Origin of the sequence: Methylobacterium sp. WL1 (assembly GCF_008000895.1) — a bacterium.
GTDB lineage: Bacteria > Pseudomonadota > Alphaproteobacteria > Rhizobiales > Beijerinckiaceae > Methylobacterium.
This window is the reverse complement of sequence record NZ_CP042823.1, coordinates 168083-617301: the sequence shown is the minus strand read 5'-3', so window position 1 is coordinate 617301 and position 449219 is coordinate 168083. Positions and strand designations below refer to the sequence as shown.

Here is a 449219-nt window from a genome sequence, read left to right as displayed (position 1 = left end):
CTCGACGCTCACCTGGACATAATCTTTCAGACGCCGCGCGCCCGGAGGCGGGATACGCGCAAATCTCGAGCCCGCCGAGCGCCCGGCGACGCATCTTTCGGAGGCGCGCCCGCATCTCGCGGTCCGGCTGCACGGTAACGCATTCCGGCCTGGGATGAAGCCTCGATGCCGCGGCCGGATCGATTGGACGCGCGACGCGCGGGCCATCGTCTCACCCGCGCAGCCGCCAGACGTGGCTCTGCTTGATCTCGGCGTCTTCGAGGGCGCGGGAGACCGGCACCGCGTAGGTCGCCAGGCATTCCAGGCGCTCGCGCGGCAGGTAGGTCCGCCCCGGGTCGCCGATCAGCACCGTCACCCCGCCCGCCTGCAGGTCGATGAGCCAGGCCGTCACCGCCTGGGCGAGGTCGCGCTCGTAGAACACGTCGGCGGCGAGCACGAGGTCGGCCTCCGGCCGCGTCCCGAGGAGGTCGGCCGAGACCGGGGCGATCCGGCCGGCCACGCCGTTGGCGGCGGCATTGATGCCGATCGCCGCCACGGCGAACGGGTCGAGGTCGCTGGCGACGACGTGCCGCGCGCCCGCCCGGGCCGCGGCGATCGCCACCAGGCCGGAGCCGGAAGCGAAGTCCACGGCCCGGCGCCCGCGGGCCACCTCGGGATGGTCGAGGATGTAGCGGGCGAGCGCCTGCCCGCCCGCCCAGGCGAAGGCCCAGAACGGCGGCGGCAGCCCGATCGCCTGCAATTCGTCCTCGGTCTTCTGCCAGAGCTCGGTCGCCTCGTCGGCGACGTGGAGGCGGATCTCGGGCGCGTAGGGAACCGGCAGCAGCCGCGTGTTGGCCTGGATGAAGCCCTGCGGATCGTCCGGGGCGCGCATCGTCAGGCGTCCAGCAGGTCGCGCCAGACGGCGCAGACCTGATCGGTGACGGCGGCCTCGGTGAAGCCGCCCGCCTCGATCCGCGCCCGCGCCGCCGCGCCGAACGTCGCGACCTCGGCCGGATCGTTGCACAGCCGGACCAGGGCGTCGGCCAGGGCCGGGCGTCGCCGGGGGCACGAGCAGGCCCTCGATGCCGTCACGCACGAGGCTCCGGCAGCCCGGGACATCCGTGGTAACGAGCGCCCGGCCGCAGGCGCCGGCTTCGAGCAGGGTCCGCGGAAGCCCCTCCCCGCCCCGGGACGGCAGGCACGCGACATGGTGTCCGGCCCAGATTGCGGCGACATCCTCGGTGGGGCCGTGCCAGGCGACGCCGTCGCGGCTCCACCCCCGCAACGTCGCCGCGTCGATCGAGCGGCGGTTCGACGGATCGGGCGCCCCGTACAGGGCGAGCTCCACGGCTGCGCCCCGGGACCGGGCCAGGCGGGTCGCCTCCACGGCCACGTCGACGCCCTTGGACCAGAGCATGCGCGCCACCAGGGCGACCTTCAGGGGCGGTACCGGCGGCATCGGCTGCGGTGCGAACGCGGCGAGGGCGACGCCGGCGCCGCCGACCACCGTCACGGACCGATCGGACGGGTCGAGGCCGAGCGCCAGCGCGTCGTCCGGATTCTCGAACAGGAAGCGGGTCCGCGCCGACGCCAGCGGACCCCGGATCAGCGCCTTCAGCCCGAGGCGCGCGACGCGCCCGATCCGGTCCGCGCGGGCGCCGACGAGGCCGAGCCCGGTCAGCGCGTAGACCCGCGCCGGGATGCCGGCCATGGCGGCCGCGGTGCCGCCCACCAGGATGCTGCGCAGGGCGATGCAGTGGACGATGTCGGCCTCGAGCGCCTTCAGGATCCCGGCGAGCTGCCCGGCCGCATAGCCGGCGGTCATCGGGTTGAGGCTTGCCCGCTCGGCCTCCAGCGGCACGACGCGGGCCCCCGTCGCCTCGATGGCGGCGCGGTGCGCCCGCACCCGGGTGACGACGGCGACCGACAGGCCCATGCCGATCGCGGCACGCGCCATCGGCAGGAAGTGGGAGGCGAAGAACCAATCCTCGGTGACCACGAAGACCAGACTTCGCTTGGGATTGGTGAGGGGGTCGCGGGCGGGTTCGAGGTCCATCAATCCTGTCTAGCGCATCGGGCCGGATACCGGAACCGGCACGATGCGCTAGCGCCTTGATCCGCATCGTCTTTTTCCGGAAGCCGGCGGCCCGCTTGCGGAACGAGGCTTTTCGCATGGCCCACGGCGCCGGCCTGCGGCGGATGCGCAGGCCCGGAACGGCCCACCTGCGCCGCCGGTTGACCGGGGCCTTCTCGCCGGGTGTCACCCCGGCGGCGTATCCGGGAGGGGCGGCCATGGCGGACACCGAGACTGACCAAAGCGGCGGAACCCTGCGCGCGGCGGCCGAGGAAGCCGGCCTCGTCTACGTCGATGACGGCCTGCCGGGCCTCACCCGCAAGCGCAGCGGCACCGGTTTCCGCTACCTGGATGCGAAGGGCGCGCCGGTGCGCGACAAGCGGATCCTCGCCCGCATCCGTGCCTTGGCGATCCCCCCGGCCTACACCGATGTCTGGATCTGCCCGCGCAGCAACGGCCACATCCAGGCCACCGGCCGGGATGCCAAGGGGCGCAAGCAATACCGCTACCACGCCGACTTCCGGCAGGCCCGCGAGGAGAACAAGTTCTCGCGGATCATGGCCTTCGCGGACGCCCTGCCGGGCATCCGCCAGCGGGTCGATGCCGACATGAAGCGTCAGGGTCTGTGCCGCGAGAAGGTTCTGGCCACGGTGGTCCACCTGCTCGAGACCACGCTGATCCGCGTCGGCAACGACGATTACGCCCGCACCAACAAGAGCTACGGCCTGACGACATTGCGCGATCCGCATGTCCGAATCGCGGGGGCCGAGCTGTCGTTCCGGTTCAAGGGCAAGAGCGGCAAGACCTGGGACGTGTCGCTGAAGGACCGGCGCGTCGCCCGGATCGTGAAGGCCTGCCAGGACCTGCCCGGGCAGGAGCTGTTCCAGTACATCGACGGCGAGGGCGTGCAGCGCGACGTGACCTCGTCGGACGTGAACGCGTATCTGCGCGAGGTCACGGGCGAGGATTTCACCGCCAAGGATTTCCGGACCTGGGCCGGGACGGTCTTGGCGGCGCTGGCCTTGCGCGAGTTCGAGAGCTTCGACAGCGAGGCGGGGGCCAAGCGCAACGTCCGCGCGGCGATCGAGAGCGTCGCCGGGCGCCTGGGCAACACGCCGACGATCTGCCGGAAGTGCTACATCCACCCCCAGGTCCTCGATTGCTACCTCGAAGGCGACCTCCTGATTCAGGTGCAGGACGCGGTCGAGACCGAGCTGAGCGGGGACCTCGGCAAGCTCCGCTCCGAGGAGGCCGCGGTGCTCGGCCTGCTGCAGGCCCGGCTCGCCGCCTCGCGGGACGCCGCCGAGGCGGGCAAGCCGGTCAAGCCCGGCGCGACTCCGGCCCGCAAACGGAGCAAGACGGCAGCCCGGGCCAAGGCGGCAGCCCTGGTCAAAAAAACCGCCGGGCGGTCCCGCACTGCGGCGCAAGCCGGTGCCACGTAAGCCGTTTTTGGTGTCGGACGGCGCGGCTTCGCTGTGAGGCCTGTGTCCGACCGATTCACGCGGTGGCGACACGCGTTGGCCGACTTCGCTGCCCCCGGTGTCTGACGCGCGCTCCTATCCCGGACGCCCGGAACGTTGATCCGGAACCCGGAAGAGAAAGGGCCGCGCGGCGGCACGATCAAGACCAAGGCGGACGCTTCGCATCGTCTCGTGCTGGGTCCCGAATCGCATTCCGGTCGCGCTGCAGGCGCCCGGGCAAGGACGTAGGGGGGCAGCCCCCGCATTGGGCTGCCCGGGATCCCGGTCAATGCCGGGACTGGTTGCCGCCGGACCCGCCGCGACGGTTCGGGTCGCTGTCGACCACCGGGGCCAGACCGAGCTGGCGCGCCAGCGAGACCAGGTCCTTGAGCCGTCCAGTCTGCGTCTTCCGGCGCAGGTTGAGCCGGTGCGTCTCCACGGTCCGCACGCTGAGCGCGAGGCGACGGGCAACCTCCTTGTTGCTGAAGCCCGAGCTGAGGAAGCGCAGCACCTCCGCCTCGCGCGGCGTGAGCCCGAGGCTGTCGCCCTGCTCCGCCGGCATCGCGGCCTGCTGCTCCGGGGGAACGAGACACTCCGATCCCTCGGCCAGGGCGAGCAGGGCGGCGCCCAGCTCCCGCGGTGACTTCGACCGGGCCACGAAGGCGTCGGCACCCGCCGCCAGCAGCGCCCGGAGGTCGTCGGCGGTGAGTGCCCCGAAAGCTACGAGGGTGCGCAGGTTCGGCTGCCGCTCCTTCAAGCCGACGAGACGCGCGATCCCATCCGCCAGCCGGATCTCGTCGAGGAAGATCAGCGCGACCGCGGATCCGGCATCGGCCCGGTCCAAGTCTTCTTCGCCGATCGTGTGAAACTCCGGCATATGCTCCAGAGTGGCGCGCACAGTCGCGCTCAGGTCCTGCGGTTCATCCAGGATCAGGACGCCAACGGCCGTACTCATGACCTCGCACCTTTCGTCTCCCGGCGATACAAAGGGGCCGGGATCGGATGCGTAGTTCCAAGATCCATTCCACGAGTTTGGGGCGAATATTAAGCTTTATATTCGCGGAATCGGGCGATTCCTGTCTTCGTGCTCCAAATTGGTGTGACAATATGGGTTGCCGTCTTTAACCATGCCGCGGCGATGCGTCCCAGACTGGGGCGGCTCGGCCGTCTCAGCTTGCGACGGCCAAGGTGGCCTCGCCCTGGTACGGCACGACGCGGTTACGCCCGCCGCTCTTGGCCGCGTAGAGCGCGAGGTCGGCCCGCTTGAGCAGGGCGTTGACGTCGTCGCCTTCGACCCAGGTGCTCACGCCGAAGCTGCAGGTGAAGCCGATTGCATGCCGGCTGCCGCGGATACGCAGAGCCTGAACGGCTTCCCGCAGACGCTCGGCCCGGGCGGTCGCCTCCTCAAGGCTCAACCCCGGGAGGGCGATGCCGAATTCCTCGCCGCCCAGGCGGCCGCCGATGCCGGCCCCGGCGATGAGCTCGGCCATGGCCTTGATGGCGACGTCGCCGACATCGTGGCCGTGCTCGTCGTTGATCCGCTTGAAATGGTCGATGTCGGCCAGGATCGCCGAGATCCGGGCCGGGCGCCCGCTCTGCTCGGCGGCGAGGCGCACCCGGTCGAAGAAGGCGCGCCGGTTGAAGACCCCGGTGAGCGGATCGGTCTCGGCGAGGCGGATCAGCTCCTCCTGCATGGTGATCATGCGCTCGGCCGCGCGCAAGCGTGCGTTCAGCTCCTCGGCGCTCGGCGGTTTCTCGATGAAGTCGTCGGCGCCGCTGTCGAGGGCCTCGGCCAGGCTGCGAACGTTGCGGGCGGACGACATGGTGATGACGTGCAGCGGCCTGCGCTCCTCGGCGAGCAGCCGCGCGGACCAGCAGAGTTCGAGGCCGCAGAGCGGCCGGACCTCGACGCTGGTGATCAGGACGCGGACTGACGGGGTGGCGGCGAGGTGTCGCAGCGCCTGTTCGGAATCCGTGAACGCGTGGACCTCGTGGCCGCGTGGCTCGATCAGGGATGCGATGATCTGGAGGACGACGCGGCTCGAATCGACGACGACGATCTGCATGGCATGACCCGGACCCGATCTCGGGTGTCTACCAGAGCAAGACTTAATTTCGACCGAACAGAGAGTGCGAATTCCAGCATGAGCGCCGTCATAACCACCCCTGACTTGCGCTATATCGTGGTCCGCGGTCGCCTGTGGCGGCGCGCCGACCCGCACCTGCCGGAGGCGCGTCGCGCAGCGCTGGTGGCCGGGCTGATGGATGCGCGCCGGGCGGTGAAGGCGGCCAAGCGCGCCGAGCGCGAGGGCGAGCCCGATGCCGCCGCCGCGATGGCCGCGGCCCGGGCCGCGGTCGACGAAGCCAAGACCGAGCTGGGCGAGCGCGGCCCGGTCTGGTGGTACGACGACGCCCCCGACCTGAACCGGCACCTGGTCCGGAATACGCCCTACGCCGACTGGTTCGCGGCGCTCAGCGCCGGGGAACCTGAACCGAGATGATCTGCGCGCCGGAAGCACGGCGGGCCGCCGGCTGGGCAGCGTTGATGACCGTGAGGGTCGGCGGAAGGGCCGGCGCGGCCGCGATGCCGGTGACGGTCGGGACCCCGTAGGTCCCGTAGCTCCACGGCGCCGGCACGATCTGGCTCGGCCGCGGCACCCGGGTCAGGGGCGCGCCGATATAGGTGCCGCGCACGAACGGGCCTGCAAAGCCGTCCTGGCCCGACCCGTAGGCGTAGACGCCCTGCGCGGAGGCGGGTGCGGCCACGAGGGCGGCGAGGAGCGTGAGGGCTGTCCGGGTAATCATGCGGGCGGTTCCGGGACGCGGCGCTTCAGGAACGATCGTGGGGAACCGACACGATCACTGCCCGTTCCGGGCCGCAGCCCCGGCAGAATGCGTAACGCGGCGGCGCGATGTCAGCGGCAGGTGGTGATCCGGCGGACCACCCAGCCCTCGCCCTCGATCCAGAGACGCCGCCGGGCACGGCTGCAGGTCGCGTCGTCCTCGCGCTCGACGGCGGAGATGGGATGGACCTGCTGCGGGCTGGCCTCGGCGACCTTGGTCTCGGTGCCGGCCGGGGCGGCCTCGGCCTGCGTCACGGCGGACAGGAGCAGGACGGCGCTGGCCGCACCGAAAGCCATCGATCGGAGATGCATGCGGATATTCATGGTGGAGCAGCGCCCTGCGGCCGAGTTTAAGGATTCGTCAGTGAAATGCGCGGCGCACCATTTCGGTTTCATCGAGGCCGCGTCTTCCCGGCCGGCGGCGGGCGTGACCGTGTGCTGCGGCACGGCGCCGGCCCGGCGCCGAGACGGCTCGGACGCTTAGACTTCGCAGCGCGCGCGTATTAGGAGGAACGGCCCGGACGCGACGGCTCCCGCGGACCCCTGAACCAGCGGGCGAGCCGGTCCACGAGCGAAGGTCCATGAGCAAGCCCAAGCCCCCGACCAACGTGCTCCTGACGCCGGAGAAGCGCGCCGAGGACGTGGATCAGACGATCCGGCCGCTGAGCCTGTCCGAATTCATCGGGCAGAAGGCCGCACGCGCCAACATGCAGATCTTCATCGAGGCGGCCAAGATGACCGGCCAGGCCCTCGATCACGTGCTGTTCGTCGGGCCGCCCGGGCTCGGCAAGACCACGCTGGCCCAGATCGTCGCCCGCGAACTCGGGGTGAACTTCCGCTCGACCTCGGGCCCGGTCATCGCGAAGGCCGGCGACCTCGCGGCGCAGCTGACCAACCTCGAGGAGCGCGACGTGCTCTTCATCGACGAGATCCACCGGCTCAACCCGGCCGTGGAGGAGATCCTCTACCCGGCCATGGAGGATTACCAGCTCGACCTGATCATCGGCGAGGGGCCGGCGGCGCGCTCGGTGAAGATCGAGCTGCCGAAGTTCACGCTCGTCGGCGCCACCACCCGGGCGGGCCTGCTGACGACGCCCCTGCGCGACCGGTTCGGCATCCCGATCCGGCTCGAGTTCTACGAGATCGACGAACTTGAGAAGATCGTCGCCCGCGGCGCCCGGGTGCTCGGGCTCGGCATGTCGCCGGAAGGTGCCAACGAGATCGCCCGGCGGGCCCGGGGCACGCCGCGCATCGCCGGCCGGCTGCTGCGGCGGGTGCGCGACTTCGCGATCGTGGCCGAGGCCGAGACGGTGACGCGCGCCATCGCCGACCGGGCGCTGAAGCTGCTCGACGTCGATTCGGTCGGCCTCGACGTGATGGACCGCAAGTACCTGACGTTGATCGCCACCTCGTTCGGCGGCGGCCCGGTGGGGATCGAGACGATCGGGGCCGCCCTGTCCGAGCCGCGCGACGCGATCGAGGACATCATCGAGCCCTATCTGATCCAACGCGGCTTCGTGCAGCGCACGCCCCGGGGCCGAGTGCTCACCAAGCACGCGTTCCGGCACATGGGCTTTGCCGAGCCGCGACGTCAGCAGGACGGCCTGTTCGACGACGGCGACGCCGCCTGAGCCGGATCTCCGTACCGTCCATGCGGTCGGGACGGGGCTGGTTCACGCCTCGTTCATAGGTTGCCATCTGCACCCGCAACGGCGATCGGCGCGGACTTGTGCGCCGCACTAAGGCCAAGCGCCTCAACCGGCGGGTGTTTCTCCGCGGGCCAGCGGACACTATTGCCAAGCTTTTGCGTAATCCCGCTCCTGTCGGTTCACGCAAACGCGATCTTGGCGGCGGAACAGCTGCAAAACGCGGCAGTTGAGATGGCGACCGCGCCAGTCTGCGTGGCGCTGGCAGGATTGCGGGACTGTGGCTCTTGCCACGGTATCCCGGCCGATCCTTGAGCCATCAATAAGAACACCAGGGACTTCCTTCCTCCATGAAGACACTCACGCTCGCCGTCCTCGGCCTCTCCGCCGCCGCGCTCTCGACCCCGGCGCTCGCGCAGGACGCGCTCCCGATCCGGATTCTGCCTTTCGCCAACCAGCAGGGCGTCGGCGCCGCCGCGACCGAGACCCCGGCCTTCCGCGCCGAGGCGCTGCGTTCGGATGCGACCAGCATCGAGGCGAGCCGCATCGCCCTCGAGCGTTCGCGCAACCCGCGCGTTCGGAACTACGCCCATCGCGTTCTGGTCGAGCGTAAGGCCACCACCGACGCCCTCCTGCCGGCGAACACCTCGCTGTCGCGCAACGGCACGGTCGTCTCGGACAACCAGGGCATCAAGACGGACCTGAGCAATCCGGTCGGCTTCGTGCTGGCGCCCGTGACCATCGCGGCGAACCTCGGGACCAGCATCGTCGGCGGCGCGCTCGGCGCAGTCGGCATCGTCGACAACAGCCCGACTGAGCCCGGCCGTCGCGTCGCCCTCGGCGAGCGCGGTCAGGCCCGCCTGTCGCAGCTCCAGTCGGCCCGAAGCGGCCGCTCGTTCGACCGCGCCTACATCGACCAGCAGGCCCGTTCGGACGCCCAGACGCTGGCGCTCTACGACGCCTACGCCAAGTCGGGCGACAGCGCCCAGGGCCGCCGCTTCGCCAGCGAGGCGCTGCCCTACATCGCCGACGAGCACGCCCACTCGGCGAGCTTGGCCGCCCGCATCGGCGGCTGATCGTTCAGTCCAGACCCGATCACGCGAGGGCCGCCCCAGGGTGGCCCTCGTCGTGTCGGACGGGTACCGGTTTTATCCCACACACCCGGCGAGGCGTGACGGCTGCTTCCCCCGCTGCCGCATCGTGCCGTAGACGATGTTCGATGAGCGCACAGACCTCCGCCACCGGCGCGCCGACGGACGACGCCCCCCATTGCCTGGGCGTGCGCGTCTACTACGAGGACACCGACTTCTCGGGCTTCGTCTACCATGCCAGCTACCTGCGCTTCCTGGAGCGTGGCCGGACCGAGCTGCTCCGGGATCTGGCGGGCGATCAGTCCGATCTGCATCGAGAGGCCAGCGGCCTCGTCTTCGTGGTCCGGCGCATGGCGCTCGACTTCATCCGCCCCGCCCGCATGGACGACCAGCTCACCATCGTGACCCGGACCCGGCAGCTGCGCGGCGCCTCGATGCAGCTCGCCCAGGAGGTCCGGCGCGGCGACGATCTGCTGGTCGCCGCCGACGTCCTTGTCGCCTGCGTGCGCGACGGACGCGCCATCCGGCTGCCGGAGGCCCTGCGCCGGCTCCTGGCCCCTCCCGGAGCCGCCTGACGCGTCCGGTCAGGCGACCCGCGTCGGGTCGGCGTCGCGCAGGAGTTTGGCGAAGGCGTTGACGATGGTCATCGCGTCGTACTCGACCGAGACCAGCTGGAAGCCCATCGCAACCATCTCCCGGGCCCGCACGGGCGACGGCGAGAACGCGCAGGGCAGCTTGCCGGCAGCCCGGGTCTTGCGCACGATCTCGCCGAGGGCGGTCGTGACCGCAGCGCCGGACGGGTCGATCGCCGTTCCCTTGGACAGGGCGATCGACAGGTCGGCGGGGCCGACCAGGATGCCGTCGATGCCCGGCAGGGCCAGGATCTGCTCCAGCGCGTCGATCGCCTCCGCGGTCTCGCACATGGCGATGGTCAGCGCCCGGGCGTTGGCGCCGGCGAGGTATTCGGAGGCGTCGCTCAGGCCCGACATCCACATGGCGCGGTCGGGCCCCCAGCTCCGCTGCCCGACCGGCGGATACTTGGTGGCGGCCGCTAGCGCCTGTGCGTCCGCCACGCTGTTGATCATCGGCGCGACGATGCCCGCGGCGCCGGCATCCAGCATCCGCGACGCCATGGCAAAGTCGCCGACCGGGATCCGCACCAGGCTCGGCTTGCCGGCGAGCGCCACCTCGGTGATCGCCGCGCAGCACGACTGATAGCCGTGCGCCCCGTGCTGCTGGTCGAGCAGCACGGCGTCGAAGCCGGCGCGCGCCAGGGCTCCGGCGATGGTCGGGTCGGCGATGCAGGACCAGCCGAGAAATCGGGCCGGCCCCGCGGGCAGCAGGCCGTGGAGGCTCGGAACGGGCAGGGTCATGACACGTCCTGGACTGAGGCTCGCGGCGACGGGTTCGCCGTAGGGGTGAGGATAACGGGCCTGGTTTCGCGAGGTCCAGTCTCGGGCGGGAGCGTCGCGACCCATACTGCGGCCGATGTCCTGGAATGCCCTAGGATCGCCCCGATCGAAACCGATCCTTAACCCTGTCGCGCCCTTAACGAAGTCGGTGCGATGCCGCCCGATTACGGGGTGAAGACGGCCCTTACTTTCGACAGATTCGCGGACGATAGCATTGATATCGCTCACGGATCCGGCGGACGTGGGCCTCGCCCGGCGCATCGCGATCCGGAGCAGGAGATCTCGACGGATGAACCCAGCCGACGCGATGCAGGCCGCGCCTGTCGCCGACATGACGCTGCTCGGACTGTTCCTGCAGGCCCACTTCGTCGTGAAGATCGTGATGGTCGGGCTGCTCAGCGCCTCGGTCTGGTGCTGGTCGATCATCGTCGATAAGACGCTGCTGTTCCGCCGCACCAAAGCCGAGATGGACGCGTTCGAGGACGCGTTCTGGTCCGGCCGCTCCCTGGAGGAGCTGTTCCGCTCGTTCAACGACCGTCCGGCCACCGGGCTGGCGGCGGTGTTCGTGGCCGCCATGCGCGAGTGGAAGCGCTCGTTCGAGGGCTCGGGCCGTCAGGTCCAGTCCCTGTCGCAGCGCATCGAGAAGCAACTCGACGTCACCATCCAGCGCGAGGTCGAGCGGCTCGAATCGCGCCTGCTGTTCCTCGCCTCGATCGGCTCGGCCGGCCCGTATATCGGCCTGTTCGGCACCGTTTGGGGCATCATGACCGCGTTCACCTCGATCGCGGCCTCGAAGAACACCTCGCTGGCCGTCGTGGCCCCCGGCATCGCCGAGGCGCTGTTCGCCACCGCGATCGGCCTGTTCGCCGCGATCCCGGCGGTGCTCGCCTACAACAAGCTGCAGGCCGAGGTCTCGAAGTCGCAATCGCGGCTGGAGGGTTTCGCCGACGAGTTCTCCGCGATCCTCTCCCGCCAGATCGACGAGCGCCTGTCGCTCGCCGCCTGACCGGGCCGATCCAGGAGATTGATCCATGAGCATGGCGGCGGGTGCATCCCACGGCGGCAAGCGGCGGCGGCGCAGGGGCCGGCGCGGCGGGCCGATCAACGAGATCAACATGACGCCGTTCATCGACGTCGTGCTGGTGCTGCTGATCATCTTCATGGTCGCGGCGCCGATGATGACGGTGGGCGTTCCCCTCGATCTGCCGCAGTCGAAAGCCTCGCCGCTCAATTCCGACGTGAAGCCGGTGACGATCTCGATCCGGCAGACCGGCCAGGTCTTCCTGGGTGAGGACGAGCTGACCGACGACACGATCATCCCGAAGCTCCTCGAGACGTCGAAGTCTGGCACCGAGGAGCGTGTGTTCGTTCGCGGCGACAAGCGGGTCGATTACGGCCGCGTCGCCCAGGTGATGGCGATCGTGACCGGCGGCGGCTTCAAGAAAGTCGCCCTCGTGACCGAGCCAGAGCATCAGTAGGGTCCGGACCGTGGAGTTCCACTTCGACCGCAAGGAACCGGGTGTCTGGATCTCTGCCGGCACCCACGTGGCGCTGCTGGCCTTCGCGCTGTTCAGCGTGGCGGCTCCGGCCCTGCCGGAGGCCCAGGAGGGCGTCCCCGTCGAGGTGATCACCGAGAACCAGTTCTCCGAGATCACCAAGGGCGAGCGCCAGGCCGACAAGCCGATGCCGAATGCCCAGCCGCGGGCCGATCGCCAGGCCGAGAAGGTCGAGGATCGCGAGCCCGAGAACGCCAAGACCGACGCGCCGACCGCGCCCACCCGCACCGCCGACATGAAGCTCGCCAACGCGGAGGAGATGCCCCTGCGCGCCGAGCCGGATCCGCAGGAGGTGGCGAAAGCCGCCAAGGCTGCCGAGGAGAAGCGCGAGGCGGAGAAGTCTGCCGCCAAGGCCGCCGAGAAGGCGGCTGAGAAAGCTGCGGCCGACAAGGCTGCGGCGGCCGAGAAGGCCGCGGCGGCCAAGGCCGAGGCGAAGGCGGCCGCCAAGGCCGAAGCCGAGAAGCGCGAGCAACTCGACAAGCTGATCGAGCGGCAGGAGGCTGAAGCCGCGGCTGCGGCCGCGAAGGCCGCCGCCGCGAAGGCGGAGGCCAAGGCCAAGGCGGATGCCGCCAAGGCCGAGGCCGCCCGGGAAGCCGCCCGGAAGGCTGCCGAGGCCAAGGCCGAGGCGGAAGCCGAGCGCCAGAAGGAGGTGGCCGAGGCCAAGGCCGCGCACGAGAAGGCGGAAGCCGCCGCCAAGGCCGAGGCCGCCGCCAAGGCGAAGTCCAAGGCGATGGCGGACGCCAAGGCCAAGGCCGACGGCGAGGCCAAGGCGCGCAAGCAGGCCGAGCTCGCCGACAAGTTCAACGCCGGCGACATCCGCTCCGTGCTGGCCTCGAAGGCGCCGTCGCAATCCACCGGGGCCACCGGCCACACGGTGCAGAAGGTCGCGGCTCTGGGCGCCGCGACCGGCACGGCGCAGCGCCTGTCGCCGTCCCTGCGCGACGCCCTGGTCGGGCTGCTGCAGCAGCAGATCGAGCGCTGCTACTCCGCGCCTCCGGGCGCCGCCCAGGGGGTGGTTCTGCCGGTGCTCGACATCCGGCTGAACCCGAACGGCTCGCTGAGCACCGAACCGCGGATCATGCGGGGCGGCTCCAGCGGGGTGGACCAGTCGATCGCGCAAGCCGCGCTCCGGGCGGTGCGCCGCTGTGCGCCGTATAACATTCCGGCCACCTACGCGCCGTACTACAACGACTGGAAGGCCATCAACGCGGAGTTCGAGTTCACGGCGACCTGAGATCGCCCTCCGCGTCGCCTGCCGTCACCCGCCTCCCCGTCTGATCGCCACTTCGTCTGATCGCCACTTCGGGTCCGACCCATGCACAGCACTTCCTCCGCCGGGCGCCTTCTGGCGCCCTCAGCCGCGCACCTGATCGCGCCCATCGTCGCGTTGCTGGCGCTGCTGTCGGTCGCCGTCGGCTTCGCGGCCCCGGCCCAGGCGCAGCTGCAGCTGCGCATCGGCGGCGGCAACTTCCAGCCCTTGCCGATCGCCATCGCGGATTTCGGCGGCGACCCGAGCCTCGGCGGCCTCGTCTCCGGCGTGGTGACCAACAACCTGCGCCGCTCCGGCTACTTCACGCCCCTCGACCACGCCCGCTTCCCCGAACAGCCGAACTTCGACGCCGCGCCGAACTTCGAGAAATGGCGCGCCACCGGCATCCAGGGCCTGGTCACGGGGCGCGTGTCCCGGGACGCCGCGGGCAAGCTGAAGGTCGAGTTCCGCCTCTGGGACGTGAGCTCGGGCCAGCAGATGACCGGTCAGCAATACGGCACCGACACCGCCAACGCCCGGCGCACCGGCCACCTGATCTCGGACGCGGTCTACACGAAGATCACCGGCCTCGGCCCCTGGTTCGACAGCCGTATCGCCTTCGTGGACGAGAGCGGCCCCAAGGAGAACCGGCGCAAGCGCCTGATGGTGATGGACCAGGACGGCGCCAACGTCCGGGCGATCACCAGCGGCGAGATGTCGATCGTCGCGCCGCGCTACTCGCCGGCCACGCAGGACATCGCCTTCATGGCGCAGGCCACCGGGCATCAGCCGCGGGTGCAGGTGATCAACCTCGAGACCGGCGCCCGCCAAGCCCTCGGCAACGTCGATTCGATGAGCGCGAGCCCGCGCTTCTCGCCCGACGGCCGCAAGCTCGTCATGAGCGTGCAGCAGGGCGGCAACGCCGACATCGTGACCATGGACATCGCCTCGAAGGCCCAGCGCTCGATCACCAACGGCATGGCCATCGACACCTCGCCGACCTACGCCCCGGACGGCGCGCAGATCGCCTTCGAATCGGATCGCGGCGGCTCGCAGCAGGTCTACGTGATGGGCGCGGACGGCTCGAACCCGCACCGCATCACCTTCGGGGCGGGCTCAGCCTCCCAGCCGGCCTGGTCGCCCCGCGGCGACCTGATCGCCTACACCCGCCAGCGCAACGGCGGGTTCGCCATCTGCGTCTCGAAGCCCGACGGCACCGGCGAGCGCGTCCTCACCGAGGGCTATCACAACGAGGGGCCGACCTTCGCGCCGAACGGCCAGTACGTGCTGTTCTTCCGCGACCCGGGCGGCCAAGGCGGCGGCAAGCTGTTCATGGTCGACATCACCGGCAAGGTGGAGCAGTCGGTCCCGACGCCCTCCTACGCCTCCGACCCGACCTGGTCGCCGCTGCTGGCGGGACGCTGAGTCGTTTGGAATTATGGAGCCCGGCTACCAGTCGGGCTCCGACCGTTTAGCGTCGGCATCTTCGGGCGCCGGTGGCTTGCCGATCGTATCGGCCAGATCGCGCAGGGCGCGCGGTAGGGGTCTGAGCGCAGGGTCGTCGAACGGCAATCGGGGCAGCCGCGTCCGAATCAGGGATGCGACGAGACCCGCCTGTGCGGCATCGCGCGAACGTTTCAGCGAATCGCGGTCGCCCCTGGTCGAGAGCCATGCCTTGTGGAGCGCGAAGGCGCGCGGGTCGATGACCCACATCTGCACCGGATAGCCCCTGGCATCGATCGCCGTGACGGCGGTCGTCGGGCTGTTGACCAACCATGCGAGCCCCTCGATCTCGACCGCCTGCAATTCATCCGAGGCCGATCCGATGCGATCGAGAACCGGAGGCCGTATCGGATCCTTCCCGGCCGGCATGATCAGATCGACCAAGTAACCGTCGCGGTTGACGGCGCGGAAGCCGGGATTCCCGACGACGGTGAACGAGCGATCAACCTTTCGCAGTTCGGCCAGCAACCCGCCTGCCGCCATGTTCGGCGCAACGAGGCGCAGGCTTTTTCGGGCATCGTACAGCAGATCGATGTCGCCCGTCGCGAGCTGCGGGCCTGCAATCTGAACGCCTCCGAGGCGTTCATAGGCGTATAGGGCGTTGGTACCGACGACCCCGACGACGGGACCGTAGAGCCGCGTCTCAGTCAGGCGGCGCAGGACACGGGCCGCGATGATGGGCATTCTCCCGAGGCGGAGCGCGCGATTGACCGGGGCCATCGCGTCCATGCGGGCAGCGAGGTTTGCGATTCGATCCTGCAGATCCGCGCGGCCGTCATGGAAGCCGCGGTGGATCTCCTCCGTGTCGGACGAGCGGGCACCGAGAGATTTCCAGACGCCCTGTCGCTTCCGATACAGGTACGTATGCGAGCCCACCGTCTTCCAAGCCATCGAACCCGCATAGCGGTGATCGAGCTCGGTGCGGGCCGCAACGTAGGCGCCGAAGGCCTGCTCCGTGTCGATCGTCTGTCGGGCTTGATCGCCATTCAAGTCGGTGAACAGCATGGCTCGATTCCGAGCCCTTTTCGACGAGCTTGGTTTGATAGCACACGTCGCGTCCGGCACAAGGTATTGAAAAGGAATGCATTATCCCTTTCTGATTGTGATACTGACCTCGAAGGGATAATGGCCGGCCGCTACCCCCGCACCAGCAACCGGTCCCGCGCCCGCAAGGCCGGGAAGAACCGGCCCCAGAGCAGCGCGACCGCGATCGTCGCGGCGCCGCCCGCCACCACCGCCGGGACCGCCCCGATCGCGGCCGCCAGTACGCCGGATTCGAACTCGCCGAGTTCGTTCGAGGCGCCGATGAACACCGTGTTTACCGCCGAGACCCGGCCCCGCATGGCATCCGGGGTCTCGCCCTGCACGAAGGTCTGGCGGACATAGACCGAGATCATGTCGGCGGCGCCGGTGACGAACAGGCAGGCCATCGACAGGGGCAGCGAGGTCGAGAGGCCGAACACGACGGTGGCCGCACCGAACAGCGCGCAGGCCCGCAGCATCCGCACGCCGGCATGGCGGCGCAGCGGACGGTAGGCGAGCAGGACCGCCATGGCGACCGCCCCGAAGGCCGGCATGCTGCGGAGCGCGCCGAGCCCCAGCGGGCCGACATGCAGCACCTCGCCGGCATAGATCGGCAGGAGCGCGGTGGCGCCGCCCAGCAGGACGGTGAACAGGTCGAGGCTGATCGCACCCAGCACCACCGGCTGCGAGCGGATGTAGCCGATGCCGGCCGAGAGGGCCGCCCAGGTGATCGGCGGCCGCTCGGTCACGGCAGCAGGCCGGAACCGGATCAGCCCCGTCAGGACGCTCGCCAGCGCGAAGCTCGCCGCCGCGCCGCCGAACACGACCGACGGCCCGAGCGCGTAGAGCAGGCCGCCGAGCGCCGGGCCCATCACCGACGCGCTCTGCCAGAGCGAGGCGTTCCACGCGATGGCCGATCCGAATTGCGGCCCCGGCACCAGGGTCGGCAGCAGCGCCTGCAGGGCCGGGTTGGCGAAGGCCCGCGCGGTGCCGACGACGATCACCAGGGCGTAGATCGGCCAGATCGCCTGGAAGCCGGCCAGCGCGTAGGCGAGCAGGCCGAAGCTCGCGAAGCTCTGGAGCCCGAAGGCCGCAGCGCCGACCAGGCGGCGGTCATAGGCGTCGGCCACGTGGCCGGTGATCAGGGCGCAGATCACCGCGGGCAGGAAACCCGCCAGCCCGACGAGGCCCAGCGCCAGCGCGGAATGGGTCAGGTCGTAGACGAACCAGCCGATCGCCACCGCCTGCATCTGATACGCGAGGCCGGTGAGGAAGCGGGCCGAGCCGAACAGCCGGAAGTCCCCGATCCCGAAGACGGCCCAGCCGGAACGATCTTTTTCGGACATGCGCCCTGCTGAGCCCGGCAGGGGGATTAATCAAGCCCGGCGGAGGGCCCGCTCCGGCAAACGGAGCGTCCTGTTCGCCGCCCTGGTCAGGGCGCGTTCGACGGCACCCCCCGGCCGACCGAGTGCTCGAATCGACGGAGATCCCGATCCCGAGATCCTGAGGTACCGCGTCAGTGGCTGCGCAGGAGCCCTCCGGTGAGCGCCCGCCGGTTGGAGGCCCCCGTCGCGGTTTCCGCTTCGCTGCGTCCCGTCCGGACGAGGTGGGAGATCGGGAAGGACCGGTGAAACAGCGCTTCAGTGGACCGCCAGGCCCGGCTTGCGCGCGGCGATCACGGTCGGGGTCGTGGCGGGTCGTCGTTCGGGATGCTCGCGCTGCAGCCCGTCAAAAGGGAAGAGCGGGAAGATGCAGGTCACCTGGGTGCCGGCCCCGGGTGCGGTCTCGAGGAGGACCCGCCCGCCATGGAGTTCGACGAAGGACCGCACGATCGACAGGCCGAGCCCGACCCCGCGATGGCGGGTGCCCAGGGTGTGGCTCTCGAAGCGGTTGAAGACCGAATCGGCGATCTCCGGCGGCATGCCGCGGCCGTGGTCGCGCACGCTCAGGATCAGCTCCTGGGCCTCCCGGCGGGCGCGGACCTCGACCCGCTGCCCGGCGTCCGAGAAGCCGACGGCGTTGGACAGCAGGTTGAACAGGATCTGGCGGATGCGCTTCCCGTCCGCGTGGACGCTGCCGATATCCTCGGGCACGTCGAGGGCCAGGGTGATGTGGGATTCGGCCAACCGGTCCTCGATGCCGCGCAGGGCGGCCTCGATCGTGGTCTGGACGTCGACCTCCTCCCGCTGAAGCTCCAGCGAGCCGGCATCGATCGAGGCGAGGTCGAGGATGTCGTTGATGATGACCAAGAGCGCCGCCGACGAGCGCATGATGTGGTCGGAATATTCGCGCTGACGGTCGTTGAGCGCCCCGACCGTCTCGTCGCCCAGCAGCTGCGTGAAGCCGATGATGTTGGTGAGCGGCGAGCGTAGCTCGTAGGAGACGTGGTGCACGAAGGTGTCGCGCAGCTGCGCGGCCTTCTCGAGCGCGTCGTTCTTCTCGGTCAGCGCCCGCTCGACGTTCACGCTCGCGGTGACGTCGATCAGGGTCAGCAGGGTCGCGCCCTCGGGCAGCGGCTGCGCGGCGCAGTCGAGAACCGTGCCGTCCACCACCTCCAGGCGGCAGGACTGGGCGGTGCGTGATTCGAGGCCGACCACCGCGTCGCGGATGTCGAGCCACGGCTCCTCGGCCGGCGCCAGCGACCGGCAGGCGGCGATGACGGCATCGACATGCGGCCGCTCCTCGACGGTCGCCGGATCGAGGCGCCAGACGGTGCAGAACGCCCGGTTGGCGAGCGTCATGCGCCCGTCGGCGCCGAACACCGCCACCGGCTCGGCCAGGGTGTCGAGGGTCTCGGCCTGGAGGCGGCGCAGGGCGATGTAGCGCGTCTCGGCGTTCAGGCTGTCGGAGACGTCGTCGAACAGGTAGGTCAGGCCGCCCTGCGGGTTGGGGTCGGCCACGACGCGGAGCGTTCGTCCGTCGGGCAGGTACCACCAGCTCTGGTTGGCCTCGGCGGCCCGGTAGGCGGCGAGCACCCCGTGCTTCCAGCCGCGGAAATCGGCCTGCTCCTCGAGCTTCCGCTCGGCCCGGAGATGGTCGAGGATCTCGCCGTCGGAGGGGCGGCTGTCGAGGAAGGCCTGGTCGAGGTCCCAGAGCTGGCGGTAGGCGGCGTTGTGGAAGATCAGCCGCTGCGAGACGTCGAACATCGCCACCGCGGTCGGCAACTGGTCCAGGGTGCGGACGTTCGCATTCATCTGGCGCTGCAGGTCGGCGCGGACGCTCTCCAGTTCAGAGACGTCGATGGCGATCCCGACCCGGCCGCTGTCCAGGGTGGTCTCGAACACGTCCAGCATGCGCCGGCTGCCGGCCACCACGGCCGAGAGCCGCGGGACGGTCCGGGTCAGGCCGGCGGCGCGCGCCGCCTCGTCGCGGATGATCGCCTCGCGGGCCGGACGGTCGAACAGCTCGACGCCGCCGTCGAGAGCGGCCTCGCGGGTCTCGGCCTCGACGGCCGCCGCGTAGGCGGCGTTGACCCAGCTCAGGCCGCCGTCCCGGTTGCGCCGCCAGACGGGCTGCGGGATCGCGTCGAGGAGCCCGGCCAGCGCCGACAAGCCGCGGCGGGTCTCGTCCAGGGTCGCGCGCAGGTCGGCGATCTCGCAGCGCTCCTGGCTGGTCTCGCGCAGGCGCAGCAGCGCGCGGCCGGCCACCGCCTGCCCGTGGGCGTCGATGCTGCGCCCGGTCTGGGTGCGTAGGCTCAGGGAGAAGCTCGTGCCCCGCGCCCGCAGGGTCTCCACCGCAGCCTCGACTGCGGCGGCGTCGGAGGCGACCAGCCAGGTGCCGAAGGCGAGGACCCGGCGGGCATAGCCCGAGGTCGGCCGCTCGCCGTAGATCGCGAGGCTGATATCGCCCTCGACCACCGGCTCGCTGCGCCGGTCCCAGGTGACGATGACCTGGCGCTCGGCGTTGAGCAGCATCTCGGCGCGATCGTGGGCGCCGCGGAGCACGTCGAGGGCGCCGGCCAGCTCCCGCTCCCGGCGGGTCCAGCGTGCGCGCTCGTAGAGGTGGAGCAGCGAGAGAATCACCGCAAAGGCGACGAGGCCGCCGAAGATCGCCAGGGCGGCGACGCCGTGCATCTCACGCGGCGCGTGCGTGGTCGCGGTCTCGGGCAGTTCGGCGAGCGCAGCGCTCGCCGCCGTCAATGTGAGCGCACCCACGCAGATTCGAACGTGCGCGGCACGACCGACACCCATGATAGCCCTGCCCCCACCCCTGGCGATCCGACATGCGCGTGCAACCGCGTGGCGCGAAACGCACCGTCCCCGCGACGATTCTCTCGAACCCTCGCGGACCCACCGATCTAAGATTCGGCTGCACCTTACCGTGCGGCGGAATCCAGCCGGAAGGGGAACGAAGCGTGGCTATACGCCGGGGGCTCACAATCATCCGTTAACGACACTCAGAAGACACAGTGCGTTGGCGCTCAAACGGGTTGACAAACGAAAGGGCCCGACGCAGCGCGCCGGGCCCTATTTTGCATGGTGATGGAGGCGTCGAACGCCGTCCCGGCCCTTATAGGTCCGGTTAGGAATTCAACCTCCGGTTTGGCTCGCGCGCCGAACCGGAGGCGCCGCCGGCCGGAGCCGGCTCAGTAGCGGTAATGCTCGGACTTGAACGGGCCGGCCTCGGAGACGCCGATATAGGCGGCCTGGTCGGGGCGCAGCTTGGAGAGCTTCACGCCGATCTTCTCGAGGTGCAGGGCCGCAACCTTCTCGTCGAGGGTCTTGGGCAGGGTGTAGACCTGCTTCTGGTACTTGGACGTGTTGGTCCAGAGTTCGATCTGCGCCAGCGTCTGGTTGGTGAACGAGGCCGACATCACGAAGGACGGGTGACCCGTGGCGTTGCCGAGGTTCACCAAGCGGCCCTCCGACAGGAGGATGATGCGGTGGCCGTCCGCGAAGGTGATCTCGTCCACCTGCGGCTTGATGTTGGACCACTTGAGGTTCTTCAGGCCGGCGACCTGAATCTCGTTGTCGAAGTGGCCGATGTTGCAGACGATCGCCCGGTCCTTCATCGACCGCATGTGATCGAGGGTGATGATGTCCTTGTTGCCGGTGGCGGTGACGAAGATGTCGGCGCGCGGGGCGGCGTCCTCCATCGTCACGACCTCGTAGCCCTCCATGGCGGCCTGGAGCGCGCAGATCGGATCGATCTCCGACACGAGCACGCGGCAGCCGGCATTGCGCAGCGAGGCGGCCGAACCCTTGCCGACATCGCCGAAGCCGGCGACCATGGCCACCTTGCCGGCCATCATCACGTCGGTGCCGCGGCGGATGCCGTCGACCAGCGACTCCTTGCAGCCGTAGAGGTTGTCGAACTTCGACTTGGTGACCGAGTCGTTCACGTTGATCGCCGGGAAGAGCAGCTTGCCCTCCTTGGCCAGCACGTACAGGCGGTGCACGCCCGTGGTGGTCTCCTCGGAGACGCCCTTGATGCTGTCGGCGAGGCCGGCGAACCAGCCCTTCGGCTTCTCGGCCAGCTTCTTCTTGAGCAGCGCGAAGAAGACCTCCTCCTCCTCGCTCTCCGGCTTGTCGAGGAAGGCGGTGTCGCCGCGCTCGGCGCGCAGGCCGAGATGGACGAACATGGTGGCATCGCCGCCATCGTCGAGGATCATGTTCGGCATGCCGCCGTCATGCCAGTCGAACAGGCGCGAGGTGTAGTCCCAGTACTCCTCCAGGGTCTCGCCCTTCACGGCGAAGACCGGGATGCCGGCGGCCGCGATGGCGGCGGCGGCGTGGTCCTGGGTCGAGTAGATGTTGCAGGAGACCCAGCGGATGTCGGCGCCGAGCGCCTTCAGGGTCTCGATCAGCACGGCGGTCTGGATCGTCATGTGCAGCGAGCCGGCGATCTTGGCGCCCTTCAGGGGCTGCGCAGCGCCGTACTCCTCGCGGACCGCCATCAGGCCCGGCATCTCCGTCTCGGCGATCGAGATCTCCTTGCGGCCGTAATCGGCCAGCCCGATGTCCTTGACGATATAATCCTTGGCCATGAGTCGGCGGCTCCGTGTGTTCGCGTTGCGGTTCGGGGCCAGCCCCTACCACTTCGAACGTTACGAAGCAATCAAGACATAAACATGTCTTTATGCGTTCCAGGCTGCGAGGGCGTTCGCCGCCGGTTCTTTTCGCCTGCTCAGATCTCGATCTCCGTGCCGACCTCGACCACCTGCCGGGTCGGCACGCCGAAGAAGGCGCCGGTGCGCTCGGCGTTGCGCTGCATGAAGGCGAACAGGTTTTCGCGCCACGGCGCCATGCCGAGATGGTCGTCCTTGGGGATGATCGTCTCGTGCCCGACGAACACGGTCATGTCGTCGACGACGTTCGCGGGCAGGTGGCGGGACGCGACCGCGCAGGCCAGCCCTTCCGGGATCGAGGCCTCCTCCATGAAGCCGTAGCGCAGGATCACCCGGTAGAAGTCCGGCGCCAGGATCGTCACGTGGGCGCGCTGCTCCACCGGGACCGTGGGAGTCTCCTCGTAGAGCGCGGTGATGATCAGGATGCGCTCCATCAGCGCGTGGTTGCGCTCGACGAAGCGCGACAGGTGGAGGGGGATCCCGTGCTCGGCCGCCGACAGGAAGGCCGCGGTGCCGGGCAGGCGCAGCAGGTCGCGGTGCTGGAGCCCGGCCAGGAACGCATCCTCCGGCAGGCGCAGCGCGACCCGGGCCTGCTCGACCAGCTCGTTGCCCTTCTTCCAGGTAAGCATCATCAGCGCGACGAAACCGGCGAGCACCAGGGGAAACCAGCCGCCCTCCAGGATCTTCACGCTGTTGGCCGCGAAGAACACGGCGTCGATGGCCAGGAAGATGCCGTTGACCGCGAAGACTAGGATCGGGTTGTAGCCCCACCGCAGCGCGATCAGCGCCGCGAGCAGCGTGGTGATGGCCATCAGCATCGAAACCGCGATGCCGTAGGCCCCGGCGAGCGCGTCGGAGGACCCGAACAGCACCACGGCCACCAGGGTCGCGGCGGCGAGTAGCCAGTTCACCATCGGGACGTAGATCTGGCCGCGCTCCTCCCGGGCGGTCTGGACGATGCGCATCGCCGGCAGGAAGCCGAGCTGCACCGATTGCTGGGTCAGGGAGAACACCCCGGAGATGATCGCCTGCGAGGCGATGATGGTGGCGAGTGTTGCCAGCGCGATCAGCGGGTAGTGGCCCCAATCCGGGCACAGGCGGAAGAACGGGTTCTCGATCGCGTCGGGCGCGGCGAGCAGCAGGGCGCCCTGCCCGAAATAGTTGAGCACCAGCGCCGGCAGGACCAGGACGAACCACGCGGCCCGGATCGGCATCGCGCCGAAATGGCCGAGATCGGCGTACATCGCCTCGCCGCCGGTGACCGCCAGGAAGGCCGCGCCCAGCATCGCGAAGCTCACGTGCCAGCCGGCATGCAGCATGAAATCGACGGCGCGCAGCGGGTTCAGCGCCGACAGGATCTCGGGCTTGCCCAGGATGCCGACGATCCCGAGGGCCGCCAGCACCACGAACCAGACCAGCATCACCGGGCCGAACACCCGGCCGATCACCGCGACGCCCTTGTGCTGGACGGCAAACAGCACGACCAGGATCGCGATCGTGATCGGCACGACGAAGTGCCCGAGCGACGGCGCGTCGACCTTCAGCCCCTCGATCGCCGAGAGCACCGAGATCGCCGGGGTGATCGCGCCGTCGCCGTAGAGCAGCGCGGCACCGATCAGCCCGACCACCAGCAGCACGGCCTTCAACGTTCCGGGCTGCGCCTGCCGGGCGCCGAGCAGCGCCAGCATGGCCACGATGCCGCCCTCGCCCTTGTTGTCGGCGCGCAGGATCAGCACCGCGTATTTCAGCGACACGATCAGGATCAGCGACCACAGGATCAGCGACACCGCGCCCGTCGCGGCGGCCGGGACCGTAGCGCCCCCGGCGGTGGCCGCCTTCACGGCCTCCTTGAAGGCGTAGAGCGGGCTGGTGCCGATATCCCCGTAGACGACGCCGAGCGCGCCGAAGACGAGGGCGGGCTTGAGCCGGCTTTTCTGGGAGGCATCGTCGTCGTCGCCCGCGCGAGTTCGCGCATCCGGAGCCGCCGCGGGTGCAAGGGACTGACTCAACGCACGTCTCCCGCGGGCTCAAACGCGCCGGCCCTGGCGGCACAGGTAGAGCGCTGTCCGTCCGAGTGGAAGCGGTCGCGTTCGGATGGGCTCCCGGTCAAAGGGCTCGCCATGGGTCGAACGATCACCGGGAAGCCGTATCGCGTCTCCAACGGCGTGGTCGTCGCCGGCGAAGGGACCACGCCGCTTTTCCCGGACGGTCGGACCGTCAGCGGACTGCGACCCGGGAACGGGACGGCGCGCAACAGGCGCTTTCCGGCCCGTACCCGGTCACACCCGATCGGCCAGGGCGTCCGGGCACGGCTCGCCCCGCCGCAGGCCGAACACCGGCACGCCGGCATGCCGGGCGATCGACGCGGCGACGGTGGAGAGCGGCGCGGGCGCGCCCTCGCTTTCGCTGATGGCGACGGCCAGCAGCGGCACGCGGTGCAGCCGCAGGGTCTCGCAGGCGGTGAGCGCGTGGCTGATCGCCCCGAGATAGCTGCCGGAGACGACCAGCGCCGGCACGGCCAGCTCCCGGAGCCAGTCGAGGCCGGTCGCGGCCCCGGTGACCGGGCTCATCAGCCCGCCGACCCCTTCGATCAGCAGCGTGCCCTCGGTGCGGGCGATCTGCGCCCGGCACCAGGCGACGAGCTCGGGCAGGTCCAGCGCCCGGCCCTCCAGGGCGGCCGCCTGATCGGGCGCAAGCGGGGCCGAGAACCGCCAGGGTGAGCAGGCCTCGACGGTCTCGGCTTCGACAGCGAGGCCCTGCGCGTCGAGGAGGTGCGCCGTGTCGCTCTCCGCGAAGGCCGGATCGCTCAACGGTGGCACGCCGCTCGCCAGGGGCTTCAGGGTCCGGACCTGCCGGCCCTGCGCCCGCAGGCGCCGGGTCAGCGCCGCGGTGACGTAGGTCTTGCCGATCTCGGTGCCGGCGCCGGCGACGAAGACCGTGCGGGCGGCCATGATGCCGGCCGCCTCAGGCCTGGAACGTGCCGTGGCAGTGCTTGTACTTCTTGCCCGAACCGCACGGGCACGGCTCGTTGCGCCCGACCCGGCCCCAGGTGGCGGAATCGTTCGGGTCGCGCTCGAGCACCGCGCCATCCACCGACAGGCCCTGGGCCGCGTAGCCGTAGGCGGGACCGCCGCCGCCGTCGCTACCCGAGCCGCGCTCGCCGTAATCCATCTCGTTCTCGCCGGTCACCGGGTCGAGATGCTGGGCGAACATCGGCGGCAGCTCCGGCGTGCCGCCCGGGAAGCCCTGCTGCTGATCGGGCTGCTGGTGCACGATCTCGACGCGGGAGAGCTGCGCCGTCACCTGCTCGCGCAGGGACGTCACGAGGCTGTTGAAGAGGTCGAATGCCTCGGACTTGTACTCGTTGAGCGGGTCGCGCTGGGCGAAACCGCGCCATCCGATCACCTGCCGGAGGTGGTCGAGGGTCACAAGGTGCTCGCGCCACAGGTGGTCCAGCGTCTGGAGCAGGACCTGCTTCTCGATATAGGCGGTGATCTCGGTGCCGTTCTTCTCGGCTCGCTCGGCGTAGCCCGTCTCGGCGGCCTTGAGCAGGCGTTCGCGCATCTCCTCGTCCGCGATGCCCTCTTCCTTGGCCCAATCCTCCACCGGCGCGTCGAGGTTCAGCACGTCGCGGACCTGTTCGCGCAAGGCCGCGACGTCCCACTGCTCGGCGTAGGCGTTCTGCGGGATGTAGCGGGCGACGAAGTCGTCGATCACGCCCTCGCGCATCTCGTCGACGGTCTCGCGCACGCTCTCCTGGGCCATGAAGTCCCGGCGCTGCTCGAACACGACCTTGCGCTGGTCGTTCATGACGTTGTCGTATTTGAGCACGTTCTTGCGCATGTCGAAGTTGCGCGCCTCGACCTTCTGTTGCGCCTTCTCGATCGCCTTGTTGATCCAGGGGTGGATGATCGCCTCGCCCTGCTCCAGGCCGAGCTTCTGCAGCATCCCGTCCATGCGGTCGGAGCCGAAGATCCGCATCAGGTCGTCCTGAAGCGATAGGTAGAACTTCGAGCGGCCCGGATCGCCCTGGCGGCCGGAGCGGCCGCGGAGCTGGTTGTCGATGCGCCGGGATTCGTGGCGCTCGGTGCCGATGATGTAGAGGCCGCCCGGCAGGGCCTTCTTGCGGCCGGCCTCGGGGTCGGCCGGCTCGCCGGAGGCCAGGACCTTGGCGCGGTTGTCGGCGATCTCCGCCTTGATGGCGTCGATGGCGGCGTCGCGCTCCGGACCGTCGGCGAGCTGACCGAGCTCCTTCTCGATGCGCATCTCGAGGTTGCCGCCGAGTTTGATGTCGGTGCCGCGGCCGGCCATGTTGGTGGCTATGGTGATCGCGCCGGGCACACCGGCCTCGGCGACGATGTAGGCCTCCTGCTCGTGGAAGCGGGCGTTCAGCACGGCGAAGCGCTTGGTGACCCGGCCCTCGCGGGCGGCCTTGTAGACGTCGGTGAGCGCATTCGGATCGGAATAGTCGAGCAGGGTGTAGCCGGCCTTCTTCAGCATCTCGGCCAGGTGCTCGGACTTCTCAATCGAGCCGGTGCCGACCAGGATCGGCTGGTGGCGGCTATGCGCCTTGTCGATCTCCGCGATGATGCCTTCGTACTTCTCGCCCACCGTGCGGTAGACCTCGTCGTCCTCGTCGACGCGCTCGACCTCCTTGTTGGTCGGGATGTCGACCACGTCGAGCTTGTAGATCTCGGCGAACTCGTCCGCTTCCGTCGAGGCCGTACCGGTCATGCCGGCGAGCTTGCCGTATAGGCGGAAGTAATTTTGGAAGGTGATCGAGGCCAGCGTCTGGTTCTCGGGCTGGATCGTCACGCGTTCCTTGGCCTCGAGGGCCTGGTGCAGTCCCTCCGAGTAGCGCCGCCCCTGCATCATGCGGCCGGTGAACTCGTCGATGATCACCACCTCGTCGTTCTTGACGATGTAGTCCTTGTCCCGGGTGAACAGGGTGTTGGCGCGCAGGGCCTGGTTCACGTGGTGGACGAGGCTGACGTTGTGGGCGTCGTACAGGTCGCCGTCCTTGAGCAGGCCGACCTCGCGCAGGGTCTCCTCGACGAACTCGTTGCCGGCTTCCGTGAGCGAGACCGTGCGCTGCTTCTCGTCGAGGTCGTAATGCTCGCGCACCAGCCGGGGCATGATCGCGTCGACCGAGACGTACAGCTCGGAGCGGTCGTCCACCGGCCCGGAGATGATCAGCGGCGTCCGGGCCTCGTCGATCAGGATCGAATCGACCTCATCCACGATCGCGAAGTTGTGTCCCCGCTGGGCGAGCTGCGACAGCTCGTACTTCATGTTGTCGCGCAGGTAGTCGAAGCCGTACTCGTTGTTGGTACCGTACGTGATGTCGCAGGCGTAGGCCGCCTTGCGCTGCTCGTCGTCGAGCCCGTGCACGATGGTCCCGACGGTGAGGCCGAGGAACCGGTAGAGCTGGCCCATCCACTCGGCATCGCGGGCGGCGAGGTAGTCGTTCACGGTGACGACGTGGACGCCCTTGCCCTCCAGGGCGTTCAGGTAGACCGGCAGGGTCGCCACCAGGGTCTTGCCCTCGCCGGTCTTCATCTCGGCGATGGCGCCCTCGTGCAGCACCATGCCGCCGATCAGCTGCACGTCGAAATGGCGCTGGCCGAAGACCCGCTTGGCCGCCTCGCGGACGGTGGCGAAGGCCGGGACCAGGATGTCGTCGAGGCTCTTGCCGGCGGCCAGCTCCGCCTTCAGCATGTCGGTCCGCGCCCGGAGCGCGTCGTCCGACAGGGCCTGGATCTCCGGTTCCAGCGCGTTGATCAGCGCCACCCGCGGGCGGTAGCCCTTGACGCGGCGGTCGTTGGAGGAGCCGAAAATCTTCTTGGCGATCGAGCCGAGCATCGTTGACCTGCAGACGCGCGAGCCCGCCGACGGGTGAGCGTGGCGGGCCGGCCTTGGCGGAGTTGGCCGGGCTTATAGAGGTAAACATCCGCCGACGCACCTGAAAGAGGCAGGCTCCGATAGGCTCGGCGCCGGAAGGCCGAAACGGCAGCGCTTGCCTTCTCGCGCGACGCGCGCCACCTGTGCCGCGGCCCGCCGCCCGGCCTCGACAGGGGCGGCAACGAGACGTCAGCCGAGGACCACGCCAGCATGCCGAACACCGCCCTCCTCCGGCGCGCGAGCGCGCTTGCCCTCATGCTCGCGATACCGGGATCCGCGCTGGCCCAGGCGCCCCAGGCGGCCCCGTCCTCGACATCGACGCCCGCGGCCAACACGGCGACTGCGCCGAGCCCCGACACCGTGGTGGCGAGCGTCAACGGCAAGCCGATCACCCAGGGCGACCTCGCCATCGCGTCCGACGACCCGGCCCTGTCGCTCCCGGGGGTGGACGAGGCGCAGAAGAAGTCCCTCCTGGTGGATTACATGGTCGACCTGCGGGTCGGCGCGCAGGCGGCCGAGGCCGCCAAGATCGGCGACACGCCGGAGTTCAAGCGCAAGCTCGCCTACTTCCGCGACAAGCTCCTGCTCGACGATTACCTGGAGCAGGAGGCCAAGCGGGCGGTGACCCCTGAGGCCGAGCACGCGATCTACGATCAGACTGTCAAGCTGATGAAGCCCGAGGAGGAGGTGCACGCGCGCCACATCCTGGTGGACAACGAGGGCGACGCGAAGAAGATCGCGGCCCGGATCAAGGGCGGCGAGGATTTCGCCAAGGTCGCGGCCGAGGCCTCGAAGGATCCCGGCTCCAAGGCAGAGGGCGGCGATCTCGGCTGGTTCACCAAGGAGCGGATGGTCCCGGACTTCGCCAACGCCGCCTTCGCGATGAAGCCCGGCCAGGTCTCCGATCCTGTGAAGAGCCAGTTCGGCTGGCATGTCATCAAGGTCGAGGAGAAGCGGACCAAGCCGCAGCCGACCTTCGACGAGCTGAAGGAACAGATCGACCAGCACATCGTCCGCAAGGCGCAGCAGGACATGATCCTGAAGCTGCGCGCCGAGGCCAAGATCGACCGGACCGACGCTGCGCCGGCCGCTGCGCAGCCGGCGCCGGATACGAAGAAGCCGTGAGCCGGTCGGGACGAAAGGTGTTCCCCATCCTCTCGTCAGGGAACGGGATCGGATAACAAATCGTGGCCTTCCGGGGCGCCGCAGGCGAACCCGGAGGCCAGATCCACCGACAGCGCTAGGCCGGATCGGTCTGCGTCTCTGGATCCCGGGCTTCGCTTCGCGGCCCCGGGATGACCAGGAGGGTGGTCGAACGACTAGCGAACGCTCACGCCTTCAGACGGTCAGTCCTTCCGCGCCCGGATGCCTCAATACGGCCGGTCGGGATGCAGGTAGGCGGAGTGGGTGGGCGCCACCGGTACGGTCACCCCGAGCGCGGCGAGTTCGGCCGTGCGGCGGCCTTCGGCGATCCGGTCGAGCACCGCGATCAGCAGCCAGGGACACGCGATCCCGATGAAGAAGGCCATGTGATCCTCCAACGCCGGATCTGCGAGGCGTCCAGCTTTGGAGGATGATAGGCCGGTCCGGGCAGTCCGCAAGCGGTGCGCGGACGCTTTCGCGTCAGAGCCAGCCCTGAAGCTCGCGGCGCACGACGTGCTCGATGACCTTCATGCCCAGGTCGGAATCGTTCAGGCACGGGATGTAGGCGAAGCGCTCGCCGCCGTTGCCCTCGAAATAGTGGCGGTTCTCGCCGTCGAGCTCCTCCAGCGTCTCCAGGCAATCGGCCGTGAAGCCCGGGGCGACGATGGCCATGCGCTTCACGCCGGATTTCGCCAGCTCCGTGACGGTCTCGTCGGTGTAGGGTTTGAGCCATTCCTCGGTGCCGAAGCGCGACTGGAACGTCACCCGCATGCGCTCGGGCGACATCCCCAGGGCCTCCCGGATCAGGCGCCCGGCCTTGTGGCACTGGCAATGGTAGGGGTCGCCCTTGAGCAGGTAGCTGCGCGGCACGCCGTGGAACGAGGTCAGGATCACCTCGGGCTCGAAATCGAGCTTTGCCAAGCCCTCGCGGATCGAATCGGCCATCGCGGCGATGTAGACCGGATCGTCGTGATAGGGCGGCGACACCCGTACGGTCGGCTGCCAGCGCATGTCCATCAGGGCGCGGAACGCCTGATCGCAGGCGGTGGCCGAGGTCGCGGCGGCATATTGCGGATAGAGCGGAACCAGCAGGATCCGGTCGCAGCCCTGGTCGAGCAGCGCCTGGAGCCGGTCGGCGACCTCCGGCTTGCCGTAGCGCATCGCCCAGTCGACCACGACGGAATCCCCCATCGCGGCCTGCAGGCGCTCGCTCTGGCCCCGGGTGGTGGTCTTGAGCGGGCCCTCGTTGCGGGTGTTGTTCCAGACGCTGGCGTAGTCGCGGCCCTTCGGCCCCGGTCGCTTGGTCAGGATGATCAGGTTGAGCAGCGGCCACCAGATCAGCCGCGGCACCTCGATCACCCGCCGGTCCGACAGGAACTCCTTGAGGTAGCGCCGCATCGGCCAGTAACTGGTGCCCTCGGGGGTGCCGAGGTTCATCAGCAAGACGCCGACGCGGCCCCAGGCGACCTTCGGATGGTCGGCCGGCATGCCGCCCGCAGCGGGGACCATTGTGGAGAGGGGCCGGCCTTCCGCCAGCGCGGCGGGTTCGACGCGTTCGTTCATGGCAGCGTTCCGGCGCCGCGCGCCGAGTCCTTCTTCTGGCTTCAGATACCCGGCAGCCGGCGCACGCGCTTGGGCCGGAGGCTTCCCGGTGTCAGAGGCTTCCCGGTATGCGCTGCAATCCCATGTAGGGTGCCGCGCCGCCCAGCGAAGGCCGGCTGCGACATGCTGCACCGGACGTGCCATGCATGATCGACCGTTCCTCCCTAGCTACCGCCGTCCCGGCCCGCAACCGCGAGACCCGATGTCCGACACCCCCGTGGCCGCCGCACTGGCGGCTTTCCGCGCCTCCGGGTCGCCGTGGCTGGCGCTGCCGTTCTTCGTCGGCGACGCGGCCGACGCCGTCGCGGCCCGGGTCGATGCCCGGATCGCCGCGGGCGCGCGGGTTCTGCCGGCGCCGGCCGACATCTTCCGGGCGCTCGCCGAGACGCCGCTGCCGGCGGTCCGCGCCGTCATCCTCGGGCAGGATCCCTACCCGACGCCGGGCGACGCCAACGGCCTTGCCTTCTCGTATGTCGGATCCGGCCGCGTCCCGGCCTCGCTGCGGGTGATCCTGGCCGAGGCCGGCTCGGAACGGTCCGCCGGCGGCGACCTGACGGCCTGGGCCCGGCAGGGCGTGCTGCTCCTCAACAGCGCGCTCACCGTCGAGGCCGGCAAGGCCGGCGCGCATCTGCGCTATGGCTGGTCGGCGTTGACCGACGAGGCCGTCGCGGCGGTCTCGGCGCGTCCGGAACCGGCGGTTTTCCTGCTGTGGGGCGCTCAGGCCCGCGCCCGGGTGCCGCTGATCGATGCGGCGCGCCACGGCGTGTTCGAGAGCGGGCACCCCTCGCCGCTCAACCGCGCCCGGGATTTCCCGGGCTCGGACCCGTTCGGCCGCGCCAACGGCTGGCTCGGTGAGCGCGGGGTGGCGTCGATCGACTGGCGCCTCGGCTGACCGGTTATTGCGCCGGCTTTGCGGGCTCTGCCGGCTTTACGGGCTCCGCCGGAGCCGGCGCGTCGGCGGCTTGGCCGGCCGGCAGCAGGACGTTCTTGGTGATGGAGCCCTCGGGCCCGTACTCGCCGGCCACCGCGATGCAGGCCTGATCCCGGTTCTGGGCCATCTGGTTCGACATCAGCGTGAACATGGTCTGGACGCGGTTCCCGAACGGGCCGCGCGGCTGGACGTCGTCCACCCGCACGTTCTGCTTCGCCAGCAGGCCCTCGAAGGCCGCGTTGCCGATGCGGTAGCCGCAGACGTTCGAGGCGGCGAAGATGTAGGCGGCGAATTCGAGCGCGCGCGGCGACGGGGCGTTCCGGATCTGCGCCTGCGCCGGCAAGGCGGCGAGCGTCACGGCGAGCGTCAGGGAGAGGGCTGTGGCGTTGGGGGCGACCCGGCGCGTGGGGCGGTTCATGGGACGGTGTTCCTCGGTCCGGGGCGACCTCTTCCGGGCCGCCCGCGTGGAGCCGGACATAGGCCGGACCGGGCACATCGCCAATGCGACCGAATTCGCATGCAAATTGCGGTCGGCCGTTCATCAACGATTCGGCATAGGCGCAGTCGCAGGGGTCCGCGGACCGGAAAACAGCCCAGTGTTCCGATGATCTGCGTTCGTGAGACAGAGTGTTAACCGGCTCGCGTCACGCCAAGGTCCACCGTTTAACCAGATCCAGGCGGTTCGCAGCGTATGTTTGGCGTGAACTCCACTGTCGCAGACATCTCCGTCCCGACGCCGGTTCCCAATCCGGTCACCCGTGATCCGGGCCGGCGCCTCCGCTCCGGCGGCGCTTCCGGGGATCGGCATCCGCACCACGCGCAGACCGCCCCGGCGATCTGCGCCAACCGGGTCGCACATTGGGCTTACGGCGAAGGCCTCCGGGCCGGCGCGACCGTCGCGCTCCTCGTCCGCGACCTCGGCCAGGCGGAGGCGATGCGGCTCGGCCTGGCCCGGCTCGGGATCCGGGTCGTCGCCATCGACGGCAGCCGGCGCGGCGAGGCCCTCGCCGACAGCCTGGCCCTCTCGGCCGCGACGCTGGTAATCGCCGATACGGTTTTGGCCGAGGCCTATGCCGGCGTGATGGGCCGCCTCGCCTCCTATCCGTCCGTGTGGTGGAACGGTCCCGGCGCCGACTTCGCCAGCCTGGATCTCGCCCTGGCCGAGCAGGATTGAGGGGCGATTGGCTTCGGCGCCGTGAGGCATCTGCTGCGGATCGGTGATACGCGTGTCACAGATCCGATCGAAGCGCTCACGCATGACGGCGACCGAGGCCACGAAGCCCGGTGATTCGAGCAACGCCCTCCGGCGAGATCTCCTGAGCGTCCGCGACGACGTTGGCTCCGCGGCTCGCGAACATCGGCAGGCCGGGTTTCCCATCTGCTCCGTCGAGGACGATACGCCCGAAGACTTGCTCGTGAAGGAATACCCGGTCGGACGGCCGCAACGGGTCCGGTTCGATGTCGCAGGCGACCAAGTCATCCGCGATCTATGACACCGCAGCGCCGGGGTTTTGCCGGGCCGACTGGCGCTGGCAAATCAAATCCGGCCCGCCGTTATGCAGCTGGACCAATCGCGGTCGTAAATCCGGACGCCCTCGCGTTGCTGCCGGTGCGAGCCGCCTCGCCATCGAGCATGGCCGGGCTTTGCGAGACGGGCGGCAGACTTTCGGCCTCGCAACGACCTCGGCCGGTCGACGCCAGCGCGCTTCCCCGGCCGAGACCCGTGCACCGGGCTTCCAGATCAACCTCGTCTTTGTCGGGATCGCGCGCCTCCTCCAATCGCGGACCCGCGTGGCCGAGCGCGTGAAGCGCGGCGGCCATCCTGTTCGGCCGGCCGACCTCGAGCGGCGTTGGGCCCGCAACTCGGAACATCTGCTGGACGCTCGGCGGGTCGCCCACCGTGTCTCGGTCTTCGACACTTGAGCGCTCGCCGCCGAAGTGGAGGCCGGTTCGGCGTTAGCGAGCACGTTGAATCAAGGGCTTAGCGCTGTTTCTGATCGCAACGTGATCGGGAAAAGCTCGAGCGGCAAGCGAAGCAAACTGATCTTGAGCCGCGAAAATGATGATACGAAGCTGGCCAACCGCATCTTGCCGCTCTGGGCCATGACCGCCATCCCCGTCACCATGGGACACGTTGCCGGCGAGGAAACGCTCATAGACGATCGTGGCCATGCCGATCGCAACCGGATCCCAGGGGGCATCGGCCCCAGGCAACGATGACCCGCATCGGCCGCGGGAGCACATGTGCGCCCCTTCGCGCGACTCAGCTCAAGTGAGGATCCCGGAATGTCCGCAGCCCTGACCGCCCAAGCACCCGCAGACGCCCCCGTCCTGCTGCGCCACGATGCCGACGGCGTGGCCACCCTCACGCTGAACCGTCCCCAGGCGCGCAACGCCCTGTCGATGACCCTGATGGGCGCCCTTCAAGCGCAACTCGACGCGATCCGGGAGGATGCCGGGGTGCGCGTGGTGATCCTGCGCGGCGCCGGCCCGGCCTTCTGCGCCGGCCACGACCTCAAGGAGATGCGCGCCGATCCTTCGCGAGCGGCGACCGAGGCGGTGTTCCGCACCTGCGCCCGCCTGATGCTGAGCCTCACGCGCCTGCCGCAGCCGGTGATCGCCCAGGTCCACGGCATCGCGACCGCGGCCGGCTGCCAGCTCGTCGCCACCTGCGACCTCGCGATCTGCGCCGAGGGGGCCCGGTTCGCCACGCCGGGCGTGCAGATCGGCCTGTTCTGCTCGACCCCGATGGTCGCCGTGTCGCGGGCGGTGTCGCGCAAGGCCGCCCTCGAGATGCTGCTGGTCGGCGAGCCGATCGACGCGCAGGAGGCGCACAGAATCGGCCTCGTCAACCGCGCCGTGCCGGCCGCGGATCTGGAAGACGCGGTGGCCGCCATGGCCCGGAAGATCGCCGGGAAGGCCCGGCGGGTTCTGGCGGTCGGGAAGGAGGCGTTCGGCCGCCAGATCGAGATGGGCCTGGAAGAGGCCTACGGCTACACCGCCGAGGTCATGACCCGGAACATGATGATGGCCGACGCCCAGGAAGGCATCGACGCGTTCCTGACCAAGCGGACGCCGCGCTGGGAGCCGTGAGCCCGGCGCGATACGACGCAGGCCCGGTGCCTCGCGACGCGTAGGCTCGAGCTCCGCCCTGCCCTAGGATCGGGGCACACCCTGTCCTGCCGGTCTCGGCACGTCCTCGCGGAACGGCTGATGAGCACCCTCGACCTGTTCGGACTGACGCTCGCCTTCGTCGGTGCGATGCCGCCGCCCCGGCCGCCGCGTCCGCGGCCCGACCGCGCGACCTGGGCCGCGGCCCTGCTGTTCGGCGGCGTCTGCCTGGGCACCGTCGGGCCGATGATCACGATCTGGAGCTTCCACCGGCCCTATGCCGAGGCCAAGGCGCGGTGCATCGCGGATGGTGGCCGGATCCTGTACGCGGCGCTGGACGGCAGCGGCCCCTATCGCTGTGCCCGCCCGCTCGGTGCCGCCGATGGCGGCGCGCAGCCACCCCTGCGGGCGTATTAAATCCGCTCGCCCACGTTTCCTTCGGTTATATCCGGCGGCGTCTGACACGAACCGGATGCCGAGACCTTGGAAGACGCGCTGTATCGATGGCTGCAGTCCACCGCCCTGTTGCGGGCGGATGTCGCGGCGCTCATCGGCATTGCCCTGGCGCTCGGCGTCACCCTGCACGCCCTGCTGCGCAAGCGCCGGGTCAGCGTCGCGGTCGGGTGGATCGGGCTGGCCTGGCTCTCGCCGATTTTCGGCACCGCCCTCTACCTGACCTTCGGCATCAACCGCGTCTCCCGGCGGGCCCGGAAGCTGCGCACCAAGCCCACCGACGCGACGCAGCTCCCCGACACCGATGATGCCGTGGTGCCAGAGACGCTCTGGCCCCTCGACCGGGCGATCCGGCGCATCACCGGCCTGCCGGCCTTCTCGGGCAACCACGTCGAGATGTTCCGCAACGGCGACGCCGGATACCCGGCCATGCTGGCGGAGATCCGCGCGGCGCAGGCCAGCATCGGGCTGTCGAGCTACATCTTCCGCGACGATCCCGTCGGCCGGGAATTCTGCACGGCGCTGGCGGAGGCGCAGGCCCGCGGCGTCAAGGTCCGGGTGATCATCGACGGGATCGGCGGCGGCTACTTCCGGGCACCGGTCTATCATCGCCTGACCAGCCTCGGGGTGCCGGCGGCCCTGTTCATGCACTCCGCCCTGCCCTGGCGGATGCCGTTCCTCAACCTGCGCTCGCACAAGAAGCTGCTGATCATCGACGGGCGCGTCGCCTTCACGGGTGGGCTGAACATCTCACAGCCCAACCGCGTGGCGCTCAAGCCGAAGCACCCGATCCGCGACACGCATTACCGGCTCCGGGGGCCGGTGGTTGAGCAGCTGGCCGTGGCGTTCGCGGCCGACTGGGCCTTCGTGGACGGCGAGATCCTCGATTCCGAGCCGTGGGTCGCCGACCTTGCGCCGGTTGGGACCAGCGTCGCCCGGGTCGTCACCTCGGGGCCGGATGCCGACGTCGAGAAGATCGAGCAGGTGATCCTCCAGGCGCTGTCCTGCGCCCGCCGGACCGTCCGGTTCGTCACCCCGTACTTCCTGCCCGACGAGCTGGTGACCGGCGCCCTCGCCCAGGCGGCGACCCGGGGCATCACCGTGGACCTGATCATCCCGCGGGTGAGCGATCATCCGTTCATCGACTGGGCGACCCGGGCGCATCTCGATCCGCTGCTCCGGGCCGGCGTGCGGGTCTGGCTCGACGAGCCGCCGTTCGATCACTCCAAGGTGATGGTCGTTGACGACGTCTGGTGCTTCATCGGAAGCGCCAACTGGGACATGCGCAGCTTCCGTCTCAATTTCGAGCTGAACGTCGAGATCATCGATGCCGACCTCGCGGCCCGGCTCGATACTTTCATGCGCGGCAAGATGGAGACGCGGCTCAGCCGTGAGGTTCTCGCCGCCCGCGCCCTGCCGATCCGTCTGCGCGACGCAGGCGTGCGACTGCTGCTGCCATACCTTTGAGGCGCGCGGGGGCGTGTGCCTCCGGCGCCGGCCCGAGATGGACCACGATCGGCTTATGGTCCGAGGGCCCGCGCGGCAGCACCGCGTGCTCGTGGCAGATCAGGCCGCGGGCCAGGCAGCGGTCGAGCCGCAGCGGCAGCACGTCGACCATCGCGTGGGTCGGTCTCCGCGGGCCGACGTCGCGAAAGCCCGGGATCAGCGCCGGGCCGACGATGTTGTAGTCGCCGAGCACCGCGGCCCGCGGCGGCAATTCGCCGACGATCCGGCGCAGCTGGCGGCGGTTGAGCATCTGCCCGTGCGACAGGTGGACGTTGGCCACACCGAACTCGCCGAGATCGAGCACCTGGCAGACCCGGTGCACCAGGGCGCCTGCCGGGAGCTCGATCACCCGGGGCGGCGTCGCGAACGGCTTCGGGCTCCACATGGCGAGCCCGTGGATCCGCCCCGGCAGCGGCGCCCAGGCGTAGTGACCGCCGATCCGGTCGCGCAGGAAGCCGATCGCCCGGGTCGCCTCCTGCATCAGCAGCAAGTCCGGCTTCTCCTGGGCGACCAGGGCGGCCACGTCGTCCACCGCGGCGCCGGTGCGCCGGAGCAGGTTCCAGCTCACGATCTTGAACGGCCGGCGACTGCGCTCGGCCGGCCGGATCGGGAGGGCCGGGGCGAGGCCGGAGCGGTCCGGATGGGCGAAGCTGTTCATCGGGCCGGACTCGTACCTCACCGGCGGGCTCCGTCGCCACCGCCGCGCTTCAACGCGCCGGGGGCTTAGGCGTTCGCTCCTGTGCGAGGCCAATCGGCTTTTGCCACGGGCGGCTGCGCGGTTTCCCCACCGTCGGCACGCATGGCGTCCTGCTGGTCGGCAGCGTGGATCGGCCGAGTGATGGCCGACGCTTCCATTGTGCGCCATTGACTCGCGCAATCGTGAGGTGCGTCTTCCTGAGGCGTACGGCCAGCCGGCGTACCGGTATGGGTGGCGTCGGCACCTTGATTTTCGAGGCGGGCGGCTGATGTCGCTTGCGGTGCAGCATCGTTCCTGCGCGGCCGTTCGCGAGAGCGGCACGCCGATCGCTGCTGTCGGCGACAGGCTGGCGGACCGAACGGTCCAGTGACGCCGGTCCTGCGCCAAGGGGGGACATTCATGACCACGACGACGATCGACAAGACCAATACCCAGTCGTACCCGATGGCGGGTCAATGCCCGTTCGGAGGCGACCGCGTCGGCGGGGCCTTCGGCAGCCGTCCCGCCCTGGAGAACTGGTATCCGCACCGGCTCAGGGTCGAGCTCCTGCACCAGAACGGGCTGGCGGCCGATCCGCTGGGCCCGGATTTCGACTACGCCGGCGCCTTCCGGACGATCGACCTGGACGCTCTCAAGAACGACATCAAGCAGTTCCTGACGTCGTCGGTGGCCTGGTGGCCGTCCGATTACGGCAATTACGGCCCGCAGATGATCCGCATGGCCTGGCACTCGGCCGGAACCTACCGCATCGCGGACGGGCGGGGCGGAGCCGGCACCGGGATGCAGCGCTTCGCGCCGATCTCGAGTTGGTGGGACAACGGCAATACCGACAAGTCGCGCCGCCTCCTGCAGCCGCTCAAGCATAAGTACGGCAACGCCCTGTCCTGGGCCGACTTGATGGTGCTCACCGGCAATTGCGCCCTGGAGATCATGGGCCTGCCGACCTACGGCTTTGCCGGCGGACGTCTCGACGCCTGGGAGGCGGACGACGCCACCTACTGGGGTCCCGAGGTGGTCGAGATGGGCTCGGTGTCGAGCTTCGACGAGATGGTCAACCGCGATCAGCGCTGGCGCGGCAAGAACGGCGACGCCGACTACGACCTGGAGAACCCACTCGCCGCCTCGCACCAGGCGCTGATCTACGTCAACCCCGAGGGGCCCTACGCGAACGGTGATCCGCAGGGCTCGGCCAACGATATCCGGGTGACGTTCACCCGCATGGCCATGAACGACGAGGAGACCGTGGCGCTGATCGCCGGCGGCCATGCCTTCGGCAAGAGCCACGGCATGACCCCCGCCAAGGAGATCGGGCCGCCGCCGGAGATGGCGCCGATGGAGGCGATGGGGCTCGGCTGGCACAACCCGAACGGCACGGGGGCCGGCAAGGACACGATGACCAACGGCATCGAGGGCAGCTGGACCCCCGACCCGACCCAGTGGGACAACGCCTACCTGGAGAACCTCTTCAAGTTCGACTGGGAGCAGACCAAGAGCCCGGCCGGCGCCCTGCAATGGACCCCGAAGGACCCGAATGCGCCCAAAACCCCCGACGCCCATGTCGCGGGGCAGATGCACCCGCTCATGATGATGACCTCCGACATCGCCCTCAAGGTCGATCCGGAGTACCGCAAGGTCTGCGAGAAGTTCCTCAACGACTTCGACGCCTTCACGCAGGCCTTCTCGAAGGCGTGGTACAAGCTCACCCACCGCGACATGGGCCCCAAGCACCGCTACCTCGGCCCGGAGGTGACGATCGAGGACGGCCTGCTGTGGCAGGATCCGATTCCCGATGCCGCCTACGCCCCGGTGGGGGAAGCCGAGATCGCCGCCCTGAAGCAAGCGATCCTGGCCACGGGCGTCTCCGTCTCTGACTTGGCCTTCACCGCCTTCTCGGCGGCCTCGACCTACCGCGACAGCGACAAGCGCGGCGGCGCCAACGGCGGCCGTCTCGCCCTCGCCCCGCAGAAGGACTGGGCCGTCAATCGCCGGGCCGCACCCGTGGTCGAGGCGCTGCGCGGTGTCATGGCCACGTTCAACGGCGGGCGCGGAGACGGCAAGCAGGTTTCGCTGGCCGACCTCATCGTGCTCGCCGGCTGTGCCGCCGTCGAGAAGGCTGCCCGGGACGCGGGCGTCGAGACGCGCGTGCCGTTCACGCCCGGCCGGGCCGACACCACGCAGGACCTCACCGACATCGAGATGTTCGAGTGGCTGAGGCCCCTCGTCGACGGCTTCCGCAACTACGTCGACGGCGGGTTCAGGGACATGGCACCGCGCCTGTCGCCGGAGGAGATGTTCCTCGATAAGGCCAACCTGCTGACGCTGACCGCCCCGGAATGGGTGGTGCTGACGGGCGGCCTACGGGCCCTCAACGCCAACCACGACGGATCGAACCAGGGCATCTTCACCGATCGGGTGGGCGTGCTGACGACGGACTTCTTCCGGACCCTGACCGACACGAACCTTGTCTGGGAGAAGGTCGATTCGGACGGGACGTCCTTCGTCCTCAAGGACCGCGAGACCGGGCAGGCCAGGTTTGAGGCGACGCGCAACGACCTCGTCTTCGGGGCGAACGCGCAACTGCGCAACATCGCCGACGCCTATGCCGGCCGCGACGGTCAGCAACGGTTCGTGGCGGACTTCGTGCGGGTCTGGGACAAGGTGATGATGCTCGATCGCTACGACGTGAAGGGCCACCGCCGTTACGGGCCCATGGCGGCCTGAACGACGCGGCGCAACACTCCGTGCCCCCGTCGCACCGCCGGGTGTGACGGGGGCATCGCCAAACGGGTGACGGCAAAGCCGGTGTCACGGCACCGTTACGTCGTCGGTGCGATCGGACGGACGTGACACGCCCGGATCATGGTCTCAGGCGAGGATCGGAACAGTCAGCGGGGCGGATCCGGGGACGCCGCCGCCGTTTCTGGATCGGCGGACGAAAGGACGGGTCTTCGCGCCGGCCTCGAAGGGACGCCCTGCTTGCGACACTTTCGCGCTCCGCGGACTGCACACACGCATTTGAGTTGCCCCACCGAGGGCCGAATGATCAACCTCCGCCGTTGCACGGGTCGGATAGTGATGGATCGGGCCGCGTGAGTGCAGACGACACGACGGCTGAGCCGGGTCTGCCGCACTTCTTCCTGACGACCTCGGGCTTGCCGCCCGGGGAGGCCTTCGAGCGATGGCGCACCCTCCTGGCGCCGATGTACGCGGTCAGTCCGACGACGCCCTCGGCCCCGCTGCCGTTCGGCAGCAACATCGCGTACCCCATCGATGACCTCGTCGCGCATCGCACGCTGCTCTCGACCCAGCGGCTCCAGCGGGACCGCCGACGCGTCGAGGCCGGTCCCGACCACTACATCGTCCAGCTCTACCGATCCGGCCGTTTCCAGGGCACTGTCGGTGGCAAGCCGGTCTCGGCCTCGCCCGGCACCGTGACCCTCATCGGCCGCCGTCATCTGCTCGACGGGATGCTCGACCGAGCCGATGCGATCGGCATCGCCGTACCCTGCAACCGCCTCCACGGGCTGCCGCTCGAGGAGCACGGCCTGCTCTTCGATGCGACCCGCAACCGGTTGCTGGCCGCGCGCATCTCGGACATCTACCGCCGATTGCCGACCACGCGCGCCGACGAGGCCCCGGCTCTCGCCCATGAGTTCGTGGCCTTCCTGCACCGCCTTCTCGATCGCTCGCAGGCCGCGGACGTGCTGGAAGGTCGCGAGCTCAATGGCGCCCTGCTCGCGCTCGCCAGGGTCATCGTGCAGGAAAACCTGTCGCGGCCGACGCTGTCGCCCGAGTTCATCGCCGGGCAGATGCAGGTCTCGCGGTCCACGCTCTACCGGCTGTTCGAGCCGGAGGGCGGCGTGATGCATTTCGTGCAGGGCGAGCGCCTGCGGGCGGTGCGCGACGCCCTCGCCGATCCGATGGAGCGGCGCACCATCAGCCGGTTGGCCGAGGTGTTCGCGTTCAACACCATCTCGCAGCTCAGCCGCAGCTTCCGCAACCGCTACGGCGCCCCACCGCAGGCTTGGCGTGGCGAGCGCCGGGTGGCCCAACGGATCGGCGGCCAGGGGACGGAGCAACACGTCTGGAAGTGGCTGCGCGAAACGTGATGCCCGCACCGGCGGCGTGCCGGATAGACCGACGCCGTGAGACGGCGGCCGCTTGGCGCACCCAATGATTCGGGCCGACCGGTCGGCGCCGGCGGAAGCCCCGGCCGATGTCCGGCACAGGCATTCCTTGCCCGGAAGCACCCGGTCAGGAATGTACCCCGCTGGGAGATCACGTTTGCCGGGCCGATCGTGCCCAGCCCGTCAGGACGGTCACCGGCCTTTCGTGCCTGTGCAGCAATCGGAGCGCCACGCTTGAGGCCGCACGCCCCGGCGGCCTAAGACCCCCGCTCACCGATTGCGCCTCGGAGACCGATGTCGGGCTTCAGCTTCATCCACGCGGCGGACCTGCACCTCGGCAGCCCGCTCTCAGGCCTCGCGACCCGGGACGCGGAGCTCGCCCGGCGTCTCGCCACGGCCGGGCGGCAGGCGTTCGAGGATCTGGTGACGCAGGCGATCGAGCGGCGGGTCGCCTTCGTGGTGGTTGCCGGGGATATCTACGATGGCGACTGGGCCGACAACACGATCGGGCTGTTCTTCGCCCGGCAGGTGGCGCGCCTCGACCGGGCCGGCATCCCGACCCTCCTGGTCCGCGGCAACCACGACGCCGAGAGCGTGATCACCCGCTCGATCACCCTGCCGCCCTCGGTGCACGTGTTCCCGGCGGCCCGAGCCGAGACCCTGCGTCTCGAGGCCGTGCGGGTCGCCGTGCATGGCCGCAGCTTCCAGGCCCGGGCCGTGGAGGAGAACCTGTCGCTCACCTACCCGGCCGCCCTGCCCGGCTGGTTCAACCTCGGGATCCTCCACACTTCCTGCACCGGCCACGCCGCCCACGAGACCTACGCGCCCTGCTCGATCGCCGACCTGGCCGGGCGGGGCTACGAGTACTGGGCGCTCGGCCACATCCACGAGTACGCCGAGCTGTCCCGGGATCCCTGGATCGTGTTCCCCGGCAATATCCAAGGCCGTAGCGTGCGCGAATGCGGCGCGAAGGGCGCGGTCCTGGTCGAGGTCGCGGACGGGCGGGTCACCGGCCTCAGCCGCCTCCCCCTCGACCGGGCGCGCTTCGAGCAGGTCACCGTCGACCTGGGCGCGGCCGCCGACACGAGCGCGGCGCTGGACCTGTCGAGGCCGCCCTGCGGCCCCTGGCGGAGGTGGCGCGCGGCGCCTCGTGCTGGTGCGGGTCCACCTCACCGGCACGACGCCGGCCCACGACGCGCTGTCGGCCGACCGCGAGGGCGTCACCGCCGAGATCCAGGCCGCCGCCCACCGGCTGCACGAGGACATCTGGCTGGAGCGCCTGAAGATCGAGACCCGCCGGCCCCGCGCTCCCGTGGACGCCTCCGGGGCGGCGATCGACCCGGCGGCTTTGCTGGCCGACCTCGACCGCGACCCGGATTTCCGCACCCGCGCCAAGGCCGCCCTCGCCGAGATCGGCGCGCGGATGCCCGCCACCGCGGCGGCCGAAGCCGACCTGGAGGCCGAGTTCGACGCGCTCTGCGCCGAGGCGGAGGCGCTGATCCTGGGCCGCCTCGGCGGCCGGCACTGCTGAGGCGCGTTCCATGCGGCTGATCCGCCTCGCCCTGGAGCGCTACGGCGCCTTCACCGACCGGACCGTGAGCTTCCGGCCCGACGCCCGCCTGCACGTGGTGCTGGGCGCCAACGAGGCCGGCAAGAGCACGGCACTCGCGGCGGTGACCGACCTCCTGTTCGGCTTCGAGAAGACCACCCGGTACGCCTTCCTGCACGACATGCCGCTGCTGCGCCTCGGCGCCGAGGTCGAGGCCGCGGACGGGCGCCGCCTGGCGTTCCGCCGCCGCAAGGGCAACACCCGCACCTTGATCGACGCCGACGAGGCGCCGCTGGCGGACGACGCCCTGGCGCCATTCCTCGGCGGCATCTCCCGCACGGTGTTCTGCCGCGCGTTCGGGTTGGATGCCGGAAGCCTCCGGGCGGGCGGGCGCGAGATGGTGGATGTCGAGGGCGAGGTCGGCGCCAGCCTGTTCGCGGCGGGCTCGGGCCTGCGCGGCCTCACCGAGCTGCAATCCGCCCTGGACGCCGAGGCCGAAGGCATCTTCGCGCCCCGGCAGGCCAAGCACCGGACCTTCTACCAGGCACTGGAGCGTCACGAGACCGCCCGCAAGGCGATCCGCGAGAAGGGCCTACGGGCCGGGGACTGGCGCGCGCTCAACGACGAGATCGCCGCCGCCGCCGAGAAGCTCGATGGGCTCCGGGCCGAGACGCAGCGCATCGCGACCGAGCGCGCCCGGCTGGAGCGGCTGAAGCGCGCCCGGCCGATCGTCGCCGAGATCGACGTGCTGGATCACCGGATCGCCGCTGATTCCACCCTCGCCGAGGCGGATGCCGCCTGGATCGAGCGCCTGGGCGCCGCCCTCGAAAGCTGCCGCAAAGCCGAGGCCGAGGCGGCTCGGACCGACGCCGCCCTCACCTGGGCGCGCGGCGAGGCCGAGTCCGTGCCCGTAGAGGCGGCGCTGATCCTGCACACCGAAGAAATCCTGGCGGCGTTCAGCGGAACCAAGGAGTTCGAGAAGGGTGGCACAGACCTGCCCCGGATCGAGGGCGACGCCCACAAGGTGGGACTCGACTTGGAGCGCCTGCGCGCCCGGATCGGCGTCCCGGACCTCGCTTCCCCTGGAGGCCGGCCAGCCCACCGACGCCGCCCGCGCCCGGGTCGAGCGCCTGATCCGCGACGGCCGGGCCCTGGCCGCCGCCGAGGAGCAGATCGCCCGCGACGGCGCCGTCGCCCGGACCGAGCGCGACCGGCTGGCGGGAGGTCGAGGCGGCCGGCGCCACCCACGATCCGACGCCGCTGCGCGAGGACCTGAAGCCACTCGCGAAGCTGCACGAGCGCATCGCCGCCCACGAGGCCCTGGAGACCGCGATCCGGCGGGAAGCGGCGCTCTTGCGCAACCAGGCCGGCCGGTTGTCGCCGCCGGTGACCGACACCGCCGTTCTGGCCCGCCTGCCCCTGCCCGCCGCCGACACGGTGGCACGCTATCGCACCCTGCTCGACGGCAAGCGGCGCGAGCACGAGCGTGCTGCAGACCGCCGGGACGCGGCGCACAGCCGCTGCTCCACCTGTGACCGCCTGCGCGAGCGCGAGGCCGGCCGGCCGATCGCCACCCAGAGCGGCTCGACGCCGCCCGTACGGCCCGCGATGCCGCCTTCGCGCTCCTGCGCGACGCCCCGCGGCCGGGCGCACCGCCGGGCCCGGTGCGATCGCGGTCTACGAGCGCGCCCTGTTCGAGGCAGACCGCCTGGCTGACGCGCGCGCCGCCGATGCCGCCCGGGTCGCGGCCCACGCCGCCGACCTGACCGGCTGGCCGCCGAGGACGCAGCCTGCGCGGCGGCGGATCGGGTGCTCGCCGGGATCGTCCAGGACGTCGCCGAGGGCGAGGCCGCCTGGCGCGAAGCGTGGCGGCCTGCCGGCCTGTTCCCGGCCCGCCGGCCGAGATGGCGGCCTGGCTCACCGAGACCGAAAACCTGATCGAGGCCGAGCAGCGCCTGGCCGAGCAGCGGATCGAGCGGGACCGGCCTCGGCCCGGATCGAGGCCGCCCGGGCGCCGCTCGCCGGCCTGTTCGCCCGCGCCGGCCTCGATCCCGCCCCCGATCTCGAGGTCGGGCAGGCGCTCGAGCGGTGGAGACGCGGGTCGCCACTCTGGCGAGCCGGTGGGAGGCCAATCTTCAGACCGCCGGCCTCCTCCGCGCGGCTGCGGCGACCGCCCAGAGGCTCGATGCGGCCCTGGCCGAGACCGAGGCCCGCCGGGCCGCTTGGCAGGCCGAGTGGGCGGAGGCTCTGCGCCCCTCGGTCCGCCGCGGGCGCCCGTCCCGACGAGGCCGAGAGCGCCCTGGAGGCGTGGCGCGCCGTTCCGGATCGCCTCACGGCCCGCGCCGACCTGCAGCGCCGGGCGACGAAGCCTGCGGCGCGACCGGGAGGCGTTCCGGTCACGGCCGCGTCCCTGGTCGACGCCTTGGCCCCGACCTCGCCGGCACGTCGCCGACCGCAGCCGTTCGCACGCTGCATGACCGCCTGGTCGCCACCCAGGCTCCGGGCGGCCCGCCGTGCCGAGCTGGACCGGCGCCTGGCGGATCTGGAGGAGGCGGCACAGGCCGCAGCCGGGCTGCACGCCGCCGCCGGGCCGAGCTGACCCGGCAGATTGGTGCGCAGACCATGCCGGACTCGCCGCCGCGCCCATCGCGGGATCGAGATGGTGTTCGGGCGGCTGAACACCGGGAGTCGCTCCGGGCCGAGCGCCTGCGCCTGCGTGGCAGCCCTCGCGGGCGCCGCCGACGGTTTGCCGGAAGCCGAGATCCGCGCCGGCTCGACGTCTTTGCCCCGGAGGCGGTCGAGGCGAACTCGCCCGCCTCGCCATGGAGGCCGAGGAGCAGGCGGAGCGTGGCCAGGTCATCTACGCCGACCGCGACCGCGCCGAGCGGCGCCGGGCGGAGCTGGAAGGGCGGCAGCGGCGCTGAACTGGCCGCCGCCGAGCGCAAGGCCGCCGAGGCGGATCTGCAGGCGGCGTCCCGCCCTGGCGGTGCTGCGGCTCGCCGGCCTGATGCTCGGCCAAGCGGTGGCCCGGCACCGGGCCGGCCAGCAGGACCCCCTGGTGGCGCGGGCCGGAGCCCTGTTCCGCGCCCTCACCGGCGGCGGCTTCGCGGGGCTGGCCCAGACCTACGACGAGGCCGACACCCCGAAGCTCGCCGGACAGCGCGCGGGGGGCGGGCTGGTCGGGATCGAGGGCATGAGCGAGGGTACCCGCGACCAGCTCTACCTCGCCCTGCGCCTCGCCTACCTAGAGGATTACGCCGGGCGCGCCGAGCCGGCCCCCTTCATCGGCGACGATCTGTTCTCGACGTTCGACGAAGCGCGAACTGGATACGGCCTCGACGCGCTGGCCGAGATCGGTGCCAGCGTCCAGCCGATCCTGTTCACCCACCACCGCCACGTCGCCGAGATCGCCCGGGACCGGCTGGGGGACGCGGTGGACGTTTTGGAGCTGTAGGGGGCGGTTTTGACCGAAGAGCGCGGCCGTCCGGCAACTCCGTTGGCTACGACCGCCCCAACGGCGGGGAGTAACCCTCTCCGTCATGCCGGGGCGCCGTAGGCGATCCCGAAATCCAGAGCCGCCGACCGCGCAAGTCCTTCAAGGGTCGGCGGTTGTGGTTCCCGGGCTCCCCTGCGTGGCCCCGGGATGGCGAGGCGGGGGATCGTGCGGTTTTTGAACCCTCACTTGCTGCAGCAGGAGCGTTTCGTCCGTTGAATGCCCCGCTCCGTTGATGGCAGGCGCGCGGTCCTCGCGGAGAAGGTACTCGTTGGGTTCCCCCTTGCCGCAGTGGAGAGCTCAGCCCCCCAGATACCGCGCCTTCAGATGCGCCCGGAACGCCGCCGTCCCGAGCGGCGCCCCCGTCGCCCGCACCAGCAAATCATCCGTCCCGAGGAGGCTGCCCACTTCGTGCACGTTGGCCCGCAGCCAGGTCCGCAGCGGTGCGAAATCGCCCTCGGCCAGGCAGCCCGGCAGGGCGGGCTCCGCGGTGCGGGCCGCCCGGAACAGCTGGGCCGCCGCGAGCGCGCCGAGCGTGTAGGTCGGGAAGTAGCCGAACGCCCCGCTCGGCCAGTGGATGTCCTGCAGGCAGCCGAGGCGGTCGTCCGGGACCGTGAGGCCGAGGAGGTCGCGCAGGCCGTCGTTGAAGGCGCCGGGCAGGTCGGCCACCGCGAGGTCGCCCGCGATCATCGCGGTCTCCAGCCGGTAGCGCAGCAGGATATGGGCCGGGTAGGTCGCCTCGTCGGCATCGACCCGGATGAAGCCCGGCCGGACCCGGGTGTTCAGCGCGTGCAGGTTCTCCGGCGACCATTCCGGCCCGGAGCGGCCGAACGCCTCCCGCAGCAGCGGCGCCAGACAGGTGAAGAAGTCGCGGCTGCGGCAGGCCTGCATCTCGACGATGAGCGACTGGCTCTCGTGAAGGCTCATGCCCCGGGCCGCCCCCACCGGCTGGTGCCGCCACGCGGCGGGACGGCCCTGCTCGTAGAGGGCGTGGCCGGTCTCGTGCAGCACGCCCATCAGGGCGCGGCCGAAATCGGCCTCGTCGTAGCGCGTGGTGATGCGCACGTCGTCGGTGGCTCCCCCGCAGAACGGATGCAGGCTGATGTCGAGCCGGCCGCGGCTGAAATCGAAGCCGAGCGCGCTCATCAGCTTGAGGCCGAGGGCGCGCTGCGTGCCGACGTCGAACGGGCCTTCCAGTGGCAGCGGCGCCGGGCGGGAATCCTGAATCTCCCGGGCGCGGGCGATCAGGTCCGGCAGCCAGCTCGTGAGATCGGCAAACAGCGGGTCGATCACCGATCGGCGCATCCCGGGATCGTAGCTGTCGAGCAGCGCGTCGTAGGGATCGAGCCCGAGCGCCGCACCCTTGGCCTGCCCGATCTCGCGCTGGAGCCGCAGAACTTCTTCCAGATAGGGCGCCAGCCGGGCGAAGTCGGCGTCGCGCCGCGCCTCCCGCCAGACCATCTCCGACCGGGACACCGCCCGCGAGCTGGCCTCGACCAGATCCCTGGGCACGGCGGCTCCGTGGGCCTGGGTCCGCCGCATCTCCCGCAGGTTGGCGGCCGGCCACGGATCGAGGCCCCCCGCCGCCTCGGCCGCGTCGATCTCGCCACACGTTTCGGGCGCCGTGAGGATCTCGTGTGCCAGCCCGCGCAGGATCGCCAACTGGTCGCCCCGCGCCTCGGCCGCCCCGTCGGGCATCAGCGTTTGCGCATCCCAACCAAGGATCCCGGCCGCCCCTTCCAGGGCCGCCAGGCGGGAGAAGCGCTGTTCGAGGATCTGGTAGGCGGTCATGCGATCATCCGTCCCGGTCGGTTCCCGATCGTCGCGCCTGCATGCTTACATCGGGCGTCGATCTCTAGGATATAATTCCTTGATCCTGTCAAGCGTAAGCGTCACTCACCCCGCCTGCAGCATCTCCAGCTCCAGCCACCGGTCCTCCGCCTGCGACAGCTCAGTCTCGGCCTGGGCGAGCATGGCGGTGGCCTTGTCGAACCGGGCCGGGTCGCGGGCGTAGAGGTTGGCATCGTCCAGGACCGCCTTGAGCTGCCCGATCGCCGCTTCCAGCTTCGCGATGCGGGCCGGGAGCGTCTTCAGCTCGTGCTGATCCTTGAAGCCGAGCTTCGGCTTGCCGGAGGCCTGCGGGGCCGGAGCGGCGGACTGGCGCTCGCGCGGCCCCTTCTTGGCCGTGACCGTGCGCGCCTCGACCCCCTGCCCGCGCTGGACCAGCATGTCGCTGTAGCCGCCGGCATATTCCATCCAGCGGCCCGCCCCCTCCGAGACCAGCACGCTGCTGGCGACCCGGTCGAGGAAGTCGCGGTCGTGGCTGACCAGGATCAACGTGCCCTGGTAGTCGCCGAGCATCTCCTGGAGCAGGTCCAGGGTCTCGAGATCCAGGTCGTTGGTCGGCTCGTCCAGCACCAGCAGGTTGGCCGGTTGCGCCAGCGCGCGGGCGATCAACAGGCGGTTGCGCTCGCCGCCGGACAGCACCGAGACCGGGGTCCGGGCCTGCTCGGGGGTGAACAGGAAGTCCTTGAGGTAGCCGATGACGTGGCGGCTCTGGCCGTTCACCGTGACGCTGTCGCCCCGGCCGCCGGTGAGCACCTCGGTGACGGTCATCCCGGGCTCCAACGTGGCCCGCGCCTGATCGAGCACCACCGGCATCAGGTTGGTGCCGAGCACGATCTGCCCCGAATCGGGGGCGAGGCGGCCCATCAGCAGGTTGATCAGCGTCGACTTGCCGGCGCCGTTGGCCCCGACGATGCCGAGCCGGTCGCCGCGCATCACCCGCAGCGACAGCCCGTCCACGATGGTCCGCTCGCCGTAGGCCTTGGCGATATCCCGGGCCTCGACCACGAGGCTGCCGGACGATTCGGCCTCCGAGGCCTGCATGCTGACGCTGCCCACCGGGCGGCGGACCTCGCGGCGGTTCTGGCGCAGCTCGTGCAAGTTGCCGAGGCGGCGGACGTTTCGCTTGCGCCGCGCGGTGACGCCGTAGCGCAGCCAATGCTCCTCCGCGACGATCTTGCGGTCGAGCTTGTGCTGGTCGCGCTCCTCCTCTTCGAAGAAGGCGTCGCGCCAGGCCTCGAAATTCGAGAATCCCTGCTCGATCCGGCGCGTTTCCCCGCGGTCCAGCCAGATCGTGGCCCGGGACAGCGCGGAGAGAAACCGCCGGTCGTGGCTGATCAGGACCATGGCGGCGCGGGTGCCTCGCAGCTCCGCTTCGAGCCACTCGATCGCCGGAAGGTCGAGATGGTTGGTCGGCTCATCGAGGAGCAGCACGTCGGGCTCCGGCGCCAGCGCCTGGGCCAGCGCCGTGCGCCGGCCCTCTCCGCCCGAGAGCTTGGCCGGATCCTCCGCCCCGGTCATCCCGAGGCTTTCCAGCAAGTACTTGGCGCGATAGGTCGATTCGCCCGGCGGCAACCCGGCCTCGACGAAATCGAGGGTGGTCGAGAAGCCCGAGAAATCCGGCTCCTGGGCCAGGTAGCGGATCGTGGTCCCGGGCTGCAGGAACAACCGCCCCTTGTCCGGCTCGACCAAGCCGGCGGCGATCTTCATCAGCGTCGACTTGCCGGAGCCGTTCCGCCCGACCAGGCAGGTCCGCTCGCCGGGGGAGATGGTCAGGTCGGCGCGGTTGATCAGCGGGGTGCCGCCGAAAGTGAGCGCGATATCCTGGAGGGTCAGAAGCGGGGGAGCGGCCATGCCGGGCTTATGGCAGCGCCGGGCTTCCGGTTCAAACGGTGCCGCCCCGCGGGGCGGGGCGGCACACGCGCTCAGGCGATCGGGTTGGCCGGCCCGGTGGGCGGGCTGATCTCCGGCGGGCCGGGATCGTTCACCGGGATCTCCGGCGGCTGGATGCCGGGCGCCTCGGCCGGGGTGTTCCCGGGGATCTCGGGACCGGGCGGCTGCGTCGGGGCCTGCGGCGGCTCGTAGGGAGCGTCCGGCACCGGCGTGGGCTGCGGCGGAACCTCGGGCACTTGGCCGGGATCGGCGAGGGTGAAGTCTGGCACGGCTGTCCTCCAGATGGCCCGCGGTGCTGGGCTGCACCGTTCGGGCGGCAACGAGGGCCTGCCGCTCCGGTTCCGGCGTGCTACTTCTTGGTGAGGAGGAGATTGCCCTTCTTGCTCGCCACCTTCTGAATCTTCTCGGCGAACAACGCGAGCAGGAACGGCAGCTTCACCTCGAGGCGCACGCTCTCGGGGCCGACATCGATGGTGCCGCCGATCTTCTGGGTCATCGCCGAGACCCCGAAATCGAGGCGATCGCCCGTCCAGGCGAGCTGGTCGACGCTGACGCCGCTCTTGGCCAGGAAGGCCCGCGCCTGGTCGGTGCCGTGCTCGAGGCGCCGCTTGGCCTCGTCGCGGCCGAGGTCGTGCGGGATGTCGACGATCAGGGGTTTGGGCATGGGGCGGCTGGGTCCGGACTGCTTTCGCAGCACATGGGGCCTCCCGATGCCGCAGACAACGTCGGGAGGCCGCAGGGCTTCAGGACAGGCTCGCCCTGCAAGCCGTCAACGCCGGGTCTTCAGTTCAGGACCTGAAGCGAGACGTAGCTCGTGCCGCCCATACCGAGGGCACGCGCCGAGCCCCGCGAGAGATCGATGATCCGGCCATGCACGAACGGGCCGCGATCGTTGATGCGCACCACCACCGAGCGGCCGGTCCTGCGGTTCTCGACGCGGACCCGGGTTCCGAACGGCAGGCTGCGATGGGCAGCGGTCAGTCCGTTGGGGTTGAAACGCTCACCGTTCGCGGTGCGATGGCCGCTCCCGTACCAGGAGGCCCCGCCGCTCTGGGCGGCAGCCGGGAGGGTCGTTCCGACGATGGCAGACAGCATTCCAACGGTGGCCACGAACTTACCGAAACCAGATGTCATTCTTCCCGCATTCCCTTGTTGTTTCCGGGACGGCGCAAGTCGTTTCAGAAATCGGCCGGAATAAGGCGGCCTTTCCGGCCTGCTGCGGGTCACATTTTAGCCGGTTTTCAGCTGGTCATGCAGATTACATTACGTTTTGTATCTCAATATTTCTCGGAGGTCTTCGATTTGTAGACACGACAGTCGTTCGCGGTAATCGGTAAGTTCTGATCGCGGATGCCGCAACGATCCTACGATGAGCTCGAATTCCTAAGCCCTGCGTGGGGTGTGACCCTGTATCCCGCTCAGTTGGACGCGAGCGTCATTCGGACGTGACAATTGTCGTTCGGAACGCCGGAGTAAGAATGGGCCGTTCGGGACCCGCACTCCGTCAGCAAAGCCCAGCCCCAGCAATTGACGACGCGCCTGTAGGCACGCGTCGATGGCTGGCTTTCTCTGCTGAAAGACTGGCGGATCGGGCGCTAGGCAAAAAATGCAGCCCCAGAACGGGACGCGCGGCGGAAGAATCCGAAAACCCGGCCTTTACCGTGTCCGACGCATGGTCTGCCGGTCAGTCGCGTAACCGGTGTTTGCCATGGCTTCCCCGCGTACCGTGGCTGCCGATGCCGTCGCCCGGAAACAGGTCTCGCGTGCCGGGCGGCCCGCATCGGCGCCACGGATGGGTCTCGTACCCGCCCAGCGTCCCCTTCCCCTTGACCAAGTTCTGGTCGGGGATTGCATCTCGGCCATGAACGCGCTGCCGGCTTCGAGCGTCGACTGCGTGTTCGCCGACCCACCCTACAACCTGCAGCTCGGCGAGGCCGGCCTGCTGCGTCCGGACCAGAGCCGTGTCGACGCGGTCGACGACGACTGGGACAAGTTCGCGACCTTCGAAGCCTACGACAGCTTCACCCGCGAATGGCTCGCCGCCTGTCGCCGCGTGATGAAGCCGAACGCGACCCTCTGGGTGATCGGGTCGTACCACAACATCTTCCGGGTCGGGAGCGCGTTGCAGGATCTCGGTTACTGGATCCTCAACGACATCGTGTGGCGCAAGGCCAACCCGATGCCGAACTTCCGCGGCAAGCGCTTCACCAATGCCCACGAGACCCTGATCTGGGCCTCGCGCTCGGCGGATTCGAAAGGCTACACCTTCCACTACGACGCGCTGAAGGGAGGCAACGAAGACCTCCAGATGCGCTCGGACTGGTTCATCCCCCTCTGCACCGGCGAGGAGCGGCTGAAGGATGCGGAGGGCCACAAGGTCCATCCGACCCAGAAGCCCGAAGCGCTGCTCGCCCGCACCCTGATGGCGGCGACCAATCCCGGCGACGTGGTGCTCGACCCGTTCTTCGGCACCGGCACCACCGGTGCCGTCGCCAAGCGCCTCGGCCGCCGCTTCATCGGCATCGAGCGCGAGGCCACCTACGCGAAGGCCGCCATGGAGCGGATCGCCGCCGTCCAGCCGCTGTCGAAGGCCGCCCTGATGGTGGCGCCGACCAAGCGCGCCGAGCCGCGGGTGCCGTTCCTCTCGGTGATCGAGGCCGGGCATATCCGCGCGGGCGAGATCGTCACCGACGAGCGGCGCCGCTTCCGCGCCACGGTGCGTCCGGACGGCCAGCTCGACAACGGCCTGGTCATCGGCTCGATCCACAAGATTGGCGCCCTGGTCCAGGGTCTTCCGGCCTGCAACGGCTGGACCTTCTGGCACGTCGAGCGTTCGGGCAAGCCGTTGGTGATCGACAGCTACCGGGCCGGCCTGCGGCAGGCGATGGCGAACGGCTGAGCCCTCCCCGTATCGGTCCTGGGATCCCAAAGGGCCGAGCCCTCTGGGATCCCGCTTCCTTTGGAACTAGCGGCGCCGCGCGGCGCCCGGTCGGCGCGGCGTCGATCGCGCGCGCACCGGCGCAACAGGCGCCTCCGGCTCGCCATCCAAGAAGTCGTCCGTGTCCGGCGGTGGCTCCGGTGCCGGTTTCGGCCGGGGCTTGGGGACTGCGCGCACGCTCGGCCGTGGCTCCGGATCGGCCATCGAGATCGGCGCCTCCATGGCCGCGAGCAGCGGCATCGCCGGTGGCTCCTTCTTGGGGCGGCCGCGCGGCTTCTTCTCGGGCTCCGGCTTCGGGTCGAAGGCGTGGGCCAGCACCTTGCGCATCAGGCCTGGCAGCGGCTCGTCGTCCAGCGCGCTGCGCGGGGTGAAGCGCATGCCCGGCGGCGTCGGGGTCGAGAGCGCGACCCGGGCCGCGAACACGGTCAACTCCAGCGGGAAGTGCGTGAAGCCGTGCCGCACCAGGCCCGGCAGCCGCTTCCAGCGAGCGTCGATCGGCGCGTCCAGCAGGGCCGCGGCGACGTCGTAATCCGGTTCCCAGGCGCTGCCGGGCGGCTCGGCCATGGTGCCGAGCAAACCCTCCGGCGGACGCGTCCGCAGTAGTACCGCCTCGTCGCCGCTGCGAATTGCCACGAAGGCTGCGCCGCGGCGCAGCGCCCCTTTCGCAACCTTGATCTTGCGCGGGAACGTGTCCTGCGTGCCGCGTGCCCGGGCCTCGCAGGGCCGCATCCACGGGCAGAGCGCGCATGCGGGGCGCTTGGGCGTGCAGATCGTCGCGCCGAGATCCATGAGCGCCTGCGCGAAGTCGCCGGGCCGGTCGTGCGGCACCAGGGCCTGGGTCAGCCGACGGATCTCCGGGCGGCTGCCGGGCAGCGGCGCCTCCACGGCGAACACCCGGCTCAGCACCCGCTCGACATTGCCGTCGACCGCGGCCTCCGCCCGCTCGAACGCGATCGCGGCGATCGCTCCGGCTGTGTAGGCGCCGATGCCCGGGAGCTTGCGGAGGCCCTCGGCCGTGTCGGGGAAGCGGCCCGCCGCCGCGACGGTTTTGGCGCAGGCGTGGAGGTTGCGGGCCCGGGAATAGTAGCCGAGCCCGGCCCAGGCCGACATCACCGCCTCCTCGGGGGCTCCGGCCAGCGCATTCACGTCGGGGAAGCGCGTCAGGAAGCGCTCGAAATACGGGCGCACCGCCGTGATCGTGGTCTGCTGCAGCATCACCTCGGAGAGCCAGACCCGGTAGGGATCGGGCACCTCGCCGGCGAGCGCGCGCCACGGCAGGACCCGCCGGTGCCGGTCGTACCAGGCGAGCAGGTCGTCGGCGCGTGGTCCGGGAGCGGACCCGGAATCCGTGGCTGAACAGGTCGGCATGGGCCAGGCTGCATACCCGGAGGGACCGGGCGATCATAGGCCCGCCCGGCGCCGGGGCGGTGCTCCCTTCTTAAACGAAGCTGCGCTACCGTGATGCGATTCATCCGGGGCGAGGCCCAGAGCACCATGGCGCGCGTCAAACCGCTGGCCGAGCTGATCGAGAGCTGCATCGGGCCCGCCTTCGCGGCGCAGGGCTTCGCGTCCACCGATATCCTGGCGGCCTGGCCGGAAATCGTCGGCGAGCGGCTGGCCCGCTATTGCCGGCCCTCGAAGCTCGAATGGCCCAAGCGCCGCCGCAAGGAGGCCGACGCGCCGGAATCCGGCACGCTCGTGGTCCGGGTCGAGGGCGTCTTCGCGATCGAGCTCCAGCATCTCGCGCCTGTGGTGATCCAGCGCATCAACGCGCATTACGGCTGGGCCTGCGTCTCGCGCATCGTGCTGCAGCAGGACCGGGTCGGCCGCGGCGGCCGGCCGGCGCCGCGCACCGGTATCGACCCGTCCCGGGCCGTGGAGGTGAAGCGCGCGGTGGCCGGGATCGAGGATGACGGGTTACGCGCCGCCCTGGACCGCCTCGGGATCGCCGCGGTGGCCACGCGGCCGGAGCGCTGACCTGCCGGTTTCAGCGGCGATTGCGTCATCTTGCCAGGAAAGCCGCGCCCGAGTACCCGCATCGGGACGCCAAGATAAAAACGCCAAGACCGACCAGATCCGGCGGAGCCTGCCCATGACCACGCGACGCGACGCTCTCAAGTTCACCGGCCTCGCGCTCGGCGCCGGATTGGCCCTGCCTTACCTGGCCCGCTCGGCCTGGGCGCAGAACGCCGATCTGGCCGCCCTGATGCAGCCGGGCCCGCTCGGCGACGTCTGGCTCGGCCCGGCCGATGCCAAGTGCACGATCATCGAATACGCCTCGATGACCTGCTCGCACTGCGCCGCGTTCCATCGCACCACCTGGCCGGTGCTCAAGGAGCGCTACATCGATACCGGCAAGGTGCGCTTCACTCTGCGCGAATTCCCCCTCGACCCGCTGGCCACCGCAGCCTTCATGCTGGCGCGCTGCCAGGGCGAGGCCAAGTATTACCCGATCACCGACCTGCTGTTCGACCAGCAGCCGGCCTGGGCCTTCACCCAGAAGCCCGTCGACGCGCTCGAGCAGATGCTCCGTCAGGCCGGCTACACCAAGGAGACGTTCGAGGCCTGCCTGAAGGACCAGAAGGTCTACGGTGCGGTCAACGCCGTGAAGCAGCGCGGGCTGGACGTGATGAAGGTCGATTCCACTCCGACCTTCTTCATTAACGGCGTGCGCTACACCGGCGAGATGACGATCGACGGCATGGAGAAGGTCATCAAGCCGATCATCGGTGCCTGATCGTCGCGGCGGTCGATGCGCGAAGCACCACCGCCGAGCCAGAGCCAAAACCTGAAAACAACATAAAGATCAAGTACTTACTATGTATCGACGTCGCCTTGACACCCAAGATAGGCGAAACTATGGTGCGCCCGCTTGATGGGGGCGTCCAGCCGGTTTCAGATCCTCCCGCCCTGTGAGTTTCAGCCGTGAGCGGCGACGATTCCAGGGAAGGGAAAGAGACCGCGGGAACGCCGACGGACAGCGAACTCTCCGCGAGGCTCAGACGTCTCGAGACGCAGATCGAACGGAAGCGTCCGCAGGCCGCTCCCGATCCTTCCTTGCGGCCTCGGGGTACCGGGCCCTCCTCGCTCGGTCAGGCCATGACGATCTCCACGGAGTTCGTCGCAGGCGTGATCGCGGGGGGCATACTCGGCTGGATCGTCGATCATGTCTTCGGGACGAAACCCTGGGGCCTGATCGTCCTCCTCATGCTGGGGTTCGTGGCGGGGATCTACAACGTGATGCGGGTGTCTGGTTTTGCCGGCGCGCGTCCCGGACGAGGCGATCGGCAGGAGCCATAAGGCGCGCCGGTCGATAGGGGTTTGAGGCGATCGACGCTGTCGATGCGCCGGATCAAGAGGGGCGGAAGCGGGAATGGCGGTCACGATCGACCCGATCCATCAGTTCGAGCTGAAGCCGCTCGTATCGCTCGGCCATATCGGCCATCAGCAACTCGCGTTCACGCAATCCGCCCTGTACATGTTCGCCGCCGTCGGCGTGATCGCCCTGATCACGATCGTGGCGACGGCATCGCGCTCGGTGGTTCCGGGGCGGATGCAGTCGCTGGCCGAGATCTTCTACGAGTTCATCGCCGACACGCTCCACCAGGCGACCGGCGACGGCGGCAAGCGGTTCATGCCGCTTGTGTTCTCCCTGTTCATGTTCGTGCTGATCCTGAATCTGTTCGGGATGATCCCGTACGCGTTCGCGGTGACCAGCCACCTGGTCATCACCTTCGGCCTCGCCGCCCTGGTGATCTCCGTCGTGGTGATCTTCGGCGTCATGAAGCACGGCACCCACTTCTTCGGACTGTTCGTGCCGTCGGGCGTGCCGAAGCCGCTGCTGGCGATCCTGGTGCCGATCGAGATCATCTCGTTCATCTCGCGGCCGATCAGCCTGTCGGTGCGTCTGTTCGCGAACGTGCTCGCCGGCCACATCGCGATGAAGATCTTCGCGTTCTTCGTGGTCCAGCTTCTTCTCGCAGGGGCCTGGAGCGTGCTATCGCCCCTCCCGCTGTTCCTGACGATCGCGCTGACCGCTCTCGAGTTCCTCGTTGCGGCGCTTCAGGCCTACGTCTTCGCGACGCTGACGGCGATCTACCTCAACGACGCTCTCCACCCCGGCCACTAGGCGCACGCCCAGGCCGCTCAGCTTCACCCCGGCCTCCGGACTTGGCCGGCTCCACCCGCCGCGAACGTCACCGCACGTTTCGATCTGAAGAGACCTCAGGAGTTATCATGGATCCCGTCGCTGCGAAGTACATCGGCGCCGGCCTCGCCTGCCTTGGCATGGCGGGTGCAGGCATCGGCCTCGGCAACCTGTTCGGTCAGTTCCTCGCCGGCGCCCTTCGCAACCCCTCCGCGGCCGACGGCCAGCGCGCCACGCTGCTCCTGGGCTTCGCCCTGACCGAGGCGCTGGGCATCTTCTCGCTGCTCATCGCGCTGCTGCTGCTCTTCGCTGTCTGATCGACGCGCTCGGGGGCCGCGGACACCGCGGCCTCCACCGGGCTCTCACCGCCCGACCAACGGGTGGACGCTTCGCGAACGAGGCGTCCGCCTTCTTCCGTCACCGCGTCGGCGGTGACCTGTGCGAACGGTGTCAGTGTAGCGGTCTCATGGCGCAGCCGAATCCCCTCACCACGCCGCCCCCGGGCGCCGACACGCAGCTTGTGCCCGGCCATGTCGAGCACGCGGAAGCACATAGCGGTGCCTTCCCGCCCTTCGAGACCTCCGGGTTCCTGTCGCAGCTGATCTGGCTCGCGCTGGCCTTCGGTCTCCTCTATTACCTCATGGATAAGGTTGCGCTGCCGCGGATCCAGGCGATCCTGCACGCCCGCGCCGAGCGCCTGCGGACCGATCTCGACCAGGCCCAGGCCATGAAGTCCGAGGCCGATGCCGCCGGTCTGGCCTACGAGTCCGCGCTTCGCGATGCGCAGGGCAAAGCCCGCGACATCGCCCAGACCACCCGGAACGAGCTGGCCGCCGAGGCCGATGCCAAGCGCAAGGCGCTCGAAGCCGACCTGAACACGAAGCTCTCGTCCGCCGAGGCGACGATCCGCACGCGGACCGAGGCTGCGATGGGCAACGTCCGCAGCATCGCCGGCGAGACCGCGGTGGCGATCGTGGAGCGCCTGACGGGCCAGGCGCCCGATCCGGCGACCCTCGACCGCGCCCTCGACGCCACCGCACACTGAACGGGAACCCACGATGCTGCTCGAAGCCGAATTCTGGGTCGCCGTCGCGTTCGTGATCTTCATGGGGATCGCCTGGAAGGCCGGCGCCTTCTCGACCATGACGAAGGGCCTCGACGGTCGCGCCACCCGCGTCCGCCACGAGCTCGACGAGGCCAAGCGCCTGCGCGAGGAGGCCGCTACCGTGCTGGCCGACTACAAGCGCCGTCGCGCCGAGGCCGAGAAGGAGGCCGAGTCGATCATCGCCAGTGCCCGCGAGGAGGCCAAGCGCGCCGCCGAGGAAGGCCATCGCAAGCTGGACGACTTCCTGGCCCGACGCACCAAGGCCGCCGAGACCAAGATCGCGCAGGCTGAGGTGCAGGCCGAAGCCCAGGTCCGGGCGGCGGCAGCCGATGCGGCCGTGAAGGTCTCCGAGACCATCCTGCGCGAGCGGATGCAGGGCGATGCCGCGCAGGGCCTGATTCGCGCCAGCCTCGGCGAAGTTCGGACCCGCCTGCGGTCCTGATTCCGAAGGGTCCACGCCGACGAGAAGCCGCCTCCGGGCGGCTTTTTTCGTTTGATTGCCACGGATGCCGGTTCCCGGCCGCGACCCGGTCCCGACGGCGGTGTGGCAGGGACGTCACGGCGTGGGGACGATCCGAAGCGTTGCCGGGAGCACGTAGGGTGAGCCCGGCAGGTGCGCGCCGTCGCCCTCCCGCCGCACGCTGATCGCGTAATCCTGGCGCGGAGAGAGCAGCCCGACCGGGAGGTCCAGCGCGAAACCGCATCGGCCCGTGCCGATACCTTCGATGGCGAGATCCTCGCGGAACAGGTCGGCCCGGCAGCGTCCGAGGATGCGCCGGTCGACCGCCACCAGGATGGCGACCGGAACGTCCGGAGAATCCATCTCCCACGCCCAGCCGACGATGCGGCGATGGCTGAGCACGTCGATACTGCCGCGCATCGTCATGGTGTCGCTTTCCGAAATCAGGCGACCTGCGCCCGACTCCATTCACCCGTTGCATCGAGCCGCATGGCCCCGATCTTGGCTCCGTCGGCCGAACGACGCACCGATACGGTTTGGAAGACGCCGACCGCGAGCGGCACGTCGAGACCTAGGTCGAACCCGTGCCGCCCCTCCCCGATCGCGGCCGCACCGAGATCGGGCCGATCGATCTCCGCCAGCGTCATGGCGACCACGACGCCGTCCAAGAGGACATCCAGGCAGACCGGTCCACTCGGATGCGTGGCATCCTGTGCCCAACCGGCGACGCGCAGGTCGCCGTTCCGGATCTCGCACAAATCCAGGCTGCCTCGGAGATCACCGAAAACCGGCTCGTTCACCGACAGGCCGGCCCGTTGGATCAGGCGACGGGCCAGCGCCGTGAGGGTCGGACCATCCTCCACGCGCTCGGCATAGGGCGCGGCTGTCGGACGCGTTCCCGGCCAGCCCATGCCGCCGTCGAACCGCGCGCGCAGGTCGGCTGCGGGGAAGAAACTCTCGGCCGGTGCTCCCTCGGCCAGCAGCAGGTCATGCGCGTCGAGTTCGACATGCCAGTAGGTCAGGTCGGCCACCGCCTCACCGCGCGTGATGGACCGGCCGTTGACGAGATGGCCCGCGGCGACGAGCAGGCCGTCCAGATGGAGCGCATGGTCCGGCGAGACCCAGAGGTCCCGGAACGGTATGCCGTCCGCCAGGGAACCCGCCGTGATGCGGACGGGCCGGTCCGCTCGCGGAGCGGTCGAGTCGGGATAGCGGCGCGTGCCGATCCAGCGGATCGGCCGAAGCGGCCCGGAGGCGGTCACCACCCGCTGCCCGACCCGGAGATTCTCGACTGCGACCTCACCGTGTTCGGTCAGGATGCGGGTGCCGGTGCAGTAGCACGGCGCCGGAGTGGCGGATGGCGACGATCCGGGCGTGGCCTCCGTGCTGGACGGCGCCGCGGCCGCACCTGTCGCGGGCGATGATGTCGCCGCGCCGGATGTCGGCGACGATGCTGCGGGACCTGACACGGATGACGACGCGGCTGCCCCTCCCCGGATGGGTGACGACCCGACCGCTATCGGGGCGACCGAACGGGCGGCGGCGGCTCCGTAGAGGCCCGGATCGTACCCATCCGGAGACGAAACCCGGCCCTGAGGGACCGCGACCGCGTTCGTGCTGTTGGAGTAGACCCGGATGTAATCGATGTTCGATGTGATCGGGCTTCCCGTGGCGGTCCCTTCGCTCCGGACCGCCAAATCGGCGAGCAGATACATCGGGCTGTGTAGATCCGACGGCGTGATCTGCGATCCGGTCAGCTGGCCGTCGACGTAGAAGCTGATCTTGTCCGCCTGCCAATTCATCCCGTAGGTGTGATAGCCGGATGGATTGTTGAGGCCGGTGACGACTTGCCGATTGGTCTGCCAGGGTATGCCGTTCTGCGGATCGGTCGTGTGGATCGTGCTGTAGACGCTCCGGTCGTCGTTGCCATAATGCTCGACGACGTCCAGTTCCTGGTGACCATTGGTTGCGCTCGACGTCGGACTCTGCTGGTTCGGCAGCAGCCAGAACGCGTCCCAGGCATTCGAATCGTTGGAGAAATCAGCCCGGATCTCGAAGTAGCCGTAGGTCTGCGAGAAGTTGCCCTGCGTGGTGATCAGGCCCGATTCCCAGCTGCCTGGAACGCCCGACGCGGTTCGGTCGGGCACGGCCGTGATCGAGAGCGTGCCGTTCTGGACGCTGAACGGATCGTAGCCTGACGACGGATCCACGAAGGATGAACGCCCGAAGCCGACATCAGCTTTGCCGTCGGCCGTTCGCCATTCGGCGCGGATGTCCGCGTAGGTGGTCCCGGCCCCGTTCGAAGAGATGCTGCGGCTGTTGAACTCGTCGTCGAACGTCAGCCGATAGCCGGTCAGATCAACCATTCAGCCGCCCCTCTTAGTCAGATTGTCCGCTATTAAACGCTAATCTCGGCGTTAATCATCGGTCATTAACAATGATTAAATGGTAAACGAAGCGTTACACAATATCTTCGGCGCGTCGATAAGAGGCGTCGGACGCCGGGCCGCGACCCGACCGGGGATCTGCGTTGGCGCGGCTGTTCCGGGTGGTGCCGCAATGATCCGGATGCCAACCGACGACACCGGGTTCGTCGATCCAACGCCGACGGTCTCTTGTCGACCGTGAAGTCCGCGCTGAGATGACTGACGGCACGGTATGTCCGGACAGCAGGTTGCGAACATCGACGCCGGGACTGCGTTCACCGGGAACGGAAGTTCCGGGAGACGGCATGGCGGACAAGGCGCGGATCGTGATCGTCGGTGGTGGGGTTGCGGGAATCGAGGTGGCCACCAGCCTCGGCCGCGGTGGCAGAGCCGAAATCGTGCTCGCCGATCGCAGCCTGTCACATGTCTGGAAGCCGATGCTTCATACCTTCGCCGCCGGCACCGCCCGGCCCGATCGGCAGAAGGTTGATTTCTTCGCGCAGGCGCGCCGGAACGGCTTCCGGTTCCAGCCCGGGACCCTGATTGGGATCGACCGCGCGACCCGCCGGGTGCGCCTCGCGGTCGAGGCGGCGCAGGGGCGGCCGGACGTCGATCTCGACTACGATCTCCTGGTCCTCGCCATCGGCAGCAGGGCCAACGATTTCGGAACCCCCGGCGTCGCCGAGCACTGCCTGACCATCGATGACCTCACCGAGGCGGAATCGTTCCACCGGCACCTGCGGCGCCACCTGCTGGCCCGGCTCGACAGTCCCGACCGGCTCGAGATCGCCATCGTCGGCGGCGGCGCCACCGGTGTCGAACTGGCCGCGGAGCTGAAGCACGCCATTAACCTGGCGTCGGATTACGGCTCGCCGGATCTGCCGCGCCGGCTGCGCCTGACCCTCATCGAGAGCGGTCCGCGCCTCCTGCCGGCGTTCCCGGAGCGGGTCTCCCGGGCCGCCGCCCGGACCCTGTCGGATCTTGCCGTGGAGGTACGGACCGGCGCCATGGTGACGGGCGCGGACGCATCTGGCTTCACCCTACAGGATGGCAGCCGCATCTCGGCTGGGTTGAAGGTCTGGGCCGCCGGCGTGAAGGCCCCGGACGTGCTCGGTGCCGTCGAGGGGCTGGAGCGGTCGCGGACCGGCCAGCTCACGGTCGGCTCCGACCTGCGCACGACCCGGGACCCGGCGATCGTCGCGCTCGGGGATTGCGCCAGCCTCGTTGACCGCAAGACCGGTAAACCCGTGCCGGCCACGGCCCAGGCGGCGCGGCAGCAGGCGCAGCACCTCACGTCCCACCTCGGTCGGGCGCTGGCCCGGGGCGACACCGTCGCGACCGAGCTGCCGCCGTTCCAGTATGTCGAGAAGGGCGCCATCGTCTCGCTGGCCGATTTCAACGGATGGGGCACTCTGGGGCGCTACACGTTCGGTGGCGGCCGGCTGAACGGCCTCTCGGCGCGGCTCACGCACGACCTGCTGTACCGGCAGCACCAGATCGGCCTGTACGGCCCCCTCCGTGGGACGATGACCTGGATCCTCGATGACCTCGACCACCTGATCAGCCCGCCGGTGAGCCTCGATTAGCCCCTAGGCACGCGCGAACTGGAGACCGGTTCGGCGTCAGCAAGCGCGTCCGGTCAGTCGGGGCGGTCGCCCTCGACCTCTTTGGTCTCCTCGACCTGCGGGGCGACCTGGCCGTAGTTCAACACCGCCACCAGGGTGACGCCGCCGAAGACGTTGCCGAGCAGCGTCGGCAGGAAGAACCGGTACCCGTAATCCTCGAGCGAGGCCGCGCCGGTGATCAGCAGGTAGAAGGCTTCGACGGAGCCGGCGACGATGTGGGCGAGCCCGCAGAGCGAGACCAGCCAGGTCATCAGCAGGATCACGATCGGCGCCGCGCTGCCGGTGGCCGGCAGGAACCAGACCATCAGGGCGATCATCCAGCCGGCGAACACCGCCTTCACGAAGGTGGCCCAGAACCCGTGCGCGATGGCGTCGTGGCTGATCTCCGCGAAGGCCTTGAGCACCGGCGGCTCGAACGCGCCGGCGCCGGCGAGCACCGCGGCGATGGCAAGCGTCCCCAGGATGTTGCCGCATAGGACGATCAGCCAGAGCCGCACCACCCGGAAGGCGGTCTTCACCGTCCGGTCGTGCAGCAGCGGCAGGATCGGCGTGATGGTGTTCTCGGTGAACAGCTGCTGGCGCCCCAGCACCACGACCAGGAAGCCCACCGCGTAACCCATCGTAGTCACGATCTTGGCCCAGTCGGCCTCCGGCAGGTGGCTCTTGAGCACGCCCGGCACGATCAGCGACAGCGCGATGCTGAGGCCCGCGGCGAAGGCGGAGAGGAACAGGGCGATGCCGTGGCGGCGCAACTCCTCGTCGCCCTCCAGACGGATCACCTCGTGCAGCACGTAGGCGTCGGGGCGGCCGATCTCGGACACCTCCTTCAGCAACTCGTCGCGCCGCGCCTCCTTGTCGGCCCGGTCCCTCTGATCTTGGATCATCCGTTCAGCTCCCTGACGCCACGCGACCGAACGTGAGAGTGTCAGTTCGTGAGCCGCGCCACGAGCGCTTCGACCGCCGCCTTCGCCTCCGTCAGGGCCTGCGCATCCCGGCTGCGCACCACGATCCGGTTGCGGAATCCCTCCGGCGTCAGCGCCGGGTAGGAGCCGATCGACACGGCCGGCCGGGCCCGGGCGATCTCGCCGAGCTCGCTCGCGTACTGACCCTCGGGAAGCCCGACGGCCTCGATGGTCTCGGAGATCATCGCGGCACCGCCTTTCAGCGTCGGCGCGACGGCATCGAGCATGGCCTGCATGATGCTCGGCACCCCGGCCATGACCTGGACGTTGCCGATGCGGAAGCCCGGGGCCTTCGACACCGCGTTGGGGATCAGGTCGGCGCCGAACGGGATCCGCGCCATGCGCAGGCGGGCCTCGTTCAGGTCCTCGGGCTTGTGGCGTTCCAGCAGCATCGCCCGCGCCCGCTCGTCGATGTCGATGCCGACCCCGAAGGCCTGGGCGACGCAATCGGCGGTGATGTCGTCGTGGGTGGGCCCGATCCCCCCGGTGGTGAACAGGTAGGTGTAGCGCGCCCGCAGGACGTTCACCGCCTCCACGATCATCGCGGCCTCGTCGGGCACGATCCGCACCTCGCGCAGGTCGATCCCGGCGGCGGTGAGGAAATCGGCGATCGTGCCGATGTTCTTGTCCTTGGTACGCCCCGATAGGATCTCGTCGCCGATGACGAGGATCGCGGCCGTGATCGGATCGGAAGGCTGGTCCATGGAACTCTGTCGGCGAGGAGCAGGTCGAGGCCGGATCGCGGTCCGGCCGACGGTATCCCGCGCGCATCGGTCTCGCCGCCGCAGCGGTGACACCTTTGGCGTCGGTTGTTCTGCAGATAGCGCATCCACCGGCCCGGACCACACGAACCCGGAGATATCCCCCCGATGCTGTTCGCCGCGCCGCTCGCGTCCGGTCCGCTGGTGCGGCGCTACAAGCGCTTCCTCGCCGACATCGAAACCGACGACGGCCTCGTCACCGCGCATTGCCCCAATCCCGGTGCGATGCTGGGCCTCAACGTGCCGGGACGGCCGGTCCTGCTCTCCCGCTCGAGCAATCCCGCGCGCAAGCTGCCGCTGACCTGGGAATTGGTGGAGGCCGACCTGCCGGGCGGCCCGCAATGGGTCGGCATCAACACCCTGCGCCCGAACGCCCTGGTGGCCGAGGCGTTTCGCGCCGGCGTGATCGCCTCACTCGCCGGGCACGACGTCTTCCGTCCGGAAGTCCGCTACGCGAAGGCCAGCCGCGTCGATTTCCTCGCGAGCGGCGCGGCCACCGGGCCCTGCCACGTCGAGGTCAAGAACTGCCACCTGATGCGCCGGGCGGGCCTCGCGGAATTTCCGGATTGCATCGCCGCCCGCAGCGCCCGGCACATGCGCGATTTGGCCCAGGTGGTCGTGGATGGCGGCCGGGCGATGGTGATCATCGTGGTGCAGATGCACGCGGAGGCGTTCGACGTCGCGCGGGACATCGACCCGGCCTTCGACCGGGCGTTCCGCGACGCCCGCGCGGCCGGCGTCGCGGTCCATGCCTATCGCTGCGCGGTGAGCCCCGCGGGGGTCGCCGTGACCGACGAGATCCCGGTGATCACGCCGCCCTGACCGGTGCCTGGCGCTCGAACATCAGGTTCAGCCGGGAGCGCGAAATCTCGCGATAGCCTAGCCTCTCCAGGTGCTTGGGCAGGTCGATCTGCCACTGGCCGGTGCCGTTCTCGATGAGCAGGATGCGGGGGAGCAGCGCTTCCGGCGCCTCGCGCAAGAACGGCTCCAGGATCAGGTCTTCGGCGCCCTCGACGTCGAGCTTGATGGCATCGACCCGGGTCAGGCCTTCAGTTCGCAGGAGGTCGATGAGCGGTACCGCCGGCACGGTGATCCGGGCGCCCTCGTTGGTGCCGACGATCCGCAGGCTCGACTCGCCGCGGTTGCGCGGGTCGATGAACAGGGTCAGCTCGCCCGCCTTGTCGGCCACCGCGCAGGCGACCGCCTTGACGGTGTGGAACGGGTTCTGGGCGATGTTGTAGGTGAGGCGCTCGAATACGTCGGGTTGGGGCTCGACTGCGACGATCCGGGCGGCCGGCCCCGAGAACGCCGCGACGCACAGGGCGTAGGCGCCGATGTTGGCGCCGATATCCAGGAAGACGCAGTCCTTCGGCAGGCGCTCCTGCAGCAGCGCACGCTCCTGCGGATCGAAGAATTGCGGCGTGAACAGCACCTTCTTCTCGCAGTTGTTGTTGTAGGGGTGCAGGCGCATCCGGGCGCCGTAGCGGGTCACGTCGAGGGGCTTGCCGCCCAGCCGCGAGATCGCGATCCGGCGAAGGAACAGCGCTAGGCGCCGCCCATACCAGGACTCGGCCGGGATCCGGTTGGTCCGGCGGGTGATCGCCGCCACGAGGCCGGCCGGTTCGTAGGTGCCGTAGGGCTTGGGATCGGTCATAGCCGGGGCGGTGTGCCAGCCGGCGCCCGCCCCGGCAAGCGGAGCGATCCGCGTTGCCCCCGCGCGGCCCTGTGGTCTAAGCGGAGGCCGAGCTTCGACGGCACGGGTTGCACGGCATGGATTCCTTCGATTCGGACGGCGTGCGGATCGCGTATATCGACGTCCCGCCGGCGGAGGGGCCCGGCACGCCGATCCTGCTGATCCATGGTTTCGCCTCCAACCACGCGGTCAACTGGGTCAACACCCAGTGGGTGCGCGCGCTGACGCAGGCCGGATACCGGGCGATCGCCCTCGACAATCGCGGGCACGGCGAGAGCCAGAAGCTCTACGACCCGGCGGAATATAGCTCGGAGGCCATGGCGGGCGACGCGATACGGCTGCTCGACCATATCGGCATCGAACGCGCGCACGTGATGGGCTACTCGATGGGCGGGCGGATCACCGCCCACATCGCCCTCGACCATGCCGACCGGGTCCGGTCCGCGCTGATCGGCGGGCTCGGCATGCACCTCGTCGAGGGCAAGGGCTTGCCGTCCGGGATCTCGGAGGCGCTGGAGGCGCCCCCCGGCACCCCCGCTCCGAACCCGACCGCCGCGGCGTTCCGCACCTTCGCCGAGCAGACCCGCAGCGACCTTCGCGCGCTCGCGGCCTGCATGCGCGGCTCGCGCCAGACGCTGAGCCGGGCGGAACTCTCACAGATCGAGGTGCCGGTGCTGGTCTCGGTCGGCACCCTCGATACGGTCGCAGGCTCGGGCCCCGCGCTGGCCGCCCTGATGCCGGATGCCCGGGCGCTCGAGATCGAGGGCAAAGACCACTCCACCGCGGTGGGGGCCAAGCCGCACCGGGACGGCGTATTGGCCTTCCTCGCCGCGCAGCCCTGACCGTCAGCTCTTCAGGCGGTAGCCGGTGCGGAAGATGTAGGTCACGAGGCCGAGGCAGATCACCAGAAACAGCATCGTCATCCCGAGGCTGATTGCGATGCTGACATCCGCCTTGCCGAAGAACGCCCAGCGGAAGGCGCTGATCAGGTAGACCACCGGGTTGACGAGGCTCACCGCGTGCCAGAACGGCGGCAGCATGTCGATGGCGTAGAAGCTGCCGCCCAGGAACGTCAGGGGCGTCACCACGAGGAGCGGCACCAGCTGCAGCTTCTCGAACCCATCCGCCCAGAGCCCGATGACGAAGCCGAACAGGCTGAACGTCACCGCGGTGAGCAGCAGGAAGCCGATCATCCAGACCGGATGGTCGATCCGCAGCGGCACGAACAGCGCCGAGGTCGCCAGGATGATCAGGCCGATCAGGATCGACTTGGACGCAGCCGCGCCGACGAAGCCCAACACCACCTCCAGCGGTGAGATCGGGGCCGAGAGGATCTCGTAGATCGTGCCGGCGAAGCGCGGGAAGTAGATGCCGAACGAGGCGTTCGAGATGCTCTGCGTCAGCAGCGAGAGCATAATCAGGCCGGGCACGATGAACAGCCCGTAGGGCACGTCGTCCACCGCCGAGACCCGCGAGCCGATCGCGGCCCCGAACACCACGAAGTACAGGGTCGTCGAGATCACCGGGGCCAGGATGCTCTGCCCGGCGGTACGCCAGAAGCGGCCCATTTCGAAGCGGTAGATGGCGCGGACGGCCGGCCAGTTCATGCTCATGGTCGCGTTCATATCCGTGCCTCTCCCTCGCGCACCAAGCCGACGAAGATGTCCTCCAGGGAACTCTGCTCCGTCTGAAGATCGCTGAACCGGATGCCGGCAGCGGCGAGGCCGGTGAGCAGGCCGGTGATCCCGGTCCGCTCCGCGCGGGTGTCGTAGGTGTAGACCAGTTCACGGCCGTCGCCGGCGAGCGCCAGCTCGTACTCCGCAAGCTCGGGCGGGATCGCGGTGATCGGGGTCTGGAGCTGCAGGGTCAGCTGCTTGCGCCCAAGCTTGCGCATCAGCGCGGCCTTCTCCTCGACCAGGATGATCTGGCCCCGCCGGATCACGCCGATCCGGTCTGCCATCTCCTCCGCCTCCTCGATGTAGTGGGTGGTCAGGATCACGGTGACGCCCTGCTGGCGCAGGTCGCGCACGAGCCGCCACATGTCCTGGCGCAACTCCACATCGACGCCGGCGGTCGGCTCGTCGAGGAACAGCACCCGGGGTTCGTGCGAGAGAGCCTTGGCGATCAGAACCCGGCGCTTCATCCCGCCCGAGAGGGTCATCAGGCGGCTGTCGCGCTTGTCCCAGAGCGACAGCGCCCGCAGGATCCGCTCGATATGGCCGGGATCGGGCTGCAGTCCGAACAGGCCGCGGGAGAAGCTCACGGTGTTCAGCACCGTCTCGAAGGCGTCGGTGGTGAGTTCCTGCGGGACGAGCCCGATCGCCCGGCGCGCGGCGCGGTAATCCACGGCGATGTCGTGGCCGTCGACCACCACCGTTCCGGAACTCGCGGTGACGATGCCGCAGACGATATTGATCAATGTCGACTTGCCGGCCCCGTTCGGGCCCAGCAGCGCGAAGATCTCGCCCCGCTCGATGGTGAGGTCGATGCCGCTCAACGCGGTGAAGCCGGACTGATAGGTTTTCGAGAGCTTCGAAATGGAGATGATCGGCATCGGGGCCTGAATGGAATGCGGGGCGTCGTGCACCGGCGACCGCCGGCTCGGCTCTGGGCCCGTCTGCCGCCGCGACGTTCCGCACGGCCTGACGATCGGGTGGGCCTCTGGCGGAAGCGGGCGCCCCGATAGCACGGCGTCTATACGGTTCTCACGCCACCCACGTGCGCAAGCGCACAGCGAGACCGGCGTCATTCCTGAGCGTCGGCGCAGCGAGAGACCAGCGCCAGGCAGTGCCGCCGGGCCTCCGGATCGCGGATGCGCGAAAAGGTCGCCAGGATCGCGTCGCATTCGGCGGCCGTCGGGCCGTCATCGCCTTGCGCGGTGCGGCGGCGAAAGAGTGATACCGGAAGGTCCAGGGTATCGGCGATGTAGCGGAGGAGCTGCGCCCGCTCATCGAGCCGCTCTGCAGCTTCGGAGGATTCGAAGGCGCCTGGCGTGGTCATCGTGCGGTCCAGCTTAAACGGCAGCCGAGCAGGGGTCTGCGCACCTCGAAAGGCCGACGCTGCTCGGGACGGAATTCGACCCGACCATTCATGAGTTTTCGCGACGCGGCAATCAACCGTTACGCTTCTCGGTAGTCACATGGACCGGAGACGCAGGATTGGTTTTGAGCCGGCCGGTAACGACCGGCTGCGGAGATTGAATACCGCGGTCGACTGAATTGCGCGCCGTCGCCGCTCTTGCATGCCGAAACGCACCGCCGATCGCGAAGATCAGTAGAGGCGTGCTCCCGCTGAGGTCCGGCTGTCGATCCCGGGGCTCGGGTTCGTGTGCGGCTGCTGACGCGCCTACGACGAGCCTATCCACCGCGCCGGAGCAAGACGAGCGCGGCCAGTCCGACCAGCGTCGCGAGGCCGAGCATCCTGCGCCATGGGTTGACGCCGCGGACGAGTTCATCGACCGCCCACCAGCCCAGGGCGACATCGGCGCCGATGGCGAGCCAAGATCCCAGGGGCTCGGCGCCGCTTGCCAGCCATGCCGCCAGCGTCAGCGCGAGGAACAACCAGAGCGGCAGGTTCGGCCATTGCGCAATCGTGATGGCGCCGGTCTGCCGGTCCCGGAAAAGCCAGTCGCGCACCCGCAGGAGGGGACTGGTCGATGGCTGTATCATGGTCCGGCGCCCTTCCTGTTGCCGCGCGATCGTGCGGCGGCGCACCGCCGGCCGGCCGAAGCTCCGTTAAGACGAACTCAACAGGCCGGATCGAACTTAACCTTTTATCAACCTTACTAAATGGAAAGCGCGGTCCAATCCCTAACAGTTCCTGAAACGACTCTCGAAACAGTCGTTAATCAGACGATAATGCATCATCGGAACGGCGACGAACCGCACCAAGAGGACGGATCCACCATGAGCACTCGCTTCGAAGACCTGAAGTTCATGCTCCTCCTCAGCGCCGTCACGCTGCTCGGCAGCGGCCTGGACGTCATCCTGCGCTGATCGAGGCCGCCACCATCCCGCCCATCTCCGTCGAGCCGTGTCGCGCGAAGGCGCGTCTCAAGGCTGACCGTGCCGCCGTTTCCTGAGGCCGCCCGTCACGGCGTTGCTGGGTAGCGACGGGGACATTCACGACACGGGGCGTGGGCGAAAACCATCGGTTCTGCGCGACCGGCGTGGGAACCGCCACCGAAGTCTGGCCGGAGAGGAGGAAACTGCGCAATTCGGCCACCCGCGCTTTCCGCTCCGTACGCATTACGAACGCGGCCACGACGATACCGCTCAGCCCGGCCACTTCGAGAAGCACCGCGACCACGTAACCCGGACCCATTCGTCCCCACCATGTGCGATCCGCGACGCCGAATAAACCGGCAGCCACCTGCCCCAGTGGACACTCTTGGTTACTAAAATCTTAAAATCTACATCAATTGATAGACTGCCTGGCCGTTTCTGTACTCGTTTCACAGTAGCTGTCGAATTGAAGCTCATCGGCCGGTCGAGCGCTGCTTCCATCGCGCCCGTCGACGTGCAGGCCTATAGCGCGATCGACGCTCTCTCGACCCGGGCGGGCGGCCTTAGTATTAGCCCTGCCCGTGGAAGTTGCTCGTGTCGTGGCCGATGCGAACGATTGAAACGTTTGGCACGGGTGAAGGGGCGCATGTGGAGCATGCGCCCTCCCGATAGCCGGCGTCGGTGTTGAGCGTCGGCCGTTCGGGGCTGCGCTACCACATATCCAGGGCGACGCGAGCCTCGTCCGACATCCGGCTCTGATCCCACGGCGGGTCGAACACCATCGTGACGGTGCACGATTGAATGCCCGGCACGGCGCTGACGGCGTTCTCGACCCAGCCCGGCATCTCACCGGCGACGGGACAGCCGGGAGCGGTCAGGGTCATGTCGATCGCGACCTTCCGGTCGTCGCCGATATCGACCTTGTAGATCAGGCCGAGCTCGTAGATGTCCGCCGGGATCTCCGGATCGTAGACGGATTTCAGCGCCGCGACGATGTCGTCGGTCAGCCGGTCCAGCTCGGCCGGCGGGATCGCCGATGCGGCTTCGACCGCGGGGGCGTTCGCGCCGCCGGTGATTGTGGCGTCGGTGCTCATGGTTTCACTCTCCCCCGGGCCCGTCCAGACGGCCCCGGTTTCCTCGCGGCACGCGCATCGTCCTCACGATCGGGTTCGGAACGCTGCGCCGATCAGGCGAACATCATCTCGGCTTTGCCGAGCGCCTCGGCAAGGGCATCGATCTCGGCCGGCGTGGTGTAAAGCCCGAACGAGGCCCTGCAGGTCGAGGTGACGCCGAAGCGCGTCAGCAGCGGCATAGCGCAATGCGTGCCGGCCCGCACCGCGACGCCCTGTCGGTCGATCACCGTGGCGATGTCGTGCGCGTGGGCGCCCTTCATCTCGAAGCTGACCACGCCGCCCTTGCCCTTGGCGGTGCCGATGATCCGCAGGGCGTTCATGGCGCCCAGGCGCTCGTGCGCGTAGCGCGTCAGCATCGCTTCGTGCGCCGCGATGTTCTCCCGGCCCAGGCCCAGCATGTATTCCAGCGCCGCCCCGAGCCCGACCGCCTCGACGATCGCTGGGGTCCCGGCTTCGAAGCGATGCGGCGGGTCGTTGTACGTGACCGTGTCCTGGCTGACGGCCCGGATCATCTCGCCGCCGCCCTGGTACGGGGGCAGGCGCTCCAGCCACTCCTTCTTGCCGTAGAGCACGCCGATGCCGGTGGGCCCGTAGACCTTGTGGCCGGTGAAGATGAAGAAGTCGCAGTCGAGCGCCCGCACGTCGATCGGCTGGTGAACGGCGCTCTGCGCGCCGTCGAGCAGCACCGGAACGCCGTGCGCATGCGCGATGCGGACGATCTCCTCCGCAGGCGTCACCGTACCCAGCACGTTCGACATGTGGGTGATCGCCACCATCTTGGTGCGCGGCGTGAACAGCTTCTCGTATTCCTCGACGAGGAAGTTGCCGTCCTCGTCCACCGGCGCCCACTTGATCACGGCCCCGCGCCGCTCGCGCAGGAAGTGCCAGGGCACGATGTTGGAGTGGTGCTCCATGATCGACAGGATGATCTCGTCACCCTCGCCGATCAGCCCGGCCCAGCCCATGCTGGAGGCCACGAGGTTGTAGGCCTCGGTGGCGTTGCGGGTGAAGATGATCTCGTCGGTGGAGGCGGCGTTGAGGAACTGGCGCGTGGTCTCCCGGGCGCCCTCGAACCCCTCCGTGGCGGCGTTCGCCATGAAGTGCAGGCCGCGGTGAACGTTGGCGTAGCCGGTCTCCATGCAGGAGACCATCGCGTCGATGACCCGTCTGGGCTTCTGAGCCGAGGCCGCGTTGTCGAGATAGACCAGCGGCTTGCCGTAGACTGTCTGCGACAGGATCGGGAAGTCCTTGCGGACAGCCTCGACGTCGTAGCCGGTGGTGCGGACGGGTGCGTTCATGGTCGCGACCTTCTGGGACCTCGAGTCCGTCCCATGGGCCACCTCGATCCGAGGGGCCGAAGCGAAGCGAAGGTCTCGAAGGAGGCCTCCGGAAAGGGCGTCGCGACCCCGATGACCCGCGAACGGGGCTCGGGATTCGCGGAGCCGGCCGATCCTGCGGGAGGACCGGCCGATCGTTCAAGCGCGTGCAGCGAGCCAGGCCTCGATCTCGCCGATCAGCGCCGCGCGGGCACCCTCGTGCGTGACCGATTCGATCGCCTCGCCGACGAAGGCCTGGACCAGGAGGCTCTCGGCCACCGAGCGCGGCAGGCCACGGGCCATCAGGTAGAACAGCAGGTCCTCGTCCGGGGCGCCACAGGTGGCACCATGGCCGCAGGCGACGTCGTCGGCGAAGATCTCCAGCTCCGGCTTGTTCATCATCTGCCCCTCGTCGTTGAGGAGCAGGCAGTCCGACTTCATCTTGCCGTCGGTCTGCTGCGCAGCCTGCCGGACGATGATCTTGCCCTGGAATACCCCGGTGGCATCCCCGTCGATCACCGTCTTGAACATCTCGCGGCCGATGCCGCCCACGGCCGCGTGGTCGGCCAACAGGGTCGAGTCGGCCAGCTGCCCGTTGCCCAGCATCGCCGCGCCGTTGACCACGGCGTTCACGTTTTCACCGGCGACGTGCATGTAGATCTGGTGGCGCGACAGGACGGCACCGGTGACCAGGTTGACCGTCTCCAGCCGGGACTCGTCGTCGAGGCGCACGCTGATCGTCGAGAGTGCGATGGCGGCGTTTCCCTCCCGGTTGAGCCGGGCATGGCGGAAGACGGCCTGCTTGCCGACCCGCACGTCGAGCGCATCGTTCGGCTGGTAGGTCAGGCCGTCCGGACCCTCGTGGCTCTCCAGCATGGTTATCTCGGCGCCGTCGCCGAGATCGACCAGGACCCGCGTCGCCGTGGAGAAACCCTCGGAGCCGCTGCCGATGAAGCGCAGATGCAGGGCCCGCTCGATCTTGGTACCGGGAGCGACCGAAATCAGCGCGCCGTCGGCCAGGAAGGCGGTGTTGAGCTGGTAGATCGGGTTCTCGCGAGCCTGCTCCACCGGCGCGAGCAGCCGGAGGCGGGTGTCGCTCTTGCCCATCGCATCGTTGAGCGGCGTTACGGTGAGGCCGGCCGGCAGCCCGTCGAGGTCCGACAGCGGACGGACGAGATGGCCGTTGACGAAGGTCAGATGCGCCGCGTCGAGGCCGGCAAAGCCCTTGGCGGATGCCGCGGCGGCCTGGGCGGCTTCCGCAGACGGGGCCTCGGCCGGCGGTACGGCCTCCTTCATGGCGGCGCGCAGGTCGGTGTACTTGAACGCCTCCACCCGCCGGCTGGGAAGGCCGGCGGCCTCGAAGAAGCGGAACGCCTCCTCGCGGGCGATCGCCTCTTCCGAGGCGAAGCCCTTGCGAGCAGCCTCGAACAGGCTCGACAGCCCGGTCTCGGCGCTGGTGCGCAGGTTCTGGATCTCGGCCATGGGCTTACGCGGCCTCGTTGGTGCGGTACTCGGCGTAGCCAGACGCCTCGAGTTCGAGCGCCAGTTCCTTGCCGCCGGTCTTCACGATCAGGCCCTTCGACATGACGTGCACGGTATCGGGCACGATGTGGTTGAGCAGGCGCTGGTAGTGGGTGATCACCAGGAACGAGCGGCCCTGGGCCCGGAGCGCGTTGACGCCCTCGGAGACGATGCGCAGGGCGTCGATGTCGAGGCCGGAATCGGTCTCGTCGAGCACGCAGAACTTCGGCTCCAGCAGCGCCATCTGGAGGATCTCCATGCGCTTCTTCTCACCGCCGGAGAAGCCGACGTTGAGGGCGCGCTTGAGCATCTCCTTGTTGATCTCGAGCTTGTCGGCGGCGGCGTTGACCTTGCGGATGAAGTCCGGCGTCGAAATCTCGCCCTCTCCGCGGGCGCGGCGCTGGGCGTTGAGGCAGGCCTTGAGGAAGGTCATGGTGCCGACGCCGGGAATCTCCAGCGGGTACTGGAAGGCCAGGAAGACGCCGGCCGCGGCGCGCTCGTCGGCGGCCATCTCCAGCACGTTCTGCCCGTCGAGCAGGATCTCGCCGTCGAGGACCTCGTAGTCCTCCTTGCCGGCGATGACGTAGGACAGGGTCGACTTGCCCGACCCGTTCGGCCCCATGATCGCCGCGACCTCGCCGTCGTTCACGGTCAGGTTCAGGCCGTTCAGGATGCGGTTGTCCTCGATCTGCACGACGAGGTTCTTGATTTCCAGCATGTTAGTTCAAGTCCTATCGAACGGCGGATCGGGTTGATGCACCGACCGCGTGCCGTCAGTTCCTTATCGCCGTCACCGAGACGGCCATTTCGAAGGCCTTCAGCTCCGGATGCGGCGCATGAACACCTTCGCGCAATCCGGTCGGCGACCGCGGGGATGCCGCGATCGCCATGGGTATCGACGCCCGTCGGACCTTAGCCGACCGAGCCTTCGAGGCTGATCGAGATCAGCTTCTGGGCCTCGACGGCGAACTCCATCGGCAGCTGCTGCAGCACGTCCCGGACGAAGCCGTTGACGATGAGCGCGGTCGCCTCCTCCTCGGAGAGGCCGCGCTGCAGGCAGTAGAACTTCTGGTCCTCGGAGATCTTCGAGGTGGTCGCCTCGTGCTCGAACACCGCGGACGCGTTCTTCGACTCGATGTAGGGCACGGTGTGCGCCCCGCACTGGTCGCCGATCAGCAGCGAGTCGCAGTTGGTGAAGTTGCGGGCGTTCTTGGCCTTCTTGTGGGCGGAGACCAAGCCCCGGTAGGTGTTCTGCGAACGCCCGGCGGAGATGCCCTTCGAGATGATCCGGCTGGTGGTGTTCTTGCCGAGGTGGATCATCTTGGTGCCGGAATCGACTTGCTGCATGCCGTTCGATACTGCGATCGAATAGAACTCGCCGCGGGATTCGTCGCCACGCAGGATACAGGACGGGTACTTCCAGGTGATCGCCGAGCCGGTCTCGACCTGGGTCCAAGAGATCTTGGAGCGGGCGCCGCGGCAATCACCGCGCTTGGTGACGAAGTTGTAGATGCCACCCTTACCTTCGTTGTCGCCCGGGTACCAGTTCTGGACCGTCGAGTACTTGATCTCGGCGTCGTCCAAAGCGACCAGCTCGACCACCGCGGCGTGGAGCTGGTTGTCGTCGCGCTTCGGGGCGGTGCAGCCCTCGAGGTACGAGACGTACGAGCCCTTGTCGGCGATGATCAGCGTGCGCTCGAACTGGCCGGTGTCGCGCTCGTTGATGCGGAAGTAGGTCGACAGCTCCATCGGGCAGCGGACGCCCGGCGGGATGTAGACGAACGAGCCGTCGGAGAAGACCGCAGAGTTCAGCGTCGCGAAGAAGTTGTCGGTCGAGGGCACCACCGTGCCCAGGTACTTCTTCACCAGCTCGGGATATTCCTGCACGGCCTCGGAAATCGGCATGAAGATCACGCCGGCCTTCGAGAGCTCCTTCTTGAAGGTCGTGGCCACCGAAACCGAATCGAACACGGCGTCGACTGCGACGCGGCGCTCCGGCGCGATGCCTTCCAGCACCTCGACCTCACGCAGCGGGATGCCGAGCTTCTCGTAGGTCTTCAGGATCTCCGGATCGATCTCGTCGAGCGACATCGCCGCCGGGCGCTTGGGCGCGGCGTAGTAGTAGATGTCGCTATAGTCGACCTTGTCGTACGCGACACGCGCCCACTCCGGCTCCTTCATGGTGAGCCAGCGGCGATAGGCGTCGAGGCGCCATTCGAGCAGCCATGCCGGCTCGTTCTTCTTGGCCGAGATGAAGCGCACGACGTCCTCGGAGATGCCCTTGGCGGACTTCTCCATCTCGATGGTGGTCTCGAACCCGTACTTGTACTGGTCGAGGTCGATCGAGCGGACCCGGTCGATTGTTTCCTGCACGGCAGGCATGAGCATCTCCTGGCAAGCCCGGTTTCAAGGACCGGGAAGCGTCTTTCGGAAAGCGTGGGACGCGGCTGATTCAGGCCGCGTACCCTCGCCGCTTATATAGGGGCTGCAAGACCCGTTCGAAGGCGTCGAGAAAGCATGACGCATCCTCGTCCACCGTGTTCCAGCCGAGGCTGACGCGCAGCGCGCCCCCGGCAAGCTCGGGCGCGACGCCCATCGCCGACAGTGTCGCCGAACGTGCGACTTTGCCCGACGAGCAGGCCGAGCCCGACGACACCGCCACGCCGGCGAGGTCGAAGGCGATCAGGGCGGCGGGCGCGTCGAGGCCCGGAACCGCGAAGCTCAGCGTGTTCGGCAGTCGCAGCGCGCCGGCCGCGAACACCACGGCCTCCGGGGCGCGGACGCGCAGGCCGGCTTCGATCCGGTCGCGCAAGCCGGCGAGGCGAACGCCCTCCGGCACGAGGGCTTCGGTCGCGATCCGGGCCGCCTCGCCCATACCAACGATCGCCGGCAGGCACTCGGTTCCGCAGCGCTGGCGCCGCTCCTGCCCGCCACCGCGGAGGAACGCCGCGTCCAGGGCGACATCGTCGGCCAGGATCATCGCGCCGACCCCCTTGGGGGCCGCGAATTTGTGCCCCGACAGCGTGAGCGCGTCGATTCCCAGGGTCGCCATGTCGAAGGCGACCTTGCCGACCGCCTGAACGGCATCGGTGTGGACCAGGGCCCGGCCATGCGCGCGGGCCAGGGCGACGACGTCGGACAGGGGCTGGATCGCGCCGGTCTCGTTGTTGGCCGCATGGACCGAGATCAGCACGCTCTCGTCCGCGAGCGCGCCGAGGCGTTGTTGGAGGACGAGGAGATCGATCACGCCCTCGGGTGTGACCGGTATTTCCTCGACTGCGTCTCGGGAGAATCGGTGGCCTGCGGCAACGCAGGGGTGCTCGGTGGCGGAATGGAGCAGCCGCGTCGGCTTCGGCTGGCCGCGCCGGCCGAGGGCGCCGGACAGAACCGCATTCGCGGCCTCCGTCCCGCCGCTGGTGAACACCACCTGCGCCGGCCGGGCATTCACGAGGGCCGCGACCTGACCGCGGGCCGCTTCCAGCGCGGCGCGGGCAGCCCGGCCCTCTTGATGGATCGAGGACGGGTTGCCGGGCAGCATCAGCGCGCGCGCCACCGCTTCCGCCACGGCGGGGCGGACGGGGGCGGTCGCGTTGTGATCGAGATAGGCGCGGGCCCGGCTCATGCTGATTCCGTGTGGTCCCCTGCATACGGCGCGTGACAATTCCTTGCCCGCGGACCGGCTCGCCGTGCTAAGGCGCGCCGACAAATGAGATGTCGCCAACCGAACGGCTGGTGCAGAGAACTGGCACCGCGTGCCCGCTCACCTACATTAGAATAGTTCTAATCGCCTAGAACTGTTCTAAGAGCGTTTGTATGGTGTGCGTGCGGCGAGTCAAGGCTGCCTCTTCACTGCCCGAGATCGCGCGGCCGGCGACCGCTGAAACGAGAGTTGAACGATGCCTGAAGTCATCTTCACCGGCCCGGCCGGACGTCTGGAAGGCCGCTATCAGGCCCCCAAGAAGCGCGGCGCGCCGATTGCCATCGTCCTGCACCCGCACCCCCAGTTCGGGGGTACGATGAACAATCAAATTGTGTACAATCTTTTCTACACCTTCGCCAATCGCGGCTTTGCAGCCCTGCGTTTCAATTTTCGCGGGGTCGGCCGCAGCCAGGGCGCGTTCGACCACGGTTCGGGTGAGCTCTCCGACGCGGCCGCGGCCCTCGACTGGGTGCAGTCGGTCAACCCGGAGGCGAAGTCGTGCTGGATCGCCGGCGTGTCGTTCGGCGCCTGGATTGGCATGCAGCTGCTGATGCGGCGTCCCGAGATCGAGGGCTTCATCTCGATCGCCGCGATGGCCAACCGCTTCGACTTCACCTTCCTGGCCCCCTGCCCCTCCTCCGGCCTGTTCGTGCACGGCTCCGAGGATCGCGTCGCGCCGGCCCGGGACGTCATGCCGGTGATCGAGAAGGTGAAGGTGCAGAAGGGCGTGATCATCGAGCACCAGATGGTCGAGGGCGCCAACCATTTCTTCGACGGCAAGGTCGATGAACTGACTCAGACGGTGGACACTTACCTCGACAAGCGCCTGGGGAAGCGTGAGGAGGCCGCCTGACGCCGCAGGTCCCGCGCCTTGACGGGGGCAGGCCCGGGGAATACGGCGCGGGCTTCGAACGTCGCGACTGAACCTTTGCAGGTCTGATGACTGAAAGCTTGTCCGACCAACCCGTGGTGCTGCTGGTGGAGGATGACGGCCTCCTGCTCATGGAGGCGTCCGATACCCTGGCGGATGCCGGCTTCACCGTGCTGGAGGCCAGCCACGCCGACAAGGCGCTGAAGGTCCTGGAAAACCGCGACGATGTCGGCGTCCTGATGACGGATGTCGACATGCCGCAGGGCTCGATGGACGGGTTCGCCCTGGCCCGCCTCGTGGCGCATCGCTGGCCGACCATCCCCGTCCTCGTCGTATCCGGCATGGGCACCCCCGGCCCCAACGACATGCCGGAGGGGGCCCGCTTCATTCCGAAGCCCTACGAGCCCACGACCCTGGTCCGAACCCTGCAGGCCTTCATCCGTCGCGCGGCGTGAAGCCTCCTCCGGCTCGGGCGCGTCGACGATCCGGGCGCCGTACAGCCGACCGAGAGCCATGACGGATACCAGCCGACAGCACCGCTTCGCGACCCGGGCCATCCATGCCGGCGCGGCGCCCGATCCCGCCACCGGCGCGCGGGTCCAGCCGATCTACTTCACCAACGGCTTCGTGTTCGATTCCACCGAGCAGGCGGCGGACATCTTCGCGGGCCGCCGGTCCGGGTTCTCGTACTCGCGCGGGTCGAACCCGACGGTGGCCGCCCTGGAGCGCCGGGTCGCCGACCTGGAGGGCGCCAAGGCCGGCGTCGCGGTCTCCTCCGGGCAGTCGGCGATGATGCTGGTGCTGATGACCCTGATGAAGAGCGGCGACGCCTACGTGGCCTCGCCGCGGCTGTTCGGCGGCTCGCTGGGCCTGATGCGCCGACTCGACGGCCGCTACGACCTGAAGCCCCGCTTCGCCGCCGGCATGCGGCCGGAGGATTTCGAGGCGGCGATCACGCCGGAATGCCGGGCCATCTTCTGCGAGTCGATCGTGAACCCGTGCGCCTCGGTGGTGGACCTCGACGGGATCGCCGCGGTAGCCCGTCGCCACGGCCTGCCCCTCGTGGTCGACAACACCCTGGCCTCGCCGGCCCTGATCCGGCCGATCGAGCACGGTGCGGACATCGTCTGGCACTCGACCTCGAAGTTCTTGAGCGGTTCGGGCCAGACCATCGGCGGCATGATCTGCGATGCCGGCTCCTTCGACTGGACCCGGACCACCGGCTACAACCTGATCACCGACCCCTGGCCGGACTACGACGGCTTGGTCCTGACCAAGAGCTTCCCCGAGACGCCCTTCGCGGCGGCCTGCCGGTTCTTCGGCCTGCGCGATCTCGGCCCCGGTCTGTCGCCGATGAACGCCTTCCTGACCCTGATGGGCATCGAGACCCTGCCGTTGCGCATGGAACGCCACTGCGCCAACGCGCGGGCCGTGGCAGCCTTCCTGCAGGACCACCCGGCGGTGGCCTGGGTGAGCTATCCCGGACTGCCGGGGCAGATTGGGGAAGACCTCGCCCGGCGCTACACCCCGCAGGGACCGGGCTCGATCTTCACCTTCGCGCTGAAGGGCGGTGAGCCGGCGGCCCTGGCGTTCATCGCCGGGCTCGAACTGATCTCGCACCTGGTCAACATCGGCGAGATCAAGTCGCTGGCGATTCACCCGTCCTCGACGACGCACCGGCAATTGCCCGAGGGCGAGAAGGCCGCCGCGCAGGTCGGCCCCGAGACCGTGCGTCTCTCGATCGGCCTGGAGAACGAGGCCGACCTGATCGCCGACCTCAGCCAAGCCCTCGACAAGCTCGGCTGAGAGGGGATCGCTCCCCTCCCCTCTGTTGGCCCGATGTGGAGCGGTGCTACCGCCGCCGCTCCAGGATCGACACGTAGTTGGCCACCGCGGCCCCGCCCATGTTGAAGATCCCGGCCAGGTTCGCGCCTGGGACCTGCATCTCGCCCGCCTCGCCCATGAGCTGGAGGCAGGCCATCACGTGCATCGAGACGCCGGTGGCGCCGACCGGATGGCCCTTGGACTTCAGCCCGCCCGACGGATTGATCGGCAGCCGGCCGCCCTTCTCGGTCAGCCCCTCGCGGACGACGCGATAACCCTGGCCGGGTTCGGCCAGCCCCATCGCCTCGTACTCGATGATTTCGGCGATGGTGAAGCAATCGTGCGTCTCCACGAACGACAGGTCGTCGTTGCCGATCCCGGCCTGCGCGCGCGCCTTCTCCCAGGCGAGCCGGGCGCCCTTGAACGCGGTCGGGTCCCGGCGGGACAGGGGGAGGATATCGTTGACGTGCGCACGGGCGCGGAAGCCGACGGCGCGGGCCAACCCTTCCGCCGTCTCGGCATCGGCCACCACCAGGGCGGCGGCGCCGTCGGAGATCAGCGAGCAGTCGGTGCGCCGCAGCGGTGCCGCCACGTAGGGGTTCTTCTCGGAGACTTTGTTGCAGAACTCGAAGCCCAGGTCTTTCCTGAGCTGCGCGTAGGGGTTGCCTACACCGTTGCGGTGGTTCTTGGCGGCGATCCGGGCCAGTTCCTCGCTGCGGTCGCCGTAGCGCTGGAAGTAGCCGGCCGCGATCCGCCCGAACACGCCCGCGAAGCCGCCCTCGATGTCGGCCTCCTCTTTCCGGTAGGAGGCGCCGAGCAGGATGTCGCCGGTCTCGGCAACGGATTTCGCCGTCATCTTCTCGGCGCCGACCACCAGGGCGATCCGCCCGCGGCCGCTATCGACGAAATCGAGGGCCGCGTAGAGCGCCGCCGAACCGGTGGCGCAGGCGTTCTCCAGATGCGTCGCCGGTGCATGGGCGAGGCCCGGCCGAGTGAGCGCGACCTGCGACCCCTCGAAGCCCTGCTTCGAGAAGCCGGTGTTCATGACGCCCACATAGATCCCGTCGACTTGGGAATCCTCGACGCCGGCATGAGCCAACGCCTCGCCGGACACCCGCGCGATCAGGCCCTCGACATCCGGCTCCTCGAGCTTGCCGAACGGTGTGTGGGCCCAGCCCACGATACAGGCGCGCGTCATGCTCTTCGACTCCTCCCGATTCTTCACCGAACGATGGCCCTGGCGTGCCCGGGGATCAAGCGGCCGGCCTCAGCCCGGCTCGCCCTCCCCGATCAGGAAGTCGAAGTCGCATCCCTCCGGCGCTTGCGTGACGGTGCGCCGGTAGAGTGCCTTGTAGCCACGCTTGGGAGCGGGCGGCGGTTGATGGCCGGCGAGGCGGCGGGCGATCTCGGCCTCGTCCACCAGCAGGTCGATCCGCTTGTCGCGGATCGACAGGCGGACCCGGTCGCCGTCGCGCACGGCTCCGAGCGGACCGCCGATGGCCGCCTCCGGGGCGATGTGCAGCACGATCGACCCGAAGGCGGTGCCGGACATCCGGGCGTCCGAGATCCGCACCATGTCCTTCACCCCCGCCCTGGCGAGTTTCTTGGGGATCGGCAGGTAGCCCGCCTCGGGCATGCCGGCGGCGTGCGGCCCGGCATTCTGCAGCACCAGCACATCCCCCGGCGCCACGTCGAGGTCCGGGTCGTCGATTCGGCGGCTCAGGTCTTCGAGGCCGGTGAACACCACCGCTCGCCCCTCGGATTCGAACAGCTCCGGCGTCGCGGCGGCGCGCTTGAAGATCGCTCCGTCCGGGGCCAGGTTGCCGCTGAGCGCCACTAGGCCGCCTACCGGCGAGACCGGATCGTCGAAGGCTCGGATCACCGCGCGGTCAACCCAGCCGGCCGGTTCGTCCAGACGCTCGGTCAGGGTGCGGCCCTCCACGTCCACGGTGTCGAGATGCAGGAGCGGGCGCAGCTCTCGCAGCAGCGCACCCATGCCGCCCGCGGCGTGGAAATCCTCCATGTAGCCCTCGCCCACGGGCTTCAGGTCGACCAGCACCGGGGTCTCGTCCGAGATTTCGTTGAAGCGCCCGGACGGGATGCGGATTCCGAGGCGCCCGGCGATGGCCGTGAGGTGCACGATGGCGTTGGTGGAGCCCGATACCGCCATCAGGACCCGGATCGCGTTCTCGACCGATCTCTGCGTGATGACCTGCGCCGGCGTGATCTTGGTCTGGATCAGCCGCACCGCGGCGCGTCCGGTCTCTTCGGCGGCCACCAGCCGGTCCGAATGCACGGCCGGGATCGCGGCGGTCCCGGGCAGCGACATGCCGAGCGCCTCGGCGATGCAGGCCATGGTCGAGGCCGTGCCCATCACCGCGCAGGTGCCGGCCGTGACCGAGAGCCGGCCCTCGACCTCGGCGATTTCCTCCGATTCCACCGTTCCAGCCCGGTACTTGGCCCAGAAGCCCCGGCAATCCGTGCAGGCGCCGAGCCGCTGGCCGCGATGACGGCCGGTGGACATCGGGCCGGTCACGACCTGGATCGCGGGCAGGCCGGCCGAGGCCGCCCCCATGAGCTGAGCCGGCACGGTCTTGTCGCAGCCGCCGATCAGGACCACCGCATCCATCGGCTGGGCCTGGATCATCTCCTCCGTGTCCATGGCCATGAGGTTGCGGTACATCATGCTGGTCGGGTTGAGGAAAACCTCTCCGAGCGACACGGTCGGGAACGGCAGCGGCAGGGCCCCGGCAGCCAGCACCCCGCGCGAGACCGCCTCGACCAGTTCCGGCATGCCGCGATGGCAGTTGTTGAACCCGGACGGCGTCATGGCGATGCCGACCACCGGCTTGTCGAGGAGCGTGCGCGAGATGCCCATGGACCGGGCGAAGGAGCGGCGCAGGTAGCGGGCGAAATCGCGGTCGCCGTAATTGGTCAGACCCCGGTCGAGGCCGTGGGGTTCGGCGGTGACGGCGTCTTCGCTCATCGCTTCAATTCCTGAGACGGGTTTCTGCTCAGCGCAGGTGAAACGCGATCCAGGCGACCGCGCCGAATACCATGGCGGTGATCAACCATTGCGCGAATACGCGATAGCGGATTCTCACGCCGCGAAAAGCTCCGGATGGCGGGCGCGCAGCGCCAGGACCAGCGTCAACGTCTTGAGATCGGTGAGTTCGGCCCGGTCCGCCATCCCGGCGAGGTCAGCGAGCGGCATTTCCACAATCCGGATGTTCTCGTGCTCGCCCTCGGCGCCGCCGCCGTCCTCGGCGCGGTCGGCCTTGCCGTAGGGGGCGAGGTAGAGATGCAGCTTTTCGGTGGTCAAGCTGGCGCAGGAATAGGTCGCGCCGACGAATTCGAGCGCGTGCAGGCGCAAGCCGACCTCCTCCAGCACCTCCCGGCGGCCGTTCTCCTCCGGGCTGCCGTCGTCGATGAGGCCGGCCGGCGCCTCCAGTTGGACCTGCTCGCCGGCCGCGAACAGGGGTGGCACCCGCAGCTCCCGCACCAGCGTGGCGACCCGCCGCTCCGGATCGTAGGGTAGAACACCAACCGAATTGCCGTGATCCTCGATCTCGCGCTCGACCACGGCGCCGTCTGCGAGACGCACCTTGGCGATCCCGAATCGGCTCCAGCCCTCGTGGACGAACCGGACGTCCAGGATCTCGGCTTTCATGACGTATCCCCGCCCGTGGGCCGCCGCGCGGCACAGAAGGCCCTACACCAGGATGGGCAATCCGGTTCCGAAGAAGGTGCTGCGCATGTAACGCTCAGGCACGGCGGCTTTCAGCCGACACGCGCTCCGGCCGCTCGCGGCTCGACCTGGTTCGCTAGGGCTGTTTAGGGAGGGAAGTGGTGCCGGAGGAGGGATTTGAACCCCCGACCTTCGCTTTACGAAAGCGCTGCTCTACCACTGAGCTACACCGGCAACCGGCGAGATCGGCGCACCGATCTCGAACCTCTGCCCCGAGCGCCCCGAGGGCCGTTCGAGCCAGACCTCCGTGACGGTTTGCGCCGTCCCGGACGTGGCAGGCTCATAGCGGTCCGACCGGCGCAAGGCAAGGCCGATGGTCGGATGAAGACCCTCAGGCCTGACGATCGGCAGCCAGTTCGTCCAGCAGGAACGCCCGCACCTCCCCCCGGTCGATCCCTGGAGCGATGAAGCTCTGGCCGATGCCGCGGGCAAGGATGAAGGTCAGGGCGCCGTCGCGGACCTTCTTGTCTTGGGCCATCGCTTCGAGGATGGCGTCGGCGTCGCCGCATCCGCCCGGAACCGCCTGGAGGCGGGTCGGCAGGCCGGCGAGCGCCAGGTGGTTGGCGACGCGGCCGGCATCCTGCCCGGCGCAGAGCCCGAGCCGGGCCGAGAACCGGAAGGCCAGGGCGAGACCGATCGCGACGCCCTCTCCATGGACCAGCCGAGCCGACTCGTAGCCCGTGAGCCGCTCCAGGGCGTGCCCGAACGTGTGTCCGAGGTTGAGCAGCGCGCGCTCGCCGTCCTCGCGTTCGTCCCGGGTCACCACGCTGGCCTTGGCCCGGCAGCATGCGGCCACGGCCTCGTCACGCTCCGGACCGCCCGCGAAAATCCCGCGCCAGTTGGCCTCGCACCAGTCGAAGAAGCCGGCATCGGCGATCAGCCCGTACTTGGCGACCTCGGCGTAGCCGGCACGCATCTCGCGCTCGGACAGGGTGTCGAGGGCCCCCGTGTCGGCCAGCACCAGGCGCGGCTGATGGAAGGCGCCGATCAGGTTCTTGCCGAGCGGCGCGTTGATCCCGGTCTTGCCGCCCACCGAGGAATCGACCTGGGCGAGCAGGCTGGTTGGGACCTGCACGAAGCGTACGCCCCGGCGCAGAGTGGCAGCCGCGAAACCGGCGAGATCCCCGACCACGCCGCCCCCGAGGGCGACCACGAGATCGCCGCGTTCGACCTTCAGCGCCAGCAGGCCGTCGCAGACCTGCGCGTAACCCGCGTAGGATTTCGAGCTTTCGCCGGGCGCCACCGTGACGAAACCCGCGTTCAGGCCCGCCCGCTCCAGGCTGTCGCGCAGCCGCTCGCCATAAAGCGCCCCGACATTCTCGTCGGTGACGATCGCCGCCCGCCGGCCCCCGAGGGCCGCCACCTGAGCGCCGGCCATCTCGATCAGGCCACGCCCGATCAGGATGTCGTAGTCGCGCCCGGCATCGAGGGGCACGTGGACCGTCAGGGGAACCGGTTGGGTCGATGGCTCGGTCACGGACAGGCTCGCTTGGGCGTCACTGGGCGTCACTGGGCGGCGATGGGGCGCGGGGCGGCGGCATTCATGTGGGCGTCCAGCGCCTCCAGCACGTCCTGGACGACCCGGTCGTGCGAGACCTCCCGGGAGATCACCACCACGTCGGCGGCCGCGTAGACCGGGTGGCGGACCGCCATCAGGTCGCGCATCGTCGCCTCGGGATCGTCGGTGTGGAGCAGGGGCCTGTTGCCGCGCTTGCGCACCCGCCGCATCAGCACGTCGAGATCGGCCTTCAACCAGACCGAGATGGCGGATTCCCGGATGCGCACCCGCGTCGCCTCGCGCAGGTAGGCGCCGCCGCCGGTGGCCAGCACGAGGGGGCCGGCACGCAGGAGGCGCGAGATCACGCGCTCTTCGCCGTCGCGGAAGCTCGGCTCGCCGTAGATCGCGAAGATATCGGGGATGGTCAGGCCGGCCGCCGCCTCGATCTCGCTGTCGGCATCCTTGAAGATCAGTCCGAGCCGACTGGCCAAGCGCCGGCCGACCGTGCTCTTGCCCGCCCCCATCAAGCCGACGAGCACGATCGAGCGCAGGCCCAGCGCCCGGCGCAGGCGCGCCTCGATCGGTTCCCCGACGTCCTCTTCGTTCATCGACGGCAGCATCGCATGATCGTGGCGTCTCCGGCTCCCTATCGCCGCCCCGTACGCGCCTCGCCGGGGGGCTTCCAATCCTGTGCCAGGCTCTTAGCGCGATTCAAGCGGCCTGCGAAACGCATCGCTGTGTCCTTCCAGGCCTTGTCAGCGCCGTGATCGCATGTTCGAAACCGAGCCTTCGTGACATTTCGGGGGAGATTTCCGCGCGCTCCCTCCCCGTCGACTGCGCTCGTCTGCCCGAGGTTCGACCGACGTGCCGACCCTGTTCCGTTTCTTCGCTACCCTCGCGATCCTGGCCGGCCTCGTCTTCGCGGCGATGTTCGCGCTGGCCAACTTCGTGGTGCCGACGCCCCGGGAGATGACCGTGACCATCCCGGCCTCGAAGCTCCAACCGGGCAGCCGTTGAGCGCGGCCGTCGCCGGCGGCGCGGCTCCGCCCCCGTCCCCGGAGGTCGCCGCCTATCTCGACATGCTGGCCGCCGAGCGCGGTGCCGGCGCCAACACGCTGGCCGCCTACAGGCGCGACCTCGACGATTACCTCGCCTATCTCAAGCGCGCGGGCATCCCGCTCGAAGAGGCCGACACCCACAGCCTCCGGGCCTTCGTCGCCGACCTGGAGACACGGGGGTTGATGGCGTCGTCGGCGGCGCGGCGCCTGTCGTGCGTGCGCGGCTTCCACAAGTTTCTCTACGCCGAGGGATACGCCGAAGCCGATCCGAGCGTCGCGGTCTCGGGACCGCGCCGGGGCCGCACGCTCCCGAAAGTGCTGTCGATCGCCGAGGTGGACGGGCTTCTTGCCACCGCCCACGCGGCGGCATCCGCCGACGAGCAGCCCAGTCCGGCGCGCCGGGCCCGCCGGATGGTCTGCCTGCTCGAGCTTCTCTACGCGACGGGCCTGCGCGTCTCGGAACTCGTCGCCCTCCCGCGCACCGCGGGCGCCACCCGTGAGCGCTACCTGTTCATCAAGGGCAAGGGCGGCCGAGAACGGCTCGTCCCGCTGACGGAGGCGTCCAGGGCCGCGATGACCGCCCACCTCGCTGCGGTGCCGGAGGAGTCCCCCTGGCTGTTTCCCGCCGACAGCGACAGCGGCCACCTCACCCGGCAGGCCTTCGCCCGCGACCTCAAGGCCGTCGCGCTGGCCGCGGGCTTGCGCCCCGACCGCGTCAGCCCGCACGTCCTGCGCCACGCCTTCGCCAGTCATCTGCTGCAGAACGGGGCCGACCTACGCATCGTTCAGGAGTTGCTCGGCCACGCCGATATCTCGACGACGCAGATCTACACGCACGTCCTCGATGAACGCCTGAAAGCGATGGTACGAGATCTGCACCCGTTGATGGATGGCTGAACGTCGCAGAGGATCTGTGGCACGTCCGCGGTCCACGAGAATTGTACAGGTTTGACGAACTGACTAAGAGTGCCCTTCGGCATACCGGTACGATAGGCCGCCTTTACCAGAGAGAGTCCACCTCATGTCAGGCCCGACTGCTCCGCAGAGCGGCGCTGCGCCAACCACCGAGGCGGGTCAGGCGTCCGTCGACCAGCTATCGCAGCGGGACCGGCAGCGTCTCGACAACCAATTGTGCTTCGCGGTCTACGCCGCCGCGCACGCCTTCGGCCGTGCCTATCGCAACCTCCTCGGCCAGCACGAGCTGACATACCCGCAATATCTCGTCCTGCTGGTCCTGTGGGAAGAGGACGGCCTGTCGGTCAAGGAGATCGGCAACCGCCTGTTCCTCGATTCCGGGACCCTGACGCCGTTGCTCAAGCGCCTGGAAGCCTCCGGTCGCGTGCGGCGCGCTCGCGACCGGGCCGACGAGCGGCAGGTCAGCATCTTCCTCACGCCCGCCGGAGCCAAGCTGCGCGACGTGCTTGCCTGCCTCCCCGACGAGGCGGGCGACAGGACCGGCCTGAACGTGCAGGGCCGGAAGGATCTGCTGAACGATCTGGTGACCCTGCGGCTCGGGCTTCAAGCCGGGCTGATCCCGGAATAGCACGCCGTCTCGAGCCTCGATCCGCTCATCGGGCGGTCCTGAACGACGGAAGGCACCCGCGCGGCTGCGCGGATGCCTTCGTTTGGAGGTCAGACCTTGGAGCGAGGGCTCAGGACTGCGTCTTGAGGTAGGCGATCACGTCGTTGATCTTCTTGTCGTCGGGGTAGCCCTGGAAGATCATCTTGGTGCCGGGCACCTTGGTCTTCGGGTTCTTCAGCCACTCGTGAAGGTTGGCCTCGTCCCAGGTGATGCCGGAATTCTTCAGCGCGGCGGAGTAGTTGTAGCCCTCGTAGGTGCCGGCCTTGCGCCCGACGACGCCCTTCAGGTCCGGACCGACGCCGTTCTTCTGAAAGTTGTGGCAGGCCTTGCACGGGGCGAACGCCTTCTCGCCGGCAGCCGCGTCACCGGCCTCCTGGGCCTGCGCGGAGAACGGGAGCAAGGCAGCGAGAACGGCGCCGAGAATGAGTGAACGCATGGATTTCCTCCTTTTGGCCGCTGTCGCGGCAGCGTTTAAAGCAGAGCTTTCCTGCCTGGAACAGCTCTAAATGATTACACGCAGATGGTGCAACGGCCTAGCCTCGCGAGGTCGTCGTCCCGCCGCATGCGCTGGCGACCAAACCTTCAACGGCGGGGCCCGCCCTCGGCGGCCTGCGGCCGATGGAAGCTGGATCGGGATGGGGCGACAGCGCCCGGTGTCGGCTGGGCGGTTGCGCTCCGCTCGGGCGAAGTCATAGACAAGGCTGTCGCCTCGCGTCCTTCGCGGCGCCGGGAGTGCCCACGATGACCTTCCGCGTCCTAGCGATCTTTGTGACGCTCTGCGGTCTTGTCGGAATCGTGATCGCGCTCGTCGACGAGCCGGATCGCTTGTCGGTCGCGGTGGGCAAGCTCGGCGAGGGCGGCATGTGGACGGCGCTGGCTGCCTTCGTGGGGATCGCGGCCTTGCTCGGCTACCGGCGACGCGACACGGGACGACCGCATCGACCTTTGGAACGTCGTCGCTGAGCCGCAGTCTCCCCGCTCAAAGTCCGTAGAAACCGCGATACCAGGCGGCGAAACGCGCGATGCCGAGATTCAGCGGTGTCGCCGGCCGGAAGCCGGTGTCGCGGGCGAGGTCGTCGATATCCGCGAAGGTGGCCGGCACGTCGCCGGGCTGCATCGGCAGCAGGATCGTCTCGGCCTTGCGTCCGAGCGCCTCCTCGAGAAGCGCGATCATCTGCATCAGCTCCACCGGCTCGTTGTTGCCGATGTTGTAGATCCGATACGGCGCCGTGCTGGTGCCCGGATCCGGATCCGCTCCGCTCCAGTCCGGGTTGGCCGCGGCCGGTCTTTCGGCCAGGGCGACGATCCCCTCGACGATGTCGTCGATATAGGTGAAGTCGCGCCGCATCCGGCCCTCGTTGAACACCTGGATCGGTTCCCCGGCCAGGATCGCGCGGGCGAACAGGGACATCGCCATGTCCGGTCGGCCCCAGGGTCCGTACACGGTGAAGAAGCGCAGGCCGGTGGTCGGCAGCCGGTAGAGGTGGCTGTAGCTGTGGGCCATCAGCTCGTTGGCCTTCTTGGTGGCCGCGTAGAGGCTCACCGGATGGTCGACGTTCTGGTGGATCGAGAACGGCATCGTCGTGACCGCCCCGTAGACCGAGCTCGATGACGCGTAGAGCAGGTGCTCGACGCCGCCGTGGCGGCAGGCCTCGAGGATATTGAGGAAGCCGACGAGGTTGCTTGCCGCGTAAGCCTGCGGGTTCGTCAGCGAGTAGCGCACGCCGGCCTGCGCGGCGAGGTGGACGACGGTTCGAAAGCCGTGCCGGACGAACAGCGCATCGAGGCCGGCCGTGTCGGTCAGGTCGAGGCGCGCGAAGCTGTAGCCCGGGAACGGATCGAGGCGCCGGAGCCGCGCCTCCTTCAGGCCGACATCGTAATAAGCGTTGACGTTATCGAGGCCCACGACCTGCCGGCCAGCCTCCAGGAAACGCAGCGCGAGTGCGTTGCCGATGAAGCCGGCGACGCCCGTGATCAGGACAGGGGGCAGGGACATGATCGCACGCCGAGGGCGGGCCGTCCCGCAGGGGTCGGCGCTCTCTATCACGGGCAGGCCGACGATTCACCCGCGCCGGCTTCCTCAGTAGAGGTGTCTTGTGACGCGAGCCCGGCGGCGCCTATCCTTCCGATCCGTGACGACCCACCACAGACCACTGCCGGACAGCCTGACCCGCATTCTCGCTGCCCCTCCCGGCGGTGTGCGCGGCGCGGCGCGGTCATCCGCGGAGTCTCGCGCCGACGGACCTGGGCAGGTCTCGGCGCACCATGCGCTGGAATCCGCGCTCCTACGCGGCTTCGTCTACGTGACCTCGGGGCTGGTCCGGCTCCTCGTCCTCGGCCTGGTCGTGCGTCACGTCATGCGCTGAGCGCCGAACTGCCGGGTGGTGGCCTGTGGATATCGAACGACTCGCAATTGTTCGGCTTCGAAGACTGGTAAGTCCGCGGCCAAGTCGGGTATTGGGCGACGCGAGAGCGGGGCGCCGTGATCCCGGCCCATCGTACCGGGCGGGACTGTCGACAAGGATCGGACGATGTCTCTGACGGGGCGATTCTGGTTCCGCAAATCTTGGACGGGGCGACTCGTCCTGCTGGTCGAGGAGGTGCGGCCGCGCTGGTTCGGTCGTGGCGCCGGAAAGCCGCGCTGGCGCAACGCCCGACTGATGGACTTCGCGGAGCCCGAATTGCGGCCGCTGATGGCCATGGAGAAGCTCCACCGCACGGGGGGCGCCTCCGCCACCGTGCACACCCTCCGACCGGTCGCCGCCGCTCCGGCGCGGAGCGCCGCCAACGGCTGAGTCCGGTTGCTGATTGCGGCCGCCTCGATCCCCATCTGGTGCCTGCCGCCCCGCGGGGGCGGTCGACACCCGGGGTTGAAGGCCATGCCGCGCTACTTCTTCCACACGCAGATCGGCGACGACGTGATCACCGATGCGACCGGCGTCGCTCTGCGCGATCCGGATCAGGCCTGGGAGAAGGCCCAGGACACGATCCGTGCGGCCCTGGCCGAGGCCCGGGATCAGGCCAGGCTCCTGACCGCCTGCCTGGTGGTCACCGACGAAGCCGGCGACGTCGTTCTGGAATTCCCGTTCAGCGAGGTCGTATCGCTGCCGCCGGACGCGGATCCGACCCTGCATTGAGCGCCCCGCCCCGCGCGCCCTACATCGCGGCGGCCGCCACACGAGGAGCGCCGCCCGAATGGATTCGCCACCGAACGACCTCGACACGCATGCGCTCGGCAAGGCCGCGCCCGGAAAGGGTCTGGCCCGCGAGGCCTGCCCCTATGCCGAAGGCACCGAAGCCCGGGACCGGTGGCTTGCGGGCTACGACGAAGCCGTCTCCGATGGCGCCGAGCCGGTGACGGGGGGAATCGCAAAGCATCCGCCGGCCGGGGAGCCGACTCGCTGATGGATGCCACGACGCAGGTACACGCCGCCCTCGATCGCAAGGCGGTCGGGGCCGTGGTGCTCGGCAACGCCCTCGAATTCTACGATTTCACGGTCTACGCGTTCTTCGCGAAACCGATCGGCGAAGCGTTCTTTCCGGCCACCGACCCGACGCACAGCCTGCTGGCGTCGCTCGCCCTGTTCGGCATCGGCTACGTGATGCGGCCGATCGGCGGCGTGCTGATCGGCGCCTTCGCGGATCGGGCCGGGCGAAAGCCGGCGATGCTGATCACCATCGCGCTGATGGCGCTCGGCATGCTGATGCTGGCCGCATGCCCGTCCTACGCGGCCATCGGCGGCTGGGCACAGGTGATCGTCATCGCGGGCCGTCTCATCCAGGGCCTCGCGCTCGGCGGCGAGGTCGGCCCGTCCACCGCCTACTTGCTCGAGGCGGCGCCGCCGGCCAAGCGAGGTTTCGTGACCAGCTGGCAGATCGCCAGCCAGGGCTGCGCGGCCCTGTTCGCCGGCATCATCGCGACCATCCTGGCCCTCGTGGTCGGCGATCAGGCGATGTCGGCCTGGGGCTGGCGGCTGATGTTCGCGCTCGGTTTCTGCGTCGTTCCGGTCGGCTTGGTGATCCGCAGCCACCTGCCCGAGACCGCCGGCGCCGAGGAGGATCCCCACGCTGCCCCCTCGACCCTCGCGGTGGTCGGGCGTCTCCTGCGCGAGCACGGCCGCCTGCTGGGCCTGACCTTCCTGGTCATCGCTGCCTCCACGGTGTCGAACGCCGTCGGCACCAACATGCCGGTCTATGCCGGCGCGACCCTGGGCCTGAGCGAGACCGCCGCGACCGCGGTGCCGATCGCGCTGGGTCTCGCCTCGGTGATCTTCCCGCTGCTGGGCGGCTGGCTGGCGGACCGGGTCGGACGGCGCCCGGTGATGATCTGGCCGCGGGCGCTCATCCTGATCCTGGCGGTCCCGGCCTTCGCCTGGGTGGTGCGATCCCCGAGCGCCATGAGCGTCTACGCCGTGACCTTCCTGCTCTCGGCCCTCTCCTCCATCAACGCCGCGGCGGTGATCGTCGGGATTCCGGAGGCGCTGCCGCGGGCGGTGCGCAGCGCCGGGCTGTCGATCGTTTACGCGCTCTCGGTCTCGGTCTTCGGCGGCAGCACCAACTACGTGATCAACTGGCTGATCGCCGCCACCGGCGACCGGCTCGCCCCGGCCTATTACCTGGCGGCCTTCAGCTTGGTCGGGACGATCGCGGCCTTCCTGCTGCCCGAGACCCGCGGCCGGGACCTGGACGCGGACGTGGAAGCGTAGCCGCGGATGTGCGCTCCCGCACGGCCCGGAAGCGGGGCCGTGCGGGAGCCCGTCTTCGGCGCTAGGTCTCGGCCGGAGCCGGGCCTAGACCGCGCCCATGCCCAGTCCTTCCGAGACGCGCCGCCCGCTGGTCCTCGCCGCGGTGATGGCGGCGATGTTCATGATCGCCATCGAGGCGACCATCGTCTCGACCGCGATGCCGCAGATCGCCGGCCAGCTTGGCGACCTCCATCTGTATGCCTGGGTGTTCGGCTCGTTCCTGCTGACCCAGACCGCCACCACGGTGGTGTTCGGCAAGCTGTCCGATCTTTACGGGCGCCGCCCGGTCCTGCTGTTCGGCATCGCCGTGTTCCTGGCCGGCTCGCTGCTGTGCGGGCTCGCCTGGTCGATGCCGTCGCTGATCCTGTTCCGCCTCGTCCAGGGCGTCGGGGCCGGCGCGATCCAGCCGGTGAGCCTGACGGTCATCGGCGATCTCTATCCGGCCCGGGAACGCGGCAAGGTCCAGGGTTATCTCGCGAGCGTGTGGGGCATCTCGTCGGTGGCGGGCCCCCTGGTCGGCGGCTTGATCATCGGCCATCTGAGCTGGCCGTGGATCTTCTGGATCAACCTGCCCGTGGGGCTCGTCGCGGCGAGCCTGTTCTTGGTCTACCTGCGGGAAAGCGTCGAGCGGCGCAGCCGGCCGATCGACGCGTTGGGTGCCGCCCTGTTCACCGCGGCCATCGCCGCGCTGATGATGGCGCTGACGGAGGCCGGCACGTCGGCTTCGGCGGCCCTGTGGCCGGCACTCGGCTTTGCGGTGGCGGCCATCCTGTTCGTGCTCCAGGAGCGCCGCGCCGCCGACCCGATGCTCGATGTCCGCCTGTGGATGCAGCGCCCGATCGCGACCACCAACGCCGCGACGCTGCTCTCCGGCATGACCGTGATCGGGCTCACCGCGTTCCTGCCGATGTACGTCCAGGGCGTCCTTCGGCAGTCGCCCCTGATCGCCGGATTGACCCTCACGCTGATGGTGCTCGGCTGGCCGATCGGGGCCACCACGGCGGCCCGCAACTTCGTGCGCTTCGGCCTGCGCCCGACGCTGCTGGTCGGCGCGACGCTGCTGCCGCTGGGCGCCACCGCGTTCGTCGCCCTGGGTTCGGAGTCCTCGCCGATCGTGGCCGCCTGCGGCTCGATCGTGATGGGGCTCGGCATGGGCTTCCTGTCCACCGCCGCCATCGTGATCATCCAGGACAGCGTGGCCTGGGCGCAGCGCGGCGCCGCCACCGCGTCGAACATCTTCGCGCGCAACCTCGGCTCGACCCTGGGTGCCACGGCGCTCGGCGCGGTGCTGAACTACCGGCTGGCCCATCCGGCAGACGGCTCACCGGTCGATTCCGGCCAGCTCCGGAGCCTCCTGGAGGATCCGGGCAGCCTTGGCGCCGGCGGCGACGTCATCCGGCACGGACTCCAGCATGCCCTCCACGGCACGTTCTGGACGGTCTTCGCGGTGGCTCTGCTGACCCTGGTGCTGGCGCTGTTCGTGCCGCGGATCACGATCTCGGACGCGCCGCGCGAACTGGCCGTGGAATAGGGATCCGACGCGTTGCCGCGACCGGCGCTCAGCCCGACATCGCGTGGATAGGCGTCTCCGGCACGACCAGCTGAAGACGCTTCAGAGGTTGCGGCGTGTCCCGAAAATGGTATGATACTTTCATACCCATCGACGCGAGAATCCGCATGGCTGCGTCCGAGAAGCGAACCTTCAGCCTTCCTGCCGAGCAGGCCGCGTTCATCGATGCACAGGTCAAGACCGGTGCGTTTGCGAGCGCCAGCGAGGTGGTGCGGGCCGGATTGCGTGCCCTTCAGGAGCGTGACGCCGCCGTCGAGCGCTGGCTGCGCGAGGAAGTGGTTGCGACCTACGACGCGATGAGAGCGCATCCCGAGCGCGCCATCTCGTCGGAGGGCATGGCCGAGCGGATGCGCCTTCGTCATGAAGCGCGGATTCGGCCTGGGACGTGAAGCGGCGGAGCATTATCTACGCGCCTGCTGCCGGTGACGACCTCGATTGGATCTACGACACCATCGCGCAGGCCGGCACGCCCGCCATCGCGTCGGGCTTCGAACAGAGCATCCGTGCCTTCTGCGAGGGGCTTGAATACGGCGCCGAGCGCGGGACCTTGCACAGCGAACTTCGCCCAGGCCTGCGCACGATCGGCTTCGCACGGCGTGTCACGGTTGCCTTCACGGTCGAGGATCGCCGCGTCGTGATCCTGCGCATTTTCTACGGCGGCCGCGATTGGGAAGCGGATTTCGGCTGACCGGAGATGCCACCGGCAAAAGGCGCCGCGCGCCGCAGCCCCGCCCAAGCGTCGGATTCGACGGGCCGGAAATCCGGTTTCCAGTTTTCAGCCTCTTGCTCTACCGTCCGTCCATGCCCCTCGTGCCGCCTCCGCGCCCCGCAGCCTCGCCTGCGGCGGATATTCCGCCGACCAGCGTGCTCACCGCCAACCAGCCGGAATGGTCGGTCGGCGAGCTCGCGGGCGCGCTCAAGCGGACCCTGGAGGATGCGTTCGGCCATGTGCGCCTGCGTGGCGAAATCTCCGGCTATCGCGGCCAGCACGGCTCCGGCCACGCCTACTTCTCCCTGAAGGACGGCCAAGCGCGGATCGATGCCGTGGTCTGGAAGGGCGTGTTCGGGCGCCTGCGCCAGAAGCCCCAGGAGGGGTTGGAGGTCGTCGCGACGGGCCGCATCACCACCTTCGCGGGAAAATCCTCGTACCAGATCGTGGTCGAGAGCCTCGAGCCGGCGGGTCTCGGCGCCTGGATGGCCCTGCTGGAGGAGCGCAAGAAGCTGCTCACCGCCGAGGGGCTGTTCGCTCCGGAGCACAAGCGGGCCATCCCTTACCTGCCGCGCGTGGTCGGCGTCGTCACCTCGCCCACTGGAGCGGTGATCCGGGACATCCTGCATCGGTTGGAGGACCGCTTCCCGCGCCCCGTGCTGGTCTGGCCGGTACGGGTCCAGGGTGACGGTGCGGCCGAGGAGGTCGCGGCCGCGATCCGCGGGTTCAATGCCCTGGCCCTGGACGGACCCCTGCCCCGGCCGGACGTGCTGATCGTCGCCCGCGGCGGCGGCTCCATCGAGGATCTGTGGGCGTTCAACGAGGAATGCGTGGTCCGCGCCGCATTCGAGAGCGCGATCCCGCTGATCTCGGCGGTCGGGCACGAGACCGACACCACGCTGATCGACTACGTCTCCGACCGCCGGGCGCCGACGCCGACGGGGGCCGCCGAGATGGCCGTCCCTGTCCGGGCCGACCTGATCGCCACGGTGGCCGACCTGTCCGCCCGGGCGGTCGGGGCGGTCGGCCGGCGGGTCGAGCGCGACCGGTCGGATCTGCGGGCCCTCGCGCGTGCGCTGCCGAGCTCCGATGCGTTGCTGGCGGCCAAGCGCCAGCGCCTCGACCTCGCCGAGGCACGACTCGCTCCGGCCCTGGCGGCCGGAGCCAGCCGCCATCGCGCGCGCCTGCAGCTCCTCCTCGACCGGATGGCCCGGCGCTCGCCCGACGTGGCGCTGGCGAATGCCCGGGCCCGACTGGCGCGGATCGACCACCGGCCGCTCACCGCCCTCCGCAACGACGTCCAGCGCAAGGGCGAGGCTCTGGCCCAGCTCGGTCGGCGCCTGGTCGTCGCCCGGGATGCCAGCCTCGAGCGGGCGCGGGCGCTTCAGGCACGCCGGGCCGATCGCCTCGTCGCGCTGTCCGATCGCCTGACGCAGGCCGGCCTGCGGGGCGTCGAGCGCCGCCGCGACCGGCTCGAAGGCCTCGCCCATCTCCTCGGATCACTCAGCTACCGGGCCGTGCTGGAGCGGGGCTACGTCCTCGTCCGCGACGCCGCCGGCCTTCCGGTCCGCCACGCGGCCGATGCCGCCGCCGCCAGCCGCCTCAGCCTGCAATTCGCCGACGGGACGGTGAACGCCGTGCCGGACGGGACGCCGGACCCGTCCGTATCCGCAAAGCCGGTGCGGCGGTCCGCACGGACGGAGCCGGCTGCGACAGGAAAGCGTGCGCAAGCGGGCGCCCCCGCGGTGACCCGGCAGGGTTCGCTGTTCGACGCCTGAGGCCGTTTCAGGCCGGCTCCGGCCCGACCCGGTAGTGATACCGGTACAGCTCCCGCTCGAATCCCAGCCCGCGGTACAGTGATCGGGCCGGCGTGTTGGCCGCCACCACCTGCAGACAGGCCGCGCGGGCGCCCTGCGAGCGGGCCCAGCGCAGCAGCGCGCCCACGGCCCGCCGGGCATGGCCCCGTCCCCGCAGCCTCTCGGGGGTCGCCACGGACTCGATCACCAGAAGGTCGCCGTCGCACACGCCGAAGGCCAAGGCCCCGATCTCACCCCCGATCTCGCCCTCGTTCGCCACGGCCGCGAAGGCCCGAGGGAGGATCAGCGCCTCGACGGTGGTGCGAAAAGCCTGGGCGGCGGCGGGATCCGCCCGGTTCATGGCGTCCCGGAGGGCCAGCCAAGCAGCATCGGGATTGCGCGCGAGCGTGACCGCCGGGTCCGGCTCGTCACAGAATCCGTCGAGTTCCCGGAACAGCGTGCAGGTCTCGTCGACGACGGCGTAAGGGCCGCCTGACAGCAGCGGCTCCATCTGCGGCGCGATCCCCGGAATCCGGAAGATCGCCCGGCGTCCGAGCGCGGCGTAGACGGCCTCTCCGGCCCGGATCGCCAGCTCGGGCCGGCCGCTGCCGCGCATCGGATTCATGGAGTTCTGCCGCTTCGAGGTGCCGCCGGCTGCGCGCAGCAGATAGCCGTGAACCAGGAGCTGGCGCGGGCTCGGCCAGGCGTTGAGGCAGGCCTCCTCGACCCGCCAGGCCAGATCGATCTTCGACATCGTGTGAGTCTCCGCGGGCTTGATCCCACGGCGTTCGGGACCGCACCACCCCCGCGGCAACCGGAGCCGTGCGGCGTCGCGTACGCTTGAAGCATTCCAGGCTCGCGCGATGTCGTCGTCATGCCCGATCCTGAAATCCTCTTCTGCCTCCATTTCCTGGGCGGCAGCGCCCGCACCTGGGAGCCCGTCTCGCGCGCGCTGGGCGGAACGCCGGCCTGCTTGCCCGTGGATCTGCCGGGCTTCGGCGACGCCGCCGCGGGGACGGGATTTTCCGTTGATGCGATGGCGGACCATGTGGCGGCGGCGATCCGCGCCCGGGCGCCGAAGCGTTTCGCGATCGCCGGCCACAGCATGGGCGCGAAGGTCGCGCTCGCCCTGGCGCGCCGATCCGAGGATGGAGAGCCGGGCCTGGACGGTCTCACGGACCTGATCCTGGTCTCGGGCTCGCCGCCGAGCCCGGAACCGATTCCCGAGGATCGCCGGTCCAAGATGATCGCCTGGATCGATGCCGATCCGGAGACGCGGCTGCGCGAGGCGCAGGCTTTCGTCTCGGAGAATGTCGGCAGCCCCTTGGACCCGGAGACCGGGGCGCGTGCGGTCGCCGACGTGTTGCAGGCGGCCCCCGCGGCCTGGAAGGCTTGGCTCGAATCGGGTTCGCGCGAGGATCTGTGCCGCCGGATCGGTGTCCTGCGCACCCCGGCGCTGATCCTGGCCGGATCCGAAGATGCCGATCTCGGCGCCGATGCGCAGCGGGCGCTGATGGCGCCGCATCTCGCCCACCATCGCGTCGTCACCGTGGACGGCGTCGGCCATCTTCTGCCGTTGGAGCGTCCCGGGGAGATGGCGGATCGCCTGCGCGATCACTGGCGCGACCGCCCGAACGCCGAGGCGACGCGGGTTGCTCCGGTACCGTCGGCCTACGCAGCGCTGATCGCGTCCGAGCGGGTCAACAGCCGCCTGCGCGGCGCCCTGGAAACACGTGGGGAGCGCGACGACCCCGCCTATGCCCCTCAGGCCCTCGACCCGGTGGAACTCGCGATCCTGCGCGCCGCCTGCGGTCGTGTGTTGCCGGAGATCGCCGTCGACCTCGCCGCCCGGCTCGATGCGCGTCTGGCGTCCGGGGCGGGCGACGGCTGGCGGTTCGTGGCCCTGCCGCCGGATCCGGAGGCGTATCGCGCCGGTCTGCGCACCCTCGACGCCGCCTCGCGCGCCGCCCACGGCCGTCCGTTCGTCGCCCTGGAGGCACGAGACCAAGACGCGTTGCTGACGTTGGCCGAGCGCGCCGATCTGGCGGTGCCGGACTCCCTCGGCGGCCGGCTGGACGGCGACCGGATGCGTTTCTGGTTCGAGGACCTGCGCGCCGACGCGGTGCGCCTGTGGCTCGCCCATCCGGCGGCCCTGGCCCGTGTTGGCTTTTCGGGGATCGGTGCCGGCGGCGACCGGCCGGGCCCGATCGCAGACGGGTTGCCGGGCTTCCACGAGGTCGGGCTCGATCGGGCGGAATCCTGGGAAATCCGGCCCGCGCAAGGGGAGATGGTCTGATGAACCTCGACGGGATGCGGACCTACCGCACGGATGAGACCGTCGATGCGGTCATCGTCGGGACCGGTGCGGGCGGCGCGCCGCTCCTCGCCCGGCTGGCTGCGGCAGGCCTCAAGGTCGTGGCCCTGGAGGCCGGACCCAACTTCACCCCCGAGCAGTTCGCCTTCGACGAGACGCTGGCCGACGAGATCTACTGGACCGAGGAGCGTCTCAGCGGCGGTTCCACGCCGGAGGCGTTCGGGGCCAACAACAGCGGCACCGGCGTCGGCGGCTCGACGCTCCATTGGGGCGCCTTCGTGCCCCGGGCCGATGCCCGCGACCTCCGGCTTCACACCGAGAGCGGCGAGGGCGTCGACTGGCCGCTCGACTACGACGAGCTGGTGCCGTTCTACGAACGGGTCGAGCGCTTCATCGGCGTCTCGGGGCCGCAATCGTATCCCTGGGATCCCGACCGGCGCTATCCGCTGCCCCCGGTGCCGCGCAACGGCCCGGCACAGATCATGGCCGGAGCCTGCGATACGCTGGGGATCCGCTGGGCCGACGCGCCTGCGGCGGTGGTCTCGCGCGACTTCGAATCCGAGGGCGGACCCCGGCGCAACGCCTGCATCAATTGCGGCTTCTGCCACCAGGGCTGCCGCAACGGCGCCAAGACCAGCATGGATGTCACCTACCTGCCCCTGGCCGTCACGCACGGGGCGGAGATCAGGGCGGGTGCCTTCGTGCATGGACTCGAGCGCGGCGTCGATGGCCGGGTCACCGCAGCGGTCTACACGCAGGACGGTCAGGTACGGCGCCAAAGCTGCGGGGCGGTGTTCCTCTGTGCCGGTGCCGTCGAGACGCCGCGGCTGCTGCTGCATCTCGGGCTTGCCAACTCCAGCGATCAGGTCGGCCGCAACTACATGGGCCACGTCGCCACCCAGGTCTGGGGCACCTTCGCCAACGAGGTGCGGATGAACCGCGGCTACCCCTCGTCGCTGATCACGGAGGACTTCATCCGGGCCGGTGCCGACTTCGCCGGCGGCTACCTGATCCAGAGCCTCGGTGTGGTGCCGCTGACCTTCGGCAACGCGGTGGCGCGCGGCCGCGGATTGTGGGGCAAGCCGCTGCTGGATTACCTCGACCGCTACAACCACCTCGCCGGCATCGGCATCAACGGCGAGACGCTGCCCTGCGACGCGAACGTGCTGACCCTGTCCGACGAGACCGACGCGCGCGGGATGCGCAAGGCGCAGATCAGCTTCGGCTACAGTCGCAACGAGGAACGCCTCAACGCGCACGCCACCAAGGTGATGTGCGACCTCTGGGAGGCGGCCGGGGCCGAGGACATCTGGGTGATGGAGCGCGTCGCCCACACGATCGGCACCTGCCGGATGGGGCGCGACGGGTCGAGCGCCGTGGTCGATCCGGTCGGCCGCAGCTTCGACATCGACAACCTCTGGATCTGCGACGGCTCGACCTTCCCGAGTTCCCTCGCCGCGAACCCGGCCTTGACCATCATGGCCCTGAGCTTGCGCACCGCGGAGGCGTTCTTGGCCGCCGGACGCTGAGACGATCAGCCGGTGCCGGTGCGCAGCTCCGCCAGCCCGCGGCGCTGCCGGCCCTCGGCGTCGAAGTTCGCCGGGTCGAGCCACGCCGCGAAGCCGGCGCGGATGCGCGGCCACTCGGCATCGGTGATCGAGAACCACGCCGTGTCGCGGGAGCGGCCCTTCACGACGACCGCGTTGCGGAAGAGGCCCTCGAAGGTGAAGCCCAGGCGGAGCGCAGCCGCCCGGGACGGGGCATTGAGGCTGTCGCATTTCCACTCGTAGCGCCGGTAGCCGAGGTCGTCGAAGGCCCGGGCCACCATCAGCGCCATCGCCTCGGTGGACGCGGGAGAACGCTGAAGGCTCGGGCCGAAATGCAGATGGCCGACCTCGATGACGCCGTTGCCCGGATCGATCCGCAGGTAGGCGGTGATCCCCAGCGGCGCTCCGGTCGCCCGGTCGAGGACGGCGTGGAACAGCGGGTCCTCGCTCGCCGCTCTCGCATCGAGCCGTGCGCGAAACGCCGCTTCACTCTCGGGCATCTCGTCGGGCAGGTAGGTCCAACCGCGGACGTCCGGGGCCGCGCTGTAGGCGGCGAACAACCCCGCGGCATGCGCTTCGGCATCCAGCGGCACGACACGGCAAGTCCGGCCCTCCATGGGTGTCCGCGGCGGGCGCGGACGCGGGGTCCAGTCCGGAAGGTCGGGGCCGATCGGCTGGTCGAAGGCGTTGAGGCGGTGGTCAGTCATGATCCGCTCCGCTCGGCGACGATCTCCGCCAGGGCGGCCTCGCCATCCGCCCGCATCCCGGCGATCACCCCGGCCCGATCGGCCTCCGATCTGTTCTGGCTCATCTTCCATTTCCCCTCGATGCGGCTGATCGGAATCTCGATGCCGACGATGGCCCTCATCTGGGCCGCTACGAACGGCGCGGGCGCGTCGTCCACCGCCCAGGGCGCGGCGCGCGGCGCCTCGCGCAGGGCGGTGAGGTCGACGATCTGGCGCCGGAGCCAGTCCGCATCCTCAATCACCCGCGCCCGCCCCCAGACGTGGACCGTGGCGTAATTCCAGGTCGGCACCACCCGCCCGTGTTCCCGCTTGCTCGCGTACCAGTCCGGGGTGACGTAGCCCTGTGGTCCTTGGAACACGACGAGGCAGTCCTGCGCCTCGGCGAGCGCCTGCCATTGCGGGTTGGCGCGGGCGAGATGGGCGCGCAAGGTGCCGTGCGCGCCCGTCTCGTCCAGCAGGAACGGGATCAGGTTGGCGATCAGGCCGTCCGCGCCGCCGGTGATCAGCAGGCCGAGCGGATAGGTCCGGATCAGCCCGTGCTGCGCCGTGCGCGTGTCATCCCGGAAGTGTGGCGGCTGGTACATCGAGCCCGGTCCCTGTTGCGGCCTCCTGCTTGACCGTATGGCGGACCAGGCGAAAGGTCCGGTTTCCGAAATACGACTGGACCGCTTGTCGCCATGGCCCGGGACCCGCTGCCGCTGCCCGTCAGCCTCGATCCAGCGTCGCCGACACCCCTGCACGTCCAGCTGCGCGAGGGGTTGCGCGGGGCGATCCTCGACCGCCGCCTGCCGCGTGGAACCCGGCTGCCCGCGTCGCGCATGATGGCCGCCGATCTCGGCTGCGCCCGCGGCACCGTGGTCCTCGCCCTGGAGCAGCTGATCGCCGAGGGTTACCTCACAGCGCGGACCGGGTCGGCCACCCGGGTCGCCGCGACCCTCCCGGACGACACCCTGCCGCGGCCGGATGGGACGGCACGGCCGGCTCTTGCGGCCGCTCCGAACCTGTCGCGGCGGGGCGGCCGTCTGATCGCGGCGCCGGCCCGCCGGTTCATGGCCGGTCCCGGCGTGCCCGACGCCTTCGCGCTGGGCCGGCCCGCGCTGGATGCGTTCCCGTACGCGGTCTGGGCGCGGCTGCTCCAGGCCGAGTGGCGTCACGGACCGGCCGAGCGGCCCGATCCCCGCGGCTCACTGGCGCTCCGGGCTTCCATCGCGGCCTATCTGGCGCAGGCGCGGGGCGTGGCCTGCGAGGCCCACGACGTGATCGTCACGGCAGGCATCCGCCAGAGCCTGCGCCTGCTGGCCGAGCTGCTGCTCGATCCCGGGGAGGGGGCCCTCGTGGAAGAGCCGGGCTTCCCCGGTATCGCCCTGGCCCTCGCGAGCGGCGGCCTGGTTCCGGTGCCGATCCCGGTCGGACCGGGTGGGCTATCGGTGAGCGCCGCCGGGCCGCACCTGCAGGGTGCACGCCTCGCCGTGGTGACGCCGGCGCAGCATTACCCGCTGGGCCACGCCATGAGCTTGGAGAACCGCCTCGACCTCCTGGCCTGGGCAGAATCCGTATCGGGCTGGATCGTCGAGGACGATTACGACGGCGCCTACAGGTATGCGGGGCGGCCGTTGGCGCCGCTGCGGGCGCTCGATCGTGGCGGACGGGTGATCTACGTCGGCAGCTTTTCCAAGCTGCTGCTGCCCGCGCTTGGCCTCAGCTACCTGGTCCTGCCGCGGGGGCTCGTGGCGCCGGTGCATCAGGCGCTCGCCGAGACCGGCCCGGCACCCCCGGGTATCGGCCAATGGGCGCTGGCGCGCTTCATCGAGGAAGGGCATCTCGCCGGCCACCTGCGGCGGACTCGGCGGCTCTACGCCCTGCGCCAGGAAGCCCTGGTCGAGGCGGCCCACCGCCATGCCGCCGACGTGGTCTCGGTCGCCGCCATGGAGGGCGGGATGCACCTCATCGCGCGGCCCGGTCCGGGCTGGCCGGCGGCACTCGGCGATGCCGAAGCCGCCGCGCGGCTCGACGGAGCCGGGATCTCGACGGTCGCGCTCTCGGCCTACCATGTCGGCAAGTCCGAGACCGGGCTGCTGCTCGGATACGCGGCTGTGCCGGAACGGGCGATCGAGCCAGCGTTGCGGCGCTTGGCCGAGACCTTGCGGGCCGCCCGGTGAGACGGGCGCGTGGCCCGTCCCGTCACTCGCCCCGCGGCGTCAGCGTCACGGTGATCGGGCCGCGGCCGGCGCGCAGCTCCAGGCTCTGGAGGGTCTTGGGTCGGACGGTCGCGCCGCTCGTTGGGCTGACGCGTTGCACGCGCTCGCCGTCGAGCCGCAGGCTGAACGCGCCGTCCGCGGTCAGGCGCAGCAGCGGGACGGCCCGGAACGACTTCAGCGCCACACTGGTCCAGGCCGAGCCGACCTCGATCCGTGTCGGAGCCGGGACGACGTCGCGGCGCGCCAGCGCGAGGGCCGCGAGACCGATGATCGCCGCGAGTGCCAGGACGACCTGGCGGAGGCGGACGAGTCTCCCGGGCCGACGCGGCGCCCGGCGTACCGTCCAGACCGGTTTCGAAGGCGCCGGGTCCGGCTTGGCCGGCGGCTGAGACGATTCCTCCGGCGGCGCAGGTTCCGGGGGGATCTTCGCCAGCGGCGCCTCGTGCACCGCTGGCGGCGGCGGTGGCGGCGGTGGCGAAGGGGGGATCGGCGATTGGGCCTTCGGGCGGCGCTGCTCGGCGCCGCAGAACGGGCAGAACCGCACCGGAACGTACAGGCCCCGGTCGCAAGCGGAGCAGCGCGCGGGCGCAGTCGGAAGGTCGGCGGTCACGGCGGGGCGCGGGTCAGTGCACGAGCGCGCCCGTTTCCATGAACCGGGCTAGGCGCTCCACCAGCGGCGCCACCATCACCCGGTCGAGCTGCCGGAGCAGCCCGTGGCGCGCATGCGCGACGTTCGTCTCGGCTTGCTCGCGTGCCCGGCGATGCCAGGCGGCGCGGTCGCGCGTGCACGCGTCCCAGGCCGCCGTGATCGACTGGAACACCTGGGGCAGCCGCTCGATAGGGTCGGCGATCACGTCGTAATGGTGGTCGATCAGGCCGCCGAAGGTCTGGAAGCCGAGTTCCGACAGGAGCGCGACGGCCCGCGGTGCGCCCACCGTCACGAACGGCACGCCCATCGCGGCGGCCTTCAGCGATTTCTCCGTGATGCGCTCGACGCCCAGCTCGAAGAAATCCGTTTCGGAGATGATTGTGAGGTCGCTGGCGGCGTAGGCCCGGGTATCGAGGGTCAGGACCATGTCGCCACCGGGGGCCGGGGTGTCGATCCGCCGGGCCTGCCGGGGGATCCAGGTGCCGACATCGGCCAGCAGCGGCCCGAAGGCCGCGGCGATCTCCAGCGGCGCGTGGAAGACGTCGATGCCGCCCGCCTTCGGGTTGTCGACGCCGATCCCGTGGAACGAGATCAGGCCGTCGCGGTCCAGGCCGTTGAGCTGGAACCAGCGGTAGAGCAGCACCCGGTGCCAGCGCAGGGCCGCGTTCTGGCACAGGAACCGGGCGGGGCCGGTATCCTGGGTGAGCGGTGCGTAGCCGGCCCGGTCGAGCGGATGCTGCGGGAAGAGTCTCGGGCCTGCCTCCGCGTCTAGCCAGAGCGCGACCTGGAGCGGGAAGAAATCGAAGGTCCAGAACCGCAGGCCCTCGCCGTAGAGCCGCTCGTAATCCAGCCGCAGCAGCCGGTTCTGGGTGACCAGGGTGACCCGCTCCCGGGGGATCCCGAGGCCCTCGAGGTTGCGGTGGAGCGCCTCGAAGGTGGGCGCGTGCAGCCCCGGCCCCTCGTTCGACAGGTCGAGGAGCAGGGCCGCCCGGCCGGACCGCAGGTTCTCGGCATCGCCCGGCTCCAGCAGATCGAGCCGCCCGTTCAGGTCCGGGAAGCCGAGGCGGACGAAATCGAGCACCGGCAGGCAGAGCACGTGGTTGGCCGCGCCCGGATGGGCCGTGACGCTGATCCGCTTCCCCAGCCAGCCCAAAGCCGCCGGCAGGAAATGGCCGGCCTCCCCGCGGGGGACCAGGACGATCTCGGAGGGGGATGGGCTCATCGCGATGCTCGGGCGGCCGGTCGCACGGTGATCCGCCGCCTGAAAGCCGCGCGATGCCGGATAAAGGCTTCGCGCGGATGCGTCGATCCCCGGGGGTCAGGCCGGGACCAGCTCGGCCGCACGCACGGGCGTCGGTCCCGCCCGGTAGGCCGCCGCGGCCTCGTCGGTCCGCCAGCAGGCCACCTTGTGACCGGGGGCGATCTCGGCGACCGGGGGCATCTCCCGGCGGCACTGCTCCGCGGCTAGGAAGCAGCGCGGCGCGAACGGGCAGCCCGGCGGCCGGTTGGCGAGGTCCGGCGGGCTCCCCGGGATGGTCTGCAGCCGGGAGCCCTTCGCCAGCGCACCCTCCGCCCGACTGCGCAGCAGGCCGATCGTGTAGGGATGATGCGGATCGAGCACGACCTGATGCGCGGTCCCGGTCTCGACGATCTTGCCCGCGTACATCACGGCGATCCGGTCGGCGACCTCGACGGCCGCGCCGAGATCGTGGGTCACGATGATGATCGACAGGCCGAGGTCACGCTGCAATTCGCGCAGGAGCAGCAGCACCTGGATCTGCACGGTGGCGTCGAGCGCGGTGGTCGGCTCGTCGGCCAGCAGCACCTGCGGCCGGCACGCGAGCGCGAGCGCGATCATGGCGCGCTGGCGCATGCCGCCCGACATCTCGTGCGGGTAGTTGTCCAGCCGCCGCTCCGGGCTCGGGATCCGCACGCGCTCGAACAGGGCGAGCGCGCGCTTGCGGGCATCGTCCTTCGTGATCGTCTCGTGGCGCCGGATCGCCTCGGTGATCTGCCGGCCCACCGTGTAGACCGGGTCGAAGGCGAGCAGCGGCTCCTGGAAGATCATCGAGACGTCGCCGCCGCGGAAGTCGGCGAGCTGGCGCTTGCTGAGCGCCTGCACGTCCCGGCCGGCTGCCAGGATCTTGCCCTCGATCCGGCTGCGCCCCTCGTGGAACAGGCGCAGGATCGCCCGCAGGGTCACGCTCTTGCCCGAGCCGGACTCGCCGATCAGCGCCATCGCCTGACCGCGCTCCACGGTGAGGTCGACGCCGTCCACGACCTGCACCTTGCCGAAGGCGACGCGCAGGTTCTCGAGGGTGACGGCGGGTTCGGGGTTCGACATCGGGGCGCTCATGCCGCCAGCGCCCGGGCCGGGGCGGCGGAATGGCCGGAGCCGGGCTGGCGGGCGAGACACGAGACCCGATGCAGCGGACCGACCTTTTCGAGGGGCGGCTCCTTCTCGCTGCAGATCGGCTCGGCCAAACTGCAACGGGGGTGGAACCGGCAGCCGAGGGGCGGATCGATCGGGTTCGGCGGATCGCCCTGCAGGAGTGCCGTCTGCGTGCGGTTGTCCGGGTCCAGCGACGGCATCGAGGCCAGCAGCGCCTCGGTGTAGGGGTGGGCCGGGGCGTCGAGCACCGTGTCGGACGGGCCGATCTCGGAGACCCGGCCGAGATACATCACCATCACCCGATCGGAGATGAAGCGGACGACGTTCAGGTCGTGGCTGATGAAGATGTAGGTGAGGCCGAACTCGGATTTCAGGTCGAGGAGGAGGTTCAGCACCTGCGCCTCCACGGACTTGTCGAGCGCGGAGACCGCCTCGTCCAGCAGAACCAGCCGCGGCTCCAGGGCGAGCGAGCGTGCGATGTTGACCCGCTGCCGCTGGCCGCCCGAGATCTCGTGCGGATAGCGGCCGGCAAAGCGCTTCGGCTCGAGGCCGACCCGGGCCAGCAGGGCCCGGGCGCGCTCCACCGCCTCGCGACCGGGCACGCCGTTGACCTTCGGGCCGAAGGCGATCGACTGCTCGACCGTCATGCGCGGGTTGAGCGAGGCGTAGCTGTCCTGGAACACCATCTGGACCTGGCGGCGGTAGGAGCGCCACGGCATCGCCCGCTCGCCGACCGCCTGGCCGTCATACAGGAGGCTGCCGGAATCGCGCTCGATCAAGCCCATCAGCAGCTTGGCGGTGGTGGACTTGCCGCAGCCGGACTCCCCGACGATCCCTAAGGTCTCGCCCTTCAGGACGTCGAAGTCGACGCCGTCGACGGCCCGCACGACCTGCTTCTTTCCGCCGGCCTTGCGGACCGGGAAGTGCTTGTACAGGCCCGAGACCGACAGGAGCGGCTGGGCGGGTCCGCCGCGGTCGCGGGCGAACGGATCGGGGGCATCCGGGATGACGCTCACGGGCGAATCTCCGTCATTGGCGGATTTCCATGGCGGCGCGCAGGCCGTCCGAGAACAGGTTGAAGGCGATCGAGACGACGAAGATGCACACGCCCGGCAGGGCCGCGACGACCGGGTTGGCGTAGATCGCGGTGCGCAGGGTGTTGAGCATCAGGCCCCATTCCGGCTCCGGCGGGCGCACGCCGAGACCCAGGAACGACAGGCCCGAGGCCAGGATCATCGAGACCGAGATCAGGCTGGTGGCGTAGACGAAGATCGGCCCGACCACGTTGCCGAGCACCTGCACCCGCATGATCGTCAGCGGCGAGGCCCCCGAGAGCTTCGCCGCGTCGATGTAGTCGCGCTTGCGGATGCCCGTCGTGACACTCTCGGCGACCCGGGCGATCTGGGGCACGAACACACAGGTCAGCGACACGATCGAGTTGAAGATGCCGGCCCCGAGCGCCCCGGACAGCGCGATCGCCAGCAGGACGGACGGGAACGCGAAGAACACGTCGATGGTGCGCATCAGGATCGTGTTGGTCCAGCCGCCGACATAGCCGGCCAGGATGCCGATGCTCGAGCCGATCACGAAGGCGATCAGCACCGGGGTGACGCCGATGAACAGCGACAGCCGCGAGCCCAGCATCAGCCGGCTGATCATGTCGCGCCCGAGTTCGTCCGAGCCGAGCCAGTAGGTGGCGTCGCCGACATGCTTCAGGCGGCGCAGCATGGAGCCCTTGTACGGGTCCATCGGGGTGATCCAGGGCGCCAGGACGGCGATGGCCACCACCAGGAGGATCAAGGCGCCCGCCCCCATGGCCACGGGATCGCGCACCAGTCGGTGGCCGACATGGCCCCAGAAGCCGCGGGACGGAACGAACGCGGCCTCCGGGGCGGCCTCGCTGGCGGAGAGCACGCCGCCGTCGAGGGCCATCGAGGCGGCGGTGATCGGTGCGGTCATGATCGGCCTCCGGGTCAGGCGCGTTCGATGCGCGGGTCGAGGGCGGTCTGCATCACGTCGACCAGCAGGTTGAGGACGACGAAGAACATCGCCAGCACCAGGATCGAGCCCTGGAGCAGGGGCAGGTCGCGCTGGAAGATCGCGGCGTTGAGAAGGAAGCCGGTGCCGGGCCACGCGAACACGGTCTCGACCAGGATCGAGCCGCCGAGCAGGTAGCCGAGCTGCAGGCCCATGATCGCCAGCGCGGTCGGGGCGGCGTTGCGCACGACGTGTTTGAACACGCCGAACTCATCCATGCCCTTGGCGCGCAGGGCCTCGACGAAGTCCTGGGACAGGATGTCGGCCACCAGCGCGCGCACGGTGCGGGCGATGATGCCGGTGGGGATCACCGACATCGTCACCGCCGGGAGGATCAGGTAGCGCAGGTGGTCGAAATCGGGCCGCCAGTTGCCCGAGCCGTCCGGTCCGGCGCCGGTGGGCGGCAGCCAGCCAAGGGTGGCCGAGAACACGATCACCAGGACCATGCCGAGCCAGTAATGCGGCACGCTCACGCCGAAGACCGAGAGCGCCGACGCCGCCCGGTCGGCCAGCGAGTTGCGGTGGTAGCCGGCGACGAAGCCGAACAGCGTGCCGAACGTGAAGCCCAGTAGGGTCGCCACGGAGGCGAGGATCAGCGAGTTGATCACCGCCCGGGTGACTTCGCCCAGCACCGGCCGACCGGTGGCGATGGACGTGCCGAGATCACCGTGCAGCACGTGCCACAGCCAGATCAGGTACTGCATCGGCAGCGGCTTATCGAACCCGTAGGCGGCCCGCATGCTGTCGATGGTCTCCTGGGTGGCATCCGCCGGCAGGACCGCACTCAGGGCGTCGCCGGGTGCCAGATGGACCAGCAGGAAGCAGACCAGGCTGACCCCGAACGCCACGGGCGTCACGTAGACCAGACGTTTGAGAATGTAGATCAGCATCGGATGCCTTGCCGTGGCCGATGAAAGTCCCCTCCCCCTGTGCGGGGGAGGATGGCTCCTGCGTCAGCAGGGGGCGGGAAAGGGCAGCGACGCATCCGGAGAAGTCATGCCGGGAGCCGAAACCCGCACCGTCGCGCTGCCCTGTTCGCGCTTCGCTCCGCTCGGCCCCCTCCCCCGTAGAGGGAGGGAGCCGGGTGTCACCGCCCCGCCGTCGCGATGGTGATCTTGGAAAAATCCTGGAACCAGTTCTGGGCCTGGACGAAGCCCTTCACCTTCGGGCTCATCGCCCGCGGGTTCACGTCGTGCGTGATCATGACGAACAGCGCGTCGTCCACGTACTTCTCGTGGACCTTCTCCAGGACCTGGGTCTGTGCGGCCTTGTCGAAGGTGGTCCGCACCTGGTCGAACAGCTTGTCCATCGCCGGATCGCTGTAATACCCCCAGTTGGTACCGTTCGGCGGGGCGAAGTTGCTCTGAAGGTGGCGGATGAACCCGGTGAACGGGTCCTGGATGAAGTACGAATAGTTGATCGCCGACACGCCGCGGGAGATGTCGGCCTTGGCGCCAGCCCGCCAGATATTGATCAGCGTGTTCCACTCGACCACCTCGTAGTCGACCTGGATGCCGACCTCGGAGAGGTTCTGCTGGACGAACTCGTTCATCGGCAGCGGCTGCATCTGGCCCGAGCCCGAGGCCGAAATTGCGACCTTCAGCTTCAGGGGCTTGGCCGGGCTGTAGCCGGCCTCGGCCATCAGCTTCTTGGCGGCCTCCGGATCGTACTTAACGTCGAAGGTCGGGTGGCCGAACCACTGGTGGCCGGGCGGCATGAAGCCCTTGGCCGGGATCGCGAGGCCGCCGAGCAGCTCCTTCAGGCCGTCGCGGTCGATGGCGAGGTTGGCCGCCTTGCGGACCCGGATGTCGTTCCAGGGCGAGCCCTCGACCCGGGACAGGTGCCAGGTCCAGTTGTGCGGATAGGCGTTGGTGACGATGGTGAAGCCGGCACCCTTGAGCGAGGCCACGGCGTCCGGCGCGGGCGCCTCGATCCAGTCGACCTGGCCGGAGCGGAGCGCCGCGACCCGGGCGTTGGCCTCCGGCAGCGGAACCAGCACGAGCTTGTCGAGCTTCGGGACCCTGTCCTTGTCCCAGTATTCCTTGAACGGCACCATCTCGGCGCGCTCGCGGGGGGCGAACAGCGTGAGCTTCCACGGACCGGTCCCGGAGGGCTGCTTGGCGAAGGCGTCCCAGGACTTGCCGACCTTCTCCCACTGTGCCGGGGAGGACATCATGATCCAGGCGATCTGGTAGGGCAGCGTCGCGTCCGGGGCCTTGGTGACGATCTCGACCGTCAGCGGGTCCACCACCTTGTAGGAGGCGACCGCCGGAATGCGGGTCTTGCCCTGCGCAGATTGGCGCGGATCGTATTGCGGCGCGTCGGCCTTCAGGAGCTTGTCGAGGTTCCACACCACGGCGTCGGCGTTGAAGTCGGAGCCGTCGTGGAATTTCACCCCCGGCCGCAGCTTGAAGGTCCACTTGGTCTTGTCGGTGGCGTCGACCGCCCAGCTGGTCGCGAGGCCTGGCACGAGGTCGGAGGCGAGTTCGGCGCTCGACAGATCCCAGTTAATCAGGCCGTCATAGACGGTGTAGCCCAGGAACCGCATGCCCTCGCCGCCATTGTCGGTCTGGCCGGTGGTCAGCGGGATGTCCGATGCGGTCATCCCGATCCGCAGCGTTCCCTGTGCGAGGGCGGCGGTGCTGGCGGTGAGTGCCAGGGCGCCGGCGAGCGCCGCACGGGCGCCGAAGGTTTTCAGACGAGACAGCATGTCGGATCGGACACTCACGTTGGTCCGGGAGGGCGGGCCCGGAATACGTCCGACCGTATGCAAGCCCGCGGCCACTCGCCCCCGGACCCTGCGCCGACCCGTCGATCCTATGGGGTTTCGATGAGGCTCACGTGGGCGGCGACCACCCGCCATCCCTCCGGAAACCGCACCCAGGTCTGGCTCTGGCGGCCGGTCCTCCCGGGAGCGTTGTCCCGGGTGAACAGGGTCATGGCGGTGGCGAAGTCGCGGCCGTAGGTCGTGATCACCGTCTCGGCGAGCACTCGCTCGAGGCCCACGGGCGAGCGTGCCCGCCGGAATGCCCGGATCGCGTCCATCCCGTAGAGATTCTCCCCGGCGCCGTAGCGGATCGTGCGAGGATCGTCCCGGAAGAGCGCCTCCAGGGTGGCGATGTCGTTGGTGGTCAGCGCCGTCTCGTAGGTCCGGAACGAGGCCTCGACTTCGGCTTTCACGGCGGGATCGTCGATAATCATCAGGCGATCTCCGCCACCGGGGCCGTGCAGATCCCATCCCGGTCGAGCTGGCGCGCGACCCGGAGGGCCAAGTCCTCGCGCCAGGGTGCTGCGATCACCTGGACCCCGAGCGGCAGTCCGGCATCGATCCTGACCGGAACGGCCACCACGGGCAGGCCGATGAACGAGATCGGCTGCGTGAACACGCCGATATTGGCCCGGATCGGCAGGGTCACGCCGTCGAGCACGAAGTGGGTCAGGCCGCCCTTCGGAGCCCGGCAGGGGGTGGCCGGCGCCAGGATCACGTCGACGCCGCCGAACAGGTCCAGCACGGCATCGCGGTACCAGCGGCGGAAGCGCTGCGCCCGCTCGACGAAGGGCGCCGGGATCATCGCACCCGCGATCAGGCGGTCGCGCACGGCCGGGTCGAAATCCTGCGGCCGGGTGCGCAGGCGGTCGAGGTGGAGGGTTGCGCCCTCGGCCGCCGTGATCAGGTAGGCCGCCGCCCGGGCGCGCTGGGCCTCCGGGAGCTCGACCGTGCGGCTCGCCCCCAGGGCCTCCGCGACGCGGGCGACGGCCGCGAACGCCTCCGGATGCCCGTTGCGGGCGAAGTAGCCGCCGGCCACCGCGATGCGCAGGCCGCCGATGCCGGTTTCCAGGCCGGGATACGCAGGCTCGGGCGCCCGGGTCGTGGCCACCGGATCGTCCGGGTCGGGCCCCTGCATCGCGTCGTAGGCCAGGGCGAGGTCCGCGACGCTCCGGGCCATCGGGCCGAGATGGTCGAGGCTGCCCACGAACGGGAAGCTGCCGGCCCGGCTGATCCGCCCGTAGGTCGGCTTCATCCCGAAGCAGCCGCAGAACGCGGCGGGCACCCGGATCGAGCCGTTGGTGTCCGAGCCCAGCGTCAGCGGCACCAGCCCGGCCGCCACGGCCGCGCCCGACCCACCGGAGGAACCGCCGGTCATGTGGTCGAGGGCGTGGGGATTGTGGGCGTCGCCGTCGTGGACGTTCTCGCCGGTGAAGTCGTAGGCGTATTCGCCCATGTTGAGCGCGCCGACCAGGATCGCCCCGGCCGCCTCCAGGCGCCGCACCACCGCGCCGTCGCGCGCGGCCGGCGGGCGATCCCGGTTGATCTTCGAGCCGGCGCGGGTCGGTAGACCGGTGACGTCGATCAGGTTCTTCACCGCGAAGGGCACGCCGGCGAGCGGACCCGCAGGCTCGCCGCGCGCAAGGGCGGCATCGAGCGCCTCGGCCCGTGCCAGCGCCCGCTCGGGCAGCACATCCGTGAAGGCCCCGACGCGCCCATCGATCCCGGCAATCCGCTCCAATGTGGCCGCCACAGTGGCGCGGGCGGTCGAACGGCCCTGCGTGATCGCGGCGGCGATGGTCGCGGCATCGGACGGCGTCGGCGCGCTCATGCCTCGAACCTCGGCGCAGCCTCAACCTCGTCGGGGAGCGGAAAGCCCGCCACCAGTTCGGCGGCGGAGGCCAGGACGCGCAGGTTCAACGTGATCGGCAGCACCCAGGCCGGATCGATCGCGAGGCCGAGAAGCGGCGCAGCCACCACAGCGTATGTGTCCGGGTCGAACGGAGGGAGTGTCTCAGGCATCGCGTTCCTCACACCGGTATTCAGGCGCCGGCTTCCCGGCGGTGCAGGCATCGTGCCGGGTCGCCGGCCAAGCCCCGATCTGCGCGCGATGCACAATTATCGGGCATCTGTCGTCGTTACCCCGGAGTGGTTCCAGGACTCGACGATCGGTGCATAATTTCTGGGCAGGTTAGCGAAGCGAGATCGTCATGGGCGCGATCGTGGCGAAGCTGCAATCGGCTTCGGTACCGTCCTCGTGGACCAGCATGGCGAAACGGCCGGGCTCGTCGAGTGTCATCATGTGTGCGTGCCAGGTTCCCGCGCGGTAATTGATCCCGACATGGCCCGGCACACGGAAGCCGAGGATCCCGGATTCGTCGGGGCGGCCGTCGCGATCGGGGGCCACGATGACGGCGTAGGAGTCCACCGAGAGCGGCAGGAAGGCCTGGTTGGAATGCAGATGCCGCTCGAGGCGACGCAGCGGCATCAGGCCGGATATCGGCTCGCTCCGCACCAGCGCGAGGTTGGCGCGCGCCGCTTGCCGGGTGTTCTGCATCTGCCCGGCCTGGTCCTGCCGGGGCGGGGTGGCGGGGTCATCCAGGATCTCGCCGTAGGGCGCGAACGCCCCGGCCGTGATGTCGGACAGGATCAGGGTACGCATCGCGACTCCTCGTGCCCACGCGTCCGCGTGTCCGTCCCCGGACGCGGCGCCGCCGGACGCCACCATCCGAGCGGGCCAAAACCCAGGATGCGCCACGGGGAAGCCTGTGGCGAGTCGCGGTAGGCCCCGCCTTCCGGGAGACGGGAGGCGCTGCCCCGCCGGTCTGCGGCAATCGTGCCGGGCCCCCGGTCTTGCCGGATCGGCGGGCGCGACCTACCTCGTTCGCATTAGATTGAGCCTCTGGCTCGTCCCACCCGGCGACCGACGAAACTCCGCTCGCGATCGTTGGGTCGGTTTGAGGCTTTTGGGCATCGCCCGGACAAACTTTTACTAAGTTCACTTGGATTGTCGTCTAGCCGGCGACCTCAGCACGTAGACGCGATTGCGTCCTCGGGGGAGCACGGTCTAAGGGCTGTCCCGCTTTTTCAGACATGGTCCGACCCGAGCGCTCCTGCGTGAGCCGAGCGCTCGGGTCGGACCATCGGCAGCGCCGATGGATCGGTGCGGTTCCGGGGCCCGGGGACGGTTCTGGAACCCGTAGTCTCAGTACGTGGCCGGTTCAGCCGGTCGTCCCCGCGAAACGCGTGACGTACCCAACCGAGAAAGGTCAGATGAGCGCATTCGACTACCGGAATTTCGACGACCGTCGCCAGCATTCGCAGAGCGCCAAGGCCGCACTGCTGGCCAAGTTCAAGGCCCGTCCGCCGGCCGACGACCCCGAGGTCATCGCCAAGGCGAAGGCCCGGGCCGAGATCGCCCAGGCTCGTGAGGAGCGCGCGCGCGAGCGCGAGACCGCCCGGATCGCCGCCGAGCGGAAGGCTGCCGAAGAGAAGCGTCTGCGCGAGGAGGCCGAGCTCTCTGCCCGGCTCGCCCGCGAAGCCGCCGAACTCGCTGCCGCGCAAGAGCGCAAGTCTGCCGAACTCGCATTGAAGAAGGCGCAGCGCGACGCCCGCTACGCCGCCCGCAAGGCCAAAGCCAAGCGCTGACCCGCGTCGCCGAGCGCGGCACGCACCCGTATTAAAGCGCTCGAACGCCGTCCGCCCCCAGGCGGGCGGCGTTGCCGTATCCGGGAATGAGATCTGCCGGACCGCTCGCCCCGGCTGCGCAACGCGCGCGGAGCCCGACCGGGCGTCGGTTCAGCCGTCGGCCCGGTGGCGCGATCGCTGGTACGGCCGGCGTCGGTCGGATGCCCGGCAACCTTCACGCGCCGATCCGTGTTGAAAGCCGCCGTCGTCACGCGCGTGCGCGAGATGACCGGATGCCCCTGAGCATGACGCGAATGGCGAGGAAGCGATGCGGTCTCGAACCCTGTTGGCGGCGCTGCCGTTCGTCCTCTTGGGATCGGATTATGCCGCCGCGCAGGATCCATCCACGGTCACGGCCTGCGATACGCTGATCGCCACACGCCGGATCGATGCTGCCAGCGGGCCGGCCCGTGAGGCGCCGGAGCCGGGATGCCGCCGGATCCCACGCGGGGAAATCGGCCCTGTGGAGCAGCGGGCGCTGATCGGTGGCGCACCCTACGAGTGCATGACGATTACGGGATCCAGCCGCTGCCTGTGGGTCGTGCCCTGACACGTCGGGCGCAGACTGCGCCCGACGCACAGGCGGTGCTGCCTGACGGCCATCTCGCCGGAACCAGCAGTCTGACGAAGCTTCACGGGAGGACGATCCGCACTATCTCGGCGTTTCTGTCCAGCGAGGAACACGCTCCGGTATGTTGAGTATTCAAGCCAGGATGCGGATTCCCGTATGGGTTTCGGCTGTGGTTCTGACGACGATCCTCGGTGGTGAGGCAGCCCGGGCCGAGCCGCCGATCCGCAGCCCGGAAGACGCGGCCTGCCGCAACGAGGCGCGTGCGAAGGTTTTCTCCGCACCCAATCCCCAGGGACTGGAGTTGGAGGATATCGGCCGGCAGATCTACTTTGCCTGCATGGCCCGCACGACCCAGGCTGCCGTCCAGCCGCCGAAGCGCACGGGCAAACGCAAGCATCATCACAGGCGGCGCTGACGCGCCGCCGGGGACGCGCCGGGTTCAGGCGTCGAGCGGTGCTCCGATCCGCGCCCGGAGTTCATGACGCAGGGCTTCGTCGCCGCCTTCCGCGTTGAGTGCCGACATCAGGCGCAGCAGATGGCTGAGCGGGGTCGACCGACAGGCGATCGCCTCGGCGATCTGCTCCGGCAGGGGCTTGGCCACCGGCACGAAGCGCGGTGCGGGGCTTGACTGGTGAGTCTGGGGCATGCGCGGGGCTCGTGCGTGGAGACGTTCCAGATGGCGGCCGGGTGGCTACGCCTTCCCGCCCCACCGCGCCAGCCCCATTCGCACTTTTACGTAGCCGGCATCACGCTCCGTTACTGCACTGCAACACCGGATGCGGGAAACCGTGGAGGGCTTGGGCCGCCCCGACGATTTCCCTTGCTTCCGTCGCGGTTCATCCCATCGCGAGCGGGGAGGAATCGAAACCGTCGAGGAGATCCTGCGGGTCGCGATAGATCGCGATACAGCCCGCAGCCGACAGGTCGGCCTCCGGAAAACCACCGCACAGCAGGCCTACGGTGCGTAGGCCGGCCTTCGACGCCGCCTCCGCGTCATAGGGTGTGTCGCCGATCACGATCATCTCGTCTTTGCCGAGACCGTCGAGCTTCTTCACCGCGGCCTCGAAGATATCGGGATGCGGCTTCGAGCGATCCGCGTCGTCGGAGCTGGTGGCGACGTCGACGAGGTCGGCGATGCCGAGGATCTCCTGATAGCGCTCGACTTCGGGCCCCTTGCCCGAAGAGGCCAGCGCGATCTTCAGACCGGCCTCACGAAGCCGCTCGAACAGCGGCCGGACTGCCGGAAACGGCCGGACCTCCGGAAGATACTTTTTCTTGAAGAGATCCGACCGGAAGCCCTCAATCTCCTCGCCCTCGCGCGCGATCCGCTCGGCCGGCAGGAATTCCGGCATGAGCTCGTCGCCGCCCTTGCCGATCTGACTGCGAACCTTCGCCTCGTCGGTCTCGACGCCGAAATGGGCGAACGCCTCGACCCAGGCGCGGGCATGCAGGTCGACGCTGTCGAGCAGGGTCCCGTCGATATCGAAGATCACGGCGCGCATCGCGGCCCCTCGTTATGGCGCACGGCGTATGCGTCAGGCCGGACAACGATGCCGGAGCCGGCCTGTTCCGGAGGGCGGAAACGGCAGGAGCCCGCCCCTCGGTGGAGGGGCGGGCTCCTGAAAAGCCGGAGCGCACGGGTGGTGTGCGACACGTGGTTCGATGGCGCCGCAACGCGCCGTCGGCTCAGTGCATCGAGGCCGGAGCGCGGGCCGGCTTGGCCTTCGCGGCGAGGCCGGCGGTCACGGCAGCCTTCGAAGCCTTGGCGGTCTTCGCGGCGACCGGCTTGGCCAGGGCGACCTTGGGCGTCGCGGTCTTGGCGGCGGCCTTCGCCGGAGCCTTCGGAGCGGCGGCCTTGGCGGCGGCAGGTTTAGCGGACGCGGCCTTCGGCGCGCATCCAATGGGCGACGGCATGACCGTGAATCCGGCCTTCCCTCTCCCAGATGTAATAGGCGCATTCGCGCACGTGCTGCTCGCTGATCTGCATGCGTTCGATCTCCTGTCCGTCCCGGGATCGACGATGCGAGCGTGTGGTTAAAGCGCGGTTAACCCTGCCGGGCGGGCGATCGGCTGCCCGAGATCCGTTTTCGACCGCGAACTCGGCGACGACGATCGGCTCGCGGCGGCGCTTGCTCCGAACCGGTGACCCCTTCCGCGGCGCGCGCTAGCCTGGGATGCCCAGAACCCGCCGCGCCTCGGTCAGCAGCACGGCGTGCCGGGCCGCCCCGGGGCCGTCGGTCGGCGCCTCGCGCCCGGCCCGCGCGATGATCTCCTGGAAGCGGCGTCGGTCGAGGGCACGGCTGCCGATGCTGTCGAGCACGGCGCCCAGCACCGTGCGGACGGCCTCGGTGCGCTCGTCCGCCTCGGCCGCGGAGGCTGCGCCGGCCTGACCCTCGGCGCGCTCGGTCTCAAGGTCGCTCGACCGGGTGCGGGCGTTCTCAAGCTCGGCCGCGAGGCGTTGCGCCTCCTGCCAGGCCAGGTCGTGCTGGTGCGTCCGCAGGGCGAGCAGAACCTTAAGCGAGGCTGCATCCTCGCGCGCGGCCTCCAGCTTGGCCTGCGCCGCACGCAGGTCGTTCAGCAACTCCTGCGCGAGCATCGCATCCCCCGTTACATCCACCGCCGGCTCCGTCAGCATCCCGTTCGCGCCTGTCCTGGAGGGGCGTCGCGCGAATGTCCACTCTCCAGGCGCCCAGGCCCGGTTGAGAAAATCCACCCGCCGGTCCACATGGGAGGCGGTGCCTCACGGTGCCTGTCCCGGCCGGCCTTGAACCGGCGCAGCGGAGTTCGCCGACAATGTTCATCCAGACCGAAGCCACGCCGAACCCGGCGACCCTCAAGTTCCTCCCCGGCCGCGTCGTCCTGCCCGAATCCACGTTCGAGGCCCGGGACGCCGAGACCGCCGGCCGTTCGCCCCTCGCCTCCGCGCTGTTCGACGTTCCCGGCGTCGCGGGCGTCTACTTCGGCCACGACTTCGTCTCCGTCACCAAGGCGGAGGACGGCTCGGAATGGGCCCAGGTGAAGCCCGCCGTGCTCGGCGCGATCATGGAGCACTTCCAGTCCGGCGTCCCCGTGATGGCCGAAGGCGGCCTCGACAACCAGGACGGCGAGGAAGAGTTCTACGACGCCGCCGACCATGATACGGTCGTGACGATCAAGGATTTGCTCGAGACGCGTGTCCGCCCGGCGGTGGCCGGCGACGGCGGCGACATCACCTTCCGCGGCTACAAGGAGGGTGTCGTCTACCTGGAGATGAAGGGCGCCTGCTCGGGCTGCCCCTCCTCCACCGCCACCCTGCGCCACGGCGTGCAGAACCTGTTCCGGCACTTCCTGCCGGAGATCCGCGAGGTCCAGGCGATCTGATCTCACGCCGACGTTCACGCCACGACCAGCGCCGACGGCCGCGAGCCGCCGGCGTTTTCTTTGGCATCCCTCGGTCTGGCCGGCCCGCGTCGGTGTCAGAGCCGTCGGCTCGTCCAAGCGTATCCTACGCCGATCGACAGATTGTAACGTGCTGGATGTCGGCACGGTAAATCGTTTGATGATAATACTGGCGGCATCTTTCTGGCTTGATGCCCCGCATAGATTCAATATCTATATTCCATAACCCGCTTTGTGGTTTAATGTTTAATCGAATACGATCTGTGCAATTGTTATGAGCGTCGCTTCAGATCTCTATCGGAGATCTTGACGCAAGGTTTCGTCATATCTCTCGTGTCCCACGGTTTTCCGGGGATTCGCATGAACCTTCTCAGCCGCACGAACATCGCCACCAAGCTGGTCGCAATCAATCTGATCATCGCGGTGATCGTGGGCGGCTGCATCTGGTTCGCAGAGTCCCGGATGACGATGATCGATGAGGTCTACACGAGCCTGATTGCCCGGGAGGCGAAGGCGGTGTCGAACGTGCGGCGGACCAATCGCCTGCACAACACTATGAACTACCTCCTGTACCGGACGATCGCCGAGACCGATCCCGAGCAGATCCGCCAGGCGGGCACGCAGTTCGAGAGCATCATCGGGCAGGCCGACAAGACCTTGTCCGTTCTCGCGCAGCAGGTGCCGGCCTTCGACGACTTGATCCAGGCCCAGCGTGATCGCACCGCGCGGTTCGTGGCCGAGGCGTCGGAGGCGCGGCGCCTCGCCATCTCGGGCGAGGTCAGCGCCGCGCTGAAGCAGGCCCACGAGAAGAGCGAGCCGATCTTCGTGTCCCTCGGGGTCGAAGGGACCAAGCTCGGCGACGCGATCGAGGACTACATGCGCAAGCGCTCCCGCGACCTTACCGACGAGACCAACGCCACGCGCTGGAACCTGATCGGCTTCGGCGCGCTCGGCATGCTGGTCGGCATCCTCTGCTCCCTGCTGGTCTCGACGATCGGCATCACGCGGCCCCTCGGTCGCCTGGTCGCGGTGCTCCAGCGCATGGCGAAGGGCGAGATCGAGGCGGAGATCGTGGAAGCCCGCCGGGGTGACGAGATCGGTACGGTCGGACGGGCCGTCGAGGCTATCAAGGCCATGGTCGTGCAGAAGGCCGCCGCGGAGGCCGAGTTCAAGCGGACGGCGGACGCAGCCACGGCCGCGGAGCGGCGGCGCGCGATGGTCGATCTGGCCGACCATTTCGAGGAGGCGGTCGGCAGTATCGTCGGCCAGGTCTCGTCCTCGGCCACGGAGCTTCAGGCCACCGCGCAGACCATGACCTCCACCGCAACCCGGACTGCCGGCCAGACCACCCATGTGGCGTCCGCGGCCGAGGAGGCTGCCGCCAACGTCAACACCGTGGCTGCGGCCACCGAGGAACTCGGCGTCTCGATCTCCGAGATCGGCCGGCAGGTCGAAGGGTCGGCCGATCTGGCCCAGCGCGCGGTGGGTGAGGCCGACCAGACCGGTGCGCTGATGCAGGACCTGAGCGGTGCCGTCGCGCGGATCGGCGACGTGGTCGGGCTGATCGCGTCGATCGCCAGCCAGACCAACCTGCTGGCGCTCAACGCCACCATCGAGGCGGCCCGCGCCGGCGAGGCGGGACGCGGCTTCGCGGTGGTCGCCGCCGAGGTGAAGGAACTGGCCGAGCAGACCGCCAAGGCCACCGACGAGATCGCCGCACAGATCGACCGGGTCCAGGGAGCCACCGGCCAGGCGGCCTCGGCGATCGGCTCGATCACGGGCCTGATCCGGGAGATCAGCGGCGTGGCGACGAGCATCGCCGCCGCGGTGGAGGAGCAGGGCGCCGCGACCCAAGAGATCGTGCGCAACGTCGCCCAGGCCGCCACCGGCACCGGCGCGGTCACGCACAACATCGTCGATGTGGTACGGGCCTCGGAGGCGACCGGGTCGGCGGCCAACCTGGTGCTGGCCTCCGCCTCGGTGCTGACCGGGCAATCCGAGCAGCTCAACGTCGAGGTGCGAAGCTTCCTCTCCGCCGTCCGCGCCGGCTGAGGTTCTCACCGGGGGGCCGACCGGCGCAAGCCGGCAACACTCCACCGTCAACGCGGTTCTGGCCGGCGACCCGCGCTGACGAGCCGGTGGTTTTGTTCTAACGCTGAAGCTTCGTCCCGAAAGGTGGTTGCCGGCTTTCGGGACACGACGATGCACACCAGAATGCTAGGACCTCGTCGAGGATATCGGTATCCTGGACGAGGTCCTGGGGTGTTCGCGCTCTTCGGGACCGAATGGGCGCGGTCGTCGGTCCGATCCGGCATTCGGGAGTGGGCGTGCGTATCCTAGCCATCGACACAGCGCTGGACCTGTGCGCCGCCTGCGTCGCCTCGGACGATGCCGACGCGCCGCTCTCGGCCGAGTCGCTGCCCATGCTGCGCGGTCACGCGGAAGCCCTGCTGCCGCTGGTCGAGCGGGTGATCGCCCGCGTCGAGGGCGGCTTCGAGGCGATCGACCGGATCGCCGTCACGGTCGGGCCCGGCAGCTACACCGGTCTGCGGGTCGGCCTCTCGGCGGCCCGGGCGATCGGGCTCGCCACCGGCAAGCCCGTGGTCGGCGTCGGCACGCTCTCGGCCCTGCTGGCGCCGCTGCTGGCGGAGTCCGTCGAGGGCACGATCGCCGCTGTGGTCGATGCCCGGCACGGTGCCGTCTACGTCCAAGCCCTCGGTCCAAACGACGGGCTGGCCCCGGCCCATCTGTCGGTGGAGGTGGCCGCGGAACGGCTGGGCGCCGGCCCGTGGTGCTCACCGGCTCCAGGGCGCCCTGGTGGCGGCGGCCCTGGCCGCCCGCGGCGTGAGCGCGCGGGTCGCCGGTCTCGGTGCCCCCGACATCACCGCCGTGGCGTCGCTCGGTCTCGTGGCCGACCCGGCCCAGGCCCTGCCGCGGCCGCTCTACCTCCGCGGGGCCGATGCGCGGCCTCAGGATCACGCGAGGATCGCGCGGCAATGACGCGTCCCATCCCGTTCTGGCCGCTCGACTGGTGGGCCGCGTGGTGGGATGCCCTCACGCCGCAGCCCTACGTCACTCCGCTGGCCGACGCCGCGCAGTCCCCGACCCTGGCCCGGCTCCACGCCACGGCGTTCGCCCGGCCCTGGGAGGCCCACGAATTCGAGCGCATGCTGTGCGAGCGCTCCACGCAGGCGCATGCCCTGTGGCGGACCGGGACGCTCCAGGGGTTCGTCCTGTCGCGCCGCGCGGCCGACGAGGCCGAGATCCTCACCGTCGTGCTGTCCCCGACGCTGCGCGGCGGCGGCCATAGCCGCCGGCTCCTGCGCGATCATCTGTCGAGCCTGGCGCATTCCGGGGTCGCCCGGGTGCATCTGGAGGTCGACGAGGGCAACGTGCCGGCGCTCAAGCTCTACGCCCGCCACGGGTTCCGGAAGGTCGGCGAGCGCACCGGCTACTACCTCAAGGCCGACGGCAGCCGGGCGACCGCGCTGACCATGAGCGCCGACCTGTGACGGCGTGAGCCGCGCCGGCCTCACCATACGGGTCGCGGTCCTCGCCCTCGCCTTCCTGGTGCTGGGCCCGCCGCACTGGGTCGCGATGCGGCTGCTCGGCCGACGCTCGACCGTGGCGCCGCTGCTGTTCCACCGCACCTTCCTGTGGCTGTTCTCCGTCCGGGTGACGCAGTCGGGGACGCCACCGGATTCCGGCGAGGCCGCCCTGGTCCTGGCCAACCACGTGTCGTGGCTCGATATCGTGGTGATCGGGTCGCTGCGCCCACTCTCGTTCGTCGCGAAGTCTGAGATCGCCGGCTGGCCGGTGATCAGCCTGCTCGCGGCCCTGCAGCGCACGATCTACATCGACCGGCAGCGGCGGGGCGCGACCGCCACGGTGAGCGCCACGATGGGCCACCGCTTGGCCGGGGGCGAGCTGGTCGTGCTGTTCGCCGAGGGCACCACCGGCGACGGCAACCGGCTCCTGCCGTTCCGCTCCGCGCTGGTCGGGGCGGCGCGGGCGGCCCTGCGGGGGGAGGCCGGACGCGGACGCGTGCGCCTCCAGCCGATGGCCATCGCCTATCCCCGACGCAACGGCCTCCCGGTGGTGCGCTCCGAACGTTCCGAGATCGCCTGGTACGGCGACATGGAGCTGGCGCCGCATCTCGCGGCCTTCGTCAACGGTGGGCCGATCGACGTCCATGTGGCCTGGGGCCAGCCGATCGCCTTCGAGGCGACGACAGATCGCAAGTCCGCGACCGCGGCCGCGGAGGCCGAGGTGCGGGCCGCGCTTCAGGGGATCGCCACCGGTCGGGGCGAGACCATGCCCGCGCCCGGGCCTCGGCCGGCCTCGCCGGGGCTCGACCTCGGCGGCCCCGAGATCGCGGCGGTGTAAGGTCTTTCGGAACCTCGGACCGGGCCATCACGATGCGGTTTCCCGTGATCGCACGGGCGGCGAAGCAGCCCGCGGAGGCGCCACGTCCCTCCGTCGCCTACAGGTCCTGAGTTGCTCCGCCGCGCGCGATCACCGCTTGGATAGATCCGACCCGCGAACGCCATATCCCGGTAGAACCACCCAATGAATACATGATGCATATCTGTTGAGGGTCTGGTGAGCCTCTGATAGGTGGGCCGAAACCCCTGAAGTTGGGGTATCGGAGGACGCCCCTTGCAACCCTGGAACCAAGTCTACGATCCGTTCGGGAGCCCCTGGCTCTCGACGCTGGCGGCCTCCGTGCCGGTCATCGCCCTCCTCGCCATGATCGCCAGCGGGCGCGTGAAGGCCCACATCGCGGCGGTCATCGCCCTGGGCCTCGCCCTGCTGGTCGCAATCGTGGGCTTCGGCATGCCGGCCGGGCTCGCGTCCCGGGCCGCGATCCTCGGCATGGTCACGGGCTTCTTCCCGATCGGGTGGATCATCCTCAACGTCATTTTCCTCTACCGGCTGACGGTGGAGAAGGGCTGGTTCTCGGTGCTGCAGCAATCGGTGGCCGGCATCACGGCCGACCGGCGGTTGCAGCTGCTCCTGGTGGCCTTCGCGTTCGGTGCCTTCTTCGAGGGCGCGGGCGGCTTCGGCACGCCGGTGGCGGTTACCGGGGCGATCCTGATCGGCCTGGGCTTCTCGCCGCTGGCGGCTTCGGGCCTGTCGCTGATCGCCAACACGGCGCCCGTGGCCTTCGGGGCGCTCGGCGCGCCGATCCAGGGCCTGGCCTCGGTCACCGGCTACCCTCCCGAGATCCTCGGCGCCATGATCGGGCGGCAGCTTCCGTTGTTCTCGCTGATCGTGCCGTTCTGGCTGATCTGGGTGTTCGCGGGCTTCCGCGGCATGGTCCGGGTCTGGCCGCCGATCCTGATCTGCGCCGGATCGTTCGCGACCGCGCAGTTCCTGATCTCGAACTACGTCAATCCGTGGATCGTCGACATCGGCGCCTCGATCGCCTCGATGCTCGCCCTCGTGCTCTTCCTCAAGGTCTGGCAGCCGCGGGAGATCTGGACCTCCCCGGCCCTGCGCGGCCACGACCCGTCCCTAGCGCTGGCCACCCCGCGTCCGTCGCCGCTGGGCGCCGGCGTTCCGGGCACGCCCCCGGTCCACACCGGCACGCGCACGGCCTCGCAGCGCGAGATCCTGCTGGCCTGGCTGCCATGGATCATCCTCTCGGTGGTGGTGGCGATCTGGGGCACCGGCTGGTTCAAGGGCATCGTGAACCCGCTTTTCACCTGGAAATACGAGGTGCCGGGCCTGCACAACGCGATCATGAAGGTGCCGCCGGTGGTGTCCAAGCCGGTGCCCGAGGGCGCGGTCTTCCTGTTCACCTACATGTCCTACACCGGGACCGGGGTGCTGATCGCGGCGATCATCTCCGGTCTGATCATGCGGTTCTCGCCGGTCCGCCTGGTCACGGCCTATGTCGAGACCATCTGGGCGCTGCGGTTCTCGCTGATCACCATCGCGGCGATGCTGGCGCTTGGCGTGCTCACCCGCTACGCCGGCGTCGACGCCACGCTAGGGCTCGCCTTCGCGGGCACCGGCATCCTGTACCCGTTCTTCGGCACCCTGCTCGGCTGGCTGGGCGTCGCGCTGACCGGGTCGGACACGGCCTCGAACGTCCTGTTCGGCGGATTGCAGCGGATCACCGCCGAGCAGCTCGGCCTCTCGGGCGTGCTGATGGCGGCGGCGAACTCGTCGGGCGGCGTGATGGGCAAGATGATCGACGCCCAGTCGATCGTCGTCGCCTCCACGGCCACCGGCTATTTCGGCCAGGAGGGCAAGATCCTGCGCTTCGTGTTCTGGCACTCGATCGCGCTCGCCTGCTTGGTCGGCCTGTTCGTTATGCTCCAGGCCTACGTTCCGTTCTTCCAGCAGATGGTCATCGACGTCCCGGCCGCGGCCGCAGCCCACTGACGACGAGGCGGCGGGCACGCCCCGCCGCCTCCCCTGCCCTGCGCGCCAGAACCTGGATCCGGAAGGGTCCGTGACCTTTTGCGGGTCCAGGGCACGGCCCTCGTGCCTCGGGGACCTTGGGCCCGAACCCCGCCAAAGGGCGCGCCATTCGGAAACCCCGTCCTGCCGTGGGTGTCGCGACGGCCCGTGCGATCCGTGCTACAGGCTCCCGCCCGCCGGTCCGCGCAGGATCGGCCTGGGACGATGGACGAGCGGACGGTTTTTGGGGCGGCACGCGTTGAAGAAGGCCTTCGTCAAATCCTACGGTTGCCAGATGAACGCCTACGACGCGGCCCGCATGGCCGACGTGCTGGGCGCTGAAGGATATGCGCCGACCGATTCGGTGGAGGAGGCCGACGTCGTCGTCCTCAACACCTGCCACATCCGCGAGAAGGCTGCCGAGAAGGTCTATTCCGAACTCGGCCGCCTGCGCGTCCTGAAGGGCGAGCGGCAGGCCCGCGGCCTCGATACCCGCATCGTCGTCGCCGGCTGCGTCGCCCAGGCCGAGGGCGCCGAGATCCAGACGCGCCAGCCCGCGGTGGACGTGGTGGTCGGCCCGCAGAGCTACCATCGCCTGCCGGACCTCCTGGCCCGCTCCCGCGAGCGCCGGGTGGTCGACACCGAATTCCCGGTCGAGCACAAGTTCGCGCACTTGCCCCGGCGCCGCAGCTCCGCGCCGACGGCCTTCCTCACCGTGCAGGAAGGCTGCGACAAGTTCTGCGCCTTCTGCGTGGTGCCCTACACCCGCGGCGCCGAGGTCTCGCGTCCCGTCGCTGCGGTGCTGGCCGAAGCGGAGACGTTGGCGCAGGGGGGCGCCCGCGAGGTCACGCTGATCGGCCAGAACGTCAACGGCTATCACGGCCTGGGCCCGGACGGTGCCCCGGTCGGGCTCGCCGACCTCATCCGGGCCGTCGCAAAGATCCCGGGCCTCGCCCGGGTCCGCTACACGACGAGCCACCCGAACGATTTCGACGACGCGCTCGTGCTGGCCCATGGCGAGGTGCCGGCGCTGATGCCGTACCTGCACCTCCCGGTTCAGTCGGGCTCGGACCGGATCCTTGCGGCCATGAACCGCAAGCACACCGGCGACCAGTACCGGCGCCTGATCGGCCGGGTGCGCGCCGCCCGGCCGGACGTCGCCTTGTCTTCCGATTTCATCGTCGGCTTCCCGGGCGAGACTGACGCCGACTTCGCCGACACCCTGCGGTTGGTGCGCGAGATCGGGTTCGAGAGCGCGTTCTCGTTCAAGTACAGCCCCCGCCCCGGCACGCCGGCCGCCGAGCGTGACGATGGGGTGCCCGAACCCGTGATGGCGGCGCGGCTCGCCGAGCTTCAGGCGCTCCTCGACGAGCAGCGCTACGCCTACCAACGGGCGGCGGTCGGACAGGTGTTCGACGTCCTGGTCGAGAAGGCCGGCCGGCTTCCGGGGCAGCTCGCGGGCAAGACGCCGCACCTGCTGGCTGTGCAGTTCGACGCCCCGCTCCACCATATCGGGTCGATCGTGCCGGTCCGGATCGTCCGGGCCGGGACGAACAGCCTCTTCGGGCAACTGGCTTCCGAGGCTGTGGCGGCGTGAGGATCGAAGCGATGGGGATGGCGGTGAGGATCACAGGTTGAGCGCGTCGGACGGGTCTGGCGTGCGCGGCCCCCTGCGGGGTCGCGGGCCGGCGGCGCGGCCGGCCGAATCGGAGGAAGCGGTGGAGGTGCCGCTGACCTTCGACGACAACCGCCTCGCGAGCCTCGTCTTCGGTCAGTACGATCAGAACGTCGCCCATATCGAGCGCCGGCTCGACGTCACCGCCACGGCGCTCGGCAACCACCTCGTCATCAAGGGGTCGCCCGACGCCGCCGAGAAGGCCCGGCGGGTATTCCTCAAGCTCTACGCCCGGGTGCGGACCGGCGGCAGCACCCTGACGCTGGGCGATGTCGACGGTGCGATCCGCGAAGCCACCGCGCAGGCGAGCCTGTTCCCCGCCGAGGCGATCGCCGCCGAGGCCGACACGCCGCATTTCGAGCAGATCGCCACCCGCCGCCGCGGCGCGGTACGGGCGCGCAACCAGGCGCAGGACCAGTACATCAAGCTGCTGCGGACCAACGAGCTGGTCTTCGCGGAAGGTCCGGCCGGAACTGGCAAGACCTGGCTCGCCGTCGGCCACGCCGTGTCGCTGCTCGAGCAGGGCCACGCCGAGCGGCTGATCCTGTCGCGCCCGGCGGTCGAGGCCGGCGAGCGCCTGGGCTTCCTGCCCGGCGACATGCGCGACAAGGTCGATCCGTACCTGCGCCCGATCTACGACGCCCTCTACGACTTCATGGAGGCGCGCCACGTGGACCGCGGCCTCCAGACCGGCATCATCGAGATCGCACCGCTGGCCTTCATGCGCGGGCGGACGCTCACCAACGCCGTGGTGCTCCTCGACGAGGCGCAGAACACCACCTCCATGCAGATGAAGATGTTCCTGACCCGCCTCGGCGAGGGCTCGCGCATGATCATCACCGGCGACCCCAGCCAGGTCGACCTGCCGCCGGGCCAGAAGTCCGGGCTCGTGGAGGCGGTGAACGTGCTCGACGGCGTGGAGGGCATCGGCCGGGTGACCTTCAAGGACGTGGACGTGGTCCGCCACGACCTCGTGCGCCGGATCGTCACCGCCTACGAGCGCGCCACCCACGGCGACGGCGATGCCGACCGCAATCCCAACCCCCGGCGCCGGCCCCTGGCGTGAGCACGCCGCACGACATCGACGTCGCGATCGAGGACGATCGCTGGGAAGCCGCGATCCCGGAGCTCGAATCGCTCGTCACCCGCGCCGTCGAGGCGGGGCTGGCGGCTGCGCCCGCGCCGCCGGACGGACCCGTGGAAGTCAGCGTCATGCTGACCGACGACGTCACCGTCCAGGAGCTCAACCGCACCTGGCGTGGCAAGGACAAGCCCACCAACGTGCTGTCCTTCCCGGCGGCCCCGCAGCCCCGGCATGCGGGCGCCGCGCTGCCGCTCGGCGACGTGGTCCTTGCCTACGAGACCCTTGTGCGCGAGAGTGCCGAGCAGTCGAAGCCGCTCCAGAATCACCTCGCGCACCTCCTCGTCCATGGCACCCTGCATTGTCTCGGTCAGGACCACGAGAACGGCGAGGCCGAGGCCGAGGCCATGGAGGCGCTCGAAGTCGCGGCCCTCGCGACGTTGGGCATCCCAGATCCCTATGCCTGAGCGGCCGATTCCCCACCGCCCCCAGATCCGAGAGACATGAGCAACGATCGAAGTCGCGGCGCGGCCCTGGCCGCGCCCAGTTCCACCGAGGGCGAATCCCAGACCCGGGAGCCTTGGTACGACCGCCTGCTTCAGGCGCTCCATCTCAAGCCGCGCGATTCGCTGCGTGAGGGCCTTGAGGAGGCGCTCGCCGAGCCCGATGCCGGCGAGAGCGGTCTCACCCCCCTCGAGCGGGTGATGCTCAAGAACGTGCTCGGCCTGCACAAGGTGCGGGTCGACGACGTGATGGTCCCCCGGGCCGACATCGTCGCGGTCTCGAACGACACCAACATCGGCGATCTGCTCAAGCTGTTCCGCAACGCCGGCCATTCCCGCCTGCCAGTCTACGGCGAGACGCTGGACGACCCCCGCGGCATGGTTCACATCCGCGACCTCGTCGATCACATCGCCGCCAAGGCCGAGCCGACCCGGCGCAGCGTCGCCGCGGCTGCGGCCCGGCCTCCCCTGGCCGCCGAGGGCGAGGTCGTGGCCGATCCGACTGTGGTGGTCGCGCGACCGGCCCGACGGCCGCCGGTTCGGCTGCCCCGGGCGCTGGATCTCGGCAAGGTCGATCTCAGCACGACGCTGGCTGCTGCCCGCATCCAGCGGCCCGTTCTGTTCGTGCCGCCCTCCATGCCGGCCATCGACCTGCTGGTGCGGATGCAGGCGACACGCACCCACATGGCGCTCGTCATCGACGAGTATGGCGGCACCGACGGGCTGATCTCCATCGAGGATCTGATCGAGGTCGTGGTCGGCGATATCGAGGACGAGCACGACGTCGCCGAGGCCAAGCAGGTCCAGCGGGTCGACGGCGAGGACGACGTGTTCGTGGCCGATGCCCGCACGCCCCTGGCCGAGGTCTCGGAGGCCACCGGGGTCGACCTCGTCGCAGCGGTCGGAGACATGGCCGAGGAGATCGACACCCTGGGCGGCATGATCGTCACGCTGGCCGGCCGGGTCCCGTCCCGTGGCGAGCTGATCGTCGGTCCGGGCGACCTCGAATTCGAGGTGCTCGACGCCGACCCCCGGCGCCTGAAGCGACTGCGCTTCCACAAGGGTCCGGCGCGGATCAGCACCGTGGTGCCGCTCGCCCTGCCGCCACCGACCCCGACGCCGGCTCCCGAGACGCCGCATCCATGAGGATCTTCGCGTGACGGGTGCTGCGTGGCGGTCCTGACCGCGCGGCATGCCCGGGACTCGGCCGCCCCGAGGGGGCCCATGGGCCGTCCGTCCCCGGGCTTCCTGCTGGCGATCACCCGGCTGACCGGTTGGCGGCGGCTCGGACTGGCCTGGCTCGCCGGTGCGCTCGGCGCCCTGGCGATGCCGCCCTATGGGTTTCTGCCAGCCCTGGCCGTGTCCCTCTCGGTGGCGGTCTGGCTCATCGACGGTGCGGGCGCGGAGCGGACCGCGCTGCGGCGCGTCTGGCCCTGCTTCCTGATCGGCTGGGCCTGGGGCTTCGGCTACCTCACCGCCGGACTGTGGTGGCTCGGCCAGGCCTTCCTGGTGGAAGCCGACGAGTTCCTGTGGGCGATGCCGCTCGGCGTCATCGGCCTACCCTTCGCTCTGGGCCTGTTCTACGGCGCCGGGTTCGGCACCGCCGGCCTGCTCTGGGCTCGCGGCCCGGCCCGGATCGCCGCCCTGGCGTTCGGGGTCGGCGCGGCCGAGTGGCTGCGCGGCCACCTGTTCACGGGTTTCCCCTGGAACACCCTCGGGATGGCGCTCGCCCAGAACGTCTGGACGCTGCAATGGGGCGCCGCGATCGGCCTCTATGGCCTGACCATCCTGGCGGTCCTGATCTGCGCCGCGCCCGCGACCCTGGCCACGGGCTCGCACCCGCGCAGCCGGTTCGGCCCGAGCGCGGCCGCCGCGATCGTCCTCGTCGGGATGGCGCTCTACGGGGCCGTGCAACTCGGCCCGCCCGACCCGGTGGTGACGGGCGTCCGCCTGCGCCTCGTCCAGCCGAACCTGCCGCAGGACGCCAAGTTCAGGCCCGAGAACCGTGCCGACATCGTCGACCGCTACATCGAGCTGAGCCAGCGCCCGACCGAGGGGGGCGAGCCCGAGCCGACCCATATCGTCTGGCCGGAATCGGCCTTCCCGTTCCTGATCCAGCGCGATCCCGACGCCCTGGCCAAGGTCGCGGCCGGCCTCAAGCCCGGGCAGCACCTGATCACCGGGGCGGCCCGCGCGGAGGAACCGCTACCCGGCGAGCGCCTGCGCTACTACAACGCCGTGATGGTGATCGGGGCGGACGGCAAGATGTCCGACAGCTACGACAAGGTCCATCTCGTCCCGTTCGGCGAGTACCTGCCGGCGCCCCTCGATGCGGCGCTCCGGGCGTTGGGACTGCGCCAGTTCGTGGCGATTCCCGGGGGCTTCTCCGCCGGCACCCTCGCGGCCCAGCGGATCCTGACGGTGCCGGGCCTGCCCCCGGTGGCGGCGACGATCTGCTACGAGGCGATCTTCCCGCACGCGATCCTGCCGGCGACGGCCGCCTCGGTACCGCGTCCGCCCGGGCTGATCCTGAACGTCACGAACGATGCTTGGTTCGGCGATACGCCCGGGCCCCGCCAGCATCTGGCCCAGGCTCGGCTGCGTGCCGTGGAGGAAGGACTGCCGCTGGTGCGCGATGCCAACACCGGAATCTCCGCGGTGATCGACCCGCACGGCCGCATCGTCGCGCAGACGACCCTCGACACGGAAACCTGGCTCGATGCCGATCTGCCCGCCCGCATCGTGGGCGGCACCCTGTATGGTCGGTTCGGAGACGCCGCCTTCGCGTTGATGCTCGCCGCCTGCCTGAGTGGCGCCCTCACCGCCCGGCTGCGGGCATGAGCCCCGAGCGCACGGCTCCGGGCCGGATCCTCCTCGGCCTCGCGCTGATGCTGGTGGCGTTCAACCTGCGCCCGGCGCTCAGCACGATCGGGCCGCTGCTGGCGACGATCCGGGAGAGCACCGGGCTCAGCGCCGGCGGCGCGGCAATCCTCACCACCCTGCCGGTCCTGTGCCTCGGCATCGCCTGCGCGCTGGCGGCGCCGCTGATCCGCCGGATCGGGCCCGACCTCGCCGTGCTGGTCGGCGCCACGATCCTGGCCGCGGGCCTGACGCTTCGGGGCCTCGGCGGCCTCGTGCCGTTGTTCGCCGGGACGGCGCTCGCCGCCATCGGGATCGGCCTCGACAACGTGCTGCTGCCGGCCCTGGTCAAGCGCGACTTCTCCGGCAGCGGCGGGCTGATGACCGGCCTCTACACCATGACCCTGTGCCTCGGCGCTGCGGCCAGGCGCGGGCGCGGCGGTCCCCGTGGTTAGCACGCCCTAGGCGGCGGCTGGCCCTCGGCGCTCGCGGTCTGGGCGCTGCCGGCCCTGGTGGCGGCCTTCCTGTGGATTCCCTTCGCCCGCCGCACGGCCTCGACCCGGGCGCCCTCTGCCGGGCGGCTTCTGCGCGACCCGCTGGCCTGGTGGGTCACGGGCTTCATGGGCCTGCAATCCTCCCTGGCCTACACGCTGTTCGGCTGGCTGCCGCTGCTGCTCCAGGCGCGCGGCCTCTCAGCCCTGGATGCCGGCCTCTACGCATCGCTGATGACCTTGGTTCAGGCGCCCGGTGCGCTGATCACCGCCATGCTGGCAGCCCGCGCGCGGGACCAGCGCGCCTGGATCGTCGCGATCCCGGGGCTCACCGCGGCGGCGTTCCTGGTGCTGGCCTTCGGACCCGAGACCCTGCGGATCCCGGCGGCCTGCGTCCTCGGCTTCGGCATCGGCGGCTGCTTCGGCCTGGGGCTGACCCTGATCGTCCTGCGCTCCGCCGATGCCGCCAGCGCGGCCGGCCTCTCCGCCATGGCGCAGGGCATCGGCTATACCGGCGCCTGCCTCGGGCCCCTCGCCTTCGGGCTCGCCCACGAGGCGACCGGCGGTTGGGGTCTCGCCGGAGGGCTGTTCGTCACGATCGCGGTCGCCGCGATCCTGGTCGGCCAAGCCGCCGGCCGCGATCGCAAGGTCAGCGCCGCCGCGCCGGAGGCCGCACGCACGCCACTCCAGCCGGTGACCGTGCTCAACAGCTCGGATCCCGCGCGCAGCGCCTGAGCGCATCCGCCGGAACCTCCTTGACGGACGGGTCCGTCGCCGCTCGATTACGCAGAGTATTGCGACTCGGGCGCCCGTCCTTTCGGCCGGCGTCACGCGCTGGGTGGACGGCATGTCAGGTATCGAACGCTCCGGGATTCGGCTGGCTGCTGCCGCCATGACGGTGCTCGCCGTATTGGCGACAGCTGCGGAGGCGCGCGGGTTCAGTGGCGGCTACCGGGGTGGCGCGATCGGGCCGCGGACCGGAGCCTGGGGGCAACCACTCGGACCGGTGCGGCCGGGCCCCGGATTCGGCGGGCGCGGCCCCGGCTCGGCTTTCCGGCATCCCGGATTTCGCCGGCACTGGCGCGGCGGCTACGGGGGCGCTTACGGTTACGGACTCGGCGGCCTGGGGCTGGGCCTGGGCCTCGGCTTCGGGCTCGGCGGCCTGTGGGGCGGCTACGGCGACCCGCTCTTCGACGGCGGCTATGTCGACACGCCTCCGATCTATGCGCCCCCGGCCTACGCGGCTCCGGTCGACGTGGCGCCCGCCGATGTCCCGCCCGTCGTCGAGGCGGGCGACCCGGCCGACCTCTCCGCGGCCGTCGCGGCCTTTGCCCGCCGCTTCACGACCTACGATCCGATCACGCAGACCTATATCGGCAAGGGCTACGTCCGGCGCGCCTGCCCTTGAGCGCGGATCGCGCTTTGGGTCGAGGCCAAGAGAAAGGCCCCGCGGGTTCTCGCCCGCGGGGCCTTCATTCGCTCAGGGTCGGCTCGATGCGACCTGCAAAACTACTCGGCGGCGACCCGGTGGGCCTGCGAGCCGTCCGTGTAGGTCTCGGACTGCAGGCGCTTGCCCGGGGCGGCGCGGCCGGGCAGCGGCGGCAGGGCCTTGGCCTTCTCCAGATCGATGCCCGCACCCTCGGCGACGCGGCGGCCGTAATCTTCGTCGGCGTGCCAGAAGTGCCAGACCATCCGCAACTGGATGGCTTCCGGGCACTGCTTCATGTCGCCCACGAGATTGGCGATCAGGTCCTCACGCTCCCAGTCCTGGAACGAGCGGTACCGGACTCCGGCCTGGGTGTAGTCGTCCTCGGTGCGCGAGGTCTGATAGCGGCCGAGCTTGCCGTCCACCGGCTGGTGATAGTCCTTGGCCGGCTTCGGGGCCTCGCGCAGGCCCTCGGCGAGCGTCGAGGGCTCGTAGTTGATGTGCTTGTTCGGTCCGGTCCCATCGACCCCATAGGTCATCTGGCCGTCCCGCTGGTTCGAGTAGACCTTCACGCCCGGCTGCGGCGCGTTGATCGGCAGCTGGAGGTAGTTGGCGCCGACGCGGTAGCGCTGCGTGTCCGAGTAGGACAGCGTCCGGCCCTGCAGCATCTTGTCGTCCGAGAAGTCGATGCCGTCGACCAGGACGCCGGTGCCGAACGCCGACTGCTCGACCTCGGCGAAGAAGTTGTCCGGCACCCGATCCAGCACCATGCGGCCCACCGGCAGCAGCGGGAACTGGTCCACCGGCCACAGCTTCGTGTCGTCCAGCGGATCGAACGACAGGTGGTCGTTCGGGCCGTCCGGCATGATCTGCACGCAGAACTCCCACTCCGGGAAGTTGCCAGCCTTGATGTTGTCGTAGAGGTCGCGGGTCGCGTGGCCGACGTCCTTGCCCTGGATCTCCGCGGCCTGCGCGGAGGTCAGGTTGCGCACGCCCTGCTTCGGCTCCCAATGGAACTTGCAGAGCACGGCCTCACCCTGGTCGTTGACCAGCTTGTAGGTGTTGACGCCGGAGCCCTCCATCTCGCGATAGTTAGCCGGGATGCCCCAGGGCGACTTGAGGTGCGTCACCATGTGGATCGCTTCGGGGTGCTGGGCCACGAAGTCGAAGAAGCGCCACGCTTCCTGGCGGTTGGTCACCGGGTCCGGCTTGAAGGCGTGGATCATGTCGGGGAACTTGATCGCGTCCCGGATGAAGAACACCTTCAGGTTGTTGCCGACCAGGTCCCAATTGCCGTCGACGGTCTTGAACTTCACCGCGAAACCGCGCGGGTCGCGCTCGGTCTCCGGGCTCTCCTTGGCGCCGGCCACCGTCGAGAAGCGCACGAACATCGGCGTCTTCACGCCGGTCTCGTTCAGCACGCGGGCGCGGGTGTACTTGGAGGCCGGCTCGTTGCCGATCTTGCCGTAGGCCTCGAAGTAGCCGTGGGCGCCGGCGCCGCGGGCATGGACCACGCGCTCCGGGATCCGCTCACGGTCGAAATGCGTGATCTTCTCGATGAACTGGTAGTTCTCGAGCGTCGCCGGGCCGCGCTCGCCGACCGTCCGGGTGCTCTGGTTGTCGCGGACCGGATGGCCCTGGCGTGTAGTCAGGATCGGGCGTTGATCGCTCATGCGTCTCATCTCTCCGTGATGCCTGTCATCGGCATATGGGGCCGCCGCAGCAGACTGGAACCGTTCCGACGAGGTTATGGACCTCCGATGTGGCGTTGGCTAATGCATCGTCCCAAACGCCGTGATAGACGCCGCCTATGAACCTGTCGGGCCTGTCGCTGCGCGATCTGGAATATGTGGTGGCCATCGCCGACGAGGGCCATTTCGGCCGGGCGGCCGAGCGCTGCAACGTCAGCCAGCCGACCTTGAGCGTCCAGGTCCGCAAGCTCGAGGCCTCCCTGGGCGTGACCCTGTTCGAGCGCTCGAACCGCCGTGTCCTCCTCACGGAGGCCGGACAGGGGATTGTCCGGCAATCGCGCGTCGTCCTGGCCGAGGCCCAGAGGCTCCTGGCGCTGGCGACCGAGGGGCGCGGCTCGCCGCTCACCGGGCGGCTGGTGCTGGCGGCGATCCAGACGCTGGGACCCTACTTCTTCCCGCTCGTGCTGCGGCCGCTGCGCCAGCAATACCCGCTGCTGACACTGTCGCTGTCGGAATCCCGCACCGCCGAGATCGTCGAGGGCCTGCGCGACGGGCGCATCGACGCCGCCCTAGTCTCCCTGCCTCTGCCTCCGGTCGGGCTGGCGGTGGCGCCGCTCTTCGTCGAGCCGTTCTGGCTGGCCTGCCCGGCCGAGCATGCGCTGGCCCGCGGCGGCGCCCTGTCGGCCACGGAGATCGCCGGGCCGGACCTGCTGCTGCTCGACGAGGGCAACTGCCTGCGCGACCAGGCGATCGCGGCCTGCGGCGCCGGTTCCTCCATGGGGCGCCACGCCACCAGCCTGGAGACCCTCCGCTCGATGGTGGCGGCGGGGACCGGTTACACCCTGCTGCCGGCGCTCGCCGTGCCCGCCGGCCCCGACCCGACCGGCTTGACCGTCACGCGCGCCTTCGACGTCGACGGGCCCGGCCGCACCATCGCGTTGGCCTGGCGGGCGAGCGATCCCCGCGCCCCCGGGCTGGCAAACCTGGCGGCGTTCTTTCGGGCGCACGCACCGGCCGGCACGGCTGCGTGCCGGGATGGGGCGGCATAGGTTTTCGGAATGCGGGCTTTCAGGCACGGCCTTCCCTTCACCCGCCCGTCATCATGGGGCGCCGCAGGCGAGCAGGGGATCCAGACCCGCCGCCAACGCATGCTCTTGGCGCGAATTGCATTTCTGGATTCCGGGCTCCGCGACGCGGCCCCGGAATGACCGAATGTTTCACGAGGCAGCGGGTTGGTTCGCTCAACCGTGCTGCCGGCACGCCGAGGAGCTTTCAATCCGGGCCGCCGTGAACACGATTCGCAATGTGATGTGTGAAGACCCGCCGGATCGGACAGAATGCCCCGGCCGGCGCGAGACGGCGACCCCCTGGAGCATGTGCATGCGGCGCAGACTGATCGCGACCCTCTTCGCCCTCCTCGCCCCCGCGGCGGCCCGCGCCGAGCCGCACGACAGCTTCGCCCGCATCGACGCCATAGACCGCGCCTCCCTAGTGATGACCGTAGAGGCCGGCATCGTGCCACACGATCTCGGCGCGCGGATCGCCCGCGCGCTCGATCAGGTCGCGGCGGATGCCGCCAGGCCGGGGGCCGAGCGGCCCGACGACTACCTGCGGATCGAGCCGCTGATCACCGCCATCGCCGGACCGGACGCCACCCGGATGCATTCCGGCCGCAGCCGTCAGGACATCATTCCGACCGTGCTGAAGCTCGACCAACGCGACCGGCTGCTCGACCTCGCCGAGGCCCTGGACAAGACCCGCGCCGCCCTCCTGGATGTCGCCGGGCGGGAAGCCGATACGATCGTCCCGGCCTACACCAACGGCGTGCAGGCCCAGCCGACGACGCTGGGTCATTACCTGCTCGGCTATGCGGGAGCGCTGGCCCGCGACGGGGATCGCCTGCGCGAGACCTGGGCGCGCGTGAACCTCTCGCCATTGGGGGCCGCGGCGCTCGGCACGTCGAGTTTCCCGGTCGATCGCGTCCGCCTCGCCGGGCTGCTGGGCTTCGATGCGGCGGTGGAGAACAGCTACGATGCCGGACAGCTGGCGCCCATGGATCTCGGCCTGGAGCTGACCGGCCTGTCGGCCAACCTCGCCACCACGGCCGGCAGCTTCGCGCAGGACCTCTACGCCCAGTACCACCAAACCCGGCCGTGGATCCTGCTGCGTGAGGGCGCGCTGACGGGGCCGAGCAGCATCATGCCGCAGAAGCGGAATCCCGTCGCGCTCTACAGCCTGCGCATGAAGGCAAGCGACGTGGTCGGCGCCGCGCAGGCCTTCGTCATCATGGCCCACAACGTCGATTCCGGCATGCCGGACTACAAGCGCAACCAGGCCGAGCCCCCAGGTCGGACCGTCTCCGAGGCGGCCGAGACCTGCCGGCGCTGGACCCGGGTCCTCGATGGGCTGGTGATCGACCGGGAACGGGCCGCCGACGAGGTCGCGGCCGATTATTCCACCACCACGGAGCTTGCCGACACGCTCCAGCGCGAGGCCGACGTGCCGTTCCGGCTCGGGCACCATTTCGCCTCCGAACTGGTGAGCTACGGCCGCAGCCACGACCTGCGCCCAGCCGACCTGCCGTTCACCGAGGTGAAGCGGATCTACGCGGAGGCCGCGGCCGGCTCGGGCCTCAAGCCCGACCTGCCCCTCGACGAGGCCCGGTTCCGGGCCGCCCTGTCGGCCCGCGGCATGATCGACGCCGCGAAGGGGATCGGCGGACCGCAAGCCCCGGAGGTTCGACGCATGCTGGCGGCCGCCCGGACGCGGCTCGATGCCGACCGGACCTGGCTGGCGGATCGGCGCACCGCGCTCAAGGAGGCGCGCACCCGGCTCGACGCGGCCTTCGAGGATCTCAGCCGGGGGCCGTAGGATCGGTCCCGACAAATCGCCGGTCCGGGCCGCCCATCCCGAGGGGCCCGCCGCGCGATCCCCGACGATTCCGGGGGCCTCCGCTTCGCTCCGGTGCCTCAGGCCTCCGCTTCGCTCCGGTGCCTCAGGATGTGGGCGGGGGCGGGAGAGGCCCCGGGGCGAGCCTGCGCGCGCGAGATGCCTCGGCTTCAGAAAAACGCGCCATCACGATCCCTGTGAAGACCGTAGCTCGCCAGCCCCGACATCGGCATTGCAAAAATCTTTGCCGTGACAGAGCCCATATTGCAGTGTAGCGGGCCTCCGCCCGGCAATCCGTACGGGTGAACCCGCCCCCGGTCGCCTTGCCCTCCTCCCGCAGCCTCGGCCTCTGGGCCGCCCTTGCCGTCGCGTCGGCGGCCGTCTCGCTCGGCCTGCTGCACGCGGGGTTCCCCGCCGCGCTCCTGCTCGGGCCGATGATCGCGGCGATCGCCTTCGGGGTCGGTGGCTCCCGCCTGCACGTGCCGCGCTTCGCCTTCAACGCCGCGCAGGCGATGATCGGCTGTCTGGTGGCCCATGCCGTGACCGGGCAGATCGCCCAGACCTTGTTCGAGGACGGGCCGCTGATCGTCGCCGTGGTGCTGGTGACGGTGGCGGCGAGCGGCCTCGTCGGCTGGATCCTCACGCGGTTGCGGGTGCTGCCCGGGACCACGGCGGCCTGGGGTTCCTCCCCCGGCGGCGCCTCCGCCATGGTGGCGATGGCCGAGGATTTCGGCGCCGATCCGCGGCTCGTGGCCTTCATGCAGTATGTACGGGTCGCCGCCGTGGTGTTCTCGGCCTCGCTGGCCGCTCGGTTCCTGATGGAGGCGCCGGTCCCGGGCGCCGCCGCCGGGGCGGCCGAGGTGACCGGAGCGCTCTCGCTGCTGGCGACGCTGGCGGTCGCGGTGGTCGGGGCCGGCGTCGCCCTGTCCCTCCGGGTCCCGGCCGGCGCGCAGATCGGCCCGATGGTGCTCGGCAGCCTGCTCCATGCCAGCGGCCTGGTGCGGATGTCCCTGCCGGCACCGATCCTCGAACTCGCCTACGCCTGCATCGGCATCTATGTCGGCCTGCGCTTCACCCGCGAAACCCTGCGGCTGACCTTTTCCGCCCTGCCCGGCATCCTGGCCGCGACCTTCTCGGTGATCACCCTGTGCGGCGCCTGGGGCTGGGGCCTGACCTTCCTGTTGCCGATCGACCTGCTCACCGCCGTGTTGGCCACCAGTCCGGGCGGGCTCGATTCCGTGGCGATCATCGCGGTCGGCTCGAAGGCGGACGTGTCCTTCGTGCTGGCCGTGCAGACGCTGCGCCTGTTCGTGGTGCTGCTGACCGGGCCGCTTCTGGCCAAGTGGATCAGCCGGTCGGTGCCGGAGGGCGCCGCCCGATGAACGCCCTCGTCCTCGCCTTCCTCAATTCCTGGCGCGGCCTGCGCCACGGCGCCCGCACCGAGCGGGCGGTGCGGCAGGAGCTGGTGCTGCTGGCGCTCGGCGTGCCGGTGGCCCTGCTGCTGGGCGCGACCCTCTGGGTCCGGGTCGCCCTGATGGTGAGCCTGCTGCTGATGCTGGCCGCCGAGTTCCTCAACACCGCCGTGGAGAAGCTCTGCGACCACGTCCACCCCGGCCACCACCCGATGATCGGCACCGTGAAGGATCTGGCCTCGGCCGGGACCTTCATGGCCCAGATGGCGGCGCTGCTGGTGTGGGTGGCGGCGCTCGTGGAGCGGGTGGGGTGACCTGACCGGGATGTCCCGCGCGCAGCTGCTGCGTGCGAACTGGTAAGACCGTCAGATCTTTGACCGGCTGGGTGTTGGTGGTGGCTGGTTCCGCCACCTTCGGCCGCGACCAAGCCGAGCGGTCTTACGCTGGGCTGACGGCGCTGTTCGCCAAGAACCCCGCTGCTGGCCTTCTTCCGGGATGACCTCGTGCCTCCGGTGCGGCTGTATCCGTACCGCGCGCATGTCGTCGGGTATGTCGAGCACGCGGCCGGCATCTTGATCGTCCGCGTCCTTTACGGCCGCCAGGATTGGACCCAGCCTCTGACCTGAGCGAGCCTCCGCTCGCATCTCGCCGCGCGAGAGTTTATCTCGGCCCATCCGCGCCGCGCGCCGAAGTCCCAAAAACATGACCGACTACATCCGCAAGATCCTGACCGCCCGCGTCTACGACGTGGCGATCGAGAGCCCGCTCGATCCGATGCCCCGGATGACGAAGCGGCTCGGCCGGCCCGTGCTGCTCAAGCGCGAGGACCTGCAGCCGGTCTTCTCGTTCAAGCTGCGCGGCGCCTACAACAAGATGTCGGGCCTGAGCCCGGACCAGATCGCCCGGGGCGTGGTCTGCGCCTCCGCGGGCAACCATGCGCAGGGCGTGGCGCTGGCGTCGGCCAAGCTCGGGGCCCGGGCGGTGATCGTGATGCCGCGCACCACCCCGTCGATCAAGGTCGATGCCTGCCGGGCCCGCGGCGCCGAGGTGGTGCTGCACGGTGACGCGTTCGACGAGGCCCTGGCCCACGCCAAGATCCTGGAGGCCGAGCAGGGGCTGACCTTCCTGCACCCGTTCGACGATCCCGAGGTCATCGCCGGCCAGGGGACCATCGGCAAGGAGATCCTGGAGCAGCATACCGGGCCGATCGAGGCGATCTTCGTGCCGGTGGGCGGCGGCGGGCTGGCCGCCGGGATCGCGACCTTCGTGAAGTACCTGCGGCCCGGCACCAAGGTGATCGGCGTCGAGCCCGAGGATGCCGCCTGCATGGCGGCTGCGCTCGCCGCCGGCACCCGGGTCAGCCTGCCCTCGGTCGGGCTGTTCGCCGACGGCGTCGCCGTGCGCCAAGCCGGCGAGGAGACCTTCCGGCTCTGCCGGGAGCATCTCGACGAAGTCATCACGGTGGACACCGACGCCATGTGCGCGGCGGTGAAGGATATCTTCGACGACACCCGGGCGGTGTCGGAGCCGTCCGGGGCGCTGAGCCTCGCCGGGGCCAAGCTCTACGCCGAGCGCGAGGGCGGCGACGGCACCCTGATCGCGATCTCTTCGGGGGCGAACCTCAACTTCGACCGCCTGCGCCATATCGCCGAGCGGGCGGAGATCGGCGAGCAGCGCGAGGTCCTGCTCGGCGTCTCCATCCCGGAGCAGCCCGGCGCCTACCGGGCGTTCATCAGGGCGCTCGGGCCGCGGGCGATCACCGAGTTCAACTACCGCCACGCCCCGGGCTCCGAGGCGCAGATCTTCGTGGGCATCAACATCGCCGGCGGCAAGCGCGAGAAGCAGGGACTGATCGGCGACCTGCGCGAGGCCGGCTACCGCGTGCTCGACATGAGCGACAATGAGATGGCGAAGGTCCATGTCCGCTACATGGTCGGCGGCCGGGCGGTGGGCGTCGCGCACGAGCGGCTGTTCCGCTTCCAGTTCCCGGAGCGGCCGGGCGCGCTGATGAAGTTCCTGGACGCGCTGGGGCCGGGCTTCGACATCACCCTGTTCCACTACCGCAACCACGGCGCCGATTACGGCCGGGTCCTCGCCGGCATCGCGGTGCCGCCGGCCGAGCGCACACGGTTCGATGCGGCGATCGAGGCGTTGGGCTACCCGGCCACCGACGAGACCGAGAATCCGGCCTATCGCCTCTTCCTGGACGGCGAGGCGGCCTGAGACGTCAGCTGTCGACGGTATCGACCGAGACCACCTCGGCGGTCTCGCGCAGCTTGGCGGCGATCGCTTCGAAGCTCGTGCGCGACAGCCGGACGAAGGTGACGGTGACCTCGTCGAGGTCCGGGTCTGAAGCCGGCCGGGTGGTGAACTGGCGCACCCGCGAGGCGCGCTCGCCGGTCACCGCATGGAGGGTGTCGATCGACATCTCGCCCTTGCGGACGGTCATGCGCAGGGTCTGGGACCGCATCCGCTCGCGCCAGCGTTCCTCGAACGGCTTGATCCCCGCCAGGATGCCGACCACCAGGACCGTCGTCGCCAAAGCCGGCACATAAAGCCCGCTGCCGATCGCGAGCCCGATCGCCGCCACGCCCCACAGGCTTGCCGCCGTGGTGAGCCCCTTCACGACCTCGCCGCGCAGCAGGATCGTGCCCGCGCCGAGGAACCCGATTCCCGAGACGACCTGCGCGGCGATGCGGGAGGGATCGAGCACGACGTTCTTGGTGCCGAGCACGTCGCTGAAGCCGAAGGCCGAGACGATCATGATCAGGCAGGAGCCGACGCAGACGAGCATGTGCGTCCGCAGGCCCGCCGCCCAGAGCAGCCGCTCGCGCTCCAGCCCGATGACGCTGCCGGCCAGCGCCGCCAAGGCGAGCCGCATCACCATCTCCGCGTTGCTGATCAGGATCGCCTCCATCGCTGCGCGTCAGACGGATCGTTTCTGGCGGGACCGGGAAGGCGGATCAAGGCGGATCCGGGATACGATCGCCGTTCCGCTCGGCGTGCCTCACGGGGCCACAGGCGAACCCGGAATGCCGAGGCGGTCCGTCCCGACGACAGCGAGGCTGCCGACCGCAAGTCCGTTCAGGCGGCGACGCGCGTTCAGGCCGCCCCCAGCGCCGCCTTCTCCACCTCGTAGGCCGCCCGCACGGCGACCGGACCGTAGGCCCGCTCGAGCCGCCGGACCGTGAAATGCGCCCGGGCGGTCGATTGGAAGTGGCTCATGAAGGCGGTGTTCACCGCGGCGCCGCCGAAGGCGCCCAGCACGGGGACGGCCTGGGCTGCGACCTTCTGCGAGACCACGAGGCCGAACCGGGCCGCGATCTGCGCCGTGAACCGGATCAGGGCCGGAGCCGACTGGTCGAGCAGGGTCTTGCTGCCGGCGTAGCGTGCGGCCTCCGCCAGGGTCTTGGCCAGGGCCGCCCGGACCGCGAAATAGCCGCTCTCGGTCAATGCCGAGCCCGCCTCCGTCTCGGCCGCGGTGCGTCCGCCCAGGGCGAAGACCTGGACGCAGGCCAAGGCACCCTCTGGCGTTTCCAGGTCCTCGCCTTCGTCGCGGGCGATTTCGGCGATCGAGCGGAGCATCAGCGTGGTCGAAACCGGCAGCTCGACGGCCAGCGTCGCCAGCCCGAACGCGCCGCCCAGCGCCCCGGACAGCGCCGCGAACGCCTTGTGCTTGGTGTCGCCCGAGCCGAGCAGACGGGTCAGCCGGCTGTCCGCCTTGGCGGCGACTGCCTCGATCTCGGTGCCCGCGGTGGGAACGACGTCCCTGCGCGGCAGCGTCGCCAGGGCGACCCGCAGCGCGCCGCGCATCGCCGCCTCGGTGGAAGCGGCCGACGGCCTCCGTCACCGGGGCGGGCAGCGAGCGGCCGATGATGTCGAGCGGGGCGCCGGCCGCCGAGGACAGGCGGGCGGCCAGGCTCGGCCGCTCCAGTACCGCCACGGCCCGGCGCAGGGCGGCGAGGTCCGCCTCGCTCAAGGCGATTTCGGGGATCGGCGCCGGCATCGTCGCGTCGGCGCGAGTGAGATCGCTCGTGCTCATCCGTGAATTCCTGGATCTGATCGCATCACGCGGTGCCGGAAGCCCGCGCCGTGGAAGGAAGCTCGGGCGCCGGGATGCGGTTCCCCGCCTCGTCCGCCGCCCGTGCCGCAGCCTCGTCCTGACGCTGCCCGCGCCGCCCGACCGCGAGGCAGAGGATCAGCACCGGGATCCCGACCAGGGAGGTCATCACGAAGAAGGCCGGATAGCCGATCGCCGCCACGACGAAGCCGGACGACCCCGCGACCAGCTTGCCCGGCAGGGCGTAGAGCGAGGAGAACAGTGCGTACTGCGTCGCCGCGTAGGCCGGGCTGGTGAGGCTCGACATGTAGGCGATCAGCACGATGCCGGCGAAGGAGCCGCAGAAGTTCTCGATCGAGATCGCCACCGTCAGGCGCCAGATCTCGGGAGCGCCGGCCGACAGCCAGGCGAAGGACAGGTGCGAGGAGGCGGCCAGGAAGGCGCCGAGCAGCAACGTCGGGAACAGGCCGAGCCGCGCCAGGGCCCAACCGCCCGCGAAGCCCCCCGCGATGCCGACCCAGATGCCGTACAGCTTGGTGACGGTTGCGATCTCTTTGAGGTCGAAGCCCAGCGTCCGATAGAGCGGGCTCGCCATCACGCCCGAGAGGAAATCCGGCAGACGGTAGAGCGCCACCAGCAGCAGGATGCCCCAGAGCGCGCCGCCGAAGCGGCCGTGCAGCTCGGTCAGCGGCTCCAGCACGGCCCGGCGCATGGACCAGAACCGGGAATGCCCGGCCGCGTCGGCCTGCACCCGCGCGGGTGCGTCGAAGGCCGGCGCCAGCAGCGCGGCGATCATCCCGACCAGCATCAGGGCCGCCATGATCAGGTAGGCCAGCGTCCAGCCCCCGGACGAGGCGATGAACAGGGCCCCGGCGCCGGCCGCGATCAGCCCGAGCCGGTAGCCGAGGTTCGAGGTCGCCGCCAGGATGCCCTGGAAGTCGCTGCCGGCGGCGTCGATGCGCCAGCCGTCCACGACCACATCCTGGCTCGCCGCGCAGAAGGCCACCAGGAAGGCCCCGAAGCCGAGCAGCGCCAGGTTGGTCTTCGGGTCCGAGAAGGCCATCAGGATCAGGCACAGGGCGACGGCGGCCTGCGTGGTCACCATCCAGGCCCGCCGCCGGCCGAGCAGCCTGCTCAGCACCGGCACGTTCAGCCGGTCGATCGCCGGGGCCCACAGGAACTTCAGCGAGTACGGCAGCGCGACGTAGCTGAACAGGCCGATCGCCCGCACGTCGATATCCGAGAAGGCGAGCCGGAGCGTGAAGGTCCCGAGCACCAGCAGGAGCGGCAGCCCGGAGGAGAATCCGAGCGCCAGCATCAGCAGGATTCGGCGATCCTCGACGATGTCGCGCAGGTGAAAGCGGCGCGCAGCCTGTGGCGGGTTGGCCATGGCATGGAACTCCTGAGCCTTAATGGCCTTGATCCCGCGAAATCGTGGCAGCCTTGCGCCGTTCGGGTCTTGGCTGAATCGGGGGGCCGTGCGCCTAAATCATGGTCGATGCCTGCTTAACGTGGTCTCCACGTCCTGCATGCGCGGGGCGTGATCGGCGTTGCCGTATCCTAAAGCCGGGTCGATCGAGTGTGGAATGATGCGTTGAGTGCCCGCCCCGAGCCCAGTCCGCCAAACGCGATGCTGGTCGATGCCTTTGCCCGTTCGCCGTCCCCGATGGTGATCACCGACGCGCGTGCGCCCGACAACCCGATCTCCTGGGTCAACGACGCGTTCCTGGCATTGAGCGGCTTCGCCGTCCATGAACTGGTCGGACGCAACTGCCGCATGCTCCAGGGGCCTGGAACCGACAAGTCCGAGGTGGCCCGGATCCGGGCCGCCGTCGAAGCCGGTGATTCGATCAGCTCCGAGCTGCTGAACTATCGCAAGGACGGCTCGCCCTACTGGAGCGCCATGACGATCACGCCGGTCCACGACGCGGCCGGCCTCGCGTATTTCTACGCGGCGCAATCCGACATGACCCACACCCGCGAACGCGAGTTCACCATGCGGGTGAACAACGACGAGTTGGAGCGCCTGGTCGCGACCCGCACCCATGACCTCAGTGCGGCTCTGGAGCAGAAGACCGCTCTGCTTCACGAGGTCGACCATCGGGTGAAGAACAATCTTCAGGTTATCTCCTCGCTGATGCTGCTGAAGGCCCGGCGCACGCCGGAGGGCGAGGCCCGGGACGCGCTCCAGGGCATGGCCGAGCGGATCGGAGCGCTCTCGACCGCGCACCGGATGCTCTACTCCGAGGGCGACTGCACCCACTTCAACCTCGGCGATTTCGCGGCCGAGTTCCTATCCGACGTGAATGCCGGCCTCGATCACGAGACGCGACGCGTCGAGGCGGAGGTCGAGCCGATCTCGGTGGCGGCCGCCATGGCGGCACCGCTCGCCCTGCTCATCCACGAGCTGACCGCGAACGCCCTGCGTCACGCCTTCCCGGATGCGCGCGAGGGCCGCGTCTCGATCACTGCCCGTCGCACCGAGTCCGGGATGCGCCTGACGATCCGCGACGACGGCGTCGGCATCGCGGCGGCGGCCCCGAACCCCGCCGGTTTCGGTCGTAATCTCGTAGAGATGGTGGTGCGCCAGCTGCGAGGCACCATCGCCTGGGTTGATGCCGGACCCGGCACCCATGTCCAGATCGATATCCCGCTCCTGGCGCCGGCTTGAGTCTTCGGCCCAAAGGCCTCAAGCTCAGTGCCCCTGAACACCATCCCGAAGGCCGGATGCTGGCTCTCGGACCGCGTCGATGCTCGATGAAGAACCTGGAGCCTCCCCGGATCCGCGATCCGCTGGTGGGCCCTGCAACGGGATGGGGACAGCGCATGAGGGGCGGGAATGCCGGCACGGACGCTGCGCTCCGCATCCTCGTGGTCGAGGATGAGGTGCTGATCGCCCTCGAACTCGAATGCCTGCTCGACGATCTCGGGCACGTCACGGTCGGCATCGCGGGGAGTTCGACCGAGGCGATCGCGCTGGGGCGCTCCGCCACTCCGGACGTCGCCTTCGTGGACATCCACCTGGTCGACGGCCCCACCGGCGTCGAGGTCGCCCGGGCGCTCTCGGCGGATCCGCGGATCACCGTGGTGTTCATGACCGCCAACGCGAAGCGCATCCCGGACGACTTCGCGGGTGCCATCGGGGTGATCGCCAAGCCCTATAGCGAGCGCGTCGTCGCCAGCATCCTGGACTGGGTCGGCGACCGCCGGGCCGGCCGTGCGCCGGAGCATGGCGCGCCGGACGGCTTTCATTTTGCTCCGGCGCCGTAAATCTGCAGACCCAACGCTCCTATCAAATCCCCCAAGTCGAGGCGACGGCGCGAGGCTGCTGCGCAGCACTCCAGGATGAGGAGGCTTGGCGGGAACCCCTCTTACGCCGCGATCACCGCTTCTCCGCCCGCTCGCGTTTGAGCCGATAGAGCGCGTCCAGCGCCTCCCGGGGCGTCAGCGCGTCCGGATCGATGGTGTCGAGCAGCGTGCCGATCGGATCCTCGGCCGGCGGTTCCGGCGGCGGTGGCGGGGCGAGGGCTGCGAACAGCGGCAGGTCGTCGATCCTGGCCCGCGCTGGACGCCCGCGCTCCGCCTTCTCCAGGCTCTTCAGGATCGCCCCGGCGCGGGTGACCACGCTGGCCGGCAGCCCGGCCAGACGCGCCACCTGGAGGCCGTAACTGCGCTCGGCGATGCCCGGCACCACCTCATGCAGGAAGACCACGCCGTCGCGGTGCTCGGCCACCTTCAGGGTCGCGTTGTCGAGCCGCGCCAGCCGGTCGCCGAGCGCCGTCAACTCGTGGAAGTGCGTGGCGAACAGTGCCCGGCAGGCATTGGCCTCGTGGAGGTGCTCGAGGCAGGCCCAGGCGATCGACAGCCCGTCGAAGGTCGCGGTGCCTCGGCCGATCTCGTCCAGGATCACCAGGGAGCGCCGGCTCGCCTGATTGAGGATCGCGGCGGTCTCGACCATCTCGACCATGAAGGTCGATTGCCCGCGCGCCAGGTCGTCGGCGGCGCCCACTCTGGAGAACAGGCGGTCGACCCGCCCGATCTGCGCCGACGCCGCCGGAACGAACGCGCCCATCTGGGCCAGCACGGCGATCAGGGCGTTCTGGCGTAGAAAGGTCGACTTCCCGCCCATGTTCGGGCCGGTGATCAGTCGGATCCGGCCACGCGTCTCGCCCGACAGGTCGCAATCGTTGGCAATGAACGGCTCGCCCGCCCGGCGCAACGCGGCCTCAACCACCGGGTGACGACCGCCGATGATCGCGAAGGCCAGGGTATCGTCCACCTCGGGCCGCCGCCAGTCCAGCTCGACCGCGAGTTCGGCGTTGCTGGCCGCGACGTCGAGCGACGCCAGGGCTTCGGCGACGCGCGCAGTCTGCGAAGACTGTTCGACGATACGGCCGGCCAATTCTTCGAAGATCGCGGATTCGAGCGCCAGCGCGCGGTCCGAAGCGCCGGAGATCCTTCGCTCCAGGTCGCCCAATTCGACGCTCGTGAAGCGCATCGCATCGACCATGGTCTGGCGATGCACGAAGTCCCGCTGAAGGCCCTTGAGGCAGGCCTCACCCACCGATTGCGGAACCTCGATGAAATATCCGAGCAGGTTGTTGTGCTTGATCCGCAGCGTCCGGCAGCCGGTCTCCTCGGCGTAGCGGGCCTGGAGTGCCGCGACGACCTTGCGCGAATCCTGGCCGAGCAGCCGGGCTTCGTCCACCGCCGCGGAAAACCCCGCTTTGACGAAGCCGCCGTCCCGCCGGGACAGGGGCAGCTCGTCGGCCAACGCGGCCTGCAGCGACGTCGCCAGGGCCGGATCGGCCGCCCCCAGGGCCTCGGCGACCTCCGCAAGCTCCGGTGTGCCTACGCCGGCCTGCGTCAGGACCGCCCCGAGGCCGGCGGCGGCCGACAGCCCGTCCCGGATCGCGGCCAGGTCCCGGGGGCCGCTGCGCCCCAACCCGACCCGGGAGAGCGCCCGCGCCAGATCGGGGGCCCGGGCCAGCGTCTCGCGGATCGCTTTCCGGAGGCCGTGGTCCTCGACGAGATACGCGACGGTCTCGTGCCGGCGGGCGATGCGCTCCAGGTCGGTGAGCGGCCCCGCCAGGCGCTCGGCCAGCAGGCGGGCGCCGTTGGCGGTGACGGTCCGGTCGATCGTGTCGAGCAGGCTGCCGGTGCGCTCGCCCGAGAGCGTGCGGGTCAGCTCCAGGTTGGCGCGAGTGGCAGCGTCGATGGCGAGCGTCGACCCAGCCTCCTCGCGGCTCGGCACCGAGAGGGGCGCCCGGGCGGCGAGCTGCGTGCGGGCGATGTAGAGGAGCCCGGTCCCGGCGGCCTGGATCTCGGCGCGGGTGAAATTGCCGAAGCCGTCGAGGGTCGAGACCCCGTATTGCTCGCGCACCCGCCGCTCGGCCGCGGCGGGCTCCAGTTCGGCTTGGGCCAGGGGGACGATCGCGGCCCGGCTCTCCTGCCAGATCCGCGCCAGCGCCGGATCGGCGTGGATCGCCTCCGACAGGACGATCTCCCGGGGATCGTGTCGGGCGATGGCGCCGGCGAGATCGCCGCCCGAGACCTCGCTCAGGGAGAAGCGGCCGGTGGAGATGTCGATGGCGGCGAGGCCGTACGCCGTGGCCCCCTCCCCGGTCTTGCGTCGGCCGATCGCCAGCAGGAGGTTGGCGCTGGCCGGATCGAGGAGGCGATCCTCCGTGATCGTGCCCGGCGTGACGAGGCGGACCACCTCGCGTCGCACCACCGATTTCGGGCCGCGCCGCTTGGCTTCGGCGGGATCCTCGGTCTGCTCGCAGACCGCGACCCGGTTGCCCAGCGCGATCAGGCGGCTGAGGTAGTCGTCGGCGCGGTCGACCGGCACGCCGCACATCGGGATCTCGGCGCCACCGTGCCGGCCGCGCTTGGTCAGCACGATCCCGAGAGCCCGCGACGCGATCTCGGCGTCGCCGAAGAACAGCTCGTAGAAATCCCCCATCCGGTAGAACAGAAGGCAGTCGGGGTTAGCCGCCTTGATCTCGATGTACTGCGCCATCATCGGCGTTGCGCCGGCCGGATCCAGGCTGGCGGCGGGCGGTGTGTCGGCGATGCGGACGGCGGTTCGGGCCATGGCGCCTCTTAGCAGAGTGCGTCTGCCGAATCAGGCCGTCCCGGGCTACGCGCCTGGGGAGAAGCCGTCATCGTCGGTGGATGCCGTCGCTCCGACATAGAAAAACCCGGCGCTTGCGGCGCCGGGCTGTCATTCGATTTGGGAGTGACGGCTCAGTAACGCGGGCCGCCGGTGGTGCTGCCCAGGTTCTGCTGGTAGCCCGGCCGCGACGGGTTCTTCGAGTTCGGGTTGCCGTGGTGCATCGTATTCATGCGGCGCATCCGGCGCTGATGGCGCGTGGAATGATGACGGTGCATCCGGTGATCGTGGCGGTGATGCATCGCGACCTGATCGATCATGTCGTGACCCGTCAGGCCCGATTGCGGCAGCGCCGGGGCCGCCTGAACCGCCGCCGTTCCGGCGACGAGACCGCCCAAGACCAAGCTAGCGGTCAGCAGTGAACGAAAAGACATTTTTAAAATACTCCATCCGACTTCGAGAAGGCGATCCATAATGATCTGCGGCTGGCGAAGTTCCCAAGACTCTGCTGAAAAAGATTCAGTCCAATCGATGGAAAAATCAGATTGTCCCAAGGTCCAGAGCGTGTTTCGTCGATAGACCTACCTTGAGCTAAATCGAGGTCATGATAATACAACTTCTGAGATGAATTAAGCGCTCGACTGCCGAAACCGTGAGACTTTCGTCGGCTCGACACGCACGAGACCGGGCCGGATGCAGGCTTTCCGGGATCGGCACTGAACGCAGACAGCCCGTCGAAGAGATGTGCGGGGTCGGCCCGGGATCGTGATTCAGACCAGAAACGCTTGCAACGCGCTGTTGACGGCCACCGGCTCTTCGTGAGCGAGCCAATGGCTCGCGCTTGGGAACCACGCGATCCGCCCGTCCTCGCAGAGATCCAGGCTCGCCTCCGCGAGGCCGGATTGCAGGGCGGTGTCCTGCTTGCCCCAGAGGATCAGGGTCGGCACGCGGACCCGCGGCGGCGCCGTCCGCGGCAACTGCGCCAAGGCACGGTACCAGTTCAGCATGGCGGTCATCGCGCCCGGCTGCAGCCAGGCCTCGACATAGCGGTCGAGGTCCGAAGCCGCGAAGGCCCCGGGCCGGCTCGTGCGGGTCAGCGCCCGCCGCAAGGCCCGGCACCGATCCGCCGTCAGCAGCCGCTCGGGCAGCACGGGGATCTGGAACAGGCCGACATAGGAGCTCCGCAGCCACTGCCCCGGGTGGCGGCGGATGTAGGATCCGACAATGCCCGGATGCGGCGCGTTGAGGATCGCGAGCCGGTCGATGCGGTCGGGATACAGGCTGGCGACCCACCACGCGACCAGCCCACCCCAATCGTGGCCGACGAGGCGGATCGTCCGGAAGCCGCAGGCGTCGGCCAGGGCGATCACGTCACCGGCCAGCCGGTCGAGATGGTAGGCGGCGATGCCGTGCGGCTTGTCGCTGAGGCCGTAACCGCGCTGATCGGGCACGACCAGCCGCAAGCCTGCCTCCGAGAGCGCTCCGATCTGATGGCGCCAGCCGTACCAGGATTCGGGAAAGCCGTGCAGGAGGATGGTCGGCGGACCCGCCTGCGGACCGGCCTCGGCCACGTGCAGGGTCACCTCCGGCAGGACGACCCGGCGCATCGCAACGCCCGCTACATCGTTCATCCGATCCCGTGCTCCGTCAGGCCCAACGGCTCACGTGGGCCGCCGGCCGTGCATCCATCCCGTCAGAAGCCAAGGGCGGAACAGGCGCCCGCCTCGGCCGCGAGTTGGTCCCTGAGCCGATCCGGAGATGTCCGCGTCCAGAGACAGAGCAGGACGAAGGCGGCACCGTGCAGCAGGGCTCCCGAGGCGGGGACATAGGGTGCGCCATCGCCATCCCGTAGGCTTGATGCCCGCGCGCTATCGGTCCGGTTGCGTGGTCCTGAAGAATTCGTAGTCATCGTCTTCGAGCTCAGCGTGTCTTCGTCTCAGGGAAGATCGTTGACCGGGGCATCTGGTTACCCCCTGCTCGTCGCCACGGTGTGCTGGCACACGCGCGACCGCCCTGCGCGATCCGGCGATCGGTCAGCGCATCGGATCGAGCCACTGCGCCAGATGTCCGGCCTCGATGTTCGCGCGGGTGTCCCGGTAACCGAGCTCGGCCGATTCCCGGAAGCTCGACCACGCGCGCAGATCGATGCCGGCGAGCGGCGGTCTGAGCAGGGCCGTGGCGTGGGCCGCGGCCATCATGGTTTGCGCATCGCTCGACACGGTGGCCGCGCGCAACAAGAGCGGCGCCAGGCCCGGCATCGCGGCCGGCGAGCCGATCAACCTGCGCAGGAGCCGGCCGCGCCAGCCCCGGATGGGCATGTCCTGGAACGCGCGGTCGCTGCCGACATCGACGGCCAGGACCGGACCACGCTCCAGTTCGGCGGCGACGTCCGCGGGCACGTTGTTCATCATGCCCCCGTCGACCAGCACGCCCGCCTCGCACAGGACTGGGGGCAGCAGTCCCGGGATCGCGATGCTCGCCCGCAAGGCCTTGGGCAGGTCCCCGGCGCGGTGGATCATCGCCCGCCCGGTCGTCAGGTTCGACGACACGCAGAAATACGGCAGCCACAGGTCCTCGATCCGCGCGCCGCCGTAGCGTTCGGCGAGACCTGCGTCGACCTTGGAACCCCGCGTCAGGGCGTGGATGGGCAAAGTGTAATCGTTTATCAGGCTGCGGCCGGCGAACGAGGCCTCGGTCTGCGCCTGGATCTCGGCGAGGCTCCAGCCCATGGCGAGGCTGGCGGCGATGATCGCTCCCATGCTGGTGCCGCCCACGAAGTCCGGCGGACAGCCGGCCTCGTCCAGGGCCTGGAGCACGCCGAGATGGGCAAATGCGCGCGCGCCGCCCCCGCCGAGCACCAGTCCCCGCCCGACCCCGCTGGCCAGCCGTGCAAGCCGACGGACGTCGAGGTGCCGGCCGGGGCGGACCTGGACCCGCATCGCAACGGGCAGGCCAGCGACCTGCGGGTGCAGGGCCTTCGGGCGCGATGCCGCGGGGTCCTGGCGCACCACCAGGTCCATGCGGATCCAGTCGGACCGCACCCGCTCCAGATAGGCGGTCACGCCGGGGCGCGGCGGCGCGCCGGGCTCGGCAAGCAACAGAACATGGTCGCCGAGGCGCTGGCTCAGCCGCGACCACGCGTCGCCGATGTCCCGCGCAACGAACACCGTCCGCGCATGCCGGGCCTCGAAGGCGTGAACCCAGTCCTCGTCGGCCCCATCGGGCCACCGGCTCAGGCAAGCCGTTTTCCCCGGCAGGATCGCGTCGAGGGCGGCGGCGAAGTCGTGGGCGAGCGGCTCCGGGTCCGGGCCATCCGTCACCGCCAGAACCACGAAGGTGCGCGGCGCTTGATGCACCGAATGGCCGTCGTAGAGCGTGCGCAGGCGCTCGGCGAGCATGCGGGCGAAGTAGAGGAGCGTGTGCGGATGCTCCGTGATCACGGTCTCGAAGGCGGCGCGTGTCAGGCACAGGAACTGCGAATCCCGCAGTGCCATGACGGTCGCGGCGCGCGGCGCCTCGGACAGGAGCGCCATCTCGCCGAAGGTCTCGGGTGGGCGCAGCCGGGCGATCCGGGTGAAGATCCCGTGGCGATCGCGCGTCGAGACGCCGACCGCGCCGGAAACCAGCGTGTAGAGCGCGTCGCCGACATCGCCCTGCTCGAACAGGGTCCGGCCGGCTGGCACCGCCATCGAGACCATGCGGGCACGGACGGCCGAGACCGCCGCCGCGTCAAGTCCGGCCAGGAACGGGATCTCGGGTGCGCTCATCTGCGCTCCGCTGCGGCCGCGATCGCACCTGTTTCCCGAAAGGCCCGCATCCCGCCGCTCCCGATCCCGCGTACCGTCATCTCCACCATAGCGTGTTGCCGGTCGCTACGGTCCCCATGCATCTGAAACGGATCGCCCTTCGCGCCGCCACGGCGGTCCGGTACAGCCGGGGCAACGTCATGGAACAGGGAGGCGGCGATGTCGGTGGCTGGTCGGATCGCGATCGTGACCGGAGCGGGGACGGGGGTCGGCAAGGCTTCGGCCCTGGCGCTCGCCGGGGCCGGATGGACCGTCGTGCTGTCCGGGCGGCGGCAGGCGCCGCTCGACGAGGTCGCGGCGCGGATCGAGCCCGGCCGCGCCCTCGTGGTGCCCACCGATGTGACCGACCCGGAGTCGATCGCCAACCTGTTCGCGCAGACCAAAGGCCGGTTCGGCCGTCTCGACCTGCTGTTCAACAATGCCGGGATCGGTGCCCCGGCTGTCCCGCTGGAGGATCTGCCGCTCGAGACCTGGCGCCAGGTGATCGACACCAACCTGACGGCGCTGTTCCTGTGCACCCAGCACGCCTTCCGGATCATGCGCGACCAGGATCCCCGTGGCGGCCGGATCATCAACAATGGTTCGATCTCGGCCCATGCCCCGCGGCCGAATTCGATCGCCTACACGGCGACGAAGCACGCCGTGACCGGCCTGACCAAGGCGACTTCGCTGGATGGGCGCGCCTACGACATCGCCTGCGGCCAGATCGATATCGGCAACGCCGACACCCCGATGGGCGGCAAGATGAAGGCCGGCGTCGCGCAGCCCGATGGCTCGACGCGGCCTGAGGCGGTGATGGACCCGGACCATGTCGGCGACGCGGTGCTGATGATGGCGAACCTTCCCCTGGAGGCGAACGTCCAGTTCATGACCGTGATGGCGACCAAGATGCCGTTCGTCGGACGCGGCTGAAATCCCGGGCCGTCGCCTGCCGGCGCGGCCCCGCCCACACGGCGCAACCGCCTTCAACAGCATCCACGCTTTTTCCGTGTGCTCTGCGCGGCGCCGATTGACGCACCGTTTTATAACTCATACAAATCGCTCAACAAAAACGGCCGAGTTACGAACTCGGTCGCGCGCGGGGCGAGGGCCCTCGTAAGCCGTGCGCCGCCTTCGCCAGTTCCGTCACCGGGCGTCCGTCGGACGACCGGGCCGCCGGTGCCGGTGCCGAAGACTGGTGACCGTCCCAACACGTCGGGATCGGCTCGCCGAGGAAGTTCTCGCGCAGAGTTGGCTATAGGGCGCCGATCTGCCGACGACGTCCGTCAATCAAAAAAAGCATTCGCTCAACGCGGCGTGCGCCGATCCGGCGCGCGGGACGACAATACGACCGGGGGGACTTGATGATCACCAAGCAGTCATTCTTGAGGCTCGCGCTCGCTGCCACGATGCTGGCCGGCATCGCCGTGCCGGAGGCGCTCGCCGCCGGCGGCGACCTGATCGGTGTCGCCATGCCGACCAAGTCGTCTCAGCGCTGGATCGACGACGGCAACAACATCGTGAAGCAGCTGTCCGCCAAGGGCTACAAGCCGGACCTGCAATACGCCGACGACGACATCCCGAATCAGCTCGCCCAGATCGAGAACATGCTCACCAAAGGGGCAAAAGTCCTCGTGATCGCGTCGATCGACGGCACGACGCTCAGTGACGTGCTGTCGAAAGCCAAGGATGCCGGCGTCAAGGTCATCGCGTACGACCGCTTGATCAAGGGAACCCCGAACGTCGATTTCTACGCCACGTTCGACAACTTCCAGGTTGGCGTGCAGCAGGCCAACTCGATTGTCGACGCGCTCGGGCTGAAGGACGGCAAGGGCCCGTTCAACATCGAGCTGTTCGGCGGCTCGCCGGACGACAACAACGCCTACTTCTTCTACGACGGCGCGCTGTCGGTGCTGAAGCCGTATGTCGACGCGAAGAAACTGGTCGTGCGCTCTGGCCAAGCCGGAATGGACAAGGTCTCGACCCTGCGCTGGGATCCGGCCACCGCCCAGGCACGCATGGATAACCTGCTCTCGGCCTATTACGGCAGTGCCAAGCTCGATGCGGTCCTGTCGCCCTACGATGGCATCTCGATCGGCATCATCTCGTCGCTCAAAGGCGTCGGCTACGGCTCCGGCAGCCTGAAGATGCCGGTGGTCAGCGGCCAGGATGCCGAGCTGCAATCGGTCAAGTCCATCATCGCCGGCGAACAATACTCGACCGTGTTCAAGGATACGCGCGAGCTGGCCAAGGTAACTGTGGCGATGATTGACGCCATCGAGAACGGCAAGCAGCCCGAGGTGAACGACACCAAAACCTACAACAACGGCAAGAAGATCGTCCCGTCCTTCCTGCTGAAGCCGGTCGTCGTCACCAAGGATAACTGGAAGCCGGTCCTCGTGGAAACCGGCTACTACACGCTCGACCAGCTGAAATAAGCGCGGCGGGGCCGGGGTCCGGTCCCGATCGATCCTGGCCGATGCCGGCATCCCCGGCATCGGCTGCCGACATCTGAACGATGAGCCGGAATTGGTCGCATGCAGCCCGTCCTCGAAATGCGAGGGATTACGAAGACATTTCCCGGCGTCAAGGCGCTCTCCGACGTCAACCTGACGATCCGGCCGGCCGAGATCCATGCCCTGGTCGGGGAGAACGGCGCCGGAAAGTCGACGCTGATGAAGGTCCTGAGCGGGGTCTACCCGCACGGAACCTACGAGGGCGAGATCCATTACGAGGGCCGCCTCAGCGCGTTTCGGGACATCTCGGACAGCGAGCGCGTCGGGATCGTCATCATCCACCAGGAACTCGCGCTGGTTCCGTTCCTGTCGATCGCCGAGAACATCTTCCTCGGCAACGAGCCGGCCCGGTTCGGCATCATCGACCGGGACCGGATGTTCAGCCGGGCGGTCGACCTCCTGAGGACCGTGGGGCTCGAGGAGAACCCCGAAACGCTGGTCACCCATCTCGGCGTCGGCAAGCAGCAGCTCGTGGAGATCGCCAAGGCGCTCTCGAAGAAGGTGAAGCTGCTCATCCTCGATGAGCCGACCGCGAGCCTGAGCGAAAAGGACAGTGACGCGCTCCTGCGCCTGCTCGTCAGCTTTCGGGAACAGGGTATCGCGTCGATCCTGATCTCCCACAAGCTCAACGAGATCTCCAAGGTCGCCGACCGGATCACGGTTCTGCGCGACGGCACCACGGTCGAGACGCTGGATTGCCGTGACGGCACCGTCGATGAGGACCGAATCATCCGGGGCATGGTCGGCCGCGAGATGGCGAACCGGTATCCGGCCCGCGAGCCGCGGCTCGGCGACGTGATGCTGGAGGTGCGCAACTGGACGGTGCACCACGCCGTCCACGCCGACCGGGCGGTGGTGCGCAACGTCAGCCTCACCGTCCGCAAGGGCGAGATCGTCGGGATCGCCGGCCTGATGGGCTCGGGCCGCACCGAACTCGCCATGAGCCTGTTCGGCCGCGCCTACGGCCAGGGCATCTCGGGCCAAGTCCGGATCGAAGGCCGGGACGCCGACGTCTCGTCCATCGGCAAGGCGATCACGGCGGGCATCGCCTACGTCACCGAGGACCGCAAGCAGCTCGGCCTCGTGCTCGACGAGACCATCACCAAGAACACCACGCTGGCGAACCTGCCGGGCGTGTCCAGGGCCGCGGTGATCGACGAGGACAAGGAGTGCGGCGTCGCCACCGACTATCGCGCGAAGATGCGCATCCGCTCCTTCGGAGTCGCGCAGCAGACCGTAAACCTGTCCGGCGGCAACCAGCAGAAGGTCGTGCTGAGCAAGTGGCTGTTCACGCACCCCAAGGTGCTGATCCTGGACGAGCCGACTCGGGGCATCGACGTCGGCGCCAAGTACGAAATCTACGCGATCATCAACGAGCTGGCCGAGGGCGGCAAGGGCGTGCTGATGATCTCGTCCGAGATGCCTGAGCTACTCGGCATGTGCGACCGCATCTACGTGATGAACGAGGGGCGTTTCGTGGGTGAGTTCCAGCGCTCGGAGGCGAGCCAGGAGGCGATCATGCGCGCGATCATGCGCTCGAAGGAACTGAACGCATGACCGAGACCTCTGCGGCCAAGACGATGCCCCCCGGTCCCGAGTCCGTCCCGGACGCCAAGCCCGCTGCCGATGCGCGCGCCAAGCGCGGCTTCCTGGGAACCTCGCAGTTCCGGGATTACGGGCTGGTGATCGCCCTGCTGCTGATCACGCTGTTCTTCGAGTACACGACGAACGGCGTGCTGTTCCAGCCGCTCAACCTGACCAACCTGATCCTGCAGAACAGCTACGTCGTCGTGATGGCGCTGGGCATGCTGCTGGTCATCGTGGCCGGCCATATCGACCTGTCGATCGGCTCAATCGTCGGCTTCGTCGGCGCCCTGGCGGGTCTGCTCATGGTGCATTACGGCATCGACCCGTTCACCGCGACCATCGTGTGCCTCGCGGTCGGCGCCGCCATCGGCGGCCTGCAGGGCGCGTTCGTGGCGTATCTCGGGATCCCGAGCTTCATCGTCACCCTCGCCGGCATGCTGGTGTTCCGGGGCCTGACGCTCGCGCTGTTGCAGGGCGCCTCGATCGGGCCGTTCCCGGAGGTGTTCCAGCTCCTTTCCAAAGGCTTCCTGGTCAACTTCGCCGGGCCCTGGACCGCGATGCTGATGGGGCTCGTGCTCGCGCTCCTCCTGCTCGGCATGAACTGGCAGCGCCGCTCCGTTCAGGTCCGCCACGGAGGCTCGCCGGACAGCCTGGCCTCGTTCATCGCCCGCAACGGCATTATCACCGCGGTGATCCTGGCCTTCGCGTACCAGATGAGTTCGTATCGCGGCCTGCCGAACGTGTTGCTGGTCATGTTCGTGCTGGTGATGATCTACCGCTTCGTCACCACCCGCACGACGATCGGGCGGCGCATCTACGCGCTGGGCGGCAACATCAAGGCCGCACGCCTGTCGGGCATCAAGACCGAGCGGCTCACTTTCCTGACCTTCGCCAACATGGGTGCCCTCGCCGGGCTCGCCGGCATGATCTTCGCCGCGCGCCTCAACACCGCGACCCCGAAGGCCGGCGTCGGGTTCGAGCTCGACGTGATCGCGGCCTGCTTCATCGGCGGCGCCTCGGCCGCGGGCGGCATCGGCAAGGTTTCGGGGGTCGTCATCGGGGCGTTCATCATCGGCGTGATGAACAACGGCATGTCGATCCTCGGGATCGGCATCGACTACCAGCAAGTCATCAAGGGTATCGTGCTGCTCGCGGCTGTCTGCCTCGACGTCTACAACAAGAAGAACCGGGCCTGACGCGACAAGGCTGCTGCTCCCCGGCGGCAAGGGCTCAAGACGTCCGCCCAGGCTGCAGGTCGTCGCTGCGCTCCGGCTGGGTTGGCGGGGCGGGGGGCTGCACGACCTGGGCCATGAGCAGCCGGTGGGGCTGCGGTCCCGCCAGCGGGTCGATGGTTCGCGGCTCGGGCACCGGCGGACGCAACGGCGGCGCGGGTGTACGCCGCGTCGGCCTCTTCGGAGCCGGCAGCGCGGAGAAGCCGACACACAGGACGAGGCACGACAAGCCAGTCAGGACACCCTCCACGGAGGGGTCCGTGCGAGTCATCAGATAGCCAAGGCCGCCGAGACCCGAGCCGGCGGCCAGGATGCGGGAGAGCGACGGGTAGGCGGGCATGCCCGACGGTCGCGTCCGCGTCCTTGCCGGGCGGTCAAACCGATCCGTTCAATTGTCGCGAGCCGGCCGGCCCTGCGCCGAGCGCATGCGCAGCACCGGTTTGCGGGAAGCGGTTCAGGTCTTGCGCGCCACCGTGAAGCGGGCGGCGTCCCGCAAGGTCCGGGCGCCCTCGCCCCAGAGCGCCACAGCATCCTCGCAGACGCCGACCAGACGGTCGCACTCGGCCCGGGCGCCGTCCAGGCCCAGGCGATCCACCAGGGTCGCCTTGCCGGCGTCCTTGTCCTTGCCGGTGGCCTTGCCCATCGCCTCGGGCGAGGCTTCCCGGTCGAGGATGTCGTCGGCAATCTGGAACGCCTGGCCCAGTGCCAGACCATAGCGCAGCAGCGCCGCCCGCTGACCCTCGTCGGCCCCGCCGACGATCGCGCCGGCTTCCACCGAGAAGGCCAGGATTGCGCCGGTCTTCATCGCCTGCATCCGCAGGGTGTCGTCCACGTCCATGGTGGCGGCGCCGAACCGCCCTTCGGCGGTGAGGTCGAGGAGCTGGCCGCCGACCATTCCGCCGAGGCCTGAGGCGCGGGCGAGCCCGAGCACGAGGTCGGCGCGGATTCGCGCGTCCGGCTGCCAGGTCGGGTCGGCGACGATCTCGAAGGCGAGCGTCTGCAGCGCGTCGCCCACCAGGATGGCGGTCGCCTCGTCGTAGGCCTTGTGCACCGTCGGCTTGCCGCGGCGCATGTCGTCGTCGTCCATGGCCGGGAGGTCGTCGTGCACGAGGCTGTAGCAATGCACCAGTTCGACACCGGCGCCGGCCGCGAGCGCTGCGGCCTCCGAGCCACCGAGCATCCGGGCGGTCTCGATGGCCAGGAACGGGCGCAGGCGCTTGCCGCCGCCCAGCACCGCGTGCCGCATCGCCTCCATCAGGCGCGGCGGCCGGGCGATCTCGCCGGGGCCGACCTCTGGTCCGAGGCGCTCGACCAGGAAGGTCTCGACCGTCTCGGCGACCTGCGTCAGCCTGTGGGAAAACCCGGCGGCGGGAGTGGCCGTCTTGACCGAACCGGTCTGAGCCTGCGTTGAGGGTATCGAGGTCATCGGGCGCTGCGTCCGGTCTTGGCCTGGCGAAATCAATCGGGCGTCGCTTTGCGCGGAGATGAAATCAAGATCAACCGAACCGGACCCAGGCGGATCGCGGCGGAGCGCGCCTTGCCACGCGCTCGCCCAAGGCGGTCCCGCCGTGTGCGCCGGATCGTGGGAGCGCTCCTGCTGCTCCCCGCCGTCGGATTCATCTCCACGCTCACGCTGGCGCTCGTCTATAGCGCGGTGACGCCGCCGTCGACTCTGATGCTCGGACGCTGGTTGACGCTTCAGCCCGTGAGCCGGGACGCGGTGCCGCTCTCGGCGATCGCGCCGGCGCTGCCCCAAGCGGTGATCGCCTCGGAGGACCAGCGTTTCTGCCTCGATTACGGCGTCGATTTCGGGGCCATCCGCGAGGTCGTGGAGGACGAGGATTCGCCGAGCCGAGGCGCCTCGACCATCGCCATGCAGACGGTGAAGAACGTCTTCCTGTGGCCGGGCCGGTCCTACATCCGGAAGGCGTTCGAGATCCCGCTCGCGCTGGCGCTGGACGCCCTCTGGGGCAAACGGCGGATGATGGAAATCTATCTCAACATCGCCGAATGGGGCGACGGCATCTACGGCGCGCAGGCGGCGAGCCGCCACTGGTTCGGCAAGGACGCGAGCCGGCTGAGCCGGGGAGAAGCCGCCCTTCTGGCCGCCGTGCTGCCGAACCCGATCACCCGCAGCGCCGGCCGCCCCTCCCCCGGGGTCCGCCGCCGCGCCGCGCAGATCCAGGCCATGATGGGACAGATCGAAGGGCTTACGGGCTGTCTCCGGCGATGACGGTCTCCCGTGCTTCGGTGCTGGTCCTGATCGACGCAAGCATGCGCCGTCGCAAGAAACCGCTGACGGGGCGGATCAGCAGCCAATACGGCATGAACTTCAGCCGCGCGGCGCGGCTCGCGCAGAAGACGCGGGTCTCGGTGACGAGCCGGGTCCGGCCGTCGGGGTCACGCCGGGTTTGGAAGGCAAGGGCGAGTTTCGCGATGTGCGTCGCATCGCAGGCCACGAACGCGGCGTCGTCGGCGATCGTCTCGAGCCCGTAATCCGGTCGCCAGAACCGGCCGACCAACCCATAGACGATCTCGCTCTCGCTCCGGCCGAGGAGCGTGAAGTCGTCGAAGCCGAATTGCGGACGCACCGCATCCGGCTTGCCAAGGACGCGCATCGGCCATTCCCGCAGGCCGATCATGAGCCGAAAGAATCGATCCGAATCCGGTCGATAGGCGGCAACGCGGTCGAGGATCGCGGCAGGTTCGGCAGCCACCAGGCAGGCATGCATCTCGCTGAACTGGTAGGTCGGCAGGTATCGGTCGAGGAGGCGCATGCCGGTGTCAGGTAGCGTCCGCTGAATGCGTTTGAGCCGATCGTCCCGCACAGTCATCGCGAGTGCAGCGAAGCGACCAAGTACAGCGCGCGCTCCCCGAACAAGGCGCTATCCTCGCTTGCTTCGCTGCGCTCGCGATGACCGCGTCGGTCGCCCCAAGCCTATCGATCGGAGACCACATTGGCCGCCAATCCTGTGCGTCCGGCTGGTTGCGTTCGACCATACAATCGTCGCTGACGCGTGGCCAATTCAAGAAAAAATTATCCCGGCGCCCGCCCTGCGGCACCAGTACGCGGCTGCGGCCGATCTTGAGGATATCGACACGCCGTACGTCGACTGGAAAGGCCACAGCTTCAGGAAGCAACACCAACGGATCGTGATCGCAGGTGTGGACGGTCGAACCGGCCATGGGCATCCCCGATTCGCGAAATCAAACCCCATCTATGAGTGATCGGACGCCATGCGGGAACAAGGCCGTACCGGGCGGTAGCAGCCTCCGAATCGGCTCTGTAAGAGAGGCGCCAGAACCACGACATCCGGGACCGACCGACCATGAACGACGCCGTCTACGACCTCACCCTCGAGCGCATCGCCCTGATTCGCCGGATGGTGGTCGCCTGGAACGGCGCCGAGCCCGGCGCGCCGATGATTCACCCGGAGGCGCCCTACGGCAGCCACGACCGGGACGGCGACATCGCCAACGTCACCGGGGACGACGACGGCGCCGAGGAGGAGCATCGGGCGCTCGAGGATGGGATTGCGGTTTTCTCGCAGAACGCGAAGCTCAAGCCCGGCCGCTACCAATATCACAACCCGCTCGCCAAGCTGGATTGCGCGGCGATCACCGACGTATTCCGGGATGCCGCCACCGGCGAGACGCCGGAGCACATCACTTTCGCGGTGACGGACGCGCATCTCGCGCTGATCCCGCAGCTCAACCACGTCTGGGACGCGGAACACGGCGTGCCGCGCATCGACCTGGAGCGGCCCTATGGCGGGACGGGACCGTACACGCACGCCATGGGGCAGCACATCGGCGGCGCCACCGATGACGACAGCCTGGCCCGGCTTCACCGCGAGATGCAGCCGGCCTTCCAGATCTTCCTGCGCTACGCCGATCTCGGGCCCGGCCCGTTCCGCAGGAATGCCGCGTCGGTCTGGGAGCCCGCTTGAGCGAGGCCCCCGGGGGCCGCTCAGGCGTCCCGCTTCTTGCGCTGCGCCAGGGTGCGCAGCCGGAGCGCGTTCAGCTTGATGAAGCCCGCGGCGTCGCGGTGATCATAGGCCACGGCGCCTTCCTCGAACGTCACGAGGTCCTGATCGTAGAGCGAGTGCGGGCTCTCGCGGCCGATCACGTGGACGCCGCCCTTGTAGAGCTTCAGCCGCACCGTGCCCGTGACCTTCTCCTGGCTCTTGTCGATCAGCGCCTGGATCATCTCGCGCTCAGGCGAGAACCAGAAGCCGTTGTAGATCAGCTCCGCGTATTGCGGCATCAGCTGGTCCTTGAGGTGGGCCGCGCCACGGTCGAGCGTGATCGATTCGATCGCCCGGTGGGCCGGCAGCAGGATCGTGCCGCCCGGCGTCTCGTACATGCCGCGGCTCTTCATGCCGACGAAGCGGTTCTCCACAAGGTCGAGCCGGCCGATGCCGTTGTCGTGGCCGAGCTGGTTGAGCTTGGCCAGCAGGCTCGCGGGCGACAGGGCCTCGCCGTCGATCGAGACCGCGTCACCCCTCTCGAACCCGATGGTGATGATGGTCGGCGTGTCCGGCGCCTGCTCCGGGGAGATCGTCCGGGAGAAGACGTGGTCCGGCACCTCGATGGCCGGATCCTCCAGCACCTTGCCCTCCGAGGAGGCGTGCAGAAGGTTGGCATCCACCGAGAACGGGCTCTCGCCGCGCTTGTCCTTGGCGATCGGGATCTGGTGCTGCTCGGCGAAGGCGATCAGCTGCTCGCGCGAGCGCAGGTCCCACTCGCGCCAGGGGGCGATCACCGTGACGTCGGGCTTCAGCGCGTAGTAGCCGAGCTCGAACCGGACCTGATCATTACCCTTGCCGGTGGCGCCGTGGCAGACCGCGTCGGCCCCGACCTTCTCGGCGATCTCGATCTGCTTCTTGGCGATCAGCGGCCGCGCGATCGAGGTGCCCAGCAGGTACACCCCCTCGTAGACCGCGTTGGCCCGGAACATCGGGAACACGTAGTCCCGTACGAACTCCTCGCGCAGGTCCTCGATGTAGATGTTCTCGGGCTTGATGCCGAGCAGCTCCGCCTTGCGGCGGGCGGGCTCCAGTTCCTCGCCCTGGCCGAGATCGGCCGTGAAGGTGATGACCTCGCAGCCGTAGGTGGTCTGCAGCCACTTCAGGATGATGGAGGTGTCGAGGCCGCCGGAATAGGCCAGCACCACCTTCTTCACGGGGCTCTTCGCGGGATCGGACATGCTGGTTCCGGAACTGGTGCAGGGTGTCGGCGGCTTATCGCGGGCATCATCGGCCTGCAACCGGCGTGCCGCCTCGCGCGTAGCCTGTTGCCGGACGATCGACAGCGTTTCGCCTCATGACGGCCTTGCGGCCGTGTGAGGCACGGCGCGGCGCGGGCATTGCCTGATCCCGGCCGCACGAGAGCATCGGAGAAGCGAAATCTATGGCGCGCCAGCCAACCTTGGAGTTCTGGTACGAATTCGCCTCCTCGTATTCCTATCTGGCGGCGATGCGGATCGAGGCGGCCGCCGCCGATGCGGGCGTGACCGTGCGCTGGCGGCCGTTCCTGGTCGGGCCGCTCTTCGCGGCGCAGGGCTGGACGACGTCGCCGTTCAACCTCTATCCGGCCAAGGGCAAGAACATGTGGCGCGACGTGGAGCGCGAGGCCGCCCGACTCGGCCTGCCGCCGCTCACCCGTCCGGCCCAGTTTCCGCAGAACAGCCTCAGCGCGGTGCGAGCCGCGGTCTACGGGCACGACCAGGATTGGCTGGTGCCGTTCTCGAAGGCGGTCTTCACCGCGAGCTTCGCCGAAGGGCGCTCCATCGCCGAACCGTCCGCGGTGGTCGAGATCCTCGATTCGCTCGGTCTCGACGGCACCCAGACGGTGCGTGCCGCCGCCGGCGAGGCCAACAAGACCCGGCTCCGGGTCAGCGTCGAGGAGGCGCGGTCCCGCGGCATCTACGGCGCCCCGACCTTCCTGGCCGATGACGGCGAGCTGTTCTGGGGCAACGACCGTCTGGACCAGGCCCTGGCCTGGGCGGTTGGCGACCGCCCGGCCGGGATCCGGTAGGGCGGCGTTCACGAACCGGCATCATCTGTCGGCGCAAGTTCCTGTTCCGGCCCCGCTCCGGCCGAACGATCCCCTCTGTCCCGCACGGATTCCATGGCGCTGTCCCGTCGTCACCTCATCGCCGCCGCGGCCGGCGCGTCCCTGGGCGCCGGGCTCGGGCACGCGGCCGCGCAATCCTACGGCCAGCGCGTCGCGGTGACCGGCGATGATGGCCGGCCGGTCGCGAACTCGATCCTGCCGGGTGAGATCACCGGGCAGATCCCGGACCTGCGCGGGGTCACCTATGCGGGGCCGCGCGAGGCCCAGACCACGCTCTACGAGTTCTTCGACTTCAACTGCCCGTACTGCCGAAAGGCCGCGGCCGATGTGGTGGCGCTGCACGAATCGGATCCGGACCTGCGTGTCGGCCTGGTCAACAATCCGATCCTGTCGCCGCAATCCGCTCAGGCCGCAAAGGTGATGCTGGCCGTCCAGCGCAAGCTCGGCGCTGCGGCGGCCTGGGGATTCTACCGGACGCTGCTGAGCAAGCCCGGTCGCATCGACGGACCCGGCGCCCTGACGGCCGCGGCCGCGCTCGGCATCCCGCAGGTGGACGTCGAGGCGATCGCCGACAGCGAGGAGGTCCGGCTGGCGCTCAAGAGCCAGATGCGGATGGCGGCCGACCTCGGCCTCTACGCGACGCCCTCGTACGTCCTGGGCAACAGCGGGATCCTCGGTCACCCCGGCGCCAACGCCATGGCGAAGATGATCGCCAGCACGCGGCGGTGTGATCGCCTGGCCTGCTGAGGCCGGCTGCGTCACACTTCCGCCGCCGTAGCGCGCAGAGCCGCGCCGGTCCGTGTTGCGTGCGGCCATGCTGGCATGCTAGGCGGTCGCCGCGCCACAAGGGCTGGTCCTGGACCGTTCCCATTGCTGGCGCGATCCCACGTCCCGAACGGTATCCGCACCGTGCTCCCGGCCGGAGCGCGCGGATCGGGCGGGCAACAGAGAAGAGAGCGACGGGTGGCGCAGAACGGTTCCGAGGCTGGTCCCCTGGTCGCAGGCGTGGCGGGCCGGTACGCTTCCGCCCTCTTCGAGCTCGCGCGTGACGAGCGCCAGGTCGACGCAGTCGCCGAAGCACTCAATCAATTCGATGGCCTGCTGAAGGAGAGCGCGGACCTGCGTCGCCTCGTCCGCAGCCCGGCCTTCACCCCCAACGAGCAGGTCGCCGCCATCGGTGCCGTGCTCGACCGCGCCGGGATCGGCAGACTGGCCGGCAACTTCATCCGGCTCGCGGCCTCGAACCGGCGCCTCTTCGCCCTGCCGGGCATGATCCGCGCCTTCCGGTCTCTGGTCCAGGACTCGAGGGGCGTCGTGCGCGCCGAGGTGCGGGTGGCCGAACGGCCGTCCGACGCGCTGATCGAGGAGATCAAGGCGTCCCTGCGCGACATCGCCAAGTCCGACGTGGACGTCGATCTGGTCATCGATCCGAGCCTGATCGGCGGCCTCGTCGTCCGGATGGGCTCGCGCATGATCGACGCGTCCCTGAAGACCAAGCTCAACGGTATCCGCCTCGCGATGCGGGCCGCGCGGTAAGCGCGCCCCCATCCGATCCGAACATGCACTGACGATTTAGCGACAGAGGCCGAGTATGGACATCCGCGCCGCCGAGATCTCCGCGATCCTGAAGGACCAGATCAAGAACTTCGGCGAAGAGGCCGAGGTCTCCGAGGTTGGGCAGGTCCTGTCCGTTGGTGACGGCATCGCCCGCGCCTACGGCCTCGACAACGTCCAGGCCGGTGAGATGGTTGAGTTCGAGTCGGGCGTGCGCGGCATGGCGCTCAACCTCGAGCAGGACAACGTCGGCATCGTGATCTTCGGCTCCGACCGTGAGATCAAGGAAGGCCAGACCGTCAAGCGTACCGGCGCCATCGTGGACGTGCCGGTCGGCAAGGGCCTGCTCGGCCGCGTGGTCGACGGCCTCGGCAACCCGATCGACGGCAAGGGCCCGATCGAGTCCACCGAGCGTCGCCGCGTCGACGTGAAGGCGCCGGGCATTATTCCGCGCAAGTCGGTGCACGAGCCGATGGCCACGGGCCTGAAGGCGATCGACGCCCTCATCCCGGTCGGCCGCGGCCAGCGCGAGCTGATCATCGGCGATCGCCAGACCGGCAAGACCGCCATCGCCCTCGACACCATCCTGAACCAGAAGCCCGGCCACGCCGCCGGCGGCGACGAGAAGGCCAAGCTCTTCTGCATCTACGTGGCCATCGGACAGAAGCGCTCCACGGTCGCCCAGTTCGTGAAGGTGCTCGAGGACCAGGGCGCCCTGGAATACTCGATCGTCATCGCCGCCACCGCCTCGGACGCCGCGCCGATGCAGTTCATCGCGCCGTTCGCCGGCTGCGCCATGGGCGAGTATTTCCGCGACAACGGCATGCACGCCGTGATCGTGTATGACGATCTGTCCAAGCAGGCCGTCGCCTACCGCCAGATGTCGCTGCTGCTGCGCCGCCCGCCGGGCCGTGAGGCTTATCCGGGCGACGTGTTCTACCTCCACAGCCGCCTGCTTGAGCGCGCCGCCAAGATGGGCGACGCCGCCGGCAACGGCTCGCTGACCGCGCTCCCGGTCATCGAGACCCAGGCCAACGACGTCTCGGCCTACATCCCGACCAACGTGATCTCGATCACCGACGGCCAGATCTTCCTCGAGACCGACCTGTTCTACCAGGGCATCCGCCCGGCGGTGAACGTCGGCCTCTCGGTGTCGCGGGTGGGCTCCTCGGCCCAGACCAAGGCGATGAAAAAGGTCGCCGGCAAGATCAAGGGCGAGCTGGCGCAGTACCGCGAGATGGCGGCCTTCGCGCAGTTCGGCTCCGATCTCGACGCCTCGACCCAGCAGCTCCTGAACCGCGGCTCGCGGCTCACCGAGCTCCTGAAGCAGCCGCAATTCTCGCCGCTGAAGATGGAAGAGCAGGTTGCTGTGATCTACGCCGGCGTGAACGGCTACCTGGACAAGCTGCCGGTCAACAAGATCCGCGCGTTCGAGGACAGCCTGCTCAGCACGCTGCGCACGAAGCATCAGGACCTGCTCGGCGCCATCGCCACCTCGAAGGACCTGTCGGACGAGAGCGCCGGCAAGCTGAAGAGCGTGGTTGAGGGCGTGGCCAAGTCGATCGGCAACTGATCCGACACGAACCTTGCGACCTCCCCGCGTACGGTGGGGAGGGACGGGGTTGGACGCCGGTGCTGACCGCACCGTCGGGCGCTTGACCCGGCACCACCCCCACCTTCGGCTCCTTCCCACATGGGGGAGGAGAGGCCCTGGAACGGATCTGGACGCGGCCCGATGGCGAGTTTGAAGGACCTGCGCAACCGCATCACCTCGGTGAAGGCGACGCAGAAGATCACCAAGGCCATGCAGATGGTCGCGGCCGCCAAGCTGCGCCGGGCGCAGATGGCCGCCGAGGCCGGCCGTCCCTTCGCGGAAAAGATGGCCCAGGTGCTCGGCAACCTGGCGGGCAACCTGGTCGGTGGCGTGGGCGCCCCGAAGCTGCTCTCCGGGACCGGCGCCGATCAGACCCATCTTCTGGTCGTCTGCACCGGCGATCGCGGCCTCTGCGGCGCGTTCAACTCCTCGATCGTCCGCTTGGCGGTCCGGGAATACATTCTGAAGCTCACCGCCGAGGGCAAGACCGTCAAGATCATGACGGTCGGCAAGAAGGGCAACGACCAGCTGCGGCGCCTGTATCGCGACCAGATCGTCGAGAGCATGGATATCCGCGGCAACCGCCCGGTGGACTACGAGTTCGCCGCCGAGATCGCCAGCAAGATCCTGACGCGCTTCGAAGCCGGCGAGTTCGACGTCGCGACCCTGTTCTACTCCGAATTCCGGTCGGTGATCTCGCAGATCCCCACCGCGCAGCGGCTGATCCCGGCGGAACTGCCGGCGGTCGATACCTCTGCGAAGGCTGGGATCGGCAACGCCGCGCTGGAATTCGAGCCGTCCGAGGAGGCGATCCTGGAGACGCTCCTGCCGAAGAACCTCACCGTGCAGGTCTATCGGGCGCTCCTGGAGAACGCGGCATCCGAGCAGGGGGCGCGCATGAGCGCCATGGACTCGGCAACCCGCAACGCCGGCGAGATGATCAAGAAGCAGACGCTGATCTACAACCGTACGCGTCAGGCCATGATCACCAAAGAACTCATCGAGATCATCTCGGGCGCGGAAGCTCTCTGAGGCACCGCGACCTGAACGCACAGCTTGAAGGGTAGGTTTACAATGGCGAACACCGCAATCCCCGGCGCCGGCTCCAACAAGGTCGGCAAGATCATCCAGGTCATCGGCCCCGTGGTCGACGTGCAGTTCAGCGACGGCCACCTGCCGGAGATCCTGAACGCCCTGGAAACCAAGAACAACGGCGCCCGCCTCGTTCTCGAAGTCGCCCAGCAGCTCGGCGAGAGCACCGTCCGCTGCGTCGCCATGGACACGTCCGAGGGCCTCACCCGCGGTCAGGAGTGCACGGACACCGGCGAGCCGATCAAGGTTCCGGTGGGCATGAACACCCTCGGCCGGATCATGAACGTCATCGGCGAGCCCATCGACGAGGCTGGCCCGGTGGTGTGTGACACCTACCGCGCCATCCACCAGCCGGCCCCGTCCTACGCCGACCAGTCGACCGAGGCGCAGATCCTGGTGACCGGCATCAAGGTCGTCGACCTGCTCGCCCCCTACGCGAAGGGCGGAAAGATCGGCCTGTTCGGCGGCGCCGGCGTCGGCAAGACCGTGCTGATCATGGAGCTGATCAACAACATCGCGAAGGTGCACTCGGGCTACTCGGTGTTCGCCGGCGTCGGTGAGCGTACGCGTGAGGGCAACGATCTCTACCACGAGATGATCGAGTCCAAGGTGAACCTGGACCCGAAGGAGAATGGCGGCTCGGCCGCGGGCTCCAAGTGCGCCCTGGTCTACGGTCAGATGAACGAGTCGCCCGGCGCCCGCTCGCGGGTCGCGCTCACCGGCCTGACCATCGCGGAGCAGTTCCGCGACGAAGGCCAGGACGTGCTGTTCTTCGTGGACAACATCTTCCGCTTCACGCAGGCCGGTTCCGAGGTGTCGGCGCTTCTCGGCCGCATCCCGTCGGCCGTCGGCTATCAGCCGACGCTCGCCACGGACATGGGCGCGCTGCAGGAGCGCATCACCACAACCAACAAGGGTTCGATCACCTCGGTGCAGGCGATCTACGTGCCGGCCGACGATCTGACCGACCCGGCGCCCGCCGCCTCGTTCGCCCACCTCGACGCCACGACGGTGCTGTCGCGCTCGATCGCCGAGAAGGGCATCTACCCGGCCGTGGATCCGCTGGATTCGACCTCGCGCATGCTGTCGCCGGCCATCCTCGGTGAGGAGCACTACGACGTCGCCCGCCGGGTGCAGCAGACCCTGCAGCGCTACAAGGCGCTCCAGGACATCATCGCGATCCTGGGCATGGACGAGCTGTCCGAGGAGGATAAGCTCACTGTCGCCCGCGCCCGCAAGATCGAGCGCTTCTTCTCGCAGCCCTTCTCGGTGGCCGAGGTGTTCACCGGCTCGCCGGGCGTGCAGGTGCAGTTGGAAGACACCATCAAGGGCTTCAAGGGCCTGGTGAACGGCGACTACGACGACCTGCCGGAGGCTGCCTTCTACATGGTTGGCACGATCGAGCAGGCTCAGGAGAAGGCCAAGAAGCTCAAGGCCGCGTAAGGCCCGCCAATCCCCTCCCCCTCGCGGGGAGGGGCCGGGGTGGGATGGCCGCGGCGAGGCTCGCCGGTGCTGCCCGAACCACCCCACTTCCACCTGCGCCCCACGATGGGGCGGAGAGCGCGTTGCGGTTCCGGGATCGTCCTGAGATGGCCACCTTCCACTTCGATTTCGTCGGCCCCGAGCGGACGCTGTATTCCGGCGAGGTGACGGCCGTTCAGCTCCCCGGCACCGAGGGCGAGATGACTGTGATGCCGGGCCATGCCCCGGTCCTGACGTCCTTGCGGGTCGGCGTCATCGTGATCACCGAGAGCCAGGGCAGCGGCAAACGGATCTACGTCCGCGGCGGCTTCGCGGATATCGGCCCGACCGCCGTGACCGTCCTCGCCGAGCGCGCCGCGCCGATCGAGGAGCTCACCCACGAATCCCTTGACCGGGATATCGAGGCGGCCGAGTTGCAGCGCGACGCCACCGAAGATCTGCAGAAGCGCGAAGATCTGAACGGCCAGATCGTCCAGCTCCAGGAGACCAAGGCGCTCCTCAAGCTCTGAGAGAGAACGCGCGGGCACTCGCCAGCGCGCGCTCCAGCAGCTCGGCCCTCGCCTCGGTATCGGCCGGGCAGCCGCGCTCCAACCAGAGTTCCCGGGCCGCTGCCAATCCACGGCCGATGGCCGGACCTGCCGGGAGGCCCGCGGCCACGAGATCCGCCCCCGCGAGCGGGAAGCGCGGCGCACCGCCTGCACCGCTCAGCGAATCCAGCGCTTGCCGCGCCTCATCCTTCACGACAGGCCGGGGCTCGCCCGACACGATCGTCAGCGTTTCCTTCAGGAGCGGCAGGCCGTGCTCGGCCACGAGCGCCCGGGCCGTGAGTGGGTCGATGTCGGCGCGACCGTGGAGGTCTGCCAGCGCATCCGCGTAGCCGCTGAGCAGCGCGTGCTCCTGCTTTGACAGGCGCAGCCGTTCGCGCAGCCGGTCGGCATCGTGCCGCCCGCCGACCGAGAGGGCCGCGAGGCGCATCACCGGCGAGAGCGCTGCGGCGAACGCCCGATCCAGGCGCCCCAGTTCTGCGACGCCGCCGGTGATCCGCTGAAGGAGCCCGGTGGCGCTCAGGACCGCGACCATTTGGGTGCCGTTGCGGGCAGCCAGCAGTTTCACGAATTCGGCCCGGACCCGCTCGCGGGACAGCCGGTCGAGGGCGTCCCGGGCGGCGACGCAAGCGGCGAGCCCCGCCTGATCAGGAGGGCCGGCGCCAAATCGGGCGTGGAAGCGGAAGAAGCGCAGGATCCGGAGCGCATCCTCGCGGATCCGGGTCCCGGGATCGCCGATGAAGCGCACCCGCCCGGCCTTCAGATCGGCGAGACCGCCGACCGTATCGTGCAGGCGCCCGTCGGCTCCCAGGGAGAGGGCGTTGACGGTGAAGTCGCGCCGCTCGGCATCCCGGGCGAAATCGCCACCGAACCGGACCACCGCATGGCGGCCATCGGTCTCGACATCCTCGCGCAGGGTCGTGACCTCGACCGGCCCGTCCTCGGTCACCAGGGTGACCGTGCCGTGCTCGATCCCGGTGGGCACCGCCTTGAGGCCTTGCGCCTTCCGGGCGGCATCCATCACGGCGTCCGGCAACAGCGTGGTCGTGAGGTCGATGTCGGCGGACGGGCTGCCCAGCAGCGCGTCGCGCACGCAGCCGCCGACCAGGCGGGTCTCGGCGTGCGGAACATCGAGGGCGGCGAGTGCCCGGCGTACGCCCGGCTGGCCCAGCAGGGCCGCGAGCGCGCCGTAATCGAGGGCGGCCTGGCTCACTTGAAGCCGCCCGGCACCAGACGGCCGTTCTCCATATGGGTCGGCACGTAGCCGCCGGCCCTGCGCTCCGAGAACAAGCCCTCGTAGACCAGCGTCCCGATGACGATGGCGAGGCCGGCGAGGACCAGACGGACGAGGTGCGGGTCCCAGTGCACCCGGCGCATCGGGTTGCGGCCCACGAGCACCAGGTAGGCCATGAACAGCACGAACGGGATGAGGAAGAGGCCGAACTCTTCGATGAGGCGGCGCAGCATGATGGTCGGTTGCCTTATCCCGCGGGGTGGGGGCCGGTTTCCGGGTAGAGGCGCTCCCGGAGGTTGTTCAGGATCCCGGCGGTGACGCCCCAGATCAGCCGGTCCTCGAAGGTCAGGGCATAGTACCGGCGGGTGCGTCCCTGCCAGGCCCGCGCCTGCAGAACATAGCGGTCCCGGTCCATCAGCACCGGCATCGGCACCTCGAACACGTCCGCGACCTCGCTGGGGTTCGGCGTGAAGGCGGCGTCGGCCGGGACCACGCCGATCACCGGCGTGACGAGGAACCCGGTGCCGGACAGGTAGGGGTCGAGATAGCCGAGCAGGCGGACCGAGTCGGGTGCGAGCCCGATCTCCTCGTGGGCCTCCCGAAGGGCTGCGTCCGCGGGTCCGGGATCGGCCGGGTCGATCTTGCCGCCCGGCAGCGCGACCTGCCCGGAATGGTCGCGCAGGTTGGCCGCCCGCTGGGTCAGGACCAGCCTCAGGCCGTCCGTCCGGAACACCACCGGCACAAGGACTGCCGCCCGCCGGTGCGGCGGCGGCGGGATCACCGCGCTGCCGTCCGGGTCTAGACTGTGGTCCCCCCGGGGATTCGAGGTCGGGTCGTCCGGGCCCGGTGGGTCCGGGGAGAGGTGGGACGCGGCGCGGGCGAGGAATTCGGCGAGCGGGTCGCTCACGCGGCCTCGGCCGGGGCGATCGTGTGGAAGGTGCCGCCGGCCCAGAGGCCGAGCCAAGGCCGCCCGTCGATCACCCGCTCCTCGGCGAGTTCCACCAGATCGTAGGTGAGCGCGCGGGTGACCAGGGCCGAGAGCCCGCGCCGGACATGAAGATAGGGCTTCAGAGCCCCATCGGGCTCCTGCTCGAAGCGCAAGGCATGTTCCGAATCGACGCTTACGAGATCGTCGACATTGGTCCGGAACGAGATCCGCCGGTCCTCCCCGCCTCCGTCCACCGCCATCTCGACGGCCACGAAGGCGGCGTCGTCCACGGTGATGCCGACGCTCTCCACGGGGGTCACCAGCACCGTCCGCCCATCCGGCTCGCGCCGCAGGATGGAGGCGAACAGCTTCACCATCTTATCCCGGCGGATCGGCGAGCCGTTGTGGTGCCAGGTTCCGTCCGCGGCGATGCGGATGTCGATGGGCCCGCAATAGGGCGGGTTCCATGTCTCGACCGGCGGCAGCCCACGCTTGGGCAGGTCGCCCAAGGCGGCGCCGAGGCGGCTCAGGGTCGGGTCGGGGGCGGGATCCTCACTCATGCCGGTTACAGATAGCGTCCCGGGGGCCCGGCAACCACGGGTGCTTTCCTGCCATCTGCCGCCGTTCGTCGCCGTCATCGTTCATGCGGGCGCCAGGATCCACAGGGCCGAGGGATTTCGATCCGTCGGCCGCATCCCGACGTACGCCGGGGCGTGCGCATCAGGCTCAGGTGGAGAAGGGACATCCAGCCTCATGCGGTTCCGCATCTGGTTGGCGTCGGCCCTCACCCGCGTTCAGGCCGGCCCCGCCCCCTGCGTGTTCACATAGACCGCGTAGAGCGACTGGCTCGCGGTCATGAACAGGCGGTTCCGCTTCGGGCCGCCGAAGGTGAGGTTGTCGCAGACCTCGGGCAGGCGGATGCGGCCGATCAGCTTGCCCTGCGGCGACCACACCGTGACACCGTTGTAGCCGACCGCCCGGCCCGCGTTGCTCGCGACCCAGAGGTTGCCATCGACATCGGCCCGCATGCCGTCCGGTCCGCACTTCACGCCGTCCACGACGCAATCCGAGAACAGCCGCTGGTTCGACAGCTTGGGGCCGTCCCCGACATCGAAGGCGTAGATCTCGCCCTTGCCGCCGGCTCCGGTATCGCCGGGGCCTTTCCCGGTGGAGGACAGGTAGAGCGTCTTGTGGTCGGGCGAGAAGCACAGCCCGTTTGGATTCGGCACCTGCGCGTCCGTCAGGATCTGGTCGATCCGGCCGGTCGGGTCGATGCGGTAGAGCGCGTTGGGGAGCGCGCGCTTGCCGACGGCGATCCCGGCCGCCTGGCCGAGCCGTGGATTGATCCGGCCCTGCGGGTTCGAGGGGCCGCCCGCCTCGTCCGGCATCCCCTCGTACAGGAGACCGCCATAGGGCGGATCCGTGAACCAGTACGATCCGTCGGCGTGCTGCTCGACGTCGTTGGGTGAATTGAACGGCTTGCCGTCGAAGCGGTCGGCCAGGATCGTGGCTGAGCCATCGAGCTCGTAGCGCACCACCCGCCGGGTGATGTGCTCGCAGGAGATCTGGCGGCCCTGGCGATCGAAGGTGTTGCCGTTCGAGTTGTTGCTGCGGCTGCGGAAGACGCCGACATGCCCGTCCTCCTCGAGCCACCGCATCTGGCGGTCGTTCGGGATGTCGCTCCAGATCAGGAAGCGGCCGAGGCTGTTCCATGCCGGCCCCTCCGCCCAAAGTGCGCCGGTCCAGAGGCGGCGGATGGCGCTGTTGGGAACCACGTAGGGGCCGAAGGCCGGATCGACCGTGATGACGTCGGGATCGGTGAAGTAAGTGGTCGGGGCCGCGCCGGGACGAAAGTCGCGGGGCGGGTCGGTCACGGTGCTCGGCGGCTCCGGCTGACCGAGAGCCGCCGTGGTCGAGGCAAGGGCTGCGCCAGCACCGACGAGCATCGCGCGACGGGACGGTCGCGCGAGTCCAGTTCTGACAGCGTCATCCTGTGATTGCCGCATGATAGACCTCCCCGTACGCCGACCGATCGTCGATCTAACTCTTGTCGATCTCGGCAGTATGACTGGGACCGCGTTTCGATCAACCGGGCTTGCGGCGCAGGATCTTCCAAACACCGTCTGCTGTCGCCACCAGGCGTGGGCCTTCGCGTATCTCCCCGCGCATGAAGACCAGGGAGCCGGTGCGCTTCACCACCCCGGGGTGCACGGTGAGCCAGTCGCCGAGGCGGCCGACATCGATGAACTTCATCTCGAGCTGGATCGTCACGCAGTTGGCGCCGTCGGCGGCCCGCATCGCGGTCTCGCCCAGCGCGCGGTCGGCGAAGCTCATCAGCATGCCGCCATGGACCACCCCGATCAGGTTGGCGTGCTTCTGCTCCGCACGGAACGCGTAGGCGCCGTCCGCGGCGCGGACATGGAGCGGGCCGACATGGGCGATGAAACCCTCGTCCTCCACCAGCGCCCAGCCCTCGGATGCAGGATCGAAGGGTGTCGGGTCAGTCGCCATTGCGTCTCGTCCCTCGTGTCGTTGACGGGTATCGGGCCTGCCGAAACTCAGGTGCCACGGGGCTTTGCCCGCCGGGTCGGCGCCTCGGCCAACGGGTCTTCCGGCCAGGGATGGCGCAGGTAGCGCCCGCGCATCTCCGCACGCACCGCCGCCCAGGAACCGCGCCAGAAGCCCGGCAGATCCCGGGTGATCTGAATCGGGCGATGCGCCGGCGACAACAGGTGCAGCACGAGGGGACGGCCGCCCGCGGTGGGATGGCGGTCCAGGCCGAACAATTCCTGCACCCGGACCGCCAGCACAGGCTCGGCCTCGGTGTAGTCGACCGGGATGCGTGAGCCGGTCGGCACCTCGACATGGGTCGGCGCCTCCCCGTCGAGCCGGCCGCGGAGCTGCCAGGGCAGCAGGCCCTGGAGGGCGCCGCCGAGGTCGTCCGGGGTGATCGCCGCGAGGGAGTTGCGTCCGACGAGCGCCGGCGCCAGCCAAGCTGCGGCACTGGCCCCGAGGGCGGCGTCGGAGAGATCCGGCCAGGTCGTATCGCCCTCGGCGGCGTGCAGGAACTGCACGCGGGCCCGCCATTGCGACAGTCCCGGCGTCCAGGGCAGCCGATCGATCCCGAGGCCGACGATGCCGCTGGCGAGGATCTCCGCGGACGCGGTGTCGGCCGGGACAGGCAGCGGCCGCTCTCCGAGGCTGACCGCACCCAGGCGCCGGACCGCTCTGGCCCGCAGGGCGGCGGCCTGCGAATCGAAGGTCACCTCGGTGCGCGCCTCGATCCGGTCGGAGAACAGCCTCTCGATCGCGTCGGCACCGATGGAAGCCGCCGCCAGGATGCGAGCGTTGCCGGCGGCGCCGGCCAAGTCGGCGATGACCAGGTAGGTCTCCCGGGCGAGTGGACTCGCCGGATCGAGTCGGCCGGCGCGGCCGCTCGCCATCACGAACTCGCCCTCCCGTCCCCGGGCTCGGGCGACCCGGTCCGGATAGGCCAGGGCGAGCAGCAGGCCGGCGGCTTCCGGGGCGTAATGTTGCGCGCCGCCAGCGATCCGCGCCCAATTCTCGGCCAGGCGGCGCATATCCGCGGCCCGGGTTCCTCGGTCTCGCCGGAAGCGCTCGACCCGCTCGTCGAGGTCGATGCCGTCGCCGCCCAGCCCACGTTCGACCAGAACTGCCGCGAGATCTGCGGCGGCGCGGGCGTGGCCGGTTCCGGCCGCCGCCGTCACCATCCGGGCGAGCCGGGGCGGCAACGGCAGGGCGCGCAGTCGCGTGCCGACCTCGGTCAGGCGACCGTCGGCGCCGAGCGCCCCGAGGGCGGCCAGCATGGTGCGGGCCTCCGTGAGCGCCGGGGCGGGCGGTGGATCCAGAAAGGCGAGCCTGCCCGGATCGGTCACGCCCCAGGCGGCGCAGTCGAGCAGCAGGCCGGCGAGGTCCGCCGAAAGGATCTCCGGGCGGGTGAACGGCTCCAGCGCGTTGGTGCCGGCCTCCGACCACAGCCGCCAACACAGCCCCGGCTCGGTCCGCCCGGCCCGCCCCCGGCGCTGGTCGACCGAGGCGCGCGACGCCCGGGCGGTGACCAGCCGGGTCAGGCCGAGGCCCGGCTCGTAGACCGGCACGCGGGCCAAGCCGGAATCGACCACGATCCGGACGCCCTCGATGGTCAGCGAGGTCTCGGCGATGCTGGTGGCCAGCACCACCTTGCGGGTACCGGCCGGCGCCGGCGCGACGGCGCGGTCCTGCTCTGCCGGGGTGAGTGCGCCGTAGAGCGGGGCGAGCTGGACCTCCGGCCCGATCTTCGCGGCCAGGATGTCGTGCGTCCGCCGGATCTCGGCCTGTCCCGGAAGGAACACCAGCACCGACCCGGGATCGGCCCGGAGCGCCCGCAGCGTGACCTCGGCCACCGAATCCTCGATCCGCCGGTTCGGGTCGCGCTCGGCGTACCGGGTCTCCACCGGGAAAGCCCGACCCTCGGACGCGACCACGGGGGCGTCGCCGAGCAGCCGCGCGACGCGGGCGCCATCCAGGGTCGCGGACATGACCAAGATCCGCAGATCCTCGCGCAAGCCGCCCTGTGCATCGCACGCGAAGGCTAAGCCCAGATCGGCGTCGAGGGACCGTTCGTGGAATTCGTCGAACAGCACGGCCCCGATGCCCGCGAGCTCCGGATCGTCGAGGATCATGCGGGTGAACACGCCCTCGGTCACCACCTCGATCCGGGTCCGCGCCGAGATCTTCGAGCCGAGCCGCACCCGCAGGCCGACCCGTTCGCCGACCGGCTCGCCCAGGGTCTGCGCCATCCGGGCGGCGGCGGCCCGGGCCGCCAGGCGGCGCGGCTCAAGGAGGATGATCTTACGCCCCTCGAGCCAGGGGGCGTCGAGCAGGTCGAGGGGGACGCGCGTGGTCTTGCCGGCGCCGGGGGGCGCTACCAGCACGGCGGCATTCCGGGCGGATAGCACCCGACGCAGTTCGGGGAGTGCGGCCTCGATCGGCAGCGCGGAGGTTGGACCGGCCATCGCCTCCGCTGATGGCCCGGCCCGGCGCGGGGCGCAACCGCCCGGCGCTCCCCCGTGACGCCGAGGCGCGATCGACACCGATCGGCCGCCCCTGCCCTGGCCGGCGCCGCAGGCCGAGGCGAACGTACGCGTAACGATTTGGGAGTGAAACGATGCGCATCCGCCTCGCCGCCCGCGCCCTGGCGCTCGCGGCCCTGTTCCCCACCCTCTCGATCGCGGCCGAAGAGCGCCTGCCGACCATCCCGCCGCAGGTTTATACGCCCGAGCAGAAGCAGGCCGCCGAGGCGTTCGAGCAGGCCCGCGGCAAGCCGCCGTTCGGCCCGTTCCAGCCGCTGATGCACTCGCCCGAGGTGATGACCCTCGCCCGCGCGATGGGCGACTATCTACGCTTCAAGCCCAAGATCGGCACGACGCTGTCGGAGCTGGTGATCCTGCTCACGGCCCGGCGCTGGACCCAGGATTACGAATGGTATGTCCACGCCCCCATCGCCGAGAAGGCGGGCATCGTCCCCGAGATCGTCGCGGCGATCCGCGATGGGCGCCGGCCGGCCCGGATGAGCGAGGACGAGACGATCGTGTACGACTTTACGACCGAACTGCAGGATACGCGGCGCGTCTCGGATACCACCTACGCCCGGGCGGAGGCCCGGTTCGGGAAGGCCGGTATCGTCGATCTGGCCGCCATCTCGGGCTACTACACCTTGCTCGCCATGGAGCTGAACACGGCACGCTATCCGATTCCCCAGGACGGTCAGCGCCTCCCGAGGCTTCCGGAGTAAACAGGGTTCTCCACAGCGCTCCGGCATCCGGATCCCCGTTATCCACAGGGTTTGCCGACGCCCTCGCGCGTTGGCGGCCATGCGTTGACGAAGCGTTAACCCTTCTGAATTGTTCTCCCTTCGTTCCGGCGTGTGACGAAGGAGACCCCGATGCTGACCCAGGCCCTTGCTGCACAGGCGGATCATGCCTGTCCGGTCGACGCGATCAGCCGCGCCTATCTCAGCTTCACCGGCGGCGATGCCGGCATCGCGCTCCGCTGCGCCATCGCCGACGCCCTGTCCGACCTGATGGAGGCCGAGCGGCGCACGCGCGAGCGCAGCCGCCTGATTTCCCGGGGCTACGTCCGAGAGGCGCCGATGGTCGCCGTCGGGACTGAAAGCTGAACGGTGGCTGCAGGCGGACTTCAGAGCCGATGCAGCGACGCCCAGGCATCCTGTCTCCTGTGATCGGGATCGCCCTGGTGATCCCGCGCTTCATTCGGAGTCAGGCCATGAAACGGATCGCTGTGCTTTCGGCCGCCGCGCTGATCGGCGCGGGGACCCTCGCATCCACGACCGCCGAGGCACGCGGCGGTGGCGCCGTGGTGGCCGGCATCATCGGTGGCTTGGCGGCCGGTGCCCTGATCGGTGCTGCCGCCCAGGCCGCGCCGGGCTACGGCCACGCGTACGGCATCCAGGACGACGGCTACGCCCCGATCCCCGTGGTCGTCCGGCCGCGGCCGGCCTACCGCGCCTACGACGCCGTCGAGCCGGTCTACGCGACGCGACGCGTGGTCACCTACGAGCGAGTCCCGGTGGGCTACGGTCACCGCCGCTGGCGCGACGAGGCGGATTACGACGAGGAAGGCGGCTACGGTCGCCACCTCGGTGGCGACGATCGCGGCTGGTGAGGACGGGACGGCGCGACGATCCCGGCGGGCGACCCGAACGGTGATGTCCGGATCGGCCCGGGTGCCGTGGCACCGGAACGGTCTGGTCCCGCGCGCCCGTCCGTCGATGGCTACGCCTGGTCCACGGAACCGATGCAGGGCACCGCTGCGCCGTGGTCGCGTACCCGATCGGGGGCGGGTCGGGTACGAGTACCGACTCAATCCGGACTGACCCAACGGCATCGGCGATTCCATGCTTGTCCATGAAGGCGAGACGCGCACCCGCGATGCCGACCTGACCCTGTCCTGGTCCCTGGCGGCGGTGGCCGGCGCCCTGAACACGGCGGGCTTCTACGCCGTTGGGTTCTACGCCTCGAACATGACCGGCAACGTGTCGGCGATCTCGGACCGAGCCGGGACCGGCGACCTGATCCTCGCCGCCCAGGCGCTGCTCCTCGTCATCCTGTTCGTGCTGGGCGCCGCGACCTCGACTCTGCTGATCCGCCGGCGCCGGCGCCACGCCCCCTCCGGGGCTTACGCCTACGGCATCCGGGCCGAGGCCCTCCTGCTTGCTGCGATCGGTCTGGTCGCACTCCCCATGGCCGAGCCGGCGCGGGGCGAGGCTCTGGTGTTCGGCCTGAGCTTCGTCCTGGGCCTGCAGAACGCCGTGGTGACGAAGATCACGGATGCCCGGGTGCGGACCACGCACGTCACCGGGATGATCACCGATATCGGGATCGAACTCGCGCGCTGGCTCGATCGCAAAGCCGGCGATCCCCTGGCGAAACGCCACGACCCCGACAAGCTGCGGCTTCACCTGATGACGGTCGGCGCGTTCCTCGGCGGGGGCCTCCTGGGTGTGGTCGCGTACCGCGCGATCGGCGTCGGGCTGCTGTTCGCCGCCGCCGCGATCCTGGCGCTCCTGGCGGCCCCCACGATCGGCCCGCGCCGCTCGGCCCCGGCCGAGTGAGCGCGTCGTCGCGCGGGCCTCAGGCGGTGATGTCGAGAAGCTGGCCGCTCATGCGGTCGGCGGTGCGCGCCACCGCGGCGTTCAGGGCGAAGGATGTCCGCGACCCGATCAGATCCGCGACGGTGCTCGACAGATCGACCTGCACGGCGGGCGGCAGCGCCGCATCGCCGACCGGTACGCCGATCTCCGCGATGCGCTGCGCCGCAGTCCCAAGCCGGTCGGTGGCCCGGGTCATCCCGGTGGTCGCGGTCTGAAGCGCGTCGATCATCGTGGGCTCTCCTCCCACCGATCCTCGCACGGACTCGAGAGACAAGGGTTTCGCGGATCGATCAAATGCGACGGATTGCGCCGATCTCATCTGCGCAAAGTCGACGGTCGATCGGCGTTGGTATGCGGGTTGCCCGTGCAAGTTCGTACGGAATCGGCCGACCCGAGCCGAACCGGCTTGTCACCATCCGCAATTGGGCATGGGCGGCTGCGGCTTGGCCAAGGCCGCCTTCTCGATCGCCACCAGCGGCCCCCAGGCGTATTTCTGCGCGTGCGGCGTGACGTTGGCGAACAGGCAGCCGAGCTGGAAGTGGCTGGCGCCCATCTCGCCCGAGAAGCCCATGCAGTCCAGGAAGGTCCAGGTTTTCGGGGCCGGAATCATCGAGCGCCAACGCGGCATCGCCACAGGCGCGCAGACCTTTACGGCCCCGGTGCCATCGTCGGCGTTCAGGGCGCTCTCGGGCGTCTGCCCCCGGGCCGGGGCGGCGGCCAGACTCGCGACGAGCAGGGCGGCCAGGATGGCGCGGCGTGATCCGGGCCGGGTCCATAGGGGTGCGTTCATCGGTCAGTGCATCGTCCGCCACAGGGTCGCGAGGATCGCGAAGCCGATCACGTTGTACAGGATCGCCCAGATCCAGACGCCCATCACGGCGCGGCTCGGCTGCCGGGGCCGCTGGCGACCGAGGCGCAGGCGATCCCGATCCTCGGGCGTCGGCCAGATCGCGCTCTTGGGCGCTCTCAACAGCCGGGTCAGGGCGTCGGGCAGATCGGTGCCGGGCGGTCGTTCGCCGTTCATGACGGCCTCCGATGCGGCGGTGGGACAACCGGCACCTGCGGCCGGGGCTCGACCTTCTAAGGGCAGCGGGCCGGCGTCGGCAATGCGCCCGGTCGCCGCCTACAGCACCGTCCCGGGCGCCTCGGGATAATACTGGTAGGCCCAGGTCTCCGAGAGAAGGCGGTCTCCATCCTTGAGTTGCAGCCGCATCTCGATCGGCTGCGGCCCTTCGGCGTAGACCTTCAGGAAGACGCGCCAGGGACTCGGTTTGCCGTAGGGCGCCCAGGTCGCCCCGACCTCCTCCGCGGTGCCGCGGGACAGCGTGAGTGCCACCTGCGCCTTCTCCGGGTCGCGGCCGGCCAAGGCCGCGCCCTCGAACGCCAGCACGAATTGGCGCACGAGGTTTGCCCGGCCAGGCCGCCGGTCCGCGTCGGACAGCCAGGACGCCTTGGTCGCCCGGGTCGCGACGCAGCGGGCGAGATCGGTGGCGACCGGCTCGGCCACCGGCCAGTGCAGGCGATAGGCAAAGCTGCGCTCGGCACCCGCGGCGGGCGGGTCGGCCGGGACCCACATGGCGCCGATGTTGTCGTCGGTCTCCTGGTGCGTCGGGATCTCGACCAGCTGCACGCTGCCCTGTCCCCAATCGCCCTGGGTCTCCACCCAGATGTGGGGGCGGTTCTCCTCGAAGCCGTCGTCGATGTAGTTGTCGAACGCCCGGTCGCGCTGGAGCAGGCCGAACCCCTTCGGCGACGTGTCCGCGAAGGCGCTGACGCTGAGGCGCGGCGGGTTGTTGAGCGGGCGCCAGATCAGCTCGCCGGTGCCGGTCTGCATCAGCAGGCCATCGGAATCGTGCACCTCGGGCCGCCAGTCGCTGGCGAGGAACCGGCTCATCCCCTCCGAATACCACAGCATCGAAGTCAGGGGCGCGACGCCGAACCGCTCGACGGCCTTGCGGATATACAATGTGCAGGCGACGTCGATCACCACGTGCGGCTCCTTCCGCGCGGTGAACCGGTAGGCGCCGGTCAGGCTCTGGCCTTCGAGGAGCGCCAGCACCGAGACCGCCCCGTCCGCGGCGGGGGAGACGTAGAAGCGGGTGAAGACTGGGAATTCTTCCGGTTTCCCCGGCCCCGCCGCCGTATCGATGGCGATTCCCCGAGCCGAGGCGCCGTACTGTGCCCCGTCACCGGCGGCGCGAAAATAGGAGGCGCCGAGGAATGCCAGCCAGTCGCCGTCGTCACCGAGCCGGCCGGCCGGGACCTTCTGGAAGCGTACGCCGGCAAAGCCCGAGCCGTCCGGCAGATCCTGGCCGGGATTGCCGGAGGGGTAGGCGAAGAGATCGCGCGAATACAGTACCTCCCGGGCCTGGCCGCCTTCCAGGGCGAAGATCTTCACCGGGTGACGGAAGAAGTTGCCGAGGTGGAAGAAGGTGACCGGGTACGGGCTCTCCGGGAACAATGCGTGCGCTGGCGGGTAGCGGATCTCCTGAAGCGGCCCGTAGGTCAGCGCGTCGAGGGTCGGCGACGGGGGTGCCTCGTGGGGCGGCATGTAGGGACGATCGCGCAGTGTGCGCGCCAGATCCTTCAGGCGTTCGAAATCCATCGGCTCCGGCGGCGCCAGGCGCGGACCGCCGGATGCGGCCTCGGCTGATCGCGCGAGCGGCGAGAGGGCCAGCAGGCCTACGGCTGTCAGGGCGCGTCGCGTGATCAAGCTGAAACCTCCGGGAATCGCCCCTCCGACGACCCGCCGCGTCCTCTAGCCACGCTGGAATGAGCGCGCCATTGACGGCTCAGCCGGCTGAGGTTCAGCTTCGCGGGCCGCAGGCGTTGGTCGGACCGTTGGTCTCCCAGAGCGCAGCACCGCCGCCGGGCGCGCATTGGCCCGGCAGCGCCAGCGTGATCAGCTTGGACAGCGTGCGGTCCTCATCCTCCCCGTAGCCGATCTCCCCGACCATGCGGCCGCTCTTGTCGAACAGGCCGACCGTGGCGGAATGCTCCATCGTGTAGTCGCCGCCCGGGACCGGCACGCGCTTGTAGGCGACGTGGTAGGCATCGGCCATGCGGGCGACCTGATCGGGCGTCCCGACGAAGCCGCGAATCCTCGGATCGAACGCGGTCAGATAGTCCCGCAGGCTGTCGGGGGTGTCCCGCTCCGGGTCGAGGGTGACGAAGACCACGTTCAGCCGGTTTGCGTCACGCCCCATGCGGCCGAGTGCGCCGGACAGGGTGGACAGCGTCGTCGGGCAGACCTCCGGACAATGGGTGAAGCCGAAGAACAGGGCCGACGGCTTGCCAAGCAGGTCAGCCTGGCTCACCGGGCGCCCGTCGAGATCCGCCATCGCGAAGGACCCGCCGACCCGGCGCGGATGGCTGAACCGCGACCCCTGCTGCAGGACGATCGCCCCCGTCCCGGTGGCGACCAGGGTGACGATGGCGGCGGAGGCGATGAGGGCGACGGGACTCGGTGCCATGCTCGAACCTGCGACGGGTGCGTCGGTCGTTGCAATATGGGGTCTGCCACGCCGCGCGCGAAGCCTCTGCGGCGAGGCGGACGTCATCGCCGAGCGGGAACCCGCCTCGGGAAGCCCGGTTTGCGGTACAGGGGCGGCCAACGCGCCTCACGCCCGGACCGCAGAGGGCCGCGGCGTTGAAATCCTCACGGTCGCAATGACTTGAGCGGGTCCCTCGATGCCGGCCTGCTCGGGCACCTGGCAGGAGAGCCGCCCGACATGGCCCAGCAGATCCCGGTCGATCCGAAGGCTCGCGCCGATGATCCGGCCCGTGACGCAGAGCGGGACGATTCCACGCACGCCATCACGGCCGACGTCGCGTATCGGCGGCTCGTGCTGGTCAACACCGTGTTCGTCGGCGCGCCCGGGGCGGGCGATCGCGGGTGGGTGCTGGTGGATGCGGGCGTGCTGGGCGCGAAGGGCGCGATCAAGGCCGCCGCGGAAGCACGGTTCGGCGCGGGCGCGCGGCCGGCCGCGATCGTGCTGACACACGGCCATTTCGACCATGTCGGCGTGCTGGAGGATCTCGCCGCGGAGTGGGACGTCCCGGTCTTCGCGCATGCGCTGGAGCGTCCGTATCTGGACGGCAGCGCCTCCTACCCGACCCCCGATCCGAGCGTCGGCGGGGGATTGCTGGGGCGCCTGTCGCCTCTGTACCCGACGCGGCCGGTCGACGTGTCCGATCGGTTGCAGGATCTGCCGGCCGACGGGTCCGTTCCGCCGATGGCTGGCTGGCGCTGGATCCACACGCCCGGGCACGCGCCGGGTCACGTCTCGTTCTGGCGCGAGGCCGACCGCACCCTCATCGCCGGCGATGCCTTCGTCACCACGGCGCAGGAATCGGCCTATGCGGTGGCGACACAGGAGCCGGAACTGCATGGGCCGCCCATGTACCTGACCCTCGATTGGACAGCTGCGCGCGACTCGGTCCGGACCCTCGCCGCTCTCGAACCGGAGCGCGTCATCACAGGTCACGGCCGTCCCCTGGAAGGACCCGAGATGCGGCGGGCGCTCCACGCCCTGGCCGACACGTTCGACGCTGTCGCCGTTCCGAAGCAGGGTCGCTACGTGGAAGAGCCGGTCAGGGCCGCGGACGGCTCGGCCTACGCCCCGCCGGACTAACTCACCCCGCACGCGCGCGAACGAAACTGCCGACGATCCCGATGCTAGAAGATGTCGCCCCGCGTGCTCGTGTTCGCGATGGGCGGAACCGATATGGTCGGAGTGGCCGGACTTGAACCGACGACCCCCTGTCCCCTAGGCTGAAAGTCGGTACGGAAAGTACCGGCAGGATGAGTACCCATTTTGGCCCGCGAGGCCGTTTCGCTCTTGAACTTCTCCGATTTCGGCGTGTACCACCTGTCACCCGCAGAGCAGCGGGGCCTCATCGGCCTGTACGATGAGGACCATGTGAGTACCGGAAATCGCCCGAATGCGCCTGACCAACGCGGCCGTGGAGGCCCTCAAACTGCCCCCGGGCAAAGACCGCCTGATGGTCTACGACGACGTGGTGAAGGGCTTCGGCGTCCGGCTCAGCGCCGGGGGCTCGAAGATGTGGTTCGTTCAGTACCGCACCCAGCGCGGCGACACCCGGCGCGAGACGATCGGTAAGACGACCCAGATCACGGCGACCGACGCCCGGAAGAACGCCAACGAGCGCCTGGGTCAGGTCCGCCTCGGCGAGGATCCGCGCGCCAAGACGAAGCGAGCCCGCGAGGCGCCGACGTTCGGCGCTCTGATCGAGCCCTACCTGAAGGAGCGTGAGGGCGAGGTCAGCGTAGCCTGGCACAAAGAGCTAACGCGCTTCTTCACCGTCAACTTCGAGCCACTGCATAAGATCGTGGCACGCGAGGTGACGAAGGCCGAGATCCATCGGCAGCTGCAAGAGGTGAAGCGCGAGCGTGGCCTGACCACGGCCAACCGCTCACGCACCGCCCTCGTGAAATTCTACAGCTGGCTCCTCGCGACCGACGTGGTCGACGTGAACGTCGCGGCCGGTACGCAGAAGCCCGGATCCGAGAAGACGCGGGACCGCGTCCTGAAGCCCGACGAGGTCGCCGCGATCTGGCGCGCCTGCCAAAGCAACGAGGAGAGCGAGTTCTCCGACATCGTCCGCCTCCTGCTCCTCACCGCCCAGCGCCGGCATGAGGTTTCGGCCATGGTCTGGAGCGAGCTGGATCACGACGCCGCCCTGTGGATCCTGCCGGGCGAGCGCACCAAGAACGGGCTGGCGCACGAGGTGCCGCTCTCGGCGCCGGCGCTGACCATCGTCTCGCAACGGCCCGAGGTCGAGGACCGGCAGTACCTGTTCGGGAAGGGCAAAGGCCCGTTCTCGGGCTACTCAAGGGCGAAGCGGGCGCTCGATAAGCGCTCGGGCGTCACCGAGTGGCGGCTACACGACCTACGTCGGACGGCCGCGACCATGATGGCGGACGTGCTCAAGGTGCAGCCGCATGTGATCGAGGCCATTCTGAACCACACCAGCGGCTCGAAGGCGTCCGTGGCCGGCATCTACAACCGGGCCCAGTACCGGGACGAGAAGCGCGACGCGCTAGACCTTTGGGGTCGGTACGTCACGGGTCTCTAGCCACGCCTCCAGGTCCGCCCGCCGGATGCCGTAGCATCGGGTCGAGAGGTGGAGCAGGCGCGGACCATCGCCGCGCTTGCACATGCGGCGCAGCGTGTCGGGATGCAGGCCGATCTCGGCTGCGGCGACATTGAGCCGGATCACGGCCCGTGGGTTTGTGGCTGAGATGGTCATTCGATTACGGTACGAAACGGACAGTAGACGGTCAATGATCTGCTAGCAGATTTTTGCTCGATGGTCCTTTACGTACCACCGGGATCCGTGGCAAGAACGGCTTGTCCCGGGGCGGGCATTTGCTCGCATAGCACGGTACAAAACGTACCACATACCCAGGAAAACCCTTATGGCACAGATCGTTACCGAAGACGGCACTGTCATCCGCAACGGCGTCTCCCGGCCGTTCCACCCGACCGACGCTCGCTCGCGCCGGCGCCCGCCAACCAGCGCGGATCCTCGCGAGCGCGACCCGCACGCCGATCCGCGCGATCACTCCTACGCCGCCTACAAGGCGCTGGCTCTGACCCTGTGAGCCAGCTCACCGCCACCTTCCTCGTGCTGCTCTTCGGCCCGATGTCCGTCGCCCTGGTGATCCTGGGCGTGGTCATCGCGCTGGAGAAGCGTGAGGCCCGGCTGGCCCGGTATCTCCAACCATCGCAGCCGCAGTATCGCCCGGCGCCCCCTCCCCCGCGGACAGGGCGTCCATTCCTGACGCTTGTCCGCAACTGAGGGTCCGAAACGTACCATGCGCAGCCATCATGAGATCCTGTCGGCCGCCGCCCGCGGCCTCGCCGACAGCAACCACTCCTTCTTCACGACGCTCATGGCCGAGATCGGCGAGGAGCGCCCGACCAAGCACGGCTTCGAGGAGCTGGAGCAGGTCATGATGGAGCGGGCCAGCGACGCCTTCGCGGAGCTGTACCCGAACCACGTCGGCGTCGGCCTGATCGACGCCGTCTACAGCGGGATCCCCGCGCTCGGTCTCACCGGGCGCGAGGTGTCGGCCGCGGTCGCCCGCCGGTGCATCGAGCAGTGCCCGGCATGACCGCACTCAACCCCATCACCGCCCTGCGCCTGAAGCGCGCAAAGCATCGGAGAGCACCCATGCCCGTGTCCCAGAAGCCGCGTCGTAAGAAGGGCGAGAGCGGGGGCCCATCCCCCTACTCGGTCGCCGGCACCCTCCTCTACGGGTTCTTCGCCCAGGCCGAGATCCGCAAGCGCCAGCACCGGGTTCCGACCCAGGACCGGCTGAACCACATCGAGCGCGTGACCAAGCGCCGCCGCTCCTCCACCGGCCACGCCGGCTGTGACCTCGCCGGCTCCCGCCCCGCCGAGCGCCGCAAGCGCCAGGGCGCGCACCTCCACCAGCACCCGAGCGTCGTCGCCCGGTTCTCCAACCACCCGACGCCCGCTCAGAACGAGGAGGCCGCCGCCCGTATCGAGGCGCTGCCGAAGTCGAAGCGGGCGCCCCGGAAGAAGGCCGCCGCCGCGTGAGCATCATCCTGGCGCTCAGCTACGCGGCTTGGGCCTTGTCCAACGCCTTCCTGCTGCTCGGCATCGCCGGCACAGCCTTCGGCGACAGCGAGCTTGGCACCAGGCTCTGGGCCGGCACCGGCTTCGCCGCCCTGATCTGTGGCCTGAACGCCTGGGTCCTCCAGTCGCTCGGCAACGTCTTCGGGTTCTAACCCTAACCCCCTGATCCGACAGACATATCGGATATGGCCACGGTACGCTTCGTACCGTGGCCCAGCTCACGAGGAACGACGATGACCCACCGCACCACGGTCGCCGACCCGCGCGACCCCACCGGCGAGCACTGCCTCGCCATCGAATACGACCGCATCCCGGGCTGCGCGCCCTTCTACAACCCGCTCTACGGCGGCGATCCGGGCTGGCCGCCGAGCTACCGGATCCACGAGGCCGTGACCAAGCGCGAGCGCTGCGTGCTCGCCCAGCTCACCGCCGCGCAGCAGGCCGCGCTCTACGACGCGGTCCACGGGGCGCACGACCATGGCTAAGCGCCCCCACCAACAGATCTGCCCCTTCGCTCGCCCGACCGAGAGCGGCCACTACGGCCGCAACGGGGTGATGCAGGGCCACGGCATCATCGTCGAGGCGTGGGGCGGCGAGGCTCACCTCACCGCCCTCGTCTCCAAGGGCCGGCGCTCCGGCGCCGCCCGCCTCTCCGTCCCCTTCACCGCGCTCGACGACGTGATCGACGCGCTCATCGCCGTCCGTGACGGTACAGCCTGACAGGAACAGTCATGAACGCACACACCCCCCTCCCCACCCAGCCCAAGCGCTTCCGCGTCGACTGGGCCGTCGAGATCGACGCCGCCTCTCCACATGAGGCCGCCTGCTTCGCCACCGAGATCATGGACCAGGAGAGCACCGCGACCGTCTTCTCGGTCGAGGACCTGCAGACCGGCGTGATCTCCGTCCACGACATCACCCTTGACGGCGTGCCCGGCGAGAACATCATCGCCCGCCGGCCGGAGGACACCCAGTACGTGTCCCGCACCCTGCGCCCCGGGCGCGAGTACCGGACCCGGGACGGCCGCGCCGTCCAGATCCTGGACTGGGACCTCGACGGCACCGGCCAGCTGCTGATCCAGATCGAGGATGAGCGCTCGACCGGGATCCGGCTCAAGAACGGCCGGGTCAGCGAGAGAAACGAGTGGGCGATCGACGTGTTCGAGGTGAACCCCGAGGTCACGAAGTGGCTGCGGATGTACGACCGCAAGCTCAACGAGGCCGGCAAGCAGGTCGTCGGCGGCAAGGAGTATGCTGCGGAGCGCGGGCTGTTCCTGTATCTGTTCGACACCGAGGCGGAAGCCCGTGCGTCGCTCCAGGGCGTCCGCGCGGTCTTCCCGATCACGTATCGAGATGGGGACGGTCTTGGGTAAAGCGCAGGTCTTCTGGATCGACCGTGCTCGCACGAAGACGGCGGCGGATGTCGAAACACTCGAAGAGTGCGAGAACTATATCCGCCGCATTTCCCGCAACATCGCAGAGTTACGCGAGCAAGGGGCAAATAAGCCCGAGGCTCCGCGCGACCAAAGACTGGCGCTGTTCGCTCGCAACCAGGCTCTCCGCGAACTCAAAGCGCGGCGCGCCGCATTAGATACGGTCGAAATCTGACCGTCAACTGCAAATAACCCATACATCAGCACTGATTTGTGTTGACCCCAAGCGGTACGAAACGTACCACTCAGCTCTCAGGAGATCTCCAATGCGTATGGTTCATGCTCTCAACGAGACCGTTGGCGAAGGCGCGCAACAGGTCAAACAGACCGGCGTCGGCGGCGACGCGAAGATCGTCTACGCCCTGCTCACCGGCATGGTGTCCGACAAGATCGTCTACCCGGTCCGGGAATACGCCACGAACGCCTGGGAGGTGTCGCCCCCCAAGAAGCCGTTCGAGATCGAGCTGCCGACCCGCTTCAACCCGCAGTATACGATCCGCGACTTCGGGCCGGGCCTGCCGCACTCGTTCATGATGAACAAGTACGCCAAGATCGGCGAGAGCACGAAGGACGGCGACGATGACGCCGTGGGCGGCTGGGGCTTCGGCTCGAAGGCCGCGCTCGCCTACCTCATGCGCTCGGACGGCGCCGGCTCCTTCACCGTCATCTCCCGCTTCCGCGGGTTCCGCCGGGTCTACTCGATCGGCGTGTCCGAAGCCGGCAAAATCCAGATCTCGTTCCTGGGTGAGTGGGTGCTCGATGCCGAGGATCGCGGCACCGGCCTGGAGATCTCCTTCCCGGTCCGCGAGAGCGACATCAACCGCTTCCACGAGCACGCCAAGGCCGTGCTGTGGTCGTTCCACCCCCGGCCGGTCATCACCCCGGCCGTCGACTTCGGCACTCCGCGGGTGCTGAGCAAGGGCGATGGCTGGACCGTCTACCGCAAGGAGAGCGTGCCGTTCGACGGCCCGCAGGTCATGCTCGGCCCGGTCATGTACCCGATCGACCCCTACAACATGCCCTCGACGAACATGATCGACGCCGGGACCTGCATCGTGTTCGAGGCCAAGATCGGCACCATCTCGGTGTCCGCCTCGCGTGAGAACCTGCAGTACGACGACCGCACCCAGTCCGGGCTGCAGGCGCTGTTCGACGCCTACAAGGTCGACTGGACCCGGTCGGCCAAGGCTCAGATCGACGCCTGCGATACCTACTTCCAGGCGCGCTGGAAGGCGACCGACATCGCCAGCACGCTGCCCGGCAACCAGTGGTACGTCGCCCGCGAGCTGGGCTGGCGCGGCTTCAGCTTCGAGGACGAGCTGTTCCCGAGCGGCTGCGTGAAGGCGGCCAAATGGCCGGAGATGCGCGGCCGGAACACCTTCCCGGGCGCCCCGGTGCCGTTCAAGGCGGACTGGACCATCAACCCGGCCGAGCTGCAGGATCGCACGATCGTCATTCAGCACAACACCAGCCGCTCCCTGGAGCGCCTGGAGCTGGCTGGCCTCATCGACCAGAAGCTGCTGTGGGTCCGGTGCAAGCGTCCCGAGCTGCCCTACGCCCTGCAGCGGATGGGCAACCCGGACTACGTCCTGCTCGACGACATCAAGCTGCCGAAGCAGGAGCGTGGCAAGCGGGAGAAGCGGCCCGAGAGCGTCAAGCGCCGCAAGGTCATGGACCTGGCGTCCTGCGCCACCTGGCAGGAGCTGGTCGATCACGACGACGAGCTGCTCTACGTGCGGATCGCCGGCCGCGGGAAGAAGCTCACCTACACCCTGTCCTTCGAGGGTGAGACCCGTGAGTTCAACGACCGCTACAACGACCCGCTGCTGAGCATCCTGCGGCGGATGCGCAAGAACGGCCTCGAAGACAAGATCGGCAGCGGCATGACCTGCGTCGTGCTGGGCGAGGACGAGGCTCCGCTGGACCATTGGATCTCCCTTGGAGACCACCTGGTCGAGTTGCTCGACGAGGCGATCGACCCGACCCAGGTCGCCCCGACGATCCCCTGGAACGACAGCAGCTTCCCGCAGCTGCTGCGCCAGATCCGCGACCGCAAGGTCGATCTCGGCATGGCTCCGCAGCAGCTGCGCGACGCCTTCTACGAGATGATCGCGCTGTCGAAGGCTCGTGAGACCCTGGTCCGCGACGACAACGATCACGACCGCCTGGCGGCCGTGCTCCTCGAACTGACCGGCACCGATCTCAAGACGGTCGCCAAGGATCCGACCCTGCCGGTTCGGAACGCCTGGTACGCCGTCGTGAAGACCCATCCGATGCTGCCGCTGATCCTCAACAACAACGAGTGGCAGCAGTACGCCCGGCACGGTTACGGCGGCTATACCTTCACAAAGGAAGGTCAAAAGGCCATCGATCACTACTTCGGTTTGATCGCCAAGTAGTCTCAAATGCACCTGTCCCACGGGACAGGTGCGCCCGCCTTCCATTGTCCATTTCGTACCACCAACCATACAGGATATGGCTATGACCTCGCTTGCTCGTCTTCCCTTCACCATCTGCAACCAGTCGCTGACCTTCTTCGTGAAGGGCAAGCCCTACTCGCTGACCCGCGAGCACGAGCGCTTCGACGAGGCCCGCAAGCTGCTGCAGGCCCCGGGCGACCACGACGCCGAGCACCTCATGGCGCTGGTCGACGTTCGCAAGGCGCTGCTGCGCGACAGCTACGGCGCCATCACGTTCATCGGCCAGGACATCGTGTTCAAGGGCCAGGTGCTCACCGGCCTCTGGGTCGATCGCATTCTGGAGTTCCAGCGTGCCGGCGAGCCCTTCGCGCCGCTCTGGAACGCGCTCGGCTCGCTCATGCAGAACCCGACCCAGGCCGCCATCGAGCGCCTGCCGGTGTTTCTCGACAAGAGCCAGCTCGGCTTCCTGGAGGACGGCCGCTTCGTCGCCTACAAGGCAGTCAACCAGGACTACATGGACTGCCACACCGGCCGCACCTTCCGAAACATGATCGGCGACAAGCCGGCCATGGACCGGGACAAGGTCGACGCCAACCCGAACGCCTGCTGCTCGACCGGCCTGCACGTCGGCACCCCGGACTACGTGAAGAGCCACTACGGCTCGGACGCGCACCGGGTCATGCTGATCGCCGTGTGGCCGCACGACGTGGTCTCCGTGCCCTTCTCCTACCAGGGCACCAAGATGCGGATCTGCGCCTACGAGGTGATCGACGAGCTGGACGAGGACTACGCGGCCACCATCCTCGGCCGCCCGGTCCTCACGCCCCGCTCGCAGCTCCCGGCGCCGAACGACGCCGCGCTCGACGAGGTCGATCAAGACCAGGGTGTCGAGGACGAGCAGGAGCCGGACGACCTACCCGAGGAGGAAGACGAGCGGGAGGAGGCTTTGGTCGAGCAGCCGGCGCTCCTGGCCCAGGTCGGCGACCTGGTCGAGACCGTCGAGGGCGGCTGGCCGCCGGCCGGCATCTACCCGGTTGTCCGGGTCGATGAGGGCTGCAACTACCGCCTGATCCTGCAGACCGAGCACGACGGCGAGCAGGGCGTCCTCAACAGCTACGTCAAGCGCATCGTCTTCGCCGACGAGGTCTGACCGGCGCAGCACCCCGCCCGGTGTCCGGGCGGGGAAAGTAGGTTAAGGCTGATGGTCACGCCACTTCTCGCCACAATAACCACACATGTCTTCGTCGCCGCCTCTATCAATAAAAGCAACGCGCTCACGGCAGAAAATGCATTGCCTATATTTGATAGAGAATTCTTCGAGGCATATCAGACAACTTGCTTTGGTTGAGCGCCGTTCGACTGCAAGGGTCCTTCCAATACCCATTTCTAACCCCATATAATCACCGGAATGACACTTGGGGCAGCGGTAGAGTTTGCAATTTTTGCTTGCCCCTAGTAAGAATTTTTGCTGTGCAAGAGTGGTTGCATCCTCGACTGATGCGTATGTGGATAGAGCACTATTCTGGTCAGATAGGTGGGCGGAGGTAAAAATGGTATGGCGATGGGAGCTTTCAAACAATAATAAATCTTGGATCCAGGTTCGATCGGTATAGAGAGATCTATATTGATCGATCAAAATATCGAGCAGATAAATTGGATCAATCTGGTCCCGGAATTGCCCCAGGTGGCTGATTTTGTTCCGGCCTCGTCGCAGAGCGTTGAACGTATTCGAAAATTTTTCATCAAGTTTGTTTGGTTTTATGGCATTCACGACTTTTATTAAATCGCCCGCATCAATTGTTCTCAGATCAGCAAAATCTTTGTCGTGCCCCCAGCTGCGAACATCGGAACCAAGTAAAAGAAGAAAAGGGCTTTCTCTGCAGATAATAGACTTTAGGCCAAGTTCTTGACTTTGCTGAATCAGAGTGTAGCTTAATTGCAAATCAGGCTGAGCCAAGCGAATGTATTCTGCGATATCATCGCTGTTATCTTCGGTTGTTCGGGAATTTTCGGCATCCGAAATGGCAACTATTGATCGTCCGTCCAATTTAGCCCGAAGCAATTGATGTTTATTCAATAGGTCATCAATAATATTTAGTACTTGGTGGAATGCGACAAAGTATATGCGGAGTGCCGTTTGTTCAAGTTCGTCGGGGTTCGGTATATTTGTATCCACTTCGACCCCTCAATTGTAGCTAATACAAGAGACTAGAAAAAATAGGTAGGCCAAGCAAGCGCCGTTAGCCCAGCGGCCGACACACCTCCAAATCCCGCGGTCCGAAACGTACCGCCAGCTCGCGAGGATCACCATGTTCTTCCACTTCCGCCGTGCATCCCAGAACCGCAAGCTCGGACCAATGCCTTCCGTCATGGCCTCTGCCGCGACCTGCCCCACCTCCTGCGGCCTGCGCGGTGCCGGCTGCTACGCCGAGCACGGTCCGGGCTCGATCTTCTGGCGCTCCTTAACCGCCGGCACCGCCGTCAACCAGGTCACGCTGGAGCAGCTGTGCCACTTGATCCGCGCGCTGCCGAAGCGGATCCGCTGGCGCTACGGCACCGCTGGCGACCTGCCGCCGGCGCACGACGACGTGCTTGCCCTGGCCCGCGCCAATGGCGGTCGCGAGGCGATTGTCTTTACCCACGGCCGTCAGTACGAAACGTACCGAGAAGCTCGGAAGCTCGGCTTCCACATCAACTGCTCCACCGACAGCGCGGCCCATGCGGACGCCCTGCTCGATGAGGCCCCGGACATGAGCGTCGTGACGGTCCTGCCGTCCGACGCCGGCCGTGGCCGCCACCGCACCCCGGCCGGCCGCGAGATCGCGGTCTGCCCGGCCACCTACGCCGAGCAGGTCACCTGCTCGACCTGCAACCTGTGCTCTCGCGCCCGGCCCCGTGGGGTCATCGTCGGCTTCCCGGCCCACGGCACGCGCAAGCGCATGATCGACCGGAGGCTCGCTGAAGCATGAGCGCGAAACAAAACGTCAAGGCGATGATCCTCAAGGGTCATTGCCTCAATGACATCTTCCACGAATTGCCGAACTACACGCAGAGCACGCTGCGGACCTATGTGGCCCGCATCACAGCCTCGCTGACCGAGGCTGAGCGCAAGCAACGCGACGCCAGCCGCGCCCAACGACCACGACAGCGCCACGACTACCACCGGAAGTACCAGGAGCGGACCATCCTCGGCCCGGTCCAGGTCCGCATCGGCCGCAAGCTCGCCGAGGCGCGGCTGAACTCAGAGATGAAGAGCGAAGAGTTCTGCAAGCAGCACGCCTTCGCCAACCGGGCCAAGCTCTCACTCATGGAGCAGGGTTACCACGATTTCACAGTAACAGAGATCCAGAAGATCGCAGACTTGCTCCAGATAAACGTGGAGGAGCTGCTCACTGCAGCACGCGACAGGGACCTAGCCGCATGATCGTAGACCTCAAACCTTATTTCCAGCTGATCCAAGTCCACCACAAGCTGCCGTCCAAGCATCGCTTCAACGATCTGCTCGGCCGGCTCAGCACCATGGCGGACCCCGCCAACGACCGCATGCGCGTCGACCCGCTCACCAGGCAGTGCCTGACCCGGTTCCTCGCGAGGCGCCTCCAGTCCTCCTCTACCACTCAGGGTGTTGCATGATCCCGGCACCGGGCTACGGCCTCCATCGGCACGACAACCTCGTCTTCTTGCACGAGCGGGCCGGCGCCCGGTGCCTCAACGCTCGCCTGGAGGGGCTCACGAGCCCCTTCCAGATCGTCGCCCCACGCTGGCTAATCTGTCCGCACCAACTCGGCCAACCCGAGCCGGGCCCGATCCTCGATCACCCTTTCGTCCGGGCGATGAGCCCGGACCAGGACGGCGGCCTCTACCATGTCCGCCCGCAGGACCAGGCCTGGTTGTACCGGCTTGTGCGGATGACGCCATCGACTGGCCGCATCATCGAAAGCCTGCTCGGGCTCAGGCGGCCGAAGGCGCAGCGCGTCGTGCCGCTGCTCACCCTCACCAACGCCGCGCCGCAGGTCCTCACCGACCTGGAGCCCAGCGACCTGGTCGAGATGGAGACGCTGGCCGCCCTGCCGCGCTCCCGCAACCTGATCCTCTCCGGGCCGATCAAGCTGCCCGGCGCCACGCTCCTCACCCCCGAGGGTCTCGACCCCGACCACGACTGGGCGGCCGAAGGCCGTCGCCAGCTCCATCACCTCGTCAGGAGGCAGCCATGACCGCCGTTCCCTACGATCCGACCAGGCTCGCGACCGCGATCCGCAAGGCGCGGGACATCGTGCCCCGTATCCTGCCACGCTATGCCGAGCTGCTCGAACGCATCGCCGTCGAGGTCGAGAAGCTCAAAGACACCTTCCAAGCCCGCTGCCAGGCTTGGCTCGATGTGGTCACCAAGGACGATCCCACCGATACCGAGGAGCGGGTCGCTCGCTTCGTCGAGGAGAGCCTGGAGCTGGCCCAGTCGCTTGGGTTGGGGCGCAACGCAGCGCTGCAGCTCGTCCACTACGTCTTCGACCGCCCGGTCGGCGTGCCGGCGCAGGAGTTCGGCGGTGTCGCGACCACACTCGCCGTGCTGGCCGAGTACACTGGCCACGACATGCTGGCCTGCGGCGAGACCGAGCTGGCCCGCGTGTGGGATCCCGCCGTCATCGAAAAGATCCGCGGGAAGCGCTCGCGCCGGCACGGTCGCGGGCCGCTGCCGGGCACGGTCGAGGCCGACCTGGTTCCAGAGTAGTGAGGTCATCTCGCCCTTTTGACTGCCCAAGTTCGCATATTAAACAGCACAGCTGCATCACCACTATTATTCCAAATTGCTTGGTTTGAATTCCAATAAAATTTGTGCATCACGTTATTATTTACATCTTTATCCTTTATGTATTTACCTTTCTTAGTGAATAGTACAACATACTCTCCGGATCTTACCTCGGTGGATATGAACCAGTAAAAATGGCGCAGAGTATTGGAGATTGTTGTGTCTGACACGTAAGTAGTATCGCATAGCGCCCAATGCTTTAAGTCTATATCAGCGCTGGCCTTCAAGAGTACATATTCGTTATCTGCATCACCATGATTATGTATGCTGACTATATTCAAGTCCATTTTTATCTCCCTAGCTATCTAGGAGCATAGCATGTCAGATCGAGAACTTCGACCCGACCAAATCCAGGATCTGGGGCGGCTGTTCTTCAAGGAGCGCCGCACGATCCACGGCGGCGAGCCCGGCACCGGCAAGACGCCGACCATCTGCGTGCTCCAGCGTGCCCGCTGGGATAAGCACGGTCACAAATCCCTATGGCTGCAGCCCAAGAAGCTGCTCGACAAGAACTATGACGAGGCCATGCTCTGGGGCGAGTGGGCCCCGGGCGAGGTCGCGATCGTCGATGGCACGGCCGCCGAGTGCGCGGCGATCATCGCCGACCCGCGGGTGAAGCTCCTGCTCATGGGCTACAAGCGCTTCGAGCTGACCGCCGACATCATCCCAGCCGACTATAAGGGGATCGACATCGACGAGTGGCACAAGGCGTTTGGCGGCCACGAGAGCCGGCGCACCCAGGCGCTCTATCGCTGGTGCCGCCAGCGTGGCGACGACCTGTGGTTCGTGCCGATGACCGGCACCGTCTACAACGGCCGGCCGAGCACCATCTACCCGGCGCTGCAGATCATCGAGCCCCGCTACTATGGCACGCCCGAGGCCTTCAGCCAGATGCACGACATCGTGGATCCGTGGACCGGCAAGGTCACCGGCCACTGCAATTTCGACCGCCTGGAGGCGATCCTCTCCAAGCACTCGATCAAGCGCCTCTGGACCGACGTGCATGGGCCCGAGGAGATCGTCGTCGAGGTCCACCGCACGGCGATGAACGAGCGCCAGCGCCAGGCCTACGATCGCTTCCGCGACGAGGCGATCCTGGAGCTGGAGAACTTCTTCATCGACGGCACCAAGCCCGGCGTGGCGTTCACCCGGGCCCGCCAGATCATGGAGCACCCGAACGTGTTCCCGAACCTGATGGAGGGCGGGATCGGCACCGTGGACATCTGCCGGGGTGAGACCCCGGGCAAGCTGTCCGAGTTCATCAGCGACTGCGAGAAGATGACTGCGCTCGGCCGGCCGATGCTGGCGTACGCCGCCCTCGTCCCGCAGCAGCGCCAATTGCTCGACGCAGCCACGCACGCCGGCCGGCGCGCTGGCATCATCAACGGCGAGGTCACCCCTGCCCAGGCGGCGAAGGTCGATCGCGCCTTCCGGTCGGGCGAGCTGGACACGATCATCGGCTCGCCGCAGGTCGCCGACTGCGGCTACAACTGGCAGTTCTGCGGGCGCCGCGAGGTCCAGGACGTGCTGTTCGTCAGCATGGACTACCAGGACACCGCGTTCTTCCAGGCCTACAAGCGCGCCATGCGCCAGGCCCGGCAGGCCGCGCTCCGCATCAAGGTCTACACCTACACCGACAGCATCGACCAGCACATCATGCGGCTCACCAAGCGGAAGTCGCAAGATGCCACGCTGGTCGAGCGCGGTCGTGTCGCTTTGCCGTGGTAGCTCTGTACGAAACGGACAGAATGCCGCAGCCTCCCCAATCGCGGTAGAGGGTCTGGACAACTAGCAGATCTCCCTCTATCTCGATGCTCGGTGGTCAGAAACGTACTACCGATTTCCCAGTCCAAGTCCCAGTCAAGTTAGGAATTGAAATGACCGACGCTATCGCTCGCGCCCTCGCCGCCGCTTCCGAGGCCGCTGACCAGACCCCCGCCACCTCGACCGCCGTGGCTGCTGCCCCGGCCGCCAGCGCCCCCGTCGCCGCCGGGCAGTCGCGCTCCCTGATGGACTTCATGGACAGCGCGTCCATGAACGTCGAGGTCTACCTCTCCGTCTCCGACCTCGGCATCCGCTTCGGCAAGGACAAGCAGCTCCACGACGCCATCGAGGTCGAGATGGCCTTCAAGGACGCCAAGGCCGGCTACGTCCTCCGCGTGAACACGCCCTCGGGCGTGCAGTACCTCACCTCCTGGGACGGTGTGACCGAGGCCCGGTCGCGTCAGAACTGGTCCGCCGTCATCGCGGACGGCAAGAAGATGGACGGCAACTCCTACCCGTCCGACCTGATCGAGCTGCCCGTCCGGCTGCTCCAGGACTACAACCGCAAGGAGGGTGGCCCGGTCCCGGCCGGCACCATCGTCGGCCTCTCGATCTCGTACATGAACTCCAAGGCGTTCGGCGCCTTCCTGAAGGAGCAGTACCCGAAGGTCGGTGCGGAGAAGGCGTTCCCGGTCCGGCTCGTCGCGGTCGCGAAGAAGGGCTCGGGCCAGGACTACGGCGTCTTCGGCTACGAGGTGATCGACGAGGCCGCCTCGGCCAAGAGCGGCAAGAAGGCCGCCTAAGCGCCACCCGGGCCTAGGCCCTGACTTCCAGCCCGTGTCTCGCCCGAGGCACGGGCTTTTTTGTCCGTCCGTTTCGTACCGAGGTGCCCTGTGAACGAGAACGAGAAGCCATCCCAGATCTCCGTCGACCGTGAGACCTTCACCACCCTCTGCCAGGAGGCCAATTTCAACCGCCGCCCCCTGGTGCGGCATCTGTTCAGCGTCGCGAAGTACCTGGGCGTCGGCGCCCTGGTCCACGCCTGGCTACTGAGCCCGCGCTTCGAGAGCGACGACCTCTGGTCCTGGGCCTACCTGCTCGCCTGGCCGGTCCCGCTCACCGGCTGGCTGCTGGCCAAGCTGGGCATCTTCTTCCTCTACGCCGGCACGGTCAGCATCATCTGCGCCCTGATCTGGTGGGGTGTCGTCGAGTTCGTCGAGCGCCGTGGCGCCGCGCGCCGCCTGGATGCGCGCCAGGACGCGCGCTTCCGGCAGCCGCCCGCACGCTGGACCGACTACTGATGAGCATCCAGATCTTCGACGGCATGGCCGTGCTCCGGCGCCGCTTCGATACGGACCACCTCGGCCGCGGGCCGAGGACGGTGTTCAGCGAGATGCTCCAGCTCCGGCCCGGTGACGTGGCCGTGTGGTGCTTCGAGGGCACCGGCTCGATCAAGGCCCGCCGGGCAATCTACCCCGGCTACAAGGACCGCCCCTCCTCCCTGACGGACGGCCTGCGCGCCCTGATCGACCTGACCCGGGACGCCCTCGCCCACACCCGGGCGATCCAGGTGGCGGTCCCGGGCCGTGAGGCGGACGACGTGATCGCCCACCTCTGCGACACCTACGGCAGCACGCAGGACGTGCTGGTCCACACCATCGACCGCGACCTGCTCGCGCTCCAACGCGACCGGGTCCGGGTCGACGTGAAGCCGCTCAAGATCGTCATGGATCCGGCGGACCACACCAAGGACGTGCTCGTCGAGCCCTGCCACATCCGCCTGTTCAAGGCGCTCTGCGGCGATCCCTCGGACAAGATCCCCGGGATGCCGGGCTTCGGCGGCAAGGCCTTCGCCCGCTGCCTGCCGGACCTGCTCCAGGCCGCCATGCAGGAGCTGGTCGACGGCCGCCCCCGGCCGGCGCTGTTCGTCGAGGCCGGCGTGAAGGAGGCGATGGCCGGCCGCATGTGCGAGCCCGACCAGGCCGAGCAGCTCCGCGCCTTCTGGCAGATCGTCGGCTTCCTGCCGATGCCGGACGACTGGCACCGAAACCTCGCCACCGGGACCGAGAACGCAGCGGCCGGCGACGCCGTGCTGCGGAGGTTCATGCACTGATGGCCAGGCGTCCCCGCATCTCGGTGGCCCGCCTGCGCGAGCTGCTCGACTACAACCCGCAGACGGGTGAGATCTTCTGGAAGGTCTCGCCCAACTACGGGATCCCGGCCGGCGCCCCGGCCGGTAGCTGGAACTCGGCCGGCTACCTGCAGATCCAGATCAGCTCGAAGATCTACTACGGCCACATCATCGCGGTGGCCCTGGTCAAAGGCGAGTGGCCGGCGGGGATCGTGGATCACCACGACCGCAACACCAGCAACAACATCTACGAGAACCTCATCGACACGGATAAAGGCGCCAACGCTCGGAACAGAGTGAGCCGAAATTCGACGGGCTTCAAAGGTGTGATGCGGAACGGCAAGCGGTTTACCGGACAGATAGTCGTCGACAAGAAGTACAAATACTTGGGAACATTCGACACAGCCGCCGACGCGGCGCGTGCATACGATACCTATGTCGTCGCGACCTTCGGAGAGGGCCGCTTCCCCACCAACGAGAGCATGGGACATTTCCAATGAACATGCACAAGCCAGTCGCGGTCGAGCCGCGCACCGTCCTGGTGGACGCCCGCAACCCCGAGGTGATCGAGGAGATCCGCGCTCTCATCCAGCGGTCAGAGTTCGTCGGCTTCGATCTGGAGACCGAGGACAGCAAGCGTCACGAGGGTCTCAATCGCTTCTGTAAGTATAATGACGAAGGCTACAAGTCGAAGACCAGCAAGACTGTGTTCGACTGGCGCCGGACAGTCATCTGCGGCGCGTCGTTCTACTCGGAAGAGGCGCCCGACCGTGCTTACTATGTGAATTTCGGCCACAGTGATGTGGAGAACCGGCTGCCGGTCGAGCTGCTGAAGAGCCTCCTGGAGAGCCTGCCCGAGGGTGCGTATTTCGTAGCTCACAACAGCGCCTTCGAGCAGACCGTCTGCAAGGCGGCCCTCGACTTCGACTTCCGTCCCGGGTCGATCATCTGCACGATGACCCAGGCGGTCTCGGCCTATGGCCCGGACACCTATTCGATGGATGCCTGGCAGGCCGCAGGCCAGGGTGACATCGGCCAGCTGGTGAACCAGCTCATCCACGCATCCACGACCGGCTGGAACAAGGAGACCGGCGAGATGTCGCCGGCCCTAACCGAGCTGGTCTTCAAGATCATCGGCAAGTCCAGCAAAGCGAGCTTCAGCTGGAACGGCTTCGTCTCCTCGATCGCCTACGGCTACGGCTTGAAGCAGGCGGTGCGCTCCCACTTCGGCGTCCAGATGCGGACGTTCGAGGAGACGCTCGACGGCGAGGCCCACATGGGCATGGTGTCGGGTGAGCAGGTCGCCGCCTACGGCGCCGACGATGCGTACTGGGCCGTCCGCCTGTTCCGCCTGCTGCTCACCTACATGCTGCGCAACGGCGGCAGCGCGCTGGTCAACACGTTCTTCACCCAGGAGAACGTGATGCCCCAGGTGTTCTCTTCGATTGCCATCCACGGCATGCGGGTGAACGTCCCGGCCATCCGGCAGCGCACGGAGGCCGAGCGGGCCAACGCCTCGCAGATCCTCCGCGAGATGAAGGAGGCCGCACGCTGGTTCGACTGGCCCACCGCGCTCGTCCCCCAGCTCCTGAAGTACGAGAGCTGGTACGTGAAGAACGCCCAGGTCTATCGCGACCGCGTTCAAGCCTGGCTCGACGCCCCTGACAGTGAGGACGACTACCAGCAGCTGCTCCAGGTCCGCGGCCCCGTCACCAACGGCTGGGCGGCCGAGCAGGGCGTCAACGAGAAGACCCTGAAGGGGGTCAACCTCTCCCACTTCATGCCGGTCCGGTCAGTGCTCTACGACCTGCTCGGCTGCCACGTCGTGGTGTCGAAGGGCAAGGTGGCGTCGGACGGTGAGGCCCGCGGGCGCATCGTCGACCGGCTGAAGGACGGCAAGCACCTCACCAAGGACCAGCTGGTCGATGCCTTCAACGGCGTGCAGGGCGAGCTGGCCATCCGCATGAGCGCGGGCGGCGAGGATGGTCTGGCCGCGGGCGTGGTGTTCGAGGAGAACGACGCGCGCTGGGCCCGGATCGAGGCGGCTGAGAAGCCGGCGCGCGAGGACCTGGAGCCCTTCGCCGTTTACCACAACCGCTACGCCCTGAAGGTGGTCGACTGCCTGAACCGGCTGTCGGGCGTCGAGCAGCGCATGAAGCTGTTCCTCACCCCCTACGGGATGCTGACCGACCCGGAGACGGGCCGTATGTACCCGCAGGTCACCAGCATGCTGGCCACCCGCCGGATGGCGTGTTCGTTCCCGAACGCCATGCAGCTCGGCAAGCGCGGCGAGGCCGCCTACGTCCGCGGCTTCTACGTCGGCGACTACGACGACCACCTGCTCTGCTCGCTCGACTGGTCGGGCGTGGAGCTGGTGGAGATCGGCGAGTTCTCCGGTGACCCGGAGTTCTTAAAGGCCTTCGGACAGATCCCGCACCAGGATCTGCACGCCGGCACCGCCACCGCGCTCCTCGCGCTCGACTGCCCCGGCATGAACCTGGAGCTGTTCAAGACGCTCAAGGGCATGTCGAGCTGGCAGGACTGGCTCAAGGCCAGCGAGGGCAAGGCGGATCGGCTGCCGCGCCTGATGACCAACCTGAAGGGCGAGCTGCTCGATGCCGCCAAGGCCTACGGCTACTGGCGGACGGTCTTCGGCAAGGAGGCGAACTTCAACTACTTCTACTCCGGCTGGCTGGCCACGATCGGCGAGCGGGCCGGGTGGTCGCAGCAGAAGACCGCCGACGCCACCGAGGCCTACCGCGGGCAGTTCCCGGTGGCCGAGGCCTGGCGCGTCCAGCAGATCTCGGACGTGAACGCGCTCGGCTACGTCACCCTGCCGGATGGCCACCGCTACGTCCGCTATGAGGCCACCAACCTCTGGGCCTCGGACTGGTGTGACAAGTTCATGCTCACCACGCTGGGGGCCGAGAACTACAACCAGGTCATCCGCTGGGTCATGCGCAAGATCCAGAAGCGCGCCGGCAACCAGACGGTGAACGCCCTCATTCAGGGGACGTGCGCCACCCTCGCGAAGCGCTCGATCGTCCGCACGATCCAGTATTTCCAGTCGCTCGGCTGGACCAATCGCGAGTTCCGCTTCCTGGTCCCGATCCACGACGAGCTTGTCTGGTCGGTTCACCAGGATCTTGCGGTGCCGTTCATCAGGAACGCGCACCGGATCATGATCGACCACGGTGACATCTTCAAGAACTGCAAGCTCGATAGCTCGCCGGCCATCGGCGTGACCTTTGAGCCGTGGAACGAGAAGAAGGCCTACGGCGGACAGATCGAGCTGTTCGAGCCGGAAGCGGCCGTGGTCGGCAAAGAGCGCGCCGGCAAGCGCCTCGACGACCAGGGCATCCTCGACGTGGTCGAGTACCTGAAGCAGCAGCGCACCCGCATGAAGGAGGCGGCATGAGTAGAACGCAGGCTGCTCCGAACCTGGCGCGGGTCAATGACCTGCTCGCTTATGATCCGCTCACCGGGATCTTCACCTGGAAGGTGACGCGAGGTAGTCGAGCACAGGCCGGAGCGAGAGCAGGAACGCCGAGTAATGACTACCGGCAGATCCGAATTGATGGTGTGATCTACAAAGAACATCATCTGGCTTGGTACATGACCTACGGTGAATGGCCCACGCTGGACATTGATCACGAGGACACCGTCAAAAGTCACAACTGGATTGAGAATTTACGGGAGGCTACCAAGTCGCAAAACCAATACAACAGGAAGCTTGGTCAAAATAAATCAGGCTTCAAAGGCGTCACTCGAGGTCGTCACGGCTGGGTTGCAAAGATACGGATAGACAAGAAATCAACTTATCTCGGTTCATTCCGTACGCCTCAAGAAGCATCTGCCTGTTACCAAGAAGCTGCAGTGAAACACGCGGGCAAATTCGCCAGGTTCTAGGAGATCAACATGCACGGTCCTCGCATATACAAGCGCGACACCAACGGCAACATCCGCAGTTGGCAGTACCAGGTCGACCAGACTGACGGCGCCTGGTGCTCGCAGAGTGGCATCGTCGGCGGCCAGCTCGTCACCTCCGGCTGGACGACCTGCAACCCGAAGTCGAAGCCGACCGCTGCCGAGCAGGCGCTGTTCGAGGCCGAGGCCGAGATGGGGAAGAAGCTCGACAAGGACTATTCGCTCACGGTTGGCGGCGTGGATGACGTCCGCGACAGCGGTGGCAAGGTGATGCTCGCCCACAAGTACGAGACCTTCCCGGGCGCCTGCTTCTCCCAGCCCAAGCTCGACGGCATGCGCTGCAAGATGAACCGCCACGGCATGTGGAGCCGGACTGGCAAGCCGATCCTGTCGTGCCCGCACATCTTCGCCATCCTGGCGCCGGCGTTCGTGAGCACCCCGGACCTGGAGATCGACGGCGAGCTGTATAACCACGAGCTGCACGACAACTTCAACAAGCTGATGTCGGTCCTGCGCAAGTCGAAGCCGACCGATGCAGACATCGCTGAGGCGGCTTCTGTTGCCCAGTTCCATGTGTACGATTTGTACCGTCCGGGGAAGACTTTCGGGCAGCGGTTCAACACCCTGGAGCTGTTCGTCGAGAGCCTCGGGGCCAAGGAGATCGTGCTGGTCCCCACCGTCGAGGTCACGTCGCAGGAGCAGCTCGACCGGGCCTACGCTACCTACCTGGAGGACGGCTACGAGGGCCAGATCGTCCGGCTCGACGGCGAGTACGAGCGCAAGCGCTCGAAGAACCTGCTGAAGCGGAAGGAGTTCGAGACCGCGGAGTTCGAGCTGGTCGCGATCGAGGCCGGCAATGGCAACTGGGCCGGCCTGGCCAAGCGCGTCCGCTTCAAGCTCGCTGACGGTCGCGAGTGCGGCGGCGGCATCCGTGGCACCGCCGAGCAGGCGAAGGCGCTCCTGGCCCGCGCCAGCGAGCTGGTGGGCACATCCGTAACGGTGCGGTTCTTCACCCCGACCCCGGACGGCATGCCCCGCTTCCCCGTGGCGATCGACTTCGACCGTCCCGACCAGGTCGCCGAGGCGGCCTGATTTGTCCCGAGCGCACGGTCAAATTCGTACCGTGCGCTCCCATATCTTGTGGCCCGTAAGAACGCCCAGAGCATCATGTTGACCAACACCACCCCATCGGTGCGCGCTCAGTTCGTGCATCGGCGTACCTACCTGCGCCCCCTGAACGAGGAGGGAGACCTCTTCGAGACCCCCGACCAGGCCATGGACCGCGTCGTCGGGCACCAGCGCTGGCTGTGGGAGACCCAGCTGCAGCGAGCCCTGAACGAGGACGAGGAAGACGAGCTGCACGAGCTGCGCGGGCTGATGGAAGCCAAGCGCGCCTCGGTCTCCGGCCGGGTGAAGTGGATGGGCGGCACCGCCCTGGTGCGCGAGCGCGCTGCCGGTGCCTTCAACTGCTCCTTCTCCGTCGCCTACACCCCGGCCGACCTGGTCGACATCTTCTGGCTGCTGCTCAACGGCTGTGGCGTCGGCTTCAAGCCGGTGACCGGCCTGCTCTCGGGCTTCCCCAGCTCGCTCACCAAGGTCACGGTGGCGCCGTCCTTCCGCACCGAGCGCGGCGGCCAGGAGCACAGCTCCGAGCACATCGACATGGAGGCTGGGACCTGGCGCATCGTCTTCGGCGACAGCGCCAAGGGCTGGGCCAAGGCGATCGGCATGCTGTTCGGGGAGAAGCCCCGGGTGTCCGAGCTGATCCTCGACTTCAGCGAGCTGCGCCCCGGCGGCAAGCGCCTGCGCGGCTACGGTTGGATCTCGTCCGGCTGGGAGCCGCTGGCGAAGGCCATGGCCGCCATCGCCGCCATCATGCAGACGGCCGCGCACCGGACGCTGTCCAAGGGCGAGCTGATCGACGTGATCAACTGGCTCGGCACCGTGCTCAGCTCGCGCCGCTCGGCGCAGATCTGCCTCATCAACACCGAGGCGACCGGCTGGGACGAGCTGCTGGCCGAGCTGGGCTGGTACATCGACTTCAAGACCGACCGCTGGGAGCGGGGGGAGGGCCAGCGCGAGCAGTCGAACAACTCGATCGGCTTCCTGAAGAAGCCGACCGCCGAGGTGATCGAGCAGCTGCTGCGCCGCATCCTGCCGACCGGCGAGCCCGGCTTCGTCAACGTGGAGCACGCCCTGCGCCGCGCGCCGGAGATGGAGGGGCTCAACCCCTGCGCCGAGATCCTCCTGTCCAACAAGGGGTTCTGCAACCTGATGCAGACCGTCTGGCACCGCTTCAACGGTGACCTGAAGGGCCTGATGCGGGCGCAGTACCTGGCCGGCCGGGCCAACTACCGGCAGACCTGCGTCTCGATGCGCGACGGCGTGCTGCAGCTGCAGTGGAACGACATGCAGAAGCTGCTGCGCCTCTGCGGCGTGTCGCCGACCGGCGCCGTGGCCTGGGAGGGCATCGAGAACCCGGAGATGCTGGAGGCCGTGCGCGATGCTGCCATCGCCGGGGCCAACAGCATGGCCGACGACTTCGGCACGCCGCGCGCGCGGCGCGTCACCCAGGTGCAGCCAGCCGGCACGTCGTCCAAGGCCCTCGGGCTGATGGGCGACGAGGTCCACGAGGGCGCGCACTTGGCCCTGTCGCGGTGGATCTTCAACTGGGTGAACTTCCCGGTGAACGACCCCATGCTGCAGAACTTCTACAACGCCAACTACCGGATGAAGCCCAACCCCAACGACCCCACCGGGATGTTGGTGTGCTGGCCGGTCGAGTACCCAGCCAGCTCGAAGTTCACCGAGGTGGTGTCGCCGGCTGGCGAGCACCTGGAGGTGAACCAGGAGAGCGCGATCAGCCAGCTGGAGCGCTACCGCCTGCTCATGAACCACTACGTCGAGCACAACTGCTCGATCACGGTGTCCTTCGACGAGGCCGAGATCCCGGCCATGGTCGACTGGTTCATGGAGCACTGGGACGAATACGTCGGGGTCAGCTTCCTCCGGCGTAACAACCCGCTGGCAACAGCGGAGGATCTCGGCTTCAAATACTTGCCGCAGGAGTGTGTCTCCCGCAAACGGTACGAAACGTACACTGCAAAACTTCTTCCGATCGACATCGAGGCGGACAAGTCTGCTGAGCTGCTTGAGGTCGAAGACTGCGCCACTGGAGCATGCCCCATCCGATGACCATCCCGGAGATCGCCGCCCGCCTGCGGGCGAAGTCGCAAGAAGACGGTGACAGCGAGTTGGCCAGCCTGGCCGACGAGCTGCGCCGCCGGGCCCCGGTTCGCCGGGCGCCCATCACATCCCGCCGGATGACCCCGCAGCTGCGTGGCGACATTCGCCGGTACGCTTCGGACAACCCGACCATCCCCTACGCTGAGATCGGCCGCCACTTCGGTGTGAACGGTGGTCGTGTCTCGGAAACCCTCGCAGGATTTCGCGAATGAGCTGCCAGACCTCAGCCAAGGTGCTCGCCCGATCGGTGGGCCAGGACGCCCCTCCCCTCACCACCTTCCAGCTCCGGTATCCTTTGCAGATCCACGCGGAGCTGATGACCCACAGGATGTTCTCCCGGAACGCCCGGTCCAGCCGAGCGGTCCCGACCGCCCGGATGATCGAGGAGGTGCGAACCTCCCCGTTCATCCCCCGCCACTGGGGCGCCAACCAGAAGGGCATGCAGGCCACCGAGGAATGCACCGAGCTGGTCGACCTCGCCGACGACTTCATGCTGAACGAGGAGGCCTGGCTCTGGGCCCGGGATCGAGCCGTGGAGGCGGCCGGCGCCTTCGCCGACGCCGGCTACCACAAGCAGGTCGCCAACCGGCTCCTCGCCCCGTTCCTGCACATCGACACCGTGCTCACCACGGTCGACCTGGCCAACTGGAACGCTCTGCGGATCGACCCGGCGTCCGAGCCCCACATCCGGGACCTAGCCATCGCAATGCGCGAGGCGGTCGAGGCGTACGGGGAGCCGGACTTCGTCAGCGAGAGCGGTTGGCACCTCCCCTACATCACCGAGATCCAGGACAAGGCGGTCGGCGTGATCGGCTACTCCGCGGAGCCCGGTGAGAAGCGGGTGCGCTTCGCCCGACCAGGTGAGCGGATCCTGGACGCGGCCACCGCCATCATGGTGTCCGTCACCCGGTGCGCCCAGGTCAGCTACACCCCGTTCCACGAGGCGAAGCTGACGATCGAGCAGGAGGTGGCCCGGCACGACGCGCTGGTCAGCGCCCGGCCGATGCACGCCTCGCCGGCCGAGCACCAGGCTATGCCCGATCGGCGGGACCCGGATGGGCACTGGCTCTACCCCGAGCTGCACGGCAACCTCGAAGGGTGGATGCAGTACCGCAAAACATTGGCAGGAGAACGAGCGTGAACACACCGGACCCGATCGACGCCGCAATGCCGACCGTTGAGAACGCTCCATGGTGCTGAATGGCAGCAATACGCTAAGCGATGTGGTCGATGGATTGCGAGTTTAGCTCATCGATATGATCGCATTCATTGACCATTTTCTTCTCTTGTCTAGGAATACGGCCGAGGGATCGAACCATATTTATTGTTAACATTCGTGCAGATGCATCATTAATATTGAGATATGCTTCAATCAGCGCCAACAAGTTTTCTGCTTCTGTTGTTTTTTCTTGCGGATACAAATTCTTTAGAAGAGGTGAATGAAACCGACTTATGGGAACATCAAGGATCTTTGAAAGTCTGGCTAACTGGAATTCCAGTCTGTCTGTCTGATTGCTTACAATTTCCGAGTTCACTGCGCTGCTCACTGCTACGATTGCTTCATATATTTCCTATTTACCATGCAACTAGATAGTGCGCCACATCTACCTTTGGTTGAAATTCGCTCGCCGTGCGAATGATGCTTTTGGGCAACCCTCCCCGTTCAGGCCGCGCAAACGATCGGACGCGGCGAAGGGCAGTCTGAACGACGACAGGGTCGCCAAAAGGCGAAAAAGGGTCTTGGACGTCTTGCTGATGTCGAGCGCATTAGGTACGAAACGTACCATCATGAAGAACACAGGCAAGCCAACCGAGGCCCGCTTCGAGCAGTCCCTCACGGCGCTCGGCAAGCAGGGCTACTTCTACCGGATCAAGGACGCTGCGGCGATCCGGGGTCTGACAGGACGGGTTGGAGCCGGTGTGGACGCCACACCATCGGATTACATCTGCGCAGTGAAAGGTCAGACCTTCTTCTGCGAAGTCAAGTCGACCCAGCACCCATCGCTGTTCGAGTTCAAGCTCCTCAAGAAGGGGCAGAATGCTCACGGCGCCCGCATCGTGGCGGCTGGCGGCGGATACTTGGTGCTGGTCCACCGCCTGGAGACCGACGACTGGTATCTGCTCGCCATGTCTCGGATCCGGGCCCACGAAGCTGACACCGGGCGCAAGTCGCTGTCCTGGGACGAGATGAGGGCCTTCCAATGTACGACGGAGCAGACCCCCGCGGGAAGCCGCCCCAGGTGGTGAGCACCGAGCTGGTTCAGGTCGGCGCCTACGAGGTGCCGGTGGAGCGCAAGGACCGGGCGGCCTTCCAGCCGCAGCCGGGCGCGCCGATGTTCGACTACATGATCGACGTGGAGACCACCGGGACCAACCCGGGGGAGAACGCGCTCATCCAGATCGCCGCCGTGCGCTTCAACCGGCACACCAAGGAGATCGACCACAACTTCTTCGACCGCGCGCTGCACGTCCCGCCCGGCCGGTACTGGGCCGAGGACACCCGCGACTGGTGGATGGGGAAGCCCGACGTGCTGCGCGGCATCCTCTCGCGCGCTGAGCCGCCGGAGATCGTGATCAAGGCGTTCTGGAACTGGGTCGCTGATGGTTCCAGCCTGTGCCCCCGAGCATTCTGGGGCAAGCCAACGACGTTCGACTACAACTTCATCGCATCGTACTTCCGTCAGTACGGTCTGATGCAGCCGTTTCACTATCGCGAGGCGATCGACCTGAACAGCTACTTGCTGGGCCGGGGGCATGAGAACCGTCGCGACTTCTGGAAAACCATTGAGCCGGTCGGGGACGCCCACAACGCGCTGCACGACTGCCTCTATCAGATCCGCGCGGTCTTCGCAGCATGAACCCCCATCAGATCTATCGCCTCGGCGACCCGCATCTGGGTCGCCGCTTCACCAAGGGCGTGCCCCTCGATCGCCGTGGCGAGCGCGAGGCGCTCGTCCGTGCCGACCTGAACCGGCACCTGTCGTTCGACGGCTATGCCGCGCACATCACCATGGGCGACCTCTTCGATGCGCCGCAGGTCGACTACGCCACCGTGCTGTTCGCCTACCGCGCCTACCGCACGGCGGCCGAGCTGAACCCCGGCACCACCTACTACATCCTCCAGGGCAACCACGACGACAGCCGGGACCTCGACGAGGTCACCGCCTGGGACCTGTTCGTCGAGCTGGTTGAAGGCATCCCGAACATCACCCCGGTGATCAGCCCGATCGTCGGGCCGCACTTCGCTCTGTTCCCCTGGGATCCGATCGAGACGGCCGAGGCCATGGTGGAGAAGGCGTCCTGGTTCATCCGGGAGCAGGGCTGCACCACCGCCTACGGCCACTGGGACGTCGATCCCCGGACGGCCACCCACAACCTGATCCCCACCAAGGCGCTGGCCGCCGCCGGGATCACCGAGGCCTACACCGGGCACGTCCATCTGCCCTCCCTCTTCAAACGGGATGGTGTCCAGGTGGAAGTCGTGGGGAGCATGCAGCCCTACGCCCAGGGTGAGGACGGCGGCCAGGGCCATATCCGATATGCCACCCTGACGCTGGCCGAGCTGGAGGCTGCCGGCGACCTCGCGAACACCGTCGTCCGGCTGCAGCTGGCCCCCGGTGAGCAGTTCGATGGCGAGCCCCCGGCCTGCCTGTCCTGGAACGTCGAGCGCGTGAAGGACCAGGCCGAGGAGGCTCCGGCCGACATCTCGATGGAGGGCTTCGACACCCGCGCCGCCGCGCGCGACGCGCTCGATGCCCACGACATCATCCCAGAGGTCCGCGCTCAGATCGACGAGCGCCTTTCCGAGGTGTTCGGTCGTGACGGGTAACTTTTATCAGGTCGGTCTGGGGCTCCTGATGAAGGATGTCCAGTTCACCGAAGAAGAGAAGGCGCTCCTGTCCTTCCTCTGCAAGCATGCCAATCGCGGAGACGCAGAGTTCGAAGCTGCGCTCGACGTGATCCACAATGACCTGGGCGCGACCAAAGCGTTGAACCGTCTGAAAGACACGTTCCGCTCGCTGGACAAAGCCCCCATCCTGCAGGCGCACTATGATCGAGCAAATCGCGTTCACGGTTAGGTTTCCGCCCACCGATCACTACCCCATGGGCCGACACTTCGACCGCAGCATCGACTTCACCACCGGCATGACCGGCATCGTCGGCCCGAACGAGGTCGGCAAATCCCTGTGCCTGGAGATGATCGAGTTCTTGCTGTTCGGGAACAAGGCGCTCCGCGGCGCGGTCGGCGACTACAAGCACCTGAAGGCCCACGGGTCGGTGCTGATCCGGGGCAAGCGCTACCGCATCGAGCGCACGGCCAAGAACGCCCTACTCGGCGACGGCGTCGACCCGATCGCGGTCGGCACCAAGCCGGTCAACGCGCGGATCCTCCAGATCCTGGGCTACGGCCTGGAGGTGTTCCGGGTGGCGAACGTCGCCAACCAGGGCGATGCCGAGCGGCTGTCGAAGATGCTGCCGACCGAGAGGAAGGCCATGGTCGACAAGCTGATCGGCGCCGACCAGATCGAGGCCATCGGCGCCTGGTGCGCCGAGCAGGCGCTGGGCCTGTCGCGCGAGATCGCCGGCCTGGAGGCGGGCCTGGGCGCGGAGCCGGTGAAGCCGGAGAAGCCGGAGGGCTACCGCCCGGCCGACGAGCTGCGCGAAGAGATCACCAACCTGCGCTCGCTGCAGGACACCATCACCCGGGGCGATGCCTTCCTGGCCAATGAGCCGGTGGTGCCCGAGGTCGGCGAGGCGCCGACCCTGCTGTCGCTGGAGACCCTGACGAAGGCCGACCAGGTCCTCGGGCTGCGCACCTACGACTTCGACTTGGAGGCCGCCAAGACGCAGGAGGCCGCCTACACCCTGTGGCAGCAGCGGAAGCTCTTCGTCGACCGCTACTTCGCCCAGCCCAAGGTCACCCAGCAGCAGGCCGACGACGAGACGACCCGGCTCGACCTGATCCGTGACCTGGCCCGGCTCCAGCAGACGCCGGAGATCCTGTGCCCCTGCGGGAAACCGTTCACCACGGCCGACGCTGAGATCGCCCGGCTGCAGGCGCTGATCTCCCAGTTCCCGGACTTCCCCGAGCGCTGTGACCTGGAGACCGAGCGCGAGGCACTGCGGCGGTGGTGGTCGCAGGGCAAGGTGGCCGAAGGCTGGGCGGCGGTGTGCGATGCGCCCGAGGCGGCCGAGCCCAAGCACGACCCGCGCGACGCCAAGAGTGCCGTCCACGTCGACGAGATCCGCAAGGCGCTCGCCGAGCTGGGCGTCAGCACGATGTCCCGCGCCGAGATCCAGGCGCTGACCGGCGAGCTGCGGGCCTACCAGGCGGTCTGTGCCGCCCGGGATGGCTGCGCGGCCCGCCACGCGACCTGGGAGCTGTCGGCGAAGGCAACCCGCACCGCGGTGTCGCTCGCCCGCAAGGCGTTCTCCGCGGACCGGCTGATGCAGACCGAGCAGCTGCTGTCGGCCGTCACGATCTGCGACGCCCAGCTCGCGACCTACCAGCGCTCCTTCCTCGACTGGGCGCAGGGCCGCGACCGGCTCACCGATCTCCGGCGCGAGCTGGCGAGCTGGCGCAACGGCAAGCAGGCGATGAACGACCTGCGCGCCGACACCAAGACGTACCTCGTGCCCGCGCTCTCGCGCGTCGCTTCGCACATGCTCAGCCAGATGACCGGCGGCGCGCGCGGGCGGATCGCGGTCGACGAGGACTTCGAGATCCAGGTTGACGGTCAGCCGCTCAACACCCTGTCGGGCTCCGGCAAGGTGTGCGCGAACCTGGCTGTCCGCCTGGGACTAGGCCGCATCCTCACCAACGGCGTCTTCCCGGTCTTCATGGGTGACGAGATGGATGCGTCCATGGACGCCGACCGGGCTGGTCACCTCCACGACGCGCTTTGCGCCCTGGAGGGCAAGCTCACCCAGATCCTGGTCATCACCCACAAGCGTCCCGCCTGCGCGCGGGTCATCACGCTGGAGAACTGACGTGGTCGAGCAGCGATTGCAGGAGATGGGACTGCGCCTGCGCAGCCCGGCCCCGCCACCACCAACGGACGACGTCCGCCGCCCCTCGGGGAAGCCGGCGCCGGCCAAGACCGGCTGGGAGGCCTACCTGGTGGCCTCGAAGCCGGTGGGCGAGCCGTGGCCGGCCCGGTCCCGTCCCGCCATCTGCCTGGCGCGCCAGCGCTACGAGGCCGGCACGCACGAGATGGTCAGCTGCACCACGAAGGACGGCTGGACCCAGCTCTACAGCCGGCCCCGCCGGGTGCCCGCCGGACACCGGCCGTACTTCTCCGTGGGGGCGGTGTGATGTTCCAGATGACATCCCCTGCCCCCGCCTGCCCGTTCCCGGGCCCGATGGTCTACTTCGGCTCCGGCCGGCGTATCGACGCCTACCACTTCGAGGCCGACGACCTGCCGCCGCCCCTGATCGGCCGCGCGCTGTCCCGCCTGAACCGCTTCGGCGGTGCCGGTGAGCGCGCCGTCAGCGTCGCCACCCACTCCACGCTGCTCTCGCACCTGGTCGGCGACTGCCGGCACCGGCAGCGCGCCGCGCTCATGCACGACGTGCCGGAGATGTGGACGGGTGAAATCCCCCGGCCGATCAAGGTGCTGTGCCCGGGGATCGAGGCGGCCGACGCCTGCATGATCGCCCGGCTCGGCGAGGTCTACGGCATCCCGGCATGGGCCTTCGAGGCCATCAAGGATGCCGACAGCCGCATCTCGTACGACGAGCGGCTCTTCATGTTCGAGCACATGGACCCGGCCGACCGCGAGGTCGCCGAGGAGATGAAGCTCGGCATCCACATCGTGCCGGTCACCCCCGACATCGCGGGCGTGGCCTGGACGAGGCGGTTCTACCAGCTCTTCAGAGAGGATCTCAGCTGATGTCAGACGAACCCGATTTCGTGGTGCGGCCACCGCCGGTGGATGGCGCAACCTGCGGCCCGGACCCGGCCCTGGAGCGGGTCAAGCAGCTGGTGGACACCAGCTCGATCAGCCAGGAGCACGCTGAGAAGATCATGGCCGGTCTTCTTGTGCCCGAAGCTGACGGTACGAAAAGTACAATGGAGCGCCACAACGCCGGCAAGCTCCGCATGAGCCTCGTGCCGGCATCGCTCGGCCGATATACGGCCGCCGTCCTTGCCTACGGCGCGATCAAGTATTCCGCCAACAACTGGCGGAAGGGCGGCAACTGGTCGGAGATCTACGAGAGCCTCCAGCGCCACGTCGACAGCTTCCGGGAGGGTGAAGACCTAGATCCCGAGAGCGGACTTCCTCACCTGTCTCACGCAGCATTCAACTTGATGGTCCTCATCGAGTTCTTCGACAAGGGTTTTGGCAATGACGACCGCTTCCGCTACGCAGGACAACCTGGCGACGCACTCCTCCCCGGCCGGGTACTCGAATTTCGTCAGCCGCCTGTGCAGCCGAAGCCCGAAGACGGAGCTGATGCCGCCGCGAGTGATGCGGGCGCTGCTGCTCCGAGCGCTGGCTGACGCCGACCTGGTCGACCAGGCCAAGAAGGCGCTGTTCTACGGCAAGGACAAGCCGACGATCGCCGCCTTCCGCAACAGCGTCATGGCGGTCACCGAGCTGCGCCCGGTGGCCACCGCGTACCCAGAGATCGACATGGAGGACGGGCTCGCCCGGCTCCATGCGGCGCTCGGGCTGCGCACCGAGGCGGACGAGATCCTGCGCCACGAGCTGACCATCCTGTGCGGTGGCCAGGTCGATGTCGCGGACCAGATCGACGAAGCCGGCGACCTGGCCTGGTACGCGCAGCTCTACGCCAACTCAATCCGGGTGCCGGTGCTGGAGGTGATCCGCAAGAACGTCGCGAAGCTCCTGGAGCGCTTCCAGGGTCTCAGCTTCTCGGCGAACCGGGCGGCCAACCCCGACAAGGCGGCCGAGGCCAAGGCGCAGGGAGCGACGCGATGAAGCTCTCTGACCGATACGGGCTCGACACCCTGCTGAAGGAGCGCGAGCGGCTGCGCACCAGCATCGCCGCCGCGCTCGGCGACGAGGACATCAAGGTCGAGATCCAGGGGCGCTAGGCGCAGGGCAACGTCCGGCAGGCCTGCCTGCGGGCGATCCGCATGCTCTACGACGACCAGCTCCTGGTGAACACCAAGGCCCTGGAGAAGCTCGGGATCGACGTGGACGACGGGCCGGTCAAGCCGGCCCGGCCGATGCGCGGTGTGTTGGTGACGGAGAAGATGTCATGAAGCTCGAAAACATCTACGCCGTCTCGCAGCTGGCGAAGGACCGCAGCGACGTGGTCTCGAAGCTGCACTCGGTGCGCAACCCGAACACCTCCTACTTCAACGTCCACTTCCACGGCACCGCTCAGCCGATGGAGGTCGCGGAGGCGGCAGCCGCCGGCCTGGTCCCGTTCTTCGAGGCCCGACTGGCCGAGCTGGACCGCCAGCTCGTCGCCCTCGGGGTCGAGGTGGACAGCGAGGCCTGACACAGGGGCCGGCGGGAAACCGCCGGCCTCTTCGTTTCAGCTGTCGAGCTTGTCCGGCTCCAGCTGCGAGTTCACCACGCGGGTGACCCACTCGGCCGCCTCGTGCCGGACGGTGGAGCCCACCAGCCGATCGTTGGCGTCCCAGACGAAGCCATTCTCGGTGCGCCAGGGCAGCGGGTGCTGCCGGACGGCCTCCGGTGGCATAGGGGCCGGCTTACGGCCACGGAACGGGATGATCTTTCCTGTCTCGCTCATCCCGACTTCTTAGTCGCGATGGTCCGTTTCGTCCAATCGCTCGATCCCATCAGCCCCGGGCGATCATGCCGATTTGCAGCCCGGCCGCGTTCACGACCTGCTCCCAGACCAGGTAGTCCTGGTAGATGAACATTCGGATGTGCTGGCCCGCCGTTAGTTTCACGATACGCGTATAGTGCATCGTGTAGCGCAGAGCATTCGGGCGAAAATGCCAGAGGAAGAATGGTCCGTCGTTCTGCTCGAAGTTGACACCAAATCCAAATTCGTATTGCCGACCGGATCCATTGTCCGGTGGGCGAAAGGATGCGTTGATGAGGTAGAGGCCGGTCTCAGGAACGACATACCAATTGTTGGCGCTGTCCCAGCAGTTGTCGTTGTCCGTGCTCTTCTGGTTCATCGGCACCCGAGGCCAGGTGCCGTTGTTCTCGGTGCCAGTTCCGTAGGGCGTCGTGTTCTGGGCCGACACATCGCAGAAGTGCGACAGCGGCGCACCCTGCGGGGGGATGGCCCAGCCGAAGGAATTGACGGCATCGCTCGCCCTGACCAGCATCATGCCCCCTCCCCCTCCTGACGGGAGAAGCCGTGGGCGGATGCTGTTCTTGATCTCGGATGCGACGCGCGCGAAGCCGTCGCTCACCCGTGACGCGAGCGAAGCCATGTCACGCGATCCCCGCCTCGAACACGCTCACGAAGTTGGTGTCGGGGTTGCCAATGTCCGTCTTCGTGTAGGCGTCGGTGATGCCGTAGCCCGCGATGCTGGTGGGCTTGTTGGCGATGGCGGCCCACTCCGGGGTCACGTCCGCCAGGACGACGTAGCTGGCCTCCAGCGTCTTCGTGCCGGTGCCGGAGTAGACCCAGCGCTGGCCGTCCGTGGTCGTGACGATGGTGCCCGCAGTGATCTTGTTCTGGTTGGCGGCCGTCAGGTCGGCGATGCCGCCCGGGGACATCACCTGGACCCCGGAGCCCATCACCGGGATGCGGGCCGGGTCGATGGTGCCCGAGGTGATCAGCGCGGCGTCGAACGCGCTCGGCGGGTAGCTGGCGGGCTTGCCCGAGACGTTGCCCCAGGCGACCGCATCCGCCGAGGCGGCCGACGACGCCCGGTCGACGACGCCGTCGCCATTGGCGTCGTAGGTCGCCTTCTGCATGTCGCCGGTGCCGGCGCCGGTCACGCGGTCGAAGATCTCATTGATCGCCGCCACCAGGTTGCCCTTGGCGGTGGTCTTTAGCGCGGCGTTCGTGCTCGCGTTGCCGTTGACCAGCGTGCGGAGCGACTTGAACTCGGTGGCGATCCGAGTGGTCAGATCGGAGAGGCGGGTGGTTAGGCTGGCCATGACGGTCCTCAGATGAGCTGGTTGTCGAAGAGCAGGGTGAGGTCGCCAGGGTCGTTGGCGCCGTCACCCGGCGGTCCGGGTGTCCCCGTGGCCTGCCCCCTGAAAAGTGGTCCTCCCTGATGTATGGCTTTGGGCCATTTGGAGGATGTTTTTATGGGACGGAAGAAGCATACGGCTGAAGAGATCGTCGCTAAGCTGCGGCAGGTCGATGTCCTGGTCTCGCAGGGTCGCAAGGTTGCTGAAGCAATCCGGTCGATCGAGGTGACCGAGGTTACGTATTACCGTTGGCGTTCCGAGTACGGCGGTCTGAAGGGTGATCAGGTCAAGCGGCTGAAGTCCTTGGAGACGGAGAACCTGCGTCTGCGTCGGGCGATCTCGGACCTGACGCTGGAGAAGCTCATTTTGAAGGAGGCAGCTTCGGGAAACTTCTGAGCCCGGCTCGCCGCCGGGCTTGTGTCGACTACGTCGTTGCCGAGCACGGTGTGTCCGAACGCTTCGCTTGCCGTGTCCTGGGTCAGCATCGTTCGACGCAGCGCAAAGTCGCCGTGATGGTCGAGGACGAGGCTGCTTTGACGGCTGCTATCGTCGCCCTGGCTCTGCAGTATGGGCGCTACGGCTACCGTCGGATCACCGCGATGCTCCGGCGCGATGGCTGGACGGTGAACGTGAAGCGGGTCGAACGGATCTGGCGCCGCGAGGGCCTCAAGGTTCCCGCTCGCCAGCCGAAGCGGTCGCGCCTCTGGCTCAACGACGGCTCCTGCCTTCGCTTACGGCCCGAGCGTCCCGACCACGTCTGGTCCTACGACTTCGTCGAGCACCGCACGCACAATGGACGCAAGTACCGGATGCTGAACGTCATCGACGAGTTCACACGCGAGTGCCTGGCCATCCGCGTATCTCGTAAGCTGAAGGCATTGGACGTGATCGATGTACTCTCGGACCTGTTCAGCCTGCGCGGGGTGCCAGGGCATATCCGCTCGGACAACGGGCCGGAGTTCATCGCCAAGGCCGTTCAGGACTGGATCGCGGCGGTTGGATCAGCGACCGCCTACATCGAGCCGGGCAGTCCGTGGGAGAACGGCTATTGCGAGAGCTTCAACGCGAAGCTGCGGGATGAACTTCTCAACGGCGAGGTGTTCTACACCCTCAAAGAGGCCAGCGTCGTGATCGAGCAATGGCGGAGGCACTACAACAGCATCCGGCCACACTCCTCACTCGGCTACCAGCCACCTGCGCCCGAGGTCGTCATCTGGCCAACCGAACCGAGCGGCTCAGGGCCGCTCGCTCACCCCGCCATCGTCACGCGACCGACGATGCACTAACTTCGAACCTGGGCCACCGAATGGGGGCAGGCCACCCGGCAGTCCGTCGTGGCCGTCCCGGCCGGGCACCCCGACCTTCGCGACGACGTATTCGATCGGCGCCACCGGCGGCGGCGCCTGACCGGCGGTCGACCGCGTGACGCGCTTGACCGTGACGCGGCGCTGGATGCTGGTGGAGACGATCTCAACCACGCTGGGAGATCCCCCGCTTCAGCTCCAGGTTGATGATGTGCGTGACCAGGTCCCGCCCACCGGACAGCGTCACCAGCACATCGCCGGAGTAATTCCCGGGCTGCATGACCTCGAACACCTCGCTCTCGGCCGCCGTCACCAGCTGCCGCTGCGCGGCGTCCACCGTCACCGGCAGCTCGATCCGGGCGCCGTTGGTGCTTACCAGCGTGCAGATCGCGGTGGCATCGGTCAGATCATTCATGTCGAGCGGCAGCACGAGGCTCCAGTCCTCGTTTGTCCGATGCACGACGTTGAGGATCAGGTAGTCGACAGCACTAGTAGCCATGATCTTCTCGAAGCTCGGTAAGTATATGGGCTTGAGCAGATCTTACTGCCAGTGATTAAGATCTAAGGAGCTTCGGCTGCCGGCCCCTGGTGACCAGACTTTCTGGCCGACGCCTTGACCCCGATGCCGGTGAAGCTCGCCGGGGTCGGCTCGGTGACCGTGTTCTCGGCGAACCTGAAGCTGAGCGTCCAGCTTTCGGCCTCGGACGGCACGACGTAATCGAGCCACGAGCACCAGCTGTAGGCCTTCGAGTACATGGTTGCGTCGCCGAGGGCGGAAGCCGGATCGGTCGGGATCGGCAAGACATACTTGTCACCGCCGAGCGGACCGAAGTCCTCCTCGAACGTCTGCTTGACCGGCATCCGTTGCCCGGACGAGGTGCGGATGGTGCGCTTCACCACCACATCGCACTGGTCCCGGCGGTCGACATGCTGCGCAAGCAGGATCGGATCACCCGGCTTGACCTCGGGCGTGAGATTGACGCGCTCGATCATCGAGAGCGGATAGCTCTTCTTCGAGATCTTCGTGCCCATCCAGCCGCCGCAGCCGCCGACGAGCGCGATGAACGTCCAGAACGCGACCCTATTCACCGTATGCCTCACGGCTTCACCATCTTCAGAGCGTTCAAAACCCAGCCCCAAACTTTCTGGAGCTGTTCTCCCGCCAGTACGACCGCCGCCAGACCGGCCAAGAAAGATGCCACTGACCATTTGATAACCCTCCCGATGCCAAAAAGGATGTTGATCAGCTTCAGGACAGTCTTGAGCCGAGCGAAATCTGTTGGCTCGAAGCGAACCAGAATGTTGATCCCCTGCTTGAGGTTGTGAGCCTCCTCATCGTCGATCCTAAGAAGGATCTCCTGCAGCAGGGGATGGACCTGATCGAACTCGATCCGCTGGGGCTGAGCCACCCGCGGTCCGAAGTGGCCGCCCGACAGCAACTCGACATCCGGCTCACGCTCGTGGTGAGGGACATCGGGCATGCTGCCGCGCTGGTAGCGCGACTTGCTCGCCACTGGACTAGCCCTTCTTGACCGGCTTCCCGGGCACGAGGGCTGCCGGCGCCGGGTGCTGGATGACGCCGGCCAGCTTCTCCTTGGTCTGCTGCCAGGCCGTCACGCCGGCCACGGCACCGGCCGGGATCAGCACGGTCGTGAGCGAGGCACCGAGGCCCGTGACCTGCGAGAGCGCGGTCGGGTCTTTGGTGACGATCGTGTTGATCGCAGCGGCCACGCACACGAAGCCGTAGCTGAGCGTGACCGCGCCGACGCAGTACATGTTGAATGGCCGCGCCCAGCGCTGGAACCGATCACCCGCGGTGATCTCGGCACGCAGCGACAGGTTCTCCTGCTCGATCTGGACCTGCTTGGTCTGCTCGACCAGGCTCTCCAGCTTCTCCTTGTTGTCCGCCTCGAACTGGACCGCGGCTGCCATGCCGGCCGGGGTCTGGAGGGTCGACGAGATGGCCTCGGGCGTCGTGTCCGGCGCACCGATGGCGCCAGCCAGCGAGCCGATCAGGTCGCCGGCGATGGCGCCCGGGACGCCACCGATCACTGTGCCGAGGATCGGCGCGCCGATCCGCATGAGCTGGCCAGCAACCGGGCCCCACTCCACGTTCTTCAGCCCATCGAAGTTCATGGCTCAGACCTTTGCTGCTTCGGCGAGGAAGGCGCTGGCGCGCTCCTGGTGGGCACGGATGAAGTGGAGGGCGACGAAGAGAGCGAGGCCGACTGCTGCGGCCGACACCCCGATGGCCAGCCAGTCGATGCCGGGCTGGGTGGCGGCCGTGACCACACCACCGCCGCCACCGGCTGCCGTGGTGGTGGCGACGGTGGTGCCGGTGGTGACCTTCTTCTGGGAGACGGCGGCCTCGCCCTTGAGGGCGGTGTTCACCGCCACCGGGCTCATGCCCACGGCAGCGAGCGCCATCTTCACCGCGGCGGCCTCGATGGTGCTGACCCGGGAGAGCCAGCCCTTGCCGAAGGTCTTGAAGGTGGAGAGGCCCTGGTAGAAGGACCGGCGCTGGACCGAGATCGCCTTGATGCGCGCCACCGCGTCGGCGATGGCCGCCGTGGCGGTCGCGAACTTCTTGCCCCGGCTCGGGCCGGAGTTCACCGAGCTATCGAAGATCGGCAGGTCGACGCCATCCGGGAGCGTATCGCAGCCGGCGGTGGTCCAGTATTTCGCACGGTAGATGTCGGCCGCCTGCGCCATCGTCAGGTTGGCGATGTCGAGCGTCGGGAACGACGAGGCCGCGATGCCGTACTTGGTGCCCTTCAGGACACCCTTGCCGACCTTGCCGCCGGTCCAGTTGCCGGGATCTTTGGAGTTCTTGGTGTAGCCGCCCTCACCCGCGAAGATGTACGGCAGGCACTTCTCCAGACGCTCAGCGCTTGAGGCCGGCATTGATCTTCTCCGGGTCAGCATCGCCAAAGACGGCGGCGTATTGGTCCCGGATCTGCTTCAGCAGCCACTCGCTGGTCGACTTACCAGAGAGCTTCGCCATGGCAGCCGCACGCAGTCGATCTGACTGCGTGCCGTAGGCCATGATTGCTTTCTCGCGGGGCATGCCCGGATATAGGCATGCGTGCTAGTAAACGGTATGGCCAGTCATAACTTTTATGAACTTTTACTGGGAAATCTCAAGAAGAAGTCCGAACTTATTCAAGATCTTCACCACGTCAGCCTCGGACCCGGCGTTCTCGATGTCGACGTTGGCCTGCATCCGAGCCAGTTCGAGGTCGGCCGACTGCTTGGCCATATCCGATATGGTCTGGGCCAGGACGACCGGCGCCACGTCGCGCATCGCCGCCTCGCCCTCGATCAGCGGCGAGCTGCCACCGGCCAGGACCTTCTCGGCCTCGGCGGCCTTCATCACGTACAGGGCGCGCAGCGTGGCCGGCGTGCCGTCGCTCTCGGCCTGCGCCACGAAGAAGCGCATCACCTGGTTCTTGGCCGCCTCGCGGATGGCGGTGAGATCGGGTCCGAAGATCACGGCGTCACCGTCAGCTGGTGGGTGCAGGGCAGGTTCGGGAACGCCTCGAACGAGATGAGGTAGTCGCCGGACACGGTGAACCCGACTTCCAGGTCGCCGCCCGGGTGATCGTGCGTGCCGCTCACCGGGCCCACGAACGTGACCCGGCAGGCCGGCACGTTCTCCAGCGTCGCCTCCTGGCGCACCGGCAGCGTGGGGCGGTCGAAGGTCTGAGCCAGGACCGGACGATCCTGGATCATGGGATCCCCGGATGACAGGTCGACGTAGCGGGTCGTCTTGAAGCCCACCGGATCCCAGCCGGCATCACCGAGCAACAGCCGCTCACCGCGCGCGAGCGCGTCCTCGGTGAAGCCGATCCCCTGCTTCACCACACCCGTGATGCGGCCGGTCTCGTCGTAGGTCGCAGCCTCGACAACGGTACTGTAGTCGCGCTGGTCGCTCACTTCGCTAGCTCCGTAACAGAGAGATAGACACCGCCTACGTTCTCGCCGTTGCTATCGCGTACTCGCAAGAGAAACGGCTTCTTCACCCCCGGAGCCCAGCTGAACACCAGAGTTGTAGGCATCATAAACAGCGAACTGCCACTGACGTTCGGCTGATAGAGGTACGAGAAGACGTTGACGATGCCTGCAATATTACCCCAGGCTTGACCGCCGTTGTCAGAGAAGTCGACGTACAGCTCGCCGTTCGAAGCCAGCGCCGGATGTGGCCGGCCGCCGTCGCCTCGCCGAAAGGCGAGGATCTGAAAGGCACTGGTCTCAGAACGCGCCTCGATACCGAGCTGTGCAATCGGCCCATCCGAGGTGGCCGACACGGTCTGGGAAACCGCCTTGCCAGCGATCTTGATCGTGTCGACCTGGAGGTCACCGATCTTGGCGTTGGTGATGGTGGCGTCGCGGATGAACGCGCCCTCGATCGTGGCTTCTTTATCGGTGACCTTCAGGACGTTCCGGCCCTGCCCGTCACGGACGGTGATGCCATAGGCGTCGTCGCCGTCGAACACCCCGACCTGACCGATCGAGACGTGCTCGATGCCGTTGGTTTTGCCGTAGACGCGGATCAGCTGGTTGGCGGCGTTCAGCTGGAAGCTGTTGCCCCCCAGGAAGATGAAGTCGGCCGTGATCGTGCCGGCGCCGATCTTGTCCGCGGTGATGGCCCCGGCCGCGATCTTCTCAGCCTGGATGGCGCCCGCCGCGATCTGCGCCGCCTGGATCGAGCCGGTCTGGATCCGGGTGCCGTCGATGATGGTGCCACCGACGAGCACCGACAGCCCGGTCACCCCCGACACGGTGGCGATCAGGATGCTCTCGGCATCGTTCGAGATGGCGGGCCAGTTGTCCTTGGCGAGCTGGAGCTTCCCAGTCTGGGCCTTGCTCCACCACACGTACCAGTAGCCAGCGTCGATGATCGCCGCCCCGGCCGGGATGTCGTACGCCTTGGGCGAGCCGTCGTCGGCCGTGACCAGGATCTGGCCGGCGGTCCAGCCGAACTTGTTGGTGAGCGCGCCGGCCGCGCCGCGCTCGGCGTAGAAGGACACGCCCACGAGCTGCACGCCCCGGGCACCGATCTTCAGGCTGTTGGCCGTGACCGAATTGGCCGAGAGCTTGCCGCCCTCGATCTTCGTGGTGTCGGAGCCCGACACCCACGAGGACAGCTTGGCCGAGCCGACCGTGATCTTGTCGGCCGTGATGGCGTCGGCGGCGAGCTGGTCGGTGGTGATCGAGTTGGCCTTGATCCGGTCGCCCTCGATCGTGCCGGCCTGGATCCGGTCACCCGTGATGGTGCCCTCGGCGATCTTCACCCCGGTGACCGCGCCATCGGCCAGCTGGGCGCCGCCGATCTGCGCGTTCACGGCGCCAGCCGGCGCGGTATAGCCGTCCGCCATCACGCCGGAGGTGGAGACCGAGCGCAGCCAGAACGTGCGGGTGCCGCCCACCGGCACCGTGCCGTCGTAGACGAAGGTGGATCCCTTCCCGACCTTGCGCATCACAGCGCCGCTGGGCGGGGCCTGGGCGGCCGACACGCGGTCGATCGACCACACCTCAATCCAGGCCAGGTCCTTGGCCACAGGGGCCGTCCAGCTCACCGTGACGCCCTGGTAGGTGCCGACCGCGGCGACCCCGGTCGGGTTGTCGGGCTTGGCCTTGCTCGCAGCCGTGGTGATGGTGGCCACCGACGACCAGTCGGACTGGCCGAGCCCGGACGCGGCGACGGCGCGGACCCGCACCTGGAGCGCGACGGCCGGCCGGAGCCCGTGCAGCTCGAAGGCCGGCTGGGCGCCGTCCGCGACGCTGTAGGGGAACTCCAGGAAGCTGCCGCCATCCTGCGCCACCGCCACCGTGTAGCGGCCGGCGAAGTTGCCGGTCGTGTTGGACCAGGTGGCGCGCAGGACAGCCGTGAGGGTGCCGTCCGCTGCGATCTCGGCGTCGGTCGTGAGCACGGGCTTGGTCGGCAGCGGCGGGGGCGTGCCGTCGAACAGGGTGACGGTGGCCTTGGCGGCGATCTCCGGCCCGATGTTCAGCCCGGTCTTTCCGTAGGCGTCGTAGCCCGCGATGCGGATGAAGTAGGTCGTCTCCGGCACCGCCGGCAGGGCGACCGACGTGTTCGGGCCGTCGTAGGCCGGGGGCACCACGAGCGGGTCGTAGCCGGTGCCGGTCTCCATCCAGATGAGCACGCCCGCGAAATCGCCGGCCGGTGCGTCGTAGGAGATGAAGATCGTCTCGGAGATCGTGTCGATCACCGGGGTGATCCGGGCCGGCGCCGGGTGGGTCACCGACACAGTGACCGGCTCCGACAGCTGGCCGGTCGTGTCCCGGGCCCGCACGCGCACGGTGAAGGCGCGCAGCGCCGCGCCGTTCTCGGCCAGGTTCTGGGCGAGCGTGTAGGAGAACTGGGGCAGGCCGGGCACGGCTTCGCTGTGGACCAGCAGGCCGGCCGGGCTCAGCACCTCGACCAGGTGGTCCTTCAGCATGGGGTCGGTCGAGGGCGTCCAGGCGAAGCGCGGGTTGACCGCCCGGAACAGCGGGGCTTCGGCCTCGTCGACCAGCACCAGGTCCGCGGGCGGGACCACCGAGCGCACCGTGGTGGTGTCGGCCACGGTGTACTGCACCGTCACCGGGGCGCTCTCGGTCCTGCCGTCCAGGCTCACCGCCGTGATGGCGATCGAGTAGACGGCGGCCAGCGGCGACACGATCCGGGTGGACGGCTCGGCGGGCTCAGCCAGCACGGTGGCCGGCTGGCCGTTGATCGACTGCCGGACCCGGTAGCCCTTGATGAGCTTGGTGTCGCTCTCCTCCCAGGTCACGTTCAGGCTGAACGTCCCGTCCGGCGCGAGGTCGGGCGTCACCCGGGCCTCGGTGACCGGGAAGACGTAGTTCGAGGGGGTGCCGGTCTGGAGGCCGGTGAGGTCCCGCAGCTCGACGGCGCCGTCCACGAAGGCCCACTTCAGCCGGTTCACCTCGATCGCGGTGATGTCGAGCTGGTCCGGCTCGTCGGCCTGGCTGATCGAGGTGATGCGGAACGCCTTCGGCGCACCGATGGAGAACACGGCGTATTCCGGCAGCTCGTCGGCAAGCGGCTGGGCAAGCACCAGCTCGCTCTGCAGGCCTGGCTGGGCCACGGTGAGCTGGTAGGTCACGACGCGCAGGCCGCCGCCGTCCGCCGCCAGGGTGAATTGGGCGGCGTAGTCGACCCCGGCTTCGAGGTAGATCTGGTCGCGCAGGGGTAGCCGCGTGGTGCCGGCCGGCAGCGCGTCGGGATTGCGCACGCGCCCGGAGATGACGTTGGTGGACTGGTCGTCGGCGACCAGGATCACCTGGAACGGCTGGAGGTAGCGGCCGAGCCGGTTCGTCTTGAAGTTGACGATGATTTTCTCGGTCAGCGAGGTGGCCAGCCGCAGCCGGCCGCGCTTCACCGCCTCGGCGGCATCGCGGCAGCCGACCGCCACGAACTCCTCGGGGTTCCGGCCCTGCACGTCGATGGCGTTCTGGTCCCAGACCCGGACCCGATCCTCGCGGTACTCCAGCTGCGGGTTCTTGAACGAGACCTTGAAGTCGTTCTTGCGTTCGGTGATGTCGGTGAAGCTGTAGTTGAAGCTCCCCTCGATCGTGTTCTCGGGCGCGAAGATCGCCACCGCCTGCTGGTCGTCGGCATCCCAGATCACGGTCGAGTAGCCGTCGCCCCGGTCGACGTACCGACCGCCGGCGATGCCCACGACGTAGTTGATCAGCTCGTTCAGCGACCGAGCTTCCGAGATGTATTCGTTGAACCGGAAGCCGTGCAGCGAGCAGTGCTTACCGAACTCATAGTAGTCCCACTGGTCCGGGACCTCGGGATAGTAGGCGTTCTTGCCGTAGCGGCTGTTCTTGATCAGGTTGTAGGCGTGCCACCCCGGGTTGTTGGTGTAGGCCATCTTGAACGTGCCGTCCCACAGCCCCGGGAACTCGGACAGCTGGGTGTCCTCGTTGAAGACGTGGTTCGACGGCACCGGGATGATGACGCCCCGGTAGATGCCGGTGAACTCCGGCAGGGAGGTGAAGGTGTCGGTGGCGCGGATCGTCAGCCAGGCGAGCGCCAGGTCCGGGAAGCTGTAGACCTGGGCCACGACCTCCTGGATGCTCTCGAAGGTGACATCCTTGAAATTGTCCTTGGTCGAGGGCGGATCGAGCCGGGTGACGCGCACGTCGTAGGGCTCGTTGATCCGCGCGACCGGGATCCGGTACTCCTTCGGGTAGTTCGAGCGCGTCAGGCCGGAGATGACCACGTTGCCGGGGGCAGCCACGGGCGTGTCCGGGAAGGTCTGCGTGCCGACCCAGCTGGTGTCGTTGAACGAGTAGACGATCTCGCCGCTCTCGGGCGTGAGCAGCCAGTCGAACGACGTGATGCTGCCAGCCGGCGGCGCGGCGCCGGCCGGGGAGAACCAGGCGCGCCGGGGATCGCCGACGTGGTCGACCCAGCTCCACACCCAGAAGCCGTCGATGATCGAGTTGGTCAGGCCGTTCGGGACCTGCCAGGCTGCGCCGTCCCAGATCCGCGGCGCCCAGTGGGCGTCGGTGGTGATGAACCACATCGCCCCCTGCTCATTGGCCTGGAGCGGCGGATCGGTGTCGGGCGCGAGGTAGGTCTCGTGCAGAGCGGCGTTCACCAGCGACCCGGCCGTGGCCGTGCCGGGCCGGTAGTTCGAGGCGCCCGAGGTGTCGGGCGGCGGCGCCGGCTGGTTGTCGAACGGGATCTGCCACACCGCGGACGAGCGCGGCTTGATCTCCAGCTTGAGCGTCATGCCGTTGGCGAACTCGCCCCCGGTCGTGCTCACGACCAGCAGCCGGTTCACCACGAACCGGATGTCGATGTAGTCGATCTGGGTCTTGTCGCCCTGCGCGACGATGCTCTGGTTCTCGGTGCGCAGCGGCAGCCCGACGTTCTTCGACGAGGCGAAGCCACCGAGGTTCGGCCGGATGCTGTCGGCGGGGTTGGTCCCCTTCAGCATCCGCAGCTCGAAGTTGGAGATGTTCGGGGTGCCGGTGCCCTTATCGAGCAGCGGCACGTCGCCGACGTAGAAGCTCGACGCGCCGTCCTTCAGGCCCTGGATCGGGCCCTCGGACAAGGCGAGCACCAGCTCGACGGTGTCGGCGCCGAACAGGTTGTCGTCATAGCGGGTGGCGGACTTCGGCTGCGACGACGCGCTCTTCCGGCCCTTCAGAGGCAGGGCCATCAGATGCCTCCGGTGTCGACGGCGTCGATCTGGAACGACAGGTACTGGCCGCCGATCTTGTCCTCGCCGCAGAGGATCGGGATGCGGGTGCCGATGTCGACGGTGTTGTGCGGCGTGCCCAGGTAGTGGCTCTTCTTCTCCACCTGGTCCTTGTTGTCCCGCTTGGGCGTGTTGAACATCTGCAGGATGCCCCCGAGCACCATCATGATGCCGAGCTTCAGCAGGATCGGCGCGAACACCTGGCCGACGCCCGGGATGAACGAGGCGGCCACCAGCACGGCGCCGATCAGCACCTGGAAGAAGCCGCCGTTCTTGCCGCCGTTGAGCTGCGGGAAGACGTGCAGGTCCTGGCTCTGGGTCGGGGCGATCAGGTCCTCGACGGTCTCGTGACCGGCGACCTTGATGCGCAGCGGGCCGGTGGCGGCGTTACCGCGGAGCCCCGGCAGCTGGCGCGTCACCGCCTTGACCGCCTCGGCGACGGTTGCGGCGTGGACCACGATCGGCTCGGGGTGGATGCTCTTCAGGCTTCCGTGGAGATGGATGCGTCGCAGCACGGATGACCTGCCCCTTGTTCACGACGTAGCAGGCGACGCCGTCCGATCCGACAATATAGTGCGTGAGGTCTGGGTAGTTCAAGAAACTGACAAGATCATCTCGGGTGAGATTACTATCGGTTCCGGTGTGGGTGTGCCAGGATCCGACCGCGAGATCTTCGTGCAACAGGAGATCTTCTCCCGAGATGTCGAAACCATTGGCCGGGTCGTGGCACTGGTTCACCACCTCGACCACCGAGCCGTCCGTCAGGACGAAGCCGCAGCGCTCCGGGGCGTCCAGGTCATCGACGAAGCGGGCAGCCATATCGGCTATGGTCAGCTCAGACATCGAGCCGCCCCTGCCGGGCCTCTTCGAGCTGGTCGCGGACGCGCTGCGGGACCAGGTCCCAGGCGTCGATCTCGGTCTCCTGCACCAGTTTGGCGCCATCGACCTCGGGGTGCCGGAGCACGGCGACGGTGGTGTCGCGGAACAGGGGCCGGTTGTAGCTCTCGATGGTGGAGACTTGGCCGGCCAGGTGGTGGAGGATCATCTCACCTGGCAGCAGGATCGCGCCGTGGTTGGCGACCGGCGAGCGGATCGCCATCAGGATCACGTCGCCCGGCAGGCGGTTGCGTGGGTGTCCGGTGAACAGCCCGAACCCGACCTCGTGGTAGAGGTCGAGATATAGGTTAAGCGTCTTGCCCTCGGCGTCTGGCTCCCACCAATCATTCGGGCGTGCGACATCCGGCACCTGGATGCCGAAGTTCGTCGCGTAGAACTCGCGCATCAGGGAGAAGCAGTCATGCTCCCCGTGCTTGAATTTCCGACCCAGGAGGCCTGCCGTCTGCATGCCTCGAATATGGTACGAAACGTACCTGACTGCTAGTGGTTATCGCGGGGTGTCGCATGCCCTCCCGCGATAACGTCGGGACTTATGACTTCAGTTTCTCAGACAAGTTCGTTACCAGCGGTTCCAATTCGACCTTTGAGTTCTGAACGTAGATCGAGCACAGGCCGCGCCGGACGATAATCTCAGATATAAATCCAAGTTTTTCTCCAAGTTTCGCGAAATACAGATGATGATCGGTCGTGTCTAGAGATACTGATTGAAGGGCTTTGACAATTTTGTCTTGCGCTATGGATGGACATTGACAGCGCTGTTGCACCAATGCTGCTACCTGATCCGCGTTATCAAGAATATAGCCAAACACAATTGCCTCTGGTGCGCCCGGCGGCAACTCTAGAACGTAGTCGTTGGGCTCTGCCAAAGCGGGATTGTCTCCATCGATCACGGCAACGGCCTTAGTGCTTATTGTGGGATTGGCATTGTGAAATTTAAGCACTTCGACAACGTACGGAAAACCACCGGCCTTATGAATTTCTACCTGGTCCAATAAGTCCGGTGAGTATTGCCTAAGAATTTCAGTGCACAGATCCTTCGCAAAATCGTCTTCTACGAATATGGCCCGGTCTTTGGTTACTGTTCCAGTCAAAGCGCGTAGGCTCTCGATCGTCAGTTTGCCCTGATACGCTACGCCATCAATACACCCCCAAATTGCTTTGGGTGGCAAGACGTCAAGCGCGTACTCCGAGTGTGTCGTGAAGATAATCTGGGCCTTTTTCCTCTTCGCAACGTCAAATAAATACTCCACCATCTTACGCGTTGCCAGAGGATGAAGGCCGTTTTCGATTTCTTCTATAAGTATCAAGGCGTTGTCTGAAGCTTCCTCAAGCTTCGTAACCATGTCAATAATTGAAGCTTCCCCTGCGCCAAAATGAAATTGAGAATAATCGTTCAGGCGCTTGACGCCGACAAAGATAGATCTACTGGGATCGCTCTTTAATGATATTCTCTCATAACCGGAGGCGTCTTTTCCAAGGATACGGCCGACATGCTGTAGAACGCTTGGTTTGATTGCGTTCACTTTCACATCGGTGCGCTGGGCTAAGCCAATAAATTGTTTGAACCTTGGCTGCTCGTTCGCTGGGACAGTCCGTTGGATTGGAATGACGATGACCTGACGATCAGGTATGCCATCTCTTCGCCATTTGGCTGCGACGAAGCGAGCGTTTCTAGTAAAAATGCCTGCTTTATGCTCTTTACGGTCGACTATATCATAGTCAATCCGCCAGTTTGCCATACTGTTGTCGCCAATATTGGATTTTGGAAAGAACGATCCGGGCTTTACAGAGTGATAAGCTATTGCTGCGGCGCCAAGAACAGTAGATTTTCCACCGCCGTTCGTTCCAATAATTGCCGTTATTGGAAAATCAAAATTGATAGTTTGATTGTCGAAGCTCCTTACATTCGACATTCGAATGGTCGGGAGATATTTTTCATAAGATAGCTTTTTTACTCGCTCTTCTAAACTGTCGATGTCGGATTTCCGAACGTCCAAGGCGCTTCTCCCATTTTTTGGGAAGGTTAGCACCCCTTCACTGCTCTTGCTACTATCCATGGTTGAGAGATCGGAGCCCTTATAACGTCACGAACGGGAAGCCTTCGTTCGGCAGGAACATGCGTGCGGGGATCAGCTGGTCGGGGCCATCCGACAGGGCGCGCAGCTCGAACGAGATGCTCTGGCCTGAGATGAGATCTTTCACCCGACCGATGAAGAACAGCTCGTCGTTCGAGATTACGACGCCCTGCTTCAGGTGGTGACGCAGAACCGTGGAGCGCTTCACGATGGCGCCGTCGAACATGCCCTTGAAGGCAGCATCGTTGAAGATGCCCACTGCATTCATCAGGCGCAGCGTCGGCCGGCTCTTCTCCTCCTCGGACGAGCGCTGCCAGCCGGAGAACTGCACGGCCAGGTGGTCCCAGGTCTTGCCGTTCCACTGGGTGGTCGAGCCCATGGGGCCGTCGCGGAAGCGCAGCGCCGCGGTGGCGCCGGCCGGCACGTTCTTCAGGGTGATCTCGTAGAGGATCACCTCGCCGTCAGCGGTGAGCTTCAGGCCCTCGTCGATATGGGAGACGGGTACGGTCACGGCTGCACCAGCATTTCGAGGTCGAAGGCTTCCATCTGGAAGACGCGCCAGCTCTTCCCGGCCACCACCCGGCCGCCGATCTCACCCGGGCTGGTCTTGATCGGCTTCGGCACCACGAGCGGCTTGTTGAACCGGCAGATGATCTGCCCGAGCCGGGTGTGCTGCACGTAGAACGGCAGGTACATCCGGTGCTCCTTGTAGAAGTCCTCCAGGGCGTGGATGTTCAGCTGGGGCTCGACCGTGGGATCGGGCGGCGCGCCGAACCGCTCCTGGTAGGCGAACATGGCCGGGAAGTTCAGGTGCAGGATCACCTCGTCCGGGCCGGTGGGCGCCGACGCGAAGCGGTAGCCCCGGCCGAACTTGACCGTGGCGCCGGCGGGGTACTCGTCCTGGGGCGTCGAGAAGGGGAAGTCGAAGGTCTTCAGTGCCATCTCAGCCTCGCGCGCTCACGCTCTTGATCAGCTGCCGGATCGCGCCGCCCCGCTGGATGTTGTCGCCGATCATGTGGACCACGTCGTTGGCGCTCGGGGGCGGGACCTGCTCGCGGTCGACGACGTAGACGTTCGACTGGGCCGAGGCCCCGCCGAAGCGCTGGCCGGCATCGACCTTCGGCGCCCGGTTCACCATGGCGCCGCCCAGCGCGTTCACCTGGTCAAGGTTCTCCCGGCCGATCGCGTCCACCGCGGAGCGCCGCAGCAGGTACTCGCCCGGCTGGGCCAGGATCGGCTTGCTGTCGCGCATCGACAGGGCCGCGTCCGTGCCCGGCACGCCACCGCCACCGGCCATGCGGATCGGGCCGCCGTGGTACATGCCGAACAGCGCCGGGATGCCAGAGAGGATGCCACCACCACCGCCCGTGCCGCCCGTGAACAGCGACTGGAAGATCGAGTTGGTCAGGCTCTTCGAGATCTGGCTCATCAGCCCCGACAGGATCGAGGTCGCGAACGACTTAAGGGCATCGCCGGCCTTCATCGACCCGTTGAACAGGTTGGTGAAGAAGTTGTCGAAGGCCCCGCCGATCACCCCAAGGCTCTCGGTCATGGTCTTCTGAGCCTGGACGACCGGGTCGACGACCTGGCCTTTGAAGTCGAGGATGCCCCGCTGCTTCAGGAAGCTGTCGGTGGCGCCCGAGGCCGCCTCGCCGAATGACTTCCCGGTCGCCGCCTGCTGGCGGGACAGGTTCATCGTCGGCTCCAGGACCTTGTTACGCTCGCGCAGCTCCAGGATCCGGCGCTGGACCTCGACGCCGTCGCGATCGACATCGAGCCCGGCGTCCTTCATCTCCTTGAGGGGCTGTTCCAGCGCGACGATGCGCGCCTGGTTCGCCTCGTAAGTGCCCTGCAGCTCCTTCTGCTTCTCCAGCTCGTTGATCTCGTCACGCAGGACGTTGAGCCGCTCGGTGTTGCCGGCGCGGCCCTCGTTCTCAGGGCGCTCCAGCTCCTTCTGCTCGGCCTTGAGCTGGTTGAGCTTGTCCTCGTAGGCCTTAAGGCTGTCCTTCCCAACCGTCTCAGCGGTGGTCAGGCCCTGCTGCTGGAACAGGCCGGCGAAGCGCTTCCGGGTGGCGTCGCCCTGCGCGGCGCGCGCGTCGTCGTCGAGGCCGGTCTTGTTGCCGTCCTCCTTCTTCGCGGTCTCCAGGAGCTGGCGCAGCGTGCCGAAGGCGTCCTTGGACGCGCTCATCGCAGCCGCCGGGTCCTGGGCGCGGCGCACCGCCTCCAGCTGGGTGTCGTAGGTCTCGGACAGGGCCTTGTCCGTACGCTTCAGCTCGGCCAGTTCGCGCACCCGCTCGTTGGCCTGGGCCTTCCGCTCGTTCTCGGCCTTCAGGCGCTCGGCCTCCGACGCGGTCTTGTCGTCGGCGAGCGTCCGCATCCGGTCGGTCTCGTCCTTCCCGGTGGTGCCGAACGGGTTGCCGACCAACGCCTGGGCCGAGCGGAACTTCCGCTGGATCAGGGCGATGAACTCGTCGGCCGCCATGTCGGCGCGGCCACCGTTGCCGGTGATCGCCGAGCGCGCGGCATCGGCATTGCCACCGTAGGCCCCGGTCAGCGCATCGAGCGCCGAGCCCGAGCCGGCGCGCAGCAGCGCCATCGAGCCGGCCGCGCCCTGCTGGTGCATCAGGTACAGCTCTTCCGGGGTCGCCTCCCGGCCCATGTTCGAGCGGAACGAGCCGGCGTTGCGATCGGTGAAGGTCTGGAACGCCTTGATCTGGGCCGTGATGTCGGTGTCGACATCCCGGGTGCCGTACATGTTCTGCCAGGTCTTGGGCATGAACTGGAACAGGCCGGCGGCGCCGGCCGACGACTTCCGGGCACCCGACAGCACGTCGGGCGCGTAGCCGCTCTCGATCTGGCCGGAGGCCAGCGCGTAGCGGATCCGGTCCTCGCTCGCGCCCGAGGCCTTCAGCTGGTCGACGATGGCCTGCTGCGCCGAGCCCCGGTCGAACGACACGGTGGGGCCGAGCGTGGTCGGAAGCTTGGTGTCGATCTTGTCCGCGTTGAGCTTGTTGATGCCCTGGCCGATCCGGGCGACCTCGCCGAGCAGCCGGTTGATCTCCTGGACAGCCGCGCGCATCGCCTCGGGGGTCGAGCGCGCGTCATCCCGGACCTTCTCCAGGCCCTTGATCTGTTCCTGCAGCAAGTCCTTCCGCTCGGTCGCCCGGTCCACCTGGAACGACAGCATCTGGACCTGGACCCGGCGGTGCAGCTCGGCATAGCTGACGGCGAGCTTGTTCAGGTCGGCCTGGCCCTTCTCCTTCAGCTCGGCCGCCTTGTCCTGCAGCTCGGGCGAGTTGGCGATGAGCTGGTCGGCGTTCGGGCCGAGGTCGATCTTGAACAGGGCCTCCCGAGCCTTGTTGATGATCTCCTGGTTGTGGACGGCGACACCCTGCAGGTCGGTCACCCGGTCCGGGTCGGTCGCGGTCGAGCCCTGGCGCTGCAGCAGCTCCATCTGCGACTGGGCCGTGCGGATCTGCTGGTTCAGGTCGGCCTTGGCGTCGCCGGAGGCCGTCTTGAAGCGCTCACGGATCTCCTTCGACGTGCCCTTCAACAGGATGTTGAAGCTGTCGATGATGCCGTCGTAGGCCTCCTTGACCACCTTCGGATCTACGCCCTCGGCGAGGGCCGCGCGCTTGGCCTCCTCGACCTTGGCGAGCTGGTCGCGCACCTGGTCGTCTGTGGAGCGAGCAGCGTCCTGCATCGCCTCGTAGCCGCCGTAGCCCCGCCGGCTACGGCCGGCCGCGGTGACGGCGGTGTCATGGTCGCGGTAGATGTTGTCGCGCGCGTTCTCGAAGCCGGCGTAGACGGGCGTGGCCTTGAGCTGGGCGACCTGCAGCTCGCGGTTCACCCGCTCAGCTTCGACCGTGACGGCCTGCTGCTGCTGGACCGAGCTGACCTTGTCCCCGAAATCCTTGATCGCCTTCTGGACGCCCTCGATCTGAGCATCGAGCCCGGCCAGCATCGTCTTGCGGTCGCTCTCCGACAGGGAGTTGTCCACGTCCACGTCGGTGCGGGAGCGGCGCAGGTTCAGCAGCGTGCTGTACATTTCGGCCGAGACCGACGCCGTCTGCCGGCGCACGTCGGTCGTGTCGATCTTGGTCTTGCCCGACATGATGTCGGCAGCCCGTTCGAACTCCGGCCCGAGCGCGCGCATGCGCTCCAGCGGATCGACATTCTCGATCGTGGGCGTGCCGTACTCGCTGACCGCAGTGACGGCGGGCGCGACCCGGCTCTTCGCCTCGCGCGCCGCCTCCAGCTTCGCGAGCTGGTCCATCTTCTCCGTGATGGCGACGAGCTGCTGGGTGAGCAGCCCAGACGCCTGCTGGTTCAGCTCGCCGCGCAGCTTCTGCAGCGCCTCGATCAGACCGTCGACCGACGTGGCGTTGCTGTCGACGACCAGGCCGAGATCCGCGAAGGCCTTCTGAGCTTCGATGATCGCGGTCTGCCGTCCGACCTCGTTGCCCTTCTCGTTCAGCTTCGCCCGCCGGTCGATGAGGCCAGTGATGGTGGTGTCGAGGCTCCCCGAGGTCTGCCGCAGGGTCTGCTGCTCGCTGGTGAGTTCGTTGGTGACCTTCTTCAACTCGTCGAGCCGCACCGCCGCCTTGGCGGCGTCGTCCTGGATCTTCGACAGCCAGTAGGCGAAGGCAGCGATGCCGCCGATCGCTACCGCACCGATGCCCACCGGGCCGGTGAGGAGAGCGGAGATCGAGCCGAGGGAGGTCAGTCCACCGATCAGGCTGCCGATCTTGATCGCCGCCGCGCTCGCGGCGATGGCCGCAACACCACTGGCGATGGTCGGCAGGACCGGGCCAAGGGCGGTCAGGCCCGAGGCGAACGAGGCCAGGTTGCCGATAGCCGCCGTCAGCACGGTGACGAACGGGTGGAAGCCCGTGTCCACCACCGCGAACAGGCTGTTCTTCAGCCTCTGGAAGGTGGCAGACAGGCTCTCGTTCGCCGTGCTGGCGCTCTCGGCCGCCGCGGAGGACAGCAGGAACTCCTGCTGCAGCTCCTCGATCTTGTCGGACTGGCCGGCCAGGGCGGCGAACGCAGCCGAGGCGCGCAGGTCGAGCGAGCGCAGGGCGTCGGCGGTGGTGAAGCCGCCCTCCTTCAGGTTCTTCAGCACCCCGGAGAAACCCTGCGTGCGCAGGTTCACATCGCCCAGGTCGATGTTCAGCTCCTTGAGCACGCCCCGGAGCTTGTCGGAGGGCTCGGAGAACTCGGTGATCAGCTGCCGAATGCCGGTGCCGATGGTCGACCCGGACTTCACACCGGCCTGCGCTACGGCGCCGATCGACGCCGTCAGCTCGGAGAACGAGATGCCGCTGTCGCGCGCGATGTTGGCCGCGTACTGGATGCCCAGCTGCAGCTGGTCCATGGTCAGCTTGGTCGCGTTCAGGGCGCCGACGAACACGTCGGCCACCTCACCGGCCCGGCCGGCCTCCAGGTTGTAGGCTCCGAGCACCCCGGTGATCGCCTCGACCGACTGCTGCAGGGTCGAGCCCGAGGCAGCAGCCAGATCCACGACGGGCTTAAGCGCCTTGCCGACCTCGGATGCCGACAGGCCGGTCTGGCCCAGCGCAACGGCAACCGTGGTCAGCTCGCCCACGGAGAACTTGCTGGTCGAGGCCACGTCCAGGAGCTGCTTGCGGAAGCCGTCCATCTCGGCGTTCGCGGTGCCGGTGATCGCCTGGAACTGCTTCAGCTGCTCGTCGAACTCGATCACCGCGCTGGTGGCGCCGCGCACCACCAGGGCGATCCCGCCCATGATGGCGTAGTTCGCCGTCAGCTTGGTCTGGAAGGCGAACTGGTCAGCACCGCCATTGAGGTCGAACGCGGCGCTGCGCGCCTCGAAGCTGTTCTTCGCAGCCTCCTGCCGGCCCGCCGGGGAGCGCTGGTACTCCGCTCGATCGGCACGCTGCTTCAGCACAGCCGCGCGCCGGGCGTCGGCGTCGATTTCCTTGTTCTCCCGCTCAGCGTCGCGCCGCATGCGGTTGGCCGCCAGGGTGCGGAGACGGTTCTCCTCCTCGGCCGCGTTGCGCTCGCGCAGCGCAGCCGTCTTCGTCTCGCGATCGTAGGCGCGGTTGTCCCAGTCGGCCGAGCTGCGCACCCGGGTCTGCGACGCCTTCGCATCGTTGTCCCGGTCACGGTTCTCGCGCTCAGCGTCCCGGCGGGTCCGGTTGGCGGCGAGCGTCCGCTGCCGGTCCTCATAGGCCGCGTCGGAGCGCATCTTGGCGTCGGCCGCGCGGTACTCGGCGTCGGCGGCCTTCTTCAGCTGGTCGAAGTTCCGGTTGTCCCACGCCGCCCGGGTCTGGAGCTGCGACATGCGCCGGCTGCGCTCGGCGTCCTCGTAGGCCGCCTCGGCCTGGAGCTTCGACACGGCCTGGGTCGAGATCCGGTCCCGCTCGGCGTTCTCCCGCTCGGCGTCCCGCCGGATGCGGTTGGCCTGCAGGGTCCGCTGCCGGTTCTCCTCGGCCGCGTCGCCGTACATGCGCCGGCCGGCGTCGCGCTCATCCAGCGTCGAGCCCATGCCGGCCTTCCGCACGGCGGCCTCGGACGCGACCCGGGCGTTGACCACGGAGGCATCGAGATAGCCAGGCACGGAGAGCTGGGCGTTCCGGGTCATGGCCCGGTTCGCCGCCAGCTGCACGGACTGCTCGACCTGCTGGGCGGTGCCAGCGATCAGGCGCTCCATCGCCTTGCCGGTGGCGATGGCCAGGCGCGCGGCGACCTGCTCGGCAGTGGTGTTGATGCCGGTGACGGCATCGGCCATGGCGCGCTCGGTAGCCCGGACCTGCGCGACGGTGCGGCCGTCCGCAACCGTGCCGCTCTCGGTGGCGCGCTGGCCGGCGCCGCGGGCGAGCGACAGCTCCTTCTGGATCGTGATCTCGGTGCGCAGCTCATTGTTCAGCTTGAGCTGCTGCTCCTGGGCGGCCTTGATCTGGTTCTGCAGACCGACTTCGGCAGCCGAGCCCTTCGCCAGGGCGAGCTTCTCATTGAGGTCGCGGATGACGGTCGGCAGCTCGCGCGCAGACTTGGCGCTGCGCTCGAACCAGACCTGCATCTCCTGGGCGGTGCGCAGGCCAGCCTGAAGCGCGTCGAAGGTGCGCCGGAGATCGCTCTCCAGCTCGTTCGAGCCGATCCCAATGTCGACGTTCAAATCATCAGCCATTGACCGCTCGCGCAAACGCCATCATGTCATCGACGCTGTTGAGCGCCTCACTCTCTGGCTCGGCTTTGCCGAACAGCTTTCCGGTGACGAAGAGCAAGCTCTCGGTCGCCGCCATCGCCTTCACCATCTCGTAGCGGATGAAGAGACCAGTCATCCGCCGGAGATCGTCTAGGGTGCGCTTCCAGTAGAGCTTTGGTAGATCACTGGGCGCGCACTTGAAGACGAGGATCAGGCTGTCTTCCCAGGTCAGCTCACCGAAGAAGTCAGAGATGATCCGGCTGCCGCTAGCCGATCCGCCCTCGTCGCGAAGAGCTGCGCCGACTTGGCGAGCCGGCGGACGAAAAAATCCAGCACATGGCCGCCCGCCCAGTCCAACAGCTGCTCCGCGGTGGCCGGGTCGAGGTCGAGCGGCACGGCCGGCTCGTCGCCCTCGGGCAGGATGTTGCCGCGCTTGTCCCGGGGCGCCAGCATCAGGTGCAGGGCGGCGGTCGACACGGTCGAGTTGAAGGACAGCTCGGGGACGTTCTCGGGGCTCTGCACGAGTGCCGCGATCTCGTTCAGGAGCCCGAAGCTCATGAAGATGGTCCGTTCCGTACCGCCGACTTCGATTGTGATACGGGCGTCGGGCTTCTGATCTTCGGATGGCATCTCGACCCCTCGTTTGGCTGGAGGAGATGTGGGTTCGAGATGACCAAAAGAAAAGGCCCCGGTTGCCCGGGGCCTGATCTTTGGCTCGACTGTCGTCCCGGGGTTAGCGGGTGAAGATCGAGAGCTTCTGGGCGAAGTCGGCCTGGTAGCCTTCGTCGCTCGGCACCGGAACCAGGGGCGTCCACTCGAACGGCATGTTCGAGAAGTTGTCCGAGGAGAAGCCCATCGAGAAGCCCTTGGTGATGCGCGCCTTGGGGAAGTGCAGCGTCACCGGAGTGTTGCCGTCGAGCGCGATGCCGATCACGCGCACAGCGAAGTTGTTGTTCGCCTTGCCCGGATCGCTGTCGATCTTGTTGAGCAGGCCGACGCGGGCGTTGGCCGAGAACGACATGCCCTCGGGCACCGGGTAGGCGGCGAAGGTGAGGGCCGCAGCCGCCACCGCCGAGATCTTGGCGATGTGGATCTGGTCGTCCTGGTTCTCCTGGATGTAGATCCAGTCGCCGGCCTTGGCACCCGCGATGGCGGTCGCCGTGGTCACGGTCGTGGCGGCAGCGGCCACCGGGCCGGTGATCCCCACGGGCTTGGCCATGTCGACCAGGCCGGTCGGATCCTGCGAGAGGCCGTAGGCGAAGTTCTTCGCAGTGTACTCGTACACCTCGGCCGAGCCCGTCATCGGCATGCCGTTCACGACGGACGCCACGATGTCGTTCTGGATGCCCTGCGTGAGATCGACCTTCGAGGTCGTCACGTCGACCTTGCAGTTCTTCACCAGGCCGACCGAGTGGATCAGCGGGTTGATCTCGGCGCCTTCCAGCATCGGGGCGATGCAGAGGGTGGCGGTGGAGAAGTGGAAACGTCCACTCTTGGCGGTGCCCGGGTTCATGTGGAAGTCTCCGTTGTCAGGTCGGCAATCTGTCGGTTGCAATATGTGGGTCGATACCCATTTGTCCAAATAGACATTCCTAGAAATTAGGAACGACGGGCGAAGAACTATGGCTACCGCGAAATCAGAGCGACCGATCAGCGTATTGGTCCGGCCAGATCTCGATGCTGTTCTTCGAGCCCGCGCCGCCTCGAACCACCGCAGCCTCACGAAGGAGGTGGTGTTCTTGATCGAGACGGCGCTCGGCTGCTCGTCGGAGAACGTCCGGGAGACGATCCACCTTCTCTATAAGGCGGGCGTCGAGGTCACGCCGGAGGCCACATCCCAGCTTGCGTGACCCGGGCGGTCACCGCCAGCTCGACGGTCGGGCGCATGTCGACCCGGCCCATCGGTGAAGCCGCGATCCCGTCGAAGCACACCGCCTCGAAGCCGGTGGTCGAGCCATCGTCCTCGAACATCGCGAACTTCTTGTGCGCCTGGAGCCGGCGGTAGAAGGTGTCCACGTAGTCGGTCGAGCGGGTCAGGCTCGGGTCCTGCACCGTCATGATGGCGATGCCGAACGACAGGTCGTGGAACTGGTCGTTCTCCACGCAGGAGAAGCCGACCAGGCCGACCAGGTCGGTGTTCGGCAGGACGAAGCCCTCGGCGTGGGCGTCGAACTCGTAATACTGGACGCCGTCCAGGTCACGGATCGTGTCGACGACCATGCGGACAGTGGAGTTGCGGGCGATCTTATACACGGGTCTTCCCCTTCTTCTTCGTCTTGGCCAGCGCAGAGCGCAGCGACTTGTCGAGAACAAGCGGCAGCCGGCGGCTGATCCAGTAGACCAGCGTGTTCTGCAGGAAGGGCCGGTGCGAGCCGCGGGGGTTCTCCAGCTTGTAGGCCAGCGGGTGCTTCGGATCGCGGTCCGGCGCGCCGGCCTTCTTCAGGTAGCGGACGAACAGGCTCTCCTCGCGCGCGACGCCGCCGCCGCTCGCCCCCGGGAAGCTGGCGCCAGTCACACCGGCCTTCTCCCGGCCGGACGCCTGGGCCATCAGGCTCAGTGTGACGGAGACGCGCCGGGGGCCCTTCCGCACGACGATGCGGGGATCGACCAGGGCGGCGGTGGCCGGCCCGAGGTATTCGGTCAGCAGGGTGCGCAGCGCTCCGGTGTCCACGAAGAACGTGGCCGGCTCGCCGGCCTTGCGCCGGCGCTTGGCCGCCACGGTCTGCTTCGTGAGCGCCAACCACTCGGTGGTGGTCTTGCCCTGCAGCCGCTTCGACATACTGTCGCCCGACAGCACCCCGGCGTTCCGGCTGATGTCGTCGAGGGAGATCGTGACGGAGCCCGAGCTGGGGGATTTCAGGCGGGTGAACACCCGGGCGGCCTGGCCGGCGAACTTCGCGGCATCGGCCGTGACCGCGGCCACGATCGCCTTCTCGTCGGCGATCACCGCTTCCATGACGCGCTCGATGCCCTTCGCCTCTGCACGCTCGCGCAGCACCGCGACCGCACGCTCGGTGGTCGCGTTCGGATCGGACGACTTCGTCCCGCCGATGCGGAACAGGAGCTGCAGGTCGGCCGCCATCACTCGATCTCGGCGATGGTGACCCCAAGCGTCGGATTGAGGCGCTTCACGGTCTTGCCGTTGACCATGTCGCCGTACTGCAGCGGGGCGTTGGTGATGCACCGCAGGCGGTCGGTGGTGATCCGCGCACCTGGGTCCTCGTTCCCGTGGGTGTAGCTCTCGATGGAGACCCAGATCGGGCCGACCTCCTCGAACGGTCCCTCGGACTGCGGCAGGCCGGTGACCGGGTGCTTCACGGCCTGGCTGCGCCGCCGCCAGCTGACCTTGCCGGTCATCTGGAACAGCACGAAGCAGCGGGAGACAACGTCGTCGAGGGCGAGCGGCAGCTCCCAGTTCCCCACGAGCATGACCCGGCCGGCCGGGTCGCGGAACAGATCCTTGGCGTGGACCGGCTCGCGCGGGCGCGTGCGCAGCCCGAGGCGCGGCAGGATGAACACGCTGGTCGGCAGCGCGGTCGGGTTGACTGGGAAGATGACGCCGCGGAACCGGGTGGCGGACGGCGGCAGCTTGTTGAGCCAGACCTCGTTCTGAGCCTGGATCCGGGACAGCAGCATCGGCATGGCTTAGCCTCTGGTGCTGGTCGCGGGCGCAGCCCCGGTGACCGGGTCGATCGAGATCGTGGTGAGGGCCAGCAGCACGGGCAGCGTGGCGTTGGCCGTGGTGTCGCCGGTCAGGTCCTGGGTAAACTGCCGCAGCTCGTCAGCAGTCGCCGTCACGAGCCCGTCGAACGCGGAGGCGTCCTTCAGGCGCTCGAACTTGAGCGTGCCGTCCGTCTTCGCCTGGGCGATCCGGTAGCGCAGCGACGGGAACAGCGCGGTGGCGGCCGTCAGCATGACGGCGCGGCTCGCGCGCACCTCGATCAGGGTGCCGGCGCCGAGCGCGTCGTCCAGCAGATCCTTCCCGACCGCGCCGGCCAGGGTGAGGTAGGCGGTGAACAGGTCGATCTCGTTGTCGCGCAGCTCGTCCTCGTTGAGGGCGAGGTAGGTGCGGACATCCTCGGGCACGACGCCGTAGTTCGGCAGGTCGATGACCCGGTAGCCCTCGCGCGCCGAGTAGCCCCGCCCGTTGGCGGTCCACTGCACCAGCGCGGTGCGGCGCTCGAACGAGCGGTCCGGGGCAATGATGTTGCTGATCGCCGGGACCTTGATGGAGACCCCGGTGGCGTCAGCCTCCGGGGTCAGGGCCTGATCGACGACGAGTGGGACACCCTGGCCGTCATACAGGCTGTAGGACACAGAGCCGACATCGGGGATCACCAGTCCCTGTGGCGCCTCGAAATCGACCCAGAGCGTCACGGGGGTTGAAGATACGATGTCCACAGCTCGACCCTACTTCGGCTTATGCGGCGCGCCCCGGCGGTTGTGCGGCACCTGGGCGGTGGTCGGCGGCAGCGGGTCCGGCTCCGGCCGGCGGGCGCTGTCGGCATCGACCGGGTAGCGGTCCTCGAAGCTGGCCAGGGCCAGGGCCTCGTCGCCGTCGCTGTCACGGAGCGTGTCGAGCCATTCAGCATCGGTCGCCTCATCGCTGAGCTGCAACGTCACGAGGAGCTGGCCGATCGAGACCTTCTCCTGCGCCCACTGGGACTTCTCGATGACCGACTTGCCGCGACTGCGGACGTGCTCGTTCAGCTCGGTGTGAACGAGCTGGAAGTCGCCGGTCGTCTCGACCAGGATCTTCATGGTGGTGGCCTCCTACGGCAGGGGCCCCCGGAAAGATCCGGGGGCCGGTGGTTCAGTCCCGGGAGGGACTACTTGGCGGTGCCGTAGTCGTAGATCTCACGGGTGTCCCCGAAGACCAGGCGGAAGCCGGAGACTTCCGACTTCACGTACGTGATCGACTGCGTCTGGATCGCGCGCTCGCTCTCCGAGATCAGCGACCCCGCCTCGATCAGCTGCTCCATGGTCTCGCCCTTGCGGAAGCCCAGGAGCTGACCGGCCGGCATCGTGGTCGAGAGCACGAAGTTGATCTGGCCGTTCAGGATCGGCACGCCGCCGACGCGGAAGCCGGTCGCCGCGAGGTTCTCGGCGTCGGTGCGGGTGGCCGCGCCGGACACCGGGAGGGCGAACAGGAACAGCCAGTCGAGGTAGGCGTCCCAGTTGCCGACGACGGTGTCGATCGGCACGCCGGCCTTGGCGCGGGCGACGAACCACTTCAGGAGGTGCTTGTACGAGATCTTGCCGATCTCGGACACGCCGACCGTCTTGGCATCGTCGAAGCTGTCCTGGCGCACGACGTGGGCCGGGGCGTTGACCGTGTCGCCGTTGATCAGCAAGCCCGTGGCGAGACCGACCTTCGAGAGGTTCAGCTCACGCTGCATGCGGTTGGCATACGGGGTGAGCAGATCCAGGCGCGAGCGGCGCTGGAACTCGTAGGAGGTGCGGTAGCCGCCACCGATCTTCCACATCTTGACCCGCGTCTCGCTGGTCTTGATGGAGCCGATGCGGAACCGGCCGAACTCGGAGACCGGACCGAAGACCTTGAAGTCGTCGGCGTTCTCGTCGTTCACGACGGTCGAGATCATCTCGACGCCGTTGATCGTCCGGGTGGACGTGATCAGGCTCTCCAGGTTCTCGTAGTCGACCTGGCGCGAGGCGAAGCGGACCACGTCGTCCACGACCTCGGGGAACAGCGCGCGGGTGCCCGGGCTGTACTCGAAGGTGTCGGAGGCGAGGTCGAGCACCACACCGCTGTCGTAGTCGTTGCCGACCGGCAGGTTGAGGAACTTCAGCGCGCTCTCGTAGCCGTTCAGGCCCTCGTACAGCTCGGGCTTCTCGGCGGCGGCCGGGTCGATGGCCAGACGCAGGTAGTCGCGCATCTCCAGGCCGTACGAACGGGCCTCGTTGACGAGCTGCAGGCCGGCGTCGCCGCTGGCACGCTTGTTGTCCCGCACGGCCAGCGCGGCGAGCAGCCCCTCGGGCGACTTGCGGTTGGCGGTCAGGGTGGTGAGCGGCTTCAGTTCCATGTCCCGTACTCCTCGGGGGTCTGTTGGTGGTACGAGACGTACCGTTGAAGATGAACCTGGTATTCGTGTCGCCCCGGCCGGCGGTACGAAGTGTACCGCCGGCTATGGGCGTAGTTCAGGCGCTGACCAGGTCAGCTTAGAGCTTGACGACGGAGGCGTACTTCACGCCCTTGATCGTCAGGACCTCGGCGACGAACGCACCGGCGTCACCCGCGGCACCCTTCTTCACGAAGCCGTTGCCACCGCCCACCGCGGTGTCACCCTGCGCGAGGGCGTCGCCGTCGAGGATCGGGACCAGCTCGGAGAACCGGAACTGGGCGGTGATCACGCCACCCGCGCCGGGGCCGCGGTTCTCGAACACGTCGATGCGGGCGACGCGCGGGCCGATCGGGGTGCCGGCCTCGACCAGCTTCATGCCGCACGGCACGGCCGGATCCGGCTCCACCAGACGACCTTCGAGGTCGGCCTTCGAGAGAGCACCCGGATTGGCGAACGCCATGGTCCGGTTGAACATCTCGTTCTTGATGGTGTGGACGTGAACGGTGGTGTGGAAGGGCGTGGACATCGCCGTGGTCTCCTGTTTCGGATCGGGTGGAGCCGGCGATTAGGCGCGGCGCTTGAAGGCCGAGTTGCCGCCGGCCTTGACCGGCTGCGACCCGAGCGAGAGGCCGCCGGAGAGGCGGGCGCCCAGCGCCTTCAGGCTGTCGAGCGCGCCGTTCACCTGGGTGACGGCCTTGCCCTCGTCCTCGTCGAGCGTCGCGGTCGGCTGGCCGATCATCGCGAACAGCGGCGAGAGCAGCTTGCCCGGGAGCGCCTGGGCGGCCGAGAGCTGGGTCTTGAGCGCGTCGCGCTCGGTCTCCGCGGCGGTGAGCTTGGCCACCGCGTCGGAGCCCTTCAGGGCCGTCAGCTCGGTCGCCAGGGCATCGGCACGGGTCTTCTCCGCGGCGGCGCTGGCCTCGGCAGTCGCCTTGGCGGCCTCGGCGTTGGCGAGCTTCGTGGCGTGCTCAGCGATGAGGGTGGCGAACTAGGTGGCGTCCATGTCGAACATGTCCTTCTGGGGCGCCGGGGCCGGCGGGGTGGGTGTCGGTGTGGGCGCAGGCCCGGTGGAAAGTTCGAGGGTCAGGGAGGGGACTTCCTGACCCGATGCGGAGAGCTGCAGCCGGTTGCCCTTGATCCGGGCCCCCTGCGCGCCGCCCTGGCCGACGAGGCTCATCTCGAACCAGCCATCCAGCTCGTCCACGATGACATGGGCGCCATCGACGCCCATCTTGTTGCCCTTGTCGTCGACCCCGAGCCAGATGTTCTCCAGGTCAGCGTCCGGGCCCATGAAGTCGAAGCCCGTCTTGTTGGACTTGGCCGACTTCCCCAGGATCGCGACGCTCACCTGGTCGATGGTGCCCGAGTTGACCTTGGCGATCAGGCTCTCGTGCTCGTTGTCGATCCAGAACAGGGTCAGCAGCTCGGTCGCGCCGTCGACACCCGTTCCTTCGGAGATCTGGCCGTGGAACACCCGCCCGATCGGCAGCTGGTCCCCGTCCGACGACCCATGCATGATCTGCAGGGGCCGGCTCTCCTTCGTCAGCTCGCCCTGCATCTGGGCGAGGAAATTCACCGTATGCACCGCGCCCTGGTAGACGGGGTGCTTCTTGCGGACCGGCGCGGTCGAGAGCGCCGCCGCCTCGAAGACAGCCACCTTCTCGGGATCGGTATCGGGCGCAGCTGCCTTGAGCTTTGCCCGGAGATCGTCGTTGAGGGGTAGCTGCTTCACTGTGAGAAGTCCGCTGTTTTGCTTGCGAGCAGATAGGAATGCTCACTCAATGCTGCAACAATTCGAGTTCTTATTATTCCTAACTTTTAGGAAGCGGAGCGGATCATCTCCAGTGCTGCGGCGGCCAGCGGCGTGTTCACGAGGCGGCGCGTCTGCTTCCGGGCGCCGGCCGTGGCGCGGGTCCGGGCCGGGCTCGATGCGCGGCCGACGCTGTCGGTCTTCGGGCTCACGCTCTCCGGCTTGACCGGGGTGCTGGACCCGGACGCGCCATCGGCGCCGGTTCCCTCGTCTGGCGCGGCCGGGGTGAGGAAGCCGGTGCCGGACAGCTCGGGCGTCCCATCAGGCGGCAGGCGCTTGTAGACCCAGAGGTGGTACTCGATGTCGGTGATCAGCCCGTCCGACAGGTCCTGGCGTAGCCGCTGCGAGCGGAGGGTGAGCTGGGGCTCAAGCTCGGTCCAGGGCCGCAGCTCGGCCGGGTCGAACTCGACCTTGGCGAAGCCGGCATAGCCGCCCTGCTGCAGCACGAAGGAGAACATCCGGCTCAGCAGGTCGGCGATGGGCTCGTTGAGCTGGTCGGCGTAGAGCGCGGCCAGGCGTGCTTCCACGGAGCCGGTGTTCACGCCCGAGGAGCCACGACCGAGGATCGTCGACATCGTCTTGAGCGCCGCCTGGTTCTGGGCGTTCAGGACGTTGATGATCGGTTCGACGTTGACCGCCATGCCGGGGGCCTTGTCGTTGATGATCTTCAGCTCGATCGCGTCCGAGTGGACGATGGACTGGTCGACCGACAGGTTGTCGAAGGCCGTCTGGATCTCGGCGAAGCGCGCGTTCAGCCAGTCCTGGCGCTGGGTCTCCTGCCCCGGGGCGTTCAGGCCCGGCGGCATGTTCTTGCGCAGGATCTCCTCCAGCACCTTGATCTCGATGCGCGGGTAGCCGTTCACGCGCATGATCCGGTACAGGTCGTTGATGACCTGCTGCCGGGCGGCCACCGTGTTGATCACGGAGACGAACGGGGACGCGGTGTAGATGTTGGTCGGGTCGCGCCGATAGAAGCCGACCATGAAGGCCGGCGTGTCGATGGGGACCGGGTCCGAGCGGCCGGCCACGATCTGGCCGGGCTTGTACTGGCCGGGCTGCTTCTCGGTCCAGCGGATGCCGGCCATGTCGACGTTGCGGATGGCGTCGGGCAGGCCGGCCTTGTCGAAGACCAGCTCGGCGCCGATCGCGCCCCGCATCAGCAGCATGTAGCGCAGCTCTTCACACTGCCGGTACAGGCCCTGCTTCAGCTGGAAGCCCTGCGTGAAGTCGGTCTGGTTCGACAGCTTGGTGATCAGCTGCTGCAGCTCGCGGCTCTTCTCCGCGTCCACGTTGCCGTCGATGTCCTCGACGTAGGCAATCATCTGGGTGTCGGCGAGCGTCAGGTAGCCGTTGACCGTCCCGGACACGTCCGGGTCGTTCTGCATCAGCGACCGCATCAGCGTCTGGCTGTTGTCAGCCTGGCGCGACGTGAAGATGTCGTCCAGGTGGTCGCGATAGGTCGGCTGGGTCAGAACCTGGTCTGCCGCAGTCGGATTGTAGGTCGCGGTGATGGCCGTGCCGCCCGCCTTCGCTTTCTTCTTGAAGGGGATGATGGACAGCAGTTTGCCGGAGAGGTTGTCGGCCACTATCGTAGAACTCCGGCGTGATCAGCTCCGCGAAATATGGGACGACCTGCCGGCATGAACAAGCGAGAGCCGCCGCCGAAGAAAACGTTGCTTCTTTGATCGGCCGAGAACTCTATTCCAGCACGCAGTCTGACGGCGGTTTGCTGGAGCGCGGCGGCATGCAGGAAGTGATCATCTCCGTTGATCTTGTTCCAGACCGGCGGCTCGTCGGGAGCCTCGATACGGATCATGTCGCGGAAGTGGGTCTTCACCAGGCTGGCGTAGGGGCCGTAGCCGGCGAGCTGCCAGGTCCGGTTCCGGCACTGTTTCGCGACCAGGTCGAGGGCGTTGGTCCGGTTGATCGTGTAGTGGGTGATTGTCTCGAACTCGTCGTAGCTCTCCTTGATCGGGGGAGCCGTCTTCGAGGTCGAGTAGGCCATCGGCATGACGACGCCATTGGTCGCTTCCCGGATCGCCTCGGCGGTCGGGGTGTAGGGGTACATGTCGATGCCACCCTGGACGATGCCGAGGGTGGAGACGCGGCCCTTGATGAACTCGACGATGTCAGCCTGCTGGACCTGGTGGAACTCCAGGATCGAACTGGCCTTGCCGATCACGACGTGACAGGTCTGGCCCACGTCGCAGCCCAGGAACAGGTCGTTCGTCTGCAGCTCGCCGGGATCGACCTGGCGCGGGTTCATGATCGCGAGCAGGTCCTCCTCCGAGATCCGGGCGTTGCTGTCGTTGAAGGCCTCGCCGATGACGGTGTTGAACCAGGCGCGCAGGTTGTCCTTCCGCTGGTACTCCAGCAGCTGGCGGAAGATGTACGGGATGGTGATGGTCGCGATCGAGAACGGCCGGACCCGGTAGCCGCGCGCGCGGCGCGACGGGTATTCCGACACCCACTCCCGCTGGCCGCCGGCCAGATCGAGCGGCCGGGAGCACTTCTCGCAGCGCACGAAGGTGCCATCCATGTCGATGGCGTCGACCTCGTCCTGCCCGAGCTTGGACAGGTCCTCGTGATCGCCCTTCAGGCCGGGCAGGCAGAGGAAGCGGGGGTGGAAGATCGGCGTTTGCCAGTGACCGCAGACGCAGCGGATCGGGTACTCGTGCTTGTCCGAGGCCTGGTAGGCGGCATCAATTCCATAGCCCAGGTAGGTGGGAGTGCTGAACCGCTGGGTGATCTTCCACTGCGAGCCCTGGAGGCGCGACTGGAACAGCGAGCGCATGCTCTGGTCGGCGAGATCCACCTCGTCCTCGAACAGGATGTCGGCCGAGATTGAAGTGGCCTCGCCCTCGGTGGTGCCGGTGATGTAGCCGTAGCTCTCGTCTACCTGGTACAAAGCTTTTTGACGTACTGGCTTCGCGACCATCGGGCCATTGAAGATTGGCTCCCCCTCGATCATCGTTTTGATGCGGGTCTGGGACAGCCGATCGCGCATCGGCTGGGTTGGCATGGAGAAAATACCTGCCGTTCCGACGTTCCGCTTCAGGAAGCCGAAAAATTTACGCATCTGTACTTCTGTGAGGCCGATCTGCGACATCTTAATGCACGTCAGATCATTGTGCAGGTCATCCACGATCTGCCGCTGGAACTCGAAGCCCTTGAAGCTGAAGGGGCGCTGCCGCAGTCGGGTGTTCTTCTGGATCCACTCCGACATGGACATGCTGGTGCTGTCGTCGGGGAAGCGCTCGTCTAAGCCGCCGATGAAGCCGGTCAGGTGGGGGTTCACGACTTGGCTCCGAAGGAAGTGTGGGAAAATTCCCCGTAGTGTTCACGAGCTGCCTTTGCGTACGCTTCGGCAGCTTCCTCCACGGTTCCAAACATGCCGATGTATTTCGGCTTCTTGTTGGCCGTGATCAGGACTTTGAAGCGTCCTTGGTGTGCGAAGACACCACGAGGTAGTGTCTTTTTCTTCCAACCAGCATGGTTTCCCATGTTCTGCGACTTGGTTGACAGGCGCAGATTGTCCCAACGGTTGTTCAGCCCGTCCGTATCCTCATGATCGACCATCGGGGCATCATCGCCCGTCTGCATTTTCCAAATGATCTGGTGGGCACGGTAGAGCCGTCCGTCCAGGCGGACCGACACGTAGCGTTCGTCGGCATACCCGGCCGGGTTGCCGGCATGCTTCGAGTTCCAGTGGCGCGGGGCGTCAGGGTTCTCACGCCACGTCAGCACGCCGGTCGCCGGGTCGTAGGCCAGGCGAGCGCGCAGGTAGTCGGCGTCGGGGAGCGGGTGGGCTTTCACGGCCGTAGGCTCGCTTCGGCTTCCATCTCCTGGAGCGCTTCGAGCAGCGGGTCAGGCTCGGCCTCGGCCCAGGTCGGCGGTCCGACGCGGGGCGGCACCGCCTCGATCACCCAGGCGATGCCCGGGTGGAGATACGCCCGGCGATAGCGAACCGCGTCGATCTCCCGGGCGAACTGCAGCGCCTCTTGGGCGCGCTCGCTGCCGGCGACCAACCCCGGGTTGACGGGGCTCGCGGGGTCGTCGAGATCAATCGGCATCAGCGCCACGAACCACGGTGCCAACGGGGTCGCATCCGGGTGCTTGATCACCCAGGGCCCACGGTCACTTTCGTACCGTGCGTTTTTCGCAGCATGATCAGACATTTAGGTTGGCCAGATGATCTCAGATCTCAGATATGTGGGGTGTGGTCGATGAAGTTTTTAGTGTCAATTTTACTACATCAACACTGATTGAGGTCTATCGCCCGCCTAGAAATGCTGAAATGTGCCCACTATATCCGGTGCCCCGAGAGGACCAACGATGTCGGACGAAGATCGGATCTACCCAAGCCTTCCGCAAACCCTCGGGCTCAGCCTGGAGGCGATCCGGCAGCAAATGGACTTCGACCCGGGGTTCCTGGTCGACGCGAAATGCCCGTATCCCGAACAGCTTAAGGGGTTCCTGCGGCGGCTGGTCACGTCCACCCGCTCTGGCCAGGACGATACGGTCGACGCCATCTTCAAGCCGGGCGACACACTGGACGAGGAGGCGGACAGCCTGATCGTCGAGGTGAAGGCGGCGCTGAACTCGATGAAGCGCCTGCAGCGCGACCTCGACAGCAGCGACGATGTCGGCGAGCGCCTGACCTTCCTGAAGAACTACTCCTCCCTCATGGATCGCTACCTGGGGCTCCAGGAAAAGGCCCATGGTCTCAAGCAGATGTACGAGTTCCAGCGCCTCGTGGTCGACACGATGGAGCAGGTCCTCGACAAGGATGCGCGCCTCGATTTCAAGGAGCGTTTGAAAAAGCTGAACGGCGCCAGCGCGTAGCTTTGAGCAAAATTCACGGTACGAAAATGACCACGCCGGACGAACTACGGCAGTTGATTTGGCTCAGCATAGCAATGCTGACGGCCTCTCTACTGTTCGATCTCTTTTCTATGTGCGCGAGTTGAGGGTTTCCCCGTATGTCCCCGGACGACAACTTTAAGACTTCCAATATCTTCGCAGATAACTGCGACCGATATTGGGCCGCTGGGCTCCCAGTGATGCCCCTCCAGCGAGGGGACAAGAAGCCGGTCATCATGAAGTGGCAATCGCTTCAGAGCCGGATGCCGAACGAGGCCGAGCGCCTGTCGTGGAAGGCGTTCCACCGTGACGGCAACATCGGTCTGCCGCTCGGGCCGGAGAGCGGGCTCGTCGCGATCGACGTGGACACGGACGATCCCGTGGTGCTCGGCATCCTGCAGAAGGTGCTGCCACCGTCGCCCTGGCGCCGTATCGGCCAGAAGGGCTACGTCGTCATCTACAAGTACGACGGCCAGCCGATCATCCGCATCAAGTACAAGGATGCCGATGGCAAGCTGCAGTCGCTGGTCGAGATGCTCGGCGCCGGCTCGCAGATCGTGCTGCCGCCCTCGATCCACCCGAAGACGCAGCAGCCGTACCGGGCCAACAAGGACCTGGTCGACTGCCTCTCCGACATCCGCTCACTGCCGCCGAACATCGAGCAGATCCTGCGCGACGCGCTCGGCCAGGCCGGGCTCCAGGTCGGCTCGGCGGCCTTCGGCGCCGTCACCGACTACATCTCGACCGGCAACCGGGACACGCGCCTGGTGTCGATGGCCGGCCTATTCGCCCGAGACGTGATCAAGGGCGAGAAGACCCTGCTGGAGGCCTGCGCCCAGATCGAGCTGGCGGTGGGCACCTTCATGCAGAAGACCTACGGCGACGTGATCGCGCCGGAGAAGGGGCCGCAGAAGCTGATTGAGTTCCTGATCCGCGACGTGACCGGGCCAAAGGCGCGGGCGCTGCCGAAGGGCTGGGACGAGGGCGTGACCGACGAGCAGCGCGCGGCCTGGGGGCTCGATGCCTTCTCGAAGGACAACGAGACCTGGGACCACGGTCAGATCATGACCTACTTCAACGCCCACATCGAGAAGGCCGGCGTGAAGGACAGCCCCGAGCAGTTCACCTCGGTGGTCAAGCAGGTCCTGAACCGGATCGCCTCGAACCCCAACCTGGAGCCGATCGAGGAGGATCAGATCCTCAACTACATCGCCACCGTGTCCGCCCGGCGGGTGAGCGTGGCGTCGGTGCGCCGCCAGCTCGCGCAGCTGCGCGCCGGGCCGATCGCGGGCGGCGACCACGCCGAGATCGCCAAGGCCGTGGTGCGCGACCTCGAAGACCTGGGCGGGGAAATCCGTTTCCACCTGGATACCCTATGGCAGTGGCGTGGATCTGCCTGGGAGAAGATGGACGAGGGTGACGTGCTCAAGCACATCATCAACGAGTACGGGAGCTACAAGGCGGCCACCCGGGCGTCCGATCACCAGGGCATCCTGCGCACCGTCCGGGGCATGCAGAAGGGCGAGCTGAAGAAGCGCCTGGAGCCCGGCATCAACTTCGTGAACGGCTACCTGACGGACGAGCTGGAGCTGAAGGAGCACCATCCCGACTACGGGATGACCTACACCCTGCCCTACCCGTACAAGCCCGAGCTGGCCGGCAAATGCACCCGGTTCCAGCGCATGCTGAACGACTACTGGGGCGACGACCCGGACTACGCCGAGAAGGTGACCGCGCTCGGCGAGGTCATGGCGATGACCCTGTTCGGCAAGATGACCGAGGTGCAGGTCGCGATCTGCCTCTACGGCGTCGCGCACTCGGGCAAGAGCCGGATCATGGAGATCATGCAGGCTCTGATGCCGGATGACGCCCAGACGACCCTGCCGCCCACGATGTGGGGCGACAAGTTCGGGCCGGCGCAGCTGGTCGGCAAGCTGCTCAACTTCGCGGGCGAGCTGTCGGAGACCCAGCTCATCGAGAGCGCCAAGTTCAAGCAGATCATCTCCGGCGAGCAGATCGAGGCGCAGGAGAAGAACCAGAAGATGTTCACGTTCCGCCCGAAGGCGGCGCACTGGTTCGCCTCGAACCACCATCCCAAGAGCAAGGACAGCTCGGACGGGTTTACCCGCCGGTGGCTGTTCCTGGTGTTCACCCGGGCGTTCCCGAAGGACGAGCGCAAGATCAACGACTACGACAAGGTCGTGATCGCCGAGGAGCGCGAGGCCATCGCCGCGTGGGCGGTGAACCACATGATCCGGTTGCGGACTGAGAACTTCAAGCTGACCGACCCGGTCTCCTCGATCGAGCAGCGCGAGATGCTGGAAAACGAGCTGAACTCTGTGCGGGATTTTCTCTGCGGCTTCCGGGATCATGGCTGGATGAACCTGGGAGCCGAGGCCCACAAGGACGTGTCGGACCAGCACAACTACACCACCTTCACGACCCTCTGGAACGAATATCGGTCGTACTGCATCAGTCAGAGTGTCTCGCCTGTTGGGTCGAAAATGCTCGTCAAGCGTATGGGCCAGCTCCAGGGACAGTTCGGCTTCAAGATGGACAAGGTTTCTGGTGCGAAGGGCCTTCCGATCCCGGTTTTTCGCTACCTCACAATTGTCGCGAACAGGCGGGCTGCAGCGTGAACATTGCTAGTGACGTGTGGCGCCGCATCCAGCTGGAGACCGATGCTGCGAAATGGCGTCGGCGGCGCTGACGAATACTATTTTTGATCGTGATCCGACGGTCAAAAACGTACCATGGAGAGCTGGTCATGCCCGTATTCGAGAGCACCGCGCGGATCACCCGCAAGTACCTGATGAACAAGACGAAGCCGGAGCTGGTCGACTTCTACTTCGAGCTGCTCCGGCAGAACGACAAGCTGGAGGCCGACGTGAAGCGCCTCCGGCTGGCAGCCGGCACCGCTGCCTTGAAGCGGGAGAAGGCGGCGCCCTCCCCCGCGAAGCCCAAGCGATAACCACGGGGTCTCCACATGGAAAACCTACCGAACGTGGCCGAGGAGCCAGGCTACCGGCAGCGGATGGAGGCGAAGATGGCCGACGACCCGCTCAAGCGGTTCGACCCGGCATCGGCCTACGCCGCCGGCCGGAAGGCCTTCGCAGCGATCTTCCGGGCGCCGCTGCCGACGCAGAGCCAGGTGCAGATCAGCCTGGCGGATCGAGCCGGCGTGATCCGGGAGCGCCTCGACCGGGGCGAGCGCGTGGTGATCACGGCCAATGGGAAGCGGCTCGCCGTCTACGAGCCGACCCCGGGCGCCGTGCTCGCCGCCTGCCTGCGCCGGGACTACGCCGCCGCGGGCCGCGTCACCGACGATATGGTTGATGCGGCTCGATCTTTCCTCCCGGGCGTTGACCCAGAAGCCCTCAAACTTGCGATCGAAGGAGCACTCCAATGCGAACGACTGTGATCGACCAGACCGGCGTCGAGCTGGCCGGCCCCGACACCCCCGGCCTGGCTGCGGCCGAGGCCCGAGAGGGCAACGTGGTCGAGGTGAAGGACGAGAGCGAGAGCACGGCCTACCTCAACTACGTCGACCGCTGCCGCGAAGCCGGCCGACAGGCCCTGTGCTTCGAGGATTGGGCCCAGCGCGGCCGGAAGCCCGGGACCGGGCCCGTCCACGACCATATCGCCTCCGCGCCCGTCCTGGGGGCATCTGCGGGCGCCGTGAGCCGTGACCAGGCCGGTATCTTGCCGACCCGCGGGCTCCAGGTGACCCCGGAGATGATCATCGCAGCCCAGAACGAGGGCATGCGCCACGAGAACCCCTTGGGCGCGAGCGCCGTACGCGCCATGTTAGAGGCCTCGCTGACGGCGCGCTCGCGCGTCTGAACCGCATGGTCCGAAACGTACTGACTGGAGAAGATGATGACGAGCTTCAAGCCCCGTTCCGTGTCCGCCCTGGTGAAGAGCGGCGACCCGCGCTGGGAGGCCCGGGTGAAGGATGGCCTCCTCCTGGTCCGCGACATGGCCTCCGGTGAGGAGAAGCATGCCACGGCCTACACGATCGACGGCGACGCCGTGCGGTTCTCGCTCCCGGGCGACAACGGCCTGCGCCAGATCCTGGGGGGCGAGCCCGGCTACGACGCCTTCGTGAAGGCGCTCGATAAGTCGGCGCTGGCCGCGCCGGCCGCGCCGGCCGCCGATACCTCGGTGAAGGGACCGGCCGCCAAGGCCGCCTAAGCCAGCCCCGAGCTGGAGACGAGGAAGGCCCCGCTTGCGGGGCCTTTTTCATGTGCGCTCCAGGTGGATGCCACATAGCAGTAGGGCCGGCACCCTTTCGGATGCCGGCCCCTTGAGTACGAAACGTACCGTGTGGTCAGGGCAGACTAAAGGGCGTGGTTGCCGCCCAGGTCCTGGACCGAGCCGGCCAGGATGGTCTGGCCACCCTGCTTGCCGACGTGGTGAGCGCGGTTGGCGCCACCGCCGCCCGCGTTGTAGACCGCGGCCGACCCACCAGCGAAGCCGTAGCAATCCACGTCGTGGACCTGGCAGAGGTCGGTCGAGCCCGCGAAGGCCACGCCGAAGTTCCCAACGCCCGTCGCCGGCTGCCCCGCAACGGTCGCGAAATGCAGCAGGTGCATGTCGTGGACGTTGATCTCGGTGCAGTTGTTGAGAAGGATGTGGCCCTGCTTCCGCGCCGAACCGGCGTTGAGGTAGAACAGCGCGTCCGAGATCTTGAACTGCGCCCAGCTGTCGAGCTGGATGGCCACGCCGTCACAGTTGATGTGACCGCCCTTCCACGAGTGCCCCGGGGCCTTGTAGCCGCTGGCCTGCATGTGCAGACCGATGCGGGCGCCCTGGACCACACAGTCGGTGAAGGAGCAGCCCTCGACCGTCTGCGCGCCGTTGTCGCCGGTGCCGCCGGACACCAGGATGCCGGTCTCGACGCCGTAGACGTTGGCGCCATGGACCGTGAAGTCACCCACCGCCGAGGCGTTCGAGGCCGTCTCGCCGAAGATGTAGATGCCGGCGTTGCCCTTGGACCCGTAACTCTCGTTCTCGAAGGCGACGATGCCGACGCCGTCGATGCGCGCGAACGCCGGGTTCTGGAGCGCCAGGAAGTACAACGGATCGGAGCCCGGACGACCTTCCAGACCGAGGTCGCGGATCGAGATGTTCTCGAACTCGGACCCGAGCGGGGCGGCGTTGCGGACGTAGATCAGCGAGCCGGCGCCGTTCATGCCGGGGGTGTTCGTGGCGATGGCCCGGAAGCCTTCCAGGGTGACCGACCGGGCGTTGCACACCAGGCCGTTCTGCATCCCGCCCGAGAAGATCAGGCGGCTCTCCAGATCCGAACCGTAGATCTTGATGCCGAGACCGGGGGCGTCGAACGAGATCGTGTCGTCGAGCAGGAAGTCCCCACCCGGGATCACGAGCGCGCCGCCGCCGAGGTTGTAGAGGTTCTGGATCGCCTCACGGAAGGCGGCGACGTTCTGCGCCCCGGAGGCGTTGTTGTCGGCGCCGAAGTCACGGACGTTGACCTTGCGCTCCTGGTAGTTGATCGCGACGGAGCTGCCGCCGCCACCACCGCCACCGGCCGGACCAGCGGGACCCTGCGGACCAGCGGGACCCTGGGGACCTGCGGGGCCCTGCGGACCAGCCGGGCCCTGCGCGCCAGTTCCGCTGCCACCGGCACCCGGGAACGCTGCCGAGAGGAGGCGGTCCCAAGCACCCCAGCCGCCATCCTGCTTCAGGCGACGCCAGGACTGGGCCTGCGATCCGGTCGGGTTCAGCTCGGTCGCGATCTGCATCACGAAGCCGTTGCCGTAACCCCAGGTCTCGACATCGAGATAGAGCCACTGGGTGCGGGCACCGGGCGGGTAGTTGCCGGCGTCCGGCACAACGTACTGGCCGGTCTGGTCGACGGTGTTGAGGTCGGTGAATTGGGCGAGGGTCTGGTTGGTTGGCACGTTCTTACCTCTGGGCTGGATGCAGGCTCTGTGTCCTGCCCGAACGGTACGTTTCGTACAGTCGGGGCAGGACACACCTCCCCCCTTGAGAGGGGAGGTGCGCCGTCTTGCGGGGAGGCTTAGTTGTAGACGTAGCCCAGCGGGCCCTCGACCTGCTGACCCTCACAGTTCGCGTCGTTCGACGCGAAGTGGTGGCCGCCGGTTACGCAGCGGAACACCGCGTGCATGCCATCGTGGGGATCGTTGAACATCTCGCCGGTCACGCCGAGCTGCTGCTGACCCTCACAGCTCGCCTGGCCGCTCAGGAAGTAGTCGCCGCCGGTGAAGCACGAGTAGATCTTGTGCGTGGCACCGGGCTGGGGAGCGACGACCATCTGGCCCAGGGTCATTTCCAGGTTGAAGCCGGGACCGGCGTAGCCCGAGGTGACCTTGTGGATCGACCCGTTGTAGTAGCGGTTCAGCGGGGCGAACGGGTTGTCCTTGTTGAGCAGCGAGAAGGTGAGCTTCCAGGTGGTCGGCGACGGGTCACCGCCCGAGTGGAAGATCTGGATGTTCGGGAAGAACGGCGTCAGGTTGCCCGAGGCGTCCCGGTTAAAGCCGGGGCTGTGGGTGAGGTAGAAGCCGGTCTGGTCGGTGTTGAGCTGGCCCAGGGCGGTCCAGAGGAACGGCTGGCCCGAGAGGACCTGCGAGATGTTCATCTTGTAGAGGGCGAGCTGGTACGTCTCGCGGTCCGGGTTGTTCACCGGATCCTTACAGGGGTTGGTGGAGCAGTTCCGGCCACCCTGCGACGAGATCATGTAGACATCGCCGGAAGCGTAGTCGTAGGCGAAATCCGAGTTCGGCCCGATGCTGGTGCCGTCGTTGGCCTTGGCCGGGAGACGGACGGGGGCATCGAAGTGAACACCGTCAGCCGTGTGGCGGACGAAGATCTGGGCGAAGTTCGGATCGGCCGGGACCGAGGTGTCGGTCGTGAACACGAACAGGCTGGACTGGCCGTCCGCGTTGAAGGTCGACGGCTGGCCGATGCCGTAGTTGTTCGAGGCGTCGCCGAGCGGCTTCAGGATGCTGTCACCCTGGTAGTCGACCCAGTTGAGCTTGTCGTTCGAGTAGGCGAGGCCGAGCTGGTTGTTGTTGCCGGGCAGGTTATCCGCACCCGAATAGTACATAATGTACTGGTAGTGCTGGCCGTCCTGCGGGTTGACGAAGTTGCCCTTCGTCACGCTCGGATCGCAGGTGTACTTGTTGTTCCAGTTCTGCCGTGGGTACAGCACCTGGGAGATCGGGCTGAAGCCGGGGGCCGAGTAGGAGCGGTGGTAGATCACGTCCGTGGCGCCCTGACCGCACCACCACACGTCGGTCGTGCCGTTCTCGGAGATTACCGAGGGGGCGTAGTTGTAGCCGTTCGGCTTCACGTAGTTCTCGAACCAGGCTGCCCCGCCTGGGCCTTGCCAGCCAGCCTGCGCGGCCGGGATTGGGGACAGGGTGAGTGCGACAGCCGCCGCCAGCGCTAGGCCTCGGCCCAGCATACGGAGTGTGGTCTTCACGGGAACCTCTTGGGGAAGATGGGGCGTCCGGCGCCCCGGGGTGGATATGGTACGATACGTACCACGAAGGCAAGGCGTCCCAGAACTAAATCCGGGGCGCCTTGAGGCCTGAGAAATCAGGCGGTGGCGACGCTGCCGGGACGGATGGAGCGGGTGACCTCCTTGCCGCCGTCGAGCTTCTCCACGGTGTCGATCCAGATCGAATGGCCCTTGGTGCCAGCGACGCCGGCTTCCCGTACGCCCTTCACTTCGACCACCCGGCTGGATGGGTCCTTCCGGCCAGCCTTGATGGTCACCTTGGACCCGGCCGGGTAGGCCTTCGTCACTTCGTCGAGCGTGTACTTGGCCACGATGGCCTCCCTGTTTTGGCTGCGGGTCCGGCTGGAACTGCTAGCACTACGAGGGAGAAGATGGTACGAAAATGACCATCTTCAAGACCTGGCGAGATCTCGATTTCCATCTATATTCCATGTGGAAACGAGCTGGACGGAATGTGGAGACGACACCGATGATCGTGCTGGTGGGAAATACGAAGGGCGGCGTCGGCAAGACGACGCTGGCAGTGCAGATCGCCATCGCTCGGGCTTGCATGGGCCGAGACGTGTGGCTGGTCGACGGCGACGCCCAGGGCACCGCGGCGGCGGCGATCCAGAGCCGGGCGGATGCCGAGCTGGCGCCGGCTATCGCGTGCTCGCTCTACGACGACGCCCGGCAGCTGCGAACCCAGGTCTCGCAGCAGGGCAAGAAGTACGACGACGTGATCCTCGACGTGGGTGGCCGGGATACGGCGGCGCTGCGCGTCGGGCTGATGCTCGCCGACGTGGCGGTGGTGCCGTTCGCGCCCAAGGGCTTCGAGCTGTGGGCGATGCAGGACATGGCGAAGGTGCTCGACGTGATCACGGCCGAGCGCGACGGCCTGGTCGCCTACGCGGTGATGAACAAGGCCGAGGCCCGGCGCGCGTCGGCCGACAACGCCGAGGCGGCGAACGTCGTGCGGGAGATCCCGCAGTTCACCTACCTCGACGCGCCCCTGGTCGACCGGAAGGCCTTCGCCTCGGCATCGAGCAGCGGGATCGGCGTGGCCGAGCAGTCCTCACCAGACCGGAAGGCGGTCGCCGAGCTGGAGAGGTTGATGTTAGGTGTGTTCCAGGTGGAAACGGAAGGAAATTAAGATGGCGCTCAACGGAAAGAAGCCGGTGGTGAAGGCGCGACCCGAGCCCACCGATGAGGCGTTCGAGCGGGTCACCGCCGGGGCGCTCGACATGGGCGCGAAGGGGCGGCCGGCAAAGGGCAAGGCCAAGCGCGCGCTCGGGGACGGCTACGTGATGGGCCACAAGGTCCAGATCACCCACCTGATCACGCCAGAGCTGCTGGAGCAGGTCAACGCCGAGGCCCTTAAGAACGGCGAGGCGCGATCGACGGTGATCAACCGCGCCATCCGGGAGATGCTCGACCAGAAGCTGGGCTAGCGGATGGAGCCCAGCGGATGTCTGCTTCGGGTGGAAAGCAGACCTTGGCCTTTCGCCCCGAAGCAGACATTCTCTAAATAGGCCTCGATCAGAACCGTGCTGTCGTCACAACTCGGACGACAGCTGGTCCAGGATCCAGGTCTGCGCTTCATCCAGATCTATGAACAGAGGGGGACAATTGAGATCAATCGGACCGAACCCCGCCTCCAGGAACCACCTACCTGCGTCGTCCTCATGCTGCTCGGAGAGACGGACCAGAACCGCGACTAGAAAGCCGTCCGCGAAGACCAGCTGGCTCTCAGTGTCGTCACTGTTCGTGGCGACCTGCACGGGCTGCAGTCGTAGGTTCATGCGGCGGCTCGGTCGTCCAGGTGTAGGTAGTTGGGCCGAAACTCCGCTAGCGCCCGCAGGCGGGGCAGGTCGAGGATCTTGAGCCGTTTGTTCCTCAGTTCAATCAGCCCCTTTTGCCGGAGCTCCTTGAGCGAGCGGTTTACATGGACGGACGTGAGCCCCGTGGTGTCGGCCAGGTCCACCTGAGTGACCGGCAGGTCGCAGCTGTCGTCGGACGCCAATCCAACCGCACGGAAGCGCAGCAGCAACTCGCAGAACAGGTGCGCGATCCGCTCTATGGCGAAGCGGCGACCCACGTTGACCAGCCACTCGCGCAAGGTCGCCTCGTCGACGAGCTGGGCCTTGCGCAACCCTCGGGCGATCTGCGGATGGTTCGCCAGAAGGTCGGCCACCGTGTCGGGCGTCAGACGTACGACCTCGCAGTCCGACACCGTGGAGAGGGTGTGATCCATCTCGCTCAGCAGGGCGACGTCGAGGTCGCACATGTCCCCCGGCACAAGGTACGCCATGATTTGCCGTGCCCCGGTCGCCCGCAGCTTATGGCGGACCGCCATGCCGTTCATCACCAGGAACACGCCCTCGGGGGCATCGCCCTCGCGCACTAAGTCGAAGCGGGGCCCGACGTGGCGCGGCTCCGCGCTAATCCGCGCCAAGACCGCCCGATCTGCGTCCGACAGGGTCGTGAAGCCTTCCAGCTTACGTATCAGCGGATTGCCCGTGCCCCCGGGCTCCGGGAGCCGTGGCGGGGTGGCCGGCGCAAATATGGACGCGGCGAGTTCGTTCACGGAGATGACGATGTCCGCGGACAGGGCCGGCTTGCCGAGCCAGGGGGCGCCCTGGAAGTGACTGGCCATTCGCTCCTCTCGCTGCCAGCCCGAGTGGACGAGGAACGGCACATCGAGGCGGCGCAGGGTGCGAGCCAGGTCCGCGCAGAACCCATCCCTCAGGGCCACGTCGATGACGGCCACAGCCGGCTTCTCCTGCACGAGCAGGCGTAGCGCCTCGGCGGCTGTATCTACCGGCCCAAGCACCCGGTAGCCGGCCCACTCCAAGGCGTCGCTCAGGTCCATGCCGATGACGGCATCGCCCTCCGCGAGCAGGACAGCAGGCTGTCGATCCATCCGCGTCATGCGATGCTCCGGCCATTTGAGGTGTCCACCTATTCAGGGGGGCGCAGAGCTCACTGATCCAAGTGATACACATGGATGAAAGGGCCAAGATAGATGCCGCTGATCCTTGGTGATGTATCCGACAATCCGAATTGTTAGATACCTCACCGACTTGTATGTCGCATTGCCGCGGCTAGCAGAACCCGCCTATGATGGTCATCGCCTGCCGGTTGATCCGGGCGCAGGCGCTTAGGAGACAGAGCGTGCTCTCGCCCCAGCAGGGAGCAGAGCTATGTCTCCGCACCAACAACCGAGTGTTCGCAATCTTCTTCTAAAGAAGCTTTCGCCCGACGACTTTGCTTTGTTGCAGCCGCACTTGCAGCCAGTGGTGACTGAATTGCGCCAGCAGTTGATCGCACCCAACACCCCGATCAAGCAGCTGTTCTTTCCCGAGGTCGGCTTCTGCTCGATCACCACGCATGGCTCGGACAAGAGGGTCGAGCTCGGCATCATCGGACGTGAGGGTCTGGTCGGCGCTTTGCCCATCCTGCTCGGCGACGACTGCACACCACACGATCACTTCATTCAGAGCGCGGGCGAGATACTAAGCATCACCACGGAAGCCCTGTGCGTGGCCGTTGATCAGAGCGCGAGCCTACGCAAGCTGCTCCTGCGCTCGATCCAGGTGCAATTCGTCCAGACGGCGCAAACCGCCTTCGCGAATGCGAGCCAGAGCATCGACGTACGCCTCGCCCGCTGGCTGCTGATGTGCCACGACCGACTTGACGGCGATGATCTTCAGATCACCCACGAGTTTCTGTCGATGATGCTCGGCGTGCACCGCTCCAGCACGACCCTGGCCATCCAGGCTCTGGAGGGTAACCGGCTGATCCGAGCCCGGCGCGGGCGCATTACGATCCTGGATCGCGAGACCCTGGAGAAAGTGGCCGACAACGCCTACGGCCTGCCCGAGGCCGAGTTCACCCGCCTGATCGAGGGTGCTTGATGCCGCTATTTTTCATCAATATTCGGCATCGTCCTGGACCCACAGGCCTGGCCGTAGATCCGGAAGGCGCGGTGTACGCCGACCTGAACGCCGCGCGTGTAGATGTTCTGGCGCAAGCGCGGGCGATGATCGCGCGGGAGCGTCACACCTTCATCCAGGATTGGATGGATTGCTCGTTCGAGATCGTGGACGCGGCGGGCCAGCTCGTGCTCACGGTGCCGTTCAGCGATACGGTCGTCGAGCTTGAGGACTGGGACTGAGCGCGATCCGCATCATCCCCGCCAGGATCGCACAGCTCTGTTCCATTAAGCGCGCGGAAGCGGACGCTCCCACCTTCTGCAAAGGGTCGAAAGCAGTCCCGCTCGATAGGGGCGGAGTGGCAAATTTGGACCAACCCGGACCCAACTAACTGGGCCCGGGTAGATGCTGACGCCTGCACTGGTTGCGGTAAAAGCCAAGCAGGATCGGCGAACCTGGCTCTCGGCCTATGTGCCGAAGCTGGTGGAGAGCCAGAGCGGACGATCTAGAAGTTTGGCTCGGCGACCTGCGTTTCGTCTGCCGTGCTCATCTGCCGGTGGGCCTCGGTGATCTTGGCGTTGCGCAACTCATCACGATAGGCGCGCAGAGCCTTGATCGCGTCTTCGTAATATTCCTGACGGTCCTCATCGGTCATGAGAGCGAAGTTGATCGCGTCACCGCCGGCCGTGAAGGCGGTCGCCTCCGTCATGAAGTCATTCGCGGCCTGGTTCAGACGGTGGGTCCAATCGAGGCCATTGACCCGGTGGAAATTGCGCAACCGACGATATGCCGTGTCCGGGTCCGTCCGACGCGCCATAAGTTCGTCCAGCGTTCCCTTGAGGACAGTGAGGGTGTTGGCGGCTTCTGCGATCATAGGGTCTCCTCTGAAAAGGCTATCTACTGGATGCGCAACAGCTCGGGGAATGGCCTCATGGTCACCCCGGGCTGGTAGCAGGTCAGGTTGGTGACGCCGCCCAGGCCCCGTGTGCCAGGCCGCAGTCCCATCGCAGTCCAGACGAAGCTCATGCGGTCGATGCCGGCGTAACCGCCGGTCACGCTGCGGGCGTTGTACTCGATGCAGACCATGGGCCGCCCGTTAGGCGATGCGAGCGGTGCGCTGATGCCGGTGGATCGCAGCGAGTAGGGATCGGCCAGTGTCTGCCGGGCCCAGTCCAGGATCACGGCCTTGTCGCCTGGCGTGAGCGGATCCGCTCTTGCGACGGTGGTGGACAGTACGATGGCGACGATGAGGCTGCGCATCGGAAAGGCGTAGCTCGGATCATTTCGTACCGCAATCTGTAAGGGCCCGTTCACTTTTTCTGGAACAGATCAACCCGGGGTAGCGAAGAAAACTTCAGCGACGCTCGTCGCGGGAGCCGATAAGAACTCGCGCCTTGGACCCGCCCAGGTACTGGAGAGGGATGTTCCTGCATGGCCAACGACACTTCGAGTAATCGCTCGCCTCGGTACGAGGCTCCGTGGTCAAACTCTGCGGACCCGAAGCCCTACTGGTATCACTCGATGCGGTTTCCAGATGGATCTGTGGTGAAGGGCAGCTGGACGATCGACGATTTCAGCAAGTACATTGGTGGCTACGACCTCAAAGGCAAGACTGTACTCGACGTCGGGACGGCCTCGGGCTATCTGGCCTTCAACGCAGAGAAGGCCGGCGCCATCGTGACGGGGTTGGATGCCGCCTCGACCCATGAGTTTCGGCACGTCCCGTTCGCGTCGTCGCTATCGTACCAGGACGTGGTCCACCATCGAGAGGTCTGGGAGGTACAAAACCTACGGCCCATCAAAGCGTCCTGGTGGCACGCCTGGCACAAGTTCGGATCCCGGGCCCAGTGCGTCTACGCGCCGATGCCCGAGCTGTACGAGTGGGAGGCGCAGTCCTTCGACGTGGTCATGGCCGGCGCGATCGTCGAGCACCTCTCGGACCCGGTCTACGCGATCGGTGCCTGGGCGCGCCTGGCGAAGGAAGCGGTGCTGATCCCGTTCACCGACGTGGTGCCGCTCGACGACATGCTGCTCCACCCGATCACCCGCCTCGACCGGCCGGAGATCAACTACGTCTGGTGGCACCTGTCTCGGGGCCTCTACGTGAAGCTCTTCGACAACCTCGGCTTCGACGTGTTCTTCACGACGGCTCACGCCGAGCATCATGACGCCGAAGGCGGATCGGAGATGGCCACGCGCCCCTCGATCATCGCGGTCCGGCGGCCCCACAACTTCGACGCCTCGAAGCTCGTCGATCCCACTCGCCCTGCTCCCGTGCCGACACCCGAGCCCGAGCCCGAGCCGCCGGCTCTCGTGCCCGAGCCGCCTCGCAGCCGGGGTCTTTTGGGTCGGCTAGGTCGGAGGTGAGGTCATGGAACACGATCCGCGCGCCAAATACGAACGCTTCCGGCACATCTTGGCCGAGCCGCTGGACAACCACCCGAGCGGGCAGTTCCCGATCATCGCCGGGGACCGGCACTTCGATCTGAGCCAGTATCAGAGTGAAAGCGCCAATCATAACGTCGAAATGTTCGATAATCTGATTAAATCGCATCCAGACGAGCTATTCCTTGATCTTGGGTGCGGTTTAAGGTCGAAAACCTATGAAAACTGCTTGTATTTGGAGGTTTATCCATCAAATTCGGCTGATTTGATCGTTGAACCAGACTGCTTTTACCCGATCAAGGACCAGTCTTTGATGGGTGTGGGGTGCTTCGCGGTACTGGAGCACGTCCCCAGGCCGTGGGTGGTGGTCCGGGAGATGTACCGGATGCTCAAGCCGGGCGGCTACGTGATGATCGACTGGCCGTTTTTGCAGCCGGTTCACGGCTACCCCTCGCACTATTTCAACGCCACCCGCGAGGGCCTGAAGTCGATCTTCGCGGATCAGGGCTTCCAGGTCCAGCAGGCTTTCACGGGCGCCCACCAGAGCGCTGCCTACACCGTGCGCTGGATCCTCCAGGTGCTGCTGGTCCGGCTGCCGGAGGCGGAACGGCGTCGGGTCGGCAAGATGCGGGTGCGCGATCTGATCTCGCTGGATCCGCACGGGGAGGAGTGGACGCATCTGCTGGCCGCCCTCCCCGAGGTGGCGCAGTCGGAGCTGGCTTGCGGCAACATGCTGGTGGCGCAGAAGGACGGGGAGCCGATCGAGGCAGGTTCCCCTCCCCCAATGCTGATGGCGGACCTGGAGGGGATGCCTGGCCGCGCTGGGCGCACACTGCTCGACCGGCTGCTGGGTCGGCCGTAGGGTGCTGAGCCTGGTGCTGAACCAAGGCCCGCCCCCGGGTGTAGCAGCCGGTGGGCGGGCCTTGACGCTTCAAGTATTCGAGTGCTAGCAGTCAAATATTGAAAATTTCCGGAAAAGCACATCGACCATAGTGATACACCGAGGCCAAGATATTCCACAGAAAAAGGGGGACGGCTCTACTTAGAACTTGACAGTGATAACTATGTCACTATTGCAATTAGCCTATATATTCCTACACTTTCCTCTTGCGTGGAATATTTTCCATGGTAGAGTGGATACATGGATAGAGGGACTTAGCTCTACTCCAGCCCCGCCCCCGCCATATCGGATATGGCCCGGGCCAGCCCTCAGAGGATACCATGCGAGACTTCTTCGCCTCGGACGTGCTCGACCAGCTTGATCTTGATCGCTGCGCCGCCGTCCTGCTCTACCTCCACCAGCGCCGTCGCCGCGTCCTGATCGCCAAGGCCTACGCCTAGGCTGTCACCCGGTGTGGCCCACGGGCCACACCCCACGGTGTTGCGCACCAGACACACCACAGGTGTGTCTCGTGGGTCACACCGGCCCACCCCCCGCCATATCCAATATGGCCAGCCTAACAGGATCTCAGACCATGGCCCTCAACAACGCCACCGTCGCCGATGTCGCGTTCGCCGCCCTCGTGGGCGCTGAGAGCATGAAGCTCCACGCCTACAGCGGTTTCACGCTCCTGTTCATGATGAACTCGGGCACGGATACCAAGGTCATCCGCAAACACCTGGCCGTGCGCGCTGCGCAGACTGGCGTGATCGCCGAAAACACCTGGCAGAGCTACGTTAAGGGCGTGGAGACGGCGGCCGGGATGTTCCACACCCACGCTGCGGACGAAGTCGCCGCCATATTGGATATGGCCACGGAAGAGGCGGTCGACCGGGTCCGGGAGATGTTCGAAGAACTGAACATCACTTCCGGTTCGGATATCCGGGCTTGGGCCACGGCGGGCGCCTTCGAGCCGCTCGACAAGGCGGCTGCCAAGGCTGCCAAGGCTGAGGCTGCCAAGGCCAAGGCCATGGCGAAGAACAGCGGCGCCGCCGCTCTCTTCTTCGCGGCCAACGCCACGGACAGCGCCGCCATATCGGATATGGCCCCGGTGACGGCCGATCCCACGGCCGACGTGCTGACCGCTCTGGCCGGTGTCCACACCGGCGCGGATCTCATGATGATCCTGGACGCGGTCAACCGGAAGCTCGCCGATCTGGCCCGCCTTGAGGCGCTGGCCGCTGAGACGGCGCCGACGCTGGCCCCGGTCCTGGCCGACGACGTGGTCGTCGATGCCCGGTCGGCCCTGGCCCGGCACTTCAACAAGGCGGCCTAAGCCCCACACCGGGCCCCCTACGGGGGGCCCACCCCACCCTCGCGCCCATTCGCCCGCGCACTGGCACGCAGCCGGTGTGCGGCCGCATGCGCGTCTCGCGCGTGGTGTCCCACCAACGCACGCACGCCGGCCATATTCGATATGGCTTCCACATGGAAATCACGGGGTAAACACATGGCACACGCTAACCCAGAGTTCGCGCTCGGGCTCATGCGGACCGAGCGCTCGCCCGTCCGCTACCAGCTCGCGCCGCCCGCAGGCCTCAACGCGCTGCGCGCACGCATGCTCGACATCGGCCGCCGGCTCGAATGCGAGGCCACGGTCTCGCGCGCCGAGCACGAGGCATATCGGCTATGGCGCCGGGTCGCCCACCAACAGCGCGCCCAGGACTGCCGCGCACGCCAGCTCGCCGACGCGCTCGCTGAGCCGGTGGGCGGCATGCACGCCGAGACCAAGTCGGGCGAACGCTTCGTCGAGCCCAAGCGCCGCTGGCCGCAGGACGTGCAGCGCGGCCGCGAGAAGGTTCGGCGCGGGACGCTCCCGCGATGAACTGGCGCGCCCACTTCGCCACCGGCCCACCAGCCGCGGGCTCAAACCATCGAACGCAGCCGGTGCGGACCGCACCATATCGGATATGGAGTATGGACAATGGATACGGGTTTATTCCTAATCGGCACGGTGATCCTGACCGCTTGGATCTGCCTCAACGAGGCGATTTTACCGGGCATTCCGGGCCTCGGTTGAACGTTTCCGACCGTCTAGTGGGACAATGTCGGAGCGGGTCCGCATCGACGCCATCAATTGGTGCGCTGCAGCGAAAATCGCACGCTCGGCCGCACGTTGTCCCACTAGGTGGGAAATCGAACGCCTGATTTCCCTCTAAGTTATTCTATTTACTCTCTTTTTCCCTTTAGGGTTTATAGTGGGGAAAAAGTGTTCAGTAAGACACCATGGAAGTCGTTAATCAGCTAGGATTAATGAGTTATTTAAGGGAGTGAGTGGGCGTTTGTACCCACTAGATTTTTTCAGGTGCCATGGTACGAAACGGACATGACGCGAGCACCCTTCAAATCCCTCACCGATCTCCCAACCAAGCTGCGGAATAAAATCCGATGCGACGGGGACGAAACACTCGACTGCTGGATCTGGACTGCCACCTTCATCCCCGCCCGCAAGCGGGTCAAGGACGGCCGCGGATCGCTTTCAAACGAACGCGGGACGCCAATGGTCCACGCGCCCGAGCTGGGCTACCCGACGAACGCCTGCCGCGTCGTCTACGCCCGAGCCTGCGACGCGCCCCTCACGGCCGTGCCGCGCCTGGGCCGCTGCATCGACGACCGCTGCGTGAGCCCGCACCACGTCCGTGACCTGGGCCCGGTGATCAAAGGCACGCCCCACGCCGCCGCTCTACGCGCGATGGAGGCGATGATCCCGAAAGAGCCCGAAGCGCCACACCCACGCCCGCAGCTGGTGGGCGACCCGAACGTCGAGCAACCAGGTGAGACCCTTCGCCGTTTAAGGCCGGACACCTGGATGGAGATCATTCACGCCGAGGAGGAATGCCACCTCCCGCCCGGCTCCATCTCGCCCGAGGTCTGGGCCGATTACGTGATCTGGGACGAGACCGCACCACCCAAGAAAGAAGATTGACTGCCGCCCGAGTTCTACGGTACGAAAATGACCAAGAACTCCATTCTACGCAGTGCGGCGCCCGGTACGCAGATTGTACGTTCCGTGCGCAATTCGCTCACAGCGCGTAATTTTCCTATGGCGAAATGATCCAGATCTGGATATGTCCCACTAGATACGGGAGGAATAATGCATGGGTGAGAGCGTCCCAGGTCGTCTCGCGCGGCTGCATCAAGCCATCGTTGAGGCCGCGCCCGGCATTACGACCGTCGAGTTGCGCGCATATTTCTACATCGCTGACAATGAGGGCGTGAACCAGCGCCAAGTCTGCCAGCACCTCGAAATCCCGCAGGCGACCGCGAGCCGCGCGATTTCTAACATCAACTGCGACGGCCATCACCTAGTCGAATGCGAGGAGCAGGGCCGCCAGCACGCGATCCGCCTCTCGCCCAAAGGCCGCCAGCTCCTGGCCACCCTCGCCGTCCTATTGGGCTGCTACTGCGTTGCGCCCGCATCGGACGCGATCCTGAGCCAGTGGGAGGCCGAGATGAGCCAGAAGAGCTTCGACCACGCCTACGACGCCTGCACGGACCCGACCGTGTTCAGCTGCGATGTGACCTGATCCCCAGGATCCGCATCTACCCCGGGGTGAACGTCACGCCCCGGCGCATTAGAACAGACTGAGAACATCCAGGGCGCCGTAGCCTGAGATGTCAGCCTAGAACAGCGGCACGAAGGCATATCCGATATGGCCACCGCCCTCGAACCAACGCTCACCAGCGTCCTGATCGCCACCGCCGACCAGCTCGCTAACCCAGCCGCCTGGTCCCGCCGGGCCGGCGCCCGCGACGCGCTCGGTAACCGGGTCGACCCCTGCTCACCGGCCGCCGTCTCGTGGTGCCTATGGGGTGCGCTGGAAAGCCAGCTCGGCCGCATCGCCTACGAGCCCGACCGCTACGCGCTCACCCTGGCCATTGAGGGCCATCTGCTCGCCATCGCCCGGTACACCCTGGACCTGCCCGAGCTGGACAGTTTGAGCCAGTTCTCGGACGATCGCTCGACCACACATCAGGACATCCTGGAGCTGCTCGACGAGGCTGCCAACAGCCTCATGCGTCGTCAGCCCGCCAGTGCGATGCGCTCAACGCGATCGATGAACGAAGCCCGCGCCTGATGCAGCATCGGCCACGCAGCGTTGACGCGCTTCTCCAGGCCCGCCACGTCCTTCACGTCGACGCGGCCCTTGTCGACCTGCGAGATCAGGCCTTCGGTCTCCAGCGTCTGCAGGCTCTCCGTCACGGACGGCCGCCTGATCCCCAGGCGTTCACCAATTCGGATGTGCGTGACCGGGATCACCGTCTCGCCCAGGAGCCGCACCAGCTGCAGCAGATAGGCCGACACGCGATCGAGGACCTTGAGCTGCACCTCACCGGCTGCGAGCTGCGCGCTCTCGTCCAGGGCCAGCGCAGCGTAATCCAGCACCAACCGCAGAGCATCCGGTTGCTCGCGAACTAGACGCCGGGCGGCTTCCACCTGACACCGCACAGCCTGGCCACCGTAATCGACCACTGACCGCCGACTACTTAAACCATCCGATAGCAAAGCTTGGAAGCTTACGAGATCTCCCACGCCGTGTATCGCGACTTGGACCTCGTTGTGACGCAGGTTCGACCCCAATGTCGAGGCTACATCCGAAACAACGCAGTTTATGGGGAAATGTAACATGGAAGGACGTGTGCCGCCGTGTGCAACAACTGTCCCAGGTTTAAGTGTTACGCGTTCGCATACGTCTTCCCAGCCGCTGGACACAGAAAGCAGCGCGCGTAGTAGTGAATTTGTTCTGCCTTCAAAATACAATTCACCTGAGCCGGACGTAGTTTGTCTGGGCGGATACATCAGTTTCGATCCGTCATCATGCCCACGCTCCGCCTAGGCAGCAGCGCCGGCCTTGAAACCTATCTCGTACTCTGCTGCTCGGACCGAGCCACATCGAACGCTCGTGCGTCCGGAAGGGTATGCACCCTCGGACGGTTAAGATCGCATGATTTTGGCGGTCATGGCGACCACCTACGAACGCAAGAACACATCTCATTCATCCTCGGCACCATCCCTGATGCCTAAATTGTGTGCAACCACCACGGTACGTTCATGACCGTGACCGGAGCACCGAAGAACTTGCGAGAGATCCATGATCATGTGCAACGCAATGTCAACATCTCAGATGAGCGAGGAGACGCCGCAACAGACCGCAGATCGGCTCTTACGCATGCACCAGGCTAAGCGTGAGGCCCGCCGGACCAAACCAGTTTACGCGATCCGGCATTCGAACGCCTAAACCACATAGTCAGTTTCGTACAGTGGAGGGACAGTCATGATCCGTACGGTAGCCAACACGCCGCTGGCCTCGATAAGTATGCCAAGCAAACAGCAGATCTTTGACGCGGTGGTTTATCATGCAGCACGCATGCCCAAAAAATCAATGCGTCATGTCGGCGATGATCCGATGGTGAAATGCTGCGCCTACCGTGGAGAGGACAATAACGCCTGCTACATCGGCGGGCTACTCACCGACGCAGAGGCCGCACCTCTGGACACGCGCCTCAACTCCAACTTCTCCTCGATCCGTGAAGAGGCACCGGATCTCATCCCGCTACGCTTCCGATCTTGGGAGCTGCGACACTTCATGACCGGGATCCAGAGCATCCACGACAGCGAGGACCAGGAGGATTGGCCCGCCGAGCTTCGCGATTTTGCGCACCGCAACAACTTGTCGCCCCTCGCGATCGACGAGCACTTTCCCGTGACCACGACCGCGACCGCAGAGGCTGCCTGATCATGTGTCTCGTCATCACCGCCACCCCCGCTCACTTTGGCGCGAGCAACGGCTTCTCCGTCATGGAGATGAACCTGTTCGACCCGAACCGGATCGTCGTCTCCCACCAATCCAGCGTCGTCCCCACGGTCCGGGACGCGCATGATCTCTTCCAGTGCGCGGTCGACGCGCTCGATCCCACGCAGTCCTACTGCGTGAGCGCCCACTGGCACGGCCGCATTAAGCCGCCACGCGGGTTCAAGGCCGACTACGATCGCGGTGAGTTCATCCGCAAGCTTAATCGCGCCGCAGACGCGGTAGCTCAAGCCGCCTGACAGTTCAGCCTAGGCATAGACACTAGAGCTATGCCTAGGCTCGATTGTCCGTAACGTACAATCGGCCCGCCATATCCGATATGGCTCACCAACTACTGGAGGACATCATGGCCACGTTCCAATTCATCCAGCAGCCACGGCAGCGTAACTCGAACGAGCCGCTGACCTACCGCATCACCGAGCAGGACGGCCGCGACGCCGGCACGCTCAAGAAGCAGAAGAACAAGTGGCGCATGCACTGGCGCGGGATCGCTGCCGAGTTCGACACCCGCCACCAGCTGCAGCGCCACTTCAGCCTGCTCGGCCACCGCACAGAGGGGCTGACGTGAGCCGCGTTCACAACCTGCCGCTCGTCCACGCCCTCGTGGGCGTGGCCTGGGCCAACGACGAGGCCCAACAGCAGACCACGAACCAGCGCGTGCTGGCGCGGCTGCAGGCGGCCTCGAACGAGGCGCACGAATGCGCGCTCGCCGTCGAGCGCGACAACCCCTCACGCCGCGGCAACAGGAGCTGGTCGCTGAATGGGCGTCCTAGCTTGCACACCCAAACCAGTTTCGATGACAAACAGAAAGGTTGTGGAAAACTCGTGATCCGGTATAATGCAATCGGCCGCCGGAGAGCTTCATCTCCCCGACGGCCAGCACGTCGCCAACGTGTTGAGCTGACGTAGGGCCGCAACCGCAAGCCCCAGTTCAGCGGCTATTTAATGCTGCTTACCAGCAGCACCGCCAGTGCCCGCACACGTGCTCTTCACGGCCGAACCGGAAGCGCGTGTAAGCACCGACCCAGTGACACGCTTTCGCGCTCATGGGAGGTCTCCGCACAGAGACATCCTTGCGAACGTGAGCGAAGTGCGCTAACTCCGCACCACGCGGAGCGCACACTTCGCCTTCCCCACCCCGAGGATGCAGACCAACGGGTGGGTCCCAACTTCGACCCGGTACGGCCCCTGCCAGGGCCTGCCGGGTCGAAACGCGTTGGGCGTCCGCACGGACTAGATCTCACATTTCAGGCAAGTCCACAAGCGCCACGCCACAGCCATCTCGCTTTGTGTGGCGTGGCGTGGTAATTTTGTTCGCACTTGTTCTGGGAGACGGATATGGGGTCCGAGCTTCTCGCGGCGATCGACGCCGAGATCGATGCCATCGAGATAGAGTTGGCAGGTGACGTCCGCGTCGCGCGGCTGAAGGCGCTTCGCGAGCTCCGCAAGTTGTACGTTTCGAGCGATCGCGGGCGCCAGGTCGATCCCCAGTCATCTGCAGCTGGTTCATCCGATATAGAAGGATCGGCCTCTAATAGCTCGGCACAGTCGCGAACCATAAATCGTAGGATTGCGCCACACCGCAGCCAAGCAGTGGATGCAATCGCGCTGCATTTGAAAAATCGAACGGGTCCTGTTCCTACAAAAGATTTGCTAGAACACATCGCATCACTTGGTATCGATGTCGGTGGATCTAATCCGCTCAATAATCTTAGCGCAATACTATCCAACTCCGGCCGTTTTGACAGTCAAGGACGTAGCGGTTGGACTTTACGGAAATTGCGAACTGATGCGGAAATTAAAATAGAGGCAATGCATCAGGCGGCGTTGGATACAATCGGGATGATGGATGACGAAGAGATCGCCGAAAACCTTCATTATCTAGATCATAACAGGTCTATGAAATCTCATTTAACGTCCAAACTAAAGGTCGCCTATAAAGAAATTTTGGAGGAAGACTACATCAATGATGGCTCGAATACATTCAAGGATATTGTGGAAACTCTTTTGCGTAACGAATACAAAAGCAGATTTGTTTACAACGCAGATCGTTAAAGAATAGCATCGGTGATACTTGGTGTTTTGCCAAATTCATCCGACTATGCTATATAAATTGCCTAATCTCGACGTTCCCGGATCGCTCAGGACAATCTATCAAATTCATAAGTTTTGCAAGTTCCGTGCTGACAGCCAGGAGCTGCTCCGGGTTCGCACCTACGCCAAGCGGCAGAACCGCCAGATGGACGATGTCGCCCACGATGGCCGCAACGCCTGGCCGCCCGAGGGCGACGACTGGAAGGACCTGGCCGCCAGGCTGGGCATATTCGATATGGAGGGCTACAGCCGATTAAGTCGATCGAATGGTGAGGGACCGAGATGGCTGAGCCGCTTGAGGAAATCGCATGGGCGATAACGGATGGTTACGACATCAAACTTGAAACAATCAATGCCAAGAAAATCGAGGCGCAAAGATCCTGGGCAAGAGAATTCGCCAACATACGCCCGGGGAATGATGCAATTATAACAAACGTTCTTGACGGCATTTGGAAGGAGCACGGAGAGGCGCTTGGTCTGAAAGTCATCTCCGTAGCAGTTACGGAGCGTTAAAGGGAGGTCTGACCCATGTGGCCGTTCAACCGGCGCCGCCCGGCGCCAACCATATCCAATATGGTTCCACCACCAACCAGGATCCCGGGGGTGGCGCTCCAGCCACCCGCGGGGTTCCGGTTCGCCGGCGAGCCGCCCAGGGTTGGCGACATCGTCCACCTGGACAACAAACGACCCTACTTCGGTGCGGTCGCAGGCGAGCCGATCGTCTTCTATAAAGGCATCTGTCACCGAGTGGTGCTCGGCCGCGGTGAAGTGATCGGACGCATGAATGCCGACGACCCGCGCGCTAATGCTCAGCTATTGCCCCGCGACACGCCAGGCATCTTTTTCCAAAATGAGCGTGGCGCGTTGGAATGGCGAAGTCAGGGATGGTTTCGCGACAAGGAAGGTCGGCTAATCTTCACCCGCTGACTGCCGACGTTCGCAATGTGAGTACCATTTGAGTGCCAGGAGGCGCTGCCGGTACTCAACCCTCAGGCTAAGTAATTGAGCTATATGGTCGGAGTGGCCGGACTTGAACCGACGACCCCCTGTCCCCCAGACAGGTGCGCTACCGGGCTGCGCTACACTCCGACGCCACATGGGCACGGCGCTCTTAGCCGTCGCGCTCCGCCCGCGCAAGCCCTCCGTGCCGGATCGTCGACCCTGGCCCTCCCCGGCCGGGGCGGTTACGGGGAGCCTCCGCTCCGCGTCTCACCACGCCGAACGCTCGCGCCACGCCCTCGAGGACCATGACGGACCGACCGATCGCCTTCGATCTCACGCGCCTCGTCACACGCCTGCGCCATGCCAGCCCGTCGGGAATCGACCGGGTCGACCTCGCCTACGCACGCTTCTGTCTGGGGCGGCCCGGACCGGCCGTCGGCATGGTCTCCACGGCCTACGGACCGCGGGTGCTCGACCGGGAGCGTGCCCTCGCCATCGTCGACGCGGTGGCGGCGGGCTGGGTCGAAGACCGGGACGCGCTCTCGGATCCGGTCTATCGCGGTCTCGCAGCGCGGCTCGGCGCCCCGCTGGCCTCCGCCCCGCCTGCGCAGGCCACCCCGGTCGAGGGTGTGCAGCGCCGTCGGATCCAGGCCCGGACCGCGGCCGACATCGCCGCGCGCGGCCGGTCGCTCGCCGCCCTGCCCCGCGACGCGCTTTACCTGCACACATCGCACCTGCGCCTCGATAACCCGCGCCGATTCGATTGGCTCTACGACCGGCGCGACGTGCGCGCGGCGTTCTTCGTCCACGACCTCATCCCGATCACCCATCCGGAATACGGGCGTGCCGGCGAGGCCGACCGGCACCGGCTCCGGATGCGCACGATCGGCCGGCACGCCGCCGCGATCCTGGTCAACTCCGCCGATACCGGCGCCCGCACCCTCGACCATCTCACCACCGAGGGCTTCGGACGCCCACCCGTGGCGGTGGGGCATCTCGGCGTCGAGCCCGCCTTCGGGCGCGCGGGGCCGCGCCTCCAGCCCGACCGGCCGACCTTCCTGGTCTGCGGGACGATCGAATCCCGCAAGAACCACCTGCTGCTGTTCCAGATCTGGCGGCGGCTCGCCGAGCTGCACGGCGCCGCGACGCCCCGCCTCGTCGTCGTCGGGCGCCGGGGCTGGGAGGCCGAGAGCGCGATCGACATGCTGGATCGCTGCCCCGGCGTGCGCGCCCACACGGTCGAGGTCACGGGCCTTTCCACACACGGCCTGGCAGCACTGTCCCGCAGCTGCACCGCGCTGCTGATGCCCTCGTTCACCGAAGGCTACGGCATCCCGATCGTCGAGGCGGCGGCCTCCGGTCTCCCGGTGGTGGCCTCCGATATCCCCGTGCACAGGGAGATTGCCGACGGCTTCGCGCTGTTCCGCGATCCCCTCGACGGGCCGGGCTGGGCCGACGCCATCGAGAACCTCGCCCGACCCGACGCCCCCCTGCGCGCGGAACTCGCCGGGCGCCTCGACGGCTACGTGCCGCCGACCTGGGACGCGCATTTCGCGGCGGTCGGCCCGACGCTCGCGGCGATCTGACGGGAGCGAGCCGGTCACCGCGAGTTGCGCGGCCCCGCCCTGACGAATAAGGGAAAGCGTCAGTCCATAGGGCTGGCCCTAGGGTGGACGGAACGGAGATCCGCCGATGCAGGTGGTCGACCTCGATCGTGAAACGGTCAAACGCGGGTTGAGCGACGGCACGATGCTGGTCATCGACGTGCGCGAAGACCACGAATACGAGGCCGGGCACATCCCCGGCGCCGTCCTGCATCCGCTGTCCACGTTCGATCCCCAGGCCGTGGCCGCCCTCATCGCGGCGGACGGCCGGCGGCCGGTCCTGTCGTGCGGGTCCGGCGTTCGTTCGGTCCACGCGCTGATGGCTGCCCAGCAGGCGGGCGTCGACATCTCCGAGCACTACAAGGGCGGCTTCAAGGATTGGTACGCCGCAGGCGAAGCAATCGAGTAGCTCGCCGAAACAATCCGGCCGTCCCGGGCCGTGATGTGCGCTCTCGCACAATGAGCAATCGGGCGCGTAGGTTACGGCGCGTCTGACAAGGACACGTCGTCAAGCTCGGTTCGACCGACGGGTCGGCCAACGGACAGCAGGACCCGATGCGCAGCCGGCTTTCCAGCCTCTTCCCCGTGCTCTCCGGTCTCGCGGCCGGCTTCCTGTTCGCGGGGCCGCTCGCCCCGATCGCGTACGCCCAGGCACCCGGCGGTCCGCCGCCGAAGGTCACCGTGGCCAAGCCGGTGGTGCGCGAGATCGTCGAGCAGGATCAGTATACCGGCCGCTTCGATGCGATCGATTACGTCGAGGTCCGGGCCCGGGTGACCGGCTACCTGGAGAAGATCAACTTCATGGACGGCCAGACCGTGAAGAAGGGTGATCTGCTGTTCGTGATCGACCGGCGCCCCTACAAGGCGGCCCTCGAGCAGGCCCAGGCCGCCCTGGCGTCCGCCAAGGCGCGCCAGACGTTCTCGCAGACCGATCTCGAGCGCGCCCAGACCCTGTCGCGGAGCGGCAACATCTCCGAGCAGGTCACCGATCAGCGCCGGCAGGCGTCGCTGACCGCCCAGGCCGACGTCGACAGCGCCCAGGCGGCACTGAACAACGCGCAGCTCAACTATGACTTCAGCGAGGTGAAGGCCCCGGTCAACGGCCGGATCAGCCGCCGGCTGGTCACCGAGGGCAACATCGTCAGCGCCGACCAGACCATGCTGACGACGATCGTGTCCCTCGACCCGATCTGGTTCAGCTTCACGGTCGATGAGAAGTCGTTCCTCAAGTACCAGAACAGCCTCGGCATCGGCATGGGCCAGACCCAGCAGGGCAAGGGCGTGCCGATCATGATCGCGCTGTCGGGCGAGGCGAAGCCGACCCGCAAGGGCACCCTCGACTTCGTCGACAACCGCGTCGACAACGCCACCGGCACGATCCTGCTGCGCGCCACCGTCCCCAACGCCGACCAGTTCATCAAGCCCGGCCTGTTCGGCATCGTCGCGATGCCGGCGACCAAACCGTTCCAGGGCGTGATGATCCCCGACGAGGCGGTCGCGGCCAACCAGGACAAGCGCATCGTCTACGTGATCGGGCCGGAGAACGTGGTCCAGCAGAAGGACGTGGTGCTGGGTCCCAAGGTCGATGGTTACCGGGTGATCCGCAGCGGCCTGAAGGGCGACGAGACCGTGGTGGTCAACGGAGTCGCCCGCATCCGTCCGGGGGCCAAAGTCACCCCGGAGACGGTCGAGTTGCCCCCGAGCAAGACGTGAGCCTGACCGGCTCGACACGACTGCATTCGTGCGCGCCGCGCCGCGTGCGCCGCACCGACGACGCAGGGCCCCGACCGGGTGACCGGCGGGCCTCAGAGGTTTGACCGATGCGTTTCGCCCACTTCTTCGTCGACAGGCCGATCTTCGCGTCCGTCACGTCGATCATCTTCCTGATCCTCGGCTTCGTGGCCTACGAGAGCCTGCCGGTCTCGCAATATCCCGAGATCGTGCCGCCGACCGTGACCGTGCGCGCCTCCTATCCGGGCGCCAACGCCGAGACCGTGGCCGCCACGATCGCGACGCCGATCGAGCAGGAGGTCAACGGCGTCGACAACATGCTGTACATGACGTCGTTGTCGACCAACGACGGCAACATGCTGCTGACCGTGACCTTCAAGGTCGGCACCAACCTCGATATCGCCAACGTGCTGGTGCAGAACCGGCTTTCGGTGGCGCAGCCGCGCCTGCCGCCGGACGTGCGCAACCTCGGCGTTACGGTGCGCAAGGCCTCGCCCGACCTGATGCTGGTCGTGCACCTGCTCTCGCCGAACAAGACCTACGACCAGAACTACCTGGCGAACTACATCTACCTGAACATCCGCGACGAGCTGCTGCGCCTCGACGGCGTCGGCGACATCACGGTGTTCGGCGGTAACGAGTACGCCGAGCGCATCTGGGTCGATCCGAACAAGCTCGCCGCCTACGGCCTCTCGGTCACCGACGTCACCACGGCCCTGCAGGAGCAGAACGTGCAGGTGGCGGCCGGCCAGCTCAACGGCCCGCCCGCCGCCAAGGGCGAGGCGTTCCAGCTCGTGGTCCAGTCTCAGGCGCGCTTCAAGACGCCTGAACAATTCGCCGAAGTGATCATCAAGGCCCAGGACGGGCGCCTCGTCCGGGTCAAGGACATCGCCCGCGTGGAGATGGGCCAAAAGGATTACACCACCAACTCGTACCTCAACGACACGCCCGCGGTCGGCATCGGCGCGTTCCAGCGGCCCGGCACCAACGCCCTGGAGGCCGCAAGCTCGGTCAAGCAGGTGATGGAGGTCGTCAAGAAGAACTTCCCGCCGGACGTCGAGTACCGCATCGCCTACAACCCCACCGAGTTCATCGAGGAGTCGATCCAGGAGGTCTACAAGACCCTGTTCGAGGCGGTCGGCCTCGTGGTCATCGTGGTGCTGGTGTTCCTGCAGAGCTGGCGCACGGCGCTGATCCCGGTGATCGCGATCCCCGTGTCGCTCATCGGTACCTTCGCGGCGATGGCGGCTTTCGGCTTCTCGCTCAACAACCTGACCCTGTTCGGGCTGGTGCTGGCCATCGGTATCGTGGTCGACGACGCCATCGTCGTGGTGGAGAACGTCGAGCGCAACATGGCCGAAGGGCTTTCGCCCGGCGATGCCGCCCACAAGACCATGGACGAGGTCGGCGGCGCCGTCATCGCCATCGCGCTCGTGCTGGCGGCGGTGTTCGTGCCGACGGCGTTCATCCCGGGCATCTCGGGCCAGTTCTACAAGCAGTTCGCGCTCACGATCGCGGCCTCGACCCTGATCTCCGCGTTCAACTCGCTGACCCTGTCCCCGGCGCTGTGTAAGCTGCTGCTCGTGCCGCATCACGCGCGCAAGGAGCCGAAGTTCTTCCTGACCCGGTTCGTGAACTGGCTCGCCAACGGCTTCAACCGCGCCTTCGACGCCACGTCGAACGCCTACGGCCGCTCGATCCGTGTCTTGACCGGCGGGATCGTCGGGCTCGGGGCGATGCTTCTGGTCTACGCGGCGGTGATCGCCGGCACCCTGCACCTGGCGCAGACGACGCCGACGGGCTTCATCCCGGACCAGGACCAGGGCTACCTGATCGGCGTCGTCCAGCTTCCCTCCGGCTCGTCGCTCGACCGCACCACGGACGTGATGCTGCGCGCCGCCAAGCAGGCCCGGACGGTCAAAGGCATCGCCAACGCCGTCATCATCGCGGGCTTCGACGGGGCGACCTTCACCAACACCACAAATGCCGGCGTGATGTTCCTGACGCTCACCGGGGCCAAGGAACGCGCCGGCGAGGGGCGCAGCGCCGCGGTGCTCACCGGCGAGGTGCTCAAGGCGACGTCCGACATCCAGGAAGCCCGGGTGATCGTGATCCCGCCGCCGCCGGTCCGCGGCCTCGGCAACGGCGGCGGTTTCAAGCTGCAGATCGAGAGCCGCCAATCCTCGGAGATCGGGCCGCTTATGGCCGCGGCCGGCGAGGTGATCGCCCAGGCGAACCAGAGCGCGGACGTGCAGCGGGTGTTCACGACCTTCGACAACGCGACGCCGCAGCTCTTCCTCGACATCGACCGCACCATCGCGCGGATGCTGAACGTACCGCTCGCCAACGTGTTCTCGTCGGTCCAGGCGGATCTTGGCGGCACCTATGTGAACGACTTCAACACCCTCGGCCGCATCTACCAGGTGCGCCTGCAGGGCGATGCCGCCTATCGTTCGTCGATCCAGGATATCTCGCAGATCAAGGTGCGCTCCTCGACGGGGGCACTGGTGCCGATGGGTACCCTCGCCTCGGTGCGCGACGTGACCGGTCCGCAGATCGTCCAGCGCTTCAACCTGTACTACTCGGTCCCGATCCAGGGCGTGGCCAAGCCCGGCGTTTCGACCGGTCAGGCGCTGACCGCCATGGAGGAAATCGCCAAGAAGGCGCTCCCCGACGGTTATTCCTACGACTGGACCGAGATCGCCTACCAGCAGAAGGCCGCGAGCGGGACTGCCGGCGCCGTCTTCGCCCTGGGCGTGCTCCTCGTCTTCCTGGTGTTGGCCGCGCAGTACGAATCGTGGGCCCTGCCGCTGGCGATCCTGCTGGTGGTGCCGACCGGCGTGCTCGCGGCGCTCGCCGGTGTGCAGTTCCGGGGACAGGACAACAACATCCTGACCCAGATCGGCCTGATCGTGCTGATCGGCCTCGCGGCCAAGAACGCGATCCTGATCGTCGAATTCGCGCACGACATCGAACTGCGTGAGCGCCGGGGCCCGGTCGAGGCGGCGGTGGAAGCCTGCCGGCTTCGCCTGCGCCCGATCCTGATGACCGCCTTCGCGTTCATCCTCGGCACCCTGCCGCTGGTGATCGCCACCGGCCCCGGCGCCGAGATGCGCCAGGCCCTGGGCACCGCGGTGTTCTTCGGGATGATCGGTGCGACCTTCTTCGGCTTGTTCCTCACCCCGGTCTTCTACGTCGTGATCCGCCACTTCTCGCTCTGGCTCGGCCGCCTGCGGGGCAAGTCCTCGCACGGTGACCACGGCGGGGCTGCCCCCGCCCACGGCTGAGGCGTCCCGCCGGCCGTCGGATCGAGAGAGCCGCGCATCCCACAGCCGCGCCCGACCCTGACCGGTCGGGCGCGGCTTCTTTTACGAGGGCCCTACGCTTCGGTGTATGAGCTTGCCATGCACCTCCTCGGCCGCCTGATTCTCGGAGCCTTCGCCCTTCTCCTGGCCGTACCGGCCGGCGCGGGGATCCTCGTACTGGCGCTGCTGATCGATCCGACCGCGAATGCCTGGCTCACCGGCGGTGCGCTCGCGGGCGTCGACATGGCCCTGTCGGACCTTTCGGCGGGCCTGCCGCCGGAGGCGCTGGTTCTCCTGGTCGCCGGTCTCGCTCAGGCGCTGTTCGTCGTGCTGTTCGTGCCGCCGGCCGTGGTCGGGTTTGCAGGCGAGGCGTTCGGGCGCCGCAGCCTGCTCTGGTACGGCGCCGGAACCGGACTGCTGACCGCCGCCCTCCCCTGGCTCGCCCGCGGCGGCGTGCGTCCGGCGGCCAGCTCGGATCCGGGGCTTCTCGCCGCAGAAGCGCGCCTGACGCTGATCCTGTTCGTCGTCGGCGCGAGCGCGGGCCTCGTCTACTGGCTGGTTGCAGGACGCGGCGCAGGGTTCTCCCGGCGCCCCGCACAGGCCGCAGGCGGATGATCGTTCGGGGCAGGTTGCCTAACCGGGCGCGCTTGGCCGCTGACGCCTCTGCGCGCTAGAGGAGGACCGCCACGAAGCGGATTCCGATGCTCGCCCTGCGCTCCCTCGCCTTCAACGTCTGCTTCTACGCCATGACGACGCTTCTGGCGTTCGGCGGCCTGCCCACGCTGGTCTCCCGCCGCGCTGTGTTACGGCTGGCCCGCCTTTGGGGCCGGCTGACGCTGTGGCTGCTGCGCGTGGTCGCCGGCATGAAGGTCGAGTTTCGCGGGCTGGAGAACATCCCGGAGGGGCCGCTTTTGATCGCGGCCAAGCACCAGTCGGCCCTGGAGACCCTGGCGCTCTGCACCGTGTTCCCGGAATTCGCCTACATCCTGAAGCGTGAGCTGCTGCTGATCCCGCTGATCGGCTGGTACCTGTCCCGCAGTGGCATGGTGGCGATCGACCGCTCCAAGGGCGCCCGGGCGATGAGCCTCATGAATGCGGCTGCCGCCACGGCGATCCAGGAGGGCCGCCAGCTCATCATCTTCCCCGAAGGCACCCGCCGTGCCGTCGGAGCGCCCCCCGCCTACAAGCAGGGCCTGTCGCACCTCTACATGGCCCTGAAGGTGCCGTGCGTGCCCGTGGCGTTGAACACGGGCCGGTTCTGGTCTCGCAACAGCCTCATCCGCCGGCCCGGAACCGCCGTGATCCACTTCCTCGAACCCATCCCGCCGGGCATGGGTCGCCCGGAGTTCCAGGCCCTCGCCCAAGAGCGGCTGGAGGCCGCCTCGAACGCCCTCCTGGAGCCAGACGCCGCGGCATCGACCATGGGGGCGGAGCAGCCCGCCTCCGCGGCTGCCGGGCACACCGCGGCGGCGGCCCAAAGACGCTGACGAGCCCGGCCTCGACGGACCGGCTCAATCGGCTTTGAGCCGGTGCTTCGGTCGATCTGCGTCGCTTGTGGATAACGTCGCCCGATACCACATTCCTCCTCAGGAACGTTGTGCTTGACGCCTGTGGATATCGCGCGGTAGGTTGGAACAAATGGCGAACAGAAGAGCCCTGTCCTGGTCGGCCGCGCTACGCGACCTGAAGGACGATCGCACGCGGAGACAGGATGTGCGTGAAGAGCGCCTCAAGACGACCGCAGGCCTGCGCGGCACGCCGGCCCTTCCGCTCTCGGCATGGCGCGGGCATTCCGGCCGTCGCTACGTGGTCGGGATCCATTCGGCCGGTGCCTTCGACCTCGACGAGATGGCGGAGGCGGTCGTGATCGCGGTGCGTCGCGACGATACTGGCATCGCCGAGATGGTCTCGGTGGCGACCTCCAACGAGAGCCCGCGCGACCACCTCCGGAGGACCTGGCTCGACCGGGTTCGGAGAAGCGGCGCCACCGAGCTGCACGTGCATCGCCTCGCCGAGGGTGAAGCCGAGCGGGCGGCGATCGTCAGCGACCTGCGGTTCGACACGATCGAGCCGGCCCAAGTCTGAAGCGGGATCTGCCCCGGAAGCGGCATTCCCCGCGGCGGATCGGTGGTCGACTGGTCGATCGATGCCGGCGCTGCCCCAGTTTTGCCCCGTGCATGGCTTCAAGGCGGAGCCTGCAAGCCCTCTGAGCGGGGCGGAGACGGGAAACAGGACGCATGACGCAGGATCGGACGCGGCCGGACGGTGCGGCGCAGGCTTCCCTGACACGAACCGCACGACGGTTCCGGCTCGGATTGTTCCTGCCCTACGTCCTGCTCGCCCTGATCGTCGTCGCGTGGTCGGTTGGCTGGTTCTGGCTGCGGGGACGCGCGGCGACCGAAATCGACGGCTGGATGACCCGCGAGGCGGCGGCAGGGCGCACCTGGACCTGCGCCGACCGATCCCTCACCGGTTACCCGTTCCGGATCGAGCTGCGCTGCAACGCGGTCACGCTGGAGCGGTCGGACGGCCGGTTCCGCCTCGGTCCGTCGACCGCGGTCGCGCAGGTCTACCAGCCGCGCCTGGTCCTGTTCGAGAGCGCCGGGCCGTTCCATGTCGAGCAGGGTGCGCTGACCGGCGATGCCGCCTGGAGCAAGCTTCAGGGCAGCGTCCATGGAGCATCGGACGGCTTCACCCGTGCCTCGCTGGTGGTGGATAGCCCGAACGTCACGGTCACCGGTGCCGATCCGGGCCCGATCGCGGTGTCAGGTCAGCACCTCGAACTGCATGCGCGGCCGACCCCCGGCCGCTTCGACTCCGAAGGCGCGGTCGACGTGAGCCTGCGGCTCGCCCAGGCCGCCGTACCGCAGCTCGACGCGCTCACCGGCAACCCGGCCCCCGCCGACCTGTCGCTCGATGCGACGCTGACCCAAGCGACGGTGCTGCGCACCGGGCCGGTGCCGTGGGAACTCGAGCGCTGGCGCCAGGCCGGCGGCACCCTCGACCTGACGGCGCTCTCGTTGGCCAAGGGCGCCCAGCGCGTCCAGGCGAAGGGCACGCTCGCCCTCGACGACGCGCACCGCCCCGTCGGACAGCTCGACCTGCGGGCGGCCGGCGTCGATGCCCTGGTGGGCAGTGTGGTGGGCCAGCGCTTCGGTTCGGAGAAGGGCGCGCTGGTCGGCCAGCTCGTGGGCGGCCTCCTGGGCCTGGGCCGGCGGCCTGAGCCGAGCGAGGCGCAGGGCGAGTCCGCGCCGCTCAAGGCTCTGCCGTCGTTGAAGCTCGTCAACGGGCGGGTTGTGTTCAGTGGGTTCCCGATCCCGAACGTCTCCCTGCCGACCCTGTACTAGATCGGCTATACAACGCCCATGTCCGCTCCGATTTCACCGGCCCGCGTCAAGATCTGCGGGCTCAGCACGCCAGCTACCCTCGACGTTGCGCTGAAGGCTGGCGCGGATTGGATCGGACTCGTCCACTTTCTTCGCAGTCCCCGCCACGTAGACTTCGCGCAGGCTTCGCGTTTATCGGTGCAAGCCCGCGGCCGGGCCCACCGCGTGATCCTTCTCGTCGATCCGGACGACGCCCTCGTGCGGGCTGTGGTCGAGGCCGTCGATCCGGATCTGATCCAGCTGCACGGACGCGAGAGTCCGGAGCGGGTGGCGGCGATCCGGGCGCTCGCCGGCCGGCCGGTGATGAAGGCGATCGGCGTCGCGACTCGGGCCGACCTGGCGCCGATCGCGGCCTATGCCGACGTGGCCGACCGGATCCTGCTCGATGCCAAGCCGGCGCCGGACGCCGCGCTCCCCGGGGGCAACGGACACCGATTCGACTGGACGATCCTGGAGGGTGCCGATCTGCCCGACGGGACCATGCTGTCTGGGGGACTGGACGCCGGCAATGTCCGGGATGCACTGGCCCGAACCGGCCTCGGTGCCGTTGACGTGTCGTCGGGCGTCGAATCGGCGCCCGGGCAGAAGGATCCGGACAAGATCGCGGCCTTCCTGGCCGCGGCGCGGTCCGCCTCCTGAACGCTTCCGCTCAGCGTGGCGCCGGCAGGGCGGTACGGCCCGTATTGGGGACCGTGTAGGCGCCGTTTTGCGTCTCGCTATCTGGGGCGTAGGCGCGCAGCCGGTTCGCCTCACGCTCGTATCGGGTCGCCTCGCGGCGGTGGTGGCGCACGTTCGCGCGGGTCTTGCCCTGGCCGAGCCACGTGAAGACCCCGCCGACTACGATGCCCAACGCGACGGCGCCGAACAGGATCGCGTAGAGCGGCAGGTTCACGCTGAAGACGGGCGCCTCCGCGTTGAACGGATCGAACGAGAGCGGCACCGGCGCCCTGTTGGCGACCGCCAGCAGGATCACCAAGGCCGCGATCGGCAGCAGCACGAGGCTCTTCAGGAAACGGATCATCGTGCTCACAGACCTCTTCCTACTCGGCGGCCGACGCACTCTCGCCGATGCCGGCGGCGTTGAGACGCTGGCGCATCTCCTTCCCGGTCTTGAACACGGGAATCGCCTTCTCGGACACGGCAACGGCTGCGCCTGTGCGCGGGTTGCGTCCCCGCCGCGCTTCTCGACGCTTGACCGAGAAGGCGCCGAAGCCGCGCAGCTCCACCCGGTCGCCCCGGGCCAGCGCATCCGAGATGGTGTCGAGGATCGCGTTGACCAGGATCTCGACGTCGCGCTGGTAGAGATGCGGGTTCTGCTCGGCGATCTTGAGGACGAGCTCCGACTTGATCATGGCGTCTGGTCTTCTCGGGGGATCGGGGCGGGCGACTGGACGGCCTTGTCCGGCGGCGCTCAGGGCTCCGGGCGCCACAGGACCAAGAGGCCGCCGCCGGCGGTCTCGGCCTGGGCGCCGGCGACGCGGAGCCGTCCGGCGAGACCGTCGAGGCCGAGCAGGTCCGCGCCGACGCCGGCGGCCGACCAGAGGGAGAAGTCACTCTCCTTGCCGGGCTTCCAATCCTTGATCGGCAGATCCTTCGGGACGCCCTTGTCGTTCTCGAGCCAGACGACGGCCTGCCGCTCGCCGCCCAGTTCGTCCACCAGCTTCAGGGGCACGCTTTGGCGGCCGCTGAAGACTCGCCCGTCCGAGACCACGGCGAGCTGGCCGGCATCCATGCCCCGGCGCTCGGCCACCAAGTTCTTGAACCAGGCGTAGGTGTCGCCGACCACCGCGGCCAGGGCGGCGCGCGCCTCCGGGGTGGTCGGTGTGAAGCCCGACGGCTCTGCCTTGAGCGGCGAAGACTTCACCGACTCGACCTTGACCCCAACCTTGTCGAGCAGGCCCGAGAGGTCCGGATACTGGAACAGCACGCCGATGGAGCCCACCAGGCTGGTCTCGCGCGCGACGATATGATCGGCCGCGATGGCGGTGATGTAGGCGCCCGAGGCTGCCGTGCCGTCCACGAAGGCGACCATCGGCTTCTTGGCGGCGAGCGCGCGCAGGTTGCGGAAGATCTCCTCCGAACCCGTGGTGGTGCCACCCGGTGAGTTGATCGAGACGATCACGCCCTTCACGGCGTCGGACTCGCCGACCCGCTTCATCAGCTTGGCCGTCGACTCGCTGCCGGCGATGAAGCCCGAAACCGAGATGCGGGCGATCTGCGGCCGCACCGCGAAGGCGCCGTCGGCCCCGGCCCGGGCCCGGTAGCCCAGCGCACCCACCGCTACGATCAGGCCGCCGATCCCGAGTACCCGCCACAGGGACAATCTGCGGCGCAGGCGCCGGCGGTCGATCAGCAGTTCGGCGTCGGCTGCCATACGGTCACTTCCCCTAGCCTGCCCCGAGATGGCGTGCGGGGGCGAGGTCCCGCACCGGGCAAGTCCTTGGTTTCCTTCGCCTCGCGCGGCTGGAGCCGCCCGAGGCCGGTGTTCTAGAGCATTTTCCGCGGACCTGGATATGGGCCACGCGAAAAAATGCGGTGGCACCCCGCAGACCCTCAAGCCGGGCCGTCGTCAGGTGGCCAGCAGCGTCGGGATCCCGGCGAGTTCCTCGGCCACCTGAGCTTCCAGGCGCCGCAGATCGTTGGCCCGCTGCCGGTTCTGCCAGAACGCGGTCTCGTTCCCAAACAGCTTGCCGAGGCGCAGCGCCATGGCGGCCTTCGCTGGCTGCCCCTCGGCCATCAAATCGTGGAGCGCCCGGCGCGACACGCCGAGCCGTCGGGCGATTGAGCAAAATGTGCGGGCATGAAGCCTCTCGCGAACTGTCGGCGACTTCGCCTCACGGCGTCCCCTACCAAGGATTGATGACGGTCGGGCCGGCCGCTTCGAACGGACCGACGTAGCGGGCGGCGACCGTCATTTCGTGCGCGGCGGCCGTGGCGGCGATGTAGCCGTCCGCCCGGCCGATGCCTCTGCCGGCCGCCCTCGCCCGCGCCATCAGGGCCGCGTACGCCTGGGAGGCGGCCAGATCGAAGGACAGGATCCGCCCCGAGAAGACGGGCAGGACCTCGCGTTCCAGACGCTCCCGATAAATCCGGCGCCGATTGCCGTCCGGCATCGTCGCCAGGCCGAAGCGCACTTCAGCGACGGTGATCGTGGACGGGTAGAGAGGCTCGACCATCTGCGCATCGGTCCAGGCGATCACCGTGGGGCCCGGCTGGGACTTCCAGGGTTCCGCGATAGCATTGGTATCGAGGACGATCATTCGAAGCGCATCGGCTCGACCGGTGTCCGTTGGCACAAAGCCTCGATGTGCTCCGCTTCGGCTTCGGTCATCCCGCCGGCGTCGCGCGCGATGAACGCCAGCAGCGATCCGAGCTTCAGGCGGCCCTCGGGCTTAGCGGCCTGTTCGGGGGTGCTGCGGATTTCAGCCTCGGTGCTGCGACCGCGCAATGCGGCCCGCGCACGCAGGGCGCGATGCTCCGCGTCGGGAACGTTATGGATCGTGATGGCCGGCATCGACCCAACCTCCGAAGCCGGACGGTAATGATTGCATTCCATCATGATGCAATCACGTCGCGCGACCCAGCGGCCTGGGAGCCATGCCGATCAGCTGGATGATGACTTCGCCGCCGGAGACGGCATGAAAAAGCCTGCGTGGGACTGGTGTCCCGCGCAGGCTTTTTTATTGATCCGAAGCCGCCGCCCGGCTGAACCGGGCGGCGAAACCATCGGGTCTCACTCGTCGTCGGTGCGGGCCTTCTTGAAGGCCGCGCCGAGGATGTCGCCCAGCGAGGCACCGGAATCGGCGGAGCCGAACTGGGCCATCGCCTCCTTCTCCTCAGCCACTTCCAGAGCCTTGATCGAGACCTGGACGCGGTGGGCCTTGCGGTCGAACTGCACGACGCGGGCATCGAACTTCTCGCCGGCGGCGAAACGCTCGGGCCGCTGGTCGCCGCGGTCGCGGGCGAGTTCGGCGCGGCGGACGAAGGTGGTCATGTCGGTGTCGACGATCTTCACTTCGACGCCCGAATCCTTCACCTCGACGACTTCGCAGGTGACGATCTGACCCTTCTTGATCTCGCCGGCCTCGGCGAAGGGGTCACCGCCGAGCTGCTTCACGCCCAGCGAGATCCGCTCCTTCTCGACGTCGACGTCGAGAACCTGGGCGCGGACCATGTCGCCCTTCTTGAACTCCTCGATGACCTGCTCGCCGGGACGGTTCCAGTCGAGATCCGACAGGTGGACCATGCCGTCGACATCGCCTTCGAGGCCGATGAACAGGCCGAACTCGGTCTTGTTCTTGACCTCGCCCTCGACCTCGGAGCCGACCGGGTGCTTCTCGGAGAAGGCCTCCCAGGGGTTCTGCAGGGTCTGCTTGAGGCCCAGCGAGATGCGGCGCTTGACCGGATCGACTTCCAGGATCTGGACCTCGACCTCCTGAGAGGTGGAGACGATCTTGCCCGGATGGACGTTCTTCTTGGTCCAGCTCATCTCGGAGACGTGGATCAGACCCTCGATCCCCGGCTCCAGCTCCACGAAGGCGCCGTAATCGGTGATGTTGGTCACGCGGCCCTTGAGCTTGGCGCCCTCCGGGTAGCGGGCGGCGATGCCCTCCCACGGATCGGCGAGCAGCTGCTTGATACCGAGCGAGATCCGGTGCGTCTCGTGGTTGATCTTGATGATCTTGACCTTGACCGTCTGGCCGATGGTCACGACCTCGGACGGATGGTTCACGCGGCGCCACGCCATGTCGGTGACGTGGAGCAGGCCGTCGATGCCGCCGAGATCGACGAAGGCGCCGTACTCGGTGATGTTCTTGACGACGCCGTCGATGACCTGACCTTCCTCGAGGTTGGCCACCAGCTCCGAGCGCTGCTCGGCGCGGCTCTCTTCGAGCACGGTGCGGCGCGACACGACGATGTTGCCGCGGCGGCGATCCATCTTGAGGATCTGGAACGGCTGCGGGGTGCCGAGCAGCGGGGTGACGTCGCGAACCGGACGGATGTCGACCTGCGAGCGCGGCAGGAACGCCACGGCGCCGTCGAGGTCGACGGTGTAGCCGCCCTTGACCTGGTTGAAGATCGTGCCGGTGACGCGGTCGTTGTTCTCGAACGACTTCTCGAGCTTGACCCAGCTCTCCTCGCGGCGCGCCTTGTCGCGCGAGATCACGGCTTCGCCGAGCGCGTTCTCGATCCGGTCGACGTAGACCTCGACCTCGTCGCCGACCTTCAGCTCGCCTTCCCGGCCGGGGCCGGTGAATTCCTTGAGTGCGACACGGCCTTCCGTCTTGGCGCCGATGTCGATGACGGCCACGTCCTTCTCGATCGCGACGACGCGACCCTTGACGACGGACCCTTCGGTGATCTCGTGCTCGAGGAAGCTCTCCTCGAGGAGGGCGGCGAAATCATCGCGGCTCGGGCCACGCCCCAGAGCGGTACCTGCGGTCATTCTCTCTCCTGAACGGCCCCCATCGGAGGCCCTTTGCGTCGGCGGCTCGCGTTGCACGCACCCCCGGTTCGCCGCGGCCGCTCCCGAAACCTTGAGGGAGAGGCGGCCGGTCCCGCGGGATCCGGCTTGCCGACGCGTCGATACGGATGACGAGGGCGATCCAGCCGGCGACGCGGCGGGCGCACAGAAAATGAGCGCGCGCGAGCGGAATCCGGGAGGACGCGCGCTCCATACAGCATCGGCTTAACGACTTCAACCGAGCGGGATTTCCTGCTCGCGACCGCTCCGGTCAGGCCGCCTGCGCCAAGACCGCCTGGGTCTCCTCATCCGCGTCGGTATGGGCGTCGAACCGAACCGGACAGGCCGTCCCGAAACGGGGTCAGCGCTCAATCGGTAGCGTCGCGGCCCCGGGCCATCACGATCCGGGCGATCCGCGGCTGGTCGGCCGGGCGTCGTACATGTACCGGCAGCCGCCCTTGGGGCCTTCCAGATAGACGTCGCGCGGTAGACCTCGAACAACGCAGCGAAATCCATCGGCGCCGGGTCCTTCGGCACGTCGATCTGTCAGTGGTTTCGTTCGCTCGACTGTTGTCGTCCATCGACGGTGCTTGAATATGCAGCACGCGATGCCGTCCGTCCGGGTGGTCTGCTCCGGATGCACATCCGCGGCGCAGACCTGCCGTGCCCGGCACCATGTTGCATCGCACAGGGCAGAACCGTAACGCTGCCCGCGATGCAGATCTGCGGATCGGCCCCGGCGCTGCGGCGCGCGACCGTACCGCCGCCGGACGAACGATGCCTATGACGCTCGACAAGCTCTCCCTGCCCAAGGACAAGATCCGGATCCTGCTGCTCGAAGGCATCAACGACAGCGCCGTCGCGCTGATGCAGGCGGCCGGCTACACCAACCTCACCCGGCTGCCGAAGGCGCTGGACCGCGAGGCGCTGCACCAGGCCCTCCAGGGCGTGCACATGGTGGGCATCCGCTCGCGCACGCAGCTCGACGCGGCGGCCTTCGAGGTCGCGGACCGGCTGCTGGCGGTGGGCTGCTTCTCGGTCGGCACCAATCAGGTCGAACTGGAGGCCGCGCGCCATCGCGGCATCCCGGTGTTCAACGCGCCGTTCTCCAACACCCGCTCGGTGGCGGAGCTGACGATCGGCGAGATCGTGATGCTCCTGCGCCGGATCGTGCCGCGCTCCGTCGGCGCCCATGCCGGCCGCTGGGACAAGTCGGCGGTGGGCTCGCTGGAGGTTCGCGGCAAGACGCTGGGCATCGTCGGCTACGGCAATATCGGCACGCAGCTCTCGACGCTCGCCGAGGCGATGGGCATGCGGGTACTGTTCTACGACCACACCGACAAGCTGCGCCACGGCAACACCGAGCCGACCAAGACGCTGCACGATCTGCTCGCCCAGTGCGACGTGATCTCGCTCCACGTGCCCGAGACGGAGGCGACCGCCAACATGATCGGCGCGGCCGAGATCCGGGCGATGAAACCCGGCGCCTTCCTGATCAACAACGCCCGCGGTACTGTGGTCGACCTCGACGCCCTCGCGGCGGCCCTGCGCGACGGCCATCTCAAAGGCGCGGCCATCGACGTGTTCCCGGTGGAGCCCGGCTCCAACGCGGACACCTTCGAGAGCCCGCTGCAGGGCATCGAGAACGTGATCCTCACGCCCCATATCGGCGGATCGACCGAGGAGGCCCAGGAGCGCATCGGCGCCGAGGTCGCCCGTAAGCTGGTGGATTACTCCGATATCGGCTCGACGGTGGGGGCGGTGAACTTCCCGCAGGTCCAGCTTCCGGCCCGGCCGACCGGCACCCGGTTCATCCACGTGCAGCGCAACCTTCCGGGTATGCTCGGCCGCCTGAACGACGTGTTCTCCCGCAGCCACGTGAACATCGCCGCGCAGTTCTACCAGACCGACGGCGAGGTCGGCTACGTGGTGCTGGAGACCGACGCCACCAATGCCGACGCCGAGACGCTGCTCACCGAGATCCGCGCCATCCCGGGCACGATCCGGGCGCGCCTGCTCTACGAGCGCCGCTGAACCCAAGCCGATTTCATCCCAAGCCGATTTCGCGCCAAGCCGATTTTGCGCCGGCCGCATCGAACGCGGCCGCTGTTGCCGCGTTCGCCTTGCGCGGCGATGCCGGGCGTTGTTCAAGTCACGCCCGGCCGCGTTGCTGATGGATCGGCCGATCGGCGGAGGATGTGCGGTGACGAAGCGTATTGGATGCGGATTGGCCGGCGTCGCGCTCGGTCTGGTCGGACTGGTGGTGACCGTCTCCGATGCGTCCGCCGATTGCCTGCGCCGGATCTACAACCGCTCGACCTACGTGCTGGTCGCCCGCCAGGACGGCTCTCCGCCCGCGACCCTGCTGCCGGGCCGGTCCCTGCCGGTGCGGCTGTCGCGGCCGGGCCAGATTGCGATCTCGGCGTATTGCGGGCTTCCGGAGGCCGGGGGCAGCCCGGTCACCCAGGCGACCTTCGATTACGAGGCCGTGCTCGATCGCTGCTTCGTCCGGTTCGGCAGCGACGAGTTCTTCGCGACGCAGCTCGGTCGGGGCTTCTTCGGGACGCAAGGGACCGCCCCCTTCACGGTCAACAACCCGCAGCAGGGCGACATCGTCCTCGGTCCCTCGGCCCTGCCCGCCTGCACGGTGCCGCGCGTGGTGCTCGACCGGCGCGGCTGAACCCGCGGCCGGCTCCCGCCCGCCGGGTCGATGCGTCAGAGGTAGTGCCGGAAGACGACCCGCCGGTCCTCGGCGGCGCCGGGCGGCGGAGCCGGCGTCAGGAACGGGCTGGCGAGCCGCAGCGCGATCAGGCTGAGCCCTGCAAGCACCGGGGCGACGTATCGGAACGGGCGAGCGAGCATGTGCGCCTCCGCCGCGACGTTGACGACTCAGGCGGAGACCTGAGTGCAGCCCTGACGCGTGCCGAAAGCATTGCACTCAACCGCCCGATCCGGCGTGCCGAAGCGCACATGCGGCGTCACGGGCGCGCACACGATCACCTGCGTGCCCTGGCTGCGTCCCGTGCGCGACGCTCATCCCTACGGTGACGGTCATCCGTTTGCGTCGGCGGCATCGCTGGCGCGTATCGCGGTGCCCTCCTATGGTAGCCCGATGCGGGGACTTCGCCGCGCGCACCGCGACGATGCTCCCCTGTGCCGAACCAACAGCGTGAACGAGGACGCGCGTATGCTGACCCAGACTGGCAACACGATCCTGCGTGGGGATCTCGGCGTCGAGGAGACCATCGAATCCGACAACATCGTCCGGTGGGATGGCGACCGGCTCTACGTCGAGCAGGACGTATTCCACAACGGCCAGCTCGTTCACCGCAAGTACCGCCGCACCGTGTCGGAGCCGGTGGCTCAAGCGCTCTGGGCGATCATCAACCGCGCCAAGCAGTGAGCGTCGGCCGGTAAGGCCAGCGCCGCGGGCGCAAGCATTCCAGGGCGGGCGCGCCACACGACTGCGCCCGCTCTCCTTTGCTTCCGGCCACGCACGCAGCGTCGCCGTGCGGGACTTGGTGTCCTGGTGGACGTCGCGACGATCAGGCGTCTTGGAAGCGACTTGCCGTCTGGATCGGCGCTCGCGCAGTCCAGCTTACGCAGCGACCACGTTCAGGGGCGCAGCCGCGGAGAGCACGTCCGTCTGACGGGCGTCGAGGCGGCTGTGGGCGTTGTCGAACGCACTCCGCACCGTCGCGCTGGCATCCTCGACCGCGACCAGCACGGCCAGCTTCTGGGCGCTGGCACGATCCGCGAGGCTGCGGGCCGCCGAGAGCAGCGAATGTTCCAGGCTCTGGAATTCAGCCGTCGCCTCTTTTCCAGCCTCGCGGGTCGCCGCTGCCAGACGCTCGAGCGCCGCCTCTAGGGCATGACGCAGGACAAGCGTTCGCACGCGCTCCTGAAGGAGCGCCCTCTCGTCGAGTTTCATTGGGCCAAGTCCGCGACTGGGAACAGAAAGAAGATCTCACACTTTCCCGAACCGCGCAGCCACCTTTTTGCAACAGCGAAATACAGTTCCTCTTCTCGAGAATCGATCAGTGCGGGACACGATCGCTTCACGGTCGAATTTGATATTGTCGATTGATCGATATCTTATCAGTCAACGACGAAAAAATAGGCTGATGAGAAGGATTCGTCCCTAAGATCTTTGGGCGCTCGGCGCATTCGCCCCGCAGAAAGTCAATGGCGAACGGGGGCCGATGGCTTTGGTGCCCCACCGGTTCGGGCCCCGTCCTGTCGGATGCGAGCCCGCGGAGATGACCCGTTGGCTACAGGAACAGGCCACCTGTGTCCGGACCGGATTTTCGGATTTGCGTAGGTCGCGCGACGATCTTCGAAGGCCGCGTATTGCGCGATCGACGTTCAGTAAGGAGTTCCGCGCAGACGCCGCGCGTGGAGGGCCTCGGCATACCACTCCAACTCGTCGAGGAACCGTCCGGCCGCCTTCTCGATCCAGTCATCCGCCGGCGTGCCGTCCTCCCCGATCACCTTCTGCAGTCGCGGGATCGGCAGCAGCGACGGAATGCTGGGCATTCCCAACTCGGCGAGCATGGCGCGGAGCGGCATCGCCGCCCGGACTCCACCGAACTGTCCGGCCGAGTAGCAGCAGATCGCCGACGGCCGCCAGTAATACTCTTCGAGGAAGTGGTCGAGAGTGTTCGAGAGAGCCGGCGGAACGCCGTGATTGTACTCGGCCGAGACCATCAGGAAGGCGTCCGCTTGCCGATAGAGGGTGGCGAGACGCTCCAACGGCTCCGGGGCGGTGCCGGCTGGATATTCCTTGTACATCCGGTCGAGCAGCGGGAGCTTGAGTTCGGCGGGATCGACCAGCGGGGCGCTGTGGCCGCGCGCTTCGAGCCGGGCGATCAGGAACCTTGCCGCACGGATGCCGATGCTGTCGGTGCGGACGCTGCCGAGGATGACGGGAACGGTGAGAGGCATGGCGATCTCCGGGCCGGCCGACGATGCCTGAAACCTAGTTCACCATCCCGGATGCCGCATCCCCGCTGCTGCGATGCGGTATCGATCGTCCCGGGGAGGCGTCTTGGCGAACTGCCGCTCCGCTTCGAGGCGATGCTTGCGTCGTCTCCGGTCCGCGATCCAGACCGCGGACGTCACGGAGCGCGCGGCCCGTCCGATCAGGTCTTCGACGTGGTCGAGAGGGCGGAGGCCGCGAGGCCGACCGGCCCGGCTGCGGTGTAGGCGGCAATCGCCTTCGTCACCTGCTGCAGCAAAGCCTGCAGGCCATCCTGGATTCCGCCGGACGCATCGGTCTCGCCTGTCGCCGCACCGGAATTCGCCGCGACCGCGGCGCTGCTGGACGCCGCGGAGCCGGAGCCATCGGGGCCGGCGGCGCGGGCATGATGCCCGTGATGGCGATGGGCTGGCGCGGCATCGCCCTGGCTCTGGCCTCCATCCGAACCGTCGCTCGATGCCTCGGTGATGCTCTGCGCGGACGCGGGTGCCGCGAAGCCGCCCTGCGCGCTGATCTGGCTGAAGTCCGACTGCACCTTCAGCAGCGACGCCATCAGGTCGTTCGACAGCCCCGGGCTGGACGCCGTGCTGCCGGAAGCGGTCGTGGCCGCCGTGCCGGCTGACGGGCTCGCGCCGTCGCTCGGCACCGCGAACGCGCTCGCGTCGGTCTGCTGGGCCGACGCACCGCGCGTCTGACGCAGGGCGCTAATGAGGTCCCGCTGGAGGCTGCTGCTCGTGACCGAACCGACCGACATAATACGTCCTCGTGAAATCCTTTCTCGGGACGATGCACGCCGCGGTCCAGATATTTGCCTGTGATTTCAACGATTGAGACGGGCGGTGGGCCGGCAGGATCCGCCACCCGGCAGCTTTTGCCGGCTCGGGGGCAGCGGCTTGGCTCGGGCGGACCGCCCAGCGCGCGTCCCCTCTCCCTGCAAACACGCGGCTTCACAGAACGCGGGCCGGATGATTCTTCACCAAGAGAGAAGTGGTTCCGAAGGGGGCACGCCCCCTCCCCCTTTGCGGGGAAGGATGCCCTTGGGGCCACCGGGACGAAATCCCGCAAGTGGGGAGCGACGGCGCAGACCCCCCCGCAGAGGGTGGGGGGAGACGCGCCCGCGGTTACCCTTGGCCCCCTCCGGCAGCGATGGGTGAACCCGACGGCCCGCACGGGAGAGCGGGCCATCCGCGGCCTGCGGGCCCGATGAAGGCACGGCCCCACCCCGCCGATCCTCATGCGATCCTAATAAGATCGCCCGCCTCTCCATCTCGAACCCTAACGCGGTTCCCGCCCACATTCCGGGTCGGCCGGGATCGGTCGCGGCATGGCCGCCGACCGCCCGCAGAACCGAAACGGACCCGTCATGCTCGACCTCATCTTCATCGCCGCGGGACTGGCCTTCTTCGCCCTCAGCGAAGGCTACGCCGTCCTCTGCGACCGCCTCTGACGAGGCGTCCAATGACCTTTGCCATGACCCTCGACCTGACCCTCGGCGCGCTCGTGACCCTCGGTCTGCTCGGTTACCTCACCTACGCCCTCGTCCGCCCCGAGCGGTTCTGAGCGGCACGGACGGACCCCTCCCATGACCCTCAACGGCTGGATGCAGATCGCGCTGTACTGCGCGGTCGTCTTGGCGCTCGTGAAGCCCCTCGGCCTCTACATGACGCGCGTCTTCAACGGGGAGCGTACGCTCCTGTCGCCGATCGTTGCGCCGGTGGAGCGCGCCCTCTACCGCGTCGCCGGCATCGACGCCCGGCAGGAGCAGCACTGGCTCGCCTATGCGGGCGGGGTGATCCTGTTCCACCTGCTCGGCTTCGCGGTGCTGTACGCGATCCTGCGGCTGCAGGCGTTCCTGCCGCTCAATCCGGCCGAGCAGGCCGCCGTGGCGCCGGACCTCGCCTTCAACACGGCCACGAGCTTCGTCACCAACACCAACTGGCAGGCCTACGGGGGCGAGACCACGCTCTCGTATCTTGCCCAGATGCTCGGGCTCACGCACCAGAACTTCCTGTCCGCCGCCACCGGCATCGCGGTCGCGGTGGCGCTGATCCGCGGCTTCGCCCGGGCCTCCACCGGCACCATCGGATCGTTCTGGGTCGACGTCACCCGGGCGACCCTCTACGTCCTCGTGCCGCTCTGCATCCCGTACGCGCTGTTCCTGGTCTGGCAGGGCGTCCCGCAGACGCTCGGCGCCTCGGTCGACGCCACCACGCTGGAAGGGGCAAGGCAGACCATCGCGATCGGCCCGGTGGCGAGCCAGGTCGCGATCAAGATGCTCGGCACCAACGGCGGCGGCTTCTTCAACGCCAACGCCGCGCATCCGTTCGAGAATCCGACCGCGCTGTCGAACTTCGTCCAGATGGTGTCGATCTTCGCGATCGGGGCCGCCCTGACCAACGTGTTCGGCCGCATGGTCGGGGACGAGCGCCAGGGCTGGGCGATCCTCGCCGCGATGGGGATCCTGTTCCTCGCGGGCGTCCTCGTTACCTACTGGGCGGAGGCTCAGGGCAGCCCGGTGCTCAACGGCCTCGGCTTCGCGGGCGGGAACCTGGAGGGCAAGGAGATCCGCTTCGGCATCGCTGCCTCGGCGCTGTTCGCGGTGGTGACCACGGCGGCGTCCTGCGGCGCGGTCAACGCCATGCACGACAGCTTCACGGCGCTCGGCGGCATGATCCCGCTGATCAACATGCAGCTCGGCGAAGTCGTCATCGGCGGCGTCGGGGCCGGCCTCTACGGCATGCTGGTCTTCGTCATCGTGGCGATCTTCGTGGCCGGCCTGATGGTCGGGCGCACCCCCGAATATCTCGGCAAGAAGATCGAGGCACGGGAGGTGAAGATGGCCATGCTCGGCATCCTGTGTCTGCCGCTGATGATGCTCGGCGGCACCGCCCTGGCGACCGTGCTGCCGGCGGGCCTCGCCGGGCCGGCCAATGCCGGGCCGCACGGTTTCACCGAGATCCTCTACGCCTACACCTCGGCTTCGGCCAACAACGGCTCGGCCTTCGGCGGGCTCACGGCCAACACGCTGTTCTACAACAGCACCCTGGGCCTCGCGATGCTGGTCGGCCGGTTCTTCGTGAAGATCCCGGTGCTCGCCATCGCAGGCTCTCTCGCCGCCAAGAAGACGCTCCCGGCCTCGGCGGGCACGTTCCCGACCCATGGCGGGCTGTTCATCGGGCTGCTGGTCGGCGTGATCCTGATCGTCGGCGGACTGACCTTCTTCCCCTCCCTGGCGCTGGGACCGGTGGTCGAGCACCTCGCCGGTTCGGCCGGCCAGACCTTCGCCAGCGGAGGCTGAAATGCCGCGCACGCTCCCGACCCGGCGGATGCCGCGCCATCACCGCCTGCTTCACCGGACATCCCCGCTCCGGCACCGGGCCGGTGCGCCGCCGCCGCGGACCTCCGACCTCGTCCTGGCGCTGCTCGGCACCCTCCTGCTCGCCGCCTTCGCCCTGATGGCTGCCTGCGCGCTGACCGCCGGCACCCCCGCCCCCTGACGCATCCCGAGGCCCGCGCGACGGGCCTGCCCGCCCCGCTTCGGACACCCGACCCATGTCCCGCCAGACCGCATCCCTGTTCAGCCCCGCCCTCGTCGGGCCGGCGCTCATCGGCTCCGTCAAGAAACTCGATCCCCGCGCCATGATCCGCAACCCGGTCATGTTCGTGGTCGAGGTCGTGGCCGCGCTCACCTCCGTGCTGTTCGTCCGCGATGTCGCCACTGGCGGCGGCGACCTGCTGTTCTCCGGCCAGATCATCCTGTGGCTGTGGTTCACCCTGGTCTTCGCCAACTTCGCCGAGGCCCTGGCCGAGGGGCGCGGCAAGGCCCAGGCCGACAGCCTGCGGCGCACCCGCACCGAGACGATGGCCAAGCGCCTCACCGGTCCGGGCGGTCGCTACGAGACCGTCCCGGGCACCAGCCTCCGGGTCGGCGACGTGGTGCTGGTCGAGGCCGGCGACCTGATCCCCTCCGACGGCGAAGTCATCCAGGGCGTCGCCTCGGTCAACGAGGCGGCGATCACCGGCGAGTCCGCCCCGGTCATCCGCGAATCCGGCGGCGACCGCTCGGCGGTGACCGGCGGCACGCAGGTGCTCTCCGACGAGATCCGGGTCCGGATCACCGCGGCGGCGGGCTCGACCTTCGTCGATCGGATGATCGCCCTGGTCGAGGGCGCTTCGCGGCAGAAGACCCCGAACGAGATCGCCCTGAACATCCTGCTTGCCGGGCTCACCCTCGTGTTCGTCTTCGCGGTGGCCTCGATCCCTAGCTTCGCGTCCTATGCCGGCGGTGCGATCCCGCTGATCGTGCTCGTGGCACTGTTCGTCACCCTGATCCCGACCACGATCGGCGCCCTGCTCTCGGCCATCGGCATCGCCGGCATGGACCGGCTGGTGCGCTTCAACGTGCTCGCCCTGTCGGGCCGCGCCGTCGAGGCGGCGGGCGACGTCGACACCCTGCTGCTGGACAAGACCGGCACGATCACCCTGGGCAACCGCCAGGCGACCGCGTTCCGGCCCGTGGCCGGCGTCACCGAGCAGGACCTGGCAGACGCGGCCCAGCTCGCCTCGCTGGCCGACGAGACCCCGGAGGGCCGCTCGGTCGTGGTGCTGGCCAAGGACGCCTACGGCATCCGTGCCCGCGACATGGCCGGCCTCAACGCCAGCTTCGTGCCGTTCACCGCGCAGTCCCGCATGAGCGGTGTCGATCTCGACGGAATCTCCATCCGCAAGGGCGCGGTCGAGGCGGTGATCGCAGCGGTCTCGGCGCAGCCGATGGCGAGCCGTGGCTCGAACGCCGCTCTGGCCTATCGGCCGGAGGCGGAACCCGAAGCCGTCGCCGAGATCCGCGCCATCGCCGAGACGATCGCCAAGGCCGGCGGGACGCCGCTCGCGGTCGCCCGCGACGGCCGGCTCCTGGGTGTTGTCTACCTGAAGGACATCGTGAAGGGCGGCATCCGCGAGCGCTTCGCCGAGCTGCGCCGGATGGGCATCCGCACGGTGATGATCACCGGCGACAACCCGATGACCGCCGCCGCCATCGCCGCGGAGGCGGGCGTGGACGACTTCCTGGCCCAGGCCACCCCGGAGGACAAGCTGGCGCTGATCCGCCAGGAGCAGGCGCAGGGCAAGCTCGTCGCCATGTGCGGCGACGGCACCAACGATGCCCCTGCCCTCGCCCAGGCCGATGTCGGCGTCGCCATGAACACCGGCACGGTGGCGGCCCGCGAGGCCGGCAACATGGTCGATCTCGACAGCGACCCGACCAAGCTCATCGAGATCGTCGGCATCGGCAAGCAGTTGCTGATGACCCGCGGTGCCCTGACCACCTTCTCCATCGCCAACGACGTGGCGAAATACTTCGCGATCATCCCGGCGATGTTCCTCGGGCTCTACCCGCAGCTCCAGGCGCTCAACGTCATGGGCCTCGCCTCGCCGCAGAGCGCGATCCTGTCGGCGATCATCTTCAACGCGCTGATCATCGTGGCGCTGATCCCCCTGGCGCTACGGGGTGTGACCTACCGGGCCGTCGGCGCCGCCGCGCTGCTTCGCCGGAACCTGCTGATCTACGGGCTCGGCGGCGTCCTGGTGCCGTTCGCCGCCATCAAGGCCATCGACCTCGCCGTCACCGCCCTGCACCTCGCCTGAACCGGTCCATCGGAGACCCGCCATGCTCAGCCAGCTTCGCCCCGCCCTCGTGCTCCTCACCATCCTGACGGCGATCACCGGCCTCGCCTACCCGCTCGCCGTGACCGGCCTCGCCGGCCTCATCTTCCCGGCCCGTGCCGCCGGCAGCCTGATCGCACGCGACGGCCAGGTGATCGGCTCGGCCCTGATCGGCCAGAGTTTTACCGGCGCCGCCTACTTCCACGGCCGCTCCTCGGCCACCAGCGCGCCGGACCCGGCCGACCCGTCCAAGACCGTGCCGGCGCCCTACAACGCGTCCAACTCTTCCGGATCCAACCTCGGCCCGACCAGCGCGGCGCTGGCCGGGCGGGTCAAGAGCGACCGGGATGCGCTGACTTCGGAGAATCCGGGCCACCCTGTCCCAGTCGATCTCGCCACGGCAAGCGGTTCGGGCCTCGACCCGGATATCTCGCCCGACGCCGCCCTGTTCCAGGTGCCGCGGGTCGCCAAGGCCCGCAACCAGCCCGAGGACCGCCTGCGCCAGCTCGTCGCCGCGCTGATCGAGGGCCGCACGCTCGGTCTGCTCGGCGAGCCACGGGTGAACGTGCTGGCGCTGAACCTCGCGCTGGATGAGTTGGGTCGGCGCTGAACGGCCATCCAGGACGCTCGGCATCGTCCCCGATCCATCCCCGCGGGACGATGCATCTGCTTCGACGGCCGTCGGCCTGACGGATCGGATGGCCGAGACAGCTCGAGAGGCGACACCTCGTGAGCCGGTTTCTCGAAGCGACCTCACTCCAACCCTCGGGCTGAACGGTATTTACAGGCGACCCACATTGGTATCGTGGTCGATGGACGGGCGCCCCAGGCTTTCCCGCCCGGATGCGCGTACGGGTGCCTGGCGCGTATCCGCCGCGATCGTCAGCACTCTCGGGGTGTCATGAGCGACCTTGTGCAGAGAAAGGCGGACGTGATCGCCTTCTACGAGCTGATGTTCAACGATTGCCGGCCGCGGGAGGCGATCGAGCGTTACGCTGGGGCCGAGTACGTTCAGCACAATCCGCATGTGGCCACCGGCAAAGACGGGTTCATCACCTATTTCGAACGCATGGCGCGGGAATGGCCTGGCAAGCGCGTCGCGATCAAGCGCGCCGTCGCCGAGGGCGAGTTCGTGGTTCTCCACTGCCTCCAGCATTGGCCGGGCGGGGATGACTACGCCACCATGGATATGTTCCGGCTCGATGCTGGTGGGAAGATCGTCGAGCACTGGGACGTGCTGCAAATCCTGCCGGAAACCGCCGCCAATCCCAATGGCATGTTCTGACGAGGCGACACGACTTTTTACCCCACCTCCACCTGCCCTACGACCTGCAACGTGGAAGGGGTTGTCGGGTGCGCGACCGGAGCGGCGGCAATCCGGCCCGTTGCGGACCCCATACGCGTCGCGCTGACCGCGGTCACGCCTGAAGGAACCATGCTCGAGACCGGCCGAGACCCGTCCCGTCCCACCCCCGAGGCGCTGCTGGAGACGGCGCGCCGGGAGACTCCGACTCGCGGACGGCTGAAGGTTTTCCTGGGGGCTGCCCCCGGGGTCGGCAAGACCTACGAGATGCTCACCATCGGCCGCGCTCGGCGCGAAGCCGGCATCGACGTGGTGGTGGGCGTCGTGGAGACCCACGGCCGGGCCGAGACCGAGGCGCTGCTCGACGGGTTTACGATCGTGCCGCGCCGCACCGTGCCCTACCACGGCACCACCCTCGACGAGATGGACCTCGACGCCCTGCTGGCCCTCAGGCCGGCCCTCGCGCTGGTGGACGAGCTTGCCCACACCAACGCCCCCGGCTCGCGCCACCCGAAGCGCTACCAGGATGTCGAGGAACTGCTCGACGCCGGCATCGACGTCTACACGACGCTCAACATCCAGCACGTCGAGAGCCTGAACGACGTGGTGGCGCAGATCACCCGCATCCGCGTGCGCGAGACCGTGCCGGACGGCATTCTGGACCGGGCGGACGACATCGAGGTGGTCGACCTCAACCCGGACGACCTGATCCAGCGGCTCAAGGACGGCAAGGTCTACGTGCCGACCAACGCCGAGCGCGCCCTGAAGCACTACTTCTCCCGGGGCAACCTCACGGCCCTGCGCGAGCTCGCCCTGCGCCGCACCGCCGACCGGGTCGACGACGAACTCGTCAGCCACATGCAGGCCAACGCCATCGCGGGGCCCTGGAGCGCCGGCGAGCGGGTGCTGGTCTGCATCAGCGCCGATCCGCGCTCGGCCGGCCTGGTGCGCTACGCCAAGCGCGTCGCCGACCGGCTGCACGCGCCCTGGACAGCCCTGTTCATCGAGGCACCGCGCGGCGGCTCCGGCAGCGAGGCGGCGCGCGACCGGATCGCCGAGACCCTGCGGCTAGCCGACCGGCTCGGTGGCGATGCCGTGACGCTGCCGGGCGGCCGGCGCGTCGCCGACGACATCCTGGCCTATGCCCGCTCGGCCAACGTCAACCACATCGTGGTCGGCAAGGCGGCGCGCTCCTGGATCTTCGAGCTGGTCAACGGCTCGGTGGTCCACGACCTCGTGCGCCGCAGCGGCAACATCAGCGTCCACGTGGTGCCGGGCGAAGCCGTGCCGGCCGAGGCTCCGGCGCGCCGGCCGGTCGCCACCGCCGCCCCGGCCGCGACCTTCGAGCCCGGCCCCTACGGGATGGCTGTCCTCGCTTCCGCGGTGGCGCTTGGGGCGGCACTCGTGCTCCAGCCCTATACCGGCATCGAGAATGCCGACCTGATGCTGCTCACCGCCGTGGTCGCGGTCGCCGTGCGCTGGGGGCTCGGGCCGTCGCTCGCCGCGGTGGTCACGGCCTCGCTGGCCTACAACTTCTTCTTCCTGCCGCCGGTCTACACCTTCACCATCGCCGACCCGACCAACGTCGCGGCGTTCCTGCTGTTCACGCTGGTGGCCGTGCTGGTCTCGAACCTCGCCGCCCGGGCCCGCCGCATCGCCCTGGTCAGCCAGGGCCGGGCCACCTCAACGGAGCGGTTGTTCGGCTTCTCGCGCAAGCTCGCGGGCTGCGGCACCCTGGACGACGTGCTGTGGGCGACCTGCGCGCAGGTCGCCGCCATGCTCCGGGTGCGGGTGGTCCTGCTGTTGCCGGATGGCAAGCCCGTCACCGTCCGGGCCGGCTACCCACCCGAGGACCGGCTCGATGCCGCCGACCTCGCGGCGGCCCAGTGGGCCTTCGACAACGACCGCCCGGCCGGGCGCGGTGCCGACACCCTGCCGGGCGCCAAGCGGCTGTTCCTGCCGATGCGGACCGGGCGCGGCACGATCGGGGTGATCGGCCTCGACGCGGACGGCAACGGCCCGATCCTGACCCAGGAGGGGCGCCGGCTGCTCGATGCGCTGGCCGATATGGGCGCCCTCGCCATCGAGCGGGTGCGGCTGGTGGAGGATCTCGATCGGGCCGAGCGCGCCGCCGAGACCGACCGCCTGCGCCAGGCGCTCCTGACCTCGATCAGCCATGATCTGCGGACCCCGCTGGCCTCCGTCCTCGGGGCCGCCAGCACGCTGCGCGACCTCGACGCCGACCTCGGCTCCGAGGCCAAGGCGGAGCTGCTGGCGACGATCATCGCGGAATCCGAGCGGCTGAACCGTTTCATCGCCAACCTGCTCGATATGACCCGATTGGAGGCGGGCGCGGTGGCCCCGAACCTCGCCCCCCAGGACGTCGCCGAGACCGTCGACACCGCCCTGCGCCGGGTCGAGCCGGTGCTGGCCGACCATCGGGTCACGGTCGACCTCGCGCCCGATCTGCCGGTGCTCCGCTTCGATCCGGTCCTGTTCAAGCAGGTGCTGGTCAACCTGCTCGACAACGCCGCCAAATATGCACCGGCCGGCTCGACCGTGACGGTCCGGGCCCGCCGAGAGGCCGACCGGGTGCGGCTGGACATCATCGACGAGGGCGACGGCCTGCCCGAGACGGAGGTCGAGCGGGTGTTCGACAAGTTCTACCGGGTGCGCAAGAGCGACCGGGTCCGGGCCGGCACCGGGCTCGGGCTGGCCATCGCGCGCGGCTTCGTCGAGGCGATGGGCGGCACCGTCACGGCCGCCAACCGGCGCGACCGCCTGGGGGCGGTCTTCACCGTGACGCTGCCGGTCCCGGCCCGGACCACGCCGAAGGACATCGCCGCATGAGCCCGACCATCCTGGTCATCGACGACGAGCCGCCGATCCGGAAGTTGCTGCGCACGGGGCTGTCCACGCAGGGCTATGCGATCCTGGAGGCGCCGAACGCCGCGACCGCCCTCGACGTGCTGGGGCGCGAGCGAGTGGATCTCGTCATCCTCGATCTCGGGCTCCCCGACATGCGCGGCCACGACCTGCTGCGGGCGATCCGGGCCCGCCATCCCGAGCTGCCCGTGGTGGTGCTGTCGAGCCGCACCGACGAGGGCGGCAAGGTCGACGCCCTCGACCTCGGCGCGGACGACTACGTGACCAAGCCGTTCGGCATGGCGGAGTTGCTGGCTCGGCTGCGCGCCGCCCTGCGCCACCAACTCGCCGTCCAGGGCGAGCGGCCGATCTTCCGGGTCGACCGGCTCTCGATCGACCTCGTGCGGCGGATCGTGAAGGTCGACGATGCCGAGGTGAAGCTCACCCCGCGCGAGTACGATTTCCTGCGCGTGCTGGTGTTGCATGCCGGCAAGGTGCTGACCCACGCGCAGCTGATGCAGGCGGTCTCGGTCTCCTCCGATCCGCAATACCTGCGCGTCTACATGCGCCAGCTCCGGCAAAAGCTGGAGGCCGACCCCGAACGCCCGCGCATCCTGCTGACCGAGACCGGTGTCGGCTACCGCCTGCGCGCGCCGGAGGACGAGCCGACCGTCTCTGAGAGCGGGCGGTCGCGCAACGGCGGCGCCTGAGAACGGGGCTTCGACCGGCTCAGAGCCGAAGCGCGATCCGTTCCGCCAAGACCTGCACGGCATCGGGGCGGCGATCGGTCTCCGCCGCCGCGTAGTCGTACGCCGACTCTCGGCTGCGGAACAGGCCACCGGCCCGCCCGTGGATCTCGATGGCGACCCAGCGCCCCTCCGGGTCCTGGCCGACGATGAACCGGGCGGTGTCCCCCGCGGGGGCGACGATGGGGATGGTGGGCGACATCGGCTGACTGGGGTTCCCGCGATCCTCCAGGGATCGCACCCGGACGGTGGACCCGAACGCATGAGGGATCGAGCGGGACGCCCGGCCGATCTCATAAGGGTCGCGTTAAGATTCCGGGATGGGCCCGCCTGCGCCGCCCGTTGAGGGCGTGATCGGGGCCTCAGGTGACTCCGCCCGGAGCGGCGCCGGTCACAGTATGCGGCTTCCGGGTGGTCGTCTCGCGCGGTCCTGACAGCAAAGACGCGGCATCGCCTGCCGCAGTAAAGCCGTCGAAAGCTATTCGCGCAACCTCTTCAAGAGGTTAACTGGGTGATGGCTCCCCGAGCAGGACTCGAACCTGCGACAAGGCGATTAACAGTCGCCTGCTCTACCAACTGAGCTATCGGGGATCACGAGCGGGTCTCTACACACCAAGATCGCGGGACGCAAGACCCTGAATGACGCGATCGGCACCGATCGTCTGGGCGCCCCCTGAGCGCCCCTGGAGAAAGGTGGTTTGCCGGCGCTCGACCGGGCGCGGCGTGGCATTTTTACAACGGACATTTCGGGGGCGACGCAGCGGGAGGTGCCGGCAGAAGGTGCGGCGGCGGCAGCATGCCGAGGCCCATGGGAATTCGCGGGGTCATCCCATCGTCATGGCGGCCGCCTAGACGATGGGGCCGTCGCCATGCGCGCCTCGATGCCGATCCCGCGCCGTCCCGAACCGCAAGGCGCCTGTGCCGTGCCGTCCGGTGATGCCGCGTTCGCCCCGACTTCCGGCTTCCGTCGCGTGCGGGCCTGCCTGTCACGTACTGAGAGTTCTCACGATGTTTCGGGATCCCGACGGCCTTCCAACAGGCGACGCCCTCGGCCCGAAGCGTGACAGCCGCATGCCCGACTACATCGGCGTCGCTGTGATCGGTTTTCTGATCGTCGCTGCTGCCGCGCGCGTGATCCTGGCGCACACCGTTTGAGGTGTCTTCCGCACAATCCGACGACCAGGCCGTCCCGCCGGGAACAGGTTCTGGTGCTGGGCATCGATGGCAAGACCGAAGATTTTTCCCTGAGTTCAATGATTGTAGCCTCTCGTATGTACTGAGCGGTTTGAATATATCGAGGCAAGAGTACATTTAAATTCGTGGGGTTTGCCGGCTATATTTAGTGTCGGCGCAAGCTTTGCTATCGTAAGGCTCTCCCCCACGATTCTCGCGGACAGCGGTTCTCTCCTCATGCGCATTTCTCTCGGCTTCAAGCTGGCGGCGGTCGTAGGCCTGCTGGGCTTCGTGGCGGTCGGCATCTCGGCCTTCGCCGTGCGGCAATCCCTGTGGGAGCAGGAGCGCGCCGCAGCCACGGACAGGATCTGGAATGCCGGGCTTCAGGCGGGCGCCCTTGGGCAGGCGATCGAGCACGCGGTCGTCCAGGCCACCGCCCTCTACACCGCCGAGGACACCAAGGAAGCGCGCACGCGGCTGTCGGCGCTGCACGACGCCCTGGCGGCGGTGGAACAGGTCCGGGGCCCGTTCCTGGTGGCGATGGAGGATCAGCTGCCGTCGGACCGGCGCCGCCGGTTCGACCTGTTCGTGAAGGAGTTCATCGCCTACCAGAACGACACCGCTGAGCTCGGCCTGACCATCTCGCCCAAGGCCGCCCTCATCCAGGCCACCGACGAGGCGACGGTGAGAAACCGGGAGCACATGATCGCGGAGATCGGCCTGCTTGGCCGCGAGGTGCTCACCCGGCTCAACGAGCGGCGCGCCGCTGACGCCGCGGATCGCAGCACCGCCCGCCTGGCGCTGATCGTCGTGCCCGCCGTGGCCCTCGCCTTCGGGCTGCTTGCCGCGATCTGGATCATAATCAGCCAGGTCCAGAAGCCGCTCGGCCGGTTGAAATCCAGCATGACCGCGCTGGCGGCCAACGACCTCGGCCGTACGATCCCGTTCACCCACCGCCAGGACGAGATCGGCGAGATGGCCAGCGCCATCGCGGGCTTCCAGACGGCCCTGATCGAGAAGCGGAAGCTCGATACCGAGGCGCAGGCCCGCCGTGATCGCGACCGGGTCCGGGCCGAGCAACTGGCGGAGGCGACCCGCGCCTTCGAGGGGGAGACCCACCGCGCCGTGGCGGATCTCGCCGGATCGGCCGATTCGATGCAGGATGCTGCCGCGACGCTCACCGGAACGGCCGGCGACATGGCGTCCCGGGCCGCCGTGGTGGCGGGTGCCTCGAGCCAGACCGCCGACATCGTCGACAGCATCGCCGGCGCGGCCGAAGAGTTCGCAGCCTCCGCCCGGGAGATCGAGGGGCGGGTCCGCCACACCAGCGAGATCGCGGCCTCCGCGCTGACCGACACCAAGCAGCTGGAGATCACGGTCTCGAGCCTGTCGCAGGCGGCTGCCGAGATCGATGCCGTCGTCACCCTGATCCGCACGGTGGCGGAGCAGACCAACCTGCTCGCCTTGAACGCCACCATCGAGGCGGCCCGCGCCGGCGCAGCCGGGCGCGGCTTTGCCGTGGTCGCCGCCGAGGTGAAAGCGCTCGCCGGCCAGACCGCGCTCGCGACCGACCGGATCACCGGCCAGGTCGGGTCGATCCAGGGGGCAGCCGCCAACACGGTCGGTGCCATCGCGTCGATCGGCGAGACGATCGCCCGGATGAGCGTGATCGCCTCAGAGGTTGCCCAGGCGGCAGACCAGCAGGGCGCGGCCAGCCAGGAGATCGCCCGGGCCATCGCGGATGCGGCGGCGGACTCGCACAAGGTCTCCGAGAGCGTTGGAGGCGTGCGCGCCGCGGCCGCCTCCAACGAGGTGCAGGCCGAGCAGGTGCGCGGCAGCGCCTCCCGGGTGAGCACCGGGACCCGGACCCTGCAACAGGCGATCGAGACCTTCCTGGGGCAGGTCCACGCCGCGTAGCGTTCGACCAGGCGCACGAAACGGCCTTTCGCGCGCCTGGCGGAACAGCCAGAGTGCGCGCGGCCGTCCGGGAGGCCGGTCTGCGAACGGACCGGCTCGCGGCTCGTAACGGATCCGGACCGCTCCCACGCCGACCGGCAGAGACTGGCGCTTCTGCAGCGCGCGATGGAAACGCCCGGCGATGTCCGGGACCTACCGGCGTTTCCGACCTCGTCGTTCAGCTCAAGCGGGCCAGCGCGCGAACGGCATCGCCCAGGGTAGCGGAACAGGCCTGCCGCCAAGGCATGATTTCGTCTGCGCGCGTTCTGGATGCGAGCGCAGGCGGTCGCGTTGCCGATAGTTTCATAGCCGGGTGCACAAGCGCGGGATTGTTTCCGAATGCAATAAATAACATCCCGCGAGTTCTAACTTTCGGCTTCTATCTACCGTATATTTGAGCATGATCATTAAATAAAATCAGTATTGACAACTTTGGCGTGTATTGACGGATTGATCCTTTGGCCCGTATCTTTATCCGAACAGCTGAAGAAACGTCGTCGAACCGTCCCGCCATTCCATGTTTGCAGCGTCGATTTCTGATCCGGCGGGCTCGCGCCGTCACGGCCGCGCGTCGCCATACCGAAGGCGCTGAGGTTCGGCCCGGCGATGCGGCGGCGCTGAGGCTGCCGCACGTCGATGCAACGCTTGGCGCATCGTCCCGAGCGCCGGATTCACCCCGAACTGGCTTCGCCCCGTACTCGGCCACATGCCCCGCGCTCTCGATCGCCCAATGGTCTCCTCGACCCTTTCGTCTTCCAAGCTTCCGCCTTCGACAAGGCACCTTGCCGCGACGCGATCGTGCGTCGGTCCAGAAGAGAACAGTATCGTGCTTCAGATGCGCAATTCCTTCGGCTTCAAGCTGGCGGCGGTCGTCGGCCTGCTGGGCTTCGTGGCGGTCGGCATCTCGGCCTTCGCCGTGCGGCAATCCCTGTGGGAGCAGGAGCGCGCCGCAGCCACGGACAGGATCTGGAATGCCGGGCTTCAGGCCGGCGCCTTGAGCCAGGCGATCGAGCATGCGGTCGTGCAGGCCACCGCCCTCTACACGGCCGAGGATACGCAGGAAGCGCGGACGCGTCTCTCCGGGCTGCAGGACGCCCTGGCGGCGGTGGAACAGGTCCGGGGGCCGTTCCTGGTGGCGATGGAGGATCAGCTGCCGCCGGACCGGCGCCGCCGGTTCGACCTGTTCGTGAAGGAGTTCATCGCCTACCAGAACGACACCGCTGAGCTCGGCCTGACCATCTCGCCCAAGGCCGCCCTGATCCAGGCCACCGACGAGGCGACGGTGAAGAACCGCGAACGCATCATCGCGGAGATCAGCCGACTCGGGGGCGAGGTGTTGGCCCGGCTCAACGACCAGCGCGCAGCAGGCGTCATCGAGCAGCGCCATGCGATCGTCGCGCTGATCGTGGCGCCGGCGGTTGCGCTCGCCCTGGCATTGGCCGCCGCGATCTGGATCGTCCTCTCCCAGATCCAGAAGCCCCTGAAGCGCCTGAAGGCCGCCATGCAGGCTCTTGCGGCGGACCGGCTCGACGACGCGATCCCGTTCACGCAGCGCCAGGACGCGATCGGCCAGATGGCGCATGCCATCGCGGCGTTCCAGGCGGCGATGATCGAGCGGCGGACGCTCGACCACGACGCCCGGGCGCGGACGGCGCGCGACCTCGTCCGGGCCGAGCGCCTGGCCGCGGCGACCCAGGCCTTCGACGACGAGATGCAGCGGACGGTGGCGGATCTCGCCGCCTCCGCGGACGCCATGCAGGCCTCGGCCGACGCGCTATCGAGTCTCGCGGGCGAGACGACCACGCAGGTCGCCGTCGTGGCGGAGGCATCCGATCAGACCGCCGGTGTCGTAGTGAGCATCGCCAGCGCTGCCGAGGAGCTGTCGGTTGCGGCCCGGGAGATCGAGAGCCAGGTCCGGCATACGAGCGAGATCGCCTCGACGGCCCTGTCGGATACGCAAGGGCTGGTGGCGACGGTGACGACCCTCTCGCAAGCCGCGGACGACGCCGGCGCCGTTATCGCGCTGATCCGCGCCGTCGCTCAGCAGACCAACATGCTGGCGCTGAACGCCACCATCGAGGCCGCGCGGGCCGGTGCGGCGGGACGGGGGTTCGCCGTGGTCGCCACCGAGGTCAAGGATCTGGCGGCGCAGACCGCGCAGGCGACCGACCGCATCGCCCATCATATCGGGGCGATTCAAGCCGCCGCCGCCGACACGGTCGGAGCGATCGGCTCGATCGGCACGGTGGGCCAGACGATCGCGCAGATGAGCTCCATCGCCGCCGAGGTTGCGGTCGCAGCGGACCAGCAGGGCCAGTCGAGCCAGATGATTGCCCGTGCCATCACCAGCGCGGCGACGGATTCCCGGAAGGTCTCCGACAGCGTGGCGGGCGTGCGCGCCACTGCGGCCTCCAACGAGGTGCAGGCCAAGCATGTCCGGACAAGCGCCCTGCAGGTGAATGCCGGGACTCATAGCCTTCAGCGGGCGATCGAGACGTTTCTGGCCCAGGTCGCCGCGGCCTGACGGCATCGTCCTGGAAGGCAGGGCCTTCGAGAGGGTCTAGGGAATCGTGGGTGCCGGCCGCCATGCCGGCGCCTGCGACGCGGGACATCCGCCATATCGACGGCATCGAAACCGGTCGGCGGAAGCGTGCGCGCTGTATCTCGGATGATCGATGGAGGCCTCGCCCGGAATCGAACCGGGGTGCAAGGATTTGCAGTCCTCTGCGTAACCACTCCGCCACGAGGCCCCTCGTCGCGACGCCGCGGCGTCGCCATCGGAGCCTGGCGGCCGGCTCCGGGTGGGGGTCTCTAGCAGAGGTGGGCGGCGACAGGCAACGGTCGCGATGCGGCTTCCGCGCAGGAATATGCAGGTCGATCGGCGCTGGACCGGCCCGCGGCCCGAAAGCAGCCGGTCAGCTCTGCCAGACCCGGGGCATCGGCCGATCGCGATAGTTGGCCAGGACCCGGCTCACGAGGCCGCGCAAGGGCTCGACCCCGTCGGCCAGGGCGCGGATGACGAGGTGTCCGTTCCAGGCGCTCGCCGCCGCCTCGATTCCGGGGACGACGGCCTGTTCGAGCAGGGCGCGGGCTTCCTCCAGACGCCCCTCCGCGTTTGCTGAGACGTCCAGCAGGGTCGCGCAGGCCCGGGCACCGCCGCCGATCGCCGGTCGCGTGAGAAGATCCGAGATCGGGCCTTCCAGGACGAGGCTGTCGGCATAGACGAGCCGCCCGGCCCGGCGCACGCGCCAGGTATCCGCGAACAACCCCGCCGCGATCCGCTCGCCCCGGGCGGCGCGGCCGAAGGCCACGATCTCGACGGCCAGCAAAGCGGCGCCCTCCGCGAGGTCGGCCTCGAAGCGCCGCCGGACCCGGGCGCGATCGAACAGGATCGTCTCCTGCGGCAGCCAGGCCAGCCGGGCGTGCGCCGCCAAGGTTATCCGGTTCTCGATCCGGCTGACCGGGCCGTCCGAGCGGTAGATCTTTTCCGCTGCCGTGGTCGTCAGCACGAGGTCGGCCGACGGGGCGAGGTCCAGCGCGATCGTGAAGGCGTCGCCGCACGCGACACCGCCGGCGGTGTTGACCAGCACCGCCTCAAGCGCCCCCTCCCCGCGTGGGAAGCGCAGCCGCGACGGGCCGGATTCAGCGAGGTCGAGGATGCGGGTCGGGCCCGTTCCCCCGGCCGGACCGGCCCACAGGTGGACGCGCCCGTCCGATCGCTGGCGCGCGGGCGCCCCGGCCGCCGGAAGATCATGAACCTGCGTCGCGCCGTCCGGCATTAGCGGCGGCCGCCCTGATCGCTCGAGACCGCCTCGATCGCGGGCGTCGGCCGGTCCAGGATGCGCCGGCCGAACAGGCTCGCCACCAGTTCCACCAGCACCCGGGCGCTGCGGCCCCTTTCGTCGAGGAACGGGTTCAGCTCGACCACGTCGAGGGATCGCACCAGGTCGGAATCGTGCAGCATCTCCATGATCAGGTGCGCTTCCCGGAAGGTCGCGCCCCCCGGCACGGTCGTGCCGACGCCGGGTGCGATCGATGGGTCGAGGAAATCGACGTCGAGACTGACATGAAGATGCGCGCCGTCGCGTGCGACGCGGTCGAGGACGCGGCGCAGGGGCGCGACTACGCCGAACTCGTCGATGGTGCGCATGTCGGTAACGCCGACCCGCCGGGCCGTCACGAGGGCGCGCTCGCCGGCATCGATCGAGCGCAGGCCGAACAGGTGGACGTTGGCCGGCGGCAGCGGCGCCGGCGCCGGATCGGCGAACAGGCTCGGGAAGCCCGGCTCGCCGCACAGGGCCGCCAGCGGCATGCCGTGGACGTTGCCCGACGGCGAGGTTTCCGGGGTGTTGAAGTCGGCGTGGGCGTCGAGCCAGAGCACGAAGAGCGGCCGACCCTCCCGGGCGCAGTGGCGCATCGCCCCATCCACCGAGCCGAGCGACAGGCTGTGATCGCCCCCGGCGGCGAGCGGCAGGGCGCCCGCCCCCAGAGCAGCCTCGACCGACCGCGACAGGGCGCGGGTCCAGGCCGTGACGGCGGGCAGGCCCCGCGCATCCGCCGGCCCGTCGGGGACGACGTCCCCCTGATCGACGACCGCGTGGCCGAGATCGGACAGGGTCCGGACCAGTCCGGCGGTGCGCAGGGCCGCAGGCCCCATGAGCGCGCCGGGCTCGCTGGTCCCGACCTCGATCGGCGCCCCGATCAGCGCGATCCGGCGCGCATCCCCTCGGCTGGTGTCGCTCGTCATCCGGTCCCCTCGAGTGCAGGTGGAGGCTCGTGCGCCCGTTCGATGCTCTAGGCGCACTCGAAGGGCCGGCCAACGATTCGCTTGCGCTTCGCCCGCAAGCCGCGGGCCGCGCTTGCGTCGGCGCGGTGGTGCCCCGCACGCGGGCAGGTTCCAGACCGGTCGGCTCACGGGACAATCCGGCATGGCGGATGCTAAATCGCCTCGAAGACCCTGGTATTGCCTGGTAGTTTTGGTGTGGATTTAAGTGTCCGGGAGGATCCGAATGTCTTTACGTAGATACTTAGTTCCTCAAAATATTGAATATCTCGATGTTACGATAGATTGAGTTTTGCGCCATAATGCCCGGCTTTGCCGCCGAAGTTTACCGGATCTTAGTGCCATTGCTCTAAGGTTGCGGCGCTCTCTCTAAGAAAACGATGTAGGATAGCCATGGTGGTGCTTTCGCGGCTGAGTTCTCGCCTGCCGGCGATGACGATCGGCTTGGCCCTGCTCAGCGCCACCGCGATGGGCGGCTTCAGCTGGTATTCCGCCAAGTCCGGCCTGATCGACGCGGCGAATGAGCGCCTGCAGCTCGCCGCCGCGGCCCGCCGCGATGGGATCGAGCTGGTGGCGGACCGGATGCAGGCCGACTTCCTGGCCGCGTCCGCGCATCCGCAGATCGTCTCGAACTTCCCAGACCTGATCGAGAACCTCGACCCGGCCAAGCCGGACACCGCCGCGGTCATCGCGGCGTTCCAGGCGCCGCCGACCGTCGAGGCCCGGGTCGCCCTCGACGGCACCGGCATGTATGGGCGTCGGCACGTGAAGGTACAGGAGACGGCGCGCAAGCTCATCACGCAGGCCGGCTACGCCGACTTGCTGTTCCTCGATGATGCCGGCCGCGTCGTCTACACGACCACGAAGGGCAAGGATTTCGGCCAGTCGGTGACCGAGGACGGGCTGAAGGATACGGCCCTCGCCCGCCTCGTCCAGCGTCTCAAGGCCGCCGACCCGAGCGCCGTACTCTACGAGGATTTCACGGCCTATCCCGTGGACGGTGTCCCGGCCGCCTTCATCGGCCGCGCCATGACCAAGCGGGCGAACGTCGCCATGGGCACGGCCCAGGCCGCGGAGCGGATCGGCTTCATCGCCCTGCGGGTGACGCCGACGCTGTTCGATCAGGCCCTGGCCAAGCGGACCGGCCTCGGCGAGACCGGCCAGGTCATGGCCGCCGGCGCGGACGGGCGCCTGCGCAGCAACCCGCCCCTCAACGCGACCGTGAAGGCCGGCAACGAACTCAAGCCGCTCGGGATCGAGGCGGCCCAGCTCAAGGCGGGCGGAAGCTTCGACTTCACCGCCGCGGACGGCCCGCACATGGCGGCGGCCTCTCCGGTCAGCGTGCTCGGCGCCCCCTGGACCGTGGTGGCGGAGCAGTCGCAGGCGGAGGCGATCGATGCCGTGCGCGCGCTCTCCCGCAACCTGCTGCTGATCGGGCTCTGCGTCCTCGCCGGGACGGCCGTGCTCGGCCTGCTGCTGGCGCGCTCGATCGTGTCGCCGCTCGGCGCACTGACCCGCGCCCTCAAGGCGCTCGCCGAACGCCAGGCGCTCAGCGACGTACCGGGCAGCCGGCGCCGGGACGAGATCGGCGATATCGCCCGCGCCGTGGTCATCATCCGCGACGTGTCGCTGGAGGACGCGGCGCAGCAGCTCCAGACCACCGAGGCGGCGCGGCTGCGCGAAGAGCAGGCCCGCCGCGCCATGCTGCAGGATCTGGCGAGCGGCTTCGAGACGTCGGTCGGCGGCATCGTCGATGGGCTGACCCGGGGCGTGGCGGCCCTGCAGGGCGCGTCCGGAACCATGCGGGTCGCCGTTAGCGGCACGTCGGCGCGCTCGACCAGCGTCGCCAGCGCCGCGCGCCAGACCGCCGACAACGTCGATGCCGTGGCTGCGGCCGCCGAGGAACTCGGCGCCACCGTGCAGGAGATCGGGCGTCAGGTCGAGCAGGCAGCCGGCATGTCGGCCACCGCGGTCGGCGAGGCCAAGCGGGCCGAGGGCACGATGGCGGATCTCGCCGCCGCCGCCACCCGCATCGGCGACGTGGTCGGGATGGTCTCGACCATCGCGGGCCAGACCAACCTGCTCGCTCTGAACGCCACGATCGAGGCCGCCCGCGCCGGCGAGGCCGGCCGCGGCTTCGCGGTGGTCGCGGCCGAGGTCAAGGAATTGGCGACCCAAACCAGCCGGGCCACCGAGGAGATCGGCCGGCAGGTCGCGTCGATCCAGGCGGTGACCGGCGGCGTCTCCGAGGCGATCCAGGGCATCGTGTCCCAGATCGAGGCGATGAACCACGTCTCCACCAGCATCTCGGCGGCCGTCGAGGAGCAGGGCGTCACCACGCAGGACATCGTCCGCAGCATGGGCCAGGCCTCGACCGGCACGAGCGGGATGACCGCCGACATCGCCGAGGTCGCCCGGGTCGCCAGCGATGCCGGCGAGGCCGCCGCCTCCGTGGCGCAGGCCTCGGACGAACTCGCCGCCCAGTCGGAGCAGCTCCGCGCCGAGGTCTCGCAGTTCCTGCGCAACGTCCGGGCAGCCTGAGCATCGGTCCGAACGGTGGCCGCCGGCGTTCGGACATCGTCGATGCGGATCAGAGAGCGAGCGCATCGTGCCGGTCACCGGCACGATGCGCGAAGCAGACCGAAGGCGGTTGGGCTCGGACGGCCGTCAGGCAGCCCGGGCCGGTAGCGGGCCTTGGGATCTCTGTGCCGCCCGGCTCGCATAGGCCTGCGCCGCGAGCGGCAGCTCGATGGCGGCGCACAGGCCGCCCTCGCGCCTGTTCTCCAGGGTCAGGCGGCCGTTATGCGCCTCGACGATCGCCAGCACGATCGACAGGCCAAGGCCGAAACCGCTGGCCTCGTTGAGATTGCGGGCGCGGTCGCCGCGCACGAAGGGCTGCAGCATCGCGTCGCGTTCGGTCTCCGGGATGCCGGGGCCCTGATCGAGTACGCAGATGCGGATGCCGCGCTCGGAGGATTCCATCTGGACCTCAGCCCCTCCGCCGTACTTGACGGCGTTGTCCACCAGGTTGGTGATCGCCCGCTGCAATTCCTCCGGGCGGCCCTGCACCAGGACGTGCCGGCTGTGGGCGACGCTCACGGGCGCGCCGAAATCCGAGAAGTCGTCGCAGACCGTCTGAACCACCGAGGCGAGGTCCACGAGGCTCAGGCTGCTGGCATCCCGCGTCTGCCCGTCCCGCACGAAGGACAGGGCCGCCTCCACCAGGCCGTTCATCTGGTCCAGGTCGCGCAGGGTGGCCGTGCGGGTGTGCTCGTCCTCGATGAACTCGGCGCGCAGGCGCAGGCGGGTGATCGGCGTGCGCAGGTCGTGGCTGATCGCCGCCAGCATCTGGGTGCGGTCGTCGATCAGGCGGCGCACCCGGGCCCGCATCCGGTCGAGCGCCCGGGAGACGGCCAGCACCTCGCGGGGGCCTGCCGTCGGAAGCGCGACGTGGTCGTCGTGGGTGCCGAACGCCTCGGCGGCTCCGGCCAGCCGCGCCAGCGGCGCCGTCAGCGCCCGGGTCGCCCAGACGCAGAGCAACGCGAGAGTGAGGGCCAGGAACACGACCGTGAAAATCAGGGCCCCCTGCCGGGGCGGGCGCAGCGGCGCGTTCGGCAGCGTGGCCTGCAGGGTCGCGCCCTTGGGCGTGATCATCCCGATATGCAGCTGCCCGTCCGACTGCGTCTGTGCCGGATCCTGCGTGCTCAGATCCACCAGGGTCACGTGCCGGCCGGCGCCGACGCGCAGGCGACGGATGACCGGGAGGTCGGGCACGGGGGCCGCGTCCGGCGGAACCGTCCCGTCCCAAGCCTCGACCCGCATCAGCGGGAGGCTGCGCCCGCTCGCCAGCAGGGCCGGCCGCGCGGCTGGGTCCGCCTCGTCGAGGAGCCGCACCAGCGTGGAGAGCCGGCCCGCCGCGACGCCCGGCAGCGTGTCCGGATTCTGCGGCTCGTGCAGGAGGAGGAACGCCGCGGTGGCGACCATGTGGGCCACCGCGATCCCGGCCACGACCAGCAGGGCGATCTGCCCCGCGATGCTCTGCGGACGCAGGCGGGCGCGCAAGGATCGGAACGCGCTCATGACCGGGTCACTTCGGGGGTGAACAGGTAGCCGCCCGAGCGGATCGTGCGGATGAATTCGGGATTGCGCGTATCCCGCTCGATCTTCTGGCGGATGCGCGAGATCAGCACGTCGATGCTGCGCTCGAACGGCCCTGCCGTGCGGCCCTGTGTCAGGTCGAGCAACTGGTCGCGCGACAGCACGCGGCCCGGCCGCAGGCAGAGCGCGTGCAGCAGCTCGAACTCCGCGCCCGTCATGGCGATGCGGGCGCCTTCCGGCGACAGCACCTGCCGGAGCGACACGTCCAGCGTCCAGCCCGAGAAGTGCAGGCGGCGGCGCTCGTCCGGGTCGGGTGCCTCGGCGGCCACCCGGCGCAGGATCGCCCGGATCCGGGCGAGCAGCTCGCGCGGATTGAACGGCTTGGCCAGGTAGTCGTCGGCCCCGAGTTCCAGGCCGAGGATGCGGTCGACCTCCTCGGATTTCGCGGTCAGCATCAGGATCGGGATCTGAGAGGCGCTGCGCAGGCGGCGGCACAGGCTCATGCCGTCCTCGCCCGGCAGCATCAGATCGAGCACGATCAGGTCGATCCGAGCCTCCGCCAGCACCCGGTCCATCTCGTTGCCGTCGCCCGCAAGCGTCACGCGGCAATCGTTGCCGCGCAGGTAGCGGGCGACCAGGGCCGAGATCTCGCGATCGTCCTCGACCACGAGGATGTGGGGTGTGGCGGGTGCGTTCATCGCGAAGGATTCGGCGAGCGGATCGGCGAGCGTCATCAGGTTATTATGCGCCGACGCGGCGATTATTCGAAGATGGTTGCGGGAACCATTTTGTAAGCGCGTGTTTCCAGCTTTGCCGTGCCGCGTGGCCATGAATGCAGCGGTGGGTGAAAGCCGGGGGAACGCATGAGCACGATGGCGCACAAGCCTGATCCGATCGCCCCGAAGCCACCTGAGCTGGCCTCGCCCTGGCACGATCCGGCCCGGGCCGCGCTCCAGGCCGAGGCGCGCGCCTTCGCGCACGACGTCGTCCTCCCGCTCGCCGACGAGCTCGATCCGCAGAAGGCCGAGATGCCCCGCGGGCTCATCGAGGCCATGGCCGAGAAGGGCTGGTTCGGCATCACGATACCCGAGGCGCAGGGAGGCCTCGGTCTCGGGGTCTTCGAATATTGCCTCGTCTCGGAGGAGCTGGCCCGGGCCTGGCTGTCGGTGGGCAGCATCCTGGCCCGGGGCCAGGGCCTCGGCACCCAGACCCTCGACCCCGAGCGCCGGGCGGATCTGCTGCGCCGCTCGGCCCGGGGCCACTGGATCGGCTCGATCTCCCTGTCGGAGCCCAATGCCGGCTCGGATCTGGCCGGCGTGCAGACCCGCGCGGTGCGGGACGGCGACACCTGGGTGATCACCGGCACAAAGCGCTGGGCGGGCTTCGCCAAGGGCGCCGACTTCATCGAGGTCCTCGCCCGCACCCGAGACCCGGAGCCCGGCGAGTCCCGCTCGGCCGGTCTGGAGCCGTTCCTGGTGGTGAAGGAGCGCGACAGCTTCCCGCCCGGGGTGACCGGCCGGGTGATCGACAAGATCGGCTATCACGGCTTCCAGACCTTCGAGCTCGCCCTCGATGGCGTGCGCGTGCCCGAGAGCGACCGGCTCACCGGCCTCTACGGCGACCAGGGCGCCGACGCGGACTCCGGCGGCTTCGCCTCGGTCCAGCGCGGCCTCAACATCGCCCGGGTCCACACGGCGGCCCGCGCCGTCGGCGTGGCGCGCGCGGCGGTGGAGGACACCCAGGCCTACCTGCAGGAGCGGGTCCAGTTCGGCCACCCGATCGGCGATTTCCAGGCCCTGCGCTTCGCGCTCGCCGACATGGCCGCGGAGGTCGCCCAGGCTCGGGCGTTCTGGCAGCAGGTCGCCCACCTGCTCGACCAGGGCGAGCCCGCCGAGAGCGAATCCGCCATGGTGAAGCTTCTGGCGACCGAGATGGCGGTGCGCGTGACGAACCAGTCGATGCAGCTGCACGGCGGCAACGGCTACACCACCGAGCGGCGGGTCGAGCGCTACTGGCGCGACGCGCGCCTGACCACGATCTTCGAGGGCACCAGCGAGATCCAGCGGCGGATCATCAGCGACCGGATGCTGCCGCGGCCCAAGGCCTGATCGGTCGCTCCTGGCCTTTGACCCGTGCGGCGAATCGTCGAGCGGGACTCCCCGCCCGGGGTCGTTTGGCTAACTCACGATAGGTTCGTTCCATGCCGTACCAGCGGCGCGATCGCCTTTCGGAAGCCCTGTGTCCAAGCCCATCAGCGATTACGCCCTCATCGGCGACACCCATTCCTGCGCGCTGATCGCGCGGGACGGCTCGATCGACTGGCTGTGCTGGCCGCGCCACGACTCGCCGGCCCTGTTCCTGAAGCTCTTGGACGACGACAAGGGCGGCGCGTGCAGCCTCGCCTTCGACGGGCTCACCGAGACCGTGCGCCGCTACGTGCCCGACACCAACATCCTGGAGACCACCTTCACCACGTCGACCGGGCGCGCCCGGCTGATCGACGTGATGCCGGTGAATCCGCCGAGCCCCGAGCCCGAAGAGGGGCCAGACGGCGAGGGCGAGAGCCGCCTGATCCGGCTGCTCACCTGCGAGAGCGGGCGGGTCGCCGGCCGGTTCGTGGTGCGGCCGACCTTCGACTACGCACGCCGGCCCTGCACGCCGATCGTCGAGGACCGATCCGTGCTGTTCGAGGCCGGGGATTGGCGCCTGCGCGTCAACGCCTTCCCGGAGCCGCAGCTGCAGGGCGATACGTCCGAGGTCCTGTTCGACCTCGCCGAGGGCGAGACCGCCTACCTGGTCCTGACCCATGGCGAGGACCAGGAAGATGCCTGCATCGAGGATTTCGCCGGGGCCCAGCGCCGCATGGAATCCACGACCGAGTATTGGCGCCGCTGGAGCGCCCGCAGCAGCTACAACGGCGCCTACCGGGACGCGGTGATGCGCTCGGCCCTGTGCCTGAAGCTGCTGACCTACTCGCCCTCGGGCGGCATCGTGGCGGCGGCCACCGCCGGGTTGCCGGAGGCGGTGCCGGGGGACCGCAACTACGATTACCGCTTCACCTGGATGCGCGACGCGGCCTTCACGGTGACGGCCTTCGTGATGCTGGGCTACGTCCGCGAAGCCTCCGAATTCCTGCGCTTCCTGCGCGAGCGCGACGGCTCGTACGGGCGCGAAACCAAGCTGATGTACGGCATCAGCGACGGCATGCCGCCCGAGGAGGTGCTGGAACATCTGGCCGGCTGGGGCGGAGTCGGACCTGTCGTGATCGGCAACCTGGCCGAGGCCCAGGACCAGCACGACATCTACGGCGAATTGCTGCGGGCGCTGTGCGTGTTCCTGGAGGCCGTCGACTACGACCCGCCCGAGAAGGTCAACGACCGCCTGCCCGAGGTGCTCGACAACCTCACCGCCCGGGCGATCCGTCACCGCCACGACGCCGATCACGGCATCTGGGAATTGCGGACCGGCCCGCGCCAGCAGGTCCACACCAAGGCGATGATCTGGGTCGCGCTCACCGACGCGGCCCGGATCGGCCGCAACATCGAAGGCGTCCCCGCGGAGAAGATCGCCGAATGGGAGCGGATCGCCGCCGAGATCCGGGCGGAATACCACGACAAGGGTTGGAACCCGGAGAAGCAGGCCTATACCGGCGCCTACGATTCCCACCACCTCGACGCGGCGGTGCTGCGGGTCGCCCTGTTCGGCGCGCTGGATCCGAGCGACTCGCGTACCCGCTCGACGCTGGCGGCGATCGAGCGCGAGCTGGGCGACGGCGACCTGATCTACCGCTACCGCATGGATGACGGGCTGAAGGGCGACGAGGGCACGTTCACGGCCTGCGCGTTCTGGCGCGTCGGGTGCCTTGCGCTGGACGGGCGGACCCGCGAGGCCAAGGCGGCGTTCGAGCGCCTGATCGCCCGCGGCAACGATGTCGGCCTGTTCGCGGAGGAGATCGACCCGGCCACCGGCGAGCAGCGCGGTAACACGCCGCAGGGCTTCTCTCATATGGCGCTGATCAACGCGGCCCTCCGACTGGAGGACAGCATCGAGCGCTTCGGCCTCGTCGACGCGATCGAGCAACGGGCGGCCGAATAGGTCCATTCACGGACGCATCCGTCAGCCCGCCTGCGTCAGGCGAGATCCGATCTTCCCGGGCGTCGGAAGCGGCACGGATGCGTCAGGTGCCATCTCGTCATTCCGGGCTCGCCTGCCGCCCCGGAATGACGGGGCGTTTGCATGAACGGCGCCAAGCTGTTCGCTTCGATCAGGCTGCGATCCTGATCTCCTCGTCCGACCCGGTATCCGCGCCGGCGCGGCTCGCCTGGAACTCGTCCAGTAGGTCGGCGCCGAGCCCGTCGAGGACCTCCTGCATGGCGGCCTGGACCACCGGATCCTCGTCCTTCGGCTCCGTGCGGTACCAGGCCAGGATCTGTTCGGGCAGCGCGTCGAGGATCGCTCCGACCGGGTTGAGCGGTTCGGCTATGGCCGGCGCGCCATCCGCACGCGCCGCGATCGCGGGCTCGACCGTGGCCTGATCGGGCATCTCCACCGGCGCGGCGATCCCTTCCGCGACGATCTCGACGGCGCTCGCTGGCGCGAAGGCGGTACGCCGCTGGCTTTCGAGGGCGGCGCGCCAGGCGGCGTCCGCAGCTTCGGCCTCGCGGCGGGCGGTCTCGCGCGTCATCGCCTCGGCCGCAACGGCGCGGGCGACCTCCCGAGCCTCGTCGCGGGCGGCCTCGGCCTCGTAGCGGGTCAGCAGCACGACCACGGCGTGCATCTCGGGCGCCGGCAGGTCCGTGCAGGCGTCGATGGCGGATTCGATCATCCGGCGCGACAGGCCGGCGCCGCGCAGGCCGCCCGCGGCCGCGTGCCGAGCCGCGAGTGCCGCCTGCATGGCCGGCAGCAGAGCCTCCGGCAGCCCGGCCTTGCGGTGCAACTCCGCGAAGGCCCGCGGATCCCGCGAGGAATCCCGCATGGCGCGGGTGATCCCGGCATAATCCTGTCCCGAAAGGTCGGCGAGGGCGGCGTGGACGAAATCGGTCCGGCCCGACAGGACGGCCCGGAGGATCAGGCCCGCGGTGAGCTGCCGGGTGGTGCGCAGATGCGCCACCAGGCGCGCCACCGCGGCGACCCCCGAATCGTCGCAGGTCTCGAGGGCCACGCGCTCGCCCGCCTCGCGGCTCATCCGGTCGCAGCGCTCGGTGCCGATCCAGCCGCGCGCGATCACGAACTGGGACAGCGCCTGGGCAACCGCGAGGCCGATCGTGTAGCGCACCTCCGGCGGCAGATCGGACCGGCGCAGCAGCGCCTCACGCAGGCGGGCTTCGGTGCCGTGGCGCTCGATCATGCGCAGCATCCGGCCCGCGGTGATCTTCGCGGTGGGATTCGCGGCGAGCACCACCAGGGTCCCCAGCTCGCCGATCTCGGCGAGTGCCCCCGACACCGGCGGGGACAGGTGGTGCCGGGCAGCGATCACCGCGCGGGTGGTCTCGTCGCCGAGCGCGGCGGCGTCGACCAGGTCCGCGTCGGTGAGCACCGGCGAGCGGGCCAGGACCAGGCGCGCCACCTCGGGCACGTCGCAGGACAGGGCGACCACCAGCGGCCGCGGCGTGCGGGCCGAGGCGGCACAGGTCTCGGCGAGCGCCCGGCGGACTAGGGGCGACGGGTCGTCCAGCAGCGACAGCAGCGCGGTCTTGGCCTCCCAGGCCTCGTCGGCGGAGAGGTCGCCGTACAGGAAGGCCCGCGCCAGCGCGGTGGTGGCCTCGGCCCTGCGGCCGGCCGAGGCGTTCTGGGTCCAGGCCAGGAACTCGCGGATGATCATGGGCCGCTCCGGGGGGCGAACAGGCTGTTCCTGATGCCGGTGGTGGATCCCGCGGCGGCGAGATCGGCCGGGGCGGCGGGGGCGGCAGCGGCGGGTTGACCAGGGCGAGGCCTGCCGGCGTCGGCGCCGGTTCTGCGAGCGCGCCGGTGGTCGCGGGCTCGGCGACGGAAGCGACGAGCGGCGCCTCCGCGCCGGAGCGCGGGAAGTAGGTGGGCGCAGGGTGCTGGGTCGGCGGCGCGGCGTTGCGGGCCCACGCCAGGCCGCGCGCTGCGGCGTCGGAGGCCGCTCCGCGCTGCTCGGTTTGGAACAGGCTGCGCAGGTCGGAGGTGCCGCCGAACGCGGTGGCGGTGCTGGCATAGGCCGTGGCCGCCTGCGTGGGCGGGGCACCGTCCTGGCGCAGCACGGTCAGGTCGGTGGCGGCGGTGGCACTCTGCACGGCGCCCTGCGCGGCGGCTGCGAGGTTGGCGTAGAGTTCGGCGGCGCTGCGCGGCCGGCCCGTCCGGTCGTAGAACAGGGATCGGTTGGCTGCGGCCGCCTCCGGCAGGTCGAGGGCCGCGGCCCGGGCCGGGAAGGCGCGGGCGGTGGAGATCAGGGCAGCTGCGCCCTTCGCGCCGAGGACATGCGCGGCGTAGAGGTCACCCGCAGTGGGGTCGCGCCCGAGGGCTGACGCGAGGGCGTCGGAATTCTGCTGGGTCAGGGCGCCGGCGAGCGTCGCGGAGATCTTCGGATCGCGCCGCAGGTCGAGGATCGCCTGGCGCTGCTCGGCATCCGGGACCGCGTAGGTGCCGTCGGATTGCCGGGTTATGGCGTCCGCCTGCGCCTGGAGGCCGAGTTTCGGCCCGGCATTCTTCATCACCCCGAGCCAGGTCTGCTCGATGAACTGGAACAGGCCGGTGGCGGAGGAGGTCCCGGCCTTGGCCGCCGGATCGAGGGCGGATTCCCGCCGGGCCGTCGCCAGCAGGTAGTCGAACCCGACGCCGCTCGCCATCGCGCCGTCGCGGATCGCCTGGACCACCGGCCCGGAGGCGGCCGAGCCCGCGGCCGCCCGTGCCTGGGCGGGCGGGCTGCTTTCCGATGGGCTGGACGGCGTGGTGAACAGGAACATCCGGGCGCGCACGGGGTCTGAGGACACCGTGAACCTGCGCCGCTTATGGTAAACAACTCCTCAATCGATGTTGCGCTATGTTATGCGCGCTTCTCCATCATCGACGGAGAACGACGCCCCTGTCCTGGACGCCTGGAACGTCAGTGGACAGGGATCCGCGACACGGCACGGAACGCGCCGCGGCGAAAACGCCGCCCGCTGTCCCGGCCCGGATCCCGGGTCGCATTCCGCTGGCGCCGCATGCGTGCGGGAAGGGGCGGCGCAAAACGTCCACCCCTCGGCGTCGTCAGGTTCAACGGCGGCTTCAGGATCCGCTGAACTCCGCCGCACCCTTGGGCCGGCGCATCTGGAAGCGGGTTTCCGCGGTGGCGTGGAAATAATCGAAATACCCGCCGCGCATGATGGGATGCATCGCGGCGGTGTCGACCATGCCGTCTGAGACGAACCGCTCATCGACGTAGATCGACACGACTTGGCCGATCACCAAGAAGTTCTCCGCCTTGCCGCCGCCGAGCGGCACCAGCGGGACGGTCTGGAGCCAGCGGCACTCCAGGGCGGCGGGCGAGGCCGCCACCCGGGGCGGGCGCACCTTCTGCGATGGGGCGGTCTCCAGGTTGGCGAACGCGAACTCGCTTTCGCCCCGCGGCAGGGGCGCCGAGGAATCGTTCATCCCGTCGCGCAAGTCCCAGGTCGCCAGGCTGCACACGAACTCCGCGCCCTCCTCGGCGAAGGTCATGGCGTCCTTCCGACCCGAGGACGAGAACGCCACCATGTCGTCGGCGACCGCGTTGAAGAACGAGTAGGGCGCGAGGTTGAGCTTGCCCTCGCGGCTCATGGCGCTGATCCAGCCGATCGGCCGCGGCGCCACGATCGCCTTGAGGGGGTTGTGGGGAAGCGCGCGGTTCTCGCGCGGAATCTCGAGATCGTAATGCACGAATGCGCCTTCTGAGACGGACCGCACTCAGAGATAGGTCACGATCTCGGAAAGACTCGGCCGCGGGCGATCTGACGGCACCTCGCGGGCCCGGCCGATATGCACGAACCCGGCGAGCTTCTCGGACGGCGCAAGGCCCAGCCCATCCAGCACGCGGCGATCGTAGGCGTACCATTCCGTCAGCCACGACGTGGCGAAGCCCGAGGCGTTGGCCGCGACTACGAGGTTCATGGTGGCGGCGCCGACCGAGAGAAGCTGCTCCCATTCGGGGATTTTCACGTGCGGGCCGGTGCGGGAGACGACCGCGACGGTCAACGGCGCGTGCATCAGGCGGCCGCGCTCCTGGGCGAGGCGCTCCGGGCTCGCTTCGGGATTGTCGGCCGCGAACGTGGCCGCGATGACGTCTCCGACCCGCTCCCGCGCCGCCTCGGCGATCACGATGAACCGCCAGGGGGCCAGCTTGCCGTGGTCGGGCACCCGGGAGGCCACGGTCAGGATGGTCTCGAGCTGCGCGCGGTCCGGCCCCGGGCCGTCCAGCAGCAGCGGCGGGACCGAACGGCGCGTCTTCAGGAGGTCGAGGGTGGCAGTCATGCGTCCTGTCCCGCGGATGAATCGCTACCCGGATGTGGCACGCAGGGGCACCCGGGGGAAGACCGTGCGGCCTTGCCGCCGCCATGGTCCCGAGGCACAGGCGGAACCGGACTGGGACTGGATGAGGATTCAACGGATGCGCACGAGGCTTGCCGCGATGGCGTTGGCAATTCTCTCGCCCTCCCTCTTGCCCGCGGATGCGCGCGCGCAGCAGGGCGTGTTCCAGAACCGCCTCGGCGATCCCCTGCCATCCCCGTCGATCACCAGCCCGACCCTGCCGCCCAACATGCCACCGGCCGAGCCCGAGGCGCAGCTGTCGCTGTCGGCGCTGCTGTCCGGGGCCGGGGTGCCGCTGCGCAAGGGCCTGGCTTGGCGCATCTATGAGGATCGCGGCGACGGCACCCGGCCTTCGATCGTGGGCCGCTCCACCGAGGCCGAGCCGAACTTCACCCTGCCCCCGGGCGCCTACGTGGCGACCGTCACGTACGGCTTCGCCAGCGCCTCGAAGCGCATCGTGATGGGCGGACAGCCGGCCACCGACACCCTCCGGGTCGCGGCCGGCGCACTGAAGCTCGCTGGGGCCGTGGGCGACCAGAAGATCCCGCCCGCCCAGGTCGTGTTCTCGGTGTTCGTGCCGGTGGGGACCAATTCCGAGGGCCGCCTCGTACGCTCCGGCATCAAGGCCGGGGAGATCCTGCGACTGCCCGAGGGCACGTATCACGTGGTCTCGACCTACGGGGAGTCCAACGCGATCCAGCGCGCCGACCTGCGGGTCGAGAACGGCAAGGTCACCGAGGCGACGCTTAATCACCGCGCCGCCACCGTCACCCTCAAGCTGGTCGCAGCCTTCGGGGCCGAGGCCTATGCCGGCACCGCCTTCTCGGTCCTCACCCCCGGCGGCGACACCATACGCGAGGCGATCGGCGCATTCCCGCAGGTGACCCTCGCCGAGGGCGACTACGTGCTGATCGCCCGGCATGACGGGCAGGTCTACACCCGCGAGTTCAAAGTCGAGAGCGGGCTGGACCGGGACATCGAGGTGGTGGCGAAGTCCGGCTGAGCGGTCTGTTCAGGCCATACGCCGCGCCAGGGCCACGCAAACCGCGACTGCGAGGGCCGCCCCGATCATCGCGGGCTCGATCCGCTCGCCCAGGACCAGTGCGGCCACCCCCAGCCCCATGAACGGCTGCAGAAGCTGGAGCTGCCCGATCGCCGCGATGCCGCCCCGGGCCAGCGCCCGGTACCAGAACACGAACCCGATGAACATGCTGAACAAGGCGACGTAACCCAGGCCGACCCAGGCCGGCAGCGGGATCGCGCCGGGATGTGCGGGGCTCAAGACCAGCGCCAGCGGCAGGGAGAGCGGCAGAGACAGGACGGTGGCCCAGGCGATCACCTGCCAGCCGCCGAGCCGCCGTGCCAGCTTTCCGCCCTCCGCATAGCCGAGGCCGCAAACCAGGATCGCCGCCAGCATGAAGGCGTCGCCGGGACCCGGCGGCCCGTCGAGCCCGCGCGCCGCGAACCCCACCGTCACGAGGGCGCCCAGGATCGACAGGATCCAGAACGCCGACGAGGGGCGCTCGCCCGACCGCAAGGCTCCGAACAGGGCGGTGGAGAGCGGCAGCAATCCGACGAAGACCGTCCCGTGGGCCGCGTTGACGGTGCGCAGGGCGAGCGCCGTCAGGAGCGGGAACCCGACCACAACACCCGCCGCCACGATGGCGAGCGCCCCCATGTCGCTCCGGCGGGGCCAGGTCTCCCGCAGGATGAGCAATGCGGCTGCCCCCGCGAGCCCGGCCAGGGCCGCCCGCGCGGCGCTGAGGAACAGCGCGTCCATGCCGGTGAGCGCCAGCCGGGTCGCCACCAGGGAGCCGCTGAAGATCGCGACGCCGACCAGTCCGTCGATCCACGCGCCCGGTTTTGCCGAGGCCAGGTTTCGCCCGGTGCCTGGGTTGGTCAATGCCGTCGATGCTTGCCCGGATCGTGCCACGACTGTCCCCTCGGTCTTGATCCGCCGGGACATGCGCCTGCTGCGCGTGCTCAGATAGGGACGGTTCGGGCCGGACGAGCCGAACTGTACCGGCCGCGCGGCAGGACACGCGCGCTGACCGGGCGATAGGGCCCCATGGTTCCATGTTCCGGCCATTAACATTTCTGCGATCTCGCGGAACGATGCGTGCAGGCAGGCCCTTTCCCCGCGCCCATCCCGGGCCGCTGGAGATCTCGATGCGCCGCCTCGTCCTCGCTACCCTCGCCGCCGCTGCCCTCGCCGGACCCGCCCTCGCGGCGAATACCACGCCCCCGACGGTGGCCCCCAAGTTCGAGAGCGTGCCGCAGGATGCGGTGCTGAGCTACAACCTGATCGGCCTCAACATCACCGACGCGCAGAACAACACCGTCGGTGAGATCAAGGACATCGCGATCCACAACGAGAAGGTCGTCGGCTACATCGTCTCGGTCGGCGGCTTCCTCGGCATGGGCGAGCATTACGTCGCCGTCTCCCCGGCCTCCGTGGCCCTGGGCTACGATGCCGACGCAAAGAAGTGGAAGGCGATCATCGGCGCGACCAAAGAGCAGCTGAAGTCCGCGCCGGAGTTCAAGTACGACGGCAAGTTCAAGCGCTGAGCGTCTGACGGGGCTGCCGGCGGTACGAGCTGGCCGGCGGCCTCGGTTCTTCTGGCTGATCCCGGCGATTTATCGCAGCGGATGCTTCGAAACTGCCGTCAAGCATGGTGCAGGCAGATAGGCGCCCGATCTAGTGCGTCACCCGATCCGCTTGCAGCGCCTCACGCGCCATCCGGTTGACCAGCGCGTCCCGCTTGGCCTGGCGCAAAATGATGCGGGCCGCTGCCCTGGCGTTGGCCGCGCGCAGCGTCGCCTGCGGCCCGCCTTCGCGCATCACGCGACAGGCCAGAGCCCGAAACCATTTCACGTTGGCGAGCGCGGCGGCTCTCCGGCTGATCGGGCCACCAACGTCGAGTGGCTTCTCTACTGTGGCAGCGGCCATTGGCTCAATCCTGGACTGCTTTTCGCCGCTTGTCCGCGAATGAGACAAGAAATGGCGATGCTGCTCAGACTCGGCAATAGTGGTGCCGGCCGATGATTTTAGAAAACGACACAGATCAGGGTTCCCGACGGTGCGCGGACGCACGCGCCCATCCGATGCCGCTGGAGGCTGACTCAGGCGGTTCGGCGAGCGATGCAGCCCCCGAGCGACCAGATGGCGCGCAGGCGGAACCTTTACCTCGACGCGCGGTAGGACCCGCAGTGCAGAATGCGATTTCATGACGAGGATGCGTGTGTCGGAGAACTTCCCGCGCTCGACTGCCAGCATCGCCGGGCATCCCATTCACCCGATGCTTGTGCCGATCCCAATCGTCTGCTTCGTCGGCACCTTTGTCACCGATATCGCCTATTGGGCGACCGCCAACATGCAATGGGCGAATTTCTCGGCCTGGCTGTTGAGTATCGGATTGATCGCCTCAGTGTTCGCGGGCCTCGCCGGCGTGATCGATTTCCTCGGCAGCCGGTCGATCCGGCGCCTGCGCCCGGCTTGGATCCATGCGGTCGGCAACGTCCTCGTACTCGCTCTGTCGATCGTCAACGTGTTCGTGCACAGCCGGGACGCCTACACCTCGGTGGTGCCGACCGGCTTGGCGCTCTCCGGAACCGTGGTCGTGCTCCTGCTGGTGACGGGCTGGAGCGGCGCGGACTTGATCCATCGCCATCGCGTGGGCGTGCGGCCGGGAACACGAGCATGAGCCGGAAACGCTATCTCCTCGCCGCAGCCGCGCTGCTGCCGCTGTCGGCTTGCGGACCGGATCCTATCGATCCCCAGACCCAGGTCGGCCCGAATCCGCCCCTGCCGGACCTGCACCAGTACCTGTTGCCGCCGATGCACGTATCCCGGTCGGTGGGCTGGAAGGACGGTGAGGTTCCGCAAGTCGCAGCGGGTCTGCAGGTGAAGGCTCTGGCGACCGGCCTGAAAGGCCCGCGCTCGCTCCTCGTCCTGCCCAACGGCGATGTCCTGGTGGCCGAGAGCGGAGGCCCGACGCCGCCGATCAACCGGCCGAAGGAGATCGTCATGGGCTGGCTGGAGAGCCTGTCCCATCCCGCCGGCGAATTTGGCCAGCGCATCACCCTGCTGCGCGATACCGACGGAGACGGCGTGGCGGAGACGCGGACCGTCCTGCTCGACAAGCAGAACGCGCCCTTCGGCATGGTGCTCGTCGACGACGCGCTCTACGTCGCCAACACCGATGCGGTGATGCGCTTCCCGTACACGGCCGGCACGACCCAGATCACCGAGCCCGGCGTCAAGTTCACCGAGCTGCCGGCGGGCCGGATCAACCATCACTGGACCAAGAGCCTGACCGCCAGCCCGGACGGCACCAAGCTCTATGCCGGCGTCGGCTCGAACAGCAACATCACGGAGAACGGCATCGACGAGGAGAAGGACAGGGCCGCGATCTGGGAGATCGACCGCGCCACGGGCGCCCACCGGCTCTACGCGACCGGCTTGCGCAACCCCAACGGTCTCACCTTCGAGCCGCAGACGAAGACGCTGTGGTGCGTGGTCAACGAGCGCGACGAACTCGGTCCCGACTTGGTCCCTGATTACATGACCTCGGTAAAGGACGGCGGCTTCTACGGCTGGCCGTACAGCTACTGGGGCAGCCATCTCGATCCACGGGTGATGCCGCAGCGCCCCGACCTGGTCGCCCAGGCGATCATGCCCGATTACGCGCTGAGTTCGCACGTCGCCCCGCTGGGGATGGCATTCGCCACCGGAACGGGCCTGCCCCAGGCCTACCGGAGCGGGGCGTTCGTCGGCGAGCACGGCAGCTGGAACCGCGATCCGTTGAACGGCTACAAGGTGGTCTACGTCCCGTTCGAGAACGGAAAGCCCGCCGGCAAGGCTCAGGACGTGGTCACCGGCTTCCTCAACGCGGACAAGCAAGCGCGCGGCCGACCGGTCGGGCTGGCGATCGACGGCCAGGGTGCCCTGCTCATCGCGGACGATGCCGGCGGCACGGTGTGGCGGGTCACGGGATCGGGCGCGCGCTCTGAGGCGCAGCCGCCCGCAATCGTACGATGATCCCGGCCTCGTCGTCCCGGAGCTCCCGTTACGTGGCGTGGGAAGAATCCATGACCGGGAGGACTGCATCGTGACGCTATCTAGCCGGTCGCCAACCGCGATCAGCGATGAGGGGCGCCACGCGCGAGACCGCGGAGAGCCGCTTTCGGCCAATCCCTATCCCGAAGGTTCGAACGAGCACCGCACCTGGGCGCGGGGGTATCGGATCCCCGATCACGAAGCGTCGGATCCGGCGTCCGATCGGCAAACTGAAGACGTTGGGCGCACGCGGTCATCGTAATCGCGCGTTGTAATGAGGCGCGGCGTCGCTGACCCGGTTGTCCGCGGAGCCGCTGTTACAGCTTGTGCGTCAGGGTCTTGGCGGAACCGGCTCCATGGACTCGTCCTCGCCGCGTGCCGCGAACGGGGCTGCAGCTCCGAAGCCGATGACGGCATCGTCGAGAAGCGTATCGAGCGTGTCGGCGACCCAGGTCGCGCCGTCGAGCATGGCTATCAGGATGGCGTGCATCGCTTGCCTCCCCGCACTGGGGTTTTGGGCTGGCAGGGGCAACGGAGCGCCGGGTTGCTGGGCGTTCCGTCGCCGGGTCCGATTAGCATCAGACGAAGTGGTTCGGCAGGGCGAGGCTCAAGGCCTGCACGTACGAGCCGGCCAGGACCGCAACGGTGGCGATCGTCGCGGCGGCGGCAATGGTGAGGCGGGATGCGAGGGGCATTGATAGTCTCCATCAGGTCCGCGACTGTGTTCGCGGTGTGACCCTGATGTATGCCTAAGCTTTACAGGCGGACGTGCTTCGGCACACCTGGGTTGCGATCGGGTTCGCCCGCAAATGGTTCAGCGATTGCGCTGAAGCAGGCTCGCGGCGGCGCCCAGGCTCGAGCCGACCGCGAAAACCGCCAGCAACGTCGCGACGCGTGCTCCGGTCGGGTTCTGCTGCAGCGTCAGCAAGTGAAGCAGATCCCGGACGATCAGCAAGCCGCAGGCGACCGATCCCAGCGCGGCCAGGAACGCCAAGACCTTGACCATTGCGGGATCCGCGTAGCCGCTGATCGAAGTCCGCAAACTGGCTCTGGCGCCCTCCGGGACGAGCGGCTGGCTGTCGACGTGGTCAACCGATCGTTGCTGGGAACGCGAGACTTCGCTGGGGCCGACACGCGCACCGGATCGGACTGCGCGCATCCGGCCTGCGATCCTGGCGGCCCCGCCGTTCGTTCAGGCCGCGCGCACGGTGGCGAGGAAGCGGCCCACCTCGGCTGAGAGGTGCTCGGACTGGCGCGAGAGTTCCGATGCCGCGCCCAGGACCTCGCTCGCCGCCGATCCGGTCTCCTCCGCGGCGCTGGCGACGCCGGTGATGTTGCTGGTCACCGCCCCGGTCCCCATCGCGGCCTGGCTGACGTTGCGAACTATCTCCTGGGTCGCCGCGCCCTGCTGTTCCACGGCGGCGGCGATCGAGGTCGTCACGCCGCTGATCTCCTGGATCCGCATTGCGATCGAACCGATCGCCGTGACGGCCTGGCCGGTGGAAGCCTGGATACGGGCGATCTGACCCGAGATCTCCTCGGTGGCCTTGGCGGTCTGCTCGGCCAGCGCCTTCACCTCGGAGGCGACGACGGCGAAGCCGCGTCCGGCAGCGCCGGCCCGGGCCGCCTCGATGGTGGCGTTCAAGGCCAGCAGGTTGGTCTGCCCGGCGATCGACGAGATCAAGCCGACCACGTCGCCCACCCGGGCCGCCGCCGTACTGAGCTCCTGCACCAGGACGGCGGTCTGATCCGCCTCGCTGACGGCGCGCTGCGCCAGGCTGGCCGAGCCGTCGACCTGGCGGCCGATCTCCTGGACCGACGAGCCGAGCTCCTCGGCGGCCGCCGCCACGGTGTTGACGTTGCTGGCGGCCTCCTCGGCCGCGGCCGCCACCGCGCCGGACTGCGCCGAGGTCTGGCCGGCCATGGCCGACATCGCCTCAGCGGTTGCCTGAAGCTCGGTGGCGGAGGCCGAGACCAGGCCGATGATGCCGCCGACCGCCTGCTCGAAGGTTTCGGCCATCTGGCGCATGCCGGTCTTGCGCTGCGCCTCGGCGGCGAGCCGGGCCTCGGCCGTCTCGGCCTCCAAGGCCTTCATCTGGATCAGCCCGTCCTTGAAGACCTGCACGGCGTCCGCGATCGTGCCGACCTCGGTCCGGGCGCCCTGGTGCGGGATCGTGACCGACAGGTCGCCGGCGATCAGGGCCTGCATCGGCTGCACAACGGACTGGATGCCGCGCGTGACCCCCAGGACGATCACCGCCCCCGACAGCACCGAAAGAATCAGGGCGAGCCCGATCGCGATCAGGGTCACCGTGCGGGTCTCCTCGAAGACCGTCAGACCCTGGGCCTCAGCGGCGCTGGCGCCTTCGTTGTTGAGGGCGATCAGCTTCTCGAGCGCGGTGGAGACGGCACGACGGGGCGCGAGCCCGTTCGTCTCGTAGAGTGCGTAGGCCTGCGCCTTGTCACCCCGGCGCGATAGGGCCAGCACCTGGTCGCGGACAGCCCGGAAGGCGTCAGACGCCCGGCTCAGCGTCGCGTCCAATGCCTGCTCTTCGGGTGAGCTGATCAGGGTGCGATAGAACTTGGCCTTTTCGTCCACGGATCTGTCGAAGCTGCCAATGTCCTTCTCGATGGTGGCCAGCAGCGCCGGATCAGTCGCCTGCGTGTGACGCAGGAGAAGCCCACTGCTCCGGGCCGTCAGCGTGTTGATCTCACTGAGCGTCCTGATGCTCGGCAGCCAGTTCGTTTCGATGGCGACGGTCTGATCGCGCAGCTTTTGCGTGCTCACGAGCCCGAGTATGCCCAGGCCGACCACGAAAACGGTCAGAGTGGCGAACGCCACAATCAATTTCGTGCGGATGGAGACAGATTGCAGCGTCACGGCACCCTCGAAATGCAGCGGAATAGGAACATTGCGCAAGCTGCAGCCGCGAATGCTTAACCAACAGATCTTAACAACCGCTGATTGCTCTGCACTTGGAGTTACGATGAGGCCCGGTGCGGGATCCGCGGGGTCATCGACGACCGACCGATCTGCGGTTGAGAAGCCAGCCCTGCGCGGCCGGATCACCGTTTCGGGATGCCAGGATCGGCCAGATGCCGGAACGCGCTCGGTGCCATCCCGTATCGATCCCTGAACCGCCGGGAGAAATGCGCCTGGCTGGCGAAGCCGCAGCCATAGGCCAGGGTGCCGAGGGACAGATGTCGACACCCCGGGTCGGCCAGGCGCTTGGCAGCGGCCTCCAGCCGGCGCTGCCAGATCCAATCGGAGATGTGCTGCCCGTGCTCGTGGAACAGTTCCTGAAGGCGGCGCAGCGAAACGCCGACGATCGCCGCGAGCTGGGGCGGGTCCAGGGTCAGGTCACCGAGGTTGGCCTCGACATGGGCTTTGGCCCGCTGGACCACGACGGTGCCGTGCAGTGGCCGGGGCACCTCCTTGGCCAGGCGCTCAGCGATGCTGGCCGCGATCAGGTCCACGACGATGGCCGACATCCGCTGGGCGACGTCGGCCGTGAGCACGTTCTCGAGTTGGAGCAACGTGTCGAGGAACGTCGTCACGAGGCGCGCGCTGCCGAGATGCTCTCCGATGGTCAGGGCTGTGAAGTGACGGGCATCACCGAGCAGGTTCTCCAATCGGTCCCGGGGGATTTCCAGGAGCAGGGATCGGGACGATCCGGACGTCTGGCGGACGGACGGGCTTGCCCGATCCAGGACGGTGATTTCGCCGGGCTGCAGCACGGCCTGGCGCCCGAACTGCTCGCACATCGACGTTCCGGACAGCTTGACCGTGACGGCGAGGGTATCCCGCTTGTGGCTTCGCCGGAGCGTGGCCGGGGTCGATTCCACCCTTACGGCACTGGACGTCGAGCGGGTGATCAGCAGCGAGCCGAGATCTGTCCCTTCAAAAAGGCCGCGGAAGTGGCCATCGTCTACCCGATACAGTTCGGCCGGCATCAAGCGGCTCGTGGCAAAATCTCTCCAGAGATTGAAATTTGTATTCGATTGATCGCCGACCGCGGAGAAAATGGTTTTCATTGATGCGCAGATCGATCCGGTAGCCCTCATCGAGGATTGTCGGATTATCCATCATCGCAAACAGAAATGGTAGGTTTCATAATCAAACTGACAAATTATGGTTGATTCGCTGGATTCCCGTTCTTAGACTATATAGATGTGTTTTATTCGCAAAAATATAAACTTTAATTTGATCAGCGAAGCATAATTACAAACGATTAAAGTATCTTATTTGTATGATTTAAAAAGTCGCGCCGCATCGGCCTGTGCGCCGCGCGGCTTTCGGCAGCGTTCCAGGACGATGCCGTTATCCAACCTATCGCGGTATGTCGGTTGATATCGGGCTCAAGGCTGGCCGTTATCAGACAGCGGCAGGGGGGGGCGCGGCGCTGGCGGCGGCGCTGCCGGGACGGGCTTTGGCCCCGTTCGAGTTGCGATCGCGGCGCCGCGATCCATCAATCCGCGATCGGTGGTCCGGCATCGTCGGGGGCTGGCCGCTGCGCCGGCCTGGCCTTGCGCGCCGGCTTGGCCGGTTGGACGGTCCGGGCCTGCGGCGGCGTCCGCACGGCAGGCCGTTGCGGTGGCCTCGGTGGCCGAGCGATCTGGACGTTCTTCGGCGCGGCATCGGGCGTTCCAGTCGGCGCGGCGTTGGGGTTCGGCGGCGGCGCGACGGCGGACCGGTTGTTCGGCGCCCCTCGCGACGGCTGAGCCGCGCTCCCCGGCCACCGGAGGCGCCGCCTTCCCGGCCGGTAGCGCGCGCAGCAGCGGCGGCCGCCGCGGGTTGCGGTGCGGCCTCGCAGGTCTGGCCGCAATTGCTGACGACCGCCTCTACAGTCTTGCCGTCGATGGTCGCCGACACGATGCACCGGCTCGGATGGTAGACGAGTTCGTACTGGAACCTGCCCTTCTCGTCCGACTCGGTGCGGAACTTGTCCTCCAGCACCACCGGCACATGCGGACGCTCCGTAGTTCCGACGATGTAGAGCCGGCCCGTCGCGATCGCCGCGAGGGTGATCTCCGGCGCCGCCGAAGCGGGTCCGCACCACGCCAGGGCGCCTGCTCCTGCCGCGGCGACAATCGAGGCGAAACGAACCAACCGACAAATCTCCGAGTTCAGCCCGCGATATGCGAAAGCCAGACCATCTTCAGGCGGAGATAGTTCTAAACCCGAAATTGCACAGGCAGAACAAATTGTCTTCAGCTCTGTCGCCAAAGAATTGTTTTCGTTGTGCGTGGGTTGCGGCACGACGATGCAAAGCCGCCACGGCCCCGCGCCGCCTGTGCGGCGTCGATCCGACGAATGAGACTGTGAGGACCGTTCCGGGAAGTCTTGGTGGGCGCACTAGGGTTCGAACCTAGGACCCGCTGATTAAGAGTCAGCTGCTCTACCAACTGAGCTATGCGCCCGATCGCGTCTGCGACCCGCCCCGGTGGCCACCAAGTCCGTCCGGGGTGGCGGGCTGATACCAACGCATTCGGGGGCTGTCCACCCCCGGATGCGGGTTTTTTGCTATTCTGCTGCCGCGTGCTGTGCATGAACCCGCACGGCGTGGGCCGCGAGCTTGTTCAGGGCCGAGAGATAAGCCTTCGCGGACGCCACCAGCGTGTCCGGGTCGGCACCCCGGGCGGTGACGCTGCGGTCGCCGTCGCGCAGGCGTACCGAGACTTCGGCCTGGGCGTCCGTGCCGCCGGAGACCGCCTGCACCTGGTACAACTCCAGTTCGGCCTTGTGCGGCACCAGGGCGGTGATCGCGTTGAACACCGCGTCCACCGGTCCGTTGCCGTCGGCTTCCTCGATCCGGGTGCCGTCCTCGTCGGCGATGCGCAGGGTGGCGCGCTGGGGGCCCCGCGTGCCGGCGATGACGGAGAGCGAGACCAGCCGGATACGGTCGTGGGCGGTGGCGAGGTTCTCGTCGACCAGGGCCTCGATATCCTCGTCGTAGACGTGCTTCTTGCGGTCGGCCAACGCCTTGAAGCGCTCGAACGCGTCCTGGAACTGGTTGTCGGACAGGTGCAGGCCGAGGTCGTCGAGCTTGGAGCGGAACGCCGCCCGCCCCGAGTGCTTTCCCATCACCAGGGAGGTCTTGGTCAGGCCGACCGAGGCCGGCGTCATGATCTCGTAGGTCTCGGCGTTCTTGAGCATGCCGTCCTGGTGGATGCCGCTCTCGTGCGCGAAGGCGTTGCGGCCGACGATCGCCTTGTTGAACTGCACCGGGAAGTTGGTGGCGTGGCTCACCAGCTTGGAGGCCCGGGTCAGCATGGTCGATTCGATGCCGGTCTCGTAGGGCAGCACGTCGGCGCGGGTACGCAGCGCCATGACGATCTCCTCGAGCGCGGCGTTGCCGGCCCGCTCGCCGATCCCATTGATCGTGCACTCCACTTGCCGGGCGCCGCCCTCGATGCCGGCGAGCGAGTTGGCGATCGCGAGGCCGAGGTCGTTGTGGCAATGGACCGAGAACACCGCCTGGTCGGCGTTCGGCACCCGCTCGCGCACCGCCGCGAACATGTCGCGGTACTCGGACGGCGTGGCGTAGCCCACCGTGTCGGGCAGGTTGATCGTGGTGGCGCCGGCCTTGATCGCGGCCTCGACGCACCGGCACAGGTAGTCGATCGGCGTGCGGGTCGCGTCCATGGCCGACCATTCCACGTCCTCGACGAGGTCGCGGGCCTGGGCGACGGTCTTGAGGATGATCTCCAGCACCTCGTCCTGGGTCTTGCGCATCTGGTGCGCGAGATGGATCGGCGAGGTCGACACGAAGGTGTGGATCCGTCCGCGCTTGGCGTGCCGCACCGCCTCGCCGGCCCGGGCGATGTCGGCGGGAATCGCGCGGGCTAAGCCCGCGATGGTCGCGCGCTTGGTGCGCCGGGCGATCTCCGACACAGCCTCGAAGTCGCCGATCGAGGCGATCGGGAAGCCCGCCTCAATGATGTCGACGCCCATCGTGTCGAGGAGCTCGGCGACCGCCAGCTTCTCGTCATGGGTCATGGTGGCGCCGGGGCACTGCTCGCCGTCGCGCAAGGTGGTGTCGAAGATGACGATGCGTTCGCGGGCGGCGGTGGTGCTGGTGGTGGTCATGGCTTTACCCTGTCGCGGGCCGCCCGGCATATTGCGCGGAGCGGCGTGGTGCCCCGGGAGGGGCTGAGGTTCGCGAGTTCCGACAATCCCCTGAAGGCCCAGGCGCGCGCGCCCGGACGGCCCTCAGGGGCGGGTAAGCAGAAGCGGAAGACGAAGCCGGGCACGAGGCGCGCGCAACCGCAACGCCGACGAAGCGGCGTGGGCGGTCTCGGACGCTGAGCCGGCTCTGGCCAAGGCTCGTCTCTCCCGGGTGAGTCGCGGACGGCGTGAAGCGGCATCCGCGCGAAGGGCCGCAGAGGTAGCCCCCGCGTGCCGGAAACACAAGGGCCGCCCTCGCCCGCCGCCTTGCCAAGCGCGGTCCGCCCTGGATAAAGCCCGCCGGCACGTCGAGAGAGAACCCGCGAGACCGCCATGGCCAGCTACAAGCTCCTGCTCCTGCCCGGCGACGGGATCGGCCCGGAGGTCGCGGCCGGCATGCAGGTCGTGCTCGGCGCCCTGAAGGAGACCGGCCTCGCCACGTTCGAGACCGAGACCGATCTCGTCGGCGGTTGCGCCCTCGATGCCCACGGCAGCCCGCTCTCGGACGAGACCCTGGCGCGCGCCAGGGCGGCGGACGCGATCCTGCTCGGTGCGGTCGGCGGTCCGAAATGGGCGGGCGTGTCCTACGAGAATCGTCCCGAGGCCGGCCTGCTGCGGCTGCGCAAGGATCTGGAGCTGTTCGCCAACCTGCGGCCGGCGATCTGCTACCCGGCGCTCGCCGATGCCTCCGCGCTCAAGCGCGAGCTGGTCGAGGGCCTCGACATCATGATCGTCCGCGAGCTGACCGGCGGCGTCTATTTCGGGGAGCCCAAGGAGATCACCATCCTGGAGGACGGCTCGAAGCGGGCGGTCGACACCCAGGTCTACACGACGGGCGAGATCGAGCGGATCGCCAAGGTCGCCTTCGATCTGGCGGGCAAGCGTTCCGGCCGGGTGGCCTCGGCCGAGAAGCACAACGTCATGAAGTCCGGCGTCCTCTGGAAGGAGGTCGTCACCAAGGTTCATGCCGAGCACTACGCCGACATCGAGCTGGAGCACATCCTGGCCGACAACTGCGCCATGCAGCTGGTACGCAGGCCGAAGCAGTTCGACGTGCTCGTGACCGACAACCTGTTCGGCGACGTGTTGTCCGACCTCGCCGCGATGCTCACCGGCTCGCTGGGCATGCTGCCCTCGGCGTCGCTGGGCGCGGTGGATGAAAGCGGCGTGCGCCGGGCGCTCTACGAGCCGTGCCACGGCTCGGCACCGGACATCGCCGGGCAGGACAAGGCGAACCCGATCGCCATGATCGGCTCGCTGACCATGTGCCTGCGCTACTCGTTCGGCCTCGGCGAGGCCGCGGACGCGCTGGACGGCGCCGTCATGGACGCGTTGGCCGGGGGGGCCCGTACCGCCGATATCGCCGGCGAGGGCACCAACGCGATAGGCACGCGCGCCATGGCGAACGCCGTGGCGGACGCCCTGCATGCCCGCGTCGGCTGAGGATCTGGCTCCGTCCGCGTGATAGGACGCATGGCGGATGGGCGCGGCCTTCGCTAAGACGCGCGGACGTGAGGAACGGGAGCGTCATGAAGGCCGGGGACGGGGCGACGGAGCGCGAAGGCGCAGATTTCGGTTTCGAGCGCGTGTCGCTCGACGAGAAGCAGGGGCGCGTCGACAGCGTCTTTCACTCGGTCGCCCGCCGCTACGACGTCATGAACGACCTGATGTCGGCGGGCCTGCACCGGGCCTGGAAGGCGCAGCTCGTGTCGATGCTGCGGCCGCCGCAGGGCCGGCCGTTCGCGCATCTCGACGTCGCCGGCGGCACCGGTGACGTCGCGTTCCGGGTCCTGGCCGCGGGCGGGCCGAAGACGCGGGTCACGGTGCTCGACATCAACGAATCGATGCTGCGCGTCGGCGCCGAGCGGGCCCGGGAGAAGGTCGAGGGCGCGGGCGACCGGATCGCCTTCGTCACCGGCAACGCCGAGACGCTGCCGCTGCCGGACGCCGCCTTCGACGCTTACACGATCGCGTTCGGCATCCGGAACGTGCCGCGGATCGAGACTGCCCTCGCCGAGGCGCGCCGCGTGTTGAAGCCCGGCGGCCGGTTCCTGTGCCTCGAATTCTCCGCCGTCGACATCCCGCTGCTCGACAGGATCTACGACGCCTATTCCTTTCACGTGATCCCGCGGATCGGTGCCCGGGTCGCCGGCGATGCCGAATCCTACCGGTACCTGGTCGAATCGATCCGGAAGTTCCCGAGCCGGGGTGCGTTCAGCGGCATGATCGAGCGCGCCGGCTTCCGCCACGTCACGGACCGGCCGCTCTCGGGCGGGATCGTGGCGATCCATTCCGGCTGGAAGGTCTCCTGATCTTGGCCGTCGAGCGCGATCTGATTCCCACCCCTGCATTGGGGGGCGGGAAGGTCTCGGTGCGTCCATGATCGGCGCCGCGATCAACCTGTTCCGCGGTGCCCGGGTCGGTTTCGTCCTGGCCCGGGAGGGGGCGCTCGCCCTCGCCAGCCCGTCCGAACTGCCGGCCCACCTGCGCTTCGCCCTGAAGCTCGGACGGTCCCTGGAGCGCCGGGGTCTGGATGACGGCGCCGCCGGCCTGTCGTCGGCCCTGACACGGCTCGGTCCGTCCTACGTGAAGTTCGGCCAGTTCCTGGCGACCCGCCCCGATATCGTCGGCATGCAGGCGGCCTCGGACTTGGAACGCTTGCAGGACCGGGTACCGCCGTTCCCCCAGGCGACCGCCCTGAAGGTGGTCGAGATGGCGTTGGGCAAGCCGGTTCACGCGCTGTTCGTGTCGTTCAGCGAGCCGATCGCCGCCGCCTCGATCGCGCAGGTCCACAAGGCCGTCGTGCAGGATGCCGACGGCACGCAGCGGGCGCTAGCCGTGAAGGTGATGCGCCCGGGCGTGCGCGAGCGCTTCATGCGCGACCTCGAAGTCATGCGGTTCATGGCCCGGGTGGTGCACGCCCTCTCTCCGCAGGCCGAGCGGCTGCGCCCGCGTGAGGTGGTCGAGATCCTCGCACGCTCGGTGCTGATGGAGATGGATTTCCGCCTGGAGGCGGCCGCCGCCTCGGAGATCGCCGAGAATACCCGGGACGACCTCGATTTTCGGGTGCCCAAGCCCGAATGGGAGCTGACCGCCCGGGAGGTGCTGTCGGCCGAGTGGATCGAGGGCGTGCGCCTGCACAGCGCGGCCGATCTCGTCGCGGCCGGCCACGATCCGCAGGCGATTGGGCGCACGGTGATCCAGAGTTTTCTGCGCCAGGCGATTCGCGACGGCTTCTTCCACGCCGACATGCACCAGGGAAATTTGCTGGTCGACGCCGAGGGCCGGCTGGTGGCGGTGGATTTCGGCATCATGGGCCGGCTCGGCCTGAACGAGCGGCGGTTCCTGGCCGAGATCCTGCTGGGATTCATCCTGCGTGATTACCGCCGGGTGGCGAAGGTACATTTCGAGGCCGGCTACGTGCCGGCGCATCATTCCGTCGAGGATTTCGCGCAGGCGATCCGGGCGATCGGCGAGCCGATCCACCAGCGTCGGGCCGACGAGATCTCGATGGCCAAGGTGCTGACCCTGCTGTTCGACATCACCGCCCTGTTCGACATGAGCACCCGCACCGAACTGGTGATGCTCCAGAAGACCATGGTGGTTGTCGAGGGCGTGGCCCGCTCCCTGGATCCGCGCCTCGACATGTGGACCACGGCCGAGCCGGTGGTGCGCAGCTGGATCGCCAAGAATGCAGGCCCGCTCGGGCGTGCTCAGAGCGGCTTCGAAGCCCTGCGTGTGCTCTCCGACGTGGTCGGCGACATCCCTGACCTCGCGACGCGGCTCAAGCGCGTGCTGATCCGCCTCGACGAGAGCGGGACGGGCGACGCCCAGCGCCTGGAGCGCTTCGCCCGCAACGAGCGCCGACGTGCGATCTGGTCGACGCTCGCCCTGTGGGGCATCGCGGTAGGGGCGCTGGTGATGGCGTTCCGGGGCTTCTGATCAGAAGGGAGACCGACAATCCCAACCGCACATCGTCCTGCTCGGGACGATGTGCGGGTCAGGCGACCTCGGTGTGCCCCGGCATCAGTGCCCGCAACTCGCGGGCGAGCTCGCTCAGTCCGGTCGTTCCCTTCGCGAGTACGCGGTCGGCCTGGCCGGCGAGGCGGCGGCGGTCTTCGGCGGTGATGTCCTTGGCGGTGAGGACGACCACGGGGATGTCGCGCCAGTCGGCCCGGGCGCGCATGGCCCGCAGGAAACCGAAGCCGTCCATCTCCGGCATCATCAGGTCGAGCAGCACCAGGCAGGGGCGCTCCGCCTCTAAGGTGTCTAGAGCGCGCAGGCCGTTCTCAGCCTCGACCACGGGAAAACCCTCGCGGCCGAGATAGGCGCAGAGATGGGCACGCACGTCCGCCTCGTCCTCGACCACCAGGATCGGGCCGTCCACGGTCACCGGCCGGAAGCGGTCGATGACCTGCCGCAGGCTGCCCCAGTCGATCGGCTTCTGAAGATAGTCGGTGGCGCCGAGCGAGAAGGCGAGGTTCTGCTCGTCCAGTACCGTGACCATCACGATCGGCGTCGCGCCGATCTCGGGATCCGCCCGTAGGGCCCGTAGCACCGCCCAGCCGTCCATCTGCGGCATGGTCACGTCGAGTAGCACCGCCCGGGGGCGCAGGGCGCGGGCGCGTTCGAGGCCCCGGCGCCCGTCCTCCGCCACAGCCACGGAAAACCCCTCGCGCTCCAGGAAGCGGGCGAGCAGGTCGCGGGTCGCGGCATCGTCGTCCACCACCAGAATGGTCCGGCGGTCGCCGACGCCTGCGCCGGCCGCGTTCGCATGTTCGGCCTCCGGGCCCTGGAACTGCGCCGGCAGGGTCAGCGTGAAGACGGTGCCCTCCCCTTCCCGGCTCTCCACCACGATGGCGCCGCCGAGCATTTCCGAGAAAGCCCGGGTGATCGACAATCCGAGGCCGGTACCGCCGAAGCGGCGGGTGGTCGAGGCGTCGGCCTGGGTGAAGCGCTCGAACAGGCGCCCGACCTGCTCCGCGCTCATGCCGATGCCGGTATCCGCGATCGTGAAGCGGAGGGCCTCCGTGGTGCGGGCGACCCCGAGCGTGATCCGGCCGTTCTCGGTGAACTTCGCGGCGTTGCTGAGGAGGTTGATCAGGCACTGGCGCAGCTTGGTTACGTCGGTGTGCGCCGTGCCGACATCCGCCGCCAGGTCAAGCGTGAGCGTGTTGCCCTTCTTGGCGATCAGCCCCTCGACGGTGGCGGCGACGTCGTGGACCACTTCGGCGACGTCGAAATCCTCCGCGTAGATCTCCACCCGGTCGGCCTCAATCTTGGAGATGTCGAGCACGTCGTTGATCAGGCCGAGCAGGTGCCGGGCGTTGGATTCGATCTTCTTCATGTCGGCGATCAGGGCGGCCTCGCCCAGATCTTCGAGCTCCTCCTGGACCATCTCGGAATAGCCGATCACCGCCGAGAGCGGCGTGCGCAGCTCGTGGCTCATGTTGGCCAGGAACTGGCTCTTGGCTTCGTTGGCGGCTTCGGCCGCAGCCCGCGCCGCCTCGATGGCGGCCTCCGCTTCCTTGCGCTCGGTGATGTCGGTGTGGGTGCCGACCCATTCCCGCAGCGTGCCGTCCGCTTCGAGGATCGGCACGGCGCGCACGCTCATGTGCCGGTATGCGCCCGAGCGTGCGCGCATCCGGTGCTCGGTAGCGTAGGGCTGCAGGGTGTTCACCGCGCGGGACCAGTCGGCCTGGGTGTGGGCGCGGTCGTCGGGATGAATCACGTCGAGGAAGCCGAGGCCGGCATAGGCGGTCTCGTCCTGGCCGGTGAAGCGGCTCCAGGCAATCTGGCGCCGGTGCAGGCTGCCCTCCGGGTTCGCGGTCCACACGATTGCCGCGCTGGCCTCGATCAGCGAGCGGAAGCGCTCTTCGCTGCGCTTCGTCCGCACCTCCGCGAGGTGGCGGATCGTGTCATCGACCACGACCAAGCCCACGCCCTCGACGTCCTGCCCGCTATCGGGCCCGGTCGCCTCGCCGCGCAGGGGGTAGAAGCTCATCGAGAACTGACGGACGCCCCCGGGCGCCGAGGGTGTCGGGATCGCCACCGGCACGTTGGGCGAGACCAGGCCCTCGTTGAGCGCCGCCGCGAGCTTGGGCGCCAGCGCCTCCTGCAGCGTCGGCAGCATCGCCCAGATCGGCGCCCCGAGATCGGCCCCGAAGCCGCGCTCGCTCATGGTGGCGAGCGCCCGGTTCATGTGACGGATCTTCAGGTCGCGGTCGAGGAATCCGAGGCCCACGGGGGCGTTGGCCAGCACCCCATCGAGCAGCCGCGACATGCGCAACGATTCCTGCCGCCGCACCAGGGCGAGGCGGGCGAGCAACACGATCGCGCCGAGCGCGGCCGCCCCCGAAAGCAGGAACAGGATCAGTCCGCGCCAGCGCTCCCGGGTCTGCACCTCGTCGAGGTGCTGGGCCGTGATCGCCTGGCGGGACGTCGCCTCCGCGCGGATCGCGTCCATCAGCTGCTTGCCCTCGCCGGTGCGCACGAGGTCGGTGGCCGCGTCGAAGCCCCGGTCCCGGCGCGCCGCGACCACCCGGGTGGCGAAATCGCGCTTCTGAGCCACGAGCCCGGCAAGCGACGGGCCGCCGCGTCGGACCGGCTCCTGCGCGGTCGCCCCGAGGGCGGCCAGCTCGGTCTCGAGCTTGCCGAGCGCGAGGGTGTAGGGCGTCAGGTAATCCTCGCTGCCGACCAGCACGAAGCCGCGCTCGCCGGTCTCCAGGTCCTTGACCTCGGAGAGCAGGCGCTCGACCCCCGTGATCGTGGCGTTGGCCTGCGCGGTGGCGCCCCGGTCGGCCTCACCGGCGATGTAGTTGGCCGTGCCCGCCGCAAGCGCGACGACCAGCAGGACGAAGGCGGCCGGCGAGCCGAGGAGCGGCCCGAGCGGACCGGCTCCACGCCAGTTCGGCCGACGCAGGCGGAAGATCGAGCCGACTCCCGGTCGGCTCATGTCTCCACCAGCCCGGTGCTGGCACCCGAGGCCTCGGAATCGGCCCGTCCGTGCGGCAGGGCAAGGTATTCCCGCGAGCGCATCTCGATCAGCCGGGAGACGGTTCGGTCGAACTCGAACGCCTCGCGCCCGGTCTCCGCCGTGTAGAGGTCCTGCGCCTCGGCCGCCGCCGAGGCCACGAGCTTCACGTGCCGGTCGTAGAGGGTGTCCACAAGGGTGATGAAGCGCTTCGCCTCGTTGCGCTCGGCCTCCCCGAGCACCGGGATTCCGTCGAGGATCACCGTGTGGAAGGCCCGCGCCAGGGCCATGTAGTCGGAGGCGCCGAGCGGCTGCCGGCAGAGATCGTCGAAGCCGAAGCGCGCGACGCCGTTGGCCTCCTCGGGGATCGCGACGTCTCGACCCTGGACCTGGATCGTCGCGGTGCGGCCTCGCGCCTTGCCGGTGAGCCCCTTGAAAGCGGCGTCCAGGGCTGCCCGGGCGGCCGCATCCGCCGGCACGTGATAGACGGCGGCGCCGCCGAGCTTCTCCAGCCGGAAATCGGTCCGCGAATCGAGCCGCACCACGTCCACCTGCTCTTTCAGCGTCGCTATGAATGGCAGGAACAGAGCCCGGTTGAGGCCACCCTCGTAGAGCCGGTCGGGCTCGACGTTGGAGGTCGCCACCACGATCACGCCGCGCCGGAACAGGTGGCCGAACAGGCGCCCCAGGATCATCGCGTCGGCGATGTCGGTCACCGTGAACTCGTCGAAGCACAACAGGGTCGCTTCGTCGGCGAGCTGGTCGGCGACGGGTCCGATCGGGTCGTCGCCCTTCACGGTGCCGGCTTTCAGCGCCTGTCGGTAAGCGTGGATGCGCGCGTGCGCGTCGGCCAGGAACCCGTGGAAGTGGACCCGCCGCTTGGGTCCCGGCGCTGCCTCGTGGAACAGGTCCATCAGCATGGTCTTGCCGCGGCCCACTGAGCCCCAGATGTAGAGCCCCTTGGGAGCGGGAGCCTCGTCCTTGCGCCGGAATAGCCAGCCCAGCGCGCTGGTCTTGTTGGCGCGCTTGCGGCGTCCGAGATCCTGGATCAGCCGGTCGAGGGCGCGCACCAGTTGCGCCTGGGCGGGATCCCGCTCGATGGCGCCGGTGCCGACCAGCGCCTCGTAGCGGTCATGGACCGGGCCGGGCGACACGGCGCTGGCCCGCGCCTCCGCGGATGGCGCGTGTTGCTTCCCGGATTGCTCGCTCACGCCACCGGTCCCCTGAAACACGATACGGCGCCGGACCCGGCACCCCCCGCCCCCGGTAGACCGTTCCCGCCGGGGCCGCATCCCTGTGCCGCGCAAGCTCGACGCGAATCAAGCCCGCGCACCGAGGCAACCTGGAACACGGCGCAGCGAACCGTTCCAGAAAGCCGGCGCATGGCAGGCCTCCCGTGACCGGGCTCAGTCATATTGCTGCATTGCACAACAAGCTCGGGGATGCGAGATCAGCCTCGTCCTTCGGGAGGAACGTCCGGACCAACTTGCGCGACAACGCGCAGAGACCGGAGACCCACCATGGCCGTTCGACACCTCGCCGTGTCGGCCCACACGGTCCGGCGCCTTTGGCCGGCCGACCGCGTTGCGGTCCTCGACTACTTCCTGCGGCTCGATCCCGAGGCACGCGCGAATCGCTTCATGGGCAATGTCAGTGAAGGCGGCGTGCGGGCCTATGCCGCGCAGGCACTCACCGCCGACGGCGTGATGTACGGCGCCTTCGTGAGTGGAGAACTGCGCGGCCTGGCCGAGCTACGGCCGATGGCCCTCGGACCGTCGCCCTACGGTCTTGGCCCACGGGCGGAGGCGGCTTTCGCGGTGGAGCGCGCCTACCGCCGTCAGGGTATCGGCGCGTCCCTGTTCGCCCGGATCGCCCGCGCCGCCCGCCATCGCGGCGTGGCCGACCTGCACGTGCGCTGCCTGTCCGGGAACGGACCGATGCTGCGGCTGGCGGCCAAGCAGGGCGCGGCGCTGCAGCGTGCCGGCACCGAGACGGAGGGCGCGCTTCATCTCCCCCGGCCGACGCCGTTCTCGCTCTGGCACGAGAGCATCGCGGAGGCGTTCGACTTCACTCTGGCGGTGAGCTTTCCGCATCGCGAGCGGGCGACCGTCTGAACCGCCTCATCCGGCTGCGTCACCGACCAGCGCGAAGGTGAGCACGTCTACGGACGCCGCCCCGCCGCGCAGCAGGGCCCGGGACGCGGCGTTGCCGGTCGCCCCGGTGGTCATGACGTCGTCGATCAACAGGATCCTCCGGCCGCGGATGAGGTGCGCCCGGGCGGCGTCCACACGGAAGGCACCGCTCAGGTTCTCGGCGCGGGCCGGTCGGCTCAGGCCGACTTGCGAGCGGGTTGCCCGCACCCGCACCAGAGTGCAGGGCTCGTACGGAAGCTCGGCGCCCCGGGCAATCACCCGACCCAGAAGGGCGGCCTGATTGAAGCGGCGGCGCCAGAGCCGCCAACGGTGCAGCGGCACAGGGACGACACAATCCGCCTCGGCGATGAGGGCCCGGCCGCTCGCAGACATCATCCGGCCCATCACGGCGGACAGGTCGAGCCGATCCTCGTATTTCAGCCGGTGGACGAGGCGGCGGGCGACATCATCATAAAGGGCGACCGCACGCGCGCGTCCGAAGACCGGTGGTTCCGCGATGGCGCGGGGGGAGAGCAGAGGCCCGACCCCGAGATCGACCGCGAACGGCGTGCCGAAGCGCGGGCACAGGGGCTCCTCTATGAGACGCAGGCCGGTCCAGCAGTCTGAACACAGGCCTCCGGGATCGGCGGTGGCGCCGCCGCAGCCGGCGCACGTCGGCGGGTAGATCAACGACAAGGCCCCGCGCGGCAAGCCGCGCAGGGCCGATGCGACGGCCCGCAGGGCCGTCATCCGGGTCGCAGACGGGCGCTAGCGGGCCGAGACGGGACGCGCGCCCCGCTGATCGACCTGCTGATCCACCTCCCGGGCCTTGGCGTTCGCCCGGTGGCGGCCGATGGCGCAGCCGGCGGCGGCACCCATTAGGCCGTGATGGCCGGCATAGTGGCCGGCGATGCCGCCCACGATCGCACCCTTGATGCAGCCCTTCGCCTCGGCGCCGCCCGCGGCGGTGAGGGTGGCCAGCGCCATTGCGGCTCCGACGAGCATGCGCTTCATGACCTGCACTCCATAACCAATCTCGGCCTTGCGGCCAGTCGCAGCAGGAACGGCGACCCCGCCGAGTCGTTCCGCCACGTTATCCTGCCTCACGGCTCTGTGTGTGACGGCGATCAATCGGTTTCACAGGTGACTTCGAGGGTGCTGGCAGGATGCGTTCGAAAGCGCCATCTGCACCGTCATGGATTCCCCGGCCGCCCTGTTCGACACCGTCCTCGCCCGCGCACGCCTCGCCCGTGCCGAACGGAACGGCTATGCCGCCTTCCTGCTCGACCGCGTCGTCGAAGACATGGACGACCGCCTTGGGGCGGTGCTGCGCAATTTCGCGACGGTGCTCGACCTCGCGACGCCGGGTGCAGGCGCGGGGCCGGTATTGGCCGCGCGCTACCCTGACGCCATGCATCTTCGCCTGGCTGCCCTGCCCAAACCCCGCGGGCCGAACCTGATCGTCGGCGATCCGGAATTGCTGCCCCTGGCGGCCGGAAGCCTCGACCTCGCGGTCTCGCTGCTGGCGCTCCAGGCCGTCAATGACCTGCCCGGCACGCTGATCCAGCTGCGCCGGGCGCTGCGGCCGGACGGCCTGTTCCTTGGTTGCCTGCTGGGCGGTGCCACCCTGACCGAGCTGCGCCAGAGCTTCGCCCAGGCCGAAAGCGAGATCGAGGGTGGGATCAGTCCGCGGGTGGCGCCGTTCGCGGCGGTTCGCGAGGCCGGCGCCCTGCTGCAGCGAGCGGGCTTCGCCCTGCCGGTGGCCGACACCGACACCCTGACGGTGCGGTACGCCGACCCGTTCGGGCTGATGCGAGACCTGCGGGCGATGGGCATGACCAACGTGCTCACCGAGCGACGGCGTACGCCCCTGCGCCGGGCGACCTTGGTGCGCACCGCGGAGGTCTACGCCGAGCGCTTCTCCGATCCGGACGGACGGGTGCGGGCGACCTTCGAGGTGTTGTGGCTGTCGGGTTGGGTACCGCATGAGAGCCAGCAGAAGCCGCTTCGGCCCGGCACCGCCAAATCACGCTTGGCCGACGCCCTCGGTACTGTCGAACTGAAGCCCGAACCCGGGAGAACGCCGTGAAAAACCCAAGCGCCGACCATCCGATCACGATCACGCCTGAGGCGCGCCGGGTGCGCGTTCTCGTGGCGGGCGTACCCGTCGCCGAGACGCGTCATGCCCTGCGCCTTCAGGAATCCCGCTACGAAGCCGTGTTCTACATCCCGCGGGCCGATATCCGAGCCGATCATTTCGTACCCACGGCACGGACCAGCCACTGCCCGTACAAGGGCGATGCCCGTTACTTCGACCTCCTGGTCGATGGCACGCGGCGATCCGATGCGGTGTGGAGCTATGAAACGCCCTTCCCGGCGGTGGCCGCGATCGCGGGCCACGTGGCGTTCTATCCCGATCTGGTCGATGTCATCGAGGTCTCGGACGCGCCATAGCGGGCGGCCATCCCGCTGGCGGTATCAGGGCGACACGACCGAAGGTCCTGCTCTATCGGGCTCTCTCGCGGCGAACACGCAACGCTGACGCGAACGGCAACCGGAGCCGTTCAATCCCTAAGCAAACCCCAGAAGGCGTGCTTGCGGCCGTGATCGCGTCGAACAGCCTCCCGATAGGCAGCCGGTGCCGGGCTGATCGCGCCCGTCTCCAGACGCTCGGCGAGGGTGTCGAGTTCCAGAAGGTAGCGGGCGCCGTGCGTGTACGCGGCGCTCCGGCCGGCATCGAGGATGCCGTCGAGCAGCCGCCGATACAGAATCGTGGCCGCCAGCGGATGATCCTGGACCAACGCGTCGGCGGCCGGGGCCAGAACGGGATAGTGCTCGCCCTGCCAGACCTCCCGGTTCCCCTCGACCAGCCTGGCGGCCCGCATAAGGTCCGGCCAGATCACCAGGAAGGCGAGTGCCCGGTGCGGATTGGCGAAGGATTCCACGTGATCCAGCGCCTTGAGAAGCGCTTCCTCGTCCTCGAAATCCGGGAGCTTGGCGAGGTAGGCGCGCAGCATCGGGGCATCGAGGTCGCGCGCGAAGCGCGCCCAGCGCAGCGCCTGCGCTTCATCGCTCCGGCCCAGTGCGTCGAGGATGTCGATCTCCAGCGCCTGGCGCTCGCGCTCGGGACCGCGCGGGTCGTAGCCGGCGATCAGGTCGGCCCGCGTGACGATGTGCAAACCCTTCTCCGGCGTGCGCCGGATCCAGTCCAGGGCCTCCTCGGCGCGGCCGGCAGCGAGCAGCCGCTGCGCGATCGACACGCGGTCCTCTCGACCCGAAGCGATCTCCGTCTCAATCGCGATGAAGGCGTCGGTATCGTTGCGCCGGTCGGCGATGACCTGGCGCAGGCGCAGGATCTGGCCGCGGGCGGCAACGCGGCGGTATGCAGCCTCGTTTCTGGCTTCTCCACCCTTCGCCATCCCGAGAGCTGCCTCCGCGAGGGCGGCATCGATCTCCGAAAGGGTGTCCCTGTCAAGTGTCGGCATGATCTCGCCGAGCAGCGTGCCGAGGGGACCGAACGGGTCGGCCGTGAATGGGCCGACGAGGCTGGTCGCCAGTTGCGCGGCCGCAGCGGGCGGCAGATTGGCTGCTGTCTCGACGAAAGCTTCGCTGGCGCGCTCGTAGACGCCCTGCACCGCACCGGTGCTGTCGTCGACCCGGTTCAGCACCGCGTCGGCGCCGTCCAGAAACCGCCGGAGCCGCTCCAGGGCGGCGCTGGCATCGAGGGGGCGCAACTCGTCGACGATGACCGTCACGGTGGCGTTGAGATCGGCCGCGAAGGCCCTGCGCTTCTGCCAGTCGATGTAGCCCTGCGCAGATTCCAGCGCAGCCAGGCGCCGGTCGATCATCGCCGCCACGGCGTCCGGCCCCTGCAGGGCGGCGAGCGCTGCGGTGACCAGCTTCTTGAAGGTGGAGTTGCGCGCGGTCTCTCCCAGGATCAGGCCGATCAGACGGTCGGGCCCCAGGGCCGCCAGCGTCTCGGGCGACGGGGTCGTGCGGCGGGCGCCCTTGGGTCGCGCCGCCTTCGGAGAGGCCTCCGGCTTCGACAGGGCCTGACGCCCCGCCCCTCGCGTTATGGCCTTCGCGCGTGCCATGGCACCACCCGCCGATCCGCCGGATCGGCCTAATCGACCACCTTGGCGCGGGGGCGGTCGCTCCCCTGCGCCGTCTCGTCGTGCCAGCTGCCGGCCTGATCCTGGTAACGGATACCCTCCGTCGAACCGGGGACCTGCTGCTCGGCGGCGGCAGCCTGGGCGGCCTGCAGTGCCTCCTCGCGGCTCGGGAAGGTCTCGGAGAACACGTCGCCGACCTTGTAGGCGAAGCCGCCATCGTGCTCGACGATGCGATAGGTAACCTCGGACATCTCGACTCCTGTACGCGCTGGGATTCGTTGAGCGCGAACACGTCGCGCGCCGCCGGGTTCCCGACCGGCCTCCGATCCGCCGGAAAGTCGGGCTACGGGCGACCGATGACGACGACGCTTCGACCGATCCTGGCCCTCGGCCTCCTCATTGCTTCGACAAATGTCCACGCCGAGGAGAGCTTTTTCGACTCCCTCTTCGGCGGCTCTTCGCGGTCTGCGCCGCCGAATCCGTTCGCTTCGAACTACCCGTCGGCACCCCCGAGCCCGGACGAGGTCCGGATCGAGCGCCAGCGTCCATTGGTCCGGGGTGAGCGTTCGCGCAGCCGCGGACCGGTGCCGCCAGGGCGGGTCCCGGAGGAGTAGCCGGCTCGCGGTTCAGGCGTCGCCGACGACGCCGGCCGCGTCCTGGGCCTGGAGCACGTCGGGGCGCGGCATCGAGATGATGTTGTAGCCGGCATCGACGAAATGGACCTCGCCGGTGACGCCGCCGGAGAGCGGCGACAGCAGGTAGAGGGCGGAGCCGCCGACATCGTCGAGGCTGACGGTGCGGCGTAGCGGAGCGTGGGCCGCTTGGTGGTTGAACATCAGGCGGGCGTCGGCGATGCCGGCGCCGGCCAGCGTCCGCATCGGGCCGGCCGAAAGAGCGTTGACCCGGATTCCGTCCGGGCCGAGATCGCTCGCCAGGTAGCGCACCGAGGCCTCCAGCGCCGCCTTGGCCACGCCCATCACGTTGTAGTTCGGCATCACCCGGGTCGAGCCACCGTAGGTGAGGGTCAGCAGCGAGCCGCCGTTCGTCATGCGCTTGGCCGCGCGCTGGGCGATTTCGGTGAACGAGAAGCACGAGATCGTCAGGGTCCGGGCGAAGTTCTCGCGGGTGGTGACGTCGACGTAGCGGCCCTTGAGCTGCGCCTTGTCGGAAAAGCCGATGGCGTGGACGACGAAGTCGAGCCCACCGTCGAAGCGCTCGTCGAGGGCCGCGAAGGTCGCGTCCACCGAGGCGATGTCTTCCACGTCGCAGGGCATGACGATATCGGAATCGAGCCGCGCCGCCAGCGGTGCGACGCGCCGGCCCAGGGCGTCGCCCTGATACGTGAAGGCCAGGCGGGCGCCGTGGGCGTGGAGGGTCCGGGCGATGCCCCAGGCGATCGAGTGATCGTTGGCGACGCCCATGATCAGGCCGCGCTTGCCCGCCATCAAACCTGTCATGCCGACTCACATTCCGTACGAGCACGCCGCCACCGAGGACCGGCGACGGGTCGCGATGCCGTTGTTCGGGCCGCGACGAGGGTGCCTTAACGCGGCTTGCCGCGCGATCCAAACCGGACCGGTCTCTGCATCGGGCAAAAAAAAGCCCCGCCGGCGGGCGGGGCGTTCATCGCTGGGTGGATGAGCGGTCTAGAAATACCCGTCCGTATGCGAACGGGCTTCCTCAATCAGCGCTTGTTTGGCGTAGATTGCAGCGCAGCTTGCGAGCATCAGACCGCCCAGTGCACCGATCAGGAACGTACCCATCGTCACCACCTCATTCACCAAACCGTAAACGCCGCCCCCGTCGCGGTGGTTCCGAGAAGAGACAGTCAAGCGTCCACGTGCTTCAGGACCAGGGTGGCGTTGGTGCCGCCGAAGCCGAACGAGTTGGTCAGGACGTGGCCGAGCTTGGCGTCGTCCCGGCGCTGGCGCAGGATCGGCATGTCGGCGAAAGCCGGATCGATCGTATCGATGTGGGCGCTCTCGCAGATGAATCCGTTCTGCATCATCAGCAGGCTGTAGATCGCCTCCTGCACGCCGGTGGCGCCCAGCGAATGACCGGTCAGCGACTTGGTTGCCGAGATCGGCGGGCAATCCTCGCCGCGGCCGAACACCTCTCGGATCGCCTCGATCTCCTTGTCGTCGCCGACCGGGGTCGAGGTCGCGTGCGGGTTGATGTAGTCGATCCGGGCGCCCTTCAGACCTTCCATCGCCTGGCGCATGCAGCGCACCGCGCCCTCCCCCGAGGGGGCGACCATGTCGTGCCCGTCCGACGTGGCGCCGTAGCCGGCGACCTCGCCGTAGATCCGCGCGCCGCGGGCCTTGGCGTGCTCGAGTTCCTCGAGGACCAGCACGCCCGCGCCGCCGGCGATGACGAAGCCGTCCCGGTTGGCGTCGTAGGCGCGCGAGGCCCGGGCCGGCGTGTCGTTGTACTTCGACGACATGGCACCCATGGCGTCGAAGAGGGACGACAGCGTCCAGTCGAGATCCTCGCAGCCGCCGGCGAAAATGATGTCCTGCCGGCCACCCTGGATGATCTCGGCGGCGTTGCCGATGCAGTGGTTGGACGTCGCGCAGGCCGACGAGATCGAGTAGTTGACGCCGCGAATCTTGAACCAGGTCGCCAGCGTCGCCGAGGCGGTCGAGGACATCGCCTTCGGGACCGCGAACGGACCGATCCGCTTCGGGCCCTTGTCACGGGTGATCGCGGCGGCATCCACGATGATCCGGGTCGAGGGACCGCCGGACCCCATGATGATGCCGGTGCGCTCATGCGAGATCTCGGCCTGCTCCAGGCCGGAATCACGGATCGCCTGATCCATCGCGACGTGGTTCCAGGCGGAGCCGCCGCCGTGGAACCGCATGGCGCGCCGGTCGACCACGCCCTCGGGATCGAGGCTGGGCTTGCCGGAGACCTGGCTGCGGAAGTTGTGCTCGGCGTAGCTCGCGTCGCGCGCAATACCAGAGCGCGCCTCGCGTAAGGAGGCGAGCACCTCCTGCGTGGTGTTGCCGATGGATGAGACGATGCCCATCCCGGTGATGACGACGCGGCGCATGGTCGTGACGATTCCTCCGTCGCGGCGCCGGTCGCCCGGGCCGCGTCCCGGTCAGCTAAGGTGACGCGGACATAATCTCAACTGCCGAGGGCGCCGGGCGTTGCCGCCACGATGCGAAAGACGCCCCCGGAACGCGACTCGATCAGCTCTGGAACAGGCCGACCCGCATGTCCTGGACCTGGTAGACCCGCGCCCCGTCGGCCTCAAGCCAGCCGTCGCCGATGCCCAGCACCAGCTTGCCCTGGCGAACGCGCTTGACGTCCACGTTGTAGACGACCTTCTTCATCGACGGCAGCACCTGGCCGGCGAGCTTCACCTCGCCGACCCCGAGCGCGCGGCCGCGGCCCGGAGAGCCGAGCCAGCCGAGATGGAAGCCCAGCATCTGCCACAAGGCGTCGAGCCCGAGGCAGCCCGGCATGACCGGATCGCCCTGGAAGTGGCAGGGGAAGAACCAGAGGTCGGGGCGGATGTCGAGTTCGGCTGTGACGTGGCCCTTGCCGTGGGCGCCGCCCTCCTGGCCGATACTGGTGATCCGGTCGAACATCAGCATCGGCGGCAGCGGCAGCTGCGCATTCCCGGCGCCGAAGAGTTCGCCGCGCCCGCAGGCCAGTAGATCCTCGTAGGAATAGTGCGACGTGCGGCTCGCGGCCTGGGCTGGCGTCTCGGCGTCTTGCGGCATGAAGGTCGCTGTTTCCTCTGGATTGTCTTGGCGGGCAGGCACGCGATACGCGACAGGCGCCCGGTCGTTCGGCGCGCGGGTTAGCACGGGGCGCAGCACCGTCAAAGCCGTCAACGCCTCCGGTGGGCGTGTGAGCCGGCTCGGGTTGCGACCGCATGTCCAGTTCCGTATAGTATGACGAATCCCATTCCTTCAGGGTCCTCGTCGAGCGTTCAGTCCCGAAATGTCCGAACTGCTGCCCCTTCAGGCGATCCTCAACGGCCGGGTCCCCGCCCCCCAGCTGGAAGCGAACGGCATGCCGCGTCGCGGCTGCCCGCTGTCCGATCTGCGCGACCGTCTGCGCCGGGCCGGCTTGCGGCCGACCCGTCAGCGTCTGTCCCTGGGCTGGCTCCTGTTCGGCCGCGGCGACCGGCACCTGACCGCCGAGATGCTGTACGACGAGGCCATGCGCGCCAAGGTGCCGGTCTCGCTGGCCACCGTCTACAACACGCTGCATCAGTTCACCGAAGCGGGGCTTCTGCGCCAACTCGCGCTCGACGGGTCGAAGGCCTATTTCGACACGAACCCGAGTGAGCATCACCACTTCTATCTCGAGGACGAGAACCAGGTGATCGACATGCCGGATTGCGGCATCACGGTCGATTCCCTCCCTGAGGCCCCCGAGGGCATGGAGATCGCCGGCGTCGAGGTGATCGTCCGCCTGCGCCGCAGCCGCCCGGCTTCCCGCCGCCAGAGCTGAGTTTTCCGGGTCGGCTTCGGCCACCTGCACCGACTTTGAGCCGCCCGATATCGGGCGGCTTTTTTATTGCGCGCCGGTTCTGGCCGAATGAGTGGCGGGTCCCCTCTCCCGTGCGGGAGAGGTCTGCTCTCGCAGAGAGCCAAGTGAGGGATGCGCCCGTTCCGGAGAGACTTGTCCCCTCACCCCAACCCTCTTCCGCACGGGAGAGGGGGCACGTGACGGACTGCATGAACAGGGTCTGAGAACCCGCGGCGCGTACGTGGGACGAGGCCTGCACCCCGCTTCGCGAAGGCGAGCGCCTGCCGGTCCTCAACCGAACGGCTGTCGGCCATTCTAAGCGCCGACCCTCCACCTCTGCCCCTCATCCTGGGACCACGGAACGCAATGGAGGCCTCGAAGGCGCGCTCCAGCGATCGCGCGGGTGTTGGAGGGGTCCGTCGCGGGCGAGTCGACACGCCGCCCCCCTCGGGACGAGCGAGGGATTTGCAGAAGCCGGGTCGCCGCAACCACGAAAACCTACTCGACGACTTCGTTCGGATACACGCCCCAGAGGCGGTTCTGGCGGATGTAGCCGTCCACCTCCCGGCGGTTCGGCAGGGTCACGATCAGCCGGCACCAGCCGCTGCTGCAATTCTTCACGTTGCCGATCACGCCGGTCTGGAGCCGTGCCTCGTCCGCCGCGCCCTCGTCCGCCTTCGCGCGCAGTGAGATCGCAGCCTTCTCGGCGCCCTTGTCGGGGCCGGCATTGACGATCGCGGTCCGGCGCCCCGAGAGCAGCGAGTGCAGCACCCAGCCCTCCGTGCCCTCCGAATCACGGATCCGCCGCCAAGTCTCGAACTCGCCGACGATCTCCACCGGCAGGCCGGCCCGCTGGAACACCCACAGGGTGCGGTGATCCTTGGAGGGACCCTCGCGCAGGTTGACGCGATCGGTCTTGAGGCTGGCGTAGCGCGGCAGCGGCAGCTTGGTCACGGGGCCGACGCCGGTCTCGGGCGTGGCGACCGGCGGGGCCGCGGCCGCCGGGGCGAGGCCGGCCAGCAGCAGCGCTGCGACGGCGAAGCTCAGGCGTGACGCGCGCATGGTCTTCTCCCTTTCCCGGGTCCAGGTGCCGTACGGAGCCGCCTCGGGCCGATCCGCGCGGTCGGTTGATTTTGCATCCCGCGAACCGGCTAGATCCCCCGTACGGGCCAGATCTCCGAAACGGGCACGGGATGTCGACAGGACGGCCCGTCGATGCGCGGATCCCGCCGGCATCCGATTGTGTTCCGGCCCACCTCTGGTAGAGAGGCCGATGGGTCGGAACAGGCTCCGGGACCGGTGCCTCGCACCTGACCTGTCTGGCCGAGTTCGGTTAACGGACGCTTGCCGCGGATGGTCCGGAACGGGTCCGCCGGGCGGGGATCGCCAACACGGCCGCGAGGCTGACGGGGAGAGAGACGTGTCGAAGCGCAAGCCGCTGGTGGTCGTGACGCGGCGCCTGCCGGATGCCGTCGAGACGCGGATGCGCGAACTCTTCGACGTTCGCCTCAGTCACGACGATGCCGCGATGCCGGCCGACGCCCTCGCGGCGGCGCTGCGCGAGGCCGACGTCCTGGTCCCGACCGTCACCGACGAGATCGATGCCGGGTTGCTGGCCCAGGCCGGCCCCAACCTGCGGTTGATCGCCAATTTTGGCAACGGCGTCGATCACATCGACGTGGCCGCCGCCCTGGAGCGCGGCATCACGGTCACCAACACGCCCGGCGTCCTGACCGAGGACACCGCCGACATGACCATGGCGCTGATCCTCGCGGTGGCCCGCCGGGTCACCGAGGGTGCGCGGATCATCCCGGACGACGACTGGACCACGGGCTGGTCTCCGACCTGGATGCTCGGGCGCCGCATCACCGGCAAGCGGCTCGGCATCGTCGGCATGGGCCGGATCGGCCAGGCGCTCGCCAAGCGCGCACGCGCCTTCGGCCTCCAGGTCCACTACCACAACCGCCGTCGGGTCCCGGCCGCGATCGAGAGCGCGCTCGACGCGACCTACTGGGAATCCCTCGACCAGATGCTGGCCCGGGTCGACATCGTGTCGGTCAACTGCCCGCACACCCCCGCGACCTATCACCTGCTCTCGGCCCGGCGCCTGAAGCTGCTCAAGCCCGAGGCGATCGTCGTGAACACCGCCCGCGGCGAGGTCATCGACGAGAGCGCGCTCGCGCGGCTGATCGAGGCCGGCGACGTCTCGGCGGCCGGACTCGACGTGTTCGAGCAGGAGCCGGCGGTGAGCCCGCGGCTGGTGAAGCTCGCCCGCCAGGGCAAGGTCGTGCTGCTGCCCCATATGGGTTCGGCGACCTACGAGAGCCGCACCGACATGGGCGAGAAGGTCATCATCAACATCAAGACCTTCATGGACGGCCACCGCCCGCCGGACCGCATCCTGCCGAGCATGCTCTGAGCGCAGGCGGCGACGCTACAGCGCGTCGCCGTGGGCTGCCACGGGCTGCGGGTCGTTCTGCACGCTCTGGAAAAGCCGTTCGCTGGTGAGCTTGAGGAAGTAGAATCCGAATTCCGGGTTCTGGTAGTAGAGCTGCTTCACGTCGGAATACGACACGCACAGCGCGTTGCCGGCCTCGATGCAGACCAGCGAGGCGGTGCGGGTGTTGCCGGGCGCGAGCAGGCCGAGCTCGCCGACGATCCCGCCCCTGCGCACCTCGATTCCGACCTCGGGGATCCGGAACGCGCCGCTCTCGACGTAGTACATCTCGCCGGCCGCCTCGCCCTTGCGGAACACCACCTCGCCGACCCCGAACGGGCGCTGCGACCCGAACGGACGCAGCCATTCGAGGGAGAGGTTGCCGTCGGCCGCGGTCTCGACATCGCGCACCAGCCGCATCATCTGCCAGAGACGATAGGCGTTGAACGGGATCTGGATCGCCTCGGTGAGCACCACCGGCATACTGCCGATCAGGATGCCGTAGGTGATCACGGCGCAGCTGGCACAGAGCGAGATGATCCGCAGCGGGATCATGGTGCTCATCGCCGAGGCCGAGATGGTCAGCGCGGTACCGAGGTAGCCGATCGCCTCAATCCAATCCACGCGCGCCTCCACCACGTCCCGAGCTTGAGCGGGATGCCCGTCCCGCCGGGCTCCGGCAAGGCGCGCGCCCGTGGGCGGTGCGCGTGCGCCTCAGCCTGTGCCCGCGCGGATACGCTCGGCGGCGGCCGCGGCGGCGCGGGTGCCATCCTCGTAGGCGCCGCCCACGGTGCCCCATTGCAGCCGCGACAGCGCCTCGCCGGCGAACCAGACGGTGTCGGCGAGCGGCGCGCGCAGGAAAGCGCGGGCCGGCGCGTGGCCGGGGGGCACCACCGCCCAGGAGCCGCGGGACCAGGGATCGTGCCGCCACGCGCTCACCGCCGGGATCGTCAGGTCGCGCAGCCGCGCCCGGCCGAACTGCTCGGCCAGGACCGCTCGGACATGGCGGCGCACCCCGTCCGGGCCCGAGCCAGCCGCGTCGAGTGCCTCGGCCTCGTGCACGTCGAGCTCGTAATAGTGGAACGGCGTATCGTCGATCCGGGTGAGCAGGCCGGCCGGCGCCGGTCGCGTGCCGTGGATCGCCGCCAGCCGGTCGCGGCCCCGGAACGGGCTGGACGGCCAGTGCAGCACCGCGTGCTCGTAGATCCCGGTGGAGAAGCCGTCGATCGCCGCCCGGACCGCGTTCGGCAGCGGCGGCGAGAAGGCCGGGCCGTTGCGCAGCACCATGACCGGCACCGTCACGATCACCGCCCGGGCCCGATAGGCGGTGCCGTCGGCCGTCTCCACGCGCACCGTGCTGTCCGACCAGTCGATGCGGGTCACCGGGCTCGCGAGCGCGATCGGCAGGTCGTTGGCGAGCCGGGCGAGGTAGCTGCCGTAGCCCCCGGCCAGAAAAAAGTTCTCGCTGTATTCGAGGCTCGGGAAATCGTGGAGGGAGACCTCGTCGAGCGCTCGGCCCGAGACCAGCCCGTGGACCTGCGCAACGCGGTTGCCCCAGGGGCCGAGCCCCTGGGGAAGCGCGGTCTTGGCCGGGCGGTCCGGCCCCGGCTGCGCCGCGCCGCGGGTCATGGCCTGGTCCGCCCGGTCGAAGGCCCGGGCGTTGGCCCGGATCTCCTCGGGGCTGCCCCGGCGGCGGTCGACCCAGACGTGGCTCTCCTGGGGAGCCAGCTTCAGGCGCTCTCCGCGCGTCCGGCCCAACGCGACCAGCGGGTTGATCGGCCCGGCATGGAGCCAATGGGCCCCGAGGTCGAGGGCATGGCCGCGAATCGTCACCGTGAAGGCCCGGCCGCCGATCCGCTCGCGGGCCTCCAGCACGGCGACACGCACGCCCTGCTCCACCAGGGTCCGTGCCGCGCCGATCCCGGCGGCACCGGCGCCGATCACCAGCACCTCCGGATCCCTGGGCAGCGGCGCCAGGCGCGGCCGGTAATCCGGCGCGCGCGGCGGATCCGCGGAGCGGACCTCAGCATGCGATGAAGTCGAGGCCTTCACCCTGGTATCCTGCACGCGCGCTCCTGTCCGCTCGCTCCGGTGCGGCCGTGCCCGGCCTTGCGCCGGTCGCCACACCGCTTCACAACGCTGCCGCGCCGCTTCCGGCGCCGCGTCCCCGAGGTCTCGCGCTCCTTCGCGCCGAACCGGTGTCTCATCGGCGGCAAGCGCTCAAGCCGGAAACCCCGCCCGATGATCGTCGAGTCCGCCGCGGCGGCTTTGCGCCAGACCTTCTCCCCGCCGCTGCGGGCGATTCTGTGGAAATCCCTGAGCCTGACGCTCGGGCTCCTGGTCCTGCTCTGGTTCGGCCTGACCCACCTCGTCGAGGCGTTCCAGGCGAGCCACCACATCTCCGCCCAGTACCCGATCCTCGACAACCTCGCCTACTACCTTGCGGGCTTCGGCTTGTTCGTGGTGCTGGCCTACCTCATGCCTGCGATCTCGATCCTGGTGGCCGGGTTCTTTCTCGACGATGCCGCCGCGATCGTCGAGCGCACGGACTTCCCGAACGATCCCCCGGGCCGGCCGATGCCGCTCGGCACCGCGCTCTTCTACGCGGTGCGCTTCGCGGGTGTGACGCTGCTCGTCAACCTGGCGGCCCTGGTGATCTTCTTCGTGCCGGTCATCGGGATCGCGGCGTTCTTCGGTGCCAACGCCTACCTGCTGGCGCGGGAATATTTCGAGATGGCGGCGGCCCGGTTCCGGCCACTCCCGGAGGCCGCCGACATGCGCAAGACCTTCGCATTCCGGACGCTCGGCGCCGGCTGCCTGATGTCGGCCCTGATGGTTGTGCCGATCCTCAACCTGCTGACGCCGCTGTTCGGGATCGCCCTGATGGTCCACCTGCACAAGCGGCTCAGCCGACGCCTGCGCTTGGAAGGGCCGGTGGCGCGATAGTCGCGATGCGGCGAAGCCTCGCTCTGTTCGTCGCGGTCTTCGGCCGCTACCGTGACGAGAAGAGGCGGTATTCGCGGCGGAGAGCCGAACGATGAAGGCGCAAGACGCGGCTCGAGACGCGGCTGAGGGTGGCCCTAAGGATATCCCCCCGCCGCCCGGCAAGCGCCCCTTCGTCCTCGTGGGCCTCACCGCGCTCGGATTGCTGGGTTACGGCGCCTACAACCACTGGCAGCGGGACGTCGAGGCCACCGCGACCCTGGAACGGATCAAGACCCTGGTCCCCCAGGTGCGCACCGTCGTGGCGGAGCGGGCCAACGGGCCCCTCGACCTGATGCTGCCGGGCGAGACACAGGCTTTCACGACCGCGGCGATCGCGGCCCGCGCCACTGGTTACATCGCCGAACGACGGGTCGATATCGGCTCCCGGGTCAAGGCCGGCGACCTGCTCCTGCGCATCGCGGCCCCGGACCTCGACCAGCAACGCGCGCAGGCCGAGGCTCAGGTCGGCCAGCTGAAGGCGCAGCTGCTGCAGGCTCAGGCGCAGGTCGAGCAGGCCCGGGCCAACGTCAACCTCGCCAACCTGACCAACAACCGCACCTCGACCCTGGCCGTCCAGGGCTGGGCCTCGCGCCAGAACGCCGACACGTCGCAGGCGAGCGTGCTCTCGCAGGCCGCAACCCTTGCGGCCGCCGAGGCGGGCGTGAAGGTCGCCACCGCCAACATCACGTCGCAGGAGGCCGTGGTCGACCGCCTAAAGGCGCTCACGGCGTTCGAGCGGGTGGTCGCACCGTTCGACGGCGTGGTCACGACCCGCAACGTCGATGTCGGCGATCTGGTGAGAGCCGATAACGGCGGCACGCCGCTCCTCAGCATGGACCAGGACAGTGTCCTGCGCATCACCGTGAACGTGCCGCAGAACGATGCCGTGGGCGTCAAGCCGGGCGTCCAGGCCGAGATCCGCGTCCCGCAGATCCCGGGCCGCCGTTTCGGCGGCTTCGTCGAGCGCAGCTCGGTGGCGTTGAATGCCGCCTCGCGGACCCTGACCACGCAGGTGGACGTGCCCAACCCCGACCGGGCGCTTCGGGCCGGGCTCTACGCCACCGTGACGCTGAAGATCCCGCGCACCGAGGAGAGCGTCTCGGTTCCAGCCGAGGCGACCGTCTTCAACCGCAACGGTTTTCAGGTCGCGGAAGTCGGCGAGGACGACCGGGTGACCTGGCGCACGATCAAGGTCCGGCGCGATCTCGGGCGGAGTCTCGAACTCGAATCGGGCTTGGCAGCCGATAGCCACATCATCTTCAGCCCGCCTCCGGAGCTGCGCGACGGCCAGACGATCGAGCGCGTGAAGCCGGCACAGCAGACCAAGCCGATCCGGGCCGCGGAGCGGTGATCGGCTGAGGCTGGAGGAGGGTTCTCTCGGCGCCCTCGCCTCTACGAACTCTCTTTCATCCCGGGCTGCTTCTCGGCACCCCGAGAGGCGTGGGAACTGATCCTCCGGCGCTCGGCGTCGCGAGTTGGCGGAACCTTCGCCGCACGTCCAGCCACCTTGCGAACGTAGCCGCGCAAACCACGGAGGCGTCACGGTCTGAGATCGCGCGCGGCACTGGATGCCTGAGTTGCGCGAGCGAAACGGCCTGGGATCAGAAGCAAAGGGGCTTCCCCGGACCGTCGAACCGGTCTCAGTTCACCCGCACCACGAGCTTCATCTTCGGGTGGATGCCGCAGAGCACCTGAAAGGTACCACGCTCGGTGAAGGTGACCGGCGTGCGGCTGCCCGGCTCCTGATCGCCGGAATCGAAGCTGAACGTATCGGATTCCACGAACACGTGGTGCAGCAGGTCGCTGTCGTCGTTGACGAACGTCACCGTCTCGCCGCGGCTGAGTGCGATGTTTCCCGGTTGGAACGCGCGGCCTTTCTGAGACACCAGCAATCCGGAGGCTTCCAGGTCGCCGACCAGGATCAGGCCGCAGATCAGGCCGAGGGCCAGCGCGAGGGTCGCCGGCAGAGCCGATTTCCAGCGGAGCGGGACGGGCATACTCGGCGCAGCGGGGGCCATGGCATTCCTCGGGCTGATCGAGGCAATCTACCTGAGACTTTATTGCGAAATCATTTTCGAAAACCCGCACGTTCCACGGAAATGGGCTGTTTGCGAGACCAGAAACCGCCCAAAACGTTTATCCATAAGACGAACCGATAATCGCTCCGGCTAATCGGCTCTTAACATGTGGCAATTACGGTTCATGGAACCTGTCACACGGCGCGGTGCGATGCGAGACCCCGAGAGAGCGACGGCTGAGCGACCGCCTTCGGGTCTGATGCGCTTTATGCGCGGCATCACGGGCGTTTCGGCGACGATCCGCGGTCGGATCTTCGTCGCGTTCCTGGGCATGAGCCTGCTGTCGGGCGCGCTCGGACTCTATGCCGTGGTGGCGATCTCGCATGTCGGGGCGCTCGTCAATCGCACCTATGACGAGTCGCTGATGTCGATCAATTATGCCCGGGCGACCGCGGCGGATTTCGCGAAGATGCGCAGCGTCTTCGCGCGCCGGACTCATGTCCGCGACGCCGCCCAGGCGGCCAAGCTGGATGCCGAGATCGCCGATCTCTCGACGACGCTCGCCGAAGACCTGACCATCGCCGTGGAGCGCTCGCAATCGGACCGGTCGGTGCGCACCGCGGGCGCCGTCCAGGCCGCGGTGGCTGCTTGGGAGGAGATGCGCCGCGGCCTCGACCCGGCCACCGCCCGTCCCGAGCGCTGGGACGCGCTGGACCAGTATGCCAGCGTGGTCGACAACCAGATCGACCTGCTGGTCAACTACACGGCGGGCGACGGCTTCACCTTCCGGCAGGCGGCCCGGATGCTGGTGGCCCGGGAGATCCACGTCAACGCCATCGCGGCGGGGCTGGCGGTGTTCGCCTGCGCGCTGATCGCCTGGCTGCTCAACCGCCGGATCACCGGCCCCCTGGCCGATGCCTCGGCGGCAGCGGAGCGGATCGCCAGCGGACGCCTCGACGACCGGATCCCGGCCGGCGGCCGGGACGAGCTCGGCAGCCTGCTCCGCGCGATGGCGGTGATGCGCGACAACATCCAGGCGATGATGCAGCGCGAGGTCAGCCAGCGCCGGGTCGCCGAGGCCCTGGTGACGGACGCGCTGCAGACCTCCCGCGAAGGTGTGGTGGTGGTCGACGCCGTGGGGTGCATCGCGCTCGCCAACGCCCAGGCGCTGCGCTTCTTCGACGGCCTCGAGGCCGCGATCCTGGCGGGCATTTGCCCGTCGGATACCGAGGACGGTTCCGGCACCGGCTCGCAATCCCTCGACGAGTGCTTCCTGGCGCTCGCCCGCGACGGCGACATCCGGCTTGCGGACGGCCGCTGGCTGCGGGTGAGCCGAAGCGCCACCCAGTCAGGGGGCTTCGTGGCCGTGTGCAGCGACATCAGCCTGCTCAAGGAGCAGGAGGACCGGCTGACCGAGACCAACCTGCGGCTCGACGCAGCGCTGGACAACATGTCCCAGGGCCTCTGCCTCTACGACGCGCAGCATCGCCTGATGGTGGTGAACCGGCGCTACAGCGAGATCTACGGCCTGGCCCCCGGGACGATCGTTCCGGGGATGTCGGCGCAGGACGTGATGCGGGCGAGCCTCGTGGCCGGCAACCATCCCGGCAGCGACCTCGCCGCCCTCCTCCACCAGGAGCACGAGGCGCATCGCGGTGGCATCTGGCACACGCAGTTCCAGGAACTCGCCAACGGCCGCACCGTCTCGATCGACCGCCGCGAGACCGCCGATGGCGGCTTCGTGGCGACCTACGAAGACGTCACCGAGCGCCGCCGCGCCGAGGCCCGCATCGCCTTCCTGGCGCACCACGACACGGTGACCGGCCTGCCGAACCGCGAAGCCCTGGGCCAGCAGATCGAGATGGCGGTGGCGCAGGCCGGACGCGATTCGGGCTTCGCCGTCTTCGCGATCGACCTCGACGACTTCCGCCCGGTCAACGAGACGCTCGGGCACGGGGTCGGCGACGAGCTGCTTGCGGCTGTCGGCGAGCGGCTCACCGCCTGCGTGCGCGAGATCGACTGCGTCGCCCGGCTCGGCGCGGACGAGTTCATCGTCGTCCAGCGCGGCGTCGACCGCCCGGAGGAGGCCGCGATCCTGGCCCGCCGGATCATCGCGGTGTTGAGCGCGCCCTACAGCCTGAGCAACCACGAGATCAGCGTCGGGCTGACCATCGGCATCACCCTGGCACCGAGCGACGGGGCCAGCTGCGAGAAGCTCCTGAAGAACGCCGAGGTCGCCCTCGACCGCGGCAAGACCGAGGCCCGGGGCTCGTTCCGGTTCTTCGAGCCCGAGATGGATGCCCGCCTTCAGGCGCGGCGGCTCTTGGAGCGCGATTTGCGCGACGCGCTGATCCGCGAGGCGTTCGAGGTCTATTACCAACCGATTTACAGCCTCGACACGGACCGAATCTGCGGCTTCGAGGCGTTGCTGCGCTGGGACCATCCGACCCGCGGCTTCGTCTCGCCCGCCGAGTTCATCCCGATCGCCGAGGAGCTGGGCCTGATCGTCCCGCTCGGCGAATGGGTTCTCCGCCGGGCCTGCGAGGAGGCCGCCCGCTGGCCGGACGGGCTCAAGGTAGCGGTGAACGTCTCTGCGGTGCAGTTCACCTCGGCGAGCCTCGTCACCGCGGTGCGCGAGGCCCTCCGCCGGACCGGCCTGCCCGGCCGCCGCCTGGAGCTGGAGATCACCGAATCGGTGCTGGTGGCCAATCCCGGCGCGACCACCGCGATCCTGCACAGCCTGAAGGCGCTCGGCGTGCGGGTCTCGATGGACGATTTCGGCACCGGCTACTCGTCGCTGAGCTACCTGCGCAGCTTCCCGTTCGACAAGATCAAGATCGACCAGTCCTTCGTGCGCGACCTGTGCGTGAAGGACGGGACCGACTTCATCGTCCGGGCGGTGATCGGGCTGGGCTCCAGCCTCGGCATGACCACCACCGCCGAGGGTGTGGAGACGGAAGCGCAGCTCGCGCATCTGCGCGCCGAAGGCTGCGACGAGGTCCAGGGCTACCTGATCAGCCGGCCGGTTCCGGTCTCCCAAGTCAGCGAGGTCATCCAGCGCTGGAACGGCGCCGCCCGGGCGATCGCCTGAAAGCATCCCTCCCCCGGCGCGGGGGAGGGATTGGCGCCTTACTCGGCCGCGTCGAGGCGCGGGCGCTCGATGTGGCTCCGCTCGGTCTTGACCAGCTCGGCCGTGCGGAACGCCACCTCCAGCGCCTGCTCGGCGTTGAGGCGCGGGTCACAGTAGGTGTGGTAGCGGTCCTGCAGGTCGTCGGCCGTGAGCGCCCGGGCGCCGCCGGTGCACTCGGTCACGTCCTTGCCGGTCATCTCGAGGTGGATGCCGCCCGCGAACGTGCCCTCGGCCCGGTGGACGCCGAAGAAGCCCTCGATCTCCTCCATCACCCGGTCGAACGGCCGGGTCTTGTAGCGGCCCGCCGCGACGGTGTTGCCGTGCATCGGGTCGCAGATCCAGACCACCGATCGCCCTTCCCGCTCGACCGCCCGGATCAGGCCCGGAAGGTGGTCGCCGACCTTGTCGGCGCCGAACCGGCAGATCAGGCTGAGCCGGCCGGGCTCGTTCTCCGGGTTCAACTGATCGACCAGCCGGATCAGGCCGTCCGCCTGCATGGACGGACCGCATTTCAGGCCGATCGGGTTCTTGATCCCGCGGGCGTATTCGACATGCGCATGGTCCGGCTGCCGCGTGCGGTCGCCGATCCACAGCATGTGCCCGGAGGTCGCGTACCAATCGCCCGTGGTCGAGTCGACGCGGGTCAGCGCCTCCTCGTAGCCGAGCAGCAGGGCCTCGTGGCTGGTGTAGAAATCGGTGGTCCGCACCTCAGGGTGGGTTTCCGGGTTGATGCCGATCGCCCGCATGAAGTCGAGCGCGTCGGTCATGCGGCCGGCGACATCCTGGTAGCGCGAGGATTGCGGCGAATCCTTCACGAAGCCCAGCATCCAGCGGTGCGCGTTCTCCAGGTTGGCGTAGCCGCCGGTGGCGAAGGCGCGCAGCAGGTTCAGGGTCGCGGCCGATTGCCGGTAAGCCTCGACCTGACGGCGCGGATCCGGCGTGCGGGCCTCCTCCGTGAAGCCGATGCCGTTGACGATGTCGCCGCGGTAGCTCGGCAGGCTCACGCCATCGAGGGTCTCGGTGGGGGACGAGCGCGGCTTGGCGAACTGGCCGGCGATACGCCCGACCTTCACCACGGGCGAGCCGCCCGCAAAGGTGAGCACCATCGCCATCTGCAGGAACACCCGGAAGAAGTCGCGGATGTTGTCGGCCGAATGCTCGTCGAAGCTCTCGGCGCAGTCGCCGCCCTGGAGCAGGAAGGCCTCGCCCGCCGCGACGCGCCCGAGCGCCGTCTTCAGTTTGCGTGCCTCACCGGCAAAAACCAGCGGCGGAAAGCTCGCGATCTGGGCCTCGACCGCCTGCAGCGCTGCCGAATCCGGATAGGCGGGGACCTGCTGGATCGGCAGGTTCCGCCAGTTCTTCGGTGTCCAACGCTCGGCCATGACCTCTCTCCGCGCACGTTCGTCGTGCGATCGCGCATGACGCGCGAAGCGCGGCTTATAGAGAGGTTCCCCAGCGCATGCGAGGGGCGGATTCCTGAGGGCTGGCAGGAGCCTGAAGCAGAGTTGGGGCCGGGTTTGCCTGCGGGGGATGGTTTGGACGCCAAACCGAGCGCGTGAGGAACATGCCCCCTGCAGGTTTGAAGGTTCACCGAGGCGCGAACATTATTCCCGTCATCCCGCGGTCGCGAAGCGGAACCCGGGATCCATAATCACCGCCGCGTCAAGCACTTGCGTCCTCGGCGTCTCTGGATCCCAGGCACGCCTCAGGCGCCCCCGAATGGCGGCGGGAATTCTCCCGCGGCGTGAGCAAGCCGCGTTCACGGATGCCTCAAGGCGCCTGTGTGGAGTCCCCGCTCGCTCAGGCTTCGCCGTCCTCGACCTCGATCCCGTGCTCGGCCAGAATCCAGAAGATCGCTTCCAGATCCTCCGCGGAGACGTCGCGCGGCGGAAGCGCCTCCTCGAGGTCGTCGTAGGTCAGGCAGCGGCTGCGCTGGGTCTCGGCCTTCGCGAGCAGCCGGTCGATCGCCCGGCGGATGTCGGCGGGCAGCGCGTCGTGGCTCGGCACCCGATAGCTGAAGGCCGGCCGGAGGGCATCGGCCAGGAGGCCGTCGATGATCGCCTGACGGCGCGCGTACGCGTCGTCCTCGCGATTGCCCTTGCCTGCGCCCTGCTTACCCATGCCCCTGATATGGCTCGGCCGCGCACCGCGTCGAGACCCCGCGACGCGGGGAACTTACCCGACGCCGACCGGATGCTTGGTCACCTCCGGCACCCGCATGGTCACGAGTTCTTCGGCGGCGGTGGGGTGGACCGCGATCGTCCGGTCGAAATCCGCCTTGGTGGCGCCCATGGTGACGGCGATGCCGACGGCTTGGATCACCTCGCCGGCATCGTGGCCGAAGATGTGGACGCCCACCACCCGGTCGCTGGCGCAATCGACCAGCACCTTCATGAGGATCCGCTCCTCACGGCCCGAGAGCGTCGCTTTCATGGGTCGGAAGCGCGCCTTGTAGACGTCGATCTTGCCGTAGATTTCCCGGGCGGCAGCCTCGGTATGGCCGACGATGCCGATCTCCGGCGTCGAGAACACCGCGGTCGGGATCAGCCGGTGGTCGACGCAGGACGGCCTGCCCCCGTAGACCGTGTCAGCGAATGCGTGGCCCTCGCGGATCGCAACCGGGGTCAGGTTGGCGCGGTTGGTGACGTCGCCGACCGCGTAGATCGACGGGACCGTGGTCTGGGAATAGGCGTCCACCGGGATCGCCCCGGCGGCGTCAGTCTCGATCCCGACCTTCTCCAGACCGAGCCCGGCGACGTTCGGGCGCCGCCCGGTGGCCACCAGGACCTGATCGACCAGGATCTCGGAGCCGTCGTCGAGCTGCGCGCACAGACCGGCTTCGCGCCGGTCGATCCAGATCAGCGTACGGCCGAGCCGCAGATCCATGCGCTGGCGATAGGCCTCGGCGAGGGCATCGCGGACCTCGTCGTCGAAGCCGCGCAGCAGCCGGTCGCCCCGGTGGAGCAGGGTCGTGCGGCTGCCGAGCGCCGCGAACACGCCGGCGAATTCCACCGCGATGTAGCCGCCGCCGATCACCAGGATTCGCTCGGGCAGGCCCTCGAGTTCGAACACCTCGTTCGAGGTGATCGCGAACTCGATCCCCGGCACCGCGGGCTCCTTCACCGGATGCGCGCCGACTGCGACCAGGATCCGCGCCGCCCGCACCGTCCGGTCCGAGCCGAGCAGGCGAATCGTATGCGGATCCTCGATCACCGCGCGTTCGGGCAGGATCTCGACGCCGGCGCGCATCAGGTTGGTGTCGTAGATCCCTTCGAGCCGGGTGACCTCCGCGTCGCGGCGCCGCTTGAGGACGCTCCAGTCGAAGCGCGGCTTATCGACCGTCCACCCGAAGCCCGCGGCATCCTCGAATTCGTCGGCGAAGCGGCCGGCATAGACCATGAGCTTCTTCGGCACGCAGCCGCGGATCACGCAGGTGCCGCCGACCCGGTACTCCTCGGCCAGCATGACCTTGGCGCCGTAGCCGGCCGCGATCCGGGCGGCCCGGACGCCTCCGGAGCCGCCGCCGATGACGAAGAGGTCGACGTCGAAAGCGCTCATGCGGGGCCGTCCATCTCGCGTCTCGTATCCGTGCGGGACGTCACCGCCTCACGCATCCAATTGGCTTCGCGCATCCACGTGATGGCAGCGCCGAGCCCGGCCGTCCACCACGCCGCCCAGCCATTGTGCTCGACGAACGCGATGGCGGCCGCGCCGGCGACGAGACCCAGTGCCGCGGCGCGGTCGGGCTGCCGCATCCCGGCGACGCGGCCGAGCATCAGCATCAGGACCAGCGCGCCGAGGAACGCACCAGGCAATCCCAGTTCGGCCCAGACCTGCAGGAAGCTGTTATGCGGGTGGCCGACCCCGAGGAGGACCCGCATCTCGGGCGCGACCACCCTGGCCGCGGGAGCCTCGGCGAATCGCGCGCTGGTCCCGAACCCGGCCCCGCGCCACGGATCGGCCGCCACGGCCGCGCCGAAACTGCGCGCGATGGCGACCCGCGCCCGCGAGGAGGATTGCACCAGACGCTCATGCGCGGCGTCCGGCATGATCCGGGCGAGCAGGTCGCCCTCGACAGGGGCGAGTGCCACGGCGAGGCCGAGGCCAACGCCGGCAAGCGCGATCCCGACCCGCGTCGGGAGCAGCCGGGCCAGGCCGAACAGCCCGGCCCCGGCCAGGAGCCCCAGCTGGGCGGCGCCGCTGATCGAGCGCAGAATGCCGAGAGCCGCGAAGACCAGGCTGGCCGCCGCGAGGCCCCGGGACCAGGCGCGCCACAGCACCAGCGCGACGGGACCGGCGACGAGGTCCAGCGTCAAAGCCGGGCGATTGTGCACGAAGGCGGCGACCCGGCGTCCGAGCGCCCGTTCGAGGGCGAGGTCCGCGGCGAGGTCGACCGCGATGACGAGGCCCGCCAGAGCGGTCGCGGCCGCGGCGAGGCGGGGCGCGAAGGCCGGGATCCGCCCGGGGGCGAGGCAGGCGAGCAGGTAGGCGGCGGCCAGGGTCGGCAGGAATTCGCCGAGCACCCGCAGCGACGAGCCAGGGAACGGCGCCCAGGCGAAGGAGACGAGGCACCAGGCCAGGAAGGCGAGCGCCGCGATGCCGAGTGGCGTGCCCAGCGGAGCCAGCAGCCGGGGCACGAGGGTACGGCGATCCTCGAAGAAGCGTCCGACGAGGAAGGCGAGCGCGGCGAGGGCGATGACCGCCGGGCTCGACCTGTTGGCGAGCACCATGGCAAGCGGCAGGACGGCGAGCAGGATCGCACCCGCCGTGTAGAGGCGGCTGGCGAGCTTCTCGGAGGCCCTGTGGGCGTTAGACGGCGCTCGCATGACGTTCAGGGGCAACGGATCTCCAAACGACCCCCTCATCCCGAGGTGGGAGCACAGCGAGCTTCGAAGGAGTCCTCCAGACGGCCGTGCGATCTTTGGACGGCTTCAGACCGGCCTCCGCTGCGCTCCGTCGCCTTGGGATGAGCGCGTGGGTGGGACAGTCGGGGATGCAGCCGATCTCGCGACCGCCCGCGCTCCCTTCACTGCATCTGATGGCCGCGCTTGCCCATCTCGGCCCGAACCCGGACCATGACGTATTCGGACACTTCCTGCGTCCAGTCCTGCATCTCCTGCACCATCTCGTCGAGGAGCTGCGGCTGGGCCTCGACGTAGTGCTTGCCGGCCGGCGAGCGGAAGAAGGTCGCGATCTCCTTCAACTCGGGCTCCGGGAACTTCGCCGCGTAGGTGCGGGCGGCGATGTCGATCATGCGCTGCTTCTGCAGCTCCATCTCGGGCTGGAGGGCGGTCAGCACCTCGTCGAGATCCTTGGCGAGTTCCGGCCGGGTCACCGTCTGCTTGCGGATTTGGTCGGCGAAGGCCGGCAGGACCGAATCGAACGAGCGGGCGATGCCGGAGCTGAGCATTACCTCGCGGGCAAGAGCGAGGTGGCTCGCCGTGAAATTCGGCGTCGCGGCGGCCGGCGTGTTCGGCTGCGCCGCGGGCTTGCCCGGGGCCGGCTTGTTGGCTTGGGCCGAAGCCGCATGCGGGAGAATTGTGGCCGCGGCGAGCGCGAGGCCGAGCGCGGCGGTGAGGCGTCGGGACATGCTGAATGTTCCTGCGAAAGGGTTTGGCGCTTCAGACCAAGCTGCCGAGAATGGTGACCTCGGCCCGCCCACCGCGGTCCGCCGCCAGGATCGCGGCGTCGGCGATGCCGAGGAACAGGCCGTGCTCGACGACGCCCGGCACCGACCAGAGGGCGGCTCCGAGCGCGTCCGGATCGGGGATCGCGCCGAGATGGGCGTCGAGGATGTGGTGGCCGCCATCGGTGAGAAGCGGCTTGCCGGCCGGATCGCGGCGCAACCGCACCGGGCCGGAGCAGCCGACCTTGGCGACAGCCGCCTCGACCGCGCGGTGCGTGGCGGTAAGGCCGAACAGGTTCACCTCGATCGGCAGCGGGAAGGCGCCGAGCCGGGCGACATGCTTGGCCGCATCGGCGATCACAACCATGCGGCGGCTGGCGCAGGCGACGATCTTCTCCCGCAACAGCGCGGCGCCACCGCCCTTGATCAGGCGCAGCTGGTCGTCCACCTCGTCGGCGCCGTCGATGGTCAGGTCGAGCTCGGGCTGTTCGTCCAGGGTAGCGAGGCGGATGCCGAGGGTTTCGGCCTGCACCCGCGTCGCCTCTGAGGTGGGCACGCCGACGATGTCGAGCCCGTCGCGGACGCGGTCGCCGAGCAGGGCCACGAAGGCCGCCGCGGTCGAGCCGGTGCCGAGGCCCAGCCGCATGCCAGGCTCGACCAGGTCGAGGGCGCGCGCCGCCGCCGCCCGGCGCAGGTCCGGTCCGCTCACCGCAGGGACGCCCGGTGAGCGGGGTGGATCGAGATGTCGCGCATGCGGGGCAGCCGGGCTTCCTGGGTCGGTCGCGCGGCCCCTAGCATGCCGCAGGGCGGACCGGAACGGCTCCGCGGGGCCGCTGGCTTCAAAAGCGGCCGCCCTGTGCCGGCGTGGCGCTGGCCCCGGCCCTGCCGGGCGCGGGTCCGGTCAGCGGCGCATCGGAGGCGCCCTCGGCGCCGGGCTTGGCCTGCTGAGTGCAGACCACCTGCTCCTTCTTCACCAGCACGAAGCAGATACTCATTTCGCCGGTCCGGTAGTTGACCCGGAACACGCCGGCCTCGCGTGTGTGGCGGCTTGCGACCAGCCCGTATTCCGACGGCGCCTGAGCCCCGGCGCCCTCCCCGGGGCCGAAGCACACGGTCTGGCCGATGCCGCCGGCCGATTCCTGAAGCCCGTACTGGCACGAGGTCACCTCGCCGGTAACCTTGTCGACCCGGTACATCCGGTTCAGGTCGGTCTGCGGCGCGGGCACGAACTCGAACGAGGTCGCGGCGGCCGGCGCGCTGGCGAGCGCAAGGCAGGTGGCAAGCAAGAGCAGAGACGGTTTCATCACGGGATCCGGGAACTGACGCCCCCCGCCTTTCGCTGGGCTTTCGGGCGAGTGTGGGGCGCCGCGCCGCCTTGCACCCGCCTCCGGCCGGCTTTAGCGAGGCCGTAGCCCAGCAGGAGCCCGTCCCGATGCCGCCCGAATCGACCGCCCGTCCGCCGATTGCCGTGTTCGACCTGGACGGGACCCTGGCCGAGACCGCGGGCGACCTCATCGGCACGCTCAACGTGCTGATGAAGCGCGAAGGCCTGGCCGAGCTGCCCCTGTCCCAGGCCCGCGGCCTGATCGGGGCCGGCGCCAAGGCGCTGATCCGGCGGGGCTTCGAGGCGGAGGGCCGCGCGCTCTCGCCGGAGGACCACGAGCGGCTGTTCAAGGCCTTCATCGCCCATTACGGCGAGCACCTCGCCGACACGTCGCACCTCTATCCCGGTGTGGCGGAGGCGCTGGACACGCTGGAGGCGGCGGGCTTCCGGCTGGCGGTCTGCACCAACAAGTTCGAGGGCCAGTCGGTGGAGCTGCTGCGCCTGCTCGGGATCGGCCATCGCTTCGCGGCGATCTGCGGGCGCGACACCTTCCCGGCCTACAAGCCCGATCCGAGCCACCTCACCGGCACGATCGAACGCGCTGGGGGCGACCCGGCCCAGGCCGTGATGGTCGGCGACTCGCGCACCGACATCGACACCGCCAAGGCCGCCGGCATCCCGGTGGTGGCGGTGACGTTCGGCTACACCGACGTGCCGGTGGCCGAGCTCGGGCCCGACCGGGTGATCGAGCATTTCTCGGATCTGGCCGAGGCGGTCCGCGCCCTGGTGCCGGTGGGCGCGGCCTGATCGTTCAGCGCAGCCAGGTCCGCAGCCGCACCACCGCCTCCCGGCACTCGGCCTCGGAGCCGGCGAACGAGAACCGGACGTGGTGGTGGCCGAGATCCGGATCGAAATCGAGCCCCGGGGTCGCGGCGACGTTGGCCTCGTCGAGCATGCGCCTGCAGAAATCGGTGGCGTCGTTGGTGAGGTTCGCCACGTCCGCGTAAAGGTAGAAGGCGCCGTCGGCCGGGTGAACGCGCCCGAGGCCGAGGCCGGGCAGCGCGTCGAGCAGGATCGCCCGGTTGCGGGCATAGCCGTCGCGGACGGCGTCGAGTTCTTCCGTGGCGTCCAGCGCGGCGAGCGCGCCGATCTGCGAAAGGTAGGGCGCCGAGATGTAGAGGTTCTGCGCCAGCCGCTCGATCGGGCGGACCAGAACCTCCGGCACCACCATCCAGCCGACCCGCCAGCCGGTCATGCAGTGGTATTTCGAGAACGAGTTGATCACCACCGCGTCGGGGTCGAACCGCAGGGCAGTCACGGTCGGAACGCCGTAGCTGAGGCCGTGATAGATCTCGTCCGAGATCAGCGGCAGGTTCAAGTCGCGGGTGGCCGTGCAGAGGTCCCGCAACGCGTCCTCCGTGATCACCGTGCCGGAGGGGTTGGCCGGGCTCATCACCAGGGCGCCGGCCACCGGTGCGCGCGCATGGGCCTCGCGCAGGAGCGCGGCCGTGGGAGCGAAACGGTCCTCGACGCGCAGCACCATCGGGGCCGGCACGAGATCGAGGGAGGCCAGGATGCTGCGGTAGGCCGGATAGCCGGGCTGCGGCACCGCCACCCGGGCGCCGGCATCGAACAGGCTCATGAAGGCCAGCACGAAGCCTGCCGAGGAGCCGGTGGTGATCACCACCCGCTCCGGGCTCACCGCGACGCGATGGCGCTCGGCATAATCCCGGGCGATCCGCTCGCGCAGAGCTGGCAGGCCGAGCGCCTCGGTATAGGGGACGCGGCCGGTGGCGAGCGCCGCCTGCGCCGCCGCGATCACCGCCCGCGGGGCCGGCGCAGAGGGCTGGCCGACCTCCATGCGCACCACGTCGTCGCCGCGCCGGGCCTTGGCGGCGGCCGCGGCCATGACGTCCATGGCGAGGAACGGCTGGACGGCGGCGGCCCGCCGGGAGATCGGGATCATGCTTTCCTGACGGGGCGCGAGGGCGGAGACGGTGCAGTGCTCGGGGTTAGCCCCTGGCGGCCTAGCCCTCAACCGGTGTCAGTGCGGCGCGAAGCCGGCAGCCATGTTGACCACCAGAGCCAGGATGCCGGTGTTGAACAGGTAGGCGCCCACCGTCTGCACCGTCGCGATCCTGCGCATCCTCTTGCTGGTGAGGTTGGTGTCGGAGGTGGCGGCCGCTGCCCCGATGGTCACGGTGAAGTACAGAAAATCCCAGAAATCCGGTTCGGTTTCGCCGTGGAAATCCAGGCCTCCGCGCTCGGCGCCCGCCTCGTCCTCGGCGCCGTAATAGACGTGGGCGTAATGCACCGTGAAGATCATCTGCACGAACACCCAGGTGCAGAGCAGGCTCGTTCCGGCGAGTGCCAAGGCGTAGCGCGCGCCGGGCCCAGCGATGCGGCCGCCGACGCCCAGCACCGCCACCGAGCCGAGGCTCGCGGCCGCCGCCAGCAGGGCGAAGACCGTGATCACCCTGGCGCTGTCGTCGAGCCGGGCGGCCTCGCGCCGCATGGCGTCCCGGGTCTGGCCGGTGGCTCGCCGTATGACGAGTCCGGCATGGACGATCACGCCGGCGCACCAGCCGACGAGCAGCCGCATCCCCGGGTCGAGGCCGGGCACCACCAGGGCGGCGGCGACCGCCACCAGGATCGCGCAGAGCAGGTGCGGGCGTAGCCAGAAGGCGCGGAACAGCTTGGGCATGACGAACCGGATGACGCACGGCGGGCGGGATCTCCCGGCCGGGATCGCGATTTGACCCGGCGCCGCGAAAACGCCTAACCCACCCTTTACCGCTTGCGCCACGCGCGGGCCGGCTTGCCGCGCAAGCGAGGATCCATGCTCTTCAACCGCTCCCTGCCCGCGCTGGCCCTGGCGCTCGGCCTCGCCGCCGTCCCGGCTTCGGCGCAGGACGCTACGCAGTCCGCCGCTCCGGCCACCGCTGTCGTGGGCTCCCCGTTCACGGACGCGCAGCGGGCCGGCATCGAAGCGATCGTCAAGGACTACCTGATCAAGCACCCCGAAGTGCTGCAGGAGGCCCTGGCCGAGGCCGAGAAGCAGCAGGCGGAGACGCAGCGCCTCGCTCAGACGGCGGCCCTCAAGGAGGCCCGCGAGGCCCTGATCAACGGCCCGCACGATGTCGTCGCCGGCAACCCCGCGGGCGACGTCACACTGGTCGAGTTCTTCGACTACAATTGCGGTTATTGCCGCAAGGCGCTGATCGACGTGCAGACCCTGATCAAGACGGACCCGAAGCTGCGGGTGGTGATCAAGGACTTCCCGGTGCTCGGTCCGGAATCCCTCGAGGCGAGCCAGGTCGCGGTCGCGGTGCGCCAGCAGCTGAAGGGCGACAAGCTGTTCGAATTCCACCAGAAACTGTTGGAGACCAAGGGCCGCGTGAACGGTGCCCGGGCGATCCAGGTCGCCAAGGACCTCGGCGCCGACACGGTCAAGCTGCAGAAGGACATGGCCTCCCCCGAGGTGAAGGCCGCGCTCAGCGAGAACCGCGGCCTGGGTGACCGGCTCGGCCTGTCCGGGACGCCGGCTTTCATCATCGGCGACGAGGTGATTCCAGGCGCCGTCGGCGTCGATCCGATCCGGAAGACGATCGCGGATGTCCGCCAATGCGGCCACGCCTCTTGCTGAGGCGCCTCACCGGAGCTTTCCACCGGCGGATGGCGAAGGGCGCGGCCTTGTCCCCCCCGGCCGCCTTCGTCTAGACCATCATCGCGAAGGGCGGTTGCCACCTTTCGGAAAAAGATGATGCAAAACCAAAGTTCTAGCGCTTCGTGCCGGTTCCGATCCCCGGAACGATGCGCTAAGAGCCGCCAGCCATGAGGCTGTGATCGAGTGCCAGCGCGCATGCCGGATGAACCGACCGCCGCGGCGCGATACGAAGAAGGCCGGATGCCCAAGAACGATCCCATCGATTCCGAGCTCGTCCGCGAACTCGCCAACCTCGTCACCGAGACCGGCCTGTCCGAGATCGAGGTCGAGAAGGGAGACCTGCGGATCCGCGTCGTGCGGCGGCTCGAGCCCGTCAACGTCCAGGTAGCGGCTCCCGCACCGGTCGCCGCCGCCGCACCGCCCGTGGCGCCGCCGACGGGGGCCCTGGCTCCGGCGGAGCCGGCCCGGGCGCATCCCGGTTCGGTACCGTCGCCGATGGTCGGGACCGCCTACCTGCGCCCCTCCCCGGAGGCCAAGGCGTTCATCGATATCGGCTCCAAGGTCGAGGTCGGCGACAAGCTGCTCCTCATCGAGGCGATGAAGACCTTCAACGAGATCGTGGCGCCCCGTGCCGGCACGGTGACGGCGATTTTCGTCGAGGACGGCCAGCCGGTCGAGTTCGGCGAGGCCCTCCTGGTCATCGCCTGAGCGACGCGCGGGGCGGCCTGTTCGCTTCGCCGGTCCGTCCGCCTGCTACGAGCAGGCGGCGATGACTTCCGTGTAGGCGGTTCGAGCGTCTTCCGCCGCATCGACCGCCACGTCAGGCCTGGAAAACGGCGCGCAACAAGAGGATAGATCATCCTGCGCGGTCCCGTCGGATCGCCTGGACGCTCTAAGGGTTCGATGTTCGACAAGATCCTGATCGCGAACCGCGGCGAGATCGCCCTGCGCATCCTGCGGGCGGCGAAGGAACTCGGGATCGCCACCGTGGCGGTCCATTCCACCGCCGACGCGGACGCCATGCATGTCCGTCTGGCCGATGAGAGCGTCTGCATCGGGCCGCCCGCCGCCCGGGACAGCTACCTCAACATCCCGTCGATCATCGCGGCCTGCGAGATAACCGGGGCGGACGCGGTGCACCCGGGCTATGGTTTCCTGTCTGAGAACGCCCGGTTCGCCGAGGTTCTGGCGCATCACCAGATCGGCTTCATCGGCCCCAAGGCGCAACACATCCGCACCATGGGCGACAAGATCGAGGCCAAGCGTACGGCCGTGAAGCTCGGCATCCCGTGCGTGCCGGGCTCTGAGGGCGGCGTCGAGGATATCGACGACGCCAAGCGGGTCGCCGCCGAGATCGGCTACCCCGTCCTGGTCAAGGCGGCGGCCGGCGGCGGCGGTCGCGGCATGAAGGTCGCCCGCACCGAGTCCGAGCTGGAGCAGGCGATCGGCATGGCCCGCTCCGAGGCCAAGGCCGCATTCGGCGACGACGCGGTCTACCTGGAGAAGTATCTGGAAAAGCCCCGGCACATCGAGGTGCAGGTGCTCGGCGACGGCCGGGGCGGCGCGGTCCATCTGGCCGAACGCGATTGCTCGCTGCAGCGCCGGCACCAGAAGGTCTGGGAGGAAGGCGGCTCTCCCGCGCTCAACGAATCGATGCGCGCCGAGATCGGCGGCATCTGCGCCAACGCCATGAAGGAGCTGGGCTATCTCGGTGCCGGCACGGTCGAGTTCCTCTACGAGGACGGGCGGTTCTACTTCATCGAAATGAACACCCGCATCCAGGTCGAGCATCCGGTCACCGAGATGATCACCGGGATCGACCTGGTGATCGAACAGATCCAGGTCGCCTCGGGGGGCTCGCTCTCGGTGTCGCAATCCGACATCAAGGTCGAGGGTCACGCCATCGAGTGCCGGATCAACGCCGAGCACCCGGAGACCTTCCGGCCCTCCCCCGGCCAGATCACCCATTACCACACCCCCGGCGGCCTCGGGGTCCGGGTCGATTCCGCGGCGTTCCAGGGCTACCGGATCCCGCCGCATTACGACTCGCTGATCGGCAAGCTGATCGTGCACGGGCGCACCCGCAACGAGTGCCTGATGCGCCTGCGCCGGGCGCTGGACGAGTTCGTGATCGACGGTATCGACACCACCCTGCCGCTGTTCCGCACCCTGGTGCGTAACCCGGACGTCCAGAACGGCCTCTACGACATCCACTGGCTCGAGCATTTCCTCGAAGACGGCGGGATGAAGGTCTGAGCCCGGCCGGGATCGCACCGCCGGCTCGCGGCGATCAGGTCCGATGCCGGCTCTGGCATTTGGATCGGCGCCGCGCGACACTCGTCCCATGCACGATCCGACCCGCGTGGACATCACCCCCGAGATCCTGCTGAAGGCCTACGCGGCGGGCATTTTTCCGATGGCGGAGGATGCGACCGACCCGACCCTCTACTGGGTCGAGCCGCGGGCGCGCGGGGTGCTGCCGCTCGACGGGTTCAGGGTGTCCCGGCGCCTGGCCCGGACCGTGCGGTCCGACCAGTTCGAGGTCCGGTGCGACACGGATTTCGACGGGGTGATCAGTGGCTGCGCCGCGCCCCGCCGAGACAGCGAGAAGACCTGGATCAACGGGCGGATCCGTGAGCTCTACGGCGCGCTGTTCGACCTCGGGCATGTCCATACCGTCGAGGTCTACGCCGGCGCGGACGGGCGCCTGGTGGGCGGCCTCTACGGCGTCTCGCTGGGGGCGGCCTTCTTCGGCGAGAGCATGTTTCACGAGGTGCGCGACGCCTCGAAGGTCGCCCTCGTTCACCTGATGGCCCGACTGCGCGCCGGAGGCTACCGCCTCGCCGACACCCAGTTCGTGACCGATCACCTCACGCAGTTCGGTGCCGAGGAGTTGCCGCGGCACATCTACAAGCGGCGGCTCGCCATTGCCCTCGACGCGGACGCCGACTGGAACGTATGGCCCTGCGACGGGACTGTCCCTGGCGCGCGGGTGCTGGATGCGCTCGGCGTCGGCGCGGGCGACTGAGCTTCAGCGGAACAGCGCGTCGAACAGGTTTTGCGGCTGCGGCGGGGGCGGCGGGGCCGGAGCCGGTCCCTCGTTCGACGGGAAGAACTTTCGCGAGGGTTTCTGGCGCGGCTGCACCGGCACGCCGCGCGGCGCCTCGACATCGACTTGGCCGGCGGCGTTCAGCTGCTGGGCAGTCTTGGTCGAATCCCGGCCCGCGCGCTTCGTCCGCTCCGGCTTGGCCGCCACCGCCGGCACGTCCTCCTGCTCCTTCGCCTCGGCGATCACGTCGCTGCCGCCTTTGCAGTCGACCAGCCAGACATCGTAGATCGGGTGCTCGATGGCGTGCAGGCCGGGGCTCGACGCGAACATCCACCCGGTGAAGATGCGCCGGTACTTGTTGTCGAGGGTGACCTCATCGACTTCGAGGAACGCGGTGGTCTTGGCGCTCTCGGTGGGCGGACGCGTGTAGCAGACCCGCGGGGTCATCTGCAGCGACCCGAACTGCACGGTCTCGTCCACCGCGACCTCGAAGGACACGATGCGGCCCGTGATCTTGTCGAGGCCGGAGAAGACCGCGGTCGGATTCTTGATCTTGTCGGCCGCGGCAGGGCTGGCCCCGAGGGCCAATGCCAGACCGAGGGCCAGGACGGGGCGTGCGAGGGCTTTGGTGCGGCTCAAGGCTCGGACCCCTAATGCATCGTCCCGAAACGGGGTGGCCGACTCTCGGAAGACGACGATGCGGAACAAGGACCCCAGGGCCGCAGCCCGGATCCGGGACGAGGCTCTAGAGGAAGGCCGGTCGCGCCGTCACGGGCGCGGCGGTCGGATCGGGTGGCCTCGCGATGAACACCAGAACGGTGGCGGTAAAAGGGCGCCGCAGCCGCAAGCCTCCTGATCCAGCGTGCAAGCCTACTCGCCGGGCGTCCAGGACACGTAATCGCCGGTCGCGGCCGGACGGGAGCCCCAGGAAAGCTGCGAGCCCTGCGGCCGGTAGGCGTTCGGCGTGCCGGTCTGGTTCTCGACATGTGGCTGCTGCCAGGCGCGCGGCGTATAGGCCTCCTCGCTCGGGGCGAGATCGACGTTGTGGCAGAGCCAGCCGCGCCAGCCGGGCGGCACCTTCGACGCGTCGGCGTAGCCGTTATAGACCACCCAGCGCCGCTCCGAGCCGACCGAGCGGTCGATCAGCGCGCCTTCGGCCTTGTAGTACTTGTTTCCGAAATCATCCTCGCCGACGAAGATGCCGGTGCGGGCGGTCTGGAGCGCGAGCGAGACGGTCTGGCCGTTCCACCACGTGAAGACGCGCAGCAAAGTGTCCTTCAGCGCCATCGCCGGTCCCGGTAGCAAGCCGCGCCGCCGAGGCGCTTCTGGCGCCGTTATGGTGAGCGCGCGCGCCCGAGTCCAGCCATGGGGCCCAACTGTCGCTGCGCCGCAACGCCCACCCCGGACCTCAGTCGGCTATTTACGACCCGCGATAAAGTGCCTCTACTTCAGGGTGTGGATCGAAAATTTTTCCGCCCCGAATCCGGAATGCCAGAAGGGCACTTATCCAGGGCGCTGCGGATATCCACAGGTTTATACAAGCCGGCACAACATCTAGCGGGGAACCGCGCCGGCGCACACTACTTGTTGACGTGAGAGCGATGGCGGCGGTATTGTCCCTTCATCGGTCGCGCCGCCCCCCGTGGTGCGTTTCGGCAGGTTCGACCGTCCTAAAATCATCTTCGCTGAGTCGCCTCGCTTCCGGTTTCCGGGTGCGAGCGAACGCGACCCCCTTATTGGGAATCGACCCCGCGCCCAGCGGGGCCGGGACATCCGTGTCCCGACGGGAGAGGTGTGTCTTATGCGGTTCGAGCGTCGCTACACCACGGCCGGACAGTCGCCCTATACCGGTATTCCGTTCCGCAAGGCCCTGAGCGAAATTCGCAACCCCGATGGCTCGGTGGTGTTCCGCCTCGACGGCATCGACGTTCCGGAGAGCTGGAGCCAGGTCGCGAGCGACGTGCTGGCCCAGAAGTACTTCCGCAAGGCCGGCGTTCCGGCGCGCCTCAGGAAGATCGAGGAAAACGACGTCCCCTCCTTCCTGTGGCGCTCGGTCGCCGACGAGGCCGCCCTGGCCGAGCTCCCCGAGGAGGAGCGGATCGGCTCCGAATCCTCGGCCACGCAGGTGTTCGACCGCCTCGCCGGCTGCTGGACCTACTGGGGCTGGAAGGGCCGCTATTTCTCCTCTGAGGAGGATGCCGCGGCGTTCTTCGACGAGCTGCGTTTCATGCTGGCCAAGCAGATGGTGGCGCCGAACTCGCCGCAGTGGTTCAACACCGGCCTGCACTGGGCCTATGGGATCGACGGCCCGAGCCAGGGCCATTTCTACTGCGACTACCGCACCGGTGAGCTGACCCGCTCGGCGTCGAGCTACGAGCACCCGCAACCGCATGCCTGCTTCATCCAGGGCGTGCAGGACGACCTCGTCAACGACGGTGGCATCATGGACCTGTGGGTCCGTGAGGCACGCCTGTTCAAGTACGGCTCCGGCACCGGCTCGAATTTCTCCGCGCTCCGCGGCGAGAACGAGAAGCTCGGTGGCGGCGGCAAGTCCTCCGGCCTGATGAGCTTCCTCAAGATCGGCGACCGGGCCGCCGGCGCGATCAAGTCGGGCGGCACCACGCGCCGCGCGGCCAAGATGGTGATCGTCGACATCGACCACCCGGATATCGAGGCCTTCATCGACTGGAAGGTCAAGGAAGAGCAGAAGGTCGCCGCTCTGGTGACCGGCTCGAAGGTCGTCTCCAAGCATCTCGGCCTGGTGATGAAGGCCTGCACCCAGTGCGAGGCCGAAGGGGATGCCTGCTTCGATCCGGAGCGCAACCCGGCCCTGAAGCGCGAGATCAAGGCCGCTCGCAAGGCTTCCGTGCCGGACGCCTATATCAAGCGCGTGGTCCAGTTCGCTCGCCAGGGCTTCACCAAGATCGATTTCCCCGTCTACGACACCGATTGGGATTCCGAGGCCTACCTCACGGTCGCCGGCCAGAACTCCAACAACTCCGTCTCGCTGACGGACGATTTCCTGCGGGCGGTCGATGCGGACGCCGACTGGCACCTGACCCAGCGCACCACCGGCAAGGTCGCGAAGACCATCCCGGCCCGCGAGTTGTGGGAAAAGATCGGCGAGGCGGCGTGGGCCTCGGCGGATCCGGGCCTGCACTTCAACACCACGATGAACGACTGGCACACCTGCCCGCAGGGCGGCCGGATCCGGGCCTCGAACCCGTGCTCGGAGTACATGTTCCTGGACGACACCGCCTGCAATCTGGCCTCGGCCAACCTGCTGACGATGTACGACCGGCAGGCCAAGCGCTTCGATGTCGAGGCGTTCGAGCACCTGAACCGCCTCTGGACGGTGGTGCTCGAGATCTCCGTGATGATGGCGCAGTTCCCGTCGAAGGAGATTGCGGAGCTGTCGTTCCGGTACCGGACGCTCGGCCTCGGCTACGCCAACATCGGCGGCCTGCTGATGACCATGGGCCTCCCCTACGACTCCCATGAGGGCCGCGCCCTGGCCGGTGCGCTGACAGCGATCATGACCGGCGTGGCCTATGCCACGTCCGCCGAGATGGCGGCCGAGCTGGGCCCGTTTCAGGCCTACGACGACAACGCCGACGCGATGCTGAAGGTGATCCGCAACCACCGCCGCGCAGCCCACGGCGAGGCGGAGGGCTACGAGTTCCTGAGCATCGCGCCGGTGCCGCTGGACCACGCCAACATCCCGCAGGACAACCTCGGCGCCCATGCCCGCGCGGCTTGGGACCGGGCGCTCCAGCTTGGCGAGACCCACGGCTACCGCAACGCCCAGACGACCGTCATCGCGCCAACGGGCACGATCGGCCTCGTGATGGATTGCGACACCACCGGCATCGAGCCCGATTTCGCCCTGGTTAAGTTCAAGAAACTCGCCGGCGGCGGTTACTTCAAGATCATCAACCAGGCAGCGCCGGATGCGCTGCGGGCGCTGGGCTACCGCGAATCCGAGATCGCCGAGATCGAGGCCTACGCAGTGGGCCACGGCTCCATGGGCCAGGCCCCCGCGATCAACCCGACGACCCTCCGGGCCAAGGGCTTCACCGACGACAAGATCTCCGCGATCGAGAAGGGCCTGAAGTCGGCCTTCGACATCAAGTTCGTGTTCAACCGCTGGACGCTGGGCGACGAGTTCCTGATCCACACCCTCAAGGTCCCGGCCGAGAAGCTCTCGGACCCGACCTTCGAACTGCTGCCGTTCCTCGGCTTCACCAAGAAGGACATCGAAGTCGCCAACACCCATATCTGTGGGGCGATGACGCTCGAAGGGGCGCCGGGCCTCAAGCGTGAGCACTACCCGGTGTTCGACTGCGCCAACCCGTGCGGCCGCATCGGCAAGCGCTACCTGTCCGTGGAGAGCCACATCCGCATGATGGCGGCGGCCCAGCCGTTCATCTCGGGGGCGATCTCCAAGACGATCAACATGCCCAACGACGCCACGGTCGAGGATTGCAAGGCGGCCTACCGCCTGTCGTGGACCCTGGCGCTGAAGGCGAACGCCCTCTACCGCGACGGCTCGAAGCTGTCGCAGCCGCTCAACGCCGCCCTCATCGTCGACGAGGACGACGAGGCGGATGACGCCCTGGAGACGCTGATCCAGGCCCCCGCCGCCGCCAAGGCCGCTCAGATCGCCGAGAAGATCGTCGAGCGGGTGATCGAGCGGGTCGAGCACATCCGGTCCCGCGAGAAGCTGCCGGCCCGGCGCAAGGGCTACACGCAGAAGGCGGTTGTCGGCGGGCACAAGGTCTACTTGCGCACCGGCGAGTACGACGATGGCCGCCTCGGCGAGATATTCATCGACATGCACAAGGAGGGCGCGACCTTCCGGAGCCTGATGAACAACTTCGCCATCGCGATCTCGCTCGGGCTCCAGTACGGCGTGCCGCTGGAGGAGTATGTCGAAGCGTTCACCTTCACCCGGTTTGAGCCGGCCGGCTTCGTTCAGGGCAACGACGCGATCAAGAACGCGACCTCGCTCCTCGACTACGTGTTCCGCGAGCTGGCCGTGTCCTATCTCGGTCGCGCCGACCTTGCCCATGTCAGCCCAGCCGAGATCGGCGGCACGGTGCTCGGCGGCGGCGAGGCCGGCGACACCACGCGCGACGGGTCCAAGCCTGCACCGGCCTCCTCGGTCGTATCGCGCGGCCTGCTGCGCGGCTCGGCCGACCGCCTCACCCTGATCCAAGGCGGCCCGGCCGGCGGCACGGTCGGCGTCGGTGCCGGAAGTACCGGCCAGACCTCTCCGGCCGGCGGGACCGTCCATGCGATCCATGGCACCTCGGCACTCAAATCCGAGCCGGGGGTGGCCCGGCAGACCGAGACGATCGCCGACACGCTCCCCTTCACCAAAGTGGAACGTACCGTCGCCGACCGGCGGGCCGAGGCGAAGATGAAGGGCTACGTCGGCGAGGCATGCCCGGAATGCGCCAACTTCACGCTGGTCCGCAACGGCACCTGCCTGAAGTGCGACACCTGCGGGTCCACGACCGGTTGCTCGTAAGCGCCGCGGTTGGATTTCCGCGAACTGGCGATTTCCATCGCTGATATCCGACGCGTGATAGGCGGCGGCGAAGCTTAGATTGGCCTGGTGTTCGAAAGCGTGACGGATCTAACCATCCGGGTGGCTGAACTGTTAGCCACCCGGATCGTTTTTGCGAAAAAGTGCGTGTTCGGTCGCGCGGAGTGCTTCGTCGCCCTGGCTCAAACCTCAGCCTGTCCCGCCGTGGCCTTTCGGTCGTAGCAAGCGGAAATACGGGTTCTGACGCGCGCGGGCCGCGGATCGGCCGTTGTCCGCGCCACCACCAGGACTGGCGGGGAGGCGATCAACCGACTCCAATCGCTCCGATTCACCCTCAGAGGTGAACGACCAAGCGTGTTCTGCGCGATCTTTCCGACCTTAAGACGTGCCTGACCCGCATGCGCATGCGCGCCCCCGTCGATCCCATCGATTGGCGCCGGACGCTGGAACGGGTCGGTCGCTCTCAGTTGAGGCCGAGCTGCGACTTGCTCGTGAGCCGACCATTGCGGAAGGACAGGTTCAGGTTGGCGCCGGTGCGGCCGGTTCCACGCCAGGAATACGTCGCCCGCTGAACGGTGCCGATCTCCATGTGGGTCACTCGACGGCCCGGGCAGCCGAGGATTTTCACCGCCTGATCGTAGTGCGTCCCCTGCTTCAGCGACGCGTAGGCGTCGCGGGTGACCCGGCACTCGGCCGTGCGCGCAGTCGCGGGCAGGCTGCCAACGATCAATAGTAGGCTTGCGAGGGCCAAGTGAAGCTTCGACATGCAGAACTCGTCCCGTGACGACAGAATCTCGACGTGGCGCGAAAATGGACCGCGTGGCCAGCTAGGCTTACCCGGGCTCGCCTGAGGCGGCCGCGTCCCCGTGTCCGGGCTTCCGGTCGGGTTCGACCTCCCCCGCCGACTGGGCGACGACTTTCAAGTCTTGCCGCATCTCCTGCAGGTGATCGACGACCACCTGGTCGCCATCCGCGAGCCCGTCCAGGATCGCCGTGTTCTCGCCGTAGGTGTCTCCCGTCGTCACGGGCTTCTGCTGAATCTTACCGCCCGCGTCGACCGTGTAGACGATCTGTTGGGCCAGCTGCGAGTCGAGGGCGGCGGTCGGCACCAGCAGCCTTTCCTTCGTGCCCGTCCGGATACTGGCGCGGACGAACTGGCCCGGCAGGAAGCGCTCGTCGTCGTTCGGCATCAGAGCCCGGACGAGGCGGCGCGCCGTCCGGGGATCGAACCGGTTGTCGAGCTGGTAAATCTTGGCCTCACGCACTGGCTTCCCGTCCTCGCCGAGGACCGACACGGTGACGCCCCCATCCCGCATCGCCGCCCGGACCGCTTCTGAATCCTCCGAGGACAGGGCCATCTGGATGTCGATGGGATCGAGCTGGACCACGGAGACCAACTGGGTCTGGTTCTCGATGACGAGATCGCCCGGGTTGATGGTGGACAGGCTGGCGCGCCCGTCGAAGGGGGCGTTCACGACCGCGTAATCCAGATTGAGGTTCTGCCGGGCGATGGCGGCCTCCGCCCCCTGGACCTGTGCGACCGCCGAGGTCCGGTTCGCCTGGAGCTGCTGAAACCGCTGCTCGGTGGCGTAGCCCTTGTCGGCGAGCGTCTCAGTGCGGTCCACCTCCGCCTGGGCGAAGGTGAGCTGGGCCTGGGCCTGGGCCTGCTGCGACTTGGCGGTCTGCAGCGCCACCTCGAAGGGCCTCGGATCAATATGGAAGAGCACCTGCCCTTTCTTGACGTGGCCCCCCGGCTCGAACGGGCGCTCCGTCACGTTGCCGGTCACCCGCGCCTGCAACGTGGCATCCTGCTGGGAAATGATCGTTCCGGTATACGTGAAGGCGATCGGGACCTTCACCTTGCGCACGGTGATGACCCGGACGTCCAGCGGCGGCTCGGCCGGTTCGGTCGCCGTGTCGCCGCCGGTGAACGGGAGCGCCGCGACCATCCGCTCCGGCGTGGGACGCCCTGCCGCGTACCAGCCCCCTGCGCCCGCCAGGACGATCAGCCCGCCCCACACCAACCTTGACTGCTGTCCGCACCACTGACGCTCCCAAGACCCGAGGCTCGGCCCTCCGCGATAGCGAGCGCCCGGCGGCAGAGGAACACGCTCATCGGCCAGACGTTGCAACGCGGCCTCCACGTCGGCGGCGCACGACCGGAAGTCACGATCCCGCATGTTCGCCCGCTTCGTCGATCGGCCGGTCCTGGCCGGCGTCATCTCCGTACTGATCACGCTGATCGGCGCGGTCGCCGGCCTGACCTTGCCGATCGCTCAGTTTCCCGAGATCGCCCCACCGATTATCAACATCCAGGCGACCTATCCGGGGGCCAGCGCCCAGCAGGCCTACGAGGCCATCGCGATCCCATTGGAGCAGGAGATCAACGGCGCTCAGAACCTGCTCTACATCAACTCGACCAGCAACACCGACGGCAGCGTCAGCATGGACGCGACCTTCGAGGTCGGCTCGGACCTCGATGCCGCGGCCGCCGAAGTGCTGACCCGCGCCAACCGGGCGGAGGCCAAGCTTCCGCCCTCGGTCAACGCCCAAGGTTTGGAGATCACGAAGAGCTCACGCCAGCGGCTCGGCAACATCGTCCTCTACGCTGAGGACGGGGCGCCCTACGACGAGCTGTTCCTGGCCAACTGGGCCGAGACGCAGGTGATCAAGCCGCTGCGCCGGGTCCAGGGTATGGGCCGCATCGTCAACTTTTCCAACAAGCGCTACGCCATGCGGATCTGGCTCGATCCGTTGAAGATGGAGGCCCTCGGCATCAGCCCGGGCACGGTCACGACCGCCATCACGCAGCAGAACGCGCAGATCACCACGGGCACGCTCGGCAAACCGCCGGTCGATCAGGCGACCGCCTTCGAGCTGCAACTCGTGACCCAGGGGCGCATGAGAAAGCCCGAGGAATTCGGCAACATCCTTCTGCGTGCGAACCCGGACGGCTCCGTGGTCCGCATCCGCGACGTGGCACGGGTCGAGCTCGGCTCCGAACAATACGGCGTCCGCTCGAGCTTCGACGGGGCAGCCTCGGCCACGCTCGGGCTCTATCAGAATCCGGACGCCAACGCGGTTCAGGTGATGGACGGCGCCCGTGCCACGATGGTGGACCTCGCCAAGCGCTTCCCGCCGGGCCTCAAATACAAGATCGCACTCGACCGTACGGAATTCGTCAAGGAGGCGATCTTCGAGGTCGTGCGTACCCTGTTCGAGGCGCTCGTCCTGGTGGTGATCGTCACCTACCTGTTCCTCCAGAACTGGCGGGCGACCCTGATCCCGGCCATCGCGGTGCCGGTGGCGCTGGTCGGGACCTTCGGGCCGATGGCCCTGCTCGGCTTCTCGTTCAACACGTTGAGCCTGCTCGGCATGGTGCTGGCCGTGGGTCTCGTGGTCGATGATGCGATCATCGTGGTCGAGAACACCGAGCGCCTGATGGACGAGGGCATGGCCCCCCCAGCCGCTTCGCGGGAGGCCGTGACCGAGGTTGCCGGCCCCGTCATCGCCACCACCCTGGTCCTGGCCGCCCTGTTCGTACCGGTGGCCTTCATCCCCGGCCTCACCGGCAAGCTGTACAACCAGTTCGCGCTGACCATCGCCATCTCGGTGATGATCTCGGCGGTGGTTTCGCTGACTCTGACCCCGGCCCTGTGTGGGCTGATCCTCAAGCACCGTGAGGCGGACGCCAAGGATGAGAGCCGCTGGCGGGCACCCCTGCGCTGGTTCAACGCCGGTCTGGAGGGCGCGAGCCGCCGCCTCGTGGCTGCGATCGGCTGGCTGACCGGCCACATCGCCCTCGTCGCCATCGTGTTCGTGCTCTTCGCCGCCGTGACCGTGTGGATGACGATGCAGCGGCCCTCCGGCTTCGTGCCGGACGAGGACCAGGGCTACTTCTTCGCCGACGTGGTCTTGCCGAAGGGCGCCTCCGTGGCCCGCACCGATAAGATGGTCGACCGTGTCGGCGAAGCCCTGCGCGAGATCCCGAGCGTGGAGCACACGATCGGGGTGACCGGCCGCAGCATCCTCGCGGACGCGATCGCGCCGTTCTACGGGTTCCAGATCCCGACGCTGAAGCCCTGGGGCGAGCGCAACCAGAGCGTCACCGATGTCATCGCCACGGTGCAGAAGCGCTTCAAGCACGACCCCGATGGTCAGATCCGGGTGGTGAACCCCTCGCCCCTCCCCGGGCTCGGCTCGCGCAGCGGCCTTACCCTGGAACTGCAGGACCGCAGCGGTTCCGGTGGGCTCAAGCTCGCGGAGGCTGCACAACGCTTCATCGCTGAGATGGAGAAGCTGCCCTCGGTCGGCCGTGCGATCCCCACGACCAGCTACGGCGTCCCGCAGATGCGCCTGGAGATCGACCGAGCCAAGGCCGAGCAGCTCGGTGTGCCGCTCCAGAACCTGTTCGACGCGCTGGGGACCTATGTCGGCTCGAGCTTCGTCAACCTATTCAACCGCTTCGGCTACGTCTATCAGGTCTACGTGCAGAGCGAGGCCTCGGGCCGCCGGACGATCGAGGATGTCGAGGCGCTCACCGTGCTCAACAACCGCGGCGAGCCTGTCCGCGTCGGTTCGCTGATCCAGACGCACTTCGTCACCGGCCCGACCGCTGTCCTGTCCTACAACACCTATCCCACCATCGAGATCGCCGTGGACACCGCGGCCAACGCCAGTTCAGGCACCGCCATCGCGGCGATCGAAGCCCTGGCCGATTCCAAGCTGCCGTCCACCTACGCGGTGGAATGGACCGACGTCGCCTACCAGGAGAAGATCGCCGGCGGCTACGCGCCTCTGATCTTCGGCCTCGGCACGCTGATGATCTTCCTGCTGCTGGCCGGGCAGTACGAGTCCCTGCGCCTGCCCTTCGTGATCCTGCTCGGCACGCCGATCGCGATCTTCGGCGCGGTGGGCTTCCTGGCCATCCGGGGGCTCGCCCTCGACATCTTCGGGCAGGTCGGTCTCCTGCTCCTGGTCGGGCTGGCGGCCAAGAACTCGATCCTGCTCGTGGCGTTCGCGGAGGATCTGCGCAAGCAGGGCGAGGACGTGCTCAAGGCCGCCCAGGATGCAGCGCGCCTGCGCATGCGCCCGATCCTGATGACCTCATTCGCGTTCATCATGGGCTCGGTGCCGCTTGCCATCGCCAGCGGCGCCGGGGCCAACGCCCGGGTCTCGATGGGCACCGTGGTGATCGGCGGCCTCTTGGTGGCGACCTTCATCACCCTGTTCGTGACGCCGACCTTTTACGTCGCCTTCGAGCGCCTCCTGGGTAAGCCTGCCGCTTTCCGGGAGCACGACGACCGCTCCGCACCTCAGCCCGCCGAGTGACCCGGCGGTTCGGACAACCGACGCGGCCGCCTCAGGTTCGACCGTTCGGCGGATCGATGCGCCCCCGGCGTCTTGAGAGCCGCGTCGCATCCGATCGATAGCGCGCGAATCGGATCCCGAGCCTGTCAGGTCCCGGGTCGGCGCCTCCGGCGGCCTTGTCGCACCGACCTCCCTGTGTGACGGATCAAATCCGGTCGCGGTTCGTCTGTCTGGCGGACCGATCTTTGACGAGGGAAGACCTGTGAGCGTTGGATTGATCGCCCTGCTGGACGATGTCGCGTTCATGGTCAGGGCGGCGGCGGCATCCCTCGACGACGTAGCGGGGCAGGCCGCGAGGGCCGGAACGAAGGCGGCCGGCGTCGTCATCGACGATGCCGCGGTCACGCCGCGCTACGTCGTCGGCTTCGCGGCAGAACGCGAGCTGCCGATCGTCGGCAAGATCGCCCTGGGATCGCTCCGGAACAAGCTCCTGTTCCTGTTGCCCGGTGCCCTCGCACTCAGTGCCTTCGCGCCTTGGGCGATCACGCCGCTCCTGATGCTGGGCGGCGCGTATCTCTGCTACGAGGGCACCGAGAAGGTCTACGAGGCCCTCTTTCCTCATCATGCGCACGGCCACGACGCGGAAGGCCCGGGCGACGCAGGGAGCGACCAGGCCCGGGAAGACAGCCGCGTCGCGAGCGCGATCAAGACCGACTTCATCCTGTCGGCCGAGATCATGGCCATCACCCTGGCCGCGCTGCCGGAGGGCACCTTCTGGATGCGGGCGGCCGTCCTGGCCATCGTCGCTCTCGGCATCACCGTGGGGGTCTACGGCGTGGTGGCGCTCATCGTGAAGGCCGACGACGCAGGCCTTGCCCTCGCTGGCAGCGCGGCGGGACCGCCGTTCGGAAGTCTCGTCCGTGGTCTCGGACGCGGGGTAGTTTATGGCATGCCGATCCTGCTCAAGATCCTTGCCGTCGTCGGCACGGCGGCGATGATCTGGGTCGGTGGCGGGATCCTGATGCACGGGATGGAGGCCTACGGCCTGTCGGCCCCGGCACACACCGCGCATCAGGCCGCGGTCGGCGCAGCCTCATCCGTCCCGTTCGCCGCGGGCATCGTCGAATGGCTCGTTACCGCGATGGCGTCGGGCCTGATCGGGTTGGCGGTCGGCGGATTGTTGATCCCGCTCACGGGCTTCGTGCTGGCACCGGCGTGGCGGACACTGTCGGGCGTGTGGAGGCGGGGCGTTTGACGCTGAAGTTTTAGTCCGTCGCCGAAGATCTCAGAGGACAATCGACTATAGCTCATGCCCTCGAACCGGCGAGTCGCCGCGCGCCGCAAAGATCTTCCGTAAAGCTCGATTTGCGACTCTATTATATCCGTCCTCGATTGCTGTAATGTGTGCTGAGCGGTCGACGGATATCGCTATCGAGGGGTTGCAAGCAGCGTTTGCCGGCCCAGCAGTTGGCCACCACCGGGCGCATCTCGGTCGGTACCGCGTTCAGGCTGGGATCCGCGTGCCGTCCCAGGCGAAGACGCCTCCGGTGTCCTTTGCCGCGAGGCTATCGAGCACGCGGAGGAGATGAGCCGCGCTCACGTCGGGCTGAACGACGCCGTGGGCGTTGGGATCCGACCGAAAAGGCCGCGACAACTCGGAAGCGACCGTCCCCGGATGCAGGCCGACGACGAGTGCCTCCGGCCGGGTGCGAGCCACTTCGATCGCAAGCGTCCGCAGGATCTGGTTCAACGCCGCTTTCGACGCGCGGTAGGAGTACCAGCCGCCCAAACGGTTGTCCTCGATGGATCCGACCCGCGCCGACAAGGCCGCAAACACGCAGCGTCCCCGGCGCGCCAGCAAAGGCACGAAATGCTTCGCCACGAGCGCCGGGCCGATCGTGTTGACCGAAAAGACGGTCGCCATCGCGGCGGGATCGAGCGCCTTGAATGTTTTCTCAGGCAAAACGCCGTCTTGATGAAGGAGTCCGGTTGCGACGATGACCAAGCCGACAGGTCCGGCCGCACCGATGCTTTCCGCAGCCGCAGCGATCGTGGCCTCGTCACCGAGGTCGATCGCAACGGTGCGGACGCCATTCGGTGCTAACGGCTTCGAGCGGGAGAGCGCGAAGACCGAGCCGTAGGCTTGGTTCGCCGCGAGGGCGCACACGAGAGCCTGGCCTATCCCTCCCGAGGCACCGATGACGACCGCGCTCGTCGAGGCGGAAGCCGTCATCGCGCAGATCCGCCACCGTTCGCGGAGGGGCGATCCAGCTTGCGGAAGATCAGGCTGAGATTGTTGGCGGGCATCGCGACGCGCTCAGAGAGACGGAAGCCGTGCCTGTCGGCGGCAGCTGCAACAGCCTCGATGTCACGCACACCCCAAGAGGGGTTCCGCATGCGCAAGCTCTCGTCGAAGGCGGCGTTGCTCGGCGCGGTGTGGGCATCATTCTCCCGAAACGGGCCATAGAGATAGAGGATTCCACCCGCAGGTAGCGTCGCGCCCGCACCGGCCATCAGCCCGATGGTCGCGTCCCAGGGCGCGATATGGATCATGTTGATCGCGACGATCGCGTCGGCCTTGGCTATCGGCCATGGCTGCCGGGCCGCGTCGAGCGCCATCGGGGACCGGAGGTTCGAGAGTCCCGAAGCAAACGCATGGGCGACGATGCTGCGCCGCGCCGCCTCGTCCGGATCACTGGGCTGCCAGTCGAGGGTGGGCATCGCACGAGCGAAGTGAACGGCGTGCTCGCCCGATCCGCTTGCGATCTCCAGAACGAGGCCGCTCGGCGGAACAACGCGCTTCAGGACTTCGACGATCGATGGGGCATTGCGCTCGAAGGCGGGCGAGAACAGCGCATCTGACATCGGGAACTTCAAGCGACGATCCAACGGGGCCACATCTCGTTCCACGGCAGCATGGCTGTTTTTGGCGGCTCGCGCACGGTCTTCGATGACGCGCATGGGCGTCTGAGTGGCGGGCCACTCCACGAGCCCCGCAGCGCGGCCGCCGATGCTTCAAACGCGCGAACTTCGGTGCCCTCCGCCAGGGTGGGCGCATCCTCCCCTTCGTTCCCGATCCCGCGTTCCGGCCGTCGATCTTCGGATGCCCGCGAGACATTTGTAAGGCCAGCAGGCCGCCGAACGTACTCGCACGTGCCGATCCGCGCCGCGTTGTCGAGCCGAAACGCGTCACAGCCGGCCGCGCAAGGAGGCAGATCCGGGCTGATTCAAGACGTCCGAACGGAACGGGTTGGCCGTTCCTGCGCTGGACCACCACCGTCCCTAAACGTACATCGCCGCCGCCGACGAGCTTGCGGATTGCGTTCCAGGGCCGGCGGCCCCTCGAAACCGAGCCGTGTCCAGAATATCTCTTCGCGCTTGTGACACCTGGCCCAGGCCGGCAGCAAGGTGAAGGCCGCGCGGTCCGCGGTCCTGTAGTAATCAAACCGGACCTCTACGCGACCTTGTTGCGACGCGACGACGTATTCGCCGATATGGGCGACACGGCCTTGGCATGGTCGGCAGCCGCCCGGAGGGCCGCCACCATCGCGTCCGCCTGTTCGTCGAGGACCGTTACATCGCCGCCGGCGCGGGCACTGCGCCACCCGATGAGAAGGCACGCAAGCCCGGTCGCGACGCTGGCGACTAGCGGCGCCGTGAGGAGCGCCGCCAGGGGGCTCAGCGGCGCGAGGACGATGGCCGTCACCAGACCGCTACCGATCGCGGCCGCTATCAAGAGAATCATCGGAGGCTCGCCCGACATGCGCGGCAGACCACCTCCACCGACCGTCCATTAACCACTATGGCGAAACCGTTAACGAGTGGTTAACGACAAGATCTGCAGCGAAAAGATGCTTTAGATCCTTCTCTATGGCCAAGGTTCGATCAGCATCGAGCGCCTGAGATTGACCGACGCAGGGGGCGGGTCGCCGGTCATTCCATCAGGTCGGTCAGGGCGCCGATCTCATCCGAGCTTTTCCAAACGGTCTCGCACCCGATCACCTTCTCGGTGGCATCGAATATCAGTGTGAACTTGTCCGGGATGCGCTCCGTACCGTCGAGCCGGACCCGAACGCCCCATTTCGAGATGTCATGGATCACGCAGGGAATTGCCGCCTCATCGGGCACGGTGATGCGTCCCATCATATTGATGGAGACACGACGAGCCGATCTTTGATTGTCCATGGGATCACTCAACGCAGGGCCACGTCCAGTATAGGCCCAGGATCCTTCGCGGGCGGTTCGCCATTTACATCAAATTCGACTTATTCGGGTCGGCTGCGGACGATCGACGCGGTGACAGCCTCGCCAATTGAGCATAGCATCGAGATGATTTCTGGCTGTGCGCATCATGGAGGCAGATGTTCGTCCCTCCCGATCAGCGATCTGTCCCGCCCCGGTGGGAGCCGCCGCGCAAACCCTCACGGGATGCGAAGCGGGCCGAGAACGCTGCCGTCACGCTCATCATCCTGATCTCGATCCTCGGCTTGTTCGCGCCGATTGCGGGCGGGACGCTGATCGCCGTGGTCGCCGCCGTGATCAAATACCTCTCTCCGCACTGAGCCCGATGAAATCCAGTGCCACGGCTGAAGAACGGGACCGATCTGGTCCGAGCCGTAGCGGCGACTGCATGCCGGCACGGCCGGACGGGTTCAAGAATTCGTCCGGCAGGGCGCGCTGACCTTAGCCTGTGCCGGTTTCGGCTCCGCCCGGTGGCCCCGGCACGGTGCCCGCTTCGCCCTGCCCTCCATCCGGTTGCGTATGGATGGCCCGCGACATGATCAGGCCTGGTCGCGGACATCCGTCGCGACCGTAACGTTGACCCGATCGTCGGATTCGGCCGCGTTCGTCGAGAGCCGCAAGGCTGCGCCGCGTCACGCCGCCCGTAGCTCTCCGCGGCTGCAACGCTCAGTTGCAGCCGGCTCTGGGGGGCGTCAGGGGGAAGACGGTGGAGGCCACCATCGACGGTCCGTCATCCGCGCTACCGTCGCCGCTGCGCAGGCGCGAGAAGAACGACTCGGCACCAGGTTTCGATCAGGTCTCGTCACCGGTCGGCGTCAAAAGCGCGTGGCCCTATCGGCTCGCACGAGACGAACAGGCTCGCAAACCAAAACAGCGTCATAGCCGCAATCGCTGCCGCCGTTCCGACCAATGGGCTGACGAGCAGCGCAGCCAGCACGCCGTGTTTCCACATCAGGGTGAGTGCGATGAGCCAGCCGAGGCTCGCCGCGACCGTCACGCGGAAGATGCAGCATTCGGATGCCTGCATGGGGATCTCCTTCCATGTTGCAACTAGTACGTGCAATCATGGATCCCTCACTCAATGTGTTGGAATACTGAGGCGTGGGCGTCTCGCGAACGCTGTGATCATCCTGTCACATCGACCCAAGCGGCCCGGGCATCATCTCGCCCCCTGGCGCCATCGAGGCCTGAGACACCTTCAGGCGCGGCACCCCCGGCGGCCGTCCCTGCGAATGCGCCAACCGCCGTCGCTGGACGCGCTGTCAGGCGCGTAAATAGGACGGCGCAATGCGATCTCGATCGCATGGTCCTGCGGTGATAGCACCGTCGAACAGGGGTCCGACGTCTTCGCGGCTCGTTCTGCCGCGGCGCTCGAATATTGCGGTGTGGCGGCCGTGATCGGGGCCATCCCTTCGCGTTTCGGGGGCGTCCTAAGGGTCACTCGACGGATCGCCTCGTCGCGGCTCCGTTCTGAGGAACCTGGCCCACTGGGCAGGCCCCATGGCTGAGGGGACGACTACTCGCTCCCGGAAACAAATATCGAGCGGTCGACGGTTCCGTTAAACGCACCTTTACCCTGCTAAAGCCCCCATGAAACGCAGTGTGGCCCGGCCTCGTACTAAGTGAATGATCGACGTGCCTATCGTACCGGCCGAGCCGATGTCCCAGAGCGAGGACGCGCTCACCCACATGTCGCAGGCCGCCTTCGTGGCAGCGTGGCAAATCTTTGTGGGAGAACCACCGGCCATGATGCTGGACAGCCGATCCGCGATGATCCGGCTTCTGGTCGAGAGCACGCCGGCAGCGCAGCTGGAACAGCTTAGCGAACCCGCGCAAAGCCACCCGACGGGTCATAAGGCGTCGGTGCGCGCAATCCCGTGACACGCGCGTGGAGCCCGGCTGGCAAGGCCGAGCCGAAGGATGTCTCGCATCAGCGCGTCCAATGATGCTGCACGAGTGCGGGGCACTCAAGGCCCAGAAATAGGCAAAGCCCGCCCGGGTGTTCCCGTAGCGGGCCTAATGCGAGCGCGTCGGCGATTCCGTTCCGTTGGCGCTCAGCTCCCCAGCCGATCGCCAGGAGCATCCTGCTGCAACATGGTTAACAACCTGTTGACTTGGGCCGGTCAAATCATCATGCGCAGGCTGCTCGTCAGCTTAGAGGACTATCCGGAGTGTTTCTCCGTTTTACAAAATCTTGGTTGCTATTCAGAGCCCGGCATCAGGGCAAGGAGCTATAAGGTTGGCCGCTATTCGGAACGGCAACTAAATCGGCAACGGGCGTCGTTGCGACGTTCGGCGCCCCCCCCTGCCCTTCGCAGACTCGGTGCGTTGGATCGATCGTCGCCCAGGTCAGCGTCGCGCTCGTCGGCACGGCCATCAGATGGCCGATCGCTGGAGCGGGGTAAGCCCGCAGGCGGATTGCCTACGGACCAGGAATCGTCAGCAGTTGTCGTCACCCGGCTTCACCGGCTGGCCCTGGGGGGCCTTCTTCTCGCCCTTGTCCGCCATGGTGCCGGCGCCGGCGTTGTTCATCGCGCCGACCGTACCGGGCGACTCACCCTTGGCGCCTGGCGTCACCTTCGCGGTCGAACCACCTTCGACGTTCGAGCTGGTGTCCTTGGTCGTAGGGCCATTGGCGCTGGTGGTCGTGCCCACCTTGCACGGGGCCGCGAAGGACGTCGTCGCGGTCAGCGCGAGGATGGCGACGGCGCCCGTCAGCGTAGCAATACGTGGCATAGTTCCTCCTGATTTGGTGAAGGAGGAAGACGCAGAATCGAGCGATAGTTCCGTCAGGAGCTTCAGTCTTCGCGGCCGTGCTCGACGGCAACGTCATTGGGCTCCAGGAGCCAATCCGGGAGGATCGGGACGACCTCTCCAGCCACCTCGCCGGCGGTCTTCAAGGCCGCTTCCGCCTTCGACTCCGGACTTTCGGCCCGAACCTCGGCGAACAGCTTGCGCGCGAGGTGGTCCAGCTCTTCGTCCGATAACGTTTGGCCTGGCTCGACCGACATGGGCTGCCTCTCGATAACGGTTTCGCCGACACTGCCCCGCCGCCCGATCTGAGCACGGGTTGGCGGGACAGTCGCCTACGTCGCCAAACGAACGGGTCTCAGCCTGCGATCCGGTGGAGGGCACAAAGTTTGTTGCCGTCCGGGTCGCGGAGATACGCCAGGTACAACCGGCCGGAGCCGCCTTGGCGTTCACCCGGCGGATCTTCCACCGAAGTGCCACCGTTCGCGACGCCCGCATCATGCCAAGCTTTGGCCTGCTCCGGGCTATCCATGGTGAACCCGATGGTGCCGCCATTCGCGCCACAAGCGGAATTTCCGTCGATCGGCTTGCTGATCATCAAGCGTGCGCCTTTGTGCGTGTAGATCAGGCGTCCCAGCGCATCCTCTGCGCCGGAGCCGGCCCCGCTTGCAGCGAAGAGGGCATCGTAGAACGCTTTCGATCGCTCCAAATCGTTGCTGCCGACCATGATATGACTAAACAAATCGATCTCCCGGCTTTTTCGGTATTACCTATTTTGACGATAAAATTACTTGCCGCCGCCGCTCTTGTACGCATCGATCGCGCTGCGGCAATTCGGTGACATCTGGCTCATGTTCTTCTTGAAGCAGGCGTCCATCTGCGGGCTATTCGGGTCGATGCCGGCGCAGAACGTGATGGCGTCACCCGCACAATAGGTCTGCAGATCCGCATTGCCGCGCTTCGGGGCTTGTGCCGAGGCGGGGACGGCGATGGCGACGAGGCCGAAGGCGAGGATGAGCGTGCGCATTTTTGATCCCTAACCGAAGCGGTTTGTAGCGCCCTAACGAACTCAGCGCCGGTTTTATCCCTCCCCAAACCGGATCTCGCCTTCGGCGCCGTAATTGGGGAGGCATTCAAGGGCGGATGCCCCCTCGGCCGATCGGGATTCGCGCGTGCATTGCGCCCTCGGACAGCCGTCTGCGCCGCGCCCGACAACAGCAGAACCGGCCAGCCGACCTGCGCCCCGCAGGCCGGTGCCGCGCCCTCTTATCGGTAGCCGCCGCCCGGCAGCCGGCCATGGAAGGGCGTATTCCGGCAGTGTCCCCACGGGCCGCGCCAGTAGCCCGGAGGGCACCCGTTCCCGGCACGAACCTGATACCAGCCCCCCGGGAGAGGGCCGAAGTAAGGGGTGTTCCGGCAACGCCCCCACGGACCACGCCACGCGCCTGGTCCGCAACCGCCCGCGACACGGGTAACCGGAGCCGCGCCGCCTAGGTCGGCCGCGATCGGCATCGCTTGTGCCGTTGCGACCGGCAGAGCGGTGAGAGCTGCGGCAACAATCATCGTGTTCATCATCGTCATGATTGTCTTCCTTCCTGTTCGATCACCGAGGTGCTCGCGTCAGCCGCCCAGACAACTTGGAAGTTGTTCGGTCAATGCATTAAATATTGGCGATGAAACGAAATGGTTTCGTAAAATACGACGATGCCATGCGAATGCGACTAACAAATCAGCCGAAGCGAGCGAGGGATTTTACGGTCCGTGCCTTGCCGGGCCCTGACCTGCAATCCAAGGGCAATTTGCCATCGTGCTGCAGGTCAGAGCGACAGAGCCGGTGCCGAGGTTCGGCATCGGTTACGTGTGCTCGGACTGGCCTAGGCGCCATGGCGCCACAGGCGCGGACCTATTGGGTAGAGCATCTGTTGCTACTTCGGATCCGCAAACGTGGATCAGCGAGGTTCTTAGGTGGCAGAACGGCCTTCCAGTCGATACGGCCAGCGCGGCGGTCCCAGCACGCCGCTTGTCTGCGGGATCATCGGTGGCCCAAGTCTCAGGCAGACCGTGCTGATGGCTGGCCCGATGGTGAAGTCGCATCGAACCACCGGCCGTGGAGCCGTGGCTTCAGCAGGCTGCGGAATTGCCGCCAGATCTGACGCTCGCTCGTCCGACCCGCAACCGCCGGCCCATGGCACCAACCCGTAGGAGCGTGCTGTGACCGATTCGACTCCCACCTCAACCCGACTGTTGATCGTCTACTACTCACGCAGTGGCAGCGTGGAAGCGCTCGCAGGCGCCGCAGCGGAAGCTGCGCGGGATGCTGGCGCGGACGTGCGTGTACGCAGAGCGCGCGAAGTCGCCGACGCGGCCTCCATGGCGAAAGTCGACGGGTGGACAGAGAGCGCCGCCCGACAAAACAGCCTGTACGAGGCTCCCACGCACGAGGATGCCGAGTGGGCTGATGCAATCCTGTTCGGCACACCCTGCTACTTCGGAGCGATGGCGACCGAACTGAAGAACTACCTCGATCTGCTCGGTCCACAATGGAAACGCGGGTCGTTGGCCGGCAAGGTCGGTGGTGCCTTCGCAGCCGCATCCTGGCCGCATGGTGGATCCGAAGTCGTCACCCTGTCGCTGTATGCCCCGATGGCGCATCTGGGCATGGTCATCCTGCCGACCGGCTACACCGACGAAGTGATGCTCGAAGCGGGATCACCCTACGGCGCGTCTACCATCGTGGGTTCGAAGAATCAGCCACCCCGGATGGAAGACCTCGATGCAGCCCGCCATCAAGGTCGGCGAATGGTGGCGATCGCCGGTGCGTTGATCACGGCTGGCGAGATGCCGAGCCGCCGTACGGACAGCTAGGCCAAGCCGTCCTCGGCGGCGTGGTCCAGATCGTCCGGTTGGCTTTCGGCATCTTTGACCACGTCCTTGTTCCCGGGCTCGCCCCCCTTCCTTTTTCCGGGCACGTCGTCGTTTCGGCTCTGCACCGTGGGCGGCACGAGGCTCACAGCGTGGGGTTCGTCCGTTTCAGCCATCATACGCCCTCGAATATCGACCGGATCAACGCTTTGATGTTCGAACCGCTCGCTCAAGCCGATCGCTGGGTTCGGTGCCGCTCGTGCCGCCATAGCGCGACGGCGACGCGACGCGCTTCATAGGATCGCCGAAGCGGTGTCCCGAGCCCGCCCTGGCCCTCCGGGGCATAGGCGTACATCAAGACGCCCTCCGGACCATAGGTTCGGCGCATCTCGGCGCGCCAAAGACCGTCTGCTGTCGTCAGGGCAGCCTCCGTGAGAGCGAGGCGGGCACGGTCGGGTGCAGGCGGCGGCTGAGCGATCATCTCGCCCAACGCGCCGATCCTGCAGAGGGTCCCTCGTTACCGACCTGAACGGGTACCGTTTCGAACGTAGGCTCAGGCCTTACGCCTGCGCCCGCGATCGGCAGTCGAAGTTGGCGTGTCGATCCACGGGTCAGTCCTATGGTTTTCGTATAGGCGTTTGGTTGAATTAGAATATTATCCGACGAAATAAAAATTCGCAGCGATCGAACTCGATCATAAAAGTATCAGGTCGTCACGATCCTCAGCAACGCTTTCCTCCGAGGACGAGACGGAGTGAGTGGGCTAGTTCATCGCGCCGGTATGGTTTGTTCAGGACAGGAAGATCGCCGCGCCCGATCACCTGTCCCTCTTCGAGGTTTGCCACGTAACCCGAGGTCAGGAGGACCTTGAGGCCGGGCCGGAGGCGCTGCGCCTCGATGGCGAGCTGCGAGCCGTTCATGCCGCCCGGCATCATCACGTCGGAGAACAGGATGTCGATCCGCTCGACGCCCTGGAGGTGGACGACGGCCTCGGCGGCGTTGCGGGCCACCACCACGCGGTAGTGGAGTTCCTCGAGGCTTTCGACGGCCATGCCGAGAACCTGCTCGTCATCCTCGACCAGAAGCACGGTGTCGCCTTCGGTAGCCCGACGAAGCGGGAGGGTGCCGCCGCCGGTGCCAACCTCGTCTCCGGCTGGCTCGGCCGAACGTGGGAATAGGAGGCGGAACGTGGTGCCGACACCAAGCTCCGTGTCGATGCCGATGAATCCACCTGCGCTGCGGGTGAAGCCGTAGACCTGGGACAGGCCGAGGCCTGTTCCTTTCCCGACCTCCTTCGTCGTGAAGAACGGTTCGAACACCCGAGCCATCGTCTCGGGGGTGATGCCGCTGCCCTGGTCGATCACAGAAACTTCGACGTAGGCCCCCGGCGGTACGCCCTTGCCGGCAACCGCCGCGGTATCGAGGTGCAGGTTCCGGCTCCGCACGACGATCCTTGAGCCACCCCCCTCCATCGCGTCGCGCGCGTTGACCACAAGGTTCAGGACCGCCGCCTCGAACTGCGCCGGATCGATCCGGATCGGGTCGATGAGGGCGTCGAGATCCAACCGGAGCTCCAGTGCGCCGCCGACCGCCCGCTCGGCCAGCGGCTTGAACTCGGTGAGGAGGCGGTTCGGGTTGATGGTCTGGGGCCGCAGCATCTGCCTGCGCGAAAACGCCAGGAGTTGCTGGGTGAGCTGCTCGCCGCGCCGCGCCGCATTCATCGCGGCTTCCGCCAGGCGGACGACGCGCTCGGTGTTCTCCGGCTTGCGGATCATCATGTCGAGGCCGCCCACGATGACGGTGAGCAGATTGTTGAAATCGTGCGCCACGCCTCCGGTCAGCTGCCCGATGGCTTCCATCTTCTGGGCCTGGCGCAGGGCCTCCTCGGTGTTTCGCTGATCGGTCCGGTCGACGACGATGCCAGCCATACGGACAGGGCGTCCGTCGTTTCCATACTCCACCTGACCCTTGGCCGCGATCCAACGGATCGCGCCATCGGCCCGCGACATCCGGTATTCGATGTCCAGTGTCCCAGTCCCGACCGCCGTGGCGAAAGCGGTCTCTACCAAGAGCCGATCCTCCGGCACGGTGTGGTTCAGAAACTCGGCCATGCCCCACGACGCAATCGGCACGTCGTAGCCGAAGATCGCATCGTGTCGGCGCGAGCGTCGTGCCGTATCGTTGACGAGATCGAGATCCCACGACCCCATGCCGGCGGAATCCAGCGCGAAGGCCAGGGTCTCGCGCGCCGCTTCCACCTCGCGCGTACGCTCCTCGACACGACGTTCCAAAGTCTCGTTCGCGATGCGCAGCCGCTGCTGGGCATCCTCGCGTTCCCGGATATGCTGCCGAGCCTGGTATTGGCGGCGGCGGACTCGCAAGGCCGAGGAGACCGCGCTGAGGAGCGTTTCCGCGTTGATCGGGCGTTCCAGCAGGACGACGTTGCCGAGGCGTTCGATCATGGCGGCGGCCGAGGAGGTGCGTCGTCCGGCCTGCCGCGTCGCCAGCATGATGAAGGGGAAGTCCGACCACGGCGGCTGGGACGAGACCCACGCGTTCAGCGCTGTGGGATCGACGTCGAGAAGCGCCTCTTCCGTCACGATCGACGTCGCAACGGAGGTGCGTAGGCCGTCGAGCCATGCGTCGCCATCGGCACAGACGGTGGTGAAGACGTCGGATTTGTACAGCAGCTGCGCCATGACGATCGCGTCGCGTCCGCGCGGCGCAAGGATCAGGACGCGTTCCCCGTCAGGGTCGAGAGACGGCATCACGGCGCCTCCGCCGCGTCGCCGCCGGGGATCAGCGCCACCTTGCCGTCGTAGGTCGGCAGGCCGGACAGGATGCCTTGGAAATCGGTCAGGGCGGCGCCGACCTGCAGGCCGATGGGGGAGAGCTTGAGCTCCCGAATGGTGCGCTCATGCGCGTTGACGCGGCTCTTCACCACCGAGAGAGCGGTCCGAACCGAGCCATTGGACTCAAAGTACCGGAACAGGAGGATGCCGTCGCTGAGATAGCTGAGGTCGATATCCGATCGGACGTCGCCGATCACGCCGTGCTGACCGAGAACCAGCAGGGTCGTTGCGCCCTTCTGGTTCAGGTAGTTCAGGAGTTCGTGCATCTGCAGGACGAGGTGTTCCTCGCCGGGCATGGCGTGGATATACGCGTTCAGGCTGTCGAACACGACGAAGCTGGCGCCCCGCGTCTCGACGGTGCCGCGTACCCGGCAGGCGAATTCACCGGGCGAGAATTCGGCCGGCTCGATCTCGTCGATGACCAGCCTGCCGCTGGAAAGATGCGCGTCGAGATCCATTCCCAGCGCCCTGGCGCGCGTGAGCATGGTCTGCCGACCCTCGTCGAACAGGAAGTAGGTCGCCTTGTCCCCGCGATCCAACGCTTCCAGCATGCAGCGGACCGCCGTGGTGGTCTTCCCGACCCCCGAGGGACCGAGCAGCAGGGTATTGGTCGAGGGAGCTAGCCCTCCACCCAGGAGAAGGTCGAGCTCATGCGAGCCTGTCGATGCCGGGGTCATATCGAACTTCGCGGCATGATCGTTCGCAACGAGGCTGGGGAAGACTTCGACGCCGCCGGTATCCAGGACGAAGTCGTGCATTCCGCCGTGGAACTTGACGCCGCGCATCTTCAGGACATTGAGACGCCTGCGTGCGGCGCCGAAACCGCGCCGGATCTGCTCCAGCATGATCACCCCGTGGGCGATGCTGTGGAGTTGGACGTCAGCGGTCCCATCATCGAGCAGGAGAACCGTGCATTTCCTGGACGCGAACATCTGCTTCAAGGCCAGGATCTGGCGCCGGTAGCGGAGAGGGTTCTGGGCCAGCAGGCGAAGCTCGGACAGGCTGTCGAAAACGACCCGCTGCGGTTTGAGGCTGTCGACGCGGTCGATCACCTCGCGCACGGTTTCTCCGAGTTCGACCTCGGACGGATGTAGGACGGATTGCTCGCTGTCGGGGTCGAGGCAGAGTTCGTTGACGAGTTCGTAGACCTCAATGCCGTCCAGAGACCACCCGTGTGTCCCGGCAGCGAAGGAAAGCTCGTCGGCGCTTTCCGAAAGGGTGACGTAGAGACCCTTTTCCCCGTGGGCGACGCCGTTGAGGAGGAACTGAAGGCCGACAGTCGTCTTGCCGGTCCCGGGCGTCCCTTCGAGCAAGTAAAGGCGGCTGCGCGTTAGCCCACCATCGAGGATCTCGTCGAGGCCATCGATCCCCGTCGACAGGATGTCGCGAGGCCGGGGGACGTGCGTCGTAACGGACTCGGCCATCGGGCCCCATCTGGATAGCGGCATCCGGCTCCCGCATCAGGAGCTCCCGGGTACCTTGGGAGACGTGTTCGGACGACAACTCCGGCTTGGCGGTTTGGTCCCATCGCAATTGCCATGACGTGAGCCCGGATTTGTCGTGGGGCAGCAGCCCCCTAACAGGGCTTCGATCACACCGACGACGCCGTGGGTGCAATCGTTGCGCGCGGCGGGACGAGGGCGGTCAGCGCGTCGGCACGAGCTTGGACCGCCGCGCTCGAATCCGACGCGTCGCGTCACACCCCGGTGCGGGAAGCGCCGCCCGGAGACGTGGCCGAGGCGGGCCAGCAACCACTGCGCGGTCACCGTGTTGTCGGGGGCACCCGAACTCCGCATCCCGTCACATCGCGGCCTTGCGTCGGCGAGCGCATCCGTTCCCGACAGCGAGCCGCCCATGACCGACACCCGTACGCTCCCGCCTCATGTCGGCGACGCCCGCCGGCTGGAAGCGCTTCGCGAGTATGACATCCTCGACACGCCTCCCGAGAAGGGGTTCGACGATATCGTCGAGCTGGCTCGGCTGATCTGCTCCGCCCCGGTCGCGCTCGTCAGCCTCGTGGCGGGCGACCGCCAGTGGTTCAAGGCAAAGTCCGGGTTTGCCTCGTGCGAGACATCCCTCGACAAATCGATCTGCGCGCATGTTTTGGGTGCACCGGACCTTCTGGTCATCCCGGACCTGTCGCTGGACCCTCGCACGCGAGACAATCCACTGGTCACCGGCGAACCGAGCCTCCGCTTCTACGCCGGCGCGCCGTTGGAGGCCGTCGACGGTCAGCGCCTCGGCAGTCTCTGCGTGATCGACTTGGCTCCTCGACCGGACGGTCTCACGGACCGGCAGGCGACAGCCCTGCGCGCGCTCGCCGGACAGGTCATGTCACAGATGGAGCTGCGCCGCTCGGTCGCCGAGCGCGAGGGCCTTCTCTCCGGCCAGGCCGCGCTGATCGATCAGCAGAACGCGCTGATCGCCGCCCAGGCCGCCGTGACCCAGGCGGCCGGGGATCGCGACGTCATTCTCGATACCCTTGTGGGCGGCGTCATGGCCGCGGTCTCCCAAACCGAAGGGGCGGTGATCGAACTGCGCGAGGGCGACGAACTGGTCTACCGCTCGGCACGCGGTGCGCTCGGCGCCCACGTGGGGCTGCGCGTCCCGATCGCCGGCAGCCTCTCAGGCCACTGCCTGATGAATGCCAAGCCGGTCCTCTGCCCGGACCTCCTCGTCGATCCCCGGGTCAGGCGAGACCTCGTCGAAGCGCTCGGCGCCCGCTCGGCCGTCTGCGTCCCGATCCTCCGCGGAGGCGAGGCCGTCGGCGTCCTGAAGCTCCAGTCCAGCCACCCCGATGCCTTCACCGGCCTCGACCTGCACGTCGCCTCGCTGTTCGCCGGCACCATACCGGCCGGGCTGGCGGAAGCCGGCGAGGCCGAGGCGCGCCGGGGCATGCGGGCGGGCGAGGCTACTCTGCGGACGGTGATGGAGACGCTCCCCGTCGGCGTCCTCATTGCGGAGGCGCCGTCCGGACGCATCGTCGGTCACAACGCCCGCGCCGGAGCGATTCTCGGGCACGAGGTGGCTGACGATACGACCGGCGAGCGGCCGGAACGCTGGATCGGGTTCCACGCCGACGGGCGCCGGGTCGATCCCAAAGAATGGCCGCTGGCCCGGGTGGCGCGGGACGGCGAGCCGCGCGCGGATCTCGAGGTGGACTACCAGCGCGGTGATGGAAGCCGCGCCTGGGTCGGATTCTCGGCTGTGCAGATGCGCGACATCGACGGTCGCTCCATCGGCGCCGTCATGGTGGTGACCGACATCGACGGACGCAAGCGGGACGAGCTACATCTGGCTGCCGCCAAGCAGGCCGCGGAGGAGGCCAACCGGGCCAAGAGCGAGTTCCTCGCCAACATGAGCCACGAGCTTCGGACGCCGCTTTCGGCGGTGATCGGCTACTCCGAAATGCTGCAGGAGGAGATGGAGGACGGCGGCCACGACGACCTGCTGCCCGACATGCGCAAGATCGAAGCGAACGCCCGCCACCTCCTCGGGCTCATCAACGACGTGCTCGACCTCTCGAAGATCGAGGCCGAGCGCATGGAGACCTACGTCGAGGACTTTGCCGTCGACGCCATCGTGCGCGACGTCGCGGCGACGGTGGAATCTCTCGTTTCCGCCAAGGAGAACGCCCTATCCTTGGACCTCGCCGCCGACCTCGGCGACGCGCGCACCGACGTGACCAAGCTGCGCCAATGCCTGATCAACCTCCTGAGCAACGCAGCCAAGTTCACGGAAGGCGGACGGATCACCCTGTCGGCGGAACGGGGCGAACGCGACGGCGTCGATTGGCTGACCTTCCGGGTGAGCGACACCGGAATCGGCATGAGCCCGGATCAGCAGGCACGGCTGTTCGAGCGGTTCACGCAGGCCGACGCCTCGACCACGCGGAAGTTCGGCGGGACGGGGCTCGGCCTCTCCATCACACGGGCGTTCGCATCCATGCTGGGCGGCACCATCGCGGTGGCCAGCGAGGCGGGGCGTGGGACGACCTTCACGGTGTCGGTGCCGGCGCGTATCGCCGGAACGAACGACGCACCTCAGGTGGACGAGGATACCGGGCCGACGCCGTCCAATGACGCATCCGGGCGGGGCGTCGTCCTCGTCGTGGACGACGATCCTGCAACGCGCGATCTCCTGACCCGCTTCCTCAAGCGCGACGGGTTCCAGGTCGCGGCCGCCGTCGACGGCAGGGAGGGCTTGGACATGGCCCACCGCCTGCGGCCTCGGGTCATCCTCCTCGACGTGACCATGCCGCAGATGGACGGCTGGTCGGTCCTCCGTGCGCTCCGTGGCGATACCGAACTCGGAAACACGCCGATCATCATGGTGACGGTGCTGGGCGAGCGGAACCTCGCGTTCTCCCTCGGCGCCACGGACTACCTGCAGAAGCCGGTGGATTGGGACGAACTCCATGGCGTGATGGACCGCTTCCGTCCCCAGGACCATGAAGGTCCGTTGCTCGTCATCGATGACGATGACGACACGCGTGACCGGATGGCGGCGAGGCTGTCCCGGGAAGGCTGGCGGATCGTCGCCGCCGAGAATGGAAAGGTCGGGCTCGCCGCCGTCGCCGCCGAGCGGCCGTGCCTCGTACTGCTCGACCTCATGATGCCCGAGATGGACGGCTTCACCTTCCTGAGCATCCTGCGGGCCAAGCCGGAATGGGGCTCGATCCCGGTCGTCGTGCTGACCGCCAAGGACGTCGACGGCGAGGACCGGCGGCGACTGGCGGGGCAGGCCGACAGCGTCCTGCGCAAGGGCCAAGTCGGCCTCGACGAATTGCCAGCGCTGCTGCGCTCGGTGGTCACGTAGCCCGGGGCTGCGGCAAAGCCTGCAGACGCGATCGGGCGCTGCCGAGCCACCGGCGCGAGAGCCATTCCCTATCGCGTTGCGCTCGGGAGCTGCTCCAAGTCCTTGATCCGATACGTTCGCCGACGCTGGATCCGTATCCGGTTCGGCGGCGAGCGCTCCCGCCGGAAGCGGGCCTTCACGATTCGGAGATCGACCGAAGACCGCAGTCGTTCGGTGCTACGACCGCCCCCCACGCACCGGAAGTCCTATGGTTCACACCGGATACAATCCTCTCCTCGTCGCACTCTCCATCATCATCGCGATTTTCGCCTCGTACGCAGCCCTCGATCTCGGCGCGCGGGTCCGGCGCCCCGACGCCGGACCCCGCTGGGCCTGGGGCGCCGGCGCCGCAGTGGCGATGGGCGGCGGCATCTGGTCGATGCATTTCGTCGGCATGCTGGCCTTCGAAATGGGGATGGTGGCCGCCTACGATCTCGGACTGACCCTCCTATCCCTGCTGATCGCGGTGGGCGTCACCGCCGGAGCCTTCGCTTGGGTCGCACGCAGGGGAACGGGCGCGGGTTCGCTGCTGGTCGCCGGCCCGCTCATGGGCCTTGGCGTCGCGGCGATGCACTACACCGGAATGGCGGCCATGCGGGTCCCCGGCAACCTCGCCTACGATCCGGCCGTGGTGGCGGTGTCGGTCGCCATCGCGGTCACCGCTGCCACCGCTGCGCTATGGCTCACCTTTCGCCGCAACCGGCCCTGGCAGAAGCTCGCGGCCGCCTGCGTGATGGGGTTGGCGGTCGCCGGAATGCACTACACCGGGATGGCCGCGGCGACCTTCACCGCGCAGGAGGCCGGCGCTCATGCGCCCCACGTGGCCACCCTCGCGGCGGGCCAGCGCGACCTCGCTTTGGCGGTGGCGGGCGTCACCTTCCTCATCCTGTTCCTGGCGATGATCGCCTCCTCGCTCGACCAGCGCGGGGTGCAGCGCCGCCTGCACGTCAGTGAGGCGCGCTTCCGCTCCGCCGTCCGGGCCGTGAACGGCGTGATGTGGACGACCGATGCCACGGGGCGCTTCGTCGAGGAGCAGGCGGGATGGGCCGCCATCACCGGGCAGGCACCGGAGACCTACATGGGCGCGGGATGGGCCGAGGCGATCCATCCCGAGGACGTCGCCGCGACGGTCGCGACCTGGACCCAGGCGCTGCGTGACGAGGCCCCCTACACCGTCGAGCATCGCGTGCGCACCGCCGAAGCCGGCTGGCGCCGCTACGTGGCCCGGGCGGTGCCGGTGCGTGATGCCGACGGGACGGTTCGGGAGTGGGTAGGGGTCCATGAGGATATCACCGAGCGCCACGCGTTCGAGGTCGCGCTCAAGGAGGCGCGGGACGCCGCCGAGGAGCACAGCCGGGCCAAGAGCCGGTTCCTGGCCAACATGAGCCATGAACTCCGCACCCCTCTCTCGGCCGTGATCGGCTATTCCGAGATGCTGGAGGAGGAGGCGGAGGAACTCGGGCAGGAGAGCCTCCTGAAGGATCTCGGCAAGATCAAGTCGAACGCCCAGCATCTCCTCGGGCTGATCAACGACGTGCTCGACCTGTCGAAGGTCGAGGCTGAGAAGATGGAGCTCTATCCCGAGGACATCGACGTCGCCGCTTTCGTCGCGGACGCGGCCGCCACGGTCGAAGCCTTGGTGAAGAAGAAGGGAAACGTCCTCGTACTCGACGTGGGCGACGATGCGGGCCAAGCCCGCACGGACGCGGTGAAGCTGCGCCAGTGCCTGTTCAACCTGCTCTCCAACGCGGCCAAGTTCACCGAGGGCGGCACCATCACCCTGGAAGCCGGACGGGAGACGGGCCCCCGTGGCGACTGGCTCCGGTTCACGGTCCGGGATACCGGCATCGGCATGAACCCCGAGCAGGTCGGCCGCCTGTTCGAGCGGTTCACGCAGGCCGACGAGAGCACCACGCGCAACCACGGCGGGACCGGGCTCGGGCTGGCGCTCAGCCGTGCCTTCGCTCAGCTGCTCGGCGGCGACATCACCGTGACGAGCGCGACGGGTGAGGGAACGAGCTTCACCCTGCGCGTGCCGGCGGCAGCACCGGACCGGACGGTCGATGACGGGCCGGACGCGGTGCCGGAGAACGGCGAACGCACGGGGGACTTGGTGCTCGTCATCGACGACGAGGCGTCCCAGCGCGAGCTCATGACCCGGTTCCTCGAACGCCAGCGGTTCTCCGTGCGCACGGCTGGGGACGGGCGCACCGGCCTCGATCTCGCTCGGTCGCTCAAGCCCCGCGCCATCCTCCTCGACGTGATGATGCCCGACATGGACGGTTGGTCTGTGCTCGCGGCCCTCAAGTCGGACCCAGAAACCGCCGGCATCCCGGTGGTCATGGTGAGCTTCGTCGCCGACGCGACGCTCAGCGCCTCGCTCGGAGCCGTCGATGCCGTGCCGAAGCCGGTGGACTGGGGACGTCTCCGGACGATCCTGGACCAGTTCCGGGCCGCAGACGGCGATGTCCTGGTGGTCGACGACGATGCGGACATGCGGCACCGTCTCCGGACCGCCCTCGAACGCAACGGCTGGAGCGTCCGCGAGGCCGGCGACGGCCGTGAGGCGCTGGATCAGGTCGGGCTCGGCGTGCCGCGCCTCATCCTCCTCGACCTCACCATGCCGGTGATGGACGGGTTCTCGTTCCTCGACCGTCTGAGAAGACTGCCGGGTTGCGCCGACGTCCCGGTGGTGGTCCTCAGCGCCCGGGATGTCACGGCCGAGGAGCGCGACCGGTTGTCGAAGGCCGACCGCGTCCTGCGCAAGGGCGATGCCAGCCTCCAGGACATCGCCACCGCATTGCGCAAGCTCGACAACCGCCAGGAAACCAGCTCGGCCCAGGATCACTAGTTCGACTACGTCCGTGGCCGAGCGACGGGAAACCGAATCCCATCATTCAAGCGTAACTGATTGGGAATCAAACTGGTTTCGCCAGCAATGTTTCTAGGCCACCCCTTATATTCCGTATGACGTAAGTATAAACCGGATCAATATCGTAAATTATCAATCGCAACTGTGCTAGGTCTGGCCAAAGAAAAGGTGTCGATGCCGGAAAGCAGGCCATCCGCGCTTCCGTCTGCTTGCAAAGGTGGTTGCAGCTCGAGCGTTTACCGCCGAAATAAATCCCGGTTCGGTGGATGTGAGCGCATCGGATCACGGACTTAATACCGTCCCCGATGGCAATGCGCTCGCAAGCGGCTCTCAGGGAAGCGGCGGGGACCCACCAAGCCGAAATAGCAGTAGATCCGGGTCTCTGATCAAGTACTCTTCTGAAAACGCTTGGCTCTCGCGGCGTCGCGCCGGGACGGTGCGCTCCGCATCTCGGATCCCAGATGTCGTCGCAGCGTGAGCGCGACCGCGGTCGAGCGCCAGGGTCGGCGCGCGACATCGACGATGGGGACGGCTGAGAGGACCTCCGGCCTCACCGTGTCTGCGGCCGAGAGCGAGAGGACGATCGGACGGTTCACGATCGCGGCGGCCCGGCGGGCGAAGGCGAGACCCAACGGACCCGACGGCCTGTTTTCGACGATCAGCAGGTCGAAGCGCTCGGGCTCCGCGCGCAGGGCCGCCAGCGCTGCTTCCGTGTCGGTGTAGCCGATGGGCTCGTAGCCCAGGGCCGCGAGGGTCTCCTCATCCTCCTGCACAGCCGCGCGCACGCCCCCGACAACCATGACGGTTGCGCCGGCGACCGAGGTGGCGGTTTCTGCCTGCGGGATCACGGGCAACCACACCTCGAACGTGCTGCCCTCTCCCACTGCGCTGTGCACGTCGAAGGCCCCATCCTGCTCCTGGACGAACTCGAAGGCGGTGGCGAGCCCGAGCCCGGTTCCGGCCGGACGGGTGGTGAAGAAGGGCTCGAAGATGCGCGCGAGCGTCCCGTCATCCATTCCGCGGCCGGTATCGGCCACGCGGATACGGACGTACTCGCCCTCTGGCAGCTCACCGTGGGAGACGGTTCGCCGCTCGGGTAGCCGGACGCGCGCGAGCTGCACGTCGACCGCCGCGCCCGGTTCGGAGGCCTGCATCGCGTTACGGATGAGGTTGTGGACCACCTGCTGCAGCTGTGCCGGCTCGCCATCGACGACCGCGCCTTCGGCAGCCCCCGTCAGGCGGATCGTGGTCGGGTCGGCGGTCGAGGTTCGGATCTGCGCCACCGTCTCGGACACGATCGCATCCACCGCGCTTGTGCTCTGGGCGGCGCCGCCCCGCCGCCCGTAATCGAGGATCTGCGCCGCGATCTCGTGCGCGCGGCCACCCGCCTGGACCAGAAAATCGATCTGCTTGCGAGCCCGTTGCGGATCGGCCGGCAGGGCGTCCGCTGCGATCTCGGCATGGCCGAGCATCACGTTGAGCACGTTGTTGATGTTGTGCGCCACGCCGCTTGCGAAGATCCCGATCGCTTCGAGCCGTTGCGCTCGCCGAAGGGTCGCCTCGATCTCGCGGCGCTCCGCCCAGACATGCTGCCGCTCCAGGGCGGCCCCGAAGCTGTCGGCGACGACCTGCAGGAGGCCACGCGAGTGCCGCATCCAGGGCGGCAGGGTGCTGCTGGTGCGCTCGAAGCACAGCACGCCGACGATTCTGCCCTGCCGACGCATGCGCGCGCACGTGAATGTGGTGACCCCACGCCGTGCGAGGGCTTGAAGCAAAGCCGGAGGGCCATGCCGGTCCGCCGTTTCGATGAAGATGTAGTCTTCCGGGGCGGCCGTGATCTCGGGCACCAGGGCCCGTTGCGCATCTGGCCATCCGCAAGGCGCCCGATGCCCCGGCCGATTCCAGAGATGCACCGCATCCGTGCCGTCGAGCATGAGGACGTAGCAATTGTCCGTCCCCGCTCCTTCGCCCACGATGGCCATGGCATCGACGATGTGGCCTTCGATCTCGTCGGGCTGGCTGGCGAGAAACAGGTTGGTGGCCCGCGCCACGACGGCTTGGAAAACGATCGTCCGGCGCAGGATCACGGTGCCGGCCCGCATCAGGAAGCCGACGCGAACCACCAGGGCGAGCAGCGCCAGGGCCGCCGCGTAGAGGGCGAGTCGGAAACCGTCCGCGCGGGCCTGCCGCCGGTCCTTGAGGGCGCGGCGGGCCTCCAGCAAGGCTTGCCGCGCCGCCTCGCTCGACGCTGCCGGAAGGGAGCGGGTGATGGTGTCGACCTGCGGCAGCAGATCCAGGAGTTGATGGCCGTGCAGGACGATGGCGCCTATGTCCGCACCCCTGTCCGCTCCCCAGGGGGCCGCAGCGAGGGCGTCGAGCCGGGCGCGGATGGCGTCGAGCCGCTCGGGGCTCGCGTCCCGGGCAAGCTCCGAGACCCGTATCTGCAGGGCGGCGACCGCGCGGGCGAGCCGGGGATCGATATCCGGCTCGGACATGCGGTCGCTGAGGGAGTCGAAATAGGCGATCGAGTTCTGCACGAGGGCGTTGCCGGTCTTGAAGCGCTCGACCATCTGCGCCTCCCGGCTGATCGCCTCGGCCAGAACGTGCATCTCGCCATCGTCGAGCCCGTTCGCCGCGCGCATGCCGGCCAGCGCCGCGCGCATGTCCCGGAGGTGGGCCACGATCGGATCGTAGTTGCGCAGGAGCCCGGTCCTGGCGCGGAGCACGTCGTGCTGCATCCGGGACTCCGCGAGGGCGATGGCGTCGATCGTTCGCTGGGTCCGCACGTAGGCGGCGTCCATCTCGCCTTTGCCGTTGATCATCAGCCACGTGAGAAGCGCGGCCAGCAGCGCGCCGAGGACAGCGGCCTGCGCGGTCAGCCTCATCGTTGCGGCACCGCGGAGGGCGCGTTCGGAGCCGTGAGGGGGCGTCCCGCGTAAGAGCCGGTCAGGGTCCCGAGGAACGCCACGATCGCGTCGGTCTGCGAAGCCGTCAGCTCCCGGCCGAGCTGGGCCCGCGCCATGAGCCGCACCGCCTCGGGTAGCGTCGCGATGCCGCCATCGTCGAAGTAGGGGGCCGTGACCGCGACGTTGCGCAGGCTGGGGACCCGGAGCACCTCGGCGGCCTTGTTGGGGATCGTGACGAAGATCCCGACCTTCTCGAACAGGTTTCCGCCGACATTGACGCCCTGGTGGCAGGCGGCGCAGCCGATGCCCCGGAACAGGGCGAAGCCCGCCCGCTCCGCCTCGGTGATGGCGTGGGCGTCGCCGCGCAGCCACCGGTCGAAGCGGCTGTCGGGGGTGAGCAGGCTGCGCTCGAAGCTGTTGATCGCGTCGATCACGGCCTCCCGATCGGCCTCCCGGCCGTAAGCGGCGCGGAACGGCTCGGCGAGCGCCGGATCGTCGCGGATCACCGCAAAGATATCGGGCCACGATCCGCCCAGGAATTCCGGTCGCGTCAGGGCGAGCTCGGCTTGGTCCTGCAGGGTCGGGATATCGCCCGCCCAGCCGAGGCGGAAGCTCAGTGCCGCATTGAAGGCTGTGGGCGTGTTGCGCGGGGCGGGCGTGCCGTCGGCGGTGAGATTCCGCGCGACCGCGCTCGCGCCGTTGCTGCGGATGTCGTGGCAGGTGATGCAGGCTCGGTCGCCCCCGCGCGACAGCCGGGTGTCGGTGAACAGCATCCGGCCGAGTGCGATCCGGTCCGGATCCGACCCGAGGCTGCTCGGGACCGGCGTGATGACGTCCAACGCCTCCACAGCCTCGGCCGGAAGACGGCCGCCGGCCGGCTGCTCCTGGGCGAACGGCGGCAGGACGGCCAGGGCGCTGCCCACGAGGCCAGCCACGAGAGCGGCGGCGGCGGACCGGGCCAAGCGCGGCAGGGCCACGGCTACAGTTTCTCGACGTGCGCGGCGAAGACGTAGCCGACGCCGCGCTCGGTGACGATCAGGCGCGGTGTGCTGGGATCCGCCTCCAGCTTTCGGCGTAGCCGCAAGATCTGGACGTCGATGCTGCGGTCGAACACGTCTTCGTGGACGCGGGTGGCCTGAAGGAGCTGCTCGCGGCTAAGTGGACGCTGAGGGGCGTCCAGGAAGGCCACCAGCAGCGCGTATTCGCCCTTGCTGAGGGCGACATCCGCGCCCGCGGGGTTGGTGAGCCGCCGGCGACGCCGGTCGAGAACCCAATCGTCGAAGCGGCTCCGGTGAGATTCCTGGGCCCGGGCTGGAATGGGTACGACCTCGGCTCGCCGCAGGATCACCCGCACCCGGGCGAGCAGCTCACGCAAACCGTAGGGTTTGACGAGGTAATCGTCCGCGCCGAGTTCGAGTCCGATCACCCGGTCGATCTCGTCCCGGCGGTGACCGGTAGTGATGATCACCGGCAGGTCGCTCCTGGCGCGCAGGTCGCGCAAGAGATCCAGCCCGTTCTCCGACCCCAGTCTCAGGTCGAGCACGACGAGATCGAAAGTGCCTTCCGCAAGCCGCTTCTCCGCCTCCGCTCGGTCGATCGCCGGGGTGACGTCGACGTCGTGGTCGGCGAAGTGGTCCGAGACGATGCGCTGCATGCCCGCATCGTCCTCGACGAGGAGGATGCGCGTCGTGCCGGGACGTGCGCTCCGCCCGTGACCCCGGTCCAGACTGGGTTCGATCATGGCCAACTCCGCTTCGCGGCAGCCTGCCGCGACGGCACGATCTCGATGCGCCGGCTCAAGGACAAAGGCAGCTGCCCCGGATTGGGGGACTGCGCCGCCCAGGAGACCGACCCATCCTTCGCCGACCCACCCCGGCCGCCCTTCAGGGGACGTCCGGGCGTCGGGCCTTGCACGGCGAAGCTGATATCATGCCCCCCAAAGGATTGCGCCCTTCATATTGTGCGGGGCAACACAACACGAGCATTCGCCCTGGACATAGCTGTATCGGACGAACGAAAAGACGTTTTGTTACAGCTGTAATATGAATTGATGCTGACCGACATGGCGATGTAACTCGAAAATACAATGGTCGACTTTTCGTAGTGGAGAGGCGGCCATGATTGATGCCGTGATCGCGGCGGTCTGCCCGCGCAGCCGCAGACACTTCCGTAAGTCCGGACCAGATTGGCGGGATCCCGTAGCGGACACTGGGCAGCCGCCGGGCAGCCGATCCCGGGATCGTACCGGCCCGACTCCACCGTTGGTCGCTGGCCCCTCAGCGGGACGTGGCGCCTTCGCATGGCTGCTGGAGGCTTTGACGATCGGCTTCGCCTACGGCGGATGTATCCACCATACGCATCCAGATTATATCGAATTTCTTGTCAATATTAGTGCGCAGTATCGGCACCAGCAATGCTAATATCGATTAATATCGACGTAATAAATTCAATTTCTGAGATGTATTAGCTGAAATACAATCCGAAACAACGCCTTCATGTGCGATCGTATTGGGAGATCAAGACCATGCCGCTTCATGTCTTATGTATCTCATGGGGAACCGCGGGCAATCTTAGCCCTGTGCTTACGGCAGCCCGGCAGTTGCACCGGGCGGGCCACCACCCGCGCGTCATGGCCGAGTTGGCGATGCGTGGCGAGGTCGAGGCGGCCGGCTTCCCGTTCATCGGGTGGCGCCGGGCTCCGACCGGCATCGATGCCGACCCGGCCGATTTCTCGGATCTGGCTGACTGGCTGCGTAAGACCATGTTCGCGCCGGCGCGTGCCTACGCGGCGGATACGCTGGACGAGATCCGCCGCGTTCCGACCGACGCCGTCCTGAGCATCGATCTCCTGGTCGGCTGCGCCCTTGCGGCCGAGGCCGCCGCACTGCCGCACGCAGTCCTGTCGCCGCATGTCAGCATCCGTCCGCTACCCGGCATTCCGACAGCAGCCAGTGGCTTGGCGCCGCCGCGGAACGCGGAGGAGCAGGCCGCAGTGGAGGCAGCGAAAACCGCGATCGTGTCCGCGATGGAACAGGGAAGGCCGGTGCTCAACGCCGCACGGCGCGCCTTCGGGCTGCCCCCGGTCGCCACCGCGTTCGCGCACTTCGAAAAGGCGGAGCGCGTCCTCCTGGCCATCAGCCGCACCTTCGACTTCGACACCGAAGCGCTTCCTGCCAACTATCGGTACATTGGGCCGTTGCTCGATGAACCGGGCTGGTCCCGCGGGGCTCTGACCGCATGGCCCGAGGCGCGCCGGCCCCGGATCCTCGTCGCCGGCAGCACCGGCGCCCAGAACCAGACCGACCTCCTGCGGCGCATCGCGTGTGCCCTCGGGACGGTCGATGCCGAGACCGTCGTGACCACCGGCCACAATGTCGTGGCGGAGGATCTCGCTGCCCCGGCCACCATCCGTGTCGTGGGGGCGGCCTCCCATGACGCCCTCATGGCAGAGGCGGATCTGGTGGTGTGCCAGGGCGGTCACGGCACCGTCAGTCGCGCGCTGCTGCACGGCGTGCCCCTGCTGGTCATCCCGCTCGCGCGCGACCAGGCTGACAACGCCGCCCGTATCGCCCAGCGCGGCGCCGGCCTGCGTCTTCCTGCCGGGGCGCTCGAGACCGAGATTGCGACGGCGGCCCGCCGGCTTCTGGCGGAACCGAATTTCCGGGCAGCCGCGAGGGTCCTCGGCGCGGCCGTACGGGCGGATCTCGACGCGGCCGGCCTCGTCCGGGAGATCGAGGCGATGACAGCGTCGCACAGGGCTTCGGATCGGGGCGGAGACCGGCGTTGGGCCTGATCCGGGCCCTCGTGCCGGGGCATCCCCGCATCCGCCCCGGCTCAGCCGCCTTCTCGGCCCTGCTCGGGCTGTTGGCGGCCCTCCCGACCTTCGGGATCGACATGATCCTGCCGAGCCTGCCGGACACGGCGGCCGCGCTGCATGTCCCGCCGTCCGCGATGGGCGCGGCCATGAGCGCCTACCTGCTCGGCTTCGGGTCGGCGCTGCTGGTCTACGGTCCGGTCTCGGACCGCCTGGGCCGCAAGCCCGCCGTCGCCTGCGGCTGCCTGCTCCTCATCGGCGGCAGCTTCGGCTGCGCTACGGCGCGGACGTTGCCGCACTTCCTATTGTTCCGCGCCCTCCAGGGGATCGGTGCCGCGGGCCCGGGCATGGCGGTCCTGGCGATGGTGCGGGACTTGTTCAGGGGCGAGGCGGCGCGCGCGCAGATGTCGTTCGTCGTCCTCATCATCAACGTTGTGCCGATGGTGGCCCCGGCGGTGGGCGCGGAAGTTATGGATCTCGGCAGTTGGCGTCTGATCCACGCCGCGCCGATCGCCGCCGCCCTCGTGGCTCTGGTAGGGATCCGGCACATCGACGAGCCCCTGCGGCGGCGGCCCGGTCCCGAGCCGGCGGCCACCGGGATCCTGCGCGGCTACGGCCGGATTCTGGCGAGCGGGGCTTTCCTCGGCCACGCGCTGTGCAACGCCGCGGCGGCAGGCGCGGTCTTCGCCTACATCACCGGTTCCGCACTGGTGTTCATTGACGCCCTCGGCTTCAGTCCGCTGGCCTACGGGCTGGTGTTCGGGGCGAGTTCCTTGTCGGTGATGGGCGGCGCGTTCCTGAATGGGCGCCTCTCGGCCCGGGGCATCGCTCCTGAGCGGGTGATCGGTGCCGGCCTCGTTTTGGCGACGAGTTCGGCGGCAATCCTCCTCGCCGCCACGCTGATCGGACCTCCCGTGGCCCCGCCGGTGATCGCCGCGATGGTCGGCGTGGCCCTGGCCTTCGGCCTCATCTCGCCCAACGCCATGCACGGCGCCACGGATGTCAGCCCGGAAGCCGCAGGCTCGGCCAGCGCCGTCGCGGTCTTCCTTCAGATGGCCAGCGCGGCCTTCGCGAGCGACGTCGTCGCCCGGTTCTTCGACGGCCGGTCGGCTCTGTCGATGGCCGCCGTCATGCTCGGCTGCTGCCTCACGGCGTTCGCCGCCCATGCCGGCCTCACGCGGCCGGCACGGCGGCAGCCCTCATCCCCCTCCCCCTCCCGACAGAACGGAGAGCCTGCATGACCTTCGACCCACCCTCCTGGCAGCCGCGCCACCTGACGCGCGACGGCACCCGGCTTGCCCATATCGACGCCGGACCGCTCACGCCTGTCGGGCATCCCTTGCTGCTGATCAACGGCTGGACCGGCGATCATGGCATCATCACGCCGCAGATCCGGCACTTCTCGAAGACGCACCGCGTCGTGGCGGTGGACCTGCGCGGCCATGGCGCCAGCGACGCGCCGGAGCAGGACTACACGATGGAGGGCTTCGCCGAGGACATCGCGTGGCAATGCCGGACGCTGGGCTTGGTAAAGCCGCTGGTCATCGGCCACAGCCTCGGCGGCGCGGTGGCGTTGGAGCTGTGTGGTCGCCATCCCGACCTCGCCGCCGGTCTCGTGATGATCGACACGATCGTCCTGCCCTCGCCCGACGCGGCGGGCATGGCCGAGATCGAAGGATTGTTGGCGGGCGTCGGCAGCCCGGATTACCGGAGCGTCGTGCGCAACACGGCCTGGGCGATCGGCTGCGATCACGACCATCCGGCGCGGCGGCAGGCACTCTTCGACACGTTCATCCTCGGCCCCTGCCTGAGAACGCCGCAGCATGTGGCCTATTCGGCCCTCAGCAACATGGTACGGCACCACGATCCGGTGCCGGCGGCGCGCGCCTGCCGGATACCTATGGCCTACATCTCGGCGGACGTGCCCCTGGTGGAGGCGGCGCGCGATCTCGACCGACTGCGCGAACTCTGCCCGCAACTCGTCACGGCCAAGACCCTGCTCGCAGGCCATTTCAACACGCTCGAGGTGGCCGACCAGGTCAACGCGATGATCGAGCGCTTCCTGTCGGTCGGCCTGACGACCCGCGCGCCGTAGACGAAGGTGGCGCGAAGGCCTTCGGACGGGCTCCGTTCGTCCTGCAACGGCGCGGGCATGCGCACCGTACCTCGCTCCCTGGAAGGAGAGCGGCCCGCGCCCTCCCGAACCCGCGGTGTTGGGTCCGAAGCATGGCCCGCTCGGCACGGATCAGCGGGACGGCATCCTGACCGGACGCCGTCAAACGTCATGGCGCACCGTCGTCAGGGCGCACCAACGTCACGGTACCGGCCCATCTCCGACCGGTCGCCGAGAAGGCGCCGCGCCGAAGAAATGACCTGGAGTGTCTGCGTGCTCAGCTGCTCCTGGAGCGCCCGTCGCTCATAATGCCGTAGGTGAGCAATGAGGTCTTCAGAACCCGAGACCCCGTGTTCCTTGCCGCCGATCACAGAGTCCGTGATCGTTCGTCTGAGCAACGCCTCGAAGACGTCGTCGATATTCGCCAGCCCTGCATCCATGAAGACTTCTCCTTCTGCCAAGCGACAGCTTTTTCGAAGGGCTAAGTTACGGCGTGATTTCCGAGTCTCTGACGCACGAAACACGCTGCACTGGACGTGCTCCTGCGCACACCGGAGCCATTCGCGCGTCCTTTCTCACAGGCCGCGGCGCGGAATGTTATGATCGTAACCATCGGACGAGCTTCCGAAATCATCCGGTAGCTCGGGCCTCCGACGGTTCTCGCGCAGTTCAGCAGCGAGGTCCCCAGGATGAACGGTACCGAAGACAGTCTGCTCGACGCTGGCATCCCCGAGCCGTCCATCGGCATTCCGACTCTGACGGTGGCGGAGTTGGAAGCCGATCCGCACGGGGTGTTCCGCACCTGGCGACCCCGGCTGCCCGTCGTCAGTCACGAGGTCGCCGGCTTCCTCGTCCTCCGCGCCCGCGATGTCGATCTGCTGATGCGCGACCCTCGTGTCCAGGCGACGGAGACGCTCTATCCCAAGGCGCGCGGGATTCCGGAGGGCCCGCTGTTCGACATCTTCGCGCACGGTATGCTCAACGCCAACGGGGCGGTGCATCGCCGGCGCCGCTCGCCCTTCACTCGCACCTTCGCGGCCCGGATCATCGAAGGTCTGCGCTCGCGGATCCGCGCTGCCGCGGAGAGCCTCGTCCAGGACTGGATGCCGGAGGAGGACATCGACCTTGTCGCGCGTTACTCCGCCCTGATCCCGGCCCAAACCATCGCCGAAATCCTCGGCCTGCCGCGTGAAGACATCCCCCATTTCACGCATCTCGCCTATGAAGTCTAAAGGGTGCTGAGCTTTACCTTCGGACCTGAAGACATCCCGGAACTCGAGGCGGCCGCGGTCGCGCTTCACGATTATGTGCAGGCCCTTCTCGAGGCGCGCCGGTCGGCGCCCCGGGACGATTTCCTGACGCGTTTCCTCGCGGAAGCCGAGGCGGCGGGTGAACTCACCCCCGAGGAGGTGATCGTTCAACTCGTGCAGATGATCATCGGCGGCACTGATACGACCCGTGTCGCCGGCGCCATGCAGGTGGCGCTGCTGCTGCAACATCCGGAGCAATGGGCGGCGGTGCGCGGAGATCCCAGCCTGATCCCCGCCGCGGTGGCGGAATCCTTGCGCTACGAGCCGAGCGTCGGGTCCGCCGGGCGGGTCGCCCGAGAGGAGATCCGCCTCGACGGGTATGTCGTGCCGGCCGGAAGCCTGATCCTGCTCTCGACGCTGTCGGCGTTGCGGGACGAGGCTGTCTACGCACATCCCGACACGTTCGACACCCGGCGCACCGACCTACCACGCCTGCATCCGGTCTTCGGCGGTGGCGCACACCGGTGCATCGGCGAGGCCCTGGCGCGGATCGAACTGGAAGAGGGCCTGGGCGCCCTGACGCGCCTAGCCCCACGCTTGCGTATGACCGGGGCGATGCCGGTCCTTCAGGGCCACAGCGGTATCCGCCGCATCGATGCGCTGAGGGTTGCCGCCTAGCGCGGCCTACCGCCTCCGCCGTCCACGGTAGGCGCAACCGCGTCGATCGCGTTCCGCAGCTGCGCCCCGACAGACCGCCCCCGGCCTCGCTCCTGGTTGCCGTCGCGACAGCACGGCAGCCGTCTTCCCGGCGCGCAAAGGGCGCCCGACGAAGGTTTTTCTTCGCGCGAAGCCAGCCGCGGGGCGTTCCAATCCGATTTCGCGTATCGCCCGCCTGTTGGTCGACGGTGGCCACAACGTTGTGGTCCTGTCGGGCTCGACTTGTCCTGACGCATCCCGCTTGAACCGTCGGCGCCGGTGAGCCCGACAATCTGCCCGTGATCACGGACGACGGCGGCCGAGTGCGCGGAGCCGCCGGATCGAACACTGGATCTCGCAGAGAGCTGCCGCGGGACGGGCTGACGTTCCAACGGTGCGTCCGACCGCACCTGACCCACCGGACTGGGTGCGGTCATGCGTGTTTGCACATGCTAATCGAATACAATTGAAATCGATTACGGCGCGTACGTGCGACGGGAACTGTTTTTACGTATTTCCACTGTCATAAGTATTCAGATCGAAGAAATCGTGGCGTAAGATAGCTGCCGCACTCCTGATGCCTCACTGTCGGGAGTACGAAACCATGATCGCTCATCGGACCAGAATCACGGCGGGCGCGGCGATTGCAGCCCTTCTCTTGCCCCTGTCGGTCCCGACCGCCGTACGATCGCAGCCGGCCCCACGCTTCACGCAGCCCGACGTGCCGAGCCTCGCCGCGACCACTGTCCCCCTTTCGTCCCGAACGAGCCGGGACTGGCGTTCTCCCGCTGTCGAGCGTGAGCATCTCAGGGCACAGCGCGTCATCAGCCGCGTCTGCTCGGGATGCTGATGCCGGCGATGTTCCTTTCGGAAACTTCCGCCGTGAGGGTGGACACCTTGTCCCGGCTGGGTCCCGCGCGGCGGGGGGCTGAGTGGGCCGAGAGCCTCCGCCGAGGCTGGACTGCCGCCGCAGCATGGGACGGTCCGCTCCTCGCCGTGGCGCCGATACCACTGGTTCTGGGGCTGACGTCCGCGACCGCGCCTGAACCCGTCGCGCTCGGCGTCGCCGGGCTTGCCGCCACGTGTCTCGCGCTGCGCGTTCAGCGCCTGCGCTCCGCAGCCCGCACGGTGATGCAGCAACGGGACAACCTCGCACGCTTGGCCGCCCCTGCAGTCGCCCGATGGGTTGCCGAGACCGATTCCAACGCTCTGCGCGCAGGTTGGGAGCAGGAGGCAACGGTGCTGTTTGCCGACATCTGCGGTTTTACCGATCTCTGCGAAACTATGCCGCCTGGGGATGTCGCAGCGTTCCTCGCCGACTTTCGGGTCCGCGCCGCGCGGGCGATCGAGGCGGCGGGCGGCCTTGTCGACAAGTTTGTCGGCGACGAGGTCATGGCCGTGTTCGGCGTGCCGCAAGCAGCGCCCGAGGATGCAGCGCCCGAGGATGCCGATCGCGCCGTCGCGGCGGCCCGCGCGCTTGCTGCTGCCATGTCGGAGTGGAGCCGCGAACGGGAGCAGACGGGTCTGCCGCCGGTCCGCATCGGCATCGGACTGCACCGCGGTCCGGTTTTCGTCGGCGCCATCGGGGCGGAACGCGTCGAGTTCACCGCGGTCGGCGACACCGTCAACGTGGCGCGTCGCCTGGAGCAGATGACTCGCACCCTCGCCTGCAGCTGCCTCGCATCAGAAGCTGTGGTGCAGGAGGCGACGTCCAGCGAGGGACAGCTCATGGCCGTCAGGCCCGTGCGTGGAGCCTGTACCGTCCTACGCCTGTTCGCGATTCCGCTTCACACCGGGCGGCGGACCGGTTTGTCCATCCGCCCGGAGTGTTTTCCAAAGGCGCGCGGAACAAACTCGGCGATGCCGAGGTCGGAAGCGCCATCCGGCCAGTGATGTGCGGGGCACCCCCTGTCGGCGGCAGGCGGGGCACGATCAGCGAAACGAGGGCGACTGGTCCGCCGAACTTTTCCCGGGGCCAAACTGCGACTTCGGCGTTGCAATCCGGGTCGATGAAGCCGGGCCTTTTCACGACACCATCTCGAAGGCATGAGCGAAACCGTCGATCTCGCGACGGTTTAGTCGGCGGCCACGCGCTTATGATCGGTTTTTTTCCTCGGCACGTTTTCAATGCGCGCTGCCGGTCTCAAAGAACTTGAACAGGAATAGCGCTGCGATCACCCACACCACCGGCTTCACCTCGCGCGCGCGGCCGGTGAGCAACTTCAGCGCGGCGTAGGTGATGAAGCCGAAGGCGACGCCCGTGGCGATCGAGTAGGTGAACGGCATGAGCAGCGCGGTCACGCAGGCGGGAATCACCTCGGTTGAATCGTCCCAGGCGAGGTCGACCAACTCACGGAGCATCAGGCAGGCGACGTAGAACAGGGCCGGCGCAGTGGCGTAGGGCGGGACCGCGCCGGCCAGCGGGGCGAAGAACAGGGAGGCCAGGAACAGCACGGCCACGGTGGCGGCGGTCAGGCCGGTGCGTCCGCCCTCGGCCACCCCGGAGGCGCTTTCCAGGTAGGCGGTGGTGCTCGACGTGCCGAGGAGCGAGCCCACGAAGATCGCGGTGGAATCGGCCAGGAGTGCGCGGTCGAGGCGTTGCATCCGGCCGTTGGTGAGCAATCCGGCACGGCTCGCCACTCCCATCAGGGTGCCCGTGGCATCGAACAGCTCGACCAGGAACAGCACCAGGACGACATGCAGCAGGCCGCCCGACACGGCGCCGGAGAGGTCGAGCGCGAACAGGGTCGGGGCGATCGCGGGCGGCATCGAGACGACACCCTGGAACGTGTTGCCGGCGACCAGGAAACTCAGCACCGTGACCGTCAGGATGCTTGTGAGGAGCGCCGCCCTCACCTTCCGGGCCGACAACGCGGCGACGATCAGAAAGCCGATCACCGCCAGCATCGTGCTCGGCTTGTGCAGGTCGCCGAGGGTCACGAACGTCGCCGGGCTGGCGGCCACGATGCCGGCGTTCTTGAGCGCGATGACGGCCAGGAACAACCCGATCCCGACCGTGAGGGCGATCCGCATCGAGCGCGGGATGCCGTCGACGATGATCGCCCGGAGGCCCGTCAGGGTGACGGCCAGGAAGCAGAGGCCGGAAATGAACACCGCGCCCAGCGCCGCCTGCCAGGTGAAGCCCATGCCGAGCACGACCACGTAGGCGAAGTAGGCGTTGAGCCCCATCCCGGGCGCCAGGGCGATCGGGTAGTTGGCGTACAGGCCCATCACCAGCGAGCCGAGCGCCGCGACCAGGCAGGTCGCCACGAACACCGCGCCCTTGGGCATGCCGGCATCGGCCAGGATGCTGGGATTGATGAACACGATGTAGGCCATCGTCAGGAAGGTGGTCAGGCCGGCGAGCAGCTCCGTACGCACGGTGGTCCCGTGCTCTGCGAGCCGGAACCGGCGCTCCAGGAAGCCGGGCCGCCCGGGCGCCGGGATCGCCACCTTGCGCACGCCGTCCATCACCCCTCCCCGCCGCAGCCGGTCATCGTGGCGCGGAAGATCCTGTCGGGCGCGAAGGGTGTCGCGGTGAGCCGGGCCCCGGTGGCGTCGCGGATCGCGTTGCTGAGAGCCGCCGCAACCGGATTGAAGGGCGACTCGCTCATCGACTTCGCGCCGAGCGGCCCGACGCTGTCGTGGGTCTCGGCGAACAGCACTTGCGTATCCGGAACGTCGGCGCAGGCCGGGATGTGGTAGTCGCGCAGCGTCCGGGTGGCGACCCGGCCCCAGGCGTCGATGGAGAAATCCTCGTACAGGGCAGCGCCGATCGCCTGCGCGATCCCGCCCTCGACCTGCCCGCGACATTGCATCGGATTGATCACCCGGCCCGCGTCGGCGGCGTGGACGCTCCGAAGAATGCGGACTTCACCGCTCATCGGGTGGACCGCCACCCGGAAAGCTTGCACGTTGAACGCCACCGAACGGGGGCTGCCATCGGCCCGGCCGCGAGCCTCGAGGGGCCCGATCCTCATGAGCGGGATGGAGCCGCCTGGTACCGCCACGGCGTCTCTGTCCAGACGGCATGCGTCGACCTCCGTACCGGACATCTCGGCCGCGCGCGCCCGGATCATCACGGCCAGCGCCTCAGCCGCGCGGAGCACCGCGAAGCCGGCGACCACGGTGCCGGTGCTTCCGTAGGCGCCGGTGTCGTGGTCGACGGCGTCGGTATCGGCGCCCGCGATCCGGACGCGATCGGGGGCAGTGCAGAGGGCCGAGGCCGCGATCTGGCGATGGACCGTGGCGGTGCCGTTGCCGAACTCGGCCGTGCCGACCCGCACGGTGAACCTGCCGTCCGGGTCCAGGCTCACCCGCGCGTCGGCATGGTGGCCGCGGGGCGGGATCGTGTCGATCATGGCCATCGCCATGCCGGTGCCGGCCCGCCAGCCGGGCTCGGGTTCCGGCCCCGGATCGGCGCGCAGGGCCTCCTCAGCACGATCGAGGCATTGGTCGAGTCCGTAGCTGCCGAAGACCACGTCGTGCGGCTCCAGGCTATTCGACACCATCGGGTCGCCCGGACGGACGGCGTTGATCCGGCGCAACGCGAACGGGTCGATCCCGAGCGAGCGGGCGACTTCGTCGAGGGCCGATTCGACGGCGAAGATCGTCTGGCTCAGCCCGTAGCCCCGGAAGGCGCCCGACGGCACCGTGTTGGTGAAGACGGCACGGCCGTCGACCCGCTTGTTCGGGCAGGTATAGGCGGCCAGCACCTCGTTGCAGCCGTGGTGGATCACGCCGCCGGCATGGTTGCCGTAGGCGCCGGTATCGGAGAGCACGTCGAGGCTGATCGCCGTGAGCCGCCCGTCCCGGCGGGCGCCGACCTTCACGGCGACCTGCATCGGGTGGCGGGTGGTGGTCGCGATGAACTGCTCCTCGCGGGTCAGCTCCCAAACCACTGGCCGGCCGGTGCGCAGGATCGCGAGCGTGACCAGATCCTCGGTCAGCATCTCCTGCTTGCCACCGAAACCGCCGCCGACCCGGCCGCACAGCACCCGCACCGTGTTCCGTTCGAGTCCGAACAGGTCGCATAGGGCGTCGCGGGTCAGGAATGGCACCTGGCTGCTGGTGCGCAGCGTCAGGCGCCCATCGGGGCCGCGCCACCCGACGGTGCCGTGCGTCTCCAGGGCGACGTGCTGGACCCGTTGTGATTGGAACGTCTCCGCATAGACGACATCGGCCTCGGCGAAGCCCGCATCCACGTCACCGATCTGGCCATGCACCTCCGCAGCCAGGTTCGGATGGCGCGCCAGCGGAGGCGCGTCGGCGCCGGGCCGGTCCCCCGGATCGTGGATGATCGGGGCATCCCCGGCGAGGGCCAGAGCGGGATCGAGGAGGGCCGGTCGCAGTTCGTAGGTGACGTGCAGAGCCCGGCAGCCGGCCTCCGCGGCGGCCTCGGTTTCGGCCACGACCGCCGCGACCCGCTGGCCGACGAACCGCATCACCGAATCGAGGACCCGCGTGTCGGCGGCGTCGTCGCGCGGGTCTTCGTGGCGGCCAGTGGAGAACGCCTGCTGCGGCGCATCCGCGTGGGTTAGCACCACGACGACCCCCGGGACGGCGCTTGCTTCCGCGGTGTCGATCGCGACGATGCGGGCATGGGCATGCGGCGAGCGGAGTACCTTCACGTGCAGCGCGCCCTTCGGCGGCGCGTCGAGGGTGAAGCGCGCCCGCCCGGTCACCACCAGGGGCGCAGCCGGGGCCGGCAGGTTCCGGCCGATCGGGTCCCCCTCCCCGGCGACATCGCGATGGGCGATCCCGCCGATGGCATCCCGGATGGCACGGTATCCGGTGCAGCGGCACAGGTTCCCTTTCAGGGCCGTGCCGAGGTCCTGCTTCTGCCCCTGGTTCAGGGTCGCGGCGGTCATGATCATGCCCGACGTGCAGAAACCGCACTGGAAGCCTTGGGCCGCGAGGAACGCGGCCTGCACCGGATGGATCGCGTCGGGCGTCGAATCGCCGGGACGGCAGGGACCGGCTAGACCCTCGATGGTGGTGACGCTGCGGCCCTCCGCGCGGAAGGCCGGGACCAGGCAGCTATGCACCGGCTCGCCATCGAGATGGACCGTGCAGGCGCCGCAATCGCCGGCGTCACACCCCTTCCTGACGCCGTACCAGCCGGACTCGCGCAGGTAGGTGCGCAGGCACTGGCCGGGTCGCGGCTCGCCGGCATGCGCGTGGCCGTTGACGGTGAATCTCATGCCGCAGCCTCGTCGGCCAGCGCGTCGCGGATTTCCTCCGCGAGGTGGCGGGTCATGTGCGCGCGCCAATCCGGTCGGCCGTGGACGTCGTCGTACCAGAGGTCGTCCGGGATCGCGGCATCAAGCGCCCGTGCAAGCTGCCGGCTATCCGGCAGGCCGGCGAAGGTGAGGCGCAGGGGTCGGCGGATCGAGGCGGTGACGGTGAGCGCGAAGGCGCCGTCGGATCCCCTGGTTCCGATCAGCAGCGCCCCGGAACGGCCGTTCGGGCTCAGGCTGATGCGCCGGAACGCGGTCCGGCGCATCAGAGCCGCGGCCGGGATGATCACGTTGCGCAGGATCTCCCCCGGCTGCAGGGCATTCCGCTGCGGCCCGAGGACGAACTCCGTGACCGGCAGACGACGCTCGCCACCGTCCGGCGCCCAGACCACGCAGGTCGCCTCGAGAGCGGCGGCCAGCGCGGTCATGGGCCCGGCGGGCAGCGCCATGCACAGGTTGCCGCCGACCGTCGCGACGTTCCAAATCTTGAACGACCCCAGCAGGGCCCGGCAGCATTGCCCGACCAGGGGAGCCGCAATCCAGTTCGCCGGCAGTTCCAGCCGGTCGAGCTGGGCGATGGTGCAGGTCGCCGCCAGCGTCACGCCGTCGGAACCAACGGTATGCGGCGACCAGCCGAGCGATGTCAGGTCGATGAGACGCCGCGTCGTCGGCTGCGGCTCCGAGAACAGCCAGGTTCCACCGGCCAGACAGGCGTCGCCATCCTGCCAATTCGGCAGCTCGGCGCGCGCGTTCGGGCGGAGGACGGTCTCGATCGTGTTGAGGTCCACACGCCCTCCATGTCCGTGGGTCGCGCCGATGACGCTCGACCGCACCATATGCCGGCCGATGTGCCGAGTCGGTCAAGGGACTCGGTAGAGATACGGCGCCTCCGGTCCTAAGCTCACGCTTCGAACATCCTCTCGGAGATCATCATGGCTCTGACAGCATCGCGGTATGGCAAGGATCGGGTCCGTGTCCTGCGGCTGACCCGGTCCGGCGACCACCATGTGCCGCGGGAGCTGACGCTGTCCGTGATCCTGACCGGGCGATTCGAGGACGCCTGGACACGGGGCGACAACCGGGCCTGCATCGCCACGGACAGCGTGAAGAACATCGTCAACGTGACGGCGGTCAAGAACCCGTCCCTGAATGCGGAAGCCTTCGTGGCTGCCGTGGCGCAGGTCCTGCTCGCGACCTACCCTCAGGTCGAGGCTGTGGCGATCGAGGCCGAGGAGACTCGCTGGCTCCGCCATGTCATCGCAGGAATACCGCACGGCCATACCTTTACCCGCGACGGCAACGGCTTCGGCTTCGTCGGGCTCCACGCCGACCGGTCCGGGTCGATCCTGTCGTCGGGCTTGCGCGGCTACACCTTCATGAAGACCACGCAATCCGGTTGGACCGGCTTCGTCGCAGACGGCTACCGCACCTTGCCGGACGCCACCGACCGTATCGCCGCCACAAGCATGGATGCGACCTGGACCTGGTCGTCGGCTCCGGCGGATCACGAGGTCGCGAACGCGCGGATCCTCTCGACGCTGCTGACGGTGTTCGGGACGAGTTACAGCCGCGGCGTGCAGGACAGCATGTATCGGATGGGCGAGGCTGCGCTCGAAGCGGTTCCGGAGGTGGCCGAGATCGCCTTCGTGATGCCGAACAAGCACTACGTGCCGATCGATCTCAGTCCGTTCGGATTGGACAATCCCGGAACGGTGTTCCTTCCCACGGACGAGCCCTCCGGCCGGATCGAAGCCACGATCGGCCGAACTGGCTGAGCGGGCGTCCTTTGCTTCGTTTCGGAACGGCTGGGCCGATCCAGCGATGCGCGCTTCTCAAATCCTCGCGATCGTAACGGCCCTGCAGTGAGCGACGGGTACGCGTGCAATGCACGGAGACGTTGCAGAACCGCGTGAGCCAGACAGGTCCGACCGACCGGGCGCGCCCGAAGATGCGCGGCCCGATCGGATGAATCCGCGATATTTCGCGTGGTTGGGGATGTCTCGGCAACCAAGGGGCATCGCGGTTCGAATGACCGCGGGGTGGCCGAAGCGATCGTGCCCGATGCGCGGCAGGTGTACCGATCGACTACGACCGAGTGTATAACTATCGACGGAGCTCGGCAGAGAGACGTATCATAGATCAAGCGGCGACATTTACGCATGCAACCCCTGCGTGCGCCCCTAAAAACTCTGAGTTGGACGCGGCATGCAGGCCGAGCAGGCGCCGTTTATCTCGCGTTCGACCGTTTAACCTGCAGTCAATACGCTCTTGATACAGCCGCCTGAAGAAAAACCGCGACGCCCGGCGCGAACGCGCCGCGTATCCCGTCAGAGCTTCCGGAGGACATCATGTTCAATCGCTTGGTGGGCGCGCGCGACCGGGACGCCAAACTGGCGGCCCTGAGCCGGTCGCTCGCGACGATCGAATTCGCCTTGGACGGCACCATTCTGGATGCCAACGCGAATTTCCTGGCGGTGATGGATTACTCCCTCGCGGAGATCCGCGGTCGCCACCATGGTCTGTTCGTCGACCCCGCGGAGCGCGAGGGCGAGGCCTATCGCCTGTTCTGGGATAAGCTGCGGCTCGGCACCTACCAGACCGCGGAATACAAGCGTATCGCCAAGGGCGGCCGCGATGTCTGGATCCAGGCGAGCTACAACCCGGTGCTCGATCGTGCCGGCAGGCCGACCAAGATCGTCAAGTTCGCCACCGACATCACGTCGCAGAAATTGCGCGCCCTCGACCTCGACGGCCAGATCGCCGCCCTTCACCGGTCGCAGGCGGTGATCGCCTTCTCGCTCGACGGGACGATCCTGAGCGCAAACCAGAATTTCCTGGACGCCGTTGGGTACCGGCTCGACGAGATCGTCGGACGCCACCACGGGCTGTTCGTCACCGACGTGGAACGGTCGAGCGAGGCCTATCGCGCCTTCTGGGCAGCGCTGGCGGATGGCGAGTTCCAATCTGCCGAGTACCGCCGGATCGGCAAGGGCGGCCGCGAGGTCTGGATCCAGGCGACCTACAACCCGATCAACGATGCGAATGGACGACCGGTCAAGGTCGTCAAGTTCGCCACCGACATCACCGCGCACGTCCGAGAGCGTCAACGCCGCGCCGAGGCCCAGCAGGCGATCGGTGCCGACCTCGATGCGATCGGCCGAGCCGTCGAGGACGTCACACGGCAAAGCGGTACCGCGGCCGCCACTGCCGGCCGCGTATCCGTCGATATCCAGGCCATGGCGTCCGGCGCCGAGCAACTTTCGATCTCGGTCAGCGAGATCAGCCAGCAGGTGAGCCACGCGGCGTCGATGGCCGGCCAAGCCGTGACCCAGACGCAGCAGACCGGCAGCATCGTCGCCGGCTTGAGCGATCAGGCCACGCAGATCGGCGACGTGGTCGGGCTCATCGCCGGCATCGCCGCGCAGACGAACCTCCTCGCGCTCAACGCGACCATCGAGGCGGCGCGGGCCGGCGAGGCCGGCCGCGGCTTCGCGGTGGTCGCCTCCGAGGTCAAGGCTCTGGCCGAACAGACGGGTCGCGCCACGGACCAGATCCGCGGTCAGATCGCTGCCGCCCAATCAGCCACCCGTGAAGCGGTGGGCGCGATCGACACCATCCAGGGCACGATCCGGACCCTGAGCGACGTCTCCTCGACCATCGCCGCGGCCGTGGAGGAGCAATCCGCGGTCACACGCGAGATGTCCGGCAGCATGCAGACGGTCTCCCATGGGGTCTCGACCATCGCGGCCGGCATGGACACGATCGCCCAGGCCAGCGAGCAGGTTGATCGCGCCACCCGCCAAGTGCGCGAGGCTTCGCGCGCGGTGAGGTGAGATGGTAATGGCATGGTCGCGGGTGCATTGGATCGGAGCGTTCCCGTTCAAAGGCGAATAAGATCAAACGTCTAAATCCTAAATGTTTCGAAGATATCAATAGGATTTTTGCTCAATAAATGGTTAAATTATGGATATTATAATATATTAAGTTATACATTACAATATCTATTCGTTTAATCAGGCAAAGATATCCGGCGGATCTCAGTGAGCTTCCAGCGTACCGGGGCGCCACCGCTTTGCGAATGTCGCATCGTCGCGGTACAAACTGAAATCACCACCAACGGAAGCGGCGTATCACTTCGCCCGAAAGTATCTCCACGATGACTTCTTCTGGTCAAAAAGTTTGCTTGTCAATGATTGTCAAGAACGAAGCTCGGGTTATCCTGCGCTGTCTCGACTCTGTACGTGCCGTTATTGATCATTGGGTAATTGTAGATACCTGTTCAACCGATGGAACCCAGGACATCATTCGTACCGCCATGTCCGATGTGCCGGGCACCTTGCTGGAGCGTCCATGGGTCGACTTTGGCCACAACCGCACCGAGGCGCTTGAACTCGCTCGACCACACGGCGATTACACGCTCGTCATCGATGCCGACGATGAACTGATCACCGCCCAAGGCGGAATGACCATTCCAGCCGACTACAAACTGCCAAATCTCGATGCTCCCGGGTACACCCTACAAATTCATGACACCACTATGCGGTACCCACGGACGCAGCTGTTCAAAAACGCGTTTCCTTGGCGTTATCGGGGCGTCCTGCACGAGTTTGCAGAATGTAAAGAACTGGTCTGGACTGACACGTTGCCGCTCGCAATGCGGCGGGGTCACGATGGCGCGCGGCGTCGCGATGAGAGCACGTATGTACGTGACGCTGAGCTGTTTGAAAAAGCTCTTAAAATCGAAAAAGACCCATTTCTATTATCGCGCTACACGTACTATCTCGCAAATAGTTATCGCGATTGCGGCGAAAAACGCAAGGCCCTGCAGGCCTACCTCCATCGTACGACAATGGGCTTTTGGGAGGAAGAAATCTACATCAGTTATCTGGGTGCCGCCCTGTTGATGGACAATCTTGGCGATCCATTTGATGAAGTTATTGCGTGCTTCGATAAAGCTATCGCGATCAATCCTCGCCGCGTCGAGGCGATGTATTACGTCAGTCGATATTGCCAGGATAAACAGCGCTATGTCGAAGCGTACCATTATGCAGAATCGGGGCTTGGACTATCGCCGCCAACGGAAGGACTTTTTGTGCAGCATTGGATGTATAATTATGGATTGATGGATAAGTTTTCTGTGATAGCTTTTAATACAGGACAGTATCGAGCCTGTCTATCGGCATGTATCGGCGTTCTTGGATGCCCAGAATTTCCCCATGAAGAACGTCAACAACGTGTAGAAATTGCAAGAAAAGCGCTAAATAAGATGGTCGATCCAGCTTGGGGTGCCAATCATTCATCTTATAGCGCGGTCTATAGCCCAGACTGGTGATTGCGGCACTTAAAGCTGCGGATCGACGAGATTTTGGACAGTATCAACGAATTTCAACTAAAGAAACAGCCGCGGCAAGAAAGTCTGTCGTCAATGAAACTTTACTTCTAGACAAGTTTTTGAGATCTCGATTATTGTAAAATATTGAGTATCAGCCATGATTGTAAATAATAAGTGATTAATTTGCTTGAATGTTTATTAATTAGATTGTAATAAAAATCAGTTTATGGTGACTTTAGTTTTGACTATAGTCATCTGACACGAAGTGAAAAATGCATTCATTGGGCCGGTTGACGCCATGTGCTGCAGCGAGTTGCAAGGGACACGTTCAAATCATTCCAGGCGGTATCCCCATCGTCCACCGCGCTCGTTCCTGGCTGGCCTAGTGCACTGACTCAGACGGATGGTTCAGGGGCTCGATTGAGGGCGTCGAAGATGGCGGCGGCGGGCTTGGTCCAGACGAAGGGTCGTGGGCTTTGGTTGTGCTCACCGATGTAGCGTTTGATGGCGGCCTGCAGGTCGACGATGCCGGTGAAGGTGCCTCGCCGGAGGCGACGGCGCGTCAGCGTGGAGAAGAAGCCCTCGACGGCATTGAGCCAGGAAGCCGAAGTCGGTGTGACGTGGAACGTCCATCGCGGGTGGCGGGTGAGCCAGGCGCGCACCTTCGGGTGCTTGTGGCTGCCGTAGTTGTCGAGCACCACGTGGATCGCCTTGCCCGCTGGGACTGCCGCCTCGACGGTGTTGAGGAAACGGATGACCTCACCGTGGCGATGGCGCTGCATGCAGCGGCCGAGCACCGTGCCTTCCAGGACGTCGAGGGCGGCAAACAAGGTCGTGGTGCCGTGGCGGGTGTCGTCGTGCGTCTGAGCGGCGGGATGCCCGGGCCCGAGCGGCTGGTCGGGACGGGTTCGCTCCAGGGCCTGGATCTGGGACTCCTCATCCTGAGCGTGTCGAAGGACCGTCGATGGACAGCACGACGGCGTGGGCGGGCGGTTGCATATAGAGACCGACCACATCCTCGACCTTCTCGGCGAAGGCCGGGTCGTGGGAGCGCTTGAAGGTCCGCACCCGATGCGGTTGCAGGCGGTGCTCCTGCCAGATCCGCTGCACGGAGCGGAGTGAGATGCCGGTCCGCGCAGCGACGGCGCGGCCGGTCCAGTGCGTGACCTCGTCCGGCGGTTCCGAACACGTCAGCGCCAGCACCGTCGCCACGGTGCGGGTGGAATGCGGCGGGGTGCCGGGTGGGCGGGTCTTGTCCCGCAGCAGGCCCTCGACGCCCTCCTCGGCAAAGCGCTGCTGCCAGCGCCAGACTGCGGGCCGGCTGACGCCGGCCTGCCGAGCCACGTCCTGCACGCTCAAGCGTTCGAACGAGAGCAGGACGATGCGCGCCCGCAGGATGTGCTTGAGCGGGCGGGATCGGTCTCCGGCGATCGTGGACAACGCCAACTTGGTGGCGTCGTCGAGGAGCACGCAGACGGTCTGAGCCATCGCCCAGACTCGCATGCATCACCCCCTGCGTGAATCCTCTGACCACGTCAGTGCACTAGCCTTTCACCACTTGTATGTCGGATGGGGTATTAGCGATCCCGTCCGAAACTAATCCGTTCTCCCAAGTGGCGATCAAGCATGGATTTGATGTTGCCTGGAGTTGGATCTTTGGGAGTACATTTTCAAATCTGTGTGTTAATCTTCCTCATCCTACTAAGCGATTGGATTCGTTGCCGTCGGGAGGAAAAATGGTCGTCCGATCGAAAAAGGTCATCCTAGGACAGTCGTATTCTGTGCGGTGTTGTCGGCTCATCGAGCAGAGGACGAACCACCATATTACCTGAGAGATGATACACTATGAATACGCTCAGCAACCAGCATTTCGCGACATTCGGTAGTGGTGCTTTAACGCTAAGTCTTGCCTTCGCAGAGCTGCGGGCGGGCATCACTTGGCCGCACTATCATGCGCACGGGTGCGCTGCCCTAGCGAGTGCGCTCAACGAAGGTCTAATGCCCGAAGAGGTCGCAAGTATCCTCGATGGACGAGGGCTCATCGAAGCTTTTCCGGTTTGGCAGGGCGAAACTCCGGCGGATTATGCGGTCCGCGCTGTAGCCGAAATGTTCGTCGTCTACCTGCAATAGGCTCTGCTGAGTCGTCCCATTCTAACGTCCGACCCCTTGACTGTGGCTTAGGTTGACGCCGTGCGGCGGTCAAGAGTAGTGCGCTCCAGTCAAGAATGTTGGATCATACCAACGAGGCAAACGATTGGGCAGGGTCGCCCGGCGAGTCCCGGCGATTCACCGGGCCCTGCAACACTCCGCATCACGTATTGGATGAAGATCTTCAGCTGAGTAAATTCGGGCATATATCTGTTTTTCATTCATTAAGATGAGTCTATTTTAGTATATAATTTGTTATAATTTGTTCTATCAACGACTCAGCGATCAATTAATACTGATAAATAAAAACCTTTGTGGCTATAAGTTGAATTAACAAGAAAAATATGCTAACAATTAATGATCGTTTATCTCGGGTAATTCCAAATGGACGTCGCATTACAGCGAAAAAGAAAAGCCTCTGCAATCAATATACGATCGATCATCATTGGCTCTTCGGTAGCTCTGTTCGTTATATCCACAGTAATAGGATTGTTTTCTGTCGTTCGGATCGGTATGATCAACACGGTGAGTCGATCCGTCTCCGGCGAGATCGAAGCGGTCACGATTCTCGGACGGATGAAGGCGCTCAGCCAGGAGCTGCGCGCCCTGGACGTCCTAGGCCACAATGCCCGGTCGGACACGGAGCGGCGCCGTTACCTCGATGAGGCCGGCAAGGCCCAGGAGGCGTTCTCCGCCGCCTGGAGTGCCTATGCCCCCACCGTTATGGGCGCAGACGAGCGCATTCTGGCGCATCGATTGCGCGAGGCCTGGCAACACTTCCTCGCCGTGGAGGCCGAAGCGACCGCGTTGGATCGGGCCGGTGAGCGCGAACTCGCCGATACGGTGTTCGCCGAGTCATTCCAGGCGGATGCCGTGGCGTTCACCCAGTCGGTGGATTCCGTCCTGGTCCACCGGCAGGCGCGGGCCCTCGAGCAAATGGCGGAGGCCGATGCGGTCGGCGCCACGTCGCGCCTCGCGGTCATCGTTGCGTTGGCCGTCGCGGCACTCCTGACCCTGGCCATCAGCTGGTTCATCGTCCGTCGTGTGGCCGCGCCGATCGCGACGATGACTCGGGTCATGGCGCGGCTCGCCGAGAACGATCTCACCGTGGCGATCCCGGACGGCGATCGGGCCGATGAGATCGGTGCCATCGCCGGTGCCGTGCAGGTGTTCAAGGAGAACATGCTTCACGCCAAGTCGCTGGAAGACGAGGCCACCCGGATCCGCGTTGAGGCAGACCAGGAGCGCAAGTTCGTCCTGCACGACATGGCGGAGCGCTTCGAGGAGACGGTGGGCGAGATTGTCGGCACCGTCACCGCTACGGTTTTGCAGTTCCAGGGGACAGCGCGCCAGATGAGCACGACGGCCGGCCAGACGGCGAGCCAGTCGACCACAGTGGCCGCGGCCGCCGAACAAGCCGAATCCAACGTGCGGATGATCGCTGCCGCCGCAGACGAACTCGGTGCCTCGGTCCAGGAGGTGGGGCGTCAGGCTGAACTGTCCGCCGCCATGGCCGATGGCGCCGCCACGGAGGCCTCCCAGACCATCGCGTTCGTGCAGGTTCTCAGCGGCGCAGCGGACCGGATCGGCGACGTGGTCAAGCTGATCGCCAAGATCGCGGCGCAGACCAACCTGCTTGCCCTGAACGCCGCGATCGAGGCGGCCCGCGCCGGTGATGCCGGTCGCGGGTTCGCAGTGGTTGCCGCCGAGGTCAAGCAACTCGCGGGCGAGGCCAGGCGCGCGACCGACGATATTGCCAGCCATGTTTCGGTCATCAAGGCATCCACCTCCGATGCCGTCGCCGCGATCGAGGGGATTGCCACGCGGGTCCGCGATATGAGCGGGACAGCTGCCTCGATCGCCGCGGCCGTCGAGCAGCAGGGCGCGGCAACGCAGGAGATCGTGCTCAACATCTCGCAGGCCGCCAACGGCACGGGCGAGGTGACGGCGAACATCACCACGGTCGCCGGTGCGGCGGAGCATACCGGCGCGGCCGCCGACCAGATGCTCGCCTCGGCGAGCACCCTGTCCCGCGACGCGGAACGCCTGGGCGACGAGGTTCAGCGGTTCCTGAAGAGCATCCGGGCGGCCTGACGTGACGGTCCCATTGGGCCGGCGACACTCTGCCAAGCCGGTACACCATCGATACCGCCGGCTCGATCGCGGCGCCGTCGGCGTCGCCTCGAACCCGTCGATTCTTCGCGCGCTGATGCCGGACCGGAGCGGATCTGGGCGGCGCGCGCTCCAGGCAGGTGCAAGGACCATGATCGGAACGCTCTGCGGATGGCCCATCTCCCGAATACTCGGTGGCGTGCCGGCGGTTCTTCGGATGTCCGCTGGCGATCTGGCCTTTGGATTCGAACGGGTGCGGGGCTGGTGGCCGGCGGCGTTCATGGTCGTCTTGGCGAGCCTGCCGACACCGGCCGCGTCGGCCGCAATCGGCGTGGCGATGGCTGAGCCGAGCGGGTTCACCGCGCTCCTACGGGACGGCATCCAAAGCTATGCCAAGAGCCTGCCGGATCTCTCCGTGCGCTTCGCCTACGCGCCTCAGGGCGAGGGTGAGAAGCAGGTCGAGCAGGTCCGGCAATTCATCTCCGCCAAGGTCGATGCCCTCGTGGTCCTGCCTGCCGATACGACGACGAACGCGACGATCACGCGCTTGGCCCAGGACGCCGACATCCCCCTTGTCTACGCCAATAACGGCCCCCGGGAGGATTGGTTTGCCGGGCGCGTGGCGTTCGTCCTGTCCAATGATCTCGTCGCCGGACGGTTGCAGATGAGAAAGCTCGCCCAGATGCTGGACGGCAAAGGTCGCGTCGCGATCATCCAGGGTCCGCCGAGCCATACAGCTTCCGCACTCCGCACGCAGGGCGTCAGGGAAGTCGCCGCGGCCTTTCCGGGGATCAGCATCGTCGCCGAAGGCGCCGCGGATTGGGACCGCAAGAACGCCGCAGCGCTCGTGGCCGGATGGCTGGCGAACGGGACGGCGCCCGATGCCATCGTCGCCAACAACGACGAGATGGCGATTGGAGCCGCCGACGCGGTGGACGCAGCCGGGATCCCCACGGATCGAATCCTGATCGGCGGCGTCGATGCGACACCCGACGGCCTACGGGCGATGCAGCACAAGCGTATGGCCGTGACCGTCTATCAGGACGCCGGCCTACAGGCGCGCAAGGCGGTGGACGACGCCCTCAAGCTGGTCCGGCACGAGCCCGTGCAGCAATATGACTGGGTTCCGTTCGAGCTCGTGACGGACCGGATGTCGACCACGCACTTTTCGAAATAGGAAATTTGCCAGCGCGCTGAAACAGGACCTGCCGCGCCGGGGATGATGTCGCCCGGCGCGGCTTTGCCCCTACCGCATGACGAACGGATTTTCTGGCGCGTTGCGGCTCGTCGAGATCCAGACGCTCTTGGTCTCCAGGTACTCGCGGATGGACTCGATGCCGCTTTCGCGGCCGATGCCGGAGCGCTTCATGCCGCCGAATGGCATCATGTAGCTGACGGCGCGGTAGGTGTTCACCCAGACAGTTCCGGCGCGCAGGCCCTTCGACATGCGCAGGGCACGGCCGATATCCTGTGTCCAGACGCCAGCCGCCAATCCGTAGATCACGTCGTTGCCGAGGCGCAGCGCCTCGGCCTCGTCCTCGAAGCCAATGATCGACAGGACCGGGCCGAACACCTCCTCCTGTGCGATGCGCATGTCGTTGGTGACGCCCGTGAAGATCGTCGGCTCGACGAACTGACCACCGATCACGCCGGGACCGGAGGCCGGGTTGCCGCCGAACACGCAGCGCGCACCCTCGCTCTTGGCGAGCGCGATGTAATCCAGCACCTTCGCATACTGGGGCGGCGTGGTAATCGGCCCGATGTTGGTGTCTGGCTGCATGGGATCGCCGAGCCGGGCGGTGCGGGCAAGATCCACCAGTCGCTCGACGAATGCCTCGCGGATGCTGTTCTGAACGAGCAACCGCGAGCCGGCGATGCAGGTCTGTCCAGTGGCAGCGAAGATGCCCGAGATCGCCCCGGCAGCCGCGGCTTTAAGGTCGGCATCGGCGAAGACGATGTTGGGCGATTTGCCGCCGAGTTCGAGGGAGACCCGCTTGATCTGGCGCGCGGCCGCCTCGTAGACCTTCGCGCCGGTGATATCTGAGCCGGTGAAGGTGATCTTGGCGACATCCGGGTGCTCGACGATGGCGCTGCCGGCCTCGCCGCCGTAGCCGGTGACGACGTTGAACATCCCGTCCGGGAGCCCGGCCTCCTTAGTCAGCCGGGCGAATTCCAGCGTGCTCGCGGAGGCGAATTCAGACGGCTTGACCACGACGGCGCAGCCGGCCGCGAGCGCCGGTGCGCATTTCCAGGCGACGAACAGCAGTGGCGAGTTCCAGGCGGTGAGCGCCCCGACGACGCCCACCGGCTCGTGCCGGGTGAACGCGAACGTCTCGGGTTTGTCGATCGGCACCTGGGCGCCTTCGACCTTGTCGGCGAGGCCCGCGTAATACCACCACCATTCGGGCTGGTAGCGGGTCTGCCCGTACATCTCGGCGAACAGCTTGCCGTTGTCGCGGACCTCGACCTCGGCGAGCGCCTTCGCATCGCGCTCTACGAGATCGCCGATCCGGCGCAGGACCTTGCCCCGGGCCGAGGCGGTCATGGTGGCCCAGGGCCCCTCCCACATGGCGCGCTTTGCCGCCGCCACCGCCTTGTCGACGTCGGCTTTGGACGCGCGGGGTATGCGGGCCCAAGACTCGCCCCGGTAGGGGTCGACGGACTCGAACCACGAGCCGTCAATCGGATCGACGTCCTGGCCGTCGATGTAGAGCTGGTAGGTTTTCACGGCGCGCCTCTCACGCGGTTGACGCGCGTGTTATGGGCGGGAACGCAGTCGGTGACGAGGCTCGCTGCGCCCTACGCGTTGGCGCTGAGGCGCTTGATGTCAGCCTCGACCATCTCAGTGATCAACGACTCGAGGCTGGTCTGCGCCTCCCAGCCGAAGGTGGCCTTGGCCTTGGCCGGGTTGCCCAGCAGCACCTCGACCTCCGCCGGCCGGAAGAACGCCGGGTCGATGATCAGGTGGTCGTCGATGTTCAGGCCGACATGCTTGAACGCGATCACGCACATGTCCCGCACCGTGGTGGTCCGGCCGGTGGCGATGACGTAGTCGTCCGGCTTTTCCTGCTGCAGCATCAGCCACATCGCCTCGACGTAGTCCCGGGCGTGGCCCCAGTCCCGCTTGGCATCGATGTTACCCAGCCGCAGCTCCTTCTGCATGCCGAGCTTGATCCGGGCCACCGCGTCGGTGACCTTGCGGGTGACGAACTCGACGCCGCGCAGCGGGCTCTCGTGGTTGAACAGGATGCCGTTCGAGGCGTGCAGCCCGAAGCTCTCGCGGTAGTTGATGGTCATCCAGTGCGCGTAGAGCTTGGCCACGCCGTAGGGCGAGCGCGGGTAGAACGGCGTCGTCTCGCTCTGGCGCTCTTCCTGGATCAGCCCGAACATTTCAGAGGTCGAGGCCTGGTAATAGCGCGCATTCGGCGCCACCGAGCGCAGGCATTCGAGCATATGCACGGCGCCGAGACCGGTCACCTGGCCGGTGAGCAACGGCTGTTGCCATGACGAGGTGACGAAGGACTGGGCGGCGAGGTTGTAGATCTCGTCCGGCTTGGTGCTCTGGACGATCCGCAGCAGCGCAGACTGGTCCAGCAGGTTGCCGTCCACGAGTTCGACATCGCCCAAGATGCCGAGCCACTTCAACCGGTGGTCGAACACCCCGGCATGGCTGGAGCGGCGTACGATGCCGGTGACCGTGTAGCCCTTGTGCAGCAGCAGCTGCGCCAGATACGCGCCGTCCTGGCCCGTAATCCCCGTGATCAGCGCGCGCTTGGCTGTCATGAAACCGTCCCGTCCCGTTGCTGCCCGGCTGCTACGACCGGTCCGGCCTTCGCGTCAAGGTGAGGCCACACTGCGCATAGTCTTCGTGGGCTGGCGCGTCGGCCAGCCACATGACTCAGTGTATGCGAAGAAGTGCGCATGGGCGGCCGAATTCTTCGCGGGTAAGCCACTTCGCCCTAGGGTTGGGTCAGCCAGGCGGTGACGCCACCAAGGGACCGGAATTCCTCCAGCGCGTGGACCCGGGCGTCAGGCAGGGCCGACCGCGCCATCGTGGCCAGCGCGCGGCCGGGGCCGAGTTCGATGACCCGGTCGGCGCCGTATTCCCGGGCGGCTTCGAGGCAGGCTGCCCAGTCGATGGTATGGGAGATCTGGCGTGCCAGCTTGTCGAGGCCGTCCTCGGGCCGGAACATCGTCGCCCCGTCGAGCCCGCTGACGAGGCGCGGGGCACCGGCCTGCGGGCGGTGCAGGGTGACGGCATCGAGTGCGCCGCGGAACGCATCGCTGGCCTCGGCCAGCAGCGGCGTGTGCGAGGGCGTGTGAACCGGCAGCACCACCGCCCGCTGCGCGCCGGCCCCGATGGCGTCCCGGCACAGGACTTCGAGCGCATCGCATCGCCCCCCCACGACGCCGCTGTCCGAGGCGTTGCGGATGGCGAGGTGGCATGCGTGACGCCCGGCCAGGGCCTCGAGTGCGTCGAGCCCGAGGCCCCGGATCCCGGCGAGCCCGAACCCCTCCCCGGAGGCGGAATCCATGGCCTCTGCGCGCCGGGCGGCCAGCGCCAGGACGTCGGCGTCGGAGATCCGACCGGCGAGGCCCCAGGCGGCGAGATCACCGATGCTGTAGCCGGCCACGATGGCGCGGCCGGACAAAGCCAGCCCGCGCCAGGCGGCGAGCGCGGCGACGCAGCACAGGATCTGGCCCGTCCGGTTGCCGTGGAGCGCGTCGCCGCCGCTGCGGGCGAGGTCGCGCGGGTCGGTGCCGCCCAGCAGCGGCGCGGCGGCAGCGAAGACGGCCTGCGCCGCGGGATGGCCGGCGGTGAGGTCGAACATCCCCGGATGCTGGCCGCCCTGGCCGGAGAGCAGGATCGCGACACTCATGCGGTCTCCCGGGAGCGCAGGGGGGCGACAGGCCACATGGCGAGCCCGTCGAGGCCCTTGGCCAGCACGGTGCCGCCCTCGGGCGCGTCGCGCAACTCGCGCCAGTGCAGGCCGGTCCCGTCCGGCAGCAGGATCTCGCCGTCGAGACGCATCGGGGCGATGTCCGCGATGGCAGCGAGCCGGTCGAGCAGGCCGGCCGGTACCGGCCCCGGGCAGGGCCAGAGCAGGTCGAGGTCGGAGGCGGGACTCAGATACGTCAAGCCGGTGACCGCCTGCCACAGGAGACCACCGAACGGCCGCGGTGTCACGCCGTAACGGTCGCCGAGCGCCACCACGGCCGCGATGGTCCCGTGCCAGGCGGGAGGCGCATGGGGAGCCACCTCGGCGAGGCTCGGGCTGTCCAGGCGGGTCAGGCGTTCGGCCGGCAGGGCAAGGCCGATCCGGCGCTTGCCGTCGGCGGGCGGCAGCGGCAGCCCGAGGGGGACCGTCTCAGCGCCCTCCCCCGGGACCCGGCGGCGGACGATCAGCGGACGCCCCGCCCCGACCCAGACAGCGAGGTGCGGCACACCGGCGAGGTCGGCGCGGGTGCCGAGCCAGGATGACCAGGCTTCGGGATCGACGCGGACGAGGTCCTGCCGGGTGAAAATGCGAGGCGGGCGGGGTTCGATGTGCGCTCTGTGGATCTGTGCCATCCTCGACCTCGTTTTGAGGTCTCAGGTGAACGTGTCGGAGACCCGATGTCCGCCCACCCCTGAAACGTGACGAACGGCGGAGCAGCCACTTCGTCATCTTGGGGCCGCGCAGCGGAGCCCGGGATCCATAGACGCGAACCGATCAAGATCTGGCGTCGTCGGCGGATCTGGGTTCCGGGCTCGCCTGCAGCGCCCCGGAAAGACGAGGCGGTTTATTCTGCTACGCCCGATCGGCACGTAAGCATCCCACCGCGTTCACTCGGCCTCGCGCTACCCGCGCCGGGCCTGCGCGATCACCGCCTCCGCGATCTCCTGCGCCACCGGCCGACCGCCGCGTTCCGCGCCGAGGCGGTCGCGATTGTCGCCGGGTGTCTGGGTGGCGATCAGGTCGCGGATCTGGGCGTCGAGCGGCCGGGCCGGATCGAGCACCACGTGGACCGCGCCGGCGGCCACCATGTTGTCGAGCCCCGGGGCGAAGACCGGGGTCGACTTCGCCATCTCCTGAAGCTTGTCCAGCGGGAGCTTGGTCACCTTCGCCACGGAGGGTAGATCCATCACGCTCGGGTTGGCGCCCGGCAGCGCGGCGAGCACCCGGGTCGCCAGCGCGGTGGCGATGAACGCGCCGGCGGCGGAGTGGCCGTAGATCAGCCCGATGGTCGGGTGGCCGGAGCGGTCGGCGAGCAGCAGAGCCTTGGCGAGATGGGCCAGGCACTCGTTGAGCCCCAGCAACTCGTCGCGCCGGCTCATGCGCTGGCTGTCGGAATCGACCACCACCAGGATCGGCGCCTTGTCGCCGGCCCGCACGACATCGAGCACGGCCCGCGACAGGACCAGCGCGCCATCGACCCCGAGCGGCGTATCGCCGTCGATTCCGACGACGTGGATCGTTTCCCCCGCGAACGGGCCGCTGCCGGTCACGAGGCCGTCGCGCACAGTGACGGAATGGCCCTGCGGAAAGAGCCCGGCCAGGATCTCAGCGAGCGTCATGGTCGGCCTCCCCCACCCGGGATACGGTCTCGTCGAAGGCGCGCGTGTCCATGGCGGGCACCGCCTCCGGATCGTTGACGCCGAGCCGGGCCCAGATTTCGGTGGCGTCCCGGCAATCGCCGAAGCGCGCGATCCGGGATTCGAGCCGGGCCTGCTCGGCCTCCAGCGTCGCGAGATCGAAGGTCGGCGCCCGACCGATCAGGTCGAGCGCCGCCCGCCGGAAGGCCGATACGGTGTCGGCGCAGAACGCGTCGGCCCCGCCGATCAGCCGCCGGTGCTTGCCGCCCATGGTCCGCCAGACCAGGGCCCGGTCGCGGGAATCGAACTCCTCGGCGCCCTTGTTGGTCTCGATCACCTCGGGGCCCGAGACCGAGATCCGGCCGCCCTCCGAGACGGCGAGCCGGGAGCAGGTGCCGGCGATCAGGCCGCCGCCGCCGTAGCAGCCGGCGCGGCCGCCGATCAGCCCGATGACCGGGATGCCGGCAGCCCGGACGTCGACGATCGCCCGCATGGTCTCGGCGATGGTGGTCTCGCCGGCATTGGCCTCCTGCAGCCGGACGCCGCCGGTGTCGAACAGGATCAGCACGGCCGCCGGCTTCAGGGTGAGCGCGGCGCGCAGGAGCCCGACGAGCTTCGCCCCATGGATCTCCCCGAAGGCGCCGCCCATGAACCGGCCCTCCTGGGCGGCGACGAGCACCGGCTTGCCGTCGAGCGCGGCGCGGCCGACCACGATACCGTCGTCGAAGGCCCGCGGCAGGTCGAACAGCGGCAGGTGCGGGCTCATGCGCCGCTCGGTCGGGGGCAGGAACTCCTCAACGCTGCCGGGATCGGCCAGCGCCACCACGCGCTGGCGGGCGGTGGCCTCGTACCAGCTCAGGGCGTCCGGGTCGGTGCTCGCGGCACGTGCGCCAGCCATGGTCAGGCCTCCATCAGCCGGGCGCCCTGGAGCAGGCGCAACGATACGGTGTCGGGACGGGCGCCGCCGTCATTGATGCTGATGCGCAGGCCCCCGGGCTGGGCGCGTGCGACGAAATCCGCCACCACCGCCTCCCAGACCGCGCCGTAGCCGGCGATCGGCGTCTCGATCGCGACTTCGCAGGCATCCGGCGGAAGCACCCGCTCCAGCAGGATCTCCAGGTTGCCCGACGCCACCACGCCCGTGATGGCGTTCGAGACCGAGCCGGGCAGCGGCTTTCTGGTAGTGTGGCGGAAGGTCAGGGATTCCATCCGACTGTTCCTCGCGTGCGCCTCTCCGCCCCGTGGCGGGGAGGATATGAAGGTGGGGGTGGTTGAGGGGTACCGGGCCGCTTGGTCCTGCGCCGCCCCCCACCCGCGACCCCTCCCCGCAAGGGGAGGGAAAGATCGGGATCGACCCTACCAGTTCCGGAACTTCGCGGGCGGCTCGTAGAGGCCCCCCGACCAGTGCACGAGATCCTTGATCGACTTGGCCGCGAGCAGCGCGCGGTCGGCGTCGAGGGGCTCGATGCCGAGATCCTCCGGCCGGCGGATCACCCCGCGGGCGCGCAGCTCCTCGACCTTGGCCCGGTCCCGGCCGCGGCCGACCTCGGTGTAGCCCGCGACCCCGCGGATCGCCTGCTCGCGCTCGTCGGCGTCCCGGCACAGGAGGAGGTTGGCGATGCCCTCCTCGGTGACGATGTGGGTGACGTCGTCGGCGTAGATCATCACCGGGGCCAGCTCGAGCCCGATCTTTTTGGCCAGCTCCAGGGCGTCGAGCTTCTCGACGAAGGTCGGCACCAGCTTCTCCCCGAAGGTCTCGACCAGCTGCACCACCAGCTTGCGCCCGCGCATCAGCGCCGGATCGCCGACGACCTGACCTTCGCGCCCGGCCTTCATCCAGGCATCGGACGGGTGGCGGCGGCCATGCGGATCCGAGCCCATGTTGGGCGCGCCACCGAAGCCGGCCACCCGCGACTGCGTGATCGTCGACGAATGGCCCATCAGGTCGATCTGGAGGGTCGCGCCGATGAACATATCGCAGGCGTAGAGGCCGGCGGTCTGGCAGAAGGCCCGGTTCGAGCGCAGGGAGCCATCGGCCCCGGTGAAGAAGATATCCGGCCGCGCGCGGATGTAGCGATCCATGCCGACTTCCGAGCCGAAGCAGTGGACCTGTTGGACCCAGCCGGATTCGATCGCCGGAATCAGCGTCGGGTGCGGATTGAGCGCCCAATGGGTGCAGATCTTCCCCTTCAGGCCCAGCTTCTCACCGTAGGTCGGCAGCAGCAGCTCGATTGCGGCCGTGCCGAAGCCGATCCCATGGTTGAGCCTTCGGATGCCGTATTCCGCATAGATCCCCTTGATCGCCATCATGGCGATCAGGATCTGGGTCTCGGTCATCGCCGCAGGATCGCGGGTGAACAGCGGCTCGACGTAGAACGGCGTGTCGGCCTCGACCACGAAGTCGATTCGGTCGCCCGGGATGTCGACCCGCGGGACCTTGTCGACGATCTGATTCACCTGGGCGATGACGACGCCGTTCTTGAAGGCGGTGGCCTCCACGACGGTGGGCGTGTCCTCGGTGTTGGGCCCGGTATAGAGGTTGCCGTCGCGGTCCGCCGAGACGCCGGCGATCAGCGCGACGTGGGGCGTGAGGTCCACGAAGTAGCGGGCGAACAGCTCGAGATACGTGTGCACCGCGCCGAGCTGGATCTGGCCGCCGTAGAGCATCTTGGCGATGCGCGCGCCCTGCGGGCCGGAATACGAGTAGTCGAGCCGCTTGGCGATGCCGGTCTCGAACACGTCGAGATGCTCCGGCAGCACGATGCCCGACTGGACCATGTGCAGGTCGTGGACCTTGCCCGCGTCGCAGGCCGCAAGCCCCCGGGCCAGGCAATCCGCCTGCTTCTGGTTGTCGCCCTCCAGGCAGACCCTGTCGCCGGGGCGCAGCACCGCCTCCAGCAGATCGACCACGGAGCCAGCCGGCACGACCTTGCCGTCGGCATGGGC

The 449219-nt window shown here is 68.2% G+C and carries 438 protein-coding genes, 5 tRNA genes and 6 pseudogenes (1 of these 449 cut by a window edge); 227 read left to right on the top strand and 222 right to left on the bottom strand.

Going from position 1 to position 449219, the window contains the following annotated elements; all coding sequences use genetic code 11:
- Positions 1-211 precede the first annotated feature (211 nt).
- Complete coding sequence (locus FVA80_RS03305; RefSeq protein ID WP_147905797.1) at positions 212-871, bottom strand: 50S ribosomal protein L11 methyltransferase; 660 nt, start codon at positions 869-871, stop codon at positions 212-214.
- Between the two features lie 2 nt (positions 872-873).
- A pseudogene (locus FVA80_RS03300) lies at positions 874-2035 on the bottom strand (glycosyltransferase family 4 protein).
- A gap of 236 nt (positions 2036-2271) precedes the next feature.
- Here FVA80_RS03300 and FVA80_RS03295 point away from each other — a divergent pair.
- Entirely contained in the window at positions 2272-3495 is a 1224-nt protein-coding gene (locus FVA80_RS03295) for a DNA topoisomerase IB (protein WP_147905822.1), read from the top strand.
- A 304-nt stretch (positions 3496-3799) separates the two neighbouring features.
- Here the strand turns inward: FVA80_RS03295 and FVA80_RS03290 are convergent, their stop codons facing one another.
- Together FVA80_RS03290 and FVA80_RS03285 are read right to left on the bottom strand one after the other, a co-directional pair.
- Positions 3800-4468 carry a response regulator transcription factor gene (locus FVA80_RS03290; RefSeq protein ID WP_147905795.1) on the bottom strand — a complete coding sequence of 223 codons (669 nt, stop codon included), beginning with the start codon at positions 4466-4468 and terminating at the stop codon, positions 3800-3802.
- Between the two features lie 214 nt (positions 4469-4682).
- Positions 4683-5579: a diguanylate cyclase gene (locus FVA80_RS03285; protein ID WP_147905794.1), complete on the bottom strand. Its 897-nt coding sequence runs from the start codon at positions 5577-5579 to the stop codon at positions 4683-4685.
- Between the two features lie 78 nt (positions 5580-5657).
- On the opposite strand from FVA80_RS03285, the gene FVA80_RS03280 reads away from it, so the two are divergent.
- Positions 5658-6014: a hypothetical protein gene (locus tag FVA80_RS03280; RefSeq protein WP_147905793.1), complete on the top strand. Its 357-nt coding sequence runs from the start codon at positions 5658-5660 to the stop codon at positions 6012-6014.
- Here the strand turns inward: FVA80_RS03280 and FVA80_RS03275 are convergent.
- Together FVA80_RS03275 and FVA80_RS03270 are read right to left on the bottom strand one after the other, a co-directional pair.
- Complete coding sequence (locus tag FVA80_RS03275) at positions 5986-6318, bottom strand: hypothetical protein (RefSeq protein ID WP_147905792.1); 333 nt, start codon at positions 6316-6318, stop codon at positions 5986-5988. The genes FVA80_RS03280 and FVA80_RS03275 overlap by 29 nt on opposite strands.
- 110 nt (positions 6319-6428) lie before the next feature.
- A complete protein-coding gene (locus tag FVA80_RS03270; RefSeq protein ID WP_147905791.1) occupies positions 6429-6668 on the bottom strand; it encodes a hypothetical protein in 240 nt (79 codons plus the stop codon).
- 269 nt (positions 6669-6937) lie between these two features.
- Between FVA80_RS03270 and ruvB the strand changes: the two genes are divergently transcribed.
- From ruvB to ybgC, 3 genes are all read left to right on the top strand, one after another.
- Positions 6938-7987, top strand: coding sequence for a Holliday junction branch migration DNA helicase RuvB (gene ruvB / locus FVA80_RS03265; protein WP_147854170.1), 1050 nt, complete (start codon positions 6938-6940; stop codon positions 7985-7987).
- A gap of 365 nt (positions 7988-8352) precedes the next feature.
- Complete coding sequence (locus FVA80_RS03260; protein ID WP_147905790.1) at positions 8353-9078, top strand: DUF4142 domain-containing protein; 726 nt, start codon at positions 8353-8355, stop codon at positions 9076-9078.
- A 143-nt stretch (positions 9079-9221) separates the two neighbouring features.
- Positions 9222-9668 (top strand): tol-pal system-associated acyl-CoA thioesterase, encoded by a 447-nt coding sequence (gene ybgC / locus FVA80_RS03255; protein ID WP_147905789.1) that lies wholly within the window; start codon positions 9222-9224, stop codon positions 9666-9668.
- Between the two features lie 9 nt (positions 9669-9677).
- Here the strand turns inward: ybgC and FVA80_RS03250 are convergent, their stop codons facing one another.
- Positions 9678-10466: an aldolase/citrate lyase family protein gene (locus tag FVA80_RS03250; protein ID WP_147905788.1), complete on the bottom strand. Its 789-nt coding sequence runs from the start codon at positions 10464-10466 to the stop codon at positions 9678-9680.
- Positions 10467-10794: 328 nt separating this feature from the next.
- On the opposite strand from FVA80_RS03250, the gene tolQ reads away from it, so the two are divergent.
- The 4 genes from tolQ to tolB all read left to right on the top strand — a co-directional run bounded on the left by tolQ (position 10795) and on the right by tolB (position 14735).
- Positions 10795-11511, top strand: coding sequence for a protein TolQ (gene tolQ / locus FVA80_RS03245; RefSeq protein ID WP_147905787.1), 717 nt, complete (start codon positions 10795-10797; stop codon positions 11509-11511).
- A 25-nt stretch (positions 11512-11536) separates the two neighbouring features.
- On the top strand, positions 11537-11983 hold the full coding sequence (locus tag FVA80_RS03240) for an ExbD/TolR family protein (protein ID WP_147905786.1): 447 nt from the start codon (positions 11537-11539) through the stop codon (positions 11981-11983).
- Between the two features lie 10 nt (positions 11984-11993).
- Positions 11994-13295, top strand: a complete 1302-nt coding sequence (gene tolA / locus FVA80_RS03235) for a cell envelope integrity protein TolA (protein ID WP_147905785.1) — start codon at positions 11994-11996, stop codon at positions 13293-13295.
- 81 nt (positions 13296-13376) lie between these two features.
- Positions 13377-14735, top strand: a complete 1359-nt coding sequence (gene tolB / locus FVA80_RS03230; protein WP_246692246.1) for a Tol-Pal system beta propeller repeat protein TolB — start codon at positions 13377-13379, stop codon at positions 14733-14735.
- Positions 14736-14759: 24 nt separating this feature from the next.
- Here the strand turns inward: tolB and FVA80_RS03225 are convergent, their stop codons facing one another.
- From FVA80_RS03225 to secA, 7 genes are all read right to left on the bottom strand, one after another.
- Positions 14760-15818, bottom strand: a complete 1059-nt coding sequence (locus FVA80_RS03225; protein ID WP_147905784.1) for a nucleotidyltransferase domain-containing protein — start codon at positions 15816-15818, stop codon at positions 14760-14762.
- A 131-nt stretch (positions 15819-15949) separates the two neighbouring features.
- Positions 15950-17182 (bottom strand): MFS transporter, encoded by a 1233-nt coding sequence (locus FVA80_RS03220; protein WP_147905783.1) that lies wholly within the window; start codon positions 17180-17182, stop codon positions 15950-15952.
- A 294-nt stretch (positions 17183-17476) separates the two neighbouring features.
- Positions 17477-20026: a PAS domain-containing sensor histidine kinase gene (locus FVA80_RS03215; protein ID WP_147905782.1), complete on the bottom strand. Its 2550-nt coding sequence runs from the start codon at positions 20024-20026 to the stop codon at positions 17477-17479.
- 395 nt (positions 20027-20421) lie between these two features.
- The gene (ahcY, locus tag FVA80_RS03210; RefSeq protein WP_147905781.1) at positions 20422-21822 is read right to left on the bottom strand and encodes an adenosylhomocysteinase; all 1401 of its coding nucleotides are present in this window, start codon (positions 21820-21822) and stop codon (positions 20422-20424) included.
- 140 nt (positions 21823-21962) lie between these two features.
- Positions 21963-23912 carry a KUP/HAK/KT family potassium transporter gene (locus FVA80_RS03205; protein ID WP_147905780.1) on the bottom strand — a complete coding sequence of 650 codons (1950 nt, stop codon included), beginning with the start codon at positions 23910-23912 and terminating at the stop codon, positions 21963-21965.
- Between the two features lie 270 nt (positions 23913-24182).
- Positions 24183-24854, bottom strand: coding sequence for a dethiobiotin synthase (gene bioD, locus FVA80_RS03200; protein ID WP_147905779.1), 672 nt, complete (start codon positions 24852-24854; stop codon positions 24183-24185).
- A gap of 13 nt (positions 24855-24867) precedes the next feature.
- Positions 24868-27765 (bottom strand): preprotein translocase subunit SecA, encoded by a 2898-nt coding sequence (gene secA / locus FVA80_RS03195; protein WP_147905778.1) that lies wholly within the window; start codon positions 27763-27765, stop codon positions 24868-24870.
- Positions 27766-28014: 249 nt separating this feature from the next.
- Between secA and FVA80_RS03190 the strand changes: the two genes are divergently transcribed.
- Positions 28015-28929, top strand: coding sequence for a peptidylprolyl isomerase (locus FVA80_RS03190; protein ID WP_147905777.1), 915 nt, complete (start codon positions 28015-28017; stop codon positions 28927-28929).
- A gap of 245 nt (positions 28930-29174) precedes the next feature.
- On the opposite strand, the gene FVA80_RS30295 is transcribed toward FVA80_RS03190, so the two are convergent.
- Positions 29175-29333, bottom strand: a complete 159-nt coding sequence (locus tag FVA80_RS30295) for a hypothetical protein (RefSeq protein ID WP_187193581.1) — start codon at positions 29331-29333, stop codon at positions 29175-29177.
- Positions 29334-29427: 94 nt separating this feature from the next.
- The gene (hemH, locus tag FVA80_RS03185; RefSeq protein WP_147905776.1) at positions 29428-30510 is read right to left on the bottom strand and encodes a ferrochelatase; all 1083 of its coding nucleotides are present in this window, start codon (positions 30508-30510) and stop codon (positions 29428-29430) included.
- A 241-nt stretch (positions 30511-30751) separates the two neighbouring features.
- On the opposite strand from hemH, the gene FVA80_RS03180 reads away from it, so the two are divergent.
- Positions 30752-31441 carry a uracil-DNA glycosylase gene (locus FVA80_RS03180; protein ID WP_147905775.1) on the top strand — a complete coding sequence of 230 codons (690 nt, stop codon included), beginning with the start codon at positions 30752-30754 and terminating at the stop codon, positions 31439-31441.
- Between the two features lie 4 nt (positions 31442-31445).
- Here FVA80_RS03180 and FVA80_RS03175 read toward each other — a convergent pair whose 3' ends face one another.
- Positions 31446-31898 (bottom strand): hypothetical protein, encoded by a 453-nt coding sequence (locus tag FVA80_RS03175; RefSeq protein ID WP_147905774.1) that lies wholly within the window; start codon positions 31896-31898, stop codon positions 31446-31448.
- Between the two features lie 273 nt (positions 31899-32171).
- Between FVA80_RS03175 and FVA80_RS03170 the strand changes: the two genes are divergently transcribed.
- Together FVA80_RS03170 and FVA80_RS03160 are read left to right on the top strand one after the other, a co-directional pair.
- The gene (locus FVA80_RS03170; RefSeq protein WP_147905773.1) at positions 32172-32654 is read left to right on the top strand and encodes an AMP-dependent synthetase; all 483 of its coding nucleotides are present in this window, start codon (positions 32172-32174) and stop codon (positions 32652-32654) included.
- Positions 32655-32938: 284 nt separating this feature from the next.
- Positions 32939-33403: a hypothetical protein gene (locus tag FVA80_RS03160; protein ID WP_147905771.1), complete on the top strand. Its 465-nt coding sequence runs from the start codon at positions 32939-32941 to the stop codon at positions 33401-33403.
- 33 nt (positions 33404-33436) lie between these two features.
- On the opposite strand, the gene FVA80_RS03155 is transcribed toward FVA80_RS03160, so the two are convergent.
- The gene (locus FVA80_RS03155; protein ID WP_147905770.1) at positions 33437-33652 is read right to left on the bottom strand and encodes a hypothetical protein; all 216 of its coding nucleotides are present in this window, start codon (positions 33650-33652) and stop codon (positions 33437-33439) included.
- 114 nt (positions 33653-33766) lie between these two features.
- On the opposite strand from FVA80_RS03155, the gene FVA80_RS03150 reads away from it, so the two are divergent.
- The 3 genes from FVA80_RS03150 (at position 33767) to FVA80_RS03140 (ending at position 36511) form a co-directional block, all read left to right on the top strand.
- Entirely contained in the window at positions 33767-34573 is an 807-nt protein-coding gene (locus FVA80_RS03150) for an enoyl-CoA hydratase (protein ID WP_147905769.1), read from the top strand.
- Positions 34574-34693: 120 nt separating this feature from the next.
- Positions 34694-35008 carry a hypothetical protein gene (locus tag FVA80_RS03145; RefSeq protein ID WP_147905768.1) on the top strand — a complete coding sequence of 105 codons (315 nt, stop codon included), beginning with the start codon at positions 34694-34696 and terminating at the stop codon, positions 35006-35008.
- Between the two features lie 66 nt (positions 35009-35074).
- A complete protein-coding gene (locus FVA80_RS03140; protein ID WP_147905767.1) occupies positions 35075-36511 on the top strand; it encodes a phospholipase D-like domain-containing protein in 1437 nt (478 codons plus the stop codon).
- Here the strand turns inward: FVA80_RS03140 and FVA80_RS03135 are convergent.
- Positions 36429-37208 carry an endonuclease/exonuclease/phosphatase family protein gene (locus FVA80_RS03135; protein ID WP_246692489.1) on the bottom strand — a complete coding sequence of 260 codons (780 nt, stop codon included), beginning with the start codon at positions 37206-37208 and terminating at the stop codon, positions 36429-36431. The two genes, FVA80_RS03140 and FVA80_RS03135, sit on opposite strands and share 83 nt — an antisense overlap.
- Before the next feature lie 438 nt (positions 37209-37646).
- Here FVA80_RS03135 and katG point away from each other — a divergent pair, with 438 nt between their 5' ends.
- The 8 genes and pseudogenes from katG to FVA80_RS30925 all read left to right on the top strand — a co-directional run bounded on the left by katG (position 37647) and on the right by FVA80_RS30925 (position 46377).
- Positions 37647-39968, top strand: a complete 2322-nt coding sequence (gene katG, locus FVA80_RS03130) for a catalase/peroxidase HPI (protein WP_147905766.1) — start codon at positions 37647-37649, stop codon at positions 39966-39968.
- 368 nt (positions 39969-40336) lie between these two features.
- Entirely contained in the window at positions 40337-41356 is a 1020-nt protein-coding gene (locus tag FVA80_RS03125; RefSeq protein ID WP_147905765.1) for a helix-turn-helix domain-containing protein, read from the top strand.
- A 312-nt stretch (positions 41357-41668) separates the two neighbouring features.
- Positions 41669-42208 (top strand): annotated as a pseudogene (locus tag FVA80_RS30945) (DNA repair exonuclease); the annotation flags it as partial.
- Positions 42209-42524: 316 nt separating this feature from the next.
- Positions 42525-42905, top strand: a complete 381-nt coding sequence (locus FVA80_RS30940) for a hypothetical protein (RefSeq protein WP_246692504.1) — start codon at positions 42525-42527, stop codon at positions 42903-42905.
- Positions 42906-42915: 10 nt separating this feature from the next.
- A complete protein-coding gene (locus FVA80_RS30935; protein WP_246692245.1) occupies positions 42916-44199 on the top strand; it encodes an AAA family ATPase in 1284 nt (427 codons plus the stop codon).
- Positions 44200-44276: 77 nt separating this feature from the next.
- The gene (locus FVA80_RS30930; RefSeq protein ID WP_246692244.1) at positions 44277-44639 is read left to right on the top strand and encodes a hypothetical protein; all 363 of its coding nucleotides are present in this window, start codon (positions 44277-44279) and stop codon (positions 44637-44639) included.
- A 757-nt stretch (positions 44640-45396) separates the two neighbouring features.
- The gene (locus FVA80_RS31820; RefSeq protein WP_281408702.1) at positions 45397-45522 is read left to right on the top strand and encodes a hypothetical protein; all 126 of its coding nucleotides are present in this window, start codon (positions 45397-45399) and stop codon (positions 45520-45522) included.
- Positions 45523-45909: 387 nt separating this feature from the next.
- A complete protein-coding gene (locus FVA80_RS30925; RefSeq protein WP_246692243.1) occupies positions 45910-46377 on the top strand; it encodes a hypothetical protein in 468 nt (155 codons plus the stop codon).
- A gap of 339 nt (positions 46378-46716) precedes the next feature.
- Here the strand turns inward: FVA80_RS30925 and FVA80_RS03110 are convergent, their stop codons facing one another.
- The 5 genes from FVA80_RS03110 to FVA80_RS03090 form a co-directional block, all read right to left on the bottom strand.
- On the bottom strand, positions 46717-48207 hold the full coding sequence (locus FVA80_RS03110; RefSeq protein WP_147905762.1) for a carboxypeptidase M32: 1491 nt from the start codon (positions 48205-48207) through the stop codon (positions 46717-46719).
- 105 nt (positions 48208-48312) lie between these two features.
- A complete protein-coding gene (locus FVA80_RS03105; protein WP_147905761.1) occupies positions 48313-50115 on the bottom strand; it encodes an ATP-binding cassette domain-containing protein in 1803 nt (600 codons plus the stop codon).
- A gap of 71 nt (positions 50116-50186) precedes the next feature.
- Positions 50187-50423: a hypothetical protein gene (locus FVA80_RS03100; protein WP_147854970.1), complete on the bottom strand. Its 237-nt coding sequence runs from the start codon at positions 50421-50423 to the stop codon at positions 50187-50189.
- An 80-nt stretch (positions 50424-50503) separates the two neighbouring features.
- Positions 50504-50818, bottom strand: coding sequence for a polyhydroxyalkanoic acid system family protein (locus FVA80_RS03095; RefSeq protein WP_147905760.1), 315 nt, complete (start codon positions 50816-50818; stop codon positions 50504-50506).
- A 119-nt stretch (positions 50819-50937) separates the two neighbouring features.
- Positions 50938-51249: a septal ring lytic transglycosylase RlpA family protein gene (locus FVA80_RS03090; protein WP_246692488.1), complete on the bottom strand. Its 312-nt coding sequence runs from the start codon at positions 51247-51249 to the stop codon at positions 50938-50940.
- 613 nt (positions 51250-51862) lie between these two features.
- Here FVA80_RS03090 and FVA80_RS03085 point away from each other — a divergent pair.
- On the top strand, positions 51863-53053 hold the full coding sequence (locus FVA80_RS03085; RefSeq protein ID WP_281407035.1) for a site-specific DNA-methyltransferase: 1191 nt from the start codon (positions 51863-51865) through the stop codon (positions 53051-53053).
- A gap of 66 nt (positions 53054-53119) precedes the next feature.
- Here FVA80_RS03085 and mutY read toward each other — a convergent pair whose 3' ends face one another.
- Positions 53120-54460: an A/G-specific adenine glycosylase gene (gene mutY, locus FVA80_RS03080; RefSeq protein ID WP_147905757.1), complete on the bottom strand. Its 1341-nt coding sequence runs from the start codon at positions 54458-54460 to the stop codon at positions 53120-53122.
- Between the two features lie 126 nt (positions 54461-54586).
- On the opposite strand from mutY, the gene FVA80_RS03075 reads away from it, so the two are divergent.
- From FVA80_RS03075 to FVA80_RS03045, 7 genes are all read left to right on the top strand, one after another.
- Positions 54587-55069 carry a DciA family protein gene (locus FVA80_RS03075; RefSeq protein ID WP_147905819.1) on the top strand — a complete coding sequence of 161 codons (483 nt, stop codon included), beginning with the start codon at positions 54587-54589 and terminating at the stop codon, positions 55067-55069.
- Positions 55070-55184: 115 nt separating this feature from the next.
- Positions 55185-55829, top strand: a complete 645-nt coding sequence (locus tag FVA80_RS03070) for a DsbA family protein (RefSeq protein ID WP_147905756.1) — start codon at positions 55185-55187, stop codon at positions 55827-55829.
- Positions 55830-56017: 188 nt separating this feature from the next.
- Entirely contained in the window at positions 56018-56392 is a 375-nt protein-coding gene (locus FVA80_RS03065; protein WP_147905755.1) for an AtpZ/AtpI family protein, read from the top strand.
- 73 nt (positions 56393-56465) lie between these two features.
- Positions 56466-57221: a F0F1 ATP synthase subunit A gene (locus FVA80_RS03060; protein WP_147905754.1), complete on the top strand. Its 756-nt coding sequence runs from the start codon at positions 56466-56468 to the stop codon at positions 57219-57221.
- A gap of 107 nt (positions 57222-57328) precedes the next feature.
- Entirely contained in the window at positions 57329-57556 is a 228-nt protein-coding gene (locus tag FVA80_RS03055; protein WP_007566773.1) for a F0F1 ATP synthase subunit C, read from the top strand.
- 149 nt (positions 57557-57705) lie between these two features.
- Positions 57706-58284 carry a F0F1 ATP synthase subunit B' gene (locus FVA80_RS03050; RefSeq protein ID WP_147905753.1) on the top strand — a complete coding sequence of 193 codons (579 nt, stop codon included), beginning with the start codon at positions 57706-57708 and terminating at the stop codon, positions 58282-58284.
- A 16-nt stretch (positions 58285-58300) separates the two neighbouring features.
- Positions 58301-58786 carry an ATP F0F1 synthase subunit B gene (locus FVA80_RS03045; protein WP_187193699.1) on the top strand — a complete coding sequence of 162 codons (486 nt, stop codon included), beginning with the start codon at positions 58301-58303 and terminating at the stop codon, positions 58784-58786.
- Between the two features lie 114 nt (positions 58787-58900).
- Here FVA80_RS03045 and FVA80_RS03040 read toward each other — a convergent pair whose 3' ends face one another.
- Together FVA80_RS03040 and FVA80_RS03035 are read right to left on the bottom strand one after the other, a co-directional pair.
- A complete protein-coding gene (locus FVA80_RS03040; protein WP_147957777.1) occupies positions 58901-59230 on the bottom strand; it encodes a hypothetical protein in 330 nt (109 codons plus the stop codon).
- Positions 59231-59247: 17 nt separating this feature from the next.
- Positions 59248-61170 carry a Hint domain-containing protein gene (locus FVA80_RS03035; RefSeq protein WP_147905750.1) on the bottom strand — a complete coding sequence of 641 codons (1923 nt, stop codon included), beginning with the start codon at positions 61168-61170 and terminating at the stop codon, positions 59248-59250.
- Between the two features lie 365 nt (positions 61171-61535).
- Here FVA80_RS03035 and FVA80_RS03030 point away from each other — a divergent pair, with 365 nt between their 5' ends.
- On the top strand, positions 61536-62816 hold the full coding sequence (locus tag FVA80_RS03030) for an NAD(P)/FAD-dependent oxidoreductase (protein ID WP_147905749.1): 1281 nt from the start codon (positions 61536-61538) through the stop codon (positions 62814-62816).
- Positions 62817-62869: 53 nt separating this feature from the next.
- Here FVA80_RS03030 and FVA80_RS03025 read toward each other — a convergent pair whose 3' ends face one another.
- Both FVA80_RS03025 and FVA80_RS03020 read right to left on the bottom strand, forming a co-directional pair.
- Complete coding sequence (locus FVA80_RS03025) at positions 62870-63739, bottom strand: formate/nitrite transporter family protein (RefSeq protein ID WP_147905748.1); 870 nt, start codon at positions 63737-63739, stop codon at positions 62870-62872.
- 41 nt (positions 63740-63780) lie between these two features.
- Positions 63781-64521, bottom strand: a complete 741-nt coding sequence (locus FVA80_RS03020) for a molybdopterin-binding protein (protein WP_147905747.1) — start codon at positions 64519-64521, stop codon at positions 63781-63783.
- A 165-nt stretch (positions 64522-64686) separates the two neighbouring features.
- On the opposite strand from FVA80_RS03020, the gene sfsA reads away from it, so the two are divergent.
- Entirely contained in the window at positions 64687-65400 is a 714-nt protein-coding gene (sfsA, locus tag FVA80_RS03015) for a DNA/RNA nuclease SfsA (RefSeq protein ID WP_147905746.1), read from the top strand.
- On the opposite strand, the gene FVA80_RS03010 is transcribed toward sfsA, so the two are convergent.
- Positions 65387-66232 (bottom strand): FkbM family methyltransferase, encoded by an 846-nt coding sequence (locus tag FVA80_RS03010; RefSeq protein WP_147905745.1) that lies wholly within the window; start codon positions 66230-66232, stop codon positions 65387-65389. The two genes, sfsA and FVA80_RS03010, sit on opposite strands and share 14 nt — an antisense overlap.
- Positions 66233-66348: 116 nt before the next feature.
- On the opposite strand from FVA80_RS03010, the gene FVA80_RS03005 reads away from it, so the two are divergent.
- A complete protein-coding gene (locus tag FVA80_RS03005) occupies positions 66349-67113 on the top strand; it encodes an alpha/beta fold hydrolase (protein WP_147905744.1) in 765 nt (254 codons plus the stop codon).
- A gap of 3 nt (positions 67114-67116) precedes the next feature.
- Here the strand turns inward: FVA80_RS03005 and FVA80_RS03000 are convergent, their stop codons facing one another.
- The 11 genes from FVA80_RS03000 to FVA80_RS02950 form a co-directional block, all read right to left on the bottom strand.
- Entirely contained in the window at positions 67117-67878 is a 762-nt protein-coding gene (locus FVA80_RS03000) for an ABC transporter permease (protein ID WP_147905818.1), read from the bottom strand.
- A 14-nt stretch (positions 67879-67892) separates the two neighbouring features.
- Positions 67893-68825 (bottom strand): ABC transporter ATP-binding protein, encoded by a 933-nt coding sequence (locus FVA80_RS02995; RefSeq protein WP_147905817.1) that lies wholly within the window; start codon positions 68823-68825, stop codon positions 67893-67895.
- A 191-nt stretch (positions 68826-69016) separates the two neighbouring features.
- Entirely contained in the window at positions 69017-69271 is a 255-nt protein-coding gene (locus FVA80_RS02990; RefSeq protein ID WP_147905743.1) for a hypothetical protein, read from the bottom strand.
- A gap of 356 nt (positions 69272-69627) precedes the next feature.
- On the bottom strand, positions 69628-69939 hold the full coding sequence (locus tag FVA80_RS02985) for a hypothetical protein (RefSeq protein ID WP_147905742.1): 312 nt from the start codon (positions 69937-69939) through the stop codon (positions 69628-69630).
- Positions 69940-70252: 313 nt separating this feature from the next.
- Positions 70253-70594, bottom strand: coding sequence for a hypothetical protein (locus tag FVA80_RS02980; protein WP_187193580.1), 342 nt, complete (start codon positions 70592-70594; stop codon positions 70253-70255).
- A gap of 391 nt (positions 70595-70985) precedes the next feature.
- Positions 70986-71369 (bottom strand): SUF system Fe-S cluster assembly protein, encoded by a 384-nt coding sequence (locus FVA80_RS02975; protein ID WP_147905741.1) that lies wholly within the window; start codon positions 71367-71369, stop codon positions 70986-70988.
- Between the two features lie 92 nt (positions 71370-71461).
- Positions 71462-72706, bottom strand: coding sequence for a cysteine desulfurase (locus tag FVA80_RS02970; RefSeq protein WP_147905740.1), 1245 nt, complete (start codon positions 72704-72706; stop codon positions 71462-71464).
- A gap of 177 nt (positions 72707-72883) precedes the next feature.
- Positions 72884-74206: a SufD family Fe-S cluster assembly protein gene (locus FVA80_RS02965; protein WP_147905739.1), complete on the bottom strand. Its 1323-nt coding sequence runs from the start codon at positions 74204-74206 to the stop codon at positions 72884-72886.
- 4 nt (positions 74207-74210) lie between these two features.
- The gene (gene sufC, locus FVA80_RS02960) at positions 74211-74963 is read right to left on the bottom strand and encodes a Fe-S cluster assembly ATPase SufC (RefSeq protein ID WP_147852892.1); all 753 of its coding nucleotides are present in this window, start codon (positions 74961-74963) and stop codon (positions 74211-74213) included.
- A gap of 194 nt (positions 74964-75157) precedes the next feature.
- Positions 75158-76627, bottom strand: a complete 1470-nt coding sequence (gene sufB, locus FVA80_RS02955) for a Fe-S cluster assembly protein SufB (protein ID WP_147905738.1) — start codon at positions 76625-76627, stop codon at positions 75158-75160.
- Positions 76628-76697: 70 nt separating this feature from the next.
- Positions 76698-77867 (bottom strand): cysteine desulfurase family protein, encoded by a 1170-nt coding sequence (locus tag FVA80_RS02950; protein WP_147905737.1) that lies wholly within the window; start codon positions 77865-77867, stop codon positions 76698-76700.
- A 274-nt stretch (positions 77868-78141) separates the two neighbouring features.
- On the opposite strand from FVA80_RS02950, the gene FVA80_RS02945 reads away from it, so the two are divergent.
- The 3 genes from FVA80_RS02945 to FVA80_RS02935 all read left to right on the top strand — a co-directional run bounded on the left by FVA80_RS02945 (position 78142) and on the right by FVA80_RS02935 (position 80622).
- The gene (locus tag FVA80_RS02945) at positions 78142-78798 is read left to right on the top strand and encodes an alpha/beta hydrolase (RefSeq protein ID WP_092045953.1); all 657 of its coding nucleotides are present in this window, start codon (positions 78142-78144) and stop codon (positions 78796-78798) included.
- An 86-nt stretch (positions 78799-78884) separates the two neighbouring features.
- Entirely contained in the window at positions 78885-79271 is a 387-nt protein-coding gene (locus FVA80_RS02940) for a response regulator (RefSeq protein WP_147852889.1), read from the top strand.
- A 58-nt stretch (positions 79272-79329) separates the two neighbouring features.
- The gene (locus tag FVA80_RS02935; protein WP_147905736.1) at positions 79330-80622 is read left to right on the top strand and encodes an aminotransferase class I/II-fold pyridoxal phosphate-dependent enzyme; all 1293 of its coding nucleotides are present in this window, start codon (positions 79330-79332) and stop codon (positions 80620-80622) included.
- 46 nt (positions 80623-80668) lie between these two features.
- Here the strand turns inward: FVA80_RS02935 and FVA80_RS02930 are convergent, their stop codons facing one another.
- The 6 genes from FVA80_RS02930 to FVA80_RS02905 all read right to left on the bottom strand — a co-directional run bounded on the left by FVA80_RS02930 (position 80669) and on the right by FVA80_RS02905 (position 86494).
- Positions 80669-81838 (bottom strand): acetyl-CoA acetyltransferase, encoded by a 1170-nt coding sequence (locus FVA80_RS02930; protein WP_147905735.1) that lies wholly within the window; start codon positions 81836-81838, stop codon positions 80669-80671.
- Between the two features lie 69 nt (positions 81839-81907).
- Positions 81908-83626, bottom strand: a complete 1719-nt coding sequence (locus FVA80_RS02925; protein ID WP_147905734.1) for an IlvD/Edd family dehydratase — start codon at positions 83624-83626, stop codon at positions 81908-81910.
- Between the two features lie 114 nt (positions 83627-83740).
- On the bottom strand, positions 83741-84310 hold the full coding sequence (locus FVA80_RS02920) for an NUDIX hydrolase (RefSeq protein WP_147905733.1): 570 nt from the start codon (positions 84308-84310) through the stop codon (positions 83741-83743).
- A 177-nt stretch (positions 84311-84487) separates the two neighbouring features.
- Positions 84488-84562, bottom strand: a tRNA-Thr gene (locus tag FVA80_RS02915).
- A 157-nt stretch (positions 84563-84719) separates the two neighbouring features.
- The gene (gene aroB, locus FVA80_RS02910) at positions 84720-85865 is read right to left on the bottom strand and encodes a 3-dehydroquinate synthase (RefSeq protein WP_147905732.1); all 1146 of its coding nucleotides are present in this window, start codon (positions 85863-85865) and stop codon (positions 84720-84722) included.
- 29 nt (positions 85866-85894) lie between these two features.
- Positions 85895-86494: a shikimate kinase gene (locus FVA80_RS02905; protein WP_246692242.1), complete on the bottom strand. Its 600-nt coding sequence runs from the start codon at positions 86492-86494 to the stop codon at positions 85895-85897.
- A 256-nt stretch (positions 86495-86750) separates the two neighbouring features.
- Between FVA80_RS02905 and FVA80_RS02900 the strand changes: the two genes are divergently transcribed.
- The 3 genes from FVA80_RS02900 (at position 86751) to FVA80_RS02890 (ending at position 88487) form a co-directional block, all read left to right on the top strand.
- Complete coding sequence (locus FVA80_RS02900) at positions 86751-86903, top strand: histidine kinase (protein ID WP_147896272.1); 153 nt, start codon at positions 86751-86753, stop codon at positions 86901-86903.
- A gap of 62 nt (positions 86904-86965) precedes the next feature.
- Positions 86966-87841: a site-specific tyrosine recombinase XerD gene (locus FVA80_RS02895; RefSeq protein WP_246692487.1), complete on the top strand. Its 876-nt coding sequence runs from the start codon at positions 86966-86968 to the stop codon at positions 87839-87841.
- Positions 87842-87965: 124 nt separating this feature from the next.
- Positions 87966-88487, top strand: coding sequence for a MarR family transcriptional regulator (locus tag FVA80_RS02890; RefSeq protein WP_187193579.1), 522 nt, complete (start codon positions 87966-87968; stop codon positions 88485-88487).
- Between the two features lie 109 nt (positions 88488-88596).
- On the opposite strand, the gene FVA80_RS02885 is transcribed toward FVA80_RS02890, so the two are convergent.
- Positions 88597-88962, bottom strand: coding sequence for a cytochrome c family protein (locus FVA80_RS02885; RefSeq protein ID WP_147905729.1), 366 nt, complete (start codon positions 88960-88962; stop codon positions 88597-88599).
- Between the two features lie 305 nt (positions 88963-89267).
- Here FVA80_RS02885 and FVA80_RS02880 point away from each other — a divergent pair, with 305 nt between their 5' ends.
- Positions 89268-89489, top strand: a complete 222-nt coding sequence (locus FVA80_RS02880) for a hypothetical protein (RefSeq protein ID WP_147905728.1) — start codon at positions 89268-89270, stop codon at positions 89487-89489.
- Positions 89490-89505: 16 nt separating this feature from the next.
- Here the strand turns inward: FVA80_RS02880 and FVA80_RS02875 are convergent, their stop codons facing one another.
- Positions 89506-90522, bottom strand: coding sequence for an NAD-dependent epimerase (locus FVA80_RS02875; protein ID WP_147905727.1), 1017 nt, complete (start codon positions 90520-90522; stop codon positions 89506-89508).
- A gap of 136 nt (positions 90523-90658) precedes the next feature.
- Between FVA80_RS02875 and FVA80_RS02870 the strand changes: the two genes are divergently transcribed.
- From FVA80_RS02870 to xseA, 9 genes are all read left to right on the top strand, one after another.
- On the top strand, positions 90659-90892 hold the full coding sequence (locus tag FVA80_RS02870) for a hypothetical protein (protein ID WP_147905726.1): 234 nt from the start codon (positions 90659-90661) through the stop codon (positions 90890-90892).
- A gap of 165 nt (positions 90893-91057) precedes the next feature.
- The gene (locus FVA80_RS02865) at positions 91058-91321 is read left to right on the top strand and encodes a hypothetical protein (protein ID WP_147905725.1); all 264 of its coding nucleotides are present in this window, start codon (positions 91058-91060) and stop codon (positions 91319-91321) included.
- A gap of 84 nt (positions 91322-91405) precedes the next feature.
- Positions 91406-91663 (top strand): hypothetical protein, encoded by a 258-nt coding sequence (locus FVA80_RS02860; protein ID WP_147852874.1) that lies wholly within the window; start codon positions 91406-91408, stop codon positions 91661-91663.
- 58 nt (positions 91664-91721) lie between these two features.
- The gene (locus FVA80_RS02855) at positions 91722-91931 is read left to right on the top strand and encodes an Rmf/CrpP family protein (RefSeq protein WP_147852873.1); all 210 of its coding nucleotides are present in this window, start codon (positions 91722-91724) and stop codon (positions 91929-91931) included.
- Entirely contained in the window at positions 91931-93232 is a 1302-nt protein-coding gene (locus tag FVA80_RS02850) for an MFS transporter (protein ID WP_147905724.1), read from the top strand. The genes FVA80_RS02855 and FVA80_RS02850 overlap by 1 nt, the downstream gene beginning before the upstream one ends.
- Positions 93233-93329: 97 nt before the next feature.
- On the top strand, positions 93330-94802 hold the full coding sequence (locus FVA80_RS02845) for an MDR family MFS transporter (RefSeq protein ID WP_147905723.1): 1473 nt from the start codon (positions 93330-93332) through the stop codon (positions 94800-94802).
- 146 nt (positions 94803-94948) lie between these two features.
- Complete coding sequence (locus FVA80_RS02840) at positions 94949-95230, top strand: type II toxin-antitoxin system ParD family antitoxin (RefSeq protein ID WP_147905722.1); 282 nt, start codon at positions 94949-94951, stop codon at positions 95228-95230.
- Positions 95227-95529 (top strand): type II toxin-antitoxin system RelE/ParE family toxin, encoded by a 303-nt coding sequence (locus FVA80_RS02835; RefSeq protein ID WP_147852869.1) that lies wholly within the window; start codon positions 95227-95229, stop codon positions 95527-95529. The genes FVA80_RS02840 and FVA80_RS02835 overlap by 4 nt, the downstream gene beginning before the upstream one ends.
- Positions 95530-95642: 113 nt before the next feature.
- Complete coding sequence (xseA, locus tag FVA80_RS02830) at positions 95643-97328, top strand: exodeoxyribonuclease VII large subunit (RefSeq protein WP_147905721.1); 1686 nt, start codon at positions 95643-95645, stop codon at positions 97326-97328.
- 7 nt (positions 97329-97335) lie between these two features.
- On the opposite strand, the gene FVA80_RS02825 is transcribed toward xseA, so the two are convergent.
- Positions 97336-98100 (bottom strand): GNAT family N-acetyltransferase, encoded by a 765-nt coding sequence (locus FVA80_RS02825; RefSeq protein WP_147905720.1) that lies wholly within the window; start codon positions 98098-98100, stop codon positions 97336-97338.
- Positions 98101-98220: 120 nt separating this feature from the next.
- Here FVA80_RS02825 and FVA80_RS02820 point away from each other — a divergent pair, with 120 nt between their 5' ends.
- Complete coding sequence (locus FVA80_RS02820) at positions 98221-99642, top strand: alpha/beta hydrolase (protein ID WP_147905719.1); 1422 nt, start codon at positions 98221-98223, stop codon at positions 99640-99642.
- Positions 99642-101189 (top strand): GMC family oxidoreductase, encoded by a 1548-nt coding sequence (locus FVA80_RS02815; RefSeq protein ID WP_147905718.1) that lies wholly within the window; start codon positions 99642-99644, stop codon positions 101187-101189. The genes FVA80_RS02820 and FVA80_RS02815 overlap by 1 nt, the downstream gene beginning before the upstream one ends.
- Positions 101190-101194: 5 nt before the next feature.
- Here the strand turns inward: FVA80_RS02815 and FVA80_RS02810 are convergent, their stop codons facing one another.
- Both FVA80_RS02810 and FVA80_RS02805 read right to left on the bottom strand, forming a co-directional pair.
- On the bottom strand, positions 101195-101914 hold the full coding sequence (locus tag FVA80_RS02810; protein ID WP_147905717.1) for a GNAT family protein: 720 nt from the start codon (positions 101912-101914) through the stop codon (positions 101195-101197).
- Positions 101911-102537 (bottom strand): FMN-binding negative transcriptional regulator, encoded by a 627-nt coding sequence (locus FVA80_RS02805; RefSeq protein WP_147905716.1) that lies wholly within the window; start codon positions 102535-102537, stop codon positions 101911-101913. Before FVA80_RS02805 ends, FVA80_RS02810 begins: the two co-directional genes overlap by 4 nt.
- A gap of 93 nt (positions 102538-102630) precedes the next feature.
- Between FVA80_RS02805 and FVA80_RS02800 the strand changes: the two genes are divergently transcribed.
- Positions 102631-104112 (top strand): PLP-dependent aminotransferase family protein, encoded by a 1482-nt coding sequence (locus FVA80_RS02800; protein WP_147905715.1) that lies wholly within the window; start codon positions 102631-102633, stop codon positions 104110-104112.
- A 22-nt stretch (positions 104113-104134) separates the two neighbouring features.
- Here the strand turns inward: FVA80_RS02800 and FVA80_RS02795 are convergent, their stop codons facing one another.
- The 11 genes from FVA80_RS02795 to FVA80_RS02745 form a co-directional block, all read right to left on the bottom strand.
- Complete coding sequence (locus FVA80_RS02795; protein ID WP_147905714.1) at positions 104135-104761, bottom strand: hypothetical protein; 627 nt, start codon at positions 104759-104761, stop codon at positions 104135-104137.
- Between the two features lie 13 nt (positions 104762-104774).
- Positions 104775-106022: a hypothetical protein gene (locus FVA80_RS02790; RefSeq protein WP_147905713.1), complete on the bottom strand. Its 1248-nt coding sequence runs from the start codon at positions 106020-106022 to the stop codon at positions 104775-104777.
- Positions 106023-106118: 96 nt separating this feature from the next.
- Positions 106119-107144: an ABC transporter ATP-binding protein gene (locus FVA80_RS02785; RefSeq protein WP_187193578.1), complete on the bottom strand. Its 1026-nt coding sequence runs from the start codon at positions 107142-107144 to the stop codon at positions 106119-106121.
- Positions 107145-107152: 8 nt separating this feature from the next.
- A complete protein-coding gene (locus FVA80_RS02780; protein WP_147905711.1) occupies positions 107153-108208 on the bottom strand; it encodes an ABC transporter ATP-binding protein in 1056 nt (351 codons plus the stop codon).
- A gap of 13 nt (positions 108209-108221) precedes the next feature.
- Positions 108222-109151: an ABC transporter permease gene (locus FVA80_RS02775; RefSeq protein ID WP_147905710.1), complete on the bottom strand. Its 930-nt coding sequence runs from the start codon at positions 109149-109151 to the stop codon at positions 108222-108224.
- Positions 109152-109165: 14 nt separating this feature from the next.
- Positions 109166-110119 (bottom strand): ABC transporter permease, encoded by a 954-nt coding sequence (locus FVA80_RS02770; protein WP_147854882.1) that lies wholly within the window; start codon positions 110117-110119, stop codon positions 109166-109168.
- 197 nt (positions 110120-110316) lie between these two features.
- Positions 110317-111939 carry an ABC transporter substrate-binding protein gene (locus FVA80_RS02765; protein ID WP_147905709.1) on the bottom strand — a complete coding sequence of 541 codons (1623 nt, stop codon included), beginning with the start codon at positions 111937-111939 and terminating at the stop codon, positions 110317-110319.
- Positions 111940-112046: 107 nt separating this feature from the next.
- Positions 112047-112430 carry an oxalurate catabolism protein HpxZ gene (hpxZ, locus tag FVA80_RS02760; protein ID WP_147905708.1) on the bottom strand — a complete coding sequence of 128 codons (384 nt, stop codon included), beginning with the start codon at positions 112428-112430 and terminating at the stop codon, positions 112047-112049.
- A complete protein-coding gene (locus tag FVA80_RS02755) occupies positions 112430-113827 on the bottom strand; it encodes an AtzE family amidohydrolase (RefSeq protein ID WP_147905707.1) in 1398 nt (465 codons plus the stop codon). The genes hpxZ and FVA80_RS02755 overlap by 1 nt, the downstream gene beginning before the upstream one ends.
- Positions 113824-114018, bottom strand: a complete 195-nt coding sequence (locus tag FVA80_RS02750) for a DUF4089 domain-containing protein (protein ID WP_147905706.1) — start codon at positions 114016-114018, stop codon at positions 113824-113826. Before FVA80_RS02750 ends, FVA80_RS02755 begins: the two co-directional genes overlap by 4 nt.
- Positions 114019-114187: 169 nt before the next feature.
- Complete coding sequence (locus FVA80_RS02745) at positions 114188-114658, bottom strand: ureidoglycolate lyase (protein WP_187193577.1); 471 nt, start codon at positions 114656-114658, stop codon at positions 114188-114190.
- Between the two features lie 611 nt (positions 114659-115269).
- Here FVA80_RS02745 and FVA80_RS02740 point away from each other — a divergent pair.
- From FVA80_RS02740 to FVA80_RS02730, 3 genes are all read left to right on the top strand, one after another.
- Positions 115270-115644, top strand: coding sequence for a DUF6481 family protein (locus FVA80_RS02740; RefSeq protein ID WP_147905704.1), 375 nt, complete (start codon positions 115270-115272; stop codon positions 115642-115644).
- A 307-nt stretch (positions 115645-115951) separates the two neighbouring features.
- Complete coding sequence (locus tag FVA80_RS02735) at positions 115952-116233, top strand: hypothetical protein (protein WP_147905703.1); 282 nt, start codon at positions 115952-115954, stop codon at positions 116231-116233.
- A 142-nt stretch (positions 116234-116375) separates the two neighbouring features.
- Positions 116376-116669 carry a hypothetical protein gene (locus tag FVA80_RS02730; RefSeq protein ID WP_147905702.1) on the top strand — a complete coding sequence of 98 codons (294 nt, stop codon included), beginning with the start codon at positions 116376-116378 and terminating at the stop codon, positions 116667-116669.
- A gap of 24 nt (positions 116670-116693) precedes the next feature.
- On the opposite strand, the gene FVA80_RS02725 is transcribed toward FVA80_RS02730, so the two are convergent.
- From FVA80_RS02725 to FVA80_RS02710, 5 genes are all read right to left on the bottom strand, one after another.
- Complete coding sequence (locus FVA80_RS02725; RefSeq protein WP_147905701.1) at positions 116694-116900, bottom strand: hypothetical protein; 207 nt, start codon at positions 116898-116900, stop codon at positions 116694-116696.
- Between the two features lie 190 nt (positions 116901-117090).
- Entirely contained in the window at positions 117091-117756 is a 666-nt protein-coding gene (locus FVA80_RS02720) for an HAD family hydrolase (RefSeq protein ID WP_147905700.1), read from the bottom strand.
- Positions 117757-117940: 184 nt separating this feature from the next.
- A complete protein-coding gene (locus tag FVA80_RS02715; protein WP_246692241.1) occupies positions 117941-118168 on the bottom strand; it encodes a hypothetical protein in 228 nt (75 codons plus the stop codon).
- Entirely contained in the window at positions 118125-118241 is a 117-nt protein-coding gene (locus FVA80_RS30920; protein ID WP_246692240.1) for a DUF2934 domain-containing protein, read from the bottom strand. The genes FVA80_RS02715 and FVA80_RS30920 overlap by 44 nt, the downstream gene beginning before the upstream one ends.
- Before the next feature lie 177 nt (positions 118242-118418).
- Positions 118419-118889 (bottom strand): atp-dependent helicase, encoded by a 471-nt coding sequence (locus FVA80_RS02710; RefSeq protein ID WP_147905698.1) that lies wholly within the window; start codon positions 118887-118889, stop codon positions 118419-118421.
- A 158-nt stretch (positions 118890-119047) separates the two neighbouring features.
- On the opposite strand from FVA80_RS02710, the gene FVA80_RS02705 reads away from it, so the two are divergent.
- The 14 genes and pseudogenes from FVA80_RS02705 to FVA80_RS02645 all read left to right on the top strand — a co-directional run bounded on the left by FVA80_RS02705 (position 119048) and on the right by FVA80_RS02645 (position 134060).
- Complete coding sequence (locus tag FVA80_RS02705; RefSeq protein WP_147905697.1) at positions 119048-119614, top strand: NifU family protein; 567 nt, start codon at positions 119048-119050, stop codon at positions 119612-119614.
- A 378-nt stretch (positions 119615-119992) separates the two neighbouring features.
- Positions 119993-121684 (top strand): HAMP domain-containing methyl-accepting chemotaxis protein, encoded by a 1692-nt coding sequence (locus tag FVA80_RS02700; protein WP_147905696.1) that lies wholly within the window; start codon positions 119993-119995, stop codon positions 121682-121684.
- 275 nt (positions 121685-121959) lie between these two features.
- Positions 121960-122632, top strand: a pseudogene (tsaB, locus tag FVA80_RS02695) (tRNA (adenosine(37)-N6)-threonylcarbamoyltransferase complex dimerization subunit type 1 TsaB).
- On the top strand, positions 122629-123144 hold the full coding sequence (locus tag FVA80_RS02690; RefSeq protein ID WP_147905694.1) for a GNAT family N-acetyltransferase: 516 nt from the start codon (positions 122629-122631) through the stop codon (positions 123142-123144). Before tsaB ends, FVA80_RS02690 begins: the two are co-directional and overlap by 4 nt.
- Positions 123145-123148: 4 nt before the next feature.
- Positions 123149-124018 (top strand): lysophospholipid acyltransferase family protein, encoded by an 870-nt coding sequence (locus FVA80_RS02685; RefSeq protein ID WP_147905693.1) that lies wholly within the window; start codon positions 123149-123151, stop codon positions 124016-124018.
- A gap of 273 nt (positions 124019-124291) precedes the next feature.
- Positions 124292-126025, top strand: a complete 1734-nt coding sequence (locus FVA80_RS02680) for an L-lactate permease (protein WP_147905692.1) — start codon at positions 124292-124294, stop codon at positions 126023-126025.
- Between the two features lie 277 nt (positions 126026-126302).
- Positions 126303-127640 carry a tRNA (N6-isopentenyl adenosine(37)-C2)-methylthiotransferase MiaB gene (gene miaB / locus FVA80_RS02675; RefSeq protein ID WP_147905691.1) on the top strand — a complete coding sequence of 446 codons (1338 nt, stop codon included), beginning with the start codon at positions 126303-126305 and terminating at the stop codon, positions 127638-127640.
- Between the two features lie 73 nt (positions 127641-127713).
- The gene (locus FVA80_RS02670; RefSeq protein WP_187193698.1) at positions 127714-128784 is read left to right on the top strand and encodes a PhoH family protein; all 1071 of its coding nucleotides are present in this window, start codon (positions 127714-127716) and stop codon (positions 128782-128784) included.
- Positions 128781-129266, top strand: coding sequence for an rRNA maturation RNase YbeY (gene ybeY, locus FVA80_RS02665; RefSeq protein ID WP_147905689.1), 486 nt, complete (start codon positions 128781-128783; stop codon positions 129264-129266). The genes FVA80_RS02670 and ybeY overlap by 4 nt, the downstream gene beginning before the upstream one ends.
- A 36-nt stretch (positions 129267-129302) precedes the next feature.
- Positions 129303-130448, top strand: a complete 1146-nt coding sequence (locus FVA80_RS02660; protein ID WP_147905688.1) for a hemolysin family protein — start codon at positions 129303-129305, stop codon at positions 130446-130448.
- Between the two features lie 78 nt (positions 130449-130526).
- The gene (lnt, locus tag FVA80_RS02655; protein WP_147905687.1) at positions 130527-132143 is read left to right on the top strand and encodes an apolipoprotein N-acyltransferase; all 1617 of its coding nucleotides are present in this window, start codon (positions 130527-130529) and stop codon (positions 132141-132143) included.
- Positions 132140-132616: a hypothetical protein gene (locus FVA80_RS30915; protein WP_246692239.1), complete on the top strand. Its 477-nt coding sequence runs from the start codon at positions 132140-132142 to the stop codon at positions 132614-132616. Before lnt ends, FVA80_RS30915 begins: the two co-directional genes overlap by 4 nt.
- A gap of 57 nt (positions 132617-132673) precedes the next feature.
- Positions 132674-133387 (top strand): MFS transporter, encoded by a 714-nt coding sequence (locus tag FVA80_RS30910; RefSeq protein ID WP_246692238.1) that lies wholly within the window; start codon positions 132674-132676, stop codon positions 133385-133387.
- 112 nt (positions 133388-133499) lie between these two features.
- Positions 133500-134060, top strand: coding sequence for a hypothetical protein (locus FVA80_RS02645; protein WP_147905685.1), 561 nt, complete (start codon positions 133500-133502; stop codon positions 134058-134060).
- 101 nt (positions 134061-134161) lie between these two features.
- Here the strand turns inward: FVA80_RS02645 and FVA80_RS02640 are convergent, their stop codons facing one another.
- Positions 134162-135751, bottom strand: a complete 1590-nt coding sequence (locus FVA80_RS02640; RefSeq protein ID WP_147905684.1) for a catalase — start codon at positions 135749-135751, stop codon at positions 134162-134164.
- A 137-nt stretch (positions 135752-135888) separates the two neighbouring features.
- On the opposite strand from FVA80_RS02640, the gene FVA80_RS02635 reads away from it, so the two are divergent.
- The 5 genes from FVA80_RS02635 (at position 135889) to ilvA (ending at position 142293) form a co-directional block, all read left to right on the top strand.
- Entirely contained in the window at positions 135889-136818 is a 930-nt protein-coding gene (locus FVA80_RS02635; protein ID WP_147905683.1) for a LysR substrate-binding domain-containing protein, read from the top strand.
- Between the two features lie 331 nt (positions 136819-137149).
- Positions 137150-138640: an argininosuccinate lyase gene (locus FVA80_RS02630; protein WP_147905682.1), complete on the top strand. Its 1491-nt coding sequence runs from the start codon at positions 137150-137152 to the stop codon at positions 138638-138640.
- Positions 138641-138981: 341 nt separating this feature from the next.
- Positions 138982-140040 (top strand): AbrB family transcriptional regulator, encoded by a 1059-nt coding sequence (locus FVA80_RS02625; protein WP_147905816.1) that lies wholly within the window; start codon positions 138982-138984, stop codon positions 140038-140040.
- Positions 140037-140384, top strand: coding sequence for a diacylglycerol kinase (locus FVA80_RS02620; protein WP_147854338.1), 348 nt, complete (start codon positions 140037-140039; stop codon positions 140382-140384). Before FVA80_RS02625 ends, FVA80_RS02620 begins: the two co-directional genes overlap by 4 nt.
- Positions 140385-140772: 388 nt before the next feature.
- Entirely contained in the window at positions 140773-142293 is a 1521-nt protein-coding gene (gene ilvA, locus FVA80_RS02615) for a threonine ammonia-lyase, biosynthetic (RefSeq protein WP_147905681.1), read from the top strand.
- Positions 142294-142297: 4 nt separating this feature from the next.
- Here ilvA and FVA80_RS02610 read toward each other — a convergent pair whose 3' ends face one another.
- The 3 genes and pseudogenes from FVA80_RS02610 to FVA80_RS02600 all read right to left on the bottom strand — a co-directional run bounded on the left by FVA80_RS02610 (position 142298) and on the right by FVA80_RS02600 (position 145520).
- The gene (locus FVA80_RS02610) at positions 142298-142957 is read right to left on the bottom strand and encodes an MgtC/SapB family protein (protein ID WP_147905815.1); all 660 of its coding nucleotides are present in this window, start codon (positions 142955-142957) and stop codon (positions 142298-142300) included.
- 215 nt (positions 142958-143172) lie between these two features.
- Positions 143173-144076: pseudogene (locus FVA80_RS02605) on the bottom strand (EcsC family protein).
- Between the two features lie 61 nt (positions 144077-144137).
- Complete coding sequence (locus tag FVA80_RS02600) at positions 144138-145520, bottom strand: AmpG family muropeptide MFS transporter (RefSeq protein WP_147905679.1); 1383 nt, start codon at positions 145518-145520, stop codon at positions 144138-144140.
- 240 nt (positions 145521-145760) lie between these two features.
- On the opposite strand from FVA80_RS02600, the gene FVA80_RS02595 reads away from it, so the two are divergent.
- Both FVA80_RS02595 and FVA80_RS02590 read left to right on the top strand, forming a co-directional pair.
- On the top strand, positions 145761-146801 hold the full coding sequence (locus FVA80_RS02595; protein WP_147905814.1) for a histidine kinase dimerization/phosphoacceptor domain -containing protein: 1041 nt from the start codon (positions 145761-145763) through the stop codon (positions 146799-146801).
- A gap of 155 nt (positions 146802-146956) precedes the next feature.
- A complete protein-coding gene (locus FVA80_RS02590) occupies positions 146957-147400 on the top strand; it encodes a response regulator (protein WP_147905678.1) in 444 nt (147 codons plus the stop codon).
- 112 nt (positions 147401-147512) lie between these two features.
- On the opposite strand, the gene mutS is transcribed toward FVA80_RS02590, so the two are convergent.
- The 4 genes from mutS to FVA80_RS02565 all read right to left on the bottom strand — a co-directional run bounded on the left by mutS (position 147513) and on the right by FVA80_RS02565 (position 154012).
- Positions 147513-150227 (bottom strand): DNA mismatch repair protein MutS, encoded by a 2715-nt coding sequence (gene mutS / locus FVA80_RS02585; RefSeq protein ID WP_147905677.1) that lies wholly within the window; start codon positions 150225-150227, stop codon positions 147513-147515.
- A gap of 152 nt (positions 150228-150379) precedes the next feature.
- Positions 150380-150679, bottom strand: coding sequence for a hypothetical protein (locus FVA80_RS02580; protein ID WP_147905813.1), 300 nt, complete (start codon positions 150677-150679; stop codon positions 150380-150382).
- A 336-nt stretch (positions 150680-151015) separates the two neighbouring features.
- Entirely contained in the window at positions 151016-151876 is an 861-nt protein-coding gene (locus FVA80_RS02575) for an alpha/beta hydrolase (protein ID WP_147905676.1), read from the bottom strand.
- Positions 151877-152278: 402 nt separating this feature from the next.
- Complete coding sequence (locus FVA80_RS02565) at positions 152279-154012, bottom strand: patatin-like phospholipase family protein (protein ID WP_147905674.1); 1734 nt, start codon at positions 154010-154012, stop codon at positions 152279-152281.
- A 198-nt stretch (positions 154013-154210) separates the two neighbouring features.
- On the opposite strand from FVA80_RS02565, the gene FVA80_RS02560 reads away from it, so the two are divergent.
- The 4 genes from FVA80_RS02560 (at position 154211) to mmsB (ending at position 159329) form a co-directional block, all read left to right on the top strand.
- Entirely contained in the window at positions 154211-154963 is a 753-nt protein-coding gene (locus tag FVA80_RS02560) for an SDR family oxidoreductase (protein WP_147905673.1), read from the top strand.
- A 476-nt stretch (positions 154964-155439) separates the two neighbouring features.
- Positions 155440-156468: a multiple monosaccharide ABC transporter substrate-binding protein gene (gene chvE, locus FVA80_RS02555; protein ID WP_246692486.1), complete on the top strand. Its 1029-nt coding sequence runs from the start codon at positions 155440-155442 to the stop codon at positions 156466-156468.
- A gap of 99 nt (positions 156469-156567) precedes the next feature.
- Positions 156568-158103, top strand: coding sequence for a multiple monosaccharide ABC transporter ATP-binding protein (gene mmsA / locus FVA80_RS02550; RefSeq protein WP_147905671.1), 1536 nt, complete (start codon positions 156568-156570; stop codon positions 158101-158103).
- Positions 158100-159329, top strand: a complete 1230-nt coding sequence (gene mmsB / locus FVA80_RS02545; RefSeq protein ID WP_147905670.1) for a multiple monosaccharide ABC transporter permease — start codon at positions 158100-158102, stop codon at positions 159327-159329. The genes mmsA and mmsB overlap by 4 nt, the downstream gene beginning before the upstream one ends.
- Positions 159330-159819: 490 nt before the next feature.
- On the opposite strand, the gene FVA80_RS02540 is transcribed toward mmsB, so the two are convergent.
- On the bottom strand, positions 159820-160791 hold the full coding sequence (locus FVA80_RS02540; RefSeq protein ID WP_246692235.1) for a polyprenyl synthetase family protein: 972 nt from the start codon (positions 160789-160791) through the stop codon (positions 159820-159822).
- A 144-nt stretch (positions 160792-160935) separates the two neighbouring features.
- Between FVA80_RS02540 and mtgA the strand changes: the two genes are divergently transcribed.
- Positions 160936-161598: a monofunctional biosynthetic peptidoglycan transglycosylase gene (gene mtgA, locus FVA80_RS02535; protein ID WP_147905669.1), complete on the top strand. Its 663-nt coding sequence runs from the start codon at positions 160936-160938 to the stop codon at positions 161596-161598.
- On the opposite strand, the gene FVA80_RS02530 is transcribed toward mtgA, so the two are convergent.
- Positions 161576-162142, bottom strand: coding sequence for a hypothetical protein (locus tag FVA80_RS02530; RefSeq protein ID WP_147905668.1), 567 nt, complete (start codon positions 162140-162142; stop codon positions 161576-161578). The two genes, mtgA and FVA80_RS02530, sit on opposite strands and share 23 nt — an antisense overlap.
- Positions 162143-162694: 552 nt before the next feature.
- Here FVA80_RS02530 and FVA80_RS02520 point away from each other — a divergent pair.
- Positions 162695-163315, top strand: a complete 621-nt coding sequence (locus FVA80_RS02520; protein ID WP_147905667.1) for a hypothetical protein — start codon at positions 162695-162697, stop codon at positions 163313-163315.
- Between the two features lie 20 nt (positions 163316-163335).
- On the opposite strand, the gene FVA80_RS02515 is transcribed toward FVA80_RS02520, so the two are convergent.
- Positions 163336-164574 carry an argininosuccinate synthase gene (locus tag FVA80_RS02515; RefSeq protein WP_147905666.1) on the bottom strand — a complete coding sequence of 413 codons (1239 nt, stop codon included), beginning with the start codon at positions 164572-164574 and terminating at the stop codon, positions 163336-163338.
- Positions 164575-164777: 203 nt separating this feature from the next.
- Between FVA80_RS02515 and FVA80_RS02510 the strand changes: the two genes are divergently transcribed.
- From FVA80_RS02510 to FVA80_RS02480, 7 genes are all read left to right on the top strand, one after another.
- Positions 164778-165404, top strand: a complete 627-nt coding sequence (locus FVA80_RS02510; RefSeq protein WP_147905665.1) for a 2-hydroxychromene-2-carboxylate isomerase — start codon at positions 164778-164780, stop codon at positions 165402-165404.
- Positions 165405-165497: 93 nt separating this feature from the next.
- Positions 165498-166190, top strand: a complete 693-nt coding sequence (locus FVA80_RS02505) for a DsbA family protein (protein ID WP_147905664.1) — start codon at positions 165498-165500, stop codon at positions 166188-166190.
- A gap of 216 nt (positions 166191-166406) precedes the next feature.
- A complete protein-coding gene (locus FVA80_RS02500) occupies positions 166407-166979 on the top strand; it encodes a F0F1 ATP synthase subunit delta (protein ID WP_147905663.1) in 573 nt (190 codons plus the stop codon).
- A 55-nt stretch (positions 166980-167034) separates the two neighbouring features.
- Positions 167035-168570: a F0F1 ATP synthase subunit alpha gene (atpA, locus tag FVA80_RS02495; RefSeq protein ID WP_147905662.1), complete on the top strand. Its 1536-nt coding sequence runs from the start codon at positions 167035-167037 to the stop codon at positions 168568-168570.
- A gap of 162 nt (positions 168571-168732) precedes the next feature.
- Positions 168733-169623 (top strand): F0F1 ATP synthase subunit gamma, encoded by an 891-nt coding sequence (locus FVA80_RS02490; protein WP_147905661.1) that lies wholly within the window; start codon positions 168733-168735, stop codon positions 169621-169623.
- 42 nt (positions 169624-169665) lie between these two features.
- Positions 169666-171126, top strand: a complete 1461-nt coding sequence (atpD, locus tag FVA80_RS02485) for a F0F1 ATP synthase subunit beta (RefSeq protein WP_147854040.1) — start codon at positions 169666-169668, stop codon at positions 171124-171126.
- A 146-nt stretch (positions 171127-171272) separates the two neighbouring features.
- On the top strand, positions 171273-171674 hold the full coding sequence (locus FVA80_RS02480; RefSeq protein WP_058190458.1) for a F0F1 ATP synthase subunit epsilon: 402 nt from the start codon (positions 171273-171275) through the stop codon (positions 171672-171674).
- Here the strand turns inward: FVA80_RS02480 and FVA80_RS02475 are convergent.
- From FVA80_RS02475 to hrpB, 7 genes are all read right to left on the bottom strand, one after another.
- Positions 171664-172923, bottom strand: a complete 1260-nt coding sequence (locus tag FVA80_RS02475; protein WP_147905660.1) for a CCA tRNA nucleotidyltransferase — start codon at positions 172921-172923, stop codon at positions 171664-171666. The two genes, FVA80_RS02480 and FVA80_RS02475, sit on opposite strands and share 11 nt — an antisense overlap.
- Entirely contained in the window at positions 172920-173177 is a 258-nt protein-coding gene (locus FVA80_RS02470; RefSeq protein ID WP_147905659.1) for a DUF6111 family protein, read from the bottom strand. The genes FVA80_RS02475 and FVA80_RS02470 overlap by 4 nt, the downstream gene beginning before the upstream one ends.
- Before the next feature lie 14 nt (positions 173178-173191).
- Complete coding sequence (locus tag FVA80_RS02465) at positions 173192-173851, bottom strand: CoA pyrophosphatase (protein WP_147905658.1); 660 nt, start codon at positions 173849-173851, stop codon at positions 173192-173194.
- Complete coding sequence (locus FVA80_RS02460; RefSeq protein ID WP_147905657.1) at positions 173848-174432, bottom strand: DUF1285 domain-containing protein; 585 nt, start codon at positions 174430-174432, stop codon at positions 173848-173850. Before FVA80_RS02460 ends, FVA80_RS02465 begins: the two co-directional genes overlap by 4 nt.
- A 234-nt stretch (positions 174433-174666) precedes the next feature.
- Positions 174667-175818: an SMP-30/gluconolactonase/LRE family protein gene (locus FVA80_RS02455; RefSeq protein ID WP_246692234.1), complete on the bottom strand. Its 1152-nt coding sequence runs from the start codon at positions 175816-175818 to the stop codon at positions 174667-174669.
- 139 nt (positions 175819-175957) lie between these two features.
- Complete coding sequence (locus FVA80_RS02450) at positions 175958-176383, bottom strand: PaaI family thioesterase (RefSeq protein ID WP_147905655.1); 426 nt, start codon at positions 176381-176383, stop codon at positions 175958-175960.
- Between the two features lie 47 nt (positions 176384-176430).
- Positions 176431-178887 (bottom strand): ATP-dependent helicase HrpB, encoded by a 2457-nt coding sequence (gene hrpB, locus FVA80_RS02445; RefSeq protein WP_147905654.1) that lies wholly within the window; start codon positions 178885-178887, stop codon positions 176431-176433.
- 152 nt (positions 178888-179039) lie between these two features.
- Between hrpB and FVA80_RS02440 the strand changes: the two genes are divergently transcribed.
- The 4 genes from FVA80_RS02440 (at position 179040) to FVA80_RS02425 (ending at position 181505) form a co-directional block, all read left to right on the top strand.
- Positions 179040-179666 carry a carboxymuconolactone decarboxylase family protein gene (locus FVA80_RS02440; protein WP_147905653.1) on the top strand — a complete coding sequence of 209 codons (627 nt, stop codon included), beginning with the start codon at positions 179040-179042 and terminating at the stop codon, positions 179664-179666.
- 150 nt (positions 179667-179816) lie between these two features.
- Positions 179817-180050 carry a hypothetical protein gene (locus FVA80_RS02435; RefSeq protein WP_147905652.1) on the top strand — a complete coding sequence of 78 codons (234 nt, stop codon included), beginning with the start codon at positions 179817-179819 and terminating at the stop codon, positions 180048-180050.
- 107 nt (positions 180051-180157) lie between these two features.
- A complete protein-coding gene (locus FVA80_RS02430) occupies positions 180158-180556 on the top strand; it encodes a hypothetical protein (RefSeq protein WP_246692233.1) in 399 nt (132 codons plus the stop codon).
- A 232-nt stretch (positions 180557-180788) separates the two neighbouring features.
- A complete protein-coding gene (locus FVA80_RS02425) occupies positions 180789-181505 on the top strand; it encodes a YoaK family protein (RefSeq protein WP_147905651.1) in 717 nt (238 codons plus the stop codon).
- A 19-nt stretch (positions 181506-181524) separates the two neighbouring features.
- Here the strand turns inward: FVA80_RS02425 and FVA80_RS02420 are convergent, their stop codons facing one another.
- The 5 genes from FVA80_RS02420 to FVA80_RS02400 all read right to left on the bottom strand — a co-directional run bounded on the left by FVA80_RS02420 (position 181525) and on the right by FVA80_RS02400 (position 185017).
- On the bottom strand, positions 181525-181773 hold the full coding sequence (locus FVA80_RS02420) for a flagellar protein (protein WP_147905650.1): 249 nt from the start codon (positions 181771-181773) through the stop codon (positions 181525-181527).
- Between the two features lie 180 nt (positions 181774-181953).
- Entirely contained in the window at positions 181954-182334 is a 381-nt protein-coding gene (locus FVA80_RS02415) for a hypothetical protein (RefSeq protein ID WP_147905649.1), read from the bottom strand.
- 3 nt (positions 182335-182337) lie between these two features.
- Positions 182338-182568: a hypothetical protein gene (locus tag FVA80_RS02410; protein WP_147905648.1), complete on the bottom strand. Its 231-nt coding sequence runs from the start codon at positions 182566-182568 to the stop codon at positions 182338-182340.
- Between the two features lie 99 nt (positions 182569-182667).
- Complete coding sequence (locus FVA80_RS02405) at positions 182668-184257, bottom strand: glucan biosynthesis protein (RefSeq protein WP_147905647.1); 1590 nt, start codon at positions 184255-184257, stop codon at positions 182668-182670.
- A gap of 94 nt (positions 184258-184351) precedes the next feature.
- On the bottom strand, positions 184352-185017 hold the full coding sequence (locus FVA80_RS02400) for an SCO family protein (RefSeq protein WP_147905646.1): 666 nt from the start codon (positions 185015-185017) through the stop codon (positions 184352-184354).
- Positions 185018-185275: 258 nt separating this feature from the next.
- Here FVA80_RS02400 and FVA80_RS02395 point away from each other — a divergent pair, with 258 nt between their 5' ends.
- The 13 genes from FVA80_RS02395 (at position 185276) to FVA80_RS02330 (ending at position 194176) form a co-directional block, all read left to right on the top strand.
- A complete protein-coding gene (locus FVA80_RS02395) occupies positions 185276-186178 on the top strand; it encodes an MBL fold metallo-hydrolase (protein WP_147905645.1) in 903 nt (300 codons plus the stop codon).
- 310 nt (positions 186179-186488) lie between these two features.
- Positions 186489-187643 (top strand): site-specific integrase, encoded by a 1155-nt coding sequence (locus FVA80_RS02390; protein WP_147905644.1) that lies wholly within the window; start codon positions 186489-186491, stop codon positions 187641-187643.
- A 343-nt stretch (positions 187644-187986) separates the two neighbouring features.
- Positions 187987-188172, top strand: coding sequence for a hypothetical protein (locus FVA80_RS02380; protein WP_147905642.1), 186 nt, complete (start codon positions 187987-187989; stop codon positions 188170-188172).
- On the top strand, positions 188169-188369 hold the full coding sequence (locus FVA80_RS02375; RefSeq protein ID WP_147905641.1) for a hypothetical protein: 201 nt from the start codon (positions 188169-188171) through the stop codon (positions 188367-188369). The genes FVA80_RS02380 and FVA80_RS02375 overlap by 4 nt, the downstream gene beginning before the upstream one ends.
- 16 nt (positions 188370-188385) lie before the next feature.
- A complete protein-coding gene (locus tag FVA80_RS02370) occupies positions 188386-188685 on the top strand; it encodes a hypothetical protein (RefSeq protein ID WP_147905640.1) in 300 nt (99 codons plus the stop codon).
- Between the two features lie 59 nt (positions 188686-188744).
- Entirely contained in the window at positions 188745-189134 is a 390-nt protein-coding gene (locus tag FVA80_RS02365) for a hypothetical protein (RefSeq protein ID WP_147905639.1), read from the top strand.
- Complete coding sequence (locus FVA80_RS02360) at positions 189131-189325, top strand: hypothetical protein (protein ID WP_147905638.1); 195 nt, start codon at positions 189131-189133, stop codon at positions 189323-189325. Before FVA80_RS02365 ends, FVA80_RS02360 begins: the two co-directional genes overlap by 4 nt.
- Positions 189326-189406: 81 nt before the next feature.
- Positions 189407-189658: a hypothetical protein gene (locus FVA80_RS02355; RefSeq protein WP_147905637.1), complete on the top strand. Its 252-nt coding sequence runs from the start codon at positions 189407-189409 to the stop codon at positions 189656-189658.
- Positions 189651-189893, top strand: a complete 243-nt coding sequence (locus FVA80_RS02350) for a hypothetical protein (protein WP_147905636.1) — start codon at positions 189651-189653, stop codon at positions 189891-189893. The genes FVA80_RS02355 and FVA80_RS02350 overlap by 8 nt, the downstream gene beginning before the upstream one ends.
- A gap of 11 nt (positions 189894-189904) precedes the next feature.
- Positions 189905-190546, top strand: coding sequence for a hypothetical protein (locus FVA80_RS02345; RefSeq protein WP_147905635.1), 642 nt, complete (start codon positions 189905-189907; stop codon positions 190544-190546).
- A complete protein-coding gene (locus FVA80_RS02340) occupies positions 190539-190781 on the top strand; it encodes a hypothetical protein (protein ID WP_147957776.1) in 243 nt (80 codons plus the stop codon). The genes FVA80_RS02345 and FVA80_RS02340 overlap by 8 nt, the downstream gene beginning before the upstream one ends.
- A 91-nt stretch (positions 190782-190872) precedes the next feature.
- The gene (locus FVA80_RS02335) at positions 190873-193005 is read left to right on the top strand and encodes a hypothetical protein (protein WP_147905633.1); all 2133 of its coding nucleotides are present in this window, start codon (positions 190873-190875) and stop codon (positions 193003-193005) included.
- 82 nt (positions 193006-193087) lie between these two features.
- Positions 193088-194176, top strand: coding sequence for a hypothetical protein (locus tag FVA80_RS02330; RefSeq protein WP_147905632.1), 1089 nt, complete (start codon positions 193088-193090; stop codon positions 194174-194176).
- Between the two features lie 42 nt (positions 194177-194218).
- On the opposite strand, the gene FVA80_RS02325 is transcribed toward FVA80_RS02330, so the two are convergent.
- The gene (locus tag FVA80_RS02325; RefSeq protein WP_147905631.1) at positions 194219-195202 is read right to left on the bottom strand and encodes a hypothetical protein; all 984 of its coding nucleotides are present in this window, start codon (positions 195200-195202) and stop codon (positions 194219-194221) included.
- Positions 195203-195395: 193 nt separating this feature from the next.
- On the opposite strand from FVA80_RS02325, the gene FVA80_RS02320 reads away from it, so the two are divergent.
- The 16 genes from FVA80_RS02320 to FVA80_RS02245 all read left to right on the top strand — a co-directional run bounded on the left by FVA80_RS02320 (position 195396) and on the right by FVA80_RS02245 (position 210042).
- Positions 195396-195995: a hypothetical protein gene (locus FVA80_RS02320; protein WP_147905630.1), complete on the top strand. Its 600-nt coding sequence runs from the start codon at positions 195396-195398 to the stop codon at positions 195993-195995.
- Positions 195992-196450 carry a hypothetical protein gene (locus tag FVA80_RS02315; protein WP_147905629.1) on the top strand — a complete coding sequence of 153 codons (459 nt, stop codon included), beginning with the start codon at positions 195992-195994 and terminating at the stop codon, positions 196448-196450. Before FVA80_RS02320 ends, FVA80_RS02315 begins: the two co-directional genes overlap by 4 nt.
- Positions 196447-196659 carry a hypothetical protein gene (locus FVA80_RS02310; RefSeq protein ID WP_147905628.1) on the top strand — a complete coding sequence of 71 codons (213 nt, stop codon included), beginning with the start codon at positions 196447-196449 and terminating at the stop codon, positions 196657-196659. Before FVA80_RS02315 ends, FVA80_RS02310 begins: the two co-directional genes overlap by 4 nt.
- Positions 196656-197240 carry a hypothetical protein gene (locus tag FVA80_RS02305; RefSeq protein ID WP_147905627.1) on the top strand — a complete coding sequence of 195 codons (585 nt, stop codon included), beginning with the start codon at positions 196656-196658 and terminating at the stop codon, positions 197238-197240. The genes FVA80_RS02310 and FVA80_RS02305 overlap by 4 nt, the downstream gene beginning before the upstream one ends.
- The gene (locus FVA80_RS02300) at positions 197237-197755 is read left to right on the top strand and encodes a hypothetical protein (RefSeq protein ID WP_147905626.1); all 519 of its coding nucleotides are present in this window, start codon (positions 197237-197239) and stop codon (positions 197753-197755) included. The genes FVA80_RS02305 and FVA80_RS02300 overlap by 4 nt, the downstream gene beginning before the upstream one ends.
- Positions 197756-198151: 396 nt before the next feature.
- Positions 198152-199561 (top strand): hypothetical protein, encoded by a 1410-nt coding sequence (locus FVA80_RS02295; protein ID WP_147905625.1) that lies wholly within the window; start codon positions 198152-198154, stop codon positions 199559-199561.
- 149 nt (positions 199562-199710) lie between these two features.
- The gene (locus FVA80_RS02290; RefSeq protein WP_147905624.1) at positions 199711-200400 is read left to right on the top strand and encodes a hypothetical protein; all 690 of its coding nucleotides are present in this window, start codon (positions 199711-199713) and stop codon (positions 200398-200400) included.
- Between the two features lie 90 nt (positions 200401-200490).
- Complete coding sequence (locus FVA80_RS02285) at positions 200491-200898, top strand: hypothetical protein (RefSeq protein WP_147905623.1); 408 nt, start codon at positions 200491-200493, stop codon at positions 200896-200898.
- Positions 200898-201710: a hypothetical protein gene (locus FVA80_RS02280; protein ID WP_147905622.1), complete on the top strand. Its 813-nt coding sequence runs from the start codon at positions 200898-200900 to the stop codon at positions 201708-201710. Before FVA80_RS02285 ends, FVA80_RS02280 begins: the two co-directional genes overlap by 1 nt.
- Positions 201710-202228, top strand: a complete 519-nt coding sequence (locus FVA80_RS02275) for an HNH endonuclease (protein ID WP_147905621.1) — start codon at positions 201710-201712, stop codon at positions 202226-202228. The genes FVA80_RS02280 and FVA80_RS02275 overlap by 1 nt, the downstream gene beginning before the upstream one ends.
- Positions 202225-205146: a DNA polymerase gene (locus tag FVA80_RS02270; RefSeq protein ID WP_147905620.1), complete on the top strand. Its 2922-nt coding sequence runs from the start codon at positions 202225-202227 to the stop codon at positions 205144-205146. Before FVA80_RS02275 ends, FVA80_RS02270 begins: the two co-directional genes overlap by 4 nt.
- Positions 205143-205637 carry an HNH endonuclease gene (locus FVA80_RS02265; protein WP_147905619.1) on the top strand — a complete coding sequence of 165 codons (495 nt, stop codon included), beginning with the start codon at positions 205143-205145 and terminating at the stop codon, positions 205635-205637. The genes FVA80_RS02270 and FVA80_RS02265 overlap by 4 nt, the downstream gene beginning before the upstream one ends.
- Positions 205638-205646: 9 nt before the next feature.
- A complete protein-coding gene (locus tag FVA80_RS02260) occupies positions 205647-206747 on the top strand; it encodes a hypothetical protein (protein WP_147905618.1) in 1101 nt (366 codons plus the stop codon).
- 75 nt (positions 206748-206822) lie between these two features.
- Positions 206823-208850, top strand: a complete 2028-nt coding sequence (gene nrdJ / locus FVA80_RS02255; protein ID WP_147905617.1) for a ribonucleoside-triphosphate reductase, adenosylcobalamin-dependent — start codon at positions 206823-206825, stop codon at positions 208848-208850.
- Positions 208847-209113: a hypothetical protein gene (locus FVA80_RS02250; RefSeq protein ID WP_147905616.1), complete on the top strand. Its 267-nt coding sequence runs from the start codon at positions 208847-208849 to the stop codon at positions 209111-209113. Before nrdJ ends, FVA80_RS02250 begins: the two co-directional genes overlap by 4 nt.
- Entirely contained in the window at positions 209110-210042 is a 933-nt protein-coding gene (locus tag FVA80_RS02245; protein ID WP_147905615.1) for an FAD-dependent thymidylate synthase, read from the top strand. The genes FVA80_RS02250 and FVA80_RS02245 overlap by 4 nt, the downstream gene beginning before the upstream one ends.
- Before the next feature lie 73 nt (positions 210043-210115).
- Here FVA80_RS02245 and FVA80_RS02240 read toward each other — a convergent pair whose 3' ends face one another.
- Positions 210116-210448, bottom strand: a complete 333-nt coding sequence (locus FVA80_RS02240) for a hypothetical protein (RefSeq protein WP_147905614.1) — start codon at positions 210446-210448, stop codon at positions 210116-210118.
- Positions 210449-210689: 241 nt separating this feature from the next.
- Here FVA80_RS02240 and FVA80_RS02235 point away from each other — a divergent pair, with 241 nt between their 5' ends.
- From FVA80_RS02235 to FVA80_RS02190, 11 genes are all read left to right on the top strand, one after another.
- Positions 210690-211148: a Holliday junction resolvase RecU gene (locus tag FVA80_RS02235; protein WP_187193576.1), complete on the top strand. Its 459-nt coding sequence runs from the start codon at positions 210690-210692 to the stop codon at positions 211146-211148.
- Positions 211142-211759, top strand: coding sequence for a 3'-5' exonuclease (locus FVA80_RS02230; RefSeq protein WP_147905612.1), 618 nt, complete (start codon positions 211142-211144; stop codon positions 211757-211759). The genes FVA80_RS02235 and FVA80_RS02230 overlap by 7 nt, the downstream gene beginning before the upstream one ends.
- Entirely contained in the window at positions 211756-212730 is a 975-nt protein-coding gene (locus FVA80_RS02225; RefSeq protein ID WP_147905611.1) for a hypothetical protein, read from the top strand. The genes FVA80_RS02230 and FVA80_RS02225 overlap by 4 nt, the downstream gene beginning before the upstream one ends.
- Positions 212720-212980 carry a hypothetical protein gene (locus FVA80_RS02220; protein ID WP_147905610.1) on the top strand — a complete coding sequence of 87 codons (261 nt, stop codon included), beginning with the start codon at positions 212720-212722 and terminating at the stop codon, positions 212978-212980. The genes FVA80_RS02225 and FVA80_RS02220 overlap by 11 nt, the downstream gene beginning before the upstream one ends.
- A gap of 25 nt (positions 212981-213005) precedes the next feature.
- Complete coding sequence (locus FVA80_RS02215; RefSeq protein WP_187193575.1) at positions 213006-214892, top strand: AAA family ATPase; 1887 nt, start codon at positions 213006-213008, stop codon at positions 214890-214892.
- A 1-nt stretch (position 214893) separates the two neighbouring features.
- Complete coding sequence (locus tag FVA80_RS02210) at positions 214894-215217, top strand: hypothetical protein (RefSeq protein ID WP_147905608.1); 324 nt, start codon at positions 214894-214896, stop codon at positions 215215-215217.
- A gap of 8 nt (positions 215218-215225) precedes the next feature.
- Entirely contained in the window at positions 215226-215795 is a 570-nt protein-coding gene (locus FVA80_RS02205) for a hypothetical protein (RefSeq protein ID WP_147905607.1), read from the top strand.
- A complete protein-coding gene (locus tag FVA80_RS02200) occupies positions 215795-216406 on the top strand; it encodes a dATP/dGTP diphosphohydrolase domain-containing protein (RefSeq protein ID WP_147905606.1) in 612 nt (203 codons plus the stop codon). The genes FVA80_RS02205 and FVA80_RS02200 overlap by 1 nt, the downstream gene beginning before the upstream one ends.
- Positions 216360-216848: a hypothetical protein gene (locus tag FVA80_RS02195; RefSeq protein WP_147905605.1), complete on the top strand. Its 489-nt coding sequence runs from the start codon at positions 216360-216362 to the stop codon at positions 216846-216848. The genes FVA80_RS02200 and FVA80_RS02195 overlap by 47 nt, the downstream gene beginning before the upstream one ends.
- Before the next feature lie 158 nt (positions 216849-217006).
- Positions 217007-217135 carry a hypothetical protein gene (locus FVA80_RS31815; RefSeq protein WP_281408701.1) on the top strand — a complete coding sequence of 43 codons (129 nt, stop codon included), beginning with the start codon at positions 217007-217009 and terminating at the stop codon, positions 217133-217135.
- Positions 217132-217377 carry a hypothetical protein gene (locus FVA80_RS02190; RefSeq protein WP_147905604.1) on the top strand — a complete coding sequence of 82 codons (246 nt, stop codon included), beginning with the start codon at positions 217132-217134 and terminating at the stop codon, positions 217375-217377. Before FVA80_RS31815 ends, FVA80_RS02190 begins: the two co-directional genes overlap by 4 nt.
- A gap of 36 nt (positions 217378-217413) precedes the next feature.
- On the opposite strand, the gene FVA80_RS02185 is transcribed toward FVA80_RS02190, so the two are convergent.
- Genes FVA80_RS02185 through FVA80_RS02175 form a run of 3 tightly spaced genes read right to left on the bottom strand, consistent with a single transcriptional unit; the run spans position 217414 to position 218966 of the window.
- Positions 217414-217632, bottom strand: coding sequence for a hypothetical protein (locus tag FVA80_RS02185; RefSeq protein WP_147905603.1), 219 nt, complete (start codon positions 217630-217632; stop codon positions 217414-217416).
- A gap of 49 nt (positions 217633-217681) precedes the next feature.
- The gene (locus FVA80_RS02180) at positions 217682-218290 is read right to left on the bottom strand and encodes a hypothetical protein (protein ID WP_147905602.1); all 609 of its coding nucleotides are present in this window, start codon (positions 218288-218290) and stop codon (positions 217682-217684) included.
- Position 218291: 1 nt separating this feature from the next.
- Entirely contained in the window at positions 218292-218966 is a 675-nt protein-coding gene (locus FVA80_RS02175; RefSeq protein WP_147905601.1) for a hypothetical protein, read from the bottom strand.
- A 153-nt stretch (positions 218967-219119) separates the two neighbouring features.
- Here FVA80_RS02175 and FVA80_RS02170 point away from each other — a divergent pair.
- Positions 219120-220288 (top strand): IS3 family transposase gene (locus FVA80_RS02170; protein ID WP_147911033.1). Its coding sequence is split into 2 segments (ribosomal slippage): positions 219120-219384 and positions 219384-220288, totalling 1170 coding nucleotides; the frame shifts between segments, so codons are not numbered across the junction.
- A 184-nt stretch (positions 220289-220472) separates the two neighbouring features.
- On the opposite strand, the gene FVA80_RS02165 is transcribed toward FVA80_RS02170, so the two are convergent.
- The 32 genes from FVA80_RS02165 to FVA80_RS02020 form a co-directional block, all read right to left on the bottom strand.
- On the bottom strand, positions 220473-220805 hold the full coding sequence (locus FVA80_RS02165) for a hypothetical protein (protein ID WP_147906013.1): 333 nt from the start codon (positions 220803-220805) through the stop codon (positions 220473-220475).
- 62 nt (positions 220806-220867) lie between these two features.
- A complete protein-coding gene (locus tag FVA80_RS02160; RefSeq protein WP_147906014.1) occupies positions 220868-221446 on the bottom strand; it encodes a hypothetical protein in 579 nt (192 codons plus the stop codon).
- Complete coding sequence (locus tag FVA80_RS02155) at positions 221404-221820, bottom strand: hypothetical protein (RefSeq protein WP_147906015.1); 417 nt, start codon at positions 221818-221820, stop codon at positions 221404-221406. The genes FVA80_RS02160 and FVA80_RS02155 overlap by 43 nt, the downstream gene beginning before the upstream one ends.
- A 4-nt stretch (positions 221821-221824) precedes the next feature.
- Complete coding sequence (locus FVA80_RS02150; protein WP_147906016.1) at positions 221825-222442, bottom strand: hypothetical protein; 618 nt, start codon at positions 222440-222442, stop codon at positions 221825-221827.
- Between the two features lie 3 nt (positions 222443-222445).
- Positions 222446-223210 (bottom strand): glycosyl hydrolase 108 family protein, encoded by a 765-nt coding sequence (locus FVA80_RS02145; protein WP_187193574.1) that lies wholly within the window; start codon positions 223208-223210, stop codon positions 222446-222448.
- Complete coding sequence (locus FVA80_RS30290) at positions 223191-223352, bottom strand: hypothetical protein (protein WP_187193573.1); 162 nt, start codon at positions 223350-223352, stop codon at positions 223191-223193. The genes FVA80_RS02145 and FVA80_RS30290 overlap by 20 nt, the downstream gene beginning before the upstream one ends.
- A gap of 81 nt (positions 223353-223433) precedes the next feature.
- Entirely contained in the window at positions 223434-223799 is a 366-nt protein-coding gene (locus FVA80_RS02140; protein WP_147906018.1) for a hypothetical protein, read from the bottom strand.
- A complete protein-coding gene (locus FVA80_RS02135) occupies positions 223796-224242 on the bottom strand; it encodes a hypothetical protein (protein WP_147906019.1) in 447 nt (148 codons plus the stop codon). Before FVA80_RS02135 ends, FVA80_RS02140 begins: the two co-directional genes overlap by 4 nt.
- Positions 224239-229509, bottom strand: a complete 5271-nt coding sequence (locus tag FVA80_RS02130; RefSeq protein ID WP_147906020.1) for a phage tail protein — start codon at positions 229507-229509, stop codon at positions 224239-224241. The genes FVA80_RS02135 and FVA80_RS02130 overlap by 4 nt, the downstream gene beginning before the upstream one ends.
- Complete coding sequence (locus FVA80_RS02125) at positions 229509-230006, bottom strand: tail assembly protein (RefSeq protein WP_147957775.1); 498 nt, start codon at positions 230004-230006, stop codon at positions 229509-229511. Before FVA80_RS02125 ends, FVA80_RS02130 begins: the two co-directional genes overlap by 1 nt.
- Positions 229936-230391, bottom strand: a complete 456-nt coding sequence (locus FVA80_RS02120; protein ID WP_147957774.1) for a hypothetical protein — start codon at positions 230389-230391, stop codon at positions 229936-229938. Before FVA80_RS02120 ends, FVA80_RS02125 begins: the two co-directional genes overlap by 71 nt.
- Positions 230384-230893, bottom strand: a complete 510-nt coding sequence (locus FVA80_RS02115; RefSeq protein WP_147906022.1) for an NlpC/P60 family protein — start codon at positions 230891-230893, stop codon at positions 230384-230386. Before FVA80_RS02115 ends, FVA80_RS02120 begins: the two co-directional genes overlap by 8 nt.
- An 82-nt stretch (positions 230894-230975) precedes the next feature.
- Entirely contained in the window at positions 230976-232502 is a 1527-nt protein-coding gene (locus FVA80_RS02110; RefSeq protein ID WP_147906023.1) for an AAA family ATPase, read from the bottom strand.
- A 19-nt stretch (positions 232503-232521) separates the two neighbouring features.
- On the bottom strand, positions 232522-233031 hold the full coding sequence (locus tag FVA80_RS02105) for a hypothetical protein (RefSeq protein WP_147906024.1): 510 nt from the start codon (positions 233029-233031) through the stop codon (positions 232522-232524).
- The gene (locus tag FVA80_RS02100; protein ID WP_147906025.1) at positions 233028-233462 is read right to left on the bottom strand and encodes a hypothetical protein; all 435 of its coding nucleotides are present in this window, start codon (positions 233460-233462) and stop codon (positions 233028-233030) included. The genes FVA80_RS02105 and FVA80_RS02100 overlap by 4 nt, the downstream gene beginning before the upstream one ends.
- 1 nt (position 233463) lies before the next feature.
- Positions 233464-239691, bottom strand: coding sequence for a phage tail tape measure protein (locus tag FVA80_RS02095; protein WP_147906026.1), 6228 nt, complete (start codon positions 239689-239691; stop codon positions 233464-233466).
- Positions 239684-239845 carry a hypothetical protein gene (locus tag FVA80_RS30285; RefSeq protein WP_187193572.1) on the bottom strand — a complete coding sequence of 54 codons (162 nt, stop codon included), beginning with the start codon at positions 239843-239845 and terminating at the stop codon, positions 239684-239686. Before FVA80_RS30285 ends, FVA80_RS02095 begins: the two co-directional genes overlap by 8 nt.
- A 92-nt stretch (positions 239846-239937) precedes the next feature.
- Complete coding sequence (locus FVA80_RS02090) at positions 239938-240339, bottom strand: hypothetical protein (RefSeq protein WP_147906027.1); 402 nt, start codon at positions 240337-240339, stop codon at positions 239938-239940.
- 103 nt (positions 240340-240442) lie between these two features.
- Positions 240443-241222, bottom strand: a complete 780-nt coding sequence (locus FVA80_RS02085) for a hypothetical protein (RefSeq protein WP_147906028.1) — start codon at positions 241220-241222, stop codon at positions 240443-240445.
- Positions 241223-241527: 305 nt separating this feature from the next.
- Positions 241528-241962 (bottom strand): hypothetical protein, encoded by a 435-nt coding sequence (locus FVA80_RS02080; RefSeq protein ID WP_147906029.1) that lies wholly within the window; start codon positions 241960-241962, stop codon positions 241528-241530.
- Complete coding sequence (locus tag FVA80_RS02075; RefSeq protein WP_147906030.1) at positions 241955-242791, bottom strand: hypothetical protein; 837 nt, start codon at positions 242789-242791, stop codon at positions 241955-241957. Before FVA80_RS02075 ends, FVA80_RS02080 begins: the two co-directional genes overlap by 8 nt.
- Entirely contained in the window at positions 242791-243351 is a 561-nt protein-coding gene (locus FVA80_RS02070; protein ID WP_147906031.1) for a hypothetical protein, read from the bottom strand. The genes FVA80_RS02075 and FVA80_RS02070 overlap by 1 nt, the downstream gene beginning before the upstream one ends.
- A 3-nt stretch (positions 243352-243354) precedes the next feature.
- Positions 243355-244110 carry a hypothetical protein gene (locus tag FVA80_RS02065; protein ID WP_147906032.1) on the bottom strand — a complete coding sequence of 252 codons (756 nt, stop codon included), beginning with the start codon at positions 244108-244110 and terminating at the stop codon, positions 243355-243357.
- A gap of 9 nt (positions 244111-244119) precedes the next feature.
- Complete coding sequence (locus FVA80_RS02060) at positions 244120-244470, bottom strand: hypothetical protein (protein ID WP_147906033.1); 351 nt, start codon at positions 244468-244470, stop codon at positions 244120-244122.
- 68 nt (positions 244471-244538) lie between these two features.
- Positions 244539-245753: a hypothetical protein gene (locus FVA80_RS02055; RefSeq protein ID WP_147906034.1), complete on the bottom strand. Its 1215-nt coding sequence runs from the start codon at positions 245751-245753 to the stop codon at positions 244539-244541.
- Positions 245754-245889: 136 nt separating this feature from the next.
- Positions 245890-246318 (bottom strand): hypothetical protein, encoded by a 429-nt coding sequence (locus tag FVA80_RS02050; protein ID WP_147906035.1) that lies wholly within the window; start codon positions 246316-246318, stop codon positions 245890-245892.
- A 39-nt stretch (positions 246319-246357) separates the two neighbouring features.
- Positions 246358-246633 (bottom strand): hypothetical protein, encoded by a 276-nt coding sequence (locus FVA80_RS02045; protein WP_147906036.1) that lies wholly within the window; start codon positions 246631-246633, stop codon positions 246358-246360.
- A gap of 144 nt (positions 246634-246777) precedes the next feature.
- Positions 246778-247521, bottom strand: a complete 744-nt coding sequence (locus tag FVA80_RS02040; RefSeq protein ID WP_147906037.1) for a hypothetical protein — start codon at positions 247519-247521, stop codon at positions 246778-246780.
- 86 nt (positions 247522-247607) lie between these two features.
- Positions 247608-249185, bottom strand: coding sequence for a hypothetical protein (locus FVA80_RS02035; protein WP_147906038.1), 1578 nt, complete (start codon positions 249183-249185; stop codon positions 247608-247610).
- Positions 249185-250897 carry a phage terminase large subunit family protein gene (locus tag FVA80_RS02030; RefSeq protein ID WP_147906039.1) on the bottom strand — a complete coding sequence of 571 codons (1713 nt, stop codon included), beginning with the start codon at positions 250895-250897 and terminating at the stop codon, positions 249185-249187. Before FVA80_RS02030 ends, FVA80_RS02035 begins: the two co-directional genes overlap by 1 nt.
- Positions 250894-251415, bottom strand: a complete 522-nt coding sequence (locus FVA80_RS02025; RefSeq protein WP_147906040.1) for an HNH endonuclease signature motif containing protein — start codon at positions 251413-251415, stop codon at positions 250894-250896. Before FVA80_RS02025 ends, FVA80_RS02030 begins: the two co-directional genes overlap by 4 nt.
- Complete coding sequence (locus FVA80_RS02020) at positions 251412-251696, bottom strand: hypothetical protein (protein ID WP_147906041.1); 285 nt, start codon at positions 251694-251696, stop codon at positions 251412-251414. Before FVA80_RS02020 ends, FVA80_RS02025 begins: the two co-directional genes overlap by 4 nt.
- 238 nt (positions 251697-251934) lie before the next feature.
- On the opposite strand from FVA80_RS02020, the gene FVA80_RS02015 reads away from it, so the two are divergent.
- The 6 genes from FVA80_RS02015 to FVA80_RS01990 all read left to right on the top strand — a co-directional run bounded on the left by FVA80_RS02015 (position 251935) and on the right by FVA80_RS01990 (position 256656).
- Positions 251935-252444: a hypothetical protein gene (locus FVA80_RS02015; RefSeq protein ID WP_147906042.1), complete on the top strand. Its 510-nt coding sequence runs from the start codon at positions 251935-251937 to the stop codon at positions 252442-252444.
- A gap of 218 nt (positions 252445-252662) precedes the next feature.
- Positions 252663-255101 (top strand): phage/plasmid primase, P4 family, encoded by a 2439-nt coding sequence (locus FVA80_RS02010; RefSeq protein ID WP_187193571.1) that lies wholly within the window; start codon positions 252663-252665, stop codon positions 255099-255101.
- A 128-nt stretch (positions 255102-255229) separates the two neighbouring features.
- Entirely contained in the window at positions 255230-255433 is a 204-nt protein-coding gene (locus FVA80_RS02005; RefSeq protein ID WP_147906044.1) for a hypothetical protein, read from the top strand.
- A 15-nt stretch (positions 255434-255448) separates the two neighbouring features.
- Entirely contained in the window at positions 255449-255883 is a 435-nt protein-coding gene (locus tag FVA80_RS02000; protein WP_147906045.1) for a hypothetical protein, read from the top strand.
- The gene (locus tag FVA80_RS01995) at positions 255868-256305 is read left to right on the top strand and encodes a hypothetical protein (RefSeq protein WP_147906046.1); all 438 of its coding nucleotides are present in this window, start codon (positions 255868-255870) and stop codon (positions 256303-256305) included. The genes FVA80_RS02000 and FVA80_RS01995 overlap by 16 nt, the downstream gene beginning before the upstream one ends.
- Before the next feature lie 33 nt (positions 256306-256338).
- Entirely contained in the window at positions 256339-256656 is a 318-nt protein-coding gene (locus FVA80_RS01990; protein WP_147957773.1) for a hypothetical protein, read from the top strand.
- A gap of 146 nt (positions 256657-256802) precedes the next feature.
- Here the strand turns inward: FVA80_RS01990 and FVA80_RS01985 are convergent, their stop codons facing one another.
- The 3 genes from FVA80_RS01985 to FVA80_RS01970 all read right to left on the bottom strand — a co-directional run bounded on the left by FVA80_RS01985 (position 256803) and on the right by FVA80_RS01970 (position 260280).
- The gene (locus FVA80_RS01985; RefSeq protein WP_187193570.1) at positions 256803-258386 is read right to left on the bottom strand and encodes a hypothetical protein; all 1584 of its coding nucleotides are present in this window, start codon (positions 258384-258386) and stop codon (positions 256803-256805) included.
- A gap of 119 nt (positions 258387-258505) precedes the next feature.
- A complete protein-coding gene (locus FVA80_RS01975) occupies positions 258506-259930 on the bottom strand; it encodes a hypothetical protein (RefSeq protein WP_246692232.1) in 1425 nt (474 codons plus the stop codon).
- A 116-nt stretch (positions 259931-260046) separates the two neighbouring features.
- Positions 260047-260280 (bottom strand): hypothetical protein, encoded by a 234-nt coding sequence (locus FVA80_RS01970; RefSeq protein ID WP_147906049.1) that lies wholly within the window; start codon positions 260278-260280, stop codon positions 260047-260049.
- Positions 260281-260438: 158 nt separating this feature from the next.
- On the opposite strand from FVA80_RS01970, the gene FVA80_RS01965 reads away from it, so the two are divergent.
- Both FVA80_RS01965 and FVA80_RS01960 read left to right on the top strand, forming a co-directional pair.
- On the top strand, positions 260439-261101 hold the full coding sequence (locus FVA80_RS01965; RefSeq protein ID WP_147906153.1) for an AAA family ATPase: 663 nt from the start codon (positions 260439-260441) through the stop codon (positions 261099-261101).
- 1 nt (position 261102) lies between these two features.
- The gene (locus tag FVA80_RS01960; RefSeq protein ID WP_147906050.1) at positions 261103-261399 is read left to right on the top strand and encodes a CopG family transcriptional regulator; all 297 of its coding nucleotides are present in this window, start codon (positions 261103-261105) and stop codon (positions 261397-261399) included.
- Positions 261400-261504: 105 nt separating this feature from the next.
- On the opposite strand, the gene FVA80_RS01955 is transcribed toward FVA80_RS01960, so the two are convergent.
- Both FVA80_RS01955 and FVA80_RS01950 read right to left on the bottom strand, forming a co-directional pair.
- Positions 261505-261750 carry a hypothetical protein gene (locus tag FVA80_RS01955; protein ID WP_147906051.1) on the bottom strand — a complete coding sequence of 82 codons (246 nt, stop codon included), beginning with the start codon at positions 261748-261750 and terminating at the stop codon, positions 261505-261507.
- On the bottom strand, positions 261747-262880 hold the full coding sequence (locus FVA80_RS01950) for a helix-turn-helix domain-containing protein (RefSeq protein ID WP_147906052.1): 1134 nt from the start codon (positions 262878-262880) through the stop codon (positions 261747-261749). The genes FVA80_RS01955 and FVA80_RS01950 overlap by 4 nt, the downstream gene beginning before the upstream one ends.
- 271 nt (positions 262881-263151) lie before the next feature.
- Between FVA80_RS01950 and FVA80_RS01945 the strand changes: the two genes are divergently transcribed.
- The gene (locus FVA80_RS01945) at positions 263152-263865 is read left to right on the top strand and encodes a Crp/Fnr family transcriptional regulator (RefSeq protein ID WP_147906053.1); all 714 of its coding nucleotides are present in this window, start codon (positions 263152-263154) and stop codon (positions 263863-263865) included.
- Complete coding sequence (locus FVA80_RS01940; protein ID WP_147906054.1) at positions 263865-264125, top strand: hypothetical protein; 261 nt, start codon at positions 263865-263867, stop codon at positions 264123-264125. The genes FVA80_RS01945 and FVA80_RS01940 overlap by 1 nt, the downstream gene beginning before the upstream one ends.
- 263 nt (positions 264126-264388) lie before the next feature.
- Here FVA80_RS01940 and FVA80_RS01935 read toward each other — a convergent pair whose 3' ends face one another.
- A complete protein-coding gene (locus FVA80_RS01935; RefSeq protein WP_147906055.1) occupies positions 264389-264757 on the bottom strand; it encodes a hypothetical protein in 369 nt (122 codons plus the stop codon).
- 23 nt (positions 264758-264780) lie between these two features.
- Positions 264781-265143: a hypothetical protein gene (locus FVA80_RS01930; protein ID WP_147906056.1), complete on the bottom strand. Its 363-nt coding sequence runs from the start codon at positions 265141-265143 to the stop codon at positions 264781-264783.
- Between the two features lie 285 nt (positions 265144-265428).
- On the opposite strand from FVA80_RS01930, the gene FVA80_RS01925 reads away from it, so the two are divergent.
- The 7 genes from FVA80_RS01925 (at position 265429) to FVA80_RS01895 (ending at position 271287) form a co-directional block, all read left to right on the top strand.
- Entirely contained in the window at positions 265429-266250 is an 822-nt protein-coding gene (locus FVA80_RS01925) for a methyltransferase domain-containing protein (protein WP_147906057.1), read from the top strand.
- Positions 266251-266254: 4 nt separating this feature from the next.
- Positions 266255-267130: a methyltransferase domain-containing protein gene (locus FVA80_RS01920; protein WP_147906058.1), complete on the top strand. Its 876-nt coding sequence runs from the start codon at positions 266255-266257 to the stop codon at positions 267128-267130.
- Between the two features lie 613 nt (positions 267131-267743).
- Positions 267744-268484, top strand: coding sequence for a hypothetical protein (locus tag FVA80_RS01915; protein WP_147906059.1), 741 nt, complete (start codon positions 267744-267746; stop codon positions 268482-268484).
- A 174-nt stretch (positions 268485-268658) separates the two neighbouring features.
- Complete coding sequence (locus tag FVA80_RS01910) at positions 268659-269033, top strand: hypothetical protein (protein ID WP_147906060.1); 375 nt, start codon at positions 268659-268661, stop codon at positions 269031-269033.
- 501 nt (positions 269034-269534) lie between these two features.
- Positions 269535-270134 carry a hypothetical protein gene (locus tag FVA80_RS01905; RefSeq protein WP_147906061.1) on the top strand — a complete coding sequence of 200 codons (600 nt, stop codon included), beginning with the start codon at positions 269535-269537 and terminating at the stop codon, positions 270132-270134.
- Between the two features lie 172 nt (positions 270135-270306).
- Positions 270307-270735, top strand: coding sequence for a MarR family winged helix-turn-helix transcriptional regulator (locus FVA80_RS01900; protein ID WP_147906062.1), 429 nt, complete (start codon positions 270307-270309; stop codon positions 270733-270735).
- A gap of 126 nt (positions 270736-270861) precedes the next feature.
- Positions 270862-271287, top strand: a complete 426-nt coding sequence (locus FVA80_RS01895) for a hypothetical protein (RefSeq protein WP_147906063.1) — start codon at positions 270862-270864, stop codon at positions 271285-271287.
- Here the strand turns inward: FVA80_RS01895 and FVA80_RS30280 are convergent.
- On the bottom strand, positions 271233-271595 hold the full coding sequence (locus tag FVA80_RS30280; RefSeq protein WP_246692485.1) for a helix-turn-helix domain-containing protein: 363 nt from the start codon (positions 271593-271595) through the stop codon (positions 271233-271235). The genes FVA80_RS01895 and FVA80_RS30280 overlap by 55 nt on opposite strands.
- An 889-nt stretch (positions 271596-272484) precedes the next feature.
- On the opposite strand from FVA80_RS30280, the gene FVA80_RS01885 reads away from it, so the two are divergent.
- From FVA80_RS01885 to FVA80_RS01855, 7 genes are all read left to right on the top strand, one after another.
- A complete protein-coding gene (locus FVA80_RS01885) occupies positions 272485-272946 on the top strand; it encodes a hypothetical protein (RefSeq protein ID WP_147906065.1) in 462 nt (153 codons plus the stop codon).
- Between the two features lie 2 nt (positions 272947-272948).
- A complete protein-coding gene (locus FVA80_RS01880) occupies positions 272949-273260 on the top strand; it encodes a hypothetical protein (protein ID WP_147906066.1) in 312 nt (103 codons plus the stop codon).
- 107 nt (positions 273261-273367) lie between these two features.
- Positions 273368-273589, top strand: coding sequence for a hypothetical protein (locus tag FVA80_RS01875; protein WP_147906067.1), 222 nt, complete (start codon positions 273368-273370; stop codon positions 273587-273589).
- Positions 273586-273930 carry a hypothetical protein gene (locus tag FVA80_RS01870; protein WP_147906068.1) on the top strand — a complete coding sequence of 115 codons (345 nt, stop codon included), beginning with the start codon at positions 273586-273588 and terminating at the stop codon, positions 273928-273930. Before FVA80_RS01875 ends, FVA80_RS01870 begins: the two co-directional genes overlap by 4 nt.
- A 429-nt stretch (positions 273931-274359) precedes the next feature.
- Positions 274360-275076 (top strand): hypothetical protein, encoded by a 717-nt coding sequence (locus FVA80_RS01865; protein WP_147906069.1) that lies wholly within the window; start codon positions 274360-274362, stop codon positions 275074-275076.
- Between the two features lie 321 nt (positions 275077-275397).
- The gene (locus FVA80_RS01860) at positions 275398-275628 is read left to right on the top strand and encodes a hypothetical protein (protein ID WP_147906070.1); all 231 of its coding nucleotides are present in this window, start codon (positions 275398-275400) and stop codon (positions 275626-275628) included.
- Positions 275629-275718: 90 nt separating this feature from the next.
- Positions 275719-276042 carry a hypothetical protein gene (locus FVA80_RS01855; protein WP_147957772.1) on the top strand — a complete coding sequence of 108 codons (324 nt, stop codon included), beginning with the start codon at positions 275719-275721 and terminating at the stop codon, positions 276040-276042.
- An 85-nt stretch (positions 276043-276127) separates the two neighbouring features.
- Here the strand turns inward: FVA80_RS01855 and FVA80_RS01850 are convergent.
- A tRNA-Pro gene (locus FVA80_RS01850) sits at positions 276128-276204 on the bottom strand.
- Positions 276205-276362: 158 nt separating this feature from the next.
- Between FVA80_RS01850 and FVA80_RS01845 the strand changes: the two genes are divergently transcribed.
- From FVA80_RS01845 to FVA80_RS01805, 9 genes are all read left to right on the top strand, one after another.
- Complete coding sequence (locus FVA80_RS01845) at positions 276363-277643, top strand: glycosyltransferase family 1 protein (RefSeq protein WP_147906072.1); 1281 nt, start codon at positions 276363-276365, stop codon at positions 277641-277643.
- Positions 277644-277749: 106 nt separating this feature from the next.
- Positions 277750-278070: a rhodanese-like domain-containing protein gene (locus tag FVA80_RS01840; RefSeq protein WP_147906073.1), complete on the top strand. Its 321-nt coding sequence runs from the start codon at positions 277750-277752 to the stop codon at positions 278068-278070.
- A 146-nt stretch (positions 278071-278216) separates the two neighbouring features.
- The gene (locus tag FVA80_RS01835) at positions 278217-279374 is read left to right on the top strand and encodes an efflux RND transporter periplasmic adaptor subunit (protein ID WP_147906074.1); all 1158 of its coding nucleotides are present in this window, start codon (positions 278217-278219) and stop codon (positions 279372-279374) included.
- A 107-nt stretch (positions 279375-279481) separates the two neighbouring features.
- Positions 279482-282679, top strand: coding sequence for a multidrug efflux RND transporter permease subunit (locus tag FVA80_RS01830; protein ID WP_147853723.1), 3198 nt, complete (start codon positions 279482-279484; stop codon positions 282677-282679).
- Between the two features lie 117 nt (positions 282680-282796).
- The gene (locus FVA80_RS01825) at positions 282797-283312 is read left to right on the top strand and encodes a hypothetical protein (RefSeq protein WP_147906075.1); all 516 of its coding nucleotides are present in this window, start codon (positions 282797-282799) and stop codon (positions 283310-283312) included.
- Positions 283313-283398: 86 nt separating this feature from the next.
- Complete coding sequence (locus tag FVA80_RS01820; protein WP_147906076.1) at positions 283399-284184, top strand: lysophospholipid acyltransferase family protein; 786 nt, start codon at positions 283399-283401, stop codon at positions 284182-284184.
- Between the two features lie 151 nt (positions 284185-284335).
- A complete protein-coding gene (locus FVA80_RS01815; protein ID WP_147906077.1) occupies positions 284336-284782 on the top strand; it encodes a hypothetical protein in 447 nt (148 codons plus the stop codon).
- 152 nt (positions 284783-284934) lie between these two features.
- Positions 284935-286044 (top strand): DUF2125 domain-containing protein, encoded by a 1110-nt coding sequence (locus FVA80_RS01810; protein WP_147906078.1) that lies wholly within the window; start codon positions 284935-284937, stop codon positions 286042-286044.
- A gap of 18 nt (positions 286045-286062) precedes the next feature.
- Positions 286063-286722 (top strand): phosphoribosylanthranilate isomerase, encoded by a 660-nt coding sequence (locus FVA80_RS01805; protein WP_187193568.1) that lies wholly within the window; start codon positions 286063-286065, stop codon positions 286720-286722.
- Between the two features lie 10 nt (positions 286723-286732).
- Here FVA80_RS01805 and FVA80_RS01800 read toward each other — a convergent pair whose 3' ends face one another.
- The 7 genes from FVA80_RS01800 to rpsA all read right to left on the bottom strand — a co-directional run bounded on the left by FVA80_RS01800 (position 286733) and on the right by rpsA (position 291529).
- The gene (locus FVA80_RS01800) at positions 286733-287104 is read right to left on the bottom strand and encodes a LapA family protein (protein WP_147906155.1); all 372 of its coding nucleotides are present in this window, start codon (positions 287102-287104) and stop codon (positions 286733-286735) included.
- Positions 287105-287123: 19 nt separating this feature from the next.
- Positions 287124-287435, bottom strand: a complete 312-nt coding sequence (locus FVA80_RS01795) for an integration host factor subunit beta (RefSeq protein WP_091785957.1) — start codon at positions 287433-287435, stop codon at positions 287124-287126.
- A gap of 59 nt (positions 287436-287494) precedes the next feature.
- Complete coding sequence (sppA, locus tag FVA80_RS01790; protein ID WP_147906079.1) at positions 287495-288457, bottom strand: signal peptide peptidase SppA; 963 nt, start codon at positions 288455-288457, stop codon at positions 287495-287497.
- A 195-nt stretch (positions 288458-288652) separates the two neighbouring features.
- A complete protein-coding gene (locus FVA80_RS30275; protein WP_187193567.1) occupies positions 288653-288820 on the bottom strand; it encodes a hypothetical protein in 168 nt (55 codons plus the stop codon).
- 109 nt (positions 288821-288929) lie between these two features.
- Positions 288930-289343 (bottom strand): PIN domain-containing protein, encoded by a 414-nt coding sequence (locus tag FVA80_RS01785; RefSeq protein WP_147906080.1) that lies wholly within the window; start codon positions 289341-289343, stop codon positions 288930-288932.
- A complete protein-coding gene (locus FVA80_RS01780) occupies positions 289340-289597 on the bottom strand; it encodes a plasmid stability protein stbC (protein WP_147906081.1) in 258 nt (85 codons plus the stop codon). The genes FVA80_RS01785 and FVA80_RS01780 overlap by 4 nt, the downstream gene beginning before the upstream one ends.
- A 219-nt stretch (positions 289598-289816) precedes the next feature.
- Positions 289817-291529: a 30S ribosomal protein S1 gene (gene rpsA / locus FVA80_RS01775; RefSeq protein WP_147853718.1), complete on the bottom strand. Its 1713-nt coding sequence runs from the start codon at positions 291527-291529 to the stop codon at positions 289817-289819.
- Between the two features lie 801 nt (positions 291530-292330).
- On the opposite strand from rpsA, the gene serA reads away from it, so the two are divergent.
- Positions 292331-293581 (top strand): phosphoglycerate dehydrogenase, encoded by a 1251-nt coding sequence (gene serA / locus FVA80_RS01770; RefSeq protein WP_147906156.1) that lies wholly within the window; start codon positions 292331-292333, stop codon positions 293579-293581.
- Positions 293582-293750: 169 nt separating this feature from the next.
- On the top strand, positions 293751-294227 hold the full coding sequence (locus FVA80_RS01765; protein WP_147906082.1) for a hypothetical protein: 477 nt from the start codon (positions 293751-293753) through the stop codon (positions 294225-294227).
- A gap of 35 nt (positions 294228-294262) precedes the next feature.
- Here the strand turns inward: FVA80_RS01765 and FVA80_RS30270 are convergent, their stop codons facing one another.
- Positions 294263-294409, bottom strand: a complete 147-nt coding sequence (locus tag FVA80_RS30270) for a hypothetical protein (RefSeq protein ID WP_187193566.1) — start codon at positions 294407-294409, stop codon at positions 294263-294265.
- Between the two features lie 325 nt (positions 294410-294734).
- Here FVA80_RS30270 and FVA80_RS01760 point away from each other — a divergent pair, with 325 nt between their 5' ends.
- The gene (locus FVA80_RS01760) at positions 294735-294950 is read left to right on the top strand and encodes a hypothetical protein (protein WP_147906083.1); all 216 of its coding nucleotides are present in this window, start codon (positions 294735-294737) and stop codon (positions 294948-294950) included.
- A 195-nt stretch (positions 294951-295145) separates the two neighbouring features.
- On the opposite strand, the gene FVA80_RS01755 is transcribed toward FVA80_RS01760, so the two are convergent.
- The 3 genes from FVA80_RS01755 to FVA80_RS01745 all read right to left on the bottom strand — a co-directional run bounded on the left by FVA80_RS01755 (position 295146) and on the right by FVA80_RS01745 (position 297279).
- Entirely contained in the window at positions 295146-295478 is a 333-nt protein-coding gene (locus FVA80_RS01755) for a hypothetical protein (protein ID WP_147906084.1), read from the bottom strand.
- 434 nt (positions 295479-295912) lie between these two features.
- Positions 295913-296491 (bottom strand): NAD(P)H-dependent oxidoreductase, encoded by a 579-nt coding sequence (locus FVA80_RS01750; RefSeq protein ID WP_147906085.1) that lies wholly within the window; start codon positions 296489-296491, stop codon positions 295913-295915.
- A 197-nt stretch (positions 296492-296688) separates the two neighbouring features.
- Entirely contained in the window at positions 296689-297279 is a 591-nt protein-coding gene (locus FVA80_RS01745) for a cell wall anchor protein (RefSeq protein WP_147906086.1), read from the bottom strand.
- Positions 297280-297849: 570 nt separating this feature from the next.
- Here FVA80_RS01745 and FVA80_RS31810 point away from each other — a divergent pair.
- The 9 genes from FVA80_RS31810 (at position 297850) to FVA80_RS01705 (ending at position 307064) form a co-directional block, all read left to right on the top strand.
- Entirely contained in the window at positions 297850-297972 is a 123-nt protein-coding gene (locus FVA80_RS31810) for a hypothetical protein (RefSeq protein WP_281408700.1), read from the top strand.
- An 11-nt stretch (positions 297973-297983) separates the two neighbouring features.
- On the top strand, positions 297984-298085 hold the full coding sequence (locus FVA80_RS01740; protein ID WP_210247817.1) for a K(+)-transporting ATPase subunit F: 102 nt from the start codon (positions 297984-297986) through the stop codon (positions 298083-298085).
- A gap of 22 nt (positions 298086-298107) precedes the next feature.
- Positions 298108-299823, top strand: coding sequence for a potassium-transporting ATPase subunit KdpA (gene kdpA, locus FVA80_RS01735; RefSeq protein ID WP_147906087.1), 1716 nt, complete (start codon positions 298108-298110; stop codon positions 299821-299823).
- Between the two features lies 1 nt (position 299824).
- A complete protein-coding gene (locus FVA80_RS01730; protein ID WP_147906088.1) occupies positions 299825-300022 on the top strand; it encodes a hypothetical protein in 198 nt (65 codons plus the stop codon).
- A gap of 55 nt (positions 300023-300077) precedes the next feature.
- Entirely contained in the window at positions 300078-302168 is a 2091-nt protein-coding gene (gene kdpB / locus FVA80_RS01725; RefSeq protein ID WP_147906089.1) for a potassium-transporting ATPase subunit KdpB, read from the top strand.
- A gap of 22 nt (positions 302169-302190) precedes the next feature.
- On the top strand, positions 302191-302796 hold the full coding sequence (locus FVA80_RS01720) for a K(+)-transporting ATPase subunit C (RefSeq protein ID WP_147906090.1): 606 nt from the start codon (positions 302191-302193) through the stop codon (positions 302794-302796).
- 291 nt (positions 302797-303087) lie between these two features.
- A complete protein-coding gene (locus tag FVA80_RS01715) occupies positions 303088-303471 on the top strand; it encodes a nuclear transport factor 2 family protein (protein WP_147906091.1) in 384 nt (127 codons plus the stop codon).
- Between the two features lie 150 nt (positions 303472-303621).
- Positions 303622-306339: a sensor histidine kinase KdpD gene (locus FVA80_RS01710; protein WP_147906092.1), complete on the top strand. Its 2718-nt coding sequence runs from the start codon at positions 303622-303624 to the stop codon at positions 306337-306339.
- On the top strand, positions 306336-307064 hold the full coding sequence (locus FVA80_RS01705; protein ID WP_147906093.1) for a response regulator transcription factor: 729 nt from the start codon (positions 306336-306338) through the stop codon (positions 307062-307064). The genes FVA80_RS01710 and FVA80_RS01705 overlap by 4 nt, the downstream gene beginning before the upstream one ends.
- A 19-nt stretch (positions 307065-307083) precedes the next feature.
- Here the strand turns inward: FVA80_RS01705 and FVA80_RS01700 are convergent, their stop codons facing one another.
- Together FVA80_RS01700 and FVA80_RS01695 are read right to left on the bottom strand one after the other, a co-directional pair.
- Positions 307084-307302, bottom strand: a complete 219-nt coding sequence (locus tag FVA80_RS01700) for a hypothetical protein (RefSeq protein WP_147906094.1) — start codon at positions 307300-307302, stop codon at positions 307084-307086.
- 313 nt (positions 307303-307615) lie between these two features.
- Positions 307616-307691, bottom strand: a tRNA-Asn gene (locus tag FVA80_RS01695).
- A 417-nt stretch (positions 307692-308108) separates the two neighbouring features.
- Between FVA80_RS01695 and FVA80_RS30265 the strand changes: the two genes are divergently transcribed.
- The 3 genes from FVA80_RS30265 to FVA80_RS01685 all read left to right on the top strand — a co-directional run bounded on the left by FVA80_RS30265 (position 308109) and on the right by FVA80_RS01685 (position 312753).
- Positions 308109-308255 (top strand): hypothetical protein, encoded by a 147-nt coding sequence (locus tag FVA80_RS30265; RefSeq protein WP_187193565.1) that lies wholly within the window; start codon positions 308109-308111, stop codon positions 308253-308255.
- Between the two features lie 255 nt (positions 308256-308510).
- Entirely contained in the window at positions 308511-310190 is a 1680-nt protein-coding gene (locus FVA80_RS01690) for a methyl-accepting chemotaxis protein (protein ID WP_147906095.1), read from the top strand.
- Positions 310191-311064: 874 nt separating this feature from the next.
- Complete coding sequence (locus FVA80_RS01685) at positions 311065-312753, top strand: methyl-accepting chemotaxis protein (RefSeq protein ID WP_147906157.1); 1689 nt, start codon at positions 311065-311067, stop codon at positions 312751-312753.
- A gap of 152 nt (positions 312754-312905) precedes the next feature.
- Here FVA80_RS01685 and FVA80_RS01680 read toward each other — a convergent pair.
- The 3 genes from FVA80_RS01680 to rocF form a co-directional block, all read right to left on the bottom strand.
- A tRNA-Cys gene (locus FVA80_RS01680) sits at positions 312906-312979 on the bottom strand.
- A 165-nt stretch (positions 312980-313144) separates the two neighbouring features.
- Positions 313145-314008, bottom strand: coding sequence for an urease accessory protein UreD (locus tag FVA80_RS01675; RefSeq protein ID WP_147906096.1), 864 nt, complete (start codon positions 314006-314008; stop codon positions 313145-313147).
- A complete protein-coding gene (gene rocF, locus FVA80_RS01670) occupies positions 314008-314976 on the bottom strand; it encodes an arginase (protein ID WP_147906097.1) in 969 nt (322 codons plus the stop codon). Before rocF ends, FVA80_RS01675 begins: the two co-directional genes overlap by 1 nt.
- 429 nt (positions 314977-315405) lie before the next feature.
- Here rocF and FVA80_RS01665 point away from each other — a divergent pair, with 429 nt between their 5' ends.
- Entirely contained in the window at positions 315406-317553 is a 2148-nt protein-coding gene (locus FVA80_RS01665) for a methyl-accepting chemotaxis protein (protein WP_147906098.1), read from the top strand.
- 126 nt (positions 317554-317679) lie between these two features.
- On the opposite strand, the gene FVA80_RS01660 is transcribed toward FVA80_RS01665, so the two are convergent.
- Both FVA80_RS01660 and FVA80_RS01655 read right to left on the bottom strand, forming a co-directional pair.
- The gene (locus FVA80_RS01660) at positions 317680-319092 is read right to left on the bottom strand and encodes an ATP-binding protein (RefSeq protein ID WP_147906099.1); all 1413 of its coding nucleotides are present in this window, start codon (positions 319090-319092) and stop codon (positions 317680-317682) included.
- A complete protein-coding gene (locus tag FVA80_RS01655; protein WP_187193697.1) occupies positions 319089-319844 on the bottom strand; it encodes a response regulator in 756 nt (251 codons plus the stop codon). The genes FVA80_RS01660 and FVA80_RS01655 overlap by 4 nt, the downstream gene beginning before the upstream one ends.
- Positions 319845-319982: 138 nt before the next feature.
- On the opposite strand from FVA80_RS01655, the gene FVA80_RS01650 reads away from it, so the two are divergent.
- Both FVA80_RS01650 and FVA80_RS01645 read left to right on the top strand, forming a co-directional pair.
- Positions 319983-321218: an acyl-CoA dehydrogenase family protein gene (locus tag FVA80_RS01650; RefSeq protein WP_147906159.1), complete on the top strand. Its 1236-nt coding sequence runs from the start codon at positions 319983-319985 to the stop codon at positions 321216-321218.
- A 130-nt stretch (positions 321219-321348) separates the two neighbouring features.
- Entirely contained in the window at positions 321349-323205 is a 1857-nt protein-coding gene (locus tag FVA80_RS01645; RefSeq protein WP_147906100.1) for a glycoside hydrolase family 15 protein, read from the top strand.
- Between the two features lie 169 nt (positions 323206-323374).
- On the opposite strand, the gene FVA80_RS01640 is transcribed toward FVA80_RS01645, so the two are convergent.
- From FVA80_RS01640 to FVA80_RS01625, 4 genes and pseudogenes are all read right to left on the bottom strand, one after another.
- Positions 323375-324931: a DUF2336 domain-containing protein gene (locus tag FVA80_RS01640; protein ID WP_147906101.1), complete on the bottom strand. Its 1557-nt coding sequence runs from the start codon at positions 324929-324931 to the stop codon at positions 323375-323377.
- A pseudogene (locus FVA80_RS30900) lies at positions 324928-326036 on the bottom strand (lytic transglycosylase domain-containing protein). Before FVA80_RS30900 ends, FVA80_RS01640 begins: the two are co-directional and overlap by 4 nt.
- A gap of 304 nt (positions 326037-326340) precedes the next feature.
- Positions 326341-326970, bottom strand: a complete 630-nt coding sequence (locus tag FVA80_RS01630; protein ID WP_147906102.1) for a flavin reductase family protein — start codon at positions 326968-326970, stop codon at positions 326341-326343.
- Positions 326971-326997: 27 nt separating this feature from the next.
- On the bottom strand, positions 326998-327561 hold the full coding sequence (locus FVA80_RS01625; RefSeq protein WP_147906103.1) for a nitroreductase: 564 nt from the start codon (positions 327559-327561) through the stop codon (positions 326998-327000).
- A gap of 136 nt (positions 327562-327697) precedes the next feature.
- Between FVA80_RS01625 and FVA80_RS01620 the strand changes: the two genes are divergently transcribed.
- Positions 327698-328621 (top strand): hypothetical protein, encoded by a 924-nt coding sequence (locus tag FVA80_RS01620; RefSeq protein WP_147906104.1) that lies wholly within the window; start codon positions 327698-327700, stop codon positions 328619-328621.
- A 9-nt stretch (positions 328622-328630) separates the two neighbouring features.
- On the opposite strand, the gene FVA80_RS01615 is transcribed toward FVA80_RS01620, so the two are convergent.
- On the bottom strand, positions 328631-329521 hold the full coding sequence (locus tag FVA80_RS01615; protein WP_246692230.1) for a DMT family transporter: 891 nt from the start codon (positions 329519-329521) through the stop codon (positions 328631-328633).
- A 266-nt stretch (positions 329522-329787) separates the two neighbouring features.
- On the opposite strand from FVA80_RS01615, the gene FVA80_RS01610 reads away from it, so the two are divergent.
- Positions 329788-330186: a PRC-barrel domain-containing protein gene (locus FVA80_RS01610; RefSeq protein WP_147906105.1), complete on the top strand. Its 399-nt coding sequence runs from the start codon at positions 329788-329790 to the stop codon at positions 330184-330186.
- Positions 330187-330316: 130 nt separating this feature from the next.
- Here the strand turns inward: FVA80_RS01610 and FVA80_RS30895 are convergent, their stop codons facing one another.
- Positions 330317-330712, bottom strand: a complete 396-nt coding sequence (locus FVA80_RS30895) for a hypothetical protein (protein ID WP_246692229.1) — start codon at positions 330710-330712, stop codon at positions 330317-330319.
- 142 nt (positions 330713-330854) lie between these two features.
- Between FVA80_RS30895 and FVA80_RS01600 the strand changes: the two genes are divergently transcribed.
- Together FVA80_RS01600 and FVA80_RS01595 are read left to right on the top strand one after the other, a co-directional pair.
- Positions 330855-331322: a DUF2231 domain-containing protein gene (locus FVA80_RS01600; RefSeq protein ID WP_147906163.1), complete on the top strand. Its 468-nt coding sequence runs from the start codon at positions 330855-330857 to the stop codon at positions 331320-331322.
- Positions 331319-332659, top strand: a complete 1341-nt coding sequence (locus FVA80_RS01595; protein WP_147906106.1) for a sorbosone dehydrogenase family protein — start codon at positions 331319-331321, stop codon at positions 332657-332659. Before FVA80_RS01600 ends, FVA80_RS01595 begins: the two co-directional genes overlap by 4 nt.
- Positions 332660-333008: 349 nt before the next feature.
- Here FVA80_RS01595 and FVA80_RS30260 read toward each other — a convergent pair whose 3' ends face one another.
- From FVA80_RS30260 to FVA80_RS01555, 7 genes are all read right to left on the bottom strand, one after another.
- Positions 333009-333167: a hypothetical protein gene (locus FVA80_RS30260; protein ID WP_187193564.1), complete on the bottom strand. Its 159-nt coding sequence runs from the start codon at positions 333165-333167 to the stop codon at positions 333009-333011.
- A gap of 324 nt (positions 333168-333491) precedes the next feature.
- Entirely contained in the window at positions 333492-333836 is a 345-nt protein-coding gene (locus FVA80_RS01580; protein ID WP_147906108.1) for a hypothetical protein, read from the bottom strand.
- Positions 333837-333869: 33 nt separating this feature from the next.
- Entirely contained in the window at positions 333870-335558 is a 1689-nt protein-coding gene (locus FVA80_RS01575) for an MCP four helix bundle domain-containing protein (protein ID WP_147906109.1), read from the bottom strand.
- A gap of 185 nt (positions 335559-335743) precedes the next feature.
- Positions 335744-336631, bottom strand: coding sequence for a helix-turn-helix domain-containing protein (locus FVA80_RS01570; RefSeq protein WP_246692228.1), 888 nt, complete (start codon positions 336629-336631; stop codon positions 335744-335746).
- Between the two features lie 421 nt (positions 336632-337052).
- Positions 337053-337787: a hypothetical protein gene (locus tag FVA80_RS01565; RefSeq protein ID WP_147957771.1), complete on the bottom strand. Its 735-nt coding sequence runs from the start codon at positions 337785-337787 to the stop codon at positions 337053-337055.
- Between the two features lie 235 nt (positions 337788-338022).
- Positions 338023-338098 (bottom strand) — tRNA-Lys (locus tag FVA80_RS01560).
- Positions 338099-338201: 103 nt separating this feature from the next.
- Positions 338202-339767, bottom strand: a complete 1566-nt coding sequence (locus FVA80_RS01555; protein ID WP_147906112.1) for a 2-isopropylmalate synthase — start codon at positions 339765-339767, stop codon at positions 338202-338204.
- 411 nt (positions 339768-340178) lie between these two features.
- Here FVA80_RS01555 and leuB point away from each other — a divergent pair, with 411 nt between their 5' ends.
- From leuB to ubiB, 3 genes are all read left to right on the top strand, one after another.
- A complete protein-coding gene (gene leuB / locus FVA80_RS01550) occupies positions 340179-341288 on the top strand; it encodes a 3-isopropylmalate dehydrogenase (protein ID WP_147906113.1) in 1110 nt (369 codons plus the stop codon).
- An 86-nt stretch (positions 341289-341374) separates the two neighbouring features.
- Positions 341375-342157, top strand: coding sequence for a bifunctional demethylmenaquinone methyltransferase/2-methoxy-6-polyprenyl-1,4-benzoquinol methylase UbiE (gene ubiE, locus FVA80_RS01545; RefSeq protein WP_147853575.1), 783 nt, complete (start codon positions 341375-341377; stop codon positions 342155-342157).
- A gap of 67 nt (positions 342158-342224) precedes the next feature.
- Positions 342225-343787, top strand: a complete 1563-nt coding sequence (gene ubiB, locus FVA80_RS01540) for a 2-polyprenylphenol 6-hydroxylase (RefSeq protein ID WP_147906114.1) — start codon at positions 342225-342227, stop codon at positions 343785-343787.
- Positions 343788-343845: 58 nt separating this feature from the next.
- Here ubiB and FVA80_RS01535 read toward each other — a convergent pair whose 3' ends face one another.
- The gene (locus FVA80_RS01535; RefSeq protein ID WP_147906115.1) at positions 343846-346800 is read right to left on the bottom strand and encodes a response regulator; all 2955 of its coding nucleotides are present in this window, start codon (positions 346798-346800) and stop codon (positions 343846-343848) included.
- Positions 346797-348029 (bottom strand): cell division protein ZapE, encoded by a 1233-nt coding sequence (gene zapE / locus FVA80_RS01530; RefSeq protein WP_187193563.1) that lies wholly within the window; start codon positions 348027-348029, stop codon positions 346797-346799. The genes FVA80_RS01535 and zapE overlap by 4 nt, the downstream gene beginning before the upstream one ends.
- A gap of 309 nt (positions 348030-348338) precedes the next feature.
- Between zapE and FVA80_RS01525 the strand changes: the two genes are divergently transcribed.
- The gene (locus tag FVA80_RS01525) at positions 348339-348932 is read left to right on the top strand and encodes a GNAT family N-acetyltransferase (protein WP_147906116.1); all 594 of its coding nucleotides are present in this window, start codon (positions 348339-348341) and stop codon (positions 348930-348932) included.
- A gap of 6 nt (positions 348933-348938) precedes the next feature.
- On the opposite strand, the gene FVA80_RS01520 is transcribed toward FVA80_RS01525, so the two are convergent.
- Complete coding sequence (locus FVA80_RS01520; RefSeq protein WP_147906117.1) at positions 348939-349700, bottom strand: ComF family protein; 762 nt, start codon at positions 349698-349700, stop codon at positions 348939-348941.
- 18 nt (positions 349701-349718) lie between these two features.
- Positions 349719-349964, bottom strand: a complete 246-nt coding sequence (locus FVA80_RS01515) for a hypothetical protein (protein WP_147906118.1) — start codon at positions 349962-349964, stop codon at positions 349719-349721.
- Positions 349965-350145: 181 nt separating this feature from the next.
- Here FVA80_RS01515 and FVA80_RS01510 point away from each other — a divergent pair, with 181 nt between their 5' ends.
- Both FVA80_RS01510 and FVA80_RS01505 read left to right on the top strand, forming a co-directional pair.
- A complete protein-coding gene (locus FVA80_RS01510) occupies positions 350146-351039 on the top strand; it encodes a methyltransferase domain-containing protein (RefSeq protein ID WP_147906119.1) in 894 nt (297 codons plus the stop codon).
- On the top strand, positions 351036-351404 hold the full coding sequence (locus tag FVA80_RS01505) for a DUF427 domain-containing protein (RefSeq protein WP_147906120.1): 369 nt from the start codon (positions 351036-351038) through the stop codon (positions 351402-351404). The genes FVA80_RS01510 and FVA80_RS01505 overlap by 4 nt, the downstream gene beginning before the upstream one ends.
- A 110-nt stretch (positions 351405-351514) precedes the next feature.
- Here the strand turns inward: FVA80_RS01505 and FVA80_RS01500 are convergent, their stop codons facing one another.
- The 5 genes from FVA80_RS01500 to fabA form a co-directional block, all read right to left on the bottom strand.
- Complete coding sequence (locus FVA80_RS01500; protein ID WP_147906121.1) at positions 351515-353044, bottom strand: DUF6880 family protein; 1530 nt, start codon at positions 353042-353044, stop codon at positions 351515-351517.
- A 29-nt stretch (positions 353045-353073) separates the two neighbouring features.
- Entirely contained in the window at positions 353074-353313 is a 240-nt protein-coding gene (locus tag FVA80_RS01495; protein WP_007559814.1) for a DUF2188 domain-containing protein, read from the bottom strand.
- Positions 353314-353688: 375 nt separating this feature from the next.
- Positions 353689-354519, bottom strand: coding sequence for an enoyl-ACP reductase FabI (gene fabI / locus FVA80_RS01485; protein WP_147906123.1), 831 nt, complete (start codon positions 354517-354519; stop codon positions 353689-353691).
- A 371-nt stretch (positions 354520-354890) separates the two neighbouring features.
- Positions 354891-356117, bottom strand: coding sequence for a beta-ketoacyl-ACP synthase I (gene fabB, locus FVA80_RS01480; RefSeq protein WP_147906124.1), 1227 nt, complete (start codon positions 356115-356117; stop codon positions 354891-354893).
- 142 nt (positions 356118-356259) lie between these two features.
- The gene (fabA, locus tag FVA80_RS01475; protein WP_147906125.1) at positions 356260-356796 is read right to left on the bottom strand and encodes a 3-hydroxyacyl-[acyl-carrier-protein] dehydratase FabA; all 537 of its coding nucleotides are present in this window, start codon (positions 356794-356796) and stop codon (positions 356260-356262) included.
- Positions 356797-357019: 223 nt separating this feature from the next.
- On the opposite strand from fabA, the gene irr reads away from it, so the two are divergent.
- Positions 357020-357535 (top strand): Fur family transcriptional regulator Irr, encoded by a 516-nt coding sequence (gene irr / locus FVA80_RS01470; RefSeq protein ID WP_147854769.1) that lies wholly within the window; start codon positions 357020-357022, stop codon positions 357533-357535.
- Between the two features lie 516 nt (positions 357536-358051).
- Here irr and FVA80_RS01460 read toward each other — a convergent pair.
- A complete protein-coding gene (locus FVA80_RS01460; protein WP_147906127.1) occupies positions 358052-358615 on the bottom strand; it encodes an SH3 domain-containing protein in 564 nt (187 codons plus the stop codon).
- Positions 358616-358973: 358 nt separating this feature from the next.
- On the opposite strand from FVA80_RS01460, the gene FVA80_RS01455 reads away from it, so the two are divergent.
- Entirely contained in the window at positions 358974-359972 is a 999-nt protein-coding gene (locus FVA80_RS01455) for a D-glycerate dehydrogenase (protein WP_147906128.1), read from the top strand.
- Between the two features lie 15 nt (positions 359973-359987).
- Here FVA80_RS01455 and FVA80_RS01450 read toward each other — a convergent pair whose 3' ends face one another.
- Positions 359988-360614 (bottom strand): cyclic nucleotide-binding domain-containing protein, encoded by a 627-nt coding sequence (locus tag FVA80_RS01450; protein ID WP_147906129.1) that lies wholly within the window; start codon positions 360612-360614, stop codon positions 359988-359990.
- A gap of 90 nt (positions 360615-360704) precedes the next feature.
- On the bottom strand, positions 360705-361940 hold the full coding sequence (locus FVA80_RS01445) for an NAD(P)/FAD-dependent oxidoreductase (protein WP_246692484.1): 1236 nt from the start codon (positions 361938-361940) through the stop codon (positions 360705-360707).
- A 291-nt stretch (positions 361941-362231) separates the two neighbouring features.
- On the opposite strand from FVA80_RS01445, the gene FVA80_RS01440 reads away from it, so the two are divergent.
- Together FVA80_RS01440 and FVA80_RS01435 are read left to right on the top strand one after the other, a co-directional pair.
- Positions 362232-362936, top strand: a complete 705-nt coding sequence (locus FVA80_RS01440; RefSeq protein ID WP_147906130.1) for a sulfate transporter family protein — start codon at positions 362232-362234, stop codon at positions 362934-362936.
- 91 nt (positions 362937-363027) lie between these two features.
- Complete coding sequence (locus tag FVA80_RS01435; RefSeq protein WP_147906131.1) at positions 363028-364326, top strand: efflux RND transporter periplasmic adaptor subunit; 1299 nt, start codon at positions 363028-363030, stop codon at positions 364324-364326.
- Positions 364327-364615: 289 nt separating this feature from the next.
- Here FVA80_RS01435 and FVA80_RS01430 read toward each other — a convergent pair whose 3' ends face one another.
- Complete coding sequence (locus FVA80_RS01430; protein ID WP_246692227.1) at positions 364616-364993, bottom strand: plastocyanin/azurin family copper-binding protein; 378 nt, start codon at positions 364991-364993, stop codon at positions 364616-364618.
- 268 nt (positions 364994-365261) lie between these two features.
- Here FVA80_RS01430 and FVA80_RS01425 point away from each other — a divergent pair, with 268 nt between their 5' ends.
- Positions 365262-368084 (top strand): EAL domain-containing protein, encoded by a 2823-nt coding sequence (locus tag FVA80_RS01425; protein WP_246692226.1) that lies wholly within the window; start codon positions 365262-365264, stop codon positions 368082-368084.
- Between the two features lie 38 nt (positions 368085-368122).
- On the opposite strand, the gene FVA80_RS01420 is transcribed toward FVA80_RS01425, so the two are convergent.
- The 7 genes from FVA80_RS01420 to FVA80_RS01390 all read right to left on the bottom strand — a co-directional run bounded on the left by FVA80_RS01420 (position 368123) and on the right by FVA80_RS01390 (position 375053).
- Positions 368123-369505: a 3-deoxy-7-phosphoheptulonate synthase class II gene (locus tag FVA80_RS01420; RefSeq protein WP_147906133.1), complete on the bottom strand. Its 1383-nt coding sequence runs from the start codon at positions 369503-369505 to the stop codon at positions 368123-368125.
- Between the two features lie 418 nt (positions 369506-369923).
- A complete protein-coding gene (locus FVA80_RS01415; RefSeq protein ID WP_147906134.1) occupies positions 369924-370244 on the bottom strand; it encodes an RNA polymerase sigma factor region1.1 domain-containing protein in 321 nt (106 codons plus the stop codon).
- Positions 370245-370298: 54 nt separating this feature from the next.
- Positions 370299-371681, bottom strand: a complete 1383-nt coding sequence (gor, locus tag FVA80_RS01410) for a glutathione-disulfide reductase (RefSeq protein ID WP_147906135.1) — start codon at positions 371679-371681, stop codon at positions 370299-370301.
- A complete protein-coding gene (locus FVA80_RS01405; protein WP_147906136.1) occupies positions 371678-372949 on the bottom strand; it encodes an O-antigen ligase family protein in 1272 nt (423 codons plus the stop codon). Before FVA80_RS01405 ends, gor begins: the two co-directional genes overlap by 4 nt.
- Before the next feature lie 200 nt (positions 372950-373149).
- Positions 373150-373713 (bottom strand): DUF2059 domain-containing protein, encoded by a 564-nt coding sequence (locus FVA80_RS01400; protein ID WP_147906137.1) that lies wholly within the window; start codon positions 373711-373713, stop codon positions 373150-373152.
- A 31-nt stretch (positions 373714-373744) separates the two neighbouring features.
- On the bottom strand, positions 373745-374458 hold the full coding sequence (rpiA, locus tag FVA80_RS01395; protein WP_147906138.1) for a ribose-5-phosphate isomerase RpiA: 714 nt from the start codon (positions 374456-374458) through the stop codon (positions 373745-373747).
- A 130-nt stretch (positions 374459-374588) separates the two neighbouring features.
- Entirely contained in the window at positions 374589-375053 is a 465-nt protein-coding gene (locus FVA80_RS01390; RefSeq protein ID WP_147906139.1) for a hypothetical protein, read from the bottom strand.
- Positions 375054-375181: 128 nt separating this feature from the next.
- On the opposite strand from FVA80_RS01390, the gene gph reads away from it, so the two are divergent.
- On the top strand, positions 375182-375880 hold the full coding sequence (gph, locus tag FVA80_RS01385; RefSeq protein WP_147906140.1) for a phosphoglycolate phosphatase: 699 nt from the start codon (positions 375182-375184) through the stop codon (positions 375878-375880).
- A 4-nt stretch (positions 375881-375884) separates the two neighbouring features.
- On the opposite strand, the gene FVA80_RS01380 is transcribed toward gph, so the two are convergent.
- Both FVA80_RS01380 and FVA80_RS01375 read right to left on the bottom strand, forming a co-directional pair.
- Positions 375885-377039, bottom strand: a complete 1155-nt coding sequence (locus tag FVA80_RS01380) for an aminotransferase class I/II-fold pyridoxal phosphate-dependent enzyme (RefSeq protein ID WP_147906141.1) — start codon at positions 377037-377039, stop codon at positions 375885-375887.
- A gap of 78 nt (positions 377040-377117) precedes the next feature.
- Positions 377118-377777 carry a DUF1345 domain-containing protein gene (locus FVA80_RS01375; protein WP_147906142.1) on the bottom strand — a complete coding sequence of 220 codons (660 nt, stop codon included), beginning with the start codon at positions 377775-377777 and terminating at the stop codon, positions 377118-377120.
- 135 nt (positions 377778-377912) lie between these two features.
- On the opposite strand from FVA80_RS01375, the gene FVA80_RS01370 reads away from it, so the two are divergent.
- From FVA80_RS01370 to aat, 4 genes are all read left to right on the top strand, one after another.
- Positions 377913-378719 carry a DsbA family protein gene (locus FVA80_RS01370; protein ID WP_147906143.1) on the top strand — a complete coding sequence of 269 codons (807 nt, stop codon included), beginning with the start codon at positions 377913-377915 and terminating at the stop codon, positions 378717-378719.
- Between the two features lie 261 nt (positions 378720-378980).
- Positions 378981-379448 carry an acetyl-CoA carboxylase biotin carboxyl carrier protein gene (gene accB, locus FVA80_RS01365; RefSeq protein WP_147906144.1) on the top strand — a complete coding sequence of 156 codons (468 nt, stop codon included), beginning with the start codon at positions 378981-378983 and terminating at the stop codon, positions 379446-379448.
- Positions 379449-379643: 195 nt separating this feature from the next.
- Entirely contained in the window at positions 379644-380996 is a 1353-nt protein-coding gene (gene accC / locus FVA80_RS01360; RefSeq protein WP_147906145.1) for an acetyl-CoA carboxylase biotin carboxylase subunit, read from the top strand.
- A gap of 88 nt (positions 380997-381084) precedes the next feature.
- Positions 381085-381768 (top strand): leucyl/phenylalanyl-tRNA--protein transferase, encoded by a 684-nt coding sequence (gene aat / locus FVA80_RS01355; RefSeq protein WP_147906146.1) that lies wholly within the window; start codon positions 381085-381087, stop codon positions 381766-381768.
- Positions 381769-381771: 3 nt separating this feature from the next.
- Here aat and FVA80_RS01350 read toward each other — a convergent pair whose 3' ends face one another.
- Together FVA80_RS01350 and FVA80_RS01345 are read right to left on the bottom strand one after the other, a co-directional pair.
- Positions 381772-382428 carry a DUF2155 domain-containing protein gene (locus FVA80_RS01350; protein ID WP_147906147.1) on the bottom strand — a complete coding sequence of 219 codons (657 nt, stop codon included), beginning with the start codon at positions 382426-382428 and terminating at the stop codon, positions 381772-381774.
- A 231-nt stretch (positions 382429-382659) separates the two neighbouring features.
- The gene (locus FVA80_RS01345) at positions 382660-383076 is read right to left on the bottom strand and encodes an NADH:ubiquinone oxidoreductase subunit NDUFA12 (RefSeq protein ID WP_147906148.1); all 417 of its coding nucleotides are present in this window, start codon (positions 383074-383076) and stop codon (positions 382660-382662) included.
- A 514-nt stretch (positions 383077-383590) separates the two neighbouring features.
- Here FVA80_RS01345 and FVA80_RS01340 point away from each other — a divergent pair.
- A complete protein-coding gene (locus FVA80_RS01340; RefSeq protein WP_147906149.1) occupies positions 383591-387322 on the top strand; it encodes a vitamin B12-dependent ribonucleotide reductase in 3732 nt (1243 codons plus the stop codon).
- 481 nt (positions 387323-387803) lie between these two features.
- Here FVA80_RS01340 and FVA80_RS01335 read toward each other — a convergent pair whose 3' ends face one another.
- Positions 387804-388106: a DUF3862 domain-containing protein gene (locus FVA80_RS01335; protein WP_147906150.1), complete on the bottom strand. Its 303-nt coding sequence runs from the start codon at positions 388104-388106 to the stop codon at positions 387804-387806.
- 67 nt (positions 388107-388173) lie between these two features.
- On the bottom strand, positions 388174-389364 hold the full coding sequence (locus tag FVA80_RS01330; RefSeq protein ID WP_246692225.1) for an efflux RND transporter periplasmic adaptor subunit: 1191 nt from the start codon (positions 389362-389364) through the stop codon (positions 388174-388176).
- A gap of 154 nt (positions 389365-389518) precedes the next feature.
- Here FVA80_RS01330 and FVA80_RS01325 point away from each other — a divergent pair, with 154 nt between their 5' ends.
- Positions 389519-392671, top strand: coding sequence for an efflux RND transporter permease subunit (locus tag FVA80_RS01325; protein ID WP_147908555.1), 3153 nt, complete (start codon positions 389519-389521; stop codon positions 392669-392671).
- A 241-nt stretch (positions 392672-392912) separates the two neighbouring features.
- Positions 392913-393905: a DUF808 domain-containing protein gene (locus FVA80_RS01320; protein WP_147908554.1), complete on the top strand. Its 993-nt coding sequence runs from the start codon at positions 392913-392915 to the stop codon at positions 393903-393905.
- Between the two features lie 249 nt (positions 393906-394154).
- Here the strand turns inward: FVA80_RS01320 and FVA80_RS01315 are convergent, their stop codons facing one another.
- From FVA80_RS01315 to FVA80_RS01300, 4 genes are all read right to left on the bottom strand, one after another.
- The gene (locus FVA80_RS01315) at positions 394155-394883 is read right to left on the bottom strand and encodes an SDR family NAD(P)-dependent oxidoreductase (protein WP_147908553.1); all 729 of its coding nucleotides are present in this window, start codon (positions 394881-394883) and stop codon (positions 394155-394157) included.
- Positions 394880-395515, bottom strand: a complete 636-nt coding sequence (locus FVA80_RS01310) for a DUF938 domain-containing protein (RefSeq protein WP_147908560.1) — start codon at positions 395513-395515, stop codon at positions 394880-394882. Before FVA80_RS01310 ends, FVA80_RS01315 begins: the two co-directional genes overlap by 4 nt.
- A gap of 589 nt (positions 395516-396104) precedes the next feature.
- Positions 396105-396395, bottom strand: coding sequence for a hypothetical protein (locus FVA80_RS01305; RefSeq protein WP_147908552.1), 291 nt, complete (start codon positions 396393-396395; stop codon positions 396105-396107).
- A gap of 188 nt (positions 396396-396583) precedes the next feature.
- A complete protein-coding gene (locus tag FVA80_RS01300; protein ID WP_147908551.1) occupies positions 396584-396835 on the bottom strand; it encodes a PilZ domain-containing protein in 252 nt (83 codons plus the stop codon).
- Between the two features lie 176 nt (positions 396836-397011).
- Between FVA80_RS01300 and FVA80_RS01295 the strand changes: the two genes are divergently transcribed.
- Complete coding sequence (locus FVA80_RS01295) at positions 397012-397212, top strand: hypothetical protein (protein ID WP_147908550.1); 201 nt, start codon at positions 397012-397014, stop codon at positions 397210-397212.
- Positions 397213-397694: 482 nt separating this feature from the next.
- Here the strand turns inward: FVA80_RS01295 and FVA80_RS01290 are convergent, their stop codons facing one another.
- Positions 397695-397919: a hypothetical protein gene (locus FVA80_RS01290; RefSeq protein WP_147908549.1), complete on the bottom strand. Its 225-nt coding sequence runs from the start codon at positions 397917-397919 to the stop codon at positions 397695-397697.
- A 599-nt stretch (positions 397920-398518) separates the two neighbouring features.
- Here FVA80_RS01290 and FVA80_RS01285 point away from each other — a divergent pair.
- On the top strand, positions 398519-398773 hold the full coding sequence (locus tag FVA80_RS01285; protein ID WP_147908548.1) for a hypothetical protein: 255 nt from the start codon (positions 398519-398521) through the stop codon (positions 398771-398773).
- A gap of 558 nt (positions 398774-399331) precedes the next feature.
- Here the strand turns inward: FVA80_RS01285 and FVA80_RS01280 are convergent.
- The 4 genes from FVA80_RS01280 to FVA80_RS01265 form a co-directional block, all read right to left on the bottom strand.
- The gene (locus FVA80_RS01280; protein WP_147908547.1) at positions 399332-399628 is read right to left on the bottom strand and encodes a hypothetical protein; all 297 of its coding nucleotides are present in this window, start codon (positions 399626-399628) and stop codon (positions 399332-399334) included.
- A gap of 62 nt (positions 399629-399690) precedes the next feature.
- A complete protein-coding gene (locus FVA80_RS01275; protein ID WP_147908546.1) occupies positions 399691-399903 on the bottom strand; it encodes a hypothetical protein in 213 nt (70 codons plus the stop codon).
- A gap of 98 nt (positions 399904-400001) precedes the next feature.
- Positions 400002-400385, bottom strand: coding sequence for a VOC family protein (locus FVA80_RS01270; RefSeq protein WP_147908545.1), 384 nt, complete (start codon positions 400383-400385; stop codon positions 400002-400004).
- 45 nt (positions 400386-400430) lie between these two features.
- Complete coding sequence (locus FVA80_RS01265; protein WP_147908544.1) at positions 400431-400670, bottom strand: 3',5'-cyclic-nucleotide phosphodiesterase; 240 nt, start codon at positions 400668-400670, stop codon at positions 400431-400433.
- A gap of 1184 nt (positions 400671-401854) precedes the next feature.
- Here FVA80_RS01265 and wrbA point away from each other — a divergent pair.
- Positions 401855-402508: an NAD(P)H:quinone oxidoreductase gene (wrbA, locus tag FVA80_RS01255; protein WP_147908543.1), complete on the top strand. Its 654-nt coding sequence runs from the start codon at positions 401855-401857 to the stop codon at positions 402506-402508.
- On the opposite strand, the gene FVA80_RS01250 is transcribed toward wrbA, so the two are convergent.
- The 3 genes from FVA80_RS01250 to FVA80_RS01235 form a co-directional block, all read right to left on the bottom strand.
- Positions 402505-402738 carry a hypothetical protein gene (locus tag FVA80_RS01250; protein WP_147908542.1) on the bottom strand — a complete coding sequence of 78 codons (234 nt, stop codon included), beginning with the start codon at positions 402736-402738 and terminating at the stop codon, positions 402505-402507. The genes wrbA and FVA80_RS01250 overlap by 4 nt on opposite strands.
- A gap of 489 nt (positions 402739-403227) precedes the next feature.
- Positions 403228-405273: a hybrid sensor histidine kinase/response regulator gene (locus tag FVA80_RS01240; protein ID WP_147908541.1), complete on the bottom strand. Its 2046-nt coding sequence runs from the start codon at positions 405271-405273 to the stop codon at positions 403228-403230.
- On the bottom strand, positions 405273-406781 hold the full coding sequence (locus tag FVA80_RS01235) for an ATPase domain-containing protein (protein ID WP_147908540.1): 1509 nt from the start codon (positions 406779-406781) through the stop codon (positions 405273-405275). The genes FVA80_RS01240 and FVA80_RS01235 overlap by 1 nt, the downstream gene beginning before the upstream one ends.
- Positions 406782-407211: 430 nt before the next feature.
- Here FVA80_RS01235 and FVA80_RS01230 point away from each other — a divergent pair, with 430 nt between their 5' ends.
- Both FVA80_RS01230 and FVA80_RS01225 read left to right on the top strand, forming a co-directional pair.
- Positions 407212-410175, top strand: a complete 2964-nt coding sequence (locus FVA80_RS01230; RefSeq protein WP_147908539.1) for a response regulator — start codon at positions 407212-407214, stop codon at positions 410173-410175.
- Between the two features lie 247 nt (positions 410176-410422).
- Positions 410423-413065 (top strand): MHYT domain-containing protein, encoded by a 2643-nt coding sequence (locus FVA80_RS01225; protein WP_147908538.1) that lies wholly within the window; start codon positions 410423-410425, stop codon positions 413063-413065.
- A 407-nt stretch (positions 413066-413472) separates the two neighbouring features.
- Here the strand turns inward: FVA80_RS01225 and FVA80_RS01220 are convergent, their stop codons facing one another.
- The 3 genes from FVA80_RS01220 to FVA80_RS01210 are packed head-to-tail and all read right to left on the bottom strand — an operon-like array spanning position 413473 to position 417733.
- Complete coding sequence (locus tag FVA80_RS01220) at positions 413473-415971, bottom strand: two-component system VirA-like sensor kinase (RefSeq protein ID WP_147908537.1); 2499 nt, start codon at positions 415969-415971, stop codon at positions 413473-413475.
- Positions 415968-416969 (bottom strand): cytochrome c peroxidase, encoded by a 1002-nt coding sequence (locus tag FVA80_RS01215; protein ID WP_246692224.1) that lies wholly within the window; start codon positions 416967-416969, stop codon positions 415968-415970. The genes FVA80_RS01220 and FVA80_RS01215 overlap by 4 nt, the downstream gene beginning before the upstream one ends.
- Before the next feature lie 2 nt (positions 416970-416971).
- On the bottom strand, positions 416972-417733 hold the full coding sequence (locus tag FVA80_RS01210) for a response regulator (RefSeq protein ID WP_147908536.1): 762 nt from the start codon (positions 417731-417733) through the stop codon (positions 416972-416974).
- Positions 417734-418621: 888 nt separating this feature from the next.
- On the opposite strand from FVA80_RS01210, the gene FVA80_RS01205 reads away from it, so the two are divergent.
- The 3 genes from FVA80_RS01205 to FVA80_RS01195 are packed head-to-tail and all read left to right on the top strand — an operon-like array spanning position 418622 to position 421901.
- Positions 418622-419785 carry a nucleotide disphospho-sugar-binding domain-containing protein gene (locus tag FVA80_RS01205; RefSeq protein WP_246692223.1) on the top strand — a complete coding sequence of 388 codons (1164 nt, stop codon included), beginning with the start codon at positions 418622-418624 and terminating at the stop codon, positions 419783-419785.
- On the top strand, positions 419776-421047 hold the full coding sequence (locus FVA80_RS01200) for a multidrug effflux MFS transporter (protein ID WP_147908534.1): 1272 nt from the start codon (positions 419776-419778) through the stop codon (positions 421045-421047). The genes FVA80_RS01205 and FVA80_RS01200 overlap by 10 nt, the downstream gene beginning before the upstream one ends.
- Positions 421044-421901, top strand: a complete 858-nt coding sequence (locus FVA80_RS01195; protein WP_147908533.1) for an alpha/beta hydrolase — start codon at positions 421044-421046, stop codon at positions 421899-421901. The genes FVA80_RS01200 and FVA80_RS01195 overlap by 4 nt, the downstream gene beginning before the upstream one ends.
- Before the next feature lie 203 nt (positions 421902-422104).
- Here the strand turns inward: FVA80_RS01195 and FVA80_RS01190 are convergent, their stop codons facing one another.
- A complete protein-coding gene (locus tag FVA80_RS01190; RefSeq protein ID WP_147908532.1) occupies positions 422105-422359 on the bottom strand; it encodes a hypothetical protein in 255 nt (84 codons plus the stop codon).
- A 249-nt stretch (positions 422360-422608) separates the two neighbouring features.
- Here FVA80_RS01190 and FVA80_RS30890 point away from each other — a divergent pair, with 249 nt between their 5' ends.
- The 3 genes from FVA80_RS30890 (at position 422609) to FVA80_RS01175 (ending at position 425758) form a co-directional block, all read left to right on the top strand.
- Positions 422609-423151 (top strand): cytochrome P450, encoded by a 543-nt coding sequence (locus tag FVA80_RS30890; RefSeq protein WP_246692222.1) that lies wholly within the window; start codon positions 422609-422611, stop codon positions 423149-423151.
- Between the two features lie 3 nt (positions 423152-423154).
- Positions 423155-423847 carry a cytochrome P450 gene (locus tag FVA80_RS30885; protein WP_246692221.1) on the top strand — a complete coding sequence of 231 codons (693 nt, stop codon included), beginning with the start codon at positions 423155-423157 and terminating at the stop codon, positions 423845-423847.
- Positions 423848-424861: 1014 nt separating this feature from the next.
- Positions 424862-425758, top strand: coding sequence for an adenylate/guanylate cyclase domain-containing protein (locus FVA80_RS01175; protein WP_246692220.1), 897 nt, complete (start codon positions 424862-424864; stop codon positions 425756-425758).
- Positions 425759-425989: 231 nt separating this feature from the next.
- Here FVA80_RS01175 and FVA80_RS01170 read toward each other — a convergent pair whose 3' ends face one another.
- The 3 genes from FVA80_RS01170 to FVA80_RS01160 are packed head-to-tail and all read right to left on the bottom strand — an operon-like array spanning position 425990 to position 430892.
- Positions 425990-427336, bottom strand: a complete 1347-nt coding sequence (locus FVA80_RS01170; RefSeq protein WP_147908530.1) for an NCS2 family permease — start codon at positions 427334-427336, stop codon at positions 425990-425992.
- Positions 427336-430068: a molybdopterin cofactor-binding domain-containing protein gene (locus FVA80_RS01165; RefSeq protein ID WP_147908529.1), complete on the bottom strand. Its 2733-nt coding sequence runs from the start codon at positions 430066-430068 to the stop codon at positions 427336-427338. Before FVA80_RS01165 ends, FVA80_RS01170 begins: the two co-directional genes overlap by 1 nt.
- Positions 430065-430892, bottom strand: a complete 828-nt coding sequence (locus FVA80_RS01160) for an FAD binding domain-containing protein (protein ID WP_147908528.1) — start codon at positions 430890-430892, stop codon at positions 430065-430067. The genes FVA80_RS01165 and FVA80_RS01160 overlap by 4 nt, the downstream gene beginning before the upstream one ends.
- 144 nt (positions 430893-431036) lie before the next feature.
- Between FVA80_RS01160 and pucL the strand changes: the two genes are divergently transcribed.
- The 3 genes from pucL to FVA80_RS01145 all read left to right on the top strand — a co-directional run bounded on the left by pucL (position 431037) and on the right by FVA80_RS01145 (position 435436).
- Positions 431037-431879 (top strand): factor-independent urate hydroxylase, encoded by an 843-nt coding sequence (gene pucL / locus FVA80_RS01155; RefSeq protein ID WP_147908527.1) that lies wholly within the window; start codon positions 431037-431039, stop codon positions 431877-431879.
- A 573-nt stretch (positions 431880-432452) separates the two neighbouring features.
- On the top strand, positions 432453-433937 hold the full coding sequence (locus FVA80_RS01150) for a PAS domain-containing methyl-accepting chemotaxis protein (protein ID WP_147908526.1): 1485 nt from the start codon (positions 432453-432455) through the stop codon (positions 433935-433937).
- A 323-nt stretch (positions 433938-434260) separates the two neighbouring features.
- The gene (locus tag FVA80_RS01145; protein ID WP_147908525.1) at positions 434261-435436 is read left to right on the top strand and encodes a glycosyltransferase; all 1176 of its coding nucleotides are present in this window, start codon (positions 434261-434263) and stop codon (positions 435434-435436) included.
- Between the two features lie 395 nt (positions 435437-435831).
- Here FVA80_RS01145 and FVA80_RS01140 read toward each other — a convergent pair.
- Positions 435832-436924: pseudogene (locus FVA80_RS01140) on the bottom strand (IS630 family transposase).
- Between the two features lie 357 nt (positions 436925-437281).
- Between FVA80_RS01140 and FVA80_RS01135 the strand changes: the two are divergent.
- The 3 genes from FVA80_RS01135 (at position 437282) to FVA80_RS01125 (ending at position 440873) form a co-directional block, all read left to right on the top strand.
- Entirely contained in the window at positions 437282-437566 is a 285-nt protein-coding gene (locus FVA80_RS01135) for a hypothetical protein (protein ID WP_147910533.1), read from the top strand.
- Between the two features lie 402 nt (positions 437567-437968).
- Positions 437969-439678: a methyl-accepting chemotaxis protein gene (locus FVA80_RS01130; RefSeq protein ID WP_147910532.1), complete on the top strand. Its 1710-nt coding sequence runs from the start codon at positions 437969-437971 to the stop codon at positions 439676-439678.
- 235 nt (positions 439679-439913) lie between these two features.
- On the top strand, positions 439914-440873 hold the full coding sequence (locus tag FVA80_RS01125) for a substrate-binding domain-containing protein (protein ID WP_147910531.1): 960 nt from the start codon (positions 439914-439916) through the stop codon (positions 440871-440873).
- A 69-nt stretch (positions 440874-440942) separates the two neighbouring features.
- Here FVA80_RS01125 and FVA80_RS01120 read toward each other — a convergent pair whose 3' ends face one another.
- From FVA80_RS01120 to mdcA, 8 genes are all read right to left on the bottom strand, one after another.
- Entirely contained in the window at positions 440943-442424 is a 1482-nt protein-coding gene (locus tag FVA80_RS01120) for an aldehyde dehydrogenase (RefSeq protein WP_147910530.1), read from the bottom strand.
- A gap of 71 nt (positions 442425-442495) precedes the next feature.
- Entirely contained in the window at positions 442496-443479 is a 984-nt protein-coding gene (gene gmd, locus FVA80_RS01115) for a GDP-mannose 4,6-dehydratase (protein WP_147910529.1), read from the bottom strand.
- A 176-nt stretch (positions 443480-443655) separates the two neighbouring features.
- Positions 443656-444576 carry an acyltransferase domain-containing protein gene (locus tag FVA80_RS01110; RefSeq protein WP_147910528.1) on the bottom strand — a complete coding sequence of 307 codons (921 nt, stop codon included), beginning with the start codon at positions 444574-444576 and terminating at the stop codon, positions 443656-443658.
- Complete coding sequence (mdcG, locus tag FVA80_RS01105; protein WP_147910527.1) at positions 444573-445268, bottom strand: malonate decarboxylase holo-[acyl-carrier-protein] synthase; 696 nt, start codon at positions 445266-445268, stop codon at positions 444573-444575. Before mdcG ends, FVA80_RS01110 begins: the two co-directional genes overlap by 4 nt.
- 270 nt (positions 445269-445538) lie before the next feature.
- A complete protein-coding gene (gene mdcE, locus FVA80_RS01100; RefSeq protein WP_147910526.1) occupies positions 445539-446255 on the bottom strand; it encodes a biotin-independent malonate decarboxylase subunit gamma in 717 nt (238 codons plus the stop codon).
- Positions 446242-447171: a biotin-independent malonate decarboxylase subunit beta gene (locus tag FVA80_RS01095; protein ID WP_147910525.1), complete on the bottom strand. Its 930-nt coding sequence runs from the start codon at positions 447169-447171 to the stop codon at positions 446242-446244. Before FVA80_RS01095 ends, mdcE begins: the two co-directional genes overlap by 14 nt.
- Before the next feature lie 2 nt (positions 447172-447173).
- The gene (mdcC, locus tag FVA80_RS01090) at positions 447174-447482 is read right to left on the bottom strand and encodes a malonate decarboxylase acyl carrier protein (RefSeq protein ID WP_147910524.1); all 309 of its coding nucleotides are present in this window, start codon (positions 447480-447482) and stop codon (positions 447174-447176) included.
- A gap of 147 nt (positions 447483-447629) precedes the next feature.
- Positions 447630-449219: the 3' portion of a malonate decarboxylase subunit alpha gene (mdcA, locus tag FVA80_RS01085; protein WP_147910127.1), read on the bottom strand. Its footprint extends 57 nt past the window's final position; the window shows 1590 of its 1647 coding nt (coding positions 58-1647); its start codon lies off the right edge, out of view; the stop codon is at positions 447630-447632.

What these genes read in the sequence shown, in the direction of transcription:
- FVA80_RS01960 (WP_147906050.1), top strand. Translation starts at nt 261,103, where the DNA reads ATGGCGCTCAACGGAAAGAAGCCGGTGGTGAAGGCGCGACCCGAGCCC.
- rpsA (WP_147853718.1), bottom strand. Translation starts at nt 291,529, where the DNA reads ATGACCGCAGGTACCGCTCTGGGGCGTGGCCCGAGCCGCGATGATTTC.
- secA (WP_147905778.1), bottom strand. Translation starts at nt 27,765, where the DNA reads ATGCTCGGCTCGATCGCCAAGAAGATTTTCGGCTCCTCCAACGACCGC.
- FVA80_RS02290 (WP_147905624.1), top strand. Translation starts at nt 199,711, where the DNA reads ATGACCGACGCTATCGCTCGCGCCCTCGCCGCCGCTTCCGAGGCCGCT.
- FVA80_RS02975 (WP_147905741.1), bottom strand. Translation starts at nt 71,369, where the DNA reads ATGAGCACCGACGCCACAATCACCGGCGGCGCGAACGCCCCCGCGGTC.
- FVA80_RS02295 (WP_147905625.1), top strand. Translation starts at nt 198,152, where the DNA reads ATGTCAGATCGAGAACTTCGACCCGACCAAATCCAGGATCTGGGGCGG.
- FVA80_RS01865 (WP_147906069.1), top strand. Translation starts at nt 274,360, where the DNA reads ATGGGGTCCGAGCTTCTCGCGGCGATCGACGCCGAGATCGATGCCATC.
- FVA80_RS03105 (WP_147905761.1), bottom strand. Translation starts at nt 50,115, where the DNA reads ATGGCCGCTCCCCCGCTTCTGACCCTCCAGGATATCGCGCTCACTTTC.
- FVA80_RS02095 (WP_147906026.1), bottom strand. Translation starts at nt 239,691, where the DNA reads ATGGCTGATGATTTGAACGTCGACATTGGGATCGGCTCGAACGAGCTG.
- ubiE (WP_147853575.1), top strand. Translation starts at nt 341,375, where the DNA reads ATGAAGGCCGGGGACGGGGCGACGGAGCGCGAAGGCGCAGATTTCGGT.
- FVA80_RS03225 (WP_147905784.1), bottom strand. Translation starts at nt 15,818, where the DNA reads ATGCTGTTCACCGACTTGAATGGCGATCAAGCCCGACAGACGATCGAC.
- FVA80_RS01825 (WP_147906075.1), top strand. Translation starts at nt 282,797, where the DNA reads ATGCACCTCCTCGGCCGCCTGATTCTCGGAGCCTTCGCCCTTCTCCTG.
- FVA80_RS01150 (WP_147908526.1), top strand. Translation starts at nt 432,453, where the DNA reads ATGTTCAATCGCTTGGTGGGCGCGCGCGACCGGGACGCCAAACTGGCG.
- FVA80_RS03220 (WP_147905783.1), bottom strand. Translation starts at nt 17,182, where the DNA reads ATGTCCGAAAAAGATCGTTCCGGCTGGGCCGTCTTCGGGATCGGGGAC.
- FVA80_RS01940 (WP_147906054.1), top strand. Translation starts at nt 263,865, where the DNA reads ATGCCGCTATTTTTCATCAATATTCGGCATCGTCCTGGACCCACAGGC.
- hpxZ (WP_147905708.1), bottom strand. Translation starts at nt 112,430, where the DNA reads ATGATTATCGACGATCCCGCCGTGAAAGCCGAAGTCGAGGCCTCGTTC.
- FVA80_RS01730 (WP_147906088.1), top strand. Translation starts at nt 299,825, where the DNA reads ATGCCGCGCACGCTCCCGACCCGGCGGATGCCGCGCCATCACCGCCTG.
- FVA80_RS02710 (WP_147905698.1), bottom strand. Translation starts at nt 118,889, where the DNA reads ATGCTGACGGAGCCGGCGGTGGATGTAACGGGGGATGCGATGCTCGCG.
- FVA80_RS02575 (WP_147905676.1), bottom strand. Translation starts at nt 151,876, where the DNA reads ATGAACGATGTAGCGGGCGTTGCGATGCGCCGGGTCGTCCTGCCGGAG.
- FVA80_RS02770 (WP_147854882.1), bottom strand. Translation starts at nt 110,119, where the DNA reads ATGCTGATCTACATTCTCAAACGTCTGGTCTACGTGACGCCCGTGGCG.
- FVA80_RS02270 (WP_147905620.1), top strand. Translation starts at nt 202,225, where the DNA reads ATGAACATGCACAAGCCAGTCGCGGTCGAGCCGCGCACCGTCCTGGTG.
- FVA80_RS01920 (WP_147906058.1), top strand. Translation starts at nt 266,255, where the DNA reads ATGGAACACGATCCGCGCGCCAAATACGAACGCTTCCGGCACATCTTG.
- FVA80_RS02530 (WP_147905668.1), bottom strand. Translation starts at nt 162,142, where the DNA reads ATGCGCCTCCTCGACCGATACCTGCCGACCTACCAGTTCAGCGAGATG.
- FVA80_RS01220 (WP_147908537.1), bottom strand. Translation starts at nt 415,971, where the DNA reads ATGAGGCTGACCGCGCAGGCCGCTGTCCTCGGCGCGCTGCTGGCCGCG.
- FVA80_RS02850 (WP_147905724.1), top strand. Translation starts at nt 91,931, where the DNA reads ATGGATGCCACGACGCAGGTACACGCCGCCCTCGATCGCAAGGCGGTC.
- FVA80_RS01795 (WP_091785957.1), bottom strand. Translation starts at nt 287,435, where the DNA reads ATGATCAAGTCGGAGCTCGTCCTCAAGATCGCCGAGCAGAACCCGCAT.
- kdpA (WP_147906087.1), top strand. Translation starts at nt 298,108, where the DNA reads ATGACCCTCAACGGCTGGATGCAGATCGCGCTGTACTGCGCGGTCGTC.
- FVA80_RS01785 (WP_147906080.1), bottom strand. Translation starts at nt 289,343, where the DNA reads ATGATCGTCCTCGATACCAATGCTATCGCGGAACCCTGGAAGTCCCAG.
- FVA80_RS02785 (WP_187193578.1), bottom strand. Translation starts at nt 107,144, where the DNA reads ATGTCGAACCCCGAACCCGCCGTCACCCTCGAGAACCTGCGCGTCGCC.
- FVA80_RS30915 (WP_246692239.1), top strand. Translation starts at nt 132,140, where the DNA reads ATGAGCCCCGAGCGCACGGCTCCGGGCCGGATCCTCCTCGGCCTCGCG.
- FVA80_RS01835 (WP_147906074.1), top strand. Translation starts at nt 278,217, where the DNA reads ATGCGCAGCCGGCTTTCCAGCCTCTTCCCCGTGCTCTCCGGTCTCGCG.
- FVA80_RS30920 (WP_246692240.1), bottom strand. Translation starts at nt 118,241, where the DNA reads ATGCAGATCAGCGAGCAGCACGTGCGCGAATGCGCCTATTACATCTGG.
- FVA80_RS01230 (WP_147908539.1), top strand. Translation starts at nt 407,212, where the DNA reads ATGACCGACACCCGTACGCTCCCGCCTCATGTCGGCGACGCCCGCCGG.
- FVA80_RS02630 (WP_147905682.1), top strand. Translation starts at nt 137,150, where the DNA reads ATGCGGCGCAGACTGATCGCGACCCTCTTCGCCCTCCTCGCCCCCGCG.
- FVA80_RS02415 (WP_147905649.1), bottom strand. Translation starts at nt 182,334, where the DNA reads ATGAACGCACCCCTATGGACCCGGCCCGGATCACGCCGCGCCATCCTG.
- FVA80_RS02775 (WP_147905710.1), bottom strand. Translation starts at nt 109,151, where the DNA reads ATGACCGCACCGATCACCGCCGCCTCGATGGCCCTCGACGGCGGCGTG.
- FVA80_RS01315 (WP_147908553.1), bottom strand. Translation starts at nt 394,883, where the DNA reads ATGACGGCTTCCGCCTCGACGAGCGCGGTCGTCATCGGTGCCTCGGGA.
- FVA80_RS02995 (WP_147905817.1), bottom strand. Translation starts at nt 68,825, where the DNA reads ATGCCGATCATCTCCATTTCGAAGCTCTCGAAAACCTATCAGTCCGGC.
- FVA80_RS03145 (WP_147905768.1), top strand. Translation starts at nt 34,694, where the DNA reads ATGAGCACCCTCGACCTGTTCGGACTGACGCTCGCCTTCGTCGGTGCG.
- mdcE (WP_147910526.1), bottom strand. Translation starts at nt 446,255, where the DNA reads ATGACGCTCGCTGAGATCCTGGCCGGGCTCTTTCCGCAGGGCCATTCC.
- FVA80_RS02315 (WP_147905629.1), top strand. Translation starts at nt 195,992, where the DNA reads ATGAGCGCGAAACAAAACGTCAAGGCGATGATCCTCAAGGGTCATTGC.
- FVA80_RS02275 (WP_147905621.1), top strand. Translation starts at nt 201,710, where the DNA reads ATGGCCAGGCGTCCCCGCATCTCGGTGGCCCGCCTGCGCGAGCTGCTC.
- FVA80_RS03290 (WP_147905795.1), bottom strand. Translation starts at nt 4,468, where the DNA reads ATGAGTACGGCCGTTGGCGTCCTGATCCTGGATGAACCGCAGGACCTG.
- FVA80_RS02510 (WP_147905665.1), top strand. Translation starts at nt 164,778, where the DNA reads ATGGCGCGCCAGCCAACCTTGGAGTTCTGGTACGAATTCGCCTCCTCG.
- tolQ (WP_147905787.1), top strand. Translation starts at nt 10,795, where the DNA reads ATGAACCCAGCCGACGCGATGCAGGCCGCGCCTGTCGCCGACATGACG.
- FVA80_RS03275 (WP_147905792.1), bottom strand. Translation starts at nt 6,318, where the DNA reads ATGATTACCCGGACAGCCCTCACGCTCCTCGCCGCCCTCGTGGCCGCA.
- FVA80_RS01305 (WP_147908552.1), bottom strand. Translation starts at nt 396,395, where the DNA reads ATGATTCTCTTGATAGCGGCCGCGATCGGTAGCGGTCTGGTGACGGCC.
- FVA80_RS01620 (WP_147906104.1), top strand. Translation starts at nt 327,698, where the DNA reads ATGCGCACGAGGCTTGCCGCGATGGCGTTGGCAATTCTCTCGCCCTCC.
- FVA80_RS02000 (WP_147906045.1), top strand. Translation starts at nt 255,449, where the DNA reads ATGGAAAACCTACCGAACGTGGCCGAGGAGCCAGGCTACCGGCAGCGG.
- FVA80_RS02060 (WP_147906033.1), bottom strand. Translation starts at nt 244,470, where the DNA reads ATGAAGATCCTGGTCGAGACGACCGGCGACTTCCAGCTCGTTCACACC.
- FVA80_RS01805 (WP_187193568.1), top strand. Translation starts at nt 286,063, where the DNA reads ATGTCCGCTCCGATTTCACCGGCCCGCGTCAAGATCTGCGGGCTCAGC.
- FVA80_RS01460 (WP_147906127.1), bottom strand. Translation starts at nt 358,615, where the DNA reads ATGCGCGCGTCACGCCTGAGCTTCGCCGTCGCAGCGCTGCTGCTGGCC.
- FVA80_RS01935 (WP_147906055.1), bottom strand. Translation starts at nt 264,757, where the DNA reads ATGATCGCAGAAGCCGCCAACACCCTCACTGTCCTCAAGGGAACGCTG.
- FVA80_RS01415 (WP_147906134.1), bottom strand. Translation starts at nt 370,244, where the DNA reads ATGGGTAAGCAGGGCGCAGGCAAGGGCAATCGCGAGGACGACGCGTAC.
- FVA80_RS30265 (WP_187193565.1), top strand. Translation starts at nt 308,109, where the DNA reads ATGTTTCGGGATCCCGACGGCCTTCCAACAGGCGACGCCCTCGGCCCG.
- FVA80_RS02905 (WP_246692242.1), bottom strand. Translation starts at nt 86,494, where the DNA reads ATGAACGAAGAGGACGTCGGGGAACCGATCGAGGCGCGCCTGCGCCGG.
- FVA80_RS02075 (WP_147906030.1), bottom strand. Translation starts at nt 242,791, where the DNA reads ATGGCGGCCGACCTGCAGCTCCTGTTCCGCATCGGCGGGACGAAGTCG.
- FVA80_RS02815 (WP_147905718.1), top strand. Translation starts at nt 99,642, where the DNA reads ATGAACCTCGACGGGATGCGGACCTACCGCACGGATGAGACCGTCGAT.
- FVA80_RS02690 (WP_147905694.1), top strand. Translation starts at nt 122,629, where the DNA reads ATGACGCGTCCCATCCCGTTCTGGCCGCTCGACTGGTGGGCCGCGTGG.
- FVA80_RS02725 (WP_147905701.1), bottom strand. Translation starts at nt 116,900, where the DNA reads ATGCCCCAGACTCACCAGTCAAGCCCCGCACCGCGCTTCGTGCCGGTG.
- FVA80_RS01225 (WP_147908538.1), top strand. Translation starts at nt 410,423, where the DNA reads ATGGTTCACACCGGATACAATCCTCTCCTCGTCGCACTCTCCATCATC.
- FVA80_RS01420 (WP_147906133.1), bottom strand. Translation starts at nt 369,505, where the DNA reads ATGGCCGAGCGTTGGACACCGAAGAACTGGCGGAACCTGCCGATCCAG.
- FVA80_RS02185 (WP_147905603.1), bottom strand. Translation starts at nt 217,632, where the DNA reads ATGAGCGAGACAGGAAAGATCATCCCGTTCCGTGGCCGTAAGCCGGCC.
- FVA80_RS03190 (WP_147905777.1), top strand. Translation starts at nt 28,015, where the DNA reads ATGCCGAACACCGCCCTCCTCCGGCGCGCGAGCGCGCTTGCCCTCATG.
- FVA80_RS01895 (WP_147906063.1), top strand. Translation starts at nt 270,862, where the DNA reads ATGGCCACCGCCCTCGAACCAACGCTCACCAGCGTCCTGATCGCCACC.
- FVA80_RS02720 (WP_147905700.1), bottom strand. Translation starts at nt 117,756, where the DNA reads ATGCGCGCCGTGATCTTCGATATCGACGGGACCCTGCTCGACAGCGTC.
- pucL (WP_147908527.1), top strand. Translation starts at nt 431,037, where the DNA reads ATGGCTCTGACAGCATCGCGGTATGGCAAGGATCGGGTCCGTGTCCTG.
- FVA80_RS02420 (WP_147905650.1), bottom strand. Translation starts at nt 181,773, where the DNA reads ATGATCGACGCGCTTCAGACCGCGACCACCGGGATGACCCGGGCCACC.
- leuB (WP_147906113.1), top strand. Translation starts at nt 340,179, where the DNA reads ATGGCCAGCTACAAGCTCCTGCTCCTGCCCGGCGACGGGATCGGCCCG.
- FVA80_RS02490 (WP_147905661.1), top strand. Translation starts at nt 168,733, where the DNA reads ATGGCGAGTTTGAAGGACCTGCGCAACCGCATCACCTCGGTGAAGGCG.
- FVA80_RS01425 (WP_246692226.1), top strand. Translation starts at nt 365,262, where the DNA reads ATGCGCGGCATCACGGGCGTTTCGGCGACGATCCGCGGTCGGATCTTC.
- FVA80_RS02120 (WP_147957774.1), bottom strand. Translation starts at nt 230,391, where the DNA reads ATGTCTGAGCTGACCATAGCCGATATGGCTGCCCGCTTCGTCGATGAC.
- FVA80_RS02425 (WP_147905651.1), top strand. Translation starts at nt 180,789, where the DNA reads ATGCTTGTCCATGAAGGCGAGACGCGCACCCGCGATGCCGACCTGACC.
- FVA80_RS01930 (WP_147906056.1), bottom strand. Translation starts at nt 265,143, where the DNA reads ATGCGCAGCCTCATCGTCGCCATCGTACTGTCCACCACCGTCGCAAGA.
- FVA80_RS01125 (WP_147910531.1), top strand. Translation starts at nt 439,914, where the DNA reads ATGTCCGCTGGCGATCTGGCCTTTGGATTCGAACGGGTGCGGGGCTGG.
- FVA80_RS02200 (WP_147905606.1), top strand. Translation starts at nt 215,795, where the DNA reads ATGTCAGACGAACCCGATTTCGTGGTGCGGCCACCGCCGGTGGATGGC.
- FVA80_RS02225 (WP_147905611.1), top strand. Translation starts at nt 211,756, where the DNA reads ATGAACCCCCATCAGATCTATCGCCTCGGCGACCCGCATCTGGGTCGC.
- FVA80_RS02310 (WP_147905628.1), top strand. Translation starts at nt 196,447, where the DNA reads ATGATCGTAGACCTCAAACCTTATTTCCAGCTGATCCAAGTCCACCAC.
- FVA80_RS03020 (WP_147905747.1), bottom strand. Translation starts at nt 64,521, where the DNA reads ATGGACCAGCCTTCCGATCCGATCACGGCCGCGATCCTCGTCATCGGC.
- FVA80_RS03295 (WP_147905822.1), top strand. Translation starts at nt 2,272, where the DNA reads ATGGCGGACACCGAGACTGACCAAAGCGGCGGAACCCTGCGCGCGGCG.
- FVA80_RS01525 (WP_147906116.1), top strand. Translation starts at nt 348,339, where the DNA reads ATGGCCGTTCGACACCTCGCCGTGTCGGCCCACACGGTCCGGCGCCTT.
- FVA80_RS02840 (WP_147905722.1), top strand. Translation starts at nt 94,949, where the DNA reads ATGGCTGCGTCCGAGAAGCGAACCTTCAGCCTTCCTGCCGAGCAGGCC.
- FVA80_RS03270 (WP_147905791.1), bottom strand. Translation starts at nt 6,668, where the DNA reads ATGCATCTCCGATCGATGGCTTTCGGTGCGGCCAGCGCCGTCCTGCTC.
- FVA80_RS01640 (WP_147906101.1), bottom strand. Translation starts at nt 324,931, where the DNA reads ATGATCATCCGCGAGTTCCTGGCCTGGACCCAGAACGCCTCGGCCGGC.
- FVA80_RS01380 (WP_147906141.1), bottom strand. Translation starts at nt 377,039, where the DNA reads ATGATCCCGATCTCCCGGCGGGCCGCCGCCGTCCAGCCGTTCCTCGCC.
- FVA80_RS30285 (WP_187193572.1), bottom strand. Translation starts at nt 239,845, where the DNA reads ATGACTGGTCTCTTCATCCGCTACGAGATGGTGAAGGCGATGGCGGCG.
- FVA80_RS01205 (WP_246692223.1), top strand. Translation starts at nt 418,622, where the DNA reads ATGGCCGAGTTGGCGATGCGTGGCGAGGTCGAGGCGGCCGGCTTCCCG.
- FVA80_RS02110 (WP_147906023.1), bottom strand. Translation starts at nt 232,502, where the DNA reads ATGGATAGTAGCAAGAGCAGTGAAGGGGTGCTAACCTTCCCAAAAAAT.
- FVA80_RS02055 (WP_147906034.1), bottom strand. Translation starts at nt 245,753, where the DNA reads ATGGAACTGAAGCCGCTCACCACCCTGACCGCCAACCGCAAGTCGCCC.
- FVA80_RS01290 (WP_147908549.1), bottom strand. Translation starts at nt 397,919, where the DNA reads ATGCAGGCATCCGAATGCTGCATCTTCCGCGTGACGGTCGCGGCGAGC.
- FVA80_RS02990 (WP_147905743.1), bottom strand. Translation starts at nt 69,271, where the DNA reads ATGACCACGCCAGGCGCCTTCGAATCCTCCGAAGCTGCAGAGCGGCTC.
- FVA80_RS01500 (WP_147906121.1), bottom strand. Translation starts at nt 353,044, where the DNA reads ATGGCACGCGCGAAGGCCATAACGCGAGGGGCGGGGCGTCAGGCCCTG.
- FVA80_RS02970 (WP_147905740.1), bottom strand. Translation starts at nt 72,706, where the DNA reads ATGAACGCACCCGTCCGCACCACCGGCTACGACGTCGAGGCTGTCCGC.
- FVA80_RS02050 (WP_147906035.1), bottom strand. Translation starts at nt 246,318, where the DNA reads ATGTCCACGCCCTTCCACACCACCGTTCACGTCCACACCATCAAGAAC.
- FVA80_RS01235 (WP_147908540.1), bottom strand. Translation starts at nt 406,781, where the DNA reads ATGGCCGAGTCCGTTACGACGCACGTCCCCCGGCCTCGCGACATCCTG.
- FVA80_RS01700 (WP_147906094.1), bottom strand. Translation starts at nt 307,302, where the DNA reads ATGTCGCCCACCATCCCCATCGTCGCCCCCGCGGGGGACACCGCCCGG.
- sppA (WP_147906079.1), bottom strand. Translation starts at nt 288,457, where the DNA reads ATGGCAGCCGACGCCGAACTGCTGATCGACCGCCGGCGCCTGCGCCGC.
- FVA80_RS03215 (WP_147905782.1), bottom strand. Translation starts at nt 20,026, where the DNA reads ATGGGTGTCGGTCGTGCCGCGCACGTTCGAATCTGCGTGGGTGCGCTC.
- FVA80_RS02400 (WP_147905646.1), bottom strand. Translation starts at nt 185,017, where the DNA reads ATGGCACCGAGTCCCGTCGCCCTCATCGCCTCCGCCGCCATCGTCACC.
- mmsA (WP_147905671.1), top strand. Translation starts at nt 156,568, where the DNA reads ATGCAGCCCGTCCTCGAAATGCGAGGGATTACGAAGACATTTCCCGGC.
- FVA80_RS02330 (WP_147905632.1), top strand. Translation starts at nt 193,088, where the DNA reads ATGACCTCGCTTGCTCGTCTTCCCTTCACCATCTGCAACCAGTCGCTG.
- FVA80_RS30260 (WP_187193564.1), bottom strand. Translation starts at nt 333,167, where the DNA reads ATGCACGCCATCCTGATAGCCATGCTCGACGGCGCGACCTGGGTCGCC.
- FVA80_RS01165 (WP_147908529.1), bottom strand. Translation starts at nt 430,068, where the DNA reads ATGAGATTCACCGTCAACGGCCACGCGCATGCCGGCGAGCCGCGACCC.
- FVA80_RS02365 (WP_147905639.1), top strand. Translation starts at nt 188,745, where the DNA reads ATGCCCGTGTCCCAGAAGCCGCGTCGTAAGAAGGGCGAGAGCGGGGGC.
- FVA80_RS30890 (WP_246692222.1), top strand. Translation starts at nt 422,609, where the DNA reads ATGAACGGTACCGAAGACAGTCTGCTCGACGCTGGCATCCCCGAGCCG.
- FVA80_RS02750 (WP_147905706.1), bottom strand. Translation starts at nt 114,018, where the DNA reads ATGCCTGAGACACTCCCTCCGTTCGACCCGGACACATACGCTGTGGTG.
- FVA80_RS30295 (WP_187193581.1), bottom strand. Translation starts at nt 29,333, where the DNA reads ATGGCCTTCTTCATCGGGATCGCGTGTCCCTGGCTGCTGATCGCGGTG.
- FVA80_RS02980 (WP_187193580.1), bottom strand. Translation starts at nt 70,594, where the DNA reads ATGGGTCCGGGTTACGTGGTCGCGGTGCTTCTCGAAGTGGCCGGGCTG.
- FVA80_RS02640 (WP_147905684.1), bottom strand. Translation starts at nt 135,751, where the DNA reads ATGAGCGATCAACGCCCGATCCTGACTACACGCCAGGGCCATCCGGTC.
- FVA80_RS01995 (WP_147906046.1), top strand. Translation starts at nt 255,868, where the DNA reads ATGCGAACGACTGTGATCGACCAGACCGGCGTCGAGCTGGCCGGCCCC.
- FVA80_RS01840 (WP_147906073.1), top strand. Translation starts at nt 277,750, where the DNA reads ATGCAGGTGGTCGACCTCGATCGTGAAACGGTCAAACGCGGGTTGAGC.
- chvE (WP_246692486.1), top strand. Translation starts at nt 155,440, where the DNA reads ATGCTGGCCGGCATCGCCGTGCCGGAGGCGCTCGCCGCCGGCGGCGAC.
- FVA80_RS01610 (WP_147906105.1), top strand. Translation starts at nt 329,788, where the DNA reads ATGCGCCGCCTCGTCCTCGCTACCCTCGCCGCCGCTGCCCTCGCCGGA.
- FVA80_RS02010 (WP_187193571.1), top strand. Translation starts at nt 252,663, where the DNA reads ATGCCCCTCCAGCGAGGGGACAAGAAGCCGGTCATCATGAAGTGGCAA.
- FVA80_RS02015 (WP_147906042.1), top strand. Translation starts at nt 251,935, where the DNA reads ATGTCGGACGAAGATCGGATCTACCCAAGCCTTCCGCAAACCCTCGGG.
- FVA80_RS01685 (WP_147906157.1), top strand. Translation starts at nt 311,065, where the DNA reads ATGCGCAATTCCTTCGGCTTCAAGCTGGCGGCGGTCGTCGGCCTGCTG.
- FVA80_RS01860 (WP_147906070.1), top strand. Translation starts at nt 275,398, where the DNA reads ATGGCTGAGCCGCTTGAGGAAATCGCATGGGCGATAACGGATGGTTAC.
- FVA80_RS02875 (WP_147905727.1), bottom strand. Translation starts at nt 90,522, where the DNA reads ATGTCCCTGCCCCCTGTCCTGATCACGGGCGTCGCCGGCTTCATCGGC.
- gor (WP_147906135.1), bottom strand. Translation starts at nt 371,681, where the DNA reads ATGAGCGCTTTCGACGTCGACCTCTTCGTCATCGGCGGCGGCTCCGGA.
- FVA80_RS03070 (WP_147905756.1), top strand. Translation starts at nt 55,185, where the DNA reads ATGACCACGCGACGCGACGCTCTCAAGTTCACCGGCCTCGCGCTCGGC.
- FVA80_RS01830 (WP_147853723.1), top strand. Translation starts at nt 279,482, where the DNA reads ATGCGTTTCGCCCACTTCTTCGTCGACAGGCCGATCTTCGCGTCCGTC.
- FVA80_RS01905 (WP_147906061.1), top strand. Translation starts at nt 269,535, where the DNA reads ATGACGCGAGCACCCTTCAAATCCCTCACCGATCTCCCAACCAAGCTG.
- FVA80_RS03005 (WP_147905744.1), top strand. Translation starts at nt 66,349, where the DNA reads ATGGATTCCTTCGATTCGGACGGCGTGCGGATCGCGTATATCGACGTC.
- FVA80_RS01955 (WP_147906051.1), bottom strand. Translation starts at nt 261,750, where the DNA reads ATGAACCTACGACTGCAGCCCGTGCAGGTCGCCACGAACAGTGACGAC.
- FVA80_RS02355 (WP_147905637.1), top strand. Translation starts at nt 189,407, where the DNA reads ATGACCCACCGCACCACGGTCGCCGACCCGCGCGACCCCACCGGCGAG.
- mdcC (WP_147910524.1), bottom strand. Translation starts at nt 447,482, where the DNA reads ATGGAATCCCTGACCTTCCGCCACACTACCAGAAAGCCGCTGCCCGGC.
- FVA80_RS01275 (WP_147908546.1), bottom strand. Translation starts at nt 399,903, where the DNA reads ATGTCGGTCGAGCCAGGCCAAACGTTATCGGACGAAGAGCTGGACCAC.
- rocF (WP_147906097.1), bottom strand. Translation starts at nt 314,976, where the DNA reads ATGACGAGCGACACCAGCCGAGGGGATGCGCGCCGGATCGCGCTGATC.
- mutS (WP_147905677.1), bottom strand. Translation starts at nt 150,227, where the DNA reads ATGGCCCGAACCGCCGTCCGCATCGCCGACACACCGCCCGCCGCCAGC.
- FVA80_RS01715 (WP_147906091.1), top strand. Translation starts at nt 303,088, where the DNA reads ATGAGCGACCTTGTGCAGAGAAAGGCGGACGTGATCGCCTTCTACGAG.
- FVA80_RS01390 (WP_147906139.1), bottom strand. Translation starts at nt 375,053, where the DNA reads ATGAAACCGTCTCTGCTCTTGCTTGCCACCTGCCTTGCGCTCGCCAGC.
- FVA80_RS02560 (WP_147905673.1), top strand. Translation starts at nt 154,211, where the DNA reads ATGTCGGTGGCTGGTCGGATCGCGATCGTGACCGGAGCGGGGACGGGG.
- FVA80_RS01325 (WP_147908555.1), top strand. Translation starts at nt 389,519, where the DNA reads ATGTTCGCCCGCTTCGTCGATCGGCCGGTCCTGGCCGGCGTCATCTCC.
- FVA80_RS02115 (WP_147906022.1), bottom strand. Translation starts at nt 230,893, where the DNA reads ATGCAGACGGCAGGCCTCCTGGGTCGGAAATTCAAGCACGGGGAGCAT.
- FVA80_RS01430 (WP_246692227.1), bottom strand. Translation starts at nt 364,993, where the DNA reads ATGGCCCCCGCTGCGCCGAGTATGCCCGTCCCGCTCCGCTGGAAATCG.
- FVA80_RS02070 (WP_147906031.1), bottom strand. Translation starts at nt 243,351, where the DNA reads ATGCCGATGCTGCTGTCCCGGATCCAGGCTCAGAACGAGGTCTGGCTC.
- FVA80_RS02380 (WP_147905642.1), top strand. Translation starts at nt 187,987, where the DNA reads ATGGCACAGATCGTTACCGAAGACGGCACTGTCATCCGCAACGGCGTC.
- FVA80_RS02520 (WP_147905667.1), top strand. Translation starts at nt 162,695, where the DNA reads ATGAACGACGCCGTCTACGACCTCACCCTCGAGCGCATCGCCCTGATT.
- FVA80_RS01755 (WP_147906084.1), bottom strand. Translation starts at nt 295,478, where the DNA reads ATGAAACTCGACGAGAGGGCGCTCCTTCAGGAGCGCGTGCGAACGCTT.
- ilvA (WP_147905681.1), top strand. Translation starts at nt 140,773, where the DNA reads ATGACCGACTACATCCGCAAGATCCTGACCGCCCGCGTCTACGACGTG.
- FVA80_RS02730 (WP_147905702.1), top strand. Translation starts at nt 116,376, where the DNA reads ATGTTGAGTATTCAAGCCAGGATGCGGATTCCCGTATGGGTTTCGGCT.
- FVA80_RS02860 (WP_147852874.1), top strand. Translation starts at nt 91,406, where the DNA reads ATGCCGCGCTACTTCTTCCACACGCAGATCGGCGACGACGTGATCACC.
- FVA80_RS03055 (WP_007566773.1), top strand. Translation starts at nt 57,329, where the DNA reads ATGGATCCCGTCGCTGCGAAGTACATCGGCGCCGGCCTCGCCTGCCTT.
- FVA80_RS01345 (WP_147906148.1), bottom strand. Translation starts at nt 383,076, where the DNA reads ATGGCGCTGAAGGACACTTTGCTGCGCGTCTTCACGTGGTGGAACGGC.
- FVA80_RS03280 (WP_147905793.1), top strand. Translation starts at nt 5,658, where the DNA reads ATGAGCGCCGTCATAACCACCCCTGACTTGCGCTATATCGTGGTCCGC.
- nrdJ (WP_147905617.1), top strand. Translation starts at nt 206,823, where the DNA reads ATGTTGACCAACACCACCCCATCGGTGCGCGCTCAGTTCGTGCATCGG.
- FVA80_RS02265 (WP_147905619.1), top strand. Translation starts at nt 205,143, where the DNA reads ATGAGTAGAACGCAGGCTGCTCCGAACCTGGCGCGGGTCAATGACCTG.
- FVA80_RS03095 (WP_147905760.1), bottom strand. Translation starts at nt 50,818, where the DNA reads ATGCCCAAACCCCTGATCGTCGACATCCCGCACGACCTCGGCCGCGAC.
- FVA80_RS02590 (WP_147905678.1), top strand. Translation starts at nt 146,957, where the DNA reads ATGAGGGGCGGGAATGCCGGCACGGACGCTGCGCTCCGCATCCTCGTG.
- FVA80_RS02890 (WP_187193579.1), top strand. Translation starts at nt 87,966, where the DNA reads ATGTCAGGCCCGACTGCTCCGCAGAGCGGCGCTGCGCCAACCACCGAG.
- FVA80_RS02620 (WP_147854338.1), top strand. Translation starts at nt 140,037, where the DNA reads ATGAACGCCCTCGTCCTCGCCTTCCTCAATTCCTGGCGCGGCCTGCGC.
- FVA80_RS02700 (WP_147905696.1), top strand. Translation starts at nt 119,993, where the DNA reads ATGAACCTTCTCAGCCGCACGAACATCGCCACCAAGCTGGTCGCAATC.
- FVA80_RS01580 (WP_147906108.1), bottom strand. Translation starts at nt 333,836, where the DNA reads ATGCGCGCAGTCCGATCCGGTGCGCGTGTCGGCCCCAGCGAAGTCTCG.
- FVA80_RS02735 (WP_147905703.1), top strand. Translation starts at nt 115,952, where the DNA reads ATGCGGTCTCGAACCCTGTTGGCGGCGCTGCCGTTCGTCCTCTTGGGA.
- FVA80_RS02090 (WP_147906027.1), bottom strand. Translation starts at nt 240,339, where the DNA reads ATGCCATCCGAAGATCAGAAGCCCGACGCCCGTATCACAATCGAAGTC.
- FVA80_RS02515 (WP_147905666.1), bottom strand. Translation starts at nt 164,574, where the DNA reads ATGTCCGATCCCGCGAAGAGCCCCGTGAAGAAGGTGGTGCTGGCCTAT.
- FVA80_RS03025 (WP_147905748.1), bottom strand. Translation starts at nt 63,739, where the DNA reads ATGATCCAAGATCAGAGGGACCGGGCCGACAAGGAGGCGCGGCGCGAC.
- FVA80_RS03090 (WP_246692488.1), bottom strand. Translation starts at nt 51,249, where the DNA reads ATGCTGTCTGCCATCGTCGGAACGACCCTCCCGGCTGCCGCCCAGAGC.
- FVA80_RS02435 (WP_147905652.1), top strand. Translation starts at nt 179,817, where the DNA reads ATGCTGACCCAGGCCCTTGCTGCACAGGCGGATCATGCCTGTCCGGTC.
- irr (WP_147854769.1), top strand. Translation starts at nt 357,020, where the DNA reads ATGTCCGAACTGCTGCCCCTTCAGGCGATCCTCAACGGCCGGGTCCCC.
- FVA80_RS02855 (WP_147852873.1), top strand. Translation starts at nt 91,722, where the DNA reads ATGGATTCGCCACCGAACGACCTCGACACGCATGCGCTCGGCAAGGCC.
- FVA80_RS02455 (WP_246692234.1), bottom strand. Translation starts at nt 175,818, where the DNA reads ATGCTCGTCGGTGCTGGCGCAGCCCTTGCCTCGACCACGGCGGCTCTC.
- hrpB (WP_147905654.1), bottom strand. Translation starts at nt 178,887, where the DNA reads ATGGCCGGTCCAACCTCCGCGCTGCCGATCGAGGCCGCACTCCCCGAA.
- FVA80_RS02345 (WP_147905635.1), top strand. Translation starts at nt 189,905, where the DNA reads ATGAACGCACACACCCCCCTCCCCACCCAGCCCAAGCGCTTCCGCGTC.
- FVA80_RS30275 (WP_187193567.1), bottom strand. Translation starts at nt 288,820, where the DNA reads ATGGCCGAGGGGCAGCCAGCGAAGGCCGCCATGGCGCTGCGCCTCGGC.
- atpD (WP_147854040.1), top strand. Translation starts at nt 169,666, where the DNA reads ATGGCGAACACCGCAATCCCCGGCGCCGGCTCCAACAAGGTCGGCAAG.
- FVA80_RS01885 (WP_147906065.1), top strand. Translation starts at nt 272,485, where the DNA reads ATGATCCGTACGGTAGCCAACACGCCGCTGGCCTCGATAAGTATGCCA.
- katG (WP_147905766.1), top strand. Translation starts at nt 37,647, where the DNA reads ATGACCACGACGACGATCGACAAGACCAATACCCAGTCGTACCCGATG.
- FVA80_RS02645 (WP_147905685.1), top strand. Translation starts at nt 133,500, where the DNA reads ATGTCAGGTATCGAACGCTCCGGGATTCGGCTGGCTGCTGCCGCCATG.
- FVA80_RS02810 (WP_147905717.1), bottom strand. Translation starts at nt 101,914, where the DNA reads ATGACTGACCACCGCCTCAACGCCTTCGACCAGCCGATCGGCCCCGAC.
- FVA80_RS01435 (WP_147906131.1), top strand. Translation starts at nt 363,028, where the DNA reads ATGAAGGCGCAAGACGCGGCTCGAGACGCGGCTGAGGGTGGCCCTAAG.
- FVA80_RS01720 (WP_147906090.1), top strand. Translation starts at nt 302,191, where the DNA reads ATGCTCAGCCAGCTTCGCCCCGCCCTCGTGCTCCTCACCATCCTGACG.
- FVA80_RS02145 (WP_187193574.1), bottom strand. Translation starts at nt 223,210, where the DNA reads ATGCCGGCCTCAAGCGCTGAGCGTCTGGAGAAGTGCCTGCCGTACATC.
- sufB (WP_147905738.1), bottom strand. Translation starts at nt 76,627, where the DNA reads ATGCCTGCCGTGCAGGAAACAATCGACCGGGTCCGCTCGATCGACCTC.
- FVA80_RS01570 (WP_246692228.1), bottom strand. Translation starts at nt 336,631, where the DNA reads ATGCCGGCCGAACTGTATCGGGTAGACGATGGCCACTTCCGCGGCCTT.
- FVA80_RS01900 (WP_147906062.1), top strand. Translation starts at nt 270,307, where the DNA reads ATGGGTGAGAGCGTCCCAGGTCGTCTCGCGCGGCTGCATCAAGCCATC.
- FVA80_RS02245 (WP_147905615.1), top strand. Translation starts at nt 209,110, where the DNA reads ATGAGCTGCCAGACCTCAGCCAAGGTGCTCGCCCGATCGGTGGGCCAG.
- FVA80_RS01705 (WP_147906093.1), top strand. Translation starts at nt 306,336, where the DNA reads ATGAGCCCGACCATCCTGGTCATCGACGACGAGCCGCCGATCCGGAAG.
- atpA (WP_147905662.1), top strand. Translation starts at nt 167,035, where the DNA reads ATGGACATCCGCGCCGCCGAGATCTCCGCGATCCTGAAGGACCAGATC.
- FVA80_RS01820 (WP_147906076.1), top strand. Translation starts at nt 283,399, where the DNA reads ATGCTCGCCCTGCGCTCCCTCGCCTTCAACGTCTGCTTCTACGCCATG.
- FVA80_RS30270 (WP_187193566.1), bottom strand. Translation starts at nt 294,409, where the DNA reads ATGCTCGCTCGCCCGTTCCGATACGTCGCCCCGGTGCTTGCAGGGCTC.
- FVA80_RS02450 (WP_147905655.1), bottom strand. Translation starts at nt 176,383, where the DNA reads ATGGCGACTGACCCGACACCCTTCGATCCTGCATCCGAGGGCTGGGCG.
- FVA80_RS01400 (WP_147906137.1), bottom strand. Translation starts at nt 373,713, where the DNA reads ATGTCCCGACGCCTCACCGCCGCGCTCGGCCTCGCGCTCGCCGCGGCC.
- FVA80_RS02895 (WP_246692487.1), top strand. Translation starts at nt 86,966, where the DNA reads ATGCTGGCCGCCGAGCGCGGTGCCGGCGCCAACACGCTGGCCGCCTAC.
- xseA (WP_147905721.1), top strand. Translation starts at nt 95,643, where the DNA reads ATGCCCCTCGTGCCGCCTCCGCGCCCCGCAGCCTCGCCTGCGGCGGAT.
- FVA80_RS01510 (WP_147906119.1), top strand. Translation starts at nt 350,146, where the DNA reads ATGGATTCCCCGGCCGCCCTGTTCGACACCGTCCTCGCCCGCGCACGC.
- lnt (WP_147905687.1), top strand. Translation starts at nt 130,527, where the DNA reads ATGGGCCGTCCGTCCCCGGGCTTCCTGCTGGCGATCACCCGGCTGACC.
- FVA80_RS03000 (WP_147905818.1), bottom strand. Translation starts at nt 67,878, where the DNA reads ATGAACTGGCCGGCCGTCCGCGCCATCTACCGCTTCGAAATGGGCCGC.
- FVA80_RS01815 (WP_147906077.1), top strand. Translation starts at nt 284,336, where the DNA reads ATGGCGAACAGAAGAGCCCTGTCCTGGTCGGCCGCGCTACGCGACCTG.
- FVA80_RS03060 (WP_147905754.1), top strand. Translation starts at nt 56,466, where the DNA reads ATGGCGGTCACGATCGACCCGATCCATCAGTTCGAGCTGAAGCCGCTC.
- FVA80_RS02280 (WP_147905622.1), top strand. Translation starts at nt 200,898, where the DNA reads ATGAGCATCCAGATCTTCGACGGCATGGCCGTGCTCCGGCGCCGCTTC.
- FVA80_RS01370 (WP_147906143.1), top strand. Translation starts at nt 377,913, where the DNA reads ATGCTCTTCAACCGCTCCCTGCCCGCGCTGGCCCTGGCGCTCGGCCTC.
- sufC (WP_147852892.1), bottom strand. Translation starts at nt 74,963, where the DNA reads ATGCTGGAAATCAAGAACCTCGTCGTGCAGATCGAGGACAACCGCATC.
- FVA80_RS01845 (WP_147906072.1), top strand. Translation starts at nt 276,363, where the DNA reads ATGACGGACCGACCGATCGCCTTCGATCTCACGCGCCTCGTCACACGC.
- FVA80_RS02175 (WP_147905601.1), bottom strand. Translation starts at nt 218,966, where the DNA reads ATGGCCAGCCTAACCACCCGCCTCTCCGATCTGACCACTCGGATCGCC.
- FVA80_RS03305 (WP_147905797.1), bottom strand. Translation starts at nt 871, where the DNA reads ATGCGCGCCCCGGACGATCCGCAGGGCTTCATCCAGGCCAACACGCGG.
- FVA80_RS03160 (WP_147905771.1), top strand. Translation starts at nt 32,939, where the DNA reads ATGTCGCAGGCGACCAAGTCATCCGCGATCTATGACACCGCAGCGCCG.
- FVA80_RS01210 (WP_147908536.1), bottom strand. Translation starts at nt 417,733, where the DNA reads ATGATCGAACCCAGTCTGGACCGGGGTCACGGGCGGAGCGCACGTCCC.
- FVA80_RS01945 (WP_147906053.1), top strand. Translation starts at nt 263,152, where the DNA reads ATGTCTCCGCACCAACAACCGAGTGTTCGCAATCTTCTTCTAAAGAAG.
- FVA80_RS01750 (WP_147906085.1), bottom strand. Translation starts at nt 296,491, where the DNA reads ATGCCTCTCACCGTTCCCGTCATCCTCGGCAGCGTCCGCACCGACAGC.
- kdpB (WP_147906089.1), top strand. Translation starts at nt 300,078, where the DNA reads ATGTCCCGCCAGACCGCATCCCTGTTCAGCCCCGCCCTCGTCGGGCCG.
- FVA80_RS02195 (WP_147905605.1), top strand. Translation starts at nt 216,360, where the DNA reads ATGCCGCCGCGAGTGATGCGGGCGCTGCTGCTCCGAGCGCTGGCTGAC.
- FVA80_RS02600 (WP_147905679.1), bottom strand. Translation starts at nt 145,520, where the DNA reads ATGGCCAACCCGCCACAGGCTGCGCGCCGCTTTCACCTGCGCGACATC.
- FVA80_RS01300 (WP_147908551.1), bottom strand. Translation starts at nt 396,835, where the DNA reads ATGGACAATCAAAGATCGGCTCGTCGTGTCTCCATCAATATGATGGGA.
- FVA80_RS02805 (WP_147905716.1), bottom strand. Translation starts at nt 102,537, where the DNA reads ATGTACCAGCCGCCACACTTCCGGGATGACACGCGCACGGCGCAGCAC.
- FVA80_RS01375 (WP_147906142.1), bottom strand. Translation starts at nt 377,777, where the DNA reads ATGCCCAAGCTGTTCCGCGCCTTCTGGCTACGCCCGCACCTGCTCTGC.
- accC (WP_147906145.1), top strand. Translation starts at nt 379,644, where the DNA reads ATGTTCGACAAGATCCTGATCGCGAACCGCGGCGAGATCGCCCTGCGC.
- FVA80_RS02395 (WP_147905645.1), top strand. Translation starts at nt 185,276, where the DNA reads ATGGCCCAGCAGATCCCGGTCGATCCGAAGGCTCGCGCCGATGATCCG.
- FVA80_RS01990 (WP_147957773.1), top strand. Translation starts at nt 256,339, where the DNA reads ATGATGACGAGCTTCAAGCCCCGTTCCGTGTCCGCCCTGGTGAAGAGC.
- FVA80_RS01665 (WP_147906098.1), top strand. Translation starts at nt 315,406, where the DNA reads ATGGTGGTGCTTTCGCGGCTGAGTTCTCGCCTGCCGGCGATGACGATC.
- FVA80_RS01650 (WP_147906159.1), top strand. Translation starts at nt 319,983, where the DNA reads ATGGCGCACAAGCCTGATCCGATCGCCCCGAAGCCACCTGAGCTGGCC.
- FVA80_RS03260 (WP_147905790.1), top strand. Translation starts at nt 8,353, where the DNA reads ATGAAGACACTCACGCTCGCCGTCCTCGGCCTCTCCGCCGCCGCGCTC.
- FVA80_RS02480 (WP_058190458.1), top strand. Translation starts at nt 171,273, where the DNA reads ATGGCCACCTTCCACTTCGATTTCGTCGGCCCCGAGCGGACGCTGTAT.
- FVA80_RS31815 (WP_281408701.1), top strand. Translation starts at nt 217,007, where the DNA reads ATGCTCTACGACGACCAGCTCCTGGTGAACACCAAGGCCCTGGAGAAG.
- FVA80_RS01950 (WP_147906052.1), bottom strand. Translation starts at nt 262,880, where the DNA reads ATGACGCGGATGGATCGACAGCCTGCTGTCCTGCTCGCGGAGGGCGAT.
- FVA80_RS02180 (WP_147905602.1), bottom strand. Translation starts at nt 218,290, where the DNA reads ATGGCTTCGCTCGCGTCACGGGTGAGCGACGGCTTCGCGCGCGTCGCA.
- FVA80_RS02740 (WP_147905704.1), top strand. Translation starts at nt 115,270, where the DNA reads ATGAGCGCATTCGACTACCGGAATTTCGACGACCGTCGCCAGCATTCG.
- fabI (WP_147906123.1), bottom strand. Translation starts at nt 354,519, where the DNA reads ATGACAGGTTTGATGGCGGGCAAGCGCGGCCTGATCATGGGCGTCGCC.
- FVA80_RS03150 (WP_147905769.1), top strand. Translation starts at nt 33,767, where the DNA reads ATGTCCGCAGCCCTGACCGCCCAAGCACCCGCAGACGCCCCCGTCCTG.
- FVA80_RS02950 (WP_147905737.1), bottom strand. Translation starts at nt 77,867, where the DNA reads ATGAGCCGGGCCCGCGCCTATCTCGATCACAACGCGACCGCCCCCGTC.
- FVA80_RS02205 (WP_147905607.1), top strand. Translation starts at nt 215,226, where the DNA reads ATGACATCCCCTGCCCCCGCCTGCCCGTTCCCGGGCCCGATGGTCTAC.
- FVA80_RS02965 (WP_147905739.1), bottom strand. Translation starts at nt 74,206, where the DNA reads ATGGCCGAGATCCAGAACCTGCGCACCAGCGCCGAGACCGGGCTGTCG.
- FVA80_RS02800 (WP_147905715.1), top strand. Translation starts at nt 102,631, where the DNA reads ATGGCCCGGGACCCGCTGCCGCTGCCCGTCAGCCTCGATCCAGCGTCG.
- FVA80_RS01745 (WP_147906086.1), bottom strand. Translation starts at nt 297,279, where the DNA reads ATGTCGGTCGGTTCGGTCACGAGCAGCAGCCTCCAGCGGGACCTCATT.
- tolB (WP_246692246.1), top strand. Translation starts at nt 13,377, where the DNA reads ATGCACAGCACTTCCTCCGCCGGGCGCCTTCTGGCGCCCTCAGCCGCG.
- FVA80_RS03035 (WP_147905750.1), bottom strand. Translation starts at nt 61,170, where the DNA reads ATGGTTGATCTGACCGGCTATCGGCTGACGTTCGACGACGAGTTCAAC.
- FVA80_RS02250 (WP_147905616.1), top strand. Translation starts at nt 208,847, where the DNA reads ATGACCATCCCGGAGATCGCCGCCCGCCTGCGGGCGAAGTCGCAAGAA.
- FVA80_RS02845 (WP_147905723.1), top strand. Translation starts at nt 93,330, where the DNA reads ATGCCCAGTCCTTCCGAGACGCGCCGCCCGCTGGTCCTCGCCGCGGTG.
- FVA80_RS02825 (WP_147905720.1), bottom strand. Translation starts at nt 98,100, where the DNA reads ATGTCGAAGATCGATCTGGCCTGGCGGGTCGAGGAGGCCTGCCTCAAC.
- FVA80_RS02885 (WP_147905729.1), bottom strand. Translation starts at nt 88,962, where the DNA reads ATGCGTTCACTCATTCTCGGCGCCGTTCTCGCTGCCTTGCTCCCGTTC.
- ubiB (WP_147906114.1), top strand. Translation starts at nt 342,225, where the DNA reads ATGATCGGCGCCGCGATCAACCTGTTCCGCGGTGCCCGGGTCGGTTTC.
- gph (WP_147906140.1), top strand. Translation starts at nt 375,182, where the DNA reads ATGCCGCCCGAATCGACCGCCCGTCCGCCGATTGCCGTGTTCGACCTG.
- FVA80_RS02865 (WP_147905725.1), top strand. Translation starts at nt 91,058, where the DNA reads ATGTCTCTGACGGGGCGATTCTGGTTCCGCAAATCTTGGACGGGGCGA.
- FVA80_RS01295 (WP_147908550.1), top strand. Translation starts at nt 397,012, where the DNA reads ATGTTCGTCCCTCCCGATCAGCGATCTGTCCCGCCCCGGTGGGAGCCG.
- FVA80_RS02985 (WP_147905742.1), bottom strand. Translation starts at nt 69,939, where the DNA reads ATGATACAGCCATCGACCAGTCCCCTCCTGCGGGTGCGCGACTGGCTT.
- FVA80_RS01875 (WP_147906067.1), top strand. Translation starts at nt 273,368, where the DNA reads ATGGCCACGTTCCAATTCATCCAGCAGCCACGGCAGCGTAACTCGAAC.
- FVA80_RS03180 (WP_147905775.1), top strand. Translation starts at nt 30,752, where the DNA reads ATGTCCGACACCCCCGTGGCCGCCGCACTGGCGGCTTTCCGCGCCTCC.
- FVA80_RS02410 (WP_147905648.1), bottom strand. Translation starts at nt 182,568, where the DNA reads ATGAACGGCGAACGACCGCCCGGCACCGATCTGCCCGACGCCCTGACC.
- FVA80_RS01095 (WP_147910525.1), bottom strand. Translation starts at nt 447,171, where the DNA reads ATGGCTGGCGCACGTGCCGCGAGCACCGACCCGGACGCCCTGAGCTGG.
- FVA80_RS01190 (WP_147908532.1), bottom strand. Translation starts at nt 422,359, where the DNA reads ATGGATGCAGGGCTGGCGAATATCGACGACGTCTTCGAGGCGTTGCTC.
- FVA80_RS02440 (WP_147905653.1), top strand. Translation starts at nt 179,040, where the DNA reads ATGCGCATCCGCCTCGCCGCCCGCGCCCTGGCGCTCGCGGCCCTGTTC.
- FVA80_RS01600 (WP_147906163.1), top strand. Translation starts at nt 330,855, where the DNA reads ATGCGTGTGTCGGAGAACTTCCCGCGCTCGACTGCCAGCATCGCCGGG.
- FVA80_RS01280 (WP_147908547.1), bottom strand. Translation starts at nt 399,628, where the DNA reads ATGCCACGTATTGCTACGCTGACGGGCGCCGTCGCCATCCTCGCGCTG.
- FVA80_RS01520 (WP_147906117.1), bottom strand. Translation starts at nt 349,700, where the DNA reads ATGACGGCCCTGCGGGCCGTCGCATCGGCCCTGCGCGGCTTGCCGCGC.
- FVA80_RS02390 (WP_147905644.1), top strand. Translation starts at nt 186,489, where the DNA reads ATGCGCCTGACCAACGCGGCCGTGGAGGCCCTCAAACTGCCCCCGGGC.
- FVA80_RS31810 (WP_281408700.1), top strand. Translation starts at nt 297,850, where the DNA reads ATGGCCGCCGACCGCCCGCAGAACCGAAACGGACCCGTCATGCTCGAC.
- ruvB (WP_147854170.1), top strand. Translation starts at nt 6,938, where the DNA reads ATGAGCAAGCCCAAGCCCCCGACCAACGTGCTCCTGACGCCGGAGAAG.
- FVA80_RS01965 (WP_147906153.1), top strand. Translation starts at nt 260,439, where the DNA reads ATGATCGTGCTGGTGGGAAATACGAAGGGCGGCGTCGGCAAGACGACG.
- hemH (WP_147905776.1), bottom strand. Translation starts at nt 30,510, where the DNA reads ATGAACGAACGCGTCGAACCCGCCGCGCTGGCGGAAGGCCGGCCCCTC.
- gmd (WP_147910529.1), bottom strand. Translation starts at nt 443,479, where the DNA reads ATGACAGCCAAGCGCGCGCTGATCACGGGGATTACGGGCCAGGACGGC.
- FVA80_RS02635 (WP_147905683.1), top strand. Translation starts at nt 135,889, where the DNA reads ATGAACCTGTCGGGCCTGTCGCTGCGCGATCTGGAATATGTGGTGGCC.
- FVA80_RS02190 (WP_147905604.1), top strand. Translation starts at nt 217,132, where the DNA reads ATGAAGCTCGAAAACATCTACGCCGTCTCGCAGCTGGCGAAGGACCGC.
- FVA80_RS03170 (WP_147905773.1), top strand. Translation starts at nt 32,172, where the DNA reads ATGTTTGGCGTGAACTCCACTGTCGCAGACATCTCCGTCCCGACGCCG.
- FVA80_RS02300 (WP_147905626.1), top strand. Translation starts at nt 197,237, where the DNA reads ATGACCGCCGTTCCCTACGATCCGACCAGGCTCGCGACCGCGATCCGC.
- FVA80_RS03240 (WP_147905786.1), top strand. Translation starts at nt 11,537, where the DNA reads ATGAGCATGGCGGCGGGTGCATCCCACGGCGGCAAGCGGCGGCGGCGC.
- FVA80_RS01555 (WP_147906112.1), bottom strand. Translation starts at nt 339,767, where the DNA reads ATGACCACCACCAGCACCACCGCCGCCCGCGAACGCATCGTCATCTTC.
- FVA80_RS02430 (WP_246692233.1), top strand. Translation starts at nt 180,158, where the DNA reads ATGAAACGGATCGCTGTGCTTTCGGCCGCCGCGCTGATCGGCGCGGGG.
- FVA80_RS30290 (WP_187193573.1), bottom strand. Translation starts at nt 223,352, where the DNA reads ATGGCCTACGGCACGCAGTCAGATCGACTGCGTGCGGCTGCCATGGCG.
- FVA80_RS01515 (WP_147906118.1), bottom strand. Translation starts at nt 349,964, where the DNA reads ATGAAGCGCATGCTCGTCGGAGCCGCAATGGCGCTGGCCACCCTCACC.
- FVA80_RS02940 (WP_147852889.1), top strand. Translation starts at nt 78,885, where the DNA reads ATGACTGAAAGCTTGTCCGACCAACCCGTGGTGCTGCTGGTGGAGGAT.
- FVA80_RS02765 (WP_147905709.1), bottom strand. Translation starts at nt 111,939, where the DNA reads ATGCTGTCTCGTCTGAAAACCTTCGGCGCCCGTGCGGCGCTCGCCGGC.
- FVA80_RS01130 (WP_147910532.1), top strand. Translation starts at nt 437,969, where the DNA reads ATGGACGTCGCATTACAGCGAAAAAGAAAAGCCTCTGCAATCAATATA.
- mmsB (WP_147905670.1), top strand. Translation starts at nt 158,100, where the DNA reads ATGACCGAGACCTCTGCGGCCAAGACGATGCCCCCCGGTCCCGAGTCC.
- FVA80_RS02260 (WP_147905618.1), top strand. Translation starts at nt 205,647, where the DNA reads ATGCACGGTCCTCGCATATACAAGCGCGACACCAACGGCAACATCCGC.
- FVA80_RS01240 (WP_147908541.1), bottom strand. Translation starts at nt 405,273, where the DNA reads ATGCCGTCTCTCGACCCTGACGGGGAACGCGTCCTGATCCTTGCGCCG.
- FVA80_RS02565 (WP_147905674.1), bottom strand. Translation starts at nt 154,012, where the DNA reads ATGAGCGCACCCGAGATCCCGTTCCTGGCCGGACTTGACGCGGCGGCG.
- FVA80_RS01265 (WP_147908544.1), bottom strand. Translation starts at nt 400,670, where the DNA reads ATGCGCACGCTCATCCTCGCCTTCGGCCTCGTCGCCATCGCCGTCCCC.
- FVA80_RS02540 (WP_246692235.1), bottom strand. Translation starts at nt 160,791, where the DNA reads ATGACCTCGATACCCTCAACGCAGGCTCAGACCGGTTCGGTCAAGACG.
- FVA80_RS01675 (WP_147906096.1), bottom strand. Translation starts at nt 314,008, where the DNA reads ATGCCGGACGGCGCGACGCAGGTTCATGATCTTCCGGCGGCCGGGGCG.
- accB (WP_147906144.1), top strand. Translation starts at nt 378,981, where the DNA reads ATGCCCAAGAACGATCCCATCGATTCCGAGCTCGTCCGCGAACTCGCC.
- FVA80_RS02370 (WP_147905640.1), top strand. Translation starts at nt 188,386, where the DNA reads ATGCGCAGCCATCATGAGATCCTGTCGGCCGCCGCCCGCGGCCTCGCC.
- FVA80_RS02350 (WP_147905636.1), top strand. Translation starts at nt 189,651, where the DNA reads ATGGCTAAGCGCCCCCACCAACAGATCTGCCCCTTCGCTCGCCCGACC.
- FVA80_RS02930 (WP_147905735.1), bottom strand. Translation starts at nt 81,838, where the DNA reads ATGACGCGCGCCTGTATCGTGGGCTGGGCCCACACACCGTTCGGCAAG.
- FVA80_RS01915 (WP_147906059.1), top strand. Translation starts at nt 267,744, where the DNA reads ATGGCCCTCAACAACGCCACCGTCGCCGATGTCGCGTTCGCCGCCCTC.
- FVA80_RS02925 (WP_147905734.1), bottom strand. Translation starts at nt 83,626, where the DNA reads ATGAGCGAAGACGCCGTCACCGCCGAACCCCACGGCCTCGACCGGGGT.
- FVA80_RS01405 (WP_147906136.1), bottom strand. Translation starts at nt 372,949, where the DNA reads ATGCGAGCGCCGTCTAACGCCCACAGGGCCTCCGAGAAGCTCGCCAGC.
- FVA80_RS31820 (WP_281408702.1), top strand. Translation starts at nt 45,397, where the DNA reads ATGACCGCCTGGTCGCCACCCAGGCTCCGGGCGGCCCGCCGTGCCGAG.
- FVA80_RS02715 (WP_246692241.1), bottom strand. Translation starts at nt 118,168, where the DNA reads ATGCCGTCGCCCATTGGATGCGCGCCGAAGGCCGCGTCCGCTAAACCT.
- FVA80_RS02165 (WP_147906013.1), bottom strand. Translation starts at nt 220,805, where the DNA reads ATGGCTACTAGTGCTGTCGACTACCTGATCCTCAACGTCGTGCATCGG.
- FVA80_RS02755 (WP_147905707.1), bottom strand. Translation starts at nt 113,827, where the DNA reads ATGAGCGCGCCGACGCCGTCCGATGCCGCGACCATCGCCGCCGCGATC.
- FVA80_RS02130 (WP_147906020.1), bottom strand. Translation starts at nt 229,509, where the DNA reads ATGGCCCTGCCTCTGAAGGGCCGGAAGAGCGCGTCGTCGCAGCCGAAG.
- FVA80_RS02580 (WP_147905813.1), bottom strand. Translation starts at nt 150,679, where the DNA reads ATGTCTTTTCGTTCACTGCTGACCGCTAGCTTGGTCTTGGGCGGTCTC.
- FVA80_RS02595 (WP_147905814.1), top strand. Translation starts at nt 145,761, where the DNA reads ATGCTGGTCGATGCCTTTGCCCGTTCGCCGTCCCCGATGGTGATCACC.
- FVA80_RS03050 (WP_147905753.1), top strand. Translation starts at nt 57,706, where the DNA reads ATGGCGCAGCCGAATCCCCTCACCACGCCGCCCCCGGGCGCCGACACG.
- FVA80_RS01655 (WP_187193697.1), bottom strand. Translation starts at nt 319,844, where the DNA reads ATGACGCTCGCCGATCCGCTCGCCGAATCCTTCGCGATGAACGCACCC.
- FVA80_RS03135 (WP_246692489.1), bottom strand. Translation starts at nt 37,208, where the DNA reads ATGAACAGCTTCGCCCATCCGGACCGCTCCGGCCTCGCCCCGGCCCTC.
- FVA80_RS01110 (WP_147910528.1), bottom strand. Translation starts at nt 444,576, where the DNA reads ATGAGTGTCGCGATCCTGCTCTCCGGCCAGGGCGGCCAGCATCCGGGG.
- FVA80_RS02505 (WP_147905664.1), top strand. Translation starts at nt 165,498, where the DNA reads ATGGCGCTGTCCCGTCGTCACCTCATCGCCGCCGCGGCCGGCGCGTCC.
- FVA80_RS01800 (WP_147906155.1), bottom strand. Translation starts at nt 287,104, where the DNA reads ATGATCCGTTTCCTGAAGAGCCTCGTGCTGCTGCCGATCGCGGCCTTG.
- FVA80_RS03110 (WP_147905762.1), bottom strand. Translation starts at nt 48,207, where the DNA reads ATGACCGCCTACCAGATCCTCGAACAGCGCTTCTCCCGCCTGGCGGCC.
- FVA80_RS01595 (WP_147906106.1), top strand. Translation starts at nt 331,319, where the DNA reads ATGAGCCGGAAACGCTATCTCCTCGCCGCAGCCGCGCTGCTGCCGCTG.
- FVA80_RS02215 (WP_187193575.1), top strand. Translation starts at nt 213,006, where the DNA reads ATGGGCCGACACTTCGACCGCAGCATCGACTTCACCACCGGCATGACC.
- fabB (WP_147906124.1), bottom strand. Translation starts at nt 356,117, where the DNA reads ATGCGCCGCGTCGTCATCACCGGGATGGGCATCGTCTCATCCATCGGC.
- FVA80_RS02920 (WP_147905733.1), bottom strand. Translation starts at nt 84,310, where the DNA reads ATGAAAGCCGAGATCCTGGACGTCCGGTTCGTCCACGAGGGCTGGAGC.
- FVA80_RS01780 (WP_147906081.1), bottom strand. Translation starts at nt 289,597, where the DNA reads ATGCCGGCCATCACGATCCATAACGTTCCCGACGCGGAGCATCGCGCC.
- FVA80_RS01810 (WP_147906078.1), top strand. Translation starts at nt 284,935, where the DNA reads ATGACGCAGGATCGGACGCGGCCGGACGGTGCGGCGCAGGCTTCCCTG.
- aat (WP_147906146.1), top strand. Translation starts at nt 381,085, where the DNA reads ATGCACGATCCGACCCGCGTGGACATCACCCCCGAGATCCTGCTGAAG.
- FVA80_RS30935 (WP_246692245.1), top strand. Translation starts at nt 42,916, where the DNA reads ATGCGGCTGATCCGCCTCGCCCTGGAGCGCTACGGCGCCTTCACCGAC.
- FVA80_RS02790 (WP_147905713.1), bottom strand. Translation starts at nt 106,022, where the DNA reads ATGAGCCCATCCCCCTCCGAGATCGTCCTGGTCCCCCGCGGGGAGGCC.
- FVA80_RS03250 (WP_147905788.1), bottom strand. Translation starts at nt 10,466, where the DNA reads ATGACCCTGCCCGTTCCGAGCCTCCACGGCCTGCTGCCCGCGGGGCCG.
- FVA80_RS01660 (WP_147906099.1), bottom strand. Translation starts at nt 319,092, where the DNA reads ATGAGCGCGTTCCGATCCTTGCGCGCCCGCCTGCGTCCGCAGAGCATC.
- FVA80_RS02935 (WP_147905736.1), top strand. Translation starts at nt 79,330, where the DNA reads ATGACGGATACCAGCCGACAGCACCGCTTCGCGACCCGGGCCATCCAT.
- FVA80_RS02085 (WP_147906028.1), bottom strand. Translation starts at nt 241,222, where the DNA reads ATGAACCCGGGCACCGCCAAGAGTGGACGTTTCCACTTCTCCACCGCC.
- FVA80_RS03175 (WP_147905774.1), bottom strand. Translation starts at nt 31,898, where the DNA reads ATGAACCGCCCCACGCGCCGGGTCGCCCCCAACGCCACAGCCCTCTCC.
- FVA80_RS01625 (WP_147906103.1), bottom strand. Translation starts at nt 327,561, where the DNA reads ATGACTGCCACCCTCGACCTCCTGAAGACGCGCCGTTCGGTCCCGCCG.
- FVA80_RS02320 (WP_147905630.1), top strand. Translation starts at nt 195,396, where the DNA reads ATGGCCTCTGCCGCGACCTGCCCCACCTCCTGCGGCCTGCGCGGTGCC.
- FVA80_RS01690 (WP_147906095.1), top strand. Translation starts at nt 308,511, where the DNA reads ATGCGCATTTCTCTCGGCTTCAAGCTGGCGGCGGTCGTAGGCCTGCTG.
- FVA80_RS02305 (WP_147905627.1), top strand. Translation starts at nt 196,656, where the DNA reads ATGATCCCGGCACCGGGCTACGGCCTCCATCGGCACGACAACCTCGTC.
- FVA80_RS02235 (WP_187193576.1), top strand. Translation starts at nt 210,690, where the DNA reads ATGAAGAACACAGGCAAGCCAACCGAGGCCCGCTTCGAGCAGTCCCTC.
- FVA80_RS01440 (WP_147906130.1), top strand. Translation starts at nt 362,232, where the DNA reads ATGATCGTCGAGTCCGCCGCGGCGGCTTTGCGCCAGACCTTCTCCCCG.
- FVA80_RS02745 (WP_187193577.1), bottom strand. Translation starts at nt 114,658, where the DNA reads ATGCGTACCCTGATCCTGTCCGACATCACGGCCGGGGCGTTCGCGCCC.
- ybgC (WP_147905789.1), top strand. Translation starts at nt 9,222, where the DNA reads ATGAGCGCACAGACCTCCGCCACCGGCGCGCCGACGGACGACGCCCCC.
- FVA80_RS03075 (WP_147905819.1), top strand. Translation starts at nt 54,587, where the DNA reads ATGGCGCGCGTCAAACCGCTGGCCGAGCTGATCGAGAGCTGCATCGGG.
- FVA80_RS01760 (WP_147906083.1), top strand. Translation starts at nt 294,735, where the DNA reads ATGCTGACCCAGACTGGCAACACGATCCTGCGTGGGGATCTCGGCGTC.
- FVA80_RS03085 (WP_281407035.1), top strand. Translation starts at nt 51,863, where the DNA reads ATGGCTTCCCCGCGTACCGTGGCTGCCGATGCCGTCGCCCGGAAACAG.
- sfsA (WP_147905746.1), top strand. Translation starts at nt 64,687, where the DNA reads ATGCTGTTCGCCGCGCCGCTCGCGTCCGGTCCGCTGGTGCGGCGCTAC.
- FVA80_RS01285 (WP_147908548.1), top strand. Translation starts at nt 398,519, where the DNA reads ATGATCGACGTGCCTATCGTACCGGCCGAGCCGATGTCCCAGAGCGAG.
- FVA80_RS02945 (WP_092045953.1), top strand. Translation starts at nt 78,142, where the DNA reads ATGCCTGAAGTCATCTTCACCGGCCCGGCCGGACGTCTGGAAGGCCGC.
- FVA80_RS02335 (WP_147905633.1), top strand. Translation starts at nt 190,873, where the DNA reads ATGCGTATGGTTCATGCTCTCAACGAGACCGTTGGCGAAGGCGCGCAA.
- FVA80_RS02660 (WP_147905688.1), top strand. Translation starts at nt 129,303, where the DNA reads ATGAGCAACGATCGAAGTCGCGGCGCGGCCCTGGCCGCGCCCAGTTCC.
- FVA80_RS02470 (WP_147905659.1), bottom strand. Translation starts at nt 173,177, where the DNA reads ATGCTGCGCCGCCTCATCGAAGAGTTCGGCCTCTTCCTCATCCCGTTC.
- FVA80_RS02610 (WP_147905815.1), bottom strand. Translation starts at nt 142,957, where the DNA reads ATGGTGATGCGGCTCGCCTTGGCGGCGCTGGCCGGCAGCGTCATCGGG.
- FVA80_RS02150 (WP_147906016.1), bottom strand. Translation starts at nt 222,442, where the DNA reads ATGAACTTCGATGGGCTGAAGAACGTGGAGTGGGGCCCGGTTGCTGGC.
- FVA80_RS03040 (WP_147957777.1), bottom strand. Translation starts at nt 59,230, where the DNA reads ATGACGATGCGCGGCAGTATCGACGTGCTCAGCCATCGCCGCATCGTC.
- FVA80_RS01310 (WP_147908560.1), bottom strand. Translation starts at nt 395,515, where the DNA reads ATGTCAGATGCGCTGTTCTCGCCCGCCTTCGAGCGCAATGCCCCATCG.
- FVA80_RS01740 (WP_210247817.1), top strand. Translation starts at nt 297,984, where the DNA reads ATGACCTTTGCCATGACCCTCGACCTGACCCTCGGCGCGCTCGTGACC.
- FVA80_RS01880 (WP_147906066.1), top strand. Translation starts at nt 272,949, where the DNA reads ATGTGTCTCGTCATCACCGCCACCCCCGCTCACTTTGGCGCGAGCAAC.
- FVA80_RS03010 (WP_147905745.1), bottom strand. Translation starts at nt 66,232, where the DNA reads ATGACCGATCCCAAGCCCTACGGCACCTACGAACCGGCCGGCCTCGTG.
- FVA80_RS01710 (WP_147906092.1), top strand. Translation starts at nt 303,622, where the DNA reads ATGCTCGAGACCGGCCGAGACCCGTCCCGTCCCACCCCCGAGGCGCTG.
- FVA80_RS01170 (WP_147908530.1), bottom strand. Translation starts at nt 427,336, where the DNA reads ATGGACGGCGTGCGCAAGGTGGCGATCCCGGCGCCCGGGCGGCCCGGC.
- FVA80_RS03030 (WP_147905749.1), top strand. Translation starts at nt 61,536, where the DNA reads ATGGCGGACAAGGCGCGGATCGTGATCGTCGGTGGTGGGGTTGCGGGA.
- FVA80_RS01340 (WP_147906149.1), top strand. Translation starts at nt 383,591, where the DNA reads ATGCGGTTCGAGCGTCGCTACACCACGGCCGGACAGTCGCCCTATACC.
- FVA80_RS01495 (WP_007559814.1), bottom strand. Translation starts at nt 353,313, where the DNA reads ATGTCCGAGGTTACCTATCGCATCGTCGAGCACGATGGCGGCTTCGCC.
- FVA80_RS03155 (WP_147905770.1), bottom strand. Translation starts at nt 33,652, where the DNA reads ATGGCCACGATCGTCTATGAGCGTTTCCTCGCCGGCAACGTGTCCCAT.
- FVA80_RS03285 (WP_147905794.1), bottom strand. Translation starts at nt 5,579, where the DNA reads ATGCAGATCGTCGTCGTCGATTCGAGCCGCGTCGTCCTCCAGATCATC.
- FVA80_RS01535 (WP_147906115.1), bottom strand. Translation starts at nt 346,800, where the DNA reads ATGAGCCGACCGGGAGTCGGCTCGATCTTCCGCCTGCGTCGGCCGAAC.
- FVA80_RS02820 (WP_147905719.1), top strand. Translation starts at nt 98,221, where the DNA reads ATGCCCGATCCTGAAATCCTCTTCTGCCTCCATTTCCTGGGCGGCAGC.
- FVA80_RS02100 (WP_147906025.1), bottom strand. Translation starts at nt 233,462, where the DNA reads ATGGCACTGAAGACCTTCGACTTCCCCTTCTCGACGCCCCAGGACGAG.
- bioD (WP_147905779.1), bottom strand. Translation starts at nt 24,854, where the DNA reads ATGGCCGCCCGCACGGTCTTCGTCGCCGGCGCCGGCACCGAGATCGGC.
- FVA80_RS01195 (WP_147908533.1), top strand. Translation starts at nt 421,044, where the DNA reads ATGACCTTCGACCCACCCTCCTGGCAGCCGCGCCACCTGACGCGCGAC.
- FVA80_RS02460 (WP_147905657.1), bottom strand. Translation starts at nt 174,432, where the DNA reads ATGAGTGAGGATCCCGCCCCCGACCCGACCCTGAGCCGCCTCGGCGCC.
- FVA80_RS02705 (WP_147905697.1), top strand. Translation starts at nt 119,048, where the DNA reads ATGTTCATCCAGACCGAAGCCACGCCGAACCCGGCGACCCTCAAGTTC.
- fabA (WP_147906125.1), bottom strand. Translation starts at nt 356,796, where the DNA reads ATGCCGCAAGACGCCGAGACGCCAGCCCAGGCCGCGAGCCGCACGTCG.
- FVA80_RS01335 (WP_147906150.1), bottom strand. Translation starts at nt 388,106, where the DNA reads ATGTCGAAGCTTCACTTGGCCCTCGCAAGCCTACTATTGATCGTTGGC.
- FVA80_RS02880 (WP_147905728.1), top strand. Translation starts at nt 89,268, where the DNA reads ATGACCTTCCGCGTCCTAGCGATCTTTGTGACGCTCTGCGGTCTTGTC.
- mutY (WP_147905757.1), bottom strand. Translation starts at nt 54,460, where the DNA reads ATGCCGACCTGTTCAGCCACGGATTCCGGGTCCGCTCCCGGACCACGC.
- FVA80_RS01145 (WP_147908525.1), top strand. Translation starts at nt 434,261, where the DNA reads ATGACTTCTTCTGGTCAAAAAGTTTGCTTGTCAATGATTGTCAAGAAC.
- FVA80_RS02005 (WP_147906044.1), top strand. Translation starts at nt 255,230, where the DNA reads ATGCCCGTATTCGAGAGCACCGCGCGGATCACCCGCAAGTACCTGATG.
- mdcG (WP_147910527.1), bottom strand. Translation starts at nt 445,268, where the DNA reads ATGGCACAGATCCACAGAGCGCACATCGAACCCCGCCCGCCTCGCATT.
- FVA80_RS01135 (WP_147910533.1), top strand. Translation starts at nt 437,282, where the DNA reads ATGAATACGCTCAGCAACCAGCATTTCGCGACATTCGGTAGTGGTGCT.
- FVA80_RS01910 (WP_147906060.1), top strand. Translation starts at nt 268,659, where the DNA reads ATGGCACACGCTAACCCAGAGTTCGCGCTCGGGCTCATGCGGACCGAG.
- serA (WP_147906156.1), top strand. Translation starts at nt 292,331, where the DNA reads ATGACGCTCGACAAGCTCTCCCTGCCCAAGGACAAGATCCGGATCCTG.
- ahcY (WP_147905781.1), bottom strand. Translation starts at nt 21,822, where the DNA reads ATGGCCAAGGATTATATCGTCAAGGACATCGGGCTGGCCGATTACGGC.